Genomic DNA, 401,194 nt, shown 5'->3' with positions numbered 1-401,194 from the left:
ACCAACGTGACCGGCACGACCCGCGGATGGAAGGCCGCGTTGAACGCACTTTCGCTGCACTACGGCGACCGCATCACCCTGAACTAACAGCGATCACCACGCCACCCACAGATTTTCAGACAGTCCCGACACCATCGGTGTGATGGTCAGGCTGCGCGGGTGGCCTCGTAGTTGACGGGGCTGCGGTAGCCGAGGTTGCTGTGCAGCCGGTGCAAGTTGTACCAGTTCTTGATGTAATCGAAGATCGTGGTGCGGGCAGCGGCCCGGCTGGGCCAGACGGCAGCGTCGAGCAATTCCCGTTTGATGGTGGCGAAGGACTTCTTGTCGGGATACAAGGGATGCCGTGAGCTGGCCAGACGTGGACGGCCGTCTGGTCGGGGGACTGGCCTCCACTGCATTGTCGCAGCGGTGGCCGAGCGGTGGCGGAGCGCTTGGCTTCGCGACCAGCTAAGGCGTGTCTCGAAGCCAGCTGGCCCACTGCGCGAATTCGAGACACGAGCTGGCCGACGTGCAGTCACGCGAAGGTCGGTTGTCCCTGTCGCTGATCAGCTAGGAGACGACGGGGCTCCGGTCGGCATGCGTGCGTGCGGTGTCTGCCCCTCGATACTCCCCAGGCCGCAGGCAATGTGGCGTGGGTTTGGGTACGACTGGGGCTCCACCGGGCACACTTCTCTTTGGTACTGCTGCCGTGCCCTGGAACCTGCTCGATGGACAGTGACCTCTTCTTCGATGACTTCGCGGACATCATCAAGGCATATGCCGAACAGCTCCGCAGAGAGGGCCGTGTCGTTGCCCGTCTTCACACGCACGAGGAACGCGGCTTGTTCAAGCAGCTCGGAGACCGAGCTGCGCACCTGCTCGGCCGTCCCTACGCGGTGTTCGACACAGGCGACCTCACCTACGTCATCCTCATGGACTGGCGCTTCCATCCACCTGTCCCTCCTCCGTAGGTGAGAGGTCAGAGCCTCCTCACGCTCCATCGAGGCGGGACTTCACGGCTATCGGCGTGCTCTTTGCCGCGCTGCCACTGCAACGGCTACTGCGCTGGCAACTACAACTGCGCCGGCAACGGCAGCCGCAACTCCAACTGCGGCGGAGGGCTGCTTCAGTGGCGGGCGATGGCGAGTACGGCGTTCTGGCCGCCGAACGCTGCCGAGAGGCTCAGGGCCAGGTCGAACGAGTGTCGTTCGGGGAAGGTGGGGAGCTTGAGGTCCGCCGGCTCTGGGTCGGTGAGGTTGACGTTGGGAGGAACGACCTGCTCCCGCAGGGCCAGCGCCGTGAAGGCTGCCTCTATCGCTCCGGCCGCCCCGAGGAGGTGGCCGGTGACTCCCTTGGTGGAGCTGATCGGCGGACCGTGCGGCAGGTTCTTGGCCAGCAGCGCGGCTTCGAGGCGGTCGTTGACCGGGGTGGAGGTGCCGTGGGCGTTGACGTAGCCGATGTCTTCCGGGATCGCGTCCGCGTCGCGGAGGGCTGCGTTGATGGCGGCTTGCGTGCCCTGCCCGTCGGGGTGGGGACGGGTGACATGGTGGGCGTCCGAGCTGGCACCGAATCCCGTCACGAACGCATGAGGCGTGACACCCCGTGCCCGTGCGTCGGCTTCGCGTTCCAGCACGAGCACACCTGCGCCTTCCGCGCAGACGAAGCCGTCACGGCCCCTGTCGAACGGACGGGATGATCCGGCCGGATCGTGGTCTCGATGAGAGAGGGCACCCAGCCGCGCGAACCCCGCGATGATGGCCGGGGTGACGAGTGCCTCCGTGGCTCCCGTCAGGACGATGTCGTAGCGGTCCGCGGCCAGGAGGTCGCGGGCCACGCCGATGGCCGTGGTCCCGGAAGAGCAGGCTGTGGCGACGACCATGCCGGGTCCGGTGGCGCCGAGGAGGGTCGAGAGCTGGCCGGCGACCATGTTCGGAAGCATCTTGGGCAGGAGGAGCGGGGAGACATAACGGGCACCCTCCTTCTCGAGGATGGAGCATTGTTCCTCGACGGTCTCCATGCCACCGGCAGTGTTGCCGAGGACGACACCGACCCGGGCGCCGTCCCAGTCCGCTGGATCGAGTCCCGCGTCGGCCACCGCTTCCCGCGCCGCCACCAGGGCGAACTGGGTGAACCGATCCGTCCTCCGCGCCAGTACGGGGTCGAGGAAGGCCTCGCCGTCGAAGCCTGGGACCCGGCAGCTGAGTGCAGCGGGAATCTGCCAGAGCGACGGGTCGACCGCCGCCATGGTCTTGGTGCCGTTGCGGACGGTCTCCCAGCTGGCCTTGGTGCCGATCCCGGCGGGAGTGAGCAGGCCAACGCCGGTGATGGCGGCCCGGGAACGGCTCAAGGCGTGACTTCCTGCAGCTTCTGACGCCGTGCCGCGAGGAGATCGGAGAACTGCCCGACCGTCAGGGACGCGGTCCTGACGAGTTCCTCCTCGGTGAACGTGATCCCGAGGTGCTGCTCGACCAGCAGGCCGAGCTCGACCAGGGCGAGGGAGTCGATGCCCGCGTCCTCCAGCAGTGACTCCGGCATGACCATGCGCTCATCCAGCTTCAGGTTCTGAACGAGCAATGTCTTCAGCTCGGCGAACACGCCTTCCTCCGCGATTGTTTGAACTGCTGCGACAGGGCGAGAATCCCAATGCAGTCACTATGAGTGTCAGGATGATTGCGTATAGTTTCACAGGCTGATCGTGGCGACGCAACAACCACGATCACTCGGTCAGGCGCACGCGAAGGAACCTCGAGGAACGTGATCCCATGAAGGCCGTGCAGTGCGCCTGAGCTCGATGGACGACTTCACGCCCCGACCAGGCCGCCTCGTCGAGTGGACGGCCGGTGCGGACGCGGCGGCCATGGTGGCGGCCGCCTCACTGGACCCCTCGCCGCCCTCGTACTCCCAGAAGTTCCACATCGGCTGGCACCAGGCCAACATGGCAGGCGGAGTAAGGCCCTCCTCTTGGCTGACGGCCGTATTCGATCTGCCTGGACGTCTGGACGCCACGGCCATGGCGGCAGCACTGGAGAGCTGGGTACGCAGACATCCGACCCTGCTCACCTGGTTCCAGTTGGACGACGGGCGGCCGCAGCGATACGCCATCCGTCCTGCGGACTTCAGCCTCCGCCCGGCGGTCCTGGGCACCTTCGACGCCGGCGCCGACATCCGGGACCGCCTGCAGGAGCAGTTCGACTCGCGCATCGACCCCCTGACCTGGCCGCCCTTCGTCGTGGCGGGGATCGAACGAGCGGACTCGGCCACCATGTTGTTCGCCGTCGACCACACGCACACCGACGGCTATTCCTTGATCCAGATCTTCCGCGAGGTGCGCGATCTGTACGAGGCCGAGCTCGCCGGAACGAGCGCCGGCCTTCCTGAGGTCGGCAGCTACGTCGACTACTGCGCGTCGGAGGTGGCACGGGCCTCCGAGATCTCCAGCGACTCGTCCGCCGTGGGAACGTGGCTGAAGTTCGCGCAGGCGTGCGGCGGTACCCCTCCGGGCTTCCCTCTCGACCTGGGACTTCCACCGGGAGGGCGAGCCCCGGGCGTGTCGTACACGATGGAGTTGTTCGACGCAGCTGAGGCCGACGCGTTCAACGCCGCTTGCCTGCGTGCCGGCGCGAGGTTCTCCGGCGGCCTCCTCGCCACTCTCGGCATCGCGAACCAGCGGCTCGCCGGTGAGGACGACTACCGCGGGCTGATGACCCTCCACACCCGCACCGAACCCCGATGGCTGGTCGCCCAGGGGTGGTTCACCAATCTCGTCCCGGTGCAGTTCCCTGTCGCGGGACATCGTCGCTTCGGTGACCTCCTGCCGAAGGCTCAGCTGGCGATTCTCAGGGCCGCCAAGCTGAACGACATCCCGTTTCACTGGATCGCCCAGATACTCGCCGAGAAGATGAATCTGCTGAGCGACCCCCGTTCAGTGGTGCCGATGACCTCCTACATCGACCTCCGCCGCGCCCCCGCCTCGAAGGACTTCGAGGCGGCCCGCTTCCAGGTGATCGCCGGGCACAGCGAATTCGACGAGGTCTTCATTTGGATCAACCGGGACTGGCACCGCACCACCTTCACCGCCGTCCACCCCGATACGACAGTTGCCAGGCAGAACGTTCACCGCTACGCCGAGCTCGTACGATCCGTCCTGCGGGAAGTAGCCCACAACGGCGACGCCCCCTTGGCCCAATAGGCCGCCACACGCCAGCACCATGGAACGTCCGACCCGCCTGCGCGAGGTTTTGAGACCGCCAGATGGCCCTCGGATCCAGCGCCGCAGAACACAACTCTGGGCCTGGCCGGTCACTATGGTGGGTCTTGCCGCTCTCATCACGGATGGCCGATAGATGGACGCTGAACCGTTCAACCGCGCTTGGGGACGTTTCGCCGGGTGGCTTGCCGAACGTGCCCCTGACGACCATGCCGTGCTGCGTCCTCCGGCGAGTGAGGAACAGATCGCCGCTGTCGAGGAGGCGTACGGCGTTGTCCTGCATCCCGATTTGAAGGCGCTGCTACGGCTGCACGATGGCACGCAGTCCGGCAGTCATCCGTACGGCGATTTCTTGCCGTTGGGGCACCGGTTAAGCACCGTTCAGCGCATCGTCTGGACTCGGGACACGCTGGTGAGTCACTACGAATCCTCGCGCCCTTACTTCGATGCGGAAGAACCCGTCGAAGCCCACGCCGACCAATGGGTTCCGTTCGCCGAGCCCAACGACGGTGGGTTCGCGTTCGTCGACCACCGGCCCGGGCCGACCTACGGGCAGGTGTACGAGTTCGGGATGGGGTCGGGCGCTGTCGAGGCCAAACTGTGGGCGACCAGCCTGACCGCGTTCTTCGAGGCGCTGGCTACAGCCGTGGAGACCGGCACGCCTTTCCAGGGATATCGCCCCGCGTTCATCGAGTACGTGAGAGTTCCTGCACCCGGCCTCGATCACCTCGTCGGCCTACGCATCTTCGACTGGAGAATCGAGCCAGAGCGACCAGATCGCGACCCGAACTACATCCTCCACCCGGTCACCGGCTCTTGACAGCGGGTTCGTCTCGGCACGCCAGGTGGGTTGGCTGATGAACCACTTGATCTCTCTTGATGGAGGAAGGTCACCGCCGACGCGCGCTCCGCACCAGGAAGGTCGTCCGGCGTCCACCGGCCGGTGCGGAAATCTTGGCTGAGGCGGCATAGTGATGGGGCCTTTCTGCGTCTTTATGGGTGACGCCGGTGAGGGAGGCCCCCGTTGAGACGAGAGGCCCGCGAGAGTATTACCGCATTCATCGAGGCACGCTCCACGAGCCTGATCCGGACTGCCTACGCGCTTACCGGCGACCAGCATGCCGCCGAGGACCTGCTGCAGTCGGCGCTCACCAAGACCATCCTGCGCTGGCGCCATGTGCGCGATAACCCCGAAGCCTACGTTCGCCGGGCGATGTACAACGAGCAGGTCAGCCGCTGGCGGCGTGCGCGTGAGCAGACCACGGGGGATCCGCCTGAGATCGCCGTGCGTGATGAGAGCGGTGATGTTGATCTGCGGCTGTCGCTGGAAAGCGCGCTGTTGTGCCTGCCTCCACGCAAACGCGCCGTGCTCGTCCTGCGCTACCTGGAAGATCTTCCCGAGGTCGAGGTCGCCGAGATCCTCGGATGTTCGGTGGGCACCGTCCGCAGCCAGACGCACAAGGCGATCGCGCGGCTGCGTGAACTCGTGCCCGGCCTCACCGCCGACCTCGCGCCTATCGAGGAGCTGTCATGACGAACGACCTGGTCGAAGACGCCTTGAGTCAGCTGGCGAACCGGGCGCGGCCGGTGGACGACATGGCCGGGCGGGCGCTGCGCAGCGCGGCCCGCTGCCGGGTCCGCCGCCGGGTCACCGCAAGCACAGCGCTGGTGGTGGCGACCGCGGCGGCGATAGCGGTGCCGGTCATGGTGCTCCCGGCTGTGGACGGGGAGAAGGTGCAGGCGGGGCCGAGCGGAGTGCAGGGCGGTCTCGACAAGGTCTTGCCGCCGGACTCGGCCGTAAGCCGCGCCGCCGTACGGGCATGCATGAACGGCGACCCCACGTTCCCCGGGCTCACCGGTCCGCCGACCGAGGGACACCGGGCACGGGACTTCCGGCTCCTGGCCACCCATCCCGTGAAGGACGGGCGGCTGGTGTTCCTGGGCAGCTCCAAGGGCTACCGCACGTGCCTGATCGATAAGGACGGCAAGGCGTCCCCCGCCAACCGGCAGCGCCGCCAGATCGCACATCTGTGGGGCACCGGCCCCGGAAGGGACCCGTGGGCACCCGACGCATCAGTGGTTCCGCTGGACACCGGCGGCAACGTCACCGCCTACGGCCCGGGCGGGCACGTGAAGTCCTACGAATTCCACGCCGCAGGCCGGGTGACACCCGAGGCCACAAAGATCACGGTGCGCTTCGGCAAGGAGCCACCGATCACCGCCACGATCTCGGGCTCCTGGTTCCTCGCCGGCACTGTCAGCCCCGCCGGAACCAAGGCCCGCGCGATGCAACAGTCGATGGAGATCAAGGCCTACGACGCCAACGGCACAGTGATCTTCGAAACAACCCACCCGACCTAAAGCCGACTGCCGGAGCAAGCACGAACCACCGACGCCCCCGGTGCCGCCCCAGAACTGCCCTGGACGCCATCCACCCAGCGGCGTCCACCCCCGTGGCTGGCGACTCCAACACCGAGGCGCAAGCGACGCGACTCAGCTCCAGGTGAGGCCAGATCGGAGCGTCGCTGATCGTCTGGGACTTGTCCGTCGTCGATGTTCCTACGTCGGTGTTGGCCAGGGGACTGAAGGCTGAGACCGCGGCCGGTCGCGGCTGGTCGCTGGTCGCGGCTGGTCGCTGGTCGCGGCCGCCGCTGGTCGCGGCCGGTCGCGGGTGAGTCGGCGGGCCATCAGTGTGATCGCGGTCCAGGTCGATGGGCCGCGGTCTGCGGGCCGCGGGTCGCGAGGTTCGGATCGCAACCGGGACGGTGTGCGCCCCGCCAGCGCAGCGAAGCGGCCAGCGATCAACCCCCCGAAGTGCCAGCTCCAACCGTCCGCGCGGAGTGAAGTTTGGCGTTAGCGCGGACCACCAGGGACCTTCTGGTGCGGGTTGCTTGTTGCGGTGACACACCCGCCAGGAGGTTCTCCTGTTACAGATCATCGACCCGTGAGTCGCCGTCACCAACGTTCATGGCAGGACGTCTAGCGGGCGAAGGCCATGGCGCTCGCGGCGCTGATGGCGACTGCCAGGACCACGACGACCAGAGGTGCGGCCAGCGGTCTCCGGCGTTGGGGTGGCTCGGCTCGCTCACGTTTGAGGCGAGGTGGGGCGGGCTTCGCCTTGGGCGCCGGTCGCCGGGGAGTGGCGACCTTGACCGGCGGGGTCGGGATGGGGACCAAAGCTGCCGCCGGACGCGGAGGGCGCGGGGAAGGAGTTGGTTTCGGCGGCGGAGGTGGCGGAGGCGGAGGTGGCGGTGCAGGGACCTCGGCCGGTGGGGAAGGGGTGGGCTCCGGGGGAGGAGGCGGAGGGGGAGCGGCTGGGGGACGGCAGCAGCGGGTGCGGTTGACGCTGACGCAGACGTCGGAGTCCGCCTCCATCGAGACGGTGACCTCAATGTCCACGCAGACTGTGACTCCCGGCGGCTCCGGATCGACGATCATGGCGGAGGAGCCCAGTCCGGCGAACATGCTGGCACTGAGCGCCGCGACCAGGGTGACGGGCATGGTCAGCCGCTCCCGGGGATGCGGTGGAGTTCGTCCATGACAGCGGTGAAGGCGTCAGGCTTGACGGCCAGCGCGCCGGTGAACGCGCGTGAGATGTCGACGCAGAGATACATGCCGATGCCCAGCAGGGCGGCCATCAGAGCCAGCGGCAGGAGGCTCATGCCACGTGGACGTGCGCCGGCCAGGAACGGGAAGAGCAGGACGATCAGTCCGGTGAGCAATGTGACGATCAGCAGGCCCGGAGGCGGGCTGGTCTTGGCGTCCATGGCCCGCTGCCGCCGTGCGGAGGTGATGTCGGCGATGTCGTCCAGGACCGCGGCCTGGTCGTCCTTCGCGTCGCGGCCCTTGGCGGGGAACGCGGCGACCTCGCGGCGCAGCCGTTCCAGCCGGGTCCAGCCGTCCGGACTGAGTTTGCCGTCGGCCATCAGCCGCCACTCCTTGGTACGGACGAACTGGGCATAGTCGAGCAACTCGGTCCGGACGTGAGCGCTCTGGGCTGTGGGCAGTTCCGCGGCCGACCAGGCGCCCTCCACGATTGCCTGGCTCTCGGCGTAGGTGTTGACCCGGGCCGCGTCGGTGGTCGTCCACGGGACGACGATCGCAATGGCGAAGGCCAGCAGGAACAGCGCCGAAAGCATGGAACCGGTGTGTCCGGTGGTCGCTCCGCTGGGCAGCTCGTCGTCAGTGACGGAACGGAGCCGCCGGACCAGCAGAGCGGCGATGATCACCAAGCCGACGGCCGAGGCGGCGGCGATGAGATATACGGTCATGCCCAACTACTTATCGTAGTCTTGACGTGACCGTGGGCTATATTTTGGTATGGAGTTGCATTGTGAGGCCATGGGGATGGGTTATCGATCCTCCCGGGCGGCCAACCACATTTGTGAGCAGCGCCGTTGCGGGCTCAGCAGCGTGAGTGGCGCATCGGACGTCGCCGTGCCGATTCGACTCGGCTACGGATCACTTGGATGACCTGAATGGCCCTCCGTACATCCACGCCGATATTCGCCTTCGTCCACTCGATCTGCTAGGCGAGGTTTCGGCGCGTCTATGTCGAAAAAGTAGTACTTCGAGTACGTTGACGGATTGAAGCAATGATGTGGGTGTCGGTCGCTGAGGTGACTGCCATAGTCGTACCCGTTCAAGTAGGAATGGGACAAATCAGGGTCTTCTCCGACACTGCACCCTGCCGCACTGGCGAGTAGATCCAAGCCGACGAGGCCGCCGGACTCCTCCGACCTTCCTGCTCGCACGGCGAGGTTAAAGTGCGCCGAGTTTGCCGTACTCCCCGCAAAAGTAAATGGGCCCTTCTCTAAAGGTCGTCATATCGCAATCCATCAAGTGGAAGCGTGCCCGTCTGCGGTGGCCCGCCAGACGTCGGCGTGCCCAGGGGCGGCAGTCGGATCGGGCGGGTGCTCAGGCCTGCGATGGAGCCGGTGACCTGCCGTTCCATGACCGCTACGAGAGCAGTTGATCAAGGCTGCGCCGGCCCACCGCAGGCCCGCCAGAAGGGCAGTGAGTGCGGCCCTCATCACTTGCAGAACCGAGTCGGTGGTGGAGTGAAAACCGGCTCACTGGACGCTCGGTCGGCGTCTTATCTGTCGCGTCATAACACTCACGGCGCTGCGGATGGTGCTTCTGAACGCGAGGTAGAAGTGGCCCGGCATTGAGTGGTCCGCGCGTGACTCGGCCGCGGCGACCGTGATTTGGCCGCCTGCTATTCGGACAAAGCCGGACGGGTGGGGAAGCGGCCGGGCTTCTTGAACGAACTTTCTCGTGGATTTGGCGAGTGTGATTTGAAAGTCCTGGGTAAGGCATGCCATGTCGATCTTCACCGTTGGAGGTGAACGGAGATGTTCGTTTCGTCAACGGCCGCATGCTGTGCGGCGACAGTGGCGCTTTCACTGGCCCCAGCGGCCGCAGAAGCAGTCGAATATGTCCAGGCCGATAAAGAGCGGGTGCCGGCAGCCCGAGAGGCCAATGGCCCAGACAGGGACGCTCAGACATCCAGCCGGCGAAGCGCGGCACACGACCATAAGAGGTCCCACCGCACCCGCGCATGGGGTGGCTGGCAACACCGCCGTTCGCAGTTCGGCTGGCATCAGACGAACGCCCGGTTATTGACTTCCCTACAGCAGTCAGTACACCGGCGGCGGACGCGGATGGAAACGCAATGGCGACGCCGCGCCGACCGGGCGATCGAGTTCGCTCTTGCACAGAAAGGACGGCCGTATATCTGGGGCGGCACGGGCCCGCGGGGCTTTGACTGCTCCGGGCTCGTTCAGCAGGCTTGGCGGCGCGCCGGAGTGTCGATCCCGCGAGTGGCCGCGGACCAGTACAGGAGGGTCCGGCATCGTGTCAGCCGGCACCGGCTCATGCCCGGTGACCTTGTGTTCTTCAACCGGCTCGGGCACGTGGGCATGTACCTGGGCGCTTCGAGATTCATCCACGCGCCACGGCCGGGACGGCGCGTAAGCGTCGACAGGTTGAGGGGCTACTACCGCGAGCGCTATGTCGGAGCCGTCCGCCCCGGCTGGCGGCCCTTGCCGGCAGTCCCGTCAAAACTTCGCTGATCTGACCGTCCGCAGTGGTACCACGTCCGACGTCCGCTGCGCATCGGACAACCCATGCGCAGCGGACGCCGGTCAATCTATGCGTGGCATATTCCAGTCCACCTGTGTGTAGCGGCCGCCGGTCAACTTGTACGTGACGCTGGCCGACTCGAGAGTGATGCCGGTCGACCTTCGGCGTGGCGGACGCTGGTCGCCCTGTGGGTGGCGCATGCCGGTTGACTTGTGGCGGGGTGGACGTCGGTCATCTCGTGCGTGGCTGATGCCGGTCGTTCTGTGTGCGGCGTATGCCGGTCAACCTGTGCGCGTATGCCGGCCGCTCTATGCCGTAGCGGATGCCGGCCGACTTGTGGCGCGGTGGACACCGGTCAACCTGGGTGTGGCGGACACCGGTCAATCTGTGACCGGCGTATGTCGTTAGGCCTGTGCCTGGCGGGGATGCCGGTCGACCCTGTGGCGCCGCGTACGTCGGTGGGCCTGTGCGTGGCGCGTATGCCGGTCGGCTGTTGCGTGGCGGATGCTGGTCAACTTGCTACGTGGTCGGGTGAGGACGGCCCGGGCCAGTCGCCGTTTGCCGGTGGGCTGATGTCGACGACCTTGATCTGCCGGTCGAAGTCCTCTTCTAGGAAGATGGCCAGTTGGGCGGCGACGTCGGTTTCGGCGGGGCCGATGGCCATGGCGATGAGCAGGGTGTCGGTCTTCTCGGCGGGATCCATGACGAACGCGACGTCGACCTCTCGGCGCTCAATCTGGGAACGCGCGGTCGCCTCGTCCTTGACCGCGACGGCCTGCACGGGGGTGCCGTGCAGGCCGTTGAGCATGGCGAGAATCCGATCCCGCGCCTGCTCGGGGGCGACGACGGCGGTGCGGATCCCATGCGAGGACGGGGCGCGGAGAGCCCCGATGGACGACGCGCAGAAGGCCAGCTGGAGCAGCAGGACTGCGGCAACGAGCGCTCCGACGGCAGACGTCACCGCGGCGCGGAAGTCCAAGGACGACGAACTCAAGCCCGACTCTGAGTCCTCAGCGGCGTTACGGCATGAGCCCGAGTCACTACCCATAGTGATGATCCTATGGGGGAGAGAGTGCCCTGGCGTGAGTCATCCAACGCGCTCTTCCGCTCGGCCCACTTGCGGCATGGGCGTGGCGTCAGGGTCGTACGCGCCGAACTCAGATCTGGGCAGCCAGCGCAGGGCGAGGATGCCGAGAGCTGCGTGGAGCAGGCCGGCCACGGCTGCGACTGTGTGCAGGCCGGTGATGAAGGCTGCTCTCGCCTCCGCGACCACTGCGGGCGCGAGGTCAGGCAGTTGAAGTGTCTCGTCCAAGGTGGGGGCGAGGTCAGGTCCCTGGATACGGAAGATCAGCGCCGCGAGCGAACCGAGAAGCGCGATCCCGAGGGCGTTGCCGAGTTCGTTGCTGGTCTCAGCGATCGCGCCCGCCGAGCCCGCTCGTTCCGTGGGCACTGCCGCGACGGCCGTGTCGGCGACGAGGCTGAACGAGATTCCGTACCCGACGCCGGCGACCGCAGTCGAGGCGATGTACCAGCCGATCCCGCCGGTGACGCCGGTGGGGAGCAAGAGCAGCAGACCAGCCGCGATGGAGAAATGGCAGACGATGAGCGCCGTCCTTTTGCCGATGCGGCCGACCACTGCCGGAGTGATGATGCAGGTGGTGGTGAGGACCGCCGCCCCAGGGAGCGCCAGGAACGCCGCGTACAAGACGGTCGTGCCGAGGATGGACTGCAGGTAGATGCCCGCCAGATACGCGGTCGCCGACCACGCGGCCAACGGCAGCAGACCGGTGATGATCGCAATCGTGAAGACGCGGTCCCGAAACAGAGAGAACTCGATCAGCGGGTGCTCGAGGCGCCGCTGTCGCCGCGCGAACCAGACCAGGAGGCAGCTCCCGGCGACCGCCGTCGCGACCGGGACGATCGACAGGCCTTCGGCGGCAGCGTGCTTGATTCCGTAGATGGCGAGCAGCAGGCCGCCGGCCGAGAGGACGACACTTGGCACGTCGACGCCACCTGGCCGGGTGGCGCGCACATCACGGAGAAGGACCGGGGCGAGCAGCAGGAACAGCCCGATCACGGGAATGTTGACCAGGAAGACCGAGCCCCACCACAGCCGTTCCAGCAGCGCGCCGCCCACGACCGGGCCGATCGCGAAGCCCGCTGCGAACCCGGCTGCGAAGATGCCGATGGCCTGCGCCCGGCGTCGCGGGTCGGGGAACAGTTCGCTCAACACCGCCAGCGCCGATGGCAGAAGAGTGGCGCCGGCCACTCCCATGAGCCCCCGGAAGGCGATGAGCAACTCGGCGTTCGGCGCGAACGCCGCACCGGCGGATCCGATGCCGAACACCGTCGCGCCGATCATGAGCAGCTTCAGGCGACCGTAGCGGTCACCGATGTTGCCGAACGCGATCAGCAGGGAACCGACCGCGAAGCCGTAGATGTCCAGGATCCACAGGGCCTGATCGGCCGTCGGGCTGACCGCCTGGCTGATCCGGGGCATCGCCAGGAACAGGATCGACCCGTCCATGGAAACGAGAAGGACCGGGCCGAGGACCACCACGAGCCCGAGCCAGGCCCGCAGGCTTGGGGATTGTGCACGCTGTTGGGACATGTTCACGACGGTGCAGCACCACGCGCTGGGCAACCATGCCCTTGTCGTGGGTACACCCAGCAGGTGCAGGCACTCCTCTGGCCGGGCGATCTAGGCTCGACTCGTGGAGAGTCTTGGAGCGTTCCTGAAGAGCCGCCGTGATCGAATCACACCGGCTGACATCGGCCTGCGCACGTACGGAACGTCCCGCCGCGTCCCAGGCCTACGGCGTGAGGAGCTCGCGCAGCTCGCCGGCGTGAGTGCCGGGTACTACACCCGGCTGGAGCAGGGGCAGGCCGAGACCGCTTCGGAGCAGGTCCTGGACGCGCTGGCCCGGGCGCTCCAGCTTGACCAGGTCGAGACCGTTCATCTTCACAATCTCGCTCGGCAGTCCGCCATGCCCAGCCTGTCCGAACCGAGCCAGGAAGAGCCTCACCCACGAGTTCTCGCGCTCCTGACGTCCCTCGGTGAGTCAACGCCGGCGCGCGTGCTCGGCCGACGCGGAGACGTTCTCGCCTGGAACCGCACCGGACACGCACTCGCCGCCGAACACGTCGCGTTCGACGCGCCACGAGACCCGGCACGCCGCCCGTCCATCCCGCGGATGTTCTTCCTGGATCCCCTCATCCGCGAGCTGTACCGCAACTGGCATGAACTTGCCCAGATCCACGTCGCCCACCTGCGGCTCACCGCCGGCCGATATCCCACGGACGCGCGCCTGGCCGAACTGATCGGCGAACTCACGATGCGCAGCGACGACTTCGCGAAACTATGGGCCACCGGTGACGTCGCCGATTGCACCGTTGGGACCATGCACGTACAACACCCCACCGTCGGAGCCGTCAGCGTCGACTACCAGGTGTGGCTCCAGCCCGACAGCCCCGACCACCGGCTTGAGATCTTCACCCCGAACGACGCGAGCTCCGCCGACGCGCTGCGCATCCTGACGCAGCAAGTCAGCGAGCAACGTTCTTCAGTACGGCACTGAGCTGCAGGAACGTCCGGCGCCACCGCGACCTGGTCGCCCGCCCGCTCCTCACCTGGCCGCCCGCCCCTCACCTGGCCGCCCGCCCCTCACCTGGCCGCCCGCCCCTCACCTGGCCGCCCGCCCCTCACCTGGCCGCCCGCCCCTCACCTGGCCAGCCCCCGCGACCTGGTCGCCCCCCCCGCGACCTGGCCGACCCCCACTCGGCCCTCGCCCCATCAACGCATCGCAGCCCGATGAGGATTCACCAACCCCACACCACTCACTTCAGCCAAGGCATTCCGCAATGCGTACGGCCTCTCACCACGCCAATTTCGCCAGCAATGCGCTACCGCGAACACAAACTAGGAAGGGGTAGCTCGCCTCCTGGGAACGGTTGGGCTCGGTGTTCGTGTCTGGGCCGTTTGATCGGGGGCTGGCTTCCACCGTGGTTGTAGGCGGTGGAGGAGATTCTGGGCGAGTCGGCCCTGCCTGCCGCTGAGCCTGTGCCGGTGAGTGAGGACGACGGCGGAAAGCGGGAAGCCGAGCCGGAGGTCGAACAGCCGGTGGAGGTGGTCGGCTGGGAGCCCGGCAGTCGCCAAAGGTATGGCTGGCGATTGACGGGTAGGGGACCCCAGCAGTGCAGATGCCATCGATACGGAGGGGGAGAGATGGCAGAGTCCAGCCGCGCAATGCAGGGCAGACGGCACGTGAGGACGCTGAACGCGCATGAGGAGTGGTCCGTTCGACGGACGCTTGGGCGAGGTGAGCGCTGACCATGGCTGATGACAAGGTTTTTCGCCCGGGGGAGAAGGTCGAGCGGAGCGCGATCTACGAATGCGATTCCGGCTGTGGCCACCGTTGGATTGGCGACGTCAAGGGCGATCCGTTTCCCTCGCTTCCCGAAGACTGCAAGGGAGGCGGTTGGAAACTGGAGGCCGGTACTCCAATGGATCGAGGCCCGGGGGCGAGTTCCGGAGCGGAAAGCCAGCCCAGGGAGAGAGTCGTTCCCGGCATGGGCAGCGCCACGGAGGGATACGACTCGGGTGGAACGCGACAGGGCGATCCTCTGAGTGGAGTGGAGAAGCCGCCGCCCGCCGGATAGCAGGCCCGGTTGAAGCTGGACTTTGCCGGCTTGACCCACACCGCGCGAACCCCGAAGCCCGGACGGGAAGAGTGAAGCTTCCCGTCCGGGCTTCTGGTCTGCGCTGGTCGCTGTCAGTTGCAGGCGAGCAACAGAAGCAGGCCAAAGCAGTTAACTTCGTCCCCGTCATGATCACGGTCATGATCGCGGTCGTGATGATGGTGCTCGCACCCGTTGTCCCAGCAGCCGACTTGGCTCACGGTGGATGTGACGGGCCTGACCGTGCTCGCTTGGGCGGGAGACGTCGTGGCAAGGACACTGGCGAGAATCCCGGCTGTCGCGACTGAACCCGCAAGAAGGTGCCTGGTGTTCACACTGCTCTCCTCTGTGTCGCAGCGGTAGACGCTGCGTAATGCCCGCCCGACCACTGTATGTGCTTGATCTTTCACTATCAGTGATAAGCCCGTGTTGTGTGGTGTCGCAAGGCTTGTCCGGTAGATCTTCCTTTGATCATGGAGTGACCAGGCACTTCTTGCGTGCTGCGCCGCTTCCGTCTCCTCGGGGCGGCTCAAGTGTCGGCAAAGTCGAAGGCATTCGAAACGACCGAAGAATGTCGTTCGGTAGCAAGTGGGTTACAGAGAGCCACGAGAAGGGGTATGCTCCAGGAGCGAGAACATCAACAACCCGCCCGGGCATGCAAAGTCCTGTCATAGCTCACCACGGAGGAGATCGCAGACGCCCTCACCCCCTGGTCGGCCGAGCGCCGACACCGACGCCTTGCTCGCCTTGATGTGTCAACCGGCCCGAAACACCTCCACCCCCTCGAGCTCCAACCCCGCCCCCGCAGAGACAGCAGGTCGATGACGCGGCAGCGGACAGCGTGTGGACATGCGCGTGGACGTTTGGGCCGCTGGTTGAGGTATCCGCCCACGAATGGCCCGGCCGCCACTGGGCCGTCGTGATCGATGCCTCCCGGCCGAACACCCAGACACATGACTCACCGACTGGTGAGGATCATCGGGTCGCCGTTCAGGACCCGAAATCGATGCCCCTTTGGTCAAACGCTCCCCGGTCTGCAGGCCGGGGCCGGCCCCGCTGGTCGGGGTGGGCCTTGTTTGACCAGCCCAAGCCAACACGCATCAAGGAGGAACCTGTGTTACCGGCCGCCCGGTTCGACAATCTGGCCCGGCCACAGAGGTGGCTGGCACCGTCCTTCAAGCACCGCGTGGACACCACCGTCTCGTGGGTGGACCGGCTGTCGCGCTGGGCACCCGTACGGGCGGTGCGTGTGGAGCACGTCGCGTTCGACACCCACCTCCTCCGGCTCGGCCCGGGCCGCCCCCTACCGGGGTCTGGATTCCTTCCCGGCCTGAAGACCAGGGCATCCGCCGGAGGAACTGGTGAACCCACCGTTGGGCGACTCCATTGCCAGCGACGGCGAGCATCCCCAACCCAGATAAGTCTTAAGCCAGTTCGTTCGTCCTGCTTGCCAGGGTTTTCGCGGCGTTCTCCCAGGATGTCAGCGAGCCTGTGGGCTCGTAGCGGCGCAGGGGCTGAGTTCGAGCCATGAGCGCGCGCAGCTCACTCAGGTCTCCGATCAGCCCGGCCGCCCGTGCCTGCACGCCGATGTTGCCCAAGGCGGTGGCCTCGGCGGGCCCGGCGATGACGGGCAGGCCGAGGGCATCGGCGGTGAGCTGGCAGAGGAGGGGGTTGTGGGAACCGCCTCCGACGAGGTGAACGACCTCGACCTCGTGCCCGGACAGCTGTGCCGCTTGGCGGATCACGGTCCGGTGACCGAGGGCGAGGCTGTCCAGGATGCAGCGGACGTATTCGGCGCGGGTGTGCGGCACCGGCTGGTGGGTGCGCTCGCAGTAGGAGGCGATACGGGCGGGGATGTCGCCCGGTGACACGAACGACGGATCGTTGGGATCGATGACGCGGCGCAGGGCCGGTACCTCGGCCGCGCGCTCGAGAAGGGCAGGCAGATCGGAAGCAGCAAGGTTCCAGGTACGCAGTGATTCGGTGAGCAGCCAGAGCCCCATGATGTTGCGCAAGTACCGGACGGTGCCGTCGACACCAGCCTCATTGGTGAAGTTGGCGGCTCGTCCCTCCTCACTCAAAATCGGTGCGTCGACCTCGACTCCGGCCAGCGACCAGGTGCCGCATGAGATGTAGGCGAACTTCGGGTCGGTGACGGGGATCGCGGCGATCGCCGACGCAGTGTCATGGGACGCGACGGTTGTTACGGGGGTGCCCGTGAGTCGGCCGAGATCCACAAGCCTCCCCGCGGGGCTACCCGGTACTCGCAGGTCCGGGAAGATCTTGCGCGGGAGGCCGAGAGCGCCGATGAGCTCATCCGACCAGCCTCCGGTACGGGCTTGCCAGAGCCCGGTGGTGGAGGCGTTGGTCCATTCCGCCCCTCGTTCACCGGTGAGCCAGAAGGAGATCAGATCGGGAATCAGCAGGAACGTGTCCGCCTGGGCCAGGAACGGCTCGGCCGCCAACTGATAGAGGGTGTTGAACGGGAGAAACTGCAGACCATTGATTTGGTAGAGCCGCTCAGCGGATACGCGCGCGTGCACCTTGTCGATCACTGCGGCGGTACGTTCGTCGCGGTAGTGGACGGGGTTGCCGAGCAGCCGGCCCTCCTGATCGAGGAGCCCGTAGTCGACGGCCCATGAGTCGATGCCGACCGAAGCCAGGCGGTCGGACTCGATCCGTGTGAGCCCGTCGACGATGTCGCGGTACAGGCCCAGCACGTCCCAGTGCAGGGTCCCGTTGACGCGGGCAGGCCGGTTGGCGAAGCGGTGCACCTCGGTGATGTCGAGCCTGTCGGGCCCGACGTCCGCCGTGATGACGCGTCCGCTGGACGCGCCAAGATCAACCGCGGCGAACGTGGTCATCGGGGTTCCTCCATGGAGATTCCCGCCTTCAGGCGGGTGAGGGAACGGACGCCTGCGGAGCAGGGCAGGTGAAGACGATGCACCGCCAGGGCGCATGATCGTCGGCTTCCCACTGCTCGCAGGGTCTCGCAAACAATCTTGATAACGGGTGAGTTGTGCAGAACGAGCATGTGAAGCGGGCGTTCAAGTACCGCTTCTACCCGACTGATGAGCAGGCGGCCGAGCTGTCGCGCACGTTCGGTTGCGTGCGGAAGGTCTACAACCTGGCACTTCAGGCCCGGACCGAGGCGTGGACGCTGCGGGCCGAGCGGGTCAACTACAACGCCACCTCGGCGATGTTGACGGCGTGGAAAAAGACCGAGGAACTGGCCCACTTGGGTGAGGTGTCCAGTGTGCCGTTGCAGCAGGCTTTGCGGCATCTGCAGGGCGCGTTCGCGGCGTTCTGGGACAAGCGGGCGAGGTATCCGCGGTTCAAGTCCCGCAAGAAGGCCCGGGCCAGCGCGGAATACACCCGCTCGGGGTTCAGGTTCCGCGACGGGCGGCTGACGCTGGCCAAGATGGCCGCACCTTTGGACATCGTGTGGTCCCGGTCGCTGCCCGAGGGTGCCGAGCCTTCGACGGTGACGGTGTCCCGTGACGGTGCCGGGCGCTGGTTTGTGTCCCTGCTGTGCCAGGACGCGACGGTGAAACCGCTGCCCGTCACAGGCGCGGCGGTCGGGATCGACGCCGGGATCACCAGCCTGGTGACCCTGTCGAGCGGGGAGTAGGTCACCAATCCCCGGCACGAGCGCCGCGACCGGGAACGCCTGGCCCGCGCGCAGCGGGAGTTGGCCCGCAAGGCCAAGGGCTCGGCGAATCGGGACAAGGCCCGCCGGAAGGTGGCCCGCATCCACGCCCGGATCGCCGACCGGCGGCGGGACTTCCTGCACAAGCTGACTACTCGACTCCTGCGTGAGAACCAAACGCTCGTGATCGAGGACCTGACCGTCCGCAACATGGTCAACAACCACGCTCTGGCCCGCGCCATCAGCGACGCGGCCTGGAGCGATTTCAGGATCATGCTGGAGTACAAGTGCGCCTGGTACGGCCGTGACCTGGTGGTGGTGGACCGCTGGTTCCCTTCCACCAAACTGTGCTCGGCCTGCGGCACCCGCGCCGAAGCGATGCCGCTGAACGTCCGTGAATGGACGTGTAGCGGCTGCGGCGCGACCCATGACCGGGACGTGAACGCAGCACGCAACCTGCTGGCCGCCGGACGGGCGGCCGCTGTCTGTGGAGACGGTGTAAGACCTCAACGGAGCACTCCGGGCGGGCAGTCGTCGATGAAGCAGAAAACCCCAGCCCGCGAGGGCTAGGAGCCCCCTCCTACAGGAGGGCGCGGACGTCAAACGAGGAATACCTCCAGCGTGCGGGGTCCGTGGACTCCCTCGACCCGGGACAGCTCGATGTCACTGGTGGCCGAGGGCCCCGAGATGAACGTCAGGGGGCGTGTCAGGTCGAGACGTGCCAGCGCTTCCGGCACGTCGGCGGCGATCTGGTCGGGTGTGACGACGATCAGGTGATGGTCGGGAACGAGGGTCAGTGCCCGGCGTCCCTGACGGGGCCCGTGGTCCAGCACGATCGTTCCGGTCTCGGCGATCGCGACGGCGCAGCCGGTGATCACCCCGCCGACGGCCTCCAGGTCGTACGGCTCGGTGACCACGCGGTCCGCGAGTCCGGCGGTCCACTCGGCCGGGAGGTCGGGCGGTATCACGTACGGTCCTTCGCGCAGCGCTGTGGGCAGTTCGCTGACCGGTGCGTCGTGGACGATCGCGCGGTAGTCGGCGAGCCGTTCGGCCAACAGCTCGCGGAGGTCCTGCTCGTGATGGCGGATCAGGTAGTCGCGGGCGATCTGCTCGTACTCGGCTGCCGGATCGCCGGAACTGCGGAGCCTGCCCAGGATGGCTTGGCGTGCGCTGGTCATCGGCCTTCCTTCCACCATTGGCGGAACGACTGGGCGGGCGGGACGGGTAGGTCACGCGTGTCCGTCCAGCTCCTCGGCATCCGGGCATGACGGGCGAACCGCCGTCCCCGCGCGGCGGCTCGCTGCAGGGCGGCCAACCGCTTGGGAGTACGGAGGCTCCACGCGGCGGCCGTCATCGCCAGCCGTTCGGGCGCCTTCTTGGGTGCCCGGGCCCGCAGGTGGACGAGGATGCGAGGAATGTCGATGGCGACGGGGCACACCTCGTAACACGCTCCGCACAGGGACGACGCGAAGGGGAGTGAGGCGTCGACGTCAGAGCCGATGCCCCGAATCTGGGGAGACAAGATCGCGCCGATGGGCCCGGGATAGGGCGAGCCATAGGCGTGCCCGCCGGCGCGCGCGTAGACGGGACAGACGTTCAGGCACGCCGAGCAGCGGATGCAACGCAGGGCCTCGCGGCCCACGGGGTCGGCGTTGATGGCGGTCCGCCCGTTGTCGAGCAGCACCAGATGGAACGCCGACGGCCCGTCTCCGGCATGCACCCCGGTCCAGGCCGAGGTGTAGGGATTCATGCGTTCCGCAGTGGAGGAACGGGGGAGCACCTGCAGGAACACCTCAAGATCGCGAGCGGTCGGCAGGAGCTTCTCGATGCCCATGACGGTGATGAGTGTGTCCGGAAGGGTCAGGCACATCCGCCCGTTGCCCTCCGACTCGACCACCAGGACGGTGCCGGTTTCGGCGATCGCGAAGTTCGCGCCAGAGACCGCGACCTTGGCCGACAGGAACTTGGCCCGCAGATGCCGCCTCGCCGCCTCGGCGAGCACAGCGGGATCGTCGGTGAGGTCGGCCGGCGCCGACGGCATTTTCCGCTGGAAGATCTCGCGGATCTCGGCCCGGTTCTTATGGATCGCGGGAACGAGAATGTGCGACGGCCGATCGTCACCGAGCTGGACGATGAGCTCGGCGAGGTCGGTCTCGTACGCGGTGATGCCACGCTCGGCGAGCGCCTCGTTCAGCCCGATCTCCTGCGTGGCCATGGACTTGACCTTGACCACCTCCCGCTCGCCGGTCTCTTCCACCAGCCGAGCGACGATGGCGTTCGCCTCATCCGCATCGCGTGCCCAGTGCACCGTCCCACCGGCGGCGGTGACCTTCTCCTCCAGCATCATCAAGTAATGGTCGAGATGCCGCAGCGTGTGGTCCTTGATCTGCCGCGCCGCCTCCCTCAGCTCCGCCCAATCCGGCAGTTCGTCAACAGCCCGCTGCCGCCGTTCCCGGATCGTCCCCGTGGCGTGAGCAAGATTGGCCCGCAACCTACTGTCAGCAACCGCCTCCCGAGCCGCCTTAGGAAACGAGGGCATCCCAACGTAAGTAGGCATCCTCCCGCCACCCACGCCACCCAGGTTGCTCGTGCTGTTTGGGTCGGGTTTGTTGGTCATGCTGTGCTCGCCAGGATTTCGGCCAGGTGCATGACGCGGACGCCGCTGCGTTGGCGGGAGAGCGTGCCGCCTATGTGCATGAGGCAGGAGTTGTCCACGGCGCAGAGCACCTCGGCTCGGGTCTGTTTGACGGCGGCGACCTTGTCGGCGCACATGGCCGCTGACACGTCCGCGTTCTTGAGGGCGAACGTGCCGCCGAAGCCGCAGCACTCGGTTGCGTCGGGGAGGTCGACCAGCTCCAGGCCGTCGACCTCCCTCAGCAGCTGTTGCGGGCGGTCGCCGAGCTTCAGCATCCGCAGCCCGTGGCAGGTCGGGTGGTAGGTGACCCGATGCGGGAAGACGGCGCCCACGTCGGTGACGCCCAGAACGTCCACGAGAAGCTCGGAGAACTCATGGACGCGCGGGGCAAGCGACTTTGCGCGTTGGGCCAGGTCTTCTCGTCCGGCTTCGTGGGCGACGGTGCTGTGCCAGTCACGGACCATCGCGGCGCAGGAGCCGGATGGGACCACGATGGCGTCGTAGCCCTCGAAGGTTGTCGTGAACGCTTCCACCAAGGGGAGTGCCTGGTGGGGGTAGCCGCTGTTGAGGTGCATCTGCCCGCAGCAGGTTTGGGTTAGCGGGAAGTCCACCTCGTGCCCTAGGCGCTCCAGGATGGAGACGACGGCCTTCCCCGTTTGTGGGTACAGCGTGTCGTTCACACAGGTGACGAAGAGTGCGATCTTCATCAGCGCAGGAAGGCGGCCGCGACTCCGGCGTCTACTGGGACGTGGAGGCCGGTGGTGTGCGTGAGGTCGCCGCCGGTCAGTGCGAAGACCGCGTTGGCCACGTGCTCAGGGAGCACCTCGCGCTTGAGAAGTGTCCGTTGGGCATAGAACTCGCCTAGCTTCTCCTCCTCGACGCCGTAGACCGCGGCGCGGTTGGCGCCCCAGCCGGAGGCGAAGATGCCCGAGCCGCGGACGACGCCGTCCGGGTTGATGCCGTTGACGCGGATGCCGTGTTCCCCGAGTTCGGCGGCGAGCAGGCGGACCTGGTGGGCCTGGTCGGCCTTGGCGGCGCTGTAGGCCACGTTGTTGGGGCCCGCGAAGATCGAGTTCTTGGACGAGATGTAGACGATGTCGCCGCCCATCGCCTGATCGATCATGATCTTGGCGGTCTCCCGGGAGACCAGGAACGAGCCGCGGGCCATGACGTCGTGCTGGAGGTCCCAGTCGGCGACGGTGGTTTCGAGAAGGGGTTTCGAGAGGGACAGGCCGGCGTTGTTCACGATGAGGTCCACTCCGCCGAAGGCCAGGACGGCGGTCGCCAGGCCTGCGCGGATGTCGTCCTCGCTGGTGACGTCGGCTGCCACCGCGATCGCCACGTCGGACCCGCCGAGCTCGGCCGCGACCTTCTCCGCGGACGTGAGGTCGCGGTCGGCGACGACCACGCACGCGCCCTCGGCCGCGAGGCGCCGCGCGGTGGCCGCGCCGATGCCCGATCCGCCGCCCGTCACGAATGCGACGCGGGTCGCGAGCGGCTTGGGCTTCGGCATGCGCTGGAGCTTGGCCTCCTCCAGCGACCAGTACTCGATCCGGAACTTCTCGGCCTCGTCGATGGGCCGGTAGGACGAGACCGACTCGGCGCCGCGCATCACGTTGATCGCATTCACGTAGAACTCGCCGGCCACGCGGGCGGTCTGCTTGTTCGCGCCGAACGAGAACATCCCCACGCCCGGAACCAGCACGATCGCCGGGTCGGCGCCGCGCATCGCGGGCGAGTCGGGGGTGGCGTGGCGCTGGTAGTACGCCTCGTATTCCGCCCGGTAGGCGGCGTGCAGCTCGCCCAGCCTGTTGCGGACCTGGTCGAGCGGTGCGGAGGTCGGCAGGTCGAGAACGAGCGGCGCGACCTTCGTACGCAGGAAGTGGTCCGGGCAGGACGTGCCGAGGGCGGCCAGTCTGGGGTGCTCGGCGCGGGAGACGAAGTCCAGGACAGCGTCGCTGTCTGTGTAGTGGCCGACCTGGTGACGGTCCGTGGACGCCAGGCCGCGCAGCAACGGGAACAGCTCTGCGGCCCGGACGTGCCGTTCGGCCTCGGGCAGCGGCTCGTAGCCGGAGATCACCGGGCCGAACGGCTCGGGACGTCCGTGCTCGGCCAGATACGTCTCGGCCGTGCGGATGATCTCCAGGGAGTTGGCCTGGCATTCGGCCGAGGTCTGACCCCAGGCGGTGATGCCGTGGCCGCCGAGGATCACGCCGATCGCCTGCGGGTTCTCCGCCTTGATCTTCGCGATGTCCAGTCCGAGCTGGAAGCCCGGGCGCCGCCACGGTACCCACACGACCCGGTCCCCGAAGATCGTCTGAGTCAGCGCCTCGCCGTCGGCCGCCGTCGCGATCGCGATGCCGCTGTCGGGGTGGAGGTGGTCCACGTGCTCGGCCTCGACCAGCCCGTGCATGGCGGTGTCGATCGACGGTGCCGCCCCGCCCTTCCCGTGCGCGCAGAAGTCGAAGGCAGCGACCATCTCGTCCTCGCGGTCCACCCCGGGGTAGACGTCCACGAGGGCCCGCAGCCGGTCCAGCCGCAGCACGGCCAGGCCCGCGGCGGTCAGCGTGCCGAGGTCACCGCCCGAGCCCTTGACCCACATCAGCTCCACGGGCTCGCCGGTGACCGGGTCGGTCTCGGCGCCCTTCGCGGAGGTGTTGCCTCCGGCGTAGTTGGTGTTGCGCGGGTCCGATCCGAGCGTGTGGCTGCGGTTCAGGAGTTCTTCGACGATGCTCATGGTCGTTCAGGCCCCCCATCCGGCCTGGGTGCCGCCGACGCGTTCGGCGACGATCTTCTCGAAGTAGCCCGACGCCTTGTACGCGGCGATCGGGTCGCCCGCCAGTCCCTTGTCCTCGCGCCATTGCACGAGCAGGGGGCGGACATCGGTGTTGTAGGCGTCCATGAGCACGGCGTTGGCGCCGAGCACGTCACCCGCGTCCTGCGCCGCCTTCAGCGCGGGGGCGTCGACGAGCAGCGCCTTGGCCGTGGCCTCCTGGACGTTCATCACCGAGCGGATCTGGCCCTGGATCTTCGGCTCGATGTTGTGGCACTGGTCCAGCATGAAGGCCACCGCGGTTGCCGGGTCGAGCCCGCCGCCGCGCACCACCTCGTGCATGATCCGGAACAGCTGGAACGGGTCGGCCGAGCCGACCATCAGGTCGTCGTCGGCGTAGAAGCGGGAGTTGAAGTCGAACGCCCCGAGCTTCCCCGCGCGCAGCAACATCGCGACGATGAACTCGATATTGGTCCCCGGCGCGTGGTGGCCGGTGTCGACGCAGACGACCGCCTTGGGCCCGAGCGCGACGCAGTGCGCGAACGAGGTGCCCCAGTCCGGCACGTCCATCGTGTAGAAGCTCGGCTCGAACAGCTTGTACTCCAGCAACATCCGCTGGTGCTGGCCGAGCCGTTCGTACACCTCGGCGAGAGCGTCCGCCAGGCGGTCCTGACGGGTGCGGATGTCGTCCTGGCCGGGGTAGTTCGTCCCGTCCGAGAACCACAACTTCAGGTCGCGCGACCCGGTGGCGTCCATGATGTCGACGCACTCGAGCAAATGGTCGGTCGCCTTGCGCCGCACGCCGGGGTCGGGGTTGGTCACCGAGCCGAGCATGTAGTCGTCGTCCTGGAAGACGTTCGCGTTGATCGCCCCGAGCCCGACCCCGAGCGAGCGCGCGTACTCCGCGAGCGCGGCGTAGTCGTCGACCTTGTCCCACGGGATGTGGAGGGCGACGGTCGGGGCGGCCCCGGTGAACGCGTGCACCTGCGCCGCGTCGGCGATCTTCTCGTACGGGTCGCGGGGCACCCCCCGCTGCGCGAAGACCTTGAAACGCGTGCCGGAGTTGCCGTACGCCCACGAGGGCGTCTCGATCATCAGATCGTCCAGGCCGGCGATGCCGCCCGGCGCGGAGGTGGTGCCGGGCTCGGTCGCGATCCCCGGCGGGGGGGTGCTGTCAGTCATCGTCTCTCATCCCCGAATCAGCGCTTCTAGTCAAGGTGGAAGACCTCGGTGAGCGGCACCATCCCGGTGTCGGGGGCGGCGCCTTCCAGGTCCTCGAAATAGGGAGCCATCTCGTGCTGCCAGCGGGCATTGACGTCGGTGGCGGCCATCCCGGCGAGCGCGGCGTCGAAGTCGTCGGTCTCCAGATAACCGACGAGCAGGCCGTCGTCGCGCAGGAAGAGGGAGTAGTTCCGCCAGCCGGTCTCACGGAGCGCGTCCAGCATCTCGGGCCAGACGCGCTCGTGAGCCCTTCGGTATTCCTCAAGCCGGTCTTGGCGGACCTTCAGGAGAAAACAAACCCGTCGCATGGGAGCCTTCAGTGTCAGGTGTCTTCGACGTCAGGTGTCCAGTGCGGGCCTAGAAGTCGAACTGGTCGATGTTCCCGGTGTTGAAGACGGTGGGCGGGCCGAGGATGACGACCCCGTCCTTGCCGACGGTCTTCTTGCCGAGCTTGCCGGCCTCGAACGTCTCGCCCTCCTTGCCGGTGATCTGCCCGGAGGCCAGCGCGCCGCCCGCGTAGGCGGCCAGGTAGCCGAGGTCGGCGGGGTTCCAGAGCTCGAACTCCTTGACCGTGCCGTCCTTGACGAACTTGCGCATCTGGTTGGGCGTGCCGAGGCCGGTCAGCGCGACCTTGCCCTTGTGCGGCGAGCCGGACAGGTACCGGGCCGCTGCGGCGATGCCGACGGTGGTCGGCGAGATGATGCCCTTGAGGTCCGGGTAGGACTTGAGCAGGCCCTGGGTCTCGGTGAACGACTTCTGGTCGTCGTCGTTGCCGTAGGCGACCTTGACGAGCTCCATGTCCTTGTACTCGGGCTTCTTGAGCTCGTCCTTCATGAACTCGATCCAGGTGTTCTGGTTCGTGGCGTTCGGCGTCGCCGACAGAACCGCGATCTTGCCCTTGTTGCCGATCTGCTTGGCGAGCAGCTGGACCTCGGTGCGGCCGATGTCCTCGGCGCTGGCCTGGTTGATGAAGACGTCACGGCCCGCGACGGCGGCGTCGGAGTCGTAGGTGACGACCTTGATGCCCGCGTTACGGGCGTTCTTGAGCGCCGGGACGACCGCGTTGGAGTCGTTGGCGGAGATGACGATGACGTCCTGCTTCTGCTGGGTCAGCGTGTTGATGTACGACACCTGGCTGGAGGCGCTGGCGTCGGACGGGCCGACCTCCTTGCTCTCACCCTTGAACGCCTTGACGGCGTCGGCGCCGCCCTTGTTCGCGATCGTGAAGTACGGGTTGTTGATCTGCTTGGGCAGGAAGGCGATCTTCAGCCCGGACTTGAGCGGCGCGTTGGGGTTGGCGCTGGCGCCGCCGCCCGCCGCCGGGGCCTCGGTCTTCGCGTCGTCCTTCGTGGTTCCGCCACAGGCGGTGAGCAGCACGCTCGCCACGGCCAGTGCCGTGAGCTTTGGCAAGAGGGACATTAGACGGACGTTCCTTCCATGAGTGGTGGTGGTGTGACCGTCCGGGACCTGCGATTCCGGACGAGCGTGGCGAGGTTGGGAGCGAGTACCGAGGAGATGAGCAGCAGGCCGGTCACGAAGTTGAGGACCTCGTTGGACACGTCGGCGAGGATGAGCGCGTTGCGCAGCACGCCGAAGACCAGGACGCCGGTGAGGACGCCCGGGAGCGTGCCGCGGCCGCCGAAGAACGACACCCCGCCGAGCAGCACGGCCGCGACCACGGCCAGTTCCAGGCCGGTGCCGTTGTCGGCGCGGGCGCTGGAGTAGCGCAGGGTGTAGACGATCCCGGCCAGGGAGGCGAACACGCCGGACGCGACGAACAACCAGAGCTTGATCCGCTTCACCCGGATCCCGGCGAAGTAGGCTGCCTCCTGGTTGTAGCCGAGCGCGAAGACCGACCGGCCGAGCGGGGTGGCGTGCAGGATCACTCCGGCGATCACGGCGAGGACCGCGACCAGCAGGATCGGCTTCGGGATCGGGCCGATGGAGCCGGTCGCCCAGCCGGTGTAGACCTGCGGGAAGTCGGCCACGGCCTTGTCCCCGAGCACCACGTACGCCAGCCCTCGGTACAGGGCGAGGGTGCCGATCGTGACGGCCAGCGAGGGGAGCCCGAGCCGGGTCACCAGCAGCCCGTTGACCAGGCCGCAGACGGCGCCGACGAGGAGCGCGATCACGAAGATCGACTCGATGGTGAGTCCCGCGTCCCAGAGCGTGCCGATGATCGCGCTGGTCAGGCCGAGCGTCGAGGCGACCGACAGGTCGATCTCACCGGTGATGACGACGAGGGTCAGCGGGATCGCCATGAGCGCGATCTCCGAGACGTCCAGCAGGAGGAACGACATGTTCGACGTGCCGGAGAAGCCCTCCACGGTGAGGGAGGCGACCGACCAGGAGCCGATCAGCAGCACCAGCAGCGCGCTCTCCCACGACATCAGCCTGTTCTTCACGTCGCTCATCGGGTCACCTCCGCGACCTTCGGGGTGGTCTCGATGTTCATCGGGTTGCCTCCGCGGCCAATGGGGTGGTCTCGACGGACCGTTCGCGGCTCTTCTTGCGCAACCGGGCGGCGAGCCGCAGTGCGAGCAGCCGGTCCAGGACGATCGCGGCGAGCAGTAGCGCGCCGTTGATGGCGTACTGGGCGAGCGAGTCGACCTTCAGCACGGCCAGGGCGCTGCTGATCGAGGTCAGCAGCAGTGCGCCGAGCGCCGCGCCCCAGGCGCTGCCGACGCCGCCGGAGATCGCCACGCCGCCGACGACGGCTGCGGCGACCACGTCGAGCTCCTTGCCGGTGGCCACGGTGGCGTCGAGCGTGCCGAACCGGGCCGCCCACAGCACGCCGGCGAGGCCCGCGATCGCTCCGTTCAGCACGAACACCGTCAGCAGGCGCCGGGTGACGGGCACGCCGGCGAGGATCGCCGCGTCCGGGTTCGAGCCGATCGCGTACAGCTCGCGGCCCGACCGGAGGTTCGCGAGCCCCCAGCCGACGGCGGCCAGCACCGCCAGGGTGATCAGCGGCAGCACCGGCACCCCGACGATCTTCGCGGTGCCGAGGGACAGGAAGCCCGACGGCATGTCGGCCGCGTTGACCTGGCGGCCGCCCGCGAACCAGTAGTCGACGCCGCGGATCACGTACAGCGTGCCGAGCGTCGCCACCAGCGCCGGGATCCGGAAGTAGGCGACCAGGGCACCGTTGAGGAGCCCCCATGCCGCCCCCATCGCGATGCACGCGAGGGCCACCACGATCACCGGCAGGCCCTTGTGGTCGGCCAGCAGCACACCCGCCAGGAACGCGGACAGGCCGGTGGTCGAGCTGACCGACAGGTCCACGTTCCGGGTGATGATCACCATGGCCTGGCCGATGGCCAGCAGTCCGATGATCGAGGCGTTGAGCAGGATGTCGCGGAAGCTGTCGATCGAGAGGAACCCGGAGTTGGCCAGGCCGGTGACGACGAACAGCAGGACCGTCGCGCCGACGATGCCGAGCTCCCGGATCCGGCCCAGGCGTTCCAGGGTGCCGTTCATGCGCGTGCCGTTCACTCGCGTGCCGCTCGCGCTCGCGCCGTTCCCGCCCTTGCCGTTACCGTCCCCGCTCTTGCCGTTCGCGTCGGCGCCGTTCGCGCTGGTGTCCTTCGCGCTCGTGCCGTTCACGCGGCGGCCTCCCCGCGTCCGGTGGCGGCGGCCATGACCTTCTCCTCGGTGGCGTCGGCCCGGGCGATCTCGGCGGTCAGCCGTCCCTCGTGCATGACGAGGATCCGGTCGGCCATGCCGAGCACCTCGGGCAGGTCGGACGAGATCATCAGAACGGCCAGGCCCTCGGCGGCCAGGTTGGACAGCAGGCGGTGAACCTCCGCCTTGGTCCCGACGTCGATGCCCCGGGTCGGTTCGTCGATGATCAGAACCTTCGGGTCAGTCGACAGCCACTTGCCGAGGACGACCTTCTGCTGGTTGCCGCCGGACAGGACGCCCACGGCGTCCGACAGGCGGGAGTACTTGAGCTGGAGGCGCGTGGCCCAGTCGGAGGCGAGGGCGCGTTCGGCCGAGCCGCGGATGATCGGGCCGCGCCGCAGCCGCTTCATCCCGGTGACCGCCATGTTCCGCTCGATCGACAGCTCCATCACCAGGCCCTGCTGGCGCCGGTCTTCGGGCACCAGCGCGACCCCGGCGGCCATCGCGGTGGTCGGCGAGCCCGCGCGCAGCGGCTTGCCCTCGACCGCCACCGACCCGGCGTCCCACCGGTCGACGCCGAAGATCGCCCGGGCGACCTCGGAACGGCCCGCGCCGACCAGCCCGGCGAGCGCGACGATCTCGCCGCGCCGCACGTTGAACGAGACGTCGGTGAAGACGCCCTCGCGGGTCAGCCGGGACACCTCCAAAGCGACCTCGCCCGGATCGACCGCCACCTTCGGGTAGAGCTCGGTCAGCTCGCGGCCGACCATGCGCTGGACGAGGTCGTCCTCGGTGAGGTCGGAGACGCTCTCGGTGGCGATCCAGGCGCCGTCCCGCAGGATCGTCACGCGCTGGCAGAGCGAGAAGATCTCCTCCAGCCGGTGCGAGATGAACAGCAGCGCACAACCATGGGACGCCAGCGTGCGGGCCACGGCGAACAGGCGCTCGACCTCGCGGCCCGTCAGCGCCGCCGTCGGCTCGTCCATGATCAGGATCTTGGCGTCGCGGGAGATCGCCTTGGCGATCTCGACGACCTGCTGGTCGGCGATCGACAGGCCGCGCGCGGGGCCTGCGGGATCGAGCACCACACCGAGCCGGGCGAAGAGCTCCTCGGCGGCGGCGTTCATCGCGCCCCGGTCGAGCCGGCCGAACGCGCCGCGCGGCTGGCGGCCCATGAAGATGTTCTCCGCGACCGTGAGGTCGGGGAACAGCGTGGGCTCCTGGTAGATCACCGCGACCCCGGCATGCTGGGCGTCGGCCGGGCTGTGGAAGACCACCGGCTCGCCGTTCAGCAGGACCTGGCCGTCGTCGGGGCGGTGCACGCCGGCGAAGGTCTTCACCAGCGTGGACTTGCCCGCCCCGTTCTCCCCGGCCAGTGCGTGGATCTCGCCCGCGAACAGGCTCAGGCGGACCCCGCGCAGAGCCTGGACCGCGCCGAACGACTTGCTCACGTCGGCAAGCGCCAGCACGGGCGTCGGATCGCTCACCTGCGGCTCGCTCACCTGCGGCCTCCTGGTCTCATCTGTGGGTCCCCTGGGTAAAAATCGTTTTAACTCTGAATGTGGTGTGGACAGTAGATGTGAGCTCAGACACCCGTCAAGACCTGGAAGTCAAAGAGACATAACGGATTGACACGTTTTACTTACCTGCCGGGCGTGTGGCATGCTTCACCCGTTCACCCACGTACAGCCAGCGAGGGCCCATGGCGAGCAGTGATCCCGGCCAACGCGACGGGACGATCGGCATCAAGGAGGTCGCGCTCGCCGCGGGGGTCTCACCCGGAACGGTCTCCAACGTTCTGAACCGGCCCGAACGCGTCGCGGCCGGCACCCGTGCGCGCGTCATGCAGGTCATCAGCGAGCTCGGCTTCGTCCGCAACGGATCGGCCTCCAGCCTCAGAGCGGGTCAGGGCAAGCTCGTCGGCCTGATGGTCCACGACCTGGCCAACCCGTTCTTCACCTCGCTGGCCGCGGGCGTGGAGGACCTGATGAGCGAACGCGGCTACGCGGTGATCGTCTGCAGCTCCGCGACCTCGGTCGAACGCGAGGACAGGAACGTGCGGATGCTCGCCGAACAGGGCGTCCGGGGCGTCCTGGTGACCCCGGTGCAGGACGGCCGTGACCGGCTCAAACTGCTGCACGAACGCGGCATCGGGACCGTCATGCTCGACCACGCCGCCACCCGCGCGCAGCAGTGCTCGGTCAGCGTCGACGACATCGCCGGCGGCCACACGGCCGTCGCCCACCTGCTGGAGCAAGGGGCACGCGACATCGCGTACGTGTCCGGGCCGCTGACGATCCGCCAGTGCGCCGACCGCCGTGCGGGCGCGCTCAAGGCGGTCAGGCAGGTCCCCGGCGCGGCGCTGCGCGAGGTCGAGGCGTCCGACCTGACCCCCCGTTCGGGCCAGGAGGCCGCCGAACACCTGCTCGCCGAACTCCCCGACGCGATCTTCTGCGCCAACGACCTGCTCGCCATGGGAGTCCTGCGGGCCCTCCTGCAACAGGGCGTCCGCGTGCCCGAACGGGTCCTGCTGATGGGCTATGACGACATCGAGTTCACGACGGCTTCGGCCGTTCAGCTCACCTCGATCCGCCAGCCGACCTACCAGCTCGGACGGATCGCCGCCGAACTCCTCCTCGAGGAGTGCGACAACCCCGCCGACCACGCCCACCAGGAGATCCTCTTCCAGCCCGAGCTGGTGATCCGGGAATCCACCACCCGGTGACCTGGCAGTGCATGGGGCTCACTGATCCCGGTCGGTGAGGCCGTGGCGCGTGCCCCGTCAGGGCGTGTCGATACGCGCCCTAGTCCATCGACTCTTTCAGGACCGATAGCGCCGCTTCGTGATTGGGCTGCGCCCTGAAGTCGTCCGCAGTGTCCTTGTAGCCGGGGTCGTTCAGCAGGGTGGTGACCGATTTGTTTTCGGGCGACTCCGGGATGGACTGGCCCAGCAGGCCCGTCACGGAGATCGACTGAAGCTTGTCGAGGACGGCGCCGATGCCGGGGTACTTGGCGTTCATCTTCTTCAGGATCCCGAGCCTCTGCAGCGGATCGAGGCGGGTGAACCTGGCGAGCAGGCGGGCCAGTGGCCGGTCGGACCCGGCCTGGCCGACGGCATTGCCCCCGGCGTGACCGGCGTCATGACCGGTGGCATGGCCAGTGGTGTGAGCGGTGGTGTGAGCGGCGGCATGGCCGACGGCTTGGCCGGTGGCGTGCGTGCTGGCATGGCCGGGGGTGTGACCGGCGGCATGGCCGGGGGCGGGCGTGCTGGCGGGCGTGCTGACGTGTGCGGTGGGAACGGCGGCCGCGACAGCGACGCCTGGTAGTGCCGCTGGTAGTGCCGTGGTGGCCACGGCGGTGGCCAGGAGCAGGCCCGCCACGCGAAGGGAACCGTCCATTTGCTTCCTCTCTTCGACAGGTCAACTCCAGCGATCCTCACCGGCACCTTGGCAGCACCGCCCCGGGCGAATCACCGCCCCAACCCAATCCACACCGAATCCTGGTCCAGGGAAGAAGGCCGGAGCGTGGCACCGGAGCGTGGCACCCCAGCGTGAGGGCCGTGTGGGGCCGCAGCGTGGCGCGCATCTTGGCGCGCAGCGGCTTGGCGGCGCCGGCAGCGACCAGTTTCCCGGACCGGTGGTGTCCATCCATGTGAGAGAGACCACCGGAAAGGATGAACGGTTGAACGCCGACGTAATGAGTAATGAGAAGGGGCGGATGACGCCCAAACAGGCATGGGTGTTGGCCCTTGCTTCCTTGGCGTCGTTCATGATGGCCCTGGACAGCCTGGTCGTGACCACGGCGCTGAGCACGATCCGGCAGGATCTGACGGCCTCGCTCGAAGCACTTGAGTGGACGGTCAACGCGTACAACCTGACGTTCGCGGTGCTGCTGCTGACCGGAGCGGCACTGGGCGATCGGTTCGGGCGCCGCCGGATGTTCGTCGGCGGTCTGGCGGTCTTCACCGTCGCGTCGGTCGCCTGCGCGTTGTCCCCGAACATCGGATCGCTGATCGCGTCCCGGGCGCTGCAGGGTGTCGGTGCCGCGATGGTGCTGCCGCTGTCGCTCACCTTGATCAGTGCGATGTTCCCGCCGCGGCAGCGGGGCAAGGCGATGGGGCTGTACCTCGGCATCACCGGTCTGGCGACGTTCGGCGGCCCGTTCGTCGGCGGCGTCATCGCCGAGGGGCTGGCCTGGCAGTGGATCTTCTGGCTGAACCTGCCGCTCGGTCTGATCGTGATCATGCTCACGGCGCGGCGCGTGGACGAGAGCGTCGGCCCGAACAACCGGTTCGACCTGGGAGGGGTCGTGCTCGTGACCCTGGGCGCGTTCGGCATCGTCTGGGGTCTGGTCCGCGGGAACGCAGCGGGCTGGAGCAGCGCCGAAGTGCTGGGCGCACTGGTGCTCGGCGTCGCGCTGGTGGTCGCGTTCGTGCTCTGGGAGCAACGTACGAAGGCGCCGATGTTGCCGATGCGGTTCTTCCGGGTGAGGGCCTTCGCCACGGCCAACCCGGCGAACTTCACCGTGTTCGCTTCGCTGTACGGGACGTTGTTCTTCCTCGCGCAGTACTTCCAGACCGTGCACGGTGAGGGGCCGCTCGGTGCCGGCCTGCGGCTGATGCCGTGGACCGCGACGCTGATGGTGTGCGCACCGATCGCCGGCGCGCTGGCCGACCGGTATGGCGAGCGGGTGTTCGTGGTCGGCGGCCTGCTGCTGCAGACGATCGGAACGGGCTGGCTCGCCATGGTCGCCGACACCGACACCGGCTATCTCGAACTGCTGCCCGCGCTGATCATCGGCGGGATCGGACTCACCATGGCCATGCCCGCGGCCCAGAAGTCGGTCGTCGGGGCGGTGCAGCCGCAGGAGATCGGCCAGGCATCCGGCGCGTTCATGATGCTGCGAATCTTCGGCGGGGTGTTCGGCGTCGCCGTCGCGGTCGCCGTCTTCGCGAGCGTGGGTGGCTACGCGTCACCCGAGGAGTTCAGTGAGGGCTTCGCAGCGGCGATGGGCGCAGTGTCGGCACTCGCGTTCATCGGCATGCTCGTGGCACTCGGCATCCCAGCCAAACGACCGGCTGCCATGCCCACACCGCCGCAGCCGACAGGCGCCGCCATCCGCAACACCGCATCAGCAGAAACAACGGGACGGTAAGCAGCCGGGTGCACGGTAGGCCGCTGGGCGGACGGCGTGCCGCCACTCGGGCCTGGTGAACCGCCTCGGATGGTTATGGATTCGCCTGCCCTTCGTCGTTACTGCTTGCGTCGTGGCTGCTGCTGGCCGCGAGCTTGCTGTCGGCGAGGGGCAGGGGCGCCGGTGCGCCATCGGTGGCGCGGGCGTCGAGATCGGCGGTCAGGTCAAGGCCGTGGACGAGGACGGCCAGTTCGGCGGCGTAGGCTCGCCGTCTTTCCCCGCAGGGGTCTGCCTTGTCGGTGATCGCGGTTTTCTCGCTGGTGGTGGCCTTGTCGGCGGCGACGGTCGCGGCGCGCCATCGTTCTCGTGACCGTGATTCGGGCCAGCGCCCGCTGAGCGCTCCCTGCCCGGGCGGAAGCTGCAGGGCTCCCGCCTGCGGGGCTTCCATCTGCGGGTCTCTCGCCTGCAGATCTGTTGCCTGCGGGTCTCTCGCCTGCACGTCGTTCCTGGCCAGGGCATTGGCCGCTGCGAGCGCCGCCTCCAGTGGGGCGCCGAGCACGCGGTGGGCCAGCAGGAACGGCTGGGCGGCCAGCAGCCGGGTGGGGGAGTTGGGCGCCACGACGGCGTCCACCTCTCCATCCGTCCAGCCCATCGCGGCCAGCTCGCGGTGGAGCGCCTCCAGGAATGCCGTCGGCTCAGACAGCGGGACCAGACCGTCGAGCACGCCGTGCAGGCGTAGTGCTCGTGACTCGACCGTGGCCACCGTGCTGTTGGCGGCGGTGGCCAGCACGAGCTCGGCGACGGCGCGCGGTACGAACCAATGGACCGCCTGTTCCTGGTAGAACGCGGCCAGGTGGGCCTGCTCGGGGCCGATCCGGTAGCGGCGGGGAGAGGTGGGCTTAGGGGTTTCGGCGGTGATGGCACCGGCGCGTATCAGCCGGCCCAGCGTCCGCTGGACCTCACCCTGTGAGGTGAGTGAACGCATATTCACCGCGGGGATCGCGCGGTCGCTGATGAACGCCATGAGCGGCTTGAGTTCACGCATGATCTGCCACACATCGCGCGGCTCGCGGTGGCCCCCGTTCAGGAGCAGGATGAGCAGGCAACCCGGGGTCACCGGGGTCGAGGCCTGCAACCGGCGTGCCAGTTCGGCGCCCACGGCATGGGTGGCCCTCCACCCGCTGGCCTGCGTTGCGGTCGCCTCACGGCTCGTGCCTGGCACATCGGCGCTCCGCTGGGCTTGGGGGAGGCCGGTGCATTCCCGGATTGAGAACGGTGTGCCGAAGCTGATCCACGCTCGCCCGCCGCGCAACCGCCGGCTGGTCCGGCATTGATCGATCAGCCAGCGCATCCCACGGGCGCTCTTGATGAATCCGGCGTCCTCGGCGACGAGCCTCTCGACATCGGGGAGGAGCTCGTAGGCGATGGTCACCGGCACCACGTACGCATCACCGGACGGGCTCTCGTCCAGCACATCGACCAGGTCGCGGATCAGGCCGTGCTGGAACGGACGCAGCCGGCCAGTCCGCGAGCGGCCGCCCTCGGGATACCACTCCAGGTTGTGGCCCTGACGCACCGCGTACCTGAGATAGCTGCGGACGGCCAGCGCGTACAGGGGATCCCCGGCCAGGTTCCGCCGGATGAACACCGAACCCGCGCGACGACCCAGATGTCCGATAGGCCAGAACGCCATGGTGTCCCCGGTGAACCGGATGGTCGGCGGGAGACCGACCGCCCGAAGGGTCGTGGCCAGGACCATCGGATCGGCGTAGCAGCGGTGTGCGGGCAGGAAGACCAACGGGTGACGTGCGGAAAGGCGGTGGAGCACGGCTGCCGCGGAACGTTCCGCTTGCAGATTCCAGCAGCACACCACCGGATGCGAAATCGCGTGCAGCAGCCGCATGGCCCGCTCCTCCTGTGACGGGACCAAGAGCCGCAGGTGGGCCTTGAGCTTCTCTTCGGCGTCACCGGTTGACAGACCCAGTTGGGCGGCGAGCCTCGCAGTCTCGGCCTGGACCGCCGGAGCACCGAGTACGTCCTTGATGACAGGTCCGAGACTGGTTCTTCCCATGGCCTTCCGTTCTCGACGCGGGACTGCGGGGACGACGCCAGGTCGGCGCGGCCCGGGCGGTCGGCTACTGCCCCTGCACGGGTGGCCGAGTCGGCCGGTTCCCCTCGTCTCGACAGGTGATTGCCTACTCTCGCGACATGAAAGGATACGGAGAGTGGCGAGATTAGAACTTACTGCACGATGCCTTCTGGAGGGCCAACTGCGGATGAGGCGTGTGGCGGACCACGTGATGTCGTCACGCGGGCTGCCTCAGCGGGCTCGCCTGTCCGGCGATGAGTTTTCCGGGGATGGATGGTCTCAACGCTCACAATCAGGCAGGACGAGAGGAGCGCGGCCATGGGAAAGGTGAGCACCGGGGCCAGCATGTCGCTGGACGGCTACATCGCGGGACCGGGCGAGACGGGCTTCGAGCATCTTTTCAAATGGAACGGCAACGGCGACGTCCCGATGAAGACCGCCGACCCGAACATGACGATGATGATGACCAAGGTGAGCCATGACTACTTCAGCGAACGGATGGCCGAGCTCGGGGCGCTGATCGTCGGCCGCAAGCTGTTCGACTTCACCAGTGGCTGGGGCGGCCGGCACCCGCTGGGCAGGAAGACGGTCGTCCTCACCCACACCGTGCCCGACGGCTGGGAGCCGGAGAACGAGGCTTTCGTCTTCGTCCACGACGGCATCGAGGCCGCGGTCGAGCGGGCCAAGGAGATCGCGGGCGATCTGGACGTCGGGGTCAACGGCGGCACGATCGCGCGCCAGTGCCTGGAGGCCCGGCTCCTCGACGAGATCTTCGTCGACCTCGTCCCGGTGCTGCTCGGCGGCGGCACGCCGTTCTTCGACCATCTCCAGAACGCGCCGGTCGTGCTCGAGGGGCCGATCACCGTTCTGGAGGGCAGGGACGTCACGCATCTGCGTTACCGCGTCACCTACACGTGACCGCCTGGAGCCCGCCGCCGGAGCCGGGGTCACTGCTGTTGTACGCGGTGGTCACGCATTGGTGGACGGTTGAGCACTTCGACGTACATGATCCTTTCGTCCACGACATCGAGGATGAGCATTCCTTCTGAAGGCATCAAAGGAACACATCGGTGGCCGGGACCGAACGGCTGGCCTCGCGGGTGATCTTCGGTAAGGAAACTCTGGCAGAAGTCGTCACCGCAACCGCACTCGGCGACCAAGCGGAGATCCCACGCGCTGATGGCCAGCATGTTCTCGCCCTCGTCCTCCAAGAGGGCTACCAGCTCGGCGACCAGGTCGGGGAAGACCTCACGAACGAGGGGATGCTGCTCCATGCGTCGACACTATGACTCGGGTCCGCAATCCGACGACACCAGGGCGTGTCATAGGTTTCGGTGGAGTCGATGCGGAGGTGGCTGTGAGCTGGGATGTGCTGGTGTTGAAGGCTCCCGGCGAGGTCGTCGGTGTCGATGAATTGCCCAAGGATTTCGACCCGGGGCCGATTGGCTCGTTGCGGGACGTACTGGATCGGCTGCGGCGACATGTGCCTCTGATCGACCTGTCCGATCCGACGTGGGGCCGTATGGAGTCGGAAAACTGGTCGATCGAAGTGAACATCGGCAGCGATGACCCGGTGGAGTCGGTGATGCTCCATGTCCGTGGAGGCGGCGACGACGTGGTGCCGATCGTTGTCGAGACCGCTCGAATCCTCGGCTGCCGGGCCCTTGACGTGTCTTCAGGAGAGTTCCTGTCGGACGGGGACACGGCGGGATGGCGGGCGTTCCAGGAATACCGCGATCGCGTCATCGACCACCGACGCGGCATTTAGCCACGCGTCCTGCTTCCACGAATACCAGTGTTCATGAAAATCCCCTACCGCTCTTCCAGATCACGATGTGAGGGCGGGTGTCGGGTCTGTTCGAGAACGTGTGCGGCCTCGGATGAACCAATGCGCGGCGACCAATGGGATGACGCCGACGGGGTACCAGGCAACATCAATGAGGTCGAACTGGGCGCCTAGCAGCTGGCGCGCGAACCAGCTGCGTTGGGAGAGTGCCGCCGGTATGGGGGTGAGCTGTGCGAACTCGATGAACCAGCAGTATGCGATCGCGGTGCTGCCGGCGGGTAGTGGTGAAATCGGCGGCCATATGACGATCACTAGCGTGTAGACGATGGCCGCGGACAAGGCGGCGCCTGAGTACTGTTCGATGGGCCCGTCCATCGTGGCGCGGATTGCGTAGGCCGCTCCTGCAAAGCCGGCTGCCAATACCACCATCAGCAGCCGAGTCCAGCGCACTGTGAGCGACATCGCGCAATCATAAGTGGTAGCGCAGCTAAGGCGGCAGGCGGTCTGCTGAGCTTGGACGGGCCGCAGCTTCCCCGCTGCCCAGGGCGGGACAGCAACCTGACGGGCACCACGCGCTGGAGTGGCCTGCGGTCGTCCGCGACATCGTGATTAGCCTGCTGACTCGTTCGGGCGGCGCTGTCGCCAGCGCTCGCGAGCTCGGCCGTACAACGAGTGGCGCATGCACCCGGCGGTGGTTCACGCCGGATCCGGCAGGTCCATGGACGCGAGTTTGGTCGGGTCGGCCACGGCTGTGATGGCGGCGATCCGGCCGTTGGCGACGGTGAACGCGATGAGCGAGAGCGGGGTTCCGTTCTCGCGCCAGGAGAGGAACCCGGGCAGGCCGTTGACGAGCACCGTGCGCTGCCGCGCGGCTGCGCGGGAGAACATCTGCGCGCCGGTGGCGACCTTGGTGGCGCCGAGGGTGACGACCACGCCGCCGGGGGTGTCGACGGTCAGTTTCACGTCCGGGTCGAGCACGCGCAGTAGGCGTTCGAAGTCGCCACTGGCCACGGCCGCGCGGAAGGCATCGACCACCTCTCGCTGCTCCTGTCCGGTGACCGGCTGCCGTTCGGTCCCCTGCACCTTCCTGCGCGCGCGGCTGGCGAGCATCTTGGTGGCGGCGGTCGACTTGCCGAGGATCTGGCCGATCTCGTTGAACGGCACCCCGAACAGGTCGTGCAGCACGAACGCCAGCCGCTCGCTCGGCCCGAGCGACTCCAGGACGACGAGCAGCGCGAGCCCCACGGAGTCGGCGAGCGCCACCTCGTCCTCGGGCGCAGGGCCGTCGTCGACCGTCACCACGAATTCGGGCAGCCGGTCATCGTAGGACGCTTCAGGGCGGGCCTGGCGGGATCGCAGGACATCCAGGCTGATCCGTCCGACCACCGTCGTCAGCCAGCCGGCGAGGTTGTGGATGGTCGCGGTGTCCTGGCGGGAGAGCCGCAGCCAGGCCTCCTGGACCACGTCCTCGGCGTCGGCGTGCGATCCGAGCATGCGGTAGGCGACCGCGCGCAGCCGGTCGCGCTGGTCCTGGAACGTCTCGGCCACTGCCGGGCTGGTGTCGGGCATGTCGTTACCTTCCTCGGATCTGTTCCGTCATAGGTGATGACGGCCCCGGACGGGCACAGGTAACCGATAGGGAGCAAGATCGATGCAAGCACGCATGAACGGCCCGGTGAGTCCCGACGTGATGACGGCGATCCAGCATCTCAACAAGGCGGTCCACGCCGGTGGCGTCGACCCTCTCGTGATCGAGTTGGTCCACTTGCGGGCCAGCCAGGTCAACGGGTGCAGCCCGTGCGTATTTGCCGGGGTGGCGTCGGCGAAGAAGCACGGAGAGACCGACGAGCGCCTGCACAACGTGGTCGCCTGGCGCGAGACGCCCTTCTTCACCGAGGCGGAGCGGGCAGCGCTCGCACTGGCCGAAGCCGCCACCCGGATCCAGGATGGCGCGCCAGGCGTGACCGACGATATCTGGGACGCAGCCGCCGCCCATTTCGACCAGAAGCAGCTATCCGCGATCATCCTGGACATCGCGTTGACCAACTTCTTCAACCGGCTTAACCACGCCGTCCGCGAGCAGGCCGGCAAGACCTGGTGACCCAGGGCCTCCAAGCACCCTCGTTCCGATGAAGATCCCACCACGAGAAGACCGGGCAGGGCCGGAGCTCGCTTGTGGGCCGCTACCAATCGTCAGGCTCAGACGCTGACCGCCCGCTGCGCGCAGCGGTGGACTTTCCCACAGTGGGAGAGTCCACCATGGTGGCGTGCAGAACGATTTCCATCGGCGCTTCGTGCGCGATTCCGCGCGTGGACGCCGGCTCCACGTCAAGGAGGGCATGGCGTGACCACGGTCAGCGGCATTGATGCCCGCGGTATGCAGCACTGCGAGACGACGGCGCTGGGGGTGCTGCTGCGGCACCAAGGTCTCGATCTGTCCGAGCCCATGCTCTTCGGCCTCGGCTCCGGCCTGTCCTTCATCTACTGGGACGGCAAGAACTTGGACTTCCCCTTCCTCGGGGGCCGAATCAAGCCGTTCGACCTCACCAGAAACCTGGCGACCAGGCTCGACCTGGAGCTCCTGGTCCAGGAGACCACCTCGCCCCGCCGGGCATGGGAGAACGTGACGGCCTCCATCGACGCCGGTCGCCCCGTCGGACTGCAGCTCGACAGCTACTACCTGGACTACTTCGGGTCCAAGGTGCACTTCGGTGGTCATGTCGTCGCCATGTACGGCTACGACCACCGCGACGCCTTGCTGGTCGACACCGACCAGCAAGGCGGAGCGGTGTCCACCAGCCTGACCAGCCTCGCCCAGGCCAGGGCCGCACGTGGCCCGATGGCCGCCAAGCACCGGTCCTTCACCCTCACCGTTCCAGGGAGCCTGCCCTCTCCGCAGGAGCAGATCGTTCCCGCCATCACCGCCTGTGCCGACGCCTTCCTCAACCCGCCCATCGCCAACCTCGGCCACCGAGGCATTGAGAAGGCCGGCAAGCTCGTACGCACATGGCTCCAGCGCACCGACGCCCCGCAGCGGGACCTGCCACAGGCTGCCCTCTTGATGGAGAAGGCCGGGACCGGCGGCGCCCTGTTCCGCAACCTCTACCGCGACTTCCTCGCCGAATGCACCCAAGTGCTCGACAGCAGCCACTTGCGTACTGGCCACGGGCTCTACGCCGAGGCAGCCGCCCTGTGGACAGAAGTCGCAGCACTGATCACAAAAGCCGGTGAATCGGGCGACTCGCAGTGCCTCGTGCGGGCGGGCACCATCCTTGGTGATCTTTCACGAGTAGAGCGTGAGGCCATGCAGGCGCTGAGCCGCCTAGGGGAGTGAGACCCCACGCGATGTGCCTGGCCGCGTTGTGGGCATGACCACGTTGTGCTTTTACGGCCTCCGTCAATCTCCGTCTGCGACGGCGGTCCAACGGAAAGCGCCGCCGTCCTGCTGGTCGTCAAGATCGACCTTGACGCCGGGCAGGGCCTTCTCGATCCGCTTCATCATCGAACCGCTCAGATAGTGGTGACGCAGGTCGAGTGAACGCAGGTGGGTCAGCGGCTGGCCGGACAGCAGCGCCTCCGCACCTTCGTCCGTGAGCGTGCCCAGCGACAACGCCAGTGACTCCAGCCTGGCCACCACCGGCGCTCCCGCCACGGCGGCGGCGATCTCGTCCTGGATCTCGGCGTTCTGCAATCCCAGGTGCCGCAGGGACGGCAACAGCTCACCCGACCAGATCGGCGCCAGGTCCGCGACGGTGGCGTCGCCGCCGTAGGCGGTTGTGCCGAACCACAACTCCAGATGTTCGAGCTTGGGGAGGTCACTGCCGGCCACCGCACGTACCACCTGCGCCGGCAGCCCGGTCGACTCGAACCGGAGTTCTCGCAGGTGCCTGTGTCGGAACGGCTCCAGCCGCACTGGGAACTGGCCGTATCCCTCGCCGCCGCGCAGCCCGAAGCGCTCCAGCAGCGGGAACGCCTCCAGCAGCGGGGTGATGTCGGTGTACTCGACGCACGAGATCCGCCACTCGTCCCAAACGTCGGCATCACCGAGGAACAGCGAGCGCAGGTTCGGGAACCGTCCGGCGGCGGCCTTGAGCAGGCCCACCGGGTCGGCCTCGCCGCCGTTCTCCCACTCACCAAAGAGCAGGGCGGTCACCGTGGCGGAGTCGACCTCGTCCAAGAACCTGACAAAGGCCCGCTCGAATTCCTCGTAATCCACCGTCCTCACCCGCCAGGCCACCCCTGCCGGCGACCGATCCAACGCCCCCTGCTTGTCATCGATGCCGAACGGTGTGACGTCAACGACCGGCAGGCCCGCGAACTCTGACATACGAGTGAGATGAACAGACATGACCGACACCTCTACCAGAGCCGATGGGGCTAGCGGATCCAAAGATCCTTACGGGGCGTCCGAGGTATGTCGGACGACGAAGGGATCTGCTGGTGGGTGGTTCGTGGAGCGGTGAGGCCGAGGTTCCGGTGAAATTGTTCGGCGGGAACGCCGCCGTTCGCCCCGCCTCTTTCGTCCTGGACGATGAAGGCGCGACCATCCATGCGATGGGTAAGGCGCACGTGATCCTGCAGGCGGAAGTGGCCAAGGTCTACGTGTGCAAGAGGTTCTTCAGGACCTTTGGGCTGTGCTTCCAGATGCGCGACGCCCGGGACTACATCTTCTGGATAGCGGGGCGGCAGCAGAAGGCCGAGGACGCCCTCTGGGCGGTGAAGCGGGCTGGCTTTCCCATCTCACGCACGATCTATCGGCCCTACGAGGGGCGCACGAATCCCTCCGACACGATCATCGGTGGTCCTCGCTCTGAGTGAGCCGGAGTTGTGCACGCTCCGGAAACCGTCGGTGTGGGTTGGATCTTTCGTCCAGACTCTGGACTAAAACTACTGATAGGGTCCCTGGTAGGAGACGGACGAAAGGGACCGTGCGGTGGCCGACGACAGTGCGGACGTGATCTTGTCGGCGTTGATGCCGGTCATCGACGGCCTGGCGGGGACGTTCGGACCGACGTGTGAGGTCGTGCTGCACGACTACCGGCGGGGTGAGCAGTCGGTCGTGGCGGTGTCCGGCGCGGTGACCGGCCGCAAGGTCGGCAGTGCGCTGAGCGAGATCGGCTTGGCCGTGCTCGCCCAGGGTGATGCGGCGCAGAACGACATCAACTACATGACGCGTACCCCGGATGGGCGGATCATCAAGTCCTCCACCATGCCGCTGCGCGATGGCGCGGGCCAGGTGTTCGGTGCCCTGTGCGTCAATGTCGACGTCTCGGTTTTGCGGCAGGCGAGCGACTTGTTGACGGCACTGGCCGGGACATTGCCCGTACAGATACCGGCCACCACGTTCAGTGACGACTTCGATGACGTCGTGGACGCGCTGATCCGGGCCGAAGAGGTGTCTCGTGGCAAGCCGGTGGGCGCTTTGAGCCGAGGGGAGCGGCTGGCGCTGCTTCAGGTCTTGGATCGGCGTGGTGTCTTCACTGTCCGCAACGCGGTGCCCCGGATCGCCGAACGACTCGGTGTGTCCCGCTCGGCCGTGTACGCCGATCTGGCCGAATGCCGCAAGAGGCCATCGCCACCCCAGGAGCGCCCCGACACCGCACGCAGCCCCGTCACGACGATCGGCGCCAACGAGTCGATCGGCGCAGACACGGCGAACGGCGCCGACACGGTGAGCGGCGCCGACACGGTGAGCGGTGCCGACACGGTCAGCGGAGCCGACAAGGCGAGCGGTGGCGGCGCGGTGAGCGGTGGCGACACGGTGAGCGGTGGCGACACGGTGAGCGATGGCGACACGGTGAGCGATGGCGACACGGTCAGCGGTGCCGACACGGTCAGCGGCGGCCACAAGGCGAGCGGTGCCGATGCGGCCAGCGGTGGCGGCACGGTGAGCGGGGGCGGCTCGGCGGGTGGGGTCGGCGAGTAGTGAGGGAACTGATGAACGAGTGGGGATGGCCGCAGGGGCAGGGGACGCTGGACGATCCGTACACCCCGTTTCTGGCGATAGATCCAGCAACGGTGACGGCGAACATCGGTCGGTTGCGCGCGCATTTGGACGGGTTGGGGGTCACGCTGCGGGCGCATGTCAAAACGGCCAAATCCGTAGATGTGGCTGCGCTGCTGTATGACGGGGGGCCGGGGCCGATCACGGTCTCGACGCTGGCTGAGGCTGAGGCGTTCGCTGACGTCGGCTACCGCGACATCGTTTACGCAGTCGGGATCGTGCCGCAGAAGCTGCGCCGGGTGACCGCGCTACGGCAGCGAGGCGTGGACCTGGCGGTGTTGCTGGACAGCGTGGAGCAGGCCGCCGCGCTCGCCGCCGAAGGCACGGGCATTCCCGCTCTGATCGAAGTTGACTGCGACGGCCACCGCGGCGGGGTGCGACCCGACGACCCGGTCCTGCTCGACATCGCGCGGACACTCGTTGACGGAGGCGCCATTGTGCGGGGCGTGCTCGTGCATGCCGGCGAGTCTTACCACGCCGACGGTGTCGAAGAGCTGCGCGCTGCCGCTGAGAACGAGCGGCGCTGTGCGGTGCAGGCCGCCGAGGCGTTGCGGGCGGCCGGTCATGATGCGCCCGTGGTCAGCGTCGGGTCGACGCCGACGGCTCACTTCGCCACGGACCTCACCGGTGTCACCGAGGTGCGGGCGGGCAACTTCGTCTTCTTCGACCTCGTGATGGCCGGCATCGGTGTGTGCTCCACTGCCGACCTGGCGATGACGGTGGTCACGACGGTGATCGGTCACCGCCCGGACAAGGGGTGGATCCTCACCGACGGAGGCTGGATGGCGACCTCCCGCGACCGCGGTACCGCACGCCAGCGAGTGGACCAGGGCTACGGCCTCGTCGCCGACCTCGACGGCGATCTCTACGAGGACCTGCTGATGGTCGACGCGAGCCAGGAGCATGGCGTCCTGGCGATCCGCCCAGGTAGCACCGCCGCCCTGCCCGACCTGCCGGTCGGTACCCGCGTGCGGATCCTGCCCAACCACGCCTGCGCCACCGCGGCCCAATACGACCGCTACCACGTGACCGAACCCGGTTCCCGCACCGTCACGGCCGTGTGGCCGCGCATCAGAGGATGGTGACCACCGTCATGCAGTTTCTGCCCGAGGAACGATCGGCTGCCCTGGTCACCGAGGAACTCGCCTTCACGGCCGTGCGCGACGCCTTGATCGCCGCCGCTGGTCCGCAGGCCGACGTGTTCCCGGCCGTCCTCGGCCACGGATCGCAGCGGGAAAACCGGTTCACGGTGAAGTCCGCCACCTCGGCACAGCTCGCCGGGGTCAAGATCGGCAGCTATTGGCCGGGCAACGCCGACAAGGGTCTCGCCCGGCACAACTCCCTGGTCCTGCTGTTCGACCAGGACCACGGCCGCATCGGCGCGGTCGTCGAGGCCGGTGTCGTCAACGCCTACCGCACCGCAGCCGCCGACGCAGTCGCCGCCAGCGTCCTGGCGCGTACCGACGCCGCCACGCTGACCATCTTCGGCGCCGGGCACCAGGCCCTCTACGAATGCACCGCGCTCTCCCGGGTGCGGCCCATCACGACCATCCATGTCGTCGCCCGCAGCCGGCAGCGCGGCGAACACTTCCTGGACAAGCTGGCCGAGCGAGGCCTCGCCGGCCAGCTCACCGACGCCGAGCAGGCATGCCGTGCCGCGGACATCGTCGTCACCGCGACCACCGCCACCGCGCCGCTGTTCGACGCCGCGTGGGTGCGCCCCGGCACCCACATCGCCAGCATGGGCTCCGATGCCCACGGTAAGCAGGAACTACCCCGCGACCTGCTCAGGACGGCGCGGCTGTTCTGCGATCTGCCGGCTCAGTCCGTGCGCATCGGGGAGCTGCAGCATGTCGCCGACCTCGTCCACGACGGCACCCTCCAGGTGGTCGCCATTGGCGACGTTCTGACCGGGCAAGCCGAGGGACGTCGCAGCGAGCAGGAGATCACCGTGTTCGACAGCTCCGGCATCGCCCTGCAAGACCTCTTCGTCGCCGATGCCCTTCTCCACGCCACAGCCGGTACGGAAGAGACCCCATGAGTCACACCACCGGGACACTGGACACCATGGCGCTACGGTGCTCCGCGTGCGGCCACACCCACCTGCTGGATGACTTGGCGTGGCGGTGCGCGAGCTGCGGCGGCGTGCTCGACCTGGTCGGGTTCACCCCGGTCATGCCGAAGACCGCTGACCTGGCCGCCCGCCGGCCCAGCCTGTGGCGCTACGCCGAAGCCCTGCCGATCGGCGAACCAGACGACATCACCATGGGCGAGGGCGTGACGCCTCTGGTCACCGCCCCTGGGCAGCCCGGCGTGCAGCTCAAGGTCGACCACCTCATGCCGACCGGGTCGTTCAAGGACCGCGGCGCAGTCATGCTCGCCGCCCTCGCCGCCCGCCTCGGCGTCACCCGCCTCATGGCCGACAGCAGCGGCAACGCCGGAACGGCCATCGCCGCCTATGCCGCCCGCGCCGGCATCGCCTGCGACGTCTACGTCCCCGAGGGCACCTCACCCGGCAAGGTCGCGCAACTACGCGCCTACGGTGCCACCGTTCACCAGATCCCCGGGACCCGCGAAGACACCGCCCGGGCCGCAGCCCTCGCCGCCGACGAGCCGGGCGTCTTCTACGCCAGCCACGTCCACCACCCGTTCTTCCTCCACGGCACCAAGACCTATGCCCTTGAGCTGTGGGAACAGCTCGGCGGCAGGATGCCCGAAACCCTCGTGCTGCCTGTCGGCAACGGCACTCTGGTGCTCGGCGCCTACCTCGGCTGCGTCGAACTGCTCGACCAAGGGCTCATCGACCGGCTTCCGCGCATCGTCGCGGTCCAGGCCGCCGCCTGCGCGCCGCTGGCCACTGCCTTCGCCGAAGGCCAGCCGGCACCGGCCGACATCACCTTGCACGGCACCACAGACGAGGGCATCGCCATCGCCAGACCCACCGTGGCCGAGGGCATCGCCATTGCCAGACCCGCCCGCGGCCCGCAGATCCTCACCGCCGTGCGGGCCACCGGCGGCACCATCATCACCGTCACCGACGATCAAGTGCGCGCCGCCCACGCATCCCTGGCCCGCGCCGGCCTCTATGTCGAACCCACTTCCGCGGTGTGCTGGGCCGCCATCCAAGCGGGCCTCGTCACCACCACGCCCCGACCCGACGGTCTTCCCGCCGCCGTGGCGCCGCTGTGCGGCAGCGGCCTCAAGTCCAAGCCCCCGGCCTGAGGGCTGAAACCGTCCGCGCTGGTGGGGTACTCGTCGGCTGGTGGCGTCGGTGTTCTCGTCGTTTGTCAGCCGCGGTCGTCGTAGGCGCGCCGGGCCGCGAGCAGGTCCGGGGCGGCGTGGCGGGCCCAGTCCGCGAGGGCCTCCAGGGGATCGCGGATCTGCGCGGCCAGCGGGGTGATGGCGTACTCCACGCTCGGCGGCGCGGTCGGGTGAACGGTCCGGGTGATCAGGCCGTTGCGTTCGAGGCTGCGGAGGTTGAGGGTCAGCATCCGGCGGCTGACGCCTGCGATGGCGCGTTCGAGCTGTCTGGGCGGCGGGTTGGCTGCCTCTGGCGTGCCGACGCTGATGTACGCCGGTACGGCCGATCCCTGGCATGACCCCATGCGTGACTTCGCCCACGCTCAGGGCATTGAGTTCTTCTCCATCGCGGACGCCGACCACGGTGGCGCCATCCGGCGCCCCGACGAGGTCCTGCCCCGAGTGCTGCCATTCCTGCTCTCACGGCCGTTGCAAGTGAGCGGCGCCGGGTGAGTCACATGGTGGCGAATCTGCAGTAGAGTGGCACTTCGAACGTATGTTCGACATGATGCGGCGGTGAGGGTTTACAACGAGCGCATTACGGGTGTCGAGACCGATCGAATCGGCAGGCCACTCCGATGGACGTGGCGGCGTCGGGTCTACAGGGCCGGGCCGGTGCTGGACTACTGGGTCACCACCCGTGACTGGTGGCGCGAGGAGGTGTCCCTGGCCGACGGGGGATCCCAGCCGATCCGCCACTGGCTGGTTGAGGCTTCCAGCGCCGCGGGCTCTGGGCAAGCCGAGCTGGCATTGGACGAGGCGTCCATGACCTGGCGGCTCATCGGGCTGGTCGACTGATCCGTGCGGTTCGAAGAACACCTCTACTGCCCGCCGCTCGTCTGGCTGTCGGGCGTTCAGGCGCATGGTTATCTGCTCGCCTGGGTCAAGCACGAGAAGACAGGGGAGTGGCGCGGTGTCGTCACCTGGACGCGGGTCAGTGGAGACAGGACGAACCACCAGCGGCTGGTCATCACAGCCGAAGCGCGGGGACTTCGTCCGATGGAAGCTCCCGCCGCTTACGCAGGTGTCCCACGGCTGCTGCTGACCACGTCCGGTGAGATCGAGGTGCTGTCTGGTGGAGGCGTCTAGCGAGGGCTTGTGTCGTGGGCGTCCTCAGGAGGACGCCCACGACATTTCCTTAGCCGCCCTGGACCTTGGCCACGGCGAAGTTCACGCCTTGGGTCGGCATTCCATTGGTGAAGTAGGCGAGGTGGGCGATGAAGTTGCCGGTGCTGCCCTGGCAGACGAAGTCGTCGCGCACGCAGTAGTTCTGGATGCGGGAGCTGTAGGTGCTGAGCGCGCCCAGGGGGCGGGGCGGGGGGTTGCCCGACTGCTTGCCGGGTTCGAAGGTGCCGACGTTGTACGGCTCGCCCGCCCGGAAGCGGATGTCACCGAACATCACGATCGCGGCGATCCTGCTGCTGGCGGCGGAGCTGACCGTGCCCTTGTCCGCGCCCCAGATGCGGGCGGAGGTAGCGGCCAGAGCGTCACCGACCACGCCCGCGCCCTGCGAGTAGCCCAGCAGGATGTACTTCTGGTTCGGGCACGCCTGCGTTTCGGAGTTGAGGGTACTGATCAGGTTGCCGACGCCCACCGGTGCGCTGGTGTTGAACGAGGGCTGGGCCGGATAGGTCAGCTCGGTGTACTTGGCCTGACCGGGGAACTTCTGCAGGATCAGGTCGCCCATCGGCTTCTGCAGCCAGCTTCCCTCCTGCGGTTCCCAGGTGCCGCGGGCGGAGATGACGCTGACCGCCTTGCACTCGGCCGCGGCGGCGGGCACTGCGGTGACGGTGGCGACGCCTCCGGCGGCCAAGGCCATGGCGGCGGCGCCCGTCAGGATTCGCCGGCCGGATCTGTGAGTGACGGACCGCATGACGCGGCTCCTTCCGCTCGGGGTGGGGGATTCGGCCGAAGTGTCGCTACGACGCCAGCGCCGTACTACGCGTCCAACTGAGCGAATAAGCCGTGGCCATTTGTCATTTACAGCAATCCCGCCGACACAGCGAGCGCGTTGTCAGTTCGCCGCGTCGTTCATCCGTCGAAGGTCGACCACTGAATGTGCAGGTCGGCCAAGGGCCGCAGGACGCTGCGGTGGGTTGCGCCCATCCGTATCCAGCTCTGCTCCTCGGTCTCGGTGATCTCTGCGACCAGGCCAGGGGCGACGTAGAAGGACGCCGAATACCAGGACCACATCCAGGTCTTGAGCGGCACTCGCGCCAGGATGGTGGTGAGCGGTTCGGCCATCGGGGTGGGGATGTGGCCGCTCCAGGCCTGGTAGGGCGCGCTCATGACGGCTTCGGACAGCGTGAACTGCAGGAGGAAGCCGCTGAGTGGTTCGCGTTCGGCGAAGGCATGGTCGGGAGGCTCGACGGTCCAGACGGTGGGATCGTCTTCGGCGGGGTCGAGCGCCCAGTAGAAGCCGCCTTGATTCTCGTAGCCGAACCGCAGCCGGCCCTGGTCGTCCAGAGATAGGTCGGCTGGGCGGTGGATGGAGTTTTGCACTCCCAGCAGGTGATGGCGGCCTTCGGCTAGCCGGTACAGCTCGTCCAGGGCCGCCGGAACCGCGAGTGAGGGCGGGGCCGCAGTTCGCTCGTGATCGGCTGTGCGAGGGTGCCAGCCTTGGACGAACTGCCGCAGTGCGGCGGTGGGGTCGCTGCGCACCAGATCCAGCCACTGAACGCCTGGAACGTGGGTCGGCGGGGTCGGTGGACGGACCCGGTCGAGCACCTGAAAGTCCAGGGGCGAGTCCAGCCGCAGGAGGCACTCATGGATCTCTTGCGGTGATTCGCGGTTCGGGCCACCGCGTGACAGGCGGCCGGTGCCGAGATAGATCATGCCTTCGGGCAGCCGGCCGAACAGGTGGATCGGCCGCGGATGGGCATCCCAGAGTCGCGTGGCGACCATTCCGGGCATCGGCTCCAGCAAAGCGAACGTGTCGCGGCTGCGAACCCCGCTGAGCTTCAGGTCGTCACCGGAGTCGGCAATGAGCACCGTACAGCCGGAACCGACCGCCGCTTCGCTGCCGAAAACGGCGAAGGCGTCCGCGTCCGTACCGGCGACGGCGAACGCCGCAGCGGCATCGACCACAGCCAAAGGCGTCATCGGCATCCCGCGACATTAGTGGAATATGGCAGGAATGCCGCAGTGGGCGTGGCCGATCTCTGGCGCCTCGCCCCTTTCTCGGGAAGGATCTCGACACCGGTTTTGTGATGATCGACGCTATGGGTGCCGGTCAGCTGTGCGGGACGGGAAGGGGACCGATGAGGGTTGCGTCCAAAGCGATGGTCGGTCTGGCACTGGTGGCGAGCGTGGGGCTCGCCGGGTGCGGGGAGGCGGGAGAGCCGTCGATCATGGACAAGGACACGCTGGTCGCCGGGGTCCGGCCTGACCTTCCGGGGATCGGGCTGAAACGTCCGGACGGCGCGTTCGAAGGGTTCGACGTGGACGTCGCCCGGCAGGTGGGGGAGCGGCTCGGCAAGCGGGTGGAGTTCGTCCAGTCGTTCGCCGCCGACCGTGAGCGGCTGCTGCTGGAACGGCGCGCCGACCTGGTGCTCACGTTCTGGGTTCGGCCCGACTGGAAGCTTCGCCTGACGTTCGCGGGACCCTACTACCCCTCGTACCAGGACATCCTCGTGCGTGCTGGCGAACGTGCTATACGCGGCGTGCGTGACCTCAAGGGACGCAAGATCTGTGCCGTCAAGGGAGCCGGGGCGGCCGACCAGGTGACCAAGGAACGGGGCGTCGCCGCCGAGCAGGTGTCCGCGCAGGACTACGACCAGTGCGCGGCCATGCTGCGGAGCCGGAGCATCGACGCCATCACGACCAACGACACCATCCTGGCGGGGATCAAACTGCGGCAGGGCCAGGACTTCCGGCTGCTGAACGCGCGGTTCGGGGAACAGCGCACCGGGATCGGCATGCGGCGCGGCGACCCCGACGGCTGCGAGGCCGTCAACAAGGCCATCACGCAGATGTACCAGGACGGCACGATGACCAAGCTCATGCACAAGTGGTTCAAGGGATCGGGACTGGATCTGTCGGTCATCGAGGTCCCGGAGTTCGAAGGCTGCCTTTGACCGCAGGCAGGTGACCGCAGGCAGGCGGCCAGGCCCCCAGAAAGTGGCCTGGCCGCTGCACAATTGGACGGTCAAAGGAGGGTGGCGGCTCGAACGCGATGTAGGTGGATGAGGACGTCGTAGAACGTGCCCAGGGCTACAGGCCTGGTCGAGTCCGGATAGTCGGACCCGATTTCGCGAGTCGGCCGAGCCTGCCGCAACCAGCTACGGGCCGGCTCCGGGACGGTGCGCATATCCAGCATGTAGTCGCGGTACCGCACCTTGTCGAGCGTGGGCTCGTTCCCGCCTTTCTCTGCAGATCCCACTGTGACTGGACGCAACACGCCGGTATCGGGGTCAAAGGCGTTGAACGAGCCGTGGTCGAACGTGAAGCCGATGTTCACATAGCGTCGCCCTATCTGCTCCCTGATCAGGTCGCCCTGGATCCGGTACGGGTATTCCGGTCTCGAGTTGCCGTACGCGACGTGCCCGTTGTGGGCTGACAGCAGCGTCTTGCCTCCCGTGTGCTCGTTCCACCAGATCGTGTTGTCGGCCATCGCCTGCTCGCGATGCTGGACGGCCCGCAGCAGGTCCGCCTGGTCGGCAAGGTCGTACGAGTAGATCCCGGCGACCTGGGCGATGAACTTGGCGTATTGAACGATGGCGCCGTCGGCTCCGCGTTCGCGCAGGAGCTTCATGACCTGCGTGGCGTTGGCAAAGGATGCCTTGCGTTCGGCAAGCGGCTTCTGCGGATAGGCCTGCATCCAGGTGTCCATACCGGCGTTAGGCCGCAGACCGCTGTAGTGCTCTTGCACCGTCGGCAACAGGTCGGGATGGTGGCTGCGTACGTATCTCTCGACCCGAACGAATAGTTCCATGCCCGGATAGTCGATGTCGTTTCCGACGTACTGCAGCTTGGTGGCGTGCCGTGCGTTGTAGGCGCGCATCCACTGGAAGAGGTCGAGGTATTCGCGCGTGTTCCACAAGCGCGTGCCGCCCTGGAACTCCTCGTTCATGATCTGCCGTATGTCGCCCGTGCCCTTCACCACGTAGTCGTTGATGCGAAGACCGGCGGCCACATGCACTTCCTGGCTGAACGCCTTGAAGCCCTTGTTCTCCACCAGGTATCGGAAGACCCTGTGCTTCATGGTGAAGAACTCGCGTGAATTGTGAGTCGCCTCGCCCAGACCCACCACGGTCGCCCCGTCCAGCATCTTTCCGAGCGAGTGCAGATCGTTCATGCCGCCGGTCGGCTCGGTGCTGAGCAGTGGGTGAGCGTGCGCCTCAATGGCACCGACCACCGTCGTCCTGCCATCGGCGCTCGCAGGTTGTGGAATGGCCACCAGCACGCCGGCGGCTACGAGGCCTTGGAGTAGGTTGCGTCGAGTTCTGATCGGCATGACGCATATGATCTTCCGCCCCCGGCTTGCCCGGCACTACCGCTAGCAGCCCTGCATTTACGGGGGTACTCCCCATTTTCGCAGCAGAGCCGGACCCCGTGCACGGGTTGACCCCGGTAGTGGAGCCGGATCCTCGCTCAGTCGCGAGCTGTGATCTGCTGGATGGCCCAGCTGTTGCCGTCGGGGTCGCTGAATCGGCAGAACCCCACGTTGTTCAGGTCGTCGCCGTCGCGTGCCGGACGCTGCCCTTCCTCGGCGTAGACAATGATCTCGGAGACGTCCACGCCGCGTTCCACCAGCTCGGCACGCGCGGCCTTGATGTCGTTCACCACCAGTTGCACGCCCCTGAGCGAGCCGGGCGACATGCCCTCGTGGCTGTTGCTGAGCACCACTGAACAGCCCGACCCGCGTGGGGTGAGCTGGACGAAGCGCACGTCGTCACTGACCGAGGTGTCGTGGTCGACGGCGAAGCCGAGCTGGTCGGCGTAGAACGTCTTGGCCCGGTCGACATCCGATACGGGCACCGAGACGACTTCGATGGTCCAGTTCATGTGCAGGGCCTCCAGGGCCGATAAGCGAGGTCTCCGCTCACGCTTGTCTGTTACCTCAGGAAGGTTTGTATCCAAGAGACACCCTGCGTACTGTAGACACGGCGATTGAACGAGAGCAAGGCCCAAACACGGCGTGGACGGAGACGGATGGCGGGGACAGGCAACGGCGACCGGAAGAACGTCGCGCTGCTCTGGGCACTGCACGCACGTCCGGCCAGCAAGCCCCGTCTCGCCCTCACCGTGGGCCGGATAGCCACCACCGCGGTCGCCATCGCGGACGCCGACGGCATCGAGGCCGTCTCCATGCAGCGGGTCGCGGCGAGCCTCGACGTCACGAAGATGGCGCTCTACCGTCATGTGTCCAGCAAGGCCGAGCTCGTGGCCGTCATGATCGAAACGGCCGTCGGCGAACCTCCGGACATCACCCACATCGACGGCGGCTGGCGCCCGCGCATCGAACGCTGGGCCGAGCTCGTGCGCGCGACCTGGCAGGACCACCCGTGGCTGCCCACCGCCACCACCGGCGACCGAGCCATCGGCCCCCGCGAGATCGGCTGGACGGAGAGCGCCCTGAGCGCGTTCGCGGACACACCTCTCACCGGCGCCGAACGCATCGACGCCGTTTTCCTGGTGAGCGGCCACATTCGCCACACCCATGCAGCGGCCAACGCAGGCACCCAGCCATGGACCAGCGAACGTCGCGCCCGCACCGAGATCAGCGAACTGCTGCGCGAGCAGGAAGACCGCTTCCGGCACATCCTCAGTGCAGTGGACGACGTCCACGACGCGCCGCCCGACAACGGCTGGGCCTTCGGGCTGAACCGGATACTCGCGGGGCTGGACCAGCTCATCAAGGAAAAGAGCGCCTAGCCACACGTAGCGGACTATCGGCCCTTCCAGGAGCGGGCTACCAGTCCTTCCAGTAGTAGAGGGCGTTCCTGGCGGCTCTGGTAGGCACGGCTCCGGTCGAGTCGGTGTACCACTTGTCGTCGTAGTAGTTCCAGTACGACTGCGAATAGGCACCGCTGGTGAGCGAGACCAGCTCGCCGTGGTCGATGCCGGCGCTCGCGTGGTAGCGGACGTAGTGGCCGGCGTCCATGCCGTGCGCCGCGGACCTCGGCACGACGGTGTCGGCATCGCTTCCGATCAGTGTCCAGTCGGGTCCGTAGTTGTAGCCGGTGTTCGGGTTCTCCAGCAGCCACTGCCGGAACGCCGATCCCTCCTGCATATCGTTGCACTGCTGGCTTCCCGTGAGGCCGGTGCAGTACGTCGCGAGCGGTGGGGCGCTGTGCGGGGTACCGAGCGTTGCCACGTCCTCGATGTAGAGATGGGACGGGAAGTCCGGGTGCTTCTTCTTCACTCCGGTGACCGCGGCGCGAACGATGAGACCGCCCATCGAGTGAGCCATGACGTCGACGTACACCCCGTACTTGGTGAAGGAGCTGTAGATGTTCCAGGCCAGTCGGCTTCCCAGCCATCTCAGGTCCACGGCGTATGTGCCGGACTCAATGCGGGTGTTACAGCCGGACGCGTTGGTGTAGAAGCACACGACGTGCGGACTGCCGCTCCAGCCCCAGCGCTTCATCGCCTCGTAGACCGGCTTCCACTGACCGTCCCAGAGGTCGCCGTGAGAGCTCGCCGAGCTGAAGCCCGGCACGAAGTACACGGGCCTGGCGGAGCTGTTGGCGCGGGGCGGAGGCGGAGGCGGCGGCGGAGGCGGGGCGGTGGCGGCCTCTGCCGGAACGACCGCGACACAGGATGCGAGGAGTAGCACGCACACGACCAGGATTCGACGCATCACGAAATTCCTCCTCCTCTGAAGAAGAATCGGGGAGGCGCATAGCGTGCGCCGTCACGCCCAAGGTGGACAGGGCAATGAGCGCACGACAGCGGGAAATCCGCGCACTACCGCACTCTCCTACCGGCCTGGCGCGCCGCCGGCGTCCCGATCCTGGAAGCCGCAAAGGCAGAGTGAGCCCCGGCCTCGAAACAGATCACCGGCAGGCTCGGACGCTTTGTCTTCAACCTTCGTTTACCGAGCGAGCCGGATTTCGGTTGTCCGCATCAGGACACGCACAGTGACAACGCCGGGATTACTTGGCACGTCATGCAAGTGAATGTTTCGTTCCAGGGAAAGGTGTTCGATGAAACTGCGGGGGCTGGCGGCGCTTTCGGCGCTGTTTCTACCGGCTGGGGTCATGACGGCCGGTGTGGCGGAGGCGGCTCCCAAGTCGGCGCCACAGAAGTGGAAGTTCAGCACGCGCACCAACGTCGCGGGGGACGACAGCCTCGGTGCCCTGGCGGTCACCGGACGCAAGAGCGCCTGGGCGGCCGGCGGAGTCTGGCAGGGGCCGCCGCTCCTGTACCGCTGGAACGGCAGCGCCTGGCGCCGGGTCAAGCTGCCTGCGCATGTGAACCACACGCTGGAGGAGATGGACGCCACCTCGGACAAGAACGTCTGGGCGTTCGGCGGTGACTACTCATCGGTGCTCAAGTCGTTCCACTGGAATGGCAAGTCGTGGAAGACATCCGTGGTCGAAAGAGGAGAGGTCTACACCTGGGACGCGGAGGTGATCTCCTCGAAGAACGTATGGCTGTCCGTCAGCGAACACTCCGGCCGCGGCCAGTTGCGTAACTGGAACGGCCGCAAGTGGCGGAGCATGCGAGTTCCCGCAGCGGGCCGGCTGTACTCATTGAGTTTCTCGTCCGGCAAGAGCGGATGGGCCGTCGGCACCAAGGCCAGCGGCGGTGGGGCAGTGGCCGTGCGATGGAACGGCTCCTCCTGGAAGCCCACGGCCCTACCGCGGATCCAGATGCCGAAGGGCTCCACGTTGCACCTCGGCAGCGTCCTTGCGTTGTCGTCCCGGAACGTCTACGCCGTCGGCTCCTACAGCTGGATGGTCGATGACGACGAGGAGTTCCGTCCCATCGTCCTGCATTGGAACGGCTCCAAGTGGCGCAGGCTCACGGGTCCGAAGGTGCATTCCAACCTCTCGGGTCTGACCACCGACGGCCGCGGCGGCCTCTGGATGAATGTCGGTGGCGACAGGCTGGCGAACTACCGCGCAGGCCGCTGGACCGTCACCCGGATCCCGGGTCCCGCCGGACAACACGTCGGCCTGGACGCGATGGCGAACGTCCCGGGCACCGCGACCATGCTCGGTGTCGGCTACGCCAGGCCCGATGGCCCCGAACCCAACACCCAGGATTCAGTCTTCTTCACCGCCCGCTGACCATGCCGGGAGCCGGCGTGCGCACTCCGCGCACGCCGGCTCCTTGGTCGTGGTCAGCCCAGAGAGGTCCCGGTCCCGGACGGAGTGCCGGCGAGCAATGGCCGGTCCACCGCACCGGGCGATGCCGTGCGGACGCCAAGCGAACGCAGGCGGCCGTAGGTATTGATGAACGTGTTGGGAGTATCCGACGCCCAAGTGCTGGAAGTCCCCCAGAACACGACCGCCCAATAGGAGTCGCAGTAGGTCTTGGAGTACCGCGAGAAGCGGCCCTTCCTGTCGACCTTTGCCCAGCCGCCGTTGTACCAGGTCCTCTCGCCCTTGCAGCGGAAGACAAGCTGTACGTTGCGGCCCGCGAACGGAACGTGCTTGCGCTTGGAGGGGGAGTAGCGCAGTAGCGTGCCGGTTGCTCTTACCTTGTTGCCCACGCGCAGCTTGCGTGGCGAGAACTTGGCAGTGATGCGGGTGTTCCAGCGCAACACCTTCTTGGTGCCGCTAACAGCAGGCTTGAAGTCGGTGTCGCCCTTGTAGTACAGGCGGAACGAGCCTGACTTTCCGTAGTAGTAGTTCTTCAGGCTGACCGTCGAGTGTCGAGCCGGGAACCTTTTGATGGTCTTCCAGGTGCTGCTTCCCCGGAAGGCGTGCTGGAATTCGAGGCCGCCCCACGGAATGTGGTTGGCCCTGCCGTTCACCGAAAGCAGGCCGGTCTTGGTGAGGGAGAATTTGCTCATCGTCACCGTCAACGGGCGCAACACCGTGGGCAGGGCAGTGATCCTGGCCTCGGCGGTCTTGCCGTCCGCCGACGCCTGCACCTTGAACTTCGTGGTGCGAACGAAGTCGAACGTCGTCGAGAACCGGCCATCGTCGCCGTAGATCCCGAGACCACCGGTCATGGAATGGGAGACCGCGTCGGCCTCGTAGCCGAGACCGATGAAGTTGTCACCCGGCTTCCAGACCCCGTCTTCCAGTTTTTCGAGCTTGCCCGACAGTACGGCCTGCGAGCCGGGCGCGGTGCGCGGGATCGGGTCAAGCGTGATTCTGAGCCCCTTGATCTCCGCCGACGCGGCGGGAACGGGGGCCACAAGCATGGCCGGTGTAAGCAGAACAACACCGACGGTGATACGGCGCATAAAACCGCCTTCATGATCGGAAACGAGTCGCCCGATCGTAGGGCATGCCGCCGACAAAAGTCGCACGAATAATTTCTTTCGCAGTCGCCCCTGCTGAGTGACCGGAATCGGTCACCTGGGCGCTGCGATCTTCGTGGAAGGATTATCCGACGCCTTCGACGAATGGGAGAACATGTCCTCTATTCGCACGGTCGCCGCAGCGTCCACGGTGGCCGCGTGCATCGCCGCGCTGGTCACTATGACGCGCAGAAGTCGACCGACGACCACGTCGACGTCCGCTGACAGAGCCCGCGAAATCACAGCCCGTTCGCCGGCGCGGCGAGGATCCCGTACGTCGAGCCAAGAGCCTGCTCAAGCCCGAGATCCTCGCCCGCTTCCCCGCCTGTGAACGGCGCGGGGCTCCTTATCGGTGAACGGCGTGGGCTCCTTATCCGTGAACGGAGTGGGGCTCTTTATCCGTGAACGGCGTAGGCCCGGATCACGGTCTGGTCGATGACCCCGGCGACGGCCGCCCGCAGGGAGACAAAGCCGACCTTCGGGTTGGTCAGGGTCGCCACCCATGCGTTGCCGTTGCGGGTCACCGTGACGGCCTTCCAGGTCTTGCCGTCATCGGAGGAGGCCCACAGCTTCGGGGCGGCGGTGCCCGTACGGGCGGTCGTCATGGTCACTTGCTGGCGAGCCCCCGCCTTGGCCCTCGACTGGGCGTCGAGCGGAGTGCGGTAGGTGAGGGACGGCAGCTTGATGACTTTGTCGTCCCGTACGGCGAAGTGCCACACGACGTGCTGGCGGACAGCGAGGGGCGAGAACGGGGCGGCGCGCTCCTCGTCCACTGTGAGGCTGTACTTTCCCGGCTTGGGTACGGGCCAGTTCCAGGCGGCGCCGGGCTGGTCGTAGGTGTAGACGATCTTTCCGCTCGCCTCACGCAGGACCGAGGTGCCGGTCGCCCCGGGGTACGGTGCCATGACGCTCGTGCCCGCGCCCGTCGAGTGCGTGCCGATCGCCAGTGCCGGCTCGCCGCCCTCGTTCTCGTTCCAGATGACGACCCCGTTGCGCGGGCCGAATGGGGCAGGGGTGAGGCGACGCTGGTACGAGCCCGCCTTCGGGAAGCGCTCCTCGCTTCTCCACACCTCCGTCGTGTCGAATTCGAAGCCGCAGTCCGGCGTGGTGTTCATCCAGTCGATGTCCCACGTGATGCCGGGCGAGTAGTACTCGGTACGAGCGATGGGGCCCGCACCCACGCCGGTGTAGAAGCCGATTCTGATACCGCCCTCCGTCCAGAGCGGCGAGGCGTGACCGCCGACGCAGACCGGACGCCCCTCGGTGCCGTACGCGGTCCTCACCGCAGCCAGATCCTTGGTGCGCACGTGCAGGCCTGGCTTCTGCGGCACCCCGCCCGCCTGCCGATTCACGATGTTGTAGACGTACGGGCTGCCGGTCTCGGCGCCCTTGCGCGTGAAGACGGCCTGAAGGTCGAGGGCCAGGCCCGGCGTGGACCCGGTCGGCGTGATGTAGGCGTCCTTGAGCTCCATCATCGACGATGTGACGACAGGCCGGCCCGCGATCTTCTGCACGACGCGTACTTCGCCGGACAGGAGTCTGGCATCGGCGCGATCGACCGTTGCCGCGATGGGCTTGGCCTCGCGTGCGTCGAGCACGAGCTTGGCGGCTTTGGTGATCGCCACCTTGGGCCGGTAGACCAGGGCCGACGACGTCGTGCCGTCCTGCTCGGCCGTGGCGACGCGGGTCAGCACGGCGTACTGGCCCGCTGGAAGCTCACCTTCGGCGTGGCCGTTCTGCAGGTCGGTGTAGAACGGGTCGTCACCGGTCAGCGGGTAGAACTCCACGAGCGTCTGGCTCGCGGCGGGCTTGCCATGCCGATCGAGCACATCGAGCGTGACCTGGACGCCTGCCTGGGCGCTCAGCCGCCGAGCCTTCGCCGGGCGTTGCACGCCCTTGGTCACCGCGTCATGCCGAAGGCCGTGCGGATAGCGGTCACGGAGGCTTTGCGGCGTCTGCGTGGAGGCCTGTGCCGCAGCTCGATCGGCCGCCGCGGCATGGCCCGCCGCCCGACCCGCGCTCACCTGGTCCGGACCGCTCAGCACCGCGGCCCCCACCGCGCCCGCGGTGACGGCTGCGACCGCTGTCGCGGTCAAGGCGAGTGTCTTCTTCTTGGTCAAGGGATCTCCCTCCATGGAAACGGCCGGCGGATCGCGCCGGCCACACGGAGGACATGTCCGGGTCTGGAAGATCATTTCAATGCCGGACGCCCCGTTCCCAGGCGGGGGAACGGGGCGTCCGGCGGGCCGGTCTCGACGATCAGGTCGTGGGGGTCGCGCTGGGGGTGACCTGCGGCGGGGAGCTGGGCTGGACCGGGACCCCCGGCGGTGAGGAGTTCGGCCGCTGCGCCTCGGTGGGCTTGGGGCCGACGAAGAGCATCACCTGACCGTCCGCCCACGGGACGGCGCTGTGGACGTACCAGTTCCCCGGGACCTGCCCCGGATAGCGGACCTGGCTTTCGTTGCCCACCATGACGCGGTACTCGGGGACGGTGATGTCCCGCTTCTTCAGCGCGGCCAGCACCTGTGACACATGCCGCTTGCGGTACACCATCCCGTGCATGGCCTCTCCGCGCGCGTCCGGCTGAGCGGTGCTCTCGTACTTCTCACCGCGGCGCGCGGCGCGGCCGAAGACGATGGCGGCGCTGCCCTTGTAGCCGGTCCGGATCCGCACACCCACCGTGCAGTCGTTCCCGCCGCTGGGCACCTCGCAGGCACCCTTGACGCGCAGGTCGGTGATGTCGCCGGGACGCGTCCCCTCGCTGGTGTCCTGCATCACGACGGTGCCCACCATCGAAGGCGAGACGGGCACCAGGCTCAGGCTGACGTTCAGGCCGTGCTGGGCGAACTCCGCCCTGTACCGCTTGGGGTCGGCGTACGGGTCGCGGACGCGCACATCGAGGTAGCGGTCCTTCCGGGTGAAGCTGAGCGCGGAGGCCAGCTTGATCTGTCCCTGCGTGGCCTGCGTCGGCGTGAGCCGGACGGGCCCACCGGAGTCCTCGGACTGCGTGACGAGCGAGACGGCGACCACCGCGCCGGCCACGCCCGTGGCCAGCAGGGGCAGCCCGATGGTCAGTCTGCGCCGGCCGCGGGTCCGAGCCGGGGTGGCGGGGAGTTCGTCGGCCTCGGCGGTGGCGGTGGTGATCCGCCTGGCAAGGTCGGCGGCCGTTTCGTCGGTGAGCAGTTCGGCGGCGCGGGCGTCGGTGACCGGGTTGATGCGGTTGGTGAGGGTGTCGATGTCGTGGTTCATGAGCGTTCTCCGTTGATGACCGCTGCCGACAGTGCGTGGTTGCGCGGGGCGTGGGCTCCGTGCAGGTCGAGTCCGCGGGCGAACCGGCGGCGGGCCCGATACAGCCGGATCCGCACCGCGTTGCGCGAGCAGCCCAGCACGGCCGCGATCTCGCCGTGGTCGAGGCCCTCCCAGCCGACCAGGGACAGCAGCTCCCGGTCGTCCTCGGAGAGTTCGCCGAACGCCGCCGCGATCGCGGCCAGTTCGCCCTCCTGCTGGGGCGGGCGGTGCATCGCGAGATCGATTCGCAGCTGCCCGGCCAGGTCACCGACCAGTGCCGACCGGCGGCGTTCGCCCCGATGATGGTTGGCCAGTACGCGGCGCGCGACGCCGTACAACCAGAGCCGGGCCTCCTCGCCGCGCGGCACGTCGTCCAGCTTCCGCCAAGCGATCAGGAAGGTCTCGGCGAGGATGTCGGCCGCGTCCTGCGGATCGGCCGTGCGGCGCAGCGCGTAGGCGAGGATCTTGCCCCGGTGGGCGGCATAGACCTGCTCGAAGCGGCGTCTCCGTTCATCAGGTGGATGTGAAGCCTCCGGAATGGCTGACACGTGTGCTTTCCTCTCGCCGTACGGACCGGACGACCACCACATGTCCGCCAACGGACGAGCATTTCACCCCGGAAACTCGTACGGGCGCGGCCCGGGCTCGCTCCCGGCCGTGGGTCCGATGGCGCCTCGGTGGAGGCTTTTGCGGCCGTGGGACGGGTGTCGTTTGTCCGATCGGTCAAGTTGGCGAGGGCAACGTTGACCAGCTGAACACATCGAAGCCTCTGTGACCTGGCTAACGTCGTCCGACATCGTCCCCGTCGATCGGGCGTTTCGGACCCCGCCGACTGGCCGCCTTCGAGAGGAGACGCATGTCTTCGACATTGCCCAAGCCCCGTACGGGAGTCTTGCGCCGGAAACCGATCGAGCTCATCGACGACGATGTGGAGTCGAACGGGCTGCAACGCACGCTCGGCCTGTGGCAGCTCACCGCCATCGGGATCGGCGGCATCATCGGTGCGGGGATCTTCTCTCTCGCCGGAGCCGTCGCCCACGATACGGCCGGGCCCGCGGTGCTGATCTCGTTCCTGATCGCCGGCATCGCCAGCGCGGCCGCCGCGTTCTCGTACGCCGAGTTCGCCGGACTCATCCCGCGCGCCGGATCGGCCTACACCTATGGCTATGTGGTGCTCGGAGAGATCGTCGGCTGGGCCATCGGCTGGGACCTGCTGCTGGAGTACACCGCGATCGTCGCGGTCGTGGCCATCGGGATCTCCGGCTACTTCAACGATCTGCTCGGCTTCATGCACATCTCACTGCCGAACTGGATGCTGGGAGCCCCGGGCACGGAGCCGGAGGGAGTCGCTCCGGGCTCGTACAAGGTCAATCTGTTCGCGATGCTGCTGTGCCTGCTGGTCGCCTACATCCTCAACCAGGGCATGCGCGGTGCGGCGCGGTTCGAGACCCTGCTGGTGTACCTCAAGATCGGCGTGGTGCTCCTGGTGATCACGGTTGGCGCGTTCCACATCCACGCCGGCAACTACCAGCCCTTCGCGCCCTTCGGCTGGTCCGGGGCGATGACCGGCGCCGCGACGGTGTTCTTCGCGGTGTTCGGATACGACGCGATGAGCACCGCCGCCGAGGAGTCCGTGGACTCCCGCAAGCACATGCCCAAGGCGATCATGTACTCGCTGGGCATCTCCATGGTGCTCTACGTCCTGGCCTGCCTCGTCCTCACCGGCATGGTCAACTACACGAAGATCGACAGTGAGGCCGCGTTCTCCAGCGCGTTCGACTCGGCCGGCATGGGGTGGCTGGGCGCGATCATCGCCGTGGGCGCCATCCTCGGCATCCTCACCGTGCTCTTCACCTTCCTGATGGGGGCGGCCAGGGTCGGCTTCTCGATGAGCCGCGACGGCCTGTTGCCGGGCTGGCTGGGCAAGACGCACCCGACCAAGAAGGCACCGACGCGGATCACCTGGATCCTGGGCTGCGCTTCGGCGGTGATCGCGGGGTTGCTGCCGATCGGTGAGGCCGCCGAGCTCACCAACATCGGGATTCTGCTCGCGTTCGTGGTGGTCTGCGTCGCGGTCATCGTGCTCCGCTACCGCAGGCCGGACCTGCCGCGCGAGTTCCGCTGCCCGGGGATGCCGGTGGTGCCCATCATCGGCGTGGTGTTCTCCCTCTGGCTGATCACCTTCCTGACAGCGGAGACCTGGCTGCGCTTCTCCTTCTGGTTCGCCGCCGGGATCCTCTTCTATTTCGCCTACGGACGGCGCAGGTCATTGCTCGCCAATCGCCGACGGGACATCGACGCCGATCGCTGACCCGACCGGCCATCGGCAAGGTCACTGACCGGACGGCGACGTGTCGCCGCTCGGACCGGCCCATAGGACCGCGCGGGTCCTATGGGCCGGACGAGCGGGTGACGAGCATGAGTTGGAGGTGGCAGAAGAGGCGCCCCCCAGGATCCGCGAGGTCGAGGCCGGTGACCGCCGTGGCGCGGCGGATCCGGTACCGCAGTGTGTTCGGGTGGATGTGGAGCCGGTCTGCCGCGGCCCGGACGTCGCCCAGCGCGTCGAGATAGGCCAGCAGCGAGGTCACGAGTTCCGTGCCGTGCGCGGCGTCGTGCTCGACCAGGGCGGTGACCGCCGGGTCACGGAGATCCGGGTTGGCCTCCAGCAGGGCCAGCGTCTCCGCGAGCAGCACCTCCGAACGAAGATCGCCGATCGTCGCCATGTCCCGGTCCGGTGTGCGGGCCATCGTGTCGAGCACCCTGTCGGCTTCCGAGCGGGACATGACGACCTCGGCGAGGGTGGGCACGGGCGACCCGATGGCCGCCTGGGCCCGCGTGCCGGCCCGCCCGAGGACGGCTATGACGTGCTCGGCGAGCGCCGTCAACGCCGGTTCCGCCGCACCGGTCGGCACCTCGGGCAGCACGGCGTACACCCGTGAGCCGAGCGTGCCGACGAGCGCGCCGCGGCGGTAGGACGTCGCGTGCACGGATACGACGTTGCCGGTCTCCAGCTGGCGCAGCTCGTGCTCGGAGCGGTCATGCTCGACCTCACGCGGCGCGAAGGCGAGCACGATCGCCGACGCGGACGGATCGAGGCCGAGCTGCCCGGCGACCAGGTCGGCGCTGATCCGCCCTTCGAGCAGGCCGACCACCAGATCCTGCGGCGATCGGACGCCAGGCGAGCCGCGCCGCCGTAGCAGGTGCACGGCGGCGATCCGCGCAGCACCGAGCAGAGCGCTCTCGGCATGCTCGGCGAAGGGCCGGTCGCCCTCCTGCACCCAGATCGTGCCGAGATGCCGTTCGCCCGCGCGGATCCCGATGGCCAGGCGCCGCCGGATGCCCAGTTCGGGCCGCTCGTCGACACGCACCACGTTCTCGCTGGACCGCAGCCGGTGGAACACACCCCACTCGCGCAGCAGCGCCAGGTATTGCTTCGGCCCTTCCCAGCCAAGGATCGACAACCTGCGCATCTCGTCGATCTCGTTGTCGGAACGCGAGTAGGCGAGCACCCGGCTGCCCGTGTCCTCGATGCTCACCGCGCCTCCGGCAAGCACGGCGACGGTCTGCGCCAGCGTGAACAGGTCACCGTGCTCGACATCGGACTCGGCGGCCAGCCTCGCGCCTTCGAGCACTTCACGGACCAGCGCCTGCAGCTGATCCCACCGCACCTGTGGCTGCACGGTGAGCAGCGCCACCCCGGCGTCCTCCGCGACGGCGCCCAGGTCATCCGCCCTGCCTGCGGCCTTGACGGCGACCGCGGACGCGCCGGCCCGCGCCGCCATGCGGACGTATCGGGCGGCTTCCCGGCCGCGCGCGCCGATGACCAGCACCAGCTCCCCGGGGCAACTGCTCAGATCGTCATCGGGGTCAAGGAGCGCGACGCCGCGGACCGTGACGTCGAGGCTGCCGGCGTCCAGCTCCATCAGCGGCTCGCCGACCGCGACCAGCAACTGCCGCAACGTCGTCCAGGGCTCGCTCGGCAAGAGATCGTCGCTCAGCAGGTGATCGTCGCTGAGCAGGCGATCGTCGCTCAGCAATCGATCATCGCCTCGCGACCGATCGCCGCTGGGCAATCGATCGCCGCTGGGCAATCGATCATCGTTCAGCATGGGTTGTCCGATCGAACAAGGAGCACGCCCGAACTGTAGCCGATCGTCCGATCCGCGAATGGTCAGCGCTTCCTTACCTTCATGCGCATGGACGCCACGACTCATCCGCCCGCTCCCCGCAACGAACCCGTGCGGGAGTACACGCCGGACTCACCCCAACGGGCGAGCCTGGCCACGACACTGGCCGCGCTCGCCGGCCACCAGCACGAGCTGACCTGCACGATCGGCGGCGAGCAGCGGATGGCCGGCGGCGACCGCATCGACGTGGTGCAGCCGCACGACCACGCCCACACGCTCGGCACCATGGCCAACGCGACCCCCGACGACGCCAAGGCGGCCGTCGCCGCCGCGCTGGCGGCGGCGGAGGACTGGCGCCGCACCCCATTCGACGATCGCGCCGCGATCCTGCTGCGCGCGGCCGACCTGCTCTCCGGGCCCTGGCGGGACAGGCTCAACGCGGCCACCATGCTCGGACAGTCGAAGACGGCCATCCAGGCCGAGATCGACGCGGCGTGCGAGCTCGCCGACTTCTGGCGGTTCAACGTGCACTACGCACGCACGATCCACGCCGAACAGCCGCTCAGCGCACCCGGCACCTGGAATCGCCTCGACTACCGTCCGCTCGAGGGCTTCGTCTACGCGATCACCCCGTTCAACTTCACCGCCATCGCCGGAAACCTGCCCACCGCGCCCGCGCTCATGGGCAACACCGTGATCTGGAAGCCGTCGCCGACGCAGGGACTGGCGGCGCACCTGACCATGCGCCTGCTGGAGGAGGCCGGCCTGCCCCCCGGGGTGATCAACCTGGTCACCGGGGACGGGCTCGCGGTGTCCGACGTGGTGCTCGCCGACCCCGACCTCGCGGGAATCCACTTCACCGGGTCCACGAAGACGTTCCAGCACCTCTGGTCGACCGTGGGCCAGAACATCGCGAAGTACCGCGGTTACCCGCGCCTGGTGGGCGAAACCGGCGGCAAGGACTTCGTGGTGGCCCATGCCTCCGCGAACGTGGACGTGCTGCGCACCGCCCTGGTCCGCGGCGCCTTCGACTTCCAGGGCCAGAAATGCTCGGCCGCCTCTCGCGCCTTCGTCCCGCGCTCTGTGTGGGGGCGGCTGAAGGACGACCTGCTGTCCGAGGTGGACTCGCTGCCGATGGGCGACGTCACCGATTTCCGCAACTTCCTGGGTGCGGTGATCGACCGGCGCGCCTTCGACCGGCTCGCCGGCGTGCTCCAGGCGGCACGGGAATCGTCCGACGTGGACGTCGTCGCCGGGGGAACGGCCGACGACTCGGTGGGCTTCTTCGTGCGGCCGACGGTGATCGTCGGCGACGATCCGGCGCACGAGGTGTTCACCACGGAATTCTTCGGGCCCGTTCTCGCCGTGCACGTCTACGACGACGCGGACTACGAGCGGGTGCTGCACCAGGTCGACCAGGGCACGCCGTACGGCCTGACCGGCGCGGTGATCGCCGACGACCGCGCCGCGGTACGGCGGGCGAGCGAGGTGCTGCGGTTCGCCGCCGGCAACTTCTACGTCAACGACAAGCCCACCGGTGCGGTCGTGGGACAGCAGCCGTTCGGCGGGGCGCGGGCCTCCGGCACCAACGACAAGGCCGGCTCGATCTACAACCTCCTGCGCTGGACGAGCCCACGGGTGATCAAGGAGAACTTCTGTCCGCCCGTCACCTCGGGGTACCCCCACCAGCTGTAGAAAGGGGGAGCAGGCATGCTCCGCTCCGGATTGATCGCCGCGTCCCGCTCGTCCGCATGCCGGGCCGTCGTCGAAGGCACTCCCGTGATGCGGCCGGTCGTGGACCGGTTCATCGCCGGTCCCGGTGTGGACGACGCCATACGCGTCGTCCGCGATCTCGCCGGCGATCGGCTGATCTCGCTGGACCATCTCGGCGAGGAAATACTCGATCACACCCGTGCGGAGCACACGGTCGAGGCCTACCGCATGCTGCTGCGGCGGCTCCACGACGAATGCCTGGCCGACACGGCGGAGGTCTCGGTGAAACTCTCCGCTCTCGGCCAGGCCCTGCCGGTGGACGGGGACAAGATCGCTCTCGAGAACACGCGGCGTATCTGCGAAGCGGCGACGGCGGCCGGGACGACGGTCACCGTCGATATGGAGGATCACACGACCACCGACTCCACGCTGGAGATCGTCCGCTCGCTGCTGGCCGACTTCCCCGGCACCGGAGTCGTTCTCCAGTCCTATCTCAAGCGGACGGAGGCCGACTGCGCCGACTTCTCGGCCCTGGGCTCAAGGATCCGGCTCTGCAAGGGTGCCTACGACGAGCCGGCGTCGGTCGCCTATCAAGACAAATCGCAGGTGGACGTCTCGTACGTGCGCTGCCTGAAGATCCTGATGCGTGGGAAGGGCTATCCGATGGTCGCCACGCACGACGCACGCCTGATCGCCATCGCCGCGCGCCTCGCCGAGGAGGCCGGGCGCACGCCGAAGGACTACGAGTTCCAGATGCTCTTCGGGGTCCGCCCGCGGCTGCAGGAGCTCTTGGCGGACCAAGGCCTGCGGCTACGCGTGTACCTTCCCTACGGCACCGAGTGGTACCCGTACTTCATGCGGCGCCTGGGCGAACGCCCAGCCAACGTCGCGTTCTTCCTGCGCGCACTCCTCGGACGCTGATGGCCGACTGCGTCGGACAGGCGTTCCATTTTGGTCAAGGGTTGGCCTGCTGCTGGAGGCGGACACAGCAGTGGCCGGGCTGGGGTTGCAGGCGGGCGGTCAGATCGGTCGCGTTCAGTTCGTCGAGCAGTCCGGTGAGCAGGCTCAGGTTCATGCCGCACACCAGGTCGGTGTGCTGTTGCGCCAGGGTGTGGAACGGGCAGTTGCCCAGGATGATCTCGGTGTCGAGGCGGCGTGGCTCGAATCCGAAGTCCTCCAACACCTCCATCACGTGGTGGGCGTCACGCGAGGCGCGGCCGATGTCCTGACCCAGTTGGCGGGCGAGCCGTTCCAGGATCGTTCGCGGTGACCGGCCGGTGGCGTCGGCCTCCTGAACGGCGGTGGCCAGCAACTGCCCGGCCAGTTCGTACTGCCGGTCGGGCAGCGACACCGCGATCTGCTGGTCGGCGCGCCGGTACAGCTTGGACGGGCGGCCGGCGCCGGGCCCGCCTGTGCGGCGCTCGGAGACCACTTCCAGCAATCCCTGGCCGACGAGCCGGTCCAGGTGGAACACCACCGTGCTGCGCGACAACCCCAGCGCCTCGGCGGCGGCGTCGCGGGTGACAGGGGCCGGTTGCCGCACCACGAAGTCGTAGAGCCTGCGCCGGGTCGGCTCATCGAGCGCGGCCACCGCCGAGACACGCGAGGTCAGCGACTCGTCCATCTCTAAAAACCATTTCTCTTGAAGAAATCCTCTCAACGTTCTAACGTTAACACGAGTTGTCGTTACACAGGGAGGACGCGATGACCACACATCTGTCCGTGCGAGCACCTGATCGTGACGTGCTGAGTGATCCGGGCTACCAGGCCTACCTGGTGCTGCGCGTGGTGTTCAGCGTGGCGCCCGTGGTGTTCGGGCTCGACAAGTTCACCGGCCTGCTCGCCGACTGGCCGAGCTACCTGGCGCCGTGGATCAACGACCTGGTTCCGGGCACCGCGCAGCAGGCCATGTACGCCGTCGGCGTGGTCGAGATCGTCGCCGGGATCGTCGTGGCGGTGGCGCCGCGGTTCGGTGGCCTGCTGGTCGCCGCGTGGCTGGCCGGGATCATCGTCAACCTGCTGACGATCCCGGACTTCTACGACGTGGCCTTGCGCGACGCCGGGCTGCTGGCCGGTGCGGTCGCCCTGTCCCGGCTGGCCGTCCGCTACAGGTCCGTTCAGCGGGAACGCGGGTCGGTGGCATGAGCGTCGCCGAACCCGACCCCCAGCCGCCGGTGCCGGGCACCCGGCACCGGCGGCTGGGGGTGGTCGGCGGCATGGACATGCAGGCCGCGCAGGTCGCCGTCGCCGACCTGCTGATGGCCCTCGGCCAGGACCCGGCGAGCGAGCATCTCGCCGACACACCCCGGCGGGTGGCCGCCGCCTACGCCGAACTGCTCACCCCGCGCGAGTTCAATCTGACCACGTTTCCCAACGAGGAAGGCTACGACGAGCTCGTCCTGGCCAAGAACATCCCGGTGCAGTCGCTGTGCGAGCACCATCTGCTGCCGTTCCATGGCGTCGCCCATGTCGGTTACCTGCCCGGCGAGCGCATCCTTGGCTTGTCGAAGCTGGCTCGCGTGGTCGAACTGTTCGCTCGTGACCTGCAGGTCCAAGAACGGCTGACCAAGCAGGTCGCCGACTGGCTGGACGAGCACCTGGCTCCCAAGGGCGTCGGCGTCGTCATTGAGGCCGAGCACCTGTGCATGTCCATGCGGGGCGTACGCGCGTCCGGATCGGCCACCGTGACGTCCACCATGCACGGCCTGCTCCGCCACGATGCACGCTCCCGCCAAGAATTCCTTGCCCTAGCAGGACCGGCCCGCGGCTGAGACGCTGCCCAGCCGCGCTCCCGTGGGTCAGGCGGTCTCGGTGGGGTGGCCGGCGGCTACCCAGTCCTCGATGCCCTCGCGGTACGCGCGGACGTTGGTGTAGCCCAGAGCGGTGAGCCGATCGGCGACCTGCCCGCTGTTGGAGCACGCGGGGTTGGAGCAGTAGGTGACGATCGCGGCATCGCGATAGGGCAACACGACAGGGGCCTGCTCGTCCACGTCGGCCAGGACCAAGGCGATGGCGCCGGGCAGGTGCTGCTTGGCGTGGTACTCGCCACCGAGGGCATCGACCACTGTCACGGTGCCCTCGTCGATCGCGGCCTTCAGTTCGTCGCGGGTGATGAGCGCGGTCATGTCGCTACCTCCAGATAATCGGACCATGGTCCGGATAAGTCCTCTGAGACGTTACCGGACCATGGTCCGCTTAGCAAGCGGCTGGGCGGCCGACGTGAGCGAGTGGCGCCTAGTCCTCAGACAGGTAGCGCTCCACCGTCTCCACCTTCGACGTCATCGCGTCCGTCACGCCGGGACGGATGTCCGCCTTGATCAGCAGGCTCACCCGAGGGGACCGTTCGGCGACCGCCTCGGCCGCACGCTTGATCACGGCCATCACCTCATCCCACTCGCCCTCGACAGTCGTGAACATGGCGTCGGTGCGGTTAGGCAGTCCGCTGGCTCTGACCACACGTACGGCCTCGGCTACGAGTTCACCCACGTCCTCGCCGGCACCCAGCGGAGTCACGGAAAAGGCAACAAGCACAATGCAATCCCTTCAGTCTTGCCTGGTCGTACGCTCAATTCGACAGGCTCACCGGGTCTCGGCGTCACGAAGACATCCAGCAGGCTTCATGTACATGAAGTACTTTAGGTACATGGATCGGATGAAGATCAGTGAGGCGCGCGGTCATCTGGCCGACGTCATCGGCCGGGCCCGCTACGCCCAGCAGGCCACCACCCTCACTGACCGGGGCAAGGACGCCGCCGTCGTCATCTCCCCCCAGCAATACGACGAATACCAGCGCCTGCGCGAGGAAGAGATGCGCCGCACCGTCCGTCAGCGGCTCACCGAGCTCGATGCCGGCGCCCCACTGCGGACCTTCACCAGCGCAGAGGAAATGATCGAGGCCAGCGACGCCGACCGCGCGGCCCGCGACGCCCGCAAGGCACGCGGCCAAGGCGCCGCATAGTGCCGCGCAGCGTCCGCTGGCTCGCCGCCGCCTGGGATCAGCTTCAGGAACTTCCCACCGAGATGTTCAAGGACGCCCAGCGGGTCGCCGGTGGCCTGATGGCCGACCCCTGCCCGCAGGACGCCGAACCCGACCCGGAGATCCCCGACACCTTCATCATCAGGACCAAGCTGATCGTGCTGTTCTACCGGCTCTCAGCAGACGAGATCGACATCGCCGGAGTCTGGCCCGACAGCTGACAGCCCCGCAAACATGCGGCGCCACTCCAACTTGTACGGACGCTCCCAGCGTGCCATCCCGTCCGCGGTACCCGGGTCGCGTACAGCCGATCGTCTCGTCCGTTCCACGCAATGGCACCATGGGGACAGCATCAGCCACCGGTACGCATGCGCGGACCGGCATAGTGTGCGAGCGCCTCCTGGACGTGCGCGGCTGGCAGCCCGAACTGATCGATGTTGCAGACCACGATCCAACCGGTTGCTTGGTCGCGGAAGGGCAGCGTGCTGGGGCTGCCGGAAAGATGTTGGGCGAACACGACCTCTGGACCGAGATTATCGAGTGACCGCAGACACACTGTGGGCCTGTGCCCAAAGAGATGCCTTCTGGTGGCGATGGTCACGAACGCGATCTCGCTCCAGTTGTAAGCGACCTGTAGGCGACCGTTGCTGAATTTGATCCCTTCTGGACCGATATAAAGCCGAGGGGGACGCGACAGCCTCCAGATAAGGAAGGCCCCAGATGCGATCAGTTGGAGCAGCCACGCCCACCAGATGAGGCTGATGATTGGCCCTGGATCGGCGAATACCGTGTTGGAGAGTACTCCGGCCAGGATCAGGGTGGCGAAGTTGAGCACGAACAGAATCAGCAGCCAGGGGTGCAGCCTTGCGGTTCTTCTGTTTTGAACGTGCAGCGGTCCCGAACTTGGTTCGGGATTTGGTCGCGTCTCGGCCATGGCTTCTCCGAGGTGTCCTGAAGAGATCCAGCGAACGGCACGCTAGCGGGATCGCCAGCAAAACAGGCCAAGTTTGCAGTGATGGGTTGGGGTGTTCGCAAGTCAGTCTGACGGGGCGACGTTCACGTTCGGAGATCGCTTTTCCAGCGAACGGTTGATCGTTTCCCATGGACCACGAGATCCCGTCCGATCAAGACGATCGGACGGGATCTCGTCCAGCCAGCCTCAGGCCATCTCAAGAACGGCCTCTGTGCTGGGCGGAGATGTGTCTGCTCAGGACTTGAACCTACGATCCTTGAGCTGGTGGGGTCACTCTCTCCATTGCTGGGCGGGGGAGACGCCCGGGAGTGGCTTGCCTATGACGGCGAGGGGGATGAAGAAGCAGACCTGGCCGATCGCCATGGCAAGCGTGGTCAGCGCCTTGTCGTTGTAGTGCTCGGTGGCCTGCGCGTACAACTGGTCGGGGACGCGCTCGCCGTGCGGGTTGGCGGTGAGGACGGCCTCCACCAGTGCCAGCGCGACGCGTTCGGCAGCGGTGAAGTAGGGCGCGTCCTGCCAAGAGGCCACGGCGGTGATGCGCTCCTCGGACTCTCCGGCCTTGCGCAGGTTGCCGGTGTGCAGAACGGTCAAATAGGTGTTGCCGACGATCTGGCCGGCGCGCAGCTGCATCAGGCTGATCGTGGTCTGCGGAATCGATCCGTTCCCGGTGGCTTTGAACAGGGCTCCGCCGATCTCTCCCAGCTCGGGGACGAAGGTTGCGGGGTTGGGCAGCCGGGACTGGCGGCCGTCGTGCTCGGTCGTGGTCATGATGGGTTTCCTCTCTGGTCGATTACAGACGGGTTGTCTCTTGGGTGGCGGGCGCCCTTTCGGGCTGGCTTGCTGGGCGCGGCCGCACGAGGATGACGGCGGCGAGGATGGCGGCCAGGTAGAACGCGCCTGCGCCGAGAAGGCCGGTGGTGTAGCCGCTGGTGAGCGCCTCTGGAATCGCCGTTCCGGGAGGCTGGCCGCCGGTGGCGTTGACGGCGATGCTCGACAGGGTCGCCAGGCCCAGCGCGCCACCGATCTGCATGCTGGTGTTGACGAGACCTGCGGCGATCCCCGAGTCCTGCGGGGCGACGCCCTGAACGCCGCTGATGGTGGCCGCCACGAAGCCGATGCCCAGGCCGATTCCTCCGACGAGCTGGGCTGGCAGCAGCGTGACCAGTGCGTTCTGGTCCGGGCTGAGGAGGCTGAACCAGGCCATCGCTACGGCGGCCACGGTCATACCGGTCGCCAGGACGATCCGTGCGGACGCGCGAGCCTGGAGCCGAGGGCCGACCACGCCGGAGCCGATGCCGATGCCGATCGCGAACGGCAGGTAGGCCAGCCCGGTGAGCATGGGGGAGTAGTTCTTGATCGACTGCATGTAGAGGGTGAGGAAGTAGAACGTGGCCAGCTGGCCCGCGCCCATGAGCAGCATGACCAGGTTGGCGCCGAGCCTGCCGCGGTCGGCCAGGACGGCGGACGGGAGCATCGGGTCGCGGACGCCGCGCTGGATGGCGGTGAACGCCACGGCCAGGACCAGCGCGGCAGCGCCGAAGGCCAGGGTGAGCCCGTCGGTCAGGCCCTCGGATCCGGCGCGGTTGATCGCGTACACCAGCGAGCCGAGCGCGAGGGTGACGGTGACCGCGCCGGGCAGGTCGATGCCGCCGCGCTGCCGGGTGCCGGGGACCACCGCGACGGTTCCGGCGAGCACGAGGAGGGCGAACGGAACGTTCACGAACATGATCCATCGCCAGCCCAGGTATTCGGTGAGGGCGCCACCCAACAGCAGGCCCACCACCGAACCGAGCCCGCCCATCGCCCCGTACACGCCCAGTGCCTTGTTGCGCGCGGGACCGGCAGGGAAGGTGTCGGCCAGCAGGGACAGTGCGGCCGGGGCGACGATCGCGCCGCCCACGCCCTGCAGCACCCGCGCGGCGATCAGCACGGTGCCGTCCTGCGCCACGCCGCCCAGCAGGGACGCGACCAGGAACACCACCAGTCCGGCCCGGAACAGCCTGCGGCGTCCGAACAGGTCACCGGCGCGGCCTCCGGCCAGCAACATCCCGCCGAACGCCAGTGCGTAGGAGGTCAGGACCCAGTTCAGGTCGGCCTCGGCGATGCCCAGTCCCGTCCCGATGACGGGCAGGCCGACGGTCACGATGGTGCCGTCCATCACGATCAGCAACTGCGCGGCGGCGATCACCAGCAGTGCCAGCCCGCTCCTGGGTGCACGTGGTTCAAGGTGTGAGGTCATCACGATCTCCTCAAGAAGCGATGGCCGCGCGCTGGTCGGCCGGGCCCGTCTGCTGGCCGGTCGAGTCCGCGTGCCGGTCGGTCGAGTTCGCCTGCTGAACGGCTGTCGCGGCGTGGTGGACTGCGGAGGCGAGCCGGTCGTGCTCGGGGTAGGTCCAGTTGAACGAGAAGCGGCGCCGGGTGTAGCCGAAGGCGATGCCGCTGACCGGATCGGCGAAGGACTCTGAGCCCGCTGAGCCGCCGTGGCCGAACGACCGCGCGCTCAGGAACGGGTAGCGCAGGCCCTTGGCTTCGAAGCCGAGGAGGTAGCTGCCCTCGGCACCCCGGATCAGGTCCCCGCCGGTCGAGTGGAGCTGGCCGAACTCGGCGAGGGTGCCGGGCTTGAGCAGCGGAGCCTGGCCGTCCAGGCCGGAGACCGCGGCCGCGTACATCCCCGCCAGACCACGGGCGTTGCCCACGCCACCGGCCGATGCCTGGCCCAGCGCGCGCACCTGGCGGGTGTTGGCGAAGGCCACTTGGTCCAGCGGCGGTGCGGAGTTGAGGCCGTAGGCGATCCCGAGGAGGCTATGCGGGCCGGGCACGGTGGCCCAGAAGGCGGCCTGCTCTTCAGGGGTGGCCAACCCCGGCAAAATGTCCCGGTATCGACCTTCCAGTTCCTCCGGCAAGCCGAGGTACAGGTCCAGCCCGTACACGGCGCGGACTCGGTCGTCGAAGTGTTCCTGGAGCGTGCGGCCGGTGACGCGCCGGATCACCTCGCCCACGATCGCGAACGTGACGAAACCGCCGTAGCCGTAGGCCGTGCCCGGTCGCCAGTACGGCCGCTGACCCGCGAGGCGTTCCGCGATCAGCCGGTCGTCGGCCAGCTCCGCGGCGCTCAGCCCGCCGTCGGCGCCGATCACGCCGGACCGGTGGGCCAAGACGTCCCGCAGAGTGACGCGGTCCTTGCCACCGACCCCGAACTCAGGCCAGTGCCGGACGATGGGCTCGTCCAGCTCCAGCTCCCCGTCCTGTACCAGCAGCGCCGTCACCAGGACCGCCGCGCCCTTGGTGGAGGAGTAGACACCGGTCAGGCTGTCACCGGTGATCCGGTCGCCCGCCCAGAGATCCACCACCTTCCGGCCGCGGACATAGGCCACAAGTTGGGCACCTGCCTCAAGCTGGGCACCTGCCTCCTCGGCCACGGCGGCGAACTCCTCGCGCACCGTCTCGAAACCGTCCGCCGTGGTCCCGTTCACCTCGATCATTTACCGCTCCGTTCGTCAGATTCGGGTGGAACGGAGCCATGACGCGTCGGCGCCGGAAAGTGTGACCGTGACTTGGGTCACATGCTCGAAGCGGTCACATCGCGCGGGTCCCGTGCGTCATGGAGGCGTCAACCGGCTGCGTCATGGAGGCGCCGGCCGAGGAGAGGGGCGAGCATGAACGAGCGTGACTTCCTGGCCGTGCGGTTCGAGGAGCACCGGCCACGTCTGAGGGCGGTCGCGTACCAGATGCTCGGTTCGCTGAGCGACGCCGACGACGCCGTTCAGGAGGCCTGGCTCCGGCTCGCCCGCGCCGACGACACCATCGACAACCTCGGCGGCTGGCTCACCACGGTGGTCGGCCGGGTCAGCCTGGACATGCTGCGCACCCGTCGGCTCCGCCGGGAGAGCCCGCTGGAGCCGCACCTGCCGGACCCGGTCGTCAGCCGTGAGGAGGGTGCCGATCCCGAACGGGAGGCGCTGCTGTCCGACTCGGTCGGGCTGGCCCTGCTGGTGGTGCTGGAATCGCTCAGTCCCGCCGAACGGCTGGCCTTCGTTCTGCACGACATGTTCGGCCTGCCGTTCGACGAGATCGCCCCGATCATGGAACGCACACCCGTCGCGACCCGCAAGCTCGCCAGCCGCGCTCGCCGGCACGTCCAGGGCGCCGTCCCCAAGCCGGATCCCGACCCGGCCATTCAACGCCGCCTGGTGGACGCCTTCATGACCGCCGCACGCAGTGGCAGCTTCGACGACCTGCTGGCCATCCTCCACCCCGACGTGGTCTTGCGCGGCGACAGCGCCGACGGCATGACCGTCCTGCGCGGCGCCCGCGTGGTGGCCGGGCAGGTCGCCGTCTTCCACCGCATGGCCACCGTCTCGACCGCCCGGCCCGCCGTGGTCAACGGAACCGCCGGCCTGGTCAACACCATCGACGGCGACCTCATCTCGATCATGAGCTTCACCGTCGCCGACGGGAAGATCATCGAGATCGACATCCTCTCCGACCCCGGCCGCCTGGCCCGCATCGACCTCACCGGTCTGGAGCCCTGACGCGCCCAGCGACGGGGCTGCAATACACACTCCGAGGAGGAGGAGTGTGTATTGTGGACGCCATGCGGCGACTCAACATCACGCTTCCCGACGAGCTGGCCGACACCTTGCAGGCGCTGGTCGAGGACAAGAAGATCGCCTCGGTGTCGGGTTTCCTGGCCGAGGGTGCTCGGCTCCAGCTGGCCTATCTCCAGGACGCCTCCACCGTGGACGAGCTGTTCGGCCCGCCCAGCCCCGAGGAACAGGCCCTCGTCGAACGCATGACCGAGGCACGGCGCGACCGGGACGTGGCGTGATCACCGGTCACGTCTTCGACGCGACCGCTCTGCAGGACCTGGCCACGGGCAAGACCGTGTACGTGCGGGCCAGGCTGCGCGCCTCCATCGCCCAGCACGCCACGATCGTCATCCCCGCAGCCGGGCTCGCCCGCGCGTGGCAACTCGTCCCCGACCATGCCCGGCCCGTGCTGGAACGCCTTCCGGGAATGCAGGTCGTCCACATCGACGACATGGACGACGTCATCGCCCAGCAGACCGGACTCCTCGCCGCCACCGCGCCCGACATCAGCGTGGACACCGTCCAGGCCGCCTGGTCGGCCCGCTGGCGCCGCTGGCCCGTGCTCACCGCCACCCCCGACGCCTACCGCGCCCTGCCCGGCGTCCGCATCGAAGAGATCCCGTGACGGCGCCGCAGCGATCGTGACCCGCTCGGCGGCCGCCGCCCGCCCTCCTGCGGATCCCCAGGCGGCACGCTCGCCTACGAGTCCGATACCGGTGGTCGCTGCCAGGGTTGCACCGCGCCGCTGGCGTTGAGGTGCAGCCGTGGCACGTTGGCGTACGCGGCCGGCGGCATCAGCGTCGAAAGCCGGTCACCGGCGACGTCGACGACCACGCGTTCGGGTGGCTGGTCATCGTGCTGCTGGATATAGGTGACCACCGCACGCCACGTGGGGTCGGCGTCAGATCGGATCCAGGCCAGCAGGTAGACCGGCTGCGACGGACTGCCCGACAGTTGCACCATGGGCGGGCAGTCCAGGTGTTCCTCCCACCTCATGCGGTGGAACCTACGCCAGCCCTACGACATCGCGAGGGCCACCGACCCGCCGGCAGATCAGCGGGCGGTGAAGCCGCCGTCGACGTGGACGACGGTGCCGGTCATGGCAGTGGCATCCAGGGCGACGTGCCCGACGGTGAGCGCCACATCTTTGGGCTCGGCCAGGCCGCCGAGCAGCATTCGGCCGCGTTCGATCGCCAGTTCCCGGTCGACGCGTTCGGGATCGGCTCCTTGCTGGTAGGCCGCGATGTAGGCGGCGGTCATCGGCGTACGTGTGCCGCCCGGGCTCACGCAGTTGACCCGCACCCGGGGCGCCAGGTCGACGGCCAGGTTGACGGTGAGGCCGTGGAGCGCCGCCTTGCTGGCCCCGTACGCGGCGTGCCGGTCGATGCCGCGCGCTGCGGCCGTGCTGCCGATGAAGACGACGCCGGCGCCATCGGCCAGGACGTCCAGCAGGGCTCGGGTGAGCAGGATCGGTGCGGAGATGTTGATGTTCCAGAGCGCCTCGAGTTCGGTTCGGGTGGTCGAGGCGATCTCGCGCACGTGGTCGATGCCGGCGGAGTGGACCAGGGCCGTGACCGGACGTCCGGCGACCGCGGCGGCCACGGCGGCCATGCTGGCGTCGGTGGTGAGGTCGGCGACGACCGGTTCGAAGGCGCCCGGGCTCTGGATGTCGGTCCCGATCTTGTGGAGCTCTGCGGCGCGGCGGGCCACCCCGAGCACGGTCAGGCCGCGATCGGCCAGATGACGGGCGACCGCGGCGCCGATTCCGCTGCTGGCGCCGGTGACCACGGCAACTGTCATGTCTCGCTCCCGGTAGGATTGTCAGGTTCCTGTCGAGTATTCAAGGTTCGTCAGGAACCTGTCAACTAGGGGACGTGAGATGAGTGACGACGAGATCTGCCTGAGCTTCCTCGTACGCCAGGCGTGGCTGAACATGCGGTCGGTCATGGACGACGCGCTCGCCGCGCACGGCCTGTCCGTGGCGCAGTACGCGACGCTTCTCGTGCTGGACGAGCAGCCCGGTGCCTCGGTCGCCGACGTTGCCCGCGCGGTGGCCAGCGCCCGGCAGTCCGCCAACGAGCTGCTGGCCGGGATGGAGCGCGCCGGAATGGTGGAACGCCGCCCTCACCCAAAGGATCGCCGCATCCAGGAGATCCACCTCACCGCCCTTGGACGCACACGGCTGGAGGCCGCCAGGCCGTCGGTTCATTCCAAGGAGAACGACCTGGAAGCCGACTTCAACGCCGAGCAGCGTGCCACCGTCCGCGAATGGCTGGCCCGCATGGCCAAGGCCGGTTCCTGACCGAAGAGGCGAATTCCCCTATGGCCTGGGTCTGTTACGACAGGTTTCAGCACTGATCCTGCGGGCCGGTGAATTCGCGTCGGCGGTCGTACTTCGGGGTTGAGAGCGTTACATCGCTGGGCGCTCGATGGATGCGCGGGCTTTGTCAGAACGGCGACAAGAGGGCGGGGGCGTGCCCGAATTATGCTCGGGGTCCTTTTCCCGTGGAGGCCCTGGAGGGCTCGCCATGCGACACAGCCGAGTGGCCGTCCTGCTGACATCCGCGCTCATGGGATTCTCCCTCGCGGCTGAGCCTGCGCTGGCCGAGCCTGCCGCGGCCGAGCCGGTCGCGGCCAAGCCGGCCAGGTTCGCGATCAGGGAGTTGCCCATGGAGGGCGCCACCACGTCCTCCGCCCAGGCGATCAACGAGGTCGGGCAGGTCGTGGGGTCCGCCCAGCCGAACGGACAGGCCATTCGGTGGGACCGCAGCGGCAACGGGTACACGGCGACCGTGCTCGCCCAGGGCGCCGCCCCCGTGGAGATCAATGACCGCGGGCAGGTCCTCGGTCGCCACCAGGGCAATCCCGCCCTCTGGAATCGCCGGGGCGAGATCACTCAACTCACGGCCTGGGGTCCCGGTGGCGGCACCGATCTCAACGATCGCGGCCAGGCGCTGGTCTACCTCGAGATGATGTTGTTCCCCTTCCGTGCCGGGGTGTGGAACGGCGGGTCGTTCACCGAGATCTCCGAGCCTGGCAAGAGCGCCGCCGTCGGACGGGCGATCAACAACCGAGGGCAGGTCACCGGCGCCTACCTTTCCATGACGGGACCCGAGCCAACGGAGTTCGGCTTCGTCTGGGACAAGGGAACGATGACGCGGATCCTCGGCCCCGGAGACCGGATGGCCTTCACCGTCGACATCAACGACCGCGGTCAGGTCGTCGGGTGGACGTCCGACACCGAGGAGCGGTCCTTCGTGTTCATCTGGAAGCGCGGCCGGATGACCGAGCTCGCCGCCCTCGGACCCGCGTTCGACTTCCCGGCCTGGCACAGGAGCATCAACGACCGTGGCCAGTTCATCGCCCTCAGCGGACCCACGTACAGGGAGATGCGCCCAGTCATGTGGGACCGGGGCAGGCTTATCGACCTGGGAACCCTCGGCGGCGCGAAGGCCTCCGTCACGGCGATCAACAATCGCGGCCAGGTGGTCGGCTGGAGCGAGACCGCTGACGGTGAGGAGCACGCGTTCCTCTGGGAGCGCGGCCGGATGACCGACCTGGGCACCCTCGGCGGGAAGAGCAGCCGGCCGACCGACATCAACGACCGCGGCCAGGTCGTCGGCATCAGCACCAACGAGGCCGGGGCGACCCGCGCCGTCATGTGGACGGCGTCATCCGGCTCCACCCGGAGTTGAGGCCGGAGTCGTGCCGCCGTTCCTCGTCGTCCCGGCGGCGGTGTCCCGCTCCATCAAGGTGATCCCGACGACGACATCGCGGAACGCGTCGCCGGCCGCGGTCATCCGGGCAGCCTGGGATTCGTGGGCCAGGCACAGCGCCGCCAGCCGGATCGCGGTGACCTTGTCGGCGGTGAGCGGTTCCTCCCTGGTGGCCACCGGCACCGCGATCTCTACCAGGTGGTTCGCGGCTTCCCGCGCCCACGCGCTCGACGTCGCCTCGACGAGCGCCCGCCGCCCGGCGTGGACGTCATCGGCCAGGCTCTCGACGGTGCCCGCACGGCCGCGGATCAGCCCGACGCGTGCCGCATCGAGCAGAATCTTGGCAACCTGGCATCGCCACATACCTTCGGGTTCCCCGGCGAACACGTACCGGATCGAGTAGAGCAAGCCACGTTCAAAGACACGGTCAATGGCCCGATCCAGCAGCAGCGATTGGACTTCGCCACGCCCCAGGTCCGCGGGAAGACCGCCGACGGCATCATCGACGCCGCGTTTGTACTCTTGCCACCGCGTCCACGTTTCGTCGGACTGCTCCGGGTCGATGTAACTGTTGTCGGGATCGGTGACCACGCTGTAGCGGGCGTACGCGTTCTTTTCCGCTTTCAAGGTCCAGTTCAGCTGCTTGACCGCGGTGACCGCGGTGGTGAGGTCGCGGTCGACATCGTGAGCGGGGGCCAGAGCGCCGGCCAGGGCCCGTGTGGTCGCTCCCGCCACCGCGAACTCCCCGCCGCCTTCACAGTCGGAGATCACGTCCACTGCGACCCAGAGGGCCTCCCGGTCGCGGCCGCCGAGGATGTCACCGATCGCGCGGACCAGCAGTATCCGGGCGAGCAGTGGCGCCACCCGGTCGACGTCGGCGCCGATGTGGCGGGCGAGCGTCCTGCGGTCGATCCCGCTCGGGCGATCCATGATGGGCTCCCCGTCTGTCACCGAACGCCATCTTCCGGCAAGTTTACGCTCGAAGAATGTCGTGCTCATTGAGCGTCGACCGACAATCCGCAGCGTGGCCCTGAGTGAACGGCAGGTCCAGCGCTTGCGATGCGCGACGCCGCGCGGGAACGCCGCGCGGGAACGCCGCCGCGGGAAAGCCGTCCCTCGCTGGGGTCGACGCCCGGGGCATCGATCGAGCAGAGAAGTGAAGCAGCACCCGGCATCCGGTGTGCCGCGGTTTCCGATAAATCCGGCCGTTCGGATAGCTGCCCTGACTGCTAGGGAAACTCCCGCGCACCGTTCATAGTTGCGGCGGGAACGAGGGCCTCCCGCAAGCCGTGGTCTGGAGGTCCCGACGGGGGCGTGCCCTGACCAGCGCATCGACTGGATCGGAGGAACGACCCGCATGAAGCGGATACGCAAACTCTTCGCTTTGATGGCAGCGGCGGTCCTGCTACTCGGAATCTTCCCGGCCATGGCCACGGCGAACGCCCGTGCCACTCTGCGGCCGGTCATCTTCGTGCATGGCGGGTCCGGGTCAGGCAGCCAGTTCCAGACCCAGGCCAAGCGGTTCGCCAGCAACGGCTATCCGGCCACCCACGTCGAGACCCATGACTATGACTCCCTGTTCGTCAACAACACGATGGAGCAGGTCCATGCCGGGCTCGACCAGCGCATCGCCCGGCTGAAGGCCGCCACCGGCGCCGACAAGGTCGAGCTGCTCGGTCACTCGCTCGGCACCCTGGTGTCCCAGCAGTACCTGAAGAGCTCGGCGGAACGGGCGGCCAACGTCGCGCACTACGTCAACATCGACGGCGGTTCGACCGCCGGCGCCGAATCCCCGCCCGTGCCCACACTGGCGATTTGGGGAGAGGGCAGTACGGATCGCAAGATCGAGGGCGCGACCAACCTCTACCACTCCGGCGAGTCGCACGTGCAGACCACGTCCTCGGTCGCCACCTTCAAGGCCGCCTACACGTTCTTCACCGGCGAGGAACCGGCCACCACCGGCGTCACCCCCGAGTCAGGTGAGATCCAGATCGCCGGCCGTGCCGTGTACTTCCCGTTCAACACCGGGCTCAGGGACGCCCGGGTGGACATCTACCCGTTCGACCCGGCCACCGGACGCCGGACCAGCGCGCAGCCGGTCGCGACCTACCAGTTCGGTGGCTCCGGTGACGGGTCGTTCGGCCCGTTCAAGGGACGGGGGGACGTTCACTACGAGTTCGTGATGTCCAAGAACGGCACCAACCAGGTCCATCACCACTACTACCAGCCGTTCCGCCGCACCGATCTGCAAGTCCGGCTGCTGAGCGGCGACCCGGGCGGTCCGCTGGACTGGCTCGTCGAGCGCAACAGGAACCACGTCGCGATGCTGGTCTACCGCAACAAGGAATGGTGGGGCGACCAGGGCGCCGACAACGACACGCTGGCTCTCAACGGCACCAACGTCCTGAACGCCACCATCACACCGCGCACGAAGCGGGCGTGCGGCATCTTCATGTACGACTGGCGCTCCGATCGCCGGACCAACCTGAACACCACCGTCGGGCTGTTCCCGGTCCTGCCCTTCATCTCCGGCGCCGACCACTACATGCCCGCCTCCGCGACCGGAACGGTGACCCTGGAGACCCGGCAACGCGCCGCCGACGGCCAGACCGACCGGTTGAGGATCCCCAACTGGCCGTCGGACACCCACATGAATTCCATCTACATCGACGACTACGCCTGACAGCGTCGTCCGTCACGACGGGGCATCGCCAATCCGGTCAGGGCAGGCCGTCCCGTCCATGGCGGCCTGCCGTCCCGCTCCAACGGCAGGCCGCCACATCCTTGGAGCCGCCCTCAGCGGAATTGCGGCACCGTCATCCCTTCCACTTCAGGTTCGGGACCCGCAGCCAGGCGTTGCACTCGCCGCCCGTACCCTTGTCGAGAACGAAGGTGAAGACGATCGCGTGCTCCCCATAGGGAGGGCCATAACCGATCGTGGTGTTGTTGATCATCTTGCCCTTGTGGAACCGGCTGTCCTCGACCGCGTCGCCCTTGTAGCCGGGCCCTCCGCTCCACCGCCAGTTTGAACCACCCTCGTTGATGACTTTGTAGGCGTAGACAGTGCTGTTGCTGTGGTTGCCGGACGTCTTCTGGATGGCCCACCCCCACTCGAGAACGCGGGTGAAAGCGCCCGATCCGGTGGGCCTGCCGTAGGTCTCGACGTAGCCCTTGGCCCAGCGGCCCTTCGCCTTGCACATGACCTCGCCGCGGTAACGGGCCCCGGCGGCCATTGTCGTGACGGATCCGGCAGACGAGGACGCTCCGACTCGAGACGCCGAGGAGGCGGACGCCTGCGGGGCGGCGCCGACCACGCCGGCTGCCGCGATGGTGGCCGCCGCGACGGCCGCCCAGGTGGAGTGCGACATGCGATCTCCTTCGAACGGGAATGGATCTTGGTTTCAAGATCGACATGAGGGTCGCGGCGGGGGATGAACCAGGTCCGAACAAGTGAGAGAGAATGCGTGAACAACCCGGACCAATCACACACTCCTCAGCGCGATGGCCGGGCCGAGTGATCTGTTTCGTGCTGGACGGTCAACGCGGCGAGGGCCGCGTCGATGGCGTCCGTGAGGCGAGGGGGATCGGCTTCGGCTCGCGCGAGGATGTGAAGGCCCTGCATGAGCGCGAGCAATAGTCGCGCTTGGGCTCCGCAATCGATATCGGGGCGGACCTCGCCGGATCGCTGTGCTGCCTTGAGGGCCTGCTCCAGGCCGTTCTCCAGCGCGCCGAAGCCACCATGGACCAGCTGTTGCGCCGCTTGGTCCTCGGGGAGCAACTCGGCCGCGGTATTGCCGAGCATGCAGCCGCGTCCAGGTGTCGTTTGCGCAGCCTCCAGGACGCTCAGGAGAAGCTCGCGGATGCGCGGCAGGACGGGCCCCTCGACGGCGACCTCGGCCGCCTGCTCGCGAGACGCGTCCACGTACCGCTGCAGCGCGCGCAGGAAGAGCGCGTGCTTGTCGCCGTAGGCGGCATAGAGGCTGCCCGGCAAGATTCCGAGCTCGCCTTTGAGGTCGCGGAGCGAGGTGGCCGTGTAGCCGCGTCGCCAGAAGAGCTCCAACGCTCCCTCGACGACCTGGTCTTGGTCGAACGATCGCGGTCGGCCGGTTCGTGGCATGAAGCAATCGTATGACTTCTTGACAGGACGTTCAAGAAGTGTAACGTACCGGCCATCGACTTCTTGAACATGCGATCAAGAAGTGAACCTGCCACTTTGAGGGGATCCCATGGGACGCCTTTTCCTGCACATCAACGTGTCGCTCGACGGCTACATCACCGACCCGGCGGGCGACATCGACTGGGCGTTCGCCGACGAGGAGTTCCAGCGCCACATCGATGACCTGCTGGAGTCGATCGACGGGATGGTCTTCGGCCGGACGGCCTTCGAGCAGCTCGCCGCGTACTGGCCGACTGCCGGGGACGAGGTCTCAACAACGCAGCGGCGCCGGATGCACGAGCTGCCCAAGTACGTCCTGTCCCGTACGCTCCGCGGCACGGAGTGGCACAACTCCCACCTGCTCGGAGACGACCCGGCCGGCGCCCTCAAGGACCTCAAGCGCCGGAGCGACCGCGACCTCGCGCTCTTCGCCGGCGGCCAGGCCGCCACCTCCGCCGTCCGCCTCGGCGTTCTGGACCAGCTGCGGCTCGTCGTCAACCCCGTCCTGCTCGGTGGCGGAACCAGGTTGTTCGACGGTACGTACCCCAAGGCCGATCTCCAGCTCACCGACACGCGCCGGTTCGCCTCAGGCGCCCTGCTCCTCACCTACGACCTCAAGCCCTCGGGAACATCAGCCGGTTGAGGTGACCGGCACGCGATCCGTTCCTGGTCGGGAACGGATCGCGGCCCGTAGAGCGCAGTCGTCGGCTGTGGTCGTGCAGCCATGGGTCGCAGGAGACGCCATGGCGTACGGCCCGGGCGCGGCACCGGTCATTGGCCGCCGGGCGATCGGCATGGGTACGGTGGCGCTGCGCGCCGACCCCGAGGAGTGATCATGAAGTACGCGGCTGGTGACGCGGTGGTCTTCGGGACATGCGGCGCGACGATCGTCCGGGCGATCACGAGAACAGAGAGTGCTGGTAAGACGTGGACCCGGGTGGTGCTCGGTTTCCCGTTCGACAGCGCAGACCCGGACGAGATCCTGGAGATCCTGTACGACCACGACTGCCTGGGGCTGCTGTCGGAGGCGCTCGGCTCTGGCGGCGTGCCGGGGGTGCTGGCTGTCCTGGCGAGTCCGCTGCCGGACCGCGAGCCCACATCGTGGGGTTCGGTACGGGAAACGTACGCGACCATGATCGGTGAGATCACGGCGGACGCCTACATCGAGCAGATGCCCGCCGTGCTGAGCGCCCGCGAGGTGGCGATGGTCGTACGGAACCTGACCGCGCGGCAGAACGGCACAGCACGGCAGTACACCCGGGAAATCGAGCACTGGGAGGCACCCATGCTCAACACCGCACGCGCGGTGCTGGTGTCGGAGATCGCGCTCGGCGCGGGCATCGACCGGGCCCAGGCCGAGGCCGCAATCGACGAAGCCCTGGCCGTCCACCGGCCACCGTCCTAGATCACCGCTGGCCGACGTCACTCGGGAACGCGACCCCTCGGTCTGACAAGGCCGCGCCAGATTCCAACGGCTGACAGCAGGCCGACAATGAAGAGGATCGCGAGAACGGTACCGAGGCGCCTGCTGCCAGGGCCTTGGACGAACGTGGCCTTGCCGTTCGGGTCATCTTTGGAGTGCGAGACCCAGACCTTTGCGCCGACGGCGTGAAGTTGCCGGTCCCGATCGGACATCTTCTTGCGCGAACTCGGCCTGTAGACCACCTGGCGCTTTCCCGATGGGCAAGCGACCTGGTATTCCTGCTGAAGCCACAGCTCTCGCGTGGGTTTCAACGCCGACACCTGGCACGACTCCACCCGTTCTGCCCGCGCCGGCGTGATCGTGCCGAGCAGAACCAATACGGGGAACGCCGCGAAGAGAGCGACCATCAGCGTGCCCGTTCCTTGGCCGCCATGGCGGCGTGACAGCCGGACCATGCCGACGGCCACGCACACAAAGCACCCGTAGCCGAGCGCGGCCACCGGCCACCGCCACCAGCCCGCCGTGTCCTCCGTTCCCAGCAGAAGGAAGAGGACGAGCGGAAGCCCGACCCACCCGGCCGCCACCAGCGGCCGGCCCTTCCACGCGGCGGTCCGACCCTGAGCATCGACCATCGACAGATCCCCTCCAGCACCTCGACCCGAACAGTGCCAGATCGCCGCACGTCCCTCCAATGCCACGCTCAAAGACACCACCGCTGCCGGGCCGCCAGGCGCCCACCGGGCCGGGGCCGCTTCTCTATGCCTGCGATTTCTCTTTGCCTGCGATCCGCCATGCCCGCAGGGCCAGATGTTCGTCTCAGGGCGTGCCCGGGCGTGCCCCACCCCGCCCCAAACGCCCGCCCCGACGAGCCGCCGTGTGAAGACTGCGGCGCGGCCGCGGTCAGGCCGTGACGGCCGGGATCTGGACCAGATCGGCCAGGAGGGCAGGGGCCGTGAGGGGGAGGAGGTGGTTGTGACCGGGGACGACGGTGGTGCGGGCGTCGGGCAACATCCTGGCGAGGTTGTCAACCAGCCGGTGCGTGGAGGGCGGGCTGTCGCCGCCGGCGACGAGATGGACCGGCTGCTGGATCCGGCGCGCCAGCTCCTCGTCGAAGTGCCACGCGGCGAGCGCGGGCACCTCGCCGGTGAAGCAGTAGCCGCAGTCGCGTTCGGCGCGTTCCAGGCCGACTCGGCCGAGCGCGGACTCGATCACGGTCCGGTGCTCGGGTCCGCACACCGCGGCCAGGAAGGTGTCGAAGGCGGTGCGCAGGTCACCCTGGGCGGCGGCGCCCATCGCCGCGCCCAGGGCAGGGCCGATCACGGCGGCGACGCTCGCCCGGTCCTCCGGTGGCAGGAGCGGGTCGATCAGCGGCGGCTCGACCAGGAGGAGCTCGCCGACCAGCTCCGGGTGGTCGAGCGCCAGTTGCAGTGCGACGACGGTGCCGGAGGAGTGCGCGAGCACTCGCGCCCGCCCGATCCCCAGACGGCGCAACAGATCCGCGCACTCAGCGGTGTGGTCAGCCACCGACAGCGGCTCGGCGGGTGCAGGGTCGGCGTACCCCGTGCGGGTCACGCGGATCCGGCGCAGGTCGGCGACGGCCGGCTCGCGCTCGAGTGGGACGAACCAGTCGGCGAACACGCCCGCGTGGACCATGACCAGCGGCCGGCCGTCGCCCCCGGAATCGTTGTATCGCATCAGGGATTCTCCTGTTCTCAGTCTGTGGGTCGGGTCAGTCGGCGTAGAGGGTCCCGCTTTCAGACGTCACATCACGTCGACACGGGTCGTGGTGTTCGCCCTTGGCTGCGCCTTCTGGAATCCGGCAAACACCTCCGGCGGGGCGGCTGCCTGTGCTGGCTCGACTCTCGCCTCAGAGCACCAGTGCGCGGATCGGTGATCGCTACTGAGTTAAGCCGACGACCGGCCGTCCCATGTGCGTGCGCCGGCACCTCGCGCACCGCCCGGCTGGGCTTGGTTCGAGGATCCCGTGGGCGAGCTTGCGCCTCCCCCAAGGGGAGGCGCGAGGGTGGGGGCATGGATCGCGACATCCTCTACTCGATCGGCGACCTGGCCCAGAAGACCGGTCTGACGGTCAAGACCATCCGGTTCTACTCCGATCGCGGAATCGTGGCGCCCACCGGCCGCAACCCCGCCGGCCACCGCCTCTACGACGTCGCGGCCCTGGCACGCCTGGAATTCGTGCGCACGTTGCGCGGCCTAGGGCTGAACCTCGCCACGATCGGCAAGGTCATGGACGGGGAGTCCTCCCTTGCCGAGGTCGCGGCGGCACACGCCGAGGCTCTGGCGGCGCAGATCAATGTCCTGCAGCTCAGACATGCCGTCCTGACCATGGCGGCCAGGCACGGAGTCACCCCCGAGGAGATGGAACTCATGAGCAGGCTGGCCAGGCTTTCCGAGGACGAACGCCGACGTCTGGTCGGCGACTCCCTGGGCTCCGTCTTCAAGGAGCTCGACGCCGATCCGCACTTTGCGGGCATCAGCCGCTCGATGACCCCCGAGCTGCCCGACAGCCCCGACACCGTCCAGATCCAGGCGTGGGTGGAACTCGCCGAGATCCTGCAAGACTCCGACTTCCGTGCCTCCCTGCGGCGGATGGTCCAAGACCACGCGGCCGAACGCGCCTCCAGCCCGACCGCAGGACCCAGCCGGGACCTGGTCGCGGCAGTATGCGCCCAAGCCCATCCGGCCCAGGCCGGCGGCGTCGCCCCGCAATCGCCTCAAGCCGATGCGGTTGTCGCGGAGATGACAGCCCACTATGCGCGCCTGGTCGGCCACGCCGCAAACGTCGACGACAACGATCTCCTCCAACGCCTGCTGGCTCGGCTGGAACGAGCAAACGATCCCCGCAGGCAGCGGTACATGCAGCTGCTCTGCCTGGTCAACAGCTGGTCGGCTCCCGAAGAGGCCTCACCGGCACTGGATTGGTCCGTACAGGCGCTACGCGCCCGCATCCCCGCCTGAGATCCGGCTGACGAGCCGGCCTTCACCCCATCACGCACGATCGGCGACGCAGACGATAGGTCTTCACGAAGCCGCGCGGTGAGAGATCACCACCACGGATCGCAGTCAGGGAACGAGGGGGCGGACCTTTTCGGCGGCGAAACGGACGAAGCCCACAGGGTCGGGTTCGTCGGCCGTGGGCTGCAGGACGACGGTGTCGGCGCCCGCGTCCGCCAGCCGCCGCACGGCCTCGGCGATCGCCTCGGCGTCCCCGGCCACGGTGAAGGGCGGGTCATTCCTCACGTCGGGTTCGCTCTGGAGGCGTTCGTCAGCGCCCGGGCCGGTCGCGGCCAGCAGATACACCACGACCTCGTGGTGGTCCGTGCGCCCGCCCGCCGCGCGTCCCTCCTCGACGAGGCGGCAGGCCTCCCGTACTGCCTCGGGAGCGGTGTCGGCGGTGAGAATCGTGCCGTCCGCGCACTCGCCGGTCAGCCGGAGCGTGCGTGGCCCCATCGCCCCGGCGAACACGGGAGCCGCCGCGGTCGGCGGCCAGTCGAGCGCGACATTGTCGAGCTTGACGTAGCGGCCATCGGTGGTGACGCGCTCACCACGCAGCAACGCGCGCATCGCGTCCAGATGCTCGCGCAAAAGGGTCAGCGGTGACTCCACCCGCGCACCGACCTGGCCCATCCAGTCCTGGACGCCGTGACCGACCGCCAGCACGACCCGTTCTGGAAACAGCCGATACAAGGTGGCCGCCTCCATCGAGGCCAGCGCCGCGTTCCGCAGAGGCACCGGCAGAAGCCCGACGCCGACGCGCAACCGCTGTGTCCACGCCAGCGCCGCTGCCGCCGAGGCGATGCCACTCTCGAAGAAGCAGTCCTCCCACAGCCAGAGCTGTTCGAGGCCCGCGTCGTCCGCGGCGGTGGCCACGTCTCGCAGTCGTTCGGGAGGCAGTTGAGGACGGAACACGGCGCCGAGAGCGGTCATGTGATCATCCTAGGGCGGCGGGGCGATACCCACTTATTTGTGGGTACTTGGCTGGGCACTGTGGTGGGGAGAGGCTGGTGGTGGACGGTCAAACGGGCCGTTCGGAACGGAGGTGGCGCGCGTTCAGGAAGCCGGCTGAGCCTCAGCGAGTTTCTCCAAGCGGCGGTGGCCCCAGTCGGAAAGGGGAGCCAGCGCCTCGGAGAGGTCGCGGCCGAACTGGGTCAGGGAATACACCGTCTTCAGCGGTAGCCCGTCGTGCACCTCGCGGTGCACCAGGCCGTCGTTCTCCATTTCGCGGAGTGCCTGAGTCAGCACTTTCTCGGTGAGACCCGGCAGCCGCCGGCGCAGTTCGCCCGGGCGGTGCGGGCGGTCTTCCAGCAGCCAGAGCAAGGCGGTCTTCCATTTGCCGTCGATCACGGCGATCGCGGCGGTCACTCCGCAGACGTTCGTGTTCTGAGCGAGCTTGCGCGTCATCGATGTCCTACGTGTTGATTTGTGAGGGTTTAACCATGTCTGAACAGTCTGCCGTCACCGTGATCGGTCTGGGGCCGATGGGAAGGGCTTTGGCGGGCGCGTTCGTGGACTCCGGTCTGCGGACCACCGTCTGGAACCGGACACCGGGCCGGGACAACGAGCTGGTCGAACGCGGCGCGATCCGTGCCCGGTCGGCCGAGGAGGCGGTCGCGGCGAGCGACCTGACCGTGGTGTGCGTGGTGAACTACGACGCGGCGGACTCGGTGCTGCGGCGCGAGGCGGTCGCCGACGCGCTCAAGGGGCGCTCGGTGGTGAACCTGACCGCCGACACGCCCGGACGGGCCCGCGACACCGCCTCATGGGCCGCCGACCACGGCATCCGGTATCTGGACGGCTCGATCATGACGCCGTTCGACAGCATTGGAACGCCGGACGCGGTGTTCATCCACAGCGGCCCGGAGGATCTCTACCAAAGGCACCTCCCGATGCTGAAGGCGCTGGGCGGCACCCACACTTATCTGGGCGAGGACATCGGCCGGGCCGCCGCATACGACATCGCGCTGCTGGACATCTTCTGGACCGCGATGGCGGGCTACGCGCACGCCCTGGCCGTGGCGAGGGCGGAGGGGGTCTCTGCTCGCGAACTGGCCCCGTTCGCCAAGGGCATCGGCTCGATCCTGCCGCCGATCTTCGAGGGGCTCGCGGAGGGCGTCGACAACGGCGACTTCTCCGGTGAGGGCAACCCGATCACCTCGGCGGCGTCGTCCATGGCCCACATCATCCACACCTCCGAGGCCCACGGGATCGACGCCGGTGTCATGCGGGCCGCCGAGGGCCTGGCCCGCCGCGTCATCGGGATGGGCCACGGCACGGACGGGTTCATCCGCATCACCGATCTCCTGCAGGCAACGACCGCCGACGCTGGTTCCTCAAGACTGGGTTGATAGCGGGTCTGTCGATGCATGCCACAGACGTTGCAGACGTGGTCGCTGCGCACCGCAGAACCGGTGGCCAGCGGGTCGGGGTGATAGCGAAGGATCGGCTCTGACACAGGGCCATCCCGTCATCAGCTACCGGAGGTGGTGGCGGCTCGGACTTGGCGAGAGCTCGCGAGACGGAACGGTTCGGCTTGACAAGGGCGGGCCCGGTCGCACAGACTCCTCAACACGAGACGTCTCGTCTCGTGTTGAGGAGGTGGGTTGATTGACGACTGCCAGAGTGTGGTTCATCACGGGAGCTTCCCGTGGCCTGGGGAGGGCGTTCACCGAGGCGGCTCTTGCTGCCGGAGATCGCGTCGTGGCCGCCGCCCGCAACGTTGAGCCGCTCGCCGATCTGGCCGCTGAACACCCGGACGCTCTCGTCCGGCTGGCGCTGGACGTCTCCGACCGGCAGGCGGTGTTCGACGGAGTTGAACGGGCGGCGGCCGCCTTCGGCAGGCTCGACATCGTGGTCAACAACGCCGGCGGGCTGCTGTACGGGATGGTGGAGGAGGCGACCGAGGAGCAGATCCGGGCCCATCTCGACGTGAATTTCTTCGGCGCCGTGTGGGTGGCCCAAGCCGTGGTGCCCCACATGCGCACGCAGGGGTCGGGCCGCATCTTGCAGATCACCTCGATGGGCGCCGGTGGCGGGATGGCGACCGTCGGCTTCTATGGTGCGGGCAAGACGGCGCTCGACTCGGTCAGTGAGGCGCTGGCGATGGAGGTCGAGCCGTTCGGCATCAAGGTCACTATCGTGGAGATGGGTGGATATGCCACCGGCCTGTTCACTGCGGGCACCACTGCGACCGAACCTCTCCCGCACTACAAGGCCCTGCGCACCCACATGGAAGAGATGTGGGGCGATGAGGCCGGCCCGGACCCGAGCACTGCCGCTCCGGTCATCATGGAACTGGCGTCCCTGCCGGATCCACCCCGGCGACTCATTCTCGGCAGCCAGTCATACGACCAGGTCCAAGAGCTGGACCGGGCCCGGACCCAGCTGTACCAAGCCTGGGAACACCTCAGCCGCAAGGCCCCAGGCTGACCACGTCAGTAAATGATGGACACGATCTGGCAGGTCGCTTCGGCGAGGTCACGGTCGCCTTCGATGCGGGCGCGGGCGAGGGCGGTGTCGGGCTGGATGCCTCGGGTGCACAGGCGCCAGGCGGTCTCGGCGTCCAGATGGAGGACGGCGGCGGGCTGCCCGGTGTCCGGTTCGGCCAGGGACCACCTCGGCTCGGTGGCGGTGACGGTCCAGGTGCCACCCGCGGGGCCGGCGATGTGCATCCGGACCTGCGTGCCGACGGGTGCGTCGGTGTTGCGCAGGGTGTGGGGCAGTGCCCGCATGAACGTGTCCAGGACCACGGCCAGAAACCGCGGCTCCGGGTCGGTGTGCTGGCCGATGGCGTGACGGATCTGCTGGCGGTGGGTCCAGTACTCGGTCAACTCGCGGGCGCTGTCCAGCCACATCGGCGCCGGATCGATGCCGGCCCAGGACACGCCCCACCTCAGCGCGTTGAGGTCGGTCGACTCGAAGAAACGGACGATCTGCCCGCCGACCAGATCGACGGTGTCGATGAGCGCGGCCGGGCTCACGCGGCGGTTGGCGTCGACCCATTCCTGGTTGATGCGGTGGATGAACGCCTCCAGGGTCTCGCCCGGCGCGGGGTCGGGTCCTTCCTGGTGCCCGTCGCGGTGGCGGGCAAGGCGTCCATAGAAGTCGCCGAGAATGTGGGCGGTGAGATCACGTACGGTCCAGCCCGGCACCGCCTCCTTGCGCCAGTCGGCGGGCTCCAAACCGCGAAGCGTGGCCATCAACGCCGCGTGTCCAGGCGCGAACAGGGGGCGGGCATCGATCGGAGGGCCGAGCCAGGCGTGGCTCGCAACGTCATTGAGCTGGGAGTCCATGACCATAAGCCTGCCAACCCGGGCACGCGATCGGCCAGCCGAAATCGCTGTCGTGACGTCCAACTCCGCTCACCAAGATCAGCATTCGCGAAACATGCGCAGAGCCGATGGTGGAAGATCGAGCAGGTGCGAGAGCTGAGCGAACTGATCGACGTTGATGATCCGGCGTGGCCGGTGATGCTGGAGGAAATCTCCGAGAGCGTGGTGCCGGTGGACGTTCTGCCGGTCGAGCCTGAGCACGGAGGGCGCTGCCTGCAACAACTGCAGATCACCGTGCGTTCAATGCTGGGTGCCGTGGTTTGGCATACGGGTGGACTGTTGCTGGACGACGGCTGGCTGCGGGTCTACGGAAGCCCGGCGGCTGATGCGGACCTGCCCGGGTTGGCGCAGGTCAACGGTTTCCCGCAGCGATTCGAACCGACCTGGCAGCCAGCGGGCGGACTGGTTGTGGCGCACGACGTCCTTGGCGGTGTCTTCGCGTTGAACGGCGCCGACGCCGTCGGCCGTCCCGGGGCGCCTGGCCAGATGGTCTACTTCGCCCCGGATTCCTTGAAGTGGGAGGCCTTGAAGATCGGGCATTCAGCCTGGCTGGCGTGGTTGCTGTCGGGCGGGCTGGAGGACTTCTACGCCGCTCTGCGCTGGTCAGGTTGGCGTGAGGAGGTCGCCGAAGTGACAGCGTCGGAGGGGATCTCGGTCGTGCCGTTCCTGTGGTCGGCCGAGGCTCAGCAGGACCTGAACGCGACCAGCCGACGCCGGGTGCCCATGGCCGAGCTGCTGGGCTTGAGCAGGGAGTTCGGTGAACGCCTCGGCGTGGGCGATCCTGGATTTCTAGGGCAGCTCTAACCGGCCCTGCGCGTCCGAGCGCCGGAGACTCTACGCCCAACGGCTGCGCGTACTCTCGATCAATCCGATCGCGAACGCGGCGCAGCCGAACGAGGTCACGCCACTGCTGCGACTCGTAAATCTCACCCTGCCCAGAAGCCCGCCGGGCTAGGGATTGCCCGACCCGGCAAATGCATGGGCCGCAGTGATGACCAGGCAAGGGCGCGCAAACCGCACTCGCCGTACGACGTCGGTGTGGCGGTCCACCGAGCCCGTGCCGAGGGCGTTGACCAGTCGATTTCAGCGGCTTGCCAATAGGGGCGACATCGGCCGCCACTGCTTCGAACTTCCGCCCTGAATTCCCGGCCGGCCGCTGGCTCCCTGCGCTGGTACCACCTGTATCAACTCCCCACCGGCGGCAACCACGCCCTGATCCGATACCAGGCGCAGGAGAGCGAGGTGAGCGCCGCGATGGCGCGCGACGTGACGTCCTGACCGGCACACCCGAACCACATGACAAGAACACCGACCCGAGCGAGAACGTCTACACCGCGGCGGGGCCGTGAGGCGGTAGAAGGCGGAACCGATCGGACATGTGCGCCGCGCCTCCACCGTTCGCCAGTCACTGGGCACTCGACTCGACTCCCTCAAGACCGCCGGCCGCGCCTGGCCACCCGCCATGTGTCGTGGGTCATACCCACCGGGCGGCGCGCTCCCTCCTGATCGCTTGCCGGGTCTACATGAAGGAATCCGGCCCACCTGAGCCGGTCCGCTCTGCGGGCGGAACGTCCACCGCGCCCGCTCTTGCACCTCGACCGTGGAGGAGACCTTTATGGCCGTTCCCTTGGCCGCCACCGCTCGGAATCTGATCGACGGGAAGCACACTGCGATCCTGGCGACCACCAACGCCGACGGAAGCCCGCAGTCGTCGGTCATCTTCGTCAAACGCGAGGGCGACGCGGTGGTGTTCAGCACGATCAGGGGACGGCTGAAGACCCGCAACATGGAGCGCGATCCTCGCGTGAGCCTGTTGGTGTCGGCGCACACGTTCGCGTACGTGGAGATCCGCGGGACGGTGACGATCACCGACGACCCGGACAAGGCGCTGCTGCGCGAGATGTTCGACCGGTACATGGACGGCGGGGAACCGCCGCCCGAACCCGGCGCCGAGCGGGTGGCAGTGCGCATCGCCGCGGATCAGGTCCACCTGTGGCCGCCTGCGTCCAGCTGACGCCCGAACCACTCCTATGGCCGGTGCCCGGCACGGGCCGTGTACATCCCTGGAACCTGAGAGGACAACACATGCGCAAGATCATCGAGTCGACGCTTATCAGCCTGGACGGGGTGGTGAACGACCCCGGGTCCTGGGCCCTGGACTACTTCAACGACGAGTTCCTCACCGAGGCGTTCGAGCTCCTGCAGGGGTGCGACGCAATGCTCATGGGCCGCGGCACCTACGAGGACCTGTCCTGGCGCTGGCCGGGTCAGAAGGGCGACTTCGCCGACGCGATCAACGGCATCCGCAAGTACGTGTTCTCCTCCAAGCTGCAGCGGACCGAGTGGAACAACTCAGTCGTCGTCGATGGCGACGTGGTCGCCGAGGTGCGCAAACTGAAGGAGGAGAGCGGCGGGGACCTGGTCGTCTTCGGCCACGGGATGCTGTCGCACACCCTGCTGGAGCACGGCCTGCTCGACCGGCTCCGCTTCGCGGTGCACCCCATCGTCGTGGGCCAGCCTCTGGGGCCGTTCGTCGAAAACCCAAAGACACCACTGACCCTGGTCAGCACGCACGCCCGCCGGTCGGGCGTCGTCGTGTTGAACTACACCGTCCAGAACGCCTCCAGCAGCACCGCTTAACAGCGCCCACAAGCGCGATCGCAGTATCGACTCCAAGAGGAACGAACCAGGGCCTGATGTTCCGCGCCTGAAATTCACTGTGGCCACCGATGGCCTCGTGGAGGCGGGTTGCCGCCTCCACGAGGCCGTGCACAAATTTTCGATCGGTTTAATGGTCGCCGATTGAGCGCTCTAGCGGTGACGGCGTGCTGAGTGTCCGTGGCTGGAAAGACCGGTCTGCAACGAAGTGTTCGCTGTGGATCTTCATAGTGTGCGGGTTTTGGTGTCGAGGCTGGCAGTAAATCGTCGAAATTTGGCAGTCTTGCCACGGTGCCGTCCTTTGCGTGGTCTGTCATGATCAGGCTCACCCGTCTTGCCTGGATACGCCCATCGACCCCATGGATCCGGGACAGGGGGACGATCAGCGGCGCCGGGCGGTTGTTCGCGAGCGCCCACCTCGTCCGAAGGAGGAATCATGAGCGACGTCGATGGCCGATTTGAGCTCGAGTATCGGCTGCCGTCGCAGATGTTTCTTATAGCCGGGATTCCGATGGGCATTCTCATTGCCATAGGAGCGTTCGTCGCCGGGACCAGCGACGACAATTCCACAGCCCTCAAGGTGATTCTGCCCTCGTTGATGATTGGCGGCTTCGTCCTCTTCCTGTGGGCCGCTCGGCGCTCGGGGACCTACGTGTCACGGGACGGCATCGTGACCCGCGGCATGGTGCGGCGCACCTCCACGCCCTGGCAGGGCATCCAGGACATCAAGATCACCCAGTCGGGCAGCGCTGAGATCGCGGTCATCTACGACTACGAGGGCCGCAAGCTCAGGCTGCCCCAGCTCAACAGCTCGAACGTCCTGGTCGCGGACGAGGTCCAGATCCTGCGCGAGCTCTGGGAGAAGCGTCGCGGTCCGCGTTGGAAACCCATCCCCAGCGTCACCGCCCAGATCAATGGCCGAAAGCGCCGCTAATCCCAGGGCGCGACACGTTCCCTCAGGAACGGGATATCTGGTGGATCTCCTGCAGCACTTGGCAGACTTTGTACGCCGCCTTGACCGGCAGGGTGAGCACGAATCGGACGGGCTGATGGGCGACACCTCGGAGGACCTTGGCGGGGAGGCCCCCGAGCCGTCCCCGGAAGTCCCGTGTGTCCAACACCACGCGCTGGGATACGCGTGGTGTTGGACAAGTCGGCGGTGAGGTGCCGGCCGCGCCACCGCATTTGTGGTTGCCAGCAGGTGCCGCCCCCGTACGGTGCGGGTGCCGTACGAGGGCGGCGGGGAGTCGCCTCCGGGTCAGGACGTGACGGCGTAGGCGTTCTCGATCGTCTGGGTGACGGTGTTGCCGCTGGCGTCCTTGGCGGTGGCCCTCAGCGACACCTTGCCCTTGGGCGGGTTGTGCAGTTCGGCGACCCAGTGGTCTCCGGACTGGCGGATCCGGACCGGCTGCCACTGCTGACCCTCGTCGGTGGAGGACTCGATCGTGAGGGACGTGACCCGCGCGGACGTCGACCCGGGCTGGTGCTCGACGCGGACCGGGAACGTGAAGGGCTTCCCGGCCGGGGCCTGGTTCACGTCATCCAGCTCAGGCAGGAACCGGACCGCCATGAGCGGCAGGGCCGTGGGACGTGAGGCGTGCGCGGAGCGGAACGTCCATGAGGAGGTCACCCTTGTCGACAGCTTCCAGTCCGGGTGGTCGCAGGCTGCTTCGATGTCCAGACGGTAGGCGCCGGCCTCCGGGGGAGCGGTGAACGCGCCGGCGGCGGGAAGGTCGCTTTCGCCGACCGGCTTGCCGTCCCGCAAGAGACGAGCTGAGCCTGTGGTGCAGCCCGGCGCGTAGGGTTCGCCGTGGCCGTAGTGTCCGGGCTCGGTGTCGCTGAACGCCTGGATCGCCACGTCCACCCTGTCGCCCTCGCGGTATGCCCACGCCGGGCGGCCCGGGCGGTCCTCGTCGCGTGGCGGCGTCGCGAACGACGGGCCCATCACGCCCTTGTACATCGTCTCCTCTCGCCGCTCACCGGGCCGGTAGGTGCGGGTCTCGGTCTGGATGAGCGGCCGGCCGTCGTCGTAGGGGTTTATGACCACGCGGGTGAAGCGGGACCCGGTCGAGAAGTACTCGGTCCGGGTGGTCGGCGCGGGAACCGGCACGAACCATCCGCCGGACGTGTTGCCGAACCCGACCGTCTCGGTCAGCAAACTGCTGGGCAGGTCGCCGCCCGCGCCCCGGTAACGCACCCGCACGGCGGCCAGGTCCTGTTCGCGTGCCGTGTAGACCGGACGTGCAGGCAGCCGCCCGACGGTCGGGTAGTAGAGGTTGTACTGGTACGGGCTGACCTTGATGCCATGGGTGGTCACCGGTACGGGACCGGTCTTGGCCAGGTCTCGCAGGCGTGCGCCCTCGGGGACAAGCGTGACGGCCGTCGGCAGCGCCAGCTCGCCCTCGAGGTCTGGTCCCACGGTGTCACGGACGAGCAGCACCGCCCGGCCACCAGCCTCTGCCACGTTGCGTACCCGCTCGGGGGTCTGGAGGTCGTCGGCGGGTGGCAGGTCGAGCACCACCAGCTTGCCGGCGACATCGTGCAGCTCGCCGGGAGTGCCGGAACCTCCGTACACCGCCGAGAGCCGGTTGGTGCCCTCCAGCCGCGGACCGTCACCGTAGCCGAGGTCGGAGTAGTGGACGTCGACCGGGAACGGCTGGGCGCCGCCGGTTTCGAGGCGTAGCAGCGGCTCCTGGTAGGTGGCCTGGGCGGTGAATGCGAAGCGCGGGGACGGGGCGGTGGCCGAGGCGTACATCTGTGCGCCGAACGGCATGTTCACATTCCACCGGAAGTAGGTGTAGTCCGGGTTGGGCGCGGCCTTGGCCAGCAGGCCGACGATCCAGGACGTCTTCCGCGCCGAGGGCCGGTCGGCGTTCACCTCGACCCGGCGGGCCTTGCGGGCGTCGAACGTGATCGTGCGGTCCCGGTCGACCACCACCTCGGTGTCGACCATCCCGGCGACCGCCGGATTCGCGTTCCCGGGCCGGTCGGTGCTGATGAAGCCGGCCACCATGTAGCGTCCGGCCGGGAGCTGCAGCGTCTCACCTGGACGACCTCCGTAAATGCCCCACGGGTCGTCAAGGCTGTAGGCCGACCACTCTCCCACCTCATCAGAGCTGGGCGGGCGACCGTTGCGATCCAGCAGATCGACCTTCACGCCGTGCTCGGCCTGTGCACCGGGCTGGCCCTGCCGCCGCTTCGGGCTCGACGGGACCACGCCGGCAAGCCGGACCTTGACGTCACCCGGGGTGGCCCTCAGGGCGTGCCAGAACGGGGTTGCGGACTTCTTGGCCAGGGAGACGGAGTCCCGTCCTGTCGTCTTGATCCCCGGCAGCCGGGCCGCTGCGGAGCCGGTGACCGACAGCGGGAGCGCGGCTGCGCGGGCGTCGTCATAGCCGGAATTCAGCAACCGGCCCACGTCGAACAGGCGCCGGTCCAGCCGCCCCTTGGTCACCAGCGGCGCGGCGTCCATCGGCAGAACGACGACGTGCGACCCGGCCTGCTGTTGCAGGAACCCGACGTTCGCTCGGCCAGGCCCGGGCAGCACGCTCACGGAACCGTTGCGGACCTGCACCCGGTCACCGGTGATCAATGTGATCGTACGGGTGGCGGCGACCGGAGCGGGTGCGAGGCCGAGAGCTGAAACCTTTCCCGGCCGTTCCGCGCTTGCCGCCGCGTCGACGGCGGGCACCACCGAGGCGGCGAGCACCGCTGACATGGGCATGGCGAGGAACGGTCTGGATTTCCATCGCACGAGGCGACTCCTCTAAGGCATTGATTCGAGATGGTCGCCGACGAGATGTCCGGCACCGCCGGATTCCCTACAGGCCGAAAAGTCACGAATGTCGTGTAGGGAACCCGGAGGTGCCGGACATCTCGCTGTGACACTGAGGCAGACGAGAGGAGCCGGGTGTGCCGGAGCCTGATGACGAGTTCGCCACGTCGTGGGATTACTACTACGGCGACTATTACGACGATGTGCTGAGTTATGCGGCACGTCGCGTCGATCACGAGACTGCACGTGACATCGCCGCCGAGACCTTCCTTATCGCCTGGCGGCGGCGCAAACACATACCGACCGACCGCCCGTTCCCCTGGCTGCTGCACGTGGCCCGGAACGTGCTGGCGAACGAGGCGCGGGGCCACCGGCGGCGCGGCCGGTTGTGGGGACGCCTGAGGGACCACAGCGGTCTGCGGCAGCCGGCCCCCGACGTGGCCCACGGGATTGCGGAGGGCGGACGCATCGGCTCGGCGCTGCGAAGCCTTTCCCCTCGTGACCGTGAGGCTCTGGAACTGGTCGGCTGGGAAGGGCTCGCCGCCAAGGAGGCAGCGATCGTCGCCGGGTGCTCGGAGAAGACCTTCTCGGTTCGCCTGAGCCGTGCCCGGCGCCGACTGGCGGATGCGCTCGCCGAACTCGACGCCGCAGATCACGACGCCGCAGTACCACCCGTCCCCGTCCCCACGATGCACAGGAGCCCGCAGACATGAACGACATCCAGGAAGTCCGCGAGATGCTCGCTTCCACCAACCCGATCCCCCCGGGCAGCCTGGCGGGCTCCGCACAGGACGGCCTCGGCCGCGCCACGCGCGCCAGGATCACCTCCTCCAGCACACCGCGCCGGCGCAGGTCGTGGTCGGTACGGTTGGTCGCCGTGGGCGGCCTGGCGGTCGCGATTGCGACCGCGACGACCGTGGTCCAGAACATGGGCGGCACCGACGAGCACGGCAGGCCCCGCCCGGCCATCCCGGGTATCCCAGCCGGGCCCGCGGCCAATGCCCAGGAGGTGCTGAACAGGGCCGCGATCGCCGCGCGGCACCGTCCGTTCGTTGCGCCTCGGCCCGATCAGTGGGTGTTCGAGGAGACCCGGTATCAGCGTGTCGGCAACCCGCAGAAGACCGGGGTGTGGACCCCTAAGTCGCGGCCGAAGACGACGGTCGAGCCGATATGGACCCGGGCCGACGGCAAGAGCATGGCCATGATCGACGGGGGCAAACTGGCGGTCGCGCCCACCGGCGGCGCGATGCCGCCTCAGGACTACGCGACGCTGTCCAAACTGCCGCGTGACCCGGATGCATTGCTGGCGTGGTACCGCAAAGCGTCCGGCCCAGGGGACGACAGCGCATTCCAGATGCTCAGGGCGACTCTGGCAAACAACGTGCTGCCTCCTGACTTGGAATCCGCCATCTACCAGGCCCTCGCGAAGACCTCCGGCGTGAAGCTGAACAAACAAGCCGTGGACCTCCTAGGCCATCCGGCTCTGTCCATCGCCGTCCCCGTCGAGGGCTGGCTGAACGACGAGGTGCTGCTGGACGCGTCAACCTACGCCTACCGGGGACACCGCACCACCGTCACCAAGGACCACACCGACGGAGACATGACCTACAAAAAGGGCACCATCGAAAGCCAGTCGGTCCGTCTCGCAGCCGGCATCGTAGACCGCCCCGGCCAGCGGCCCACTACCCCTAAACAATAGTCGCGAGGAAATTCCGAATGAACCGATAGTTAATTTGCAGCGAATGGCAAGAAATGGTGGCGAGCGTCACATCAGCGAATAGTGCCCAGGGGCCTATGGGTGATGGAACTTGATCTCGATAATCGAGCAGCCGTTGATCAGCGCAATCCCCATGGATAAGCGGTGATTATCTCCGGCCCGTTCCACATACCCTCTCAAGGAGAGAACGCACGTGTCGCTGAAGAAGCTCATGCCGCTCGCCGCCGCCGGGTTCGCCACGGCGGGCCTCATGGCCGTCGCCCCAGCTGCCTCCGCCGCTCCGACCGCCGTCGAGGTGGAGACCGGCAAGGTCACCGTGGCGAAGGCCCGCAAGGCCACGCACATCGCCTACACGAAGTGCACGGCGAAGGGCCGCTGGGGGAAGGGTTACATCAAGACCGACGGCAAGCCCACCAAGAAGCGCCCGCTGGTAACGGTCGTCGAATGGGGTTACGCCATCCAGAAGACGAAGGGCAACCACAAGAACTCGAGCGTCAAGGCACTGCTCGCCGTTCACGAGGGCGGCAACCGCTGGCGCCTGTCCGGTGGCCCGGGTTACACGGGATGGAAGGCCATCGAAGACAACAAGTGGCACAAGGGCAAGCGGATCCAGTCGTCCTCCATCGGTAAGGGCGCCATCGGCGAGAACGCCATCAACTTCTGGTTCGACTTCGACAAGGGCACCGGCGGCTACTGCGATGCGCCGCTGATCCGCCACTCGAAGCTCAAGCCCATCAAGTAACCCGCTAAAACGCCGCCGAACGGCAGCGGCAACGGCAAGGGCTCGGCCTCTCAACGGCCGAGCCCTTGCCGCAACATCACTAACCGGATCGCAGCGGGGCTCCGCTCCGCGAACGTGCGGTACATGTGCATGTTGGCGGAGGCGAAAGCTGGAGCTGCTGTGTGACATCTACCTGCCGAACGACCCGGCGTACCTGGCATGGCGGAAGCGGGAGCCCGAGGAGACCCATCGCCTCTATGCGCCATGGACGGAGACCGTCCGGGGCGCGGTAGATCACGGTCTGATGTGCGGCGGAAAGCGAGGGCGTCCAGCCGCGCTCGGTTCGTCGCCGATCTCCCTCGACGTCGTAGCCCCAAGCGGTCCAGTAGCCAGTAGACCGACGCTGACGCCGTGCGGCAGATGACATCTGATGACACGAGGATCCGATGCCGCAGTCGGTGACGCGTCAGTAAGGCCACCCGCGGCTATGACGGTGCCAAGAAGATCAACGGCCGCAAGCGACATCTGGCCGTGGACCTGGGCGGCCTGCCGGTGATGATCATGGTTGCTCCGGCGGGCCGCGCCGATCGCGACGCCGCCCGCGACCTGCTGGTCGCCTGTGCGCTGCGGCACAGCCAAGGAGCGGAGATCGGAGACCCTGGAAAGCCCGTGGCCGTTCGTCCCCTGGAAGCGCCGACGAGCGTGCAGCCCACCGGCAGGACTGGGAAAGCCTCAGGTGACCTTGCCAATGATTCAGGTTGCTCGTCTTGTGGTGAGCCAGGCGTTGTACCAGGGGTGGAAACTGGTGCACAGGGGATGGATGCCCGCGTCGCTGCATCGGGCGTCTTGCCATAGATTGCCGCGTTCGGGTCCGGTGACGACGAGTCTGACGATGTAGCCGCAGCCTTCGTGGGAGATCGGTAGTGATCCGGTGGTGTGGTCGTCGTCTTCGTAGCCGGGTGTGTCGTAGGGCGGGTTCCAGGATCGGGTGTGCGGGAACGGGGTGCGCAGGAAGTTGGGGTGCTCGCTGGGCAGCGCGTCGCGTGCTGGGTAGCCGTCGAGGGGGAACAGGCCGTAGTACGGTCCGGCGCCGCCGTTGCCGATCTGCTGGAGGAAGTCCCGATATTCGCCGGGCAGGCGGATACCGTGCCGGGTTTCGAAAGACACCAGGTCGGCTTCGGGCAGCGGCGGGTTCAGGCGGTACTGGTGGGTGTCGGCGCCGAAGGCCTGCAAGTCCGGGTCGGCGCCGCGCAACTCAGCGAGCCTGGTCAGGATCTGATCCCGGTTCCACATTGCGACTCCTTCGGATCTTCATGTGCTGTCTTGTATCCGATCTCAAGAGTCCCCGCGCGGCCGGGTGCTCGATCCAGGACGCGGTCGACGGCGGCCCGTTAACAAGTCGCGGGGCAGCGGCACGGCCTGGGTGCCGATCGTCTCGATGACGCTGAGAAAGACGTCGCTGCCCTGCGGCACGTCCTCAACCTCCGCCGCTTCGACGAACGTGGCGAACATGTCCTGACTGCAAAGCGTGACCGGTTCTCATCGAACCACGCCTCGGCCCAAGCTTGCTGATGGGGACGTTCGCGCAGCAGCGCGACGGCATGGCGAAGGTGCCGCAGCGGTTTCGGCCTATCCGATCGGACTTGAGAGCCGAGGAGCAGCGGCGGGGTGTCGAGTTAGTCCAACTTTGCGCGGACCTCGTCTGCATCGGGGTAGCCGGCACCCAGGCCAGGGCTGGGGAGAGAGACAAGGTGGTCAAGGATGTCCAGGACTTGGTGCCAGCAATCACGGGCCGCAGAGATGTTCCCGGCGGCGTAGTAGGCGTCGCCGAGATGGTTGAGAGCGACGGCTTGACTGTGACGGTGGCCAAGTTCCCGCCCCCGGGTGAGGGCCTGCTGGAAGTAGGTGATGGCCTGCTGGTGGTGTCCCATCTGGTGGTGGATGAAGCCGAGGCTGTGCAATGTGCGGCATTCACCGCGGTGGTCACCTAGGTTCTGCCGCAGAATGAGGGATTGCTGGCAGTAGGTGAGGGCTTGTTCGAGGTCCCCGAGCAACGCATGGTGCCAGCCGACGTTGTTGAGAGCCCGTCCTTCTGCGCGGCCGTCACCGGCGGCACGAGCCAGGGCGAGGGCCTTTTGGGCGTGGGGGAGTCCGTCTTGCGCACGGTCCTGATGTTCGAACACTACGGCGAGTTCGGTGTGGGTGTTGGCTTGGCTGATCTGGTCGTCGAGTTCCTCGAACAGGTGCAGGGCCTGCTGGAGGTGGGAGTGGGCCTCAGTGTGGCGGTCCAGCCAGGGGTAGGCGCGGCTGAGGCCGCGGTGGGCATGGGCTTGCCCTCGCCGATCAGAGCGCTGCCGTGCGGTGGTCAACGCGATCTGCTGCATAGCGGCGCAGTCATGCCAGTGTCCCTGCTGGTCGAAGAATTCCATCAGGGTCCAAGGAAGTTGCCAAGCGTGGACGTTGCACCCGGTGGACACTGCGAGCTGGATGGCCGCCAACAGCACCGGGTATTCGGTGTCGAACCAGGCCCAGGCTTGCCCGTAGTCGCCGAATTGCTGCGGTGTCACTCCGATGGCGGGTGGAGGCAGTACTAGCGGCTCCCAACGCGCGTGCACGCGGATGGCCGCGGCGTGCGCGGTGTGCAGGTAGTGGTCCAGTATCCGGTGCAGCGCCGTGCGTCGTTCGGTTTCGCTGTCGTGGGTGTGGGCTTGTTCGGTGGCGTAGGCGCGCAGCAGATCGTGGAAGGTGAATCGGCCCGGGGTGTGCTCGCGGACCACGTGGGCCCGGGCCAGCTCGGCTAGTGACGAGCGCGCCTGCGCCAAGGAGACGCCGGCCAGGCTGGCTGCGGCGGGCACGCTGAGGTCTGGTCCGGGGTGCAGGCCCAGCAGCCGGAACATGCGGGCGGCCGAAGCGGTGAGTTGCTTGTAGGACCAGGAGAACACCGCCCGCACCTGCGTGGAGTGGTCACCGCCGTCGAAGGCTTCCAGGCCGCCTTGAGCCTGGCGCAATTCGTGGGCGAGTGACGCGAGCGGGAAGGTGGGATGTGCGGTGGCGCGAGCGGCCACGATGGCCAGCGCCAACGGCAGCCTCGCACACCGGGTGATGATCTCTCCGGCCGCGTGGGCTTCGGCCGCGACCCGACTTGGGCCGAGGCGGCGGGTCAGCAGCTGCCGGGCCTCGGCGGTGGTGAGCAGGTCCAAGGTCAGCAGGTGGGCGCCCTGGTCGGTGATGAGGCTGGTGAGCCGGTTGCGGCTGGTCACCACCACCATGCAGCCCGGTCCACCGGGCAAAAGAGGGCGGACTTGGTCGGCGTCGCGGGCGTTATCCAGCACCACCAGCATCCTGCGGTAGGCCAGCAGGCTGCGATACAGGGCGGCCTGGGCATCAAGGCTGACCGGGATCTGCTCGGGTGGCACCTGAAAGGCGTCCAGAAATCCCCGCACCGCCTCCGCCGTTGCCATCGGCGTCCCGGTGGGGTCGAAGCCGCGCAGGTTGACATACAGCTGCCCGTCAGGGAACTGGTCGGCGACCTGACGCGCCCAGTGCACCGCCAGCGTGGTCTTGCCGATGCCGGCGGTGCCGTCGATCGCCGAGATCACCACCGTGTCCCCCAGCTCGGCGGCTTCGTCCAGCAGACCGGTCAGCGTCTGCATTTGGGCGGCGCGCCCGGCGAAGCCCGAAACAGCAGCGGGCAACTGCCGGGGCACGGCCGCCCTCGGCGTCGGCGGTAGTGCCGCGTCCTCCGCGGGTGGATACGGATCATCGGGCAAACAGACCCATGCCAACGCTTTGGTCTCTTTGACCGCGACCTGTACGTGCCGGTAAGAGGCGGGGGCGCTGGCCGGGGCATGCCGGATGACTTCCTCGTAAAACCACGATGAGGCGATCACCGCGAGCACGCCGGCTGAGCCGGCCAGCGCATCCTTGAGCGGCTCGGCTCCCAGCAGCCGAAAGGACATATTGATGGCGGTGCCGGTCACGCCGTGCTCATCGCGACAGACCTCCCCGGCGTGCAGCGCCAGCCGGAGCCGGATCCGCGCCTGCCGGTCATGGGCTTGGTTATGCTCGGCCAGCGCCGACGCCAACTCGCCGAGGACATCGGTCACTATGAGGTTCTTGGGCACCTCGGAAGAGATGAGGATCAGTACCCCGTCCCCCCGATCCTCGTGATAGCAGCCTTGCCAGTCGATCCCCGAGCGGGTGAACGCGGTGTCGAGGGCGCAGTAAAGGCCTTTCCGGATCGTGATCTGGTGCGGGTGAGTGCGGCGCCGGTCCCCGAACCCCTCCACATCAACACAGACGATCGCCCGGTGCATCGCAGGCGTTCCGTTCATCTTCTCGGTGCCCTTTCCGCCCGTGGCCTTGAGCTTGCTACGTCACGGAGTCGCCAGCAGTCGCGGCGCGCCCGGCACCTCCCCGCGCACATCCTGACCACCATCCAAGACCAGGCCGACACCACCCGTCGGCAGATCATCCCCGGCGACCAGAACCGGCCCCCACAAGGGCCGCAAGCGCACCTGATCCCACCACCCCGGCCACACGCCCGCGCGAGGGCTTCGGGCTGCCGCGCGCCAAGCACCAGGGTCACTGAGCCGCTCGCCCAGCCGTCCGCCCCCGTGCGATGCGGCCCCGTGCGATGCAGTCCTCGTGGACGTCCCATCCGCAGGGTGTGCTGACTATGGGGCCGACCTGGTCCAGAACTGGCGCGGCGCGAAACCCTCGCGCCGCAGCCAGTGCTCGGTATAGACGATCCGCTCTGCCTCGATCACGACAACGGGCCCCGAAGGCGGTTCGTCGAGTGAACGTGAACGCTCGACGTGATCGGACTGCCAGCGGATGGCCGGCCAGTAGTGCCCGAAGTCCGGATCGTCCTCCGACAACACACGAGCCTGACCGAAGACCTGTGCGCCTCGGCTGCTGGCCTGCCCGACCAGCGGAGCGAACAGACCCACCGATATCCGGGGTCCGCGGCGATGTTGCGCATCTTCGGTGAACGCGCCGCCGCGGTGAACATCAGCGCGAAGTCGAGATGGAAGTACCGCACCGGAGTCGCCAGCGGCCCCTCAGGGCCCGCCGTCGCGAGCACACACATGTTCTGCGACGACAGAGGGTTGAGTATGCGTTCTTCCAGACGTTCTCGATCGAGCCGCTTCTTCGGGGGCGGGCCGGAAAGCCACGGGTTGGTCACAGGCATGAGTGACTATCCCATGCCTCTTCCGCCGCAACAGCTACTTCCCGCTCCTAGCGCCAGCACAGTGGCGTACGAATGTTCTTTCTGCAATATGCCTCTACAGCAACCCTGGCGGCGCTGATCGTGGCTGTCGGGGCGCGGGCCAGCGCAGCGCACTAGTCAACTGCGGCGTCGGCAAGTGCAGGGGATTGTCGGTCGCTCTACGGCAGGTCACCGCATAGATCGGCGGTTGGGGATGGCCAGATCCAGCCACCACTGAATTGCCTGATGCCGCCCTTGGATCCCGTCCGGCCACCCGCGAACTCGCATCCGGTGCATGGCGCGGCTCGCTGCCCCTGACCTCACCCTGGAGTGTTCTTCCTGGTCAGAGCGTAGATCGGCGTCCCGTTCGGAACGGGGAGATCAACAGACGTTCGTGGCCACCGCCCAGATCACAGCGTGGCCGGTCACGGCCTTGTGCAGAGTGAATGTAAACCAAAAAGCAGCGGGCTTTCTCGCACTACGGCCCGCAATATGGAGTTGTTAGTGGCAACACCCATCACCCAAGGAGTGAAGATGTCAAAGAAGAGGAGCCTCGATGCCGGCGCACGCCGTGCGGCCGGCATCGGCGCGTTAGGGGTCTCTGTCGCGTTCATCGGACAGATGGCACTGGCCGACGGCGCCCGAGCGTCCGAAGAGCCGAACTGGTGCCGTACGGAATACCTCAGTGCGAGCGTCCAGTTGCGAGGAGCGGCGGTCGGAACGCAATACGCCGACCTTTATCTCCGCAACACCTCGGACAATGACTGCGAGCTCAACTGGAACGTCGGGCTGAAATTGCTCGACGCAGAAGGAAATCCCCTCCCGACCCGCGTCGTCCGCCCGTCCGGAAAGCCCAAGCTTGTGCCGGTGGAGTACCTCAGCTCCGCCAGGCTCAGGATCAGCTGGACCACCGTTCCCAAGGCCGGCGAACCCGATCCGTGCCAGCCCGCTCCCGCAACGCTGGACGTCGACCCTCCCACCAACGAGACCGAACCCATGGACATCCGCACCCCGTGGGACTTCGGCCCGGTCTGCAACAACGGGCAGATCCGGATCCTGTCGATCAGCTGACGACCAGGTCAGACGACCATCGGCCCTGCATCGGACGTCCAGTCTGGCAGCCCTGCAATGGGCGGCCAGGCTGGCGCCCTGCATCACCGGGCCAGGGCTGGCGGCCCTGCATCAACCGGCCAGGGCTGAAAGCGCATTCAAGGAGGATGCTGCATGAATCTGCGTGGTGTGAGAAGACGGTCACGGCAACTGATTGCCCTCTCACTTATGGTGGCCATTTCGTGCATGGGTCTCAGCGCGCCGGCGGCCGCTGAAGCCCTATTCCAGATGGACGCACAGATCTCCTACGATCCGCCCGTGCTTCGGGCACCCTCACCCGGTCGGCCAAAGCCCGTGGTCACCTACGAGGCGTCCTTCCACTATCGCGGCTGGGAAACAACGCCCGAGGCCTATAACACGGTCGCCAGGCTGACGCTTCCGCGAGGCGTCACGGTCGAATCGGTGTCACCGAGCCAATGCGGGGTTCGCGGCCGTGTCGTCAGATGTGCGTTCGGCACGGTGCCCACCGATGAGATCAAGACCGTGAAGGTCCGCACCAGGGTCGTCCGGGCCAAGGTCGGAGACCACCTGGGTGCCACCCTGGTCGCGTGGGCCGACAACGTCGACCGCAATCCCGGCGGTGGCTACTCCGAGAACATGGGACCGAACGTCGTCGACAACACCGCCGATCTCGAGGTCGACCTCACCTCCTCCCGGGAGTCGGTCGCTCCCGGTGCGGAGATGAGCTACGGCGTGAGAGCGATCAACAACGGACCGTTGACCAACGCGCCGGCGGCCTTCATCATCAAGCCGGGTCCGCAGCTGGTGAACCCTTCCGTCTCCGGCACCTCGGCCGAGTCGTGCACCCGGACCAGCGAGGGTTTCCGGTGCCCCTTCGTCCAGCATTTCCAGGTGAATATGTCGGGCACCGTGAGTGAGGACGCCGCGGGCTCGACGCTCTCGACCTCCTTCACCGCCGAGTTCACCGGTGAGGATCCGCCGTCGGACCCCAACCCCGCCAACAACACCGTGACCGAGACGACCGAGGTCGAGCACCGTGCCGACCTGGGCCTGGCCATGTCGGTCACTCCCGATTCGGTGCCGGCCTCCGACCTTCCGAATGAGCCCGTTCTGACGTACCGCGCCGTCGTCACCAACGCCGGGCCGGGCAAGGCCCGCCGGACCAGGTTGAACGTCCACAGGCTGAACAGGGACTACGGCATCGAGTCAGTCTCCGTACCGGACGGCTGCACGTATGACCGCACCGTCGAATGTGACGCAGGTGACCTGCCCGTGGGCGGCTCCCGCGAATTCACCTTCCAGGCCAAGGCGACCCCGAAGATCAGCGGCGAGGTCCTCGAAGCCTGGGCCGAAGTCACTGCCGCCAACGACGAATTCGACAGGCCCAACGACAACCAGAAGACGGTCTACGTGAAGGTGCCGGGCAACCACGCGGATCTGGGCGTGCAGCTCGGCGCCGAGCCCAATCCGATCCTCGCGGGCAAGCCGGTGACCCTCGTGGCGAAGGCGGTCAACCACGGCCCCCTGCCGAAGGCCGACTCGCGCGTACGGATCAGGACGAGCGTGCCACTCGGCGACGCGCGGATCGAGGTCGAGGGCGGGACCTGCAGGATCATCACCACCCCGAGCGACTTGTTCGAATGCACGATCCCTCAGCTGTCAGGCGAGGCCAAGGACGTCAAGCTCACAGGCGTCACGGCGCTCCAGTCAGGCGAGCGGCTGACCGTGAACGCCGACATCGACGCTGCGGAGAACACGCCAGTGGACAACAACTACGCCAACGACCGAGCCATGCTCAACATCCCGGTCGCGGCATCGCCCGCACGGGCCGGTCGCAAGTAACGATGCCCACTGCTTGACCTCGCCGCCGGTACCCGGCATCGACCTGGGGCCCGCCACTGCAAGCGGCGGGCCCCATCCCCTTCCCGGCCGCACCAAACCCTCCGGACCGCTGCCGCACACCGTCCTGCGAACGCAGTGTCAGTCCCAGGTCCGACCGGCGGGTTCCCGGGTTGTGGCGTTGAGCCGGTTGAACATGTTGGTCATTGCGATGGTGAGGATGATGGCCGACAGCTGCTTCTCGTCGAAGTGGTCGGCGACCCTGTCCCACAGCTCGTCCGGTACCGCGTCACCGCTGCGGTCTGCCAGCCGCGTCATCGCCTCGGCCAAGGCCAGTGCGGCCCGTTCGGAGTCACTGTAGAACGGCGCCTCTCGCCAGGCCGCCACGTTGCCCACTCGCTCGTCGCTCTCTCCGGCCTTTTTCAAGTTCTGCACATGGCCGTACACGCACGCGCTGCATCCATTGATCTGACTGGCCCTTAGAGCCGTCAACTCCAGCAGTTCCTTCGGCGCGCCACCGGAGTGGATCGCCTTGACCATCGTCTGGATCCCCGAGACGCTCTCCGACAGCACGTGCGCCGGGTTCGTCATGCGAGCTTCCATCACGTTCTCCTTCGAAACGACGCCGGGGCACCGCACCCCGGTCACCTGACTGACCCGCCTCCCGCCCCAGATGTGACCGACCGGGATCTGTCACATCGGCCTGGTTTCGCGGGTCAGTCAGGTGACACGGTGGGAGGGGAGACCGGTGAACGAAGAGGAGCTTCTGGCGGCGCGGTTCGAGGAGCATCGTCCCCGCCTGCGCGCGGTGGCCTTGCGGGTGCTGGGCTCGGCGAGCGAGGCCGACGATGCCGTGCAGGAGACGTGGCTCCGGCTCAGCCGTACCGACACCACCGGGCTGGACAACCTCGCCGGGTGGCTCACCACAGTGGTCGCGCGCGTGTCGCTTAACCTCCTGCGCGCTCGTACCACCCGCTGCGAGGAACCGTGGGACGGCCACGAGACCGGTCAAGCCGCCGATCAAGCCGACCCCGAGCACCAGGCGGAGCTGGCCGACTCACTTGGGCTGGCGCTGCTGGTGGTGCTGGACACGTTGAACCCGGCCGAACGGCTGGCGTTCGTGCTGCATGACATGTTCGCGGTGCCGTTCGAGGAGATCGCCCCGATCGTGGAGCGCACCCCGGCCGCCACCCGCCAGCTCGCCAGCCGCGCCCGCCGCCGGGTGCAGGGAGCCACGGCCTCCGGCGAATCCGACGCCGCTCGCCACCGCCAGATCGTCGCGGCTTTCCTGGCCGCCTCACGAGGCGGCCAATTCGACGCGCTGGTCGCGCTACTGGCACCCGATGCCGTGCTGCGCGTCGACTCCACATCCGCGCAGTGGGGCGCGATCCCGGCTCACGGCGCACAGGCCGTTGCCCGCAGCTTCGCCGGACGCGCCAAGGCCGCTCGCCCCGTCCTCATCGACGGCGCACCCGGACTCGCCTGGGGCCCCGCCGGACGCCCCCGCGTCGTTTTCGACTTCACCATCACCGACGGAAAGGTCACTGCGATCGACCTCGTAGCCGACCCCGACCACCTCGACCGCCTCAACCTCCAGCTCCTGGACATGCGCAGCGGCCATCACTAAACAGGGCGTTTGGTCCCAACTGCGGCTCGGCCGCTGCGGCGGTTCGGTTCCAGATAGCCGGACCAGGCAGGTTCCCGGTCCGACGGCGCGGCATTGGGCAGGACCTGATCCCCACAACCTCGCGGTGGTGGCGATCAGTGTCCCGCTGTGGCGCGCAGGGCGGAGGCGAGGGTGCGCAGCGCCCTGCGAGCGGCCGGCTCGGACGGGCGTGCTTTCAGGACGACGCTGCGGGTGGGCAGCGGGGGGAGGCCGAGCGATTCGCCCATGTCCATGGTGCCGGGCGGGGCCACGCGCGGGCTGAGCGCCGCCACGGCCAAGCCTGCTGCCGCGGCCGCACCGATGGTCGCGATGCCGCCGCCCACGAACACCTCTTGCCAGGCGATGCCCGCTTCGTTCAGCGCGGTCACCGCCATCTCGTGCACATGGCATGACTCGGCCTGCAGGGCGAGGCGCAGAGGCTCGCCGGAGCGGTGTTCGAAGTCGGATGAGGCCATCCAGCCGAAGGACTCCTCCATCAGGACTTCACCGTCGGTGTGGCGGCCCTCGTGGCGCAGCACGATGGCCGCGTCCAGCGCACCGCTGTCGAACAGGTCAAGGAGCTCCCATGAGCTGGCGATGCTCACCTCCAGCGTCAGCTCTGGCTCTGCTCGTCCTATCTGGCGCAGGAGGTGGGGCAGTTCGGCGCCGACGACATGGTGGCTTATGCCGATCGACAGGCGTTGCCGCTGGACGCCGAACGAGCCCAGCGCGCCCGCGTGGGCGGCCAGCAGTTCACGTGCGGGCCCGAGGAAGGCGGCGCCGTCTTGCGACAGGCGGACCAGGCGGGGCGTACGGTCCAGCAAGCGGCGGCCCAAGGAGTCCTCCAGCCGCTTGATCTTCAGGCTCACGGCGGACTGCGTGGAGTCCATCGCCTCCGCCGCGCGCGTGAAGCTCTTCATCTCGGCGGTCAGCACGAAGGCCTGCACAGCGTCCAGGGCGAGCATCTTCATCGTCACACCGATCATTGGAATATTTAATGACTGAAATATCCTAAGATGACTTTTTTTTAATGATCAAGTGATGGCTACGCTGCGAACCGTCCCGAGGAACGGAGTCAGACCATGCCCCTGGTCCAAGTGTCGTTGCGGCGAGGCAAGCCCGCCGAGTACCACCAAGCCCTCTTCGAGGGCGTCTACCGCGCCATGCGTGAGACCTTCGACGTGCCGGAAGACGACCGCTTCATGACGATCACCGAGCACGACAGCAGCACCTTCAGCGTCAGCCCCACCTACTACGGCGTCGAACGGAGCGACGAAGCGGTCATCATCCGAATCACCGCCAGCAACACGCGCGGCCTCGCCCAGAAGCAGGCGCTCTACCTGCGCATCGTCGAACTCTTGCAGGCGAACCCCGGCGTGCGCCCCGAAGACGTGTTCATCAATCTTGTGGAAGTACTGCCGGAGAACTGGTCGTTCGGCAATGGCATCGCGCAGTACGCGGTGCAACAGGGCTGAGGAGAACGGTTCGCTCCGCGCCTTCTGTGTTCCGGCACTGTTCCGGTGAGGGTTCGGGGTACCCGAGAGGTGTCGGCGGTCCGGCCGCTCAGCGTCCCACGGCTGGGGCGGCGGCCGCGTCCTCAGCCTCCGGGCCTCACACACCGGGATAAGACACAGGCACAAAAAACGTGGGCGCTGCCTGGGCAACCGCCGCGCCGGTGGCCGAGCAGGAACGGCGAGCAGAACGGACACGATCGACCCCTTCGGGCCGAGGCTTCCCGTTCCTGACGGTCATCCACCGTGTTATTGGGCGCTCCCGGGAACGGAGAAGCCCCGGCCGCAGCCGGGGCTCACATCGGATTTGGACAGCCTCAGAGATTCAACTCATTGCGCTTCACTCGGGTCATGAGTGCTGCGAAGCTCTCGACAGGGATGGTCACGTGACCGTCCTCGGGCGCCTTGCTATCACGGAGGCCGATGTTGCCACCAAGGTTGGCGACTTCCACACAGTCTCCGCCCTGCGTGCTGCTGTGGCTGCTCTTGCGCCATACCCGGACAGGGGCATTCATTTCATGCTCTCCATCGCATCGACGATCCGACCCCGCGAGAGGTCGTCAGGCAGGGCTTTCATCCCAATCCGGTCGTACCGTACTCCAAAGGACCTGATCTCTGGGCCGTCCTGTACCAGTCTCCCTCCACCGGGAGCTTCCACATAGGCCACGTCCTCACTTTCCAACGAGAGCACCTTGAACGCGCCGTCCTGACCCGCATACGCGCCAGCGCTCCAGGGCACGAGCCGGATCGTGACGTTCGGCAACTCGCCCACTTCCAGGAGCCGCCCCAGTTGCCCCCTCATGGTCGCAGCGCCGCCCACCATCCGGTGCAGCACCGCCTCGTCCATCACGATCCACAGCAACGGCGGATCGGTCCGGGTCAAGATTGCCTGCCGCGCCATGCGTGCATCCACGGCGGCCTCCACATCCTTGTGACCTCCCTCAGCCAGATTCGCCCTGGCGTACTCGGGCGTCTGAAGCAGCCCCGGAATGAACGACAGCTCAAAGATCTTGAGCATGATTGCCTTGGCCTCGTACTCCACGTGCTGCCTGAACCAATCCGGATCATGAGACAGCCTCGCGAACATGAGCAGCCGCTGAAAGTGGCCACCGGTGTCCCATAGCTCATCGAGGATCTTGGCCTCTTTCTGCGTGATCTTTCGCCGGTTCGCCTCGCAGTTGGAAAGGCTGGAATATGAGCGGCCGATGATCTTGCCGAGCTGAGCCTGTGACAGGCGATGCTTCTCCCGGTAGAAACGCAGGTCATGAGCCAACCATGCATATAGCGAGCTGTTCGGATCGACAGGACTCGTGCCCGGCATGGCCTCTCCTTCAGATATTTCCAGTCTTTCCGGAACGTAGCGAAAGTAACTCGATCTGGCGCAGTCTGGCAGCCGGACAGCGGAATTCGTGCGTGACAGACGACGGCTGAGAGCGGGATGAGATGGGCAGCCAGACCGTGACCCCCAACGAATTGGACATGACGTGCATCGCGGCCGGGACCGTTGCGGCCGAGGTGCGTAGGCGGATCGAATGCGCCTCGCGGACTGGCGGCTGCCGCACATCGCCGCAGACACCTTCTTGATCGCTGACGAGCTGATCGTTAACGCATGCGCTGAAACCCCCGACAGCCAGATCCGCATCCGCTTCACACTCCTGCCCGGCGCGGTGCTGCTGGGGGTGTGGGATTCCTCCGACGCCATGCCGCAGGCCCGGCCTGTGGTCGAGCTGGAGCCCGAAGACCTCGACCTATCTCCACAGAACTTCGACAACAACGGCGGATGGGGTCTCCCGCTCGTGCTGGCCCTTGCCTCCGAATGCGGCACCACCCGCACCCGGCCCCATGGCAAATGGGTCTGGGCACGCATCAAGTACTGAATCCCGACGGCAGAAGGTCAGCCCACGCGGCCGTGATCAGTGCCCACCAGTCGCGAAGGGGACACATCCCATGCTGCACAACCAAGTCAACCGTGATCCGGCCGTTGAGCTGACTGAGCGCAGCCTCCAAGGAGGGATGAGCCATGAGTTTTGAGCGGAAGGGCTTGGAAGCGCTGGGGGACACGCTCAGGCGGGACGGTGGCGTCCATGTGGAGTACACCGGGATCAGCGTTCACGGGCTGACGGTCGAGCAGCGTGTGAAGGTCGCGTGTCACGCGCACCCTTAGGACGGCCCGTTGTACTTCTGCGAGCCCCGACCGGACGGCGCCCCGTGTCGCGTCCTGGGCGGGGTCCAGGACGTCACGGAGGTTGCCGGGGTGATCCTGCGGCGGGTGCGCTCAGAGCAAGCCGGACCGCAGGCGGGATGGAGAGCGCTGGTGAGTGATCCGGTGCGGTCGGTGGAGTTGGGGTTGGCGGTCGAAGTGGCGTTGCGTGAACTCATACGGGCCATGTGGGAGGAGCAGACAAAGGCGATGTACCCGGCGCTGGAAGCGATTGCAGGACTTGGGGACACCTTCGGGGCGGTGGCGCGCCGGCTGTTGGGAGGGAAGGCGGCCGGGGTGTGGCGGAGGTGGCGCGGGTGTCGGGGCTGTCGCCTACGGCGGTGGCCAAGCGATACGTACGCGCAGGGTGCCCCGATCGGCGGCTGCGGCCGTGGCTGATCAAGGTGATGACGTTGAAGGTGGCCGGTGACGCTCGCGCCCCGGCCTGGACAGACGTGCGTCCCGCTGCGGTGCTGGCGGCCATGTTCGTGGCTTCGGTGACCTACCTGGCGGCCGACCCCGACAAACGCCCCTTCTAGGCCGATGCCAGGTGACGATGTGGGTGTGCGGCGGGGCTGGGTTGCTGTGCTGCACTGCGACGTGAACAGCGGGCCGTGGATGAGGCCGGGCGAAACGGCGCAAATCGGGGGAGTCGGCGCGGAGATGCTGCGGTCGTGGGCCACACGCGGCTTGACCACCCCGGTCTACAGGCCGCGCAAGCATCGGCGGTACTTCGGTCCGGAACTGGACGTGGTGGTCGATATCAGCGGGAGTGTGGGAGTGGCGACTACCGGGCTGCTGGACGCACATGTGGAGCCGGTGCTGCTGTTGGGTTCATGCGGGGTCTGCGGCTGGCCGTGCGAGTGAGCCTGCAAGGTGAAGGGACCATGGCCTCCCGTGTGCGCTGGCAGGGTCGGGGCCAGCCGGTACGGCCGTAGGCCACCCGAAGGGCAGCCGTTGAGGCGAGTCCGCTGGCGCCGCGCTAGAAGAAGCACCGGGCGGTACCTGCGTGACCGGTGCCGTTGGGAGGGGGCGAATCACTGAAGGGGTGATGTCTCCATCGGGCCTACGTCGCGCAGAACTCGTTGCCTTCGGGGTCCCGCATGACCCACCAGTGCCCGGCGGGGCCCTGGTCGACCTCGTTGACGCGGGTCGCGCCCAGGCCTTCGAGCCGGGCCACGAGCTTGTCGAGGCCGCCGGGCTCGCTGTGGATGTCGATGTGCAGGCGGTTCTTGCCGGACTTGCCCTCGGGCACATCCTGGAAGAGCAGCCGCCGGCCGCGGCCGATGCCGCTGGTCTGGTCGAACGGGTCCTCGGGATGGCGGATCGCGGCGTACCCGCGGAAGATCTTGCGGCCGCGGTGCTCGACGACCGCCTCCTGGCCGATGTGGCCCGCAGCCAGCAGCTGCTCGATGAGCGCGCTGGGGTCCTCGACCTCGTACTCCAGGGCCGCAGCCCAGAAGTCCGCGAGGGTGGCCGCGTTCGCGCTGTCGATGACGAGCTTCCAACTCAGTGCCATGTAACCAGTTATATTAGTTACACCGGCCACTCTGCAACCAGGGAGTGAGCCTCAGGGCTTGTGGGCGGGGCTTGTCATCCGCTCTGATCGTTGTCTTGGGCGGCGAGGATGGCGTCGCCGTTCTGCTCGGCCCATCGGCTGAGCACGCTGACCGGCTCAAGGACCGTCTGCCCGAGTTCGGTGAGGGCGTATTCGACGCGGGGTGGTACCTCGGCGAACGCGCGGCGCTGCACAAGCCCGTGGTGCTGGAGCCGGCGGAGCGTCTGGGTCAGCATCTTGGAGCTGATGCCGCCGATGAGGGCCTTGAGCTCGCCATGGCGACGCGGGCCGTTGCCCAGGGCGTAGATGGTCACGACCGACCACTTGTCGGCGATGATCTCGACGGCGAGCCTGGCGGGGCAGTCCGCGAGGAACACGTCGCCGGGCCGGTCAAAGGAACTCATGGTGAGCAAGGTACCTGTCGGTACCTATCGGCTCGTTAGCGTCGAGGAGGTGCTGCGGCGTACCCGTCGTACGCCGCCTGACTGAGGAGAAACCCAGATATGCGCGTCCTTGCCGCCCGCCAGCCCGGCGGTCCCGACCAGCTCCAGTTGCGCGAGTTGCCAGACCCCACTCTGAGCGCGGGACAGGTCCGCGTCACCGTCAACGCCGTGGGGCTGAACTTCGCCGAACTCGTTCAGCTCTCTGGCGACTTCCAGATACCCGTCCCGGATCTGGTCGTGCCCGGCTTCGAACTGGCCGGCATCGTTGCCGAGGTCGCCCCTGACGTGACCACGCTTGCCGTCGGTCAACGGGTCATCGCTTTGGTCAGTTGGGGTGCGTACACAGACCAGCTCGTCGTGAACGCGGCTCATGTGCTGCCCATTCCCGACGGCATGGACGACTTGACCGCCGCCGCGTTCCCCGTCTCGTACGCCACCGCGCACGTCTCGCTGCTGCATCGAGGCCAACTCCAGAGAGGCGAGACGGTCGTGGTCACTGGAGCCACTGGCAATGTGGGGGAGGCGGCACTTCAGGTCGCCCGCGCCGTTGGTGCCCAGGTCATCGCAGTCGACCGTGCCGGCACCCTCCCACCGACGGCGGCCGACCACGTCCTGCCACCCAAGAACCTCGCCCAGGGGATTCGAGATCTGACCGGCGGACGAGGCGCCGACCTGGCCTTGGACCTCGTGGGCGGCGACCTCACCGCCGAGCTTCTCGACGGCCTGGCCTGGGAGGGGCGGCTCGTCACCACCGGGTTCGCGAGCGGCACCATCCCCACCATCAGCCTGCTCGACGTACTCGTGCGAAACATCACGATCACCGGTGAGGACATCGCCGGATACGCGAGCCGTGACATCGCGACCGCCATGCGCGCATTGCGGCAATGCCTGGACTGGTACGCCGACGGGCTTCTCGTTCCGCGCACCCCGATCGCGCAGCCCTTCACCCAAGCTGCTGCCGCCCTCAGCTCAATCGCTGACGGCACCGCCCGGCACAAACTCGCGCTAGATCTGACAGGCAGTTTCGTTAGTCTTCAGGCCGGTTCATGATGAACACATGCTGCGGTCGGTCGGTCATGGTCAGATGAAGAAAATTGGAGAGTCCTGAGAAGTCAATGACCACGCCCTGCGGAAGTTTTCTAGAGGTGCCTTTGCCATTCGCTCGATATATCTGAGTTGCGACTATGGGATTCATGGCGGAGCAGTGTCACTTCCGAGGAAGCAGCCAGAAGCGTGACAGTTGTCCCTGACGGTACATCGTGGGTAGATGGGGTTTCGGTGAACAATGACACCGTCAGAACAACGGCCACGGAGCGTACCGCTCGACGGCCTCGGAATGGGCTCAACCTGTAGGACCTCCCTCTTGCACGTCGGTACGATTGTGTGATGATGGTGTGATGAACGGTGCAGTGCGAGGGCGGTTCAGGGTTTACCGTGTGATGCATGCCGGCGCCGACGGATTGACTCTTGTGGATAAGATCACCGGCGCACATCTCGAAAACGTCAGTTTTCCCGAACTGATCGACTTGGAGTGGCGGCAGATGATCAGAGAAAACCTCAGTAAATATGAAGAGGTTTTCGTTGTGGCAGATGTATCCCGAGGGATCCTGGACGGGTTCGGAGGTGGAATGGCGCTTGACGACGCAAACTGTCGGCGTTTGATCGCCGAACTCGAAACGGAGGGTGACCTTCCGTAGGGCTGATGAACCGTTGACCGCCAGGCCGACCAGCAGCACCGCTGACAGGTAGGTGCACAGCAGCGTCTGCTTGGAATCGGCCACCGCGCTCGCCGACCCCAGCTCGCGGCCCGCCCGGCGCTGCGCGTACGACAACCCCGGCATGATCGCCAGGCTGAGCGCGGCCAGCACCAGCCCGGCCGTGGAAGGCTCGGCCTCGCCCGCGCCCAGCAGGGTGCGGACCGAGTCGAAGGTGACATAGGCGGCCAGGGCGAAGAACGACACCGCGATGATCCGCAGCGCCCGCCGTTCGACCACATGCGGGTCGCGCGGAGAACTGCCAGGCGACGGCGGCTGCCGAGGCGACTTCGATGACCGAGTCCAGCCCGAACGCCACCAGCGCACCCGAGGAAGCGATCGTCCCGGCGGTGATCGCGACGATCGCCTCGATCACGTTGTTGGTGATGGTGGCGGTCCGCCGCGCCAGAACGGCCCGTCGCGCAGACGACGGGCCCGACGTCAACGCCGTTACGACCGAACCTCCTGCTCGGCGTCCGCGCCGTAGGTCGGGCACAACGCCACGGGCCGGTCGGTGGCCGCCAGCAACCGTTCGGCCGAGCGCAGCAGGTCCAGCAGCTCCGGGTGTGGCGATTAAGTAGAACGACTGGCGGCCCTCGGCGCGGTAGTCCACCAGCTTGCAGCCGCGCAGGCAGGCCAGATGCTTGGACATGCTCGACTGTGCCAGCCCCAGCTCCCGTGTCAGATCCACCACGCGAGCCTCACCGCACGCGAGCCGCCCACGCGAGCCGCTGCGCGATCGACAACCACATCGGGTCAGCGAGGCAGTGGAACAGCGCCACTGCCGGCGCCAGCCCGTCCATCTAAATCATTCCTTATTCGGAATCAATCGCGATATTGGAATGATAGTCGCATTTGTGCTGGCTCAACCCTGGCAGGTCGTCACCCTCGTCCAGCACCACGGCGAAGCCATCGGCCCCGGCGGCGCAGCTCGATGGAAACGGCGCGCGCGCCGCCTGCCGTGCCTCCCACACCATCGCGTCGATCATTGCCGCCTACCGGGGTGGACATGGAGCGCACGCACAAAAGAGGTCTGCGCTCACCCGTAACGACAGGCCCGGCCATGACCTGCACTCTCTATCGAGCGAGGTCAACCGAAGCCGTCAGAGTCGGATGCACATCGGGTCAACATGACCCCTGAGGTCGCGAGTTCGTCGAATGAGGGGCCGCCGTCAAACGAGACAGCTTTCCCAGGATTTGCGACGCGTCCTGATCACTGCCTTGCCCCTGTGGTGGGGTGGCGGCGAGCCTCGATCAGGGATGCCGCCGACAGGCATCGCCAGACGACCTGATAAAGGAATGAAAAACATGCAACCAGCGCTCTTTGAGCCAACGGACTGTCAGTTAAGGGCATCCGAAAACAGTCAAGGTGACATAGCCCAAGATCAGATCAGGCATCTACTCCCTTTGCTTCGAGCGGAGACGTACTCCCTTTTCCGGATGGATGCCGATGGCTGATGGCGAGCGCGTGAACGACACGGGAGTCACCGTTGCCATGCTGGGGCCGCTGGAGGTGCGGCGGGACGGGGTTTCGATCCACCTTGCCAATGGTCGGGTGCGGACACTGCTGGCCGTGCTGGCGATGTCGGCGGGAGACACCGTTCCGATGCAGCGGCTGGCACTGGCCTTGTGGGGAGAGGATTTGCCGGTCAACGTCAGGCGCAGCGTTCAGACGCTGGTCACCCGGCTCCGCCGGGCGCTTGGCTCGCAGGTGGTCCGGTCTCTGCCCGAAGGTTATCGGCTGGACATCGATCCCGATCGGGTCGATGTGCTGCGGTTTCAGCGGATGCTGAACGAAGCGGCCCGCGCGCAGGACGCGGCGCAGGAACGCCTGTTGCTCGGGGAGGCGTTGGCGCTGTGGCGGGGGTCGCCGTACGAGAGCATCGATTCGGACTTGCTACGTACGGCGGAGTCGGCGTACCTGGTCGAGGCCTATCTCAGCGCGGTGGAGCGGCGGATCGACCTGGACCTGTCAGAGGGATGTCACCATGAGCTGGTCCCGGAGTTGAAACGGCTGACCGAACTGCACCCGCTGCGCGAATCGTTGTGGGCACGCCTGCTCGTCGCGCTCGGCCGCTGCCGCCGGCCGGCGGAGGGGCTGGCCAGTTATGAACGGCTGCGCCGCCTCCTCGCCGATGAGCTGGGCACCGAGCCCTCGGTTGAACTGCGCCGTCTCCATTCCCTGCTGCTCCGCCCGCAGACAATGTGACCGGGACGGATGTCGCAGTCCGGTACGGCTCCGCCGCGTCGGGCTATCGGGGTTCGAAGGGAGCGGCGGTGCTGCCGCGTACGACGAGAGAGGTCTCCACCACGGTCCCGCCGGGTTTCAGCTCGGTGTCCTTGACCCGGCGGACGGCAGCGTCCACTGCCGCGACTCCCATGAGCTCGGGATCCTGCCGGACGGTGGTCAGGTCCACCGAGGAAAGACGCGCGATCGGTGCGTCGTCGAACCCTGTGATCGACACGTCCTCTGGAACCCGCACCCCGTTGCGGCACAGGATCTGGAGCAGGCCGACGGCCGTGTTGTCGTTAGGCGCGACCACGGCCGTCGGCAGACTGCCACGCTGAAGGAGCGAGCGCGCGGCTGCCGATCCCACTTCCTCGAAATAGTCGCCCTTGGTGTAGTCGCCTGTCATGTCCAGCACGTCGGTGGCCAGCCCGAGCCGGCTCATCGTCCGTTCGTAGCCGCGCCGCCGTAGGGCCGCCGAGGGCATGGCCGCCGGATCCACATAGACGATCTGCTGATGCCCGAGCTCGACCAGGTGGGTCACCGCCTTGGCGATGCCCTTGTCACCTTCGGAACGTACGAAGTCGTAGTAGGGATTGCGCCGCCCGGAACCCACGCCGACCACTGGCACCGGACTCCGCTGGGCGACCGCGCGCAGGATCTCATGGTCGGGGCCGATGGCTATCAGGGCGGCGCACCGGTGGCCGAGAAGCTCCTCGGCCGCCTGGTTCGTGGAACGCGTGGCGGTCTGCGCACTCAAGATCACGTTGTACCCGAGTGCCGCGGCGGCCGGATAGATGTGCTCGATGATCTCGGGCTCGGTCGAGTGAGCCGGGGCGAAGACGACGCCGAGGTCCATGCTGCGGGCTCGCCGCAGCGAGCTGGCGCCGATGTGCGGCCGGAAGCCGAGCTCCTCCGCGGCCTCCCGGACACGCCGCCGGGTCTCCTTGCTGGCGCCCGGAGCGTCCCGCATCACCAGGGAGACCAGCTGCCGGGAAACGCCGAGATGCGCCGCGATGTCCGCCATGGTCGGCGGACGAGGGCTGCCGTCGTCCGAATCGGCGATGTCGCTGCTCATCGACCCCCCTCCCCCATGCCGCCTCCCACCCGAAGACTAGTGCTTCATGCCCCTGGAACCGTTTCGCCCGCCACCGCCGGTTTGGCGTCTGGGCAGGCTGCGGTGCGCGGGGCAGGCCGTGGCGTGTTCGGTGGTGAGCTTGGGGGAGCACGCTGGGGCGGGACGTTAGGCGAGCGGTTTCCCTGCGCGGTGACGCCGGACGCCGAGGCGGTTGGTCAGCTCCCGTCCGGCGAAGATGTAGAACGTGAAGAAGTGGGCGGCGCGGTTCTTGGCGCGGCTGCCGAATCCGTCCTGGAGGCCCTCTCCACTGGCGCCGGCGCCACCGGAGCAGTCGCTGGCGAACATCAGCCGTGCCGACGCCGGTGGCGACGCGAACCACCGGCTACGAAGAGTGGTCATGCGAGACACGAGGTTGTGTCGTGTCCTCTCGTGAGGGCCCGATCGACGCCCTGGCGCCCCCACGAGTGATCGAGCTGCAGGTGTGCTGCGTTGTGAGCAGGGCCGGGCTCTATGGGTGCCGGAGCTCTGCGGCGCGGGAAGTGGATCGCCGCCTTGTCTTGACTGACTCCAGAATGTGACGCAGGCTGTGGAACGTGGTCGCACCTCTGGATTTCCAGCGGATGCTGCGCGGCGCCGCTTTGCGCGTGACCCGTCCCCGGCTGGCGGTGCTCAGCGCGGTACACGCGCATCCGCATGCCGACACCGACTCGATCATCGGTGCCGTGCGCAGGGAGCTGCCGAAGGTGTCCCATCAGGCCGTGTACGACTCGCTGCACACTCTGACGGCCGCCGGGCTGGTACGGCGGATCCAGCCGTCCGGTTCCGTGGCGCGTTACGAGACGCGGACCGGGGACAACCACCATCATCTGGTGTGCCGGTCATGCGGTGCCATCGTCGATGTCGACTGCGCGGTCGGGGAGGCGCCCTGCCTGGACGCGTCCGACGATCACGGTTTCTCGATCGACGAGGCCGAGGTCGTCTACTGGGGCCTGTGCCCCGACTGTTCCACTCGCGAGAGTTCCTGAATGACCCTGCTCGCCTGGAGGGAAACTCATGTCCGAGAACAACGAGACCGTTACCCCGACCCCAGCGGAGGGTGCAGGCGGCTGCCCGGTCACGGGCAAGCGCGCTCCTCACCCCACCCAGGGTGGCGGTAACCGCGCCTGGTGGCCGGACCAGCTCAACCTGAAGCTTCTTGCCAAGCACCACCCCAAGGCCAATCCCTTGGGCGCGGACTTCAACTACGCCGAGGCGTTCAACAGCCTCGACCTCACCGCCGTGAAGCAGGACATCGCGCACGCGCTCACGGACTCGCAGGACTGGTGGCCGGCCGACTTCGGGCACTACGGGCCACTGATCATCCGGATGGCGTGGCACAGCGCGGGCACCTACCGCGTCAGTGACGGCCGTGGCGGTGCCGGGGCGGGCCAGCAGCGGTTCGCGCCCCTCAACAGCTGGCCGGACAATGCCAGCCTCGACAAGGCCCGGCGCGTGCTGTGGCCGGTCAAGCAGAAGTACGGCCGGAAGATCTCGTGGGCCGACCTGATGATCCTGGCCGGCAACGTCGCCCTGGAGACGATGGGCTTCAAGACGTTCGGCTTCGGCGGTGGCCGCGAGGACGCCTGGGAGGCCGACGAGGACGTCTTCTGGGGTCCCGAGACCGCCTGGCTCGACGACGAGCGCTACAGCGGTGAACGGGATCTCGAGAAGCCCCTGGCCGCGGTGCAGATGGGCCTCATCTACGTCAATCCCGAGGGCCCGAACGGCAACCCTGACCCGCTTGCCGCGGCCCGCGACATCCGCGAGACGTTCAAGCGCATGGCGATGAACGACGAGGAGACGGTCGCGCTGATCGCCGGCGGCCACACGTTCGGCAAGACGCACGGCGCCGCCCCGGCGGACGCCATCGGCCCCGAGCCGGAGGGCGCCCCGCTGGAGGATCAGGGCCTGGGCTGGAAGAGCTCGTACGGCACCGGCAAGGGCCGGGACTCCCACACCAGCGGCATCGAGATCACCTGGACGCACACCCCGACCACCTGGGACAACAGCTACTTCGAGACGCTCTTCGGCTACGAGTGGGAGCTGACCGAGAGCCCCTCGGGGGCACACCAGTGGCGGCCGAAGGGCGGCGCCGGAGCCGACACCGTGCCCGACCCCGAGGACGGCACGCTGAACCGTCAGCCGGGGATGCTGACGACCGACCTCTCGCTGCGGTACGACCCGATCTACGAGCCGATCTCGCGGCGTTTCAAGGACAATCCCGAGGAGCTCGCGGACGCGTTCGCCCGCGCCTGGTTCAAGCTGACCCACCGCGACATGGGCCCGATCCAGCGCTACCTCGGACCTGAGGTCCCGACCGAGACGCTGATCTGGCAGGACCCCGTCCCGGCGGTGGACCACGAGCTCGTCGACGCCGGGGACGTCGCCGCCCTCAAGACCCGGCTCCTCGACTCCGGCCTGTCGATCTCCCAGCTGGTCACCACCGCGTGGGCGTCGGCCGCCTCGTTCCGTGGCAGCGACAAGCGCGGCGGCGCCAACGGCGCGCGCATCCGGCTCGAACCCCAGCGGAACTGGGAGGTCAACAACCCCAACGAGCTGGCGAGCGTCCTACGGACCCTGGAGCAGATCCAGGAGGCGTTCAACGCCGAGCAGACCGGCGGCAAGCGGATCTCCCTGGCCGACCTGATCGTGCTCGGCGGATGTGCCGCCGTCGAGAAGGCCGCCAAGGACGCCGGGCACGACATCGAGGTGCCCTTCACGCCTGGACGCACCGACGCGTCGCAGGAGATGACCGACGTGGAGTCGTTCGAGGTGATGGAGCCGACGCATGACGGGTTCCGCAACTACCTCATGAAGGGCAACCTGCTGCCGGGCGAGTTCCTGCTGATCGACCGGGCGAACCTGCTCACTCTGAGCGCACCCGAGATGACGGTCCTCGTCGGTGGTATGCGCGTCCTGGGCGCGAACCACGGGCAGTCGTCCCTGGGCGTGTTCACCGACCGCCCCGGGGCGCTGACCAACGACTTCTTCGTGAACCTGCTCGACATGGGCACGGTGTGGAAGCCGACGTCCGAGGACTCGGAGACCTTCGAGGGCCGTGACGCCTCGGGCAACGTCAGGTGGACCGGCAGCCGCGTCGACCTCGTCTTCGGCTCGAACTCCGAACTGCGCGCGGTCGCGGAGGTCTACGCCAGCGCCGATGCGAGGGAGAAGTTCGTCCAGGACTTCGTCGCCGCCTGGGACAAGGTCATGAACCTCGACCGGTTCGACCTCACCTGATCCCGAAGGCCCTCAACGTCCAGGCCGGCCCGCACCGGAACCCCACGCGGCCCGGCCTGGACGTTGCCGCGCCGATGGCCGGACCCGCGCCGGAAGTCGGTCCTGCCGGTAATAAGGGCTGCGGAGCTGGTTAGACGCTGCGGAGCACGGAGACGACGACGCCCAGGATGACGGCGTTGTCGCCGTCGATGACGTCGTAGGCCGGGTTGCGGGGTTCGAGGTGAACGTGGCCGTTGCGGCGCTGGTACACCTTGACGGTGGCCTCGTCATCGATCATCGCGGCGACGATCTGGCCCGAATGGGCGTCCGGCTGCTGGCGGACAACGACGACGTCGCCGTCGCAGATCGCTGCGTCGATCATCGAATCGCCGCGGACGCGCAGGGCGAAGACGGTGCCGCGCCCGGTGAACTCGCGGGGGAGTGACAGCAGGTCATCAACGTGTTCTTCGGCGGCGATGGGGGTGCCGGCGGCGATGTGGCCGACCACGGGCACGGTCACCATGGCGTCGGCGGGCTCGGCGGCCCGCTGCTCGCGCAGGAACATCCGTACGTCGATCGGCCGGGACATCGAGGCGCCCCGGCGCAGGAATCCCTGCTCTTCCAGGCTCGCCAGATGCCGGGAGACCGACGACGTCGACCGCAGGCCGACCGCGTCGCCGATCTGGCGTGTGCTGGGGGGATATCCGTGCTTGACCACCCAGTCCCGGATCGTGACCAGGATCTGCTGCTGGCGTGGGGACAGGTGTGAGGTGTCCGGTCCCTCGAACGCATCACGATCATCGTAGGCGATCACCTACGGAATTGTAGGGCGTGCCCGCGTCCAGGTGACGTCGGTGGGTGACGGGGGCGGCCTTCTGGCGGCTGAGGCGTCGATTGAGGCGTCGACTACTCTCGGGCCGGTGTTCGGCGATGGTGGTGAGGTCGACCTGGAGCAACTGGTGTCGGCCGCGGAGTTCGTTGCGGAGTTCGAGGGCCCTGTATTAGAGGTCGATCCGGGTTTCCTCCTGATCCTGCATTTCTCGCTGCACCGCCCATCGGGACGCTGGGTGGTCGAAGCGATCAAGTTCTGGGCGGCGTACATCAGTGCCGCCGAGGTTCGGGACTTCGCCGAGGCGATTCTGGGCGTCATCGAGGCCGGTGAGGGCGAGCGTGAGGGGTCCTTGGGGCACAATCCGCACAGCGGTGTGAGCCATGCGCAGTTCATCGTCGGCTACGAAGAAGGAGACCTGTTTCTGGACGTGATGCTCGTCGAACCCTCCGGTTGGATGCGGTTCAGTTTCTCCCCGGCCGAGCCCGCGGAGCTGACGGCGGGCGCCCACTTGCTGCTGGCCGCGCTCGACGAGTGATCGCGGTTCGACGGTCTGTTACGTGCCGGTGACGCCGGCAACTGCTGGGGTGGCGCTGACCTGCGCAAGGACGTCGCCTAGCATGTCCAGTCCGAAAAAAGTGTTATCGCCGGACTGCTCCCTCGGTCTCCTAAACGTTCGTATTCCATCCGGCTCAGGAGCCCCATATGTCACAGATCAGTCGCCGTCGCCTGCTCGGGATCGGCGGGGCGCTCGCCGTCGGGGGAGCGGCCGCGCCGCTGCTCGTCCGCGGTTCCGAACGGGCCGGCACGGCTTCAAGGACCGCCGGAACGGCTTCCAAGGCCGCTCCCGCTGCCTCGAAGGCCGCCGGCGCCGGTTTCGTTCACCCTGGGGGGCTCCATGCGTTCGGGGAACTCAACCGCGCGAGAGTCCGGGTGAAAGCCGGGTCGCAGCCATGGCTGTCGGGCTGGGAACGGCTGATCGCCAACCGCCACTCGGCGTCCACCTGGACTGCCCGCCCGCGGGCCACGGTCGTCCGCGGCGGCACGGGCCAGAACTACACGATCCTTTACAACGACATCCACGCCGCCTACCAGAACGCCATTCGGTGGAGGGTGAGCGGTCAGACCGCGCACGCCGACTGCGCCCGCGACATCCTGAACGCGTGGTCGTCCACGTTGACCCAGGTCACCGGGAACGCCGACCGGTTCCTGGCGGCGGGCATCTACGGATGGCAGTTCGCCGCCGCGGGTGAGCTGATGCGCGGCTACCCCGGCTTCAACCTCGACGCCTTCCGCGACATGATGGTCAACGTCTTCTACCCGCTCAACAACCAGTTCCTGACCGAGCACAACGGCGCCTGCATCACCAACTACTGGGCCAACTGGGACCTGTGCAACATGGCGTCGGTCATGGCCATCGGGATCCTCTGCGACGACACCGCCAAGTACGAGCAGGCGATCGACTACTTCAAGAACGGCAAGGGCAACGGCGCGATCGCCAACGCCATCCCGTTCGTGTACAAGGACCAGGGCCTCGCGCAATGGCAGGAGTCAGGCCGGGACCAGGGGCACACCGTCATGGGCATGGGGCAGATGGGCGCGATCTGCGAAATGGCCTGGAGCCAAGGCGACGACCTGTACGGGTACGACGACAACCGCTTCATGAAGGCCGCCCAGTACGTGGCCAAGTACAACCTTGGCTATGACGTACCGTTCACCACCTACACGTGGGGGACTGGTCAGAAGTGCGCCTTCCGGCAGCAGACCGTGATCTCTGATTACGGACGTGGCCAGACGCGCCCGGTATGGGACATGATCCACTACCACTACGCACGGCGTCGCCGCCTGTCCGTGCCCTACATCTCGGCCATCGCCGAGAAGGGGCGGCCCGAGGGGGGCGGTGGTGACTACGGACCCAACAGCGGAGGCTTCGACCAGCTGGGCTTCGGGACACTGCTCTACGCGAAGTGAGCCATGCTTCCCGATCCTGATGTGGGCCGAGCATTGATCGATCAGCGAACGGTCGAGGCGGCCCGGGCCGGCGACAGGCAGGCGCTCGACGAACTCGTCGTGCGCAGCCTCCCGCTGGTCTACAACATCGTCGGCCGGGCGCTGAACGGCCACGGGGACACCGACGACGTCGTCCAGGAAACGATGATCCGCGTCATCGGCAACCTGGGCGGGCTCCGGGATCCGGCCCGCTACCGGCCGTGGCTGGTCGCCATCGCGGTGCGGCAGGTCCGCGACCGGGTGCACCGCCGGCGGCACAATGGCGAGGAGCTCGCCGTGGAGCCGGCCGGACCGGATTTCGCCGAGCTGACCATCCTGCGGCTCCAGCTGGAGGGGGAGCGGCGCGAGGTCGCCGAGTCGGTCCGCTGGCTCGACGACGCCGACCGGCAGGTGTTCTCGCTGTGGTGCCTGGAGCTGGCGGGCGAGCTGACCCGCCCGGAGCTCGCCTCCGCGCTGGGGTTGACGCGGCAGCATGTGGCTGTACGCGTTCAGCGGATGAAGTCTCGGCTGGAGACCGCGCGCGGCATCGTCCGGGCGCTGGAAGGCGGTTGCCGCGAGCTGGCGGAGATCACCGGCAGCTGGGACGGGCACCCGGACTCGCTGTGGCGCAAACGCCTGGCCCGGCACGTCCGCTCCTGTCCGACCTGCGGCACCCAGCGGGCGACGCTCCCGGCCGAGCGGCTGCTGGCCGGGCTCGCTCTGGTACCGCTCCCGGTCGGCTTCGCTCTCGGCACGCTCGTCAAGGCCCCTGCCGCTGCCGCTCCAGCCGGGCTCATGGCTCAGGCGACGGCCATGCTGGCCAAGCCGATGGCGGCGGTGACACTGGCAGGCGGGGTGGCCGTGGCGGGGGGCAGCGCGTACGTGTTTGAAGAACTGGCGAACCCGCCGCCGCCCCCGGCCGCCCTCCCTCTCGGCCCCACGCTTCCCGCACCGGAAAGCGCCGAGCCACGCGCGGCGCTGACCCCGCCGGCGCCCAGCCCCCGCCGGATCTCGCTGTACGGCAGCGTGGTCGACACGGTCGACCGGGCACCCGACCCCCGCCGCCGACCGGGCCCGCTGCCACGCCGCCGCGAAACAGGGATGACACTGTCCACGGGGGACAAGGCCGACCTGAAGCACCGTGGGGAGAACGTCACGTTCCGTGGCCGCGGCTACCTGTTGGTCCGCTGGCAGGTGATGAACGGTGGCCAGGTCGTCATGCCGACCTGGACCGCCCTGACCGGGAAGCTCTTCCACGTCGCATCCGGAGGCGGCCGGCGGCTCGACGACCGGCAACCCGGCACGTCCCGGACCTGGATGGGCCTGAGAACCGGCACCGCGAGGCTGCCGCCCGGCGCCCAGCAGATGTGGCAGAACGAGTACTACCACCTCAGCGGATCCGTCACCCTCAACCAGAACGAGAGCAGCGAAACCGACTACAACATCTTCACCAAGCCGGTAACCCACACCGAGATCGTCGCCGACATCGGCACCCCTCCCGACGGCGCAGGGATCATCCGCTACGGCCTGGTCCGCGACACCGGCGGCGACTCCACCCCCGTACCGCAATACCTGACCCGCACCCGCAATCCAGCCCAAGTACCCCAACAGTCCCGCGTCCGCTGACACCCCGCCGCCACGGGGGCCACGGTCGTGTAGCCAGCCGCACCCGTACCGGCCCGAGCTGCAGCGATGATCGTTCGGCACCGGTGCCGGCACCGGTGCCGGCCCAGGAGACGGCACAAATCGGGGAACACCGCTGCGGGTCAGCCCTGCCCACCCGGCCCGGGGCCGGTCGCGGCCCCGCGGAGGTAGGCCAGGACGGCCAGCACCCGGCGGTGCCCGTCCTCGGTCGGCGGCAGATGGAGTTTCGCCAGGATGTTTCCGATGTGCTTCTCCACGGTCGCGTCCGACACGACCAGCTCCCTGGCGATGGCCCCGTTGGACCTCCCCTCGGCGATCAGCGCCAGCACCTCCCGCTCGCGCGGGGACAGCTCGGCGAGGGGGTCCCGCCGGCGGTTGAAGAGCTGCCGGACGACCTTGGGGTCCACGACGGTGCGGCCGTCCACGACCTGGCGCAGCGCGGCGACGAAGTCCTCGACGTCCACCACGCGGTCCTTGAGCAGGTAGCCGACGCGCCGGCCGTCGCCGGAGTCCAGCAGGTCGGCGGCGTAGCTCAACTCCACGTACTGGCTGAGCGCGACGACGGCCAGGTCCGGGCGCTCGCGGCGCAGCTCGACCGCCGCGCGCAGGCCCTCATCGGAGTGGCCGGGCGGCATGCGGATGTCGGTGACCACCAGGTCGGGGCAGTGCTCGGCGACGGCGTCCTTGAGCGCCTCGGCGTCGCCGACGGCGGCGGCGACCTCGAACCCGAACCGGCCCAGCAGCCCGGCCAGGCCCTCGCGGAGCAGCACGCCGTCCTCGGCGAGGACTACGCGGACGGGTCGGTCGTGCTGCACGGTATCTCCAACCGCAGAAGGGTCGGCCCGCCCCGCGGGCTGGACAGGAACATTCTGCCGTCGATCACCGCGGCCCGGTCCGCGAGCCCGGTCAGCCCGCCGCCGTCCCGGACCTCGGCGCCACCCCGGCCGTCGTCCTCGACCTCGACTGTCAGCAGACCGCCGCGGTGCCGCGCCGCCACGCGAACCCGTCTCGCGCCGCTGTGCTTGGCGGCGTTGTTCAGCGCTTCGACGGCGGCGAAGTACGCGGTCGCCTCCGCCTGCGCGGGGAACCGGCCGGGCAGGTCGGCGTCCACGGTCACGGGCAGCGCCGCCTGGTCGCCCAGCTCGCCGAGCGCCGCGGCGAGGCCCCGGTCGGTCAGCACGCGCGGGTGGATGCCGCGGATCAGCTCGCGCAGCTCGTCCATAAGCCCCTTGGCCTGCGCGTGCGCCGTCGCCAGGCTCTCAGCGGCCGGGGAGCCGGGCGCCACGTCCAGCCGCGCCATGCCGATCTGCAGGGTCAGGCTGATCAGACGCTGCTGCGCGCCGTCGTGCAGGTCGCGCTCGATGCGGCGGCGTTCGGCCTCGAACGCGTCCACGAGCCGGGCGCGGGAACGCGACACCTCGACCAGTTCGGCGCGCAGCCGCTCGCCGGACGGGCCCTGCAGGAGCACACGGGCGAGCGCTGCCTGGCCCCCCGCCAGCACCGCCGCCAGATAGGGCAGAGCAGGCAGCAGAGCAAGGCTCACCAGCGCATACGGCAGCGCCTCGCCGACGGAACCGACGCTGGTAGGACCGAGCGCCACCGGACCGCTGCCCTGCACCAGCAGCGGACTCACCAGCGACGCCGCGATCCACAGAAGGACGAGCCCCAGCACGACGGCCACCACAGGCATGACGGTGACCAGAACGCACGCGTACGCGAACTCCCGCCAGGTCGCGGATTCGGTGTAGCGGGTCCGCAGCCGGCGCGGCGCGTCGGCCTCGCCGAGCGCACGGTGACCGGACCGGACCGGTCGCGCGTCCACCAGCCGCAGCCGCCACCGTTCCAGCTCGGCCAGCGGGATCGCCACCGGCGGACCGGCCAGGGCCACCACGGCGACGCCGACCGCGACGAGGAACACCGACCGCGTCAACGGACCCTGCGCGACGGCGACGCCCAGCTGCCAGCCCGCGAGGACGAGCGGCGTCGCGGCTGCGAACGCGACGCACGCGCCGCTGACCAGGTAGGCGACCGACCGCCACGGCCACGCGCCGAGCAGGAAGCGGCGTTGCCCGACCGCCTCCAGCGCGGTGCGCGGACCCTTGATCGACACAGTCGTACGCTAATCGACCGCCGTCGCGGACCCTGGGTAGGGGCAGCCCTACCTCGAAGTTGGTGGACGGCCTTGATCCGTCCGGGGCGTCACGGCGGGTGTGATCGGTGCATGCATACGCATACCTCCCCGGCTGCCGCGACGGCCGCGACCCCGACCGGCAACATGGTGGAACTGTTCGGGGCGACCAGGACATACGGGACGGGAGCCGCGCGGATCCACGCCCTGCGCGACGTCGCCATCGGCTTCCCGGCCGGGACCTGGACCGCCGTGATGGGCCCGTCGGGCTCGGGGAAGTCCACACTGCTGCACTGCGCGGCGGGCCTGGACCGGGTGACGTCCGGCCAGGTGATCCTGGCCGGTGAGGACATCACCCGCGCCCCGGAGGTCACGCTCACCAGGCTCCGGCGCGGCACGGTCGGCTTCGTCTTCCAGAACTTCAACCTCGTGGCGTCCCTGACAGCCGAGCAGAACGTCGCGCTCCCGCTCAAGCTCGCGCGCCGGCGCCCGTCGCGCAAGGACGTGCGGGCCGCGCTGGCGCAGGTGGGACTGGAGGATCGCCTGCGGCACCGTCCCCGGGAGATGTCCGGCGGCCAGCAGCAGCGCGTGGCGATCGCGCGGGCGATGGCGGCGCGGCCCGCCGTGCTGTTCGCCGACGAGCCGACCGGCGCGCTGGACTCGGGATCGGCGCGGACGGTGCTCGGCCTCATGCGCGACATGGTCGAGTCGTCGGGGCAATGCGTCGTGATGGTCACCCACGATCCCGTGGTGGCGGCCGCCGCGGACGCGGTGGTGTTCCTGCGTGACGGGCGGATCGTGGACCGACTGGTCCGGCCGTCGGCGCCGCAGGTCGCCGACCGGCTCGCGCGATTGGAGGGCTGAACCGTGCCGGGGTTGTCGCTGAGCACCCTGCGGGACCGCTGGCGGCTCTTCACCGGGGCCATCCTGACGGTGGCGTTGGGCGTGGCGCTGGTGCAGTCGTCGCTGGTGGTGCTGATGTCCACCGGCGAGCCGGAGATCCCGGCGGGCGCGTCAGGCCGCGAGGCCGAGCACATCCGCGAGGGCTACGTCGGGGCGGCGACCCTGCTGGGGATGGTCGTCCCGCTGGCGTTGTTCCTCGCCGTGTTCATCGTGGGCTCCACGTTCGCGTTCACGGTGGCACAGCGGCGACGCGAGCTGGCGCTGTTGCGGATGCTCGGCGGGAGCCGCCCGCAGCTCGTGGGTCTGCTCCTCGCCGAGGCGGTCCTGCTCGGCCTGGTGGGGTCTGCGTTCGGTGCCGTGCTGGCCGCCCCGGCGACCTGGGCGCAGTCGTCGTTGCTGGTGCGCCTCGGCTTCCTCCCGGACGGGTTCACGGCCGTATGGTCGTTCGCCGTGCTGCCCTGGTCGTTCGGCTTCGGGGTCGCCGTCGCCGTGGCGGGAGTGCTCACGGCCGCATGGCGGGCGGCCCGGACGCACCCCCTCGACGCGCTGCGGGACGCGCCGTCCGCCGCGCGGGTCATGACGGTCGGCCGCTGGCTGGTCGGCCTGTCCGCCCTGGCCTGCGCCGCACCGCTCGTCGCCGCGGGGCAGTCGGCGGATCTGCTGGGCGCGCTGCTCATCGCGATGGCGGTGTCGATCCTCGGCGCGGTCGGACTGAGCCGGCTGAGCCCCCTCGTCGTGCCGCTCACAGGCCGGCTGGTCGGCCTCGTGCTGCGGACGAGCCCGCTCGGCGAACTGGCGCAGGCCAACCTGCGCGACGGCGTCCGGCGCAGCGCCTCCACCGCCGCGCCCCTGATCGTGCTGGTGGCGCTGCTCGTCGGCCTCACCGGCGCGCTGGGGTCGCTGGCCCGGGCCACCGGCGAGGACCTGAAGCGGAACACCGCTGCCGATCTCGTGGTGGAATCCTCCGGGGCGGACGCGGCCCGGATCGCCGCGCTCCCAGGCGTGGCCGTGGCCTCACCGCAGACCCCGCTGGAGGTCTCGGTGACGGCGCAGCACCGTGAGGAGGGGCGTTCGTGGCGCCGGACGCACCACTCCGGGATCGTCGCCGTCGATCCCGCCGCCTACGGGCGCACCCACCGCCCGAAACCGCGCCGGGGCTCACTGGCCGACCTGCGCGGCCGGACGATCGCCGTCGGTCCCGGGCTCGCCGGGGAAGGCCTCCGCGTCGGGTCGGCCGTCACCGCCCGGATCGGCGACCGGCGGGTCAAGCTGCGGATCGTCGCGCTCATGCGTGAGACGCTGGAGAACAACAGCGAGACCTTCCTGGTGCCGCGCGACCTGATCCCCCCGGCGCTGACGGCGGACACCCGGACCGAAACGCTCGTCCAGGTGGCACCGGGCACCGACCCGCGGGCGGTGGCCGACCGCGTCCGGGCGGCCGGGATAGGCGAGGTCCGGACGCTCGCGGCGTGGGCCCGGGGGCGTGTGGACGCCCAGCAGCGCGGCAACGTGGGGATCTTGGCCGTCCTGATGGGGATGTCCGGGCTCTACGCGGCGGTGGCGGTGGTGAACGCCATCGTGATCGCGGGCGCGGAGCGGCGCGCGGAGTTCGCCGTCGCGCGGGTGACGGGGCTGACCCGCTCGCAGGTGGTGCGGACGGCCCTGGTCGAGTCGGCGGCGGTGGCCTTCATCGGGCTGGCTCTCGGCGGCCTTGTCGCGGCGGCCGCGCTGGCGGGTTTCCGTGACGGTCCCGGCGGCGTGCGAATCCTCGCCGTCCCCTGGGGGCTGATCGGCTGGCTGGTCGTGAGCACGTTCGTGATCACCACGGTCGCCAACCTGCTCACCACGCTCGCCGCGACCCGCCCGGTCCCGGTGTCCCTCGTCGCCGCACGTGAGTGAGACGTCCCAGACCGCGCTGCCGCGCCTCGTCCCTCATGTTGGGTGCGCGATGGTCGATGGATGGTTCTTCAAGGTGGCGGTGCCGTTGCTGGCGGCCTTCATCCTTGGCGTGGCTTGGCTTGGCTTGGCGCGGCGACTGGGGAGGGGCCTGATTCTTTGCGTCTCTGCGATGTCACTCCACGGTGAGCACTCTAGGTGAGATGCTGATTGCTCTGCGTGTCCACCCATGTCCGAGGAGGGCCATGGCCACCAATCTGCTGAGCCGTAAGATCGGTCGGCACTTTGACCTGATCGATGTCAACGGCGACGGGAAGATCGATCAGAGCGACTTCGCTCTGATCGTCTCGCTGATGAGGAAAGAGTTCCCCGAACCGTCGGCGGAGCCCAAACTGGAGGCCCTGGACAACGCGTACCAAGGGCTCTGGGAGCAGATGCGGAGCGACATGGACGTCGACTCCGACGGCGCGGTGTCGCGAGAGGAGTACGTCAAGCACCTCCAGTCCGACCGCAAGTCGGACTACCGCGCGGCCATCGGGCCGGTGGCCAAGGCGATCATCGACCTGGCCGACGTCGATGGTGACGGGATGCTGGACGACCAAGAACTGTCCAAGGTGCATCGCGCGCTGAACATGGGCGCGAAGGACCACCAGGCGGCGATGGCCAAGCTCGACCTCGACGGCGACGGCAAGATCAGCGAATCGGAGCTGGTGCAGGCGATCGAGGAGTTCTTCTCCAGCGAGGACCCGGAAGCCGGCGGCAACTTCCTGTTCGGCGAGTTCTGAGCATCCAGGGCGAGCACGCGCCCTCCCGGGTCGACCGGGAGGGCGCGTACTGTTTCAGCCTCGCTGTGCGATGCGTCTGCGCGTCAGGTCCCGCTGCCACTTGCCGCTGGTGGTGCGTGGCAGCCAGCCGGGACGGACGGTGTGGACGTCGATCGCGGACAGTCCGAGGTGGTCGGCGACCGACACTCTGATCCGGGCCGTCAGGGTGGCCGGGTCGGTGCGTGGCGCGATCTCGGCGACGACGGTCAGCCGCTCGGCATCGGCGTCGGCGAACGCGACGCACCGTTCGAGGTGGACACCGGGCTGGCGGCGGGCGATGTCCTCAATGTCCTCGGGGAAGTGGTTCTGTCCCCGCACGATGATCATTTCTTTGCGGCGGCCGGTGACGAAGAGGTCGTCGCCGAGGCGGAACCCCAGGTCGCCGGTGCGCAGCCAGGGTCCGTCGAATGCCTGGGCCGTGGCGGACGGGTCGTCCAGGTAGCCGGGGGTCACCGCGGGCCCGCTGATCTCGATCTCGCCGAGGCGTCCCGGCGAGACCTCGATGCCGTCCATCAGTCGCATCCGGAGGCCGTGCACGGGACGTCCGACGGAGACCAGTGTCTTGGCCCTCGGGTGGTCGGAGGCGACCTGGACGGCGCGCCGTTCGTCGGCCAGCAGGGACCGGTCCACATGAACGATCTTGGGGGCGGTGCCGGGTTCGGGAAAGGCGATGGCGAGCGTGGCCTCGGCCATCCCGTACACCGGATACATCACCGAGGCGGGCACACCTGCAGTGGCGATGCGCTCGGTGAAGCCGGTGACGGTCTTCGCCCGTACCGGCTCGGCGCCGTTGTAGGCCAGCCGCCATCGGGACAGATCGAGGTCAGGCGGCAGGTCGGCGGTCGCCAGGCGCCGGTAGGAGAAGTCGGGGCCGGTCAGCATGGTCCCGCCGGCCTCTGACATCAGCCGCAGGACGGCGGCGGGCCGGCGGACGAAGGCCAGCGGCGAGAGCAGCTGGGCGGTGCCACCGGCGAGCAGCACGGCCAGCGGGCCGAACAGGCCCATGTCGTGGAAGTGCGGCACCCACGACACGATGGTGTCCCGTCGCGTGATGGCGCTGGACCAGACGATCGCCCGCAGCCCGTTCATCACCGTGGAGTGCGGCAGCTTGACGCCCTTGGGCCTGCTGGTGCTGCCCGAGGTGAACTGCACCACCGCCAGGGCGTCGGGGGCCACGGCGGGCAGCGCCCCGCTGCCCGGTGCGTCCAGATCGGTGCCCAGGATGGCCAGCCCGGGGCGGCGCGCCGTCAACTCGGCCGCGAGCTCCACCGCGTCGGGGTGGGTGACCAGGTGCCGTATCCCCGCCACCTGGATGGACGGGGCGAGCCGTTCGGCCACCACGCCGGGGGCTCCGGCGGGCATGGGGAACATGCTCGCCGCTGCTCCCGCGCGCACGGTGCCCAGCAGGGCGATCAGGGCGTGCGGGCCGGTCGGGGCAAGGATGCCAACGATGTCGCCGGGGCCCGCACCGTGCGCCAGCAGCCCATGGGCGAAGCGTGCGGACGCCGCGTCGAGGTCGGCGGCGGTCAAGCTGTGGCCGGTGCTCGGGAACGTCACTGAGACGCCGGGGTCCAGGAGCCGCACGGCCTCGGCCAGCGTCGCCGCGTCCAGGGCGGCCGCGCTCACCGGTGCACCTGGTGGAACACGACCGTGAGGGGGCTCTCGGGCTCGACGGTCGCGCCGTTGCGGCAGACGTCGCCGATGTACGGGCCGGGCGGGGCACTCAGCCGGAGCTCCTGCAGCAGCCTGACAGTGATCAGTTTGGTCCCCAGGGTGCCGAGATGGATGCCGGCGCAGACGCGCCGTCCCGCGCTGAAAGGTGTCCACGCAAGCCGGTCGTGCGCGCCGTCGCGGAACCGTCGTGGCCGGAACTCGTGCGGCTCGTGGAAGAGGTCGGGATCGCGCTGGGTTTCGCCGATCGCGTAGAACACTTCGCTCCCGGCGGGCAACCGCGTCCCATTGAACGCAAGGTCGGTGAGTGCCCGGCGGGGCAGGTACTTGAGCGGAGGGTGCAGGCGGGCGGCTTCGGCGAAGGCCGCGTCCAGGAGCGGAGCGGACTTGTCCAGGAGCGAAGCGGCCGCGTCCAGGAGCGGAGCGGACTCGTCCAGGAGCGGGGCGGACTCTCGCCGCTCTGCCGGCAGTGCCATCCGGTCACCGCTCTCGCGGCGTATCGCGTCCTGTTCGGCGGGGTGGCGGGCCAGCAGCCACAACAGCCTGGCGGTGAGGTAGCCGGTGGTCTCGTACCCGGCGAGGATCAGAATGGCGATGTTCCCGGCGATCGCTTCGTCCGGCGGCGGATGGGGCAGTGCCCGCAGGCGGCGAACGGGCCCGTCGACATCGGCGAGCCGTTCGACGGCGGTCAACAGCAGCGCGCGCATGCGGCGGCGCGCCCGCGCGATGCGGCGTACGTCCCGGTCGCCGTCCGTCGTCCCGAGTTCGACGTCTCGGATGCGGAGCACGTTGTAGAGCTCGAACATCTCGTGGGCCTCGGAGGGCGACAGGCCGGCGAACGCGCCCGCCGCGATCTCGAAGACCAGCGGCGTGGTGAAGGAGTGCAGGTCGAACGGCGTACCGAGGGGCAGCGTCGGCATGACCCGGTCGAGGGTGTCGTTGATACGCCGCTCGTGCGCGGATGCGGCGGCCCGTCCCAGCAACGGCAGCAGGGCCTTGCGGCAGGCACGGTGCTGGACGCCGTCGAGATTCAGGACGCCCCGGCCGAAACGATCGCCGAAGATCACATCCCAGCCGTCGGCATGCGAGAGTTCCTCGTCCTTGGCGTGGAAGAAGCGTTCGGCCAGCGCCGTGCCGCGCAGGTACACCCTGCGCTCTTCCCGGGCACCGGGCGGGAAGCCGTCGCCGGCGTTCATTCGCGCACCGCCGGCTCTGCGACCACGATCTGGTCGACCAGATCGTTGATCGTCATCGGGGTCATGAAGATGCGCGGATCGACCTCGTCCTCCACCTCGAAGGCCTCCTCCAGCGCGATCAGGAGCTCCACCCGGTCGACCGAATCGATCCCCAGTTCGGCGATGAGATGCTCGTCACCGCTGAGCGAGGTCCCCGCGAGCGCGGGCCGCATCTCCCGCACCGCCGTGACCAGTACCGCGTGCACCTCGTCCCGGCTCAACCGCCGATCCCCCAAGGTGTCCCTCCATGCCCGGACCGGACAGATGATCACGTAGATTACCGTTTGTAGTTTAACAGTCACCATAAGCGATCGCAGGGGAGTGCCATGGGAGCACTGAACGGCAGGAAGGCCCTGGTGACAGGGGGCTCCCGGGGTATCGGCCGGGCGATCGTGGAGCGGCTCACCGGCGACGGCGCGGACGTCGTCTTCGGCTACCGCCAGGACAAGGAGGCGGCCGACGAGGTCGCGGCGGCCACGGGAGCACACGCGCTGCGGGCCGACGTCGCCGTGGCCGCGGAGGTCGGCGACCTTTTCCGGGAGGCCGAGAGCCTGCTCGGCCCGCTCGACGTGCTGGTCAACAACGCCGCCGTCTGGCTGCCGCGTGGGCGTCTGAGCGAGGCGAGCGAGGACGACTTCGACACCATGATGGCGGTCAACGCCAAGGGCACCTTCCTGGCATTGCAGCACGCGGCCGAACGGCTACAGGACGGCGGGCGCGTGGTGAACCTGTCATCGGTGTCGGTCCGCCGCCCGACGCCGGGCAACGCGGTGTACGCCGCGTCCAAAGCCGCCGTCGAGCAGTTCACCGCCGTGGCGGCACTGGAGCTCGGTGCCCGAGGCATCACGGTGAACTGTGTCGCCCCCGGCGCGACCGACACGGCGATGCTGCGGGAGTCGCTTCCCCCTCGGCTCCTGGCACGCGCCGCGCGCAACACCATCCTCGGACGTCTCGGCACCGGCGAGGACATCGCCGGCGTCGTCGCCTTCCTGGCCGGGCCCGACTCCGGCTGGATCACCGGCCAAACCATCAGCGCCACCGGCGGACTGCTCTAGCCATGCTCACTCACTCACCACGGGGCAGGCCGCAGCCATAGGTACTCAACCAACTACGGTGCAGGCCGCGTGGGGTTATGGGTTGCCGGGGGGGCGCCAGGTGCCCCATGTGGCGTTCGTGGCGGCGGATTCGGCGTCGATGAACGACTCCGTCGAGCAGCACCAGCGGCGCATGGTGTCCTCGCCGAGCATCGCGATCAGATCCGCCGTCTGGCTGGCCTGTGCCCGCAGGGCCGCCAGTTTGCGATCCGCCAAGTCCTCTCCGAGCCGCAGTTGCACGTCCACCGTGCTGGACGGGATGCGGAGGGGGAGTCCATCGGCGAGGAAGACGTTGAGCCGGTCGTACACGTGCTGCCAGGCGTCGATTTGCTCCGCGGTAGTCGTGGCGTAGAGCAGACGGGCCGCGGGGGCGGTGCGTGAGCGGGCCTCGGTCGCCCAGTGTGAGACGGTCTGATGATCGCTGTGGCCCGTGAAGCCGTCGGGCCCGAAGGTGACGATGGTGTCCGGCCGTACCTCGTCGATGATCGCGGCGAGCTTGTCGACGACCGCGTCGAACGGCTGGTCGGCGCAGCCGCCGTCGGGAAGCCCCAGCTGGTGGTGCTCGCTGACGCCGATGACCGCCAGGGAGGCGCTCAGTTCGGCGGCGCGGACCTCGGCGAGGCGTGCGGGCGGCCACTGGCCGGGGTCGGAGGTGCCGTGTTCGCCGAGGGTGGCCGTCACGCAGACGACCCGTTGGCCGGCGTCCCGGGCCGACGCCATCAGGCCGGCCGACAGGTGCACCTCGTCGTCAGGATGCGCCCAGATACCGAGCAGGGTGCCGAACCCGGCCATGTCGCCAATGGTCATGACGGTGACTTCCTTCCCGCGATCGCATGGGGACGCGCCTTGACGGCCCGTCCCCATGCGATGGCTCAGATCGTGATGTCGTAGAGGATGTTGAACGGGTTGTCCACGTCGACCCGGCGTACCGTGCCGAACCCGGCCTCCGCGCACATCCGGCGTGCGGTGTGCTCGTTGAACCCGCAGGTGCCCAGGCCCTCCCCGCCCTGCGCCAGCGAGGTGGTGAGGCAGAACAGCACGCTCACGCCGTAGAAGTAGGCGCTGAGCGGTCCGGTGTTGTCCTGCAGGCGGTGGCTGGCGTTGATGTCCAGGCAGACGTAGTGGCCGTCGGGGCGCAGCGCGGAACGGATCACTCGCAGCATGCCGAGCGGATCGACGGCGTCGTGGATGACATCGAACGTCGTGATGATGTCGTAGTCGCCGGGGATGCCGGCGGTCACGTCGAGGCACTCGAAGCTGATCCGGTCGGCGACGCCCGCGGCCTCCGCGTTCGCGCGGGCGGCGGCGATCGACTCCTCGTGCACGTCGAAGCCGACGTAGCGGCCGGCCGGATAGGCCTCCGCCAGCCGGATCAGGGCACGGCCGCGACCGCAGCCGACATCGGCCACGTCCGCACCGCGCCGCAGCGCCAGATCCAACTCGGGCATCGCAGGCAGCCACACCTCCGGCAGCAGATGGTCGAACCAGCTGCTGGTGGCCCGTTCGAGCCCATGCCACCAGTCCTCGGTGTAGGCGGTCAGCGGCACGCCACCGCCGTGGCGGAAGGCCTCGACCACCGGCCCGAGCATGCTCGCCAGTCCGTAAAGAGCGTGGTGGAAGCCACCGAAGAACGCCGGTCCCTCGGCGGCGAGCACCGGCACGTGTTCAGCCGGGAGGGCGAAGCGCCCGGTGTCCGGGTCGTAGGTCAGGTAGCCGTGGGCGGCCATCGAGGAGAGCCACTCCCGGACGTACCGCTCGACGGTGCCCGTCCGTTCGGCCAGCTCCGCACTGGTCGTGGCCCGCGTGTCCGCGAGCGCCTGCCAGAGGCCGAGCCGGTCTCCGATCATCGCCATGGTCGTGGCCACCCACGCGCTGGTGTCGCCCACGACACGACCCAAGAACGCTTCGACGTCGGCTGGGTCCACTTGCTTGTCGAACAACGCTTCCGCAGAGTGCATTGTCGTCTTGCCTCCTGTTTGTGGCGGTGTGAGGATGAATCGCTTGCGGACCCAACGATGGACAGACCGCCTTGCGGCTCGACTTCAGCTCGCTTTCAGCCGGCCGACAGCCGACGTCGACGCGCCAGGGAGGTGAGCCGTGGAGTTCGGGATACTGGGATCCCTGAAAGTCCGGTGCGGTGACCGCGACGTGACGATCGGCAGCAAGAGGCAGCGGCAACTGCTGGCGGCCCTGCTCGTCCACACCGGCACGGTCGTCTCGAACGACCGCCTGATCGCCGAGGTCTGGGGCGACGACCCGCCCGCCATGTCGGCCTCCCTGTACACCTTCATCTCGCGGCTGCGCGGACTGCTCCATGCCGAAGGCGACGAGGTGCTGATCACCCGTCCCCCTGGCTACCTGCTCCAGATCAGTCCGGGGCAGATCGACGCCGGCCGGTTCGAGCGACTCTTCGACGAAGCACGCCGCGTCGCCGACGCCAGGCCGGAAGCGGCGCTCGCGTTGCTGGACGAAGCGCTCGCCCTGTGGCGCGGACCCGCCTATGCCGAATTCGCGGACGCCGAGTTCGCCAGATCGGAGGCGGGGCGGCTGGAGGAGCTGCGCCTGGCCGCGGTCGAGGAGCGGTTCGACACCTGCCTCGCCCTCGGCCGCCACAGTGATCTGTCCGGAGCGATCGAGGCCTACGCTTCGCGGCATCCGCTGCGTGAACGGCCACGTGCCCAGCTGATGCTCGCCCTGTACCGCTGCGGCCGGCACGCCGAGGCACTGGCGGTCTTCCGCGAATTCCGCCGGCAACTCGGCGATGAACTCGGCGTGGAGCCTTCGGCGGCATTGCGAAATCTCGAAACCGCCATCCTCCGCCAAGACCCCGAACTGGACTGGACCCCACGTCCCATCCAGGCGCCCCCGCCCGGCCAAAAGGCGTCGACCTCGCATGCGGAGGAGATGCCGACCTCAGCCACCGGCGAAGTGCCGACCTCACCCACCGGCGAAGTGTCGATCCCGCCCACTGGCAAGGTGTCGACCTCGCCCGCCAGCGAGGTGCTGATGCCGTCCACGGGCGAGGTGCTGATGCCGTCCACTGGCGAGGTGCCGGCCCCGTCCACTGGCGAGGTGTCGACCGCGCCTACCGGCGAGGTGTCGATGCCGTCCACGGGCGAGGTGTCGACATCGTCCACGGGCGAGGTGCCGACAGCCTCCGGCGAGGGGATGCACACGCCGCCCGCTGGTGAGGTGCCGATGCCGTCCGGCGAGGGGATGGCGATGCCGAACGGCGGGGCGGTGTTGATGCCGTCCGCTGAGGCGGTGCCCACGCCGCCGCGCTTCCACGGCACGCTGCCAGGCGAGCCGTCGAGCCTCGTCGGTCGGGAGCAGGACGTCACAGCCGTGGTCGCGGCCTTGCGCGAGTGCCGTCTCCTGACGCTGACCGGCCCCGGCGGCGTGGGGAAGACGCGGCTGGCCTTGCAGGCCGCGGACCATGCGGCCGAGCACTACCCAGACGGTGTGTGGTGGTGTGAACTGGCGCCTGTCAACGACGGTGCGGCGGTCGTGCACGCAATGGCTGCGGCGACCGGGGCGAGGCAACAGCCGACTTGTAGCGTCGAGCAGTCGCTGGTCGCCTTCCTCGCGCCGAGACGGCTGCTGCTGGTGGTCGACAACTGCGAACACGTTCTCGAGGATGTGACACGACTGCTGGAGGACGTCGTCCGGCGCTGCCCCCACGTGACGCTGCTCGCAACGAGCCGGGTGGGTCTCGGTGTGTCCGGTGAACGCATCTGGCCGACGGCGCCACTGCCCGTACCGCCGCCCCACGCCGAGGCGGCCGGCTCACCCGCCGTACGGCTGTTCGTCGACCGCGCCCGAGCGGTTCGGCCCGATCTCGACCTGAACGGCGACAACCTCGCCCACATCGGCGAGTTGTGCCGCAGGGTCGACGGGCTGCCCCTCGGCATCGAACTGGCGGCCGCGCGGCTCCGGTCCCTCAACCCGGCGGACCTGGTCGCCCGCAGCGGTGACCGTTTCGGCCTGCTCACCACGGCCAGGCAGACGGTGGCGCCGCGGCACAGGACGCTTCGCGCGGTCGTCGACTGGTCTTACGCGCTGCTGAGCCCGGCGGAGCAACGCCTGTTCGCCAGGCTGTCGGTGTTCGCCGGAGGCTTCACCTTGGACGCGGCCGAGCAGGTCTGCGAGGAGCCATCGCTGCTTGATGTGCTCACCGCGCTGGTGGACAGCTCCCTGGTCGTGGCGGGTTCGACAGCTGGGCGGGTCCGCTACTCGATGCTGGAAACGCTCCGCGCGTACGGCCGCGAACTCCTGGAGGGACGCGGCGAATTCCATGCGGTCCACAGCGCTCACGCGGCCTACTACGTCCGGTTTGCCGAGGAAATCGAACGTGGCGTCTGGGGACCGCACGAGGGCCGTTGGACGACCGCGGTCGATGCGGACCTCGACAACCTGCGCGCCGCCCATCGGTGGGCCGTGGAGCACAAGGACACCGGCCTTGCCCTCCGGCTGTCCACCGGGCTTCACACCTATTCGATCCGCCAGCTCCAGGACGAGGTGGTCTCCTGGGGGGAGACCGCCCTGCAACTCCCCGGCGCTGACACCCACCCCCTTTACCCGCTCGTCTGCGGGGCGGTGGGGGAGGGGCTGACTCTTCGAGGCGAACTGGAGCGTGCGCGCGCGCTGACCGAGCCGGCGCTCGCGGGTGTCCCCGGCCTGCCCGAACGACAGCGGTTTCCTCAGCTCAAGGTAGTAATCACCGTCGCGCTGTACGAGGGACGCCTCGACGACTGTTTCGCTCACGCCGAGAAAATGTTCCAGGCGGCCCGAGCCCATGGCGACGCCCCGTACGAATTCAATGCGCTCCTGTTCCAAGGACTGGCCCGGACGTACTCCGGCGACCCGGCGGGCGGCCTCGCGATCGCCGATGAGCAACTCCGCGTCGCGAAGGGAATGGGCAACCCGAATGCGATGGCGTGGGCCCTGTACACCCAGGCGGAGGTGCTGTCCCACAGCGATCCCGACGAGGCGCGCAAGCGCTACCAGGACGTGATCGCCATCGCGGAGTCGATCAACAGCGCGTTCGTGGGGAACGTCGCCCACGTCGGTCTTGCCGCGCTGCTCATGCGTTCGGGACGACCGGCCGATGCCCTGCGGACGTTCCGTCACGCCGTGAACCGCTGGCACCGCATGCAGGTCTGGCACCACCAATGGACGACGCTGCGCAACCTCCTGCAACTCCTGGTGGGTATGGGCGCGTACGAGGAGGCGGCCACACTGCTGGGTGCGCTGGGCGCCGCGAACACTGACGCCTACGGCGCGGACGCCGACGGCATGGCCGAGGCCGCCGGTCTCCTCAGGAACGCGCTGGGCTCCGAGAAGTTCACTGCGGCAACCCGCCGCGGCACCGCCATGTCCGCCGACTCCACGGTGGCCTTCGCGCTGTCGACGATCGAGAACGTCCTGAGCTGAAGACCGTGCCGATGGCAACAACGCCCATCGGTCACCGGAACACCACCCACGACGACCGGCCCCCAGGCCCGAGGAACAGCATCAATCCCGGCCACTGCCGCAGACCTGGTCAGCTCTCTAGCGCCCGCTGCCCCGCAGCAAGGACAGGCAGCCAGGCGGTAATCGGCTGACGCCGGGAAATCTGTGACCGCGAGTTCAACTGGGCGTCGCTTTCGGGGTCGGCGCATTCGCAGGCGGAGGAGTGCACAGCGCCATCGGGGCGGCGCCGGCCGGGAGACCGGGTCACTGCCCCGAGGGCTTCTGTACGGATCGACGAGGGTCAGATGTTCGTCAGTGCGCATCGCCCAGGTTCTCGCGGATGAACGCGTGGATTCGGGCCATCAGCGCGCGCCGCCTGGTGTGAGGCGGCACCGCGTTCTGAGCCTCGAGCGCATCAGCCAGCGCGGCGGTGAGCACATCCAGCGTCAGGGTCGACAGCCGGGCGGTGTCTGACAGGCTGAGTTCGTCCAACTGCCGCGCGAGCTGGAGCAAGAACGCCGAGGTCAGCGCCCCGATACCCCGGCACCCGGGATGCGGACCGCGCTCAGCCGCCGCAGAGGTTCGCGCGCTGGTCGCCTTGCTCCATCGTGCCGCCGCCGCGCACCATGCAGCCCAGCCAGAACGCTTCAGGATCGGCCCGGCGGATGAGCTTGTGCGTGCGGTGCACCACGTGCGGCATCGTGGTCGTCAGTGTCGCCTGTACGGGGCCGAACTCGCTGATCCCGACTTGAGCCTGGAAGCGGCTCTCCAACTGCCGTTCGCAACGTAAATCGAAGGGCGCCCCGGTCTTCGAGCTCACCTCACGCCAGAAGGCGAACCGTTCACCCGCCGGGACCTCGGCTGTGCTGATCACGTCCATGTCTCACCCACAGTGCTGTCGCTGCGGGGTCGGCCCAGCATCGCCCGATCATGGCCTCGAACGCAACCCGCTGCCGCCGCTGTACCCGCCACCTATGGCATGCTCCACACGACCAGCTCCGAGTGGCTTTGGGCATGAGGACGGGCACCGTTTGTCGTTCACTTGGGGCACCGGCCTACGACTCCACGACAAAGATCAGTGTCTGTGAGTTCGGGCACCACGGCGTTGGCCGGGTGATTGGGCTTCAGCTCGGCCGCGACTTCCTGGGCTGTGCTGAGCGTTTTCTTGAGCGGTATTGGGTCAGGCAGGCCCAGATCCCGAACGCCACAGCAAAACCCCCGAAAAGGACCACGCCAAAGATCCTTCTGTCATACCCCCGTGCATCGATTGCGCCCTGTGCCGGGTGGGACGGCCAGTACTGGATCCGGACCTTGGCGCCGACCTTCGGTAGCTCCGACCCCTCCCAGTCGACCTCTTTGATGGAGGCCCGGACACGCTGCCCTGCTGCGGTCGTGAACACCACGTCGATGCCCTTTCTTCGCTGCTCGACAACGATGCCGTCAGCCTCGACGCCCTTCCGCTCAAACTGGACCATGTCAAAGGCGAGCGTGCCCGCAACGGTGGCCAACACGCCAAAGGTCACCACCATGAGCGTTACCTCGACGCCGGGGCGCCCGATGATCCGCCAAAAGGCCTTCGACACCTCAGCAGTCCATGCCCGCTGCCCGCCCATCGTGCCTCCCCGTGTCCTGGGGTAGGACGTGATCACTCATCCCGCGGTTCCCGGGGCGCGCCACACCGGATGCCCGGCACGTGTGCGTGGGAGTTACGGAGACGCGCCGCGATCAAAGTTCGGCACGGTGGTGCTCGAACTCAGCGACACCCCCGGTCACCACGCGCGGTCAACACGCGCCAGGGGATGCATATGTCATGTCCGTGCCGCGCGGCGGAATCGTCCGGGGGCGACGCCGTACTCTCGCTTGAACGCGTTGGCGAGGGCGAACTGGGAGGAATAGCCCACGCTGGAGGCCACCTGTTCCAGCGAGGCGTCGCCGGCACGGAGCATGCTCGCCGCGGTGGTCAGCCGCCACCAGGTCAGATAGGCCAGCGGTGGCTGACGGGTCGCGGCGGTGAAGCGGCGGGCGAACGCTGCTCGGGAGAGCCCGGCCTCGTCGGCGAGCGACTGGACGGTCCATCCGTGGGCCGGATCCCGGTGGATGGCGTGCAGCGCCAAGCTGATCGATGGATCGGCCAACGCTGCCGCCCAGCCCGTGCCGCCGGGGCGACGCGGCTGGTCCTCGAACCAGGCACGCAGCACGTACAGCAGCAGCATGTCGAGCAAGAGCGGGACGAGTGCCGCGCCGCCAGGGCGAGCCTTGTCGAGCTCGCGGCCGAGCGCGCCGACTGTGGCGCGCAGGTCGTCGTGCCGGCCGACGTGCGCGGGCAGGTGGAGCACCGCGGGAACGTCCTGGAGCAGCGGGTGGGTCCGGTTCGGGTCGAGCCGGTAGCCGCCGCAGAGCGTGACCACGTCGGCGTGGTGCCCGGCCGGTGGCTCCGGCGGACGGGTGGCCTCGACCAGCGGCGTGGCCGGGTCATCGGCCAGACCGTGGCCGTCCCCGCGCGGAACGAAGATCACGTCGCTCGGGCCGACGGCGACCGGTTCCGCGCCGTCGACCAGCAGCCAGCACGACCCGCGCAGGACCACGGTGAACCCTGCGGTGCCGGGGCTCGGCGGAAACCGCATCCCCCACGGCGAGCGCAGCTCGGCACGCGCGAAGCCAGGTCGTCCGATGCGCATGCTCGAGATGACGTCACTCAATACGTCCACACGAGAAGTCTATGCAGCGAGACGTTCGATGGAAAAGATGAGACGTCGATGCATTTTCCGTCTCGTGCTGTCGCCGTAATGTCGTTCAGGACTGTGATACGACACGGAAGGCAAAACCCGATGACCATCAAGATCGCCATCATCGTCGGCAGCACTCGGCCCGGTCACCACGGGGAAGTCGTCGGCATCCCTCGAAAGGGTGGCGATGTCGGCCGCTGGGTGCACGATCTGGCGTCCAGGCGCGAGGACGCCGAGTTTGAGATCGTCGACCTCGCTGAGATCGATCTGCCCATGTTCGACGAACCGTTCACGCCGCTGATGGCCCGTTACACCCGGCCGCATACCAGGACCTGGTCGCAGATCGTCGATCGCTTCGACGGCTATGTGTTCGTCACGCCCGAGTACAACCACGCGCCTCCGGCCGCGCTGAAGAACGCGATCGACTACCTGTACGCCGAATGGACCAACAAGGCGGCCGGTTTCGTCGGCTATGGCGCGTTCGGCGGCACGCGGGCCGTCGAGCAGCTCCGGTCGATGATGGGCGAGCTCCAGATCGCCGACGTGTCGGCCCAGGTCGGGCTCGGGCTGCACACCGACTTTGAGGGCTACCAGCACCTTCGCCCGATGCCACATCAGGAGGAGGCGCTGACCGAGATGCTCGACCAACTGGTCGCCTGGTCGAGGGCGCTGGCGCCACTGCGAGCCCAGAGCCCCAGCTAGTACGCGTCTGATGCGCTTCGCGGCGCCAGGCATCCCCCTGCGGCAATGTTCTGGATGTCGGCCGGACTTCCATTGTCGCCGGAATCAGGCGCCGGCCCGCCCCTTGGCTTCCGGGCGATCGCCGACTCGGCCGAACCATCCGATCTGCCTCTGCGGTGCCCGACCTGTGCCACCGACCACATCTGTCGCGCCATCGGCGTGATCTACTGACTCGGTCCGGCACCGATCGGTGCCCGCAGGACTCCAGGCTCACGTCCCGCGCCTTCGAGGCGTCTGGGACCGCTGCGGAAAACGTTCACACCTCGTAAGACTCTGCTGAAATCGCGCGCGGCTTGAGACGGTTGAATTCAGGGAGGTTCGTTCCTGGGGAGAGAGGTGCCATGGCCGCGCGCACGCAGCGTCATCAGGATGACCCTGACAAGTGGCCGGCTCTGGCTTCAGCCGTTCACCGGACCCTGCTCACGCTGCGCGTGCCGCGCTTCATGGCCGACTACACGGCCGCACTCCTAGCCGCCCATCTCAAGGAACGCCGACGTCCACGCGACAAATGAATCCTCAGCGGACCGGCCAACTCGCGTAGCGTCTCCGGACCGAACCGAGCCGAGCCCGCCCCAACTTCGCGCCGGGCGTGACGCGGGACCCAGGGTGTCATGGCGTAGGCCGCCGGTCCGGGGACTACCGAACTTCGCCGGAACGCTGCCAATCTGATCACCGGTTCTCGGCAATTGGCCCACGCGACCTCAACGGCGGACGCTCTGTTCTGATCTACCAGATCGAGTGGCCCGGAACCGTCATGACGTTCCCGGTCCCCAAGCGTCATGGCGACGTTTCCACGTACGCTCGCGCTCATTGCTACGACGGCAACTACTGCGTATATGAGCACGCCCTCTGGGACCGCGAGGGTGTGGAAGGATGCAGGCCTTCTACAACTACGGAAAGTACAACCTGGAGAACTACGGCTGGCCGTACCGGCAGGTCAGCGCGCTCGAGTCCTGACCGATTCCGCTCACCGCGGCCGCCGCCGTCCTGGCAGCGGCCGCGGTCGCGTTGTCGCCTGGATCTTGGGCATAGGATCGCGCCTGGCGTCCCCGAAAGGCCGACGTGGGCGCGGACCAAGGAGATATGCGCATGGCACCCCCCGAGGTTGGTACCGAGGCTCCAGACTTCACCCTGCCGGACCAGAACAACCAGCAGGTGACGCTCTCGTCTTTCCGGGGCCAACGCAATGTGCTCGTCGTCTTCTATCCGTTTGCCTTCTCTGGCATCTGTACCGGCGAGTTGTGCGCCGTACGAGATGCGATTGGCAGCTTCCAGAACGACAACGCCCAGGTTCTCGGGGTCTCGGCCGACCATGTGTTCGCGCTGAAAGCCTGGGCCCTGGACGAGGGTTACCAGTTCCCGCTCCTGTCGGACTACTGGCCGCACGGCGAGATCGCCACTCGTTACGGCGTGTTCGACCGCGACCGCGGAATGGCCGTACGCGGCACGTTCCTGGTCGACAAGGCAGGGATGGTGCGCTACGCCGAGGTGAACGCGCCCGGCGAATCCCGTGACCCGGACAGGTGGAAAAGAGAGCTGGCAGCCCTGGGCTGAAGATCCACCCCCAGAAACAGTCGCATCAAGGGTGCCGCCCCCGCGTGCCTGGCCCGACACTTGACCGCCTCTGCGAGGTCAGCGGCGCGCGCAGGTGCCCGGACGGCCTGCGCTGCGGGGCGGCGCGATCGCGTACTGGTGGGGCGGCGGCCCCGCGCAGTTCAACCAGGCCTTTCGTAACGTCGCGTGCTGCCAGGTGTGGGACGGCGCCACGCTTTTCACGTCCAGCGCGTTGGCCAGTGTCGCGGTCAACTGGTCGATCGTGAGGGTGACAGCCGGGAGATCTCCGTCTGACTGACGTCAGGCATGTGCCGGGGGAGCTGCAGTGAGAGGTGTCAGCGGCCGGTCGTGCCGTCGATCAGTTCGCGGAGGATGTCCGCGTGGCCCGCGTGGCGGCCGGTCTCTTCGATCATGTGGGTGAGTGCCCAGCGGACGCTGGGGGCAGGGCGGCCCGGCTGTGGTCGGGGGACGGGTGCGCCGAGATCGGTGCACCCGTCCAGAACGTCGTTGGCGCGCTCGACCGTGTCTCGGTAGCGGGAGACGACATCGGCCACGCTGTCGGCTGGTGCGGCCCGGAACGTTGCTTGCCAGTCGGTGACGTTGTCTCCGAGGAAGATCGAGCGTTCTACGAAAGTCAGGTGGTTGAGCAGGCCGAGCAGGTTCGTGCCCGAGGGCACTGCGGCTGTCCGCACCTGCGGTTCGGGCGCACCGTCGACCTTCGTGGCCATCGAGGTCCGGAGGTAGTCGAGGAATCCGCGCAGGATCTCGGTCTCGCTGCCTCCGGTCCGGGGAGGCGGGGTGTCGCGGCGGTTGCGGCGCGTGGTCCTGGACACAGTGGTCCCCCTTCCTGTGGTGGGAGCGGCGCTGGACGCCGTGTCAGACAGTGCGGCGGATGAGCAGGACGTGGTCGGTGATCTCAGCGGTGCTCCCGTCTGGTCCGGTCGCGATCCGGCGGGGTGCGTCGGCCCGTTCGACCGTCCATGTCGCCGCGTCCAGATCGATGCCTGCGGCGACCTCCTGCGGGCTCGGATACCGGATGCCGGGATCTTGGTTCCACGACCACGGCGCGGTCGAGCCGTGGTCGACGACCAGCAACCGCCCGCCGGGGCGCAGTGCGTACGCGGCCGAGCGCAGGGCGGTTGCTCTGTCCAGGTCGAAGGGCGTGTGCAGGTAGTGGGCGCAGATGAGGTCGAATCCGCCCCGTGGGAAAGACTCGTGCAGGTCGTACCGCGCGGTGATGACGCGGTCGCCCAGGCCGACCGAGCGCGCGAGAGCGGCGAGCCGTTCGAGCGCCACCGCTGAGATGTCGGCGGCTGTGACGTGCCACCCCTGGCCGGCGAGCCACAGCGCGTCGCCGCCGTTGCCGCATCCGAGGTCCAACGCGTCGCCGGGCGGCAAGCCTATGACCGTCTCGGTGAGGCGAACGTTCGGCTGCGGGTCGATGGCCGCCGTTCGGGCTGCGTGGATGTCGTCCCAGAACGTGACCGCATCGGTGCTGCTCATCAAGACTCCTTCTGTCGGGAGGCGCTCAGTCTTGCCAGGCCACCACGATCTGGCACGAAATCTTGCTGTTCCGGCAAGATGGCCTCGTGGACCCCACGACAGAAGACGTGCTTGACGCAGTGGGGCCGAGGCTGCGTGCTCTGCGTCGCGATCGCGGCATCACCCTCGCCGACCTCGCGGCGACGACCGGTGTATCCGAAAGCACGCTGTCCCGGCTGGAGAGCGGGCAGCGCCGGGCGACTCTGGAGTTGCTGCTGCCGCTGGCCCGTATCTACGACGTACCGCTGGACGACCTCGTCGGCGCCCCGCGCACCGGCGACCCCCGGATCCATCTCAAGCCGATCCGGCGGTTCGGGATGACTTTCATCCCGTTGTCCCGGCGGCCAGGCGGCGTGCATGCGTTCAAGATGATCATCCCCGCGCGGCCGGAACCGCTCGAACCGACCCCGCAGACTCACGACGGCTTCGAATGGCTGTACGTGCTCAACGGACGCCTGCGACTGGTGCTCGGCGAGCGCGACCTGATCTTGCCGCCCGGTGAGGCAGCCGAGTTCGACACGTCGTTGCCGCACTGGCTGGGCAGCGCCGACGGCGGCGCGGTCGAGCTTCTCATCCTGTTCGGCATGCAGGGGATGCGCGTGCACGTACGCGCCGACCCTCATCGGTCGTCCCACGGCGAGAGCCAGCGCTGAGCTCAAGCGAGACCGGTGAGCTCAGCGAGAGACGAGGGGGCCGGTTTTGTGGTTGGCGGCGAACGCCTCGGTGGCGGAGGTCATGGGGTCGCGACGCATAAGTGGCTCGGCTGTATCCGTTGTTAGTGCGCTGCGCTCGCTCATAGCTGGCCATTCGCTGAAAGGCGGGGGATTTCGACCGAAGTCGGCGCTGGTCACGGAGCCGGTGGCTCAGGGTTGAAGCATTTGCGTGAATCCGTCGCGCCACGACGCGGCCTGCGGTTCCCAGCCCAATTCCCGTTTGGCCTTGGCGTTCGAGGCATCCCGGTTCTCTGTGAACAACCCCGTGACGGATTCGCCGCCCAGCCACGGCGGCACCCGGCGCGGTGGCTTCGCGCGCGCCGCCCTGGCCAGCACGGGCAGCCACTCCGACTTCGGTACGGGGCCGTCTTCGACGATGTCGTAGATGCCCGGCGCGCCCCGTTCCACCGCCGCCACGGTGGCCCGTGCCGCATCGGCGACATGAATGAAGGAGCTCCTCCAGGTGATCGGAAAGCGCCGCTTCCTGACCATCTCGAGATACTCCTCGCCGAGCTGGAGTGATGTCCCGGGACCGTAGAAGTCGCCGTAGCGCAACACCAGCCCCTCGATGCCCTCGGCGGAGGCGACGGCCTGCTCGACGTAGCGGATCGTGGCCACCAGGGACGCCGCCGTGCCGAGCGGATCATCCTCCCTCCTGCTCGCGTACGTGTCGACGGCGTAGCTCTGCAGGACGAAGCGCCGAACGCCGGATTCCTTGGCCGCGGCCAGCAGGTTGTCGGTGCCCTCGCGGTGCATCCGGCTCGTCTCGTCGGCCTTGCTCAGACCGGGGTTGCCGCACAGCGCGGTCGCCTGATGCACGATGACCTCGGACCGGGTGCGCTGCACCGCCTCCCGCACGGCTGCGGCGTCCAGGACATCCAGGGCGGTGCGGAGGACGGTATGCCCGGCCGTGATCAGCCGGGGGACCAGCTGCCTGCCAAAGGCGCCGGAGGCGTTCGTCACCAGGACCTTCATGCCAAGCCCTCTCGAGGAAGCAAAGACACGACACGTTCCGTGTCATCGAGCGGGAGTATGTCCCGCGCTTGTCCCGCCTGTCAACACGACACGTTCCGTTTCTGTTAGGGTCGATCTGTGCAGGAGTCGCCGAACCCCCAACGCCGCAGTGAGAGAAGCCACCGCGCCACGCTCAAAGCGGCTCTCGACCTGTGTGCCGAACAGGGATACGCGCAGGTGACCGTGGAGGGCATCGCCGCCCGCGCGGGCGTGAGCAAGAAAACGATCTACCGATGGTGGCCGTCCAAGGGGGCGGTCATGCTGGAGGCCATCGATGAGGCCGCACTCCAGCCGACCGGCTTCTCGGACACCGGCGACCTCGCTGCCGACCTCCACCAGCAGATGTCCGGGACTCTCAGCCTGCTCACCGACGCGGGCATCCGATCAGCCATACTCGGGGTGCTCGCCGAAGGCCTGCAGGATTCGCAACTCGCCGGCCAGGTGCACGGCAGCCTCTTCAAGCCGCGCATCGACTCGTTCAAAGAACGCATGCGCAAGGCCCAACAGCAGGGCGAACTGGCCGCCGAAGCCGATGTGGACGTGGCCCTGGACCTGCTGTACGGCCCCATCTGGCACCGCCTGGTGGCCCACCTCCCGCTTCCCGACGGGCCCTACCTCAGCAAGATCATCGACGCCGCCCTCGCCGCGGTGAACAGGCGCGCCTGAGCCGGTGGAGAATACCGGCCAAGCCTGAACCTACGACCGACACCTCGGCTCAGCCCAGTACCCAACAGACCCACAACGCGCGTCGCCCCTCCACCGCCACCCGACGGAAATCACCCTCAGTAAAGTCGCGCCGCCGACAGTCTCGCTAAAGGCCGCGCCCATGAAGTAAGCGCCCAGGTGAAGGTCACGTCGAGGAAGTAGGCGGCGGTAAAGGTCACGTCGCGGAAGTCGCCAGCCTCGATCACTGGCAGCAGCTTCTCTGTCGAGGTGACGGCCGCAAGGCCCGCGCTACCGAAGTGATCGATCTCCCCACCGCACGACTGCGGGACGCTCATCACGAGTGCGCCGCCTCGCCGCCTGCCGGGGAAACCGGCAGCCTCAATAAGCCGTCGAAGCAGAACGAAGATCACAACCGTCCCGGACGAGCAAGATCCGCGACAACCCGATGGGGGACCGATGACCGCACCACAGAAGCGTCTTCCCGGTCAGTCCAACGCCGAGTTTGAACGGCGTCACAACGCGAACGCGGACTTCATCGGCACCCAATCACTCCACGGTGGCGGAGACCACTCCCTCGTGATCAGGATCTCCCAGGCCTTCTTCGCCTGGCGTGACCGCCGCCGGAACCGCAAGGAGCCATAACCTTCTCCCGGCCGGGCCGCGCAGCCACATCACCCGGCGCGGCCACATCACCTGGCGCGGCCACATCACCCGCGCGCGGCCTGCCGCCCGCGACCACCAACAAGCGACACGCTGGTGGCGCCCCGAACACCGGCCCACCCTCCAGCCTTATCTACGTCTTCGTCCCGGCCCAACGCGTGCTGGCGCGTGGGCTGGGCGTAGACGTAGACGTAGACGTAGACAGAAAGGATTCCCCGCGGTACCGCCCAGCGGCGCGAAGGCGGCCCGACATGCCTATCACGGTGGAGATCAGCGCTGGCTAGCGGTGTGGTGGGCGCTACGGGGGAGGCGGCGGGGGAGGGTGTGGCGTCCCGCCACCCGGCGGCCCCGACCGGCTGCGCGGGGGCGCGGGGGCGCGGCCCAGGTCAGCCGATGGATGGCCACCGTCATGGGCGCCGGGCGGCCGGTGGCCGCGCCCTGACAACGACATCAGCGGCGCCGATCCGCACGGCGCCGGCTTCTCCGAGCCCACGACCGGACATCCGCTCGATCGGTGAGGCGCGGAGGCTCGATCGGTCAGGCGCGGAGGTAGGTCAGCACCGCGCGGACGCGGCGGTGGTCGTCGGTGGTGTCGGGCGGCAGGTCGAGCTTGGTGAAGATCGAGCTGATGTGCTTACCGATCACCTTCTCGCTGACCATCAGCTGTCGGGTGATGGCGGTGTTCGAGCGGCCTTCGGCCATCAGCGCGAGGACCTCGCGTTCGCGAGGGGTCAGGCGGGCCAGGGGGTCGTCACGGCGGGCGATCAGGTGCCGGACGACCTCCGGGTCGACGACGCAGCCGCCGAAGGCGACCCGTTCGACGCCCTCGACGAAGTCGCGCACCTCCAGAATCCGGTCCTTCAGCAGGTATCCGACGCCGCCGGAGCGGGTGGACTCCAGCAGCGTGGCGGCGTACGCAGTCGCCACGTACTGGCTGAGGACCAACACCGGCAGGCGCGGACGCTCGGCACGCAGCGCGACGGCGGCACGCAGTCCCTCGTCGGTGAAGTCCGGCGGCATGCGCACGTCGGTGACGACGACGTCCGGCTCGTGCAGGGCGACGGCGTTCATCAGCGCGTCGGTGTCACCCACGGAGGCGACGACCTGGTGGCCGAAACGGACCAGCAGGGCGACCAGGCCCTCGCGCAGGAGAACGGCGTCGTCGGCCAGGGCTATGCGGAGCACGGCACCTCCAGCCGCACCACCGTGGGCCCGCCGGGCGGGCTGGCCAACACCAGGGTCCCGTCGAGCGCGTCGACCCGGTCGGCGAGTCCGCTCAGCCCGCTGCCCCGAGTGGGATCGGCGCCGCCGACGCCGTCGTCGTGGATCTCCACGTACAGCGTTCCGCCGGTGACCGCGCCTGTCACCTCGACGCGTTCGGCGTGGGCATGCTTGGCCGCGTTGGTCAGTGCCTCAGCGACGACGAAGTACGCCGCCGACTCCACCGGAGCGGGCAGACGCTGGGGCACCTCCAGGGCGACGGTCACCGGGAGCGGTGACCGGACGGCCAGTTCGGCGACGGCGGGCGGCAGCCCCAGGTCGGTGAGCACCCTGGGGTGGATGCCGCGCACGAGTTCCCGCAGCTCGGTAAGGGTCGCCTTCGCCTCGTCAGCGGCGGTGGCGATGAGGGAGCGGGCGGCCTCTGGATCTTTGTCCAGCTCCAGCTGCGCGGTGACCAGGGTCATGCCGAGGCGCAGCAGGCGCTGCTGCGCGCCGTCGTGCAGATCGCGCTCGATGCGCCGCCGCTCCACCTCGAAGGCGTCGATCAGCCTGGCCCGCGACATGGTCAGGGTGCGGATGCGCGTCTCGTCCTCGGCCGACAGCAGGAGGCGGGCGAGTTCGGCGCGGGCCACCGCCGCGGCAGCGGTCGTGCAGGCAAGGAGGATCGCGGCCGCGACGACGGCGAGCGCCGCGCCTACGCCGATGAACGCCGTGCCGGAGACGTGGTCGGGAGAGCCCGCTGTGGCCGTCCCCGGGCCGGATTCCACAAAGCTCACCGCTCCGCTGAGAAACAGCAAGGCCGGGGCAAGGCCCACGACCAGCGCGGCCAAGTCGACCAGCAGCAGGACGGTACCGTTCAGCACCGTGTAGGCGAGCTCTCGCCAGGTGATGGCCTCGGCGTATCGCGCGCGCAGCCGGGCGGACAGACCGGAGCGGTCCGGCGTGCGGTGGGGATCGGGCAGCGCCGGGCCGCCCAGCAGCCGCACGCGTTGCCGTTCGACCGTCACCAGCGGCGCGATGAGCAGCGGAGTCAGGGCGAATGCGCCTAGCAGCATCGCGACCGGCAGCCAGACCAGCGTGGCCAAGCCGCTCACCACGCCGGAGACCACGTACGCCAGCGTCCGCAGCGGCCAGGAGGACACCAGGAAACGCAGCGGGCGGCGACGGATCCTCTCGGCCACGGTGACCGCCGTGACCTCGCCGGAGCCGGACGCCGTCATGGCCATCATCCTAGGAAGTCAGACCGGTGGTGGCATGGGGGCCAGCCCTCCCTTCACGATGGGTGCGCGGCCTCCTGTGCCGGGCGGAAGGTGCGGCTTGGATGGCACCGTGAACCTGATCGAACGCCCCACCGCGGCCACCATCGAGACCCATGGCCTGCGCAAACACTATGGACGAACGCTCGCTGTCAACGATCTGACCTTCACCGTCGTCCCAGGCCGGGTGACCGGGTTCGTCGGGCCCAACGGCGCGGGCAAGTCAACGACGATGCGGATGATCCTCGGCCTGGACACGCCGGACGAGGGACGCGCGCTCGTCGGTGGCCGCCCCTACCGCGGCCTGCGCACACCTCTGCGGCACGTGGGCGCGCTGCTGGACGCGAACGCCCTCCACCCCGCCCGCCGCGCCTGCGACCACCTGCTGTGGATGGCGCACAGCAACGGCATCCCGGCGCGGCGGGTGGACGAGGTTCTCGATCAGGTAGGGCTGGCCACGGTGGCACGGCGACGGGCGGGCGCCTTCTCGCTCGGGATGAAGCAGCGCCTGGGCATCGCCGCCGCCCTGCTCGGGGACGCGCCGGTGCTGATGTTCGACGAGCCGGTGAACGGTCTCGACCCGGAGGGCATCCGGTGGATCTGCGGACTGCTGCGCGGGCTGGCCGCCCAAGGCCGCGCCGTGCTGGTGTCAAGCCACCTGATGAGCGAGCTGGAAGATACCGCCGACCACCTCATCGTGATCGGCCGCGGCCGCCTGCTCGCCGACACCAGCGTCCGCGATCTGCGGGCCCAGGCGTCCGGCGGCCGGGCCCAGGCGTCCGGCGGCCGGGCCCAGGCGTCCGGCGAACGAGCGCAGGCACCCGGCGCCCAGACCCAAGCGTCCGGCGAACGGCACGGCCTGGAGCAGATCTCGCTCGAGGAGGCATACCTGCGGCTCACTCGTGACGCCACCGAGTACACGGCGACGGAGGACGGCACATGATGGACGGTTTCCCCGACGTCATGCGTGCCGAGTGGACCAAGTTCCGGTCGGTGCCGGTCTATCTCGGGACGTTGCTCGGTGCCGCGGGGCTGATGGTGCTGTTCGCCGTTCTGATCTCGTCGGGCAGCCCGGGGACGTACGACCAGGCCCCGTACGTGGACCGGTTCCGATTCACGCACCGGCCGCTCACCGGCGACGGCTCCATCGTGGCCCGGGTGGCCGGGCAGCGCGCCGACCATCCCTGGGCCATGGCGGGTGTCATGATCAAGGAGAGCGCCACCGCCGGAGCCCCGTACGCCGTGCTGGCAGTCACCCGCGGCCACGGGATCAGGCTCCAGGCCCGCTTCACCACCGACATCGCCGGTAGCGACCACAAGGCCCCGCACTGGCTCAAGCTCACCCGCGCCGGCACGGTCATCACTGGTTACACGTCCACCGACGGAAGCGTCTGGCGTCCCGTCGGGACGGTCACCATGACCGGACTGCCCTCAACCGTGGAGATGGGGCTTTTCGCAACCTCACCGGGGGCGGAGCGCGCCGTACCAATGCGGCCGGTTCTCATGCGGACCCGCCCCGGCACAGCCGTCTTCGACAACGTCAGCGTCACCGCCCCTGGACCGCCATGGCGTACCGATGACATAGGGGGAGCGGGATCACCGGAACCGCCACCACCGCTCGGTATCGAGCCCACCGCCGTCACCGTGACCACCCCAGCCGGGGACATCATCGGCCAAGCCGACGACGGCAGCAGGGTCATCGCGGCAGTGGCGGGCAGCATCGCGGGCCTGCTTCCCCTGCTGGCCCTGGGCTCGGCGTTCGTCACCGCCGAGTACGAGCATGGGCTCATCCGGACGACCTTCGCCGCACGACCAGGACGTGTCCAGGTGCTCGCCGCCAAAGCGGTCGTGCTCGCGGCGACCGTCTTCACCACCACGCTGGTCGCCGGCCTGGCCGCTTTTCTGATCACGCAGCCGCTCCTGCGCCTCCAGGGCTTCCGCCCTCCGACCTACCCGGATCCATCGCTCGCGGATCCCACGGTGCTGCGAGTCCTCGTCGGCACGGCCGCGTTCCTGACGCTCGGCGCGGTGCTCGCCCTCGGCGTCGGGGCGATCCTTCGACACACCGCTGCCGCCGTGACCACGACCATCGTTCTCGCCATGGCACCGGTTCTGGTGACACCCATGGCCGGCGGCCCATGGCCGCAGCGCCTCGGGCCCCTGGCGGGGCTCTCGATCCAGCAGATCAAGGAAACCGACGACGCGTTCCTGCTGCCGTGGGCCGGACGTACCTGGACCGGCTTCACGCTTCTCTGCGCGTACGCGGCGTTCGCGTTTGCAGGAGGCTGCGTGCTCATGCGCAGGAGGGACCCATGAGACGCGCACTCCGCGCCGAGTGGACCAAATGGCGCACTGTACCGAGCACGGCCCTCGCCCCCTGGCTGGCCGTGGCGTTGACGCTGGCGGCGAGCGCCGTGGTCGCCGCGACAGCGGAGCCGGGTACGACTGTCTGCCCGACCGCCGAAACCTGCGACACCGTCAGGCTCACACTCTCTGGCGTCCAACTAGGCCAAGTCCCGGTCGTCGTGGCGGCTGCTCTCACCGTCACCGGGGAATACGGCACCGGCCTGATCGGACCGACACTGACCGCCGTCCCCCGCCGACTGCGCGTCCTCACCACCAAGGCGGTCACCGTGACCGCCGTCGCCCTGGCCGCAGGCCTGCTGAGCGTGGCGGGTTGCCTGATCATCGCCCGCGCGCTTCTGCCCGGCTCGGGACTGCCCGTGCCGCCCGCCGACGCGACGACCTGGCGGGCCGCCCTCGCCACCGTCCTCTACCTCGCGCTCATCACCCTGGTCAGCCTGGGGATCGGCGCCCTCCTCCGCAACATCGCCGCCGCGGTGACAACCGTGCTCGGGCTGCTCTTCCTGCTACCCATCCTCGCCCGCCTCCTCCCCAACGGACACCTGCTCGAGAAGTACGCACCGACGACCGCCGGACTTGCCCTACAGACCACCAAGAATCTCGAGGCCCAGCTCATCAGCCCATCAACTGGCCTCACCGTCCTCACCGCATACGCCGCCGCCGCCACAACCCTGGGCGCCCTCCGATTCCACACCCACGATCCGTGACCGACACCCCGAGGGAGAGCGGATATCGCCTCACCCGTCGCGACCCGCGGATCACCACGGCCGCACAGAGCCGGACCGGCCGCACAGAGCCCGGACCCACACAGAGCCGCACCCGCACAGATTTGCGGGGTGACGGGACATGACGAGGTCCCGCCGCCCCGGTACAGGCAGGGCCGACTGGACATCGTGATGAGCCTCTCGCGGGCGGCTAAGCCTCGGGACGGCAGCTGCTGGCCACCACGCGGCGTACCGGCACTCGAACACCAGGGGCCAGGGCTGAGCGCGGACGATGGAGCCGCCCAGGAAGGGAGCCGACTCGAAGACTCACCTCAGATACCAGACAGAATCACCGTTCTGTCTGGTATCGAACGTATGATCGACAATCTCGATCGGCGTGGCCGTTCCCGGCAACATCAGCCTTGGCGCCCGATCGGGGCTTGTAGCGTCAAAGGGCATGGGCATCAGCGTTGCCGTCGGCTCACAGATCAGACCCGCGTCCCAGGTCAACCTGGACGCCGTCTACGCGGGACGATGGCTACAGGTCATCGCTACCGGACACGGCCGCGGCGGTGACATTGCTGCGGCAGAAGTCGTTGAGACAATGGCCCGCCTCGATGTCCAGCCGTCCGAGGAGGTTCTGAACGAGGACGGGCCGAGCTGGCAATCGCCGTTCCTGGAGAGCGTGGAGTGGGCAATAGTTCAGGCACATGAACGACTGGGGCGGCTCAAGCGGCACGACCGGCGATACACCGACGCGAGGGTATGGGTCACGGCAATCCGCTGGTCAGGGCCTGAGCTCGCCCTTGGTTACGTCGGTCGCTGCCGGGGCTACCTGATCCGTGATGGGGAGCTCTACCAGATAACGCACGATTACACAGTCTGGTTATACGGACGGGAAGTGGCTCCATCTCCAGCGACTTCCGGCCCCACTTGTTGTTCTCAGCTCTCATGGTCACCAGTGCGACCTGGCCCCATCTCGTCGCTGAGGACGGCTACCGCTCACCCCCGTCATCGTCGTATGTCCTCTTCTGGCTCCGGGTGCTCAAGGCTGACCTGCGACCCGACGACGACGGCAGGTTGGTGCCGGCGAGGAAAGGCCGGGATGCCCGGTCTCACCATCCCCCCGGCCAGTCTCGGCGAGCGGCCCTGGCGGTATCGAAGATCGGTTTCCAGTGCGGGCCCCGTCGCTTCTCCCAGATCTCACGCAGGGCGCGGACCTCCTTCTCGATGTCGGTCTCGCTGGCGTCCAGGTGCGGTAGGTCGATCTCTCGGCCCTGATAGTCGTAGATCACAACCCACGAGCGCCTGGTTCCACGCCTGATCTCGATGCCCTGGATTGCCTGCCATGGTGTCGCGATGGTCCGGAACAGTCCGCGCTTCACGATGCGGTCTCGCGACACGCAGGTTCGCGTCCACATGCTGGTCCCCAGGTAAAGGACGATGATTCCGACCAGCAGTCCGGACATGAGGATCTTGACCGCGGCATTGTTCTCTCCCCGCAACACGACGATGGCCACGACCAGAAAGAAGAAACCCATCAAGAAGGCCATGGCGAACGTTCCGAGGTTTGCCCGGTACTCGCGTCTGAAAGGGTCAGCAGCCATGTTCGCCTCTGAGGCCATACGCACACCACCCCGAAGGCCGCGGGGCAGATGATGATCCACGATCAAATCTAGCGATTGTTCGGGGGCTAGACCAGACAAAGCAAGCAAGGGATTCCGCGCCCATACGCGCCGGCGAGGTCCCCGATGGTGAGCGTGGTCAGTGCCCAGCCCCACCGCCCCGTTCGCCAGCTCCGCCGGACTCCAGGGGGTGGGGCCAGGTCTCCTACGAACAGGAATCCGTCTCACCGGGGTGGAGCCAGTGCCCGTCAGAAGGTGGGGCCGGTTGACGCTGGTGGAACCAGCCAGGCGTCGCCGCAAGGGACGCTTTCATCCGCATCGCTGCCGCGCTCATTTGTCACCACTGACCGCCGCATGGACCGACTTCCCCTGGGCTCAGCATGACGCAGCATCAGCATGATGCGACGACGTATCGCTCCTGAGATGACATCGAGAGGACGAGCAGCACGAACAGTGCCTTGGAAGGATCGTCCGACAGATAGCAGAATTCTGTATGGTATCGAATCTATGATCGGCGAACTGGGCCGGGGCGTGGCCGTCCTGGCTCAGCCGATCTGATGACGACCCGGCGAAGGTGATGCGAGCGGCCGTGTGACCGGTGCCTGGCTCAGCGAATGTGATGCGGGACGTTCCTTCTGTTTTCGGCCCTCGCGCTTCGCCTGGTGTCTCGCGGCGTGATCCTGCTTGACCTTGACACTGTGACAAGGTCTTCGCTGTGGTCAAGGAGGTGGTCCCCGATGACCATGCCGGAACAGGACCTGGGCATGACGCGAGCTCTTGAGGGGCTGGAGGACGGTCGTTCGTCAGTGCGCCTGCGGGCGGCGCTGGTGGTCGGCACGACCCCTGACCCGCGGCTCATCGACACGCTCGTTGAACGTTGCGCGATCGAACCCGACTTCTACGTGCGCGACATGCTCACGTGGGCACTCACCCGCTACCCGGCATCAATGACGGTACCGAGGCTCCTCGACGAGGTCCGGTCTCAGCGTGCGCAGGCACGAAGCCAGGCGTTGCACACCCTGTCCAAGATCGGGGATCGGCGAGCGTGGCCGGCGATCACACGGGCGCTTTTGTCCGACGCGGACGATGAGGTGGCGCGGAGTGCTTGGCGGGCAGCGGTCGTGCTCGTGCCCGAAGGTGAAGAGCCCGAGTTGGCCGCAGTGTTGTCGACGCAGCTCGGGCGCGGCGAGCGTGAGACGCAGCTGAGCCTCAGCCGGGCGCTGATCGCGCTCGGCGAGGTGATTGTGCCGACTCTGCGTGCTGCGATGACCCATCCCGACGCGCGCGTGCGTGCGCATGCGATCGCCACGGAACGGCTGTTGCGCGACCCGGATGCCGGATTCGAGTTCGCGATCGAGGAGGCCAAGCGCGTCGTGGCCCTTGGCACGAGCCAGGAGGGGTGATGGGCAGTGTTGATCGGTGATGTGGCACGGCGTTCCGGGGTCAGCGCCCGCATGCTCAGGCATTACGACTCGCTCGGCCTCGTGCGGCCAACGGGTCGTACCGACGCCGGCTATCGGGAGTACTCCAGCGAGGACATACGGCGGATCTTCCATATCGAGAGCCTGCGGTCGTTGGGGCTGTCGCTGCGTGAAGTCAGGCGTGCGCTCGATGATCCCGGCTTCACACCCGCAGAGCTCGTCGACGACCTCATCCGCCAGACGCGCGACCGCATCGCACATGAGACCGAGCTGCTCACGCGACTGCGTCGGATCGGTGCCGCGGAACCCGGCGGTTGGGAGGACGTCCTTCAGGTCGTGGCACTTCTGCGGGCGTTGGGGTCAAAGAGCGCTGGGCAGCGTCAGCGCGCGGCCTTGTCCTCGGTCGCAGAGGTTCCGGTGCCGGTGGAAGCACTTGTCGAGGCGGTGCTGAACGAGGCGGACCCGAACGTCGCCGGAGCCCTTCAATGGGCCTTGGCGCAGCTGGGTGATGGCGCATTGGACCTGCTGGCGGAGGGCCTCGGCTCGCCAGAAGCCGAGGTACGGAAACGTGCTGTCCAGGCCATCGCTGAGATCTCGGGCGGTCAAGCGACCGAACTCCTGCAGGACGCCCTCGCCGGCTCCGACGTCGTGGTCCGCAGGTATGCGGCGCTGGCGCTCGGGGTACGTGGAGTGGCCGATGCGATCCCGACGCTCATCGATATGGTCGTCCAGGAGGCGAATGACGTCGATGCAGCCGACACACTGAGCGCGCTGGCCAGCCGTCCCGCGTTGGCGGACCAGATCGCCACCAGCCTCGTTGAGCGCCTTGCCCGCGGCACCATTGAGTCGTCTGCACGTCGACGGCTGACCCAGGCGCTCGCGGATATCCCGGGAATCACCACCTCTCGTGCCCTCGCAGATCTGGCACACGACGAAGACCGTGGCGTTGCGCTTACGGCGGCTTACATTCTCGGAACTCGCGACCTATGATGACGATTCTGAACGCGTGGGCTGTTAACCGAATCCATCCAGGCTTGCAGCGGGTGTAACTGCGCTTTGGCCGAGCCACCCCGGGTGCCTGGAGCCCAGCCGGCAAGGAGCCGTGTCGCATGTGCCCAGGTCGGCGCGGGAATCGTCTGGAGGGCGCAACACCGCGAGTGATGGGCCGCGCAGTACTGCGAGTCCAGGCACACCGGATTGTTTCGCCCGGGTCACCGCGACCAGCAATGCGGTCTCGTCGACAAGCACCGCAGCGCCCATTTAGATCGTTCGGCGCCGCCCTGGAGATGGATTGAATTTTCCAGCTGGTTGTGCATCGGCTCGTTCTGCCGTACCTGTGCGACATTTTTCCGAGCGGGCCGGGAACGTTGATGCGATCTGCCCTATGGTGCGGACATGGCTACCTTCGCACTGATTCACGGCAGCGGGGATGTTGGTTGGTACTGGCATCTGGTGGAGGCCGAACTGCGTTCGCGCGGGCATGATGTGGTCGCGCCTGACCTGCCGTGTGACGACGACTCCGCGAGCCTGAATGACTATGCGGACACGGTGGTCAAGGCAGTAGGCGATCGGCAGGATCTGGTCGTTGTAGGTCATTCGTACGGTGGCTTCACCGCACCGCTGGTGGCCGATCGGCTTCCGGTGGACGTACTTGTTCTGCTCGCCGCGATGATTCCGTCCCCAGGAGAGTCCGCGGCAGATTGGTGGACCAATACCGGTTATGGCCAGGCCGTACGAGAGCAGGCCGAGTTGGACGGCGGCAGGACCGGCAACGCCGACCCGTTCATCTGTTATTACAACGGCGTGCCTCGTGCCCTCGCCGAGGAGGCGTTGAGCAAGGAACGCGGAGAGTCGTCAACTGCCTACGATTCGCCGTGGCCGCTTGATGCATGGCCGGATGTGACGACGAAATTCGTGCTGTGCAAGGACGACCTGTTCTTTCCGGCCGACTTCTTCCGGCGGCTGGCGCCAGAACGGCTGGGCATCGACCCCGACGAGATCCCGGGTTGTCACTGCGTCGCGCTGAGTCACCCGAAGGAGTTGGCTGACCTCTTGGTGAGCTACACGGCTGGCAACCAGACATAGGCCGCGGCACGGATCGAGATGTGGGGCTGCGTAGCAGACATCGAAGATTGGTCGATAAGAATGATTATGTCAATCTAATCGACTGGTATTGCCGGTAATTCCAGGCTGTGGGTCGGCCGTCTGCCAGAATCAGCTCACCGCACAGGCCAGAGGCACGTTTCCAGCCACACAACAGGACGTTCACGCCAAAAGAGTCACAAAAGCTCACCGCGGCCAGGTCCAGCGCGACATAGGGCGGGACCAACGTGGCCCAGGCGTGATCCAGGGCGGCCTGCAGATCGGAAACCGTTCGTCGACGCCGACCGCCCGCACCTTGATGATCTTGCCGAGGCCCAGCAGCGTCTCCGGCAGCGGCAGCCCGGTGCGGTGGAAATGACCGAGCATCGCCGCGGGCGGCAGCGCCACCACGCCGTGCTCGGGGTGGATCGGCGACCAGAACGGCCGTCAGTGGACCGTCTCGTCTGGTTCACGATCGCGGCTCAGCGCCGAGGAGATCACATTCACCAGCACGTCGGTACCGTCGATGAGCGCCTTGGGCAACGCCGACCCGAGCGTGCCGGCCGCACGCATCACTGCAAAACACCGCTGCGGCGCATCCACCCCCGGGATGCTCTCCGCGCAGTTCCGGCACGACCGCGGGCACGGCCTACGCGGTCACAGCACCTATCCCGGGGTGGTCATGTCTACGCTTGCGGCGTGGCGTTGGTGTGGGTGACGGGCAATTCAGGGACTGGTAAGTCCACGGTCTGCGGGGTGTTGCGAGCGCGTGGCCACGTTGCTCTCGACGCCGACGAGGACGGCTTCAGTCGCTGGATCGATCGAGCTACGGGCGCGGTTGTGGTGGATCCTCCGTATCCGGTTCCTGGGGGCTGGCTCGATCGATACGGGTGGGCGATCGTCCGTGAGCGCGTTGAGACCCTCGTCGAGAAGTCTCGTTTCCGAATCGCGTTCCTGTGTGGGTCGGCGGAGAACGAAGCAGACGTCCTCGATCTTTTCGACCTCATCGTGTGCCTGGTGATCGACGAGGACACCCTCCGCCACCGGCTCGCGACCCGCACTACGAACCCATTCGGTCAACATCCCGAAGAGCTCGCAGCGGCCCTGACGTGGAACCCTCGGATGCCAGCGATCTACCAAAGCCGCGGCGCGACGATCATCGATGCGTCCAAGCCGCTGACCGAGGTGGTGGACAGCGTGATCGACGCAGTTCAGGGACTGGCAGGGGCCACCCGATAACTCCGATCACCTCTGCGTGTCGGCGGTCGCTCAGCGGCAGTCCGGAGGTCGCGGCTCGGCGCCGCTGTAGGTGATCAGCCAATTGAACACGGCTGTCGATCATGGAATGAGCAACGACTCGCAGGGGCGCGATCACGTTATTGAGCATGCTCATGGACTGGGGGGGAGTGAACACCGCCGCACCCCTGCGTCGGACGCTCCACCCTCCACCGCGTCATTCACGGTCCGGAGGACGATCAGAGCTGACCAACGCGTAGTCCGCGCCCCCTGGGATCAGAGCTGCATGAGCTTGCTGACCAGGGCAGCGAGCTGGGCGCGTTCACTGGTGGTGAGAGGGGCGAATTGGGGATCCATCCTGCCAGCGACCTGGAGCTTCATGCTCACCGCCCGCGCCCGCGGCCTCGGCACCACATGGACCACCGCCCAAGGACCCCTCGAACACGAACTCGCCGCCACACTGGGCGTCCCCTACAACGAGGTCATGCTCGCCGCGTTCATCCCGCTCGCCTACACGATCGGCACCGACTTCAAACCCGCGCCCCGCATCCCACGCGACCAGGTCCTGCACTGGGAGCGATGGTGAATGCCCGTCCGCCAGGCCGAGCACCTGACCCAAGCCGCAGAGGCCCCGGACCAGGCCTGTCCGCGAACGTCTGACGGGGCAACGCCCTAGCCGCCGCTCGCCAGCTAAACCCACTCCAGCACCGCACCCCCGACGCCCGAGCCGAACGCTCGGGCGTCCTTGCGTCCCCGCTCCAACCAGCTACAACGTGCCCCGGTGATCCCTTTCTGGCGTATTCCGCTGCTCCCCTGCTTGGCGACCTCCAGCGCGGTGAGAGGGCCTGGCGCTGTAGCTGTGTGACCAGGCGTTTGCGAGGGTGAAACCGAGATCCGGTCGGTGGTGTTCGAGCCCGCCGAGTACGCCGTGCTGAGTCCGGAACGGGAGGACCACCTGCGGACGCAGATCGCGCACCGATGAGGTTTCCGCGCCGCGCCCGTCTGTACGTGTGAGATCGACTCGAGGGAGGCTGGCACGATGCGGAAACTGATCTTCGGCATGAACGTGACCCTGAACGGCTACATCGCCGCGACCGGCGACGACATCGGCTGGAGTGGCGGGGAGGGACCGGACTCGTCGCCGAGCGCCGAGCTGTTCCAGTGGTGGTACGACCAGATGCGGGCGAGCGAACTGTCGCTGTACGGGCGCAAGCTGTGGGAGGCGATGAGCTCCCACTGGCCGACCGGCGACCAGCGGCCCAACGCCACCCCGGCGGAGATCGCGTTCGCGCGCCTCTGGCGGGACATGCCGAAGGTGGTGTTCTCATCGACGATCGACAAGGTCGACTGGAACACCCGCCTGGTCACCGGCGACGCGGTCGCCGAGATCACCCGGCTCAAGGCCGAGGACGGCGGCCCGATGGACATCGGCGGCGCGACGCTCGCCGGGGCGGCCATGCGGGCCGGGCTGATCGACGAGTACGCGATCGTCACCCATCCGGTCCTGGTGGGCGGCGGCACGCCGTTCTTCACCACGCTGGACAGCTGGGTGAACCTGAACCTGGTCGAGACGCGGGCATTTCCCGGCGGCGTGGTGCTGACCCGATACGAGACGAGGCGATGAGCACGGCCAAATGCTCGGCTCGCTGCCCCGCCGGCAACGCCGGCGGGGCGGTGGTGTTCAGCTGGTCGGGGTGCTCATTCCGCGGTGACTTCGGTGACGCCGGGCCCGTGCGCTGGACTCGTCGACGATGGGGACTTGGCTGATCACAGCGTCGCGGGCAGGCCCAGCCATGGTTTGTCGGTGGCGTCGAATCCGGTGAGCTCGGCGATCTTCCCGTCGACGATGTGCAGGACCGCGATGGTGAACAAACGGTGTTCCGGGTCGTCGGGGGTGCGAAGGTACAGTGCGGCGGCGGGCATGCGGTTGACCGTCGTGGCGATGCAGCGCCAGTCGTCCTTGCCGCGCTGGAAGAGCCCGTTGGAGACCCAGCCGTCCACCGCGTCCTTGGCCGTGACGATCACGGTGCCCGGGTCGGGCAGCATCGCGAAGCGCAGGTCGTCGCGCAGCAGGGCCATCAGCCCGTCGAGGTCGTTGCGCTCATGGGCGTCGATGTACGACTTCACCACGCCGCGCTCGTCATCCGACAGCTCGTGCGTGGCGGGGCTCCGCCAGTCGAGGCGGTCGGGCAGCTGCTCGCGTATCGTCACGCGCGCCCGCTGCAGTGCGCTGGTCACCGATGCGACGGTCAGCTCCAGGGCATCGGCGGCCTTCGACGCCGGCCAGCCGAGGACGTCGCGCAGGATGAACACCGCCCGCTGCCGCGGCGGCAGGTGCTGGACGGCGACGATGAACGCCAGCTCGATCGTCTCCCGCGCCACCACCGAGTCCTGCGGATCCTCCGGGAGCATCCGGTCCGGGTAGGGCTGCAGGTAGTGCAATTCCGAGCCCGCGTCCGGCAGCTCGGCAGGCACGGGTGTGCGGTCGTTGCGCTTCTCCAGGAAGTCGAGGCAGGCGTTCGTCGCGATCCGGTACAGCCAGGTCCGCAGCGCAGCCTGGCCCTTGAACGAATCCCGCTTGTTCCACGCCCGCAGGAACGTCTCCTGCGTCATGTCCTGGGCGTCCTCGTAGTTCGCGAGCATCCGGTAGCAGTGCACCTGCAGCTCACGCCGGTAGCGCTCCGTGATGAGCGCGAACTGTGCTGTGTCATTTGAGCGGGCCGCCGCGATGAACGCGGCCTTGTCGGCGCCTAGCAGTCTGCCGTCGGTCATGGTCGTCAATCCTTCCGCGTGTGGCGAGGGGCTACCAGAACTGACGACGTGGCGAAGGATTTCTGATCGGTGAAGCCGCTGACACCGGGCCGCGGCGATGCTCGGCCAAAGGCGATGGCGACCCGCCGCCGACCAGGGGCGGAGCTGGGGCCGCGGCATCCGGCGAGCCGTATCGCCACATCATCACTATCGGGCACTACGACCTTGGCGACGGCGGTTACCTGCATTTCGTGCTCCCAGCGAAGGCGTTCCGCGACGGGGACCACGAGCAGACGGTCGTGTTGTACGAAGGTTTCTGGGTATCGGGAGCGGCCGCCGGGCCGTGATCGGACGGCCTGCGCTCGCCGGGGCTCGGCTCAGATCAGTCTCGCTGGGATGATCTTGGGGTGCGTCGTGGTGATCGACCGCGGCGCAGTGGGCCGTTAGCGCATCGCGGTCGCCCGGCCCGGTGGCGGTCGCCCTCGCACCCGACCGGACCGGGTCCGGGCCGGTCGGGCCTGCTCCTCTCGCACCCGGTGCTTGTTCAGGAACGCTGCAAGCCAGCGAGGCCCTTCTGCAGGTCTTCCGGGTTCATCACGGGCTGGACCTCGACCTTTGCGCCGAGTTCCTGGAAAAGCGGCTCCGCGAGTGTCGGCAGCGCTGAGCTGTCCTGCATGTCGAACACGAAGGTGCAGGAACGTCCGCCCTCGCTGGGGCCGAAGTAGGCCGCCTCGGGCTTGAGCCGTTCCATCATCGACTCCATGACCTCTTGCAGTTTGCCGCTCTTGAGCGCTTGGTTCGAGACCTGGGTGTCCAGCTGCGCCCTCAGCATGACTCTCATCGCACTTGCCCCCCGTGCACCCGAGCCGGCGCGGCCCCCGCGCTCCCCGAAACCCGGTGCTGTCCGGATTAATGACCCCGGGATGCTTGGGGCAAACATCGCGTTTCGCCAGGCCACACGCGGCTAGGCCGTAAGTGGTCGAGGTCCCAGGCGGGCGGCAGGCAGCGGGCATCGGCTCAGCGAGATCGAGCGTGATGGGCGTCCCGTCCAGGCGATGTCGTCCACCGCCAACCACGGGCTCTTGGTCTGGTCGCCGGAGTCCCTCCGGCGAACGCCGCAACCTCCCGATGAGATGGACTGGTCGACGTTGCCGGCCTGCGCCGCGACCTCGGCCGCGCGTCCGCCTGCAGCGAGACGGTGAACGGCGTGGTCGAAGCGGACCAGTTTCGCGGAGCGCTCGGGAGGCAGTCCGGATCTGTGCCCGGAACCGCGACCACAGGCGCTTGTGGCTCCATCCGATCCCGCCGCCTGGTCGTCGATCCTGATCCAGCCGCGGTGGGCGAGGGTCCGGTCCAAGGCACCCGGTCGGGCACCGCGCGCTTCCTCCCCCTCGTGGATCAGCTCACCTTCGACGGCGAAGCACTCGTCCTTCCTATGAGATCAAGAGTTTCATTACCGCGCACGCAGAGCACATGACTCACTACTATGCGTAGCCATACCTTCCCTTTGCTGAGGCATGGGAAATCTTCCGATCTTCAAGGATGGAAATGCACACGATACGAAGAGTCGCCGTGCTCGCAGCCACGGCCGGCTGGGTGCTGGCGGCCCCCGTCGGGGCCGCCATGGCCAGCCCGGGTTCCGGGGACGGCGACGGAGGAGCCGGCGGCCTGCTGTCCAACCTTTCAGGACGCAACTCCTCCGGACACGCCAACTTGTGCGGCACTGGCAAGGTGTCGGTCCTCAAAGACCGCACCTGCGTCACAACAGACAAACACGGCGCTCACAAAGAGGGTGATCACGCAGGTCCCAGCGGCGGTGTGCTGTCCAACCTCCTGTTCGCTCGGAACGCCTCCGGTCACAGCAACAACTGTGGCAACGAGACGGTCTCGGTGCTGAGCCAAACCACCTGCATCACCAAGGACAAATAAGCCTCCCGGGGGCCTGAGGCGAGCCATACGAACCCAGGCCCCCGGGTGGACCGCTCATGGAGGTCATGGTGGCGTCGAAATCGCGGCTGTGCATCGGGGCCGTCGTGCCGCAGACCGGGCGATTGGCCGCGCTCGGCGCTCCGCTGTCATTCGTGGTCGACAAGCTGGCGTCGCGCCGTTCGCAGCTTCGCAATGGCGGCCGCAGCTACCAGCTCTGCTTCGCCACCCGCGACAGCCGGTCGGATCCGGTCCATGCCCGCCAGGCGGTACGCGACCTGGTCGAGCACGACCAGGCCGACGTGGTGATCACCATGGCGGGCACGAAGGTCCTGCCTGCGGTCGCTGACACCTGCGAGACCCTCGGTGTTCCGTGCATCTCGACCACCTTTCCGTGGCAGGCCTACATGTACTCGCGCGGCGGCGAACTGCGGCGCGAGTTCGCGTGGACGTTCCACTTCGCGTGGGGGCTGGACGACATCGCCAACGTGTTCGCCGACATCTGGGAACGCCTCGGCGGCATACAGAGGGTCGGCTGCCTGTGGAACGACGACCTGCAAGGCCAGCTTCTGCGTCATCCCCACCACGGCTTCGTGCCGGCCGCCGCCCCGCGCGCCACCCTGATCGACCCGGGCGGGTATCGCGAGCCCGCCACCGACTTCGGCTCGCACATCGCCCACCTGCGCCGCAACGACGTCGACGTCATCACCAGCGCCGCCACCGCCGCCGACCTGACGCTGTTTCATCGCCAGGCACACCAAGCCGGGCTGCTCCCCCGCCTCATCACATGCTCACGCTGGCTGACCTATCCCCACACCGACGAGCTCTCCGCCGCACGCGTGGCCACCCTGGCGTACTGGACGCCCACCCACCCGCACCGTTCATCGCTGGACGGCACCACCACCGCTGAACTGGCCAACGCCTACCAAGACGCCACCGGCAAACCTTGGTCACAGCCCCTGGGCCTGGCTTACGCCCTTGTCGAAGTCGCCCACCACGCCCTGTGCACTGCCTCCGACGTCACCGACCATCGCGCTGTCGCCCAGGCAATCGCCCAAACCCGCCTGGCCACCATCGCCGGAACCCTGGACTGGTCCCGTGGCCCCACACCGAACATCGCGCTCATCCCCCTGGTCGGCGCCCAGTGGCTGCCCACTCGCAACGGGCACCACCTCGCCGTCGTCACCAACACCGCCATGCCCGACGTGCCAGTCACCGCCGACGTGACCCCAGCACACTGACCGAAGGCAGTGAACGGCCAGCCCCAACGCGGGCCAGCCGCGCTGCTATCTCAGATTCCGATCAGCGCAGTGTGGATGTGGTCGTCGAGGTCGGCGACGAATCCTTCGCTGCGCCATGGCCGCAGCTCCAGCCGCGCCTGTCGAAGGCGTTGTGCGGGTACCCGGCCTCGCGCCGCGGCGGTGAGATCAACACACTCGTGCAGTTGGCGGGCCGACTCCTCCGGGGCGCCAGGTCCACCCGTGTGCAACTGGGCTAGGGCCTGGTCGGTGAGCACGATGGCACGCTGCACTGACTCGCGTGACCGCGTGAGGGCGGCGGCCGCCTTCTGCGAGGAGCACCTCGGGCTGCGCAAGTCGCCGGCCTCCCCTCCCGGAGCGGTGGTGTTCACCACCTCACCGATCCCGTTCGCCGTTCGGGAGCCGCTGCCGGGCGTGGACCTCGATGACGTCGCTCGGCCTGGCCTTGGGGTGGCCTTGTGGTTCCGTACCGCTGACGCCCAGCAGCTGCACGATCGGCTCGCCGCCGCCGATGTGCCTATCCTCAGCCCACCCCAGAACGGCCCGTTCGGCCGCACGTTCACCTTCTCTGAACCCGAGGGCTACGCCATCACCGCCCACGGAGGCTGACCAGAGCCGTCGCCCTGACCAGGCCGCGACACTCTCCTGCATCCGCAAGGTGGTGGGGGCTCGATGCTGGCGTGTCCGGCCCGGCTGAGGGCTACTCGCTGGGCAGGGCGTCCCGTATCGCTTTGACGGCGGCGGTCGGGGCGTAGTCCTCGGGGACGCCTTCGACCATGATGATGTCGCCCTCCAAGTGCCGTGAGCGTAGCGGTGCGATCTGCCGGTAGGCGGGTGAGTCCCACCAGGCCTGCGCCTCGGCGATCCCGGGAAAGCCGATCATCACGACGGATCCGGGCCAGGTGCCCTCCTTCACCTCGTGCTGGGCGGCGTGTACGAGGTAGCGGCCGCCGTACGGCTCGAGGGTGGCAGGGAGGCGTTCGACGTACTCGGCGATCTCCGCGTGCGGGGCGGCGTCCTGGATATGAGCGATGACGTAGGCGGTCATGGGTGTCCTTCCGATCGGTTCAGCTCGGTACGCGTTGATCTTGGCAGTGCCGACGTAAGGAGCGCGATGACCTGACAGGTAAAGGGCGGCGGCCAAGGCCGGCGTCTCCACCCACCGCAACCTCACGATGGTCCTGGGGCCACTCATCGAAGGTGAAACCACCCATGAACCGGCTCAATGTTGGCCGCGCACGATCCGACCAGCCCCGGGGGATCTGGAGCTGACCCCGTACAGCCACCTTGGGCAAACGCAATTCATCTACGTGCGACGACAACCGTTCGGCGGGCCGCCTGGAACATCACCACTGGCGTCATTTCATTGGCCACACTCGCCCAGCTCGCGGCTCGGCGCCGGTCGCTTCATTGTGGTTGGCGTAGTCCTGCGATGAGCAGCTCGACCAGTCGACGTGCGTCGTAATTGGGATCGCTGTCCGCGCCTATGCAGAGGTTCCCGATGCCGCGCATGAGCTCGTAGGCCTTCAAGTCGGATCTGATTTCGCCGCTGGCGGCGGCGGCGTCGAGCAGCTGGGTGCAAACGGGCACGAGGCGGTCGAGGAAGTAGGCGTGCAGCGTGTCGAAGCCGGCGTTGTCGGACTGCAGTACGGCGGCGAGCCCGTGCTTGGTGACCAGGAAGTCAACGAAGAGGTTGATCCATTGCCCCAGCGCGGCGTGCGGCGTCGCGCTGGTCGCCAGCAAGGCGGGACCGGCCTCGGCGCACGCCTCGACCTGGTGCCGGTAGACGGCGATGATGAGATCCGCTCGAGTCGGGAAGTGGCGATAGATCGTGCCCATCCCGACGCCGGCCTTGGCCGCGATGTCGCGTACCGGCGCTTCCACGCCTGAGGTGACGAAGACCGCGGCGGCCGCGTCGAGCAGTGTCTTCTCGTTCCGCCGGGCGTCCGCCCGCTTGGACCGGGCTGCGCGCCCTGCCTCCCCGCTGTCGTTCACCGCACTGCTCCCTCCGCTGTCGAGCTTGCCAAAGCGGAGCGACGTTCCGTATTGTATCCGGAGCGGGGTTCCGCTTGCTCATGATGTCAGAGCGGCGGCTCGTCAACCAACCCATGCCTCAACGGAGGAACGGTCATGCAATACCGCACCTTGGGTCGCACCGGTGTTCAGATCAGCTCCCTCGCGCTCGGCGCGATGAACTTCGGCACGATCGGACGCACCACACAGGACGAGGCCACCGCCATCGTCGATGCCGCGCTCGAGGGCGGGATCAACGTCATCGACACCGCCGACATGTACAGCGACGGCGAGTCGGAGGAGATGGTGGGCAAGGCCATCGCCGGCCGCCGGGACGACATCGTCCTGGCCACGAAGGCGAACATGCCCATGGGCGATGAGCGCAACCACCAGGGCAGTTCGCGCCGCTGGCTGGTCACCGAGCTGGACAACAGCCTGCGCCGTCTCGGTGTCGATCACGTTGACCTCTACCAGATCCACCGGTGGGACCCGAACACCAGTGACGAGGAGACGCTGTCGGCGTTGACCGACCTGCAGCGCGCCGGGAAGATCCGTTACTTCGGCTCCTCGACCTTCCCGGCGTACCGCATCGTGCAAGCCCAGTGGGCCGCACGCGAGCATCACCTGAGCCGTTACGTCACCGAACAGCCCAGCTACTCGATCCTGCAACGCGGTATCGAAGCCCACGTGCTGCCCGTGACCCAGGAGTACGGGCTCGGTGTGCTGGTGTGGAGCCCGCTGGCCTCGGGCTGGCTGTCGGGCGCGATCCGCGAAGGCAAGGAGATCACCACCAGCCGTTCGAAGATCATGCCGCAGCGCTTCGACATGACCATCCCCGCCAACCGGGCCAGGCTCGACGCGGTCGAGCAGCTGGCCAAGGTCGCCGACGAAGCCGGCCTGACCATGATCCAGCTCGCGCTCGGATTCGTGACCGCCCACCCCGTCGTGACCAGCGCCATCATCGGCCCCCGAACGCTGGACCACCTGCACTCGCAGCTCGCCGCCGCTGACACCGTGCTCTCCACCGACGTGCTCGACGCGATAGACGCGATCGTCGCTCCCGGTGTCGACCTGGCCGCGCACGAGAAGTACGACACTCCCCCATCGCTACTCAACCCGTCACTGCGCCGCCGCTGACCGTACAAAGGACAGCCGCCACGTTCTCCGTCCGCAGACAGCCGCCACATCCTCCATCTGCGGACGCTGCCACGTCCTCCACCCCGCGGATAGCCGCCACGTCCTCCATCTGCGGACGCTGCCACGTCCTCCACCCCGCGGACAGCCGCCACATCCTCTGTCCGCGGGAATCGCGCCGGTGCCCGGCCAGAAGCCGTTCTCCTCCAGTTCGCCGACGCCCACCAAGATGGACGCACTGCAACTCGTCGCAGCGAAGCCACGTCTTCCCTGCAATCAACCAAGGCAGCAGCTCGCCGGAGAATCTGGTCGCTGGCCGGGCACAAACGCTTAACGTGGACCGATCACGTCATCATTGCGGTCGCTCCAGTCCACCTCGGACGACCTGACACTGCAGAGGCCAACTCCTGCACTGGTGGAGCCAAGGCAATCGCTGGGGCCACTGCATGGCGGGGTCGGCGGCAATAGCGGGGCCCAGGCGATAGCGGGCCCAAAAGCAATGCCGGAGCCCATGCCATGGCGAGGCCGACGGCGATGATGGAGCCCACCGCAGAGTGGAGCTCTCGGCGGTGGCTGTGCCACGGAGGTGGCGCGGCCAAGCAGGTCGCGGGGCCACGCAGGTCGCGGGGCCACGCAGGTCGCGGGGCCCATGGCGTGGTGCCTGCCGCCTTGGGGACAACGCTCCGCTGGCAGTTGCGGATGTCATTGACGTCGCTCACGTCTTCGCATCTTCCGCGCCGCTGGCATCCGAGACGCGGACGGTCGCACCGTCGATGGCTGCACCGTTGGTGGTCGGACTGTCGGTGGTCGCACCGTCGGCGGTTGCGCCGTTGGTGGTCGCACTGTCAGTGGCCGCACCGTTGGCGGGCGCACCGTTGGTGGGCGCACTGTCGGCGGTCGCGCCGTTGGCGTTAGGGGGGCGGCCGTTCGAAGCGCGGGCCAGTCCGAGGACGGGGTGGGTGGTGACGTAGACGCCGTCCAGGTCGGCGGAGAGCCGGCTCGGGTCGGACGGGTCGGCCCACAGGTCCCGCAGCGGCTGCATGTCGACGCCGAGGGTGCCGGACACTCGGTGCTCACCGGCGGTCCGCTGGGCCTGGTCGGCTTCGACGATCAGCGTGTCGGTCATGATCCGGGTGTTGACGTCGGCGACCTCGCGCATGTCGGTGGTCCCGGCGGTGATCTCCATGAACGAGTGGATCGGCGGCCGGTCGTCGTGCTCGGCCAGGTGCAGCCGCTGGGCCTGCCAAAAATAGGAGTCCTTGCCGTCGTACCGCTGGTAGAGATGGGAGACCAGCGTGATGAGGCGTGCGTAGGCGCGCCGGTAGGCGTACTCGAAGAAGGCCAGTGCCTCCTGCTCGGACAGCTCGCCGTTCAGCGTAGAGTTGACCGCCGCCGCGCCGGTCAGCGCGCTGTAAAGGGCGAGGTGCACCCCGGTCGACAGCAGCGGGTCCAGGAAACACGCCGCGTCGCCGATCGCGATGTACCCCGGCCCGCTGAACGAGTCGGCCACGTACGAGTAGTCCTGCTCGGCGCGGACGTCGCCGATCTGCGAAGCGCCCTGAACGATCGGGTTGAGCGTCTCGCAGGACTTGATCTGGTGCAGGTAGTACTCCTGCAGCGAGGCGAACTTGGGGCGTTCCTCGGCGAAGATGTCTTTGTGCGTGACGTGGCCGAGGCTGAGTTCGCCGCCCGCTAGCGGAATCACCCAGAACCACCCGCCGCGCGTCGAGATCGAGTTGACCGACCCTTCCGGCGATCCGGGCAAGATCTCGGCATCCTTCCAGTACGCCCAGGTGGCGACGTTCTGGAAGACGTCGTGCTGCTGGCGGTTGTCGAAGTGCCCCTTGGTCAGAACGCCGGTGCGGCCGGACGCGTCCACCAGGAAATCGAACTCGGTGACGCGGACGTTCGCCGGGTCGTCGCGGTGCACCCATTCGGCGGCGACGGGCCGGCCGTCCTCGAAGATGACCCTCTTCACGGTGGCGCCTTCAACGATTTTCGCACCCTGGTCGGCCGCGTTCCGCAGCAGCTCGTGGTCGAACTCGGCGCGGTGGACCTGCCAGGAGTGCGCGTCCGGGTGCACCATCGCGGGCCAGTCGATCACCCAGGCGTCGGTGCCCCATCGGAAGACGCTGCCCCTCTTGACCTGGAATCCGTGCCGGGCCACACGCTCGTACGCGCCGGACGCGTGGAGCACCGGCACGCACGACAGCAGCAGGGACTCCCCGATGTGGTAGCGGGGGAAGACGGCGCGTTCCAGGAGCAGAACGTCGCGTCCGGCGCGGGCGAGCAGCGCCGCGGCTGTGCTTCCGGCGGGTCCGCCGCCGATGACAAGGATTCGCTCAGACATGGGTGGGCCTTTCTTCGAGGAGGTCGGCGACCGGTCGGTTGACGATCTCGAGCAGGGCGGGTGAGGTGATCAGTTCGATGGCGGCGGCGAGGTCGGGGGCGAGATGACGGTCGGGCCCGGGCCCGGGAACCTTGGTCCGCAGCAGGTCGATCGCGGCCTGGCACGCCGGCGCGGGCCGGTCGGGCGCCCGCAGGTCCACGGCGCGCGCGGCGGTGACGAACTCGATCCCGAGCACCGCCCGCAGTAGCTCCAGAGCCCGCCGTAGTTTGCGGCCTGCCGACCAGCCCAGCGAGACGTGGTCTTCCTGTCCCGCGGACGTGGGCGTGGAGTCGACCGAGGCCGGAACGGCCAGGCGCTTGAGATCGGCGACCAGCGACACCTGCGTGTAGTGCGCGATCATGTAGCCGGAGTCCACACCGGGCCGAGCCGCCAGGAAAGGCGGCAGTCCCTGGGATCGCGTGCGGTCCAGCATCCGGTCGGTGCGGCGTTCGGCCATGACGGCCAGGTCCGCGACGACGATCGCCAGGAAGTCCATGGCATGCGCGAGCGGCGCGCCGTGGAAGTTGCCGTTGGACTCCAGCCGCCCCTCCAGCAGCACCGGATTGTCCACGCAGGCCGCAAGCTCGCGATCGGCCACTCCGGACGCGTACGCCAGGGCGTCCCGCACGGCGCCGTGCACCTGGGGCACGCAGCGCAGGCAGTACGGATCCTGGGACCCGTCGTCATGAACGCGCAGCAGCTCCGATCCGGCCAGGAGGTCGCGCAGATGGGCCGCGGCACGGCTCTGCCCAGGATGCGGGCGCAATTCCTGCAGCTCCCCAGCGAACGGCCGATCCGAACCCCGCAGGGCCTGCAAGCTGAGCGCCGCGGTCAGATCCGCAACGTCCAGCAGCGCCCCCAGATCGGCCGTGGACAGCACAAGCATGCCGAGCATGCCCTCGGTCCCGTTGATCAACGCCAGCGCCTCTTTCTGCGCCAGCCGAACCGGCGTCAACCCCGCCTCGCGCAACGCTTGTGCAGCAGGCCGCACCCGCCCACCCACACCAGACGCCTCGCGCCCTGCGTACGCAGTGGTCACACCGGGCGGCTCATGCTCTGCCGTCCCTGCGGCGGCCTCGGGCGCCTCACGCTCTACGTTCGCAGCGGAGCCACCGGAGGCCTCGCGACTTGCCATCCCAAGGGATGCGCCAGTCACCTCACGCTTCGCGTGCGGACCGGTGGCGCCGTGCGGCTCATGCTCTGCCGTCCCAGCGGCCGCGCCGGGCAACTCACGCTCTCCGTTCGCAGCGAAGCTACGGGGCGCCTCACGTTCTGCCGTCCCAATGGATGCGCCGGGTACCTCACGCCCTGCCGTCCCAATGGACGCGCCGGACGCCTCATGCTCTGAGTACGCAGAGCAAGCGCCAGGCACCTCACGCTCTACCTTCGCGGAGCTGCCGGACGGCTCATGCCTTGCCGTCCCAACTGACGCGCTGGGCGCCTCATGCTCCGTGTATTGAGCGGTCGCGCCGTGTGGTTGACGCTGTGCCGTCCCAGCGGCCGGGTTGGGCGCGTCATGCCGTGAATACGGAGCGGTTGCACTGTGCGATTCAAGTCCTGCCGTCTGGACGGACACACTGGCCGCATCACGCCCTGCCAGCGCACCGGGCGCGGCTTGCGGCTCATGCTCTGCCAGTGGGGCGCCGTGCGGCTGACGCCTTGCGTGGGCAGAGCGTGCGTTGGGCGGCTTATGCTCTTCTGGCGCAGTGGACGCGGGGCGTGGCTCGCGTTCTGCTAGCCGAGCCGACGCAGGACCAGGCTCACGTTGGACCAGCACACGACCGCGGCCGGTGAGAGCCGCGGCCACGGCCGCCAACGGGGCCAGGTCACCCGAGCACCCCAGCGAGCCGTATTCGTTGACGATCGGGACCAAGCCCGCATTGAGGAGCCCCGCCAGCGCGCGGGCGATGATGGGGCGGACTCCGGTACGTCCAGTGGCCAGCGTCCGGAGCCGGAGCACCGCCATGGCCCGCACGGTTTCGGCCTCGACCTCCGCGCCGACGCCCGCCGCGTGTGAGTCGACCAGGGCCTGCTGGATCTCGGCCATCTGATGCCGGTCGACACGCTCACTCATCAGCGCCCCCACGCCGGTGGTCAGCCCGTATGCAGGCAGCCCCGCTGCGGCCAGGGCCTCCAGTTGCATCCGGCCCATCCCCAGGGCGCGCAGCGCGGCTTCGGACAGGTGGACTTCGGCGTTGTCGCGGGCTACCGCGATGATTTGCTCACGGGTCAGGGGTCGTGGTCCGATCTCGACCACAGGCGTGGACATGGTTCTCCTCAACGCGGCGGCTTCAGTGGCGCCGTTGTTGACGTGGATGGAGTGGCCGATCAGGCAACCGGCGTCGTCGCCGGCCAAGAAGACGATTACTGCCGCGATGTCCGCTGGCTGGGCGACCCTGCCCAGCCGGACATACGGATCGAGGTGTCCGTCATCACCGTGGAGGCGAATTCCGGCGCCACCGCGTTGCCGGTGGTGCCGAGCCGGCCAAGCTCATGGACGAGCTTCGCCATCGGGGCGTCGATGCCCGCTGGCCGCCACGTTTGTTCACTTGCGCCTGCCAGCCGAGGCGCCGGGCAGGCACACAATCCGCCCACACCGTGCGGGCCCAGTCGCGCCGCACCGCGTGGACACAACCCGGCCCCACCGCGTGGACACAACCCCGGCTGCAACGTGCGGGCACAACCGGCACGCACCCGCACAGTGTGGGCACAGTGCCTCGGTCCCGAACGGCACGGCATGCCTGCACCGTGTGGGTACGAGCCGTCCGGACCGCGTGGACACAATTCGCTTGGCCCGCGTGGGCACGACACGGCCTGCGCTGCGTCCGTCCCGTACGGGCACGACACGTCTGCACCGCCCGCACCTGTACGGGCACCGAATGGGCATGATGTGCACGCGGCGCGACTCGGCTGGCCAGGAAGATGGCCTTCCGTGAGCACGGTGTCCCAGGCCGCGTCGTTCATCTCGTAGGTCAGGTTGTCCGAACGGGCCAGCGCCGAATGCCGGGTCGTACATCGCTGCGATCTGGTCGATGACATCGCGTACCCGATCGACGTCGGCCACGTCGCACCGTTGCGCCTCTACGTCGATTGACCAGAGCTGCCTCGCATTCTCCTCGTCCAGACCGACCACCGCGACGACAGCTCGGTCGGCGGGCAGCAGGTGTGCCATAGCCGCATCGATGCCGCGCTCCGCGTCAGTTGCCAGCGCGACTCTGGACCTGTCCATCACTCTCCGCAAAGCACACGTTCGGAACGAGCAACATTGGTATGGGTCAGGGGCCGAGCCGGTGGATCAATCTGCGACACAGGCAGGGTCTTGAATGGCCATATATCTCGACGGCGACGCGGTCCACGGTACGAACTGAATGCACAAAGGGCGTGACCGACAGCAATTGGCGGCTCTCGAAGTCTCGGCTTCCTGGGGAGCGCAGACGCTCCAGTCCGTAATTGAATGTGTACACGGCCTGGCCCAGGCGATGCATCTTCTCTAGAAGCACCTGCAGGAGCGCCAGAACAAGGAATCAGTAAGCGACCCTCCGGCCGAAGCGGCTCTCGCGACCTGGTTCGACGTCGATGTGACTCCGCTGGTCGCCGCTGGTCGCCGTGGGTGAACCTGCCGACACTCTCGTGATCGTCGACACGGTATTTGCCGTGTCCGAAATACTCCCCCGCCGCCTGGCATATTTCGGTGAAACCGAGAAAGAGTCTCATCCGGGCTCCCATGCAGCAGTGCTGACAATCAGTTGCACACGCTAGATCGACACATCACGATGCGATACCTATTCAAATGGATACAAAACTGTCACTCAAGTGATCTTCCCTGTCTCTGTCGTTTCGTCCTAGCATGCATCGCATCTATCCCCATTCCCGTGTTTGTATTCGCGGGTTGAAATAGTCAGACAATGAAGTGCCAGCGTCCGGCCATTGATACACGCGACTAGATTCAGGTCTGTTCCACAACCAGCTCGGCCAGCGAGACGACGTCAGTCACGCCTTGGCGCAATGCCCGCGCGCCTACTCAGGCTGAGACCGGCCACGGCCGCCGGTCTCGTGTCGCGTGCCGACGTGCCACTGGCCGCAGGACCTACGCGATCGATCAGCCTGGTTGCACTTGCTGCCGTGAGCGCGGCATGAGTGCACGATCCACGGGCGACCATGCAGACGCACGACGCTGGCCAAACTCCTGCGAGCGGAGGCTGGCCATTGCCCGCCGCTTGACCTCGTCCAGTCCACCGCCGTCCCGGCCCACGCTCAGCAGGGCGCGGCCTGGAGCCGCCGATCAGCCTGCTCCCCCGCTACGCGGATATTCCCTACTGCGCTCCGCGTTCCGATCAAGGCATCGGCTGCAGCAAACCGAGGCGAGCGCTGTCCTGAACGCTGACAGGGCATTTGGTCCCGCGGAGTTGGTTTGATTTTCGGGTCAGGTGCCGCGCCATGTGGGGTGGTTTCGCCGGTGAGGCGGCGGCTCATGAGGTCGATCATTGCGATGTGGATCATGGCTTCGGAGCGGGTGGGCAGGGCTTCGTAGTCGCGGACAAGGCGGCGGTGCACCCTGAACCAGCCAAAGGTGCGTCCGGCGGAGCAACGTAGGCGGTCACCCATCCCCCGGCGGGCTCGCTACCGGTCTCGTCGCCGTGCCCGCGTCGAGCCCATCACGGCGCCGAGAGCCTGAGACCGACTGGTGGCTCGTCAGGCAGGCCTACGCGGAAGAGATGGATCTGGTTCTCGACGATGACCGCCAGCCGGGCGCCGTCGGGCGACCAGGCGAGGGCCTGGGCACTTATCCCAGCCTGCATGGGGTCCTTGGTCGGGCGCCGCATGATGAGCTCACGGTCGGCGACACGGTAGATGTCCGGTGTGCTCTTGCGCTCATCGTTCCAGTCCTCGGTCGCCACGGCCAGGTACGCGCCGTCCGGGCTCGCCGCCACCGCGTTCAGCCAGTCGCCCGGCACGGTGATGGTGTCCAGGATCTGGCCGGTGGCGGGCTCGATCACGTGCACCTTCGAGCCGTGGGCGACGAACATCCGGGTCTCGTCCGCGCTGAAGGTCACGCGCGTGACCCGGTCGGCGGATCCGTCATCGAGCCGCACCGTACGATCGGGCGTGGACGGCCCGGAGACGAAGTCCATCCGGTCGCCGACGCCGTACTCGACCCGGAAGCGGCCGGTGCGCGAGCGTGCGCGGCCCGTCTCCACCGGAATGTCGATCTTGGTGTCGGCGTCGAGATCGTAGGCCCACGGATGAACCTCGTCGTTATCGTCCTCCTTGAGCGTGACCACATGCCGCCCGGGCACCCACATGATGTCCCGGCCGGCCGAGACGGGTGTCACACCGAGACGCTGGGACCGGTCTGCCGTGTCGTAGACGGCCAACTCGCCGTCCTCGCTGGTGACGGCGAGAAAGCGGCCGTCGTCGGAGAAGGCCAGCACCACGATGTCGTCGGAATGGTCGGAGTCGGCGAACGGAGTGAGGACGGCCTCCGGTTTCGTGAGATCCGGTACGTGCGGGGCATCCTCGGCGCGCAACCGGTGGGTCGGGTCCGGGTACCACCCGGTCGCCCAGCTCAGACCGGGCCAAAGATGCTCCAGCCAGCGCGGGTCGGTGACCTGCACTTCGTAGTCGGCCTGCACGAGACGGTCCTCATCCGGCCAGCCGTCGTCTCGTTCGTGCATTCTCTCCTGGAGAGCGTGGATGTGGCCCCACTTCTCATCGGACGGCGGATGGTTGCGGATGGCGACGCGTTCGACGCTTTGGACGAACCACCGGGTGTTCACAGCAAGCCAGCCGTCGTCGTCGAGCTCCCGCCAGGTGAACACACCACCGAGTGGACCCCCGCGGTCGTCCGCGCTCTCCCACAACAGCTGAAGGAAGAAACCGGGGTCTCCCGGCAGTTCGGCATGCCACCGGCGGCCGACGTCATAGTCGACAACGAAGATCCGAAAGCTCACACGCAGCCGGTCGGGTGCCAGGGCGAGCACCCGCACGCCATAGAAGGGGTGGATGGACAAGGATCTCCTTCGTCGAAACCAGAGGCCCTTCAGCGTGCAGCGACGAGCCTCAGAGCCACCGCATCACGATTTAAGCAGCCGTCACCCTCCTCTGGACCGACAAATGATCAACCGGACAGGCCCAGCACCGACGCCCCGAGTGGGCATCGAGCGTGGTCGTCACCAGGGAGGGGGAACGGAAGTGGCCGCCCGTGGGGACGATCAGCGGGCAATCGTTGGCCGTCCGCCGGGGAAATGATCTTGGCCGCTGGCGGTACGGGCGGCGGGCGGCGGGTGGCGCGCCTGGCGGTCAACGTGGGTCCGATCAGCGCCCAGTGGTCATCGAGCAGATCGCTGGGATAGCGGCGTGACTGGCTCATGTCCTTGGCCTACGCCGACAGCACCGGCCGGCCAGCAGCCCGTGATCACCTGGACCCGGCGGGCCAGCGGCTGGCGATCACATGGACCGCGCTCGCGTCCGCAGGCTCGCCGGGCTCGGCAACCACGAGCTTGGCGGTGGTGTCGTCCACGGGACTGGGTGCGGCCGCCAGCGGACCAGAACCGTCCACCAAGGTCACGTAAACCCGATTGACCTGGCCAAACCTCCACGAGCTGGTCGGCATCTAACCAGGACAAGCCACAGAACGTGAAGGCAAGGAATCCCATTGTGAACGTAAAACGCTTTGCAGTCGTCGGTCTTACCGGGGCGGCGCTGATGGTCGGGGGCGCCGCCTTGGCCGACGCCACTAATCAGGACAGCCCGATCGGCCCTTCCAGGCCCAGCCTGTCCCCCGGCCAGAGCGCCGACCAGGTACGGACCGTGCAATGGCTGCTCGGCTAATGAACGTTCCGTCGCGCAGGCCGTTCGAATTCCGCGCCAACCTCTCTGCCCTCGTCGGCATCTAACTCAGGACAACCACAGAATGTGAACGAAAGGAACCCTGAGTGAACATCAAACGCGCTACGGTCGTCGGCCTCACCGCGGGTGCCCTGGTCGCCGGTGGCGCCACCCTGGCCGGTCCGGCCTCTGCTGACACCGCCACCCAGACCAGTCCGAGCGGCCCCTACTGGCCCGTCCTGCAGCGCGGCCAGACCAACGAGCAGGTTCGTACCGTGCAGTGGCTGCTCAACTGCAAGAACATCAAGGTGGACGTGCCCTCGCACTTCGGTCCCAAGACCCAGGCGGCGGTGAAGACCTACCAGAGCAGGTACGGCCTCAGCCCTGACGGCAAGGTCGGCGCCTACACCTGGACCTCGATGGCCAGCCGGGCCCAGGTCAAGTACAGCGACCGCAACGACTGCGTGAAGGCACTGCAGGTCGCGCTGAACGTCTACCGGGACATGACCGGTGCCAAGGATCTGCCGATCACCGGCTACTTCGGCCCCAAGACGCGCACGAGCCTGCACAAGTTCCAGACCACTTATGGCCTGCCCGTTCAGGACGTCGTCACCGTCGCGACCTGGAACCGCCTGACCGGCCCCGAATCACCCGGCGAGTGACCGCCACCAAGGCTCCTCGCTGTTAGCCACTGCGACAAATCCCAGGTCGGACGATGAAGTCCTCCTGGGATTCTTTGTGTGCGGACGCGCCGCGCCTTCAATTGGCCGACCATGGGTAGCACGTACAGCACCGGCCGCATCTCATATTCCGGCAGCTTCCGTGAACGGCGAGCTCCGCCTCCCCAGTCGGCCGCCCCCACTGTTTTGTGACTCGCGGCAGCGTCCTCAATCGCGCATTCCGTGGGTGGAGCGCCTGGTCACGGGGAATCCACCGAGCCAGCACAGCGGCCAGGGGCTCAAGTCGGTGCTTGCCCTCGTTTCAGCTGGGACAACCGGGGCAGCCGTCGGCTTCTCTCGTCGTGGTCTTCGAAGTCCCAGCCGAAAGTGATCGAGGGGTAGCTGATCGTGGCGGCATTGGAGGGGAGTTGTTCGCCCGTCCTCCGGTGGTAGGCGGTCCAGGCGATGCCCAGGATCGGCTCGCCGTCCAGATCCTGCCCCACCGCTGCCGCCCGCCGTACTGCGGGAACGTCGGCCAGGGAGTCTGGATCGGCGACGGCTCGCTCGAAGACCTCACGTCCCTCGCTGATCAACCAGCCGCGGAAGTACTCAAAGCCGTCGTCGGACGCACCGCCGTTGATCAGGTAGGCGGCACCCCACAGGTCACACAGGTACGACTCAGCCAGCAGATCCCTCAGAACCTGCTCCGCCCCCACGATCTTGTCGGCAGGAAGCTCGGCCAGGAGCTGCGTGGCGCGCTCGGCCACGCTGTCTGAGTCCTGCTCTGCCGCCGCGGCCCGAGCTTCACCGATCAACTGCCAGAACTGGTCATGATCCACGGCACCGAAGCCTGGCAGCCGCAATCCACTCGGACAAACGCAGCGCAGCACGATTCGGAAACGATCACTTCACTCAGCGGGTGTTGAAGATAGTGATTGCGCTGCCGCGATAGCGCTGGCGCTCGATCTTGATTCTGAACGCGTGGGGGCTGATGTCCTCCTCGCCGGGTCGGGGTGACCGTCAGCAGAACACCTTGCCTGCAAGGGCATACAGCTTGTCTGCCGACGGCGGTGCGGAGCCGAGGTTGACCGACAGGTTCATCTGCCGTCCGTCGTCGGAACGGAGCGCGTAGGTCGTGTAGCCGATGAGCTGACCGCTGTGCCCGATCATGCGCTTGCCGCAGGGCAGCGCGTACTCCTGGAGGCCGAGCCCGTACGCGAACCCGGCGTCGGTGGGCCGTACGGTGCGCATCGCGGCGAGCGCCGAGGGGGACAGCAGCCGCCCGCCGAGCAGTCCGTCGAGGAACCGGCCGAGGTCCCGGGTGGTGGAGATCATCTCGCCCGCCGCCCAGTCGAGGGAGGGGTTCATGCGGGTGGCGTCCACGGTCCGCCCGTCCGGCAGCAGCGCGTAGCCGTGCGCGTGCGGACGGGGGAGCCCGGGGCGGTCGCCGGGAACGATCGTCTGGGTCAGCCGGAGCGGTCGCAGGACGCGTCGTTCCACCTCCTTCCCGTAGGGTCGCCCGGTCAGCCGCTCGATCAACCGCCCCACGACCACGTAGTTGGTGTTGGAGTACTTCCAGGTGATGTCCGGGGGATTCTGGGCGGGGATGCGGAACGCCTGCGCGAGGAGCCGGTCGGGCTTGTAACTGCGGAACCGTTCCGCCCCACGCCAGCGGTTGGTGGACCATCCCGGGTCGCTCATGTAGTCGCGGAGCAGACTGGTGTGCTGGAGGACCTGCCGCACCGTGATGTGCTCCCCGTCTGGGACGACGCCGGGCAGGTGCTTGGCCACAGGGTCGTCGAGCCGCAGCCGTCCTTCATCGACGAGCTGCAGGAGAACGGTTGCCGCGAACGTCTTGGTGACGCTGCCGATTCGGAAGTACCCGGCTGGATCGGCGGGCCGTCCCGTTCGGACGTCAGACACGCCCGCCGCGCCGGACCACTCGCCGCCGCCCGCGGTTCGCACGCGAAGCAGGACGGCCGTGGCCGCCTTGGTTTTCACCAGATCGTTCAACGTCTCCTGGAAACCGTCCTGGGACGAACGGGTGCGGCTCGACTGGGGCTGCGCCGTTCGCTCGTCAGGAGCGGCGAAGACGGCCAGGGCCGCCGCAAGGGCCGCCGCCGTAGCGCCGGACACCGCGAACGCCGTCCATCGGGAAAATTTGATCATGGGTGGACGCTACGGAGCCGCGCCTGTCGCGACCATGGGGACGACCGCCCGTCCGTCCTGTGGAAAACCGCACCCGCCGCGCTGCGGATCTTCCGTCTCTGCCTTACTCCGGCCGACCCCGACTGCAGGGACAACAGAACTCGAAAGTGTCCGTCCATGACGATCGGCCCGGCAGATGCGCCATGAGCAGACGCCCGGGGTCATTGCTTGTTGAGCTGGCTCAGCTGTCGTTGGAGGAGGCGCCGTTCGGCGTCGTTCCGAACGAGGGCCAGAGCGCGCTCGTAGGCGGTGCGGGCTTCGGGGACTCGGCCGGCGCGGCGTAGTAGTTCGCCGCGGGCGGCGTGCAGGTAGTGGAAGTCCTGAAGGGCGAGCCGGTCGATGATGTCCAGGCCGGCTTGGGGACCGTGGGTCTCGGCGATGGCGATGGCGCGGTTCAGGTCGACCACCGGCGAGGCGGTGAGCCGGGCGAGTTCGCCGTAGAGCGCGGCGATCTGTGGCCAGTCGGTGGGCTGCTCGGTGTGCAACGAGGCGATCGCCGCCTGGATGACGTACGGGCCGCTGCCGTGCAGCGCCAGGGCTCGGGCCAGCAGGCGGCGGCCGTCGGTGATCTCGGTGGCGTCCCACAGTGAACGGTCCTGGTCGGCGAGCAGGATCAGCTCGTCGTCGCGGAAGCGTGCGTGGCGACGGGAGTCGTGCAGCAGCATGAGGGCCAGGAGGCCGTGAGCCTCGGCCTCGTCGGGCATGAGCTCGACCAGGGCACGTCCGAGCCGGATCGCCTCGCCGGCGAGATCCACCCGGCCCGTGTACCCCTCGTTGAAGATCAGGTAGACCACCGCGAGCACCGCGGCCAGCCGGTCGGGCAGCAGGTGGTCGGCGGGCACGCGGAAGGGGATCCCGGAGGCCTTGACCTTCCGTTTGGCCCGCACCAGCCGCTGGGCCATCGTCGGCTCCGGTACCAGGAACGCGTGTGCGATCTCGTCCGTGCTCAGCCCTCCGAGCGCGCGCAAGGTCAGGGCGACCTGCGCCTCCAACGCGAGCGCGGGGTGACAGCAGGTGAAGATGAGCTCGAGTCGCTCATCGGGAAACACCACGTCGTCCAACTGGCCCATCTCGTCCTCCCAGGCCTGCTGCACCTCCAGCAGCCGGGTCTTGCCGGCCAGCGTCTGATCACGGCGGATGCGGTTGATCGCCCGGTTCCGGGCCGTCGTGATCAGCCAGGCGCCCGGGTTGGACGGCGTCCCGTCCCGCGGCCAGCGGTCGGCGGCGATCGTGAAGGCCTCCTGCGCGGCCTCCTCGGCGAGGTCGAAGTCGCCGAGGAAGCCGATCAGCGCAGCGAGGACACGCCCCCACTGCGCACGGAAGACTTCTTCCAGGGAGTCGGTCATTCGTTCAGCGGGCGTATCTCGACCGCGCCGATTCGGGCCGCCGGGATGCGAGAAGCCAGCTCGATCGCCGCGTCGAGGTCGTCGGCTTCGTAGAACAGGTAGCCGCCGAGCGCCTCCTTCATCTCCACGAACGGGCCGTCGGTCGTCAGCGTCTTGCCGTCCCGCACCCGCACCGTGGTGGCCGTGTCCGGCGGCTGCATCCACCGCCCGGGCGTCACACCCGGGGTCTGCTCGATCGCCTGGTAAGCGGTCGGGAGCGCCTCCTGCTCCTCCGGCGACAGGCGGTCCCACGCCTCCGGATCGCCATGGGTGATCAGCAGCAGGTACTTCATCGCGTCCTCCTCGGGTGTTGATGGTCTCCTTCAAGGACAATCGGGCCACAGAAAAATCGACACCACCGCGCAGCCCAATTTCGTAAGTCGACGCCACCGACCCGGAAGTCGCATCGACCAGCACGAACACCACAAAACCAACGACCGGTGATCAGGCTCACAGCCCCTTGCGGCCGTACTCCGCCGTCAGTGACCTCATCCACCGCCGCCGTCGCACAGCCCCGGGGTCGATCATCCGTCCGGCCGCTTGCCCGGGTCCGGCTTCCGCGGGATTCCGAAAGGTGCTCTGCCGCCGCGGGGGACGCCTAGATCGTCCAGCAACGTGGCCGTCGAGCACAGTCGGCGGGCATGGTCTCGCAGGGCTGCGAGGCACTCGTCCAGGTCGGTTGTCTGAACGGTCGGCAGGGTGATGAGGTCCCGTACGTTGGCCTCCCCTCCCACCTCCAGCGGCTCGTCGATCTCGGTCGCGCCTTCGATGACGAAGCCGGAATCCTTGACCGTCACGTCCACCACGAGCGTGACCTCACGTTGCATGCCTTCCGGATCGTTCCGCAACGAGAACGAGCAGCCCACGCGAGCCATCGGCTTGGTACTGCCGTACCGGAAAGCGAGCAGTTCCCAATGAACCGAGGGATGCTTCAGGGACTGGTCGTACCCGTACGCACCGAAGCGCTCTGTCACCTCGTGCAGTGCGACCAGGAGGTCCACGGCCCCCTGGCCCCGGATGTCCATGAGAACGACTGTGCCCGTACCACCGCGCCAACGCCAGCGTCGCCATGGACTACGTCACCATCGCCCCCGCGACAGAACCCAGCCACCTCGACCACGCCTCCCCCACCGGCGACCTGCCCAGCCTCCCCCCACCACTCCGACCTGCGCGGCCTGCATGGCCACGGGTGCAAAGTCGCCGTGTGAGCGCTCGATGCAGGTGAGCCAGACCACGGTGGTTGTGCCAAATCAGGAGGAAATGCCAGTCGACAAGCCGGTAGATTTCAGGGCGACAAAGGGGGATGTCATGATCGATGACGAGCAGGAACGACCTGGCTGGACGCAGAAAACGTTGTCGCAGCTGACCGCGGAGGAGATCAGCGAGGCGCTCACCTATCTGAGCCAGCACAGCGACGCCGACGACGTCCTGGCCCGCGCCCTGGTGCGCCAGCTGACCGAGAACGCCTGCCCCGATCTGGTGCGGTGACCGTTTCAGCTTCCATGCCTCGGAGACGCCATGGAGCCGTCGGGTTGCTGCGCGGCCGGAATAACGTGGCCCCCGACCGCGCGGGTCGGGGGCCACGTACATGAGCAAGAACCGCCGTGATCAGCGCTTGACAGCGTTGAACGCGTCGACGATGCCCTTGCCGTAGAACCCGTTGTAGCTCTTCGAGCCCTCACAGGCGTGGGTGGTCACGACTTTCCGGAACGAGCCGTCGGGCTGCTTGACGTACCGGGTGTAGGTGTACGAGCCGGTCGGCGGGCACGGGGTCGCGGTCGCGGTGCCGGTCAGGATCGACCGGACGGCCGCCGGGGCCAGGGTGAGCCCGCCGTTGGACCGGTCGCGCTTGCCGTACCTGCTGACGATCAGCGCCGCGACGCCCGCCGCATGCGGTGAGGCCATCGAGGTGCCCTGGATCGACTGGTAGTACGCGCAGACGCCGGCCTTGCAACTGCGCACGACCCGCGGCGTGTTGGGCGTGCCGTCGGCGTTCAGCTCACCCCGCTCGCGGGCGAGCGACTCAGGATAGGCGGCCCAGATTCCGGCTTTGTCGTTGAGCTTCTGGTCGGCGGTGTCGTACTTGTCGCCACCGGGCGCCGCGACCGCGATGTAGCCCTTTCCGTAGCTGGAGTAGTAGGCCTTGCGCTTGCTGATGCCGGTCGAGGAGACCGGGATGACGTGCTTGCCTTCTCCGGGCAGGGACAGGCAGCTCGTCGGGATGGTGCGCGTGTAGGGCTTCTCGCCGGGCTCGGAGGCGAAGTCCGGGCTGGTCTCGTCGGTGTTGGTCTTGGTGTAGTCGATCGCCTCGTTGCCCGCGGCGGCGACCAGGGTGACGCCGTGCCGGTGCGCGAAGTCCAGCGCCCGGTTCGTCGCCTTGATGATCGTCTGCTGTTCGGCCTGGTCGGCCGGGGAGTCGGCGGGGTTGTTCGTGCAGTTGAACAGCCACGGGTCGATGTAGTAGCTCATGTTGACCACGTCGATGCCGTGCTTGCCCGCGAAGGTGAGCGCGTCCACCGAGGGCTGCAGGAAGAAGTAGCCGGAGTCCTGCCCCGCGCGCAGGTTGACCAGCGACACGTTGGGGGCGACGCCGGCCATGCCGAGGCGGTTGCGAGGCGAGGCGATCGTCGAGGCGACGTGGGTGCCGTGCTCGTTCTCGTCCACGTCCGCCGGGTCGTTGCAGGACTTGTCCGGCTCGTCGGCGCAGGGACCGTCGACTTCATCGCCGTTGGCGTCGGCCGGGATGTCGGTGGTGAAGTTGCGGCTCAGTGCCCGGTTGAAGTTGGGCCTGATGTCGGGGTGGGAGCCGTCGATGCCGGTGTCGATGACGCCGACGAGGACACGCTTGTCACCGGGCTCGACCTTGTACGAACCCTTGGCCGTGGCGCGGATCTGCTTCATGTCCCACTGCAGGTCGGCGAGAGGCTCCTCGGCCTTCTTGCTGGTCCTGGCGGTCGTGGCGCCGGTGGTCTGGCCCCGGCCCTCCTTCTCTACGGCGAACTGCTTGGTGACCTTCGCGGCCTTGGGAGCCCGGCCGATGACGCGGTTGGTGGCCGCGCCGTCCAGAGCGCCCTGCCGCCGGGCCTGCGCCGCGAATCCGGTGTTGGTGGAACGAACGGTCGCCACGCCCACGTCGGTGTTCTCGCGGACGATCGTGCCTCCGGCCGCCTTCACAGCGGCACGGGCCTTGGCGAGCGAGACGCCGTCCTTGTAGAGGACGACGTACTCCGAGGCTTGGCCGGAAGTCTGGTTCGGCAAGGCCGAGGCGGGGACCGCCAGCACGGTCGTCGCGGTGACGACGGCGCAGGCAGCACTGATCAAGGTACGCCGCAACGCACAACCTCCTGGCTGAAGATGGGTGATACGCCCGAAATGTGGGGCGAGCCAGGCGACGTTACGGCAGTGACGGTTGAGGCTTGTGTACAGATTTGTAACGAAACGGGGCAAGTTCGGTTCAGACCAGGGTTGTCCAGAGTGGATCAATATGGCCCAGCCATGCGTCTTGGGCGTCTGCCAGCGGACGTTCCAGCGGCAGTGGCACGAAACGGCAGGCGAACGTCAGTCCTGCGTCGCCCCCATCGCCGCGAACGGTGTGGTGCCACGCATCGGCCGTGGTCGCAGGCGCCTCAAGGTGGAAGTAGGTGGTCCTGCGCGGCTGCCCGGTGTCGGGATGGGGTTTGTCCTCCACGATGATCCGCCGGACCACGGACGGGATGAGTAGGCCGGTTTCCTCGGCGACCTCCCGCAGGACGGCTTGTTCCAGTTCCTCGCCGGGATGAGCACCGCCCGCGGGGATCTGGGTGCCTGCCCGCGGCATGCCGATGTGGTCGAAGACCAGGAGCTCAGGGAGAGCGCGAAGCCTGATCACGTAGGCGGCGACGCGGATTCTGGGCGGGCTCGTCAACCGGGGGCCTCGTCTCGTACACCACGGTCCAGGAACCAGGCGGTGATCTCGGCGGGGTACGTCTCGACCGTCACCATGGTGTCGCCGCCAGGAGTGAACGTGGCCAGGAGGAGGTTCGGCTCCTCCATCGGGCGATTCCACAACACGCGGCCCCGGCCGTCGATCACCCTAGCCGCGTCCTCCGAGGTGAACAGGGCGCGCGGCCCGTCCGGTGACCACGTCATGGCCTTGCACGTTCCCTCGTTCGAAACGCGTCCAGTGGACCGTCCGAACACGTCCATGCCGCCGTCCCCGCCGACGGCGACCGCGTCACCCTCCGGTGAGAGCGCGAGCGCGCTGACACCGGACAGGGACGTACGGTGCCGGGCCATGACCTCCCCGCCGGGCAGCCGGTGAATCAGCACGTCACCGTCCGGGCCGACGATGGCGAGCCGGGTGCCGGAGTGGTCCAGCACGGCACGACCCGCGACGACCATGGTCGTGGTGAACGTGACGTCACCGGTTTCGGCGTCGGCCACGACGACGTGCCGTTCTGCGGATTCGTCCAAGGGAGTGGCCGAGCTCACGGCCACGATCAGCTTCCCGTCACCGCTGAAGCCGATGTGCGAGTACCCCGCTCCCCCGGTTTCCGTTCGCCACGAACCTGCCGCCCACAGCCGCTCCGGCCCCGGCACGCGCCAGACGATCACCTGCTGGTCGAACCTGCCCGCGGCCGCGATGAGGGAGCCGTCCGGGCTGACGACCACGTCCTCGCCCCAGCCGATGAAGTGGTCATCTACCTGGACGCCGTCGGTCTCCCACGTTCCCGTCTCGGCGTCGAACACCTCCAGCCCGCCGCTCGAACTGTTGCCCTCGGCCGCGGAGACGAGAGCCGTCCAGCGCAGGTCCGGGCTGGCCCCGACGGCGTTGAAATCGCTGAAGAAGCCTTCCTCATCAACAGCCGGAGCGCCGTAGAACTCCTCGTACGCCTCAGGGGCGTACCCGTTCATGGCGAGCGTTTCGAAATCCGCGTACAGCACACGGTGATCAGCCAGCAGAAAGCACAGCAGCCCCTCGGAACGCCGCTGCCACCACCGGTACGGCATCGGGCGCCGACCGGGCCAACCCTCCAAGCTCTCGATCAGCGCCCGCACTTCGTGTTCCGGCAGGTCTTCGGCATGGCGGGTGATCTCGTCCCACGCCTCGAACTCACGACCATCGACGGCCATGGCCTGCCACCGTTCGATCACCGCCCAAGCCCTCCTCACATGCACCCACCCATGATCACCATCCCGAACCTAGCCAGCCCCCGGCAGCACCGGAACATAACCGCAGTTAACGGGCGTTCCGCGCGTGGGTCGTGGATACCGCGACGGGCCGGTTGAGGACACTGGCGGACGTCGTCCGGCGCAGCCAGGGATCAACGTGCTTCACGCAACATCATGCGGTGCGACCGGCAGTGGAAGCATCAGTACGTCGAACCAGGGCGCGTCGGCCCATCCAGGGTGGAGACGGCCGACTTTCTTCCAGCCCCACGAGCGGTATGCGCGGTAGGCGTTGTGGTTGTCCTGCTCCACCAGCAGTGTGGCGCGTTGTTCGGTACGGCCGGCCAGGAGTTCATCGTGAAGGGCGTGCGCGACGCCCTGGCCCGTCCATGACCGTCGCACCATGATTTCTGATAGGGCGAAAGTGCGATGCCCATCCTCTTGCGTGAAGCCGGGCTCGGGTTCCTCGTCCAGGCCGTTCCACCAGGCCGAACGTTCACCAAGGGGCCAGCCCCAACTCTGCCCCACCGGTTCACCATCGGTGGTGTACGCAACGACCAGCTCAAATCCGCGTTCGGGTGCGGTGTAGGCGTCGAACCGGTGCATGAACTGCTCGACCGAGTCGAACGGATCACCGGAGGCGATCGCGTCAGCGTAGGCGTCTCGGTAGATGAGCTCAACGGTGTCACGGAGCTGGCGGGCGCCGGTCGCATCGAACCGGCGGAAGCTCACCTTCTGGTGATCAGCCATGCCGGGACGCTACTGGACGACCAGGGACTTGGCCAGCAAGTCGAACCGCCCAGCGAACTCCTCGTCATCGACCTCAGCACGCACCGGCCGCAGGGTGTTGAGGGTCCGGACAGAGAACACTGTCCCTTCCAGCGCCGACAGCGCCCGCTCGCCGCTCTCCACGGCACCCCTGATATCGCCGGCCTGCAACCGGACCGCAGCCAGGAGCGCCGAGTAGAAGGCGTGATTGCGAGGCAGCAGCGTCGGATCTTCCAGGACCTTCGCGTACAGCTCAGCAGATGCTTCAACATGACTGCGGTCGCCGGTGATCGAGGCGCGATCGGCAAGCGCCCGTGCCTCATGGCCGGTGATTTCGGTGCCGGTGACGAACGCGAACCACGGCCGGTCGCTGGCGTGGGGGCCTCGGTCAAGTTCGCGCCGCGCGGACGTGATGGCCCGGGTCACAGCGGGGCTGTCATCAAGCAGCGCGACCGCAGTGGCGCGGCGCATATGGATCAGCGCGTGCAGCTTGGGCGAAGGCTCATGCCTGGCAACGTCGGCGGCCTGATCGAGAAACCGGACAGCCTCGCGGGCGGGTCCGCGCCGCCCGCTGAGCCTGGCCAGTGCTGTCGATTGCAGTGCCATGGTGACGTAAGCGTGTGCGTGCAGTACTGGGTCGTGGGTGCTTTCAGCGAGCAGGCCGGCTTCCTGGGACAGCCTCCGCGCCAACGCCAGGTCACCGGCGTCGAAGGCGATGAATGATCCGCAAACGCCCAGGTTTGCCCCGGCTGTCAAGAGTTGAGCGCCCACCAGTTCGGAGTAGTCAGCTTCGTCGAACATCTCGCGCGCATGACCGAACAGCTGGACGGCTTGACGCAGCAGTGCGCCGCCGCCCACGTTCCAATCGCGTGTCCACAATTCGGTGACGCACGCCTCCAAGTACTTGACCTGCGAGGTACCGACTCGTGCGGGACTTTGCAGGGGCCGGGGGAGCACGGCGCCCGCAGCCACAGCCAGGACGCTGCCATTGAAGGAACGACGATCCACTCTCACCTCTTCCGCCTTCTCCAACAGAGGCAGTTCCAGGGTCGCATTTGGTGGTGTCCCGATGAAGGCCGAGCCAGACCTCAAGGGCACGCCTCCGACTCTGCATCTAAAGAACACCGAAATCAGTAACGGCTCTGGCGAGAGCCTCCTCACCGAGACGCTGTATGCAAGCCATGACCAGGAAGGCCGCCTTTGGCTGCACTGGTCGTGGCACGACACACTCGCAGCTGCCGATGACCTGGAAGCCGCCGAAAACAAGATCCTGGCTGTCCTGACCGTCAGCGAGGCGGCCTGATCAGCGTGGCGACCATCCAACCCTGCGACCACGAACGCAACCGGACAGCCACCCGAGGTCGACAACGGATGCGTCGTAGCCGCCCACCACAGCAGACTCCAGGCGGGAAGGCCGCGAGGCCTGACGCACCCACCCATCCTTTCCGCCTCTCCCCCGCCCAAGCCGAGATCGGCCACGAGTACGCGTTGCGGCTGGCGCGGCGGCTCAACGCCTATCAGGGCGTCACGGCCAAGGCCACCCGCAGCCGGCGGGACCCGCTCCAGATGTCGGTCGGTGCCCAGGTCATGCCCGGCCCAGTCCCGGTCGGGCTGCGGGTGCACGTGTGGCCTCGGCACGGCGACGGTGCCCTGTCGTGGTACCGGGCCCGGCCGCTCCTGGGCCGAGCGATCTTCCAGTACGTGCGGCCCGTCACCGAGCTCGACCCGCTGGCCGCAGACCTCGTCGCCAGCCTCCACCGGCGCACAGCCGCGAGCCTGACGGGAACCCAGTCATGACCACCCACCACGACATCGTCATTTGCCACCTCGACCGCCTCGCAGTCGCCGTCAACGCACGCGGCCGGGAGACCGTCGCCCGCTACCAGCCAGATCTGAACCCACCCCGCCTGAACGTGCTGCGCCTCGGGATGGAACAGGTCGGCACGGCCGTCACCGTGCAGCCCCACCCGCTTCTGGAGGGCGGGCCTCTGTACTACTTCACCTTCGACGGTGCGGAGCTGGCGCCCGGGAACGACCCGGCTCGCGCTGCCGACCAGGCGATCCGGCTCACCGAGCAGCCCCCAGTGATCCGCACCCCGGCTGTGCAACCGCCAACCGGCCAGCCCCGGCCTCAGCCCGGATTCTTCCAGCCGTCCAGGCCGCACGCCGACCAGGCCCGCATCCTGGAATCCAAGCTGGGCGTGCAGGTGTGGCACGGCGGCGCCACGGGCTCGTGGTGGGCGATTGACGACAGCGGACTGGTCGAAGCGGCCACAGCCCAAGAGCTGGAAGCCAAGATGGCTCGCGTTCAGGCCCGTTCGCAGCAGACTGCGGGCCAACGCCTGACGCGATCGGTGCATCGGCCGCCCGCTCCCCCATCAGGGTGGCCGACATGAAGATCGTCTCACTGGACGGCGGGCATTCTCGAGTGGGTCACAACACCCCGTGACCGTCCGTCCGGAGGCTTCGAGCGCGGCAACCGTCGTGCTGGGACAAGCCGGTGGAGCCGATCAGCCAAATCAGAACGGTGACCGTCCCGACAAGGGCGGCAAGCATGAGAGGGGCAAGTGAGCTCGGCTGAGCGCATCTCGTCTCTCATGAGCGAGTTTGGCGATGGGTGGCGGGGTGCGGTTGAGGCCGTGCCCCGGCACCTCTTCGTTCCTGCCCGGGCGTGGTGCGCTCCTGAGGACAGACCCGGCTACGCCATAGATCGGGCGGCCGATCCGGACCAGTGGATGGCGGCGGCCTACGCCGACGCCGCGATCATCACCCAAACAGATGATGGCGCCACCGACGCCGCTACTGGCGAGGGTGCCTCTACCTCCTCGCTGTCTGCTCCGGGCATCGTGGCGGCGTTCTTGGAATTGCTTGATCCCTACGACGCTGATGAGGTGCTGGAGATCGGCACCGGCACCGGCTGGACGGCGGGCCTTCTGGCGTACCGGCTGGGTGACGGCAACGTGACCAGCATCGAGGTGGACGCGTCGGTCATGGCGTCCGCGTCCGACAACCTCAGGAGCGCGGGACGCTCGCCCCTGCTAGCCGTCGGGGACGGTGCTGAGGGGTGGGCCGACAGGGCACCCTATGACCGGGTCCATGTGATCGTGGGCGTGCGTGAGGTGCCGCATGCATGGGTGGAGCAGACTCGCCCCGGTGGATTGATCGTCTTCCCGTGGATGCCCGGATGGGAAGGGGGCCACCGTGCCGTGTTGACCGTGGTCGGGGACGGCACGGCCATCGGGCGTTTCCACGGGGGATGCGCATTCATGATGCTGAGGTCCCAGCGTCCGCCCGTCCCGGTCGCCATGCGCGACGGCCGCCGTTCCTCGACCGACCTTGACCCCCGGCGAGTCGTCCGCGCTTCTACCGGGCTGGATGTGGTGGTGTCGGGGATGCTTCCCGGTGTCTACGGCAACCACGCAACCGACGACGACGGCTCGTTTGATCTATGGCTGTGGTCCGGTGACTCTGACGCCCATGTCCACTACGCCTCTGACCACAAGCGGTTCTCGGTCACCCAGGCCGGCTCACAGGACCTGTGGGACGAACTCCATGGCGCCTTCCTACGGTGGGTGTCCTGGGGTAGCCCGACACGGGACAGGTTCGGCCTCTGCGTGGCCCCCGAGGGTCAATCGATCTGGCTCGATTCACCGGACAACCCGATCACTCCCTGAAGTTCGGGGAAAGCTCGTTGCCGCGCTTGAGTACGACGTGGAGGACCGTGCGGTTCGGGGAGCCAGAGTTCACCGACCGGGAGTGCGGCGACAGGGGGTGGGGGAAGGGGGCGTGAGATCCTGCACCCCGTGACCACCGCCGAACCGACTCCGCCCCGCCGTCGCGGCCGTCCCGGCTACGACCAGGCGACGATCCTGCACACCGCGGTGGACCTGTTCAACCGCAGGGGGTACGACGCCACGAGCATGGGTGACCTGGCCAAGGTGCTCGGTGTGACCAAGCCGGCGATCTACCACCACTTCACGAGCAAGGAGGAGCTGCTCAAGGCGGCTCTCGACGACGCTCTCGACGAGCTCACGGCCGTGGTGGACGAGGCGTCGCGGCGGCAGGAGGGGGCGACCGCGTACGAACGGCTGCGCGAGGTGGTGCGGCGCAGCGTCGAGGTGCTGGTGGCTCACCAGCCCTCGGTGACACTCCTGCTGCGCGTGCGCGGCAACAGTGCGGTCGAGCTGGCCGCCCTCGAACGCCGGCGATGGCTCGACGAGCGGCTCGCCGAGCTGGTCGCGGCCGCGGTGGCGGAGGGAGCCCTGCGCGCCGACCTGGCGCCGACACTGGTGAGCCGGCTGCTCTTCGGCATGGTCAACTCGCTGGTCGAGTGGTACCGCCCGCACGGCGCGTTCACGCCCGCCACGGTCGCCGACGCGATCGCCGCCGTCGCCTTCGACGGCCTCACCAGCTCGAACACCCGGCCCTGAAGACCTTGAGCTCGGGTCCCGCAAGCCGGCCTCGACTCTCACTCACCTTGGCAGGGTGTGGTGGTCATGATTGCTTGCGGCGGTTGAGGAATGCCGTCATGCGGTCGTGCTTGTCGGCGGTCTCGAACAGCACCGCCTGCGCGAGCTCGTCCACGAAAGGGTGGGCGTCCCTGGGGGCGTGGAACACCGCCTTGGTCAACCGGGTCGCCAGCGGCGCCCGCGCGGTGATGCGGTCGGCGAGCCGGTGCCCGGCCGCGAGCAGGTCGTCCGGCTCCACGACTTCGTTGAGCAGGCGTACGGCCTGCGCCTCGTCCGCCGAGAGCACGCGGCCCGCGAGCAGGATCTCCTTGGCCAGGGGCTCTCCGACGAGGTCGGCGAGGCGCCAGGCGGCACCGGCCGCAGCGAGGATGCCCAGGTCGGTCTCGGGGTTGCCGATCTTCGTGTGCGGGGTGCCGATGCGGAAGTCGCAGGCGTAGGCCAGCTCGGCCCCGCCGCCCAGCGCGTAACCGTCGACGAGCGCCACGGTCGGCATGGGCAGCCGGTGGATCCGGTCGAAGATCCTGGAGTTGATGCCCTGGAGCGCGTCGTCCCGGCGCCTCTCGCGGAGCTGGGCGATGTCGGCTCCCGCCGCGAAGGCCGGGCCCTCCCCGGTGAGGAGAACGACGCGCGGCTCCTCCTCGACCGCGGCGCACGCCTGGTGGAGCGCGCGGACCATCTCACGGTCGATCGCGTTGCGGGCCTCAGGCCGGTTGAGCCGCCACACGACCCGGTCCGGGCCCTCCTCGATGATCAGGTTCGTGTCGGCGGTCATGGGCGTTCCACCAGCGGGGCACTGCCGGCGAGTGCGATCGGCGTCCGGGCACCGGACACGACGAAGGCTTCGGTCACGGAAAGGCTCCTGCGATCGAGGGTCGGAATCAGGCGTCGTAGTCGACGGTGACGTGATCGCCCGCCGGGAACGACTGGCAGGTGAGGACGAATCCACCGTCGATCTCGTCCTGTTCGAGCGCGTAGTTGCGGCGCATGTCGGCCTCACCCTCGCGGACGATGGCACGGCATGTGCCGCAGACGCCACCCTTGCATGCGAACGGCATGTCGGAACGCGACGTCAGGGCGCCGTCGAGGATCGTCTTCTCGCGGGACACCGTCGAGGTCACGCGGCGGCCGTCCAGCACCGTGGTCAACTCGGTCGTCGCGCCGGACGGGGGCGCGTCGGCGGCACGCCGGGGCTGAGGCGGCGGCGCGTCGACATAGAACAGCTCAACATGGACGCGGCCGGCAGGAACGCCGAGGTCGGTGAGCACCGTCCGTGCGTCCTGGACCATCTGGAACGGGCCGCACAGCCAGACGTGATCGAAGACCTCCGCGGGGACGAGGCCGGTGAGCAGCCGCCGAAGCTTGTCCGCGTCGAGCCGCCCGGAGAACAGCTCCACGTCGCGCGGCTCACGGGAGAGCACATGCACCACCTGGAGCCGGGGCCCATACCTGTTCTTGAGGTCGCCGAGCTCCTCGGTGAACATCACCGTCCGACCCGTCCGGTTGCCGTACAGCAGCGACACCTGCGCCCCTGGATGAGTCAGGACCGTGGACGCGACCGACAACATCGGGGTGATGCCCGATCCCGCGGCGATGCACAGGTGGCGTTCGCCGAGCTCGGGGGCGGCCTGCCAGGCGCCGGTCGGGGGCTGCACCTCGATCCGCGTGCCGGGCACGACCTCGTTCACGAGCCACGAGGAGAACAGGCCGCCCGGGATCTCGCGGACGCCGATGCGCAGTGCGTCACCGGCGGGTGCGCAGATCGAATAGGACCGGCGGTGCTCCCGGCCATCCAGGACGCGGCGGAGGGTGAGCGACTGGCCGGCGCGGAAAGCGTAGGCCTCGCGCAGTTCGGCGGGCACGGCGAAGGTGATCGCGGCAGCGTCCTCGCACAGCCGGTCCACCGCCGTGACCGTCAGCGGGTGGAACACGGCCGACCGGGACGGCGCGGGAGCGGGCGCGGACGTGGTCAACTCAGATCTCCTTGACGTGCTCGAACGGTTCAAGGCACTCGGTGCAGGAATAGAGGGCCTTGCACGCGGTGGCGCCGAACTCCGACGTGAGACGGGTCGCCGCCGAGCCGCAGCGCGGGCAGGCAGGCGCGGCACGCCGGGTCTGCCCGAGCGTGAGCGCCACCGGCCCCGGCGGGCGGGGCGCCGGTCCCGGCGGCGACACACCGGCCTCGCGCAGCGCGGCCCGGCCGCGCTCGGAGATCCAGTCGGTGGACCAGGGCGGCGTGAGGACGACGCGTACCTCGACGCGCGGGAACCCGGCGTCGTTCAGACGGCTGACCAGGTCGTCGCGCATGGTGGCCAGGGCCGGGCAGCCCGTGTAGGTCGGCGTGATCGACACGATGACCCTGTCCTCGCCCTCCGGCTCCGGCCGTACGACGACGTCACGCAGCACGCCGAGGTCGGCAAGCGTGAGCATCGGCATCTCAGGATCACGAACCTGCGCCGCCACCTCAGCAGCCCGCCCCTGCACGGCCACCACCGCCTGCTCCTGCACGGCCACCACCGCCTTCTCCTGCACGGTCCCCACCGCCTTCTCCTGCGCGGCCACCACCGCCTTCTCCTGCGTGGTCACCAGCGACCGCTCGGGTGGGCTCGGGCGACTACCTGCATCTCGGCGAGCAGGCGGCTGAGTGATTCGGTGTGCAGGCCGTCGCGGCCCATTCGGCCTCTGACTCCCGCCAGTGGCGCGCCTTCCGGGCGGTCTATGCCGCTGACGGCGAAGACCTGATCGAGGACGGCGTCCATCTCGTCGCGGTACGAGGACGAGTCGACGCCGGCACCGCTCTCGGCAAGTGCCTGATCAACCGGATGCGTCCTGGCAAGCTCGGGATAGAACGGCCACAGCGCCTCCAGTGCGCCCAGGAGCCTGCGGCGCGATTCCTCGGTGCCCTGCGCGAGGGTGAGGAACCAGCGTCCGGCCCAGTCGCGGTGGTAGGCGACCTCCTTGACGCCCTTGGCCGCCACCGCCGCCAGTACTGCGTCGGTGCTCCCCTGCAGCCGTTCCAGCAACGCGAGCCGCGCCACCGAGAACAACAGCAGGCGGACGACGACGTGCGCGAAGTCGCCGTTCGGCACCTCGACGAGGCGTACGTTGCGAAACTCCCCGGCTTCGCGGAAGAAGGCGAGCGCGTCCTCCGCGGGCACGGGTGAGCCCTCGGGGAGGGCAGGGACCACGCCAGGGTCCGCGGCCGCGGCCCGCGTCAGCAGCAGGCGCGCCTGTCCGAGCAGGTCAAGGGCCATGTTCGCCAGTGCGATGTCGTCTTCGAGATCCGGTGCCCGGCTGCACCACTCCGACAGGCGCTGGGACATGATCAAGGCGTCGTCGCCGAGCATGAGGCAGTACTCGGCGAGCAGGGCGGCGTCGGTTCCCTCGGGCACCGTGGTGTCGACGCCGGCCAGCGGGTCCTCGAAGTCGGTGCCGAACGCCCACTGGGAGGAATCCCCGCCGAGCAGGCCGTCGTAGACGCTGCCGTGGTCGTCGCTCATGGTGGTCCTGGTCTCCGATCATGCGGTGGGGCGGGCGGGCGCGCGGCGGTCACATGTGGGGCACGTTCTCAGGGATCTCGTAGAACGTCGGGTGCCGGTAGACCTTGTCGCCGTTCGGCGCGAACAGCGGGTCCTTCTCGTCCGGGCTGGACGCCGTGATGGCGTCGGCCCGCACGACCCAGATGCTCACGCCCTCGTTGCGACGCGTGTAGACGTCACGCGCGTGCCGCAGCGCCATCGCGTCGTCCGGAGCGTGCAGCGACCCGACATGGACGTGGTTGAGCCCCCGCTTGCCGCGCACGAACACCTCGTACAACGGCCATTCCCTGCGATCACCGTTCGTCATCGGACCTCCTCCTCGGTCGAACGGGCCGCGAACGCTGAGGCCGCCTCGCGTACCCAGGCGCCGTCCTCGTGCGCGGCGCGCCGGTGGGCCAGGCGCTGGGCGTTGCAGGGGCCGTTGCCGCTGATGACCGCGGCGAACTCCTCCCAGTCCGGCTCGCCGAAGTCGTAGTGGCCGCGTTCCTCGTTCCAGCGCAGTTCGGGGTCGGGCAGCGTCACCCCGAGCGCCTCGGCCTGCGGGACGCTCATGTCGACGAACCGCTGGCGCAGCTCGTCGTTGGAGTTGCGCTTGATCCCCCACGCCATCGACTGCCCGCTGTTGGGGGAACGCTCGTCCGGCGGGCCGAACATCATCAGCGACGGCCACCAGAACCGGTCGACCGACTCCTGGACCATGGCGCGCTGGGCGTCGGTGCCGCGCATCATCGTCATCAGCAGCTCGTAGCCCTGCCGCTGATGGAACGACTCCTCCTTGCAGATGCGGATCATGGCGCGGCCGTACGGTCCGTAGGAGGTGCGGCACAGCGGCACCTGGTTGCAGATCGCGGCGCCGTCGACGAGCCAGCCGATCGTGCCGACGTCGGCGTAGGACAGCGTCGGGTAGTTGAAGATCGACGAGTACTTCTGCCTGCCCGTGAGCAGCAGGTCGGTCAGTTCGGCGCGGGAGACGCCGAGGGTCTCGCACGCGGAGTACAGGTACAGCCCGTGCCCGGCCTCGTCCTGCACCTTGGCCAGCAGGATCGCCTTGCGGCGCAGGGAGGGCGCGCGGCTGATCCAGTTGCCCTCCGGCTGCATGCCGATGATCTCCGAATGGGCGTGCTGGGCGATCTGGCGTACGAGCGTGCGGCGGTAGGCCTCGGGCATCCAGTCCCGGGGCTCGATGCGGTCGTGGCGCGCGATCGTCGCGTCGAACGCGGCCTGGAGCCGTTCCTGCGGCTCCGGCTCCACCGTCGTCGTCACTGGGTCCCTCCGCACGTCGACGTATTTACTTACCGATCGATCAGTAATAACGTGGCACGAGCCGGCACCTCCGCGCAAGTGGTGCCGTGGACGGATGTCGGAGAGCACCACCGGGGGTCACGACGACGGGCCCCTCGGAGAGGAGACAGCGTGAGTCCCATGCTGGAGAGCTATGCCGCCGGACGATGGTTCCGCGCCGCGGACGAGGGCGAGCCCCTGCTGGACGCCGCGACGGGTGAGGAGGTCGCGCGCATCTCGAGCCACGGCCTGGACGTCGCGGCCATGGTCGCCCACGCGCGCCAAGCCGGTGGCCCCGCGCTGCGGGCTCTGACCTTCCACGAGCGGGCAGCGCTGCTCAAGGCGCTCGCCAAGCACCTGCTCACCCGCAAAGACGAGCTCTACGCGCTGTCCGTCCGTACCGGCGCAACCTCGCGCGACACGATGGTCGACGTCGACGGCGGCATCGGCACGCTGTTCAGCTACGCGAGCAAGGGCGCACGCGAGCTGCCGAACGACACGATCGTCCTCGACGGCAGCCTGGAACGCCTGGGCAAGGGCGGCACTTTCGTCGGCCAGCACATCTACGCGTCACGGCCAGGCGTCGCGGTCCAGATCAACGCCTTCAACTTCCCCGTCTGGGGGATGCTCGAAAAGCTCGCCCCGGCGTTCCTCGCCGGCCTGCCGACGATCGTCAAGCCCGCGAGCCAGACCGCCTACCTCACCGAGCTCGCCGTCCGGCAGATCATCGAGTCGCAGATCCTGCCGGAGGGCACCCTCCAGCTGCTCGCCGGCGGCGCGTCCGGCCTGCTCGACGCGCTGACCATCCAGGACAGCGTCGCCTTCACCGGCTCGGCGCACACCGCGGGCATCCTGCGCCGCCACCCGAACGTGCTGGACGGCGGCGTCGTCCTCGGCGTGGAGGCCGACTCGCTCAACTGCTCCATCCTCGGACCGGACGTCCAGCCGGGCGACCCGGAATTCGACCTGTTCATCAAGGGCGTCGCCACCGAGATGACGGTCAAGGCGGGCCAGAAGTGCACCGCCATCCGCCGCGTGCTCGTGCCTGAGCCGATGGCGGACCCCGTCATCGAGGCCCTCTCCGCACGCCTCGCGAAGGTGACCGTCGGCGACCCGCGCAACCCCGACGTGCGGATGGGCGCGCTCGCGAGCCTCGGCCAGCGCGACGAGGTGACCAAGGCCGTCGAAGCCCTCCGCTCCAGCGCCGAGATCGTCTTCGGCGACCAGAACGCGACCCTGCTCGACGGCGACCCCGAACGCGGCGCGTTCATGACCCCTCTCGTGCTCCATGCACGTCCCGGCGCCACCGAGCCGCACGACGTGGAGCCGTTCGGCCCCGTGAGCACCGTGCTCACCTACGACGGCCTCGACTCGGCGATCGCCCTCGCGGCCCGCGGCAAGGGCAGCCTGGCCGCCTCCGTCGTCACCCACGACCCCGACGTCGCCCGCACGATCGTGCTCGGCCTGGCGCCCTGGCACGGCCGCGTCCTCGTACTCGACCGGGACGACGCCCAGGAGTCCACCGGCCACGGCTCCCCGCTGCCCGTCCTCGTCCACGGCGGCCCCGGCCGTGCCGGCGGCGGCGAAGAGCTCGGCGGCATACGCGGAGTCCTGCACCACATGCAGCGCACCGCCGTCCAGGCGTCCCCTGACCAGCTCACCGCCGTCACCGGCCGATGGACGACAGGATCCAAACACCTCCCGTCCGACGTCCACCCGTTCCGCAAGTCCCTGGCGGACCTGCGCATAGGCGACACCATCACCTCCGCAACCCGCACGGTGACGCTGGACGACATCGAGCACTTCGCCGACTTCACCGGAGACACCTTCTACGCGCACACCGACGCCGAGGCCGCCGCGCGCAACCCCCTCTTCGGCGGTATCGTCGCCCACGGATACCTGGTCGTGTCCCTGGCCGCCGGGCTCTTCGTTGACCCGGCGCCCGGACCGGTCCTCGCCAACTTCGGCGTCGACGGCCTCCGCTTCGTCACCCCGGTCAAGGCCGGCGACACCATTCAGGTCACCCTGACGGTCAAGCAGATCACCCCGCGCACCAACGCCGACTACGGCGAAGTCCGCTGGGACGCCGTGGTGACCAACCAGGAAGCCCAGCCAGTAGCCACCTACGACGTGCTGACCCTCGTGGCCAAAACCTGGCCTGCCTCCGACTCCTGAGAGGACGGCACCACCCGCGCCCCGGCGGCCGTCCGTTTCGGCGCGGCGCGGGTGGATCGCCGCACCCACGGGACGGCACGACCTGGGTGTCCTACTTGTTCACTGGGAACGTTTTCACTGGGCGCCTTCCGTCAGGTGGGTGAGGTCGGCGAGGATCTCGGAGGCCGAGACCGGGTCCAGTTCTCCGTCGTAGGTGATGGACACGAGCCGCTGATCGGGGAGCGCCTGCACCGAACCGCTGTAGATCCCGGGATCGAGGTCGATGACCACCGAGCCGCCGCGGAAGGGCCGGAAGATCCTGGGTTCGACTCCCCCGTCCTCCGGCATGCCGCGCTCCCAGCCGCGTCGTTCCAGGCCGAGCAGCGCGCCGACCGGCACGACGCGGCCCTCGAAGCGGGCGAGCCGACCGCTCCGTTCCTCCTCGGCCAGCGCGAACACGGGCCGCGCGAGCTGCGGGAACGGCTGGATGATCTCGTAGTCGGCGAAGGTCTCCGCCCACTCGGTCAGTGCGTCCCCCAGCAACACCGGGTGAGCCAGGCGGATGTGCGCCGCCTCCGGCGGCGTCAATGTCTCGTCGTTCACATCGGCGAACGTCCGATCCTCGGCCAGGCGGAACGCGCTCCCGTCCGCGAGCCAGACGAGCCGCCGCACGAGGTGCCAGACGAGCGGGTGCTCGACCAGGTGCCTCCGGAACTCGGCGAGCTGCCAGGTCCGCCCGGTCACCATCGCCCATTCCAGCCGCCGCAGCTGGTCGGCGGCGATCGTGCGCACCTCCTTCTTCAGCCGGCCGAACGTCGCGTGCGCGGCGGGCGCGAGCTCCGGGTCGTCCTTGGCCCCCGGCTTCGGGAGCGCCTTGAGCCGCGTGCCGTCCTGGTGCATGACGAACGGCCGGAGCTGCTCGTCGAACCCGACCGTGAAGCGACGCGGCCCGAAGTCGAGCTCCATGCTCCCGTCCGGATCCAGCCCCAAACGCGGAACGAGGCGATCGCTCAGCTGCGCGGTGCTCAGCTGCATCCGGTCGGCCACCTCGTGGAGCTTCTGGTACGCCTCCCCCTGCAGGGCGGCGAACTTCGCCCGCCGGGCAACGCCGTCGAGCAAGGTCAGCGCGCTCTCCGACCCGATCCGCGCGAGCACGTTCACACCCTTGACCGCCTTGGCGTGCCCGCCGTGTCCCGGCCAGGTGTGGATGAGAGGCGCGAGGCGCCGGGCCGCCTCATCGTCGCCGAACCAGCCGAGCGCGGTCAGCGCCCACGCGTCCGCGGCCGCCTCGCCGTGTCCGTGCCAGCGTTCGAACAGGGCCGAGACGAACGCGGCCAGCGAAGCAGCGTCGCACGCCTCCCGGACGATCTCGATGCCCGGGTCCGGTTTTTCGGGCGTCGACAGCGCCAGGATCGTGAGGACGTGCGCGACGGCGGTGTCCGGGAGCGCGACGGCGGTGTCCGGGAGCGCGCTCTCGCGGCCGTGCCGGAGCACCTGCGGAAGCGTCGCCGGATCGGCCCAGGCAGGAAGCTTCGGGAGCTTGGGCGGTGTGAGGCTCGCCTGGTCCTTCTGCAAGAGCTGTCCGACCGCCTGGGCCGCCGCTTCACCGTGCGTTCGGGCAGCCTCCACGACAGCGTCGCGGCCGATTTCACGGGCGAGGTGATGAAGCGCGAACTCGGCGGCGGTGCGTTGCTTCCCGCGCTTGCCCAGCGCGCTCGGTACCAGGAGCCGCGCGGCGTCGCCACCGTGCCGTGCGAACCAGGCCGTCGCATGCTTGCGGGCCGTCTTGACCCGTGACAGCCAGTCGGCCATCACCGTCGCCACCTCGGCGTCCAAGAACGGGACAAGCAGCTCTCCGACGGGTCCCGGACGCTTCCTGGCGTATGTCAGGGCGATGTGCAGGGCGTCGAGCTCGAACCGGGCGAGCACGACCTTGAGCCACTCTTCCGGATCACGGGGTGCGGACCCGTTGCGGTCGTCGAGCTCGAAGTCCGCCAGCAGCGGCCGGACGAGTGTGTCGGGAGCCATCGTCAGCACACCGAGCTGGCTGCGGCCGCTGGTGAACTGCTTGGCCGCGAGAGCGGCGACCCGCTCCTCCCACACCTTCATGGGCGCGCGTTGCGGGACGGCGTCCCAGCGGTAGTCGTGGTGCTCCACGCCGCCAGCCCATTCGCGCGGCTGAGGCAGCCGACGCTCCCACCACCACCAACGCTCGCGTTCACCGTCCGCCCATCGAACCTCGCGCAGATCCGGGACGGTGAGGCCGTCGATGACGAGCGGCTTCGGCTTCTTCTCAGCCCGCGCCCACGGCGGCTCCACCAGCAGGGATGGCAATTCGTCCGGGCCGGCCACCCGAACGCGGGCGGTCGTGCCGAGAATGCGTTCCACCTGGGCACGGGCTTCCCCAGGCAGAACGGGCAGGGCCGCCGTAGCCAGCTCCCGATGGTGCTGAACGTGCTCGTCCAGCAGTTCGGTGGCCCCGGCGGCGGCCAGCTCGCGCATGGCGCGCACCGGAAAGCGGTCCATCGCCTTGGCGAGCGCGGCGTTGACCTGCGGGCGGTCGTCGCGGCGCGCCACGAGTGCGGCGAACGCCTCATCGGACGGCAGTACGCTCAGCACCTCCAGCAGGGCTTTGCGGCGTGGCGCGGAGTCCATCATCCGGCCCAGCGCGTCGGCCATCAGCGGCGTGCAGGCGACGCCGACTCCTTCGGCGAGCGAGTTGAGGACCTCGGGGTGGAACGCGTCGGGCAGCGTGACCCTCATCCAGGAGCCCAAGATTTCGACCTGCTCGGCCGCGCCCAGCGAGGTCAGCAACGGGATCCGCGCGCGCTCTTCCGGCGGGTTGGCGCAGCACTCGGCCACCCAGTCCTGCCGGGTCGGCACGAGGAACGCGGCAAGGAGCCGCTGCCGGGGGATGCGGCGGAGCCCCGCCAGCCGTTCCACGGCCGCGTCGTAATCCTCTTGGGCCGCGGCCGCCAGCAGCGCCCTAACGCGGGCAGCACCGTCCGGCACATCGAAGCTGTGACTCCACCGCGCCGAGACGGGGGCGAACTTCACGTGGTCGGGCCGATGCGAGGCGTTCGTGCCCCTCTCCAGGCCGTACCACTCGAGTACCGCGCATGCCGCGAACGGCAAGCCATGGACCTGCGTCCAGGCGTCCACGAACTCCACGGCCGTCTCGCGCGGCGTGCCCCAGCTCGCCGCCTCCGCCACCACGGCCGCGCCGAGCGGATCGGGCTCATCGGCCAGATAGGCGCGCGCGTGCTTGACCAGCTCCGGATCGGTACCGTCGTGGAGGAGGGCGGTCTCGACCTGGACCCGGCCCTGCTCCAGACGGAGGTGGACGGTCTTCTCGGCGTCCGCGTCGATCGTGATCTTGGGGCCGGGGGAGCCGCCGCGGCGGGGGTGGATGCGGCGGCGCCAGCCCTTCGGGATGACGAGGGTGTCCTCGTCGGGAAGCGGCGGGGGATGATCATTCATGCCGCCCCACATTAGAGGCGTCCCGCTGCCGGCATGCCCGGAGGGTTTCAGCCCTGGCCCGCTCCCCAGTCGGCGCCTCGGCCGCGGGCTTCTTCGAAGACCAGCCACGTGCGGGTGCCGCGGATTCCGGGGATGTCCTGGATGCGTTCCAGCACCACGTGCCTGAGCGCCTCGTTGTCCGGGGCCCTGACGAGGACCAGCACGTCGTAGTCGCCGCCGACCATCGCGAAGTGCTCGATGTAGGGGATCTCCTGGAGTCTGGCTGTCACTGCGCGCCAGGAGTTCTGCTCGATGGTGATCGAGACGTATGCGCTGGTGCCGAGGCCTGCCTTCTGCGGCGCGAGCTCGGCGGTGAAGCCGGTGATCACTCCGTCGTCCATCAGGCGGGTGAGGCGCGCGTAGGCGTTGGCGCGGGAGATGTGGACCCGTTCGGCGAGGGCCCGGACCGAGATCCGGCCGTCGCGCAGCAACTCGGCGATGATCGCGCGGTCCACCCCGTCCAGCCGGTCGGCAGAATGTCCCAGCCGTCCCCCCGTTACAGCCCCGTCCTCCGACATTTGGCCTCCTCAGGGTATGGAGCTGAGCTATTTGTCGCCCATTGTGCCCGGTGTCTTGAACGGATGGTCGCCAGTGAGGACGCTTTGCCTGTCAAGCGTCCAAAGAAAGCGAGCGCCGCCATGCCCGTGGGGACCCATGACCAGACGGTCGACGATCTTCTTCCCGCAGTCGTTCCGGTGCGTTTCGTCGCGGAGGACGGCACGGCCGTCGAGCCGCCCGAGGGCTACGCGGCGCCGGCGGACGAGCAACTGGTGGAGGCGTACCGCCGGATGGTCCTGGGCCGCCGCTTCGACCGGCAGGCGACCGCGCTGACCAAGCAGGGCAGACTCGCGGTCTACCCGTCCAGCCGCGGGCAGGAGGCCTGCCAGATCGCCGGCGTGCTCGCGCTCCGCGAGGACGACTGGCTGTTCCCGACCTACCGGGACTCGGTGGCCCTGGTCTCCCGCGGCGTCGATCCCGTCGAGGTGCTCACGCTGCTGCGCGGTGGCTGGCACTGCGGTTACGACCCTGCGACCACGCGGGTGGCGCCTCAGTGCACGCCGCTGGCCACCCAGACCATCCACGCGGTCGGCATGGCCGAGGCCCTGCGCCGCAAGGGCGAGGACTCCGTCGTGATGGCCTTCATCGGCGACGGCGGCACGAGTGAGGGCGACTTCCACGAGGCGCTCAACTACGCCGGTGTTCTGCGTGCCCCGGTCGTGTTCTTCGTGCAGAACAACAAGTACGCGATCTCGGTGCCGCTGGCCAAGCAGACCGCGGCTCCCGCGCTGGCCTACAAGGGGATCGGTTACGGCATCCGTTCCGAGCAGGTGGACGGCAACGACCTCGTCGCGGTTCTGTCCGTCCTCACCGAGGCCGTGCGGCACGCCCGAACGGGAGGCGGCCCGTTCCTGGTGGAGGCGCACACGTACCGCATGGACGCCCACACCAACGCCGACGACGCCACCCGGTACCGGGAGGACGACGAGGTCGAACGCTGGGAATCGGCCGACCCTCTCCCCCGCCTGGAGACCTATCTCCGCGGACGGAGCCTGCTCGGCACGGAGGACATCGCCGCCGCGCACGATGCCGCCGAAGCGTTCGCCTCCCGTCTGCGCGACGAGATGAATCTCGACCTGGAGACCGACCCGCTTGAGCTGTTCGACCACGTCTTCGCCGACGCCACGCCGCAGTTGCGCGAGCAGCGGGCACAGCTGGCGTCCGAGCTGGAGGACTGACATGACCGCGATGACGATGGCGCAGGCACTGAACGCGGCGCTGCGGGACGCGTTGCGCGAGGACGAGCGCGTGTTGATCTTCGGCGAGGACGTGGGCCCGCTGGGCGGCGTCTTCCGCATCACCGACGGGCTGACCAAGGAGTTCGGCGAGGACCGGTGCTTCGACACCCCGCTGGCCGAGTCGGGGATCGTCGGACTCGCCGTGGGCATGGCGATGGGCGGCTTCCGGCCGGTGGTCGAGATGCAGTTCGACGCGTTCGCCTATCCGGCGTTCGAGCAGATCGCCTCGCACGTGGCCAAGATGCGCAACCGCACCCGCGGCCGCGTGCCGCTGCCGCTGGTGATCCGCATCCCGTACGCGGGTGGCATCGGCGGCGTCGAGCACCACTGTGACTCCAGCGAGGCCTACTACGCCCACACGCCGGGCCTGAAGGTCGTCACCCCGGCGACCGTGGACGACGCGTACTGGCTGCTGCGCGACGCCATCGACGACCCCGACCCGGTGATCTTCATGGAGCCCAAGCGGCTGTACTGGTCCAAGGACGAGGCCACTCCCGGCGATCGGCGCGCTTCGAGCTTTGGTCGAGCGGCGGTACGGCGCGAGGGCCGCGACGCAACGCTGGTCGCCTACGGCCCCAGTGTCCCGGTGGCCCTCCAGGCGGCCGAGGCGGCGGCCGGGGACGGCATCTCCCTGGAGGTGGTGGACCTGCGCACGATCGTCCCGTTCGACGATGAGACCGTCGTGTCGTCGGTGCGCAAGACGGGCCGCTGCGTGGTGGTGCAGGAGGCCCAGGGGTTCGCCGGAGTGGGCGCGGAGATCGCGGCGCGCGTGCAGGAACGCTGCTTTCACTCGCTGGCGGCTCCGGTGCTGCGCGTCACGGGATTCGACATCCCCTACCCGCCCCCGAAGCTCGAGCACTCGCACCTGCCGGACGTCGACCGGATCCTCGACACGGTCGACCGGCTCCAGTTCGACGACGAGCCCGACGTCCTCCACCTGGCCCGGGAGGCATCATGACCATAGCTACCGCACGGCAGGTGTTCCGCCTGCCCGACCTCGGCGAGGGCCTGACCGAAGCCGAGATCATCGAATGGAAGGTCGCCGTCGGCGACACCGTCGAGATCGACCAGATCGTCGTGGACGTCGAGACCGCCAAGGCCGTGGTCGAGGTGCCTGTCCCCTACGCCGGAACGGTCATGAAGCTGCACGCCGACACGGGCGCCGTACTGGCAGTGGGCGAACCCCTGATCGAAGTCGCCGCCAATGAGCCCGCCCCCGCAGCGGCTCCAGACATCGATCCCGCCGCAGCCCGGTACCGCGAAGAGGAACAGGCAGGCTCCGGCAACGTCCTGATCGGCTACGGCACCGGCCACACCTCCGGCCGACGCAAGCGCCGCCGCAGCTCCCGCGTCCCCACCAGCGACAAGACCGCCGCCACCCGGCAGACCCCCGACCAGCACGCCGCTGACCGGCAGGCCGCCGATGTGCGCGCCGTTGACAGGCAAGCCGGCGGGCATCAGGCGGTCGACGTGCAGGACTTCGGTCGGGACGCTGCCGTGCCTGCGCCGCAGTCCTCCTCGTCCTCCGTTGAAGCCGAGCCGAGCCACCCACCTCGCGTGATCTCTCCGCTTGTCCGAAGGGTCGCCCGGGAGCATGGGGTGGACCTCGCCGCCATCCGTCCCACCGGGCCGCGCGGAGTGATCTTGCGCCGCGACGTCGAGCAGGCGATCGCCGACATGCGCACGCCGCCCGTGGCACCCGCGACGCCGCTCAGGCCTTCCGAGACAACCGAACGCATCCCGCTGCGCGGGCTTCGCCGTGCGGTGGCCGACAAGTTGAGCCGCAGCCGCAGCGAGATTCCCGACGCCACGACCTGGGTGGACGTCGATGCCACCCGCCTGCTCGACGCGAAGAACGCCCTCCAGCAGGCTCGCCCCGACCTGGGCATCGGGTTGCTCGCCATGCTGGCCCGCATCTGCGTGGACGGCCTGCGGCGGTTCCCCGAGCTGAACTCCTCGGTCGACACCGGCCGCGCAGAGATCGTTCGGTACGGGCACGTCAATCTCGGCTTCGCCGCGCAGACCGACCGCGGCCTGGTCGTGCCGGTGGTCCGGGACGCGCACCTGATGACGACCGCGCAGCTCGCCGCCGAACTCACCCGGCTCACGGGACTGGCGCGCTCGGGCGGGCTGCCACCTCAGGCACTGACCGGCGGAACGTTCACGCTCAACAACTACGGCGTCTTCGGCGTGGACGGATCAACGCCGATCATCAACCATCCCGAGGCGGCCCTCCTCGGCGTGGGCCGCATCATCGACCGCCCCTGGGTGATCGACGGCGCGGTCACGGCACGCAAGATCACCCAGCTGTCCCTCACGTTCGACCATCGGGTCTGCGACGGCGGCACCGCCGGCGGCTTCCTGCGCTACGTGGCTGACTGCGTCGAGAATCCCGCGATCCTTCTCGCCGACGCCTGACGGGTTGCGCCCGGACGCGCGTCCCGTTGCACGATCACACCAGGCGTCCCGGCTGGCGATGGATTGCGCCGTTCCTGCTGACCCGCATCGCCGCCGGCCCGATCCTGGGCGGTCCGTTGCGCGGGCATGGAGCTGATCAGGTGGCGGGCTCGGGTAGCGCGCTTTCGGCCTCCTGGGGGGCCGTGTCGAGAAGGGCGTCCAGCATTCGCTGGGAACTCTCGAGGTGGTTGATCGTCTCGGTGATGTGGGCGCGTTCGCGCCGCAACTCCTCGATGAAGGTCGGGCAGCCGGCAGGCACCCTCAGCACGTCAGAGTCGTGCACGCAATGCACGACTCTGGCGATGACCGAAGTGGAAAGCCCGGCGGCGAGCATGGCCCGGATGTGGCGCACCGTTGCGACGTCCGCCTTGGCGTACTCGCGGTAGCCGTTGTCGAGCCGGACCGGCGTGAGCAGCCCCTGCTCCTCGTAGTAGCGCAAGAGCCGCCTGCTCACCCCGGTCTGGTGAGCCAGATCACCGATTCGCATGCCTTGACCTTCACATCGATGTGACGCCTTACCGTCCCCAGTATCGCTGACGATGAGATGTGAGGAGCCTTCGATGCCGGGTGCAGTGATCATTGGTGTGGGTCCGGGAATCGGCCAGGCGGTGGCCCGCCGGTTCGCCGGGGAGGGGCTGCCGATCGCGCTGATCGCACGGAGCGAGCAGACGCTGCGTGCCGTGGCCGGCGCGGTCGCTCCCAGCGGTGTTCCGGCCGTCACGCTGAAGGCGGACGCCACCGACCAGGCAGAGTTGAACGCCGCACTCGACAAGGCCATCAGCGAGCACGGCGTGCCAGATGTCGCTGTTTACAACGCCGCACTCATCCAGGCGGACGCGCCGGGCGAGCTGTCGGTGCGCGGCCACATGGAGGCATGGGCGGTCAACGTCGTCGGCGCCCTCAACGCCGCAGCTCACCTTGCGCCGGCCATGGCGGCACGCGGCAGCGGAACGTTCCTCATCACAGGCGGCATGCCCGAGCCCAAGCCGCAGTATGTGAGTCTCTCGCTGGGCAAGGCAGGCGTGCGAACCCTTGTCACGCTGCTCGACCAGCAGTACGGATCTTCTGGAGTGCACGTCGCGAGCGTCACCGTCGCCGGTCCGGTCGCCCCCGGCACCGACTTCGACCCCGACGACATCGCCGAGCACTACTGGCGGCTGCACACTCAGCCACGACACCTGTGGGCTCACGAAGCGCTGCACGCCGGCCGCTCCTGAAGAGCGGCCGCGTACGCCCGCTGGTCGCCGTTTTTCGCATCTATCCCGAATGCGCCAAAAGGAGGACACTCTCCCCATGGGCCACGGGCGTTACCTGATCGGACCGGACGGCCTGCGGGTCGACGTGATCACTCTCGATGACGTCCAGCTGACCCTGGCGCGCAACTGGTGCCCGGACGCACGCAAAGGCCAGCAGCTTTATCTGGTCACTCGCAACGGCGCCCTGCTGGCCTACTGCGCCGACATCGAGGAGCTCACCGAGGTCGTCGGAGATCTCACGCAGCTCCACGGCCCGGCCGCCGGCGAGGACGTCGGCTGAGCCGGACCTGATCTCACGTCGCATCCTGGCGGCGCGAGCTGTCTGCTCATCGAAACTCCCCGCATACCGAGCAGCGGTATGCGGGGAGTTTTCTTGCTCACTGAAGGCGCGGTTCGCTACTGCGCGTTCAGCTGTTGAACGTGACGGTTCCGCGGCTGACCGTGGTGCCCCGCTCACCCCAGTACGACCAGATCTGGGCGCGGTACTGGGTGTCCTCGTAGGCGGTGGCCAGGCTCCGGCACGTGGGGCCGGAGGTGCCGCCGCTGGAGTAGTTGACGTTCTTGTCCGTCCAGTGGTGGCTCGGGCCGGACCCGTTGACCGGGGTCAGCTTCACCGTCACCGAACGCAGGCCCTCGGTGTTGTAGGCGTGCGCGCAGAACTGGTCCGTATCGTCCTTGTAGCTGACGGTGCCGTCGCCGACCGCCTTCGAGAACGAGTTGGCCAGCGCGGGCTGCGCGAGCGTCAGGCACGCCGTCGCAACGCCGGCGCCCACCACGGCGGTCCTGAGGAGCTTCTTCATGGTTCTCCTTCTGACTGGAGTGGATCATGGTCCGTCCGTTGCTGATCTTGAACCAGCGGGCCATTCCAGCAAAAGATCTTGAACGCACTGTTCGTCGGCTCGTCACCCGCCCGTAGGCATTCGTCCCCTGAGTGAACACTCGGGGCCGAGGGATGCGCCCGATCCGGACGGTCCGGTGGACCACCTTCGGAGCATTCTGATCGCGACGGCGAGGCGCCAACGACTACACCACGTGCCTACGGCATTTCCTTGTGTGGCTCGTAAGGCCCATCTTGTAGCCATGTCGAACGCTTGCGTGGTGGCCTCTTGCCGCGACCTTCATCAGGCGATCTGGACGTCGTGGCTGTCGTTGTCGGAGAGGAACGATGCCAGCGCCTGTCCCTGATCGGCGACGGCGGTGCGTTCGGCTCGGGAGAAGCCGCGCAGCGGGGTGACGACCACGGTGCCTTCCTTGACGTCCCAGGTCGCGGCCACCCTGCCGTCAACCAGGACGACGCGCGCGCCGGTGACCGACAGGCCGCGGTGGGCGTCATCGATGATCCGGCTGCGGTCGTGATAGCCGAGGATCGCGTTGTCGAACGCCGGCAGGAACCGTACCGGGGCGGGTGTGTCAGGGTCGGGACGCGGCGCGTCGGGGAGGTCCAGCAGTTCCCGGCCGCGCTCGTCGCGGAAGGTGATGAGCTCCTCGCGTACCGCGGCCACCGCGTTCGGCAGTCCGGCCAGGCCGCACCAGGCTCGCAGGTCGGCCGAGGCGGCTGGGCCGAACGCGGCAAGGTAGCGCCGCACCAGCGCCTCGCCGACCGGATCGGAGCCCTGCGGGGCCGGTGGGTCGATCTCACGTCCCAGCCACGAGGAGAGCAGGACGTTGCGTACTCCCCCTTTCGTTCGCCACAGCCCGCGCGGTGGCATCTGCACGACCGGGATGAGGGCGCCGAACAGCATCTCCCCCAGCGCCCGCGGCCCCGCCGCAGGCCAGCGCTCAGCCAGCGCCCGGCCGAGCTCGCCCATCGAACGGGGCTCGTCGTCAGCCATGATCGCCCGGCCTGCCGCCGCCAGCTCGTCCAGGTCCAACCCGTCGAGCTCGCGGCGGTAGACCCCGAGTACGCGCTGGCGCAGCATGGCGTCGTGGCGGGCTCGCCAGGCCAGCGCGTCCTTGGCGGTGACCAGGTGAACGGTCCGGCGCATGAGGTGCATCCGTACCACGCTCCGCCCGTTCAGCAGGTCCGAGAGCACCGCAGGGTCGAACGCGCGCAGCCGGGACCAGAGCCCGACGAACGGTTCCTGCGGTTCCTGCGCCTGCAGGCCGCACAGATGCGCGACGGCGTCGACGACCGGCATGTCGGCACGATCGAGCAGCAACTGCCGGGCGAGCGTCGCACGGTTGAGCGCCCGCGTGTCGAGAACGTTCCGCGAAGTCATGCCGCAACTCCCCTCGCGCGGTTGTGACCGGTGGCGTGCCGGCGCCGCCCAGGCAGTGGAGGCCGGCCTCCTGGCGCATTCTTGTCGTTGTCTGGCACGAGACGACAGTCGCAGGGGAATAGGACAGGGAGTGTCCGCTTCGCCCGGACTCAGGCGTGCAGGGTGGGCTGGTAGATGAGTTCCTGGGTGTGGCCGTCGAGTGTCCGGCTTTCGATCAGCTGAAGGTCGAAGTCGGCCGCTCCGTGGAAGACCGGGTCCAGCCCTGTCCGACCGGTGATCACGGGGAAGATCGTCAGCTGGACGCGGTCGACCAGACCGGCGGCCATGAGCGCCCGGTTCAGCGACAGGCTGCCGTGCGAGCGCAACGGCACGTCCGACTCCTCCTTGAGCCGGGAGACGACGTCGACGGCGTCGCCGCTCACCAGGGTCGCATCCGGCCAGTCGAGGGGTCCTTGGAGTGTGGTCGACACCACCGTTGCCGGCAGGCTCATCATTCGGGTGACCCATGGGTCACGGACGCCTGACTCCTCGGTGCTTGAGGTCAGCATCTGCGCGAACGCCCGATAGGTGTCGGCCCCGAAGAGCATCCGCTGCTCCTGCTCGTACAAGGCGAGGCGGTGCTTGAGCAGCTCGGGGCCTTGCTTCCCCCAGTAGCCGCCCCAGTTGCCGCCGGCAGCGCCGAAGCCGTCGACGCTGGAAAAGACGTCGAAGGTGTAGGTAGCGGTCATGGCACTCTCCTCGGGTTGCTGGTCTCTCACCCTGGCTACGAACGGGCTCGACGCCAATCGACATCACCACAGAAAGAACTTCAGGCGGGGCACCGCACCTGGCGGTGCCCCCTCAGCGGGTGCGCATGGTCATCGGGCTCTTGGGGGCTTGATGGAGAGGGCGTGGTGGAAGAGGTTGCGGGGGTCCCATGTGGCCTTGATCTGCTGCAGGCGGGCGTAGTTGTCCTTGAAATAGAGGGCGTGCCAGGGGGCTCCGGTGTTCCAGGCCGGGTCGGCCAGATCGGTGTCGGGGTAGTTGATGAACGCGCCGTCGGCGGGGACGCCGCCGGTGTCGGCGAACAGGTCGCGGTAGAGCTCCCTCAGCCAGGTGAGGTGCCGGGCGTCGTCGGCGGGATTCTCCCAGCCGTTGGCGAAGAACATCTTCATGATCGTGTCGCGGTGGGGGGCCGCCGTGGCGTCGGGGGCGAGGGTGTTGACCTGGCCGCCGAACGTGTAGAGGCTCAGGCTGCCGCCCGGATGGTCGTAGTCGGTCCGGGTGAGGTGGTGGTGCAGGACACCGATCTGCCGGTCGGTCAGGCGGCGGCGCAGGTAACCCGACTTGACCTGCAACCGGTAGACGGGGCCGGGATCACCCGGCGAGCCGGCCAGCGCCGAGGCGAGCCAGGCTTGGGACCTCACCTGGCGGACGGGGGTGACGGGGACGCCGTCATTGATCGCCGCCAGATGCTCGTCCAGGAGCCGTTCGGACCCTGCGGGCACCTGGCCGATCATGCCGATCGTTCCGGCCAGGCGGCGGTTGAGTTGGAGCTCGCTGTAGAGCTTGGTGGAAGGGGAGCCCGGGGCGCTGTTGCGTTCCACCCATGCGCCGTGGTTGCGCACGAGCCGCGCGAAGGAGGTCTCGGTGAATTTGGACCAGTCCCACGAGATCGTGAAGCTCAGCATGCCGGGGGGCGGCGCGGGCAGCAGACGGGAAGGATCGTCGCCAAGTGCGCCGGGCGTACGGAACCAGTACCGGGTGACGATGCCGAAGCTGCCGCCTCCGCCGCCGGTGTGCGCCCACCACAGGTCCCGGTTCGGGTCCGACGGCTCGCGGGTGGCCACGACGCTGCGTGCTCTGCCCCTGCGGTCCACCACGACGACCTCGACCGCATGGAGGTGGTCGACGGCCAGGCCCATCGACCGCGACAGTGGCCCGAAGCCGCCTCCCACAACGTGTCCACCGGCGCCCACGCTGGGACACCATCCAGCGGGGATCGTCACGCCCCACCCGAGGTAGAGCCTGCGGTACACATCCCCGAGCAAGGCGCCCGCCTCCACGGCGAACGCGCGCCGGTGAGGGTCGTAGTAGACAGCGGTCATGGCGGAGGTGTCGACGACGACTTGCACGGCGGGGTCGGCGACGAAGTTCTCGAAGCCGTGGCCGCCGCTGCGGACCGTGATTCTCTTGCCGCTGTCGACCGCGTCCTGGACGGCTCGGACGACGTGCTCGGTCGTGCCGACCACCCATACATGCTCGGGGTTGCCGACGAACCGCCGGTTGTAGCCACGGGACGCCAGGGACGGGTAACGCGGTTCACCCCGTCCGACCTTGGCCGGGCCGGGAGGCGGTGGGCAGGCCGCTGCGTTCGGGGCCGCCTCGGCGGAACCCATCCCCAGCGCGGGAACGGCGATGCCCGCCGCCGTCGCGGCCAGGCCACCCCGCAGAACGTTCCTTCTCGTGTGCTCAGACATCCAGGCTCCTCATTCCAGGTGATCTCAACCTAGGAACGGAGCCGCAGCCGGTCAGTGGGTCTGAATCCACTGACGGGGTAGGCACAACTCCCCCCCGACCACGTTCAAAACGGTGGGCCTGGCGGTGGCCGCGACCGGCCTTGCCCGGCCGGTCGCGGCCTAGGAGCCACGAGTCAGATGCATTTGTCGTCGCGGCCGGTGGCCCTGCCGGTCCGGTGTTCGGAATAGGCCGTGATGATCCCGAGGTTCTTGTCCCCGAAGAAATAGATGACCTTGAAGAGGGCCGGCCGCCCGTACTCGTTCTTGCCCTTGGCGGGGATCAGGTAGGTGTACGTGCTGCCATGCTTGGATACATTTCCTGCCTGGAACGCCTTCTTGATGCATCGCGCCATGGCCCCGGTGAAGCCGTGCTTGCGCTTGATGTGCCGGTATCCGTATTTAGTATTGCCGTAGCGCAGGACGAACTTCGGCTTTCCAGCCTCGACATTCCAGTATCGGGTGTGAATGGCGCGCGCCTTGGGCGGTGCCTGTGCCGCCGGCGCCATGGACTGCTGCGATGCGCTGTTGGAGACCGGCGAGGCCTTCTTGGTGTCAGGCTCGGTGACGATGCCAGAGACGAACGCCGTCGTCGCCAGAGCCCCGGCCGCCGCGACGGCCGATATCGAGATGATTCGAACCTTCATGGGGGGTGCCTTCTCGGGAGGGGATCTAGCAGCTGATCCGGCGTGCTGTCGCTGGGCCCTTGTCCGCCCAGACGGGGGTGAGGCCGCCGATGGTCTCGATGGTGCGGTAGTGGTAGAGGTCGCGCTGCCCGGCCTTCTTGCACTTGAGGTCGAGGATCGCCGCCTTGTTGCGTGGGATGACGAAGGTCTTGCCGACGAGCTGCCATCCCCACGCGCGCTTGCGCTGGAGCCGGACCTTGGCGCCAGGGCAGGCGCTGGCGAACGAGAAGATGCGAGTTCCGCTGTAGAACTTGCCGTTCTCCACTTCGTAGTGCTTGACCTTCTTGGTGGGTGTTCCAAAGCTGATGTTGCACCTGGCGGCAGGGGCCTGTGCAGCCGGCGCGGCCACCGGTTTCACGGTGGCCTTCCTGGTGGAGTTCTGCACTTCGTAAACGGCGTATCCAGCCGTTCCGGCCAAAGTGGCTCCGGTCAGCAGCAGCACCGTCGTGCGCTTAAGATGTGTCATTGACCCTCCTTTCTCGCGATGGCGTCCCTTCTGATGCAAAGGGAAACTACGCAGAAAGGCGGGGCATCTCTAGGGTCCATGGGCCCTAAGAGCCGGAAAGCGGGGCCCTATACCGGGGCCTGTGCCGTGACACATTGCACCGGTGGCTCGGCGCGCGGGAGACGGCGCTCCCCCGTCGCGGCCGGCCCGGGCCGGCCGTCAGTGCTTTGCGGGAGCGTTGATCAATGAGGCGCCGGCCGGGCGGAGGGAGTGCACGACGTGTCCTCCCCGGCGGACGGTCGAGATGAGACCGGCGTCGCGGAGGACGCTGGTGTGCTGGCTCGCCGAGGCGAGGGAGATCCCGGTGCGGCCGGCGAGTTCGGTGGTGGTGCAGCCGCCGTGGGTGGCCAGTGCGGTCAGGACCATGGTGCGAGTCCGGCCGAGCAGCGCGGCCAGTGGACGTTTGGGGTCTCCTGGCCGAGACGTGTCGAGCCAGGTGAGGTCGTGCTCGATGGGGTAGGCGATGACCGGGGAAAGGCCGGCGTCGCGGAAGGTGAAGGGTCGCCCCCAGCAGAAGAAGGACGGAAGCAGGCGCACCCCGCGGCCGTCCAAATGGATGTCGCGATCGGTGCTGTAGGGCAGTTCCAGCACGGGCGGGGTCCACCGCGCTTTGGGGTGCAAACCTGTCAGGACCGCCTCGATCCCCGCGTGAAGGAAGGTCTTCCCCCGCGTGGTGAGGTCGGCGTGCACGCTGGTCCGGATGCGATTCCAGAACGGGGCGAGCGCGTGGGCGTGGTAGTCGCGCAGCGCTTGCCCAAGCCCGTGCAGCGCCTTCGGGGATCCGTCCGCCAGTTCGGCGACGGGGCCGCGCAGAGGTCGCTGGGCCGCCAGTGTGGCCAGATCGTCGCGGATGCGCCGTCGCGGCGTCGCCAGCACCAGTTCCAGGCCCGTGCCCAGGTCGCCCGCCTGCCGCGCGGGAGTCAGGAAGTCCGGAGAGTAGCCGACCGGTGGCGCAAGATGCGGCAGCCATCTCGCCGACGCGGGCAGCCCCGCTCCCATCACGGCCCGGACGCGCCGTCGCCAGCCATCGAACACCATCCGTCCATCGGCGTCGGCGAGTTTGTGCAGGCTGAGCAACAGCTCCCACATCGGTTGCGGGCCCGTGGCCAGTCGCGTCCGGGCTAGATCCTCCCCCGTGAAGTGAATGCGCAGCATGAAGCAGAATCCCTTCCCCCGAGGCGCCGCCCGTGGCGAGAACGCTCGTTCTCAGTGATGCAACGTAGGATTGAGAACGCTCGTTTTCAAGAAGATGTGGAAGATGGCCGGAGATGGACACCAACCCCGCCGAGATCGACCGCGTTCAGGTATTGGACGCCGCCGATGCCCTGTTCTACGCCCATGGCATCCAGGCGGTGGGCATGGACCGCATCCGCGACGCCGCGCAGATTCCCCTCAAACGCCTCTACCGAGCTTTTCCCTCAAAGGCCGCCCTGGTGGAGGCATACCTGCGCCGCCGCGATGAGCGAGCGCGCGCCGCGCTGCGCGCCTACACCGCCGGCCGGCCCACCCCGCAAGCGAGCGTCCTCGCGGTCTTCGACTGGCTGTACGAGTGGTACCAGCAGCCGGAGTTCCGGGGGTGCGCGTTCAACAACGCCTTCGGCGAACTCGGCGAGGACTCCGAATCGGTCGCCCAAGCGGTGAGCGACCACATGACCGCCATCCGCGACCACCTGCGCCTCCTGACTGCCGAGATGCCCGCCTCCGAGGCCCTGGCCGCCCAGTTGCACATTCTGATCAGTGGCGCGACGATCCTGGCCGCCGTCCACCACACGCCCGAGCCGGCCCGCCAAGCCCGTGACGCCGCCCAAGCGCTCCTGAACGCCATGGCCGAAGCATCCGCCGCACCACCCCCAGATCACCACGCGCCTGTGTCTTAGAAATCGGGCGGCGCTGGACCCCCGCCGAGCCGGATCGCTGGTGGAGTAGGCCCTACTTTCCCGGACGCGGGCGGGGCGAGCATGTCTTCTGGTTTTTTCTGCTGGGGTGTCGATTGGCGTCGAGTGCGTTCGTAGCCAAGGTGAGAGACCGGCAATGAGCCGGTCGCCATGCACCGGAGGCCACGATGTCCGCCACGACCACCACTAGCGCCGCGATCACCACCGCCACCGCTCATGCCGCCACCACTAACGCTTCCGTGAAGTCGCTGATCGCTGGTGGGCTGATCGCCGCAGGTGTCGCTGCCGCGGCGACCGCGGCCGTCGCTGCGGCGGGTGAGGCCGCCGGGATCAGTCTCGCTGTCAACGGCACGCCGATCCCGCTGTCCGGCTTCGCCGTGCTGACCGCCATCTTTTCGGGGATGGGCCTGGTGCTGGCCTTGGTCCTGGCCCGCATGGCCCGCCGGCCGCGCGCGGCGTTCGTCCGCACCACGTTCGTGCTCACCGCGCTGTCACTGGTGCCGGATGTGCTCGCGGACGCCTCTGCGGCCACGAAGATGCTGCTGATGTTGACGCACCTGGTCGCCGCCGCGATCGTGATCCCGGCCATCGCCCGTCGCCTGACCCTGTCCTAGGAGTTCGCCATGAAGAAGTACCTGCTCGCCGTCCAGTTCGACGAAAGCACGCCGGAGTCCGACGAGGACTTGCAGGCGCAGATGGCCCGGACGTCCAGGGTGACCGACGAGATGCGGTCGGCTGGTTCGTGGGTGTTCGTCGGGGGCCTGCTGCCCTCGCACGCCACCACCGTCGTCCGCCCCGGCGACGGCACGACCACGATGACCGACGGCCCGTTCGCCGAGACCAAGGAGCAGCTCGGCGGTTTCTGGGTGATCCAGTGCGACGACCTCGACCAGGCGCTGGCGTGGGCCGACAAGTGCGCGCTGGCCTGTGGGTCCCCGATCGAGGTGCGCCCGTTCCAAGACGCGCAGTGGAAGTGAGCACGGATGGACCTGGACAGCGTCTACCGGGCGGAGTACGGCCGTTGCGTGGCCACGCTGACGCGCATCCTCGGTGACATCGGCCTGGCCGAGGAGGCGGTGCAGGACGCGTTCGCGGTGGCCCTTCAGAAGTGGGACGAGACGCCGCCCAATCCCGGCGCGTGGATCGTGACCACCGCCCGCAACCGCGCGATCGACCGCCTGCGCCGGGAATCCACCCGCGAGGCCCGCCACGCCCAAGCGCTGCTCCTGCACCAACCCGACGAGCCACAGGAGGTGGGACCGGTGCGCGACGACCAGCTCCGTATGATCTTCACCTGCTGCCACCCGGCGCTGTCGCCGCTCGCGCAGACCGCCCTCACCCTGCGCCTGCTCGGCGGGCTGGAGGTGGCGGAGATCGCGCGGGCCTACCTGGTGCCGGAGGCGACCGTCTCCCAGCGGATCGTGCGCGCGAAGAAGAAGATCCGCGACGCCGGCATCCCCTACCGGGTGCCGAACGCCGCCGAGCTCCCCGATCGGCTGGCATCGGTGCTCACCGTGCTCTACCTGGTCTTCAACGAGGGATACACCTCCACGTCCGGAGAGCTGCTGCGGACGGACCTGTGCCTGGAGGCCGTCCGCCTGGCCAGGGCCCTCGCCGAGCTGATGCCCGACGAGCCGGAGGTCCTCGGGCTGCTGGCGCTGCTCCTGCTCACCGAGGCCCGGCGGCCCGCGCGGGTGGGTCCTTCAGGAGAACTGGTCGTGCTCACCGAGCAGGACCGGTCGCTGTGGAACCGGGAGCTGATCGCTGAGGGCCATGAGCTGGTACGCCGCTGCCTGCGCCGTGCTCAGCCGGGGCCGTACCAGTTGCAGGCCGCGATCAACGCCGTGCACACCGACGGGCCGGCGACCGACTGGACGCAGGTGCTGGCGCTCTACGAACAGCTGTTCCAGCACACCCCGACGCCGATCGTGGCGCTCAACCGCGCGGTCGCCATCGCCGAGGTGCACGGACCGGCGCAGGCGCTGGCCGCCATCGACGACCTGGACCTGCCGGGCTACCACCTGCTGCCCGCCACCCGCGCGGACCTGCTCACCCGCCTCGGCCGCACCGCCGACGCCATCGCCGCCTACGACGAGGCGATCGCCCTGGCCACCAACGACACCGAACGAACCTTCCTGCGGACGCGACGGGCGCGCCTGACGCCGGACACCTGACCACCGAACGAGAAAAGGAATCACGATCATGAAGCTCATCACCATCACGAACGTCTCCGTCGACGGCGTCATGCAGGGACTTGGCGGGACGGACGAGGACCGCCGGGGCGGATTCGAGCGCGGCGGATGGGCCCTGCCGCTCTTCTTGCTCGACGACGAGGCCTCGACGTTCACCAACCAGATCTACCAGCGCGCCGACGCGTTCCTGTTCGGCCGGCGGACGTACGAGATCTTCGCCGGCTCCTGGGGAGCGATGGCGGATCCGGGCAGCAACCCCATCGCAGGCCCCTTGAACACCAAGCCCAAGTACGTCGCATCGACCACGCTCACCGATCCGAAATGGTCGAACACCACCGTCCTCTCCGACGACCTCGCGGCCGCCATCGCAGACCTGAAGGCCAAGCCGGGAGGCGAGCTGCAGGTGCACGGCAGCGGCGCCCTGGTCCGCTGGCTGCTCGAGAACGACCTCGTCGACGAGATCACCCTGCTCACCTATCCCGTGGTCGTCGGCCAGGGCACGCGGCTGTTCCCCGACGCCGGCCCGGACATCGCGCTCGACCTGGTCGAATCGCGAACCACCCAAAAGGGCGTGACGCTCCAGGTCTACCGGCCCGCGGGGCGTCCGCAGTATGCGACGTGACGTAGGCGCCGCACTAGGGGCGCCGGCGGGAGCCGACGGTACGGTCCATGAAGGCCCGGATCCGGCCGTCGGCCGCCGCTTTCTGCCACAAACGCGACGTCATCGCATCGGCGTCGAGCCGCTGGCTCGCGTCGCCGTGCAGCTGCCGCTTGGTGTGGCGGAAGACGTCGGCGGGAATGGCCGTGGCCAGCCGGTCGGCCACGACCAGGGCACGTTCGAGCAGGTCCTCCGGCTCGGCCACCTCGTCGACGAGGCCGAACGCCAGCGCCTCGGCGGCCGCGAGGTTGCGCCCGCCCAGGATCGCCCGCCGCGCGGCGACCGGCCCCAGCGCGTACTCCATGATCTCCAAGGCCACCGCCGGGAACGGCACCCCCACATACAGCTCGGGCACGCCGATCGTCCCCGTTCCGGCGGCCATGACGCGATGGTCGCAGGCCGCGGCCAGAACGCAGCCACCGGCGATCGCGTGGCCGTTGACCGCGGCCACCGCGGGCTTGCCCACGTCGAAGACCGCCTGGAACGCTCCGACCAGCGCAGGCAGGTAGTCGGTCACATAGTCGGCGCCGCCTTTGACGATGCGTTCCAGATCGACCCCGGCCGAGAACGCACGCCCCGAGCCGGTGAGCACGACGGCCCTCACCTCTCCGCTGTCCAGGTCGCGCAGCGTCGCCTCGATCGCCCGGCACAGCTCCAGGTCCAAGGCGTTGACCTTGCCGTGCGCCAGCCGTACGACCCCGATCCCATCGGTGACATCAACCTCGATCACAGCGTGCTCCCTCCATGCCGAATGCGGACGGCCGTCACCGAACACGCGGCGTCGCGTTCACCGACCGCGCGGGGCGCCGCGTTCACCGGTCCGCCCAGCTCACCGGTCCGCCCAGCTCACCGGTCCGCCCAGCTCACCGGTCCGCCCGGGTCACCGGTCCGCCCAGCTCACCGGTCCGCCCGGGTCACCGGTCCGCCCCGGGTCCACCGGTCTGCTCCGGTTCACCGGCCCGCCCCGGCGGTCAGGCTCGGCCATAGGTGAGGGATACCACGCCCGTTGGTCGCTGTTCCACAGAGACCAGCCGGAGGTCCTTGGTGTGCCCGGGTGGGAGATCGGCCCGCCGCGGCCCAGGATCACCGGATCGAACGCCCAGGCGTTTGCCTGCAGTCAGCCAGCGGAGAAGGCCTTGCGGTAGGTACTCGGGGGGACGCCGACCGTTCGGGTGAAGTGGTGGCGGAGGTTGGCGGAGCTGCCCAGCCCAGAACGTTCGGCGATCCGGTCGATGGGCAGGTCGGTGGTCTCCAGGAGTTCGCGGGCGTGCTCGACCCGGATGTTCCGCAGCCAGTTCATCGGCGTTGTGCCGGTCACGGTGTGGAAGCGGCGGATGAGAGTGCGCGTGGTGACATTGGCCTGTTCCGCGAGGGCTGAGACCGTCAGGGGCTGGTCCAGCCGTCGGCGCGCCCAATCCAGCAACGGAGCGAGTTGGTTCATGTCGGTGACGACGTTGCCCCCGTCGATGTACTGAGCTTGGCCTCCGGGCCGATGCGCGGGCATGACCAGACGCTTGGCGAGCGCGTTCGCGATGGCGGCGCCATAGTCGCTGCGGACGATGTGCAGGCACAGATCGAGTCCGGCGGCGGTTCCCGCGCTGGTGAGGACGTCGCCGTCGTCGATGTAGAGCACGGACGCGTCGACGAGGACCTTCGGGTAGCGGCGGGCGAGCAGGTCGGCATGCATCCAGTGGGTGGTGGCCGGCCGCCCGTCGAGAACGCCGGCGGCCGCCAGCACGAACGCGCCGGAGCACAAGGAGACGATCCGGGCCCCGTTGTCATGGGCCGCACGGACGGCCGCGACGAGTTCGGCCGGCTGGTCGTCGTGGACGTCGCGGCAGGCAGGGATCACGACGGTGTCGGCCTCGACCAGCGCGTCCAGGCCATGTGCGGTCTCCGGGGCGAAACCGGCGGCGGTGCGGGGCCGTTCACCTGCCGGAACGCACACCCGGAAGTCGTACCAGGAGTCGGTCAGATCCGGGCGCCTGTAGCCGAACACCTCGCACGGGATGGCGAGTTCGAAGATCGGCACCCCGTCGGTGACGGCCACGGCGACCGTGCGGGAAGCCATGTCACTATTTTAGCGATCATAGTCGTTTCTGCCACTTGGGCGTCCGGTGCCGGGCCGCGAGCATGGCCTCATGGGAAATGACGCAGATGTCGCGATCACCGAACGGACCTTCCCGCTGGGCCGGGACTCGTTCGACCCGGCAACCGGGCCGACGGAATGGCTGTGGCGGCGAGTCATGGACGTTCTCCGCACCGAAGGAGAGCAGATCGCCGCGCGGCCCGTGAGCGCACCGGTGGACCTCGGCAGGTTGAGATCCGCGGTCGGTGCGTACGACTTCGGCGAGCCCGCCGAGCCCGATGTCGTGATCGACGAACTCGTGGCGCTACTGCGCGAATGCACCGTGCACACGACCCATCCCCGGTATTTCGGCTTGTTCAACCCGACGCCGACGCTGCTGGGTGTCGTCGGTGAGACCCTTGCCGCCGCGTTCAACCCGCAGATGGCGGCGTGGTCGCACGCACCGGCGGCAGTGGAGATCGAGAATCATCTCCTGCGCTTCCTCGGCGGGCGCATGGGATATGCGGCTGGCCAGGTTGCCGGGTCGTTCACGAGCGGCGGCGCGGAGGCGAACCTGACCGCCGTGCTGCTGGCGTTGACCAGGATGTGGCCGGAGTACGGCACGGCCGGGCTGAGGGCGTTGCCCGGCCGGCCCGTGCTGTACGCGTCGTCGGAAAGCCATCTGGCCTGGCTGAAGATCGCGCACGCCACCGGCATCGGGCGGGACGCGGTACGGCTCGTCCCGGTCGATGCCGGGCTGCGCATGGACCTCGAACGGCTGAAAGCCCAGCTGGACGCGGATCGCGACGCCGGTGACCATCCGTTCATGGTGGTCGGGACGGCCGGCACTACAGGGGCCGGTGTCATCGACCCGCTGCCTGAGCTCGCCGAACTGTGCAGGGAGTTCGGCATCCGCTTTCATGTCGACGCCGCGTACGGCGGTGCGGCCGCCCTCTCAGATCGGCTGCGGGGAGCGTTGACCGGGATCGAACAGGCGCACTCCATCACCGTGGACGCGCACAAGTGGCTGAGCGTGCCGATGGGAGCCGGTGCCCTGCTGTGCACCGACGGCGAGGGGCTGGCGGAGACCTTCCGCGTCTCCACCTCGTACATGCCGACCGACATCCCCGACACCGTCGACCCGTACACCTCCAGCCAGCAATGGTCGCGCCGGTTCATGGGGCTGAAGCTGTTCCTCAGCCTTGCCGTCGCGGGACGCTCCGGTTATGCCGAGCAGCTGGAACGCGATGCCGAACTGGCCGATGTCCTCCGCCGCCGCCTGGTGGACTCCGGCTGGCTGATCACCAACGACACCCCGCTCCCGGTGGTCTGCTTCGCCGACCCCGAGGCCGAAGCCCTCTCAGCGGGCGAGTCGTGGGAGCGCCACAGCGCGCTGGCGCGATCCGTCGTGCAGAGCGGACGCGCCTGGATCAGCCCCGTACGCCTGAACGGCCGCGCGGCACTGCGCGCCTGCGTCATCAGCCACCGCACCACACCCGAGGACATCGACGAACTGCTGAACGCCGTGAACGACGCGCACCGAGCAGCACGCCCGACGACGCCGGAGTCAGGCAAATCTGAAGCCGCTCGGGGCCGGATCACCGATGGCGACCTGCCGGACTAGGGTCGTCAACCATGATCGACTCTTCATCCTCCCTGGACACCACCCGGGCGGCCTACGACGACGTCGCCACCCTCTACGCCGAGTTGTTCCGCGACTCAGTCGAAGGCCTGCCGCTGGACAGCGCCATGGTCGCCGCGTTCGCCGAGTTCGTACGAGCCGCGGACGCCGGACCGGTGGCCGACCTCGGATGCGGCCCCGGCGGCGTCACGGCGCGCCTGGCCTCCCTCGGTGTGACCGCCTTCGGTGTCGACGCGTCGCCGGCGATGATCGAGCTGGCCCGCCAGGAGTACCCGGACCTGCGGTTCGACGAGGGTTCGATGCTCGCGCTGGACATCGCGGACGGCGCGCTGGGCGGCGTTCTCTCCTGGTACTCCATCATCCACACCTCTCCGGACGACCTGCCGGTGATCTTTGCTGAGTTCGCACGGGTGCTCGCGCCGGGCGGTCACCTGCTCGTCGGGTTCTTCGCGACCGGTGACGACTCGCCGCACCCGGCCGAGCCGTTCGACCACAAGGTCTCCCGCGCCTACCGGCTCTCCATCGACCACGTCGCGGACCTGGCGTCCAGGGCCGGGCTCACAGAGGTCGGCAGGATGCGCCGCGAGCCGGGTGAGAACGAGAGGTTCCAGCACGGTCGTCTCCTCGCCCGCAAGCCACGCACGTCGGGCTAGTGCCCGTCGGGCTGGTCCGGGGCGAACGGCCATTCCTCGAACCGGGCACAGCGGCCGTCGGCGTCGAAACGCAGGATCCATAGGTCGCGCCAGTGCGCGTCGTGCTGGTAGGCGACCTCGATCCGCACCACCGCCGTGTCGCCGTCGACGGCCACGACCTCGCTCGTCATCGTGAACGGCTCGTCGGGACCGTCGCGCTCGGCGTCCCACCACGGCCCGAGCCGGGACAGACCCACGATTGGGTCCGCCCACGGCGACGGCAGGTACGACACATCCGGCGAGAACAGCTCGGCGAGAGGCTCAGCGCCGGGTGTGCGCCACGCTCGCTCGTACCCGGCAACCCACCTTTCGACCGCGTCTCTGTCCATGCCGCCATGCTCGCAGAGTCACGCCCGGCGGAGGCTGGTAGCCACCTGGCCCACCCGCATCAGACCACCCGGGAATGGACGGCTGATCCGGCTCCGAGACATGAATGTCGCCCACGCGATCGTTACAGAGCATTACGGACGAACTACTATCAGGAAGCAAGGCAAGGCTGCTGCCCCTGGAAGGTTCTCATGCGCCGCATCGCTCGTCTGCTTGCCATCACCGTCACAGCACTGGCCACCACCGCGCTGACCGGGGCCCCTGGCCTCGCCGAGGCGAACGCCGACGTCGAAATCCAGGTCCAGGGCCAGAATGTCGGGATCTACGACCTCACAATCAGTACTGACGCTCCCGGACCAGATGTCTCTGCCCAGGTGTCGGTGGGCTGACGCGCATCGTTCGTCGCGCTCGCGTCGGAAGCCGCCCGCGACCTGTTCCCCCGGCCGCTCGGCCACCTCGATCGCCGAACTGGTGGGCGTCTCCGGTCGCGCGCTGGTGTCGGCGGTCAAGCAGGTGTTCGCTGGGTGCGGCTTCGGTGAGGAGAGGGGCGGCGTTGGTACGGCGAGCCTGCCCTCTCTCTCCGGCTGGTCAGTTCCCGACGGTGATCTGGGTCGTCACTGGGGCGGTCGGCCCCAGCACCCACTTGGCGGTGATGTTGGCCGTGGTGCCGGGCTCGGCGCCGGCCGCGACGTCGATCTTGAATTTCGCGTGGATCTGGTCGGCGGGGATCTGCACCGTGGGCGGCACGCTCACCTTGGCATTGTCGCTGGTCAGCTCGATCTTCGCGCCGAAGGGGTGCCACCATTCGCCGAGGCCGACCACGCCGTGGCCGCCGGACTGGCGCACCGGGGCGATGGCGCCGACCGTGAACTTCTTCGGCACGCTGGTGATGTCCACGGACTGGCCGGCGCCGCCGACGTCGGCCGTGACGGTGTTGAGTTCCGGCCTGTCGTAGTTGAGCGGAGTCATGGTGAACGTCGCGCTCGTGGCTCCGGCCGGGATCACGACGTAGTACGGCGTCTGGAGGTCACTGAGGTTGGGGTTGGGGTCGGTGCGGATGTCCACCGCCAGCCCGCCGATCGGCGCCGGGGACTTCAGTTCGACCTTCCCTGTGACAGGCGAGCCCTGCAGGACCGCGTTCGTCCCTTTCTGCGTCTGCGTCGTGAAGGAGGTCACGGCCTGCTCGCTTGGATTCTGAGGGACGACGGTGACCGTGGTCTCGGCCCTGGAGTTTCCGGCGAAGGCGATGAGGCGGCTGGTCGTGGTGGTGTCATCGGACTGCACCCTGATGGGGATGCCCACGCTGGTCCTGCCCTCGGGCACGGTGACCTCGTGGCGGGTGGCCTGGAAGTAGGTCCAGTCGGTGTAGGGCCCCTGCGGGTACACGATCACTTTCGTGCCGCCCGCGGGCGCGGGCTCGTTCAGGGTGACGGTTTGGATTGCCTCGTGGCCTGCGGTGATGGTGCTCGGCGACACCGAGAGGGACGCGAGCGTGGGGGGCTCGCCGGCGTGCGCGGGCGCGGCGACGATCAGGGGGACGGCTGCGGTGACGGCACAGGCGGCCAGGCTCCAGCGGCGGGCGGCCCGGCTGGCCGCAAGGGAAGATCGCATGCCCGAAATCTAAGATCGGCGAGCAGGCCCTGCACGCGGCGGCGTGCAGCCGTCCCAGAGCCGTAAGATTTCCTCTCCGCTGGTGAACGCGCGGCTTCCCTACGTCAGCGGAAGCTGGGTGGAACGGCCGGTCGTGTGGTTCAGCCGGGGGTGGTGATGGGAGCCAGGCGTGGTGCGGCCAGGCGCAGGTAGTCGTCGGTGGCCAGGGCGATCGAGCGGTCCAGCCGGGCGGCGTTGAAGAACAGCTCCGGCACCTGTTGCAGCGCCGGATCGGCGATCACCTCCAGTTGGGGGTGGTAGCTGAACGGCAGCACGGTGCCGCTCACGCTGCCGGCCAGTTCCTCGGCCTTTTCCCGGCTGGCGAAGGTCACATAGGTCCCCGCCAGCAGGTCCTTGACCGCCTGCAGGTCCAGCCGAGCGTCGCCGGGCACCACGGCCAGCGCATACCGGGTCTGCTTCTTGCCGATCTTGACCATGGTGATCAGGCACTTGGCGGCCTGCGCGACGTCGTGCCCGCGCAGCGCGCTGACCACCTCGGTGCGTCCTTCGGGTGGATGGTCGATCAGGCGGTAGCGCGCTCCGGCGGCCTCCAGGTCCGCAATCAGCCGCTCGTACAGTCCCGCCGTGGGCGCTGTCACGCCGCCGTTCATCTCACCACTCACCACTCAGCAACTCCTTCGCCCGCGCGATCCGGTCCTCGTCACGCTGGTAGAACACCCACTGCTTGATCTTCTTGCCGCGCACCAGGCCCGCCTGCGCCAGCACCCGCAGATGCTCGCCGCAGGTCGGCTGGCTCACCCCCAGCTTCTGGGCGATGAACAGCGAGCAGACCCCGTCTCGAACCAGGTCACCGTCGCGTTGCGGGGGAAAGTGCCGCTCCGGATCACGCAACCACTCCAAGATCAGCAGGCGCTTGTCGTTGGCCAGCGCCTTCATCAGGTCCACGTCCAGCACCCGGATATTATGGCAATTAGCTAATTACCTGTCTAGGTGCGAGTGCCCGCGGCGCGTTCAGCCGTGATGGTTGCGGTGCGCAGCCTGCAGATCACCAGCCGGTCGGGGGTTCGAAGACTTCGTCGCCGCCCTGGGAGAACCCGCCCGCGAACGCCGCCTGCCCGACCCGCTGCCCGCCGTTCGATCAGGGCGTGCTCAGGAGGTGGCGGTAGGGCGGGAGCAGGCCGGCGTTGCGGACGATCGCGGCGCAGCCTGGGTTGCCGGCGCACGCCTGGCCTGGGTTGGCGGCGGGCAGCAGCGTGTTGCCGGCGAACTCCAGCTTGTGCGGGTCGCCGCAGCCTTGCTCGGGGTTCTGCTCGTCGGCCGGCGGCCAGGCGCCGGGGAACTCCCGGCGCTTCAGCCATTCCGGTACGGCGTCGTCCCAGAAGTTCCCGCGATACCGGACGTTCTGCACGGGCCGGTTGCCCCACTCCTCACTGCAACCGCCGATGGACGCCACATAGTCGTGGACGACGTTGCGGTCCACGGTCATCCAGTTGGAGCTGTCGTCGGTGTAGATCCCGACGTTCCATTCGGGCGTGAACTTACTGTCGGTGACGGCGTTGCCGCTGATGACCGCTCCGTCCGTGAACGACTTGCCCTGCTCCCCGCGGAGGTAGATCCCGCCGCCGTCGGCCAGAAGCCGGTTGGTCCGGAACACCCGGTTGTTGAGGATGCGGTTGCCGCGCATGATGTCCCGCAGGTCGTCGCTCGGGCCGGACAGGATGCCGGTGTACGGGACGTCGTTGACCTGGTTGTGCGCGATGGTCGTTTCCTGGGTCGCGGTGTCCCAGATCGCGGACGACGCGCGGTAGTCCGCTCCGGTGCCGTGGATCCAGTTGTTGGTGATCCGGTTGCCGCGGTTGATCCCCTTCAGGTCGGGCACGACCACGCCCATCAGGATGCCGCCGTCGGACACGTCGGTGATGACGTTGCCGTTGATGACGTTGTACGAGCTGTTCTTGGAGAACTCCAGGGCCTGCGCGCCCAGGTGGACGAAGCGATTGCCCTCGACGGTGATCCGTTCAGTGGTGCGGAAGGCGATGTTGCCCGGCACCGTCAGCAGCGTGCCGTCCTCGCCGTTGCCCGGCCGCACGTACATGCTCCACGCGGCGGGGAATCCGGCGGGCTGGCTGGGCTCCAGCCAGGTGGCGTGAGCGAACGTCAGGCCCTTGAACGCGACGTCGTGCAGGGGGCGGCCCGGCCGTCCCGTACCGCTGACAAGAGTCTGCACGACGGGGACGATCGCCTGGACGCGGCGCATGTCCTCCCCCGGTCGCGGCCGGTAGAGCAGCACATGCCGGCCGGGCCGGGAACGGTCGAGGTACCAGCTGCCAGGCTTGTGCGGGAAGCTGGTGGAGTTCTCCACCTCGAACCACTCTTTGAGCGCGTCCGCGCCGTACAGACCCCGTGCCAGCTGCCAGCAGGGCTGATCCATGGTGATCGTGGTCCGCTTGGAGTTGCTTGAGATGCCGGCCACGCCGCAGCGGCCCTCAAGGTAGCCGTACCGGTAGACGAACTCGATGTCGCGCGGCTTGCTCCAGGTCTTCGGGATCGCGCTCGTGGTGGTGTAGCCGTTCTCCGTGAGCTTCAGCTTGCCGGCCAGCCCCGAGTTGCCTCGTACGAGACGCGTGGCCCGTTTGTCGTTGACGTAGAGCTGGCGGGTGTCGAGCCCGCCGACGTCGGCGCGCCAGTAGCCCTTCAACTGCCGGTCGGGCTGCCAGCCGGTGACCTGCCGGCCACCGCTGATGGTCACCTTCTCCTGGCGCGGCGTCCCGTAGCCGTACGCCTGGTAGATCACCCGATGGCCATTGCGCCCCGAGTCGCCCTCGGCCTCCGTCAGATTGAGCGAGGCCTTGAGCCGGTACGTCCCGACGCGGAAGTTGACCACGATGTCCGACGCCATCCGCGCGGTCCGTGCCCGTACGGCCTTCTGCGCGCGTTCCGCCGTGGCGAACGGCTGGTTGACGGTGCCCGGCCAGGTGTCCTTTCCCCATGGCGCGACGTACAACTGCCCGGGCTGCACCGAAGCCGATGACGGCACCGTCGCCGCCGTCACACCGATCACCAGCGCCGCCGTCACCGTGCCTGCCGCCGCGCGCGTCCTCAAGATCCCCACACTGCCTCCCGGCCGGGTCGATGGGCTTCGTCCCAACCCTGAGCTCGGGCGAGGCGGCCGCGCGTCGGCTGATCGTCGATCGCGCGCCCATCCTCAGGTGTCGAAATATCTAGACTTCGGGATGGAGAGGCCGCGACCAACGTCGGATTCGCAGGCCACCTCGATCGGCTTACGCTCGCGCCCGTGAACCATGCGCGAGCGTGAACGTGGCGCGGAAGCGGAGGTGGCGAGGTTATTGGGATTGGTTGCGGTTGAGGTAGGTGAGGACGGCTAGGACGCGGCGGTGGCCGCGGTCGTCCGGGGACAGGTCGAGCTTGGCGAAGATGTTGCCGATGTGTTTGTGGACGGCGTTGTGCGTGATGGCCAGCCGTTCTCCGATGGCGGTGTTGTCGTGCCCCTCGGCCATCAGGGCGAGCACCTGATGCTCGCGCGGGGTGAGGGTGGAGATGGGGTCGTCGACGCGGCGGACGAGGAGCTGGGCGATGACCTCGGGGTCCATGGCGGTGCCGCCGGCGGCGACCCGGCGGACCGCGTTGACGAACTCCCCCACCCGGCCGATCCGGTCCTTGAGCAGGTAGCCGATGCCGCCGCGGCCGTCGGAGAGCAGTTCGCCCGCGTACTCCCGCTCGACGTACTGCGACAACACGAGCACCGGCAGGCCGTCGTGGCGGCGCCGGGCCTCCAGGGCGGCGCGGATGCCCTCGTCGCGGAACGTCGGGGGCAGGCGGACGTCGACGATTGTGACGTCGGGGCGGTGCTCGTCGATGGCCGCGAGCAGGCCAGGTGCGTCGCCGGTGACCGCGCAGATCTGGAAGCCCTTGGCGGTCAGGAGCAGCTCCAGCCCGCCGGCCAGCAGCACGTTGTCTTCGGCGATCACGACCTGCACGGCAGCTCCACCCTGATCGTTGTCGGCCCGCCGACGGGGCTGGTGAGCTGGACGGTGCCGTCCAGAGCGAGGACGCGGCGGCGCAGCCCGGCGATGCCGGTGCCACGCTGCTCGTCGGCGCCGCCGATCCCGTCGTCGCGGATCTCGACGTTCAGCTGGTCGCCGCTGCGGTCGAGGCAGACCTCGGCCCGGGTGGCGCGGCCGTGCTTGGCCGTGTTGGTCAGTGCCTCGGTGACCACGAAATAGGCCACCGTCTCGACCGCCGCCGGTAGCGGGCCCAGATCGCCGACGCGCAGGTCGACAGGCACGGCGGAACGGGCGGCCAGAGCCGACATGGCACCCGACAGGCCCCGGTCCGCCAGGATCGGAGGGTAGATCGTCCGGATCACGCCACGCAGCTCCGCCATCGCCTCCTCCACTCCGTCGTGCGCCTCCCCCACCAGCTCGGCCGCGCCGTCCGGGCCGTCGGCGAGGGATTCGCGGGCCAGACCCAGCCTCATCGTGACGGCCACCAGGCGGGCCTGCACCCCGTCGTGCAGATCCCGTTCGATCCGGCGTAGCTCTGCGCCATGGGCCCCGACGGCTTCTTCCCGCGTTCGGGTGAGGACCTCGACGCGCTCGGCGAGCCGTTCGGCGGACGTGGGCGACAGCATGGCGAGGCAGGCGCGGGCGTGGGCACGGGCCATCGGTGGCACGAACCACAGGGCGAACGCGGTGAGGCCCAGCACCTGCGCCGGCGCCACGGTCAGCGCGACGTCCCAGCCGTCCACCGGGATGTCTCCCAGCAGGTTCGGCGGGGTGTGGCCGGGGATCGCCCACCACAGCGTCATGAGCGTCAGGGCCACCGGGATGTTGCCCAGGCAGACCAACGTGAGGAGACCCACGGGCAGAGCGATGGCGAGGTGCACCAGCGGCCACAGAGCTTCGCGGCGTGTGGCTGGATCGGTCTTGAGACGTCGCCACCAGGAGCCTTCTCCCTGGCGTACGGCCGGCGCGGGAACGCCGAGCAAGCGGCCGGCGCGACGCCGGTGCCAGCTCGCCAAGCCCGAGAGCGGCAGCACCAGTACGGCCGACGGCAGCGCGCTGAGCAGGTAAGCCGACCCGCGCAGGGAGGCGGCCCACCGTCCGCGCATGCTGCCCCTCCTTGGCCGATCCCCCTGATTCTGGGGCCTGACGGCCGATGGGCGCACTACAGCAGGCTGTACCCGCTCCCGGCAGCGGGCGGTATCGTGCCCGTCCGCCAGCGGACCTAGCGTCCGGGGCATGACCAAGACATCGAAGAAATCGCTCCGTCAGTCCGTCCTGGTGCCGCCGCTCGCGGGGTTGATCGCAGCCCTGTCGGGAACGGCGGCGTTCGCCCTCAACACCGAGGGCACGCCGACCCAGTTGCAGCGCGACGCCGACGCGCTGAGAGAGACCGGTGCCGCCGGAGTGCTCGCGGAGGTGCGGACGCCCGGCGGCCGGGCGGTCGCCCGCAGCGGCGTCGCCGACCTGAAGACCGGCGCCCCCGTCCACCCCGACTCCTACTACCGGATCGGGAGCACCACCAAGACGTTCGTCGCCACTGTCGCCCTGCAGCTCGCCGGCGAGGGCAAGCTCGCCCTGACCGACACCGTCGAACGCTGGCTGCCCGGCGTGGTACGGGGCAACGACAACGACGGCACCAAGATCACCGTGCGGCATCTGCTCGGCCACACCAGCGGGCTGCCCGATTACCTTGACGACGTGCCGTTGGAGAAGGCCCGCACGCCCGAGGACTTCCGGCGCGAACGTTTCCGCACCTATTCACCGGAGCGACTGGTCGCGATGGCGATGCAGCACCGCCCGGCGTTCAAACCGGGCCGCAACTGGGCCTACTCCAACACCAACTACATCCTGGTCGGGATGATCATCGAGAAGGCGTCCGGCCGCCCCTGGCAGCAGGAGGTCCATGAACGGATCATCGAGCCCCTCGGCCTGCGGCACACCCTCATCCCGGGCACGTCCGCCCACCTGCCCCAGCCCAACATGACCGCCTACAGGCGGCTCGTTCCCGGCGGCCCGGAGATAGACGTGTCCACCGTCGCCTCGGGTCACCCGGACGGGTCTCTCATCAGCACGACCGGGGACGTCAACACGTTCTTCCAAGCACTCCTGGGTGGCCGCCTGCTACGCCCGGCCCAACTGAGGCAGATGCAGCGCACCCGCTCGGCTAAGCCGTTCCAGGAAATCTGGCGCGACGCCGGATATGGCTTGGGCCTGATGAAGCGCCGCCTGGCCTGTGGTGACTGGGTGTGGTTCCACGGCGGAGGTGGCTGGAACTACGTCACCGACAACGCCGTAACCCCCGATGGCCGCAGGACCACCACCGTCTTCTACACCAGCCGCCTGGGGCCGGACCAGTCCCCGATCCAGCAGCTCAAGACCTCCGCCACCCTCATCGACAACACCCTGTGCGCCTCCTGACCCCTTGCGAGCCGCGGGGCGGCTGCGCGGCAGGAGTAAAGATTCACGGACGCCTTCTTGGCACAGTCAGCCGGTGCCGTGCGTTCAGCGGGGGTATCGCCCGAAGTGCAGTCACTTCGCCTGCCGTGATGTGCGCCCAGATCGAAGCCGCTTCAGCGGCAGCGCGGTGCACGGTCGCAGCGGCCATGCCGACGGGGTTTCCCACACCGGAACCCCGTCGGCTGGCAGCGCAGCACACCCGAGCGTGAACGCGAGCCTTCCGGCATCGAGGCGACAGCTAGCTCGCCCCGTCCAGCCTTCAGGTGATTGGCCGAGGACCGCGGGACCTGCCCCTTCGCCCTTGTAGGTAGTCCACAAGGGGCGAGAGCACGGCGAGTACAAGATCGCGATCTTCCGGTGAAAGTTCGGAGATGGCGATCCCCGGGGAGCCGTAGCCGGCCCTGCTCCGATCGGTGACCGGCAGATCGTGAGGTTCGGCCGGCATCGGTGGAAGCCAGACCCAGCCGCGCATGTCGGTCTCTTTGAGCTCAACGGGAATCGCACGGAACTCGGCGGCCAGTTCACCGCTGTGCCGGACGACCTCGTCGAACAGGTAGTCCGACACCGCCACGGCGAAGTCCGAAGCCGATTCGTTAAGAACCGCCCGGAAGGCAGGCGCGTCCAGCAGGCGAAACAGCTCGATTAGCGCAAGTCCCGCCGCGCCGTGGTCGTCCAGGCGAACAAAGCCCGCGTGGACGGCCACGCGTAGCCGGATCTGCGCCGTCCTCGAAGACAGCTTGTTGTGCCGGCGAACCCCACGCAGCAGTTCCGGGACCACACGGGTCAGGAGGGTCGTCACGCTGGTGTCCGGCTCCACGATCACGAACAGCCCGTCTCCCCGATCTTCATGGTGAGAGCCGTCCCAACAGACTCCTGCCAGGCGACAGGCCCGTTCAGTGATCTGATGGACGGCACCGCGCAGATGGAGTTGGACGTCCGGATCACGTCGGCTGCCGAACGCGACGATGTCCACTGCGATCAGCCCGCGGTGAAGGGTCAGTGCGGTCGAGGCGCTCATCGGCCCGTTCCCTGTCAGCCCACTATGGAGATCTGGTCCTCTGGTGTGCGCCTCTCCGGCACGTTGCCGACCTCGTAGCATGGCCGGTTCCGATCTGCTGCGTAGATGGTGACCGTCAGGCGGATGGGCCGCTCGGCATTGGTGTAGGCGATCCGATACACGACGACGACCGGTACTCCCGGGCCCAGCATGAAGAACGCCCGCTCCTCCGGAGTGGGCATTCTTGCGGTCAGTTCGTCCCGATAACCGGACTGTGGATGACCCAACTCGGCCAGCACCTTGATCGCGCCTCGGCTGATCTTCTCCCGGCCATCGATCTCACTGCCGCGTACGAGTTCCATCGAGTAGTACGAACGCTGCAATGAGTACGGCCGTTCATCAATGAACCGCTGGGAGCTTCGCACCACGACCGGGGTGTCCTCGTCGATCTCGAGCCATCCCGCGACCTCCCGGCTCGGGTACTCGATGTGCGCTTCGAAGTTCTGGATACCCGGCTTGCGGCCCGCCGCGCGCACACCGGAGCGGTAGGAGTCCAGACCTGGATGGACTCCCTCGCCACCCTCCTCGCGCGAAAGGAACACCAGGAAGGGCAGTGGTCCTTTAGGGACGAACATCCCGTGTCCTGGCCGCAGCTCGATCAGTCCCTCGTGTGCGAGGGCGGACACAGCGAGCCGGACGGTGTTTCTCGAGGCGTTGAACTCTGCTTCGAGCTCGGGTTCGGTGGGCAGGCGCTCACCTGGTTGGTAGGTCCCTGAGTTGATCCTGCCACGCAACTGGTCGGCGATGTCCTTGTGGAGCGACCGGCGCATTGAGGCCTCCTTCCGGAATGACCGAGGGAGGTATGTCCGGTAATGAACCTCAAAAACCCATCGTGGGGGCCATTGGTATGTCACCAACCCCTATGATGAGTTTCACATGCCTGTTTGTGATGGATGCGTGACGTAGTGCTCGCTTCGGTGTATAGATGTGCCTTTGATGCTGGTGTGATGATAAGGAAACGTCCTCAAGGCGGCGGGGTTTGCTGGCAAAGTTAGGATGATGACAGTGTTCGCGAACCAGGCCGCTATGCAAGAGCAGGTCATCGAGGAGATCGGAAATCTGCGTCTGCGCGTTGACCAGCGCGAATTGCCATTTTTTGGTGACGTGCGGCTGGGTGCGGAACTGCCCGAGTGCAACGAGGCCGTGGTCATCGTGCACGGGGCGTTGCGTAACGCCCACGACTATTATCGGATCATCAAGAAGGCCGCAGCCGGTCGGCCTCGTCCTCCGCAGGTCATCGCTCCTCAGTTCCTCACCGGCATCGATGTCCACGGTCTGGCCGAGCGCGACACGTTGCTGAGCTGGGAGCCCGAGGGTTGGAAGAGCGGGTTGGGAGAGATCAGCTCGTTCGAGGTCATGGACGTCATCCTCCGGAAGCTGCTGGAGCTTCCGGGCATCCAGCGAGTGACCATCGCAGGAAATTCGGCTGGGGGACAATTCGTCAACCGATACGCGGCGGTCGGCCGGGAGCCGGGGAGGAAAGCGGGGCAGGTGAGATTCGTGATAGCAAACCCGTCAACCTACCTGTATTTCGATCGCCTTAGGCCCTTGGGAGACGGATTCGCGGAAATGGATACGAGCGTCGATGAATGGCGCTACGGGTTCAGCGGTGAGCGTCCGAAATATGTGGCGGAGACCGCCGATCGCTATCTCGACCAGTACCTGTCCCGGGACGTCGTCTACCTGCTGGGCGAGAAAGACGATGATCCCGAGGCGGCGCTGCTGGAAGTCCATCCGGCCGCCACTGCGCAGGGCACAGCGAGGCTGGACCGCGGTCTGAACTATCACCGCTACCTGGAATTCAAGGCGGGTAGGCGGGAGTACAAGCACCGGCTGGTTCGTGTGCCTGGGGTTGGGCACGACGCGGAAGACGTCTTCTGCTCACCGAAGGGGCGAGCCTGCCTGTTCGGCGACTGAGCAGAGGGGCGGCGCTCGGGCGGCGCTCGTCAACGCAGCAGGAGCACGACCAGCAGGCCCACGCCGAGTACCAGGTCGAGCACTCCGCACCACTCGGCGAACGAGCGGCTGACGATTTTGTCAGCCCGCCAGTGGACGGCATCCCAAGTGGCGTGGCCCAGCAGCCCGGCCGCCACCAGATAGCCGCCGACCGTGGTGGGGACCGCCAACACCAGCAGGCCGAACGCCATGAAGGCGAGCGCACCCGGTGACTGCAGCGCGTACAGGCCGGGCTTGCGCAGCTGGCCGTTGATCAGGCCGACAGCCGCCAGGGTGACCACGGCGACCGCCAGGGCAGGCCACGGGTTGATGTCGAGCATGCGCAGGACCACGACGGTCGCCATCGCCGCGAGCCCTACCGCCCAGGTGATGCGGGGCAGGTCGACCACCGCGAGGAACAGGTAGCCCGTGGCGGGCAGGACGAACAGGACCATGTACTCCAGGCCGTCACTGACGTCAGCAAGGCTGATGGCCGCCCAGGCGAGCGCCAGCCAGGTCGGCCAGCGCCGTCCCACCGCGGACGCCGCGCGCAGCCACCCAGGCCGCCCTGTGACGTTCGGGATGCCGGGCGGGTCGGTGGCGCGAGCAGAATCTGCCATTGCCACACCGTGATCGACGTCCGCATGGTGCACCACCATCGCGGTGAGAGATGTCCGAAATTCGGCGATGCCGGTCCTTTCGCTCTAGCCTCGGGCTGTGGACTGTCGCCCGGTCGCGGTCGTCGGCTACGAGAACGCCGAGCTGCTCGACATCGCGTGTGTCACGACGAGCCTGGACATGGCGAACGGTCTCGGCAGGCTGCGGACCCCGTACCAGGTCATGATGGTCAGCCCGGGACAACATGCGATCTCTTGCCGACCCGGGATGCTGCTGCACAGCACGCATGCGCTCGAACGACTTACCGGTCCGCTCGACACGTTGATCGTCTCTGGTGGGTTCGGCCACGCCGAGGCCGCCGCCAACCCGGTCATCGTCGCCCACGTACAGCGGCTGGCCAGGATCAGCCGGCGGGTGGCGTCGGTGTGCACCGGGGCCTACGTCCTGGCCGCGGCGGGGCTGCTCGACGGCAAGCGGGCGACGACCCACTGGAGTTTCGCCGACACGTTCGCCGCCCGATACCCCGGCGTCGACGTCGACCCTGGGCCGATCTTCATCCGGGACGGGAAGATTTCCACCGCGGCGGGCATCACCAGTGCCCTGGACCTGACGCTGGCGTTCATCGAGGAGGACCACGGCGTCGAACTCGCTCGGCAGGTCTCCCGGATGCTGGTGACCTATCTGCAGCGCCCTGGCAACCAGGCGCAGATGAGCATGTTCACGGCCGCGCCGCCGCCCGGCCACGACGCCGTACGGCGCGTGGTCGACCACGTCAACGCCAACCTCGCCGGCGACGTCAGCACCGTCGCGCTGGCCGCGATCGCCGGGGTCACCCCACGCCACCTGACCCGGCTGTTCCTGACGCACATGGGCCAAACGCCAGGCCGCTTCGTCCGCGAAGTCCGCGTCGCAGCGGCCGCCCACCTCATCGTCAGCACCTCACTACCGCTGGCCGAGGTGGCCACACGATGTGGGCTGGCCTCGACTGAAACCCTCCGTGTCGCCTTCACACGGCGGTACGGAATCCCGCCGTCGCAATACCGCGCCCGCCACCGAGGCGCCCACAGCAACCGTGGCTGAGCGCCCGTCTCCTTCCCAGCGGCCCGATGACCATGACGCTGAGCCTTAACGTCGATCGGGAATCGCACGGGCTGCGATGGCAGACTTTCGGCCCATGCCCGTACAAGATCCGCATATCCACCTGCTGAAGGCCGCGCGGTCGCTCGCCGAATGCGAGTTCCTGCTTCGGCAGTTCAGCGGCGAAGCAGCAGTCCCCGATCTGATCGCCCAGGCCCGCCACCACTGCGATCAGGCCGAACAAGGGCCGCACGACGACACCGAGGCCGCCGCCACCCTCGCGATCCTGCGTACGGTGGCCGCGACGTTCGCCCTACGGCACGTGGTGCTGTCCGACGTGTGCTGCGATTTCGACGATGACGACGGAACGCTGCTCAACGGGTTGGGAGAGCACGACAACGAGGGCGTGAGCCGTCCGCTTGCTGAGCAATCCGTTCTTGCCGCAGAAGCCGCCCTCGACGCGGATCCTCACGACGCCCTCGTGCCCCTCTACCTAGGCCATGCCCACACCTGGACGGGTGACCGAGACTCCGCCATCGCCGCCTACCAGGAAGCCCTGCGTCGTGCCCCGGACGACCATTGCGCCCGTTCCGCACTCTCCTACCTTCACGCTCCGCCCGCCAAGGCACCTCAGAGCGAGATGAGCCACCCCCGCCACGCCTTTGTCCTCATGCGCTGCGCCTACTGGATCAACAACAACGAATGGGAGGACGCGCTCTTCCTGTTCACCTCCGTCGCCGAGGTCCGCACGCACCTGACCACCGTCCTTGGCGCTGGCTCCAATGTCGGCTCCCGACCCGATTACCTGACCGGTGAAGACCTGGACGATGAGGGCGCGGAACTGGCCCTGTACATCCACCGCCCCGGCGACCCCATCACCATGTACGACCTGAACGCCCGCCTTGACGAGGACACCGGGACCACGTCCATCGACTGGACCGGCATCCCAGTGGACGAGTCGCTGGAACCGCCTCTCCCACCCGGTCGCCCCCTTCGCCTCCTCTCCAGAGTGTGCTTTTCCCACGACCCGGGGGCGATGTAGCGGGCGTGCCGCAAGCCGGGTGTGCGGGCGTGCGGGGCGGGGCAGGATCCGTACCGCTCCGGTATTGGTTCCGCCAGCCGGGGCAGTCAGTTACCTTCAAATGGATGATTTCCGCCTGAATTCGCGCGGTCGGGACAGAGAAAATACATCAACTCCTTTACGGTCGCGCTTGATGATCTTTTTGCCAGGTGATGGGTTCGTGGAGGCTCAAGATCGAGTAATTTACGGTATGCGAATGAACAAGATCACCTAAGGGTCTTCCATGGGATTGCTTTCAGCGGTCGTCAACGCAGATACCGCGCTGGATCTGGGCACCGTCTACTCGCGTATCTTCGTGCCCGAACGGCAGGTGCGCATTTGCGCGCCTTCGGTGGTGATGGTCAGTCGCGCCACCGGACGGGCCCTTGTCGTAGGACGGGACGCGCTGAAGGGCGATGAACTGGGTTGGCGAGATGTGGAGCTCGTCAGGCCGGTCTGGAATGGGACGGTAACTGAATACGGAGCGGCAGTCGCGCTGGTGCGGTGGTTGCTGAAGTCAGCGCATCCAGGGCGAGGCCGGCTGCGGCCGCGGGTGGCAGTGGCGGTCCCTTCAGGTGCTGCGAAGATGGAACGGCGAGCCCTGGAACAAGTGATTTCGCGGGCGGGAGCACGTCAGGTCGTGCCAGTCGACCATGGTTTGGCCGCCGCACTTGGGCACCAGGCCGAAGGCGCCGGTATCGCGGCACGGATGGTGGCGGACCTGGGCGGAAATTCCACCAAAATGGCGATCGTCGCCAAAGGGAGAGTTTGGGCCCACCAGACCTTGCCCGTAGGAGGCCTGCGGCTCGACCAGGCAGTGGCCGCATGGGCCTTGCGGGAGTACCGCCTCGTCCTGAGCATGGAGGCGGCCGAACGGTCAAGAGTGCAGGCAGAGACGCTGGTCGTAGAGGCCGGGGACCATGAGCCTCTGGAGATCTGCGGCCAGAATCTCGACTCCGGGAAGCCGACGGTCCACACGGTCACGGCCGGAGAAATCGCTACTGCCTCCACGCAGGTGATCGATCGAATTGTTGAGGCTTTGGAGGAGCTGCGTAATTCCTGCAACCCTGAACTGACCCGGCAACTGCTGATCCACGGCTTGGTGCTGTCCGGTGGAGGAGCGCTGGCACCGAGGTTGCCGACCTTGCTGCGCCAGCGACTGGATCTACCCGTACACGTGAACGCTTGTCCGCAGGACGCAGTGATCATGGGAGCGGCGCGCTACCTGAGCGGTCCTTGGACCAAGAAACTCAAAAAGCAACAGGAATCGCTGCGCGAAGTGCCAGCGACACCGGTTCCTGCCAGCGATTGAAAGCTGAGCCAATGGGAAACATCGATGCAACGATTCCGTCCACCTGTGAAGAGATCCTGACCAACAGCGAGGCGATCCCGAGCACCCGTGAAGAGACCCTGGCCGCCTGGTTTCTGGGGCAGGCCAATACCTGCTGCCCGGAAGGTGACCTGCTGGAGCTCGGGCCTGAAACGGTAGGGGCGTCGCGCTTCTGCCGGGATGGGGAAAACTACCTGTCTCCAGATTTGGAGGTGACCGACTGGAAGACGCTCCGAAACCAGAGCACCAAGCGATTCAGATTTGTGCATTTCACCGCGACCGGGACCTACAGTGAACTGCTGACCCGCATCGATACGGCGCGTTTCCTGCTCCGGGTCAACGGCATCGTCGCCATCACCGGATACCGGGCAGGGAATAATCCAGCTGCGGCCGCGGCCGTCTGGCATTCAGTTCTAGCGGGGACTCTGCGCCCTATCTGCACGACCAGGCACCGCTTTTACGGCATGTGGGGCGATGCCGCTCCCGTTCAGAACGAACTCCTGGTGTGGTTGGCCAGTCACGTTTCCGGATATGCCGCAGAAGTCCACAGCATCGCCAAACACCGGATCCTCCACTTCAACATCACCTAGCCCGCCGACACGTACCCGCCCCGCACCAAGCAGACGTGCGGTAGCAAGCCGCCGCCCGTCCGAACGTGGCGCGTTGCCGCAGTTACTTTCCTGTGAGGAAAGTTGGTGGTACTTTCCTCACAGGAAAGTAACTCTGCGTCGGGAGCGCTCATGAACCCCCAGGAAGCACAGCTCGCCCTGCAGGACATCCACGCGCGCAGCCAGCAGGTGGTGCGCAAAGCCCGTCTCCCCTGGTGGCACCCCGTGGGCGAGGCCATCTGCATCTTTGCCTTGGGCGCGGCCGGCGATCTGGACCCTGATGGTGACGGTGTCGGCTTCGAAGTCGTCTGGGGGGCGTACATCCTCTTGCAGTTGGCCCTGGATGAAGCGGCCGAACGGCGCATGGGCATCCGGCTGCGGCGCACTGCCCGCACCACCGCGTTGAACATTGCCTACATCTTGCTGATGCTCACCGTTCTCATCGTGGGCGCCTGGGGCTTCAACCAACTTGACGTTCCCCTGCCCGCGACGCTTACGGGAGCGTGCTTGGCCGCTCTGACGCTCCTGCTGGCGAAGCCGATGCACCGAGCCCGTCAGGCCAGCCTGCGCCGATGACCGGCGCACACTTCGACGAGTTCATCCACGTCCCAGCCCGCCTGTCGATCCTGGCGATGCTGGCGCCGACCGATTGGGTGGAGTTCCGCGTGCTGCGCGACCATCTGGGCACCAGCGATTCGGCGTTGTCCAAACAGATCAGCGCCCTGAACGACGCGGGCTACGTGGACGTGCGCAAGGAACGCCTCCACGGGCAACGCAGCACCCGAATCCGCCTCACCCCGCATGGCCGCGCCGCGTTCCAAGCTCACGCCCTGGCCTTGGAAGAGATCGTCGCTGCCGCCCGCAAAAAGCCCGGCCCCTGAACCCCCTCACCACGAGCAAGGAAAAGATGCCCCCTACAGAGGGTGGCCCCCTGCAGAGGGTGGCACCTGCAGAGGGTGGCACCTGCAGAGGGTGGCACCGCAGAGGGCGGACTACTGGAGCCTCGCGCCGCCATGGCCACCGCGTCCGGTGGGACGCTTCTGGTCAGGCTGGCGTGTCCGCGGCGGCCTCCCAGGGCACCGGCCGGAGAAAGCTTGCGCCCAGCAGTCGGGTGTGGTTCCACAAGTCGTCTTCCGGCGCGTCGAGGCCGTCGACAACGAGCCGTGCCGGTGGGAACGGCCGTCCCTCGCGCAGCTGCGCCAGATCCGTCAGGCGGGCCCGATCCTCTGCGAGGTCGCCGGGTTCGTCCAGACTGCCCAGCGCGGTCCGCAGGTCCCGGTAGTACTTCTCTTCATCGATCAACACTGCGATCTCGTAGAGCTCGATCGTCACGAACCGGCCCAGCATGGACTGCACGCCTTGGCGCAGAAGACCGGCGTGCTCGTCCAGCCGTCCGGCCCCTTGGAAGATCGAGTGCAGTGCCGGCAGGGCCGCGTCGAGCTGGGCGAGTGCGCGCTCCTTCGGGGCGAGCGGCGCGGTGGCCTCGACCGGACCTTCCTCGTCGTCATCGTCTTCTGGAGGGAACGTCGTGGTCACCAGATCCGCAGGCCGGAACATCGCCAGCCACAGCAACGGCACGCAATAGACGTCCTCGGCGAGCACCTTCTGCTGGATGTCGGGGATCCCGGACTCCCAGCCGGGGTTGATCCCCTCATGGTCGCCGACGAACAGGAACGACCGATTCGCCATGATCGGTGACCCTACCGAACCCCGAGCGGCACTCGGTCCACGATGTCCGGGCAATGCCGTACGGCCTGCCCGACCCCCTACGGGGAGGCGTCGCGGATCAGTTCGGTGTCCGCGGCGGTGACGGGGGTCTGGTTCTCGGCGGAGACCTGGCTCAGGAGCAGCTCGGCGGTGTGCGCTATGTGGCTGCGCATGGCTTCGGCTGCGGCGTCCTCGTTCGCGGAGGCCAGGGCCGTCATGATCGGTTCGTGTTCGGTGGCGATGTCGGCCAGGGACCGGGTCTGATCGACAGTGGACGCCCCGACCGTGGTGATCGTGTCGCGCAGGCCGCCGACCGTGGTGGTCAGCAGCGCGTTGCCGCCCGAGCCGAGCACCAGCTCGTGGAACCGCCGGTCGTGCCGCATGAAACGGACCTCGTCGTGGTCGGTGGCGGCGGCACGCATCTGCGCCAGCTCGTGGCGCAGCGCGTCCAGCAGTTCGGGACCGGCGTGCCGCGCGGCCAGCCGGGTGGCGGGGACCTCCAGGAGCAGCCGCATGTGAAAGACCTCGGCGATGTGGCGGGGATCGCGCCGGATGACGCGGAAGCCGCGGTTGCGCTCGATGCGGACCATTCCGGTGTCGGCCAGCCCCAGCAGCGCCTCGCGCACAGGGGTGCGGGAGATCTTCATCTGGTCGGCCAGGCGGCTGACCGAGTAGAGCTCGCCCGGACGCAGTTCCCCGGTCTGGATGGCCTCCCTGAGCACCTCGGCCACCTGCCTGTTCAGGTTGTACGTACCAACGATCTCGCGCACGTCAGATCATCGCCTCAAGGGCTCGGCCAGGAGTTCGGCCAGGTGAAGGCCGTCCCGGCCGGCCAGGGCCGCCAGCTGGGTGCGGCAGGAGAACCCGTCGGCCAGGACGGTGGCGTCGGCATCGGCAGCCCGGACGGCGGGCAGCAGGGCGGTCTCGGCCACCGCCACGCTGACGTCGTAGTGGCCCTTTTCGGCGCCGAAGTTTCCGGCGAGTCCGCAGCAGCCGCCGACCGGCTGGACCGACGCGCCGGCGCTTTCCAGCAGGGCACGGTCGGCGTCCCAGCCCATGACGGCGTGGTGGTGGCAGTGAGGCTGGGCGACGGCGGTCACCCCGTCCAGCGGCGGCGGCGTCCAGCCGGGCCGCTCTGAGAGCAGCTCCGCGAGGGTGTAGACGTCCGGCAGGGACGGGGCGTCCGACGGGACGTTCAGCAGTTCGCGGGCGTCGGAACGGAACACCGCGATGCAGGAGGGTTCCAGGCCGACGATCGGTGTACCGGCCTCGGCGTGCGGCGCCAGGGCGTTCACCGAGCGGCGCAGCAGCTTGCGGGCCGTGCCGAGCCTGCCGGTGGAGATGTAGGTGAGCCCGCAGCACAGCCCCCGCTGGGGGATCCGTATCGAGAATCCGGCGTCCTCAAGAACTCGCACCGCCGCGATGGCGACCTGGGGGCTGAAGTGGTCGGTGAAGGTGTCGATCCACAGCAGCACCGGGTCGCCGGGCGCCACGGGGTGGTCGCGGAACCAGCGGCGGAACGTCTGGGACGCCACGCGTGGGAAATCGCGTCGGTGGTCCACCCCGGCCAGGCGTTTGCCAGGTCCGGCCAGCGGGCCGTACATCATCCGGTTTGTGAGGCGCGGCGCCCGCGCGGCCAGCCGTACCCACCGGGGAAGGCCGCCCAGCACATAGTGCGACATCGGCCGCAGCCGGTGCCGGTAGGACTGGTAGAGGACCTCCGCCTTGTAGGCGGCCATGTCGACGCCGGTCGGGCAGTCGGACGAGCAGCCCTTGCAGGCCAGGCACAGATCCAGCGCGTCGTGCACCTCCGGGGATCGCCAGCCGCGCACCAGCTCGCCGTTGGCCATCTCCTGGAGAACGCGGGCGCGCCCACGGGTGGAGTCCTTCTCGTCCTTGGTGGCCAGGTAGGACGGGCACATGACGCCGCCGGCCCCGGTCAGGTCCGCGCGGCATTTGCCGACCCCGGTGCACCGGTGGACGGCGGCTGTGAAGTCGCCCGCGTCGTCGCCGTAGGCGAACGCCAGGCCGCGCCGCCCCGAAGCGGTGGCCGGCCCCCGTAGGTTGGCAGCAGAGCCCCGCAGGTTGGCAGCAGGCCCCCGAAGGTTGCCATCAGCGACGCGCAGGGTGGCGGCAGGCACCCGCAGGTCGGCGTCCACCGGCCGCGGCCGTACGATCACCCCGGGGTTGAGCACGTCATCGGGGTCGAACACCGCCTTGACCCGCTCGAAGAGCCGCAACGCCGCCGAGGAGTACATGATCGGCAGCAGCTCGCCGCGGGCCCGCCCGTCGCCGTGCTCCCCGGACATCGAGCCGCCGTGCGACGCCACCAGCCTGGCCGCGTCGGTGAGGAATTCACGGAAGACTCGCGTACCGCCCTGCCGGTCGAGGGGAAAGTCGATGCGGACGTGCACGCAGCCGTCGCCGAAGTGCCCGTACGGCGTCCCGGCCAGGCCCCGTTCGGCCAGCAACGCCTCGAAGTCGCGCAGGTAGGCGCCGAGCCGTTCGGGCGGCACGGCGGCGTCCTCCCAGCCGGCGTACGACATGCGCCCGTCGTGGGGCCTGGCCGCCAGGCCCGCGCCGTCCTCGCGGATCCGCCACAGCGCGGCCGCCTCCGCCGGATCGGCGACGACCCGGTGATCGATGGCGTCGGCGTCGGACGCCAGCGCGGCCGGGTCCACGCCCTGGTCCCCGCCCGGCAGCTCCACCAACAGCCAGCCGCCTCCCCGGGGCAGGTCGGGGACGGGGGCGTTGCGGCGCAGCCGGCGTACGACGTCCACGATGCGCGCGTCCAGTCCTTCTGCGGCGATCGGCCGGTGGGGCAGAACGTGCGGTACCGCGTCCGCCGCCGAGGCCATGTCGGGATAGCCCAGCACCACCAGCACCGGGTCGGCCGGTATGGGCACCAGCTTCACGGTGGCGCCCAGCAGCAGGCCCAGAGTGCCCTCGGTGCCCACCAATGCCCGGGCGGGATCGAAACCACGCTCGGGCAGCAGGTGTTCCAGCGAGTAGCCCGAGATCTGCCGTCCGAACCGCCCCAGCTCGGTGCGGATCGTGGCCAGGTCGGCCCGGACGACCCCGTCCAGCGCGGTGAGCGCAGCCGAGGAACCCACGTCGGCACCGCGCCGCGCGGCCAGGCGCTCGCCCGTCCCGGCCAGCACGTCGAGCTCGACGACGTTGTCGCTCGTACGGCCGAAGCCCAGCGCGCGCGAACCGCACGCGTTGTTGCCGATCATCCCGCCGATCGTGCACCGGCTGTGGGTGGACGGGTCGGGGCCGAACCGCAGCCCGTGGGGAGCCGCCGCCCGCTGCAGGCCGTCCAGCACGACACCGGGCTCCACCTCGGCGGTTCCAGACCCGGGGTCGATACCCCGGATCTGGCCCAGGTGCCGGGAGAAGTCCAGCACCACGCCCTCGCCCACGGCGTTCCCGGCGATCGAGGTCCCCGCGCCGCGCGCCGTCAGCGCGACACCCAGCGACCGGCACACCTCCAGCGCCGCCGCCACCTCGTCGGCCGAACGGGGGAACGCCACGACACTGGGCAGCACCCGGTAAAGCGAGGCGTCGCTGGAGTACTCGGCGCGGCGGCGGCTGGAGATGTCCGCATCGGCCAAGCCCGCCTTGCGCAGCGCTCGCAGGATCTCGTCGGGAACGGTCATCGGCTCTCCGTCAGCAAGATCACGTGCCGCCGCCGGACTGCCATGGACGCCTCACCACAACGACAGCGAACGGGTGAAGATCTGCGCGATGTCGTCCTCGGTCACCGGCCGGGGCGAGGTCGTCAGCAGCCGCTGCTGCTTCATCGTGCCGTTCACCAGGTCGGGCACGTCCGATTCCAGGTAGCCGACGCCGCCGACTCCGTTCGGGATGCCGATGTCGCGCATCAGGTCCATGAGCGCCGCAGGTAGGTGCTCCTCAGCGGCATCCGGCCGGTCGAGGTGGGGGGCGAGCAGCTCGGCGGCCCGCACGTGCCGTTCGGGATGGGCGGTGAAGGTGAACCGGAACGCCTCCGGCGCGGTCAGCGACACCGACATGCCATGCGGCACCATCGGCTCGCCCTCGGGGTAACCAGGCGGGTGGTAGTCCCTGACGCGGCCCGCGATGGGATAGCCGTTGGCGTGCGGGATGTGCACGCCCGCGTTGCCGAAACCCAGCCCCGCCATGGTGGCGGCCAGTGCCATGTCGGTGCGGGCCTGGAGGTCGTCCGGGTTTCGGACGGCGGTACGGAACGAGCGGGCCAGCAGCCGCAGGCCCTGCTCCGACCACATGTCCGAGATCGGGTTGGCTCCGCAGTAGGGCACCCGTTGCTCCGGCGCCTTGCGCTCGTAGGAGGTGTACGGCCGTGCCGTGTAGCTCTCCAGCGCGTGCGACAGGATGTCCATGCCCGCCGACGCGGTCACCTCGGGCGGCTGGGTGATCGTCAGCGCCGGGTCGACCACGGCCATGGTCGGGCGCAGCCAGGCGTGGCTGATCCCGGTCTTGACCTTCAGCGCGAGCACGTCCAGGACGCAGATGGTGGTGCTCTCCGCGCCCGTGCCGGTGGTGGTCGGCACGGCCACCAGCGGCTTGAGCGGATGGGACGGCGGCTTGGCGGCTCCCACCGGGGCGTTGATGTAGTCCATCAGGCCGCCGGGGTTGGTGGTGAGCAGGTTGACGGCCTTGGCGGTGTCGATGCTGGACCCGCCGCCGACCGCGACGAACGCGTCCCATGGGCCGGATTCGCGGGCGTGCTCGACCGCCTCGTTCAGGCTGTCGTCGGTGGGCTCGACATGGACGCCGTCGAAGACGTGCGCCTCGATGCCGTACTTGGCCATCTGCTCGGCGATCCGCTGGGGATGCCCGGTGGCGGCGATCCCGGCATCGGTCACCACCAGGACGCGGTGCACGCCGAGCCGCGACAGATCGAAACCGATCTCGTCGCAGGCTCCGACCCCGAACTTCAACGCGGGTGAACCGTAGGTGAAGACAGTCTCGGACTGACCGGGCTGGGGGTGGTTCGAGGTCATCGTCGCCGCCTTTCAGGAGTCCGACCGCGTTCTCGGCGAGTGTTGCATATAACATGCAACCCGTCCACAGCCTGGAACTTCGCCGAGATCGACCGCATCGGCCAGGCTGACCAGCCGCTGAAACAACAATCGGCCGGGTCGTCACGCGACCCAGCCGATCTCACGAGACTTCGAGGCTAACCGCTGGTCACGAAGGCCGCGATGTCCTCGATGCGCACGATCTCCCCGCCTGCTCCCCAGTTGCCCTCCGGAATCTCGTTGATGTGCACCCACGCGGCGTTGGCCTGGGTGAGCCGTTCCGGATCCGTGTCGGCGTCCGCGAGCACCCGCGTGACGCGCCGCACGATGTCATGGCGTTTGTCGTCGTTCATCGAACCGGCCGGGACCCCCACCCGCACCACGTATTTCGGCTTCTCCCCGGCGGGCAGCTGCCGGCCGCCCACGAACCAGGCATCGATCTCGTTGACCACCAGCCACGAGATGGACCTGGCCGCCTCGGTGTCGGGGGCACCCTCGGCGACCATCACCTCCGACGGTGCGGGGAACCGGTCGCCGCCTCCGACGTGACGGCGCTGCCCGGTCCAGGCGCCGCCTATGGACCGGGGACCAAAGTGCTCGCCCGGCGCAGCGGCCTCGCACCCGAGGAGTCGTAACGCGGCCGCCCCATCTCCTCTGCCCAGATGCACGACGGGTCCTACGGCGCCGGAAGTCGCCTGGCTCAGGTCGAGGCGAGGGGGTCGGTCAGCTGGTCAGTCGCTTCCGCAGGAGCTCCTTGCCCTGCTCGGCGCCCTTCCGGCTCTCGCCCTGGGCGCGGCGGAAGAAGCCGGCCAGTTCGGTGTCGCCGGCTCGGTCGGCGTCGGAGATGTAGGTCTCCAGCCGCACCACGTTGCTCAGGCACTGCTCGACGAACCAGATCAGGTTGTAGTCCTTGTCCTTGGTTCCGGTGATTTCACCGGTCTCCTGACGTGCCGGATCCATTGCTCTTCCTTTCCGATTGAGCCTGGCTTGCCGCTGCCCTACCCCCTGACTCCAAGCGTTAACGCCATTGGCTCGGCCACCCTCGTTGGCCAAGGTCACGTAGGACGTATTGGCGCAAACCGGTGTGCGAGGACGCTCTTCTAGGACAGCGGGGACGCTCTTCTAGGACTACGGGGACGCTCTAGGACTCGGTGTAGTGCAGGTTGGGCAACAGGGACAGAACGCCGGTCACGGTGTGGTGCAGAACCCCGTGGGCTGCCGTCCAGGCCTTGGCCGCATTGGCGTCGAGTCCGTCCAGGGGCGCGGTGTGGGTGCGGCAGACGACAGCGGCCCACTCGGCGTTGACGGCGAGCCGAACCGCGATCTCGGCGAGCTGGCGGCGGCGTTCGGCCGCTGCGGTGTCAGTGCCGGTGTCGCGCAATATCTCCCGGTTGGCCAGCTCCCGGCAGCTGTGCGCTGCACGCTGCCAGCGGAGCGCCAGCAGCGCGGGACTGGCGCCAAGCGGCGGGTGATCCAGCACGTTCAGTATCTCGCTGGCCGTCGCGGCGAGCTCAGCCGCCTCGCAGCCTTCGTGGACGACGTCGGCCGGGTTTGACGCGGGAAACACACATCGAAGTTACACCCTCACACTCCGTAATGTTAGGAGCTACGGGCGCCTTGAAGAGTGATCCAAATCAGTACGGAAGAGGGCGGGCATGCGCGATGCGACGCTGCCGCCGGCCTGAGCGAGCACCGAAGCTCATGGTGTGCGCGGCGTCGACCTGGGCGGGCCCGCGGCAAGGCATGGCCGGGGCCCGCCCACACGGCACCCCGTCCATGTCTTGCACTCACCAGCAGTAGATCCAACAGACGGGGTACCGAGGAGACGCTTCTCACCAGAGAGACACCACGAATCCTGCAACAGTGCCGGCATAGCCGCTCCCACCGGCCAGTCACGGGAACATCAAGAAAGGGATCCTGCGTCTTGGCGGCAGGCTGCCCACCGCTCCCCCGCCGCCTGATCGACTCGCACCTCCCTCTGCGTTCGGCCCGAGGATGCGTCCGAGGCTGACGGCGACAGGTGTGCCTGACGTTCAAAACACGGCCTCGGCTCCGTCCAGCAGGACGGAGCCGAGGCCGCGATCTTCGACGGCGGTTACTGGCGCAGTTCGAACGAGAGGTGAGCGGACAGCGCGCGGAGGAAGTCGGCCGCGTCGAAGATCTCCCCAGCGGAGGCGACCCCGGTCGTCCTGGTCTGACCGGTGAGGATGCGGTGGACGGCCTCCACCGCGAGCGGTGCGGTGATGGCGTAGATGTCCTGGCCGCTCGCCGTGGCGCGCCGTTCCGCGTCGCCGGAACGCACCACGACGTCGATGAGGAACGTCTGGTCGGAGCGCCCGCGCTCGTCGGCCGCCGCCGGCGCCGGCGTGTCGGGGGCCGACAGGTCCTCGACCGCCTCGACCGTCATGTACGAGCGCACCTCGGGCACCGCCAGGTGGCTGGGGATCGTGACGACGTCGGCCATGCTGAACTCTCCGATCACGGACCGCACGCCCACCGGCTCGGGGAACGTCCACTTCAGGGACGGGAGAGCGTCCTCGTGATAGTCCAGCTTTCCGTTGGTGAAGCGAACCCGCCGGCCGTCCCGCCGTTCCCGGGAGACCGTGCCCGAGGCGCGCGTCCCTGCGGTGGGCAGCCAGCTGCTCAGCGCGTACGCGACGTGCGTCTCGTCGGCGGCCGTCCAGTCTCCCATCGCGGCGGTGGCCAGCAGGTCGCCGAGACCGCCGAAGAACGCCATCGCGGGGACGACCACGGCCCCTTCGGCGCGGGCGCGGTCCGCGAAGTGCGCGAACGTGTCGGCGTTGGCCTCGATCTCGGCCGCCACGTCCACGTACGGGATGCCGGCGCGCAGGGCCGCCTCGATCACCGGGGCGGCGGTCGCGGCGAAGGGCCCGGCGGTGTTGATCACCGCCGCCGTGCCGGCCAGCGCGCGGTCGAGCGACGCCGGATCGTCGGCCGACGCGGGCCGGACGTCGAGCCCCGGAAAGGACTCCGCCAGCTCTTCCAGCTTCCCGGCGTCGCGGCCGGCCAGGACCGGGACGAACCCGCGATCCTGCAGCTCCGCCACCACGAAGCGCCCGGTGTGCCCGTACGCGCCGAAGACCGCGACTGCCTGACCCGATCCCATCATTGTCTCCCGTTGTGCTCGGTTTGATCCGCTGAAGAGATCATGGCGGCGGCAGCCGGCCCCGCACGAGTGTCTGGAACGCCATGCGTCGTACAATTCCGGACATGGATACTGTCGCGGTCGCCGTCACCGACGGGATGCTGCACTTCGAACTGTCGGTGGCCTTCGAGGTCTTCGGCACCGCCCCGGACGGCGTGACCGTCCCCTGGTACCGCCTCATCGGCTGCGGGCCGGGCGCCATACAGGCCGGCAGGTTCCGGCTGGAACCCGACCACGGGCTCGACCGGCTGTCGAACGCCGACACCGTGATCGTGCCGGCGTGGGCCGATGTCGACGCGGACCCGCCCGGTGACCTCATCGACGCGTTGCGCGCGGCCCATCAGGCGGGTGCACGCGTGGCGGCCCTCTGCACGGGCGCATTCGTACTGGCCGCCGCAGGTCTACTCGACGGGCTGTGCGCGACCACGCACTGGGCGCACACCGATGTGCTGGCCGAACGCTATCCCCGCGTGGAAGTCGATCCGGACGTGCTCTACGTGGACAACGGCAGTGTCCTCACCTCGGCCGGCAAGGCCGCCGCGCTGGACCTGTGCCTGCACCTCGTCCGCCTCGACCACGGTTCGGCGGTCGCGAACGCGGTCGCGCGCCGCCTGGTCGTACCGCCGCACCGGGCCGGTGGCCAGGCCCAGTTCGTCACCTCGCCGGTGCCCGCGCAAGAGAACAATCCGCTCGCGGAGCTGTTCCCATGGGCGATCGAACGGCTGGACCATCCGCTGACCGTGGAGGACCTGGCCCGCCAGGCGGCCATGAGCTCGCGCAACCTGGGCCGCCACTTCAGGTCGGTGACCGGCACGACCCCGCTGCAATGGCTGCTGACCCAGCGCATCCGCCGCGCCCAGGAACTGCTGGAGATGACCGACGACAGTGTCGAGGCGATCGCGGCGGCCACCGGCATGGGCACCGGCACGACGCTGCGCCGGCACTTCAACCGCACGGTCGGCGTGCCACCCGACACCTACCGCCGCACCTTCCGCACCTCGCACGCCGATTCTTCGACGATCAGCAAACGGCCAGCCGCAAGCCGGGCGTAAGCGAACTAACGAATCTACAAAGTAAAGGACCGAGGTTGTTTGATCGCTAGAGCGACGCGGCTGTTACGCGTCACGCGATCACTACAAGCCACGCAGCTACTGCGAGACATCCGGCACAGGCCGGCGTCGTCGGGAGATCGGCGTGGTCACGACCGGGTTAGGCGAGGGGGGTGAGGTCGGCCAGGCGGTCGCGGAGGGCGAACTTCTGGATCTTGCCCATGGCGTTGACCGGGAACTGCTGGGCGAGGTACCAGTGCCGAGGGGTCTTGTGCGGGGCGAGACGGCTGCGGACGTGGTCGTGCAGCTGGCTGGCCGTGGGCGGCCGGGCCGGATCGGCGGGTTTGATGATGGCGGCGACCTGTTCGCCCCAGTCGCTGTCGGGTACGCCGAGGACGAGCGCGGCGGCGACGGCGGGGTGGTCGGACAGGGCCGCCTCGATCTCGCGGGGATAGATGTTCTCCCCACCTCGGATGATCATGTCTTTCAGGCGGCCGGTGATGGTCAGGTAGCCGCGTTCGTCCATGGTCGCGAGGTCGCCGGTGTGCAGCCAGCCGTCGGGGGTGACGGTGGCGGCGGTCGCCTCGGGTGCGTCGAAATAGCCGACCATGACCTGGTACCCGCGGGCCAGGATCTCGCCGGTCTCGCCCACCGGCAGCACCGCCCCGGTGACCGGGTCGGCGACCTTCACCTCGACCTGCGGCAGCGGGCGGCCGGTGGTGGTGCACTTGTCCTGTGCGGTGTCGTCCGGGCTGGTCTGGGCGATGATGGGGCTCAGTTCGGTTTGGCCGTACACGGTTGAGAAGCGGGCTCCGAAGCGCCGTTCGACCTCCTGGACCAGGGGCGCGGGTACGGTGTCGCCGCCTGACATGACCGTGGCGCAAGAGCTCAGGTCGTAGGTGTCGAAGCCGGGGTGAGCCAGCAGCCCGGCAAGCATCGCCGGTACGCCGGCATACAGGTCGGCCCGCCAGTCCTGGATCGCCTGCAGCACCAGGTCAGGCTGGAACGACTGTGCGAGTACGAGGGTGCCCCGGCTCACCGCGGCGCCCAGCACTGAGAGACCGCAGCCAGCGGTGTGGAACAGCGGGAGCGCGGTCGCCCAGACACCGCCTTCGGGAAAGCCCGCCCTGGCCGCGACCAGGGACGCGTTCGTCACCAGCCCCCGATGGTGCAGCAGCGCGCCCTTGGGGAATCCGGTGGTGCCGGAGGTGTACTGGATCTGGGCGGGGTCTCCGGCTTGGACCGCCGGCAGCGGGCCCGGCTGGGTCTTGGTGAGCTCGGCATGCCAGCCGGCCAGATGGATGGCCTCGCGGAGTTCGGGACGCCGGGGCCGCACGCGGTCGACGATCGCCGCCATGTCGGTGCCGCGGAACGCGTCGATGTAGGCGATGCCGACCGAACGGGACTGGGTGAGCACGTACTCCAGTTCGGTCTCGCGCAGCGCCGGGTTGGCTGTGACCAGGACCAGACCTGCCATGGCCGCGCCGTACTGAAGGATCACCCATTCAGGGATGTTGGGTGCCCAGACCGCGACGCGCTCCCCTGGCGCGAACCGCTCGTTCAACCAGGTCGCGGCCCGATGGGCGTCGGCCAGCAGCTCGCTGTAGGTCCATGTGCGACCGGTACTGCCGTTGTTGGGTGAGGCGTTGCCGGGCGGAAGGTTGCCGGGTGGGAGATTGCCGGGTGTGGCAGCTTCGGCCAGCGCGATCCGGCCGGGTGCGGCGGCGGTCGCCTGGCGCAGGACGTCGCCGGGGGTGAGCTCCAGAACGGGGTGGGACGTGTCGGCAGGCCAGTGTGAACGGGCGAGACGGGGGGCCATGGCCTCAGTGCTCCAGGTCGTTCTTGGTGGGGATGGGGCCGCCGCCCTCGGGGATCCAGCGGCCCGAGTCGCGCCATTTGACGGCTTCGTGGAAGCCGTGCTCGGCGGCGAACCCCTGGAACCAGCGGCCCTCGGGTGAATGCCGGGTGATGCCGTCGAACAGGGTGGCCAGGACCTGGGTGCCCTGCAGGCCCATGTTGTCGTACGCCTGGTTGATCATCAGCTTCTGCATGACGAGCTGGTTGATCGGCACCCCGGCGATCCGGTCGGCCAGGGTCTCCACGGCGGCGTCGAGCTCGTCCGCCGGGACCGACTCCAGGACCAGTCCCCAGTCGGCGGCCTGGCGCCCGTCGATGGTGTCGCCGGTGAACAACATCCGCTTGGCTCGTTCGGCACCGAGGCGGTAGACCCACATCGCCGTCGTCGGGCAGCCCCACACCCGCGACGGCATGTACCCGATCCGCGCGTCGTCCGCCATGATCACCTGATCGCAGGAGAGGGCGATGTCGCTGCCGCCGGCGACCGCGTGGCCGTGCACCTTGGCGATCGTCGGCTTCAGCGAACGCCAGAGCGAGAAGTAGTCGTCGGTGTTGCGCTTCATCATGCGGTAGTCCTTGATCGGATCCCACACCGGGCCCTGGGTGTCGACGCCCGCCTCCGCGTACTCCTTGAGGTCGTATCCCGAGCAGAAGGCCCGCCCGGCGCCCTGCAGCACGATCACATGGACGTTCGGATCCTCATTGGCCCGCTCGACGGCCTGCGGCAGTTCGCGTGCCAGCCGGTGGTTGATCGCGTTCAGCCGCTCGGGCCTGTTCAGGGTGAGGTAGGCCTTGCGGTCTCTGACCTCATAGAGCACGGTCTCCGGCGGTACGTCGTTCATCACTGCATCCCTCCTGGGGGTCGTCTGTGCCGCGGGATCACGGGTGGGCCGCGAGGATCACGGGCGGGCGGCGAGGATCATCCGGGTGACGGTCGCCCATTGCTCCAGCAGCGGTTCCTGATCGGCGGCCTCGCGGTAGAGCACGTCCGAGATGGCCATCCCGCGCAGCAGCTGGACGGTCAGGTCCGCGACCATCGGGTAGGCGGGAGAGCCGGTCACCTCAGGGCCGAGCACCTCGCCGATGACCCGGTAGAGGTCGCGCCGGGCGGCGCCTTCCGCACGGCGCAGGACCGCGCGCAGCTCCTTGCTCGTCCGGGCCGCCGCCCAAAGTTCCAGCTCGGCGCCGAAGGAAGGGCTGGCGAAGGCGCTCCGCAGCACCTGGAGGCCTCGGGCGACGGGGTCCGGGTCGGCGGGCGCCTGGGCCAGTTCTCGCCGTACGGCCTGCTCGTTGCGTTCGACCAGCTGCCCGATCGCGGCACCGAACAGCTCCTCCCGGGTGGGGAAGTGGTGCAGCAACGCCCCACGGCTCACCCCGGCGCGGCGCTGCACCGCCAGCGTGGTGCTCGCCGCGTACCCCTCCTCGATCAGCGACTCCACCGCGGCGTCCACCAGCCGTTGCCGCGTCGCTTCGCGCTGGGCATCCCGCTTGGTCATCCCCACGCCCTTCACCGTCAGTGCTGACTGTGAGCGGCAGCATCTCACAGTCAGAGCTGACTGTGAAGGGATCGGCCGGCTGGGCTGCGAACCCCATATCGGGCCGGGCCAATGAAGTTCCGGCGCGTAAGAGGACACGATGGCGAGCTCCGTGGCACCCTATGTGGGTGCCCTAGCCGGGCGCATGCACCTTTTGTGGTTGTGCGGCGTTAATGGCGTGAGCATACGGTGAACAGTTCGATTTTCGCGGTGAAATGAAGGGGCCCCGCATCCGCAGTCGTGGAGGACAGGCCGGATGCGGAGCTCCGCCGAGCGCCCCGGGTATCTGCCCAATCCCATTGGTCAGATCCTGGGGCCTCCGCCGTGCGTGAAGGCAGGCGTTCGATCGGTCTTCAGGTGGGACAGGTGGTCGCGGGCGGGCCGCCATGAAGAATCGAGACGACCAGATCCTGAACCGCGCCGTCAGCTAGTTCTGCGGCATGTTCGACTCTGCGGCCAGGACAGAACGCTTGAATTCGTAGGTTTGTCGCAGTGGGCAACGAGGTCTTCTCTCCGGTCCCTTGGTCGCTGAAGAGATGGAAGGCCCGTACGCCAGGGGGAATCGGTGGCGGAGCGTTCAGTCGCTTGAGGAATTTCGACGACGGCAGTAGATCGCGGCAGCCCTGCGCCGTGGCCGCACAGAGCAGGCCCAGCCAGTCCCCCGCGTGAGGCGTTCCCACGCTGATGTACGTGCTGACGTGCCGGTGGCCGCCGAGAGCCTTGATGTAGTGCCGTAGCGCCAGCCCGCCCATCGAGTGCCCGACGACATCGACCCGGTCGGCGCCGGTCTTCTTGCGGATCGCCGCCGCCTTGCCGGCCACGGTTCGAGCGGACGCCGTGAGCGCCGCTGACCCGCTGGGGCTTCCCGCGAGCTGAACGGAGTAGGCGCGGAAACCTCGCGATTTGAGCCCCGAGACCATTTTGTCCAGCATTTTCTGCTCGGCACGGATGCCCCCCACGACCAGGACGGGATTGTGGGCGGCCGCCTGGCTCCCGTCCATGGGAGCCGCGATACCGCTGATCACCAGCATGGCGGTCAGCAGCACAGTGGGACGTGCGGCGGTCATGAGCCGGTGCATGGATCGCCGCTTGTCTTGGCGCCGCCCGGCGCTCGCGATCTCATCGCCGGGGAGGAACGGAGCAGCGCTCGCGCCGTCCTCATTTCCGGCCTGAACGCTGAGCGCCGCCTCTCGGACGTATCTGGGTTCCCGCTTCCTGGAGCAGTCTGCGAACCATGCCCTCAGTGATTCCCTCCTTGGCGGCCAACTCCCGCATCGTCTTGCCTTCTTCATATTCAAGCTTAAGCCGGCGAGACATTTCGGTTCGTCGATGACCGGCGATCGAGCGACGTTGACGCGGTTCGACGACATACCACGGCCTAGACATGAGTCATCCCGATCTCACGCGGAGGAAACTGTACGGTCACCACTGTGTCTCCTGCTGAAAGCCCGGAAACACATTCTTGGCGGTACCTGTTCCCGATTTTTCCTACACTCTTACCCTTTGGTGAGGGGCATACGGCCGTTTCTGATGCCTGCCCGCACCGCAACGGTACTTGCCAAACCTTTCCTGATCAATGCCTTCCGCACTCGAGTCGACGGGGGATACAACCCCGAGACCGGCCCGTCTCCGGGCGATCAGCCAGCGAAATATGTCAGGAAGGGAACCTTGTGACCTCACCCCTACTGCAGCTGTCACAGCGCCAGGCCACGTGCTTTGTCGCAATTGTCGGCCTGGGCTTCCTGTCCTCGGTGCCGGTCGCCAGTATCGCCGCCGGATCGGTCGCGGCCGCCAATCTGGCGCCTTCGTGGTGCAAAGGAGGCGGGCCACTTGACGCACAATCGCTGCCTTCGTCGGTGAACATGGGCGAGTGCGACCTGCGCAGCCGAGTCATCCAGGGTCAGCACGGGGTACGGGTCGAAGTCCCGCCACGCGGCAGCGATGTCGTCGCGGTGACGGCGCACGCGTTGCAGGCCAACGGGGGCTCGGCACTGACCGTCCGGGTCACACCCGACCAGCGGACGATCAGCATTGACCAGCAGAGCCTTGGCTATGTGAACGGCAGGCCCTGGAACTCCTCGGTCCCGGAGGGGGCGTGCCGCGACAGCTCATTTTCCGCAGGTCTCAGCTCCTGGAAGAAAGGGGGCACCATTGAGTGGAAGTTCGCTAAAGGGCCGGATGTCACCGGAGTTCCGAATGAGAAATCAGTTGTCACGGACGGTGTAACACGCGCGGTGACGGCGTCCACAGACTGCACGACCAAGAGGCACTTCGAGCCGCAGCCGAACATTCGTGAAAGGTTTGCCGGAACAACCACGTCCGCACCGAATATCAACGCCGGCGCATGCTCCAAACGTGACGGAACGAACGCCATCGGCTGGGCGAACATGACGGACATTGAGACGGGCACCCTGGCCCTCTCGTGCACCTGGCAGACCTGGCGGAACATCATCGAAGGCGACATCGCCCTCCAGAACCACGGTAAGGATTGGTGGGTCCCCTCCAGAGCAGATCGTGCAGACAGCAATGCCGTGTCGGCCTGCCCGGCCGGAAGCTTCAACGCGACGTCAGCCGTCGTGCACGAGATGCTGCACGTACTGGGCCTTAAGCACGTTCGAGGGAAAAAGCACAGCAGTCTCACCATGGCGCCGACGATGAAGCCCTGCGATGACGGCCCAGCCACTCTCGGCCTCGGCGACTACCGGGGATTGATAGCGCTGTACGGCTCTCGCCCGTAGCCGCCCCGTCAACGCAATGCCACAACGCCGGTGCTCGTGCGGACGTAGAGAATTCCGTTGCCAGGCCGTTCTCCTCGTACACGGGATCCTGCCGGCAAGGTCGAGAATCCACCGCAGCTCTCCGGTCGCGGCATCGACGGCCAGAACGGTGCCGCTCCTGGTGGCCCCATAGATCACGCCTCAGATGCCGTCCAAAGGGAACGGCCAGAGATCCGAAATACATCGTTCCGTCTGCTATCGCGACGGCCCCCGCAAGCCAGCGGATCCAACCCCACGATGGCCACAGCCTCGCCCCATGCGACCGGCAGCCACACCAGACCACCGGCCAGCACGGCATGCGTTGACGGGATCATCGCGGTGCAGGCCCCCGCCTCCAAATCCGTGGCGGTCGAACACGCGTTTCCCGCTGCGCATCTCGAACGCGTCAAAGCCGCCGGAAGCGCGGTTCGCTTCCAGACCACGCGAAGGCGGTGCCGTCCGTTCCGACGGCCGGAGGCGTTCGCAGCCATCCGGTCAGGCTCCGGCTCCGCCAGAGCAGCAAGAGACTGCCGGAGCTCCCTGTCCGCAGATCGTGCACGTGGAGAAGATCACCGAACTCCCCATCCAGCCCGCCGACGAAGACCAGGGCGTTCCATACGGCGAAGGGTAACTCCATCTTGGTCCTAGAGGGCTTCGGAGCTCTGGCCCGTCCGCGTCGCATGGCGGCAAGTCCCGGGCGTGGCCGCCGTATGGCTCACCGCGAACGACGCGGTGGTGCGCGCCCGCGTACATGCAGCGGGCTCGCTACGCGGTGGCCACACCCGGGGAACAGCGGTTGATGGACAAGGCCCTGGCCCGCACCGGCGCTACCAGACACTCATGATCGATGTCATCGACAGGGTGGGCTTGGGCCGCATCGACACAGGCGGCAGTCGGTGGCAGAGCTGGCCGACTGAGTGCTTCCCGCCGTCAGCTGAAGTCCGCCACGTGGTCGGCCACCCACTCCCGGTAGGTCCGCCCCGGCCGCCCGGTGATCTGCTCGACGGCCGGCGAGACCGTCTCCGGCTCGGTCACCATCGCCCCGTGCGCCGCCACGATGCCCCGCGCGAACTCCGGCGGCAGCCCCTCGGCCTCATACGCCGCCACCGCCTCCGCCTCGCCGAGCTCCTCGAACTCGATCCCCCGGCCCAGCACGTCGCCGATCGTATGCACCTGCTCGGCCTGCGTGAGCGCCTGCGGCCCGGTCAGGTGCGGCGCGGCGCCCACCAGCTCGTCAGTGGTCAGCGCCCGCACCGCGATGGCCGCGATGTCGGCCTCGTGGATCAGCGAACGGGTGGCCCGGGCATGCGCCCCGCGCACCACGTCCCCGCCGCGGACCTGCTCGGCCCACCCCAGCGTGTTTCCGGCCATCCCGCCGGCGCGCAGCAACGTCCACTCCAGACCCGACCCCCGAATCGCCCGCTCGATGACGGTGTGAAAGCCCAGGATCCCCGGCTCCGGCTCGACCGAATCGTCGTCAGGGACGCCGAACGCCGACAGATAGACGATCCTGCGGGCGTGCTTGCCCGCCGCCGCGACCACGTCGTAGGCCCCATCCGCGGTCACCAGCGGCCACACCAGGAAGACCGCGTCCACGCCCTCGACCGCCCGCTGGACCGACGTCGCATCCGTGAGATCGCCACGCGCCAACTCCACCCCCGCAGGCAGCGCGGCCGCCTGCGGGTCACGCACCAGAGCCCGCACCTCGACCCCCGCCTCCCGCAGCTGCACAACGACCTGCCGACCGACCTTGCCGGTGGCCCCGGTAACCAAAATCATGACAATCCCCTCACTCGCGTTACGACCCTCATGACCAAGACGCTACGGACAACCGCTTGACCTGGGCATCTGTCACATGACTGGTGCGGGTGACTGGCCGGAAATCCGAAGCGGTGCACGAGTGGGTCACCCAACTCGACGCAGCGAGTGAACCGAGGGGATACCTATCGGTAACAACTCACGTACTTAAGCCGACCTTGATGGTCGTCGCTCCCGCCGTGGCCGCCCACCAGAAGGCCGCCGCCTGCGAGGGCGTCCCCCGGTCCCACAGACCGCAGGAACCCACCGGCTTCAAGAGCCGGAAGAGTGGTGCACGTTCGACGGTACCGACTAGTGCACATTCGGATGTACGCCGACACCAGAGGACGATACGGAAACTCTTGGGTGAGCAGACCTGGATTGCCGAGCCCGTGGAGGGCAGTGAAGACGCCGATGCCGTGCTGGCCGAGGCCGAGCGGGAGCCCGAAGCGGAACCCGAGGTGATGCGGCGGGGACCCGCACCAGACCCACCTGCTCCAGACCGAGGCCACTCGCTGCAGCGTGACCATCCACATCGTCTGTGATCTGATCCACGTGATCGAATACTGCTGGCGCGGGGCTCGCTGCCTGCACACCGCCGACGACCCCGACGCCGAACGACAAGTGGCCGCCTGGGCGCTGGGCCTGCTGGCCGGCAACACCAACCGGTCATCACCGAGAACCCGAGCCGCCGCCGTTCCCAACGACCAGCGCGGCGGGCTGGAGGCCGCCGTCCGCTACCTGTCTGGCCACCGCGAGTTCCTGCGTTACGACCAGGCGCTGGCCAAAGGCTGGCCGATCGCCACCGGAGCGGTCGAGGGCACAGCCAGGCATCTGGTCGGCAACACGCTGGAAATCACCGGCACCCGCTGGGGCCTGGCCGGAGCCGAGGCAATCTTGAAACTTCGCGGCGTGACCAGCAACGGCGACCTGGATCAATACTGGGCCTACCACCTCCACCGTGAACACCACGCCCACGACCAGAAAGAGTACGAGCTCACCGTTTGATCGCCGGGCCACCGAGGCCAAGTTGCACCCGTCCAGATCCAGGCGCTGACGGTCCTGGCACGTGCGGGCATCGCCCCGTGCGCTCGGTTGAAGATCGGGAAATCGTCGGGATCGTCTGCTGAAATCGGCCCATGGATCAACAGAGCGCCATCACCAGAATCCGTGAACTATGCATTGAGCTGCTGGGGGAGCGCCTCGGCCCGCAGATGGCCGCTCTGGCCCAGCCGGGCTTCGCGCTCAAGCCCGCCAGCCCCGATCGGCCGCCGACCGGCCGATGCCAGGCAGGGGGACCAGCGCTTCTAGAGCCGGGAACACCATGGCCGCAGACCACGGCGGGAACCCCGCTCAGCCTGCTCGCCGTGCTGGATACCCAGGAGCTGACCCCGTGGCTCGGCGACCAAATGCCCACCCGGCTCGGCCTGGTCAACGTCTTCAGCTCGGTCGCAGGCATCTCCGAGGAGTGCACGATCGTCTGTGCGGACGCGGCGCGCGCCGTGGAGGTGCCAGCGCCGCCATTGGCAGAGGCCTTGAGCATGGTCCGGCTGCACGCCGCACCGATCATGACGTTGCCGGCGGTTTCGGGGGAATACGATACGGGCGACCCCGTCTTGGCGACGTTCGATTATCGCGCCGAACCCGACTTCGACGAGGACCACTGGGAGTCTCCAGTCGAACAATTCGTGCAAGGTCCGCTCCGCGAGGAGTGGCACTTCTACTGTCGAGACGAGCAGGGATTCACCCTCGGGGACAGCCAGGCGTTCGGCTGGCCCCACATCGACAGCTCGATCGGGAGTAGGGCGGACGGGTACGCACACCTGCTCACCCTCTCCGGTGACCTGTGGGATGACAACGGATTCGAGCGCGTGATGGTCCCTCCGAGCGCGCTGCGAACCGGCAGGTTCACCAACGTGGTACGCGAACAGGACGGCCTGCACTGAAACACCAGCGCCGGCCCCTCAAGGAGAGCTACACCCAATCGGCATTGGCGCGGTGACGCAGAGCCATCGCGCTGAATCGGGGGCGGCGCGGCGGCGCAGGGCCTGCGCGTCGAATCGGGAAGGCGTGGCGGCGCGGGGCTGGCGTGCTGAATCGGTGGTGGCGCGGTGGCACAAGGCCTGCGCGCCCAATCGGAAAGCGCGCGGCGGCACACGGCCAGCGCGTCGAATCGGCAATGTGGCAGCAGCGCGGGGCCTGCGCCTCGGATCGGGAAGGCGTGGCGGCGCGGGCCTGTGCGCTGAATCGGTGGTGCCGCTGCGGCACGGGGCTTGGGCGTCGAATCGGCAATGTGGCAGCAGCGCGGGGCCTGCGCGTCGAATCGGGAAGGCGTGGCGGCGCGGGGTCGGCGTGCTGAATCGGTGGTGGCGCGGTGGCACAAGGCCTGCGCGCCTGAATCGGCAAGGGCGCTAACGGCCCCTGGTGGAACGATCGGGATGGTGTAGTGCCTGGCCCGCAGGGCGTTCTAGGGTCGTGCCCGTGCGTCATCTCACGAGTGTTTTCGCGTCCGGGGCTGTTGGCCGGGGGCGGGAGATCGGCCAGTTTCTGGGCTCGTTCGACGTGGAGGGGCGGAGGGGACTGCGGTACGCGACCATCCTGCCGGCGGGCAGGTTCGAGCGGATCAGAGTGCGGCTTTACGAGGTGGAGGATCTCGTCTCGGCCACCGTGCCGTTCGATGAGTTCCCCGGCTTCTACCCGGCCGATGACTTCGAGTTCACCGCCTCTGGGCTGCCGCTGCCGCTTGACCCGGGCTCTCGCGACGAATTTGGCGGCCGCACCGTCGCGGAGACGGACTCGGCGGAGGACGCGCTTGAGGTCGCTGAGCGCCTGCTGGGTGCCCGCCATGACCGCTGGGTCAATCAAGGTGTCCTGCTTGATGAGTACCAGGACTACGTTCGGCAGGAACGGCCGCTGGGGGCCTGGCCGGAATATCCGAACGACTGACATTTCTGGAAAATCCTGGCGCTTGGCCTCTTCTATGTGAATCCTGACACCCGGGACGATTGAGACAATCGGTGAGGGGCAGTTTCTCGGATCCGCTTGGCGCAGGAAAAGGGAGGAGGCGCCACCGCAGTGACGCCCCGCTCCTTTTCCGTGTTGCGTTCGATCAGTCGTGGTCGTGGCCCCAGCCGTGCTTGTCGGAGTGGTGACCGTTGCCGTCGTTGCCGCCGTGCTTGTAGCCACTGTCTTCGACGGTGGAGCCGTTGATGCAGTCGCCCTGCTCGTAGGTCTGGCCGAGGATGTTGTGGATGGCCAAGCCGATGAGGGCGATTTCGACGCCGCGGCAGGTCTGAACTCCGACGATCGAGGCGTTCTTGTTGCCTTCGTCGTCGCTCGCCATGGCCGGGGTCGAGCCCATCAGCACCGCACCGGCGCCTAGGGTCAGCATTCCGGTGGCCGCCAGTCGCTTCATCATCGTCTTTTCTCCTTCGCTGTTGACTGCAGTCACTGTGTTCGGCCGCTTACCGTGATAAACGGCCTGACAAAGGTATGAATTACACGCAGGACCCCTCGCAAAACCTCAGCTGGGACGGTATGTGCAGAACTAGGGAAACCATTGCACTAAGCTGAACTCGCACGTCGATCTCCTATAACGGGTCAGATCGCTCCGGACCGGTGCTTGCGAGTGATGAGCCGGACGCCACCTGCGGTCAGCCCTAGGGCCGGCTTCTCGGAGCCGCTTGACACCAAAAAAGGGAAGGGGGCGCCACCGAAGTGACGCCCCGCTCCCTTTTCGTGTTGCGTTCGATCAGTGGTGGTCGTGGTCGTGGCCCCAGCCGTGCTTGTGGAAGTCGTGCTTGTTGAAGTGGTTACCGTTGCCGTCGTTGCCGCCGTGCTTGTAGCCACTGTCTTCGACGTTGGAGCCGTTGGCGCAGTCGCCCTGCTCGTAGGTCTGGCCGAGGATGTTGTGGATGGCCAGAATGAGGATGTTGACTTCGACGCCGCGGCAGGTCTGAACTCCGACGATCGAGGCGTTCTTGTTGCCTTCGTCGTCGCTCGCCATGGCCGGGGTCGAGCCCATCAGCACCGCACCGGCGCCTAGGGTCAGCATTCCGGTGGCCGCCAGTCGCTTCATCATCGTCTTTCTCCTTCGCTGTTGACTGCAGTCATTTCGCTCGGCCGCTTATCCCGTGATGAACGGCCTGACAAAGTTATGAGTAACACGCTGGGCACCTCGGAAAACCTCAGCCGGAGCGTTATGCGCAGAACTAGGGAAACCATTGCACTGAGCTGAACTCGCGCACCGATCTCCTATAACGGGTCAGATCGCTCCGGGTTCGGTGATTGCCACTGATGAGCCGGACGCCACCTTCGGGTCAGGCTTAGGGTGAGCTTCTCGGAGTCGCCGGCACAAAGAAAAAGGGGAGGGGGCGCCACCGAGGTGACGCCCCGCTCCCTTTTCGTGTTGCGTTCGATCAGTGGTGGTCGTGGTGGTGGCCCCAGCCGTGCTTGTGGAAGTCGTGCTTGTTGAAGTGGTTACCGTTGCCGTCGTTGCCGTCGTGCTTGTAGCCACTGTCTTCGACGTTGGAGCCGTTGGCGCAGTCGCCCTGCTCGTAGGTCTGGCCGAGGATGTTGTGGATGGACGCGATGAGGATGTTGACTTCGACGCCGCGGCAGGTCTGAACTCCGACGATCGAGGCGTTCTTGTTGCCTTCGTCGTCGCTCGCCATGGCCGGGGTCGAGCCCATCAGCACCGCACCGGCGCCTAGGGTCAGCATTCCGGTGGCCGCCAGTCGCTTCATCATCGTCTTTTCTCCTTCGCTGTTGACTGCAGTCACTGCGGCCGGCCGCTTATCCCGTGATGAACGGCCGGACAAAGGTATGAGTAGCACGCTGGGCACCTCCCAAAACCTCAGCTGGAGCGTTATGCGCAGAACTAGGGAAACCATTGCACTGAGCTGAACTCGCGCGCCGCTCTCCTATAACAGATCGCTCCGTTATTCCCAGAACGCCGCTTTTGTATCGACCCCCTGTGTCGGCCTTCGACGCGCCCGATTCGATGCTCCTGTGGGCGTGACCCGACGCATGATCGTCAAGCGTTCGGACATGTTGATTAAAGCGACGGGGTTCTATGCCGAAGATGCTGGCATGCTGGGAAGCGCGTCGGGATCCGCTAACGGTGTCGGTCGGGGCGCGGCGTTAAGCGGGCCCGTAGATGTGTTCTGAGATTGGTGTCGGCCGCTCGCCGATCGCAATGCGGTTTCGTAGGGAGTGCGACCCGAAGTGAATGCCCAGGGCACCAGCCCGGTCGCCGCAGCCGAAGGGCCGTCTCCCCCGCTGACAGATGAGGTGTCGGCGGTCTCGCGTTCACGATCCGGCGCGGAGCGTCCGCCACAGCCCGGCGTGCGGCCAGTGTGCTTCCGCACGGTGATGGCGCTGATCGATGGCTCCGCGATGGCCGTATCCGTGAGCGTCAACGGTGGCGCGGGGCTTCAGGCGTGGACCGCCGCCGCGACACTGATCTGCCTGCCTGCGGCGGTCGGCGGGTACCGGCCACGCCGGGTCTCGGCTCCGAGGCAGGAACTGGTGGCGATGGCGGCCGGGCCCTTCGTCGTGGTCGTGTTGATCACCGCGTTCCTGCCTTCGGATCGCCCGGACGGATCGGCGAACTGGCTCGCGATGTCGGTGGTGTGCAGCGCGCTGGCCGGTACGGGACGTGGTGCGTTCCACGTCGCGCTCGGCACCTATCGCAGCCGCCGGTCCTCATCGCGAACCGCCATTGTGATTGGCTCCGGCAGGAATGCGGGCCCAACCATTCAGCGGCTGCTCCAGCATCGACAGGCCAGGCTGACTTTCGTCGGACAGGTCCTCGCCGGCGACACAAGTGATGGACCAACCTCACACCGGCCGGTTCTGGGTACTGTCACGGACCTGGCGCAGGTCCTGGACATCGGCAACATCGAGGTCGCGGTGCTGGTTTGCGACGGCCTCCCCCAGCAGGAACGCGATGTCGCTGCCCGGCTCTGCATGGCGGCTCAGCGCGAGACGATTGGGCCTCAGACTTCAGCGGCCCCTGGCGCGGCTGACCAAACGCACCTTCGACATAGCCGCCGCCTCCAGCCTCCTGCCAATGACGCTTCCGCTGCTCGTGGCGTGCTGATGGTCGCCATACGACTGCCGGCATTCCTGACACAGCTGCGCCAGACTCCTCCCGCCTCCCCTGCCCGCTTGGCCAAGACCGCTCCTGACCTCGCGAAGCCCATCCCCCAATCTGCTACTGCCCGTTCAGTGGAGCTCGCCGGACCTGGCGCACCTGTGCGTCCAGGCTGTCCGGCCGGCTGTTCCACGGATCTGGATGTTCCCAGTCCTGTAGAAGCGGTCGCTGCGCGTTCGTACGCCGTGAATTCGGCCCTGTCGCCTGCGGCCGTCGGTACTGCCGCGAGCGCCGCCGGGGCCGCTGCTCTTGCTTGGGGCGGTGTCATTCCTGTCGTCGCCTACACCGTGGTCCGCCAGGCGCAGACGTTTGCCGAATGGTTCGTCGGCTCAAGCCTGGCCGCTGGCTCGATCTCGCGCCTCAACCACACCCAGGAGGACGCGCAGTTCCCGATGGTGCTGTCGCTGCTCGTGGTCACGGTCACCTTTCCGCGCCTGGCGCGGGCCAGTGCGGGAGATGACTCCGGGCAGGCGAAATCCCGTGTCGAAGCCGATCTGGTGATCGTCAGCGCTCTCCGGCTGGTCGCCACCGCCTACCGCATCGGGTCGGCCCACGTGATCACCAGTTGTTGTCCGGGCTTGGACGGTTCACTGCGGCCGACACCACACGTACCGCGACGCTGCTGGAGATCTACTGCCTTGGCCTATGGGGCAGGCCACACTCGGCGTCTGCGCGTACGCCTACTTCGCGCAGGGGAAGCCAGGGCGGCGGCTGGCGGCGGCAGTTGCTCTCGGCCCTGCCGTCACCACCGTGCTCGGGGGTGCTCTCACCGCCGTCACCGGAGCAGCCGCCCTGGCCACCGCCAACGCCATCGGCATCACTCTGGCGGCGGGCCTGCCATTGGCCGCCTTGCCATTGGCCGGCCTGCTACTGGCTGCCTTGCTATTGGCCGGCTTGCGTACTGGCTGGATCCAGATCTCTTGCGTGCGGTGGGCGGGGACGTCGCCAAGCGGCCGCCGCCGCAGTGTGCGCTGGCACCGCCGCCTCGGGGGCCACGGCACTCCTCAGCCCCCACAGCGCCGCCATCCCGCTCCTTGTCACCAACCTCGCTGTCGTGAGCGCCGTCTTCGCCGCGGTGCTGGCCCTGGTCGGCACCACCTGGTCTCCCCTCGACAACCTGCGCGTGCTCCGTTGTCTCCGTTCCGACCAAGACCCATGGGGGGCCGATGAAGAAAGCCACCGAACGCACGCCGTACGCACGGATGCCGCTGGTCCTGATGTACCACTCTGTGAACAACCGGGCGCACGACCCGCATCTGATCACGGTGTCGCCCGGCCGTTTCGAGCGGCAGATGAGCTGGCTCAGGAGCAAGGGCCTCCGTGGAGTGAGCATGATCGAGCTGCTTCACGCCCAGCAGGCCGGTCAGGCCCGCAGGCTGGTCGGCCTCACGTTCGACGACGGATACGCCGACTTCTTCGGGCACGCCGTTCCGATCCTGGCGCGCTATGGATTCACCGCGACCGTCTTCATGGTCAGCGCGCGTATCGGCGAAGCCAGCGCCTGGGACGGGGGCCCACGCAAACCACTGATGAACGAGGCCCAGCTCCGGGCCGTGGTGCGCTGTGGAATGGAGGTCGGTTCGCACGGAGCCCAGCATCTGTCACTGCCGTCGCTTGAGGACGACCAGCTCGAGCAGGAACTCAAACAGAGCCGGGCAACCCTGGAGGAAATGCTGGACCGGCGTGTCCCCGGCTTCGCCTACCCCCACGGGCACGTCACACGCCGCGTCATCACCGCGGTCAGGGAAGCCGGGTACGAGTACGGCTGCGCCATCTGGGGTGAGCACCCCGGTCCCCACGCCATCCCCCGTACCTGCATCGGCGAAAAGGACCGCCAGTTGCGGCTGCAGGCCAAGGTGGCCCGCCATCACCTGCGTTGGAACATGCGCCGATGACCAGGGTTCTGCGCGTCATCATCGGCTGGGACCGTGCCGGAGCCGAACGACAACTGCTGCTATAGGCGCAGCATCTGCCGGTGCACCGTGACATCGCAGTGTTTGTCGGCACCGCTGACTCAACTCCGGCGGCCCAAGCAGCCGGGATAGCCGTGCGGCTCCTTGATGAAATCCGCGGAGGATTGCCCGAGAGGCTGGCCATAACTGCCTGAGCATGATGTCCACGACGTCAGCCCCAGGCTGACATTTCGTCCAAGGTATTACATCGAGGCCGCGAGTCGCGTTGAGGTCGAAACGGAACCGTGCACCGGAAGACCGATCCATCGTATGGACGATCGGGCGCCATATCGGACGGCAGCGGCCACTGTAGGTGGTGCCGTTCATTTCCCAACCGGGAATGATGATCGAATCCGGCACTCCGGCCTTTGCCAGGCGCTCGGCGAGCCGCCGGAAGTGCCTGTCGAATCTGCCGGATGCCCAGCGCGCAAGAAGGGCGCCTCGACGGCATCGGGCAGATTCGCCCCGTTCGGCGCGACCAGCGGCACGCTGATGACGAGCAGGCGGGACGGGTCCTGGACCCGTCCCGGACCCGTCACCGCACCCACCGGTTGACGATCTCTGGCGAGCCTTCGATCCCCCCTCCAGTTCTCTCCGGGGAGATAGGTATGTCCGCCTTTGACCGGGGAGCCGAGTCATTTCTGAAACTCGAGTATTCTCGCGATCCCTTCGCCGCCTGAGCCCCAGAAATGCCCTCAGCGGAGGAGGGGCAGAGGCGGCTGGAATGCGGGCCCTGCTTGTTGACGCGTCCGTTGTGACGCACGGGCTGATCGCCGTCGCAACAAAAATTGAAGCACAAGCGGCACCACTTTTAAGGAAACTCAGGAGTTGTTGCTTCCGCCCCTCGGTAGAATCGCGCAGAGGCGGGGCGTATGTGGTGAGCCGCCATGCGTACCGTATGCCCGGCGGACGTTGCGCCGAACTGGCGCACCCCGGTGCCGTGAAAATACTTTGCCCGCTCTATAAGAGCCTCGCATATGTGCAGACCTCGCATATGTGCAGACATAGGAGAATTGACCGGATGTCCCATGGGGCGTGATTTCCCGCAGTTGGCCGAGCCCGAACTCGACTGCCGGCTGCCCGTTCTGCTGTTGCGCACCAGTCGCTATCCGTTGCATCACGGCACTCTGGCGGCCATCAGGTCACTGGGCCGGGCCGGGATCGAGGTCCATGCCATCCTCGAACCCGGCATCACGCCCGCCGGCACCTCGAGATACCTGCACCGCTGCCACGGCTGGGGCCCGCCTCCCCACCTGGGAGGCTCGCTGGCCAGGTACTTGGAGGGCATCGCCGAGCGGATCGGCCGCCCCACCCTGCTGATTGCGCTGGACGACGCCGGTGCGATCTACATCGCCGAGAACGCCGGCGAGTTGAAGACCAGCTTCGTCTTCCCGCCGCAGTGGCCCGGCACCCCCCGCATGGTCGCCGACAAGGCGACGCTGCTGGAGGCCGGGCAGCGGAACGGCATCGCCATGCCACCCAGCCGGATTCCCGCCACCGGCGCCGAGCTCCGCCAAGCCGTCGGCATGCTCGGCCTCCCACTGATCGCCAAGTGGGCCCGGCCGTGGCTGCTGCCGACCGGACTGCGCAGCACCACGCTGGTGACGTCGCTCCAGCAGGCGCAACGTCTGCTGGGCAGGGCACATGACCCGGCGAACCAGGCGGCCGGTCCCTTGATCCTGCAGCGCCGCATCCCGTCCGCGGGAGGTGACTGGTTCTTTCACGGCTACTTCGACGCGTCCTCCCGATGCCTGTTCGGCGGCACCGGCCGCAAGCACGTGGCCAGGCCCGCCCACGCCGGCCATACCGTCGCCGGAGAATGGGTGCTCAATCCCCGCCTGGAACGGCTCGCGCACGAGATCGTCAGCACGCTGGGCTACACCGGTCTGGTCGACCTGGACTTCCGCCTCGACACCGAGAGAACCGATCGTTCCGACCCGGACAAGGGGGGCACCTACCACCTGCTGGACTTCAACCCCCGGCTCGGCGCGCAGTTCCGGCTCTTCCAGGATCGCCAGTGTCTCGACCTCGTCCGGGCCCTGCACCTGGACCAGTCGGGACGCGCCGTACCGCGGCCGCGCCCGGCGCCGGGACGGACGCTGATCGTGGAGAACCAGTACGCGCAGCACGCGCTCGCCTCGTTCACGCGCCCCCTCAGCAAGATCCGCCGAGGTCGCCGAGCCGACGAATTGGCCTGGTGGGCAGCCGACGACCCCCGTCCGTTCTTCGTCATGGGAAAGCTCAGCCTGGCCGGCGCCCTGACAAGCGCGCGACCGGGCCGCCGCCGCCGTTGACGCGTACATCCCGGCATTCCAGGAAGGAACCTCGTGAACGACTCACTCATCGACACCCTCATCGTCGGGGCGGGACCCTACGGCCTGTCGATCGCGGCGCACGCACAGGCACACGGGCTCAGCGTCCGCGTCATCGGGACACCGATGGACTTCTGGCAACGCCACATGCCCGCCGGCATGCTCCTGAATTCCGAGCCGTTCGCGTCCAATCTCAGCTCACCCGCACCTGGCAGCTCGTTCACTGATAGGCACCCCGGCTGGCCGATGGGCCAGCCCATTCCGCTGAGACAGTTCATCGCCTACGGCGAATGGTTCGCCGAACACGCGGTCCGCGGAATTGAGAAGGTGCAGGTCCAGCACGTCCAGGCCGCCGATCCCGGCTTCACCGTGACCTTGAGCACCGGCGAGGAAGTCCGCACCCTGACCGTCGTCATCGCCATCGGTGTGCGCCAGTTCGCCCACGTGCCCGCACAGTTGAGCGCCTTGCCCCGTGAGCTCGTCACGCACAGCGCCGAGCACCACGATCTCAGCCGCTTCGCCGACCGCGACGTCACGATCGTCGGCGCTGGGCAATCGGCCCTGGAAACCGCGGTCCTGCTGGCCGAGGCTGGGGCACGACCGACCGTCCTCTCCCGCAAGGACCACCTGGCCTGGAACGCGATCCCCTTGCCCGACCCGTCGTGGACCAGCAAAGCCCTCCGCGGCCCCCAATCCGGCCTCGGACACGGCTGGCGCACCTGGCTCTGGTCAGAACACCCCGCCACCACTCGCGCCCTGCCCGACCGGACGCGCCAAAGGATCGTGAAGAACACGCTGGGCCCGGCCGGAGCCTGGTGGCTGAGGGAACGCATGGGCCACGGCGTCACACTCCGCCTGGGCGAACGCATCGTCGAAGCCGGCACCAACAACGGCAGAGTCCGCTTCTCGACCGTCACCACCCACGGCGGCATCCACCTGTCCCAGACCGACCACATCATCGCCGCGACCGGCTACGTCCCCGACATCGAAAAGATCACCATCCTGGACCCGGACCTCCGCCGGCGCCTGCGGCTGCGGCACCGATCGCCCGCGCTGTCACGCAACTTCGAAAGCTCCGTCCCCGGCCTCTACTTCGCCGGCCTCACAGCCGCAGCGAGTTTCGGCCCGGTGATGCGCTTCGTTCACGGCAGCTCCTACGCCGCCCAACGCATCGCCGACAACCTGGTCAAACCCCGCAGGTCGGCCCCACCGAAGGCCGCCGTCCCGCCCGTTCAACCCGACAAGAGCGTGGCAACGAAGTAACCAAGCCGCCGCCCCACGCCTCATCCACTCAAACGAGTGCCTCTCCTTGCCGCCCGAGCCCACCCTGCCGAGCACGCGCCGGTCCGTCCCGCTCGGCAGTCCCGAGCAGACGTGATGGCTCCGCTCCCACGAACCACGCGGAAAGATCCAGCCACTCAGCTCCGTACACCAGCCGATTCGCGTTCCACCGCGCGGTGCATCCCGGCGCCGGCTGTCGAACTGAACGCCGCGGCTGCCCGCGCCGGCCTCGAAGGGAACCGTCGCAGGCCGTGCAGGTGGCTTGGGCTCCTCTCCGGGGGTTCCTGGTGCAAGAAACCGGGGAGACCTGCATGGATGTCTCTCGTAGGTCGCAGAAGGGCTCCGCCTCCGCCCGAGCCAATGCCGGAGCCACGCCTCCCACCGCTCCCTCGGCCACCAGGAGAATCCGTGCCCACCCGTGACAAGGAGTCCAGCCTCAGCCCTCCGCGCGTGTTCGGATTCGCACGACGCTGGTCGCTAGAGCTCTACGCGCGCTGGTGCTGGCGACGCGGTCAGCGACAAACCCGCAGGCGCACCTGAACGTTGCATTCACGTCGCCGCCGGCCAACAGAGAGGCCTCGTAAGGCGCCGGAGCGGCCATGTAGGGCGTCAGAGCAGCATGGTCAGGCGACGGAGCCGCCGTGCAGCGCGACGGACCGGCCGTCCAGCGCGAGGAACCGGCCGTGCAAGACGTGGCCGAGTTCCGTTAGGGGCTGGACGCGGCGCCGCGAGCATGCTCGCCCTGAGCAGCGACCGCGTTGGCGTCGTCGGCGGGTTCATCGACGCGGGCATACCGCTCACCGGGGGCGGCCACGCCTTGGAAGCCGGCCACATCATCGTCGAGCCAGGGGGACTGCAATGCCCGTGCGGTGCGCGCGGCTGCCTGGAAATGTACGCCCACTCGCGTGCGCTGCTACGTGCCGCCGGCCAGCTCCGTCACCCCGGCCATGAAGACACCGTCACTTCGACATGCCACTCTGCTGGGCGCAGCCGAAAGAGCCTTCGCCCCGCTGCAGAGGCAACCGCGTGCCATTCTGCGCGCCGACCCGTCCGACCCGTCATGAGGCCGAAATCATGTGACGGGATCAGGCAGGGTCTGGCGCAGCCGCCAACCAACGAGGTAGCGGTTCTCGGGAGTCGATCCATGCGGCGGGGATGTCGTCGATGCCGGTTCTGATGGCAACGACGCCGCCGACGATCGCGGCGGTGGTGTCCATGTCGCCGCCGGCTGCGACGCAGGCACGGATTGCGGCTGGATAGTCATTGAGGTGCCGAGCGGCCACCCAGAGCGCAAAGGGCACGGTGTCCTGGGCAGTGATCCGGGAGCCGTTTCCAAGCACGTGCGCAGCTCGCTCCGGGGTGGCGTCCGGGAGCTTGCGGGCTTGCTCAAGGCCGCGCCGGACGTAGGTACCAGGGGTGTGTTCGAGTGCGGTTTCGAGCAGGGCTTCGGCGGTGCAGTCGATGGCGATGGAGGCGGCGACGGCCACAGCCACCGCGCCGGCGATTCCTTCGCTGTGGGAGTGTGTGATCTCGGCTTGAAGGGTGGCTTCGCCGGCTGCACGTTCAGGGTCGCCGTTGAAGTACGCCCCCAAGGGGGCGACGCGCATGGCGGCGCCGTTTCCGAACGACCCGTTGCCACCGAACGATTCGACAGAGGCAGCCCGCCACGGGTGTCCATCACGGATGCGTTCAAGGAGTTCGAGTGCTCCGGCCCCATAGCGACGCCCCATGTCGAGGCGCATGGCGAAGGCGGTAGCGAGAGCATCCTGGTCGATGCGCCCGTTGGCCTCCAGGCAGGAGACGACCGAGCAGGCCATTTCCGTGTCATCGCTCCACTCCCAGGGCGGTGGAGGGTCATCCGTCGCCGTCAGGTGGCGATTGGCGTGAAGGAAGAACTGGTCGCCGAACGCGTCACCTACCGACAAACCTGTCAGCGAGGTGCGCATCAGCATCGTCCGCTCGGACTGGTCCATATCGGCCAGCCTATTGGGGTCCGCTGGCAGCGGCTCACCCACCGGACGGCCTGACCAAACGTGCCTGCCTCGCACTCAGCGGACTCACCGACGCGAGCGCCACGGGGATTCCTTGGGCGAGGGCAGCCCGATCACCTCGGCTGCAGGATCGCCGGTGAACGCCGCCCGCCGGTACTTGCGGGATGAGGATCAACCGTGCCGATCGGGACATCTTCTGCTGCCGTCGGTGCGGGCTCGCTGTCTCCGCCGACCACATCGCCGCCGTGAACGCCCGCCAGCGGGCACGTACGGCGTTGGGCATTTGCCAGCATGCCCGTACCCCGGGCCAGGGAGATGCGACCCCAGCGCCACAGCCGGCGGCGAAGGGAGCGCAACAAGGCGTGAACGACCGGGCCGCAAGCCCGGCCGTTCGGCAGCGGCTTCCGGGCCGGTGGCGAGGTGGCGAGGTGTCGGACGGTCCTTGCCGCCTGCCGCCGCTGCCGGGGGCCGCCGTCAATCTCGACGCGCTCCTTGCGGACCTGACCGCCGCCCCCTGCTGCCGCTCGGTCAGCACGAATGTGCATGCGGACGTGGTCCGTCTCGACCTGCTCGGTGTGGACCTGCTCATCGCTGGGAGTCGGCGATCGTGACCATCAGCCGCCGTGCGGTCTCGTCGGTCCCTCGGCCGGCTCGGTGTGGACCGTGGTCTCCAGCGGCTGGTTGGTGATGGCGAGCAGCATGGCCAGCACCTTGTCCTGGTCGTGCGCCAGCTTGTCCAGGCGGGTCCAGGTCTGGTTCAGCATCAGCACCATGATCGCCAGGATCTCCACGGCGAGCAGGAAAATGGTCCCGCGCTCGTTGATGAAGGCGGCGGCCAGATTCGCCACCAGTACGATCGCCCCCACGATCACCAGGAACATCAGGATGTGGTTCCACATCTTGGATTCCATCGACCGGTAGTGGTCCTGCAGGTCAGCCGCAGGCCGATACTCCACCCTGAACCGGTTGGCCATCGCCATCACCCCTCTCACGCCGGAGCGGGACCGGACTGGGTCTCCCGGGCAGCTGCCCACGTCCGGCCGAGCTACGGCCCACAGACGCCGTTAACCAGCACATTCGGCAAGGGGTAGAGCCCCTCGTGACGGGAGGCCCGGTGAGGAAGCGGATGCGACAAGCACGCTGCCGACCAGTCCGCGCACAGCCACCTCCTCGCTGTGACGATCTTCCGGAGAACGGCCAACGACATAGAGTCTCTCCGCAGCTACGCAATGTAAACGAATGCCGCCTATCAACGTACAAGCGAGTGCACTTCCGTCACCGTCTACAAGCGAGTGACGCCGCGACAGGCCGCGCTTCAGAGCAGCTCAGGGGCGTTCAGGATGTGTGTCGGCCGGGCCGTGACGCCGCCTGGTGTCGGTAAGCGGCAAGATGACGTCACTCGTGTTTGACATGACGTCGCCATGACGTCATAGTTGTCGCATGGATCTGATGCCGTACGTCGAGAATCTCCGCCGCGAACTCGCCGTCGCCGCCGAGGCGGGCGGCCCGGAGGCCCGCGCGCTGGCCGAGCGCCTCACCGGCGCCCTGGAATCGGCCGCCAGGCTCACGCTGCTGGAGGCGCTGTCGGCTGCCGCGGACGAGATCACCCGCGATCTGGCGCCGGGCTCGGTCGACGTACGGCTGCGCGGCGGCGACCCGGCATTCGTGGTGACGCCGCCAGAGCCGGGGCCGCCTTCAGGTGGCGCGGCCGGCGGCGGGGGGGAGACCGCATGGGATGCGGTGTCGCCGCCTGGCGCCGCACATGCCGCGCCGCACGTCGCGCCGCCGCACGCCGGATCAGCGCCCGCCGCGCCGTCGGCCGCCGAGGAGGGTGGCACGGCGCGGATGACCCTGCGGTTGCCTGAGCACCTCAAGCTCCGCGTGGAGGAGGCGGCCGGTCGGCAGGGAATCTCGGTCAACGCCTGGCTGGTCCGCGCCATTTCCGCCGCGTTCGAGTCCGGCGCCGGAAGCCGTCCCGCCGACCGGCCGCAACAGTCCCAGAGCGGGCGCAGCTACACCGGCTGGGTGCGCTAGCAGAACCGGGGCCCGGGCCCTGCCAGCACCCGGCCGGACCCATCACTCGTCACCACTCATCGCCCGGCCCCGAGGCCGGGAAGCTCCACCGGACCCATGAGGAGGGCTCCGCCATGCCTGCTTTCGACACCCCCGAACCGATCACCGCCGACATCCAGGTCTACACCGGCCAGGTCCGCGTCCACGCCGGCGACCGCGCCGACACCGTGGTGGAGGTGCGCCCGAGCGATCCGTCCAGCGAGGCGAGCGTGCAGGCCGCCGAGCAGACGATCGTCGAATTCTCCGGCGGACGGCTGCTGGTCAAGGGGCCCAAGCCCAAAGGTCTGGCGCACCTGCGCTCCTGGCGCGGCTCCATCGACGTGATCGTTGATCTGCCGGCCAGGTCCCGCGTCGAGGCCGAGGTCGCTGCGGACTTCATCGCCACCGGTCCGCTCGCCGAGACCGTCCTGCGCAGCTCCCTCGGAGACCTGCGCCTGGAGGAGACCGGCCCGCTGGAGGCGAAGGCGTCCCACGGCGAAATCTCCGTGGACCGGGTGACCGGACCGGTCGAGGTGACCGCCTCCACCGGGACGATCCGGCTCGGGACCGTCGACGGCCCCGGCACCGTGAAGAACTCCACCGGCGCCATCAACCTCGGTGAGACGACCAGCGACCTGGAGCTGAAGACGGGCACCGGTGACATCACCATCGGCCGCGTGCTCGCCGGTCTCACCGCCAAGACGGCGCACGGCCGGATCCGGATCGGCGCGGCGGTGAGCGGCACCGTCCGCCTGGAGGGCGGCTTCGGCAAGGTCGACGTCGGCATCGCCGAGGGCACGGCCGCCTGGCTGGACCTGCACTCCAAGAACGGCGTGGTGCGCAACACCCTGACCGCCGCGGAAGGCCCCGAGACCACCGACACGGTCGTCGAGGTGCACGCCAGCACCAACTACGGCGACATCGACGTCCACCGGTCCTGACCACCCCTGCGTACCGAAACGAGGAACCCCCATGACAGACGCGATAGTGGCCGAAGGACTGGTCAAGAAGTACGGGAACGTGACGGCGCTGGACGGCATGGGGCTGTCGGTCCCGGCCGGCACGGTGCTGGCCCTGCTCGGGCCGAACGGCGCAGGCAAGACGACGACGGTGCGGGTGCTGACCACGCTGCTGCAGCCGGACGCCGGGCGCGCCGTGGTCGCGGGCTGCGACATCGTCCGGGACGCCGCGCGGTTGCGGTCCCTCATCGGGATGTCCGGGCAGTACGCCGCCGTCGACGACCACCTCACCGGCGCCGAAAACCTGGAGATGGTCGGGCGGCTCTACCACCTGGGCGCCAAGCGCAGCAAGAAGCGCGCCCGCGAGCTGCTGGAACGCTTCGACCTCACCGACGCCGCCGACCGTCCGGTGAAGGGCTACTCCGGCGGCATGCGGCGCCGCATCGACCTGGCCGGGGCGCTGGTCGCCGACCCTCCGGTGCTGTTCCTGGACGAGCCGACCACCGGCCTTGACCCCCGTGCCCGGGCACAACTCTGGGATGTCATCTCCGAGCTCGTCGCGGGCGGCAGCACGCTGCTGCTGACCACCCAGTACATGGAGGAGGCCGACCGGCTGGCCGACCAGATCATGGTCGTCGACCAGGGCCGCGCGATCGCGCAGGGCACGGCCGACCAGCTCAAGGACCGGGTGGGCGGCAACCGGATCGAGCTGACCGTCACCGACCGCACCGAGCTGGAGATCACACGGCAGACGCTGGCCTGGCTCGCCGTCGGCGCCATGCAGACCGACGCCGAGGGGCTGAGCGTCACGGTGCCGGTCACCGACGGCCCCGAGTCGCTGCGCCAGGCGCTCGGCCGGCTGGCCGAGCAGGGGATCCGGGTCCGGGATGCGGGCGTGCGGCGGCCCACCATGGACGACGTCTACCTCACCCTCACCGGCCACCGGGTGGCCGAGGACCGGCAGCACACCGACGCGCAGGACCAGGAGATCACCCGATGAACGCGCTCACCCTCCCGATCATCGATGGGCTCACCATCGCCAAGCGCAACGCCATCAAGATCAAGCGGTCTCCGGACCTGCTGGGCGCCGCGGTCATGTTCCCGATCGTGTTCGTCCTGATGTTCGCCTACGTCTTCGGCAGTGTGATCGAGGTGCCGGGGATGTCGTACAAGGAGTTCCTGCTCCCCGGCATCTTCGTCCAGTCGGTCATCATCGGCGCGCAGACCACCGGGTATACGCTCACCCTCGACCTGCAGAAGGGCATTTTCGACCGGTTCCGTTCGCTGCCGATAGCGCGATCGGCGGTGCTCATCGGCCAGACCGTCAGCGACCTGTTGATGAACATCAGCACCCTGGTGGTGATGGCACTGATGGGCCTGGTCGTCGGCTGGCGCGTGCACACCTCGCCGCTGGAGGCCCTGGCGGGCTTCGGACTGCTGCTGCTGTTCGCCTACGCGTTCTCGTGGGTGACGGCGACCGTGGCGCTGGCGCTGCGCACGCCGGAGAGCTTCAACAACGTCGCCACCATGGTGTCGTTCCCGCTGATGTTCATCTCCAACGCCTTCATCGACGCCTCGAAGCTGCCCGGCCCGCTGCGCCTCGTCGCGGAGTGGAACCCCGTCTCCACGTTCACCCAGGCGGCACGTGAACTCTTCGGCAACACCAGCACCGCGATGAAGACCTCGGACGCCTGGCCCCTCCAGCACGCCGTCCCGGTATCCCTTCTCTGGATCGCCATCATCCTGATCGTCTTCGTTCCCCTGGCAACGCGCCTCTACAAGAAGACGGTCAGCAGCTGACCACGACGCAAGGCGCCCCACCCGGCAACCACACGGGAGGGGCGCCTTCAACGTGTCGGAACGAACGTGGAGTCGCCCGAGGCCGGGCCGGTCCCGTCGCCCGAGGCCGGGCCGGTCCCAGGGAGGGGCACCCGCCCGGGTACGGCCCGTCCCTGGGCCCGGCCCTGCCAGTCGAGGTGTGGGCCGCGGGGGTCGGACTGGGCGACCCACACTGGATCCCTCCACAACGGAGTGCCAACCGGGATCTCCCCCAGCCCGCTCACGGCAAAACCACGATCGGCGCGTCTCCTACCAGGGAAAAGTGACAGTAACCATTCGGTCAGTCACGGTGAGTTTGCATTTCAAGCTTCTCCCCCTGCGACATGCCGGCGACTGGAGCTCCATGTCATGCGAGCGCCTGCCGGACCGGTCGTGCCTGGTGGTTGCGGCGGAGCGGAGAGGCCGACTATCTTGGAATGGTCGTTCCAAGATAGCTGGAGGGCTGATGCCGGACGTCAAGCACTTCGATCCCGAACGGGTGCTGGACCAGGTGGTGGAGCTGTTCTGGCGGCGCGGTGCGGCTGCGACCGGGATCGGTGAGGTCGTGGCGGTCACCGGCCTGAGCCGCTCCAGCCTGTACGCCACGTTCGGCGGCAAGCAGGAGCTGTACCTGGCGGCGCTGCGCCGCTATGTCGATCAGCGATCCCGGCCGGTGCTCGACGCCCTGGCCGCCGACGGCCAGGGGCTGCCGGCGATCGCCGAGTTCTTCGACCGGTTGATCCAGGCCCGCTGCGAAGGCCCGCACGCCCGCTGGGGCTGCATGGTCTCCAATGCCCACGCCGGGACTGACCTTGGCTCCGGCGCCGATGCTGAGGTCCGCCAGGTGCTGGATGCGCATCACGCGCAGCTGCGGGCGGCCATGCGTTCGGCGCTGGAGACGGCGCGATCGCGCGGACAGTTGCGGCCCGGCCTGGAGATCCAGCCCGCCGCCGATGTGCTGGCGCTGCTGGCCTACGGGGTGAACCTGCGGTCACGCGCCGGAGCACCGGCGGCCGATCTGAGAACGACCGTGACAGCGGCACTGCAGTCTCTGTGCGCGCCTAAATCCCCCAACGAGGAGAAATGATGGCTGAGTTCACCGTTCATGACGAGAGCACCGCGCCCGAGGCGGCCCGCCCCTCCCTCGAAGCGGCCAAGAAGCGCATGGGCTTCGTCACCACGCTCAACGGGGTGATGGCCGAATCGCCGGAGCTGCTTGCCGGCTACAACGCACTCGCCGAACTGTTCGGCAAGTCGTCGCTGCCAGTGCGCGCCAAGCACGTGGTGTGGATCACCGCCAGCGTGGAGAACGGCTGCGAATACTGCGTCGCCGCCCACTCCACCATGGCCCTGCGGTCGAAGGTGTCGGCCGACGTCGTGGAGGCGCTGCGGGCAGGCAAGCCGCTCGACGATCCCGCGCTGGAGGCGGCGCGGCGCTTCACCCAGCTCATGGTGTCTGGCCGGGGCTGGGTGGACGAGGCCGAGGTGCAGGCGTTCCTGGACGCCGGATACACCCGCCGCCACGTCATGGACGTCATCTTGGGCGTGGGGATGAAGACGCTGTCCAACTACACCAACCACATCGCCCACACCCCACTCGATCCTGCCTGGCAAGACCAGCAGTGGAGCCGCAGCACCTGAGGCCTCGGCCTCGGCGTCGGCGGCGCGGTCACCGAGGCCGACCTGACTCGTTCACCCGACGGTGTCACGCGGCTCAGGGGGCAGGGCCTCCGTCTCATCGGCCAGGCCACCTCACCACCGGAGGCCCCGCCGAGCACCGCATTCAGCAGTCTGGGGAATGGGCATCCAGCGCAAGGCAGGTGCCTCCCCACCCGTGTCCGGGGCACCCCGGCATCGCACAGGTGTAGCAGGTGTAGCAGGTGTCGCGCAGGCGTGGCAGGGGTCGCGGAACCATCGGACCCCAGCCGCTTGCAGATGCGCCCGGCCACAACGTCGCGAGCGCATGCACCTGCGCCCTTGCCGTCAGGGCGCTCAACGCGCTGGCCAAATGGGGTGCGAACGGGGCTGCTTGGCTTCCTGAACCGCGCCGCCCTCTCCGCTGGGCGGCGTGCCGCCTGCGTCAGGTTGGAGGCCCTTTGCCGGGCACGCCGCCCCCGTTCGACCGCACCGGGACGGGGGTGACGCCAAACACCCACTGCCCCAAGCATTCGTTCCCCCCAGCTCACCAAGGTCACCCGCGCCCAGGGCAAAAACGACCCAATGTCTGCCAGGGCCCGTAGCGGAAGGGCCCCTGGCAGCGCGTCGTCGAGGCGGCCCACACCAGGCCGGGGCCCGGTACGGCTCGGCGCAGCGTAGCCGCTAGCGAGGACGCACCAAACGCGCAGATCAGGACCCTAAACAACAAGCCTTGGAAGAGTCGTCCAGCGCCTGCAGCAGCCGGGCTGTCGCGATCACCAGCGGTGGGTCCCTCTCACTGCCGGTTGGCGCCGGTTCTCTGCCGGGATTTCGTGTATCGCGGACGTATCGAAAAACGCATATGCCACCGCAACAGCCCCCCGTCTTCAGTGGGGGCATGAACCACAGCTCATCACTGTCACCGCCAACCCGTCCTACGTCCAGGATCGCGCTCGGCAGTCCGGCGATCCTCTGTGCAGCGATTAACGGACTGGTGCTCCGCCCCGGGCGCTGCCCGGCTCTCGCCGACCGGGGGCCCGCGTACGACCTCACCCTTCGGCGGTGAGCTGTGGCCCGTCCACGCCTGGCGATCAAAGCGCGCGTCCTGGCCGTCGTCACTCGGCTTATCGCGGTGCTCCTGGTGCCGATCGCCTTCTGCCGCGCGCCGGGCCATGCCCGCTTCCTGGCCTGCCAGTGGGCGTTGAGCCTGCGCTTCCCCGCCGAGGATCTGGGCGGGCTGGCACCGCAAACACTCACAGCGTTCACCCAGGCGCGGGCCGAGGCGTTCTGGCGCGACGGGCAGCTGATCGGTTTGACCTCGGGATATCGCGACGCGGCCCAACAGCACCGGATCTTCGCCGCAGAGGTGCGGCGCACCGGGTCGGTATCGGCGGCCCGGCGCCGGGTGCTGCCACCGCAAGAATCCAGCCACGTGCGGGGGCTCGCACTCGACGTCCGGCCGACCGAGGGCGCGCGGTGGCTCGAACAGCACGGCGGACGGTACGGCCTCTACCGCGTCTACGACAACGAGTGGTGGCACTTCGAGTACCGCACGACCGAGCCGGTCCGGCTACCGCATCCGGATGCCGCGGCTTGGCTGTCTGAGCACGGCGCGTACGGGCGGTGTCAGTTCTACGGCAATGAGCCTTGGCATGGCTAAAGGGCGTCCCGACAACGGTCGCCCACCGATGTATGCGGATCCGACCACCACGCCTGGACCCATGAGCACGGACAGTGCCCGGACCCATGAGCCGGTATCTGAGCGTGTGAAGCCATGACCCAGCCGGTGCCTGGGAAGGGCGGGCAGGCGTTGCGCAAGGCGGAGGGGGGTCGCGGTCACTGTGCCGGAGGGCGTGTTCGGTTTGCATATGTCGGCGATATGTCGTGCTGCTTAGGGTTCAGGTATGCGCGTGCTGATCGTGGAGGACGAGTCCTACCTGGCCGAAGCCATTCGTGACGGTCTCCGGCTGGAAGCGATCGCGGCCGATATCGCCTGCGACGGCGAATGTGCGTGGGAGCTGCTCGTCCTCAATTCCTACGACCTGGCGGTGCTCGACCGCGACATTCCCGCTCCGTCCGGGTTCGGGATCGGTGCTGACGATCACCTCACCAAACCGTTCGATCTTCGAGAGGCCGTCCTGCGGCTGGATCCCTTCTGCCGGGAGGTCTTCCGCGATGGACGCCACGTCGCGCTCACCGACCCGTTTACCAACGCCGTCCGCATCACCGTCTCCGCCCTGGGCAAGCGACTCGGCCAACCATGGCTCATCGCCACGGAGCCCGGCGTCGGCTACCGAATCGACACCGGCATTGACCCCGTCCACCCTGGCGGTACTCATGAATAGGCGCCCAGGGCTCAGCACCCGACTGAAACTCACCATCAGCTACGCCGGATTCCTCCTGGTCGCCGGCGTTCTCCTGCTGGCCGTGGTGTGGGTGTTCCTGCTGCGCTACGTACCCGAAGTTACGTTCATAACCGAGCCGCAGGGCAGCTGGCCCAGGGGACCGGAGGGCAGCTGGCCCAGGGGACCGGCGCCCCCGCACGTACCCAACCGCAACGACCTCCAAGAAGCATTCGTCCCCCCCGCGGCCCAAGCACTGGCCTTCCTCCTGGTGTTCGGCCTGCTGGGAGGATGGATCCTCGCCGGCCGGATGCTCGCACCACTCACACGGATCGCAGACGCGGCGCGGATGGCAGCGAACGGATCGCTGTCCCACCGGATCCGCCTGGAAGGCCCCAACGACGAATTCCGCGAGCTCGCCGACGTGTTCGACACCATGCTCGCGCAACTCGAATCCCACGTCGCCGAGCAGGAAAGGTTCGCCGCGAACGCCTCCCACGAACTGCGCACCCCGCTGGCGATCTCGAAGACGCTCCTGGACGTCGCCCGCAACGACCCCGAGCAGGACCATGGTGAACTCATTGAACGCCTCCGCAGGGTCAACGCGCGGGCGATCGACCTCACCGAGGCACTCCTGCTGCTCAGCCGCGGCGACCGCGGCAGCTTCACCCGCGAGCCCGTCGACCTGTCCCTCATGGCCGAACAAGCCGCCGAAACGCTGCTTCCCCTCGCCGAACAGCGCCAGATCACGCTCGAGGTCACCGGCGAGCAGACACAGACCGTCGGCTCCGCGGCGCTCCTCCTGCGGATGGTGACCAACCTCATACAGAACGCCATCGTCCACAATTTCCCCACCGGGGGAACCGTGACCGTCCACACTCAATCGCAGTACGACGCGAGCGTGCTGTGGGTCGAGAACACCGGCCATCGGGTGCCATCCGAACTGGTACCGACTCTCACCGAACCCTTCCAACGCGGAACACAACGCATACGCACCGACGAACACGCCGGCGTCGGCCTCGGACTGGCCATCGTGCACAGCATCGTCCGAGCACACGACGGCACCCTCGACCTCGTTCCTCGCCCCACCGGCGGTCTCCTCGTCACGATTCGCCTCCCCCACGTACCGCAGGTGCCGTTCCCGAACCGGTCCCACTAGATCGTTGATCGGAATTCGGTGGAGGACTCCGCCGGTGGCTTAGCGGCCGCCGAATGGCCCATCGACTTCAACCAGCAGCGGCAACGGTTCTGTGGCCGATGCCGATGCCGATGCCGATGCCTCCTGCCTGTCGGGTGCCGACGGTGCCGGGTCGGCCACGCCGTCGGCGGGGAGGGTGCGGGTGAGGATGTGCGCCCGGCGCATCCGTCCGTCGGTGGCGAAGTGCCCGAAGAAGTGCACCTCGATGGCGAACTCTTTGTTGCGCTGCTGCACGTGCAACGTGTAGCGGGCGGCGATCTGGTCACCGTTGGCCAGTGCTTCGTGCACTTCCATACGGCTGCTGGGCCGGTTCTTGCGCACCGGGCGGGTGTGCGCGATGAGCTTGTCCCGGTCCATCCGGTGTCCGTCGGCGATCTCGACGATGTCCGGCGTGTGGTAGCGGTCGATGATCGTCGCCGGATCCTCGTCGTCGCGCAGGAGATCCTCGGTGAAGGAGGTGAAGAAGTCGGCGATGAACCGCTTGGGATCGATGTCGTTCAGTGGACGCATGGCACTCCCATCAGGCTGGGACTCCCAGAAACTCTTACAGGCTGTAAGATATGCAGGACTTAACAACTTTGACAAGGTGTAAGAGATGACCTCGTCCCGCAATCGCCGCGCCGACGCCCAGCGCAGCAGGGCGGCCATCCTGGATGCGGCAGTCCAGGTCCTCAACACCCGTCCCGACGCCAGTGTCGAGGCCATCGCCGCCGCCGCGGGCGTGACCCGCCAGACCGTCTATGCCCACTTCCCCTCGCGGGAGCGGCTGCTGGCAGCGGTCCTCGACCGGCTCACCGAGGAGACCGTCGCGGAGATGGACGCCGCCGACCTCGAGGTGGGACCGGCCGCGGACGCGCTGCTGCGGCTGATCGACGCCGGCGCCCGGACGGCTGGGCGCCACCCCGTCCTGCTACAGAAGATCAGCGCGCTGCCCGTCAGCCCACAGGGGGACCAGGAACGGCACACGGCGGTCGCCGACCGGCTCAAGCGCATCATCCAACGCGGCCAGCGCACCGGGGAATTCGACGACCGGCTCCCGCCCGACTGGCTGGTCGCGGTCACCATCAAGCTCGCCCACACCGCGAGCGAAGAGCGCGACGCCGGGCGTCTGACCGGCGAGGAGGCAGACGAGCTGCTCCGCACCAGCCTGTTCCGTCTCCTCGGCGCGAAGTGACCTCGCCACGTTCGGCGGCCTCACGCTTCGATCATCTGCAGGTCCGGTTGGTCCGGCTACGCTCTCACCGGCGTCAGCCAGAGGAACTCACAGCGTCTTGATCCGCAATACCGTCACGCGATGGCTCGGCCTGTGCCGAGGGCTGGCCGGAACACCACGCGCTGAACGGCGACCGGCCCGGGACCTGTCAGGGGTCCCGGGCCGGTTGGTGTTCGCGGTCGGTGTGTACGTGGTGCTGGTCAGCGGCCGGTGGCCGGGCCGTCGGCCCAACCGCGCGGAGTCAGCCGCGGGCCGTCCTGCAGCAGGCGTGCGGCCAGGGATTCAGCAAGCGCCGAGCCGGTACCTGGCCGAGTACACAGCGCCATCGCCGGTGAATTCCAACAAAGTGCCCGATGCCGTGACAATGTCGCTGCCGATGAAGTCGTCTGCATCCGGTGAGTCCGCTTCCCATGCCTGCACGACGTCACCTACATGCACGGTCTTGTTGACGGCCGCGACTGCGCCGTCATCCATGGAACCGGGGGCACGCCAGAAGACCGTATTGACTTTCAGGTAGGGCTCGTCGCCGCTCGCGCCGACGTCCTCGGTCGCGCTGACGCGGAAGCGCAGCACGCACGCCGCCTGCGCGGCTTGGGAGGTACCTGCGCTTGTTGCCGCATGCGCCGACTTGGCGGGCTCGGCCACGTTGTCGGCCGCCAGCGCTGGCGCTGACACACACGTCACTGCGACCACCGCCGCTGGTAGCGCCGCGGCCTTGGCCCAGGTGAAATTGATCATCGTGAAATGTCCTTCCCCTGTTGTGGGTGCTGACATGGCCAGTCAAGCGGCCGGCGGCTTCAGGCCTGCTTCAGATCGGCTTCATCCCTGGCCACGACGTGCAGCGCTCGCGACGGCACGACGCGGCCGGACCACGCCGGCCACCACGCCCTGGCACGCCCGGCGTCCAGGTGGTCGGTGGCCTTCACCGGTACAGCTTGTCAAGCTGGGTGCGTAGCTCGTCGGCCGTATCGGCGTCCAGCGCTGTGACGTAGTGGTCGACGAGCCACCTGGTCTTGGGGTCGCATTCGGGGTTGCGGGTCGCCCACCAGCGGTCACGACTGGTCGTGATGATGGACCAGCCGGAGAACTCTCGGCGGAACGCCGCCTTGGTCTCCTCGACATCAATTGCCGGTGACGGTTTTGGCATGTGACACAGACTCACCGTGATCGGGCGACGCGATGGATGCACCCCGCACCCCACCGCCATGGGGTGGAGAGTACGCGCTGCGGAACGGGGTGGTGAGCCCGCCCCTAAACGGGAAGATCAAGCATCCTTGCGAAGACCCGGGCCCGCCGATCGATCATTGGGCCGCCGTAGTCGACTGCGTCAGAAGCCATCTGTCGCGCCTGCGGTGAGTAGTGCACCGAGTCATGGCAGACCGGATAGGCGCGTTCCAACCAGTCCAGAGCGGCTGAGTAGTCCCGGCGCTGGTGATAGGACCGGGCCGTCTCCACCATGAGCCGGGCGCGCCGCTCGCGACTCGGAATCGTGTCCGGGTCGATCTGCTGGGCGCGGTCGCGCGCGGCTGACGACTTCGACAGGTCGGCGCCGATGGACACCGAGTGAACGGCGACGTTCGAGGTGCCGAACTGCGTCCACGGGTGGTGATAGCCGCTCGGCAAACGTTCGGCCGTCGCCTGCCCTTCTTCGAGGTACCGAAGCGCGTCTCCTTCCCGGCCCGCACGGGCGCTTGTCGTGGCCGCATGGAGCTGGAGCGCCCCGTACATCGCCTGGAGCTCGACCGGGCCGTCCTCCAGTCTCGGGCGCAGGATCCCTGCTGCTTTGCTGACGAGCTCGATCGCGCCGTCCAGGTCGCCCATGGAGCGCTGCACGATCGCGAGCGTCCATGCGGCGCCGGCCAGGGTCACTGGCCGGTCAGCGTCGTGGGCGGCGCTCATGCTTCGGTCTGCCACGACCCAGATCAGTTCTGCCTCGGACGCCCACACGATTTCGTGCTGCGCGAGGGCATACACGTCGGCCAGGACCGCGTTCGCGTCGCGGTGGTCGTCGACCTCGGTGACGCGAACGGCGAACCGCGCTTCGCGGATGAGCGCGGGCAGGACCCGGCCAACGTCGGTTCGATGCTTCACGGATCCATGCCAGAGTCGCCAGGCGTGCGCGGTGCGACTGGCGAGCGCAGGCACGTCGACGGGGCCAGCCGGGACGGTGAGCAGCGGCGCGCGGATCGCATCGCGGATTGCGGGAACCGCCTCGTGGGGAATGCGGGCGAACGATGCCATGGGGATGGATGCGGCGTCCCCGATGTGCATATCCGTGCCGGCGAGCAGCGCGACGTCTCCGACACCGAGCGCCTCGGCGAGCTTGACCAGGTTGGGGAGTCGGGGTGGGAGGAGTCGGCCGCGTTCGACGTCCTTCAGCCAGGACGCGGACATGCCGACCAGTCCGGCGAGAGTGGGGCGCGAGAGGCCCTTGCGCTCACGAAGGATCTTGATCCGTTCACCGGTCGGCTTACCGGCCAGATCATCGACCATGTGCGCCGCCCACTGCCGGGGTGCGCGTCTCACTTTCACGCATAGGCCCCGTACCTCCTGAGTCTCGACAACTCCCAGGCTAGGCGCGGGGCTCACGCGTTCACAGGGCAACCTCGATATGGTGCCCGAGCGGCTGCTGAGCGCGTGAGCATCCTGCCGCATCCACCCCGGCAGGCGATCCCTACATGCCGAGCAAAGACGTCCATCCGTCATCGGCACACCGTCCACGGTGATCAACGCCGGGCCCCGGGCAGCAAGGACAGGCATTCCAATCGATCAACTACACCGGGCGCCACGGGCGCAAGTCCGTGTCGGAGACGGTCCTCTCGGTACCTGCTGCGATCACGAGAGCGCCTGCTTCGTTCACCTCAAGGGAGGGGGCGAACGTCGACGGGCTGCCAGCGAACACCAGGTCGCCAGCCTCCCTCTCGCAGGGGGATCAAGACAAGGTCGACCTCGACCAGCACGCCTTCGACGACAGACTTCGGCCGCGCCGTCAGGTGGGATCGGGCGAACCCTGGAGCGGCTGGCTCCTGGCCGCGACCACCCAGCCGCCGAGCATCAGGAACCCCGCCCAAGGTCATCGAATCGTGTAATTGCGGGCCGTCTTTCGCCCCTTGTCGCAGTTGAGGACGTCGCGCGCCTCGGTTTGCTGCCCTGCCTGGAGCGCGGCCAGGTACGCCGAAATCGTGTCATGCGAGGAGTTGAACGCGGTCCCGCAGGCACGGGTGCCGGACTGGACCGGCCAGAACGCGACGGCCAATGCGGCGATCATGACCAAGTCCCTTGCGGCGAAGAGCTACCGGGACAGGCTGAAATCCTTGATCGAGACGTTCATTGACGGAGTGTCTCCGATCAGGCGCACCGGAGTCGCCGCCTTTCGCCGATCCCGCATCAGCCGGAAGTGGATTCGCGGCGTTCCTTTCACCAACGGTCAGCGTGGTTCTACGGACATGTTCTGGTCCGATCTTCCTGCCTTTCAGTGGCCCAACTCCTGTGAGTTGGATGTTCGCGCGGGACTTGGCCGCGCCCCTCAGGCCCTGGCTCCTGGCGGCCGGCGACAAGCGGCTAAGTCCCTGAAGGAACCACGTTGTGGAAGAGACAGCGAAGTGTCCTGCGCGGAGGTTCAGAGCTGGCGGGATGCCAGGGCTGACGCTGGGTCATCGGTCGAGACCGGCCGCGTGGCACATGGCCTTCGGGTTCGGGGCGCAGCCGACGGGCCTAGGGGTGGATCTCCTGATTGGCTCAGCAGCTGGTCTGCGCGGTGACCCCCACGTCCGCCGCATTAGCTTTTTGATTGCTTGGTTGTCTTTGTCGCTACCAATTTGGCTATGACCACTAGTCTCTTTGCGTCACTGCCCTTGGGGTGGCAGGTGATGAGGGAAAGGTAGCGGCCCTTGGGGGTTCTGCCCGGACGGAGGGGTGTTGGATTAAGGACGTTCGTTCGGGACGGGGAGATGATGCGAATGCGGCGGACTACGTATCGAAAGGAATGGGACTTGGTCTTGAGTACGATCGAGTCTCCTTTGGTGAGACGGTTGAGCTTGCGGAAGGGGGCTCGGCCGGTGGTTCTGTGGCCCAGTAGCGCCACGTTCCCTACCTGCCCTGGCTTGGCGGTGCCAGGGTAGTGCCCGATAGTGCGTCTCAGCTTGGCCTTGCCGACGCCTTCGCGAATCCTCTCGTGGAGGCCGATCTTTGGGATTATGAGAGTGGCGATGGCTGGTGCGGCAGCGTGGGTGCTGGCCGCTTGCGGCGTGCTTACGACCGTGGCCACGGTGAGCAGTGTTATCCAAAGGAAACGCGACGGGAGTCTGTGCATTTTAGGCTCGGAGCTTTCTTTGTGAGGGGGCGGCATTTCGAAGGCGCCGCCCCCTTCCGTAATTCAGCGCAGGAGAGGATTGCCCGCCACGTGAACCGGGAGGCCCTTCGTCACTCCGAGGGTCGGCCGGTACTCCGCCGCGTGCTCCGGGGACGGGACGGGGATTCCCGCCGCCCGGATGAGATCTTGCAGGGTCTGCGCCATGGGAGGCAGTGGCTCCTCGACCACCGGCTCGGGCGTGCCGGCCATGCGCCTGGTGGACGGCAAGATCTTCGGCTTCTTGAACTTTGGCCTTTTGGGGGTCTTGGCCTTGGTTTTGACCGGCAGCGGCGGTTTTGCCGATTTGGTTCCTTCGCAATCGGGGTTGGCCCGGCCGCGGACGGAAACCCGGTCCGCGCACTCGTGGGGCGGCGGCGGGCCGTTGTGGTGATCGTGCTCGCCCGGATCGTGAGAGCCGTGCAGCACGTGCGCGCCGCCCCGGCAGAACGCCTTGGCCACGCCCAACACCGCTGCCGCGTTCCCGCAGACGTCGAGAGGGATGTCGATGGGAACGTAGGCCTGGTTGCCGCCCAGCACACTGACCGTTCCCGAGGTCTTGTCTCCCGGGCCCGCCCCGCCGTGGTGGGTGACCGTGGCCGTGCCCTTGCAAGCGGCCTTCGCGACGCCGGCGATGGCGAGGGCGTTGCCGCAGAAGTCGATCGGGATGCTGATCGGAGCGCGTAGCTGGTTCCCGCCTCCCATTGAGACGCTGCCCGAGGTCTTCATCGATCCGCCGCCGTCGCCCATCTTGGCGACGTGGGCCCCACCGAGGGACTCGGCCTTGGCCATTCCCAGCAGAGCCGCGGAGTTTCCACTGATGTTGATCGGTACGGAGATCGGCGCGTTGATCTGGTTGCCGCCGAGCACGCTCACGTCACCGCTGGTCGTATCCGCGTCCGTGGCGCCACCGGTGATGCTCGAGCCGGCGGCCACCCCCGCTGTCACCAGAGCGACGCGAGCAGAGTTTCTGGCCCAGTTTCGCATTCTTGTTGCTCCTTTTTCGATGTGGATGCACGGGGTGGCAATGGCGTGAGCACCATCGCTGGTGTGCGTCGAACGTGCGAGAAAGCGACGCGTCGCCTATTCGGGAACGGGAGCGGGAACCGGAACGTCCGGCGTGGAGGCGGTCGGCGCCTTTGCCAGCCGAATGCGTTGTGTCACGAGCGCGAGTGCTGGGGAGGTCCGGGTCACTCCCAGCGTCCCGAGTGCGCTGGGACCGTGACCTGCATAGGTCGAGGCTCCGCCGACATGGTGTCCGCCCGAAGCCGCTGGAGGCACCTGGGTCGGCTCTCCCGAGTCACCGTCGGTACTGGTCGACAGATCGGATGCTGCTGTGGTCGATCGCAGGATCGGCCTGGGCAGGGGCTGGGCGAACGTCTCGCCGGGCGCGATCGTCTCGCCAGGCGCCAACGCAGAGCCTGCTCCGACTTGGGGCGCCTGAACGGGCTGGATGTTGACCGCGCCGCTGCTGAGCAGCTCTTCCGACGAGGCTGACGGAGTCTCAGGCGACCTCATCGGGAGAGCGAGGACTCCGTCGATCGATGGCGGGGAGACCTCTAGCGAGGTCGCGCTGAACGCCTGTGGCTGCACGACGGCCAAGGCCGATCGCTGAAGCCGGTCGGCCGCGGCGACGAGCGTCCCCCCGATTCGCTTGAGAGAGTCGCTGGTCAACGTGGTCCGGCTCGCGTCCCCTCGTTCATGGACGACCGTTTGCCGCACTGCCCGGCTGCGAGAGCTCAATCCCGCCCGCGAACGTACCTTCGCCGAGGCGGCCACCGCCTCAGTCGCGCTGTGATGCCCAGTGGCGAGGCGTTTTACGTGAGCACGCGTCTCTCGCCGTACGGACCCGCGCGAGCAGGCCGCGGCTGCAGACGTGGTCGCGCTCACCGCAGCGGTCGAGCCTGAACAGTCGACAGGTGCCGAGGAGGCCGCATGGGCGTCCCGCTCGGCGAGCGCGGCGACCGCCAGCCAGCCGGCCGCCACGAGGAAACCCGTTGTCACGACGCGCCGGGCGCAGGAGATCAGCGCAGGCTGGAGCCGGCCTCGGGGCACTGCGACCCCGTGACACGCCGGCGCCAGTAGCGGCATCGGACCACACTCCTCGAGATCTCGCAGACCAGCGGTGACGCTCCCTCGTTCGGCTGGACGGCACGGACGCTAACAGCCCGTGAGTGCTGTTCTCCGGTGCTCAATCGCGTGATTGGCCTTTCTTGACGGCTGCATTGTCAAAGAGGGCCACTAAGGCTTGCCGATGCCGTGAACACTCGGACGGGCTCTCCCCCGCGGTCGCTCATGAGAAGCGGTGAGCGCAGCTCCTCCCGGCGGGACGCGTGAAGTTCGCTGCGCTCACCACCCGTCGCAGCGCCGAGGTCCATTCGGCGTCGAGCGCAGGCCAAACTATCGGTCGCCCTCGGAGTGCAACGCGGTTGCCATGCGCCTTTGCCCCCACTTGCCTAATGCCAGAAAGCCCCTTGGGACTGCAAGTATTCAATCGAAGCAAGCCGAAGGGGAAATGCGCCGCGAGAAGCGCGGGGCGCCATTGGCCGTATTTTAGTGACCTGACTACCTTGTCTAGAATGAGCCAGAATATAACAGGTTATCTTCGACCGCTATGGAAAAGGGATTGCCACGTTGTATCAACAGCCGATGAAATTCGGTTTGGCGTGCTTGTCTTCCGGCGAGGGGTGGGATGCGATTGCCTGCACGCGGGAGGCTCCCGCCCCCTGCGTGTTGTTCGACTGCACTCACCGTGAATGGAGAGCCTCATGCTCAAGAAGCTGGTCATTTCTGGCCTTGCTGGATCCGCCGCGCTGTTGACGTTCGGCGCTGCTCCGGCCCACGCCGGTGGCGAAGACGAATACGACGACCACCACAAAGGTGGTGGCAACGTCCAGATCATCGGCATCCAGACTTGCCGCGGCATTGACATCGCCGGCGTCGGTGCCGCCATCCACAACATCCTCGGTATGACCTACGAGTCGGGTGACTGCATCAACGGTTCCGTTGTCGACGACTGACCCGCTCACAAGAAGCCAACCCTGATCACAGGGCAAGGGCCGTGGGGGGGGGGGGGGGCCCCCCCCCCCCCCGGGGTGGGGCCCCCCCCCCACGGTGTCCCCCACACACCACCCCAACCCCGAACACGGCCCACGGCCCGGGGCGCCTTGCCGCCCCCACGGCCCCCTTCGTGTTGACGACCGCCGACCTTTTTCGCCCCTTAACGCGCGAATGCTGCCGCCTAAAGGGCATGGCCCACTCATGACCGCGCACGAGGACATGGACACGCTGGCCTGCGGCAGCTGCGTTGCATTGGGCTCGACTGGCCGCCATCCACCTATGCGGAAGGTCAGAGCAACTGGCCAGGGTCTTCCCGAGAAACGATCCTTTCGCCATTGAGTCTCGCCGCTCTCAGGGTGGTGTCCTCGCAGTGGCGCAAATAGAAGTTGAGACCCTCCTCGCCCCAGGGACTGGTCGTCCTTCGTTCCAACCACCGGATCATTTCGATCAACATGTTCCAGTGAGTGGGGCCGTGGATCTCCTGGCGCGAGGTCAAGACCCAGGCCGGGTGACGTCCTTGCCGGAGGGCGAGCTCGGAGAAATCCACCCCGCCGACCCGCGCGTCGGAAGGCCCGCGCCGAGCCATCAGCGGCTCTCGCCGAGTCTTCCAACTGTCGTCGGCCACATCCGCGGCAGGATCACCATCACCGACGTACTCGACCTCAAAGTCGGTCACGATGGTGAATTCCTTGGGCTCTGGCCCGCGCCCGAGATGCCAGCGCAGTTCGGCAAGCTCCGCATCCGAAAGATCCGCCGGAAGCTCAGCTGTAATAAGCAATTCGTAGAGATCGGACATGCCGCGGCAGCCTAGTGCCTGACTGCGCGAGCTGAATGACTCCGCCGGCTGGCAGGATGTGGCGGGCCATGACGACCCCCATGACGAACATAAACCGTAGGGGTGTGACCCGCACCCGGCCGACACCGACCTGCTGCCGCGCGATGGCCGCCGCCACCTGGGTGTGCTGGAAGAGCGCGTACGCCGGCAGTGGGACGCCGTCGCGGGCCCTCCTCCCGGCGTGCTGCTGGCCAGCATCATCTTGTGGCTCCGCCACCATCAATTGTCAGACACGGCCTAGCGCTCGGACGGGCCCTCGCCAATACGCGCGGGCCTGACCGCAGTAACAGACCGGCAAGCCCGGCGGCCGGGATTCGGCCACCGGGCGTTTGCACTTTCGCAGCGAGCAGACACACCAGCGTTTCGACAGCGCGCCCACGCGCCCACGCGTCCCTGCTTCCACGCGTCCCTGCTTCCACGCGTCCCTGCTTCCACGCGTCCCTGTCACCGCGCGGTTGAGCGACCTCTAGCGCGCGAGGGCTTCAGGATCGGACGGGTACGGGCGGGATCTTGGCCAGGCAGGAGATGTCGCCCACCCGCAGGTCACGGATGAAGCCGGTCTCGATGGCCGCCGCGCAGCCGCTCGGCTCCTTTTCGGGCACGTGGCCCACGTTGGGGACCTCCACGACCGTGGAGCGGCGGAACTGCCGGGCCGCCAGGCGTCCCGACTCGGTCGGGGTGTTGGCGTCCAGGTCGCCCGACACGACCAGCACCGGGACGTCGGGGAACGGGCCGTCGACCGGTTGCACCGGGCCATCGCGGTCGGGCCAGCGGATGCAGGCGTTGCCCTGAGCGGTCATGGAGCTGGTCCAGGCTTCCTTTCCGAACGGCCAGTACGCCTGCTCGGGCAGCGCCGCGCGCCCGGCCGCGAACTGCCGCAGCCGGGTCGAGATGGGCGCCTTACGGTCCCACAGCTTCGGATAGTCATTGCACATCACGGCTGCCGCCTGCGGAGGGTTGAAGGGCCTCTCCTCCTCACGAGGTGCCGCCGATCCGCTCATCGGGGCCTGCTGCCGGGCGGCGGCGATCAGCAGGGTGTTGTCGCCTCGCAGTGCGGTGCGGACCATCGCGGGGACATCGCCGATGGCCTCGGGAGCCTGCGCGGTGGAGCCGAACACGATCGAGGCGAGCGAGGTGTCGTCCAGCCGCCGCTGCTTGTCGTCGCCCTCCATCGTGTAGAGGACCGGCCGCTCGCGCAGTCGCCCGGCGAGCCGCGCGATGTCCCGCAATACCTGGTCGCCCTTGCACGCGTCGCCGCTGCGTTCACACATCAGCTTCAGGGCCCGGCGAGCCGCTCGGGCTTCCGGGCGCGCCCACATGTCGAACGCGAGCGGATAGGCGCTTGAGAGCACCACCGAACGCACCCGATCCGGATGCCGCTGGGCGTAGACCGCCATGAGGTACGTGCCGTACGACTGTCCGAGCAGGTCCAGCCGCTCGATGCCGAGCTTGGCGCGAACGGCGTCGAAGTCGTCGGCGATCTCGGCCGAGGTGTAGCCACGCGCACGCGTTCCCAGAGACCGGCCGCACTCGCCGATCGCCCGTACGAAACCGTCGCGGGTCGCGGGAAGGGAACGGAGGGACGCGCAGTCGATCGGGTCGGATCGGTTGACCCCGCGCGGATCGATCAGCAGCAGGTCGTGATCGTTCAAGAGATCGCTGAACGCCTGGGCGAACCTCGGGGCGTAGGCGATCGCGGAGTCACCCGGGCCGCCCGGATTGATCGCAACCGTCCCCTTGGCGGGCTTGGACGTGTCCCGGTGACGGATCACCGCGTAGGCGACGGTGGTGCTGCCCAACTCGGGATGCGCTCGTTGCAACGGGACCCGCACGGTTCCACATTCGGCGCCGGGCACCGGCAGGCACGGCTCGCCCCGGGGCGCCTGCGCGGGCTGCGCCGACACGGCGCTCGCACCACCCGTCATGACAGCGAGCGCCGCCACCGCCACGCCGACACCCTTGAAGGTCTGTTTCATGGCGAAAGCATGAATGGCGCACGATCGGCCACACATCGCTCGCCATGGGGAATCGCCGGCGGGACTCTGGAGTGATCTTGAGGGAGATGACTGGCTCGCAGGTCTCGGTGACGAGCGTGCCCCGGCGAGCGATCAGGTTTTACTTTGCCGGCGCATGTTGGAGACAGACGTGATCTTGCGATTGTTAGATGCTTACCCGCATCTCATCCACCGGACGTTCGCTTTGCCGCAAAGCGAGGTGATCGCCGGAAGCGGGCGGGGGCCCGTCAGTGTCACCCGGGGGAAACCATGGCCAAGTCGCAGCATGACTGCCTGTCCAGGAGCATGCAGGAGCCCATAGCAGAACCAGCGCATGGGCCATTCCAGGCCGCGCGCACGGCGGCACGACGCAATCCGTTCAGGAAGGCGCCTGGACCGGCAAAGGCGGCCAAAGTAGTGATGGCCAGCCTGGCGGCGGCAGGAATGATCGGACTGACAGGGGCGATGCCGGCGTTGGCGCAGCCGGCCGATGGACCTCGGACGGCGCCGCGCCTGTCGCTGAGCAAGCAGGCGTCGCTGTCGTCGGCCCGGCCAGGGCAGCGGTTCCGTTATGTGCTGCGGGTGCGCAACGTCGGCATGGTCCCGGCTTACAGGGTCAAACTCACCGACCACGTACCCGCTGGGTTGAAGGTCACCAAGGTGCGCGGGCCCCGCTGCCGGACGGGCGGGAAGGCGTCCGACGTGACTTGCAGTTGGCGCCAGGTCGCCTATCGGCGATCGGTCACCGTACGCATCGACGTGCAGGTATCGCCGACCGCCAAGAGCGGCAGCCGACTGCGCAATCGGGCCGTTCTGACCCACCCGGACGGCCGTAAGGTCGCCACCCACACTTTGCGCATCATCCCCGCCAAGTCGACACGATCCGAGTCGGCAGCACCCAAATCCGACCCGGACAAGCCAGCGCCGAACAAGCCGGAATCAGATCAGCCAGCGGCAGATAAGCCAGCGGCAGATAAGCCAGCCTCCGAAAAGCCAGGGACAGATAGGCCGGACTCGCAAAAGCCCCGGCCACACAAGCCGCTGACGAACGGGTCAGAAGCGCACAATCCGAAGGCGCATAAGCCCGCAGCGGACAGGCCAGCCGGACACAAGCCCGCAGGGCGCAAGCCAGCAGCGGACAGGCCCGCAAAGCACAAGCCCGCAGGGCACAAGCCCGCAGGGCACAAGCCCGCAGGGCACAAGCCCGCAGGGCACAAGCCCGCAGGGCACAAGCCCGACCACCCGAGGAGCCCGGCCTCGCCCAAGCAGCCCGCCCGGGACGCCGAACAATTGCCGCAGACCGGTATGCCGATGGCGGCACCGGTTGGCACTGGGCTGGCACTTCTGCTGGTCGGCGGAATCGCCTGCTGGCGAGCCCGCCGTTCCCAACCGGCATCACCCTCCCCGCAAACCGATGAACCCGCATAGCGACGGTCGCCGACATCGCCAAAGTCGCCAGGGGCGCCACGGCGACAGCCGTCAGCGAGGACGAAACCCGGCTCACCGGCCAGGCCGCGACGCCATGCCCGGGGCGTCCCGCTGACGGCGGCGGACGCGACGGAGGGGGCTTGTCCCGTTCCCGATTCCGCCGATCAGCATGATCCTCATCTGGGAACTAAGCTGACCAACCGTGACGAGCACCGACCCCCGTTCCGGCGACCAGCGCCGTCGCGACACCGAGCATCGACTCGCCCATGACATCGATGTCTGGGTGTCCAGCGCCTCGCCGGACGGCGCGCCGTACATGGTGCCGCTGTCCTTCGACTGGGACGGCGAAGCTCTGCTGCTGGCCACGCCTGCGAACAGCCCGACCGGCAAGAACCTGGCCGGCTCCCGCACCGTTCGGCTGGGCCTGGGCCCCACCCGCGACGTGACCATGATCGAGGGCGAAGTCGAGGTCCTTGAGATCGGGGCGCTTCCACAGGACGTCGGTGACCGGTTCGCCGCGCGCACCGGCTTCGACCCGCGTGCGCAGGACACGCCGTACCGCTGGTTCCGGGTTACCCCGCGCCGCATCCAGGCGTGGCGCGAGGAGAACGAGCTGCCCGACCGCGAGCTCATGCGCGATGGCCGTTGGTTGGTTGACGGAGACCGCGAAATTGGTGCCGGTCGGGTGAGCAGGGCCCCGGGAACGGACGCGCAGCCGCACGGTGCCGAAGCCCATGACTTGATCCGCGTGCACGGGGCGCGCGTGAACAACCTCAAGGACGTCAGCGTCGAGATCCCGAAGCGCCAGCTGACGGTGTTCACCGGCGTGTCCGGCTCGGGGAAGAGCTCGCTGGTGTTCGGCACGATCGCCGCTGAGTCACAGCGGCTGATCAACGAGACGTACAGCACCTTTGTGCAGGGCTTCATGCCGACGCTGGCACGGCCCGAGGTCGACGTCCTGGACGGGCTGACGACCGCGATCATCGTCGACCAGGAGCGGATGGCCGCCAATCCCCGTTCCACGGTCGGCACGGCCACCGACGCCAACGCGATGCTGCGGATCCTGTTCAGCCGGTTCGGGCAGCCGCACGCCGGACCTCCGATCGCCTACTCGTTCAACGTCGCGGCGCGTACGGCGAGCGGGTCGATGAAGGTCGACAAGGGCAAGGGGCAACGGATCGTGGTGCGCAACGCCGTCTACCACGGCGGTATGTGCCCGCGCTGCGAAGGTATGGGCTCGGTCAGCGACATCGACCTGACCCAGCTCTACGACGACAGCAAGTCCCTCAGGGAGGGCGCGCTCACCATCCCCGGCTACAGCATGGACGGGTGGTACGGCCGCATCTTCATCGGCTGCGGCTTCTTCGACCCCGACAAGCCGATCCGCACGTTCACCAAGAAGGAGCTGAACGACCTCCTCTACAAGGAACCGACCAAGATCAAGGTCGAGGGCGTCAACCTCACCTACGAGGGCCTGATCCCGAAGATCCAGAAGTCGATGCTGTCCAAGGACATCGACTCGCTGCAGCCGCACGTCCGCGCGTTCGTGGAACGGGCGACGACGTTCTCCGTCTGTCCCGACTGCGAGGGCACCCGTCTGAACGAGGCGGCCCGCGCGTCGAAGATCAGGGGGATCAGCATCGCCGACGCCTGCGCGATGCAGATCAATGACCTGGCCGTCTGGATCAACGGCATCGACGAACCGTCCGCGGCACCGCTGATCGCAACGCTGCGCGACACCCTCGCCTCCTTCGTCGAGATCGGGCTCGGCTATCTCAGCCTCGACCGGCCCGCCGGCACCCTGTCGGGCGGCGAGGCGCAGCGCGTGAAGATGATCCGCCACCTCGGCTCCCCGCTCACCGACGTCACCTATGTCTTCGATGAGCCCACGATCGGGCTGCACCCGCATGACATCCAGCGGATGAACGACCTGCTGCTCCGCCTGCGCAACAAGGGCAACACCGTCCTGGTCGTCGAGCACAAACCAGAAATGATCGCGATCGCCGACCACGTCGTGGACCTCGGCCCCGGCGCTGGCGCAGCAGGCGGCACCGTCTCCTTCGAGGGCACCGTCGAGGGATTGCGGACCAGCGACACCATCACCGGCCGCCACCTCGACGACCGGGCGTCTCTCAAGGAGAAGGTGCGGACACCCACCGGCACGCTGGAGATCCGTGGCGCGAACAAGCACAACCTGCGGGACGTGGACGTCGACATCCCGCTCGGTGTGCTGACCGTGATCACCGGTGTGGCCGGTTCGGGTAAGAGTTCGCTGGTGCACGGGTCGATGCCCGCTGGCGCGGGGGTGGTGTCGATCGACCAGAGCGCGATCAAGGGCTCGCGGCGCAGCAACCCGGCGACCTACACCGGATTGCTCGACCCGATCCGTAAGGCGTTCGCCAAGGCCAACGGGGTGAAGCCGGCGCTGTTCAGCGCCAACTCCGAGGGCGCCTGCCCCGCCTGCAACGGCGCCGGCGTCATCTATGTGGACCTAGCGATCATGGCCGGTGCCTCCACCACGTGCGAGGAGTGCGGGGGCAAGCGGTTCCAGGCATCAGTGCTGGAGTACACCTTCGGCGGCCGCGACATCACCGAGGTGCTCGCGATGTCGGTGACCGAAGCCGAGGAGTTCTTCGGCTCCGGCGAGGCGAAGCTCCCCGCCGCGCACAAGGTCCTCCAGCGGCTCGCCGACGTCGGGCTGGGCTACCTCACGATCGGCCAGCCGCTGACCACCCTGTCCGGTGGTGAACGTCAGCGGCTCAAGCTGGCGACTCACCTGGGTGAGAAAGGCGGGGTGTACGTCCTGGACGAGCCGACCACCGGCCTGCACCTGGCCGATGTCGAGCAACTGCTCGCCCTGCTCGACCGCCTGGTCGACTCCGGCAAATCCGTCATCGTCATCGAACACCACCAGGCCGTCATGGCCCACGCCGACTGGATCATCGACCTGGGCCCCGGCGCCGGCCACGACGGCGGCCAGATCATCTTCCAAGGCACCCCCGCCGACCTCATCACCGCCCGATCCACCCTCACCGGCCAGCACCTCGCCGCCTACGTAGCCCCCTGACCAATCCCCGCAGGCATCCTCGCTCGCACCCGCCTACCGTTGGACTGTTCGCCGGCTCAGGCCCAAATCAAAGAAGCCTTGGCCCGCTACATGCTGACGGAATTCGCGCACGCCGCGCCAACCGGCAGTGCGATCGCCGTGCCGTGCTCCCAATCGCGGCAGGCTACCGGCGATGCGGTCGGATCGCCGGTCCGTCTACGCGAACGCGGTGCCGCGTCCGAAGATCGACCAGGCGATCCGGTCTCAGCCCGTCCGTGTCGCCGCGCCCAGCAGATCGCCGCTGCGCTCCCGGGCGTTCTGCCGAGTCATGGCCGAAAGCTCAGATGGGTGGTGAGGATTCGATCTGGTCGGCGACGAGCCGTTCGGCTCAGGTCGCCCTCAAGGGCGCGGCACCAGGGCGAAGTAGCTGGAAGCGATCATCTGGCCGGTGTCTGTCGGGTGCTGTCTGGCAAGCTGCGGGCTGGTCAGCGGGTGTGGTCGCTGGCGGCGTCTTCGGTGCTGGGGCGCGGCGGGATGGGGTTGTGCTGGAGTTCGGCTCGGAGGGTGTCGTAGGTGGGTGCAAGGGTGCGCAGGGTGTGGGCTGCGGTGCGGTTGTCGCCGATGGCCAGCGACTGCTGGAGGGACCCGATCAGCTGGGCCTGCCGGAACATGACGGTCGCCGCTTGGGTCCGCTCGATCTCGCGCAGGCAGGTGGCCGCGTCGGTCACACGTCGTGCACCTACGCGGATCGCGAAGTGGATGAGGTGCTCGTACAGCCCCTCATCGCGGCCGCTTTCCAGCGCCGCCGCCAAGGCCAGGGCGGCGTCGCCGTTGCCTGAACTTCCCGGCGGCATGGCGTGATCGGGATCAACGCGCAGCCAGTTCACCGCATGAGGAATGGACGTGGTAAGGGCTTCTTTGATACCTACAAGCCTGGCTCGCGTGAAATTCGTACGCATCGTGTACGGCTCGCCGAAGTCGACGGTGTCGGCCTGCCACGCCTTGAGGAAGTCGTCGAGCGGGAGGGGGGCGAAGGGATACCCCTGGGGATCGTGCACGATCACCTGATCGTTGTTGATGCCGAGGACGGTGAGGTAGTGGTCTGCGCCTATCGGGCCGGTCTTGCCCGGCTGGTAACGCAGATATCCCATCTCGATGGGACCGGCCATGACCGGGCCGTGGGCCAGATAAGAGGCCAGACGCTCCAGTGCCGTGTCGGACGCGCCTCCGCTGCTGGTCTCCGCGGTCCAACCGAGTGCGGCGAGCGCCTTGTCAACACCGATCTCGGGGTTCCATCCATAGGGATCGAAGAATGGCAGCGTGCCGCCGACCAATTGCATGCCGAACGGACTGCCGGTCACCGTCTCAATGATCGCGACCGGCGGCGCTTCGGCGCCCAGCATCATCGCCAGGCAACTCGAATAGCAATAAGGGCCTGAACCGATATAGGAAAGATCGATCACGGGATGACCCTCTCAATTTTTGAGCGAAAACGCCACCGATAGCTCATGCTGTATGTGATGGGCCTGTGCCTGTTACCGCGGGCCGACGCAGCGCCCGCTGACGAATGGTCCGGCGATGTGTCGAAGCGCGCGCAGCGCCGTTCGTCTAGAGGGCAAAGCCCCCAACAGGGCGGAGAACTTGCATCCACGTGAAGGAGGATCGTCGTGCACGCCGACGAAGAACTCGCCTCAATCCCGGTCCCGCGCAGCCTGTCCGAGCGGCGGGCCTATGCTCGGGACCGGCTCGAAACCGGCTTCCAGATGTGGCTGGCCACCGGCAGCGACGGCCATGGTGCGCATCTGATCCCCGTGGCCTATGCCTGGGACGGCTCGGCCCTGTATACCGCGACCTTTGCTGAGAGCCGCACTGTCGCCAACATCAAAGCCCACCCACAAGCGCGGGTCGCTCTCGGCGACACCGCCGACGTCATCATGATCGACACCAGTGCGTCGCTTATGGGCGTCCCCGACATCGACGCCGGCATCGCCGAGCACTACGCCAAAGTCTCAACAGACCCCCGTACCTACCCGGAGGGCACGTTCGTCTACCTACGCCTGCACCCCAGGCGCATCCAGGTCTGGAACGGCTTTCACGAATTCGTTGGGCGCACGGTCATGCGGGACGGCCGATGGCTAGATAACCCAGTCGACTGAGGTGGTCTCAGACTGCCCGGCCTCTGTGGGATGTAGCGGCGGAACGGAAAGCCACGCCAAGTATCAGCACGTGACTGTGCGGAGCCGGTCTCCGGTGCACTCAGTCTGCAAGCGCTGCAGGTTCGGGCAAGGGGAACAGTTCCAGGAAACGGCGGACCAGGCCTGTGTCCCCCTCCACCTGTAGAGCGCCCTCCTTGACCGCGTCGTCGAGGTCGCGTTCGCCCCAGAGAATCTCGTTGACGGTCGCCGAGTCGCCGACGATGGTCGCGTCCGCTGCGGCGGCGTCCCCGCGTTCGATGTGGAACTGGCCGTCCGACACCGAAGCGGCGAACTCGTCGAGGCCGAACCGCAGGCCGATGCTGCCGGTGAGCCCGCGCGCCGCCGCGGGGCTGAACAGGGTGCGCAGCGCCAGCACGAGCGCGTCAACGCTCAGTGGGGCGTCATGCAGCATCGAGGGGGAACGGCTGCCCCAGCGGCCGAGGGCGATGACCACTGGTTCCAGCTCCAGGCCCCAATCGGTGAGTTCGTAGACCTTGGAGGCGGCCGGGGGGCCGAGGGTGCGCCTGCGCACCACCCCTGAGGCCTCGAGTTCCCGTAGCCGCTGGGAGATGACGTTCGGTGCCGCGCCCGGCAGACCGTTGCGCAGGTCGGTGAACCGCTTGGGGCCGAGCAGTAGCTCGCGGACGACGAGCAGCGCCCATCGATCTCCGACGAGCTGGAGTGCGTGCGCCGCCGCGCAACCGTCCTGGTAGGAGCGCTTCCCTGCCACAGGATCAGTCTACCGGTTCGTCCCTCATTACATCTAAGTCGTTGTGCTTCAGAGATTCTTAGTTGTAATTTACTATCAATCTGTTGCTTTTGAGGACTCGGAGGAGATCGTGCAACCTGAATCGATCAGCGCCCCGCCCGGGCAGGATCCGCGGCGGTGGAAGGCACTCGCCTTGCTGGGCGCCGCGTTCTTCATGGTCATCCTGGATGCGACGATCGTCCTCACGGCGATCCCGTCCATGCAGCAGGACCTGGGCTTCACGGTGACGGGAGTGCAGTGGGTGCTGACCGCCTACGCGTTGACCTTCGCCGGCCTGATGTTGTTCTTCGGCCGCATGGCCGATCTGTTCGGCAGGCGGCGCGTCTTCATGGCAGGGCTCGCGCTGTTCGTCGCGTCATCGATCATGTGCGGTGCCGCCTGGTCGGCGGAGGTGCTCGTCGCGGCCCGGTCCCTCCAGGGGCTGTCAGCGGCGATCATGGCCCCCACCGCGCTGTCCATCGTCGTCGCCACCTTCTCCGACAGCGCCGAACGGAACAAGGCGCTCGGAGTCTGGGGTGGCTTGGGCGGAGTCGGCGCCACCGCCGGACTGCTCCTCGGCGGGCTGATCACCGACGCGCTGGGCTGGGAGTGGATCTTCTACCTGAACGTCCCGGTCGGCGTGGTCATCCTCGCGTTGTCCCCGGTGTTGCTGCGAGAAAGCCGGGAGCGGGCGGCGACCAGAGAGTTCGACGTCGTCGGCGCCGTCACGATCACTGTGGCTCCGCTGCTGATCGCCTACGCCGTCATCCAGGCGCCGGAGTCGGGCTGGGCCAGCGCCACGACCATCGGCCTCCTCGTCGCCGCCTTCGCCGTCCTGGCACTGTTCGTCTTCGTGGAGGCCCGATCCACCGCTCCCCTGGTGCCGCTGAGGATCTTCCGCAACCGCACCCTGGTGGGCGGCAACCTCCTGATGCTGGTGGTGGGCTTGGCCGTCGACGGCATGCTGTTCCCGCTCACGTTGTACGCGCAGCAGGTCCTCCGGTATTCGGCACTGCAGTTCGGTCTCATGAGCGCGGTCATGACCGTGATGTCGGTCGTCGGCGCGTTCGCCGGACAGGCACTGGTCACCAGGCTGGGCATCCGGCCGATCGCCATCGCCGGCACGCTGCTGATCGGCGCTGGGTGCCTGTTGCTGATCCCTGTGTCCGTGAACGGGTCGTTCGCCGCTGACATGGTGTGGGGTCTGCTGGTCTTCGGGCCAGGCATGGGCGCCTCCTTCGTCGCCGCGCAGATCGCCGCCCTCACCGGCGTCGCGGAGGAGGAATCAGGGTTGGCGGCGGGCCTGGTCGACACGCTGTTCAACATCGGAAGCGCACTCGGCATCGCCACGGTCACCTCGGTGGCGGTCGCGGTGGGCCGTGTCGCGGCGACCGAGCCCGGTGACCCCTCCGGTTCGGTGGTCGCTTTGAACGACGGCCTGCGCGCCGCGTTCGGAGTGGCCGCCGTCTTCGCGGTGCTAGGCCTTGCCGTGGCGTTGTTCATCCTGACCCGCAACCGTCCCGCAGAGGTCGCAGTACCCGAACCCGCGACGCACCACGCGTAAAGGCGGTCGGCTTTGGCCGTACGTGGGCGTGCCCGGACACCTTGCTCGCCTCCCTCAGCCAAAGCCGACCGCCCTGCCGTGCGCCGCCCATGGGAAGGCCGGAACCCAGCCCCTGCACCTCACATCAAAGATCATGGCCGACGCCGGGGTACCGGCGGGGCCTTCGTCTTCGATGAGCATGGGAGCTGGAATGCACACACCGGGAGAGCCGAGCGATCTGGAGGAGCCTCGGGTCCTGTGGGCCCGCGCGGCCACGACGGCCATTGCCTGCGCCGCGGGGCTGCTGTCCGCCAACGTGGTCCGGCTGCGACCTGATGGGCTGAACTCCGATGCCAGCGGCGCTGGGTGGTGGACCCTCACCCTGTCGCCCGACGAGGAGGCGGTCTTCTCCGGACAGGACGACTTCAGCCACACGCATCTGGGGGACGAACCTGTGGACCTGCTGGCCGGACTGCCTGATCGGCTGTCCTGGCCACAGCTTCGAGAGGACCTGCGCGCCCGGGCCTTGGGCTTTGTCTACTGGTACACCGGCGGAGCATGGCACCGGGCCCCCTACCCCGAGGACCTGGAGGACGACGGGTTGGACGCGTCCCTGTCCTTCCTGGCCGACGAGGCCGAACTGACCATCATGCTGGTCGAGGATCATCCTCGTACTGAAGACGCCGGCCGGACCGTCGCCGGATTCCTCGACCGGGCCAAGGACCGCCGGCTCCACCCCGACGATGTGATCGCCCTGCTGGCCGCCATCAATCCGCAGGTCGCCACCGACCCGGCACGGGTCAAAGCCGCGCTGGACATGGCCACCCGCACCGGCCTGCTGGAGGGCACAACGCCGCCCCTGTTCACCGCTGACGTCTGAAACGACCACCGCCCCGGCACTCGGCGCCAGCACGTTCCGCATAGGTCCGCAACTGCGGCTGCAGGCAGGACCCCGGCAGTCCAGCCTTGTGAACTGCCGGGGTCTTGCTCTGGTCGGGTCCGTGTTAGACGACAGGACCGGACCGACTCCCGCGCGTGTTCCCTAGCGCGCGACGGGCACTGGCGACTGGTTGCCGTGTAACCGCCAGGGCCTATGTCGTCTTGTGTCCGCTTCGCCGACAAGAGCATCTCAACCAAAGCCCAAAATATGGATCGAAACATCTCCTGACGGCGACCGCGATGTGGCTGGCTATGAGACCGTCGCCTAGCGATGCGAAGGCACGGGCACGGGCGCCGCCGCCAGCACGGATGCGGTGTCGGTAGAGGTGCGCGGCCGTGCGCCGCCTGCCCGGGCCGATCGCTGTGTGTCGTCTGGCCGTGCGTTATCGCCCAGGCTTCCTTCTGGATCTGGTCGCCAGATCTCGCGTGAACGCCTGCCTGCACGGGTCGGCTGTCTGGTGAGTCCGCGGGTCTCGCTGATCTTGCAGATAGTCAGATGGTCGATATATAAAGATGACATGGGTAATGCGATGCAGGAGCCGACGTTCCTGATCCTGACCGCGCTGGCAGACGGGGCGCAGCACGGGTACGGGATCATCTCCGATGTCGAACGGATCTCCGCGGGCCGGACCCGGTTGCGCGCCGGCACGCTGTACGCCGCGCTGGACCGGCTGCAGGCCGAGGGCCTGATCGCCCCCGACCGCGAAGAGGTCGTGGACGGTCGGCTGCGCCGCTACTACCGGCTCACCGAGGACGGCGCCGCCGCACTCGCCGCCGAGGTCGACGCGCTGCGCCGCCGCACGGAGGTCGCGGCCCGCCGTCTGGCCGCCTTCCCGCGCCGGGGTGGCGGCACCGCTCCGGCCTTCGCCGCACACTTTCAGAGGGGACTTCGTTGAGCACGATCGAGGATCGTTACCGTCGCCTACTGGCCTGGTATCCCACCGACCACCGTTCGGCGCACGAGCAGGAGATGTTGGACGTCCTGCTGTCGGCGGCGCGTCCGGGGCAGACCCGGCCCTCCGTCGCCGACGCGGCCGACCTGCTCTACGGGGCTGTCCGGATCCGGCTGCGACGCGCCGTCCACGGCGACACCGGGTCCGCCTGGCCGGGAGCGCTCGCCATCGCCGGATTCCTGGCGACGCTGATGTTGGTGGCCGATGGTGTGCGGTTCGCCGTCAACGCACCGCAAATGTCGTTGGTCGTCGCAGAGCGACTGGAGGACGGCGAACCCCCGCTGCGGACGCTGGTCGTCTACCTTGGCACCGGCCCGTACTGGCTGGCGTGGGCCGTCATCGCGTTCCTGGCTTGGCGCGGCTCGCGCCGCCCCGCCGCGCTCGCGGCGTGCGCGGTGACCACCGCCCAGGTCGTCTTGGCGCTGTACGGGACGGGTTTCGCGGACGGTCCGTGGTCTTCGCTGGCTGCCTCGCTGGCGGGCGTCCCGCTACCGGTGGCGATGCTGGCCACCGCATCGTTGATCGCGTCCCCGGGACTGCGCCATGGCGCCCGGCTGCTGGGCCGTGGCCGCATCGCCGTGGCGGCGGCCATGGCGACCGTCCTGATCGCGCTCACCTCGTCGCCGCTTTTCACACTGATCTACCAGGGGGATCTCGGCCCGACGAGGACCGACGACGTCGTCGGTCTGATCTCCTTCACCGATACCTGGGGCGGGCTGAAACTGGCAGCCGCGCTCGCGACCGTCGTGTCCATTACCGCTGTGCTGTCGCGCACCCATCAGGGCCGCCGGGCCTGCGCCCTGCTGGCGCTTGGCGGCGCGCCCCTCATCCTCCACTTCTACGAGTGGCCATCCGGCGACTACCCGTTCCTCCCTGGCCTGCTGGCGCAGGGCCTGATCGGCTTTGCCCTGGCCATGCTCTGCGTCCGTCTCGTGGAACTCTCGTCCAGAAACCGGGAACGCAGGAGCGAACGAACCCCGGCCTGATCACCGAGTGCCGGCTGTACGGCCTCCGGCGGTGATGCCGCAGATCCAGTCGCACCGGAAGGGTCAGCAATCTGAAGTCGAGCATGCCGGATGGCGTGGCCGATCACGATGGTCCTTGCAGATGCGGAACGCTGGCAGGCCCGGCCCGCAACGTCGAGCGGTCCGGGCCGGCAGCTCGAAAGGCGAGTTTCGTCCTACAGCTCAATGGGGACGGGACCGGCGGGAGTGAAGGCGCAGCCAGATCGCCACCGCGCTTACGGCGACCACCCGGATGTGTGCTGGCCCCGGAAGCGAGCAGACGATTGACACCGCCATGACGCCCCCGCGCGCACTGCGGAGCGACCTGCCGCTAGCGCGCCCGCCGGGCCAACCGCGTTGGGACAGCGCCGGTGGCCGGGGACGCACTGGTCATGGGGTCTGCAGGGCCTCTAAGGCGTCCCGGACGAGCTTGATCATCAGGGCGGCGACGTCGTCCTGGATGGTCAGAGGGAGCAATGGCCCCAGCGCGGGTGGATGGTTGCGACTGGGCGGTGGAGTCGCAGGGCTCGTACTCCTTCGACGCACGCCGCTCGGTGGTTTCGATGTAATTGGCGAGGGCCTGGCGGGAACGGGCGAGGGTGTCGATCTGCTCGTCGATTCCACGCAGGCGTGCGCGCAGACCGTCCAGAAGTTCGGGGCACGGCTCCAGCTCGGGGTCGGGCCCGGTCATGCAGGGGAGCATGAGGGCGATGTCGTCGGTCGACAGCCCGGCTGCGAGCAGTTTCCTGATCTGGTGCACGGTCAGAACGGCGTCGTCGGCGTACTCGCGGTAGCCGCCCGTGCTGCGGTTCGGCTCGAGCAGGCCCTGCGCCTCGTAGTAGCGCAGCTGATGCGTACGGACTCCGGTGCGCCGGCTCAGCTCCCCGATCAACATCTCTGCCTCCCCTTGACCTTCATATGGGTGTGAACGTTCATGATCCTTCCATCTGTTCCAACTCAGAGGGAGTCAACAATGCGGAGCCGCGAAGAAAGCCTCACGCCGGTGACGGTCATCGGCCTGGGCCTGATGGGGCAGGCGCTGGCCGGAGCGTTCCTGCGCGCGGGACACCCGACGACCGTGTGGAACCGTACGGCGGCCAAGGCCGACCAGCTCGTCGCCGAGGGCGCCAAGCTCGCCGACTCGGTAAAGGACGCCGTGGCGGCCAGCCCGCTGGTGGTCATCTGCGTCACCGACCACGACGCCGTTCACAGGCTTCGCGAATCCATCGCCGACGTCCTTGACGGCAAGGTCCTGGTGAACCTGACCTCGGGCACGTCGCAGGAGGCGCGTGAGACCGCCGAGTGGGCGGCAGAGCGGGGAGCCGGCTGCCTCGCCGGCGCGATCATGTCCATCCCGCAGCAGATCGGCACGGCGGAGTCGCTCATCCTCTACAGCGGCCCACGCTCGGCCTTCGAGCTGCACGAAGCGTCCCTGCGGAACCTCGGCGAGGGGGCGATGTACCTCAGCGATGACCACGGCCTGGCCTCGTTGTACGCCGGGGCCGGGGTGAGCTTGGTGTGGAGCATCCTGAACGGCTTTCTGTACGGTGCAGCCCTGCTCGGTACGGCGGGCGTGGACGCCTCGACGTTCGATCCGTTCGCCCAGCAGTACATCGCGACCATGTCCGGTTTGCTGTCCGGGTACGCGCAGCAGATCGACGAAGGCTCATACCCGGCCCCCGACGCGACGATCGACACCCACGTGGCCGCGATGAACCTCCTTGCCCACGAAAGCGAGAGCCTCGGGGTCAACGCCGAGCTACCGAAGTTCTTCAAGACTCTGGCCGGCCGCGCCATCGCCGAAGGACACGGCGGCGACGGCTACGCCGCGATGATCGAACTGTTCCGGAAGCCCTCGCCGGTGAAGGCATGACGGCCGTTCGATCCACGTACGCCGCCCCGCCGCGCACCGTTGCCGCCCAGGAGCGGCTCCGCGCAGTCGAAGCCGCCCCCAGGGCGTGGCGTATTGAGGGATGGTGCGCGCTGCGGCTACCTCCCTGCTAGTTCCCGGCTATCACGGTGAAGGTGAATCCGGCGGTCGTCGTGCGGTGCAGCGGTATGTCGCACTTGATCCGGCGCATGACCTGGTTCCTGCTGAGGCCGAGTCCTTGCGCGATGAGCCGTTCCGGGCGCACCGGTAGTGGATCGTCGAAGACGACCTCCACCTGGACCGGCCACCCCTCGTCGAGCCATGGCGACGGGGTGTCCAGCCGCCAGGCTCCTTCCCAGTCCAGGGTGAAGCGGTTGCGCCGGGCGAGCAGCGGATCCAGCAACCTGGCGGCCACCAGTTCCGGATCGTTGGCGCGGTAGCCGTCGAGTTCGGCCGGATCGAAGGATCTGACCGGCGCTCGCTCGTGCACGGTGAGCTTGCTGGTCCGATCGCAGGAGGTGCAGCGGACCAGCAGCCACACATCCAGCAGCTTGCCGTTGGCGTTGACGCGGAACCTGCCCTCGCCGGTGGTGGCCGACTCCGACCGGCAGGCCGCGCACCGCAACGACAGCAGAGGCAGCCCGGTCCGACGAACGACCCAGGGCAGCACGGTATGAGGTTGTGAAGACATGAGCTCTCTAGACCTGACACGAGGCCGATTACGCGCGGCCTCAGACGCTGTATGGCCGGGCGCAGATGGGCAGCCCGGCAGAGCCAACGGGACCGTCGGCTTGAAGGTGAGCGGAAGAAGGCGTCAGGTCTAAAGAGCAGGCGGGGTCACGCGGTCTTGTCCTCTGTCCTCGCTACGACGGGGCCGCGGGCAACTTACAGGAACGCGAAAGAAGCGCTCAAACGGTTTTCCGGGGATCAAACGCCCCTGTCAGAGAGCCAGTGATTGGAACGGCTCGCCGGGCCGCCACGCCAGCTCCAGCGGGGCGCCCTTGAGGGCCAGGTCGTCATCCAGCAGCGCGCTCCAGGACGGACGCCACTGCGGCGCACGGGACGCCATCTCCGCGCGCAGCCCGGGGAGGTGGAGCCGGAAGCCCTCCCACCAGGCGGGCAGATGGTCGTAGGAGCGGTCAGCCGTGAACCCGTCGGCGGTGACCGTGATACGGGCGTGCGTCCACCGGCCGCGTTCCGGGTCGGCCTCCCGCTCCCGCCACGCGTCCAGCAGCGCGGACAGCTCGGCGTCTGCCATCCTCCCCCACCCGGTGCCGAGCTTGTAGTCGTAACCGTGCCTGTCCGAGCCTGTGTAGGCGACCTCGATGGACGTCTCGCCCAGGTTCGCGCGCACCCACGCGGCGACCTCGTCCGGTACGACGGTGGGCGCGGGACGGTCCAGCTCGGACGCGTTCCGCATCGCCTTCGCGATCGCTCCTTCCACCTGCTCGGGGTCCATGATGTGCACGCGCCGTCCGGCGGGCTCGCCGGTCCCGGCGGGGAGCTGCGGCCGCGGCGTTCCGGGCGTCGCGCCGAGCCGCCGCGCCAACTCCAGCACCCGCGCGACCGTCGCCGCAGGGTCGGACGGGCGCACGTCCTCTTCCAACGGCGCGTACAGGGCCTCGATCGTCGCCGCGTCCACGGCGCGGGCCTTGACGGCCGTCATGAGGGCGTCGTAGGCCTCGCGCGCCTCGTCCCAGTCCTCGCAGCCGTCCGCGTAGCCGTCGTAAGACGACTCGCTACCCGAGTCGGGACCGCCGTTCATGTCACCGGGGTACTCGGCCCGCTCCCAGGTCTCTCCATCCCACCAGTAGACCCAGGACACGAGTTGCATGTCCTTCTGGGCGGCGTGGACGTAGTCCCAGGGGAACCAGTCCGGCGCGCCCGCGAGCAGGTCCACGGGAGGAAGCTGATGTCGGGCGGTGCTGTAGTCGAGGTCGTAGCCGTAGGTGACCGCCCGGCCGCCCTCGACCCACGCGACACCCCAGCTCCCGCTGCCGAACTCGACCCGCCGCAGCCCGCCGCCGTCCTCCTCGAACGTGATGATCGGCTCGGTCGGGAGGGCGGCGCCCAGCAACGCGTGCGCCGCCGCCTCGTTCCACAGTTCTTCGGGATGATCCGGCTGCACGGCGGCTCCTCGTTGATCACGAATGGTCCGCCGATACCGACGAACGGGACGTGCAGCCGGTTCCGGGGTCAGGCGATCCAGCGATCGGCTTGGTTTGTTCGAGTGCAGCGGTGAGCTGGTTTCGATCCTGGGGGATCGCATGCGAAGAGCTCTGGTTGTTCCTCGCTTCTCCGCCGTGGTGCTGCTGCTGTTGGGCATGCTGCTGGCCGCCGCACTGATGCTGGCGGACGGCTGGGACGTGTCGCGGGCCGTGCAGACCGAGGCCGCGCAGGGTTCCGACACCCAATCGACCGTCCTGGCAGAAGGCGCGCAGGGCATGAGAAGGCCGCTGACGCCGTGAGGAGCGTTGAAGCTGCCGTTACCGCTCGGGCGTGAACATGGAGTAGTCGCGCCTGGTCTTTGTGAGAGGGGCCTGGACGACGCGTCCGGGCCCCTTCTCATTCGCGTGGACAGCGCGCCGTTCGGCTTGGACGTCGTCCTGCATGTTGGTTACGCATTCAAAGCCGGTGGGTCAGGTCGGTTTGTAGGCCAGCACTTTGGTGCGGAGCTTGTTGTTGACCTCCTCGGCCTTGTGGGCCGGAACGGCGATGGTGTCGGGTGCGCCATCGGAGGTGTAGCGGTCGGCTGGGTTCTGCTTGAGCGAGTCGAGCCAGCCCTGCGAGCAGAACTGTTCGCAATTGCCGCCCGAGTTGCCGGCTCTGATGCGCGGGATGGCCAGGGGATCGAAACGAGCGGCGAACGGCGAGGGCGCGGGTGTGTAGCCCGCACGGAAGACACCCTTGTTGACGTAGGAAGTGGAACCCGCGCGGCCCGTTGCGGCCCACTGCGGCTTCCGGGGCGTGTTGCCGTACGGCAGGGCCAGCGTTATCGGTGCCGGGGCGCCCAGCCCGGTGATGAGGGCGTGCCCCGCAGCGATCTGCTGGGTCACCTGGTCCTGGCTCTTGCCGCTCAAGTCCAGGTGGTCCTTGGTGTGATTGCCGATCTCGAATCCGTTGGCCGCCAGCCACGCCAGCGCCTGGCGCTGGTCGGAGCTGTCATGAAGCTGAAACAGGTCCCGGATGACATAGAAGGTCGCCACCGGCCGGAAACCCGGGTACCGCTTGGCGACTTCGCGGATGATGCCCGCTGCGCTGTCGGGGGTCGGCTCGCCGTTCGCGGCGAGTGTGAGCTGCGAGGGCGAGGAGTCGTCCAGGGTGATCACCACGGGATGCCGCCCGGCCGGGATGTTGATCCGTCCCGTCACGTACTCGGCGGCGGTGACCGGTACGTATCCCTCCTTGGCCAGCCGCTCCAGTTCTGCGCGGAACTGCGCCGGGGTGCGGTCATCCGCCACAGCCGGTTTCGCGACGATCCGGTGGTACATCAGCACCGGGATGTCCCCGACCTCGTTCGCCTTGGCGGTGGCGGCGTTGGAGAGCTTGGCGTGGGCCGCGGCCTTGGCAGCCTTGGCCTTCTCCAGCTTCGCGTCCGACGCGAGCTTCTTGTCTTCCGTGCATGCGCTCAGCATGGAGGCGCCCAACACCACGGAAGTCACACAGAACATGACACGTGCTTTCATGCCTCTGGTCTTGCCGGTGTGGCTCTCGGGCAAGATCAACCAAAGGTGTGTCGTTGGCAAATAATTCGCCAGCGTCAGTTCGCATCGGCGCGTCGGCTGTTCCCAGGCGACAAGTACCGTCAGCGTCGCTTCTTGTCTCCGGGCCAGGGGCCGGGGACGTCGGGAAAGCAGGCGCGGAGGGCTTCACCTCTAGCCGAGACGCCGCCGGACAGCCGGATCCACGAGGAGTCGGCGAAGCCGAGACCGAGGTCCCCCTGGCCGTAGCGGCGACTGGCCGAAACCTGGGCGCGCTGGACCCACCACGGCACAATGGCTGGCCCGAGTTTCCGGCCGACCCCGCCGCGAATGCGAACCAGCATCAAACGCTGGCTCGTCACAGCGAGGACATGCTCGCACCCGCTGGTCACCGGGTTGAACTGAACGAGAAGCTGCCCCGCCACGCTGTCCAGCCCGCCATGAAGCGCCGGCGCCAGCCGCGCCCTGCTGTCAGGCTCCCAGGCCCCCGTGGCGAAGGCGGCGATCTCCACCCCGGCACCTGCCATCTTCCTGGCCGGCGTCTTGCCGCCGAAGCCGTCCTGCACCCGCCGCCTGCGGGGCACTTTCGGGCAGTCGGGATGCGGCCGAAGATCTGCGTAGGCCTCCAGCCGTTCCCCGGCCTCAACCACGCCGGAGAGGAACGACTGGATCTCGTCGTCACTCAGCGAAAGAAAGATCCCCCGCTGACGGGCCTGCTGCGCGACGACCTTGGCCGCCTTGCCGGCGATGTCGCGGAACTCCTTGGCCACCGGCCACCCCTCCCCCACTCAAGGTGAAGATCATGGCTCAGCCAGGCCGATCATGACAATCCCACCTCGATGAGGCCCGGCCATTTCCCCGGCGGCACCACCAGGGAACCGGCGGCACCACCGGGGAAATGGAGCCTGGACGTTCAGGCGGCGTCCCAGAAGTCGTTCTCGGCCTTCTGGTCGGACGAGAACAGCCACACCTCGGCGATCTTGTCGCCCTCGACCCTCAGCACGTCGATGCCGTCCATGGACATGTGCGCTTCGTTGCGCTTGGCCGAGAAGTGGACGGGAAACGCGGCGAGCGCGTCGTTGATCATGGGCTCGCCGGTGATGGCGATGTCGAGCGTTCCCTCGGTCGCGGCCATCTGGCCGCCGATCGCCTCGTTGACCGCGGCGGCGCCGCTGTAGGTGCCGGAGAAGCGGTGGTCGCCGGGCTGGTGCCAGACGATGTCGTCGGCGAACAGGCCCGCGACGGCGGCGAAATCCTTGGCGGCCATCGCGTGGACGTACCGGCGGGCGACAGCGAGGGTGGGCGACTCGGTCATCGAAATTATCTCCTTCGGTAAGTTCTTCCTGCTGGCGCCCTATACTCACCAAAGGTAACCATTTACCTCAACGTAACTAATTGGGGGTGTGGCCCATGTCACAACCGTCTGGCTGGCAGCCGGACTGGAACGTGCTCACCAAGACCTGTCCGTCTCGCACGTCGCTGGCCCGCATCGCCAACAAATGGACGGCGATGGTGGTGATCGTCCTCAGTCGGGGCAGGCTGCGGTTCGGTGACATCCGCACCGCGGTCGACGGGATCAGCGGGAAGGTCCTCACCGAAACGCTGCGGGATCTGGAACGCGACGGGCTGGTCAAACGGCACGTGTACGCCGAGATGCCACCCCGAGTCGAATACGAGCTGACCGCGCTGGGACACACGCTGCACGCGCCTTTGCAGGCGCTGGGCAACTGGGCCGAGGAGCACATCGCCGAGGTGCTCAAGGCGCGCGAAGCCTACGACGCCGGTCGCTGATCTCCCTGGTCGGCACGGCCGGGTGACCAGACGTGTCGTCTTCGACCGTACGAGCCGTCGGTGACATTCCAGCTGGCCACGTGCGGGCCATTCGCGGCGGCCGGATGCGGTCGTGACAGGAAATGAGCCCATTCCCTGTCACGACCCGGGGCTGGGCGGCTTTACGAGAGGCTGTGCTTCGTCAGAAGCTCGAACAGGCTCGAGAAGCCCTGTTCGCCGTGTCCGTCGGCGATCCGGCGGTCCATCAGTTGCTTGACCTCCCGCATCCGCATGGCTTCCACGCCGACGGATTCGCGATGGCTGATCATGTCGTTCATCAGTGCGGCCTGGACGTTGAGCGAACCGAGGTCCGGCTGGTGGTCGCCGCTTTTGACCGCCCGTGCCATCGAGGTCAGCAACGGCGGGTAAGCGGGTATCGAACCGGCGACGCGCTCGGCGAACTGCACCACGTCGACGCCCTCTGCCTGTACGAGCCGCAGTGTGTGCAGGTAGCCGATGAGCAGCTCGTAGGACACCGCGACCTGGGCCATGAACTCCACGGCGGCCAAGCCGGCGTCCGCGCCGTGGTAGGCGACGCTGCCCAGCGCTTTCAGAGCCGGCTCGTGGGCGGCCCAGGCGCTGCCGGAGCCGCTGATCGGAATCATGATGTTCGGCGTGCCGATGTACGGCGGGTCTCCCATGAGCTTGCCGTCGAGGTAGTCGGCGCCGCGCTCGTTCGCCCAGCGCTCGTTCGCCCGCGCCCGGGCGGGAGAGCCGCTGGTGAGGTTCACCAGCACCTTGCCCGCGACCGCGGCATCGACCGAGGCCAGCACCTCGTCGACCGCTGCGCCGTCGAGGAGGCAGACCACCACGAGCGGGCTCGCGGCCACCGCCTCCGCGGCCGTCGCGGCCGCGATGGCCCCGGCGTCGACCAGCGGCGCACTCTTGCTCGCGGTCCGGTTCCAGACCGTCGTGCGGTATCCGCGCTCGACGAACGTTCTGGCGATCGCCGATCCCATGTCGCCCAGGCCGAGCACGGTGACCTGGCCTGTGGCGGCAATGCTGTCGCCGGTTGTCGCTGTCATGGTGATCCCTTTCGGGTCGGAGGACTGGCTGATTTGGGAGGTGGTCAGTAAGGGCACCGTCACGGGTCGGGGACGGTGTCGTCGGTGCCTGCCTTCTCGGCGGCCCGAGCCGCAGCCTTCGCCATGGTGTGGATGTTGCCGGTGGAGGAGTCTTAGGTAACGGCCACGTAGGTCATGGGAGTGCTCGGCCGGCCGGGGTCAGACGAAGAAGCTGTCGTGGCGGAGGAAGAACTCCGCGCGCTCTTCTTCGCTGAGGCCGCCCAACTCGGTGACGCCTTCGAAGTACTCCTCCCGGGGTGCGCCGGGGGCGAAGAGCATGAGCATGGAGGCGGGTTCACCGGATTCGTTGCGGAAGGCGTGCAGCCCGCCCACCGGTACGTACAGGTAGTCGCCGGATGTGGCGTTGATCCAGCGCCGGCCGTCGAACAGCCGCATGGTCCCGGACAGGATGAAGAACGACTCCGACATCGACTTGTGGAAGTGCGTGCTGGGCCCGCCGGGCTCCGGGCCCATGTCCACCCGGTACAGGCCGTACTCACCACCGGTGGAGACGGTGGTGGACAGGTAGTGATAGGCGGTGCCCTGGGAGACGGTGGGGCCGTCGGTGGTGACGGGCTTGGAGACGAAGTCGGGCGCGGCGGTCGCGGGCCGGAAGGTGGCGCTGGTCTCGCCATGCTCACCGAAGTAGCGGGGGTCGGGGTAGGACATGGTCACTCCATAGACGAGGACTGACTAGATGAGCACTAAGATAATCAGTGGTTGCGCGAGTGTCAATTAAATGAGTGCTCATCTACTTCGCCGCTGAGCTGCCAAGAGGCCCCGCCGACATTTCGGCGGGGCCTTGAGCTTGGGTGAACGCGAGCGGCGAGGCGCGGGACGGCGTGGAGGCCGTCTGGTGGGTCAGCTGAACGGGAGTTCGGCCGGGGGCTTCGGCTTGGTGTCGGTCCAGCCGGCCGAGCGGCTGGCCTGGTACTCGATGACGAAGCCCGGCTTCATCTCGGCGTACCGTCCACCGGGCTTGGTCAACGTGTCCTGCCGGGACAGCAGCGCGCCGGTGCGCTCATCGAAGACGATCACTTCGCGGGAACGGTAGGTTCCCTGCTCGATCTTCGGCGTGCCGAACTCGCCGGTGACCGTGATGGCGCGGTCGTCGGAGGCCAGCGCGATGCCGGTGCGTCCCAGCGGATCGGTGACGCGGCCGATCGCGTGGATGCCCGGCTGGGAGGCCAGTGCCCGCATCAGACCGGCCCGGACCTTCGGGGGGACCGGAGTGCTCAGAAGACCCGACACCCTGAAGATCTGGCCCGCGGCTCTCTGGGCCTGCGTCATCGGCCTCTTCGGCGAAGCCTTGGCCAGCTCGCCCCCGCTCAGGAACATCTCGGCGAGCTTGGCCGGATCGGTCGGGAGGTTCTGCAGTTCCTCGGCCGACTTCCCCAGGAAGTCCCCGCCGCCACGGGGGTTCCCGCCGAGGTTCGGGCCGCTCGACCGCCACTTCGCCACCTTGGTGGTGTAGGTGTTGGTGCGGCCGTCGCCCGGGACGCGGAAGGTCGACGGCGAGCCGGCCTTGCGCCACAGCGCCGCATCCTCCTTGGTCAGCGGGTGGGCGGGAAGGTCCCGCCCGTAGTACAGATCTCCCATGCCGGACTTGACGCCACTCCAGCTGAACGACTCGTAGGCCGCACCGCTGATCGCGTAGGTCCCGGTCTTGGCACGGATCACGTAAGACTGTCCCGACACCGTGCCGGTGTACCAGTACTTGCCGATCGACTGCTGTTCGGCCTTCTGCGCAGCCGCGAGGACCGCCCCCTTGGCGTCCAGGTTCACCAGGCCGGGCGGCGAGACCGTGGTGTTCTCGCCACCCCCTCCCCCGGCCAGCGTGATCGCCACGGCCGCCGCCGCGCCCACCGCGACCAGGCCGCCGAGGCCACCCATGCCCCACCGGAACCGGGGCAGCGAACGGCGCTGCGGCTCGTTCAGCATCGCCTTCACCTGGGCGATCTCCTGGGCCAGCTGCTGGGGGCTGGGTCGGGGAGGTTCGCCGTAGCTGTCGCGGACCATCCGGACCTCATCCATGTTGTTCCTCCAAAGTGAGCATCGGATTGGTCCCGCCCAGCGCCTTGCGCAGCTTGGTTCGGGCACGGTTCAGCCGGGATCCGACCGTGCCATAGGAGATCCCCAGCGCCGCCGCGACCTCGTCGTGGCTGAGGTCGGCCAGGGCCACGAGCAGCAGTACGTCGCGTTGCCCGCGCGGCAGTGCCGCGATGGCCCCGGCGAGTTCGCCTCGTAGTCCCTGGGCGCTCACCCGCGAGTCGACCCGTTCGGCGTGCTCCTCGGTGTGGCGGCCCGGGCTCAGGCGGGCGCTGGCCCGCAGTGCCCGGATCTCGGCCCGCTGGTGCCTGCCGACGACCTTGGTCGCGATGCCGTACAGCCAGGTGCGGACGTTCCCGCGCTGAGGGTCGTAGCGGCGGCGTTGCCGGAATGCCTCAAGGAACGTCTGCGCCGCGACGTCGGCGGCGGCGTCCGGGCCGAGCCGCTTGGCTGCGTATCGGCGGATCTCGGCGAAGTAGGCGTCGAAGACCTCGTCGAAACGCTCGTCCAAGCGGGGCGGGGGATCCCCTGTCATGTGGTGCCTTTCCATGGCGCGGATGGCGGTCACATGGGTATCAACCGCAACTGAGTTTTACTTTCCCGCCTTCTTTGAACGGCGTTCTCCACGCGGTGATCTTGCCCGGCGGTGGCATCAGGCTGATGCGCGGATGACGAGGCTGGTGTCGCAGATGACCGGGGTTCCGATCGCCGCTGTGTCGTGGATCTGGGTGAGCAGCATGTCGACCATCCGCCGGCCCATCCCTTCGGTGGGCTGGTGGACGGTGGTGAGCGCCGGTTCGGTGCGCGGGGCGATGGCCGAGTCCTCGAAACCGATGACTGCGACGTCGTCGGGGACGCGCCGTCCTTTCCGTTCCAGCACGCGAAGCGCACCGGCGGCCATGTTGTCGGATGCGGCGAACACCGCGTCCAGCAATGGTTCGCGTTCGAGTAGCTCCTGCATGGCCGCGGCGCCGCCGGTCTCGCTGAAGTCGCCGTAGGCCACCCGTTCCGAGCCGCCAGAGAGGGCTTGCCGGTATCCGGTGAGCCGGTCGATGCCCACCGCGGTGTCCGGTGGTCCGGCGATGGTGGCGATGTGCCGGCGATCCTGCTTGATCAAGTATTCGGTGGCCTGCCGGGCTCCGCCCGTGTTGTCGGCGTCGACGTAGCGTCCCTGCACCGTGGCGGGGTCGAATGGACGGCCACCCAGCACGGTGGGAATGCCGCTGCTCGCCAGCAGGCTTGGCAGCGGATCCTGCCGGAGGAGCGAGATCACCATGACGCCGTCCACGCGCTGCGTCCGCAGGTCGTGCGCCAGGCGTGCGCGGTCGGCGGCCGAGTGCGTGAAGGTCAGCATCAGCTTGAGCTCGGCCGCGCCGGTGGCGGAGCTGATCCCGCGCAGGATCTCCCCGAAGTACGGCTGCTCGAACGGGCGGCCGCGTTCCTCCGAGAGCACCAGGGCGACCACCCCCGTGCGCCGGGCGGCCAGCGTGCGGGCTGCGTGGTTGGGCGCGTAGCCGAGCTCGTCGATCGCCTGGAGCACGGCCTCCCGGGTCTGCGGGCTCACCGCGGCGGAGCCGTTGATCACACGCGATGCGGTGCCGCGGCTGACCTTCGCCCGGGCCGCGACCTGCTCCAACGTAGGACGACCTCGCGCTGCCATAACCCTCCCTTTGTGTCCCATATCTATACAACTAGGCAGCGGGTGTGGGGACCTTCGGGATGAGGTCACGGGGCGGCAGGAGTGAGTCGCGGGGCGGGTCGGTCAGGGGCGGAAGGCTCTGAGCGCGATGTCGACGAGGGAGTCGGCGTACTCGGGGGTGAGCGGGCCCGTGCGGTGCAACCACCGTTGGAAGAGCGGGGCGTAGAGCACCTCAAGGACCAGGTCGAGGTCGGCGTCCGCGGCGAGCTGGCCTGCCTGCTGAGCGCTGCGCAGGCGAGCCTTCTTGGCGTCGTCCACGGGACGGGCCAGCTTCTCGCGGTACTGAGCGGCGAGGTCGGGATCGTTGACGATCTCGGCGTTGAGCGCTCGGATCGGCTTCTCGAAGGCCGGGTCGGCGAACTCGGCGACCGTCGCCCGCATGACGAGCCTGAGGTCGGCCTCGATGTCACCGGTGTCCGGCAGCGTGATGCCCTCTCCCCCGGCGCTCTCGCTGAGCGCCAGGAAGGAATCGAAGATCACGGCGCCCTTGGACGGCCACCACCGGTAGATCGTCTGCTTGCCGACGCCGGCTCGGGCGGCGATGGCTTCGATCGAGACCTTCCGGTATCCCACCTCGGAGATCAGCGCCCGGGTGGCCTCAAGGATCGCCTGCCGGGACCGTTCGCTGCGCCGGGAGCTGTCCGGCGTCCTGTCGTTGGGCATGGGACGAGCATAGAGCCCTCACGAGACGGAACGGTTCGGTTTCCGGAGTCATGAATCATCGTAGCCGACGGTGATCGTCCGGGAACCGTTCGCGGCGACTGATCGTCTGAGCCGTGATCAGATCACGTCTCACCAGGGAGCGGCTTATGCGCTGGCCGGTCGTCATAGTGCCCTGCATGCTCGCGGTAGCGGGATGCGGGACGCCGAAACCGCGCGACGCGGCGTTGCCTGCATCGCCCAAGCCCTGCTCCGAACGGACCAGCACGGCATCGCCGAAGCCCACGCCCACCGCGACGCGGGTGCCGTGGCGCGCGGAGGAGATGGGTGACGGGTCGGTACGGATGACGGTCGGCGACATCGAAGCGGCACCCAGGCATCCGGACGCCGAACGAGTGGCCGATCATCGTGCGCCGTTCCGTTCGTACGAGTGCGACACCGTGCGGATCACCAAGGTGCGCGGCTGGTGGTGCACCACGACGGTCGAGAAGCTCGCGGTGTCGGGCGAGATCGTGGTCGGCGGCGCCAAGCCGCGGGCCCAGGTCAAGGGCGCCGGCTTCCGGACCCGGTGCTCGGGACGCCCGGGGCGGATGCGGCAGCACCATGTGATCCAGCGCGACAGCTGGTCCAGCTGGCGCTCGTATGGCGGGGTGGGAAAGACCGCCTGGACGAGCGGTCAGGAGCAAGGCGGCGGCAGGGTGACCGAGGTCTGCCCCAAGGGGCGCGTGGGCAGTTACAACTACCGGCTGAGCGTGAACGTGGAAAGCGACTCGGCACCGATCGGAGAGGCCTACGCGGTGAGCGCCCGGATCCGCGCCGACTGCGGAACCGGGCTCAGCTGAACGCCGAGCCCGGCAGCGCCTCATGGTGGCAGGTCTACCCCTTGATTCCGGTGGCGGCCACGCTGCGGACGAACCAGCGCTGGAAGGCCAGGAAGACCACCAGCACGGGCGCGACCATGAGCACGCCGAAGGCCATGATGTCGCCCCACTGGAACGGTGGCTGCCCCTGGAACACGCTGATCGCCAAGGGAAGCGGCCGTACGGAGGGGTCGCTGACCATCAGGACCGGCCACAGGAAGGAGCTCCACTGGGTGAGGAAGGTGAGGATCGCGACCGTGGCGAAGGCGGGCTTGCTCATCGGGACGACGACGCGCAGGTAGCAACGCCAGGGGCCGGCGCCGTCGATGCGCGCCGCCTCCTCGATCTCCTTGGGCAGGCCGCGGAAGAACGTGGTGAACAGGTAGATGGAGAAGGCGTTGGCGACGAAGGGCACCGCTTGCACGCCGATGGTGTCGCGGTAGTCGTTGAGCATGTAGAAGAGCGGCACGGCGATCGCCTCGAAGGGCAGGACCACCAGCGCGAGCACGGCGGCGTAGGTCAGGTCGCGGCCCCGCCAGCGCATGCGGGCGAAGGCGTAGCCGGCCATCGAATTGATGATCAGGCCGCCGACGACCACGATCGTGGTGACGATCAGGGAGGTGGCGAAGAAGCCCGTGAGATGGCCGGTGGCGTCGGAGTCGAAGCGGCGGAAGACGTCTGTGTAGTTGCCCAAGGACAGGTTCCGGGGGACGAATCCGCCCAAGCCGCCGAGGACCTCACCGTCAGGCTTGAGACTCCCGATGATCATGTAGAGGATCGGGGCGGCGAACAGGAGGCCGCCGAGCGTCATCGCGACGTAGTCGGCGGTCTTCGCCGCACGGCGACGGACCATGCGTCGGCGGCTGGAGCCGCGCCGATGGAAGCCCGATCGCGCGGTAGCCGCGGTGAACGCGGCGGACCCCGTGGAGGCCGTGGACGCGGTGGAGGCCGTTCGGTGCGCTGGTGAGGCGCGGTGCGCGGTCATTGGATCACCCGGTCTTCCCGCAGAACGCGGCGCTGGAGGATCGTCAGCGCCAGCACGATGACGAACAGCACGACGGTCATGGCGGCGGCGCGTCCGACGTCGCCTCCGTCGAAGGTGGTGGAGACGGCCTCGTACATCGCGGTGGTCGTGGAGTTGCCGGGGCCGCCCTGGGTGAGGATGTAGACCTGGTCGAACAGCCGGAACGACAGCATGGTCGTGACCATCACGACGAAGATCAGTGTGTTGCGCAGGCCGGGCAGGGTCACCACGCGGAACCGTTGCCAGCGGCCCGCACCGTCCATCTGAGCCGCCTCGTACAGTTCGGCCGGGATGCTCTGCAGGCCGGCCAGGATGATGACCATCTGGAAGCCGACCCCCTGCCAGATCGACAGCAGCATGATGGCGGGCAGCGCGGTGGCCGGATCGCCGAGCCAGTCATGGGCGGTGAGGTGCCCGAACGTCAGGACGCTCAGGAGGTCGTTGAGCACGCCGTCGGGGGCCCGATCGTAGATGAGCCGCCAGACGACCGCGACCAGCGCCATCGGGAACACGACCGGCATGAAGACGAAGGTGCGGAACAGGGGCATGGCGCGCAGCGGCCGGTTGAGGATCAGCGCCAGGCCGAGCGCCAGGGCGGTCTGCACTGGGACGACCACGCCGGCGAACACACCGTTGTTGATGAGGGCGCGGCGGAACTGGCCGGCGAACTGCGGGTCGAGCAGGATGCGCCTGTACTGCTCCAACTCCAGGAAGTTCGGCGGGCGGGGGGAACCGAGCTTGACGTGGTGCAGGGAGAGCCAGATGGCCAGGACGAACGGCGCGGCGACGAACACGATCAGCCCGATGAGCGCGGGCGTCGCCATGGTCCACGCGGCTCCGGTCTCCGACCGCAACCGCCGGCGGCGCGGCGTGGACGATCGGCGTGCCAGGAGTGGGGGGCCTGGCCGGGTCCTTGTCTTCAATCCCGCAGGTGCGTTCATGAGATCTCTTCCTGTGGGTGGGCGCCCAGGCCGGGGCGGGAGCGCGAGGTGGGACGTGTCTCTCTTCGCCCCGGCCCAGAGGGGTCATCGCAGGACGTAGCCGTCGTTGTCGGCGAAGTCCGTGTCGATCGCCTTGGCCGCCTTGGTCAGCTGCGCCTGAGGGTCGGCGCCCTTGTAGATCTCGTTGAGCGCCGCGGCGAACTGCTTGGACACGACGGGGTATCCGGCGGTGAGCGGACGGGTGACGACCGCGCAGGAACGGTCGGCGTTGTCGCCGCAGGGCTTGTCGAGCTGGGCGGAGTAGAGGGCGAGGGGACCGCCGGGCTTGTAGAGCTTGCTCGCGGCCAGCGCCGTCCTGGTGCCGGGGATCGCGCCGTTCGCCGTGGTCATCTGGGTGACCGGTCCGTCGCCGAGGAGGTGGTCGAGGAAGGCGCCGGCCGCCTTGGCGTTCTTGCTCGTGGCGGAGATGCCCCAGGCCCAGGAGCCGTGGCCGCTCTTGACGCCGTTACCGAAGTCGGGCAGCGGCAGCAGGACGAGATCCTTGCTCAGGGCTTTGTCGTAGTCGGGGTAGGTCCAGTGCCCGACCCATGACAGAGCGACCTTGCCTTTGGTGAACGCGTCGTCCTTGGTGTTGGCGTCGACGTAGCGCTTCCAACTGGCGAAGGTCTTCATGGCGCCGACCGCCTGGGGACTGTCGAGCGCCCCGGACGCCTTGCCGTTGCGGATGAGGGCCGCGCCGGCCGAGTAGAGGATCGGGGAGAAACCGAAGGTGCCCCACTCGCCGTTGAAGACGGGGTAGTTCTCCTTGATGTCCAGGACCTTGCCGTCGTCGTCCTTGGCGGCCAGGGCGGTCAGGGCCTGGGTGAACTGCGGCGCCGTCCACGCGTCCGCCAGTCCCGTGGGGTATTTGACTCCGGCGGCCTGCAGCAGTTTCTTGTTGCCCCAGATGCCGAGGCCGGCCTCGAACTGGCCCAGGACGTAGAGCTTGCCGCCGATCGTGCCCTGAGCCTTGATGGCTTCGGTGGCGTTCGCCCTGACCTTCGCGGAGACGAACGGGTCGAGCGCGGTGAGCTTCTGGTCGTAGACGAGGTTGGTGGCGGTCGGGCCGTCGACCATGAGGACGTCGGGGAGCGCCTTGGCCTGGGTGGCCGCGATCGCCTTGGGGTAGTCGGCCTCCGGGATGAGGCGGAGCTGGGCTTTGACGGCCGTCTGGCCGGTGTTGAACCGCGTCACGATGTCCTGGAGTGCGGCGGCCTCCTTCTCCTGGCCCTGGCTGGCCCAGACGGTGATGGGCCCGGTGCCCGAGCCGCCCTCGGCGACGGGCTCAGCCGAGCCGCCGCACGCCGTGGCCGCGAGAGAAGCCGCGGCAAGCGCGGCGGTGATCGGTATCAGCTTCCGGAGGGTCATTGAGTGTCCTTTCTCCGCCGCCCCGGCAATGCGCTGGCGTGCGCGAGGGGGTGCGTGGGGCGCGGTGAATGCACGACGAATATGTGGTGGCACGAGGGGTGTGATGCCGAACGTGCGGTGCGAGAGCGGTAAGCGGTGCCAGTGGGTTGGAAGGATGCGGGGCGTGTGTGCAGTGTGTGATCAGGCCTCTGGTCGGGGGGCGTGATGCCGTGACGTTTCGGGATCGCCCGCCAGAGGTGCGCTGCTCCCCCGGACGATCAGCCGTGTGGGCAGGACCTTGGCCGGCTCGGCGGGCGGCTCTCCCGACGCCAGCCAGTCGAGCAGCATCGTCGCGGCCGTGGCGCCCTGCTCGACGACGGGCTGCCGGACGGTGGTCAGATCGAGCAGGTCGGCCATGTCGTGGTCGTCGAACCCCACCACGGAGATGTCCTCCGGCACCCGGAGCCCGGCCCGCCGGATCGTTCGCATCGCGCCGAAGGCCATCTCGTCGGACTGGGCGAACACCGCCGTGGGCCGGCGGGATCGGCCCAGCAGTTCCCCCATCGCCTGTTCTCCGCCCGCCATGGTGAAATCGCCGGCGGCCTCCAGATCCGGGGTGTACTCGACGCCGACCGAATCGAGAACGTCCAGGTAGGCGCCACGCCTGTCGATCGGCGGGGTGAAATGCATGGGCACGTCGGCGCCGCCGGAGATCAGCGCGATCTCACGATGGCCGAGGTGGGTGAGGTGCCGCATCGCCGCGGTGGCGCCGGCGACGTCGTCGATCCGTACTCCGGCGAAGCCCTCCACCGCGGACCCGACCAGGCCGATCGGCACCCGCAGCGCCCGGAACGCCTCCGCCTCGGCGTCACCTATCGGCAGGCTCAGCACCATCACCGCGTCCACCCGCCTGCGCAGTGGCATCTCGGCGAAGAACCGGTCGCGACCGGCGTCGCCGCCGAGGTTGTAGAGCAGCAGATCGAACCCGGCGGCCCGGAGCACACTCTCCACCCCGGTGATCACTTGGCCGAAGAACCAGCGGTTGACGTAGGGCACCACGACGCCGACGGTGTGGGTGCGTCCCGAGGCCAGCCGCGAGCCGCTGGGAGAGATCACGTAGCCCAGCTCGTCGGCGACCTGCACCACCCGGGCACGGGTCACCTCCGACACGCGCGGCAGTCCGCGCAGTGCCCGTGACACCGTCGCCGGTGACACTCCTGCCAGCCGGGCGACGTCATCGAGCGTGCTGCTCATCGGGCTCCTTCGACGGAACGGGCCGCCCTGTGACGTGCGGCACATGCCACGGAAGCTACAGGGAGGCGTTGGCGTGTGCAAGCGCTTGCACATCTTTCCTTCAGTGGGTCACACTCTGGCGAGTGACAGACGCGAAGATCCCTACTGAATAGGCTTCTCGCTGACCTACCGGCTTGAGCAAGCGCTTACGCAGCTCGTCATCGTTGGAGGGATCCGTGCGCTACGCGCCGCCTGGCATGTGCCTGAACGACTTCGCTGTGCTGGGGCCGGCGCCGTACGTGCTGCTCCACCTGCAGGGTCCGTGGACGCCGGAGTTCGACGCAACGCGGATGGAGACGTCCTACGGGCGGGCCCGGTCCCACGACCTGATCTCCTGGGAGCCGCTCGGGCCGGCATTCGGGGTCGGACACCCCGGCGGCTTCGACGATTCCGCGGTGTGGACGATGCACCCTTTCCCGCACGGCTCCGGTCTCGCGATGGCGTACACCGGGGTGTCACTCCGGCCCGACCCCAGGCAGGGGATCGGGCTGGCCGTCTCCGACCGCATCGACGGCACCGGATGGCGCAGGGTCGGAAACGGGCCGGTCGCGCTCCCCGATCCTCGCTGGTACCGGACGGGTCTCGGTGAGGCGTGGCGCGACCCATGGGTCGTCGCCGACGGGGTGCCCGGAGCGACCTGGACCATGCTCACCGCGGCCCGGACGGCCGACGACCCGCTCGACCGCGCCGGCTGTGTCGGGCTGGCCACCTCCGACGACCTCGAGCACTGGGAGATCCATCCGTCCCCGCTCATCCCCGGCGACGTCGACGAGCTCGAGTGCCCCGTCCTTGAGCCGTTCGACGGGGGCTGGCTGCTGCTGGCCTCCCTCTCCCCCGCGCGTCACATCGCCGCATGGACGGCCGAGAAGGTCACGGGGCCGTGGGAGCCGCTCGGCCCCATCGCCCCACCCGGCCCCTACGCGCCCCGGCTGATCGACGGCCCGGACCACGAACGACTCGTTCTGCACACGGTTCCCCGCCGGGTAGGCCTGCGCGACGACGGCCCGGAGTGCCGGGGCATGCTCGCCCAGCCCAAAGTCCTCCGGCGAACACCACGAGGGCCACGTCTGGGCTGGTGGCCGCGGATCGAGCAGCTGCTGGGCCCCGTCACCGACGAGCCGGTCGGCGACGCGGTCATCGACGTCGAACTCGAGAGCGAATCCGCTCGCGTAGAGCTACGCGGCCATCTGACCGTCACAGTGGACGGCACCAAGGTGGCGATCGCCTCTCCGGCCGCCCAACTCCAGGCCGCCCATGCGACCGAGGTGCCATCGCGCCTGAAAATCCTGTGCGTCGGCGAGCACGTCGAGGTCTACGCCAACGACATCCTCACCCTGTCCACGGCCAGCTACGGACCATGGACCGCCCCCGTCCGCAACGTCACCGGCGACCGCCTCCAAGTCCGCCGCCTCCTTTTCGACGACGAACGCGACGACGTCTCAGCCATCTGGCGCGGCGACGCGTCACCATGACATCTCCGAGCGCACCGGCGTGCCGGCTGTCGGGCTGGTGACGTAAAGATCAGTCACCAGATGCGGTCACCGCTGGGGAGCAGGTAGGGGCCCTGCGGGTCGCCGAGGACGGGATAGGTTCAGCTGGTGCGGCGGGAGCGGGGCAGAGCCAGGCCACCGAGGACCAAAGCGATCAAGCCCACCACCAGGGCCACGACGGCCCCGCCCAGCCCGTTGCCGGTGCCGAGACCACCGTCGGCCGTGGCCAGGACCAGCCCACCAAGGGTGACGCCGATCAGGCCCGCCGCCAGGGCCACCGTGGCTCCGAGTCGGCCGGATCCGGTGCCGAAACGGCTGGTGGGGCGGGCCAGGGCCAGCCCACCGATGACCACACCGATCAGCCCCAGCACGCTGGCCACCATGGATCCGAGCCGTCCGGCGCTCATTTCGTAGGCACTGGCGGCGACCGGCTGGATCGAGGCGTCTGCGGCCGCCGGTGCGGCAAACCCGACCGCCCCGAGAAGAACGGCTCCAGTGACGGCAAGCAGTCGGACTGGCATCCGGGCCGGTGATGAGCTCATGTCACTTGTCTCTTTCGTTGGGTCTCGTTTCCGAGAGATGTGAATGTCGTCCGATCATGTCGCCGGGCGCACCGCCAGTCGTCCTGCAGGTGGATGCACTTTGCGCTGCGGCAGACGACGCATCCGATTGCTGCGGATGTCGCAGGCGCGGCGAAGGTACTGCGGGCGCGGTAGCCGGCCGCTCGTGCGCGAGCAGGACTCCGGGCTTGTGGGTCGGTAAATGGCGAGGCACGAATACGCGTTTGACCTTGACGCTGCGTCAACTTCTAGCATCGGGGCCCATGTCGATCACTGTTCTTGACACCTACTCCGCCATGAGGCGGATCCTGCTGGCCCCGGTCGCGGACCGCGCTGACCTGCTGCGTTCGATGCTGGAGGCCAACAAGGGGATGTACCGCTACAGCCCCGGAGAGGTCGACCTGGTGGCCGTACACCTCGAAACGTCCGGGTTCCCCATCGACCGCGACGAGGAGCGTTGCCTCGACGCGCTCGAAACTCTGGCGGCGGCCGGGGCCTGGGAGCGGATGCAACGCGCGCTCGACGACGCCCTCGCCGTACTGCTGGAGGCGACGCCGGGGCTGGAGGCGCCGGACATCACCGTGCTGTTCGTCCTCGGCGATCCGGGTGACGAGCACTTCATGGGTCCCTGCAAAGGACTGACCGGGTTCGGCGGCATCTCGGGCCACATCGCCATCACGTTCTGGCCCTTCCCCGAGAACGTGGAGCGGCTGGAGGCCACCGCCGTGCACGAGCTCCACCACAACCTGCGGTTCAGCCCGGGCGGGGTGGTGTGGGACCCGATGACCGTCACGGTCGGCGAGCACGTCGTCTCCGAGGGCTTGGCCGACGCCTTCGCCCGGCAGCTCTACGGCGACGAGCTCGGCCATGCCCGCATCGGCGTGCCGCACCTGCACGACGACGAGATCTTCGCCAAGGTGCTCACCGGGCTTGACGTGACAGGCATGCAGAACCTCACTGCCTGGGTGCACGGCGACCCCAGCGCCGAGCGCTTCGGTCTCACCCCGGTGGGACTGCCGATGGGCGCCGGGTACGCCGCGGGCAACCGGCTGGTCGACACCTATCTGGCGGCGACCGGGCAGACGGCGGCACAGGCCCTGCACGCCGACAGCTCGGAGATCATCGCAACCACGCTCCGCCGCGGGTGACACTGGAATGATGGAGTGGACGATCCAGGAGCTCGCGGCGAGGGCCGGCATCACCAGCCGTACCCTGCGCCATTACGACCGCGTCGGGCTCCTGGCCCCGTCCAGGGTCGGCGCGAACGGGTACCGCTACTACAACCCCACCGCGGTCGCCCGGCTACAGCGGATCCTGCTCATGCGCCAGCTCGGCATGGGCTTGCAGGCCATCGCCGAGGTCCTGGACGACGAGGTGGACGCGTGCGACGGGCTTCGCGCCCACATCGCCGCGCTGGAAGAGGAACGGGACCGCATCGAACGGCAGATCCGCTCCGTGCGTCACACGCTCGAGGCCCTGGAGGCGGGGGCGGAACCGCGGATGGACGTCATGTTGTCGGGGTTCAACGACCGCTACAAGGACGAGGTGGTCTCACGCTGGGGCGAGCGCGCGTACCAGGTGAGCAACGACTGGTGGCACGGCAAGACCCTTGACCAGCAGCGGGCGTGGAAGCAGGCCGCCGAAGACCTCGTCGCCGCTTGGGTCGCCGCAGCGAAGGCCGGGATTTCTCCGACATCGGAACGGGCTCAGTCACTGGCCGCCCGGCACGTCCAGTGGCTGAGCCAGATCCCGGGTACCCCCACGGCTGAGGGCGACCGGGAGCGCTCGATCGAGATGGTGAAAGGCGTGGGGGACATGTACGTCGACGACCCCCGCTTCGCCGGCATGTACGACGACGCCGCGGGGGCGACGTTCGTCCGCGACGCACTGCATGCGTACGCGCAGACCCGGATGTAGCTCGTGTGGTGCGCGTTCTGCGAGACCGCCGGCGATCCAGCGCACATGACCCCGTTCAGCGGGCAGGCCGTGGAGAAGGTCTCCGTTCACGTGGTGCCCCGCCGGAAGGTTGCGCGGTAGTCCCTCGGGCGTCGTCCGGTGTGCTTGGCGAAGAGAGCGGCGAAGGTTCCGGAGTCCCTGTACCCGACCGCGGTGGAGATGCTGGCGACGGTTCGGTCGGTGGTCTCAAGGAGGTGGCGAGCGCGACGGATGCGCGACGACTGCAGGTATTCGAGCGGGCTCTGGCCGGTCTCATCTGCGAACCGCCGCAGCAGCGTCCGAGTGCTGACGTTGAACGTGTCCGACAGCGCGGCGAGGTCGTATCGGGCGGCGAGGTTCTGGTCGAGCCAGCGCATGACCCTGCGGGAGAACGTGTTTCCGGGCTGTGGAAGAAGTCGAGCGTCAACGTACGGGGTCTGGGATGAGCGCGCATCGTCGACGAGCGCCACCCGTGCGGTCGTCCGTGCCACACCGGCACCGCTGTGCTCGCGGATCAGTTCCAGCGCGAAGTCGTACATGGCGCTGAAGGCGGCCGTGGTCGTCACACCGGTGTCGGTGACGACCAGACGTTCGGGTTGGACATCGGCGTCCGGGCAGCGTCGAGCCAACTCGTCCGCGTGGAGCCATGCCGTCGTGGCCCGGCGCCGGTTGAGCAGTCCGGCCTCGGCGAGCAGGAACGCACCGACGCAGATCGAGACGACGGCGTTGCCCGCGGCTGCGTGTGAACGGATCACGGCGACTTCGGGGGTGAGAGAGGTGAGCCTGGCGTCCACGTCGAGACCCGGCGCGAGGTCGAATCCCGGCACGACAAGGACGTCGACCTCGCGCAGCGGAGAGACGGCCAATGCCGACCCACCCGAGGCGACGACGCGACGACGAGGCGAAACGATCGACACCTCGTACCCGGCATGGTCTGGGCCGGCCACGTGCGTGGCCATCGTCAGCAGATCAGGTACGCCGAACACCTCGGACGCGAAGCAGCCTGGATAGGCCAGGACACCAACCCGCAGCGCGCTCACGCTCGCCTCCCCACACCTCTGGCGAGATTACCCCTATATATGGCGATCTGGCCGATCGCCACGTGCGGCACGCCGGTCCACGCTTGTCACCATGAGCGCTGCCGATGGACGCCTTGACGACGCGATCACAGACTTCTCCCGCCGGCTCGTGGACGTGGACGGGGTGATGAAGACGGTCTACACCGCGGGTTCCGGGCCGGCCGTCGTCTTGATGCCGGAGATGCCCGGCATCAGCCCTGACGTCCTCCGGCTGGCGCGCTGGATCCGGGCTGCGGGTTTCACCGTCTACGTCCCTTCGCTCTTCGGGGTCGACGGTGCCTATCCCACGGCCGAGAGCGGCGAGAAGATCGTCCGTCGCGCATGTGTCAGTGCCGAGTTCCGTGCGTTCGCCGGTGGAGGCACCAGCCCCGTCGCGGCGTGGCTGCGCGGGCTGGCGCGCCAAGCCCACGCCGAATGCGGCGGTCCGGGAATCGGCGCGATCGGGCTGTGCTTCACCGGCAACTTCGCCCTCACCATGACGCTCGAGCCGGCCGTCATCGCGCCAGTGGTCAACCACCCGTCATTGCCACTGGACGACCCAGCCGGACTCGAGATCAGTGAGGAGGACGCGCGCGCGGTCCGAGACCGCATCGCGCGCGATGGGCTGACCGTTCTCGCCTACCGCTTCGACAATGACCGCTGGTGCACCGGCCAGCGCTTCGCCGCCTATCAGTCACTCCTCGGCGACGCCTTCGACGGCCGCGTCCTTCCAGGCGGCTCCGCCAACACCAACCCGCCCCCGTTCTTCAGGGACGTGGTCGAAACTCCCCACAGCGTGGTCACCGCCCACCTCGTCGACCAGGACGGACATCCCACGCTCAAGGCCCGGGACGAGATCCTCGCCTTCCTGGCCGACCGCTTGACCCCGCCGAAGCCCAGCACCTGAGCATGGCGACCGTGGGCTCGCCCACCTGGTCGGCCCGGCTCGAACGCGAGCGGGTCGTAGCCGCCAAGCTCGCCGCCCGCTCCCGGGCCACCATTCGCATCGCAGCCTTCAACGAGTGGCTATGACCGCTTGAGAACACGGGCTAGGTCATCGCGTAGCCGACGCTGCTGCGCCGGGGACAACGGGGAGAACAGCTGCTGTTCGACGGCGCGCACGGCGACGCTGGCCTTGCGTAGCGTCGCTTCTCCGGCTCGGGTGAGCTCGGTCGGCAGCGCCCGCCCATGAGCGGCGTGATCAGGCCTGGTGAGCAGGCCCCGCTCCTGTAGCCGGCGGAGTACGAGGTTCATCGACTGGCGGGTGACGAAGGCACGGCGGGCGAGTTCGGAGTTGGACAGGCCCGGATGCTGGCCGAGCAGTTCGAGGCATGCGTATTGGGCGACGGTGAGACCCAGTGGACGCAGCACCTCATCCATCCCGGTGTGCAGCGAGGCTTGCACCTGCTTGAGGACGTAGCCCACCGACTGATCAAGGTCGCCAACGGTCTCTTCTTGCTCCATGTCAGCATTCTGACATACGCTCTATGTCAGCAAGCTGACATAGGAGGACGGTCATGAGTGGACAGGTCACATACTTTGAGCTGCCGAGCAGCGACATCGGGGCAACGCGGCGGTTCTGGGGCTCGCTGTTCGGTTGGACGTTCTACGAGGGCAACGTCCCGGGCTACTCGATGATCCAGGGGCCCGAGCCCATGGGCGGATCGCCGCACGACGACTCGTCACGGCACCCGCGCATCTTCTTCGCCGTCGACGACATCACCGCCGCCGTCGCTCGGGTGCGCGAACTGGGCGGCACGGCAGAAGATCCGGTCAGCATCCCCTCCGGGGCCTACGCCCACTGCACAGATGATCAGGGCGTGGAGTTCAGCCTGTCCCAACAGGCCGGAGACCAGCAGTGAATCGCACCGAGACCAGCGGGCCAGAACCGGAGGCATCCGGCCCGCCAGGACCGAAGGCATCCGGCCCGCCAGGACCGAAGGCATCCGGCCCGCCAAAACCGGAGGGACCCGGCCCGGCAGAACCGAGCGCATCCGGCCCTCTCGTGAGACCGTTGCTGCCGCTGGCGCTGGCGACCTTCGCGGTCGGCACGGACGCGTTCGTGATAGCCGGTCTTCTGCCCGACATTGCCGCCGACCTTGAAGTCAGCGTCCCGGCAGCCGGCCAGCTGGTGACCGTGTTCGCACTGACGCTGGCCGTCGCCGCGCCGGTCTTGAGTTGGCTGCTGAGCCCACTGGACCGCCGGACGGCGCTGCAGCTCGCACTGATCGTGTTCATCGTCGGCAACGTCGTCACCGCCCTCAGCCCGACCTACACCCTGGCATTGCCGGCGCGGATTCTCACCGCAGCCGGTGCGGCCACCATCACCGCCACAGCGTCGAGCGCAGCCGTCGCAATCACGCCTCCCGAACGGCGAGGGCGTGCCATGGCGCTGGTCATCGGTGGATTGACCTTGTCGACCGCGCTGGGCATGCCCCTGGGCAACTTGATCGGCGGTATCGACTGGCGCCTCACACTCTGGGCCGTCGCCGCCCTTGGCATCGTTGCGGCGATCGGCATCTCGGTGGCGTTGCCCAAGGTCGTGCTGCCGGCGACAAGCCTTACGGCCCGCCTGGCTCCACTGCGCCAACCCAAGGTCCTCACCATCTTGGTCGTGACGCTGCTGGTGATGGCCGGCCATTACACCGTCTACACCTACATCGGCGCGGTGACCGAAGGCGCCACGACCGGATCGTTTCCCCAGGCCGCCACCATGATCCTTTTCGTCTGGGGCGTCGGAGTCTTCGGCGGCAACTTCTTCGCCGGTCATCTCGCCGACAGGCTTCCGGCGCTCAGGGTCGCGGTCGCGGCACTCGCCGGCAGCGCCGTGCTGCTCGCGATCAGCCCACTCATGGTCGGGCACCTGGTTGTCGCATGCGTCTGGGCTGCCATCTGGGGCGCGACCGATGGAATGGCCTCGGTGGTCCAGCAACACCGGCTGGTCCTCTTTGCGCCCGCCTCAGCACCAGTGCTCCTCGGTCTCAACTCCTCCGCGATCTACCTGGGCGTGGCGTTGGGTGGTGGACTCGGCGGTCCGGCCCAAGACTGGCTGTCGGTCACCCTGCTCGGCCTTCCCGCTGCGGTCCTGGCCTTGCTCGCCACCATCGTCACCGTCGCCGAGGCGAGGGCTGACCCGGCAAAGGCCTCGCTGACCTCAGGCTTTCGTGCGCCCAGCAGAACGGGAGGCGATGCCGCGTGAGCGACTGATCTTGTTGTTCTCAGCTCGTCACCGCTTGCCGATGGCAGTCCGGTCCGGGTGGCTGCCAGAAGGATTCTGCCAGGAGGGTGGCTGCCTTACCTTCAGGCCTGGTCAGCTCGGAATCGAGACGACTCCGCACCGAGTCAGGAGTTGGCCAGGCGGGAGGCGAGGTCGTCGAGGATCGTCGCGGTGGCGGTGGCTCCGAACCGGGTGGCGCCGAGCTCATGGAGGGCGAGGAGAGCGTCCAGGGTGCGGACACCGCCGGCCGCCTTGACCTTTACCGCCGCCGACACGGTGCGCCGCATGAGAGCGATGTCGGCGGCCGTCGCTCCCCCGTCCGCGAACCCCGTGCTGGTCTTGACGTAGGCCGCGCCTGCCTTCTCCGCGGCCTCATACCCGGCGGTCTTCTGCCGGTCGGTCAGGTAGCAGTTCTCGAAGATCACTTTCACTGCGCGCCCACGCGCTGCCCTCACGACGGCGGCGATCTCGTCCTGGACGAAGGCGATGTCCCCCGAGCGCAACCGACCGATGTCGATCACCATGTCGATCTCTTGGGCCCCCAGAGCGACGAGTTCACCGGTCTCGAAGACCTTCGTGGCCGTACTGCTGCTCCCGTGCGGGAAACCCACGACCGTCCCGACGGCGACTTCTGAGCCGGCGAGTTCCGTTATGGCCAGCCCGACGTCGGAAGGCCGGACGCACACCGACGCCGTGCGGTACTCCCGTGCTGTCGTCAGCCCTGCCCGCACCTCGTCCAACGTCAGGTCCGGCCGCAGCAGCGAATGGTCGATCATCTTCGCCGCCTCCTGGACCGAAGGCAGTGCGCCGTCATAGCGCGGAACGTCGATAGAGCTCACGGACACAACGGCACTCCTTTTCGCAGCCTGTCTAGACAGCCTATACGTATAGCATCACAGTGACACCGCACGATTGACAAGGGGCGTTCATGGCCACGACGCATCCGCTGTACGAGCGCATCGAGAAGCGGCTGCGGGCGAGGCTGGACGCCGCCGCCGATGGTGACCTGCTGCCTTCAGAGCCTCAGCTGGCCAAGGAGTTCGGCGTCGCCAGGATGACGGTCCGCGCCGCCCTTGCCGGCCTCGAACGCGTCCCGGGGAAGGGCACGTTCGTCCGCAAGGCCGCGCCCGCCCGCCCGGTCGGCACCCTTCTGAGCTTCCATGACGAGACCCTCGCCGCAGGCCGGACACCGTCCTCCCGCGTCCTGTACGCCGCGCGGCGCGCCGCTTCTCCAGAGGAGAGGGCCAACCTCTACCCAGCCGGGGCTCCTCAGGACGTGATCGCGATCAGCCGCGTCCGGCTCGCTGACGGCCTGCCTGTCGCCCTGGAACATGCCGCGTTTCCCGCCGACCTCGACACGCTGCTCACCGCCGACCTGGAGGTCGACTCCCTGCACGCCACGCTGCGCCGCCTCGGACGCAACCCCACTCTCGGCTCGTCCGTTCTCACTGCCCGCACCGCAGACGACGACGCCGCCGAACTGGGCGTCTCCCCCACCACACCGCTGCTCGTCGAGACACGTTCCATCCTCGACCAGCACGGCGATCCCCTTGAATACACGATCAGCTGCTACGTGGCTGACCGATACGCACTCAAGGTCGACTTCACCGTCGCCGCCCCCGCACCAACGGGGTGACGCCGTTCGACCACCGATTCCACCCTGGCCGACCCGGCAACCGGCTGGTCGATCAGCCTGAGCTTTCAAACTCGCCGCAGCCATAGGCGGCTGGGTCGACGACCCGCTCCGAAGTGTCGATCGGCGTCGCCTCCGCACGAACGACTCCAGGTCGGCATGGCTCCAACCACCACATCGCAATCGTGAGGTGTTCACGCACATCAGGAAGTGATTTGGTTGATCTTGGCCGTGCCGTCTCCTTGCGCTTCCGCCAGCGCCTGGTGCGTGCCTGGTTTCTGGGATCGGAGGTTCGCGCTGTCGAGGGACGGTCGCCTGTGGGTGATCCATACGGCCAGCGCGCAGGCCGCGAATCCGGCCCCGAGGAGGCTGGAGCCCTGCCAGCCGTAGGTGGTGAAGACGGCGGTGGTCGCGGCTGCGCCAAGGGCGGAGCCGAGCGAGTAGAAGACCATGTAGGCGCCGATGATGCTGCTGGTGCGATCCGGATGCGCGGCGGTGAGCAGGTGCTGGTTGCTCACATGCACCGCCTGGACTGCGAAGTCGAGAACCACGATTCCGGCGATGAGGAGCCACAGTGACCACGGCAGCTGCGCTATCGCTGCCCACGAGAGGATGAGCAGGATGAGTGCGAGACCGGTGACCGAGGCCGCCCGTCCTGCGTCCGCCCACCGTCCCGCGCGTGCCGCGCCGAGTGCGCCGGCGAGTCCGGCGATGCCGAACAGTCCGATCTGGCTCTCGTTCAGCTGCCACGGCCTGTCCGCCAGCGGCAGGGACAGTCCGCTCCACAGGGTTCCGAACGATGCGAACAGGAAGAACGCGATGAGCCCGCGCGTCAGGAAGACGCGCTGCCCGAACAGTCCGCCGAGTGAGATGACGGCCCGCCTGTGTCGGTTGGCGCGCTCCTCTGACGGCAGTACGGCGAGGACGAGGGCCGCGAGCCCGAGTGACGCCACCGCGAGCACGGCATAGACGCTCCGCCAGCCCCATGTCTCGGCGAGTATGCCGGTGACGACCCGCGCACCCAGGATGCCGACCACAACGCCCGAGGTCACGACGCCAATGTTCCGACCGCGTTCCGCAGGCGGCGAGACCGACGCGACGTAGGCCACCGTGGTCTGCACCACGACCGCGAACACCCCAGCCGCCGCGAGCCCCACGAACGCCACCCATGCGGTTGACGCCAAGGCCGTCAGGATCATGCCCACTGCGGTGAGCGCCAGGTGCACGGCGATGAGCCGTCGCCTGTCGACCACATCGCCGAGCGGCACCAGCAGCACCAGCCCTGCCAGGTAGCCGACCTGACCGATCGCCACGATCCACCCAGACAGTTCTGCCGACACACCAAGATCGCGTCCCATCGGCTCCAGAACCGGCTGCGCGGCATAAATGCTCGCCACAGCGACACCGCACACCATTGCGAGCAGCCACCGCCGCCACACGTCCATCGCACTCCCAATCAGTAGCAGATTGCAACCAATTGGACCGTACGGCATGATGGTTTCAATCCGCAACCAATCACGAGGTGTCATGTCGAGCACCGACTGGACCGACCCCGACTGCCCCGTCGCGCGCACACTGGACCTCATCGGCGACAGGTGGAGCCTTCTCGTCATCCGCGACGCGATGGACGGGGCACGATCGTTCACCGAGTTCCAGCGACGCACCGGCATCGCCCGCAACATCCTCACCGATCGCCTTCGCAAGCTGACCGCTCACGGGCTCCTTGCCCAGCGCACCGCACCATCGGGCCGTCGCCGGGAGTACGTGCTCACCGACGCCGGCCGCGACCTCTTCCCCGTCATCCTCACCCTGCGGCAGTGGGGAGAACGTCACGCCTTCGCCCCCGGCGAGACACACTCCACCCTTGTCGACCAGCACGGCATCCCTGTGCCGGAAATCGCGCCGACCAGCGCCGACGGCACCCTCCTCGACACCGACACCACCCACGTGCGGAAGACCCAGTAGCCCCTCGGCGCCTTCAGGCCTCGCAACGCCTCCCGCGCCCCGCAGTGGTGGTCGCGTTGACCTCCAGAAATGACGCCGGCAAGCGTGCGGGCGTGCGGAGAAGCCGACTCAAGGGACGATGCGGCGCCCGAGTTGACCGATTCGACAGCGCGCCCCTGCGGGCAGGCCCACACCGCTTTGGACATCCCACCGCTCTTCTGCCCGATCCCGGCGGCCCGGCGCGCCGACGCCGCCCTGGAGAAGGGTGGGAATGGGTCGTGCCCACAACACCTGCTGGCCGCGATGTGCCCGGCGGCCGAGGTCATCGACGCCCCGGGCGCTCCCTCGGCGAGCCCGGATCCGTGGCTGGCGGGATTGCGGGACATGCGCCGTCACGTCGGGCAGTGGGCCACCCCGCTGCAGCAGGCCCGCTGGGAGCGAGCCTGGCGGCGGCTGTTCATGGGCTGGGCCTGGGAGGCCACCTTCAGCGCCGACGACGTCGTTCCCGCCATCGACCGGGCTCCGCAACAGCGGCGAATCCCGCAGATTGATCACAACCCGATGCGCGCCGCACTCCGTGGACCTCTTGTGAAGACCCGTGGGGATGGACAGGATGCCCGGGCCTTTCCTGCTTCCCGGGACCCGGATCGGCATGTACTACAACGCGTAGTACTTTGGTGTCGGCGCCCGGTACCGGGCGCTTGGTCAAGAGGAGGCGGGGCCGGTGGCGGAGCGGCGGACGGCGATCGTGGTGGGGGGTGGGATCGCTGGGTTCGCGTCGGCGGTGTCGCTGGCCCGGGCGGGCTGGGCGGTCACGGTACTGGAGCGGGCAGCGGCTTTCGGGGAGGTCGGAGCGGGATTGGCGATCACCCGTAACGGGATGGCCGCCTTGGACGCGCTGGGGGTCGGGGAGGCGGTGCGGGCCACGGGGTGGCAGACCGTCAGTGCGGGCATCCAGGATCCGGCAGGGCGCTGGCTGATACGGATGCCCGATACTGCACGGGTACGGGCGACCACCACGATCTGGGGCGTTCACCGGGGGCGCCTGCATGCCGCTTTGTGGCAGGCCGCCGAGGACGCCGACGGGGTCGAGTTGGTCACCGGCGCCGAGGTCACCGACTTGCAGCCGGGCCATCCTGGCGGTGCGGCCGCCACGGTGAGCTGGCGGGGCGCCGCTGGGACGGACACCAGGCAAGCCGGGCTGGTCGTGGCCGCCGACGGGGTACAGAGTGTGGTCCGCGAGCGGTTGTTCCCCGAGATACGGGCTCGCTACAGCGGGAGCACCAGCTGGCGGGCGGTCGTTGCGGACACCGACTTCGACGGGCGGCTCGTGCAGGTCTGGGGGCCTGGCGCAGAGTTCGGCGCGGTGCGGATCAGCGAGCAGGAGATCTACTGGTACGGGTATTTCCAGCACGCACAGGGAGCCGTGTTCGAGGACGAGGCGGCCGCGGCGGGCCGGCGTTTCGCTGGATACCCCTCGTGGGCCCGGGCCTTGGTGGCCGCCACCCCTGAGGATCGGCTCATGCGGCACGACGTCCACCACCTGCCCGATGCTCTCGCGACCTACACCCGCGGCCGGGTCGTCATGGTGGGGGACGCCGCCCACGCCATGCTGCCCACCTCGGGGCAGGGAGCATCCTCCGCACTGGAGGACGGGGTCTGCGTGGGGCGGCTCATCGGGGCACCGGTTGCCGACGGAGGTGACCTGGCCACCGCGCTGGCCACGTTTGATCAGGCCCGCCGGCCCAGGTGTCAGCAACTGGCCCGGCTCTCGGCGGTCGCGGCAAGATTCGGCGCCGACCTCGAGGGCGGGTGGCGGCAGCCCGTCCGCAATACGCTGCTGCGGCTTACCCCTGGCGCGGTCCTCGGCAGAGCAGGTGGATCGATCGTGGGGTGGACGGCTCCGTGAACGAGATGGACCACGCCTCCGCCCCACGGCGGGAGCGAACGTGGCCCGGGTGTCGCTCCAGGAGCCAGGATTGGCGCGCCGTTGACACACGGTCGCCACCAGGGAGGCGACCCCGCGCGAGGTGATCCGCAAGCGCCCGCTGCTGGTCCTGTACGCGCTGGGCACGAACGTGGGGATCAAACGGGTCGCCGACGGCGGACGGCACGGTGACACCGGGGCGCCCTGCGATCCATCCGCGCCTGGAGCGGGTCTCGGGGCCGGCACGATGTGATGATCCTGTGCCTCCTCCCCCGATCACGCTGGAGGACTCTTGCGGCTTGTTACCGGTGTGGGGCGGTGTCGAGGTCGTCGAAGACGGTGATGGCCTGGTCGACATGGGCGGTGGCGCGCTGGGCTCGGTTGCGGCGTTCCCAGTAGCCGATGGTGGTGGCCGGGTTGGCGTGGTCGGCGAACTCCTGGACCTCGGCGAGCGGGATACCGGCGTCGAGCATGTGGGTGATGCGGGAGGCGCGCCAGACATGCGGGGTGAGGTCGCGATCGGGCAGGACGGCGGCGGCGCGTCCCAGCCGGGTGCTGATCCGGTCGAGGTCGTGCCGGTCAAGGCGGCGCCCCGCCGCGTCCAGTAGCAGCGGCCCGGACGTGCGGTCGCCGATCATGCGGCGCAGCAGCCGGGCGCACCGGTCAGGCAGCGGCAGAGCGCGCTGCTTTCCACCCTTGCGGGTCAGGCGCAGGACGGTGCGGTCGCCTTCGACGGCCAGGTCGGTGACATCGGCGGCGCAGATCTCGGTGACCCGGCCGGCCAGGGTGTACAGCAGCATGACCACCAGCAGGTCCAGGTCGCTGCGTGCGCAGGCGGCCACGGCGCGTACCTGGTCGATCTCCAGCACCGGTGTGGAGGTGGCGGTGTTGCCGGTGGGGATGCGCGGCCGGTCGTCCTCGGTGACCGGGTTGATCAGCGGCGCGTCCAGCCGTCCGGCCGCGTGGACGTGCAGGGAGGACAGGCACGCGACGTAGCGGGCGATGCTGCGCTGGGCCACCCCGGCGCCTTCTTGGCGGAGCCGCCACATCCGCACGTGTTCGCGGGACAGGCAGCCGACGGCGAAGGCGTCGTGGCCGAGTTCGCGGGCCAGCGGCGCCCAGACGCGGCGGAGGTCATCGACGTAGTTGCGTTTGGTGGCCACCGAGGCGCGGCGGGTGCTGCTGAGCCAGTCCAGCACCAGCCCGAAGGTCTCTGCCGTGCATGCCTCGGCCAGCAGTTCGATCCGGCGCCGATAGATGCGGCGGCCACCCGATCGCGCGACCTGCACTTGGCCCAGGTCAGCGTCCAGCTTAGCCAGCGCGTCGGCGGCCAGCGGCATGGTGGGCCACGCCAGCGTCCCGTCCGGCGGTGTCACGGGCACAACACCGGGCCCCTGCCCAGTCTTGCCTCGCGGCTGCCCCGGACCGGTCGTGCCATTGCCGCTGCCGGGAGCGGTGGCGGGGTCTGCGCTGAGCACCACTCCGTGCAGCGGTGGCGGCTCTGATCGGTCCGCATCAAGGGCCGCCGGGCCGTCGGGTTGGGCCGGCGGCATGACCGGTGCGGCCCCCTCGTCCACCGGCATCGTCCCTTCCAGCCGCAGGATGTGACGAGGCGCCAGCTTAGACGCCCGGCGGGGCTTCTCCCAAGGCCGGGTGGCCAAGGGGATTTGGCCTTGTCAACGGCTGAGAAAGCAGCGGGACTCCTGAAGATCAGATGTTGGCGGAGACCATCTGAAGAGTGAAGTCCCGTTGCGGAATCAGACGGTCATTTCCGCGTGATGCGGTTGGCCGCAGGGCCCGGTACGTGACGTGCCCGGTCGGCGGCGCCCTGCCAGGAACCTCAAACGCACCGTATGGCGAGCCAGGGACGACGTGATGAGAGCCGTCATCCAGGGTGTGGCGTTCAACCACCGATTCCATGTGGACGCGCTCCGGGAGCGGTTCGACATCACCGAGCCCGCGCGGCTGTGCGGCGGAGGCACCCGCAGCAAGGTATGGAGCCAGCTGTTGGCCGACACCCTGGGACTCCCCATCGAGGTCACCGACACCGAAGAGGCAGGGGCCCGGGGCGCCGCCCTGCTGGCCGGGGTCGGCTCCGGGCTGTACGCCGACATTCCCGCCGCCATTGAACGCGCGGTCCGGGTCGTGCGCCGCCATGAGGTCGACGGCGCCGCGTTCAACGTTGTTCAGATCGAGCCGGGTCGCCCACGGTGTCGGCCGCATCGTCGACGGCGTCCACACCGATGCCTGGGATGTCGCGCAGCCGCGTCACCGTCATCTCGCCTCCAAGTTCAGCAGGCGGGCGCGTTCGGCGTAGTCGAGCCGCAGGGCGCGGGCGAGGGCTTCCAGGACGGCCGGGGAGACGCCGGCGAGGTTGCCACGTTCGAGATTGGCGTAGTACTCCACGCTCATGTCGGCCAGGGCCGCGACCTCGCTGCGGCGCAGTCCCGGCACCCGGCGCCGGGAACCGGAGGGCAGCCCGGCCTGCTCGGGGGTGATCTTTGCGCACCGCGAGGTCAGGAACTCGCGGACCTCGTCACGGTTGTCCACCCTCGACGGTACGTGCTGCCTGCGGTTGTAGGGGTGTACTGCCGGTACACCCCTTGATGGTGTCTGGCTGCCCGCGCCAAGAGCCGGTTACCTGGAAGGCGTAGTGCTCCTACCGCAGGTAAAGACGGTTACGGTGATCGACCGCATCCCGACCGGCCGGATCGACCCGGGGCCAGGTCTTCGATCTCATACTTCCTTTCGATCAGGTCGCCGATGGCTACCGGGCGATGGACGAGCGCCGCGCCATCAAGGCCCTCCTCCAGCCCTGATCCGCCCGCGCACCGGCCCGCCGCCTCATCCCACGACGCTATGGAAATGGAACGACCATGCAGATCACGCGAAGCTCGATCGACACCTCCAAGGGCCCTGCCGACTGGTTCACCGGCGACGTCTACATCGACGCCGTGGCCGCGGCGCCCGCCCCGTCCCGGGTCAGCGCCAGCCTGGTGCACTTCATGCCCGGGGCGCGCACTCACTGGCACCGCCACCCGCTGGGTCAGACCGTCTTCGTCACCGAAGGGATCGGCCTGTGCCAGCGCCGGGGTGGGCCGGTCGAGGTCATCCGGCCCGGTGACCGCGTGCTGTTCGAGGCTGACGAGGAGCACTGGCACGGCGCCGCACCGAACCGGCTGATGGTCCACCTGGCCATCAACGAGAGCGACGCCGACCACGACGTCGTGCACTGGCTGACCCCCGTCACCGACCAGGAGTACGCCGCCGCTCCGGCCACCACCTGACCCCGGCTCTGCGAGCACGACGCCGAGCCGCTCACACGATGGAAGGAACACAGACCGCCCATGCCGCGTGCCACCCTTCGTCTCGCCGCCGTGACCGCGCTGGCCGTGGCCGTGGCGGCCTGCAGCAGCGGCCAACCGGCGCCGTCCGCCGAGCCGTCCGCCTCGGCCCCTCGGCCGACCGCGCCGCGCGGGACGCCCGCCGCACCGTCTGAGAGGAACAGCTCAATGGACATCCGTGTCACCCTCGACGGGCAGCCCGTCAACGCCACACTGAACGGCAGCCCCGCTGCCCGTGACCTGGCCTCCTTGCTCCCGCTCACCCTGGACCTGGAGGACTTCCACGGCACCGAGCGGATCGGCTACCCGCCGCGCAAGCTGACCACCGACGGCGCACCCGCGCCGGCCGCGGCCAAAGCCGGGGACATCGCCTACTTCGCGCCGTGGGGCAACCTCGCCCTCTTCTACAAGGACGGCCCCTCCGCCTCCGCCGACCTGCTGATCCTCGGCCACATCGACGCCGACACCGCCCAGCTCGCCAAGGCACAGCGCATCACCATCCAGACCGCCCCCTGACCCGATCCGCACCGCACACCTTCGTCAGGAGAGGCACCTCATGAACCCCGCCTACGACTTCACCGGCCAGGTCGCCTTCGTCACCGGCGCCTCCTCCGGCATGGGCCTGGCCGCCGCCCGCGCCTTCGCCGCCTGCGGTGCCGCCGTCGGCCTCGCCGACATCGACGGCAACGCCGCCCGCGCCGCCGCGCAGGAACTCACCGACGCCGGCCACCGGGCCCTCGCCCTGGTCTGTGACGTCACCGACGAAGACCAGGTCGCCGTCGCCGTCGCCCGCACCGTGGCGACCTTCGGGCGGCTCGACATGGCCTACAACAACGCCGGCATCATGGCTCCGCCCACCGACGCCGCCGACGAGGACGCCGGCCAGTTCGATCGCGTCAACGCCGTCAACCTGCGCGGCATCTGGGCGAGCATGAAGCACCAGCTGCGCCACATGCGGGACCAGGGCAGCGGAGCCATCGTCAACTGCTCCTCCCTCGGTGGCCTGGTCGGCAACCCCGGCCGCGCCGCCTACCACGCCTCCAAGCACGGCGTCATCGGCCTGACCAAGAGCGCCGCCCTCGAGTACGGCCCGCGCGGCGTTCGCGTCAACGCCGTCTGCCCCGGCACCATCAGCACTCCCATGGTCGACGCCATGGTCGCAGGCGGAGAACTCGACCGCGGCCAAGCCGAAGCCGGCCAGGCCATCGACCGGCTCGGCACCGCCGAGGAGATCGCCCAGGCTGTGCTGTGGCTGTGCAGCCCCGGCGCCAGCTACGTCACCGGCGTCGCGCTCCCCGTCGACGGCGGCTACACCGCCCAATGACCCTGCCCTATGACCCGGCCCCATGACCCGGCCGGGCGAGCAGCGCCCCCGGCCCTGACCGCCTGACCAGGGAACTCCAAACAACCCACGACGGCACACGAACGCCAAGGAGCAGTGGATGACTCAGCCGACCGGTGGCCGCTTCACCGGCAAGGCCGCACTGGTGACCGGCGCCGCCAGCGGCATCGGCCGCGCCACCGCGCTGGCGTTCGCCCGAGAGGGCGCCGCCGTCACGGTCGCCGACATCGCCGCCGACGCCAACGACACCACCGCCCGTATGATCCGTGACCGGGCAGGACGCGCCCTCGCGGTCACCTGCGACGTCACCAGTGACACCAGCGTGCGCGCCGCCCTGGACGCGGCGATCGGCGAATTCGGCCGGATCGACATCGCCTTCAACAACGCCGGCGTCGAGCAGCCCGTCCATCCCCTCACCGACATCACCCAAGCCGAGTGGGACCGGGTCCTGGGCATCAACCTCAAGGGCGTCTTCACCTGCATGAAGCACCAGATCCCGCTGATGCTCGACCAGGGCGGCGGCGCGATCGTCAACACCTCCTCCGGAGCCGGCGTCAAGGGCTTCAAGGGCCAGGCCGCCTACGCCGCCGCCAAGCACGGCGTCATCGGCCTGACCAAGTCGGCCGCGCTGGACTACGCCGACACCGGCATCCGCATCAACGCCATCTGCCCCGGCATCATCGACACCCAGATGATGGACCGCTTCACCGGCGGCACCGACCAGGGCCGCGCCGGTGTCATCGCCCAGGAACCCATCGGCCGCATGGGGACACCCGAAGAGATCGCCTCGGCCGTGCTGTGGCTGTGCTCGGACACCGCCGCCTTCACCATCGGCCACGCCCTGGTCATCGACGGCGGCCAAACCACCTGACCCCCGGCGGCCTGCCCAAGCAGGCACGCGGGGCCGGGCACCGGCGCGGCTCCCTCGGCGGCCTGGCACAGCTCCTCAGGGAACGACCGCAGCCGCTCAATCTGCTGGGAGGAATGGTCAAGACCTGTGGATCAGCAAGTCTCATGACACGGCGATCCACAGGTCTTGAACTACTCGTCATCGATATTGTCGAGCTCGCCCTGAATGCGTTTGCGAGCAGATGTTGAAGGGACACGCGGACGATGTGAGCACGTGGGGCATGGTGCCGCGGCGCAGCCCCGCCACCACGCGGGCGATGACGAACTCGAGGGCAAACGGTGATGGGCGTGCTCTAGTGATCACCCTCGATCGACAAGATGTTCCCGTCGGGATCCTTAAACCAGGCGACTTTACCGCCGCCTGCACGAGGTGAGATCCCTTTCTCGTCCGTCCCGTAGTCGAAGCCGCTCTCGAGCACGCCTTCGTATTGCTCGAAGGTCACGCCGTTCGAGGTCAGCTCGTCGACCGTCTGCTCGACGTCGTCGACGTTCCAGCTCACCAGGGTCGCGGTCGAGCTACCCGCGTGGTCCGGAGAGGGGTAGACGATCATCGACTCTCTGCCGTCTGACGTGTAGACCTTGCTTCCGTCGGCGCCGGTCCGTGCTGCCGAGAGACCGAGCTTCCCTTCGTAGAACTCCGTCGCCTGTGTCATGTCCGTGACCGCGATCATCGCGGTCAGTCTGTTGCTGCTAAGGCCCATGGGGTTCTCCCGGCGTCTTAGTCGGGGATGGCTCCGAGGCTCATGTTGGCCATGGTTCCGGCGATACCGGCGGCCCGGTCCGAGGCGATGAACGTGACGACCTCGGCCATTTCCTGGAGGCTCGGCAGGCGTTTGCGGTGTGTCCGCTCGGCAACCATGGCCTGGAACTGTTCGCGAGTGATCCCGTGGGCCTTGGCGTGGATGCCGAAGACCTCTTCGATCGTGCCGCTGTCGGGCATGGCCTGGGTCCGGACGCCGGCCACGCGTACGCCGTACGGCGCGAGTTCGACGGAGAGGTCCCTGATCAGGGCTTCCTCGGCTGCCATGGCCAAGGCGACGCCACCCATGAGGGGATTGGCGATCCGGGAGGGAAGCGAGGTCACGGTCATGATCACGCCCGCGCCGTTGGCGACCATGTGCCGGCCGGCAAGGCGTGCGGTCAAGAAGTTGGCGCGCACGTGCTCGTTGACGGGTCGCATGAACTCCTCGACGTCGAGATCGACCAGCGGAACGCCCTGCAGCGTGGTGTTGCGGAGCCCGACGGCGTTGAACGAGATGTCGACGCCGCCCGCCTTCTCGATCACCGTGTCGAGGTGCTCGGCCACGGCGTTCTCGTCGAGCGCGTTGACCTGCGCGGCCTCGGCCACGCCGCCGTCGGCGACGATCTCCTTGGCCAGTACCTCCGCCTTCGACAGGGTGCGCCCTGTGAGAAAGAGGCGTGCCCCTTCGCGTGCGAAGGTTCTGGCGACGGCGTGACCGATGGCGCCGCCGGCTCCGTAGATCACGGCCGTCTTGTTCTGGAGCAGCAGACTCGTACTCATTGGTATGCCCTTCCACTACTGGTTCTGGGCGTCGCCGACGAGCGCCGCGTTCTGACGTTCGAGCGCCTTGACCGCCCCTCTGTTCCAGCTATCGGCAAGCGCCTGTGAGAAGGGATCGGGGAAGATCTCGTCCTCTCCCTTGTCCAGCGCGTCGAGGATGGCTGCGGCTACCGACTGCGGTGACGTCTTCGGGATCTCGAGGTCGCGCACCATGTCGGTGTCCACGGGACCGGGCAGTACGGCGTGGACGTCCACGTTCTGGCCGGCGAGAGTGGCACGCAGCGACTGCGTCAACGAGAAGGCAGCCGCCTTGGAGATCGAGTACGCAGGGCTGATGGGCAGGGCAGCCACCGCAGCCAATGACAGCATGTTGACGATCGCGCCTTGTGACTCGATAAGCCGGGGCAGGAAGGCCTGCGTGACGGCGTAGGGGCCGAAGAGGTTGACCGCGAGATGCTGTTCGAGGGCAGCTCGATCGGCCAGGTCTTCATAGCCGTAGACGCCCGCGTTGTTGATCAGGACGTCGAGCGAATCAACGGTCTCGGCGGCGAGGTTGATCTGGGCGGCATCCGTCAGGTCCAGGACCAGGGGCGTGACGCGCTCATCCGTAGGATTCAGGGCCTGCCGTGTGCCGGCGTAGACCCGTTCGGCGCCCCTACTCAGCGCCTCCTCGACCAGCGCCCTTCCGATGCCGCGGTTGGCTCCGGTGACCAGGACTGTCTTGTCCGTGAGGGTCATGTGTGCTCCTCATGAGGTGGAATCGAGCTGTCGATGGTGCAGACACCACGCTGTGGAGGAATTGGGCGGGCGTGGCGCGCCCAGTTCTCGGCCTGCCCGGTGTCAGTACCGGAGAAGGGCTGGCAAGAACTGACACCAGGTGGGGTGATGAGACGTGACAGCGAGCGAGCTGATCGCGAGGGCGCGGACCGGCGATGGCGAGGCGTTCCGGCAGCTGACCGAGCCACATCGCCGGGAGTTGCACATGCATTGCTACCGGCTGCTCGGCTCGTTCCAAGACGCCGAGGACGCTTTGCAAGACACGCTGCTCGCGGCGTGGCGGGCACTCGACCGGTTCGACGGGCGTGCCTCGATCCGCACCTGGCTGTACCGGATCGCCACGAACCAGTGCCTCAACGCGATTCGCTCGGCCAGCCGTCGCCCGGCAAAGGAGTGGGATGTGCCCAAGATCGAACCGCCGGAGCCGAGCCGGCTCGGCGAAGTCGTGTGGCTGGAGCCGTACCCTGACGCTCTCCTCGACGGCGCGATCGCCGCGCCGCTCGGACCGGAAGCACGCTATGAACAGAAAGAGTCCATCTCGCTGGCGTTCGTCACTGCGCTGCAGATCCTGCCAGCACGCCAACGTGCCGTCCTGATCTTGCGCGAGGTGCTCGGCTACCCGGCGACCGAGGTCGCCGACATGCTCGACTCCTCCGTCGATTCGGTCCACAGCGCGCTCAAACGGGCACGCGCCACGCTGCACCGGCGAATCCCGCCGAGCGGGATGGACGATTCACCACCTGCGCCTGCTTCGCCGGCCGAAGAGGCACTTGTGGCGAAGTTCGCCCGGGCCTACGAATCCGGCGACGTCGACGCCCTGGTCGGCCTGCTCACCGACGACGCTCGCGTCTCCATGCCGCCGATGCCGCTTGAGTACCTCGGCCGCGACGCCGTCGCCGGGTTCTACGCCGCGCTCATGAGCGCCAACCGGAAGTACCACCTGGTGCCTACGCGCGCGAACGGCCAACCGGCATTCGGTACTTATCTGCGCTCGGGCAGCGATGGCATCCGGCGTGGGACGGGGCTCGTGGTCCTCACCTTGGCCGGCGGTCGTATCAGCGCCGTGACCCGTTTCGACAACAGCGTCCTTCCGTGGTTCGGGCTCCCGCGGTCCCTTCCCTGCAACTGACCGCCTTGCTTTCAGCCCGCATCCCAGACGAGAAATGTGAAAGGTCGACCATTGCTCGCGGTTCACAATGCACCGGAAGCACCAGCGAGAGTCATGTTCAGTGAGGCGCCGGAACCGACGCCACGGTCCGGGCAGGCGGTTGTCGGAGTCCGCGCCTTCTCGATCAACGCGGCGAACTCGCGCTGCTGAAGGCACGCCCGGCCGGGTGGCGGCCCGGGCAGGACGTTGCCGGTGTGGTACAGCCCGCCGCGGACGGCACCCGACCGGCGGCTGGCACACCCGTGGTGGGTGTGGCCGAACAAGGTGCCAGGAGCTCCTTCATTGACCGGGCGATGCGGTCCGGCTTGTAGATCACCAGGGTGTCGCCTGGTCTGAGCGTGTCCAGGGTGACGCGGAGTTTCGGCCGACCGCCGCGGGTGCTGGCGGTCTCCACGATCACCTCGCGGCAGTCGGCTGCGGCCAGGGCGTCCAGCTGCATCTGGTGATCTTGCATCCGTCCGGAGACGCGGGCGTAGCCGATGCGGACGGTGTTGGTGTAGACGGCCGCGGCTGGTGCGGCGGGCTGCATCCCCTGATCGTCCCGCCAACCGTCCCGAAACAATCACCGGAGGTGGGTTCCGGGACGGGTTGAGGGACGCCTCGACCCGGGCGACCGTCCCGGGTTCGAGGCCGTCCCGTATTCGAGCGCTTTCGGGACGGCGGTTCAGGTGGGCGGTCGCATCCCCGGTGCAATGTCTCAACGAGCACTAGGGTGCTCCGCCATGGATGATCATTTCCCTCCGGAGGAGGACCTTCTGGTCCTGCCGGACTCGCTGCGAGAAGACCTGCACCCGCGTCGTGGTGGCGCACAGCCCCCGGCGACCGGCGTCACCGACAGGTCGGTGGGCGCGATCGACCCCGGTGACACGGTCGACGCCGGTGCAGCCGACGCCCTCGCGAGGCTGATCAAGGATCATCGTGGCCCCATCGAGTCGGCGCTGTCCCACCGCAAGAGCGATGCGGCGATGGTCGCGCAGGCGCGCGACTATCTCGGCGGCGTGGACGACCCGGCCGGGGCCGCGGCAATCCTGTCGATCGTCGAACGAGTGCGCCAGGGGTACGACACCACGCGGATCTTCACCGATGGCTGGGTCGTGGAACGCGGGCCCGCCTTCGCCGCCTGCGCGCTCGCGGAGCTGGCCGCGATCGCCTCGTCGAACGAGCTGAGCCCCCTTGACTCCCTCCGGCTGGTCGACTCGGTGAGCCTGCGGCGCGTCCGGGGCCTGCTGGCCTTTGGGAGCGACGCGGAGTACGAGCGGGCGGTGGGACGGCTGTCGGCCCACCGCCGGACGCGGGCGCAGCGGATGGTCGCCTCCTACCTGGTCCCGACCCGGCATGACTGGGTCGATGAGTGCTGCGTCGAGCCGCCCGACGACGAATGGGGAGGTGAGCGCGCCTACCGCAGTCTGCTGTGGGCCTCGATCGGCACGCCGCGGCACCTGGAGCTGCTCGGCGAATGGCGCCTGGAGGACTCTGACTTCGGGGCGTACTCGTTCGGCCTGCGCGCGACGATGGCCGACGGCGTCGGCCCCGCCATCGCTCCTGTGCTGGTCAGCGCGTGGGACCGGATCAAGGTCTACAAGCTCTGGCTGGAGCCGCTGGTCCAGCTGATCTCGCTGCTGCCGAGCGACGAGGCGTTCGAACTGCTCCTGGAGCGCTACGACCGCGAGCACGCTCGCACGCATCTGCGCGCGGCGATGGAACGCTTCCCGGTACGCGCCGTCCGGGTGTTGTCCAAGGTGGCCGGGAGCGACTCGACCAGTGCCCTCCTCGCCGCCGGTCTGCTGCACCTGCATCTCAAGGCCCACCCCGAACTGGCGGGACCCTCCACCCGGACCCGCGTCCCGGACGCACCTGCCAGCCAGGTGCCGGCGGTGCTGACCGAGCCGGGCAGGGCCGCCCGGCTTCCCGATTACGCCGACCCGGACGGCCTGCCTCAGGTGTTGATCGCCGACACCGGGCGTGCCCTGCCTGAGGCGGCGACCAAGCGACTCATCACGCTGGCGAAGAAGCCGGATGAGCGGCTGGAGGCCGTCCGGGACGCCTGTGACCGGCGCTCGCTCGCCGACCTCGGCTGGGCGCTGTTCCTGCACGGTGACCCGTGGGTGCTGCCCGCCCTCGGGTGGCTCGGCGACGACCGTACGGCTCGCGACCTGGCCGCCCTGATCCCCGGCTGGGCGGACCGGGGCGCCCGGGCCCGCGCGGTGAAGGCGGTCGAAGCGATCGCGAGGATCGGCACTGCGTGCGCGAGGGAACTGCTCGACGAACTCGCCGAGACGAGCCCGCATAACGCGGTCAGCACGGCGGCCCGGCAGCGAGCCCGGGAATTCGCATAACCGTCTAATCCCGACCGAAGGAGACAGCAGCCGGGCCGCACTCACCCGGGAACTCGGCAACCTCCCACCAGTTAATGCTCGATTACGTACCGTAATAGTGTTCTGGCGGCGAAGCGTGACGAATGGCGAAGGTGCACGGGTATCTGAGTGTGTGTTAGCGATGCGGCCAGTGAATGCTGAGAGCGAGTCGGAGAAGGTCTGGCCGTCCAGGCGTCCAGGCCTGCCATCAAGCACCCGACGCAAGGGAGAAGCCTCCGCATGAACCCCCACGTCCAGGCTCGACTCAAGAACTCCTTCATCGTCTTCGACAGCGACGCCAACGGCTACCTGCAGCGGGCGGACTTCGAGCGGATGGCCCGCCGGGTGACGCGCGTGATGGGACAGCAGGAGGGGTCGGCCAAGGCCCAGGCGGTCCTGGACGGCCATCTGCGGTTCTGGGCCGGCCTGGCCGCCGAGGCCGACTCCGACCACGACGCAAAAATCAGTTTCGACGAATACGCCCGCCGTTCCTTCGGCCCCGGCTCGTTCACCGCCCACGTCCAGCCGCTGGCCAAGTCGATCGCCGCCCTCGCAGACACCGACAACGACGGCCAGATCAGCAAGCAGGAGTTCATCGCGCTACTGTGCGCGGTCGGCTTCAACGCCGCCGACTACTCCGACTTCTTCCAGACTCTGGACAGCGACGGGGACGGCGCGATCACCATCGAGCAGTTCGTGGCGATGCTGGAGGACTTCTACACCAATTCCAACCCGGCTGCCCAGAACTGACGGTTCTCCTGAACCCCATGCGATGCGTGCCCATCCCCACGGCTCCGGTGAAGGGGACCGTGGACCGGCTTGTTCTGCCGCGTGCCCTGCCGCGCTTGGGCGCCACCGCGGCGTCATGCTCGTCGCCGGCGCCCTGTCCGCAGCCGATCGACCACGACTTGGACCTCGTGGAACAGGCGGCCGCCGGTGCCGGCATGCAGCGACTGGCGCCGCCCGCCGATCCCGACGCCCGGCTGTGGTACCGGCTGCGGACAGGGCAGCAGGCAGCCTTCCCACTCTGGCAGCAGTTGGGCGCCACTCTGCACCGGTTCCTCACCGAACCGACCCTCGAACTGGCCGACCGTGCGGTGCAACTGCAGGAGGGCTACAGCGTGCTGTTCCTCTACATCGGCAGCTGCACCCCCGAACAGTACGAGGCCACCGCTCGGCCGCGACTACAGGCGTGCCACCCCTCCTTCACTGCCGAATGGGCCGCTGACTATCCCACGGTCAGCGTCGCTCTGCGCCGGCTGCACAAGCTTGACCGCACTACCGAGACCGACCGGATCATCACCGCTTACCAGATCAGCCAGCAGGTCCACTTCGCCATCGCTCAACGGCTGGTGCCCGACGGCGCCTCACTGCTGCAGCGTTCGGGGCGGCTGCCCGGACTCGGGCCCAACCAGTCCGAGCAGGACCTGTATGACCGGTTCTTCTGGGTCAAACGCGCCCCGATCTGTGGCCGCACCTGGCTGGCCCAAACCGTCCGCCGCCTGACCCAGATCATCTGCGACCTGGCCCACCACGAACTACGGCCACCCTCGATACCACCGCTTCAGCCGCACCGCCACCACCAGCAGATCGCTCGAATCGAAACCGACGCCATCGGCATCATCCGCGGCATCATCCACACCCTGGCAGATCCTGGAACACCTCGACCGGGCCCCTCTACCAGGGGTCTACCGAGGTACGGGTGCCGTTAACGGTCGTGTCATGGGCCGCAAACGAGACCTGCTAGCAGTCGCCGAGTCCAGCGAGACATAGGCCGGACCTGCGTGTCCTCGGGTCTATTGGCTGGTCAGTTGTCTGGCTGCGGCTGCTGGTCGGCGGCTGTGATGCGTGCGGCGTACGCCCGGTGAGCCTTGCGCGCTACCGGGCCAGCTGCCTCGGCGGCGAGGGCCGCGCTCTGCTGCAGGGCGGCGCGGTGCAGGGCGAGCGGGGCGGTGACGCGGACCGTGTGGCCCTGCCCGCGGCGGATGGTGCGCCCGGCGGCGAGGGCTTGGCGGACGGCGTCGTCGCCGGCGGTGCGCAGGTGTTCGGCGAGCAGGCCGGGCAGGTCGAGTACGACGTCCTGGTCCGCCGTGGGTAGGCCGTGCTGGGAGCTGGGGGTGGCCGGGGGTGCGTCGAGTTGGTCGGGCAGTTCGCGGGCGCGGGCGGCGTCCAGGACGCGGCGGATGGTCTTGGGGGCGACCTGGTGTCGGCGGGCGAGGGCTTTGACGGCGGTGCCGTCCCGGTAGGCCGTCACGATGGCGGCCGCCTGGCCGGGGTCGATGGCGGCGGGGCGGCCGAGGGTCTTGCCGGAGGCCTGGGCGGCGGCGACGCCTTCGCGGGTGTTCTCGCTGATCATGTCGCGCTGGAACTCCAGCACCGAGGCCAGGATCGAGACCATCATCTTGGTGCCGGGGTCGTCTGAGGTCAGGTCGATGCCCGACAGCAGTCCGGACTCGACCCGCAGGTGCAGGCCGCGGCGGATGAGCACCGGTCGCAGGGCGAGGATGTCGGCGACCGAGCGGAACAGGCGGGCGGCGTCGGCGATGCGGATGGTGTCGCCGACGGCGGCCTCGTGCAGGAGCTCGGTGAAGCCCGCGCGGTCCAGGGAGAGCTGGCGGCTGGAGGTGGCGGGGTCCTCATAGACGGGGGCGCCGGCGGCCAGTAGCGCGGCCAGGGCGTGCCGTTGGCGGGCGTCGGTCTGTTTGTCGGTGGAGTGCCGCAGGTAGACCAAGTCAGCCACGCCCGGCGTCCCCGGCTTCTTGGGTGCGGTCGGTGTCGGCGGCCTTACCGGTCTGTTGGGTGAAGGCGCGGGTGATGAGCAGGGCGCTGCGCGCGCTGGTGGGAACGTAGCCGTCCCGCTCCGGGGTGTCGTCCTTCCAGCCCAGGTCAACTGTCCCGTCGGCCTCGTTCGCGCGCTCCAGCAGCTGGGTCTCGCGGTCCAGGAAGGCGGCGACCTCGTCCAGGAACGCCCCGCCTTGGGCACGCATGGCGTGCACCGCGGACCGGAGCTCACCGACCTCCGCCCGGACCCGTGCGACCCGCTGCTCGTGGCGGGCGAGGTCCATCGCGGTGTAGGGGGCCTCGTTGCCGTTCCAGTCGACCTGCTTGAGCAGGGCCATGGTGTTCCCTTCCCGGGGGATCGGCCGGGCCGTGCCCGGGCGGCTTCACCACAACCTTAGGGGGCCAAAAGGGGAGGCGGAAGGCGGGATCGGTTCCGATTGGCATCGGATGAGACGGGTGTGGTGGATAGTGATGCCCGCCTCATAGAGACTAAACAGATAGCAGCACGCGACACCGAAGGTGTCGAACATCAACGCCACCAGCTTCTCCCGGCCAGCCCTGGTGGTGAGCGGCGGCTCGGTCAGCAGCCCGGACGGTCCTGCGGCGGATCTTCACCTCGGTGAACAGTCGGCGCACGATCTTCCCGCAGTTCGCTTTTGTTCAAGACAGCCCCAGTTTCCGCGGAACACGCTGGAGTCCCCTGCTCGGCACCGTACGAGCGGCACATGAAGGGTGAAACCCATGGGAACCAGAAGGCTCCTCGCGGCCAGTCTCAGCGTCGCGGCACTCAGTTCGGGGACGCTTACGGCTCTGGCTGCCGCGGCACCGCAGGAGGCACGGGCGCTATGCGCCGGGTCTACGATGTACTTCGACAGCCTGGTCGTTGATGGCAGAGATCTCGTCTCGGAAAAACCGTTCCCTGCCGTCTGCAACGGAGACGGAACCTACGAAGGCGTGTTCGCCGCGAGGCAATCTGGCTGGACTGCGTACGTCGTCCGCCATGATAACGGCCAAACTCGGACGTTCTCTGGCCGCCTCTACCCCGACTCGGCTTCCTACCAATACCAGGATGGGAACCGTTCTTCCTACACGATCCTGTGTGCCAACCGGCCGGGTGATTCCATCTGCGGCTTCGGATCCAAGTACGTGCGGGTCCGTGGGGACAACAGTCTCAACCGGGCGATTCTCCAAGCGATCGCAATCGGTTATGAGTACCGCAACTGGGGCTTCTGATTCGAATCACCGCTAGGCATGCAGCCGGGCGAGTATGCGGGCGAGGTCATGCCCAACCAGGTGACGGTGGATCTGCTGGCCTGGAGCTGCTGGCCACGGTCGCGATGGTCGTGCAGCTAAACCCCCAGGTCGCAGAGGCCGTAGGCAGCCTGTCCCGTTGAGGGCAGCACCCCACCACTACTGAGGGTCAGGTCTGGCCTGGCCGGGCCTGGCCCTCTCCCGTGTCGTCACCAGGGTGGCGAGCCCACCCGCTCCGGGGCCCCCTGGCGGGTTGGTCGGTGCTCCAATTGCCAGGCGTGCCCCCAGGTCCAGGCGGACTTCCCGTACGGGCGTACGTGGGTCCAGAACAGCGGGGTGAGGCCGCGGCGGTCAGCCGGGGTAAGCCGGTCGTCCCACTCTTCCTCGGCCAGGACGTCCTGGAGCATGAGGGCGTTGACGTACACCAGCGAGGCCTGCAGGATCCGCAGGCACAGCGCGCCCATTTTGACTTCCTCGCGCCGGTTGGTGGAGACCTCCCCGCCCTTGCCGTAGTAGATGACCGCGTTGGCGGCGTTCCAGGACTCCACCACGTTCAGGCCCTCTTCGATCTCGCGTTGCAGGTCGCGTTCGCTCAGGTAGCGGGCGACGAACGCGGTGCGCTGGGCGCGGCCGATCTCCAGCATGGCCTGGTAGGCGGGGTGGGAGGCCGAGCGGGTGAAGCGTGACAGGATCGCTTCGGTGGAGGCGGTGCGGGTGCGGATCGCGGTGGCGTACTTGATGACCTGGTCGTAGTTGTGGTCGATGACGTCCCACTTGATCGGCCGGGTCAGCGCCGGGGCCAGGTTGGGGTAGGCGCTGGGCTCGCCGGTGGCGGGCCGGTAGAGGCGGACCTTGTTGATCCGTTTGATGCGGGGCAGCAGATCGATGTTGAGCAGCCGGGTGATGCCGAACCCGAGCTCGGACTTTATGTGGACAAATCAAGGGCCTGCTGGTCGGTAGTTGTAGGAGAGACTCTCCACGTACCGTCTTGAAGATCGAGGGTGATCTGGATCTGGTGTGGAGATTCCGGTGGAACCGGATCGGCCAGCCTCCAGGCCCTGGTGGTTGGAGTGAGTGCCAGGGTGACCATGCGTCCAGGTTCGCTGTTCAAGACGATGCCGATCCAATGGGTGCTGCGGTGGAGCAGGGTCGCCGCGAGGCGTTGGTCGGGGTGAGGGACGGTGAGCGTGTCTACGTCGTCGTCGAGAAGGGCGGAGCCCGCGAAAAGGGCAAGGAGCCGAGTTAGCAGTCGCGCGGGCAGAGCGTGGTCGATGGTCTCGACGTAGAGGTAGCAGTCGTCGTGGCCGGAGTAGTAGACCTGTGATCCGGGTGACCTGGGCAGCAGGTTGGTGGTGGCATCCCGGGTGTTGATCGCCAGGACGAGTTCATCTACTTCGGGTAGCGGTCCAGGGACATCGAGAACGTCGATGTTGTGAGGGCTCCAGCCGTCGAGGAATCGACGCAGGTCGTGCCAGGCTATGACCAGGAGTTCGTCGGCGAGGGCCGGCGACGGTGACGCCCAGCCAATGTCGTGGGCGGTGGCGTCGACTTTTTGCTCCTGGGCGATGCGCCGCAGTCGCCAAGGCGTGTAGTCGTCGGCAAGCCAGCTGGTCTGATCGACGTTGAGGACCATCGAAGTCCTGTGTGCGCTGGCCGCCAGCACGTCGATGACGTCGTAGGCGCGGGCGGCGGTGGCGCTGACGGTCCAGATGCCCTCGGACTCGGCAACGCTGATTGACAGCGGAAAGGGCGCCCGATGCAGTCCCACCGAGTTGACGCCCAAGGCGTTGAACTTGTCCACGTTGATCGCCTGCATAGTTACATCTTTGCTGCATGCTCAGCCGGGTTCGGCCGATGAGGTGTTCTCCGCCGGCTCGTAGATAGGTTCACCGAGATCGTCGAGCAACTTCTCGATGCGCGCGGCGGCGCAGCGGTGGCGCTCGGCCTCGCGGGTCCAGCCGCGGTCATCGGCGTCCTGGACAAGCCGCTGCTCGACCTCCAGCCGAGCGCGGAGCCGCGGAGCGTACTCGGGGGTGGTGACGAACTTGGCGCAGGTCAAGTAGAGGTCGCACTCGCAGGGGCCCTCGGCGGGCAGGCGCAGGCAGTGACCGAGTTCGAGTTCGGTCTTGAGGAAGTTGCTCTTAACCAGTCGACGGCCTCGGCGGGCAGGGCTCCGGACTTCAGCTCGTCGGCGGCCGGGCCGGCGATGACCGCACCGGGTTCGAGCACGGACTTGTAGTCGCGCAGCACCTCACGGTCGCTGACCTAGGCATAGACCAGTGCCATGGAGACCGAGGAGTGCCCGAGCATCTTCATGATCGTGTGGAGCTTCGCACCGCGTTCAGCGAGCTGGGTTCCGACCGTGTGCCGGAATCTATGCGCCGAGACGGCGCCGCGTTGCTTGCCCCGCCAGCCGGTCGGGCCGACCAGCCCAGCGGCCTTGCTGACCTTCTGAAGCGGATACTCGAACAGGTAGCGGATATGCTCGCCGGTGCGTTCGTCGATGAACGGCCGGTCGTGGCACTGCTTGCGCATGTCGATGACCGTCTGGAAGGCATCGGCGGCGTCCTGGTGGATGGGGACCATCCGCTCCTTGTAGCTCTTGCCGGCCGGGATCCGCAGCTGCGGTGTCCCGTCGGGGTAGCGGTCCAGGCAGTCGGCGTCTACCAGGTCCTCAGGTCAACAGGGCCTTTGACCACAGCGCCCCACCGAGACGGCGGGGCGCTGCCGTGCCCGTTCAGCTCATGGTCGAGTAGTAGTGATTGTCGTTTCCGGTGGCCATCGCAGTGGCCAGCCTGTTCGCGCTGACCCAGTACCTCTTCGGCACCTTACTCCAATCCTTGTTGTAACCAGACGCAGGGTCGGTAATGAGAATGGTGCCGGCCTGCAGGTTGAATCCGATGATGGTGACGTAGTGACCGACGTACCTGTTGGGATAATTCGGGTGAAACTTCTTCTTCTTGTTGGACCTGATGTGGATGACCATCGCATGGCGCTTGCTGCCGACGGTGACCCTGACGTCCTTGAAGAGCTGCGCCCGCTTCTTGTACAGGGGGGTGTTCTTCTTGAAGCCGCGGGTGAAGTAGGGCTTGCCGAAGCCGCTGCGGCTCAGGGCGTTGTTCATGGCCTTTGTGGCCTTGGTGGCGTCGGAGGTGTGCGGGTCGTGCGGCCAGTCCGAGATCATGTCGTCGGCCAGAGTGGACTGGGAGGCTGGGTTCTTGACCCAGGTCTTCAAGGCCATGCGGGCGGCCGTCGGACCACACCAATATCCCTTCTTCTGCTGCTCCCAGTGGATGGTGAGGGTCACGATGTTCTTGCTCGCAGCGATGGCCTGGCTTGTCACATGCGTCTGACCGGTCGCGTGCGCCTGACCGGCTGACGCGTGTGGCCCCGATACGCCGAGCGCAGCTGCCATGGTCGCGACGCCCAGCGCGGGAACGACTGCTTTTCTCATGCTTTCCCCGTCTCCGAATGCCTCAAATTATGAGAAATCTAGCCGACCGGATTATCGATTCCTTATCAGTCGCTTAATCAGCCACGTGAAGAAGGACACGAATCTGGCCACGACGGCCTGGCCCGGTGACGACGCATCCCGCGATGATCATGGGCGTGCGGGCCGTGCCGTCACGCTCCCTGTACAACTTCAAGCACGACGGATCAGCGATCTCCAACTGCTCCGCCCAGGTACTCGGCCACCTCCGCTGGCACCTGCCGCGGGTCAGGCATGAACCGGCCCAAGAACCGCATGCTGGTCAGCTGGACCGCGAACCCGAGCCGGATGTGGTCCCGGCGCTTGTCCTGGATCAGTTCCCAGTCCGCGTTTATCCAGGAAGAAGGCCTGCCGGTAACGAAGCTGTCATGAAGTACACGCGTTGACGTTTCCCTGTTCAGCCGGGGGTTGTGGGCTTCTTTCGTGGTTCTGATGACCGCTCTGATCTTGTGCGGTCAGTATTGATCCGGATTCGTAGGGTTCGCGGCGGCTTGGTGCCGTCGGCTGTCTGCCGCAGGCGGGAGATCACCGACACACTGGTGGACCTGCTGATCTCGACGGTGCACCGGATCAACGCCCGCGCCGAGACCAAGGTCATCGGTGATTTCGTGGCGGAGCTGAAGCGGGTGTCGGGCAAGGAGAACATCCTGTTCAAGATGACCGAGGCCGCGCTGGAGGCACCGCAGGAGACGGTCGAGGACGTCATCTACCCGGCGGTGCCGGGCGGTTACAAGACACTGGTGCAACTGCTGCACGAGTACCGCGCCAAGGGGTCGTCCTACAGGCAGCACAAGCAGCGGGTGTTCAAGGCCTCCTACACCAGCCACTACCGAACCGGTCTGATCCAGATCATCGAGGCGCTGGAGTTCGGGTCGGCTAACACGATGCACGCGCCGATGATGGACGCGCTGGCGCTGATCAAGCGGTACAAGGCCGGGGCGTCCAACCGCACCAAGTGCTACGCGCTCGGCGAGACGGTGCCGGTGGAGGGGATCATCCCGGCCGAGCTGGTGGACCTGCTGTACCGGGCCGACAGCAAACGGCGCCAGCGGATCTTGCGGCCAGGTAGGCGAAGGCCCACGTCATCAGTCCTGAGCTGTAGAAGATCACCGCGTACTCGTTCTCGGCCTGGGCATCGGCGATGAGGGGCCATCTCCGACGAGGGTCATGAACGCCCCGACGCCGACACTGGCCACAAAGATCACGGCGACGCCGATCAGGTTGCTTGGCAGGGCGCGCATCTTGCGCCATTCGCCGGCCAAGGCGTGGGCGGGACCCGGGACCGTGCTCGCCTGCTCGGTCATGGCGGTGCTCACCGCTGGTCGCCTTCCGCTGCGCCGGCGCGGTACCGGACTACGCCGGCGGTGAGCCTGACGTAGGCGTCTTCGAGGGTGGCGCCCTCGGCCAGGTCACCGATGTCGAACCGACTCAAGAGCCTTCCTGCGCCGATGACGGCGATGCGGTCGGCGGTCTGCTGCATCTCGGCCATGAGGTGGCTGGAGACCAGCACGCAGCGGCCTTCTGCGGCGAGTCTTCGCATCAGGTGGCGCACCCAGCGCACGCCGTCGGGGTCGAGCCCGTTGACCGGCTCGTCGAGAATCAGCGTTCCGGGATCGCCCAGCAGCGCGGCGGCGATCCCCAGGCGCTGGCGCATCCCGAGCGAGAGAGCTCCGATGCGCCGCGTGGCCACCGTGGCGAGGCCGACCTGCTCGAGCAGGTCATCGGCGCGCGTGTCAGGGATGCGGCCTGCGGCGGCGAGCCACCGCAGGTGTGCTCGGGCGGTCATGCCCGCCGGCGCGCCGCGCGCGTCGAGCACGGCCCCGACGACACGTTGCGGAGCGGCGTGCTCGCGCAGCGGGCGACCATCGATCGTGGCGCTGCCGCAAGTGGCCCGCTCCAAGCCCAGCATGATCCGCATGGTCGTGGTCTTGCCTGCCCCGTTAGGTCGGAGGAAGCCCGTCACCTGCCCGTCCGGTGCGGTGAACGACAGGTCATCGACTGCGAGTATCCCGCGGTACCGCTTCTGTAGCCCTCTTGTCTCGATCACGCCGTCAAGCAAAGCCTGACCAGGGGCTTCACCGCCATCCGTCGTTCGTCGGCCATCGGTTCACGAAAGTCGATCGAGCGGGTTCCGCGGGGTGGCGGCCCGCGGAGAGCTCCAGGCGCGTGGCGGTGTCGGTCTGCCGGTACGACAAGATCGCTATGCGATGGTCTGGCGACGTCCGTGCCGAACTCGGTGATGCGGTCGATTTCGTGCTGGACGGCGGCCCCTGCCAGATCGGCGTCGAGTCGACCATCGTCGACGTCACGGGCGAGATCCCGACCGGGCTGCGGCCGGGCGGGGTGACGCGCGAGGACCTGCAAGCGGCGCTGGGGCGCCCGATCGCGGTCCACTCCACCAGCCGCGTACGGGTGCCGGGCCTGGCGTAGGAGGGACTGGGGTGGGCGATCGCCAACCGGCTCCGCCGCGCCGCAGGCCCCCGGCCCTGATAGGTGACCGACGCCGGCGCCGGCGGATGTTCGGGCCGCAGCGCCTACCGGGACGCACCCTCGGCCCCAGTCGCACCCCCACCCGGGCAGAAACCGGGGGCCTGTAGGAGATCGGGCATCAGTCGTGATCCCTTTTTGGGTGGCTGGTGGCCGAGGAGGTGCAGGTGGGGTCGTAGTGTGCCGGCATGACTGATCCTCAGACTGTGCGTGATGCCTTTGACCTGCTGTTGGCGGGTAATCGGCGGTTCGTGGCCGGGGTGCCTGAGCATCCCAATCAGGACGCGGCCCGCCGCAGCGAAGTGGCGCCGGGGCAAAACCCGTTCGCGGTGGTGTTCGGGTGTTCCGACTCTCGGCTGGCAGCTGAGGTCATCTTCGACCGCGGGCTGGGCGACCTGTTCGTGGTGCGCACGGCGGGTCATGTGATGGGGCCGGAGGTGCTGGGGAGCGTCGAGTACGGGGTGGACGTTCTGGGCTGCCCGCTGGTGGTGGTGCTGGGCCATGACTCCTGTGGTGCGGTCGCCGCCGCCCGGGCCGCGGTGACCGACGGCACGAGCGTGCGGGGGTTTGTGCGGGATGTGGTGGAGCGGGTGACGCCCAGCGTGCTGGCCGCCCAGGCCGCCGGGCGTACCCGCGATGCCGATTTCATCGCCGAGCATGTCCGGCACACCGTCGATCTGCTGCTGGAGCGCTCGGGTGTCGTCGCCGACGCGGTGGCCGCCGGCCGGGCGGCGGTGGCGGGCCTGTCCTACCGGCTGGCCGAGGGAACCGCTCATCTGGTCACCGAGCGGGGCCTGACGGCACAGGTGAGGAATAACCCCTGGGTTCCCTGAGCCCTCGCGTACGTCAGGAACCCCTGGAGCAGGGGTTAGTCCCTGGATCTATGCCGGTTCTGGTATTTGAAGAGTCTTCAGAATCCCTGAAGGTTCATCGTGGCCTGTGTTCGTCTTGCAGCTTCGGTGAAGGTGAGGGGGCTGGAGTTGGCGCTGGCGGTCGTGAAGGATTTGCGGGTCGCGAGGGCTCCGGCGGCGCCCTCGGCCCTGGAGGAGTTGGAGACCGATGTGCTGGCGCGGGCTGCGGCCGGGTTGTCGGACGGGACGATCTCCTCGGACGTGATGCATCTGGAGCAGGTGCGGGCCTGGTTCGGGCGACCGTTGTGGGAGATGGGGCCGGGCGACGCTGATGTCTACTTCGGCAAGACGCTGCGGAACACGGCCAAGGGCACGCGGTTGTCACGTGCCCAGGTGTTGAAGACGTTCTTTCTGTCCTGGAACTGCGGCACAAGGTCGAGATCCATCAGATGACCGGCCGGGCCGTTGAGTGCCCGATCGACGAGATGAACTTTTTCTGGAAATGGGCCGTCAGGAGCCAGTTCATGCCGTTGATGATGGCGACCGCGCCCAGGCCCAGGAGGCCACTGCCTCCGTCTGCCGCCTTCAACTGGGCAGTTTTGGATAAGTTTTTGCATGGCTTGTTCGTTAACGTGACGTCCATGTTCAAGATCTGGACCGGGGTCGCGGCGCTCTCGATGCAGGCCGTGAGCCGGACCTTTGGAGGCTGGCTTTCCGGCCCAGGTCGGCGTTAGGGCGCTCGATCCGTGCGAGCGACCTGGATGACCACGACGCGAAGCCCAAAGTACGTCGGGCACGAGGGGAGCGAATTTGTCAACGCGAAGAACGGTGACGAGGATCGGGGTGCCGGCCGCCTTTATGATCGGGGCGCTTGCGCCCGTGGGAGCGGTTCCGTCGGCACATGCCGAACCAGCGCCCAGGCCGTTCTCAGCCGCATCGGCCAAGGACATCCGCGACTGCCCGGACAGGCGCATTTGTGTATGGACCGGGGAGAATTTCGCGGGCATCATACAGATATACACAGAAACTGCAGCGGGTAATTGCACGATTACAGCACTCAACTATCGATCAGCCTACAACCGCACGGGCCGCAGCCAGCGACTATGGGCTTTCGGGTGCCGTGGCACTAACCGAACCATCGCCAATGGCTCCGCAATTCCAGCCGTCGGGCCCTATCGGTCGATCGGCGGGTAGCACCTCTCCACCCAGACTTGATTTAGCAGGCGCCTGTCGACGTCGAGTAGTCGTGGCGGAATGATTCAGGGCCGTCAGACCCGTTGGTCTGACGGCTCTCCTGTCGATGTTGATGACGATCCCCTCCTGATGAAGAACGGACCGTTGCCCGACTGTGCCTGGCCGCACCAAACTGGCCACCGGTGCGAAGCTGATCCGCCTGGACACCGGACTGGCCCGCCCGCTCACCGCCGCCAAGACGATCACTCTGAAGTCTCCACCCTGATGCTGGAGGAGGCGCTCGCGGCGAGGAGCACCGCCGACCGCGTCTACACCCGGAGCCGGGTGGATAGACCGCCAGACCCCGGCCACCGTCGAAGGACGCCTCACCGGTTCCAGCGAACCCAAGGGCCAGAACCATCCATAGAGCATGAAGACCCCTGGGTTCGACGTGGAGGCACGTCAGCCCGCGCGAACTCTGGGACTTCAAGGCCCTCCGCTCCCGGAACTGGCCCCAGCCCCAAAGTAGCGATGAGCTAGATCACGGTTGCGGTTCGTGGTCGTCACGAATTGCGTGTACCGGGGCGTAGGCGTCATTCCCCGTTTGATCGTGTTGCCCTGTTCTCGGGGTTCGGTCGGGCGAAGGGAGCGGCGGGGATGCGTCGGGAGTGGGAGCCGGAGGAGCTGATCGCGGCCTGGACGCTGATGGACGGCGACTGGGAGCAGATGGGGAACAAGACGGGCCTGACGCGTCTGGGCTTTGGTCTGCTGCTGAAGTTCTTCGAGCAGGAGGGCCGGTTCCCCAGGCATTGCGATGGACGGTCGGTCGGATCGCACTGCACACCGGCATCCAGCACGTCAGCGAGATCACAACTGCGCGGCCAGGGCCGCGACGTGCCGGACGAGATCCTGGCGCACATCTCCCCGGCCCACAGCGAGAACATCAACTTCTTCGGCGTCATCACCGTGGACGTGGAGGCCGAACTCGCCAAGCTGGACGGCGGAGGCTGGCGCCCGCTGCGCCCGGCCGAGTCGGGACTGCTGTGGGCGTAACGGCCCGCCGTGGACTCATCGGTACGACCATGCCTGGCCGGTGCCGCGGTACTGCTCGACGGGGATGGGCAAGATGCACCGATCCCTGCCAGTACCGGACCGTCTGTGATGCACGTCATGTCTGTGTGGTGTCACAGAAACCGAGTCGCCTGCGTCTTGTGCTGGATACGGGCACCAGAGCTCGGGTTCGGGAGGAACAACAATGACTTTGACGAAGCAGGGAATGGATTCGCTGGCAGGAAAGGTCGCGGTCGTGACCGGGGCGGGGTCTGGTATCGGCGCGGCGACCGCGGCGACGCTGGCGGCCTTGGGCGTGCGAGTGTGCTGCGCAGGGCGGAGCGTTGAGCGCGTTGAGCGGACGGCCGAGCGGATCGTGGCTGCCGGTGGCGAAGCGTTCGGGCGGCGGGTCGACGTGGCCTCGCAGGAGGACAACGATGCGATGGTCCGCGAGACGGTCGCCCGTTATGGCGCTGTGCACATTGCGCATCTCAACGCCGGAACAGGGCATTGGGCCGGCATTCTGGACTACCCGCTGGAGGAGTGGGACCGCACGATGGCGGTGAATCTGCGGGGTGTGCTGCTCGGCCTGCAGGCAGCAGGTCGAGCGATGCGCGATGTGGGCGGCGGCTCGGTTGTAGTCACCGCATCGGCGGCCGGGCTCACCGGTAATCGGGGGGCAGCGGCATACTCGGCGTCGAAGCACGGTGTGCTGGGTTTGGTCAAGTCGGCTGCCTTGGAGCTGGGGCCGGTCGGTATCAGGGTCAATGCCATCTGTCCCGGGTACATCGCCAGTAATGATCTGATGCGGAAGATCGGCGAGGAGCTCGACGTCGACAGCCGCTTTCCATTGCGCCGGCCGGGGCGTAGCGAGGATGTCGCCAACCTGGTGACGTTCCTTGCCAGTGATAGTGCATCGTTCATCACCGGCAGCGTCTACACCATCGATGGCGGCTGGTTGGCGGGCGGTATCGATCTCGTGGACGACTCTGCGGATGAAACCATCGGCGACGACCAGGTAGCCGCACTGGTCAACACGTCCTCTCCGTGAGACTCGTGCGCTGGGCGTGGGCAGACACGCGAGACAGACATCCGCAGGCAGGCGGATCGGGGCTGGCCTGAAAGGCCCTCATCGAGGGTGCCGATGCTGGTCGCTCGGCGCGGTGGCAGCAAAGGATCAACGTTCACACACGGCCGACGCCCAAGCCGAAGCCTCGGCATCGCAAGCCTGTCTGTCGAGGCCGGCCCACTGCTGGTGCAGGTGTCGGGTTCTGAGCGACCGCTACGGCCTGGACATGCTCATCAACAGCGTCGAAGAAATGTTCAGCTCGACCTCGCCGCAAGCAGTACGTGCGGTGGCGCACCTGACGCTGGCGCGGTGTCACATGCACAGGTTCGGCGGTGACTGATGCCTGACCGGTTACGGCATCGGGAAGCCCGGCGCGGATACCCGCGAACGGCATCCTTCGGCAGCCCGTCGGCAACGAACGGCGCGGCCCCGATCGCGGACGAGCCCGCGTCGCCTACACCTGAAGGAGAAGCTCATGAACCTTGCCCTCTGGATCGTTGCCGGCCTGCTTGCCGCCCTCGCCCTGTTCGGTGGTCTCACCAAAGCGTTCATGAACAAGGCCAAACTGGACGAGTTGGGCGCGAAGTCCGGTGGGGGATGGACCATGCACGCAAGCGCCGGGTTCGTCCGAACCCTCGGGGCCCTGGAGATCTCGGCCGCGGCCGGCCTGATCCTGCCGGCCGCGCTCGACATCGCACCGGTGATGGTGCCGGTGACCGCCGTCTGCTGGATCCTGCTAATGATCGGCGCCATGATCACCCACGCCCGCTACGAACAATACAGATACGTCGCGCTGAATCTCGTCTACCTCGCTATGGCCTCCTTCGTGGCCTGGGGCCGTTTCGGCCCCGACTCCTTCACCGGCTGATTAGGGCAAGTCGCCAGCGGGCCGCGCCGCGCGGTTCGGCAGTATCGACGCCCGTAACAACGGCAGCCCGACCACCAACAAGAAATACCAAGTCGTACTCCAACGCGTTGGCCACCACGCGGGCCGATTCGTCCGATGGGCCGCTCGGGAACGCCTCACCCATCTCTCCCCGGCCATCCGCTGGCAGGGGCCCCCACCACGGACAACGTCTCAAGGACCTCGGCATCCAACCCTGCCAGGCCCGCTCCACCGCGCTGTTCCAGTTCGCCACCGAACTTCCCGCCGGCCTGCTGGCCCGCATGCTCGGCGTCCACATCGACGTCGCGGTCGCCTGGCAACGCGCCTCCGCCGGAGATTGGATGATCTAAGCCGCTGACCTCAGCCACAGCCGCCGACCACACGAACAGGAAACCTCACATGAGACTCGACGACCACACTGTCGTCGTCACCGCAGCCGGACGCGACTTCGGACGAGCCCTGGCCATCAGGCTCGCTGACCTCGGCGCCCAGGTCATTCTGTCCGCACGAACGCTCAAGGCAGCCGAACGCACCCGCGACGAGATCCATGACCGAGGCAACCCACGAGTCCACGCCTTCGCCTGTGACCTGACCGATCCAGCCTCCATCACCCACTTCGTCCAGCAAGTCGCGAAGACCACCGACCACATCGACGTGCTGGTCAACAACGGCGCCCGCTGGCTCCAGGGCGAAGACCTCCTGACGGTCTCGGACGCCGACATCATCGACACCCTCGCCTCCGGCGCGACCGGCACCATCCTGGCCACCAAGAACTTCCTGCCCCTGCTCCTGCGCTCCGACAAACCCGACATCATCACCATGATCTCAACCGCCGGACTCGCAGGCCACAGCCGCTCCAACGCCCACGACGCGTTCTACAGCGCAAAGAACGCCCAGGCCGGATTCACCGAAATCCTGTCCAAACGCCTGCGGCCGCAGGGAGTACGCGTGATCTCTCTCTATCCACCCGACTTCAACAACGCAGACCCACTCGCGCCGGACTGGCACACCACACCCCGCGGACCCACAGACCCGCTCACCAGCCAGTCCCTGATCGAGTGCATCCTCTTCGCGATCGGCCAACCCCGCGACTGCTTCATCAAGTCCTTCCATTTCGAAGAACCGGTCTGACCGAAGACCAACGGCCACAGGAGGGGCGGCGGCACGCCGTCTCTGCCGGTCAGGAGCCGGACGTGCATGGTTCCGAGGTGCATCCAGGTCTGGAACGGCCTTCGCGAATTCGTTGGGCGCACGGTCATGCGGGACGGCCGATGGCTCGATAACCCAGTCGACTGAGGAGATCCCAGATTGCCCTTTCCGGCTGTCTCGACTGGGCCGACTCCGACCCCACCGACGAGACCGCTCAGACAATCCGCGACTGGGGTCGCAGACGTTTCATAGGCGAGGACCTATGAAACACCCCGCCAGCCCGAGGTCATCCAGAGCCCGATCTCGTTTCATGGGTCGTTGCATACGAAGAGACGCGTGGAACACCCACATGAAAACAATCTCGGGGTGAGCGACGACGACTTCCTTCGCGTGGAAGCAAGCGACTGCCCGATGTCCAGCTGCGCCGCGCCCGCCGGGTCACCGTGCCGCACCGGCAAGGGCAAGGTGGCCATCCAGTACCACACCGCCCGGTTCCGGCTCGTGCCCTCCCTCGCTAAAACCCTGAGCGTCCCCACACCCCCGATCCGCAAGCCCGGCACGGACTGGACCGAACTGCCCCGCCCCGCGACGGCCGGCGGCAAGGTGGCTGGGCACGTGCGGATCGGCTACGCCCGCGCCTCCACCCTCCGCCAGTTGGACACCCAGCTCGGCTCACTCAAGGCCGCGGGCGTCACCCGGACCTTCCACGAGAAGATCTCCACCCGCACCACCCGCCGCCCCGAACTCGACAAGGCCATCGACCTCGCCCGCGAGATGCGCGCCTCCGGCGTCGCGGTCACCCTTGTCGTTCACGAGCACAAGCGGCTCAGACTCGGCATCGAACTCGCGGCGCTGGCCGAGCAACTCAAGGCAGGCGACATCGGCCTGGAGTTCCTCACCGGCGAACTGCAAGGCACCCACGACCCGTCCGGAATCGTGTTCACCGTGCTGGCCGCCCTGTCCGGGATGGGACGCGAGTACATCCGTGACCGCACCCTGGAAGGCCACGAGTCCGCCCGCAGCCGCGGCAAGAACATCGGCGGCGCCACCGTCACCGACGACGCCATGCTCGCCGTCGCCCTCCACCTGCGCGAGAACAACCACAGCCTGCGCGACATCGCCTCCCGGCTCGTCATCACCACTGGCAAGAAGAAAGGCCAGCACCCCTCAGCCGCCACCGTGATGCGCATGCTCCGCGAACACGACCAGCAGACAGCGGCCACGGGCTGATTGATCCCGTCTCGCATGACCGCGTCAGCGCAGGTCAGCCAAATCCGACCAAAATTTCCCCGGGACTACTGGGACCCCGGTCCGAGCGGCTGGATACGCCCGGCCAAAAAGCCACCGGCCAGGTCCGGGCCCGAACCCGCATCCAACGGACCAATGACCAGCGGTGTTGAGCCGCGGCCCATACCGCTGGGTGACGATCAATCGTCGACGGTGAGGCTGTCGATGGCGGCCTGGCGGTCGGCGTGAGTGGGCAGGGTGTAGCGGCGGGCGGTCTCCAGGGAGTGGCCGAGCAGTTCGGCGATGGTGACGACGTCCACGCCGCGCCGGGCCAGGGTGGTGCCCAGGGTGTGGCGGAGCACGTGGGTGGTGAAGTCCTCATCGGCGCCGACCGTGAGTCCGGCCCGGTCGGCGATGCCATTGAGTACGCCGGTGGCGGCGCGTGCCGACAGTCGGCCACCGCGGGCGTTGAGGAACAACGCCGCGCTGCCGGTGCCGGCGCCTGAGCCGGGCAGCGCGGCGCGTTCGGTCAGCCAGGTCTGCAGTTCGGCGCGGAGCTTGGGATGCAAGGGGATCTCGCGGTACTTGCCGCCCTTTCCCATGCGGACGATCAAGACGCCTTTGCGGGCGGAGATGCGCAGATCATCGACATTCAAGGCGACCAGTTCATGGATGCGCGGACCGGCGTAGAAGGCGGTGTAGGCCATGGCGCGGTCACGGGCGGGGCTGCGTTCAACCTCGCGCAGGAAGCGGACCTGGGCGCGTTGGTCCAGCGCACGGGGTGCCAGGTTGGGCAGGCCCAGGCGCTTGGCGGCCGCCGGGCCCAGTCCGATGCGGCGGTTGAAGTCGTCGATGGCGGTCAGGTGCGCGTTGACGGTGGCGGGCTTGCGTTTGAGCACCGTCAGCAGGTGGGCGCGGTAGTCACGGGCAGCCCAGTCGCGCGCGGCCGGATCGGTGAGCGGGTCGCCGTCCAGCGCCGCGACCTCCAGCCAGGCCAGATACTGGCGCACGCGCGACAGATAGTTGGTGACGGTGTCGGCGTCCAGGGGGAAACTGTGCTTGGTCAGCGCGGCGCTGTAGGTGGCGAACGCCGTGGCGTAGCGCTCGGGTACGCGGGTGGCGGTGGCTCCCCGTCGGCGCCGCTTGGGTGAAGTGGCACCGCCGTCTGATGGCGGCGAAATATAGGAAGTGTTTTCGGCGCCCTGGCGTGCATCGTCGACCGGAATATAGGAAGTCACACCCAGAGCGTACTTCCTATATTCAAGTATAAGAAGCTACGCCAGGCCGGGCAGCCGAGCCGCCCTACCGAGGGCACCCCGAAGATACCCAAGCCGATGCTCAACGCCCTGACGCGTCCCACCGCAGCTGTGCTGCCACTGCCACCTCGTGACGAATCCACTGCCACCAAGTGACGAACACGCAGGTCAGAAAAGTGACGAACTGCACCGACGCCCCAACCTGACGCAGTTGGGCGGCGCGCACCGCTCCATGCGCATAAGCGCGATTATGCGCTGCCTACTTTTCGTCCTCAGGAAATCTAGGAGGCTGATTTCATTACTTGCGAGGAAAAGAAATGAGAGCATGGGGCCATGAGCAGTGATCTTGGCGGCCCCGGCTTGCCCGACGCGGAACCGGTGACACAAGCGCACGGACGGCCGGTCGACATCGAAATCCCCGCCACGCGCGGCGGGCGGCGCCCTGGGGCGGACCCGGCGGCGCCGTGGGGCCGGTGCAAGTACTGCGACACGGCACTGCCGCGACCGCCCAAGGCGCGCGGGCGCCGCCCGGAGTACTGCCCGCCACAGCTGGACGCCGACGAGAATGTGATTAAGGACTGCCAGGCCGAGGCACACGCCGCCAACCGCAGCCCAGCAGCGGCCGCCGTCGCCGAGCCGCTGGCCGCGCTGCGCACCGTCCTGACCGGGATGGCCGCCGCCGCCCGCGAACGCGCCGACCGCGAACGGGAGACCGCCGACCGGTTGCAAGAGATCGTCGACACCGTCGTGGCCCGCAACACCGCACTGGAACAGCAGGCCGCCCAGGCCGACACCCGGGCCCGCGAGGCCGAGACGGCCCGCCACAGCGCCGAGGTCGACGCCGACGCCGCGCGCCTCCAGGCCGACACCGCCGAGGCCGCCCGCGACCACGCCGAAGAACGCGCGCTGGCCGCCGAAGAGATCGCCCGCGCCGCCCGCACCGCCGCCGAGGCTGCCCGCCAGACCGCCCGCACCGAGGCCGATGCCCGCCAAGCCGCCGAGGGCGCCGCACGCACCACCCAGCAACGCCTCGACCAGACCGAGCAGCGGCTGGCCGAGGCCGAACAGGACCTGCGCCAGCTCCGCCAGTCTCTGACCCAGGCCCAGGACGCACACGCCCGCACCCGCACCGACCTGGACCAGCGCACCGGCGAGCTCGCCGCCACCCGCAGCCGGCTCGCCGACGCCACCGACCGGCTGACCGCCCAGCAGGCCGAGATCAGCGCACTCCGCCAAGCCCTGACCCGGGCCGAGCAGACCGCCCAGACCGCCACCGACCGGGCCGACGGCGCCGAACAACTAGCCCGGCAGGAACGCACCACCGCCGCCGAGGCGGTCGCCGCCGCCCACCGCGAACGCGACACCGCCCGCGAAACCCACCTCACCACCACCGCCAGGCTGACCGCCACCATCGACGCGCTCACCGCCGACCGCGACGCCGCCCGCGCCGAGGCCACCACCCACCTGCAACGCGCCCTGCACGCCGAAGCCGCCCTCACCGCCACCGCCGACGACGGTCACGATGGCGACACCTAGGCCGACCAGGGGCGCCGAGCCGGCCTCGCCAAGCATCGCGACACATCAGACGCCGACCCTCACGGCAAGTCGCGGCGGGCCACCGGTCGGCCATGGCCGCGGCGGCAACGGCCGGGCAGGCCACCAGGCCGATGAGGAAGGTCCCGGGCCGAGCCTGCACGCCAGAAATTCAAGGCACCTATTTCTTCGGGTGCCTGCCGCGCTCCGTCGTTACGCTACCCGGAGGCAGCCTCTGCGAATGAGCGGCTATTCCTTATCGATCCTAGCTCGCGAGAATATGGATCGAATGCTTTAAACTCACGACTCAATCGCCGAAAAACTGACAAACTCGGCGCGATAGCGCCCTGGCGAACTCCTGACCCGTCCAGGCGCACAAGATCACAGTCGGTCGGACAAGGGAACCCCGGTGCCATATCTTCCCAGTTCAAGCGCCCACCAGAATGAGGATGCACCGGCGTTCACTGACATATATGGTGCATCAGCGACGGCACTCGGCTCAATTACTGACATCTACTTGGCGTTCAACACCTCTGCTGCCGTGGTCATGTCGCTGCTCACCCGCGAAACCCATCCTTCTTTCGCGTAGAGGCACGCATATCAGTTATCGCGACACGCGAAACGCCTAATGAGTCGGCGCTTATCCTGGAGCTGCCAGTTGCTAAGGATCACGTGCGTGCGGTTCTGCACGCTTCTGTCCTGCGGGTTCGTCACTGGGTGTCAGTCGATTCGGCGGATCGGCGTGCGGTCGTTGGCCGATCCGCTGCCGATCAACACCCCCGACGAGGGCATGGGCCGCATCGCCTTCCTGCTGCTGGCGCTGTTCGCCGAGATGGAACGCACCTTCACCGCCGAACGCGCCGCCCACGCCCGCATCGTCGCCGAAGCGGCCGCCCGACAGATCGGCCGCCCCATCGCCCACCCCGAGGACAAGATCGAGTACGCCCGGCTGCTGAAGGCCCAGGGTGACTCGCTCGGCGCCTAGAGGTCGAAGTGGGTCGCCCCGGTGATGTCGTGCAGCTCCGCGGTGTCGCCGGCGCGCGCCACGCCGTTTTCGCTGAAGAGGCGGGTGTCGGCCTTGCTTCCGGTGATCATCGGGCGCGGCTCGAGCCGGCTGTCGTTGCGGTAGGGCTCGAGCTGGGGCGATCAGGTCGGAACGGGCCACACCCCAGCCGGGAGAACGGGGGTGTTGTCTGATCGGCGTGCGGTAGTACCCGTAGCTCTTCGGGAACATGCCTCCCGCAGGGAGGGCGTCTGCTTCGGCCTGCGTGCCGGGGGGCAGGTTGGTGGCGTCGGCGCTGCCTTCGCGGGCGTCGGAGGTCCGGAGCACCGCTGCCTGGTCGAGCAGGTGGTCGCGGACCTGGGGCTCGGCGAGGAGCTCGGTGCCGGGTTGACGGCGCTGACGGTGGCGACGGCCTGGATCCGCTGGTCGGTCTGAGCGGCGTAGGTCCGGGTGGAGCTGACGATCAAGGTGGTCATTGCTGAATGAGTTGTGCCGCCTCGCGCAGTGCATCGTCCAGCGACTGGGGCTTGAGGCCGAAGGTGTCTTGGGTGTCGGCGGAGTCCATGACGAAAGGCCGTTCCCATTGGTAGCGAGTGGTGCGCAGTTCACGCACGACGGGGGCGAACACTCCGGCGGTCCACAGCACGGGGTAGGGGATCGTGGTCAGTTTGGGTGTCGGCGCCTGGGTGATCTCGGCGAACCTGGTGGCGAGCTGGCGCAAGGGCAGGGGTGGGTTGGTGGGGGCGTGCCAGGCTTTGCCCCATCCCCGCTCGTCACCGGCGACGGTGATCAGGGTGGTGGCCACGTCGTGGACTGAGGTGAAGCTGTGCGGCTGGTCGGGAGTGACCGGCAGCAGGGCGCGTTTACCGGCGAGCACTGGTTTGGCGACGGTAAGGCCGAAGACTCCGGTGCCCTGGATGAAGTCGCTTGCCCGTACTTCGGTGGCGCGGATCCGTCCCGCCTCGTGGGCGGCGAGCGCATCGCGCCACAGCTGGGCGCGCAGTCGCAGTTTGGGATGGGTTGCAGCGAGCGGGGTGGTCTCGGTCATGGGTCCGGCCACCGGTCCGTAGCCGTAGAGCGTGGCCGTGCTGGCGAGTACCGCGCCGGTGTGCTCCGCGGCGGCCAGGAGTGCGGAAGCCAGCGGTGGCCAGTCGGTCAGCCAGCGGTCATAGCGGGGGTTCGCGCAGTTGTAGAGCGCTACGGCGCCCTCGGCGATCGTGGTCAGCCGTTTGGCGTCGGTGGCGTCGGCGGCGATCCGTTCGATGGCCGGATGCTCCGGGCCGGCGCCGCTCCGGGTCACGATCTTGACCTGATCGCCGCGTTCGGCCAGCAGCCGCGCCGTGGCGATGCCCACAGCGCCGGCACCGACGATCACGTGCAATGACATTGAGATTTCCTTTTGGTCCTTCGAGAGTGGCCGCTCTCTGGGTCGGTTGCTGAAGGCGGGCATGGCCCGCTGGTCGCAGGTGTTGGGTGCTGGGAGAGAAGGGATGTGGCGATGTCCGCAGGGGTCATCGCGGAGCCGATCTCGTCGTGGCCCAGGGACCCGGATCGGTTATGGCCCGCGGTGGGCTGGTCGGTCGGTTTGGTGATCGCCGCCGGTGCGCCGGAGACGGTGAGATGCATGGGGGGCTCCTTGCTGCTGCGGGAGGGTCAGAAGGCGTAGGAGCCGAAGCGGCCCCAGGCGACCACGGCGGCCAGGATCAGCAGGACGGCGTTGAAGGCGATCGCGGAGGGTTCCCTGCGGAGGGCGTGGGTGATCGCGGCGAGGACCATCGTGATCGCCAGGCCGGTCGCGGCCAGCGGGGTGAGGACGGGGGCGATGCCGGTGACCGCGGGGAGGATGAGGCCGAGGGCGGCGGCGAACTCGACGGCGCCGATGAAGCGGACGGTGGCGGGCGAGAAGTCGGCGACCCAGGGCAGCTTGTCGATCAGCTTGTCCTTGGGCTGGGTGGACTTCATGACACCGGCCGTCGCGAACATGGCCGCGAGGACGGCCTGCAGGATCCACAGGAAGAGGTTCATGGAAAGTGGTGATCCTTCGGGAAGGGCGGAAGAGGTAAAGCGGGTGTCGGTCGCCCGTGGGCGGCGGACGGATGTGACGGCGGATGTCAGCCGTTGAAGACGGCCTCGGGCTGGTCGCGGTGCTGGTACAGGTCCCAGTACAGGGGTGCGATCTGCCCGGGGGTGGCTGCGGGGATGCCTTCGGGGCCGCCTTCGCCGATCCAGGTGTTGATCGCCACGTGCGCGGCGTGCACACCGCTGCCCGCCAGTTCGTTGTGCAGGTTGAGCACCCAGTTGCGCAATGCCGCGGCCGCGGCGTTGACGTTGCCGAGCATCGGGTTGGGGTGGATGGAGCCCCCGCCGGTGGTGAACAGCAGCGTCCCGGCTCTGGCCTTGCGCATGGCGGGCAGCACGGTGCGGGCGGCGGTGACGGCGCCGTAGAAGTTGTACTCGATCTGCGGCTGCAGGTTCTCCACCGTGACCTCGCTCGGGGCGGCCAGGGTGAAGCCGGGCACCGGCGAGTGCGGCGCCGGGGAGTACTCCAGCACGTCGATACCGCCGAAGCGGGCCGTCACCGCTTCGAGGGCGGCGGTGAGGGAAGGGCCGTCCATCACGTCGGCGGGGAACGCGGCGGCCGTGATGCCCTCCTGGCCGAGCTGGTCGACGAGGGCGTCCAGCTTGTCCTTGGTACGGGCGATGAGGGCGACGTCGAAGCCGCGTTTGCCGAAGGTGCGGGCGATGGCCAGGCCCATGCCGGGGCCGGCGCCGACGATGGCGATGACGGGCATGATCAGGTCTCTTTTCGTGGTGGAGGCGGGGATGGCTCAGGAGCAGGTGATGGCGAGCTTGCCGAGCTTGCCGGAGCTGAAGGCGGCGAACGCGTCCGTGGCCTGCTCCAGCGGGTAGACGGCGGTGATGGGTACGCGCAGCGCACCGGAGGCGGCGTCTTCGGCCAGCGCGGTGAGGGTCGCTGCGTTCGGGTCGGCCCTCATCGCGTGGACGGTGACGTCCTGGCGCCGGGTGTCGCCGGGGCCGAAACCGCCGGTGGCGGCGATCCTGCCGCCAGGCCGCAGCAGGCCCGCCAGCCGGGCGCCGTCGCCGGCCAGGTGCAGTACCGCGTCGACCCCGCCGGGGGCGAGCGCACCGACCTGGGCGTCCAGGTCGCCGGTGAAGTCGACCAGGTGCACCTCCGCGTCGGTCAGGGCGGCGACGAAGGCCGCCTGCGCGCCGGGACGGGCAGTGGCGATCACCTTGGCGCCGCGAGCCGCGGCGAGCTGCACGGCCAGCGCACCGACGCCGCCGGTGGCGCCGGAGATCAGCACCGTCTCGCCTGTGGCCAGGGCCACGGCGTTCACACTGTCCAGTGCGGCAGTCCCGGCCAGGCCCAGCGCGCCGGCGTCCTGCACGCTCAGCCCCTCGGGGATGGGCGCGACGCCGTAGGCGGCGGGGACGGTGACGTACTGCGCGAGCGACCCGGAGCCCAGGAACGGCTTCATCACCACACCGAAGACCGCATCGCCCACCGCGAAGCCGTCCACGCCCTCCCCGAGCGCCTCGACAGTCCCCGCGAAATCCCCGCCGATCACTAGCGGGAACCGGTGCTCCATCACCCCCTGCATGTAACCGGCGGCGGTGGCGGCATCGATGCCGTTCAGCGAAGCGGCGGCCACCTTGACCAGCAGTTCACCGGCCTCCGGGCGCGGGGCCTCGACCTCGGTCACAGCGGGTTTCGCGGGGATGGATTGAAGAGTTACAGCACGCACAGCACTCACCCTTACCAGAAGTGGAACGGCCTTCCCGTTTCCATGATGTCAGCGTAACAAACTAAGTGGGTAGGTTGTTCCACTTGGGTAGGGTGGCAGCATGACAGCGCCCGCCGACCCGGCCGAAACCTCCGCCGAAACCCGCGGCCAGCAGCCCGAGCAGGGCCTGCGTGCCGATGCCGAACGCAACCGCGACCGCATCCTGGCCGCCGCCCGCCGCCTGTACGCCACCCAGGGCCTAGGCGTGTCCATGGCCTCCGTCGCCCGCGAGGCAGGTGTGGGCAAGGCCACCCTGTCCCGCCGCTTCGCCAGCCGCGAGGAGCTGATCGCCGCGGTCTTCGCCGACCGGATGGACGCCTACGCCGATGCTGTCGCCGAGGCACTCGCCGATCCCGACCCCTGGCACGGCTTCACCGGCTACATCGAAGCCGTCTGCGCCATGCAGGCCACCGACCGGGGCTTCGCCGACGTCCTGACCATGACCTTCCCTACCGCCAGGGCATTCGAAGCTCGGCGCACCGAGGCCTACAACGGGTTCCTCGAACTCATCACCCGCGCCCAGGCCAGCGGACACCTGCGCGACGACTTCACCTCACAAGACCTGGTCATCCTCCTGATGGCCAACGCCGGCGTCATCGCCGCCACCGGCGACGACGCCCCCGACACCTGGCGCCGCCTGGTCGGTCAGATGCTCCGCGCCTATGCCACCCCCGGGACCGACCTGCCGCCCCTGGTCCCGGCGCCCGCTCCCCGCGCCCTCTACCGCGCCATGATCCGACTCGCCCGCCCGGTACCGGGCACGTCCTGAACCACCCCGGCGAACGGAGCCAGGGCGCGTTCCCTCACCTGCGGCCCTCCCCCTGCGGCCCGCCGGGCTGGCGCGGCGCATAGCTTTGTAGAGGGCACTGTTTGCTCCGGCCCTCGTTCCTGCCGAGCAGCGCGGCCGGGCGCTTGCGACCGTCGGCGCGGGCATGGCCGTCGCCACCGCAGTCGGAGTGCCGCTCGGCACGCTGATTGGCGGGGCCTTCGGATGGCGCGCCACGTTCCTGGCCTTGGCCGCGCTCGGCGTCACCGTGCTGTGGAGCGCCGGAGCATTCACCGTGCTGACGTACATCGGGCCCATCCTCGACGAGGTGGGCGGGGTACGTGGCGAGGCGCTGAGCCTGTGGCTGCTGGTTTTCGGGTTCGCGGCCGTGGCTGGCAACGCCCTCGGCGGGCGGGCCACCGACCACCGCCCCACGCTGTGGCTCGCGGTGGCCTGTACGGCCGGGCTCGCCGTCGCGCCGACCGCAGGCCTCCAGCGAGGCGGTGTCGTCGGGGAGCAGGTGCTCGTAGGCGGCGGGTGGCGGGGTGGGGCAGGCGCCCCGTTGTCTCGGCTCGACTCCTCGACCGGGATGGGCTGGAGGCCGTCGTGCATGCGGCTGGTGTAAAGGCGGCCGTCCAAGTGGTCGAGTTTGTGGGCGACCAGCGGGCCGGTACGAGCTTGGCCGCCGTCGCGAGGCCCCGGAGCCGACAGGCTCGATCAGCCGATCGGTGGTGCGAGGTATTCCAGCGCATAACCGTCGCCGGAGGGGGTTACGCGGGCGATGCCGGGTGAGTCGAGGTGGGCGCCGGCCACGAAGTGGTGTGGCCGGGTCAGTTGTTCGAGGAGGGCCGCTCGCGCGGCGCGGGCCTGGGACTGGTTGCCGTCGAGCTCCCAGGACACGTTCGGATGATCGAATTGGAGCGTGGGAACGTGAACGGTGTCGCCCCAGGCGAGAAGGTGGCCGGTGCCGCTCCTGACGTCGTAGACGGTGTGACCGGGTGTGTGGCCCGGTGTCGGGACCGCGGTGGTCCAGTCGTTGATCGCGACCTTCTCCGACACGGGTACGACCCGGTCGCGGATCGGCTCGAGCCGCCCCGTGAACACCGAGGTGTCGCCCGCGCCGATCCACACGCGCTCGAGGTTGGTGAACGCCTCTGAACCGTCCGGCGCGATCAGGCCGCTCACGTGGTCTTCGTGCTTGTGGGTGATGGCCACATCGGTGACGTGCGCGCGGTCGATTCCCGCTTCGTCGAGCGCGTCGTAGATCAATCCCATGGTGGGGTCGTGCCAGGCGTTGGACGCGCCGGTGTCGATGAGAACCGACCGCGTGCCGTCGGTGACGAAGAAGGCGTTGACCGACAGCCGCAAGTTGTCGCCGGCCAGCGGGACGGCGGCCGGCAGCTCATCGAGCGTGCGCCCGTCCTCGTCGCGGAGCCGTGTCGGCGGCATGTCGATGTACCCGTCTCGCAACGAGATCACCTGCAGATCGCCGAATTCGAACGTGGCATGGTGCTGGCCACTCGAGATCAAACGCATGGAACCTCCGTCGTGTTGGGGCGCACATCGCGTGTCTCCAATAGAAGAACATGTCTTCTTTAGGAGAAACCCTACACTGTGCGCGGCGAGGTACCCATCGATCGAGGAGCACGGTGATCGAGCAAGACGGAAACGCGGCCGAATCCCAGCACGGTGACGACCTGGCCGGCGCGTTCGGCGGCAACGTGCGGCGACGCCGCGAGGAGGCGGGCCTGACGCTGGAGCAGTTGTCCACACAGTCGTCGGTCAGCCGGGCGATGCTGTCCAAGGTCGAACGCGGTGAGAAGAGCCCGACCATCGGCGTCGCGTCCAGGATCGCCCACGCGCTCGACGCGTCGCTCTCGGACCTGATCGGTGCGCCGGCTGCTGCCGCGTCCGGTGTGGCCGTTGTCATGCGCAAGAACGATCGCCCCGTTTTCCGTGACCCGGAAACCGGCTTCGAGCGGCACATGGTGTCAGCGGCCCCGGGCGCGGGAGGAGCCGAGATGGTCGTCCACTACCTCCCCGCGCAGGTCTCCACCGGGCTGCTGCCCGCGTATCCGCCGGGTACGGAGAAACAACTCGTAGTGCTCGAAGGCACCCTCACCGTCGCGATCGGCGGGATCAACGAGACCCTGAACACAGGCGACTCCCTGTTCTTCCAGGCCGACGCGGACCACGGCTTCGCCAACCGAACGAACGCTCCTTGCGAATACATCATGGTCATCTCGCGCAGAACCTGATCGGCCGCAGCCTGGACAAGGTCGGCTAGGGCATCGCCGAACTTGGGTGAGCGTGGCCGGCAGCCGCGCCCGGGGACTCAACCTCTGCTGTCACCGGGGTTTCCCGCGCAGCCGCAGCCATGGGCCATCGCCGTGCCCTTCGCGGGGGGCTGATCGGAGTCGGCGGCCGGGCCCGCAAGTCCTCGGTGATGGTGAACCGGCCATCGGCAACCGCTCACACCGACCATCAACACGCGCCTGCCGCATCCCGCGCCACACCGTCCGCCGACTGGCAGAACGATGCAGAACCGCAGCCAGGCATCAACCAGCTGGGCCGGTCGCCGGTCTCCTTCCAGCGGGTCACCGTGGAGGCGGTAGTGCGCTCACCATCCGTTGCCGGTCAGGTGGCGGTTCCGCCGCGCAGTTGCGCGTTGAGCCGGGCGGCCTGGCGCGTGAGGTGGGCGCGTTCGTCGAGGTTGGGCGCCGACCGGGCGGCTTCGGCGTAGAGCCGTGCCGCGGTCGCCGGGTCACCGTCCCGCTCGTGCAGGTACGCCGCGGCGGCGGTGTGGCGGGGCAGCGAGGGGTCGAGGTCCGCCAGGGCGGCCAGCCCGGCCCGCGGGCCGTCGGCCTCGCCGACCGCGACGGCCCGGTTGAGGCGGGCCACCGGGTTGTCGGTGAGGCGCACGAGTTCGTCGTACCACTCGACGATCTGAACCCAGTCGGTCTCCTCCACCGTTGGGGCGTCGGCGTGGAGCGCGGCGATGGCGGCCTGGGCCTGGAATTCGCCGAGCCGGTCGCGGGCGAGGGCCGCCTGGAGAATGTCCACGCCTTCGGCGATCATGCAGGTGTCCCACAGGCTCCGGTTCTGCTCAGCGAGAGGCACGAGCCTGCCGTCGGGGCCGGTACGTGCCGGGCGCCGCGCGTGGTGGAGCAACATGAGCGCGAGCAGGCCCGCCACTTCCTCATGCTTGGTCATCGCCGTCAGCTGGCGGGTGAGCCGGATCGCCTCGGCGGCGAGGTCGACGTCGCCGGAATAGCCCTCGTTGAAGACGAGGTAGAGCACCCGCAGCACCGTGGCGACGTCACCGGGCTGGTTGAACCGGACGGACGAGACGGTCCGCTTGGCCCGGCTGATGCGCTGGGCCATGGTCGCCTCGGGCACGAGGTAGGCCTGCGCGATCTGGCGGGTGGTCAGGCCGCCGACCGCGCGCAGCGTGAGCGCGACGGCTGAGGCCGGCGTCAGGGACGGGTGCGCGCACAGAAAATACAGTTGGAGCGTGTCGTCCACCGCCTCGCCGGGGCAAGGGGCGGGGGCGGGCTCGTCCTCGACGAGCTCCTCGCGCCGCCGCCGGGAGCTGTCGGCGCGTGCGGCGTCGAGGAACTTGCGCCAGGCCACCGTGACCAGCCAGCCCTTGGCGTCCCGCGGCGGATCATCCGCCCATACCCGCACGGCCTCGACCAGGGCTTCCTGTACGGCGTCCTCGGCCGCCGCGAAGTCGGCTCCACGGCGGCCGAGAATGCCGATCACAGTGGGCGTGAGGGTCCGAAGGAGGGCCTCGTCCACCATCACTCCGTAATGGTCGGGGGCGGCGTCAGGAGCGGGCGCACCTCAAGCCACTCCTGGACCGGCTTCCCACCGGCGCCCGGGGCGGCCGACAGCTCGGCGGCCAGCTCGAGCGCCCGTTCGTAGGTCTCGACGTCGATCACTGTCCAGCCGGCGATCAGGTCCTTGGTCTCAGCGAACGGGCCGTCGGTGATCGGCGGCCGTCCCTCACCGTCATAGCGGACGAACGTGCCCTCCGGGGAGAGCGCCCTGTGGTCGACGAACTCGCCCGTCTCCTCCAGGCGGCTCGCGAAATCCTCCATGTACTTGAGGTGCGCCGAGATCTCCTCCGGCGTCCACTGGTCCATCGGCACGTCGTTGACCGATGCCGGGGCGCCCCGGTAGTGCTTGAGCAACAGGTACTTGGCCATCATGATCTCCCTGGTGTGCAGGGCTCATTGTGGCCGCGTTCAGTGCGCGACGGAGCGGAGTACGGATTCTCGACATTCCCCCGGAGCGATTCCCGGCGGATTTCAGGCTTGCTGCTCCTTCTGCCAGCGCTCGTGGCGCTGGCGGATCAGCTCCTCGACCGCGCTCGGCAGGGTGGTTTCGAAGTCGATCAGCTTTGCCCATGTCGGGGTCACGACGATGCGGACCATGCTGTCGTAGAGCGAGCGGACCTCGGCCTCCCATTCGACCCGCTGTTCAGGGGTCATCTGGTAGGTGCCGTTCGCCTGGAGGTATTCCTCCGGGATGCCCTGGACCAGGTCCAGTTCGGCCCGGCCGCGGATGAGCAGGATCTTGGGCGGGTGCACCTCGGTGTCAATGGTCAGGGCGACCATCGGGTTCGCGCGCAGGGATCCCAGCTTCGGGGCGTTCGTGGTGGTGCACATGACGATCTCCGCACCGTTCCAGGTGAATCCGATCGGGACATTGCGCGGCGTGCCGTCCTTGGCGACGTAGGCCAACCGGGTCAGGTCGCGGGCCAGCAACTCCTGGCTCAGCGGCCGGTTCAGGATCTCGGTGATCTCGTTCTGGTCCATGGTCGTTCCTCCGTCGGGCGGGCGGCCCGTCGTGGCCGCTGATGTCCCTGGGACGGAGCCCGCCGGTCGTTCTCGACATCCCGAGTACATCGATTTTGGGAAGACCTACGCCGGCGTGACGTCCATGCCCCTCAGCCAGGCAGAACCTCCGCGGAAAGGCTCGGGCCGTCTATGAGGCCGGCTGGTTGCTGGTGTCGGTCAACACCGCGCGTGCAGCGGCGAGGATGTCTTCCGAGAGCGCGTGGCCTTTGGTTGCGCGGGCGAGGACGAGGGCACCGACCATGGTGCACAGCCGGGCGATACCGTCCTCCCCTTCGGCGGCGAACCAGGCGGCGGTGTCGCCGAGCTGTTCGGTGAAGATGCGGCGAGCCTCGGCGTCGCCGTGGCCGCGGGCGATGTCGACGCCGAGCCCGGCGACGGGGCAGCCCTCCGCGGCACTGTCGCGGTGTTCAGTCGAGAGGTATGCGTCGATGAACGCCCGCTGGGCGGCGGCGCGGTTCCCGGGGTGCCGTTCGAGTGCGGTGGCACGCAGGCGGGCGTGTTCGTCGAAGGCGTGTGCGGTCGCCTCACCGATGAGCGCCTCCTTCGAGGCGAACTGCTTGTAGAACCCGCCGTGGGTCAGCCCTGCCGCTTTCATCAGGTCGGCGACGCTGACCTCGGTGCCCTGCTCGCGGAAGAGCCGGGAAGCCTGGTCGACGACCCGCTCGCGGTTCTGCCGTGCCTGTGCCTGTGACACGCGACCCATGGACGCCCCCTCATTGAATGTTGGTCGTCATCTATCCTATGCTCTCCTCTTAGATTATGTTTGTAATCTAAATCCGGGGCCGAGACCGGCCCTCACCCAAGGAGGCAGACATGGAACTGAACGGCGCGATTGCGGTGGTCACGGGCGCCAACCGCGGCCTGGGGCGTCACCTGGCGACGCAGCTGCTGGAGCGCGGCGCGTCGGTCTATGCGGCGGTGCGCCGCCCCGACGAGCTGGACCTGCCGGGCGTCACCCCGCTCCGACTCGACGTCACCGACCACGGATCAATCCAGACCGCCGCTGAGATCGCCACCGACGCCAACCTCTTGATCAACAATGCCGGGATCTCCACCGGCACACCCCTGATCGCCGGTGACTTCGAGGCGGTCCACCGGGAGCTGGAGACGAACTTCTACGGCCCCCTTGCCGTCACGAGGGCGTTCGCGCCGGTCATCCAGGGCAACGGCGGCGGCGCGGTCCTGAACATCCTGTCGGTGATCTCGTGGGTGCACCCGGCTCAGGCTGGGGCGTACGCGGCAGCCAAGGCCGCCGCATGGGCAATGACCGACGCGGTCCGCGAAGAGCTCGAACCCCGCGGAATCAGCGTCTCGGGTCTCCATGTCGGCTTCATCGACACCGACATGACCGCAGGTATGCCCGACGTTCCGAAGGCCGACCCCGCCGACGTCGCCGCCCAGGCGCTCGACGGGATCGCCAAAGGCCAGCCGGAAATCCTGGCCGACGATCTCACCCGCCAGGTCCGCCTCGGCCTGGCGCACGGCCCCATCCCGACTCGCGTCGCCTGACCAACGCCGCGCCCGGACCAGCGTCGCACCCGAGGCGCGCACGCGCGCCGGGATCCGCAGCGTTCTGGGCTTCATCAGCGAAGATCTGCGCCGCGGGCGGGTCCTGTTCGCCGAGGTGCAGGGGAACGAGCTCTTGGCCGCCCGTCGCCGAGCCGCTCAGACCAACCTGCTGGAGGGGCTGCTGGCGATGAGCCGCACAGACCCGACACCACGCCGCTCCCGGTCGTCATCGCCGCGACGATGTTCACCGGCGCCATGAACCAGCTGGCGTGGCAGTGGCCGACGGGTTCCTTGGAGACGACCTGGACGCGGTCGTCGACCACGCCGTGCAACGGGCCAGCTGTGGGAGTTTGGCTGAGCCGAACAGCAGCAGGACGACGGCAAGGATGATGAGGATCTCGGCGCTTCCGAAATTCGCCATGATGGCCCTTCAGCATTGAGGGTGTGTCGCTCGGTGCGTACCACTGATCGAGGACCGTTACCGACATCCATGTCGGCTAGGGTGAGGGCAGCGAGGGAGGGAGTCAAGGCGCATGGGGGCGAATCCGCCGAAATCCCGGATGCGTGGGCCGGCGCGCAAGGCGGTCATCACGTCGACGGCTTTGAAGGTCTTCGCCGACAAGGGCTATCACGGCACGTCCCTGGGTGACATCGCTGCGGCCGCCGGCGTCGCACGGACCGTGCTGTACGACCACTTCCCCTCCAAGCGGGTGCTGCTGCTGGCGGTGATGCAGGAGCAGAACGCCGCGCTGGTGGAATACGTGGGTGCGCGGATCACCGGCTCGGGCTCACCCGAGCAGCGCATGCGGTCGACCATCGATGCCTATTTCGGCTTCGCCCAATCCAGCCCCGCCGCGCGCAAGCTGCTGTTCGACCACTCCGCCGAGGACGATCCTGAGATCCGGACCGTCCGGCAGGGGATTCGCGAGTCCCGCACTCGGGCGGTGACCGCCCTGCTCGCGGGCGATATGCGGATGGTGGGAGTGGATCCGGGTGAGCCGATCGCCGAAGCCATGGTGGAGCTGATCATCAACGGGCTGGACGGCGTGGCGCAGTGGTGGGAGCGCCATCCCCATATGCCGAAGGAAATGCTGGTCGAGGGAGCCATGCGGCTGCTGTGGACCGGTCTGGGCAACGCGGAGCTGCACGAATGAACCGCGTTCGATAAAGGTCATCGACGCGCGAATCTTCGCCTCCATCGAGCCGCCGCCAGGGTTGACGCCCGGCGGCGGCTTCCTCATAGTGGGGGATCACTCAACCGACACAAGTGTCGGTTAGGGCGCCACCCCATCCCTGAGGAGTGAACCGTGGACGACACGACTCCCGATGGCACCACCCCGAACCGCACCGCTGCGTCCGAGAGCCCCTCCCCCGAAGGCTCCCCCGGCCTGGACCGCCGCAGATTCGTCACCGGCACTCTGGCGGCCGCCGGAGCCGTGGCCGCCGCCGCGGCCATGGGCGGCAACCAGTCCGCGTCCGCCGCCACCTCCGCCTCCGCGCGGCGGGCGCCGCGCACCCGAAGGTTCACCGCCGGACGCCGGGTGGCGGTGTTCGGGGGCGGCATGGGCGGCTTCACCGTGGCCCATGAGCTGGCCGAACGCGGATTCCAGGTCACCGTCTACGAGCGCAAGGCCTGGGGCGGCAAATGCCGCAGCATGCCTGTGCCGGGCACCGGTTCCGGCGGCCGGCAGGATCTGCCTGGCGAGCACGGCTTCCGCTTCTTCCCCGGCTTCTACCAGAACCTGCCCGACACCATGGCGCGCATCCCGCTGCCAGGCGGGGGTGACGCGGCGGGCAACCTGGTATCGGGCAAGGAGGTCGTGGCGTTCTACAACGGCGCCAAGTTCACGCTGCCCGCAGCCGGAAGCATCGAGGGCACGCTCAGCCCCGAGTCGCTGCTGGCGTTCCTCAACACTGCGGTCAAGGTGGTCGGGACCGTTCCGGCGTGGGAGGTCGCCTACTTCCTGCAGAAGATGATCGCGTTCGTCACCAGCGGACCTCAGCGACGGCTCAAGCAGTGGGAGAACATGAGCTTCTCCCAGTTCGTCCACTCGGAGAAGATGTCCAAGCCCTACCGCGAGCTGCTGGTGGACATGTTCACCGGCACGCTCGTGGCGGCCAAGCCCGACAAGGCCAACGCCCACACCATGGGCCTGATGGCCGAGGCGTGGGTCTACAGCACGCTCGGCCTGGGCGGCTACAAGGCCCCCGACCGGCTGCTGAACGCCCCCACCAACGAGGCGCTCATCGACCCGTGGATGAACCACCTGCGTTCACTCGGCGTCACGTTCCAATCCAACGCCACCCTCACCGGCCTGACCGTGGCCGACAAGCGCATCACCGGCGCCCAGGTCACCGGCCCCGGCGGCCCAGGCGCGATCGAAGCCGACCACTACGTGCTGGCCGTGCCGGTCGAACGCGCCGTTCCGCTGCTCAACGACGCCATTCTGGCCGCCGACCCGTCGCTGAGGTCTCTGCGTGAGCTGACCACCGACTGGATGAACGGGCTGATGATCTACCTGCGCCAGCCGATCAACCTGGCCCGCGGGCACGTCGCCTACGCCGCCCAGCCCTGGGCGCTCACCTCCATCAGCCAGGCCCAGTTCTGGAAGAACAAGTTCGGCACCACCTACGGCAAGGGCGACGTCAACGAGTGCCTGTCGATCGACATCTCCGCCTGGGACGTGCCAGGCATCCTGTACGGCAAGCCCGCTCGCGACTGCACCAGCGAGCAGATCTTCAAAGAGGTCGTCGCTCAGCTGCGCAAGGCCATCCCCTGGGGCCCGGTCGTCCTGAACGACCTCAACATCCACTCCTACTTCCTCGATCCCGCCATCACCGGCAACGGCACCCCGCAGGTCGCCAACGACGAACCACTGCTGATCAACAAGCCCAGCTCGTGGAACCACCGGCCCGAAGCCACCACCGCCCTGCCCAACCTGTTCCTGGCCTCCGACTACGTCCGCGCCGACATCAACCTGGCCACCATGGAGGCCGCCAACGAAGCCGGCCGCAAGGCCGCCAACGCGATTCTGGACGCCGCCGGCGTTGGCGGCAGCCGCGCCACCCTTAAGAAGCTCTACCTGCCGAACGAGTTCAAGGGCTTCTATGACGAGGACGACCGCCGCTTCAACAGAGGCGAGGCCAACGCCTTCGACCTGTATGACCCCGCCAAGCCCTGACCCTGCAATCCGGCTCTGAGGCCTGTCGGTCGCCCGAAGCGGCCACGTCGGTCGCCGCAAACGACCGCCGCCCGTCCCGCTTCCAAGGCCACGACCCCAAGCCGCCGCTCGCGGTCCGCAGCCAGCACTGGAGCGCTGGCTCCGGACCGCGAGCGGCCGGAGGGCTCTCCATGTCCCTGCTGTTCGAGTCCCTCGCCGTGCTCTCCACCGGCATCTATTTCACCGGACAGGTCTACTTCAAGATCGCCGCCGCCGCCGCCGGCGACGGCGACGGCGACGGCGACGGCGCGGTCGAACTCACCTCGGCCACCTCCACGGCGCCCATGGCCGAGGTGGGCTCCGCCGTGCCGTCTCTCCTCACCGACCGATTGCTAGGAGCACGCCATGCCACTCCAAACACGCCTGCCCCATCCCGGCTGGATGACCAAGCCTCCCTGGAACATCACGCTGCGGCTCCTGGCTCCCGGTGACATCCGCGCCACACCCTCGCAGCTGGCCGCGTTCCGCACGTTCGCCCACGCCGGTGATCCACTCGCCGCGGACGTGGCGGAGATGATCGCCCGGATGCCCGGATCGACCGGTCGTCGGCTGTTCGAACGGGCACTGCAGAACGGCATCGACTCGCTGGACAATCCGCCACGGGAGTTGGTGGCGCTGTTCGCCGAGGTGGACGCCGTTCCCTATTGGGTGGATCCCGACCTGCTCGAACGTGGCGCCCGCGTCGTGTGCAGGACCGGCTTGCTGGGCTTGACCATGGTGATGCCGTGCGCCTCGCTGTACGGCGGCTACCTGGCCTCGCGCGCGAACAAGACCCTCGTGCGCACCGGTGACCTGGAGACCATGGCCGCCCGGCGGCTCGCCGAGACCGCGAGCTGGTGGGTGGACGTCACCACCCCGGGCGCCCTGGGCCGCTACGACGCCGGTTTCAAGAACACTTTGCGCGTCCGCATCATGCACGCCCAGGTCCGGGCCGCCATGAACGAACGCGACGACTGGGACCACGACGCCTGGGACGCCCCGATCAACCAGATCCAGCTCACCGGGACCCTCCTGTTGTTCTCCCTGGTCATGCTGCTCGGCTCACGCGCCATCGGGCTGCGGTTCTCGCCCGCCGAACGCGCCGCGGTCGTGCACCTGTGGCGCTACGTCGGCCACCTCATGGGCGTCCACCCCGACCTGCTGCCCGCCAACGAGGCAGATGCCTGGCGGTTGCTCTGGCTGGAGGCGGCCACCGAATACCTGCCCGACCAGGACTCCCAGCGCCTCGCCCGCGCCCTCATGAACGCCGCCGCCCCGCTCCTGCTCCCGCGCCTTTTGAAACGTTCCGGCACCGCACGTCGCGCCCTGACCACCTACCTGATGTCCTACAGCCGCTTGATCCTCGGCCGCCGCAACGCCGACTTCCTCGGCACCCCCAACGACAAGCCGTACCAGATCGCCGTCGCGGCGACGGCCGCCGCCGTGTTCGCCCTGGAGACGGCTCGCACCATGATCCCGGCCGCTACCCGGCTGAGCGAGCGTCGGGGTCAGCGCCGCCGCACCGCCTTGATCCGCCGCATGGTCCGCGAACAGCACGCAGACCTCACCCACCGCCGCCGCGACCCGAGCACCGCCGTCGTCAACGGCACAGGCACCAAACGGCACACCGTCAACCACCGGCTCCTGTAGCCCGTTCGGCAGACCTCCTGCCTGCCCCCAAATGAGCCAGGCCTCCTGCTTCGCGTACAGGACGCCACTGCTACGACCGTCCAGCCCTCAGCCAGCGTTCAAGGGAGTTGACGACATGAGACGCCGGGATGTGTCGATCGCCATCGTCGGCAGCGGCTTCAGCGGCATCGGCCTGGCGATCCGGCTCAAACAAGCCGGGTTCACCGACATCACCGTCTTCGAGAAGGCCGACGATCTAGGAGGCGTCTGGCGCGACAACACCTATCCGGGAGCCGCCTGCGACGCGCCCTCGCATCTGTACTCCTACTCGTTCGAACCCAAGCACGACTGGTCACGACGCTTCGCCGAACAGCCGGAGATCCTCGCCTACCTGCGGCACTGCGCCGCCAAATACGACATCAATCCGCACATCCGGTTCGGCACCGAGGTTGTGGAAGCCAGATACGCCCCGGGCCAGTGGACGCTCCGCACCGATGACGGTGCCCAGCACCGCTTCCACTTGCTCGTGGCCGCCTGCGGGCAACTGAGCAACCCCGCCCGGCCACCGATCCCCGGCCTTGACGCCTTCCCAGGGCCGGCCTTCCATTCCGCCGAGTGGAACCACGACCTGGACTTCACCGGACGGCACGTCGCGGTCATCGGCAACGGCGCCAGCGCCATCCAGTTCGTCCCGATCATCGCCCCGAAGACCGCGTCGCTGACGGTGTTCCAGCTGGAGGCGCACTGGATCAGTCCCAAACCCGACCGGGTCTACCCTGCCTGGCGCAAACGCCTCAACCAGCGCATACCCCTGCTGTCCAAGCTGTCACGGCTTGGCGTGTTCGTGTGGTTCGAGGCGCTGCTCAACCCCGTACTCATCAACTCACGGCGATGGCGGCCGATCCTGTCCCCACACGTCCGCGCGCTGTGCCATGCCGCCCTCCGCCAGGTCAAGGATCGCCGACTGCGGGAACGGCTCACCCCCGACTACGAGGTCGGCTGCAAACGCATCCTGACCTCCAGCGACTACTACACCGCACTGCAGCTCCCTCACGTACACCTGCAGACCACGCCAGTCACCGAAGTGGCCAGCGACGCCCTGCTCACCGCTGACGGCCGCAGCCACCGCACCGACACGATCATCCTGGCCACCGGCTTCCGCTCCCAGGACTTCGTCGCTCCCATGCGCGTCATCGGCCGGCACGGCCTCGACCTGAACACAGTGTGGAAGGACGGCGCCCGCGCCTACCTGGGCATGACCGTGCCGAACTTCCCCAACTTCTTCCTGATGTACGGCCCTAACACCAACGTCGGCTCCGGCTCCATCGTTCACATGCTCGAAAGCCAGATCACCTACATCGTGCAGGCCGCCAGGTTCCTGGCCACCGGACCTGCGGCTCTGGACGTCCGCGAGAACACTCTGGAAGCCTTCGACGCCGAAACTCAGCACCGCCTGGCACGCAGCGTGTGGAACACCGGCGGCTGCGACAGCTGGTACCTCGACACCGAACACCGCAACACCAACAACTGGCCGGGCTCGATGACCGAATACCGGCGCCGCACCCGGCACCTCAACCCCAACGACTACACCGTCCTCCCCGCCTCATGATCCGTGCCGCCGCCATCCCCGCACTCCCCCGATTCCAGGGGCGGCGATCGGTCGATCGCGTGTGCGGGGACGCGCGGGTTCCGGAAGGCGTGGTTCTGTGCTGCGACCTGCGGCCACCGTCTCTTCGTCAGTGCACACGACTCACGACGTTCAACGGTGGCCGCACCCGTTCCCTCCCCGTCCCAACAGCAACGATCTACGGCCGGGGTACTAGGCGGCGTCCCACACGCCGGTGGGGGCGATCTCGGCTACCCAGTCCGCGAAGTCGCGGGGCTTGCGGTTCAGGGCACGCTCGACGCCGTCGGCCAGCGAGCTGTTCCGGCCGTCGAAGAACTCGGAGATGAGCGTGGCCAGCGGCTCGGCAAGCTCGCGCGGGGCGCCGTCGTCAACGATTGCGTCGGCGAACTGCTCCCGTGTGATCGGTACGTAGCGGAGCTCGCGTCCCGTCGCCCGGGCGATCTCGGCGACGCCCTCGGCGAAGGTCCACAGGCGGGGGCCCGTCAGCTCGTAGCGCTCGCCCGCGTGGCCGTCCTCGGTGAGGGCCGCCACTGCGACGTCGGCGATGTCGCCGGCGTCGACGAACGGGTCGGCGTTGTCGCCGGCGGGCAGGGCCAGCACGCCGTGGCGCAGCGGCTCGCGGAACACGCCCTCGTCGAAGTTCTGGTTGAACGAGGCCGGGGCGACAATGGTCCACTCGACCGGGAGGCTCCTCACGGCGTCCTCGCACCGGACGGCCTCGTCCTGGTTGCGGGCGGACAGGAGGACCAGGCGCTCGACGCCGGCGTCGACCGCCAGCCGGGCCACGGTGGCAATGGCGTCGCCGGCGCCGGGCCACCCGACCTCGGGGTAGTACATCAGGAAGGCCGACTTGACGCCGACGACGGCGCCGGCCCAGGTTGAGGGGTCCTCCCAGTCGAAGTGCGGCTCGCCGGTGCGGGAGCCGACCCGCACGTTCACCTTGCGCTCGATGAGTCTCTGGGCCACCCGGCGGCCGACCCGGCCGGTACCACCGAGGACCAACGTCGTGTGTTCGTTTGTTGTCATGGCTGCAGTCTGAAACGGCACCATCTGGACGGTCCATGGCCAAGATGCCGAAATCCATATTCGATCGTCTAATCTGGGCGGGTGGACGCACTCGCAGGGTTGCTCGAGGGGCCGCGGGCCAGCGGCGCCTTCCTCCTCCGCATCGTGCTGGACCCCCCATGGTCGATCCGGGTCCAGGACGGGTCGCCGCTGTGCCTCGCCGTCATGCTCAGCGGCGAAGCGTGCTTCGAGCCCGACCACGGCGAGCCGGTGTGGCTGCGCCCGGGCGACGTCGCCATCGTCCGCGGGCCGGACCCCTACGTGATGAGCGACGACACGGCGACCCCGCCGCAGGTCATCGTGCACCCCGGCCAGCGGTGCGTCACGCCCGAGGGCGTCGACCTGCGTGAGCGGATGGCGCTGGGGGTGCGCACGTGGGGCAGCAACCCCGAGGGGTCGGTGCAGCTGATGCTCGGCGTGTACGAGGAGGTCGGCGCCGTCGGCCAGCGCCTGCTCGACGTGCTGCCGCCGGTGCTGGTCGTGTCCGAAGACACGTGGGACTCGACGCTCATCCCGGTGCTTTCCAGAGAGGCCACCAAACAGGGGCCGGCCCAGGGCGTCGTGCTCGACCGCCTGCTCGACCTGCTGCTCATCTCGGTGCTGCGGGTGTGGTTCGACCGGCCCGAGACCGAGGCCCCGGCCTGGTACCGGGCCCACACCCACCCGGTGGCCGGCGAGGCGCTGCGCCTGTTCCACGAGGACCCGGCGAACGACTGGACGCTGGCGCGGGTCGCCGCCGAGGTCGGCGTGTCACGGGCGACGCTGGCCGAGTGCTTCCGCAACACCGTCGGCACGCCGCCGATGACCTACCTGACCGAGTGGCGCCTGGCCCTGGCCGCCGACCTGCTGCGCCAATCCGACGCCACGCTGAACGCCGTCGCCCGGCAGGTCGGCTACGGCAGCGGGTTCGCCCTCAGCTCGGCGTTCAAGCGGGTGTACGGCATCAGCCCGCAGGAGCATCGCAGCACCGCACTGGCGCAGTGATAGCAGTGATCGCGGAGTCACGGAGTCACGGAGTCGCAGGGGTCGCGGTCGCGGGCTCGCCGGCGCGTCGGGCATCGTCGTCCGCCCCACGACCAACTCGTGGTGGCCGCCCGCACGGTCAGAGCAGGGAAGCTCCGCGCCGACACGCTGGCGGCAAGCTGCCGCAGCCGAGCCTGTCAGAAGCCGTCGGCCGGACGCGGCGCGAAGGGCCACCGCTCCTCCTACTGGCCCGTCACCGACCTCGCCAGCCCGACGCCGGGCTTCGTCCTCATCCCCAGCCCGGCCTTGGCCTCGAACACACTCTCAACCGGGCTACCACCGAGGTTATGGAACGTCAGGGGACGGTCAGGATGACCGGTCCGTCGTCGGTGACTGCCACCGAGTGTTCGACGTGGACCGTTCGGCTGCCGTCTCCGCTGCACAGGGACCAGCCGTCCTCGGCCATCTGGTAGTCGTCCGTGCCTCCGGCCATCAGGCTGGGCTCGATGGCGATGGCCAGGCCGGGCCGGAGTCGCAGCCCGCGCCCGGGACGGCCCTCGTTGGGCACGAACGGGTCCTCGTGCATGGCTCGCCCGATCCCGTGGCCGGCGAAGTCGTTCTGGATGCCGTAACCGGCCGCGCGGCCGATGCCGGACATGGCCTTTCCGATGTCGCCCAGCCGCGCGCCAGGCACGGCCTGCTTGATTCCGGCGGCCAGCATGCGCTCGGCCGTGGCGATCAGTTCGCCGTCGCGCTGGCGGGCCCGTCCGACGGAGAAGCTGATAGCGGCGTCGGCATGCCAGCCGTCGATGTGGGCGGCGCAGTCGACACTCAGCAGGTCGCCGTCACGGAGCCGGTAGCCGGTGGGCAGGCCGTGCAGCATGACCTCGTTCACCGAGGTGCAGATCACGCCAGGGTAGGGAGTGGCGCCGAATGTCGGGTGGTAGCCGAGGAAGGACGATCCGGCCCCGGCCTCGTGCATGATCTGGCGGGCCAGCTCGTCGAGCTCCCGCAGGGACACCCCGACGGCCGCGTGCGAGCGGACCTGTGCGTGCACCGCCGCGACGACCCGGCCGGCCTCGCGCATCGTCTCGATCTCACCGGCGGTCTTGAGCTCGATCAACTTCTGCCTCCTTCTGGATTCCAATAACTATACCGGTATTAGTATTGGGCTCATGGTACGAGAACCGTTGTCGATCGCCGACCGCCTCCGAGGGGAGCGCCTGGGCGACCTGCTGCGCGAGGCCAGGGGTTCGCGCAGCATCACCGACGTGGCGCTCCAGGCCGGAATCTCCCCGGAGACGCTGCGAAAGATCGAGAGAGGCCGCATCCCCACCCCGGCCTTCTTCACGGTCGTCGCCGTCGCCGGAGTTCTGGAAATGTCACTCGACGCGCTGCTGGCCCAGGTCAGCCCGTCCGAACCGGCCGCCCAAACCACGGGCGAAGCCGGCGCGAACACTCAGGCCGACGGCGCGCGGAGAGCCGCAGGATGATGGTTCTGGCGGGATGACCAGCGGCCCGCCAGAACCTCCCGCACCCGTGTTTCATAGGACCTCGCCTCAACGCGGGTGCCGCGCTGGCCGGGCACGCGCGGATCGGCCACGCCCACGCCTCCACCGTCCGCCGGTCGCTGGACCCCCAGCCTGACTCGCTCAAAGCCGCCGGGGTCACCGGCGGCTTTCACGAGAAGATCTCCACCCGCGCCAAAGGCCTGGCCCGAACTCGACAAGACCGTGGCCCGCAAAATACGACGGTCACCCCAGTCGTCGACGAACACGGACGCTTGGGCGAATCTCCCGAGCTTGTACGCACCTGCGCCGGACTGGAGAGCTACGAGGTGTGGGGACCGGCCACTTCTGGAGAGGCGCTCGTCTGGTCGCCGGAGGGCCACGGGTCGGTGACCGCGTGCAGCAGCCGGTCGATGGCCGACAGATCTCCCACGACGGCGACGCTGCCGTCGGCGCACGCGGTTGCGAGTGTGGCGGGATCGGCCAGCAGGGCGCTGAACGTCTTGGGCTCTGCACGCAGCGAGACGTCTGCCGTTGCAGGCTCACCCGGCTGCACTTGAACGCGTCCGGACGCTAGGCGGACCGTCCAAACCCGACCGTCGAGCTCAAGGCGGCACGTCGTTGGAGGTGCCGCGGGGTCGGGGCGAGCCGCACCTCGCAGGAAGATCAGCACGGAGGTGGCGCTGAGGGCGGCCGGCGGCGGGGGTTGCGGGGCGTCGACCCCCCAGTCGCCCATGGCCAGCACGATCGGTTCCAGCTTCCGACCCCATTCGGTCAGTTCGTAGACCCGCGGGCCTTCCGCCGGTGCCGGTCTACGGCGGATCACCCCGTTGTGTTCGAGCTCTCGGAGTCGGTCTGAAAGCAAGTTCGAGCTGACGTGGGGCAGAGCGCGCCGCAGCTCTGAGAAACGTTGGGGCACCAAGAGCAGCTCGCGGACGACCAGCAGAGCCCATCGCTCCCCGACGACGTCGAGTGCCCGGGCGACCCCACAGGAATCCCGATAGCTACGGCTGGTTGGCATGACGCTCCCCTCGTCCAACGTGATCCTAAACCACCATGGCAGTCAGTTGTTTTTTACAACAGCAGCTAGTTGTTATTTACTCCCACCTGTGGCTACTGTTTGCCTCGGACGGCCGACCCCTCGGCCGACCAGGGAATTCGTCGAGGGTGAGCAGGATGATGCAGCTGAGTACTCGGTCGTCAGCGCCAAGTCAGGGCAAGGCGAACTTCGCTCTGGCCACGCTGTTCCTGGGAATGTTCGTGCTGGGCAGCGGCGAACTGCTCGTGGTCGGCTTGCTGAACCTGATCGCCGACGACCTTCAGGTCTCCATCCCCGCGGCCGGCGTTCTGGTGACCGCATATGCGTTGGGCCTGGCCATCGGGGGCCCGATCCTGACCGCACTGACGATCAAGCTGAACAAGCGGACGATCCTGATCGGCACGGTCGTCCTGGTCATCCTCTGCACCCTGGACCCGGTTCTGACCAGTAGTTTCGTTCCGTTCGTCGTGATGCCTACCGTCATCGGTGCGCTGCACGGCCTCTTCGTGTCGACCGCTCTGGGCGTACCGCTGGGCACGCGAGCCGGCCAGGCGCTCGGCTGGCGCGGCTCGTTCACCGCGGTCGCCGTGCTCAGCGTGGCTGCACTGGTCGCCAAGCTGATGCTGATCCCGTCCATGCCCAGTACGGGAGGCGGCGCGGGCAATCAGGACAAGTACGCGTTCGCGCCGCGGGTGCTCGCCGCACTGGTCGTGAACGTCCTGGCGTTCGCGGCGGTGTATTCGGCACTCACGTACATCGTGCCGTTCCTGGAGAACGTCACGGGCGTCTCCAGCTCGCTGATCAGCACCCTGATCGTCGGCGCCGTCGGCGTAGTGGCCTCCCTGCTGGTGCTCTACCTCGCAGGCACGATCGCCGTGCTCGTGGCGCTGGCGCTGCTGGCCTTCAGCCTTTTCGCCATGGGCATGGTGCCCTCCACAGAGCCCGCAGCGGCAGCAGACGTGACCCCCGAACCTGCGTAATCACCCGGCAGAACCAACCGCAGAAGAACAATCACCTGAAGGAGAGACACATGAGTGGATTGCTGCTTGAGAATAGGAATGCCGTGATCTACGGAGGTGGAGGCGCAATCGGCGGCGCCATCGCACGGGTATTCGCCCGGGAAGGCGCGAGGATCTTCATCGTCGGACGGACGCAGGCGAAGCTCGACGCCGTTGCGCGTGATATCGCCGCCGCAGGCGGAACGGTCGAGACCGCGCACGTTGACGTTCTCGATCAACCCGCGGTGGAAAAGCACGCCGATGAGATCGCGGCGACGGCCGGCAGCATCGACATCGCCCTCAACGCCGTGAGCGTCATGCACGACCAAGGGACTTTGCTGGCGGACCTCTCGCTGGAGGAGTTCATGCGGCCGATCGATGGCTTTCTGCGGACGCTGTTCATCACGAGCAAAGCCGTGGCACGGCACATGGGTCGCGAGCGTCCCGGCGTCATCCTGAATTTGTCCGAGCCGGGCGCCAAACTGGCTATAGGCGGCATCCTGGGGCACGGCGTGAGCGCGGCCGGCAAGGAGGCGTTCTCTCGGCTTCTGGCCGCGGAGCTGGCACCCAGCAACATCCGAGTCATCGACATCCGCCCACACGCAGTCATCGATGCGCCGGCAGCGGGTTCCTACACCACGGACCTCTTCAAACAATCCGCAGCGTCGGTCGGCCAGTCGGTCCAGGAATTCCTCGAAGGGGGCCTGGCGCAGGGAACG

General features: G+C 68.2%; 416 protein-coding genes and 8 pseudogenes (1 of these 424 only partly in view). 202 read left to right on the top strand and 222 right to left on the bottom strand.

Annotated features, from left to right (window positions below):
- Window positions 1-146: 146 nt before the first annotated feature.
- Window positions 147-335 (bottom strand): IS3 family transposase, encoded by a 189-nt coding sequence (locus F8566_RS11445; RefSeq protein WP_449691460.1) that lies wholly within the window; start codon window positions 333-335, stop codon window positions 147-149.
- A 372-nt stretch (window positions 336-707) separates the two neighbouring features.
- Here F8566_RS11445 and F8566_RS11440 point away from each other — a divergent pair, with 372 nt between their 5' ends.
- The gene (locus F8566_RS11440; RefSeq protein ID WP_151560123.1) at window positions 708-950 is read left to right on the top strand and encodes a hypothetical protein; all 243 of its coding nucleotides are present in this window, start codon (window positions 708-710) and stop codon (window positions 948-950) included.
- A gap of 155 nt (window positions 951-1,105) precedes the next feature.
- Here F8566_RS11440 and F8566_RS11435 read toward each other — a convergent pair whose 3' ends face one another.
- Window positions 1,106-2,326: a beta-ketoacyl-[acyl-carrier-protein] synthase family protein gene (locus F8566_RS11435; protein WP_192809635.1), complete on the bottom strand. Its 1,221-nt coding sequence runs from the start codon at window positions 2,324-2,326 to the stop codon at window positions 1,106-1,108.
- A complete protein-coding gene (locus F8566_RS11430; RefSeq protein ID WP_151560122.1) occupies window positions 2,323-2,574 on the bottom strand; it encodes an acyl carrier protein in 252 nt (83 codons plus the stop codon). Before F8566_RS11430 ends, F8566_RS11435 begins: the two co-directional genes overlap by 4 nt.
- Before the next feature lie 196 nt (window positions 2,575-2,770).
- Between F8566_RS11430 and F8566_RS11425 the strand changes: the two genes are divergently transcribed.
- The 4 genes from F8566_RS11425 to F8566_RS11410 all read left to right on the top strand — a co-directional run bounded on the left by F8566_RS11425 (window position 2,771) and on the right by F8566_RS11410 (window position 6,547).
- Window positions 2,771-4,168 (top strand): condensation domain-containing protein, encoded by a 1,398-nt coding sequence (locus F8566_RS11425; protein WP_151560121.1) that lies wholly within the window; start codon window positions 2,771-2,773, stop codon window positions 4,166-4,168.
- 154 nt (window positions 4,169-4,322) lie between these two features.
- Complete coding sequence (locus F8566_RS11420) at window positions 4,323-5,006, top strand: SMI1/KNR4 family protein (protein WP_151560120.1); 684 nt, start codon at window positions 4,323-4,325, stop codon at window positions 5,004-5,006.
- 204 nt (window positions 5,007-5,210) lie between these two features.
- Entirely contained in the window at window positions 5,211-5,720 is a 510-nt protein-coding gene (locus tag F8566_RS11415; protein WP_151560119.1) for a SigE family RNA polymerase sigma factor, read from the top strand.
- Window positions 5,717-6,547 carry a hypothetical protein gene (locus F8566_RS11410; protein ID WP_151560118.1) on the top strand — a complete coding sequence of 277 codons (831 nt, stop codon included), beginning with the start codon at window positions 5,717-5,719 and terminating at the stop codon, window positions 6,545-6,547. The genes F8566_RS11415 and F8566_RS11410 overlap by 4 nt, the downstream gene beginning before the upstream one ends.
- Window positions 6,548-7,689: 1,142 nt before the next feature.
- Here F8566_RS11410 and F8566_RS11400 read toward each other — a convergent pair.
- The gene (locus tag F8566_RS11400) at window positions 7,690-8,457 is read right to left on the bottom strand and encodes a bestrophin-like domain (protein WP_151560116.1); all 768 of its coding nucleotides are present in this window, start codon (window positions 8,455-8,457) and stop codon (window positions 7,690-7,692) included.
- 1,083 nt (window positions 8,458-9,540) lie between these two features.
- Here F8566_RS11400 and F8566_RS52625 point away from each other — a divergent pair.
- On the top strand, window positions 9,541-10,260 hold the full coding sequence (locus tag F8566_RS52625; RefSeq protein WP_151560115.1) for a C40 family peptidase: 720 nt from the start codon (window positions 9,541-9,543) through the stop codon (window positions 10,258-10,260).
- Between the two features lie 521 nt (window positions 10,261-10,781).
- Here F8566_RS52625 and F8566_RS11390 read toward each other — a convergent pair.
- Entirely contained in the window at window positions 10,782-11,264 is a 483-nt protein-coding gene (locus F8566_RS11390) for a hypothetical protein (RefSeq protein ID WP_151560114.1), read from the bottom strand.
- A 93-nt stretch (window positions 11,265-11,357) separates the two neighbouring features.
- Window positions 11,358-12,881, bottom strand: a complete 1,524-nt coding sequence (locus F8566_RS11385; RefSeq protein ID WP_151560113.1) for an MFS transporter — start codon at window positions 12,879-12,881, stop codon at window positions 11,358-11,360.
- 103 nt (window positions 12,882-12,984) lie between these two features.
- Here F8566_RS11385 and F8566_RS11380 point away from each other — a divergent pair, with 103 nt between their 5' ends.
- Together F8566_RS11380 and F8566_RS11370 are read left to right on the top strand one after the other, a co-directional pair.
- Window positions 12,985-13,848, top strand: coding sequence for a helix-turn-helix transcriptional regulator (locus F8566_RS11380; protein WP_151560112.1), 864 nt, complete (start codon window positions 12,985-12,987; stop codon window positions 13,846-13,848).
- A gap of 2,105 nt (window positions 13,849-15,953) precedes the next feature.
- Window positions 15,954-16,478: an RRXRR domain-containing protein gene (locus tag F8566_RS11370; RefSeq protein ID WP_151560173.1), complete on the top strand. Its 525-nt coding sequence runs from the start codon at window positions 15,954-15,956 to the stop codon at window positions 16,476-16,478.
- Here F8566_RS11370 and F8566_RS11365 read toward each other — a convergent pair.
- The gene (locus F8566_RS11365; protein WP_151560110.1) at window positions 16,372-17,811 is read right to left on the bottom strand and encodes a rhamnulokinase; all 1,440 of its coding nucleotides are present in this window, start codon (window positions 17,809-17,811) and stop codon (window positions 16,372-16,374) included. The genes F8566_RS11370 and F8566_RS11365 overlap by 107 nt on opposite strands.
- A 170-nt stretch (window positions 17,812-17,981) precedes the next feature.
- Here F8566_RS11365 and F8566_RS11360 point away from each other — a divergent pair.
- Window positions 17,982-19,166 (top strand): annotated as a pseudogene (locus F8566_RS11360) (RNA-guided endonuclease InsQ/TnpB family protein).
- 29 nt (window positions 19,167-19,195) lie between these two features.
- On the opposite strand, the gene F8566_RS11355 reads toward F8566_RS11360, so the two are convergent.
- From F8566_RS11355 to F8566_RS11310, 10 genes are all read right to left on the bottom strand, one after another.
- Window positions 19,196-19,774, bottom strand: coding sequence for a LutC/YkgG family protein (locus F8566_RS11355; RefSeq protein ID WP_151560109.1), 579 nt, complete (start codon window positions 19,772-19,774; stop codon window positions 19,196-19,198).
- Window positions 19,771-21,135, bottom strand: a complete 1,365-nt coding sequence (locus F8566_RS11350) for a LutB/LldF family L-lactate oxidation iron-sulfur protein (protein WP_225993050.1) — start codon at window positions 21,133-21,135, stop codon at window positions 19,771-19,773. The genes F8566_RS11355 and F8566_RS11350 overlap by 4 nt, the downstream gene beginning before the upstream one ends.
- A gap of 74 nt (window positions 21,136-21,209) precedes the next feature.
- The gene (locus F8566_RS11345) at window positions 21,210-21,938 is read right to left on the bottom strand and encodes a (Fe-S)-binding protein (RefSeq protein WP_151560107.1); all 729 of its coding nucleotides are present in this window, start codon (window positions 21,936-21,938) and stop codon (window positions 21,210-21,212) included.
- Entirely contained in the window at window positions 21,938-23,968 is a 2,031-nt protein-coding gene (locus F8566_RS11340) for a bifunctional aldolase/short-chain dehydrogenase (RefSeq protein ID WP_151560106.1), read from the bottom strand. The genes F8566_RS11345 and F8566_RS11340 overlap by 1 nt, the downstream gene beginning before the upstream one ends.
- Before the next feature lie 6 nt (window positions 23,969-23,974).
- Entirely contained in the window at window positions 23,975-25,099 is a 1,125-nt protein-coding gene (rhaI, locus tag F8566_RS11335) for an L-rhamnose isomerase (RefSeq protein WP_151560172.1), read from the bottom strand.
- A 113-nt stretch (window positions 25,100-25,212) separates the two neighbouring features.
- The gene (locus F8566_RS11330; protein WP_151560105.1) at window positions 25,213-25,533 is read right to left on the bottom strand and encodes an L-rhamnose mutarotase; all 321 of its coding nucleotides are present in this window, start codon (window positions 25,531-25,533) and stop codon (window positions 25,213-25,215) included.
- Window positions 25,534-25,582: 49 nt separating this feature from the next.
- Window positions 25,583-26,644 (bottom strand): rhamnose ABC transporter substrate-binding protein, encoded by a 1,062-nt coding sequence (gene rhaS, locus F8566_RS11325; RefSeq protein WP_151560104.1) that lies wholly within the window; start codon window positions 26,642-26,644, stop codon window positions 25,583-25,585.
- Entirely contained in the window at window positions 26,644-27,639 is a 996-nt protein-coding gene (locus F8566_RS11320) for an ABC transporter permease (protein WP_151560103.1), read from the bottom strand. Before F8566_RS11320 ends, rhaS begins: the two co-directional genes overlap by 1 nt.
- 37 nt (window positions 27,640-27,676) lie before the next feature.
- Window positions 27,677-28,831: an ABC transporter permease gene (locus F8566_RS11315; protein WP_225993049.1), complete on the bottom strand. Its 1,155-nt coding sequence runs from the start codon at window positions 28,829-28,831 to the stop codon at window positions 27,677-27,679.
- On the bottom strand, window positions 28,828-30,351 hold the full coding sequence (locus tag F8566_RS11310; protein ID WP_151560102.1) for a sugar ABC transporter ATP-binding protein: 1,524 nt from the start codon (window positions 30,349-30,351) through the stop codon (window positions 28,828-28,830). The genes F8566_RS11315 and F8566_RS11310 overlap by 4 nt, the downstream gene beginning before the upstream one ends.
- A gap of 200 nt (window positions 30,352-30,551) precedes the next feature.
- Between F8566_RS11310 and F8566_RS11305 the strand changes: the two genes are divergently transcribed.
- Window positions 30,552-31,574, top strand: a complete 1,023-nt coding sequence (locus F8566_RS11305; RefSeq protein WP_151560101.1) for a LacI family DNA-binding transcriptional regulator — start codon at window positions 30,552-30,554, stop codon at window positions 31,572-31,574.
- A gap of 79 nt (window positions 31,575-31,653) precedes the next feature.
- Here the strand turns inward: F8566_RS11305 and F8566_RS11300 are convergent, their stop codons facing one another.
- Window positions 31,654-32,247 (bottom strand): hypothetical protein, encoded by a 594-nt coding sequence (locus F8566_RS11300; RefSeq protein ID WP_151560100.1) that lies wholly within the window; start codon window positions 32,245-32,247, stop codon window positions 31,654-31,656.
- A 319-nt stretch (window positions 32,248-32,566) separates the two neighbouring features.
- On the opposite strand from F8566_RS11300, the gene F8566_RS11295 reads away from it, so the two are divergent.
- Window positions 32,567-34,003 carry a DHA2 family efflux MFS transporter permease subunit gene (locus F8566_RS11295; RefSeq protein WP_151560099.1) on the top strand — a complete coding sequence of 479 codons (1,437 nt, stop codon included), beginning with the start codon at window positions 32,567-32,569 and terminating at the stop codon, window positions 34,001-34,003.
- Window positions 34,004-34,076: 73 nt separating this feature from the next.
- Here F8566_RS11295 and F8566_RS11290 read toward each other — a convergent pair whose 3' ends face one another.
- Window positions 34,077-36,053: a 1-acyl-sn-glycerol-3-phosphate acyltransferase gene (locus F8566_RS11290; RefSeq protein ID WP_151560098.1), complete on the bottom strand. Its 1,977-nt coding sequence runs from the start codon at window positions 36,051-36,053 to the stop codon at window positions 34,077-34,079.
- Window positions 36,054-36,389: 336 nt separating this feature from the next.
- Here F8566_RS11290 and F8566_RS11285 point away from each other — a divergent pair, with 336 nt between their 5' ends.
- Window positions 36,390-36,989 (top strand): dihydrofolate reductase family protein, encoded by a 600-nt coding sequence (locus tag F8566_RS11285; protein ID WP_151560097.1) that lies wholly within the window; start codon window positions 36,390-36,392, stop codon window positions 36,987-36,989.
- 29 nt (window positions 36,990-37,018) lie between these two features.
- Here F8566_RS11285 and F8566_RS11280 read toward each other — a convergent pair whose 3' ends face one another.
- Window positions 37,019-37,345, bottom strand: a complete 327-nt coding sequence (locus tag F8566_RS11280; RefSeq protein WP_151560096.1) for a hypothetical protein — start codon at window positions 37,343-37,345, stop codon at window positions 37,019-37,021.
- A gap of 83 nt (window positions 37,346-37,428) precedes the next feature.
- Between F8566_RS11280 and F8566_RS11275 the strand changes: the two genes are divergently transcribed.
- The gene (locus tag F8566_RS11275) at window positions 37,429-37,839 is read left to right on the top strand and encodes a hypothetical protein (protein ID WP_151560095.1); all 411 of its coding nucleotides are present in this window, start codon (window positions 37,429-37,431) and stop codon (window positions 37,837-37,839) included.
- Between the two features lie 60 nt (window positions 37,840-37,899).
- On the opposite strand, the gene F8566_RS11270 is transcribed toward F8566_RS11275, so the two are convergent.
- Window positions 37,900-38,319: a ribosomal maturation YjgA family protein gene (locus tag F8566_RS11270; RefSeq protein ID WP_151560094.1), complete on the bottom strand. Its 420-nt coding sequence runs from the start codon at window positions 38,317-38,319 to the stop codon at window positions 37,900-37,902.
- 234 nt (window positions 38,320-38,553) lie between these two features.
- Entirely contained in the window at window positions 38,554-39,426 is an 873-nt protein-coding gene (locus F8566_RS11265) for a sigma-70 family RNA polymerase sigma factor (protein ID WP_151560093.1), read from the bottom strand.
- Between the two features lie 82 nt (window positions 39,427-39,508).
- Here F8566_RS11265 and F8566_RS11260 point away from each other — a divergent pair, with 82 nt between their 5' ends.
- Window positions 39,509-39,958 carry a carboxymuconolactone decarboxylase family protein gene (locus tag F8566_RS11260; protein ID WP_151560092.1) on the top strand — a complete coding sequence of 150 codons (450 nt, stop codon included), beginning with the start codon at window positions 39,509-39,511 and terminating at the stop codon, window positions 39,956-39,958.
- A 243-nt stretch (window positions 39,959-40,201) separates the two neighbouring features.
- A complete protein-coding gene (locus tag F8566_RS11255; RefSeq protein WP_151560091.1) occupies window positions 40,202-41,191 on the top strand; it encodes a BtrH N-terminal domain-containing protein in 990 nt (329 codons plus the stop codon).
- Window positions 41,192-41,254: 63 nt separating this feature from the next.
- On the opposite strand, the gene F8566_RS11250 is transcribed toward F8566_RS11255, so the two are convergent.
- Window positions 41,255-42,205 (bottom strand): STM4015 family protein, encoded by a 951-nt coding sequence (locus F8566_RS11250; protein ID WP_225993048.1) that lies wholly within the window; start codon window positions 42,203-42,205, stop codon window positions 41,255-41,257.
- 92 nt (window positions 42,206-42,297) lie between these two features.
- Between F8566_RS11250 and F8566_RS11245 the strand changes: the two genes are divergently transcribed.
- From F8566_RS11245 to F8566_RS11225, 5 genes are all read left to right on the top strand, one after another.
- Window positions 42,298-42,675 (top strand): hypothetical protein, encoded by a 378-nt coding sequence (locus F8566_RS11245; RefSeq protein ID WP_151560090.1) that lies wholly within the window; start codon window positions 42,298-42,300, stop codon window positions 42,673-42,675.
- A gap of 115 nt (window positions 42,676-42,790) precedes the next feature.
- The gene (locus F8566_RS11240) at window positions 42,791-43,783 is read left to right on the top strand and encodes a helix-turn-helix transcriptional regulator (protein WP_225993047.1); all 993 of its coding nucleotides are present in this window, start codon (window positions 42,791-42,793) and stop codon (window positions 43,781-43,783) included.
- Between the two features lie 11 nt (window positions 43,784-43,794).
- The gene (locus tag F8566_RS11235; RefSeq protein WP_151560089.1) at window positions 43,795-44,946 is read left to right on the top strand and encodes a DSD1 family PLP-dependent enzyme; all 1,152 of its coding nucleotides are present in this window, start codon (window positions 43,795-43,797) and stop codon (window positions 44,944-44,946) included.
- An 8-nt stretch (window positions 44,947-44,954) separates the two neighbouring features.
- Complete coding sequence (locus F8566_RS11230; protein ID WP_151560088.1) at window positions 44,955-45,902, top strand: ornithine cyclodeaminase family protein; 948 nt, start codon at window positions 44,955-44,957, stop codon at window positions 45,900-45,902.
- The gene (locus tag F8566_RS11225; RefSeq protein WP_151560087.1) at window positions 45,899-47,083 is read left to right on the top strand and encodes a pyridoxal-phosphate dependent enzyme; all 1,185 of its coding nucleotides are present in this window, start codon (window positions 45,899-45,901) and stop codon (window positions 47,081-47,083) included. Before F8566_RS11230 ends, F8566_RS11225 begins: the two co-directional genes overlap by 4 nt.
- Window positions 47,084-47,148: 65 nt before the next feature.
- On the opposite strand, the gene F8566_RS11220 is transcribed toward F8566_RS11225, so the two are convergent.
- Entirely contained in the window at window positions 47,149-47,466 is a 318-nt protein-coding gene (locus tag F8566_RS11220; RefSeq protein WP_151560086.1) for a winged helix-turn-helix transcriptional regulator, read from the bottom strand.
- Here F8566_RS11220 and F8566_RS49805 point away from each other — a divergent pair.
- The 3 genes from F8566_RS49805 to F8566_RS11210 all read left to right on the top strand — a co-directional run bounded on the left by F8566_RS49805 (window position 47,465) and on the right by F8566_RS11210 (window position 48,250).
- Complete coding sequence (locus F8566_RS49805; protein WP_192809634.1) at window positions 47,465-47,614, top strand: hypothetical protein; 150 nt, start codon at window positions 47,465-47,467, stop codon at window positions 47,612-47,614. The two genes, F8566_RS11220 and F8566_RS49805, sit on opposite strands and share 2 nt — an antisense overlap.
- A gap of 63 nt (window positions 47,615-47,677) precedes the next feature.
- Window positions 47,678-47,959, top strand: coding sequence for a DUF6504 family protein (locus F8566_RS11215; RefSeq protein ID WP_151560085.1), 282 nt, complete (start codon window positions 47,678-47,680; stop codon window positions 47,957-47,959).
- Between the two features lie 3 nt (window positions 47,960-47,962).
- Window positions 47,963-48,250, top strand: coding sequence for a hypothetical protein (locus F8566_RS11210; RefSeq protein WP_151560084.1), 288 nt, complete (start codon window positions 47,963-47,965; stop codon window positions 48,248-48,250).
- Between the two features lie 49 nt (window positions 48,251-48,299).
- Here F8566_RS11210 and F8566_RS11205 read toward each other — a convergent pair whose 3' ends face one another.
- Together F8566_RS11205 and F8566_RS11200 are read right to left on the bottom strand one after the other, a co-directional pair.
- On the bottom strand, window positions 48,300-49,034 hold the full coding sequence (locus F8566_RS11205; RefSeq protein WP_151560083.1) for a cutinase family protein: 735 nt from the start codon (window positions 49,032-49,034) through the stop codon (window positions 48,300-48,302).
- A 158-nt stretch (window positions 49,035-49,192) separates the two neighbouring features.
- Complete coding sequence (locus tag F8566_RS11200; RefSeq protein WP_151560082.1) at window positions 49,193-50,269, bottom strand: hypothetical protein; 1,077 nt, start codon at window positions 50,267-50,269, stop codon at window positions 49,193-49,195.
- Window positions 50,270-50,421: 152 nt separating this feature from the next.
- Between F8566_RS11200 and F8566_RS11195 the strand changes: the two genes are divergently transcribed.
- Window positions 50,422-51,237: a transporter substrate-binding domain-containing protein gene (locus F8566_RS11195; RefSeq protein WP_192809633.1), complete on the top strand. Its 816-nt coding sequence runs from the start codon at window positions 50,422-50,424 to the stop codon at window positions 51,235-51,237.
- 71 nt (window positions 51,238-51,308) lie between these two features.
- Here the strand turns inward: F8566_RS11195 and F8566_RS11190 are convergent, their stop codons facing one another.
- Both F8566_RS11190 and F8566_RS11185 read right to left on the bottom strand, forming a co-directional pair.
- Entirely contained in the window at window positions 51,309-52,616 is a 1,308-nt protein-coding gene (locus F8566_RS11190) for an erythromycin esterase family protein (RefSeq protein ID WP_151560080.1), read from the bottom strand.
- A 137-nt stretch (window positions 52,617-52,753) separates the two neighbouring features.
- Window positions 52,754-53,167 carry a glyoxalase superfamily protein gene (locus F8566_RS11185; RefSeq protein ID WP_151560079.1) on the bottom strand — a complete coding sequence of 138 codons (414 nt, stop codon included), beginning with the start codon at window positions 53,165-53,167 and terminating at the stop codon, window positions 52,754-52,756.
- Between the two features lie 147 nt (window positions 53,168-53,314).
- On the opposite strand from F8566_RS11185, the gene F8566_RS11180 reads away from it, so the two are divergent.
- Window positions 53,315-54,037, top strand: coding sequence for a TetR/AcrR family transcriptional regulator (locus F8566_RS11180; RefSeq protein WP_151560078.1), 723 nt, complete (start codon window positions 53,315-53,317; stop codon window positions 54,035-54,037).
- Between the two features lie 37 nt (window positions 54,038-54,074).
- Here the strand turns inward: F8566_RS11180 and F8566_RS11175 are convergent, their stop codons facing one another.
- Window positions 54,075-54,965 carry an esterase/lipase family protein gene (locus F8566_RS11175; protein WP_225993065.1) on the bottom strand — a complete coding sequence of 297 codons (891 nt, stop codon included), beginning with the start codon at window positions 54,963-54,965 and terminating at the stop codon, window positions 54,075-54,077.
- 346 nt (window positions 54,966-55,311) lie between these two features.
- Here F8566_RS11175 and F8566_RS11170 point away from each other — a divergent pair, with 346 nt between their 5' ends.
- Complete coding sequence (locus F8566_RS11170; RefSeq protein WP_151560076.1) at window positions 55,312-56,400, top strand: hypothetical protein; 1,089 nt, start codon at window positions 55,312-55,314, stop codon at window positions 56,398-56,400.
- 53 nt (window positions 56,401-56,453) lie between these two features.
- Here the strand turns inward: F8566_RS11170 and F8566_RS11165 are convergent, their stop codons facing one another.
- The 4 genes from F8566_RS11165 to F8566_RS11150 all read right to left on the bottom strand — a co-directional run bounded on the left by F8566_RS11165 (window position 56,454) and on the right by F8566_RS11150 (window position 61,411).
- Window positions 56,454-57,527, bottom strand: a complete 1,074-nt coding sequence (locus F8566_RS11165) for a hypothetical protein (protein WP_151560075.1) — start codon at window positions 57,525-57,527, stop codon at window positions 56,454-56,456.
- Window positions 57,528-57,979: 452 nt separating this feature from the next.
- The gene (locus tag F8566_RS11160) at window positions 57,980-59,704 is read right to left on the bottom strand and encodes a hypothetical protein (protein WP_151560074.1); all 1,725 of its coding nucleotides are present in this window, start codon (window positions 59,702-59,704) and stop codon (window positions 57,980-57,982) included.
- A 139-nt stretch (window positions 59,705-59,843) separates the two neighbouring features.
- Window positions 59,844-60,833 carry a hypothetical protein gene (locus tag F8566_RS11155; protein WP_151560073.1) on the bottom strand — a complete coding sequence of 330 codons (990 nt, stop codon included), beginning with the start codon at window positions 60,831-60,833 and terminating at the stop codon, window positions 59,844-59,846.
- Window positions 60,830-61,411, bottom strand: coding sequence for an RNA polymerase sigma factor (locus F8566_RS11150; RefSeq protein ID WP_404800291.1), 582 nt, complete (start codon window positions 61,409-61,411; stop codon window positions 60,830-60,832). The genes F8566_RS11155 and F8566_RS11150 overlap by 4 nt, the downstream gene beginning before the upstream one ends.
- 317 nt (window positions 61,412-61,728) lie before the next feature.
- On the opposite strand from F8566_RS11150, the gene F8566_RS11145 reads away from it, so the two are divergent.
- Window positions 61,729-63,183, top strand: coding sequence for an amino acid permease (locus F8566_RS11145; RefSeq protein WP_151560072.1), 1,455 nt, complete (start codon window positions 61,729-61,731; stop codon window positions 63,181-63,183).
- Window positions 63,184-63,262: 79 nt separating this feature from the next.
- Here F8566_RS11145 and F8566_RS11140 read toward each other — a convergent pair whose 3' ends face one another.
- Window positions 63,263-64,909 carry a PucR family transcriptional regulator gene (locus F8566_RS11140; RefSeq protein ID WP_318836403.1) on the bottom strand — a complete coding sequence of 549 codons (1,647 nt, stop codon included), beginning with the start codon at window positions 64,907-64,909 and terminating at the stop codon, window positions 63,263-63,265.
- A gap of 159 nt (window positions 64,910-65,068) precedes the next feature.
- Between F8566_RS11140 and pruA the strand changes: the two genes are divergently transcribed.
- Window positions 65,069-66,694, top strand: coding sequence for an L-glutamate gamma-semialdehyde dehydrogenase (pruA, locus tag F8566_RS11135; protein WP_151560071.1), 1,626 nt, complete (start codon window positions 65,069-65,071; stop codon window positions 66,692-66,694).
- 15 nt (window positions 66,695-66,709) lie between these two features.
- Complete coding sequence (locus F8566_RS11130) at window positions 66,710-67,633, top strand: proline dehydrogenase family protein (RefSeq protein WP_151560070.1); 924 nt, start codon at window positions 66,710-66,712, stop codon at window positions 67,631-67,633.
- A 34-nt stretch (window positions 67,634-67,667) separates the two neighbouring features.
- Here the strand turns inward: F8566_RS11130 and F8566_RS11125 are convergent, their stop codons facing one another.
- On the bottom strand, window positions 67,668-68,336 hold the full coding sequence (locus F8566_RS11125) for a helix-turn-helix transcriptional regulator (RefSeq protein ID WP_151560069.1): 669 nt from the start codon (window positions 68,334-68,336) through the stop codon (window positions 67,668-67,670).
- Between the two features lie 80 nt (window positions 68,337-68,416).
- Between F8566_RS11125 and F8566_RS11120 the strand changes: the two genes are divergently transcribed.
- Together F8566_RS11120 and folE are read left to right on the top strand one after the other, a co-directional pair.
- The gene (locus F8566_RS11120) at window positions 68,417-68,857 is read left to right on the top strand and encodes a DoxX family membrane protein (RefSeq protein WP_151560068.1); all 441 of its coding nucleotides are present in this window, start codon (window positions 68,417-68,419) and stop codon (window positions 68,855-68,857) included.
- Between the two features lie 71 nt (window positions 68,858-68,928).
- Window positions 68,929-69,483 carry a GTP cyclohydrolase I FolE gene (gene folE / locus F8566_RS11115; protein ID WP_225993064.1) on the top strand — a complete coding sequence of 185 codons (555 nt, stop codon included), beginning with the start codon at window positions 68,929-68,931 and terminating at the stop codon, window positions 69,481-69,483.
- Between the two features lie 27 nt (window positions 69,484-69,510).
- Here the strand turns inward: folE and F8566_RS11110 are convergent, their stop codons facing one another.
- On the bottom strand, window positions 69,511-69,837 hold the full coding sequence (locus F8566_RS11110; protein ID WP_151560066.1) for a rhodanese-like domain-containing protein: 327 nt from the start codon (window positions 69,835-69,837) through the stop codon (window positions 69,511-69,513).
- A 109-nt stretch (window positions 69,838-69,946) separates the two neighbouring features.
- Window positions 69,947-70,243: an MTH1187 family thiamine-binding protein gene (locus F8566_RS11105; RefSeq protein WP_151560065.1), complete on the bottom strand. Its 297-nt coding sequence runs from the start codon at window positions 70,241-70,243 to the stop codon at window positions 69,947-69,949.
- A 112-nt stretch (window positions 70,244-70,355) separates the two neighbouring features.
- On the opposite strand from F8566_RS11105, the gene F8566_RS49800 reads away from it, so the two are divergent.
- The gene (locus F8566_RS49800) at window positions 70,356-70,670 is read left to right on the top strand and encodes a type II toxin-antitoxin system Phd/YefM family antitoxin (protein WP_192809632.1); all 315 of its coding nucleotides are present in this window, start codon (window positions 70,356-70,358) and stop codon (window positions 70,668-70,670) included.
- Entirely contained in the window at window positions 70,670-70,909 is a 240-nt protein-coding gene (locus tag F8566_RS11095; protein ID WP_151560063.1) for a hypothetical protein, read from the top strand. The genes F8566_RS49800 and F8566_RS11095 overlap by 1 nt, the downstream gene beginning before the upstream one ends.
- Window positions 70,910-71,040: 131 nt before the next feature.
- Here F8566_RS11095 and F8566_RS11090 read toward each other — a convergent pair whose 3' ends face one another.
- The 4 genes from F8566_RS11090 to F8566_RS11075 form a co-directional block, all read right to left on the bottom strand.
- Window positions 71,041-71,622 carry a hypothetical protein gene (locus tag F8566_RS11090; RefSeq protein ID WP_151560062.1) on the bottom strand — a complete coding sequence of 194 codons (582 nt, stop codon included), beginning with the start codon at window positions 71,620-71,622 and terminating at the stop codon, window positions 71,041-71,043.
- Between the two features lie 309 nt (window positions 71,623-71,931).
- Window positions 71,932-72,429 (bottom strand): carboxymuconolactone decarboxylase family protein, encoded by a 498-nt coding sequence (locus F8566_RS11085; RefSeq protein WP_151560061.1) that lies wholly within the window; start codon window positions 72,427-72,429, stop codon window positions 71,932-71,934.
- Window positions 72,430-72,451: 22 nt separating this feature from the next.
- Window positions 72,452-73,900, bottom strand: coding sequence for an MFS transporter (locus F8566_RS11080; protein WP_151560060.1), 1,449 nt, complete (start codon window positions 73,898-73,900; stop codon window positions 72,452-72,454).
- Window positions 73,901-73,910: 10 nt separating this feature from the next.
- Complete coding sequence (locus F8566_RS11075; protein WP_151560059.1) at window positions 73,911-75,143, bottom strand: serine hydrolase domain-containing protein; 1,233 nt, start codon at window positions 75,141-75,143, stop codon at window positions 73,911-73,913.
- 174 nt (window positions 75,144-75,317) lie between these two features.
- On the opposite strand from F8566_RS11075, the gene F8566_RS11070 reads away from it, so the two are divergent.
- From F8566_RS11070 to F8566_RS11060, 3 genes are all read left to right on the top strand, one after another.
- Complete coding sequence (locus F8566_RS11070) at window positions 75,318-76,193, top strand: sigma-70 family RNA polymerase sigma factor (RefSeq protein WP_151560058.1); 876 nt, start codon at window positions 75,318-75,320, stop codon at window positions 76,191-76,193.
- 62 nt (window positions 76,194-76,255) lie between these two features.
- The gene (locus F8566_RS11065) at window positions 76,256-76,489 is read left to right on the top strand and encodes a ribbon-helix-helix domain-containing protein (RefSeq protein WP_151560057.1); all 234 of its coding nucleotides are present in this window, start codon (window positions 76,256-76,258) and stop codon (window positions 76,487-76,489) included.
- Window positions 76,486-76,875, top strand: a complete 390-nt coding sequence (locus F8566_RS11060; RefSeq protein ID WP_151560056.1) for a hypothetical protein — start codon at window positions 76,486-76,488, stop codon at window positions 76,873-76,875. Before F8566_RS11065 ends, F8566_RS11060 begins: the two co-directional genes overlap by 4 nt.
- 74 nt (window positions 76,876-76,949) lie before the next feature.
- Here the strand turns inward: F8566_RS11060 and F8566_RS11055 are convergent, their stop codons facing one another.
- Together F8566_RS11055 and F8566_RS11050 are read right to left on the bottom strand one after the other, a co-directional pair.
- Window positions 76,950-77,246, bottom strand: coding sequence for a hypothetical protein (locus tag F8566_RS11055; RefSeq protein ID WP_151560055.1), 297 nt, complete (start codon window positions 77,244-77,246; stop codon window positions 76,950-76,952).
- 57 nt (window positions 77,247-77,303) lie between these two features.
- On the bottom strand, window positions 77,304-78,050 hold the full coding sequence (locus tag F8566_RS11050; protein WP_151560054.1) for an SDR family NAD(P)-dependent oxidoreductase: 747 nt from the start codon (window positions 78,048-78,050) through the stop codon (window positions 77,304-77,306).
- A gap of 79 nt (window positions 78,051-78,129) precedes the next feature.
- On the opposite strand from F8566_RS11050, the gene F8566_RS11045 reads away from it, so the two are divergent.
- The gene (locus tag F8566_RS11045; protein ID WP_151560053.1) at window positions 78,130-78,552 is read left to right on the top strand and encodes a MarR family winged helix-turn-helix transcriptional regulator; all 423 of its coding nucleotides are present in this window, start codon (window positions 78,130-78,132) and stop codon (window positions 78,550-78,552) included.
- A gap of 226 nt (window positions 78,553-78,778) precedes the next feature.
- Window positions 78,779-79,945 (top strand): hypothetical protein, encoded by a 1,167-nt coding sequence (locus F8566_RS11040; protein WP_192809631.1) that lies wholly within the window; start codon window positions 78,779-78,781, stop codon window positions 79,943-79,945.
- Here F8566_RS11040 and F8566_RS11035 read toward each other — a convergent pair.
- Window positions 79,922-80,896 (bottom strand): hypothetical protein, encoded by a 975-nt coding sequence (locus F8566_RS11035; protein WP_151560052.1) that lies wholly within the window; start codon window positions 80,894-80,896, stop codon window positions 79,922-79,924. The genes F8566_RS11040 and F8566_RS11035 overlap by 24 nt on opposite strands.
- A 427-nt stretch (window positions 80,897-81,323) precedes the next feature.
- Between F8566_RS11035 and F8566_RS11030 the strand changes: the two genes are divergently transcribed.
- Window positions 81,324-82,649: a lipase/acyltransferase domain-containing protein gene (locus tag F8566_RS11030; RefSeq protein ID WP_151560051.1), complete on the top strand. Its 1,326-nt coding sequence runs from the start codon at window positions 81,324-81,326 to the stop codon at window positions 82,647-82,649.
- A gap of 133 nt (window positions 82,650-82,782) precedes the next feature.
- On the opposite strand, the gene F8566_RS11025 is transcribed toward F8566_RS11030, so the two are convergent.
- The gene (locus F8566_RS11025) at window positions 82,783-83,334 is read right to left on the bottom strand and encodes a hypothetical protein (RefSeq protein ID WP_151560050.1); all 552 of its coding nucleotides are present in this window, start codon (window positions 83,332-83,334) and stop codon (window positions 82,783-82,785) included.
- Between the two features lie 125 nt (window positions 83,335-83,459).
- Window positions 83,460-84,083: a TetR/AcrR family transcriptional regulator gene (locus tag F8566_RS11020; protein ID WP_151560049.1), complete on the bottom strand. Its 624-nt coding sequence runs from the start codon at window positions 84,081-84,083 to the stop codon at window positions 83,460-83,462.
- Window positions 84,084-84,192: 109 nt separating this feature from the next.
- Between F8566_RS11020 and F8566_RS11015 the strand changes: the two genes are divergently transcribed.
- Together F8566_RS11015 and F8566_RS11010 are read left to right on the top strand one after the other, a co-directional pair.
- Window positions 84,193-84,765, top strand: coding sequence for a dihydrofolate reductase family protein (locus tag F8566_RS11015; protein ID WP_151560048.1), 573 nt, complete (start codon window positions 84,193-84,195; stop codon window positions 84,763-84,765).
- Window positions 84,766-84,957: 192 nt separating this feature from the next.
- Entirely contained in the window at window positions 84,958-85,527 is a 570-nt protein-coding gene (locus tag F8566_RS11010; protein ID WP_151560047.1) for a hypothetical protein, read from the top strand.
- A 17-nt stretch (window positions 85,528-85,544) separates the two neighbouring features.
- Here the strand turns inward: F8566_RS11010 and F8566_RS11005 are convergent, their stop codons facing one another.
- Window positions 85,545-86,177 (bottom strand): hypothetical protein, encoded by a 633-nt coding sequence (locus F8566_RS11005; protein ID WP_151560046.1) that lies wholly within the window; start codon window positions 86,175-86,177, stop codon window positions 85,545-85,547.
- Window positions 86,178-86,445: 268 nt separating this feature from the next.
- Window positions 86,446-87,240 carry an alpha/beta fold hydrolase gene (locus F8566_RS11000; RefSeq protein ID WP_151560045.1) on the bottom strand — a complete coding sequence of 265 codons (795 nt, stop codon included), beginning with the start codon at window positions 87,238-87,240 and terminating at the stop codon, window positions 86,446-86,448.
- Window positions 87,241-87,576: 336 nt separating this feature from the next.
- Between F8566_RS11000 and F8566_RS10995 the strand changes: the two genes are divergently transcribed.
- Window positions 87,577-88,524 (top strand): MerR family transcriptional regulator, encoded by a 948-nt coding sequence (locus F8566_RS10995; protein ID WP_151560044.1) that lies wholly within the window; start codon window positions 87,577-87,579, stop codon window positions 88,522-88,524.
- Window positions 88,525-88,629: 105 nt separating this feature from the next.
- Here F8566_RS10995 and F8566_RS10990 read toward each other — a convergent pair whose 3' ends face one another.
- Together F8566_RS10990 and F8566_RS10985 are read right to left on the bottom strand one after the other, a co-directional pair.
- Complete coding sequence (locus F8566_RS10990; RefSeq protein WP_151560043.1) at window positions 88,630-89,493, bottom strand: LLM class flavin-dependent oxidoreductase; 864 nt, start codon at window positions 89,491-89,493, stop codon at window positions 88,630-88,632.
- A gap of 123 nt (window positions 89,494-89,616) precedes the next feature.
- The gene (locus tag F8566_RS10985) at window positions 89,617-89,967 is read right to left on the bottom strand and encodes a winged helix-turn-helix transcriptional regulator (protein ID WP_151560042.1); all 351 of its coding nucleotides are present in this window, start codon (window positions 89,965-89,967) and stop codon (window positions 89,617-89,619) included.
- A 35-nt stretch (window positions 89,968-90,002) separates the two neighbouring features.
- On the opposite strand from F8566_RS10985, the gene F8566_RS10980 reads away from it, so the two are divergent.
- Together F8566_RS10980 and F8566_RS10975 are read left to right on the top strand one after the other, a co-directional pair.
- Window positions 90,003-90,911 carry an NAD(P)-dependent oxidoreductase gene (locus F8566_RS10980; protein WP_151560041.1) on the top strand — a complete coding sequence of 303 codons (909 nt, stop codon included), beginning with the start codon at window positions 90,003-90,005 and terminating at the stop codon, window positions 90,909-90,911.
- Window positions 90,912-91,170: 259 nt separating this feature from the next.
- A complete protein-coding gene (locus F8566_RS10975) occupies window positions 91,171-91,992 on the top strand; it encodes an SDR family NAD(P)-dependent oxidoreductase (RefSeq protein WP_151560040.1) in 822 nt (273 codons plus the stop codon).
- A 5-nt stretch (window positions 91,993-91,997) separates the two neighbouring features.
- On the opposite strand, the gene F8566_RS10970 is transcribed toward F8566_RS10975, so the two are convergent.
- Window positions 91,998-92,855 (bottom strand): maleylpyruvate isomerase family mycothiol-dependent enzyme, encoded by an 858-nt coding sequence (locus F8566_RS10970; RefSeq protein ID WP_151560039.1) that lies wholly within the window; start codon window positions 92,853-92,855, stop codon window positions 91,998-92,000.
- Here F8566_RS10970 and F8566_RS10965 point away from each other — a divergent pair.
- Window positions 92,823-93,698, top strand: a complete 876-nt coding sequence (locus F8566_RS10965; protein ID WP_225993045.1) for a DUF2625 domain-containing protein — start codon at window positions 92,823-92,825, stop codon at window positions 93,696-93,698. The genes F8566_RS10970 and F8566_RS10965 overlap by 33 nt on opposite strands.
- A 13-nt stretch (window positions 93,699-93,711) precedes the next feature.
- On the opposite strand, the pseudogene F8566_RS51055 reads toward F8566_RS10965, so the two are convergent.
- A pseudogene (locus tag F8566_RS51055) lies at window positions 93,712-93,819 on the bottom strand (AraC family transcriptional regulator); the annotation flags it as partial.
- Window positions 93,820-94,509: 690 nt separating this feature from the next.
- On the opposite strand from F8566_RS51055, the gene F8566_RS10955 reads away from it, so the two are divergent.
- The 3 genes from F8566_RS10955 (at window position 94,510) to F8566_RS10945 (ending at window position 96,486) form a co-directional block, all read left to right on the top strand.
- The gene (locus F8566_RS10955) at window positions 94,510-94,908 is read left to right on the top strand and encodes a PPOX class F420-dependent oxidoreductase (RefSeq protein ID WP_151560038.1); all 399 of its coding nucleotides are present in this window, start codon (window positions 94,510-94,512) and stop codon (window positions 94,906-94,908) included.
- Between the two features lie 71 nt (window positions 94,909-94,979).
- Window positions 94,980-95,534, top strand: a complete 555-nt coding sequence (locus F8566_RS10950) for a dihydrofolate reductase family protein (protein WP_151560037.1) — start codon at window positions 94,980-94,982, stop codon at window positions 95,532-95,534.
- Between the two features lie 454 nt (window positions 95,535-95,988).
- Entirely contained in the window at window positions 95,989-96,486 is a 498-nt protein-coding gene (locus F8566_RS10945; RefSeq protein ID WP_151560036.1) for a PH domain-containing protein, read from the top strand.
- A gap of 22 nt (window positions 96,487-96,508) precedes the next feature.
- On the opposite strand, the gene F8566_RS49795 is transcribed toward F8566_RS10945, so the two are convergent.
- Window positions 96,509-96,673: a hypothetical protein gene (locus F8566_RS49795; RefSeq protein WP_192809630.1), complete on the bottom strand. Its 165-nt coding sequence runs from the start codon at window positions 96,671-96,673 to the stop codon at window positions 96,509-96,511.
- Window positions 96,674-96,810: 137 nt separating this feature from the next.
- Window positions 96,811-99,306, bottom strand: a complete 2,496-nt coding sequence (locus F8566_RS10940; RefSeq protein ID WP_151560035.1) for a protease-associated domain-containing protein — start codon at window positions 99,304-99,306, stop codon at window positions 96,811-96,813.
- A gap of 158 nt (window positions 99,307-99,464) precedes the next feature.
- Here F8566_RS10940 and F8566_RS10935 point away from each other — a divergent pair, with 158 nt between their 5' ends.
- From F8566_RS10935 to F8566_RS52915, 4 genes and pseudogenes are all read left to right on the top strand, one after another.
- Entirely contained in the window at window positions 99,465-100,040 is a 576-nt protein-coding gene (locus tag F8566_RS10935; RefSeq protein WP_151560034.1) for an RNA polymerase sigma factor, read from the top strand.
- Entirely contained in the window at window positions 100,037-101,026 is a 990-nt protein-coding gene (locus tag F8566_RS10930; protein WP_151560033.1) for a CU044_5270 family protein, read from the top strand. Before F8566_RS10935 ends, F8566_RS10930 begins: the two co-directional genes overlap by 4 nt.
- A 211-nt stretch (window positions 101,027-101,237) precedes the next feature.
- Window positions 101,238-101,786, top strand: a complete 549-nt coding sequence (locus tag F8566_RS10925) for a hypothetical protein (protein ID WP_151560032.1) — start codon at window positions 101,238-101,240, stop codon at window positions 101,784-101,786.
- 459 nt (window positions 101,787-102,245) lie between these two features.
- Window positions 102,246-102,377, top strand: a pseudogene (locus tag F8566_RS52915) (transposase); the annotation flags it as partial.
- A 141-nt stretch (window positions 102,378-102,518) separates the two neighbouring features.
- Here F8566_RS52915 and F8566_RS10915 read toward each other — a convergent pair.
- From F8566_RS10915 to F8566_RS52910, 5 genes and pseudogenes are all read right to left on the bottom strand, one after another.
- Window positions 102,519-103,058 carry an SMI1/KNR4 family protein gene (locus tag F8566_RS10915; RefSeq protein ID WP_151560031.1) on the bottom strand — a complete coding sequence of 180 codons (540 nt, stop codon included), beginning with the start codon at window positions 103,056-103,058 and terminating at the stop codon, window positions 102,519-102,521.
- A gap of 42 nt (window positions 103,059-103,100) precedes the next feature.
- Window positions 103,101-103,277, bottom strand: a complete 177-nt coding sequence (locus tag F8566_RS49790) for a hypothetical protein (protein ID WP_192809629.1) — start codon at window positions 103,275-103,277, stop codon at window positions 103,101-103,103.
- A gap of 164 nt (window positions 103,278-103,441) precedes the next feature.
- Window positions 103,442-106,099: an ATP-binding protein gene (locus F8566_RS10910; protein WP_151560030.1), complete on the bottom strand. Its 2,658-nt coding sequence runs from the start codon at window positions 106,097-106,099 to the stop codon at window positions 103,442-103,444.
- Window positions 106,100-106,441: 342 nt separating this feature from the next.
- Window positions 106,442-106,717, bottom strand: a complete 276-nt coding sequence (locus tag F8566_RS51045) for a hypothetical protein (protein WP_225993068.1) — start codon at window positions 106,715-106,717, stop codon at window positions 106,442-106,444.
- 20 nt (window positions 106,718-106,737) lie between these two features.
- Window positions 106,738-106,959, bottom strand: a pseudogene (locus F8566_RS52910) (hypothetical protein); the annotation flags it as partial.
- A 552-nt stretch (window positions 106,960-107,511) separates the two neighbouring features.
- Between F8566_RS52910 and F8566_RS10900 the strand changes: the two are divergent.
- Together F8566_RS10900 and F8566_RS10895 are read left to right on the top strand one after the other, a co-directional pair.
- Window positions 107,512-108,048, top strand: coding sequence for a DUF4232 domain-containing protein (locus F8566_RS10900; protein ID WP_192809628.1), 537 nt, complete (start codon window positions 107,512-107,514; stop codon window positions 108,046-108,048).
- A gap of 297 nt (window positions 108,049-108,345) precedes the next feature.
- The gene (locus F8566_RS10895; protein WP_151560028.1) at window positions 108,346-109,890 is read left to right on the top strand and encodes a COG1361 family protein; all 1,545 of its coding nucleotides are present in this window, start codon (window positions 108,346-108,348) and stop codon (window positions 109,888-109,890) included.
- Window positions 109,891-110,028: 138 nt separating this feature from the next.
- On the opposite strand, the gene F8566_RS10890 is transcribed toward F8566_RS10895, so the two are convergent.
- On the bottom strand, window positions 110,029-110,490 hold the full coding sequence (locus F8566_RS10890; protein ID WP_151560027.1) for a carboxymuconolactone decarboxylase family protein: 462 nt from the start codon (window positions 110,488-110,490) through the stop codon (window positions 110,029-110,031).
- 145 nt (window positions 110,491-110,635) lie between these two features.
- Between F8566_RS10890 and F8566_RS10885 the strand changes: the two genes are divergently transcribed.
- Window positions 110,636-111,514 carry a sigma-70 family RNA polymerase sigma factor gene (locus F8566_RS10885; protein ID WP_151560026.1) on the top strand — a complete coding sequence of 293 codons (879 nt, stop codon included), beginning with the start codon at window positions 110,636-110,638 and terminating at the stop codon, window positions 111,512-111,514.
- Window positions 111,515-111,648: 134 nt separating this feature from the next.
- Here the strand turns inward: F8566_RS10885 and F8566_RS10880 are convergent, their stop codons facing one another.
- Window positions 111,649-112,518 (bottom strand): LysR family transcriptional regulator, encoded by an 870-nt coding sequence (locus F8566_RS10880; RefSeq protein ID WP_225993044.1) that lies wholly within the window; start codon window positions 112,516-112,518, stop codon window positions 111,649-111,651.
- A gap of 96 nt (window positions 112,519-112,614) precedes the next feature.
- Between F8566_RS10880 and F8566_RS10875 the strand changes: the two genes are divergently transcribed.
- Complete coding sequence (locus tag F8566_RS10875) at window positions 112,615-113,007, top strand: tautomerase family protein (protein ID WP_151560025.1); 393 nt, start codon at window positions 112,615-112,617, stop codon at window positions 113,005-113,007.
- 353 nt (window positions 113,008-113,360) lie between these two features.
- Here F8566_RS10875 and F8566_RS10870 read toward each other — a convergent pair whose 3' ends face one another.
- Both F8566_RS10870 and F8566_RS10865 read right to left on the bottom strand, forming a co-directional pair.
- The gene (locus F8566_RS10870) at window positions 113,361-113,558 is read right to left on the bottom strand and encodes a DUF397 domain-containing protein (protein ID WP_151560024.1); all 198 of its coding nucleotides are present in this window, start codon (window positions 113,556-113,558) and stop codon (window positions 113,361-113,363) included.
- The gene (locus F8566_RS10865; RefSeq protein ID WP_151560023.1) at window positions 113,555-114,364 is read right to left on the bottom strand and encodes a helix-turn-helix domain-containing protein; all 810 of its coding nucleotides are present in this window, start codon (window positions 114,362-114,364) and stop codon (window positions 113,555-113,557) included. Before F8566_RS10865 ends, F8566_RS10870 begins: the two co-directional genes overlap by 4 nt.
- Before the next feature lie 211 nt (window positions 114,365-114,575).
- On the opposite strand from F8566_RS10865, the gene F8566_RS10860 reads away from it, so the two are divergent.
- From F8566_RS10860 to F8566_RS10855, 3 genes are all read left to right on the top strand, one after another.
- Window positions 114,576-114,920: an ATP-binding protein gene (locus F8566_RS10860; protein ID WP_151560022.1), complete on the top strand. Its 345-nt coding sequence runs from the start codon at window positions 114,576-114,578 to the stop codon at window positions 114,918-114,920.
- Window positions 114,921-115,063: 143 nt separating this feature from the next.
- Entirely contained in the window at window positions 115,064-115,207 is a 144-nt protein-coding gene (locus F8566_RS49785) for a hypothetical protein (RefSeq protein ID WP_192809627.1), read from the top strand.
- Window positions 115,208-115,542: 335 nt separating this feature from the next.
- Window positions 115,543-115,782 carry a hypothetical protein gene (locus tag F8566_RS10855; RefSeq protein WP_151560021.1) on the top strand — a complete coding sequence of 80 codons (240 nt, stop codon included), beginning with the start codon at window positions 115,543-115,545 and terminating at the stop codon, window positions 115,780-115,782.
- Between the two features lie 527 nt (window positions 115,783-116,309).
- Here F8566_RS10855 and F8566_RS10850 read toward each other — a convergent pair.
- Together F8566_RS10850 and F8566_RS10845 are read right to left on the bottom strand one after the other, a co-directional pair.
- Window positions 116,310-116,762 carry a VOC family protein gene (locus tag F8566_RS10850; protein ID WP_151560020.1) on the bottom strand — a complete coding sequence of 151 codons (453 nt, stop codon included), beginning with the start codon at window positions 116,760-116,762 and terminating at the stop codon, window positions 116,310-116,312.
- Window positions 116,763-116,836: 74 nt separating this feature from the next.
- Entirely contained in the window at window positions 116,837-117,205 is a 369-nt protein-coding gene (locus tag F8566_RS10845; protein WP_151560019.1) for a winged helix-turn-helix transcriptional regulator, read from the bottom strand.
- Between the two features lie 99 nt (window positions 117,206-117,304).
- On the opposite strand from F8566_RS10845, the gene F8566_RS10840 reads away from it, so the two are divergent.
- Window positions 117,305-118,294 carry an NADPH:quinone oxidoreductase family protein gene (locus tag F8566_RS10840; RefSeq protein ID WP_151560018.1) on the top strand — a complete coding sequence of 330 codons (990 nt, stop codon included), beginning with the start codon at window positions 117,305-117,307 and terminating at the stop codon, window positions 118,292-118,294.
- 89 nt (window positions 118,295-118,383) lie between these two features.
- On the opposite strand, the gene F8566_RS53260 is transcribed toward F8566_RS10840, so the two are convergent.
- A complete protein-coding gene (locus F8566_RS53260; RefSeq protein WP_449691418.1) occupies window positions 118,384-119,238 on the bottom strand; it encodes a cation transporter in 855 nt (284 codons plus the stop codon).
- A gap of 575 nt (window positions 119,239-119,813) precedes the next feature.
- Complete coding sequence (locus tag F8566_RS49780) at window positions 119,814-119,987, bottom strand: hypothetical protein (RefSeq protein WP_192809626.1); 174 nt, start codon at window positions 119,985-119,987, stop codon at window positions 119,814-119,816.
- 461 nt (window positions 119,988-120,448) lie between these two features.
- On the opposite strand from F8566_RS49780, the gene F8566_RS10825 reads away from it, so the two are divergent.
- A complete protein-coding gene (locus tag F8566_RS10825) occupies window positions 120,449-121,207 on the top strand; it encodes an AfsR/SARP family transcriptional regulator (protein ID WP_192809625.1) in 759 nt (252 codons plus the stop codon).
- A 43-nt stretch (window positions 121,208-121,250) separates the two neighbouring features.
- Here the strand turns inward: F8566_RS10825 and F8566_RS10820 are convergent, their stop codons facing one another.
- Together F8566_RS10820 and F8566_RS10815 are read right to left on the bottom strand one after the other, a co-directional pair.
- Window positions 121,251-122,303: a LacI family DNA-binding transcriptional regulator gene (locus F8566_RS10820; RefSeq protein WP_225993043.1), complete on the bottom strand. Its 1,053-nt coding sequence runs from the start codon at window positions 122,301-122,303 to the stop codon at window positions 121,251-121,253.
- A 165-nt stretch (window positions 122,304-122,468) separates the two neighbouring features.
- The gene (locus F8566_RS10815) at window positions 122,469-122,702 is read right to left on the bottom strand and encodes a hypothetical protein (RefSeq protein WP_151560016.1); all 234 of its coding nucleotides are present in this window, start codon (window positions 122,700-122,702) and stop codon (window positions 122,469-122,471) included.
- 221 nt (window positions 122,703-122,923) lie between these two features.
- Here F8566_RS10815 and F8566_RS10810 point away from each other — a divergent pair, with 221 nt between their 5' ends.
- Together F8566_RS10810 and katG are read left to right on the top strand one after the other, a co-directional pair.
- Entirely contained in the window at window positions 122,924-123,328 is a 405-nt protein-coding gene (locus tag F8566_RS10810) for a Fur family transcriptional regulator (protein WP_151560161.1), read from the top strand.
- 28 nt (window positions 123,329-123,356) lie between these two features.
- Window positions 123,357-125,582, top strand: coding sequence for a catalase/peroxidase HPI (gene katG / locus F8566_RS10805; RefSeq protein WP_151560014.1), 2,226 nt, complete (start codon window positions 123,357-123,359; stop codon window positions 125,580-125,582).
- Window positions 125,583-125,712: 130 nt separating this feature from the next.
- On the opposite strand, the gene lexA is transcribed toward katG, so the two are convergent.
- Window positions 125,713-126,375 carry a transcriptional repressor LexA gene (gene lexA, locus F8566_RS10800; RefSeq protein WP_151560012.1) on the bottom strand — a complete coding sequence of 221 codons (663 nt, stop codon included), beginning with the start codon at window positions 126,373-126,375 and terminating at the stop codon, window positions 125,713-125,715.
- A 40-nt stretch (window positions 126,376-126,415) separates the two neighbouring features.
- On the opposite strand from lexA, the gene F8566_RS10795 reads away from it, so the two are divergent.
- From F8566_RS10795 to F8566_RS10785, 3 genes are all read left to right on the top strand, one after another.
- Window positions 126,416-126,928, top strand: a complete 513-nt coding sequence (locus tag F8566_RS10795) for a hypothetical protein (protein ID WP_151560010.1) — start codon at window positions 126,416-126,418, stop codon at window positions 126,926-126,928.
- A 167-nt stretch (window positions 126,929-127,095) separates the two neighbouring features.
- Complete coding sequence (locus tag F8566_RS10790) at window positions 127,096-128,361, top strand: alginate lyase family protein (RefSeq protein ID WP_151560008.1); 1,266 nt, start codon at window positions 127,096-127,098, stop codon at window positions 128,359-128,361.
- A gap of 33 nt (window positions 128,362-128,394) precedes the next feature.
- Window positions 128,395-130,005 carry an RNA polymerase sigma factor gene (locus F8566_RS10785; RefSeq protein ID WP_225993042.1) on the top strand — a complete coding sequence of 537 codons (1,611 nt, stop codon included), beginning with the start codon at window positions 128,395-128,397 and terminating at the stop codon, window positions 130,003-130,005.
- A gap of 140 nt (window positions 130,006-130,145) precedes the next feature.
- Here F8566_RS10785 and F8566_RS10780 read toward each other — a convergent pair whose 3' ends face one another.
- Together F8566_RS10780 and F8566_RS10775 are read right to left on the bottom strand one after the other, a co-directional pair.
- Window positions 130,146-130,838, bottom strand: coding sequence for a LuxR C-terminal-related transcriptional regulator (locus tag F8566_RS10780; RefSeq protein ID WP_151560004.1), 693 nt, complete (start codon window positions 130,836-130,838; stop codon window positions 130,146-130,148).
- Window positions 130,811-132,133, bottom strand: coding sequence for a sensor histidine kinase (locus F8566_RS10775; RefSeq protein ID WP_151560002.1), 1,323 nt, complete (start codon window positions 132,131-132,133; stop codon window positions 130,811-130,813). The genes F8566_RS10780 and F8566_RS10775 overlap by 28 nt, the downstream gene beginning before the upstream one ends.
- A 111-nt stretch (window positions 132,134-132,244) precedes the next feature.
- On the opposite strand from F8566_RS10775, the gene F8566_RS10770 reads away from it, so the two are divergent.
- The 3 genes from F8566_RS10770 to F8566_RS10760 all read left to right on the top strand — a co-directional run bounded on the left by F8566_RS10770 (window position 132,245) and on the right by F8566_RS10760 (window position 135,735).
- Complete coding sequence (locus F8566_RS10770) at window positions 132,245-133,015, top strand: ABC transporter ATP-binding protein (protein ID WP_151560000.1); 771 nt, start codon at window positions 132,245-132,247, stop codon at window positions 133,013-133,015.
- Window positions 133,016-133,027: 12 nt separating this feature from the next.
- Complete coding sequence (locus F8566_RS10765) at window positions 133,028-134,953, top strand: FtsX-like permease family protein (protein WP_225993041.1); 1,926 nt, start codon at window positions 133,028-133,030, stop codon at window positions 134,951-134,953.
- Window positions 134,954-135,195: 242 nt separating this feature from the next.
- Window positions 135,196-135,735 carry an EF-hand domain-containing protein gene (locus F8566_RS10760; RefSeq protein WP_192809624.1) on the top strand — a complete coding sequence of 180 codons (540 nt, stop codon included), beginning with the start codon at window positions 135,196-135,198 and terminating at the stop codon, window positions 135,733-135,735.
- Between the two features lie 54 nt (window positions 135,736-135,789).
- Here the strand turns inward: F8566_RS10760 and F8566_RS10755 are convergent, their stop codons facing one another.
- From F8566_RS10755 to F8566_RS10745, 3 genes are read right to left on the bottom strand one after another with little or no spacing between them, the layout of a single operon-like run.
- Complete coding sequence (locus F8566_RS10755) at window positions 135,790-137,400, bottom strand: AMP-binding protein (protein WP_192809623.1); 1,611 nt, start codon at window positions 137,398-137,400, stop codon at window positions 135,790-135,792.
- The gene (locus F8566_RS10750; RefSeq protein WP_151559993.1) at window positions 137,397-138,641 is read right to left on the bottom strand and encodes a cytochrome P450; all 1,245 of its coding nucleotides are present in this window, start codon (window positions 138,639-138,641) and stop codon (window positions 137,397-137,399) included. The genes F8566_RS10755 and F8566_RS10750 overlap by 4 nt, the downstream gene beginning before the upstream one ends.
- The gene (locus tag F8566_RS10745; protein ID WP_192809622.1) at window positions 138,638-138,916 is read right to left on the bottom strand and encodes an acyl carrier protein; all 279 of its coding nucleotides are present in this window, start codon (window positions 138,914-138,916) and stop codon (window positions 138,638-138,640) included. The genes F8566_RS10750 and F8566_RS10745 overlap by 4 nt, the downstream gene beginning before the upstream one ends.
- A 90-nt stretch (window positions 138,917-139,006) precedes the next feature.
- On the opposite strand from F8566_RS10745, the gene F8566_RS10740 reads away from it, so the two are divergent.
- Complete coding sequence (locus F8566_RS10740) at window positions 139,007-139,735, top strand: SDR family oxidoreductase (RefSeq protein ID WP_151559989.1); 729 nt, start codon at window positions 139,007-139,009, stop codon at window positions 139,733-139,735.
- 75 nt (window positions 139,736-139,810) lie between these two features.
- Here F8566_RS10740 and F8566_RS10735 read toward each other — a convergent pair whose 3' ends face one another.
- Together F8566_RS10735 and F8566_RS10730 are read right to left on the bottom strand one after the other, a co-directional pair.
- Window positions 139,811-140,581, bottom strand: a complete 771-nt coding sequence (locus F8566_RS10735) for a PIG-L deacetylase family protein (protein WP_192809621.1) — start codon at window positions 140,579-140,581, stop codon at window positions 139,811-139,813.
- A 65-nt stretch (window positions 140,582-140,646) separates the two neighbouring features.
- On the bottom strand, window positions 140,647-141,732 hold the full coding sequence (locus F8566_RS10730; protein WP_151559985.1) for a class I SAM-dependent methyltransferase: 1,086 nt from the start codon (window positions 141,730-141,732) through the stop codon (window positions 140,647-140,649).
- A gap of 139 nt (window positions 141,733-141,871) precedes the next feature.
- Between F8566_RS10730 and F8566_RS10725 the strand changes: the two genes are divergently transcribed.
- Window positions 141,872-145,207 carry an AfsR/SARP family transcriptional regulator gene (locus tag F8566_RS10725; RefSeq protein ID WP_151559983.1) on the top strand — a complete coding sequence of 1,112 codons (3,336 nt, stop codon included), beginning with the start codon at window positions 141,872-141,874 and terminating at the stop codon, window positions 145,205-145,207.
- 330 nt (window positions 145,208-145,537) lie between these two features.
- Here F8566_RS10725 and F8566_RS10720 read toward each other — a convergent pair whose 3' ends face one another.
- The 4 genes from F8566_RS10720 to F8566_RS10705 form a co-directional block, all read right to left on the bottom strand.
- Window positions 145,538-145,738 carry a hypothetical protein gene (locus F8566_RS10720; protein ID WP_151559981.1) on the bottom strand — a complete coding sequence of 67 codons (201 nt, stop codon included), beginning with the start codon at window positions 145,736-145,738 and terminating at the stop codon, window positions 145,538-145,540.
- A 52-nt stretch (window positions 145,739-145,790) separates the two neighbouring features.
- Window positions 145,791-146,105, bottom strand: a complete 315-nt coding sequence (locus F8566_RS10715) for a cupin domain-containing protein (RefSeq protein ID WP_151559979.1) — start codon at window positions 146,103-146,105, stop codon at window positions 145,791-145,793.
- A 244-nt stretch (window positions 146,106-146,349) separates the two neighbouring features.
- Window positions 146,350-146,838 (bottom strand): DUF3592 domain-containing protein, encoded by a 489-nt coding sequence (locus F8566_RS10710; RefSeq protein WP_151559977.1) that lies wholly within the window; start codon window positions 146,836-146,838, stop codon window positions 146,350-146,352.
- A 195-nt stretch (window positions 146,839-147,033) separates the two neighbouring features.
- Window positions 147,034-147,933 carry an AraC family transcriptional regulator gene (locus F8566_RS10705; RefSeq protein WP_151559976.1) on the bottom strand — a complete coding sequence of 300 codons (900 nt, stop codon included), beginning with the start codon at window positions 147,931-147,933 and terminating at the stop codon, window positions 147,034-147,036.
- A gap of 120 nt (window positions 147,934-148,053) precedes the next feature.
- Here F8566_RS10705 and F8566_RS10700 point away from each other — a divergent pair, with 120 nt between their 5' ends.
- From F8566_RS10700 to F8566_RS10695, 3 genes are all read left to right on the top strand, one after another.
- On the top strand, window positions 148,054-148,653 hold the full coding sequence (locus F8566_RS10700; protein WP_151559974.1) for an NADPH-dependent FMN reductase: 600 nt from the start codon (window positions 148,054-148,056) through the stop codon (window positions 148,651-148,653).
- A 380-nt stretch (window positions 148,654-149,033) separates the two neighbouring features.
- Window positions 149,034-149,204, top strand: coding sequence for a hypothetical protein (locus F8566_RS49775; RefSeq protein ID WP_192809620.1), 171 nt, complete (start codon window positions 149,034-149,036; stop codon window positions 149,202-149,204).
- 577 nt (window positions 149,205-149,781) lie between these two features.
- The gene (locus tag F8566_RS10695; RefSeq protein WP_151559973.1) at window positions 149,782-150,246 is read left to right on the top strand and encodes a peroxiredoxin; all 465 of its coding nucleotides are present in this window, start codon (window positions 149,782-149,784) and stop codon (window positions 150,244-150,246) included.
- A gap of 335 nt (window positions 150,247-150,581) precedes the next feature.
- On the opposite strand, the gene F8566_RS10690 is transcribed toward F8566_RS10695, so the two are convergent.
- Both F8566_RS10690 and F8566_RS10685 read right to left on the bottom strand, forming a co-directional pair.
- Complete coding sequence (locus F8566_RS10690; protein WP_151559971.1) at window positions 150,582-151,079, bottom strand: DinB family protein; 498 nt, start codon at window positions 151,077-151,079, stop codon at window positions 150,582-150,584.
- Window positions 151,080-151,122: 43 nt separating this feature from the next.
- Window positions 151,123-151,749, bottom strand: a complete 627-nt coding sequence (locus F8566_RS10685) for a class I SAM-dependent methyltransferase (RefSeq protein ID WP_151559970.1) — start codon at window positions 151,747-151,749, stop codon at window positions 151,123-151,125.
- A gap of 86 nt (window positions 151,750-151,835) precedes the next feature.
- Here F8566_RS10685 and F8566_RS10680 point away from each other — a divergent pair, with 86 nt between their 5' ends.
- On the top strand, window positions 151,836-152,441 hold the full coding sequence (locus tag F8566_RS10680; RefSeq protein ID WP_151559968.1) for a helix-turn-helix domain-containing protein: 606 nt from the start codon (window positions 151,836-151,838) through the stop codon (window positions 152,439-152,441).
- A gap of 210 nt (window positions 152,442-152,651) precedes the next feature.
- Here the strand turns inward: F8566_RS10680 and F8566_RS10675 are convergent, their stop codons facing one another.
- The gene (locus tag F8566_RS10675; protein WP_151559966.1) at window positions 152,652-153,476 is read right to left on the bottom strand and encodes an NAD-dependent epimerase/dehydratase family protein; all 825 of its coding nucleotides are present in this window, start codon (window positions 153,474-153,476) and stop codon (window positions 152,652-152,654) included.
- 117 nt (window positions 153,477-153,593) lie between these two features.
- On the opposite strand from F8566_RS10675, the gene F8566_RS10670 reads away from it, so the two are divergent.
- A complete protein-coding gene (locus tag F8566_RS10670) occupies window positions 153,594-154,181 on the top strand; it encodes a TetR/AcrR family transcriptional regulator (RefSeq protein ID WP_151559964.1) in 588 nt (195 codons plus the stop codon).
- A gap of 116 nt (window positions 154,182-154,297) precedes the next feature.
- Here the strand turns inward: F8566_RS10670 and F8566_RS10665 are convergent, their stop codons facing one another.
- Window positions 154,298-154,591, bottom strand: a complete 294-nt coding sequence (locus tag F8566_RS10665; protein WP_151559962.1) for a hypothetical protein — start codon at window positions 154,589-154,591, stop codon at window positions 154,298-154,300.
- A 46-nt stretch (window positions 154,592-154,637) separates the two neighbouring features.
- Here F8566_RS10665 and F8566_RS10660 point away from each other — a divergent pair, with 46 nt between their 5' ends.
- Window positions 154,638-154,823 (top strand): hypothetical protein, encoded by a 186-nt coding sequence (locus F8566_RS10660; protein WP_151559960.1) that lies wholly within the window; start codon window positions 154,638-154,640, stop codon window positions 154,821-154,823.
- Window positions 154,824-155,378: 555 nt separating this feature from the next.
- Here the strand turns inward: F8566_RS10660 and F8566_RS10655 are convergent.
- Both F8566_RS10655 and F8566_RS10650 read right to left on the bottom strand, forming a co-directional pair.
- Window positions 155,379-156,026, bottom strand: a complete 648-nt coding sequence (locus tag F8566_RS10655; protein ID WP_151559958.1) for a response regulator transcription factor — start codon at window positions 156,024-156,026, stop codon at window positions 155,379-155,381.
- Window positions 156,014-157,282, bottom strand: a complete 1,269-nt coding sequence (locus F8566_RS10650) for a sensor histidine kinase (protein ID WP_151559956.1) — start codon at window positions 157,280-157,282, stop codon at window positions 156,014-156,016. The genes F8566_RS10655 and F8566_RS10650 overlap by 13 nt, the downstream gene beginning before the upstream one ends.
- A 97-nt stretch (window positions 157,283-157,379) precedes the next feature.
- Here F8566_RS10650 and F8566_RS10645 point away from each other — a divergent pair, with 97 nt between their 5' ends.
- Genes F8566_RS10645 through F8566_RS10635 form a run of 3 tightly spaced genes read left to right on the top strand, consistent with a single transcriptional unit; the run spans window position 157,380 to window position 160,389 of the window.
- Window positions 157,380-158,261 (top strand): ATP-binding cassette domain-containing protein, encoded by an 882-nt coding sequence (locus F8566_RS10645; protein WP_225993039.1) that lies wholly within the window; start codon window positions 157,380-157,382, stop codon window positions 158,259-158,261.
- Window positions 158,258-159,634, top strand: coding sequence for an ABC transporter permease subunit (locus tag F8566_RS10640; RefSeq protein ID WP_151559955.1), 1,377 nt, complete (start codon window positions 158,258-158,260; stop codon window positions 159,632-159,634). Before F8566_RS10645 ends, F8566_RS10640 begins: the two co-directional genes overlap by 4 nt.
- Window positions 159,631-160,389, top strand: coding sequence for an ABC transporter permease (locus F8566_RS10635; RefSeq protein WP_151559953.1), 759 nt, complete (start codon window positions 159,631-159,633; stop codon window positions 160,387-160,389). Before F8566_RS10640 ends, F8566_RS10635 begins: the two co-directional genes overlap by 4 nt.
- A 1,112-nt stretch (window positions 160,390-161,501) precedes the next feature.
- On the opposite strand, the gene F8566_RS10630 is transcribed toward F8566_RS10635, so the two are convergent.
- Window positions 161,502-162,011 carry a PH domain-containing protein gene (locus F8566_RS10630; protein WP_151559952.1) on the bottom strand — a complete coding sequence of 170 codons (510 nt, stop codon included), beginning with the start codon at window positions 162,009-162,011 and terminating at the stop codon, window positions 161,502-161,504.
- 737 nt (window positions 162,012-162,748) lie between these two features.
- Here F8566_RS10630 and F8566_RS10625 point away from each other — a divergent pair.
- The 3 genes from F8566_RS10625 to F8566_RS10615 all read left to right on the top strand — a co-directional run bounded on the left by F8566_RS10625 (window position 162,749) and on the right by F8566_RS10615 (window position 165,517).
- Complete coding sequence (locus F8566_RS10625; protein ID WP_151559950.1) at window positions 162,749-163,414, top strand: HEAT repeat domain-containing protein; 666 nt, start codon at window positions 162,749-162,751, stop codon at window positions 163,412-163,414.
- A gap of 6 nt (window positions 163,415-163,420) precedes the next feature.
- Window positions 163,421-164,422, top strand: a complete 1,002-nt coding sequence (locus F8566_RS10620; RefSeq protein WP_151559948.1) for a HEAT repeat domain-containing protein — start codon at window positions 163,421-163,423, stop codon at window positions 164,420-164,422.
- Between the two features lie 405 nt (window positions 164,423-164,827).
- A complete protein-coding gene (locus F8566_RS10615) occupies window positions 164,828-165,517 on the top strand; it encodes an alpha/beta hydrolase (RefSeq protein ID WP_151559946.1) in 690 nt (229 codons plus the stop codon).
- 204 nt (window positions 165,518-165,721) lie between these two features.
- Here F8566_RS10615 and F8566_RS10610 read toward each other — a convergent pair whose 3' ends face one another.
- Both F8566_RS10610 and F8566_RS49770 read right to left on the bottom strand, forming a co-directional pair.
- Window positions 165,722-165,922, bottom strand: a complete 201-nt coding sequence (locus tag F8566_RS10610) for a hypothetical protein (protein WP_151559944.1) — start codon at window positions 165,920-165,922, stop codon at window positions 165,722-165,724.
- A 39-nt stretch (window positions 165,923-165,961) separates the two neighbouring features.
- Window positions 165,962-166,117 (bottom strand): hypothetical protein, encoded by a 156-nt coding sequence (locus F8566_RS49770; protein ID WP_192809619.1) that lies wholly within the window; start codon window positions 166,115-166,117, stop codon window positions 165,962-165,964.
- A 96-nt stretch (window positions 166,118-166,213) separates the two neighbouring features.
- Between F8566_RS49770 and F8566_RS10605 the strand changes: the two genes are divergently transcribed.
- From F8566_RS10605 to F8566_RS10595, 3 genes are all read left to right on the top strand, one after another.
- Window positions 166,214-166,753 (top strand): hypothetical protein, encoded by a 540-nt coding sequence (locus F8566_RS10605; protein WP_151559942.1) that lies wholly within the window; start codon window positions 166,214-166,216, stop codon window positions 166,751-166,753.
- Between the two features lie 376 nt (window positions 166,754-167,129).
- On the top strand, window positions 167,130-167,336 hold the full coding sequence (locus tag F8566_RS10600; RefSeq protein ID WP_225993038.1) for a nitroreductase family protein: 207 nt from the start codon (window positions 167,130-167,132) through the stop codon (window positions 167,334-167,336).
- A 453-nt stretch (window positions 167,337-167,789) separates the two neighbouring features.
- A complete protein-coding gene (locus F8566_RS10595) occupies window positions 167,790-168,374 on the top strand; it encodes a dihydrofolate reductase family protein (protein WP_151559941.1) in 585 nt (194 codons plus the stop codon).
- Between the two features lie 143 nt (window positions 168,375-168,517).
- Here the strand turns inward: F8566_RS10595 and F8566_RS10590 are convergent, their stop codons facing one another.
- Window positions 168,518-169,522 (bottom strand): RNA polymerase subunit sigma-70, encoded by a 1,005-nt coding sequence (locus tag F8566_RS10590; protein ID WP_151559939.1) that lies wholly within the window; start codon window positions 169,520-169,522, stop codon window positions 168,518-168,520.
- Between the two features lie 523 nt (window positions 169,523-170,045).
- Window positions 170,046-170,333, bottom strand: a complete 288-nt coding sequence (locus F8566_RS10580; RefSeq protein ID WP_151559937.1) for a DUF3303 family protein — start codon at window positions 170,331-170,333, stop codon at window positions 170,046-170,048.
- A 716-nt stretch (window positions 170,334-171,049) separates the two neighbouring features.
- On the opposite strand from F8566_RS10580, the gene F8566_RS10575 reads away from it, so the two are divergent.
- Together F8566_RS10575 and F8566_RS10570 are read left to right on the top strand one after the other, a co-directional pair.
- Complete coding sequence (locus F8566_RS10575) at window positions 171,050-171,430, top strand: hypothetical protein (protein WP_151559935.1); 381 nt, start codon at window positions 171,050-171,052, stop codon at window positions 171,428-171,430.
- Window positions 171,431-171,495: 65 nt separating this feature from the next.
- Window positions 171,496-172,668, top strand: a complete 1,173-nt coding sequence (locus tag F8566_RS10570) for an ABC transporter substrate-binding protein (RefSeq protein ID WP_151559933.1) — start codon at window positions 171,496-171,498, stop codon at window positions 172,666-172,668.
- Between the two features lie 50 nt (window positions 172,669-172,718).
- Here F8566_RS10570 and F8566_RS10565 read toward each other — a convergent pair whose 3' ends face one another.
- Complete coding sequence (locus tag F8566_RS10565; protein ID WP_151559931.1) at window positions 172,719-172,943, bottom strand: hypothetical protein; 225 nt, start codon at window positions 172,941-172,943, stop codon at window positions 172,719-172,721.
- A 1-nt stretch (window position 172,944) separates the two neighbouring features.
- Between F8566_RS10565 and F8566_RS10560 the strand changes: the two genes are divergently transcribed.
- A complete protein-coding gene (locus F8566_RS10560; RefSeq protein WP_151559929.1) occupies window positions 172,945-173,295 on the top strand; it encodes a VOC family protein in 351 nt (116 codons plus the stop codon).
- Window positions 173,296-173,386: 91 nt separating this feature from the next.
- Here F8566_RS10560 and F8566_RS10555 read toward each other — a convergent pair whose 3' ends face one another.
- The gene (locus F8566_RS10555; RefSeq protein ID WP_151559927.1) at window positions 173,387-173,734 is read right to left on the bottom strand and encodes a DUF1330 domain-containing protein; all 348 of its coding nucleotides are present in this window, start codon (window positions 173,732-173,734) and stop codon (window positions 173,387-173,389) included.
- A gap of 359 nt (window positions 173,735-174,093) precedes the next feature.
- Window positions 174,094-174,681, bottom strand: coding sequence for a TetR/AcrR family transcriptional regulator (locus F8566_RS10550; RefSeq protein ID WP_151559925.1), 588 nt, complete (start codon window positions 174,679-174,681; stop codon window positions 174,094-174,096).
- Between the two features lie 135 nt (window positions 174,682-174,816).
- Between F8566_RS10550 and F8566_RS10545 the strand changes: the two genes are divergently transcribed.
- Window positions 174,817-175,836, top strand: coding sequence for an aldo/keto reductase (locus F8566_RS10545; RefSeq protein ID WP_151559924.1), 1,020 nt, complete (start codon window positions 174,817-174,819; stop codon window positions 175,834-175,836).
- 712 nt (window positions 175,837-176,548) lie between these two features.
- On the opposite strand, the gene F8566_RS10540 is transcribed toward F8566_RS10545, so the two are convergent.
- The 6 genes and pseudogenes from F8566_RS10540 to F8566_RS49760 form a co-directional block, all read right to left on the bottom strand.
- Window positions 176,549-178,183: an NAD(P)/FAD-dependent oxidoreductase gene (locus F8566_RS10540; protein ID WP_151559922.1), complete on the bottom strand. Its 1,635-nt coding sequence runs from the start codon at window positions 178,181-178,183 to the stop codon at window positions 176,549-176,551.
- Window positions 178,176-180,491, bottom strand: coding sequence for an aromatic amino acid lyase (locus F8566_RS52905; protein ID WP_404800290.1), 2,316 nt, complete (start codon window positions 180,489-180,491; stop codon window positions 178,176-178,178). Before F8566_RS52905 ends, F8566_RS10540 begins: the two co-directional genes overlap by 8 nt.
- Window positions 180,492-180,586: 95 nt before the next feature.
- On the bottom strand, window positions 180,587-180,733 hold the full coding sequence (locus F8566_RS49765) for a hypothetical protein (protein ID WP_192809617.1): 147 nt from the start codon (window positions 180,731-180,733) through the stop codon (window positions 180,587-180,589).
- A gap of 1,947 nt (window positions 180,734-182,680) precedes the next feature.
- Window positions 182,681-182,797: pseudogene (locus tag F8566_RS51035) on the bottom strand (IS5/IS1182 family transposase); the annotation flags it as partial.
- An 80-nt stretch (window positions 182,798-182,877) separates the two neighbouring features.
- Window positions 182,878-184,233, bottom strand: a complete 1,356-nt coding sequence (locus tag F8566_RS10520) for a WD40 repeat domain-containing protein (protein WP_151559920.1) — start codon at window positions 184,231-184,233, stop codon at window positions 182,878-182,880.
- A gap of 404 nt (window positions 184,234-184,637) precedes the next feature.
- A complete protein-coding gene (locus F8566_RS49760; protein WP_192809616.1) occupies window positions 184,638-184,781 on the bottom strand; it encodes a hypothetical protein in 144 nt (47 codons plus the stop codon).
- A gap of 98 nt (window positions 184,782-184,879) precedes the next feature.
- Here F8566_RS49760 and F8566_RS49755 point away from each other — a divergent pair, with 98 nt between their 5' ends.
- Both F8566_RS49755 and F8566_RS10515 read left to right on the top strand, forming a co-directional pair.
- A complete protein-coding gene (locus F8566_RS49755) occupies window positions 184,880-185,053 on the top strand; it encodes a hypothetical protein (protein WP_192809615.1) in 174 nt (57 codons plus the stop codon).
- Between the two features lie 104 nt (window positions 185,054-185,157).
- The gene (locus F8566_RS10515; RefSeq protein WP_151559919.1) at window positions 185,158-185,712 is read left to right on the top strand and encodes a peptidoglycan-binding domain-containing protein; all 555 of its coding nucleotides are present in this window, start codon (window positions 185,158-185,160) and stop codon (window positions 185,710-185,712) included.
- A gap of 296 nt (window positions 185,713-186,008) precedes the next feature.
- Here the strand turns inward: F8566_RS10515 and F8566_RS10510 are convergent, their stop codons facing one another.
- The 5 genes from F8566_RS10510 to F8566_RS10490 form a co-directional block, all read right to left on the bottom strand.
- A complete protein-coding gene (locus F8566_RS10510; protein ID WP_151559917.1) occupies window positions 186,009-186,548 on the bottom strand; it encodes a DUF4240 domain-containing protein in 540 nt (179 codons plus the stop codon).
- 181 nt (window positions 186,549-186,729) lie between these two features.
- Window positions 186,730-187,878: a serine hydrolase domain-containing protein gene (locus tag F8566_RS10505; protein WP_151559916.1), complete on the bottom strand. Its 1,149-nt coding sequence runs from the start codon at window positions 187,876-187,878 to the stop codon at window positions 186,730-186,732.
- 200 nt (window positions 187,879-188,078) lie between these two features.
- On the bottom strand, window positions 188,079-189,263 hold the full coding sequence (locus F8566_RS10500) for an RNA polymerase sigma factor (RefSeq protein WP_151559914.1): 1,185 nt from the start codon (window positions 189,261-189,263) through the stop codon (window positions 188,079-188,081).
- Window positions 189,260-189,595: a YciI family protein gene (locus tag F8566_RS10495; RefSeq protein ID WP_151559912.1), complete on the bottom strand. Its 336-nt coding sequence runs from the start codon at window positions 189,593-189,595 to the stop codon at window positions 189,260-189,262. Before F8566_RS10495 ends, F8566_RS10500 begins: the two co-directional genes overlap by 4 nt.
- A 231-nt stretch (window positions 189,596-189,826) precedes the next feature.
- Window positions 189,827-190,327, bottom strand: a complete 501-nt coding sequence (locus F8566_RS10490) for a hypothetical protein (RefSeq protein WP_151559910.1) — start codon at window positions 190,325-190,327, stop codon at window positions 189,827-189,829.
- Window positions 190,328-190,610: 283 nt separating this feature from the next.
- Between F8566_RS10490 and F8566_RS10485 the strand changes: the two genes are divergently transcribed.
- Window positions 190,611-190,790 (top strand): hypothetical protein, encoded by a 180-nt coding sequence (locus tag F8566_RS10485; protein ID WP_151559908.1) that lies wholly within the window; start codon window positions 190,611-190,613, stop codon window positions 190,788-190,790.
- A 120-nt stretch (window positions 190,791-190,910) separates the two neighbouring features.
- Here the strand turns inward: F8566_RS10485 and F8566_RS10480 are convergent, their stop codons facing one another.
- The 5 genes from F8566_RS10480 to F8566_RS10460 form a co-directional block, all read right to left on the bottom strand.
- Entirely contained in the window at window positions 190,911-192,635 is a 1,725-nt protein-coding gene (locus tag F8566_RS10480; protein WP_151559906.1) for a S8 family peptidase, read from the bottom strand.
- Window positions 192,636-192,756: 121 nt separating this feature from the next.
- Complete coding sequence (locus F8566_RS10475; RefSeq protein WP_151559905.1) at window positions 192,757-193,206, bottom strand: NUDIX hydrolase; 450 nt, start codon at window positions 193,204-193,206, stop codon at window positions 192,757-192,759.
- Window positions 193,203-194,435, bottom strand: a complete 1,233-nt coding sequence (locus tag F8566_RS10470; RefSeq protein WP_151559903.1) for a WD40 repeat domain-containing protein — start codon at window positions 194,433-194,435, stop codon at window positions 193,203-193,205. Before F8566_RS10470 ends, F8566_RS10475 begins: the two co-directional genes overlap by 4 nt.
- A gap of 180 nt (window positions 194,436-194,615) precedes the next feature.
- Window positions 194,616-195,200, bottom strand: coding sequence for a GNAT family N-acetyltransferase (locus F8566_RS10465; RefSeq protein ID WP_151559902.1), 585 nt, complete (start codon window positions 195,198-195,200; stop codon window positions 194,616-194,618).
- A 9-nt stretch (window positions 195,201-195,209) separates the two neighbouring features.
- On the bottom strand, window positions 195,210-196,250 hold the full coding sequence (locus F8566_RS10460; RefSeq protein ID WP_151559900.1) for a hypothetical protein: 1,041 nt from the start codon (window positions 196,248-196,250) through the stop codon (window positions 195,210-195,212).
- A gap of 37 nt (window positions 196,251-196,287) precedes the next feature.
- Between F8566_RS10460 and F8566_RS10455 the strand changes: the two genes are divergently transcribed.
- The 5 genes from F8566_RS10455 (at window position 196,288) to F8566_RS10435 (ending at window position 199,648) form a co-directional block, all read left to right on the top strand.
- Entirely contained in the window at window positions 196,288-196,521 is a 234-nt protein-coding gene (locus F8566_RS10455; RefSeq protein WP_151559898.1) for a hypothetical protein, read from the top strand.
- A 68-nt stretch (window positions 196,522-196,589) separates the two neighbouring features.
- Window positions 196,590-197,015: a hypothetical protein gene (locus tag F8566_RS10450; protein WP_151559896.1), complete on the top strand. Its 426-nt coding sequence runs from the start codon at window positions 196,590-196,592 to the stop codon at window positions 197,013-197,015.
- The gene (locus F8566_RS10445) at window positions 197,012-197,614 is read left to right on the top strand and encodes a hypothetical protein (protein ID WP_151559894.1); all 603 of its coding nucleotides are present in this window, start codon (window positions 197,012-197,014) and stop codon (window positions 197,612-197,614) included. The genes F8566_RS10450 and F8566_RS10445 overlap by 4 nt, the downstream gene beginning before the upstream one ends.
- A 201-nt stretch (window positions 197,615-197,815) precedes the next feature.
- Window positions 197,816-198,892, top strand: a complete 1,077-nt coding sequence (locus F8566_RS10440) for a methyltransferase domain-containing protein (protein WP_151559892.1) — start codon at window positions 197,816-197,818, stop codon at window positions 198,890-198,892.
- Window positions 198,893-199,021: 129 nt separating this feature from the next.
- A complete protein-coding gene (locus F8566_RS10435; protein ID WP_151559890.1) occupies window positions 199,022-199,648 on the top strand; it encodes a TetR/AcrR family transcriptional regulator in 627 nt (208 codons plus the stop codon).
- A gap of 64 nt (window positions 199,649-199,712) precedes the next feature.
- Here F8566_RS10435 and F8566_RS10430 read toward each other — a convergent pair whose 3' ends face one another.
- The 6 genes from F8566_RS10430 to paaA form a co-directional block, all read right to left on the bottom strand.
- On the bottom strand, window positions 199,713-200,459 hold the full coding sequence (locus F8566_RS10430; protein WP_151559888.1) for an enoyl-CoA hydratase/isomerase family protein: 747 nt from the start codon (window positions 200,457-200,459) through the stop codon (window positions 199,713-199,715).
- Window positions 200,460-200,565: 106 nt separating this feature from the next.
- Window positions 200,566-201,657, bottom strand: coding sequence for a 1,2-phenylacetyl-CoA epoxidase subunit PaaE (gene paaE, locus F8566_RS10425; protein WP_151559886.1), 1,092 nt, complete (start codon window positions 201,655-201,657; stop codon window positions 200,566-200,568).
- Between the two features lies 1 nt (window position 201,658).
- A complete protein-coding gene (gene paaD, locus F8566_RS10420) occupies window positions 201,659-202,192 on the bottom strand; it encodes a 1,2-phenylacetyl-CoA epoxidase subunit PaaD (protein WP_404800289.1) in 534 nt (177 codons plus the stop codon).
- Between the two features lie 74 nt (window positions 202,193-202,266).
- A complete protein-coding gene (gene paaC / locus F8566_RS10410) occupies window positions 202,267-203,184 on the bottom strand; it encodes a 1,2-phenylacetyl-CoA epoxidase subunit PaaC (RefSeq protein ID WP_151559884.1) in 918 nt (305 codons plus the stop codon).
- A gap of 49 nt (window positions 203,185-203,233) precedes the next feature.
- Window positions 203,234-203,530 carry a 1,2-phenylacetyl-CoA epoxidase subunit PaaB gene (gene paaB / locus F8566_RS10405; RefSeq protein WP_151559882.1) on the bottom strand — a complete coding sequence of 99 codons (297 nt, stop codon included), beginning with the start codon at window positions 203,528-203,530 and terminating at the stop codon, window positions 203,234-203,236.
- On the bottom strand, window positions 203,527-204,486 hold the full coding sequence (gene paaA / locus F8566_RS10400; protein WP_225993037.1) for a 1,2-phenylacetyl-CoA epoxidase subunit PaaA: 960 nt from the start codon (window positions 204,484-204,486) through the stop codon (window positions 203,527-203,529). Before paaA ends, paaB begins: the two co-directional genes overlap by 4 nt.
- A gap of 150 nt (window positions 204,487-204,636) precedes the next feature.
- Here paaA and paaZ point away from each other — a divergent pair, with 150 nt between their 5' ends.
- Window positions 204,637-206,679, top strand: coding sequence for a phenylacetic acid degradation bifunctional protein PaaZ (paaZ, locus tag F8566_RS10395; protein ID WP_151559881.1), 2,043 nt, complete (start codon window positions 204,637-204,639; stop codon window positions 206,677-206,679).
- A 114-nt stretch (window positions 206,680-206,793) separates the two neighbouring features.
- Here paaZ and F8566_RS10390 read toward each other — a convergent pair whose 3' ends face one another.
- Together F8566_RS10390 and F8566_RS10385 are read right to left on the bottom strand one after the other, a co-directional pair.
- Window positions 206,794-210,138, bottom strand: a complete 3,345-nt coding sequence (locus F8566_RS10390) for a DUF4132 domain-containing protein (RefSeq protein ID WP_151559879.1) — start codon at window positions 210,136-210,138, stop codon at window positions 206,794-206,796.
- A gap of 47 nt (window positions 210,139-210,185) precedes the next feature.
- Window positions 210,186-210,695, bottom strand: coding sequence for an Lrp/AsnC family transcriptional regulator (locus F8566_RS10385; protein ID WP_151559877.1), 510 nt, complete (start codon window positions 210,693-210,695; stop codon window positions 210,186-210,188).
- Window positions 210,696-210,815: 120 nt separating this feature from the next.
- Here F8566_RS10385 and pdhA point away from each other — a divergent pair, with 120 nt between their 5' ends.
- The 3 genes from pdhA to F8566_RS10370 are packed head-to-tail and all read left to right on the top strand — an operon-like array spanning window position 210,816 to window position 214,391.
- Entirely contained in the window at window positions 210,816-211,913 is a 1,098-nt protein-coding gene (gene pdhA, locus F8566_RS10380; protein ID WP_151559875.1) for a pyruvate dehydrogenase (acetyl-transferring) E1 component subunit alpha, read from the top strand.
- A 1-nt stretch (window position 211,914) separates the two neighbouring features.
- A complete protein-coding gene (locus F8566_RS10375; RefSeq protein ID WP_151559873.1) occupies window positions 211,915-212,931 on the top strand; it encodes an alpha-ketoacid dehydrogenase subunit beta in 1,017 nt (338 codons plus the stop codon).
- Window positions 212,928-214,391, top strand: a complete 1,464-nt coding sequence (locus F8566_RS10370) for a dihydrolipoamide acetyltransferase family protein (protein ID WP_151559871.1) — start codon at window positions 212,928-212,930, stop codon at window positions 214,389-214,391. The genes F8566_RS10375 and F8566_RS10370 overlap by 4 nt, the downstream gene beginning before the upstream one ends.
- A 136-nt stretch (window positions 214,392-214,527) precedes the next feature.
- Here F8566_RS10370 and F8566_RS10365 read toward each other — a convergent pair whose 3' ends face one another.
- Entirely contained in the window at window positions 214,528-214,917 is a 390-nt protein-coding gene (locus F8566_RS10365) for a MerR family transcriptional regulator (RefSeq protein ID WP_151559869.1), read from the bottom strand.
- Window positions 214,918-214,990: 73 nt separating this feature from the next.
- Between F8566_RS10365 and F8566_RS10360 the strand changes: the two genes are divergently transcribed.
- Window positions 214,991-215,647 carry an SDR family NAD(P)-dependent oxidoreductase gene (locus F8566_RS10360; RefSeq protein ID WP_151559867.1) on the top strand — a complete coding sequence of 219 codons (657 nt, stop codon included), beginning with the start codon at window positions 214,991-214,993 and terminating at the stop codon, window positions 215,645-215,647.
- Window positions 215,648-215,723: 76 nt separating this feature from the next.
- On the top strand, window positions 215,724-215,966 hold the full coding sequence (locus tag F8566_RS10355; protein WP_151559866.1) for a hypothetical protein: 243 nt from the start codon (window positions 215,724-215,726) through the stop codon (window positions 215,964-215,966).
- Between the two features lie 127 nt (window positions 215,967-216,093).
- Here the strand turns inward: F8566_RS10355 and F8566_RS10350 are convergent, their stop codons facing one another.
- The 7 genes from F8566_RS10350 to F8566_RS10320 all read right to left on the bottom strand — a co-directional run bounded on the left by F8566_RS10350 (window position 216,094) and on the right by F8566_RS10320 (window position 222,746).
- Window positions 216,094-216,486, bottom strand: a complete 393-nt coding sequence (locus F8566_RS10350) for a hypothetical protein (protein ID WP_151559864.1) — start codon at window positions 216,484-216,486, stop codon at window positions 216,094-216,096.
- Window positions 216,487-216,807: 321 nt separating this feature from the next.
- Window positions 216,808-217,905, bottom strand: coding sequence for a winged helix DNA-binding domain-containing protein (locus F8566_RS10345; protein ID WP_151559862.1), 1,098 nt, complete (start codon window positions 217,903-217,905; stop codon window positions 216,808-216,810).
- A gap of 149 nt (window positions 217,906-218,054) precedes the next feature.
- Window positions 218,055-218,633 (bottom strand): dihydrofolate reductase family protein, encoded by a 579-nt coding sequence (locus tag F8566_RS10340; RefSeq protein WP_151559860.1) that lies wholly within the window; start codon window positions 218,631-218,633, stop codon window positions 218,055-218,057.
- Window positions 218,634-218,762: 129 nt separating this feature from the next.
- Window positions 218,763-220,364: an FAD-binding oxidoreductase gene (locus F8566_RS10335; RefSeq protein WP_151559858.1), complete on the bottom strand. Its 1,602-nt coding sequence runs from the start codon at window positions 220,362-220,364 to the stop codon at window positions 218,763-218,765.
- A 173-nt stretch (window positions 220,365-220,537) separates the two neighbouring features.
- On the bottom strand, window positions 220,538-221,047 hold the full coding sequence (locus F8566_RS10330; protein ID WP_151559856.1) for a hypothetical protein: 510 nt from the start codon (window positions 221,045-221,047) through the stop codon (window positions 220,538-220,540).
- A gap of 25 nt (window positions 221,048-221,072) precedes the next feature.
- Complete coding sequence (locus F8566_RS10325; protein WP_151559854.1) at window positions 221,073-221,552, bottom strand: hypothetical protein; 480 nt, start codon at window positions 221,550-221,552, stop codon at window positions 221,073-221,075.
- Window positions 221,553-221,750: 198 nt separating this feature from the next.
- A complete protein-coding gene (locus tag F8566_RS10320) occupies window positions 221,751-222,746 on the bottom strand; it encodes an ArsR/SmtB family transcription factor (RefSeq protein WP_151559852.1) in 996 nt (331 codons plus the stop codon).
- Between the two features lie 113 nt (window positions 222,747-222,859).
- On the opposite strand from F8566_RS10320, the gene F8566_RS10315 reads away from it, so the two are divergent.
- The 5 genes from F8566_RS10315 to F8566_RS10295 all read left to right on the top strand — a co-directional run bounded on the left by F8566_RS10315 (window position 222,860) and on the right by F8566_RS10295 (window position 226,300).
- On the top strand, window positions 222,860-223,468 hold the full coding sequence (locus F8566_RS10315) for a TetR/AcrR family transcriptional regulator (protein ID WP_151559850.1): 609 nt from the start codon (window positions 222,860-222,862) through the stop codon (window positions 223,466-223,468).
- Between the two features lie 185 nt (window positions 223,469-223,653).
- Entirely contained in the window at window positions 223,654-224,100 is a 447-nt protein-coding gene (locus F8566_RS10310) for a DUF6069 family protein (protein ID WP_225993036.1), read from the top strand.
- 9 nt (window positions 224,101-224,109) lie between these two features.
- Window positions 224,110-224,463: a YciI family protein gene (locus tag F8566_RS10305; RefSeq protein ID WP_151559848.1), complete on the top strand. Its 354-nt coding sequence runs from the start codon at window positions 224,110-224,112 to the stop codon at window positions 224,461-224,463.
- A gap of 6 nt (window positions 224,464-224,469) precedes the next feature.
- Window positions 224,470-225,660, top strand: coding sequence for an RNA polymerase sigma factor (locus F8566_RS10300; protein ID WP_151559846.1), 1,191 nt, complete (start codon window positions 224,470-224,472; stop codon window positions 225,658-225,660).
- A 28-nt stretch (window positions 225,661-225,688) separates the two neighbouring features.
- Window positions 225,689-226,300 (top strand): dihydrofolate reductase family protein, encoded by a 612-nt coding sequence (locus F8566_RS10295; RefSeq protein ID WP_151559844.1) that lies wholly within the window; start codon window positions 225,689-225,691, stop codon window positions 226,298-226,300.
- Window positions 226,301-226,313: 13 nt separating this feature from the next.
- On the opposite strand, the gene F8566_RS10290 is transcribed toward F8566_RS10295, so the two are convergent.
- Window positions 226,314-227,066 (bottom strand): enoyl-CoA hydratase/isomerase family protein, encoded by a 753-nt coding sequence (locus F8566_RS10290; protein ID WP_151559842.1) that lies wholly within the window; start codon window positions 227,064-227,066, stop codon window positions 226,314-226,316.
- Window positions 227,067-227,453: 387 nt separating this feature from the next.
- Window positions 227,454-228,407, bottom strand: coding sequence for a GlxA family transcriptional regulator (locus tag F8566_RS10285; protein WP_151559840.1), 954 nt, complete (start codon window positions 228,405-228,407; stop codon window positions 227,454-227,456).
- Window positions 228,408-228,477: 70 nt separating this feature from the next.
- Between F8566_RS10285 and F8566_RS10280 the strand changes: the two genes are divergently transcribed.
- Window positions 228,478-230,028: a pyridoxal phosphate-dependent decarboxylase family protein gene (locus F8566_RS10280; protein WP_151559838.1), complete on the top strand. Its 1,551-nt coding sequence runs from the start codon at window positions 228,478-228,480 to the stop codon at window positions 230,026-230,028.
- 11 nt (window positions 230,029-230,039) lie between these two features.
- A complete protein-coding gene (locus tag F8566_RS10275) occupies window positions 230,040-230,699 on the top strand; it encodes a class I SAM-dependent methyltransferase (protein ID WP_151559836.1) in 660 nt (219 codons plus the stop codon).
- Here F8566_RS10275 and F8566_RS10270 read toward each other — a convergent pair.
- The gene (locus F8566_RS10270) at window positions 230,696-231,067 is read right to left on the bottom strand and encodes a nuclear transport factor 2 family protein (RefSeq protein WP_151559834.1); all 372 of its coding nucleotides are present in this window, start codon (window positions 231,065-231,067) and stop codon (window positions 230,696-230,698) included. The two genes, F8566_RS10275 and F8566_RS10270, sit on opposite strands and share 4 nt — an antisense overlap.
- A 189-nt stretch (window positions 231,068-231,256) precedes the next feature.
- Here F8566_RS10270 and F8566_RS10265 point away from each other — a divergent pair, with 189 nt between their 5' ends.
- Window positions 231,257-231,454 (top strand): hypothetical protein, encoded by a 198-nt coding sequence (locus tag F8566_RS10265; protein WP_151559832.1) that lies wholly within the window; start codon window positions 231,257-231,259, stop codon window positions 231,452-231,454.
- Between the two features lie 199 nt (window positions 231,455-231,653).
- Here F8566_RS10265 and F8566_RS10260 read toward each other — a convergent pair whose 3' ends face one another.
- From F8566_RS10260 to F8566_RS10235, 6 genes are all read right to left on the bottom strand, one after another.
- Entirely contained in the window at window positions 231,654-232,676 is a 1,023-nt protein-coding gene (locus F8566_RS10260; RefSeq protein WP_151559830.1) for a hypothetical protein, read from the bottom strand.
- A 140-nt stretch (window positions 232,677-232,816) separates the two neighbouring features.
- Window positions 232,817-233,338 carry a YbaK/prolyl-tRNA synthetase associated domain-containing protein gene (locus F8566_RS10255; protein WP_225993035.1) on the bottom strand — a complete coding sequence of 174 codons (522 nt, stop codon included), beginning with the start codon at window positions 233,336-233,338 and terminating at the stop codon, window positions 232,817-232,819.
- Window positions 233,328-233,630 (bottom strand): ArsR/SmtB family transcription factor, encoded by a 303-nt coding sequence (locus tag F8566_RS10250; protein ID WP_151559828.1) that lies wholly within the window; start codon window positions 233,628-233,630, stop codon window positions 233,328-233,330. Before F8566_RS10250 ends, F8566_RS10255 begins: the two co-directional genes overlap by 11 nt.
- A gap of 184 nt (window positions 233,631-233,814) precedes the next feature.
- On the bottom strand, window positions 233,815-235,788 hold the full coding sequence (locus F8566_RS10245) for a right-handed parallel beta-helix repeat-containing protein (RefSeq protein ID WP_225993034.1): 1,974 nt from the start codon (window positions 235,786-235,788) through the stop codon (window positions 233,815-233,817).
- Between the two features lie 232 nt (window positions 235,789-236,020).
- Entirely contained in the window at window positions 236,021-236,674 is a 654-nt protein-coding gene (locus F8566_RS10240) for a response regulator (RefSeq protein WP_151559826.1), read from the bottom strand.
- On the bottom strand, window positions 236,662-237,807 hold the full coding sequence (locus tag F8566_RS10235) for a sensor histidine kinase (protein ID WP_151559825.1): 1,146 nt from the start codon (window positions 237,805-237,807) through the stop codon (window positions 236,662-236,664). Before F8566_RS10235 ends, F8566_RS10240 begins: the two co-directional genes overlap by 13 nt.
- A 130-nt stretch (window positions 237,808-237,937) precedes the next feature.
- Here F8566_RS10235 and F8566_RS10230 point away from each other — a divergent pair, with 130 nt between their 5' ends.
- On the top strand, window positions 237,938-239,119 hold the full coding sequence (locus tag F8566_RS10230; protein ID WP_151559823.1) for a serine hydrolase domain-containing protein: 1,182 nt from the start codon (window positions 237,938-237,940) through the stop codon (window positions 239,117-239,119).
- Between the two features lie 298 nt (window positions 239,120-239,417).
- Here the strand turns inward: F8566_RS10230 and F8566_RS10225 are convergent, their stop codons facing one another.
- The gene (locus tag F8566_RS10225) at window positions 239,418-240,176 is read right to left on the bottom strand and encodes a hypothetical protein (protein WP_151559821.1); all 759 of its coding nucleotides are present in this window, start codon (window positions 240,174-240,176) and stop codon (window positions 239,418-239,420) included.
- A 14-nt stretch (window positions 240,177-240,190) separates the two neighbouring features.
- Window positions 240,191-240,985 (bottom strand): GntR family transcriptional regulator, encoded by a 795-nt coding sequence (locus F8566_RS10220; protein WP_151559819.1) that lies wholly within the window; start codon window positions 240,983-240,985, stop codon window positions 240,191-240,193.
- Window positions 240,986-241,220: 235 nt separating this feature from the next.
- Between F8566_RS10220 and F8566_RS10215 the strand changes: the two genes are divergently transcribed.
- The gene (locus tag F8566_RS10215; protein WP_151559817.1) at window positions 241,221-242,132 is read left to right on the top strand and encodes an alpha/beta hydrolase family protein; all 912 of its coding nucleotides are present in this window, start codon (window positions 241,221-241,223) and stop codon (window positions 242,130-242,132) included.
- A 29-nt stretch (window positions 242,133-242,161) separates the two neighbouring features.
- On the opposite strand, the gene F8566_RS10210 is transcribed toward F8566_RS10215, so the two are convergent.
- The gene (locus F8566_RS10210) at window positions 242,162-242,770 is read right to left on the bottom strand and encodes a hypothetical protein (protein ID WP_151559815.1); all 609 of its coding nucleotides are present in this window, start codon (window positions 242,768-242,770) and stop codon (window positions 242,162-242,164) included.
- A 97-nt stretch (window positions 242,771-242,867) separates the two neighbouring features.
- Between F8566_RS10210 and F8566_RS10205 the strand changes: the two genes are divergently transcribed.
- The 6 genes from F8566_RS10205 (at window position 242,868) to F8566_RS10180 (ending at window position 247,724) form a co-directional block, all read left to right on the top strand.
- Complete coding sequence (locus tag F8566_RS10205) at window positions 242,868-243,848, top strand: GlxA family transcriptional regulator (RefSeq protein ID WP_225993033.1); 981 nt, start codon at window positions 242,868-242,870, stop codon at window positions 243,846-243,848.
- Between the two features lie 94 nt (window positions 243,849-243,942).
- Window positions 243,943-244,887, top strand: a complete 945-nt coding sequence (locus F8566_RS10200) for a tetratricopeptide repeat protein (protein ID WP_151559814.1) — start codon at window positions 243,943-243,945, stop codon at window positions 244,885-244,887.
- A gap of 262 nt (window positions 244,888-245,149) precedes the next feature.
- Window positions 245,150-246,217 carry a rod shape-determining protein gene (locus tag F8566_RS10195; RefSeq protein ID WP_151559813.1) on the top strand — a complete coding sequence of 356 codons (1,068 nt, stop codon included), beginning with the start codon at window positions 245,150-245,152 and terminating at the stop codon, window positions 246,215-246,217.
- Window positions 246,218-246,228: 11 nt separating this feature from the next.
- Window positions 246,229-246,825 carry a hypothetical protein gene (locus tag F8566_RS10190; RefSeq protein WP_151559812.1) on the top strand — a complete coding sequence of 199 codons (597 nt, stop codon included), beginning with the start codon at window positions 246,229-246,231 and terminating at the stop codon, window positions 246,823-246,825.
- Between the two features lie 150 nt (window positions 246,826-246,975).
- The gene (locus F8566_RS10185) at window positions 246,976-247,419 is read left to right on the top strand and encodes a hypothetical protein (protein ID WP_151559810.1); all 444 of its coding nucleotides are present in this window, start codon (window positions 246,976-246,978) and stop codon (window positions 247,417-247,419) included.
- On the top strand, window positions 247,416-247,724 hold the full coding sequence (locus tag F8566_RS10180) for a winged helix-turn-helix domain-containing protein (protein ID WP_151559808.1): 309 nt from the start codon (window positions 247,416-247,418) through the stop codon (window positions 247,722-247,724). The genes F8566_RS10185 and F8566_RS10180 overlap by 4 nt, the downstream gene beginning before the upstream one ends.
- Before the next feature lie 163 nt (window positions 247,725-247,887).
- On the opposite strand, the gene F8566_RS10175 is transcribed toward F8566_RS10180, so the two are convergent.
- The 8 genes from F8566_RS10175 to F8566_RS10135 all read right to left on the bottom strand — a co-directional run bounded on the left by F8566_RS10175 (window position 247,888) and on the right by F8566_RS10135 (window position 256,704).
- Entirely contained in the window at window positions 247,888-248,532 is a 645-nt protein-coding gene (locus F8566_RS10175; protein WP_151559806.1) for a hypothetical protein, read from the bottom strand.
- Window positions 248,533-248,609: 77 nt separating this feature from the next.
- Entirely contained in the window at window positions 248,610-249,320 is a 711-nt protein-coding gene (locus F8566_RS10170; protein ID WP_151559804.1) for a GntR family transcriptional regulator, read from the bottom strand.
- A gap of 6 nt (window positions 249,321-249,326) precedes the next feature.
- Entirely contained in the window at window positions 249,327-252,209 is a 2,883-nt protein-coding gene (locus F8566_RS10165; protein WP_151559802.1) for an FAD-binding and (Fe-S)-binding domain-containing protein, read from the bottom strand.
- 51 nt (window positions 252,210-252,260) lie between these two features.
- Window positions 252,261-253,556, bottom strand: coding sequence for a hydroxyacid-oxoacid transhydrogenase (locus tag F8566_RS10160; RefSeq protein ID WP_151559800.1), 1,296 nt, complete (start codon window positions 253,554-253,556; stop codon window positions 252,261-252,263).
- Between the two features lie 176 nt (window positions 253,557-253,732).
- Window positions 253,733-254,080, bottom strand: coding sequence for a tautomerase family protein (locus tag F8566_RS10155; RefSeq protein ID WP_151559798.1), 348 nt, complete (start codon window positions 254,078-254,080; stop codon window positions 253,733-253,735).
- A 217-nt stretch (window positions 254,081-254,297) separates the two neighbouring features.
- Window positions 254,298-254,534 (bottom strand): hypothetical protein, encoded by a 237-nt coding sequence (locus tag F8566_RS10145; RefSeq protein ID WP_151559796.1) that lies wholly within the window; start codon window positions 254,532-254,534, stop codon window positions 254,298-254,300.
- A gap of 181 nt (window positions 254,535-254,715) precedes the next feature.
- Window positions 254,716-255,141: a hypothetical protein gene (locus F8566_RS10140; protein ID WP_151559795.1), complete on the bottom strand. Its 426-nt coding sequence runs from the start codon at window positions 255,139-255,141 to the stop codon at window positions 254,716-254,718.
- A 528-nt stretch (window positions 255,142-255,669) separates the two neighbouring features.
- A complete protein-coding gene (locus tag F8566_RS10135; protein WP_318836402.1) occupies window positions 255,670-256,704 on the bottom strand; it encodes a saccharopine dehydrogenase family protein in 1,035 nt (344 codons plus the stop codon).
- Between the two features lie 101 nt (window positions 256,705-256,805).
- On the opposite strand from F8566_RS10135, the gene F8566_RS10130 reads away from it, so the two are divergent.
- Window positions 256,806-257,792: a helix-turn-helix domain-containing protein gene (locus F8566_RS10130; RefSeq protein WP_151559793.1), complete on the top strand. Its 987-nt coding sequence runs from the start codon at window positions 256,806-256,808 to the stop codon at window positions 257,790-257,792.
- Window positions 257,793-257,949: 157 nt separating this feature from the next.
- Here the strand turns inward: F8566_RS10130 and F8566_RS10125 are convergent, their stop codons facing one another.
- The 5 genes from F8566_RS10125 to F8566_RS51030 all read right to left on the bottom strand — a co-directional run bounded on the left by F8566_RS10125 (window position 257,950) and on the right by F8566_RS51030 (window position 262,498).
- Complete coding sequence (locus F8566_RS10125) at window positions 257,950-259,608, bottom strand: AMP-binding protein (RefSeq protein ID WP_151559792.1); 1,659 nt, start codon at window positions 259,606-259,608, stop codon at window positions 257,950-257,952.
- 4 nt (window positions 259,609-259,612) lie between these two features.
- The gene (locus F8566_RS10120; RefSeq protein ID WP_151559791.1) at window positions 259,613-260,488 is read right to left on the bottom strand and encodes a crotonase/enoyl-CoA hydratase family protein; all 876 of its coding nucleotides are present in this window, start codon (window positions 260,486-260,488) and stop codon (window positions 259,613-259,615) included.
- Window positions 260,489-260,545: 57 nt separating this feature from the next.
- Complete coding sequence (locus F8566_RS10115; protein ID WP_151559789.1) at window positions 260,546-261,142, bottom strand: TetR/AcrR family transcriptional regulator; 597 nt, start codon at window positions 261,140-261,142, stop codon at window positions 260,546-260,548.
- A gap of 392 nt (window positions 261,143-261,534) precedes the next feature.
- Window positions 261,535-262,182, bottom strand: coding sequence for a lipase family alpha/beta hydrolase (locus tag F8566_RS10110; RefSeq protein ID WP_225993062.1), 648 nt, complete (start codon window positions 262,180-262,182; stop codon window positions 261,535-261,537).
- 157 nt (window positions 262,183-262,339) lie between these two features.
- Window positions 262,340-262,498, bottom strand: a complete 159-nt coding sequence (locus F8566_RS51030) for a helix-turn-helix domain-containing protein (protein WP_264159305.1) — start codon at window positions 262,496-262,498, stop codon at window positions 262,340-262,342.
- A 353-nt stretch (window positions 262,499-262,851) separates the two neighbouring features.
- On the opposite strand from F8566_RS51030, the gene F8566_RS51025 reads away from it, so the two are divergent.
- A complete protein-coding gene (locus F8566_RS51025) occupies window positions 262,852-263,919 on the top strand; it encodes a matrixin family metalloprotease (protein WP_225993067.1) in 1,068 nt (355 codons plus the stop codon).
- Between the two features lie 948 nt (window positions 263,920-264,867).
- Here F8566_RS51025 and F8566_RS10090 read toward each other — a convergent pair.
- Window positions 264,868-265,716, bottom strand: a complete 849-nt coding sequence (locus tag F8566_RS10090; protein WP_151559782.1) for an SDR family oxidoreductase — start codon at window positions 265,714-265,716, stop codon at window positions 264,868-264,870.
- A 540-nt stretch (window positions 265,717-266,256) separates the two neighbouring features.
- Here F8566_RS10090 and F8566_RS10085 point away from each other — a divergent pair.
- From F8566_RS10085 to F8566_RS10075, 3 genes are all read left to right on the top strand, one after another.
- A complete protein-coding gene (locus F8566_RS10085; protein WP_151559780.1) occupies window positions 266,257-266,742 on the top strand; it encodes a hypothetical protein in 486 nt (161 codons plus the stop codon).
- 131 nt (window positions 266,743-266,873) lie between these two features.
- The gene (locus tag F8566_RS10080) at window positions 266,874-267,680 is read left to right on the top strand and encodes a DUF1963 domain-containing protein (protein WP_151559778.1); all 807 of its coding nucleotides are present in this window, start codon (window positions 266,874-266,876) and stop codon (window positions 267,678-267,680) included.
- A 535-nt stretch (window positions 267,681-268,215) separates the two neighbouring features.
- On the top strand, window positions 268,216-268,680 hold the full coding sequence (locus tag F8566_RS10075; RefSeq protein ID WP_151559777.1) for a hypothetical protein: 465 nt from the start codon (window positions 268,216-268,218) through the stop codon (window positions 268,678-268,680).
- Window positions 268,681-268,843: 163 nt separating this feature from the next.
- Here F8566_RS10075 and F8566_RS10070 read toward each other — a convergent pair whose 3' ends face one another.
- From F8566_RS10070 to F8566_RS10060, 3 genes are all read right to left on the bottom strand, one after another.
- Complete coding sequence (locus F8566_RS10070) at window positions 268,844-269,152, bottom strand: hypothetical protein (protein ID WP_192809614.1); 309 nt, start codon at window positions 269,150-269,152, stop codon at window positions 268,844-268,846.
- A gap of 333 nt (window positions 269,153-269,485) precedes the next feature.
- Entirely contained in the window at window positions 269,486-269,815 is a 330-nt protein-coding gene (locus tag F8566_RS10065) for a hypothetical protein (RefSeq protein ID WP_192809613.1), read from the bottom strand.
- Between the two features lie 337 nt (window positions 269,816-270,152).
- On the bottom strand, window positions 270,153-270,482 hold the full coding sequence (locus F8566_RS10060; RefSeq protein WP_192809612.1) for a hypothetical protein: 330 nt from the start codon (window positions 270,480-270,482) through the stop codon (window positions 270,153-270,155).
- 625 nt (window positions 270,483-271,107) lie between these two features.
- Here F8566_RS10060 and F8566_RS52895 point away from each other — a divergent pair.
- The 4 genes from F8566_RS52895 (at window position 271,108) to F8566_RS10040 (ending at window position 277,418) form a co-directional block, all read left to right on the top strand.
- Window positions 271,108-272,949 carry a hypothetical protein gene (locus F8566_RS52895; RefSeq protein ID WP_151559775.1) on the top strand — a complete coding sequence of 614 codons (1,842 nt, stop codon included), beginning with the start codon at window positions 271,108-271,110 and terminating at the stop codon, window positions 272,947-272,949.
- A 108-nt stretch (window positions 272,950-273,057) separates the two neighbouring features.
- Window positions 273,058-273,786 (top strand): polysaccharide deacetylase family protein, encoded by a 729-nt coding sequence (locus tag F8566_RS10050; protein ID WP_225993032.1) that lies wholly within the window; start codon window positions 273,058-273,060, stop codon window positions 273,784-273,786.
- 1,085 nt (window positions 273,787-274,871) lie between these two features.
- Window positions 274,872-276,137 (top strand): carboxylate--amine ligase, encoded by a 1,266-nt coding sequence (locus tag F8566_RS10045; RefSeq protein ID WP_151559773.1) that lies wholly within the window; start codon window positions 274,872-274,874, stop codon window positions 276,135-276,137.
- Window positions 276,138-276,170: 33 nt separating this feature from the next.
- Window positions 276,171-277,418: an NAD(P)-binding domain-containing protein gene (locus F8566_RS10040; protein ID WP_225993031.1), complete on the top strand. Its 1,248-nt coding sequence runs from the start codon at window positions 276,171-276,173 to the stop codon at window positions 277,416-277,418.
- Between the two features lie 724 nt (window positions 277,419-278,142).
- Here F8566_RS10040 and F8566_RS51015 read toward each other — a convergent pair.
- The gene (locus tag F8566_RS51015; RefSeq protein ID WP_225993066.1) at window positions 278,143-278,337 is read right to left on the bottom strand and encodes a hypothetical protein; all 195 of its coding nucleotides are present in this window, start codon (window positions 278,335-278,337) and stop codon (window positions 278,143-278,145) included.
- On the opposite strand from F8566_RS51015, the gene F8566_RS51010 reads away from it, so the two are divergent.
- Window positions 278,254-278,613: an ROK family protein gene (locus F8566_RS51010; RefSeq protein ID WP_225993060.1), complete on the top strand. Its 360-nt coding sequence runs from the start codon at window positions 278,254-278,256 to the stop codon at window positions 278,611-278,613. The genes F8566_RS51015 and F8566_RS51010 overlap by 84 nt on opposite strands.
- Here the strand turns inward: F8566_RS51010 and F8566_RS10030 are convergent.
- A complete protein-coding gene (locus F8566_RS10030) occupies window positions 278,522-279,409 on the bottom strand; it encodes an ADP-ribosylglycohydrolase family protein (protein ID WP_151559767.1) in 888 nt (295 codons plus the stop codon). The genes F8566_RS51010 and F8566_RS10030 overlap by 92 nt on opposite strands.
- A 446-nt stretch (window positions 279,410-279,855) precedes the next feature.
- Here F8566_RS10030 and F8566_RS10025 point away from each other — a divergent pair, with 446 nt between their 5' ends.
- A complete protein-coding gene (locus F8566_RS10025; protein ID WP_151559765.1) occupies window positions 279,856-280,038 on the top strand; it encodes a hypothetical protein in 183 nt (60 codons plus the stop codon).
- A 3-nt stretch (window positions 280,039-280,041) separates the two neighbouring features.
- Here the strand turns inward: F8566_RS10025 and F8566_RS10020 are convergent, their stop codons facing one another.
- Window positions 280,042-280,401 (bottom strand): hypothetical protein, encoded by a 360-nt coding sequence (locus tag F8566_RS10020; RefSeq protein ID WP_151559763.1) that lies wholly within the window; start codon window positions 280,399-280,401, stop codon window positions 280,042-280,044.
- Window positions 280,402-280,867: 466 nt separating this feature from the next.
- On the opposite strand from F8566_RS10020, the gene F8566_RS10015 reads away from it, so the two are divergent.
- From F8566_RS10015 to F8566_RS09975, 9 genes are all read left to right on the top strand, one after another.
- Window positions 280,868-281,461 (top strand): toxin-antitoxin system HicB family antitoxin, encoded by a 594-nt coding sequence (locus F8566_RS10015; RefSeq protein WP_151559761.1) that lies wholly within the window; start codon window positions 280,868-280,870, stop codon window positions 281,459-281,461.
- A 113-nt stretch (window positions 281,462-281,574) separates the two neighbouring features.
- Window positions 281,575-282,420 (top strand): DUF4097 family beta strand repeat-containing protein, encoded by an 846-nt coding sequence (locus F8566_RS10010; protein WP_151559760.1) that lies wholly within the window; start codon window positions 281,575-281,577, stop codon window positions 282,418-282,420.
- A gap of 31 nt (window positions 282,421-282,451) precedes the next feature.
- Window positions 282,452-283,438 (top strand): ATP-binding cassette domain-containing protein, encoded by a 987-nt coding sequence (locus F8566_RS10005; RefSeq protein ID WP_151559758.1) that lies wholly within the window; start codon window positions 282,452-282,454, stop codon window positions 283,436-283,438.
- Window positions 283,435-284,238, top strand: coding sequence for an ABC transporter permease (locus F8566_RS10000; RefSeq protein ID WP_151559756.1), 804 nt, complete (start codon window positions 283,435-283,437; stop codon window positions 284,236-284,238). The genes F8566_RS10005 and F8566_RS10000 overlap by 4 nt, the downstream gene beginning before the upstream one ends.
- A 484-nt stretch (window positions 284,239-284,722) precedes the next feature.
- Entirely contained in the window at window positions 284,723-285,343 is a 621-nt protein-coding gene (locus F8566_RS09995; RefSeq protein WP_151559755.1) for a TetR/AcrR family transcriptional regulator, read from the top strand.
- On the top strand, window positions 285,340-285,897 hold the full coding sequence (locus F8566_RS09990; protein WP_225993030.1) for a carboxymuconolactone decarboxylase family protein: 558 nt from the start codon (window positions 285,340-285,342) through the stop codon (window positions 285,895-285,897). Before F8566_RS09995 ends, F8566_RS09990 begins: the two co-directional genes overlap by 4 nt.
- A 1,063-nt stretch (window positions 285,898-286,960) precedes the next feature.
- On the top strand, window positions 286,961-287,551 hold the full coding sequence (locus F8566_RS09985; RefSeq protein ID WP_225993029.1) for a M15 family metallopeptidase: 591 nt from the start codon (window positions 286,961-286,963) through the stop codon (window positions 287,549-287,551).
- Window positions 287,552-287,795: 244 nt separating this feature from the next.
- Window positions 287,796-288,236, top strand: a complete 441-nt coding sequence (locus F8566_RS09980) for a response regulator (protein WP_151559753.1) — start codon at window positions 287,796-287,798, stop codon at window positions 288,234-288,236.
- On the top strand, window positions 288,229-289,392 hold the full coding sequence (locus F8566_RS09975) for a sensor histidine kinase (RefSeq protein WP_151559751.1): 1,164 nt from the start codon (window positions 288,229-288,231) through the stop codon (window positions 289,390-289,392). Before F8566_RS09980 ends, F8566_RS09975 begins: the two co-directional genes overlap by 8 nt.
- A gap of 39 nt (window positions 289,393-289,431) precedes the next feature.
- On the opposite strand, the gene F8566_RS09970 is transcribed toward F8566_RS09975, so the two are convergent.
- Window positions 289,432-289,941, bottom strand: coding sequence for a nuclear transport factor 2 family protein (locus F8566_RS09970; protein ID WP_225993028.1), 510 nt, complete (start codon window positions 289,939-289,941; stop codon window positions 289,432-289,434).
- An 85-nt stretch (window positions 289,942-290,026) separates the two neighbouring features.
- Between F8566_RS09970 and F8566_RS09965 the strand changes: the two genes are divergently transcribed.
- A complete protein-coding gene (locus tag F8566_RS09965) occupies window positions 290,027-290,605 on the top strand; it encodes a TetR/AcrR family transcriptional regulator (RefSeq protein WP_151559749.1) in 579 nt (192 codons plus the stop codon).
- A gap of 321 nt (window positions 290,606-290,926) precedes the next feature.
- Here F8566_RS09965 and F8566_RS09960 read toward each other — a convergent pair whose 3' ends face one another.
- The 7 genes from F8566_RS09960 to F8566_RS09935 all read right to left on the bottom strand — a co-directional run bounded on the left by F8566_RS09960 (window position 290,927) and on the right by F8566_RS09935 (window position 295,940).
- Window positions 290,927-291,382 (bottom strand): hypothetical protein, encoded by a 456-nt coding sequence (locus F8566_RS09960; protein ID WP_151559747.1) that lies wholly within the window; start codon window positions 291,380-291,382, stop codon window positions 290,927-290,929.
- 59 nt (window positions 291,383-291,441) lie between these two features.
- On the bottom strand, window positions 291,442-291,570 hold the full coding sequence (locus F8566_RS52220) for a hypothetical protein (RefSeq protein ID WP_264159300.1): 129 nt from the start codon (window positions 291,568-291,570) through the stop codon (window positions 291,442-291,444).
- A complete protein-coding gene (locus F8566_RS09955; protein ID WP_151559745.1) occupies window positions 291,567-291,791 on the bottom strand; it encodes a hypothetical protein in 225 nt (74 codons plus the stop codon). The genes F8566_RS52220 and F8566_RS09955 overlap by 4 nt, the downstream gene beginning before the upstream one ends.
- Window positions 291,792-291,895: 104 nt before the next feature.
- On the bottom strand, window positions 291,896-293,365 hold the full coding sequence (locus F8566_RS09950) for a helix-turn-helix domain-containing protein (protein WP_225993059.1): 1,470 nt from the start codon (window positions 293,363-293,365) through the stop codon (window positions 291,896-291,898).
- A 352-nt stretch (window positions 293,366-293,717) separates the two neighbouring features.
- Window positions 293,718-293,912: a hypothetical protein gene (locus F8566_RS09945; RefSeq protein ID WP_151559744.1), complete on the bottom strand. Its 195-nt coding sequence runs from the start codon at window positions 293,910-293,912 to the stop codon at window positions 293,718-293,720.
- 510 nt (window positions 293,913-294,422) lie between these two features.
- Window positions 294,423-294,956 carry a class E sortase gene (locus F8566_RS52890; protein ID WP_225993027.1) on the bottom strand — a complete coding sequence of 178 codons (534 nt, stop codon included), beginning with the start codon at window positions 294,954-294,956 and terminating at the stop codon, window positions 294,423-294,425.
- Between the two features lie 63 nt (window positions 294,957-295,019).
- On the bottom strand, window positions 295,020-295,940 hold the full coding sequence (locus F8566_RS09935) for a chaplin (RefSeq protein ID WP_192809610.1): 921 nt from the start codon (window positions 295,938-295,940) through the stop codon (window positions 295,020-295,022).
- A 1,820-nt stretch (window positions 295,941-297,760) separates the two neighbouring features.
- Here F8566_RS09935 and F8566_RS09930 point away from each other — a divergent pair.
- Entirely contained in the window at window positions 297,761-298,012 is a 252-nt protein-coding gene (locus F8566_RS09930; RefSeq protein WP_151559739.1) for a hypothetical protein, read from the top strand.
- 329 nt (window positions 298,013-298,341) lie between these two features.
- Here the strand turns inward: F8566_RS09930 and F8566_RS09925 are convergent, their stop codons facing one another.
- Complete coding sequence (locus F8566_RS09925; RefSeq protein WP_151559737.1) at window positions 298,342-298,848, bottom strand: hypothetical protein; 507 nt, start codon at window positions 298,846-298,848, stop codon at window positions 298,342-298,344.
- 521 nt (window positions 298,849-299,369) lie between these two features.
- Window positions 299,370-300,863, bottom strand: coding sequence for an alpha/beta fold hydrolase (locus F8566_RS09920; protein WP_192809609.1), 1,494 nt, complete (start codon window positions 300,861-300,863; stop codon window positions 299,370-299,372).
- A gap of 288 nt (window positions 300,864-301,151) precedes the next feature.
- On the opposite strand from F8566_RS09920, the gene F8566_RS52885 reads away from it, so the two are divergent.
- A complete protein-coding gene (locus F8566_RS52885) occupies window positions 301,152-302,309 on the top strand; it encodes a DUF11 domain-containing protein (protein ID WP_151559734.1) in 1,158 nt (385 codons plus the stop codon).
- 202 nt (window positions 302,310-302,511) lie between these two features.
- Window positions 302,512-305,376, top strand: coding sequence for an ATP-binding cassette domain-containing protein (locus tag F8566_RS09910; protein WP_449691372.1), 2,865 nt, complete (start codon window positions 302,512-302,514; stop codon window positions 305,374-305,376).
- A gap of 464 nt (window positions 305,377-305,840) precedes the next feature.
- Here F8566_RS09910 and F8566_RS09905 read toward each other — a convergent pair whose 3' ends face one another.
- Window positions 305,841-306,818 carry a C39 family peptidase gene (locus F8566_RS09905; RefSeq protein WP_225993026.1) on the bottom strand — a complete coding sequence of 326 codons (978 nt, stop codon included), beginning with the start codon at window positions 306,816-306,818 and terminating at the stop codon, window positions 305,841-305,843.
- A gap of 204 nt (window positions 306,819-307,022) precedes the next feature.
- On the opposite strand from F8566_RS09905, the gene F8566_RS09900 reads away from it, so the two are divergent.
- Window positions 307,023-307,511: a pyridoxamine 5'-phosphate oxidase family protein gene (locus F8566_RS09900; RefSeq protein WP_225993025.1), complete on the top strand. Its 489-nt coding sequence runs from the start codon at window positions 307,023-307,025 to the stop codon at window positions 307,509-307,511.
- 100 nt (window positions 307,512-307,611) lie between these two features.
- Here F8566_RS09900 and F8566_RS09895 read toward each other — a convergent pair whose 3' ends face one another.
- Window positions 307,612-308,280 carry a winged helix-turn-helix transcriptional regulator gene (locus F8566_RS09895; protein ID WP_151559732.1) on the bottom strand — a complete coding sequence of 223 codons (669 nt, stop codon included), beginning with the start codon at window positions 308,278-308,280 and terminating at the stop codon, window positions 307,612-307,614.
- A gap of 109 nt (window positions 308,281-308,389) precedes the next feature.
- On the opposite strand from F8566_RS09895, the gene F8566_RS09890 reads away from it, so the two are divergent.
- The 4 genes from F8566_RS09890 (at window position 308,390) to F8566_RS09875 (ending at window position 312,719) form a co-directional block, all read left to right on the top strand.
- The gene (locus tag F8566_RS09890; RefSeq protein WP_225993024.1) at window positions 308,390-309,862 is read left to right on the top strand and encodes an MFS transporter; all 1,473 of its coding nucleotides are present in this window, start codon (window positions 308,390-308,392) and stop codon (window positions 309,860-309,862) included.
- Window positions 309,863-310,052: 190 nt separating this feature from the next.
- Window positions 310,053-310,721, top strand: coding sequence for a hypothetical protein (locus tag F8566_RS09885; RefSeq protein WP_151559730.1), 669 nt, complete (start codon window positions 310,053-310,055; stop codon window positions 310,719-310,721).
- 577 nt (window positions 310,722-311,298) lie between these two features.
- Window positions 311,299-311,676 (top strand): PadR family transcriptional regulator, encoded by a 378-nt coding sequence (locus F8566_RS09880; protein ID WP_192809608.1) that lies wholly within the window; start codon window positions 311,299-311,301, stop codon window positions 311,674-311,676.
- Window positions 311,673-312,719: a hypothetical protein gene (locus F8566_RS09875; RefSeq protein ID WP_151559728.1), complete on the top strand. Its 1,047-nt coding sequence runs from the start codon at window positions 311,673-311,675 to the stop codon at window positions 312,717-312,719. The genes F8566_RS09880 and F8566_RS09875 overlap by 4 nt, the downstream gene beginning before the upstream one ends.
- Before the next feature lie 349 nt (window positions 312,720-313,068).
- On the opposite strand, the gene F8566_RS09870 is transcribed toward F8566_RS09875, so the two are convergent.
- Window positions 313,069-313,632, bottom strand: coding sequence for a MerR family transcriptional regulator (locus tag F8566_RS09870; protein WP_151559726.1), 564 nt, complete (start codon window positions 313,630-313,632; stop codon window positions 313,069-313,071).
- 78 nt (window positions 313,633-313,710) lie between these two features.
- On the opposite strand from F8566_RS09870, the gene F8566_RS09865 reads away from it, so the two are divergent.
- A complete protein-coding gene (locus F8566_RS09865; protein ID WP_151559725.1) occupies window positions 313,711-314,610 on the top strand; it encodes an NAD(P)-dependent oxidoreductase in 900 nt (299 codons plus the stop codon).
- A gap of 127 nt (window positions 314,611-314,737) precedes the next feature.
- On the opposite strand, the gene F8566_RS09860 is transcribed toward F8566_RS09865, so the two are convergent.
- Both F8566_RS09860 and F8566_RS49750 read right to left on the bottom strand, forming a co-directional pair.
- Entirely contained in the window at window positions 314,738-315,277 is a 540-nt protein-coding gene (locus F8566_RS09860) for a DUF1062 domain-containing protein (RefSeq protein ID WP_225993022.1), read from the bottom strand.
- Window positions 315,278-315,547: 270 nt separating this feature from the next.
- Window positions 315,548-316,735, bottom strand: coding sequence for a hypothetical protein (locus F8566_RS49750; RefSeq protein ID WP_192809607.1), 1,188 nt, complete (start codon window positions 316,733-316,735; stop codon window positions 315,548-315,550).
- A 175-nt stretch (window positions 316,736-316,910) separates the two neighbouring features.
- Between F8566_RS49750 and F8566_RS49745 the strand changes: the two genes are divergently transcribed.
- Complete coding sequence (locus F8566_RS49745; protein WP_192809606.1) at window positions 316,911-317,075, top strand: hypothetical protein; 165 nt, start codon at window positions 316,911-316,913, stop codon at window positions 317,073-317,075.
- A gap of 171 nt (window positions 317,076-317,246) precedes the next feature.
- Here F8566_RS49745 and F8566_RS09850 read toward each other — a convergent pair whose 3' ends face one another.
- From F8566_RS09850 to F8566_RS09840, 3 genes are all read right to left on the bottom strand, one after another.
- Window positions 317,247-318,269: a polysaccharide deacetylase family protein gene (locus F8566_RS09850; RefSeq protein WP_225993021.1), complete on the bottom strand. Its 1,023-nt coding sequence runs from the start codon at window positions 318,267-318,269 to the stop codon at window positions 317,247-317,249.
- Window positions 318,270-318,412: 143 nt separating this feature from the next.
- Window positions 318,413-319,078 (bottom strand): hypothetical protein, encoded by a 666-nt coding sequence (locus tag F8566_RS09845; protein ID WP_151559720.1) that lies wholly within the window; start codon window positions 319,076-319,078, stop codon window positions 318,413-318,415.
- 143 nt (window positions 319,079-319,221) lie between these two features.
- Window positions 319,222-319,623 (bottom strand): nuclear transport factor 2 family protein, encoded by a 402-nt coding sequence (locus F8566_RS09840; RefSeq protein ID WP_151559719.1) that lies wholly within the window; start codon window positions 319,621-319,623, stop codon window positions 319,222-319,224.
- 95 nt (window positions 319,624-319,718) lie between these two features.
- On the opposite strand from F8566_RS09840, the gene F8566_RS09835 reads away from it, so the two are divergent.
- Window positions 319,719-320,099 (top strand): winged helix-turn-helix transcriptional regulator, encoded by a 381-nt coding sequence (locus F8566_RS09835; protein WP_151559717.1) that lies wholly within the window; start codon window positions 319,719-319,721, stop codon window positions 320,097-320,099.
- Window positions 320,100-320,260: 161 nt separating this feature from the next.
- On the opposite strand, the gene F8566_RS09830 is transcribed toward F8566_RS09835, so the two are convergent.
- From F8566_RS09830 to F8566_RS09800, 6 genes are all read right to left on the bottom strand, one after another.
- Window positions 320,261-321,163, bottom strand: coding sequence for an NAD(P)-dependent oxidoreductase (locus F8566_RS09830; protein ID WP_151559715.1), 903 nt, complete (start codon window positions 321,161-321,163; stop codon window positions 320,261-320,263).
- 198 nt (window positions 321,164-321,361) lie between these two features.
- Window positions 321,362-321,871, bottom strand: coding sequence for a cupin domain-containing protein (locus tag F8566_RS09820; RefSeq protein ID WP_151559713.1), 510 nt, complete (start codon window positions 321,869-321,871; stop codon window positions 321,362-321,364).
- A gap of 192 nt (window positions 321,872-322,063) precedes the next feature.
- The gene (locus F8566_RS09815; RefSeq protein ID WP_151559711.1) at window positions 322,064-323,236 is read right to left on the bottom strand and encodes a CU044_5270 family protein; all 1,173 of its coding nucleotides are present in this window, start codon (window positions 323,234-323,236) and stop codon (window positions 322,064-322,066) included.
- On the bottom strand, window positions 323,229-323,786 hold the full coding sequence (locus F8566_RS09810; RefSeq protein WP_151559709.1) for an RNA polymerase sigma factor: 558 nt from the start codon (window positions 323,784-323,786) through the stop codon (window positions 323,229-323,231). The genes F8566_RS09815 and F8566_RS09810 overlap by 8 nt, the downstream gene beginning before the upstream one ends.
- Window positions 323,787-323,903: 117 nt before the next feature.
- Window positions 323,904-324,911 (bottom strand): LacI family DNA-binding transcriptional regulator, encoded by a 1,008-nt coding sequence (locus F8566_RS09805; RefSeq protein WP_151559707.1) that lies wholly within the window; start codon window positions 324,909-324,911, stop codon window positions 323,904-323,906.
- A gap of 102 nt (window positions 324,912-325,013) precedes the next feature.
- Entirely contained in the window at window positions 325,014-325,613 is a 600-nt protein-coding gene (locus F8566_RS09800) for a TetR/AcrR family transcriptional regulator (RefSeq protein ID WP_151559705.1), read from the bottom strand.
- Between the two features lie 176 nt (window positions 325,614-325,789).
- On the opposite strand from F8566_RS09800, the gene F8566_RS09795 reads away from it, so the two are divergent.
- Window positions 325,790-326,452, top strand: coding sequence for a hypothetical protein (locus F8566_RS09795; protein ID WP_151559703.1), 663 nt, complete (start codon window positions 325,790-325,792; stop codon window positions 326,450-326,452).
- 34 nt (window positions 326,453-326,486) lie between these two features.
- Here F8566_RS09795 and F8566_RS09790 read toward each other — a convergent pair whose 3' ends face one another.
- The 4 genes from F8566_RS09790 to F8566_RS09775 all read right to left on the bottom strand — a co-directional run bounded on the left by F8566_RS09790 (window position 326,487) and on the right by F8566_RS09775 (window position 331,075).
- The gene (locus F8566_RS09790; RefSeq protein ID WP_151559701.1) at window positions 326,487-327,323 is read right to left on the bottom strand and encodes a carbohydrate ABC transporter permease; all 837 of its coding nucleotides are present in this window, start codon (window positions 327,321-327,323) and stop codon (window positions 326,487-326,489) included.
- Between the two features lie 128 nt (window positions 327,324-327,451).
- Window positions 327,452-328,318, bottom strand: a complete 867-nt coding sequence (locus F8566_RS09785; protein WP_151559699.1) for a carbohydrate ABC transporter permease — start codon at window positions 328,316-328,318, stop codon at window positions 327,452-327,454.
- Between the two features lie 201 nt (window positions 328,319-328,519).
- Window positions 328,520-329,842 carry a type 2 periplasmic-binding domain-containing protein gene (locus tag F8566_RS09780; protein ID WP_151559697.1) on the bottom strand — a complete coding sequence of 441 codons (1,323 nt, stop codon included), beginning with the start codon at window positions 329,840-329,842 and terminating at the stop codon, window positions 328,520-328,522.
- Window positions 329,843-330,022: 180 nt separating this feature from the next.
- Window positions 330,023-331,075, bottom strand: coding sequence for a LacI family DNA-binding transcriptional regulator (locus F8566_RS09775; RefSeq protein WP_151559695.1), 1,053 nt, complete (start codon window positions 331,073-331,075; stop codon window positions 330,023-330,025).
- Window positions 331,076-331,290: 215 nt separating this feature from the next.
- Between F8566_RS09775 and F8566_RS09770 the strand changes: the two genes are divergently transcribed.
- Complete coding sequence (locus F8566_RS09770; RefSeq protein ID WP_151559693.1) at window positions 331,291-332,586, top strand: glycoside hydrolase family protein; 1,296 nt, start codon at window positions 331,291-331,293, stop codon at window positions 332,584-332,586.
- 119 nt (window positions 332,587-332,705) lie between these two features.
- On the opposite strand, the gene F8566_RS09765 is transcribed toward F8566_RS09770, so the two are convergent.
- Complete coding sequence (locus tag F8566_RS09765; RefSeq protein WP_225993020.1) at window positions 332,706-333,125, bottom strand: DUF6223 family protein; 420 nt, start codon at window positions 333,123-333,125, stop codon at window positions 332,706-332,708.
- A gap of 302 nt (window positions 333,126-333,427) precedes the next feature.
- On the opposite strand from F8566_RS09765, the gene F8566_RS09760 reads away from it, so the two are divergent.
- The gene (locus F8566_RS09760) at window positions 333,428-334,312 is read left to right on the top strand and encodes a DUF2268 domain-containing protein (RefSeq protein WP_151559690.1); all 885 of its coding nucleotides are present in this window, start codon (window positions 333,428-333,430) and stop codon (window positions 334,310-334,312) included.
- Between the two features lie 7 nt (window positions 334,313-334,319).
- On the top strand, window positions 334,320-335,081 hold the full coding sequence (locus F8566_RS09755; RefSeq protein ID WP_404800284.1) for a MerR family transcriptional regulator: 762 nt from the start codon (window positions 334,320-334,322) through the stop codon (window positions 335,079-335,081).
- Window positions 335,082-335,167: 86 nt separating this feature from the next.
- On the opposite strand, the gene F8566_RS09750 is transcribed toward F8566_RS09755, so the two are convergent.
- Window positions 335,168-336,139: a GlxA family transcriptional regulator gene (locus F8566_RS09750; RefSeq protein WP_151559688.1), complete on the bottom strand. Its 972-nt coding sequence runs from the start codon at window positions 336,137-336,139 to the stop codon at window positions 335,168-335,170.
- Window positions 336,140-336,230: 91 nt separating this feature from the next.
- On the opposite strand from F8566_RS09750, the gene F8566_RS09745 reads away from it, so the two are divergent.
- Window positions 336,231-337,064: a dienelactone hydrolase family protein gene (locus tag F8566_RS09745; RefSeq protein ID WP_151559687.1), complete on the top strand. Its 834-nt coding sequence runs from the start codon at window positions 336,231-336,233 to the stop codon at window positions 337,062-337,064.
- A gap of 2 nt (window positions 337,065-337,066) precedes the next feature.
- Window positions 337,067-337,189: a hypothetical protein gene (locus F8566_RS52215; RefSeq protein ID WP_264159299.1), complete on the top strand. Its 123-nt coding sequence runs from the start codon at window positions 337,067-337,069 to the stop codon at window positions 337,187-337,189.
- Here F8566_RS52215 and F8566_RS09740 read toward each other — a convergent pair.
- Window positions 337,184-337,621 (bottom strand): MarR family winged helix-turn-helix transcriptional regulator, encoded by a 438-nt coding sequence (locus F8566_RS09740; RefSeq protein ID WP_151559685.1) that lies wholly within the window; start codon window positions 337,619-337,621, stop codon window positions 337,184-337,186. The two genes, F8566_RS52215 and F8566_RS09740, sit on opposite strands and share 6 nt — an antisense overlap.
- 53 nt (window positions 337,622-337,674) lie before the next feature.
- Between F8566_RS09740 and F8566_RS09735 the strand changes: the two genes are divergently transcribed.
- Window positions 337,675-338,019: a VOC family protein gene (locus F8566_RS09735; protein ID WP_151559683.1), complete on the top strand. Its 345-nt coding sequence runs from the start codon at window positions 337,675-337,677 to the stop codon at window positions 338,017-338,019.
- 152 nt (window positions 338,020-338,171) lie between these two features.
- On the top strand, window positions 338,172-339,356 hold the full coding sequence (locus tag F8566_RS09730) for an MFS transporter (protein ID WP_225993019.1): 1,185 nt from the start codon (window positions 338,172-338,174) through the stop codon (window positions 339,354-339,356).
- A 143-nt stretch (window positions 339,357-339,499) separates the two neighbouring features.
- Here the strand turns inward: F8566_RS09730 and deoC are convergent, their stop codons facing one another.
- A complete protein-coding gene (gene deoC, locus F8566_RS09725) occupies window positions 339,500-340,219 on the bottom strand; it encodes a deoxyribose-phosphate aldolase (protein WP_225993018.1) in 720 nt (239 codons plus the stop codon).
- A gap of 83 nt (window positions 340,220-340,302) precedes the next feature.
- On the opposite strand from deoC, the gene F8566_RS09720 reads away from it, so the two are divergent.
- On the top strand, window positions 340,303-341,010 hold the full coding sequence (locus F8566_RS09720; RefSeq protein WP_151559679.1) for a GntR family transcriptional regulator: 708 nt from the start codon (window positions 340,303-340,305) through the stop codon (window positions 341,008-341,010).
- A gap of 200 nt (window positions 341,011-341,210) precedes the next feature.
- Here F8566_RS09720 and F8566_RS09715 read toward each other — a convergent pair whose 3' ends face one another.
- Entirely contained in the window at window positions 341,211-342,452 is a 1,242-nt protein-coding gene (locus tag F8566_RS09715) for an MFS transporter (RefSeq protein WP_151559677.1), read from the bottom strand.
- Window positions 342,453-342,534: 82 nt separating this feature from the next.
- On the opposite strand from F8566_RS09715, the gene F8566_RS09710 reads away from it, so the two are divergent.
- The 4 genes and pseudogenes from F8566_RS09710 (at window position 342,535) to F8566_RS49740 (ending at window position 345,131) form a co-directional block, all read left to right on the top strand.
- Window positions 342,535-342,972: a winged helix-turn-helix transcriptional regulator gene (locus F8566_RS09710; RefSeq protein WP_151559675.1), complete on the top strand. Its 438-nt coding sequence runs from the start codon at window positions 342,535-342,537 to the stop codon at window positions 342,970-342,972.
- Between the two features lie 69 nt (window positions 342,973-343,041).
- Window positions 343,042-343,476: pseudogene (locus tag F8566_RS52880) on the top strand (terpene synthase family protein); the annotation flags it as partial.
- Window positions 343,477-343,675: 199 nt separating this feature from the next.
- Window positions 343,676-344,860, top strand: coding sequence for an FAD-dependent oxidoreductase (locus F8566_RS09705; RefSeq protein WP_151559673.1), 1,185 nt, complete (start codon window positions 343,676-343,678; stop codon window positions 344,858-344,860).
- Window positions 344,861-344,981: 121 nt separating this feature from the next.
- Entirely contained in the window at window positions 344,982-345,131 is a 150-nt protein-coding gene (locus F8566_RS49740; protein ID WP_192809605.1) for a hypothetical protein, read from the top strand.
- Window positions 345,132-345,180: 49 nt separating this feature from the next.
- Here F8566_RS49740 and F8566_RS09700 read toward each other — a convergent pair whose 3' ends face one another.
- Complete coding sequence (locus F8566_RS09700; RefSeq protein ID WP_192809604.1) at window positions 345,181-346,260, bottom strand: tyrosine-type recombinase/integrase; 1,080 nt, start codon at window positions 346,258-346,260, stop codon at window positions 345,181-345,183.
- 493 nt (window positions 346,261-346,753) lie between these two features.
- Here F8566_RS09700 and F8566_RS52875 point away from each other — a divergent pair.
- Window positions 346,754-346,909 (top strand): annotated as a pseudogene (locus F8566_RS52875) (FGGY-family carbohydrate kinase); the annotation flags it as partial.
- Window positions 346,910-347,152: 243 nt separating this feature from the next.
- Here the strand turns inward: F8566_RS52875 and F8566_RS09690 are convergent.
- Window positions 347,153-347,428, bottom strand: coding sequence for a helix-turn-helix domain-containing protein (locus F8566_RS09690; protein ID WP_225993017.1), 276 nt, complete (start codon window positions 347,426-347,428; stop codon window positions 347,153-347,155).
- Window positions 347,429-347,754: 326 nt separating this feature from the next.
- Between F8566_RS09690 and F8566_RS09680 the strand changes: the two genes are divergently transcribed.
- The 4 genes from F8566_RS09680 to F8566_RS09665 all read left to right on the top strand — a co-directional run bounded on the left by F8566_RS09680 (window position 347,755) and on the right by F8566_RS09665 (window position 350,435).
- Window positions 347,755-348,165: a (R)-mandelonitrile lyase gene (locus F8566_RS09680; RefSeq protein WP_151559669.1), complete on the top strand. Its 411-nt coding sequence runs from the start codon at window positions 347,755-347,757 to the stop codon at window positions 348,163-348,165.
- Window positions 348,166-348,390: 225 nt separating this feature from the next.
- Window positions 348,391-348,738 (top strand): cyclophilin-like fold protein, encoded by a 348-nt coding sequence (locus tag F8566_RS09675; RefSeq protein WP_225993016.1) that lies wholly within the window; start codon window positions 348,391-348,393, stop codon window positions 348,736-348,738.
- Window positions 348,739-348,778: 40 nt separating this feature from the next.
- The gene (locus tag F8566_RS09670) at window positions 348,779-349,546 is read left to right on the top strand and encodes an SDR family NAD(P)-dependent oxidoreductase (protein WP_151559666.1); all 768 of its coding nucleotides are present in this window, start codon (window positions 348,779-348,781) and stop codon (window positions 349,544-349,546) included.
- Between the two features lie 118 nt (window positions 349,547-349,664).
- Window positions 349,665-350,435 carry an SDR family oxidoreductase gene (locus tag F8566_RS09665; protein WP_151559664.1) on the top strand — a complete coding sequence of 257 codons (771 nt, stop codon included), beginning with the start codon at window positions 349,665-349,667 and terminating at the stop codon, window positions 350,433-350,435.
- Window positions 350,436-350,766: 331 nt separating this feature from the next.
- Here F8566_RS09665 and F8566_RS09660 read toward each other — a convergent pair whose 3' ends face one another.
- From F8566_RS09660 to F8566_RS09650, 3 genes are read right to left on the bottom strand one after another with little or no spacing between them, the layout of a single operon-like run.
- Window positions 350,767-351,144 (bottom strand): VOC family protein, encoded by a 378-nt coding sequence (locus tag F8566_RS09660; protein ID WP_225993015.1) that lies wholly within the window; start codon window positions 351,142-351,144, stop codon window positions 350,767-350,769.
- A gap of 47 nt (window positions 351,145-351,191) precedes the next feature.
- Window positions 351,192-351,995 carry an SDR family NAD(P)-dependent oxidoreductase gene (locus F8566_RS09655; protein WP_225993014.1) on the bottom strand — a complete coding sequence of 268 codons (804 nt, stop codon included), beginning with the start codon at window positions 351,993-351,995 and terminating at the stop codon, window positions 351,192-351,194.
- Between the two features lie 15 nt (window positions 351,996-352,010).
- Window positions 352,011-352,733, bottom strand: a complete 723-nt coding sequence (locus F8566_RS09650) for an SDR family NAD(P)-dependent oxidoreductase (protein WP_151559661.1) — start codon at window positions 352,731-352,733, stop codon at window positions 352,011-352,013.
- Window positions 352,734-352,887: 154 nt separating this feature from the next.
- On the opposite strand from F8566_RS09650, the gene F8566_RS09645 reads away from it, so the two are divergent.
- A complete protein-coding gene (locus tag F8566_RS09645; protein ID WP_151559660.1) occupies window positions 352,888-353,901 on the top strand; it encodes a sigma-70 family RNA polymerase sigma factor in 1,014 nt (337 codons plus the stop codon).
- Between the two features lie 163 nt (window positions 353,902-354,064).
- On the opposite strand, the gene F8566_RS09640 is transcribed toward F8566_RS09645, so the two are convergent.
- Window positions 354,065-354,469, bottom strand: coding sequence for a recombinase family protein (locus tag F8566_RS09640; protein ID WP_151559659.1), 405 nt, complete (start codon window positions 354,467-354,469; stop codon window positions 354,065-354,067).
- A 193-nt stretch (window positions 354,470-354,662) separates the two neighbouring features.
- Between F8566_RS09640 and F8566_RS09635 the strand changes: the two genes are divergently transcribed.
- The 3 genes from F8566_RS09635 to F8566_RS09625 all read left to right on the top strand — a co-directional run bounded on the left by F8566_RS09635 (window position 354,663) and on the right by F8566_RS09625 (window position 358,006).
- Window positions 354,663-356,276, top strand: a complete 1,614-nt coding sequence (locus F8566_RS09635) for a hypothetical protein (protein WP_151559658.1) — start codon at window positions 354,663-354,665, stop codon at window positions 356,274-356,276.
- 258 nt (window positions 356,277-356,534) lie between these two features.
- A complete protein-coding gene (locus F8566_RS09630) occupies window positions 356,535-357,044 on the top strand; it encodes an EF-hand domain-containing protein (RefSeq protein ID WP_151559656.1) in 510 nt (169 codons plus the stop codon).
- A 158-nt stretch (window positions 357,045-357,202) separates the two neighbouring features.
- The gene (locus tag F8566_RS09625; protein ID WP_151559654.1) at window positions 357,203-358,006 is read left to right on the top strand and encodes a hypothetical protein; all 804 of its coding nucleotides are present in this window, start codon (window positions 357,203-357,205) and stop codon (window positions 358,004-358,006) included.
- 95 nt (window positions 358,007-358,101) lie between these two features.
- On the opposite strand, the gene F8566_RS09620 is transcribed toward F8566_RS09625, so the two are convergent.
- A complete protein-coding gene (locus F8566_RS09620) occupies window positions 358,102-359,034 on the bottom strand; it encodes a recombinase family protein (RefSeq protein ID WP_225993013.1) in 933 nt (310 codons plus the stop codon).
- On the bottom strand, window positions 359,027-359,413 hold the full coding sequence (locus F8566_RS09615) for a hypothetical protein (RefSeq protein ID WP_151559652.1): 387 nt from the start codon (window positions 359,411-359,413) through the stop codon (window positions 359,027-359,029). Before F8566_RS09615 ends, F8566_RS09620 begins: the two co-directional genes overlap by 8 nt.
- Window positions 359,414-359,816: 403 nt before the next feature.
- Here F8566_RS09615 and F8566_RS09610 point away from each other — a divergent pair, with 403 nt between their 5' ends.
- The gene (locus tag F8566_RS09610; protein WP_151559650.1) at window positions 359,817-360,308 is read left to right on the top strand and encodes a hypothetical protein; all 492 of its coding nucleotides are present in this window, start codon (window positions 359,817-359,819) and stop codon (window positions 360,306-360,308) included.
- Window positions 360,309-360,535: 227 nt separating this feature from the next.
- Here the strand turns inward: F8566_RS09610 and F8566_RS09605 are convergent, their stop codons facing one another.
- From F8566_RS09605 to F8566_RS52870, 6 genes are all read right to left on the bottom strand, one after another.
- Window positions 360,536-361,195 carry a transposase gene (locus tag F8566_RS09605; RefSeq protein WP_264159304.1) on the bottom strand — a complete coding sequence of 220 codons (660 nt, stop codon included), beginning with the start codon at window positions 361,193-361,195 and terminating at the stop codon, window positions 360,536-360,538.
- 56 nt (window positions 361,196-361,251) lie between these two features.
- Complete coding sequence (locus F8566_RS09600) at window positions 361,252-362,142, bottom strand: hypothetical protein (protein WP_151559646.1); 891 nt, start codon at window positions 362,140-362,142, stop codon at window positions 361,252-361,254.
- Between the two features lie 21 nt (window positions 362,143-362,163).
- Entirely contained in the window at window positions 362,164-362,385 is a 222-nt protein-coding gene (locus F8566_RS51000) for a hypothetical protein (RefSeq protein WP_225993012.1), read from the bottom strand.
- A 206-nt stretch (window positions 362,386-362,591) separates the two neighbouring features.
- Window positions 362,592-362,942: a tyrosine-type recombinase/integrase gene (locus F8566_RS50995; protein WP_225993057.1), complete on the bottom strand. Its 351-nt coding sequence runs from the start codon at window positions 362,940-362,942 to the stop codon at window positions 362,592-362,594.
- A 121-nt stretch (window positions 362,943-363,063) separates the two neighbouring features.
- The gene (locus F8566_RS09590; RefSeq protein WP_151559644.1) at window positions 363,064-363,780 is read right to left on the bottom strand and encodes a C39 family peptidase; all 717 of its coding nucleotides are present in this window, start codon (window positions 363,778-363,780) and stop codon (window positions 363,064-363,066) included.
- A 203-nt stretch (window positions 363,781-363,983) separates the two neighbouring features.
- The gene (locus F8566_RS52870) at window positions 363,984-364,133 is read right to left on the bottom strand and encodes a DUF4158 domain-containing protein (protein WP_404800288.1); all 150 of its coding nucleotides are present in this window, start codon (window positions 364,131-364,133) and stop codon (window positions 363,984-363,986) included.
- A 192-nt stretch (window positions 364,134-364,325) separates the two neighbouring features.
- Between F8566_RS52870 and F8566_RS09580 the strand changes: the two are divergent.
- A pseudogene (locus F8566_RS09580) lies at window positions 364,326-364,877 on the top strand (Tn3 family transposase); the annotation flags it as partial.
- Window positions 364,878-365,128: 251 nt separating this feature from the next.
- On the opposite strand, the gene F8566_RS09575 reads toward F8566_RS09580, so the two are convergent.
- Window positions 365,129-365,863: an ABC transporter ATP-binding protein gene (locus F8566_RS09575; RefSeq protein ID WP_151559642.1), complete on the bottom strand. Its 735-nt coding sequence runs from the start codon at window positions 365,861-365,863 to the stop codon at window positions 365,129-365,131.
- Between the two features lie 119 nt (window positions 365,864-365,982).
- Between F8566_RS09575 and F8566_RS09570 the strand changes: the two genes are divergently transcribed.
- From F8566_RS09570 to F8566_RS49735, 3 genes are all read left to right on the top strand, one after another.
- The gene (locus tag F8566_RS09570; protein ID WP_225993011.1) at window positions 365,983-366,246 is read left to right on the top strand and encodes an L-threonylcarbamoyladenylate synthase; all 264 of its coding nucleotides are present in this window, start codon (window positions 365,983-365,985) and stop codon (window positions 366,244-366,246) included.
- A gap of 245 nt (window positions 366,247-366,491) precedes the next feature.
- Window positions 366,492-367,136: a carbonic anhydrase gene (locus tag F8566_RS09565; protein ID WP_151559638.1), complete on the top strand. Its 645-nt coding sequence runs from the start codon at window positions 366,492-366,494 to the stop codon at window positions 367,134-367,136.
- Window positions 367,137-367,268: 132 nt separating this feature from the next.
- Window positions 367,269-367,607, top strand: coding sequence for a hypothetical protein (locus F8566_RS49735; protein ID WP_225993010.1), 339 nt, complete (start codon window positions 367,269-367,271; stop codon window positions 367,605-367,607).
- Here the strand turns inward: F8566_RS49735 and F8566_RS49730 are convergent.
- Entirely contained in the window at window positions 367,600-367,797 is a 198-nt protein-coding gene (locus F8566_RS49730) for a hypothetical protein (protein WP_192809640.1), read from the bottom strand. The genes F8566_RS49735 and F8566_RS49730 overlap by 8 nt on opposite strands.
- Before the next feature lie 215 nt (window positions 367,798-368,012).
- Here F8566_RS49730 and F8566_RS52865 point away from each other — a divergent pair, with 215 nt between their 5' ends.
- The 7 genes from F8566_RS52865 (at window position 368,013) to F8566_RS09525 (ending at window position 373,711) form a co-directional block, all read left to right on the top strand.
- The gene (locus F8566_RS52865) at window positions 368,013-368,348 is read left to right on the top strand and encodes a peptidase inhibitor family I36 protein (protein WP_225993055.1); all 336 of its coding nucleotides are present in this window, start codon (window positions 368,013-368,015) and stop codon (window positions 368,346-368,348) included.
- Window positions 368,349-368,984: 636 nt separating this feature from the next.
- The gene (locus tag F8566_RS09550) at window positions 368,985-369,380 is read left to right on the top strand and encodes a Tn3 family transposase (protein WP_151559634.1); all 396 of its coding nucleotides are present in this window, start codon (window positions 368,985-368,987) and stop codon (window positions 369,378-369,380) included.
- 202 nt (window positions 369,381-369,582) lie between these two features.
- Complete coding sequence (locus tag F8566_RS09545) at window positions 369,583-370,428, top strand: SDR family NAD(P)-dependent oxidoreductase (protein WP_151559632.1); 846 nt, start codon at window positions 369,583-369,585, stop codon at window positions 370,426-370,428.
- A 493-nt stretch (window positions 370,429-370,921) separates the two neighbouring features.
- Window positions 370,922-371,314: a DoxX family protein gene (locus F8566_RS09540; protein WP_151559631.1), complete on the top strand. Its 393-nt coding sequence runs from the start codon at window positions 370,922-370,924 to the stop codon at window positions 371,312-371,314.
- Window positions 371,315-371,421: 107 nt separating this feature from the next.
- Complete coding sequence (locus F8566_RS09535) at window positions 371,422-371,682, top strand: hypothetical protein (protein WP_151559629.1); 261 nt, start codon at window positions 371,422-371,424, stop codon at window positions 371,680-371,682.
- A 49-nt stretch (window positions 371,683-371,731) separates the two neighbouring features.
- Window positions 371,732-372,463: an SDR family oxidoreductase gene (locus tag F8566_RS09530; RefSeq protein WP_151559627.1), complete on the top strand. Its 732-nt coding sequence runs from the start codon at window positions 371,732-371,734 to the stop codon at window positions 372,461-372,463.
- Between the two features lie 384 nt (window positions 372,464-372,847).
- Window positions 372,848-373,711 carry a recombinase family protein gene (locus F8566_RS09525; RefSeq protein ID WP_225993009.1) on the top strand — a complete coding sequence of 288 codons (864 nt, stop codon included), beginning with the start codon at window positions 372,848-372,850 and terminating at the stop codon, window positions 373,709-373,711.
- Window positions 373,712-373,908: 197 nt separating this feature from the next.
- Here F8566_RS09525 and F8566_RS09520 read toward each other — a convergent pair whose 3' ends face one another.
- Window positions 373,909-374,946: a tyrosine-type recombinase/integrase gene (locus F8566_RS09520; protein ID WP_225993008.1), complete on the bottom strand. Its 1,038-nt coding sequence runs from the start codon at window positions 374,944-374,946 to the stop codon at window positions 373,909-373,911.
- 351 nt (window positions 374,947-375,297) lie between these two features.
- On the opposite strand from F8566_RS09520, the gene F8566_RS49725 reads away from it, so the two are divergent.
- The 3 genes from F8566_RS49725 to F8566_RS09505 all read left to right on the top strand — a co-directional run bounded on the left by F8566_RS49725 (window position 375,298) and on the right by F8566_RS09505 (window position 377,935).
- Window positions 375,298-376,500, top strand: a complete 1,203-nt coding sequence (locus F8566_RS49725; protein ID WP_192809602.1) for a coiled-coil domain-containing protein — start codon at window positions 375,298-375,300, stop codon at window positions 376,498-376,500.
- A 739-nt stretch (window positions 376,501-377,239) separates the two neighbouring features.
- Entirely contained in the window at window positions 377,240-377,482 is a 243-nt protein-coding gene (locus F8566_RS09510) for a recombinase family protein (protein ID WP_225993007.1), read from the top strand.
- 204 nt (window positions 377,483-377,686) lie between these two features.
- Window positions 377,687-377,935, top strand: coding sequence for a hypothetical protein (locus F8566_RS09505; protein ID WP_151559625.1), 249 nt, complete (start codon window positions 377,687-377,689; stop codon window positions 377,933-377,935).
- 37 nt (window positions 377,936-377,972) lie between these two features.
- Here the strand turns inward: F8566_RS09505 and F8566_RS09500 are convergent, their stop codons facing one another.
- The 4 genes from F8566_RS09500 to F8566_RS09485 all read right to left on the bottom strand — a co-directional run bounded on the left by F8566_RS09500 (window position 377,973) and on the right by F8566_RS09485 (window position 381,225).
- Window positions 377,973-378,887 carry an NAD-dependent epimerase/dehydratase family protein gene (locus F8566_RS09500; RefSeq protein WP_151559624.1) on the bottom strand — a complete coding sequence of 305 codons (915 nt, stop codon included), beginning with the start codon at window positions 378,885-378,887 and terminating at the stop codon, window positions 377,973-377,975.
- 266 nt (window positions 378,888-379,153) lie between these two features.
- Complete coding sequence (locus F8566_RS09495) at window positions 379,154-379,525, bottom strand: DoxX family protein (RefSeq protein WP_151559622.1); 372 nt, start codon at window positions 379,523-379,525, stop codon at window positions 379,154-379,156.
- A gap of 86 nt (window positions 379,526-379,611) precedes the next feature.
- Window positions 379,612-380,292: an SDR family NAD(P)-dependent oxidoreductase gene (locus F8566_RS09490; protein WP_151559620.1), complete on the bottom strand. Its 681-nt coding sequence runs from the start codon at window positions 380,290-380,292 to the stop codon at window positions 379,612-379,614.
- Window positions 380,293-380,328: 36 nt separating this feature from the next.
- Entirely contained in the window at window positions 380,329-381,225 is an 897-nt protein-coding gene (locus F8566_RS09485; RefSeq protein ID WP_225993006.1) for an NADP-dependent oxidoreductase, read from the bottom strand.
- A 142-nt stretch (window positions 381,226-381,367) separates the two neighbouring features.
- Here F8566_RS09485 and F8566_RS09480 point away from each other — a divergent pair, with 142 nt between their 5' ends.
- Window positions 381,368-382,075 carry a TetR/AcrR family transcriptional regulator gene (locus tag F8566_RS09480; RefSeq protein ID WP_151559616.1) on the top strand — a complete coding sequence of 236 codons (708 nt, stop codon included), beginning with the start codon at window positions 381,368-381,370 and terminating at the stop codon, window positions 382,073-382,075.
- Window positions 382,076-382,172: 97 nt separating this feature from the next.
- Window positions 382,173-382,697 (top strand): MFS transporter, encoded by a 525-nt coding sequence (locus tag F8566_RS09475; RefSeq protein WP_151559614.1) that lies wholly within the window; start codon window positions 382,173-382,175, stop codon window positions 382,695-382,697.
- A gap of 92 nt (window positions 382,698-382,789) precedes the next feature.
- On the opposite strand, the gene F8566_RS09470 is transcribed toward F8566_RS09475, so the two are convergent.
- The gene (locus tag F8566_RS09470; protein ID WP_151559612.1) at window positions 382,790-383,608 is read right to left on the bottom strand and encodes an MBL fold metallo-hydrolase; all 819 of its coding nucleotides are present in this window, start codon (window positions 383,606-383,608) and stop codon (window positions 382,790-382,792) included.
- A gap of 113 nt (window positions 383,609-383,721) precedes the next feature.
- On the opposite strand from F8566_RS09470, the gene F8566_RS09465 reads away from it, so the two are divergent.
- Window positions 383,722-384,330 carry a helix-turn-helix domain-containing protein gene (locus tag F8566_RS09465; protein WP_151559610.1) on the top strand — a complete coding sequence of 203 codons (609 nt, stop codon included), beginning with the start codon at window positions 383,722-383,724 and terminating at the stop codon, window positions 384,328-384,330.
- A 379-nt stretch (window positions 384,331-384,709) separates the two neighbouring features.
- On the opposite strand, the gene F8566_RS09460 is transcribed toward F8566_RS09465, so the two are convergent.
- From F8566_RS09460 to F8566_RS09445, 4 genes are all read right to left on the bottom strand, one after another.
- Window positions 384,710-385,873 (bottom strand): RNA polymerase sigma factor, encoded by a 1,164-nt coding sequence (locus F8566_RS09460; protein ID WP_151560134.1) that lies wholly within the window; start codon window positions 385,871-385,873, stop codon window positions 384,710-384,712.
- A 2-nt stretch (window positions 385,874-385,875) separates the two neighbouring features.
- Complete coding sequence (locus F8566_RS09455; protein ID WP_151560133.1) at window positions 385,876-386,283, bottom strand: YciI family protein; 408 nt, start codon at window positions 386,281-386,283, stop codon at window positions 385,876-385,878.
- 102 nt (window positions 386,284-386,385) lie between these two features.
- On the bottom strand, window positions 386,386-386,895 hold the full coding sequence (locus tag F8566_RS09450) for a pyridoxamine 5'-phosphate oxidase family protein (protein ID WP_151559608.1): 510 nt from the start codon (window positions 386,893-386,895) through the stop codon (window positions 386,386-386,388).
- 169 nt (window positions 386,896-387,064) lie between these two features.
- Window positions 387,065-387,640, bottom strand: coding sequence for a TetR/AcrR family transcriptional regulator (locus tag F8566_RS09445; RefSeq protein ID WP_151559606.1), 576 nt, complete (start codon window positions 387,638-387,640; stop codon window positions 387,065-387,067).
- A gap of 110 nt (window positions 387,641-387,750) precedes the next feature.
- Between F8566_RS09445 and F8566_RS09440 the strand changes: the two genes are divergently transcribed.
- Window positions 387,751-388,446, top strand: coding sequence for an SDR family oxidoreductase (locus tag F8566_RS09440; protein ID WP_151559604.1), 696 nt, complete (start codon window positions 387,751-387,753; stop codon window positions 388,444-388,446).
- Between the two features lie 244 nt (window positions 388,447-388,690).
- Here F8566_RS09440 and F8566_RS09435 read toward each other — a convergent pair whose 3' ends face one another.
- The gene (locus F8566_RS09435; protein WP_151559602.1) at window positions 388,691-388,867 is read right to left on the bottom strand and encodes a twin-arginine translocase TatA/TatE family subunit; all 177 of its coding nucleotides are present in this window, start codon (window positions 388,865-388,867) and stop codon (window positions 388,691-388,693) included.
- A 112-nt stretch (window positions 388,868-388,979) separates the two neighbouring features.
- Here F8566_RS09435 and F8566_RS09430 point away from each other — a divergent pair, with 112 nt between their 5' ends.
- From F8566_RS09430 to F8566_RS09410, 5 genes are all read left to right on the top strand, one after another.
- Window positions 388,980-389,600 (top strand): TetR/AcrR family transcriptional regulator, encoded by a 621-nt coding sequence (locus F8566_RS09430; protein WP_225993005.1) that lies wholly within the window; start codon window positions 388,980-388,982, stop codon window positions 389,598-389,600.
- A 153-nt stretch (window positions 389,601-389,753) separates the two neighbouring features.
- Window positions 389,754-391,628: a hydroxysqualene dehydroxylase gene (locus F8566_RS09425; protein WP_225993004.1), complete on the top strand. Its 1,875-nt coding sequence runs from the start codon at window positions 389,754-389,756 to the stop codon at window positions 391,626-391,628.
- 170 nt (window positions 391,629-391,798) lie between these two features.
- A complete protein-coding gene (locus F8566_RS09420; RefSeq protein ID WP_151559600.1) occupies window positions 391,799-392,098 on the top strand; it encodes a hypothetical protein in 300 nt (99 codons plus the stop codon).
- The gene (locus tag F8566_RS09415; protein WP_225993003.1) at window positions 392,049-393,296 is read left to right on the top strand and encodes an oxygenase MpaB family protein; all 1,248 of its coding nucleotides are present in this window, start codon (window positions 392,049-392,051) and stop codon (window positions 393,294-393,296) included. Before F8566_RS09420 ends, F8566_RS09415 begins: the two co-directional genes overlap by 50 nt.
- A gap of 115 nt (window positions 393,297-393,411) precedes the next feature.
- The gene (locus tag F8566_RS09410; RefSeq protein ID WP_151559597.1) at window positions 393,412-394,884 is read left to right on the top strand and encodes a flavin-containing monooxygenase; all 1,473 of its coding nucleotides are present in this window, start codon (window positions 393,412-393,414) and stop codon (window positions 394,882-394,884) included.
- 210 nt (window positions 394,885-395,094) lie between these two features.
- On the opposite strand, the gene F8566_RS09405 is transcribed toward F8566_RS09410, so the two are convergent.
- On the bottom strand, window positions 395,095-395,928 hold the full coding sequence (locus F8566_RS09405) for a Rossmann-fold NAD(P)-binding domain-containing protein (RefSeq protein WP_151559596.1): 834 nt from the start codon (window positions 395,926-395,928) through the stop codon (window positions 395,095-395,097).
- Window positions 395,929-396,009: 81 nt separating this feature from the next.
- On the opposite strand from F8566_RS09405, the gene F8566_RS09400 reads away from it, so the two are divergent.
- The gene (locus tag F8566_RS09400; protein WP_151559595.1) at window positions 396,010-396,951 is read left to right on the top strand and encodes an AraC family transcriptional regulator; all 942 of its coding nucleotides are present in this window, start codon (window positions 396,010-396,012) and stop codon (window positions 396,949-396,951) included.
- A 334-nt stretch (window positions 396,952-397,285) separates the two neighbouring features.
- Here F8566_RS09400 and map read toward each other — a convergent pair whose 3' ends face one another.
- Complete coding sequence (gene map / locus F8566_RS09390) at window positions 397,286-398,053, bottom strand: type I methionyl aminopeptidase (RefSeq protein ID WP_151559593.1); 768 nt, start codon at window positions 398,051-398,053, stop codon at window positions 397,286-397,288.
- Between the two features lie 52 nt (window positions 398,054-398,105).
- Between map and F8566_RS09385 the strand changes: the two genes are divergently transcribed.
- Window positions 398,106-398,423, top strand: a complete 318-nt coding sequence (locus F8566_RS09385) for a helix-turn-helix domain-containing protein (protein WP_151559592.1) — start codon at window positions 398,106-398,108, stop codon at window positions 398,421-398,423.
- Between the two features lie 337 nt (window positions 398,424-398,760).
- On the opposite strand, the gene F8566_RS09380 is transcribed toward F8566_RS09385, so the two are convergent.
- The gene (locus F8566_RS09380; RefSeq protein WP_151559591.1) at window positions 398,761-399,459 is read right to left on the bottom strand and encodes a winged helix-turn-helix transcriptional regulator; all 699 of its coding nucleotides are present in this window, start codon (window positions 399,457-399,459) and stop codon (window positions 398,761-398,763) included.
- A 155-nt stretch (window positions 399,460-399,614) separates the two neighbouring features.
- Between F8566_RS09380 and F8566_RS09375 the strand changes: the two genes are divergently transcribed.
- The gene (locus F8566_RS09375; RefSeq protein WP_192809601.1) at window positions 399,615-400,457 is read left to right on the top strand and encodes an MFS transporter; all 843 of its coding nucleotides are present in this window, start codon (window positions 399,615-399,617) and stop codon (window positions 400,455-400,457) included.
- Between the two features lie 50 nt (window positions 400,458-400,507).
- Window positions 400,508-401,194: the 5' portion of an SDR family NAD(P)-dependent oxidoreductase gene (locus F8566_RS09370; protein WP_151559590.1), read on the top strand. The gene runs 123 nt beyond the window's last position; the window shows 687 of its 810 coding nt (coding positions 1-687); the start codon lies at window positions 400,508-400,510; the stop codon falls past the right edge of the window.

This window comes from Actinomadura rudentiformis (genome assembly GCF_008923185.1).
Taxonomy (GTDB): domain Bacteria; phylum Actinomycetota; class Actinomycetes; order Streptosporangiales; family Streptosporangiaceae; genus Spirillospora; species Spirillospora rudentiformis.
This window is presented reverse-complemented; position numbering and strand designations above follow the sequence as displayed.

Excerpts from the sequence above, each read along its gene's own strand:
- F8566_RS09995 (WP_151559755.1), top strand. The coding sequence starts at position 284,723 with ATGCCGGACGTCAAGCACTTCGATCCCGAACGGGTGCTGGACCAGGTG.
- F8566_RS09440 (WP_151559604.1), top strand. The coding sequence starts at position 387,751 with ATGGAACTGAACGGCGCGATTGCGGTGGTCACGGGCGCCAACCGCGGC.
- F8566_RS11425 (WP_151560121.1), top strand. The coding sequence starts at position 2,771 with ATGGACGACTTCACGCCCCGACCAGGCCGCCTCGTCGAGTGGACGGCC.
- F8566_RS10120 (WP_151559791.1), bottom strand. The coding sequence starts at position 260,488 with ATGAACGACGTACCGCCGGAGACCGTGCTCTATGAGGTCAGAGACCGC.
- F8566_RS09670 (WP_151559666.1), top strand. The coding sequence starts at position 348,779 with ATGAACCCCGCCTACGACTTCACCGGCCAGGTCGCCTTCGTCACCGGC.
- F8566_RS11300 (WP_151560100.1), bottom strand. The coding sequence starts at position 32,247 with ATGGACGGTTCCCTTCGCGTGGCGGGCCTGCTCCTGGCCACCGCCGTG.
- F8566_RS09530 (WP_151559627.1), top strand. The coding sequence starts at position 371,732 with ATGAGACTCGACGACCACACTGTCGTCGTCACCGCAGCCGGACGCGAC.
- F8566_RS10985 (WP_151560042.1), bottom strand. The coding sequence starts at position 89,967 with ATGACGCGCAAGCTCGCTCAGAACACGAACGTCTGCGGAGTGACCGCC.
- F8566_RS11120 (WP_151560068.1), top strand. The coding sequence starts at position 68,417 with ATGACCACACATCTGTCCGTGCGAGCACCTGATCGTGACGTGCTGAGT.
- F8566_RS09775 (WP_151559695.1), bottom strand. The coding sequence starts at position 331,075 with ATGAGCAGCACGCTCGATGACGTCGCCCGGCTGGCAGGAGTGTCACCG.
- F8566_RS11400 (WP_151560116.1), bottom strand. The coding sequence starts at position 8,457 with ATGACCGTATATCTCATCGCCGCCGCCTCGGCCGTCGGCTTGGTGATC.
- F8566_RS52905 (WP_404800290.1), bottom strand. The coding sequence starts at position 180,491 with ATGTCCACGCCTGTGGTCGAGATCGGACCACGACCCCTGACCCGTGAG.
- F8566_RS52865 (WP_225993055.1), top strand. The coding sequence starts at position 368,013 with ATGATCGGGGCGCTTGCGCCCGTGGGAGCGGTTCCGTCGGCACATGCC.
- F8566_RS10375 (WP_151559873.1), top strand. The coding sequence starts at position 211,915 with ATGACCGCGATGACGATGGCGCAGGCACTGAACGCGGCGCTGCGGGAC.
- F8566_RS11330 (WP_151560105.1), bottom strand. The coding sequence starts at position 25,533 with ATGCGACGGGTTTGTTTTCTCCTGAAGGTCCGCCAAGACCGGCTTGAG.
- F8566_RS11260 (WP_151560092.1), top strand. The coding sequence starts at position 39,509 with ATGCAAGCACGCATGAACGGCCCGGTGAGTCCCGACGTGATGACGGCG.
- F8566_RS09920 (WP_192809609.1), bottom strand. The coding sequence starts at position 300,863 with ATGAAACAGACCTTCAAGGGTGTCGGCGTGGCGGTGGCGGCGCTCGCT.
- F8566_RS09680 (WP_151559669.1), top strand. The coding sequence starts at position 347,755 with ATGCAGATCACGCGAAGCTCGATCGACACCTCCAAGGGCCCTGCCGAC.
- F8566_RS10875 (WP_151560025.1), top strand. The coding sequence starts at position 112,615 with ATGCCCCTGGTCCAAGTGTCGTTGCGGCGAGGCAAGCCCGCCGAGTAC.
- F8566_RS52890 (WP_225993027.1), bottom strand. The coding sequence starts at position 294,956 with ATGCACAGACTCCCGTCGCGTTTCCTTTGGATAACACTGCTCACCGTG.
- folE (WP_225993064.1), top strand. The coding sequence starts at position 68,929 with ATGGACATGCAGGCCGCGCAGGTCGCCGTCGCCGACCTGCTGATGGCC.
- F8566_RS09990 (WP_225993030.1), top strand. The coding sequence starts at position 285,340 with ATGATGGCTGAGTTCACCGTTCATGACGAGAGCACCGCGCCCGAGGCG.
- F8566_RS10125 (WP_151559792.1), bottom strand. The coding sequence starts at position 259,608 with ATGGCCCCCCGTCTCGCCCGTTCACACTGGCCTGCCGACACGTCCCAC.
- F8566_RS10675 (WP_151559966.1), bottom strand. The coding sequence starts at position 153,476 with ATGAAGGTCCTGGTGACGAACGCCTCCGGCGCCTTTGGCAGGCAGCTG.
- F8566_RS10505 (WP_151559916.1), bottom strand. The coding sequence starts at position 187,878 with ATGATCAAATTTTCCCGATGGACGGCGTTCGCGGTGTCCGGCGCTACG.
- F8566_RS10790 (WP_151560008.1), top strand. The coding sequence starts at position 127,096 with ATGTCACAGATCAGTCGCCGTCGCCTGCTCGGGATCGGCGGGGCGCTC.
- F8566_RS10870 (WP_151560024.1), bottom strand. The coding sequence starts at position 113,558 with ATGAATGCCCCTGTCCGGGTATGGCGCAAGAGCAGCCACAGCAGCACG.
- F8566_RS10595 (WP_151559941.1), top strand. The coding sequence starts at position 167,790 with ATGCGGAAACTGATCTTCGGCATGAACGTGACCCTGAACGGCTACATC.
- F8566_RS09930 (WP_151559739.1), top strand. The coding sequence starts at position 297,761 with ATGCTCAAGAAGCTGGTCATTTCTGGCCTTGCTGGATCCGCCGCGCTG.
- F8566_RS09720 (WP_151559679.1), top strand. The coding sequence starts at position 340,303 with ATGGCCACGACGCATCCGCTGTACGAGCGCATCGAGAAGCGGCTGCGG.
- F8566_RS10310 (WP_225993036.1), top strand. The coding sequence starts at position 223,654 with ATGTCCGCCACGACCACCACTAGCGCCGCGATCACCACCGCCACCGCT.
- F8566_RS10735 (WP_192809621.1), bottom strand. The coding sequence starts at position 140,581 with ATGACCATTGGCGACATGGCCGGGTTCGGCACCCTGCTCGGTATCTGG.
- F8566_RS10700 (WP_151559974.1), top strand. The coding sequence starts at position 148,054 with ATGACCATCAAGATCGCCATCATCGTCGGCAGCACTCGGCCCGGTCAC.
- F8566_RS09790 (WP_151559701.1), bottom strand. The coding sequence starts at position 327,323 with ATGGTCCGTCGCCGTGCGGCGAAGACCGCCGACTACGTCGCGATGACG.
- F8566_RS10860 (WP_151560022.1), top strand. The coding sequence starts at position 114,576 with ATGCGCCTCGCGGACTGGCGGCTGCCGCACATCGCCGCAGACACCTTC.
- F8566_RS49790 (WP_192809629.1), bottom strand. The coding sequence starts at position 103,277 with ATGTTCGCCACGTTCGTCGAAGCGGCGGAGGTTGAGGACGTGCCGCAG.
- F8566_RS11075 (WP_151560059.1), bottom strand. The coding sequence starts at position 75,143 with ATGATCGAGGTGAACGGGACCACGGCGGACGGTTTCGAGACGGTGCGC.
- F8566_RS09840 (WP_151559719.1), bottom strand. The coding sequence starts at position 319,623 with ATGACCGAGTCGCCCACCCTCGCTGTCGCCCGCCGGTACGTCCACGCG.
- F8566_RS10910 (WP_151560030.1), bottom strand. The coding sequence starts at position 106,099 with ATGAACGGAACGCCTGCGATGCACCGGGCGATCGTCTGTGTTGATGTG.
- F8566_RS11005 (WP_151560046.1), bottom strand. The coding sequence starts at position 86,177 with ATGGTCGATGCTCAGGGTCGGACCGCCGCGTGGAAGGGCCGGCCGCTG.
- F8566_RS11235 (WP_151560089.1), top strand. The coding sequence starts at position 43,795 with ATGAACGAGTGGGGATGGCCGCAGGGGCAGGGGACGCTGGACGATCCG.
- F8566_RS10200 (WP_151559814.1), top strand. The coding sequence starts at position 243,943 with ATGCCCGTACAAGATCCGCATATCCACCTGCTGAAGGCCGCGCGGTCG.
- F8566_RS09955 (WP_151559745.1), bottom strand. The coding sequence starts at position 291,791 with ATGCCAAAACCGTCACCGGCAATTGATGTCGAGGAGACCAAGGCGGCG.
- F8566_RS11340 (WP_151560106.1), bottom strand. The coding sequence starts at position 23,968 with ATGAGCATCGTCGAAGAACTCCTGAACCGCAGCCACACGCTCGGATCG.
- F8566_RS09635 (WP_151559658.1), top strand. The coding sequence starts at position 354,663 with ATGGATGATCATTTCCCTCCGGAGGAGGACCTTCTGGTCCTGCCGGAC.
- F8566_RS11040 (WP_192809631.1), top strand. The coding sequence starts at position 78,779 with ATGCGACACAGCCGAGTGGCCGTCCTGCTGACATCCGCGCTCATGGGA.
- F8566_RS09925 (WP_151559737.1), bottom strand. The coding sequence starts at position 298,848 with ATGTCCGATCTCTACGAATTGCTTATTACAGCTGAGCTTCCGGCGGAT.
- F8566_RS09655 (WP_225993014.1), bottom strand. The coding sequence starts at position 351,995 with ATGAGTACGAGTCTGCTGCTCCAGAACAAGACGGCCGTGATCTACGGA.
- F8566_RS09675 (WP_225993016.1), top strand. The coding sequence starts at position 348,391 with ATGGACATCCGTGTCACCCTCGACGGGCAGCCCGTCAACGCCACACTG.
- F8566_RS10820 (WP_225993043.1), bottom strand. The coding sequence starts at position 122,303 with ATGAGCAGCGACATCGCCGATTCGGACGACGGCAGCCCTCGTCCGCCG.
- F8566_RS11370 (WP_151560173.1), top strand. The coding sequence starts at position 15,954 with ATGCCCCTTTGGTCAAACGCTCCCCGGTCTGCAGGCCGGGGCCGGCCC.
- F8566_RS10090 (WP_151559782.1), bottom strand. The coding sequence starts at position 265,716 with ATGATTTTGGTTACCGGGGCCACCGGCAAGGTCGGTCGGCAGGTCGTT.
- F8566_RS09885 (WP_151559730.1), top strand. The coding sequence starts at position 310,053 with ATGCACACACCGGGAGAGCCGAGCGATCTGGAGGAGCCTCGGGTCCTG.
- F8566_RS52885 (WP_151559734.1), top strand. The coding sequence starts at position 301,152 with ATGGCCAAGTCGCAGCATGACTGCCTGTCCAGGAGCATGCAGGAGCCC.
- F8566_RS09815 (WP_151559711.1), bottom strand. The coding sequence starts at position 323,236 with ATGGATGAGGTCCGGATGGTCCGCGACAGCTACGGCGAACCTCCCCGA.
- F8566_RS10020 (WP_151559763.1), bottom strand. The coding sequence starts at position 280,401 with ATGGCCAACCGGTTCAGGGTGGAGTATCGGCCTGCGGCTGACCTGCAG.
- F8566_RS10825 (WP_192809625.1), top strand. The coding sequence starts at position 120,449 with ATGGCTGATGGCGAGCGCGTGAACGACACGGGAGTCACCGTTGCCATG.
- pdhA (WP_151559875.1), top strand. The coding sequence starts at position 210,816 with ATGCCCGTGGGGACCCATGACCAGACGGTCGACGATCTTCTTCCCGCA.
- F8566_RS11250 (WP_225993048.1), bottom strand. The coding sequence starts at position 42,205 with ATGTCTGTTCATCTCACTCGTATGTCAGAGTTCGCGGGCCTGCCGGTC.
- F8566_RS11085 (WP_151560061.1), bottom strand. The coding sequence starts at position 72,429 with ATGACCACGACCGAGCACGACGGCCGCCAGTCCCGGCTGCCCAACCCC.
- F8566_RS10450 (WP_151559896.1), top strand. The coding sequence starts at position 196,590 with ATGCGTCGTAGCCGCCCACCACAGCAGACTCCAGGCGGGAAGGCCGCG.
- F8566_RS10815 (WP_151560016.1), bottom strand. The coding sequence starts at position 122,702 with ATGACCACTCTTCGTAGCCGGTGGTTCGCGTCGCCACCGGCGTCGGCA.
- F8566_RS09980 (WP_151559753.1), top strand. The coding sequence starts at position 287,796 with ATGCGCGTGCTGATCGTGGAGGACGAGTCCTACCTGGCCGAAGCCATT.
- F8566_RS09975 (WP_151559751.1), top strand. The coding sequence starts at position 288,229 with ATGAATAGGCGCCCAGGGCTCAGCACCCGACTGAAACTCACCATCAGC.
- F8566_RS09405 (WP_151559596.1), bottom strand. The coding sequence starts at position 395,928 with ATGACAACAAACGAACACACGACGTTGGTCCTCGGTGGTACCGGCCGG.
- F8566_RS09830 (WP_151559715.1), bottom strand. The coding sequence starts at position 321,163 with ATGACAGCGACAACCGGCGACAGCATTGCCGCCACAGGCCAGGTCACC.
- pruA (WP_151560071.1), top strand. The coding sequence starts at position 65,069 with ATGGACGCCACGACTCATCCGCCCGCTCCCCGCAACGAACCCGTGCGG.
- F8566_RS09715 (WP_151559677.1), bottom strand. The coding sequence starts at position 342,452 with ATGGACGTGTGGCGGCGGTGGCTGCTCGCAATGGTGTGCGGTGTCGCT.
- F8566_RS10190 (WP_151559812.1), top strand. The coding sequence starts at position 246,229 with ATGGGAAACATCGATGCAACGATTCCGTCCACCTGTGAAGAGATCCTG.
- F8566_RS10300 (WP_151559846.1), top strand. The coding sequence starts at position 224,470 with ATGGACCTGGACAGCGTCTACCGGGCGGAGTACGGCCGTTGCGTGGCC.
- F8566_RS10270 (WP_151559834.1), bottom strand. The coding sequence starts at position 231,067 with ATGGACAGAGACGCGGTCGAAAGGTGGGTTGCCGGGTACGAGCGAGCG.
- F8566_RS09965 (WP_151559749.1), top strand. The coding sequence starts at position 290,027 with ATGACCTCGTCCCGCAATCGCCGCGCCGACGCCCAGCGCAGCAGGGCG.
- F8566_RS10295 (WP_151559844.1), top strand. The coding sequence starts at position 225,689 with ATGAAGCTCATCACCATCACGAACGTCTCCGTCGACGGCGTCATGCAG.
- F8566_RS09710 (WP_151559675.1), top strand. The coding sequence starts at position 342,535 with ATGTCGAGCACCGACTGGACCGACCCCGACTGCCCCGTCGCGCGCACA.
- F8566_RS10265 (WP_151559832.1), top strand. The coding sequence starts at position 231,257 with ATGCGCCGCATCGCTCGTCTGCTTGCCATCACCGTCACAGCACTGGCC.
- F8566_RS10750 (WP_151559993.1), bottom strand. The coding sequence starts at position 138,641 with ATGAACGCCGGCGACGGCTTCCCGCCCGGTGCCCGGGAAGAGCGCAGG.
- F8566_RS09615 (WP_151559652.1), bottom strand. The coding sequence starts at position 359,413 with ATGGCCCTGCTCAAGCAGGTCGACTGGAACGGCAACGAGGCCCCCTAC.
- F8566_RS11420 (WP_151560120.1), top strand. The coding sequence starts at position 4,323 with ATGGACGCTGAACCGTTCAACCGCGCTTGGGGACGTTTCGCCGGGTGG.
- F8566_RS10185 (WP_151559810.1), top strand. The coding sequence starts at position 246,976 with ATGAACCCCCAGGAAGCACAGCTCGCCCTGCAGGACATCCACGCGCGC.
- F8566_RS10285 (WP_151559840.1), bottom strand. The coding sequence starts at position 228,407 with ATGGCTTCCCGCACGGTCGCCGTGGCCGTCACCGACGGGGTGCCGATC.
- F8566_RS09385 (WP_151559592.1), top strand. The coding sequence starts at position 398,106 with ATGGTACGAGAACCGTTGTCGATCGCCGACCGCCTCCGAGGGGAGCGC.
- F8566_RS11170 (WP_151560076.1), top strand. The coding sequence starts at position 55,312 with ATGAAACTGCGGGGGCTGGCGGCGCTTTCGGCGCTGTTTCTACCGGCT.
- F8566_RS10350 (WP_151559864.1), bottom strand. The coding sequence starts at position 216,486 with ATGAAGAAGCTCCTCAGGACCGCCGTGGTGGGCGCCGGCGTTGCGACG.
- F8566_RS51030 (WP_264159305.1), bottom strand. The coding sequence starts at position 262,498 with ATGTCTCGCCGGCTTAAGCTTGAATATGAAGAAGGCAAGACGATGCGG.
- F8566_RS11365 (WP_151560110.1), bottom strand. The coding sequence starts at position 17,811 with ATGACCACGTTCGCCGCGGTTGATCTTGGCGCGTCCAGCGGACGCGTC.
- F8566_RS11220 (WP_151560086.1), bottom strand. The coding sequence starts at position 47,466 with ATGGGGTCATGCCAGGGATCGGCCGTACCGGCGTACATCAGCGTCGGC.
- F8566_RS11280 (WP_151560096.1), bottom strand. The coding sequence starts at position 37,345 with ATGGAGCAGCATCCCCTCGTTCGTGAGGTCTTCCCCGACCTGGTCGCC.
- F8566_RS10770 (WP_151560000.1), top strand. The coding sequence starts at position 132,245 with ATGCATACGCATACCTCCCCGGCTGCCGCGACGGCCGCGACCCCGACC.
- F8566_RS11185 (WP_151560079.1), bottom strand. The coding sequence starts at position 53,167 with ATGAACTGGACCATCGAAGTCGTCTCGGTGCCCGTATCGGATGTCGAC.
- F8566_RS09380 (WP_151559591.1), bottom strand. The coding sequence starts at position 399,459 with ATGCCAACCAGCCGTAGCTATCGGGATTCCTGTGGGGTCGCCCGGGCA.
- F8566_RS10440 (WP_151559892.1), top strand. The coding sequence starts at position 197,816 with ATGAGCGAGTTTGGCGATGGGTGGCGGGGTGCGGTTGAGGCCGTGCCC.
- F8566_RS10540 (WP_151559922.1), bottom strand. The coding sequence starts at position 178,183 with ATGTCTGAGCGAATCCTTGTCATCGGCGGCGGACCCGCCGGAAGCACA.
- F8566_RS10045 (WP_151559773.1), top strand. The coding sequence starts at position 274,872 with ATGGGGCGTGATTTCCCGCAGTTGGCCGAGCCCGAACTCGACTGCCGG.
- F8566_RS09630 (WP_151559656.1), top strand. The coding sequence starts at position 356,535 with ATGAACCCCCACGTCCAGGCTCGACTCAAGAACTCCTTCATCGTCTTC.
- F8566_RS09590 (WP_151559644.1), bottom strand. The coding sequence starts at position 363,780 with ATGAGAAAAGCAGTCGTTCCCGCGCTGGGCGTCGCGACCATGGCAGCT.
- F8566_RS09480 (WP_151559616.1), top strand. The coding sequence starts at position 381,368 with ATGACAGCGCCCGCCGACCCGGCCGAAACCTCCGCCGAAACCCGCGGC.
- F8566_RS09640 (WP_151559659.1), bottom strand. The coding sequence starts at position 354,469 with ATGCAGCCCGCCGCACCAGCCGCGGCCGTCTACACCAACACCGTCCGC.
- F8566_RS10135 (WP_318836402.1), bottom strand. The coding sequence starts at position 256,704 with ATGATGGGATCGGGTCAGGCAGTCGCGGTCTTCGGCGCGTACGGGCAC.
- F8566_RS10485 (WP_151559908.1), top strand. The coding sequence starts at position 190,611 with ATGATCGATGACGAGCAGGAACGACCTGGCTGGACGCAGAAAACGTTG.
- F8566_RS10880 (WP_225993044.1), bottom strand. The coding sequence starts at position 112,518 with ATGATCGGTGTGACGATGAAGATGCTCGCCCTGGACGCTGTGCAGGCC.
- F8566_RS11195 (WP_192809633.1), top strand. The coding sequence starts at position 50,422 with ATGAGGGTTGCGTCCAAAGCGATGGTCGGTCTGGCACTGGTGGCGAGC.
- F8566_RS11350 (WP_225993050.1), bottom strand. The coding sequence starts at position 21,135 with ATGCCCTCGTTTCCTAAGGCGGCTCGGGAGGCGGTTGCTGACAGTAGG.
- F8566_RS10900 (WP_192809628.1), top strand. The coding sequence starts at position 107,512 with ATGTCAAAGAAGAGGAGCCTCGATGCCGGCGCACGCCGTGCGGCCGGC.
- F8566_RS10110 (WP_225993062.1), bottom strand. The coding sequence starts at position 262,182 with ATGGACGGGAGCCAGGCGGCCGCCCACAATCCCGTCCTGGTCGTGGGG.
- F8566_RS09740 (WP_151559685.1), bottom strand. The coding sequence starts at position 337,621 with ATGGAGCAAGAAGAGACCGTTGGCGACCTTGATCAGTCGGTGGGCTAC.
- F8566_RS09665 (WP_151559664.1), top strand. The coding sequence starts at position 349,665 with ATGACTCAGCCGACCGGTGGCCGCTTCACCGGCAAGGCCGCACTGGTG.
- F8566_RS10640 (WP_151559955.1), top strand. The coding sequence starts at position 158,258 with ATGATGGACGGTTTCCCCGACGTCATGCGTGCCGAGTGGACCAAGTTC.
- F8566_RS10010 (WP_151559760.1), top strand. The coding sequence starts at position 281,575 with ATGCCTGCTTTCGACACCCCCGAACCGATCACCGCCGACATCCAGGTC.
- F8566_RS11065 (WP_151560057.1), top strand. The coding sequence starts at position 76,256 with ATGCGGCGACTCAACATCACGCTTCCCGACGAGCTGGCCGACACCTTG.
- F8566_RS10220 (WP_151559819.1), bottom strand. The coding sequence starts at position 240,985 with ATGCGCCGGTCGCTCCACAAGGACATCGCCGACCAGTTGCGTGGCAGG.
- F8566_RS10615 (WP_151559946.1), top strand. The coding sequence starts at position 164,828 with ATGGCTACCTTCGCACTGATTCACGGCAGCGGGGATGTTGGTTGGTAC.
- F8566_RS11000 (WP_151560045.1), bottom strand. The coding sequence starts at position 87,240 with ATGCGATACAACGATTCCGGGGGCGACGGCCGGCCGCTGGTCATGGTC.
- F8566_RS49805 (WP_192809634.1), top strand. The coding sequence starts at position 47,465 with ATGCGTGACTTCGCCCACGCTCAGGGCATTGAGTTCTTCTCCATCGCG.
- F8566_RS10915 (WP_151560031.1), bottom strand. The coding sequence starts at position 103,058 with ATGTGGAACCGGGATCAGATCCTGACCAGGCTCGCTGAGTTGCGCGGC.
- F8566_RS09755 (WP_404800284.1), top strand. The coding sequence starts at position 334,320 with ATGATGGAGTGGACGATCCAGGAGCTCGCGGCGAGGGCCGGCATCACC.
- F8566_RS10710 (WP_151559977.1), bottom strand. The coding sequence starts at position 146,838 with ATGGGCGGGCAGCGGGCATGGACTGCTGAGGTGTCGAAGGCCTTTTGG.
- F8566_RS09430 (WP_225993005.1), top strand. The coding sequence starts at position 388,980 with ATGGGGGCGAATCCGCCGAAATCCCGGATGCGTGGGCCGGCGCGCAAG.
- F8566_RS09470 (WP_151559612.1), bottom strand. The coding sequence starts at position 383,608 with ATGCGTTTGATCTCGAGTGGCCAGCACCATGCCACGTTCGAATTCGGC.
- F8566_RS10660 (WP_151559960.1), top strand. The coding sequence starts at position 154,638 with ATGACCGCACCACAGAAGCGTCTTCCCGGTCAGTCCAACGCCGAGTTT.
- F8566_RS10080 (WP_151559778.1), top strand. The coding sequence starts at position 266,874 with ATGGATCAACAGAGCGCCATCACCAGAATCCGTGAACTATGCATTGAG.
- F8566_RS10315 (WP_151559850.1), top strand. The coding sequence starts at position 222,860 with ATGGACACCAACCCCGCCGAGATCGACCGCGTTCAGGTATTGGACGCC.
- F8566_RS11230 (WP_151560088.1), top strand. The coding sequence starts at position 44,955 with ATGCAGTTTCTGCCCGAGGAACGATCGGCTGCCCTGGTCACCGAGGAA.
- F8566_RS10930 (WP_151560033.1), top strand. The coding sequence starts at position 100,037 with ATGAACGACATCCAGGAAGTCCGCGAGATGCTCGCTTCCACCAACCCG.
- F8566_RS09550 (WP_151559634.1), top strand. The coding sequence starts at position 368,985 with ATGCGTCGGGAGTGGGAGCCGGAGGAGCTGATCGCGGCCTGGACGCTG.
- F8566_RS49785 (WP_192809627.1), top strand. The coding sequence starts at position 115,064 with ATGAGTTTTGAGCGGAAGGGCTTGGAAGCGCTGGGGGACACGCTCAGG.
- F8566_RS09650 (WP_151559661.1), bottom strand. The coding sequence starts at position 352,733 with ATGACCCTCACGGACAAGACAGTCCTGGTCACCGGAGCCAACCGCGGC.
- katG (WP_151560014.1), top strand. The coding sequence starts at position 123,357 with ATGTCCGAGAACAACGAGACCGTTACCCCGACCCCAGCGGAGGGTGCA.
- F8566_RS10950 (WP_151560037.1), top strand. The coding sequence starts at position 94,980 with ATGCGCAAGATCATCGAGTCGACGCTTATCAGCCTGGACGGGGTGGTG.
- F8566_RS49775 (WP_192809620.1), top strand. The coding sequence starts at position 149,034 with ATGGCCGCGCGCACGCAGCGTCATCAGGATGACCCTGACAAGTGGCCG.
- F8566_RS09800 (WP_151559705.1), bottom strand. The coding sequence starts at position 325,613 with ATGCCCAACGACAGGACGCCGGACAGCTCCCGGCGCAGCGAACGGTCC.
- F8566_RS10995 (WP_151560044.1), top strand. The coding sequence starts at position 87,577 with ATGGATCGCGACATCCTCTACTCGATCGGCGACCTGGCCCAGAAGACC.
- F8566_RS10345 (WP_151559862.1), bottom strand. The coding sequence starts at position 217,905 with ATGACTTCGCGGAACGTTCTCGACACGCGGGCGCTCAACCGTGCGACG.
- F8566_RS09865 (WP_151559725.1), top strand. The coding sequence starts at position 313,711 with ATGCGGAGCCGCGAAGAAAGCCTCACGCCGGTGACGGTCATCGGCCTG.
- F8566_RS11090 (WP_151560062.1), bottom strand. The coding sequence starts at position 71,622 with ATGGCCGAGACGCGACCAAATCCCGAACCAAGTTCGGGACCGCTGCAC.
- F8566_RS11225 (WP_151560087.1), top strand. The coding sequence starts at position 45,899 with ATGAGTCACACCACCGGGACACTGGACACCATGGCGCTACGGTGCTCC.
- F8566_RS11320 (WP_151560103.1), bottom strand. The coding sequence starts at position 27,639 with ATGAGCGACGTGAAGAACAGGCTGATGTCGTGGGAGAGCGCGCTGCTG.
- F8566_RS10030 (WP_151559767.1), bottom strand. The coding sequence starts at position 279,409 with ATGGACCAGTCCGAGCGGACGATGCTGATGCGCACCTCGCTGACAGGT.
- F8566_RS11265 (WP_151560093.1), bottom strand. The coding sequence starts at position 39,426 with ATGCCCGACACCAGCCCGGCAGTGGCCGAGACGTTCCAGGACCAGCGC.
- F8566_RS11305 (WP_151560101.1), top strand. The coding sequence starts at position 30,552 with ATGGCGAGCAGTGATCCCGGCCAACGCGACGGGACGATCGGCATCAAG.
- F8566_RS11440 (WP_151560123.1), top strand. The coding sequence starts at position 708 with ATGGACAGTGACCTCTTCTTCGATGACTTCGCGGACATCATCAAGGCA.
- F8566_RS10070 (WP_192809614.1), bottom strand. The coding sequence starts at position 269,152 with ATGATGAAGCGACTGGCGGCCACCGGAATGCTGACCCTAGGCGCCGGT.
- F8566_RS49780 (WP_192809626.1), bottom strand. The coding sequence starts at position 119,987 with ATGATCGACGCGATGGTGTGGGAGGCACGGCAGGCGGCGCGCGCGCCG.
- F8566_RS10005 (WP_151559758.1), top strand. The coding sequence starts at position 282,452 with ATGACAGACGCGATAGTGGCCGAAGGACTGGTCAAGAAGTACGGGAAC.
- F8566_RS10740 (WP_151559989.1), top strand. The coding sequence starts at position 139,007 with ATGGGAGCACTGAACGGCAGGAAGGCCCTGGTGACAGGGGGCTCCCGG.
- F8566_RS10630 (WP_151559952.1), bottom strand. The coding sequence starts at position 162,011 with ATGGCCTCAGAGGCGAACATGGCTGCTGACCCTTTCAGACGCGAGTAC.
- F8566_RS11270 (WP_151560094.1), bottom strand. The coding sequence starts at position 38,319 with ATGTCGCTCACAGTGCGCTGGACTCGGCTGCTGATGGTGGTATTGGCA.
- F8566_RS09435 (WP_151559602.1), bottom strand. The coding sequence starts at position 388,867 with ATGGCGAATTTCGGAAGCGCCGAGATCCTCATCATCCTTGCCGTCGTC.
- F8566_RS11070 (WP_151560058.1), top strand. The coding sequence starts at position 75,318 with ATGAACGAGCGTGACTTCCTGGCCGTGCGGTTCGAGGAGCACCGGCCA.
- F8566_RS11035 (WP_151560052.1), bottom strand. The coding sequence starts at position 80,896 with ATGGATCGCCCGAGCGGGATCGACCGCAGGACGCTCGCCCGCCACATC.
- F8566_RS10890 (WP_151560027.1), bottom strand. The coding sequence starts at position 110,490 with ATGGAAGCTCGCATGACGAACCCGGCGCACGTGCTGTCGGAGAGCGTC.
- F8566_RS10390 (WP_151559879.1), bottom strand. The coding sequence starts at position 210,138 with ATGAATGATCATCCCCCGCCGCTTCCCGACGAGGACACCCTCGTCATC.
- F8566_RS09970 (WP_225993028.1), bottom strand. The coding sequence starts at position 289,941 with ATGCGTCCACTGAACGACATCGATCCCAAGCGGTTCATCGCCGACTTC.
- F8566_RS09745 (WP_151559687.1), top strand. The coding sequence starts at position 336,231 with ATGAGCGCTGCCGATGGACGCCTTGACGACGCGATCACAGACTTCTCC.
- F8566_RS10365 (WP_151559869.1), bottom strand. The coding sequence starts at position 214,917 with ATGCGAATCGGTGATCTGGCTCACCAGACCGGGGTGAGCAGGCGGCTC.
- F8566_RS10625 (WP_151559950.1), top strand. The coding sequence starts at position 162,749 with ATGACCATGCCGGAACAGGACCTGGGCATGACGCGAGCTCTTGAGGGG.
- F8566_RS09805 (WP_151559707.1), bottom strand. The coding sequence starts at position 324,911 with ATGGCAGCGCGAGGTCGTCCTACGTTGGAGCAGGTCGCGGCCCGGGCG.
- F8566_RS09610 (WP_151559650.1), top strand. The coding sequence starts at position 359,817 with ATGGGAACCAGAAGGCTCCTCGCGGCCAGTCTCAGCGTCGCGGCACTC.
- F8566_RS09870 (WP_151559726.1), bottom strand. The coding sequence starts at position 313,632 with ATGTTGATCGGGGAGCTGAGCCGGCGCACCGGAGTCCGTACGCATCAG.
- F8566_RS10050 (WP_225993032.1), top strand. The coding sequence starts at position 273,058 with ATGAAGAAAGCCACCGAACGCACGCCGTACGCACGGATGCCGCTGGTC.
- F8566_RS11010 (WP_151560047.1), top strand. The coding sequence starts at position 84,958 with ATGAAGTACGCGGCTGGTGACGCGGTGGTCTTCGGGACATGCGGCGCG.
- F8566_RS09960 (WP_151559747.1), bottom strand. The coding sequence starts at position 291,382 with ATGATCAATTTCACCTGGGCCAAGGCCGCGGCGCTACCAGCGGCGGTG.
- F8566_RS11130 (WP_151560070.1), top strand. The coding sequence starts at position 66,710 with ATGCTCCGCTCCGGATTGATCGCCGCGTCCCGCTCGTCCGCATGCCGG.
- F8566_RS09780 (WP_151559697.1), bottom strand. The coding sequence starts at position 329,842 with ATGACCCTCCGGAAGCTGATACCGATCACCGCCGCGCTTGCCGCGGCT.
- F8566_RS11285 (WP_151560097.1), top strand. The coding sequence starts at position 36,390 with ATGGGAAAGGTGAGCACCGGGGCCAGCATGTCGCTGGACGGCTACATC.
- F8566_RS10465 (WP_151559902.1), bottom strand. The coding sequence starts at position 195,200 with ATGGCTGATCACCAGAAGGTGAGCTTCCGCCGGTTCGATGCGACCGGC.
- F8566_RS52215 (WP_264159299.1), top strand. The coding sequence starts at position 337,067 with ATGGCGACCGTGGGCTCGCCCACCTGGTCGGCCCGGCTCGAACGCGAG.
- F8566_RS10155 (WP_151559798.1), bottom strand. The coding sequence starts at position 254,080 with ATGGTCGCCGAGGGTGCCCCCGACACCGAGGCGGCCAGGTCCATCTCG.
- F8566_RS10650 (WP_151559956.1), bottom strand. The coding sequence starts at position 157,282 with ATGACGGCGTCCGGCTCCGGCGAGGTCACGGCGGTCACCGTGGCCGAG.
- F8566_RS10970 (WP_151560039.1), bottom strand. The coding sequence starts at position 92,855 with ATGGACTCCCAGCTCAATGACGTTGCGAGCCACGCCTGGCTCGGCCCT.
- F8566_RS11125 (WP_151560069.1), bottom strand. The coding sequence starts at position 68,336 with ATGGACGAGTCGCTGACCTCGCGTGTCTCGGCGGTGGCCGCGCTCGAT.
- F8566_RS11205 (WP_151560083.1), bottom strand. The coding sequence starts at position 49,034 with ATGCGGTCCGTCACTCACAGATCCGGCCGGCGAATCCTGACGGGCGCC.
- F8566_RS11110 (WP_151560066.1), bottom strand. The coding sequence starts at position 69,837 with ATGACCGCGCTCATCACCCGCGACGAACTGAAGGCCGCGATCGACGAG.
- F8566_RS11355 (WP_151560109.1), bottom strand. The coding sequence starts at position 19,774 with ATGACCAGCGCACGCCAAGCCATCCTGGGCAGGCTCCGCAGTTCCGGC.
- F8566_RS11145 (WP_151560072.1), top strand. The coding sequence starts at position 61,729 with ATGTCTTCGACATTGCCCAAGCCCCGTACGGGAGTCTTGCGCCGGAAA.
- F8566_RS10570 (WP_151559933.1), top strand. The coding sequence starts at position 171,496 with ATGGTGGCGTCGAAATCGCGGCTGTGCATCGGGGCCGTCGTGCCGCAG.
- F8566_RS09835 (WP_151559717.1), top strand. The coding sequence starts at position 319,719 with ATGTCACAACCGTCTGGCTGGCAGCCGGACTGGAACGTGCTCACCAAG.
- F8566_RS09760 (WP_151559690.1), top strand. The coding sequence starts at position 333,428 with ATGTCGATCACTGTTCTTGACACCTACTCCGCCATGAGGCGGATCCTG.
- F8566_RS09565 (WP_151559638.1), top strand. The coding sequence starts at position 366,492 with ATGACTGATCCTCAGACTGTGCGTGATGCCTTTGACCTGCTGTTGGCG.
- F8566_RS11030 (WP_151560051.1), top strand. The coding sequence starts at position 81,324 with ATGAAGCGGATACGCAAACTCTTCGCTTTGATGGCAGCGGCGGTCCTG.
- F8566_RS10575 (WP_151559935.1), top strand. The coding sequence starts at position 171,050 with ATGCACACGATACGAAGAGTCGCCGTGCTCGCAGCCACGGCCGGCTGG.
- F8566_RS10175 (WP_151559806.1), bottom strand. The coding sequence starts at position 248,532 with ATGGCGAATCGGTCGTTCCTGTTCGTCGGCGACCATGAGGGGATCAAC.
- F8566_RS10360 (WP_151559867.1), top strand. The coding sequence starts at position 214,991 with ATGCCGGGTGCAGTGATCATTGGTGTGGGTCCGGGAATCGGCCAGGCG.
- F8566_RS10180 (WP_151559808.1), top strand. The coding sequence starts at position 247,416 with ATGACCGGCGCACACTTCGACGAGTTCATCCACGTCCCAGCCCGCCTG.
- F8566_RS10230 (WP_151559823.1), top strand. The coding sequence starts at position 237,938 with ATGACCAAGACATCGAAGAAATCGCTCCGTCAGTCCGTCCTGGTGCCG.
- F8566_RS10210 (WP_151559815.1), bottom strand. The coding sequence starts at position 242,770 with ATGGCAGATTCTGCTCGCGCCACCGACCCGCCCGGCATCCCGAACGTC.
- F8566_RS10065 (WP_192809613.1), bottom strand. The coding sequence starts at position 269,815 with ATGATGAAGCGACTGGCGGCCACCGGAATGCTGACCCTAGGCGCCGGT.
- F8566_RS11190 (WP_151560080.1), bottom strand. The coding sequence starts at position 52,616 with ATGCCGATCAGAACTCGACGCAACCTACTCCAAGGCCTCGTAGCCGCC.
- F8566_RS11175 (WP_225993065.1), bottom strand. The coding sequence starts at position 54,965 with ATGCGTCGAATCCTGGTCGTGTGCGTGCTACTCCTCGCATCCTGTGTC.
- F8566_RS10015 (WP_151559761.1), top strand. The coding sequence starts at position 280,868 with ATGGATCTGATGCCGTACGTCGAGAATCTCCGCCGCGAACTCGCCGTC.
- F8566_RS10320 (WP_151559852.1), bottom strand. The coding sequence starts at position 222,746 with ATGCTGCGCATTCACTTCACGGGGGAGGATCTAGCCCGGACGCGACTG.
- F8566_RS11295 (WP_151560099.1), top strand. The coding sequence starts at position 32,567 with ATGACGCCCAAACAGGCATGGGTGTTGGCCCTTGCTTCCTTGGCGTCG.
- F8566_RS10495 (WP_151559912.1), bottom strand. The coding sequence starts at position 189,595 with ATGAAGTACCTGCTGCTGATCACCCATGGCGATCCGGAGGCGTGGGAC.
- F8566_RS10980 (WP_151560041.1), top strand. The coding sequence starts at position 90,003 with ATGTCTGAACAGTCTGCCGTCACCGTGATCGGTCTGGGGCCGATGGGA.
- F8566_RS10145 (WP_151559796.1), bottom strand. The coding sequence starts at position 254,534 with ATGGATCCGGCACGTCAGGAGACCGGTGAAATCACCGGAACCAAGGAC.
- F8566_RS11155 (WP_151560073.1), bottom strand. The coding sequence starts at position 60,833 with ATGAACCACGACATCGACACCCTCACCAACCGCATCAACCCGGTCACC.
- F8566_RS10280 (WP_151559838.1), top strand. The coding sequence starts at position 228,478 with ATGGGAAATGACGCAGATGTCGCGATCACCGAACGGACCTTCCCGCTG.
- F8566_RS11055 (WP_151560055.1), bottom strand. The coding sequence starts at position 77,246 with ATGAGGTGGGAGGAACACCTGGACTGCCCGCCCATGGTGCAACTGTCG.
- F8566_RS11080 (WP_151560060.1), bottom strand. The coding sequence starts at position 73,900 with ATGACCTCACACCTTGAACCACGTGCACCCAGGAGCGGGCTGGCACTG.
- F8566_RS09795 (WP_151559703.1), top strand. The coding sequence starts at position 325,790 with ATGCTCGCGGTAGCGGGATGCGGGACGCCGAAACCGCGCGACGCGGCG.
- F8566_RS09540 (WP_151559631.1), top strand. The coding sequence starts at position 370,922 with ATGAACCTTGCCCTCTGGATCGTTGCCGGCCTGCTTGCCGCCCTCGCC.
- rhaS (WP_151560104.1), bottom strand. The coding sequence starts at position 26,644 with ATGTCCCTCTTGCCAAAGCTCACGGCACTGGCCGTGGCGAGCGTGCTG.
- F8566_RS09445 (WP_151559606.1), bottom strand. The coding sequence starts at position 387,640 with ATGGGTCGCGTGTCACAGGCACAGGCACGGCAGAACCGCGAGCGGGTC.
- F8566_RS10545 (WP_151559924.1), top strand. The coding sequence starts at position 174,817 with ATGCAATACCGCACCTTGGGTCGCACCGGTGTTCAGATCAGCTCCCTC.
- rhaI (WP_151560172.1), bottom strand. The coding sequence starts at position 25,099 with ATGATCGAGACGCCCTCGTGGGCGTACGGCAACTCCGGCACGCGTTTC.
- F8566_RS10715 (WP_151559979.1), bottom strand. The coding sequence starts at position 146,105 with ATGGACGTGATCAGCACAGCCGAGGTCCCGGCGGGTGAACGGTTCGCC.
- F8566_RS10130 (WP_151559793.1), top strand. The coding sequence starts at position 256,806 with ATGGATACTGTCGCGGTCGCCGTCACCGACGGGATGCTGCACTTCGAA.
- F8566_RS10195 (WP_151559813.1), top strand. The coding sequence starts at position 245,150 with ATGGGATTGCTTTCAGCGGTCGTCAACGCAGATACCGCGCTGGATCTG.
- F8566_RS10370 (WP_151559871.1), top strand. The coding sequence starts at position 212,928 with ATGACCATAGCTACCGCACGGCAGGTGTTCCGCCTGCCCGACCTCGGC.
- F8566_RS10260 (WP_151559830.1), bottom strand. The coding sequence starts at position 232,676 with ATGCGATCTTCCCTTGCGGCCAGCCGGGCCGCCCGCCGCTGGAGCCTG.
- F8566_RS10000 (WP_151559756.1), top strand. The coding sequence starts at position 283,435 with ATGAACGCGCTCACCCTCCCGATCATCGATGGGCTCACCATCGCCAAG.
- F8566_RS09495 (WP_151559622.1), bottom strand. The coding sequence starts at position 379,525 with ATGAACCTCTTCCTGTGGATCCTGCAGGCCGTCCTCGCGGCCATGTTC.
- F8566_RS11025 (WP_151560050.1), bottom strand. The coding sequence starts at position 83,334 with ATGTCGCACTCCACCTGGGCGGCCGTCGCGGCGGCCACCATCGCGGCA.
- F8566_RS09450 (WP_151559608.1), bottom strand. The coding sequence starts at position 386,895 with ATGGACCAGAACGAGATCACCGAGATCCTGAACCGGCCGCTGAGCCAG.
- F8566_RS09660 (WP_225993015.1), bottom strand. The coding sequence starts at position 351,144 with ATGATCGCGGTCACGGACATGACACAGGCGACGGAGTTCTACGAAGGG.
- F8566_RS11165 (WP_151560075.1), bottom strand. The coding sequence starts at position 57,527 with ATGCGCCGTATCACCGTCGGTGTTGTTCTGCTTACACCGGCCATGCTT.
- F8566_RS09880 (WP_192809608.1), top strand. The coding sequence starts at position 311,299 with ATGGGTAATGCGATGCAGGAGCCGACGTTCCTGATCCTGACCGCGCTG.
- F8566_RS09455 (WP_151560133.1), bottom strand. The coding sequence starts at position 386,283 with ATGGCCAAGTACCTGTTGCTCAAGCACTACCGGGGCGCCCCGGCATCG.
- paaC (WP_151559884.1), bottom strand. The coding sequence starts at position 203,184 with ATGAGCGACGACCACGGCAGCGTCTACGACGGCCTGCTCGGCGGGGAT.
- F8566_RS09415 (WP_225993003.1), top strand. The coding sequence starts at position 392,049 with ATGACCAAGCCTCCCTGGAACATCACGCTGCGGCTCCTGGCTCCCGGT.
- F8566_RS10455 (WP_151559898.1), top strand. The coding sequence starts at position 196,288 with ATGAAGGCCGAGCCAGACCTCAAGGGCACGCCTCCGACTCTGCATCTA.
- F8566_RS10600 (WP_225993038.1), top strand. The coding sequence starts at position 167,130 with ATGCTCACCGCCCGCGCCCGCGGCCTCGGCACCACATGGACCACCGCC.
- F8566_RS11045 (WP_151560053.1), top strand. The coding sequence starts at position 78,130 with ATGAGTGACGACGAGATCTGCCTGAGCTTCCTCGTACGCCAGGCGTGG.
- F8566_RS10850 (WP_151560020.1), bottom strand. The coding sequence starts at position 116,762 with ATGGCACTGAGTTGGAAGCTCGTCATCGACAGCGCGAACGCGGCCACC.
- F8566_RS09945 (WP_151559744.1), bottom strand. The coding sequence starts at position 293,912 with ATGATCGCCGCATTGGCCGTCGCGTTCTGGCCGGTCCAGTCCGGCACC.
- F8566_RS10730 (WP_151559985.1), bottom strand. The coding sequence starts at position 141,732 with ATGCACTCTGCGGAAGCGTTGTTCGACAAGCAAGTGGACCCAGCCGAC.
- F8566_RS10490 (WP_151559910.1), bottom strand. The coding sequence starts at position 190,327 with ATGGACATCCGGGGCCAGGGGGCCGTGGACCTCCTGGTCGCACTGCAC.
- F8566_RS10580 (WP_151559937.1), bottom strand. The coding sequence starts at position 170,333 with ATGCTGAGGGCGCAGCTGGACACCCAGGTCTCGAACCAAGCGCTCAAG.
- F8566_RS10955 (WP_151560038.1), top strand. The coding sequence starts at position 94,510 with ATGGCCGTTCCCTTGGCCGCCACCGCTCGGAATCTGATCGACGGGAAG.
- F8566_RS10840 (WP_151560018.1), top strand. The coding sequence starts at position 117,305 with ATGCGCGTCCTTGCCGCCCGCCAGCCCGGCGGTCCCGACCAGCTCCAG.
- F8566_RS52625 (WP_151560115.1), top strand. The coding sequence starts at position 9,541 with ATGTTCGTTTCGTCAACGGCCGCATGCTGTGCGGCGACAGTGGCGCTT.
- F8566_RS10355 (WP_151559866.1), top strand. The coding sequence starts at position 215,724 with ATGGGCCACGGGCGTTACCTGATCGGACCGGACGGCCTGCGGGTCGAC.
- F8566_RS10695 (WP_151559973.1), top strand. The coding sequence starts at position 149,782 with ATGGCACCCCCCGAGGTTGGTACCGAGGCTCCAGACTTCACCCTGCCG.
- F8566_RS10445 (WP_151559894.1), top strand. The coding sequence starts at position 197,012 with ATGACCACCCACCACGACATCGTCATTTGCCACCTCGACCGCCTCGCA.
- F8566_RS11180 (WP_151560078.1), top strand. The coding sequence starts at position 53,315 with ATGGCGGGGACAGGCAACGGCGACCGGAAGAACGTCGCGCTGCTCTGG.
- F8566_RS10330 (WP_151559856.1), bottom strand. The coding sequence starts at position 221,047 with ATGAAGGTTCGAATCATCTCGATATCGGCCGTCGCGGCGGCCGGGGCT.
- F8566_RS10385 (WP_151559877.1), bottom strand. The coding sequence starts at position 210,695 with ATGTCGGAGGACGGGGCTGTAACGGGGGGACGGCTGGGACATTCTGCC.
- F8566_RS09785 (WP_151559699.1), bottom strand. The coding sequence starts at position 328,318 with ATGGCGACGCCCGCGCTCATCGGGCTGATCGTGTTCGTCGCCGCGCCG.
- F8566_RS49725 (WP_192809602.1), top strand. The coding sequence starts at position 375,298 with ATGAGCAGTGATCTTGGCGGCCCCGGCTTGCCCGACGCGGAACCGGTG.
- F8566_RS10945 (WP_151560036.1), top strand. The coding sequence starts at position 95,989 with ATGAGCGACGTCGATGGCCGATTTGAGCTCGAGTATCGGCTGCCGTCG.
- F8566_RS10685 (WP_151559970.1), bottom strand. The coding sequence starts at position 151,749 with ATGAGCAGCACCGATGCGGTCACGTTCTGGGACGACATCCACGCAGCC.
- paaB (WP_151559882.1), bottom strand. The coding sequence starts at position 203,530 with ATGACGAACGGTGATCGCAGGGAATGGCCGTTGTACGAGGTGTTCGTG.
- F8566_RS11410 (WP_151560118.1), top strand. The coding sequence starts at position 5,717 with ATGACGAACGACCTGGTCGAAGACGCCTTGAGTCAGCTGGCGAACCGG.
- F8566_RS09545 (WP_151559632.1), top strand. The coding sequence starts at position 369,583 with ATGACTTTGACGAAGCAGGGAATGGATTCGCTGGCAGGAAAGGTCGCG.
- F8566_RS10235 (WP_151559825.1), bottom strand. The coding sequence starts at position 237,807 with ATGCGCGGACGGTGGGCCGCCTCCCTGCGCGGGTCGGCTTACCTGCTC.
- F8566_RS11050 (WP_151560054.1), bottom strand. The coding sequence starts at position 78,050 with ATGACAGTTGCCGTGGTCACCGGCGCCAGCAGCGGAATCGGCGCCGCG.
- F8566_RS11020 (WP_151560049.1), bottom strand. The coding sequence starts at position 84,083 with ATGCCACGAACCGGCCGACCGCGATCGTTCGACCAAGACCAGGTCGTC.
- F8566_RS10340 (WP_151559860.1), bottom strand. The coding sequence starts at position 218,633 with ATGACCGCTACCTACACCTTCGACGTCTTTTCCAGCGTCGACGGCTTC.
- F8566_RS11015 (WP_151560048.1), top strand. The coding sequence starts at position 84,193 with ATGGGACGCCTTTTCCTGCACATCAACGTGTCGCTCGACGGCTACATC.
- F8566_RS49800 (WP_192809632.1), top strand. The coding sequence starts at position 70,356 with ATGGATCGGATGAAGATCAGTGAGGCGCGCGGTCATCTGGCCGACGTC.
- F8566_RS09375 (WP_192809601.1), top strand. The coding sequence starts at position 399,615 with ATGATGCAGCTGAGTACTCGGTCGTCAGCGCCAAGTCAGGGCAAGGCG.
- F8566_RS10635 (WP_151559953.1), top strand. The coding sequence starts at position 159,631 with ATGAGACGCGCACTCCGCGCCGAGTGGACCAAATGGCGCACTGTACCG.
- F8566_RS09490 (WP_151559620.1), bottom strand. The coding sequence starts at position 380,292 with ATGCCCGTCATCGCCATCGTCGGCGCCGGCCCCGGCATGGGCCTGGCC.
- F8566_RS10865 (WP_151560023.1), bottom strand. The coding sequence starts at position 114,364 with ATGCCGGGCACGAGTCCTGTCGATCCGAACAGCTCGCTATATGCATGG.
- F8566_RS10305 (WP_151559848.1), top strand. The coding sequence starts at position 224,110 with ATGAAGAAGTACCTGCTCGCCGTCCAGTTCGACGAAAGCACGCCGGAG.
- F8566_RS49730 (WP_192809640.1), bottom strand. The coding sequence starts at position 367,797 with ATGGACGTCACGTTAACGAACAAGCCATGCAAAAACTTATCCAAAACT.
- F8566_RS10990 (WP_151560043.1), bottom strand. The coding sequence starts at position 89,493 with ATGACCGCTCTCGGCGCCGTGTTCCGTCCTCAACTGCCTCCCGAACGA.
- F8566_RS09600 (WP_151559646.1), bottom strand. The coding sequence starts at position 362,142 with ATGCAGGCGATCAACGTGGACAAGTTCAACGCCTTGGGCGTCAACTCG.
- F8566_RS10325 (WP_151559854.1), bottom strand. The coding sequence starts at position 221,552 with ATGACACATCTTAAGCGCACGACGGTGCTGCTGCTGACCGGAGCCACT.
- F8566_RS52895 (WP_151559775.1), top strand. The coding sequence starts at position 271,108 with ATGGCGCTGATCGATGGCTCCGCGATGGCCGTATCCGTGAGCGTCAAC.
- F8566_RS10165 (WP_151559802.1), bottom strand. The coding sequence starts at position 252,209 with ATGACCGTTCCCGACGAGATCCTGCGAGCGCTGCGCAAGGCGGGCTTG.
- F8566_RS10810 (WP_151560161.1), top strand. The coding sequence starts at position 122,924 with ATGCTGCGCGGCGCCGCTTTGCGCGTGACCCGTCCCCGGCTGGCGGTG.
- F8566_RS49765 (WP_192809617.1), bottom strand. The coding sequence starts at position 180,733 with ATGGCGAAGCTCGTCCATGAGCTTGGCCGGCTCGGCACCACCGGCAAC.
- F8566_RS10590 (WP_151559939.1), bottom strand. The coding sequence starts at position 169,522 with ATGACCGACGGCAGACTGCTAGGCGCCGACAAGGCCGCGTTCATCGCG.
- F8566_RS10225 (WP_151559821.1), bottom strand. The coding sequence starts at position 240,176 with ATGAGCGCCTCGACCGCACTGACCCTTCACCGCGGGCTGATCGCAGTG.
- F8566_RS10760 (WP_192809624.1), top strand. The coding sequence starts at position 135,196 with ATGGCCACCAATCTGCTGAGCCGTAAGATCGGTCGGCACTTTGACCTG.
- F8566_RS09735 (WP_151559683.1), top strand. The coding sequence starts at position 337,675 with ATGAGTGGACAGGTCACATACTTTGAGCTGCCGAGCAGCGACATCGGG.
- F8566_RS10555 (WP_151559927.1), bottom strand. The coding sequence starts at position 173,734 with ATGACCGCCTACGTCATCGCTCATATCCAGGACGCCGCCCCGCACGCG.
- F8566_RS10115 (WP_151559789.1), bottom strand. The coding sequence starts at position 261,142 with ATGACCAAGCGGGATGCCCAGCGCGAAGCGACGCGGCAACGGCTGGTG.
- F8566_RS09410 (WP_151559597.1), top strand. The coding sequence starts at position 393,412 with ATGAGACGCCGGGATGTGTCGATCGCCATCGTCGGCAGCGGCTTCAGC.
- F8566_RS09810 (WP_151559709.1), bottom strand. The coding sequence starts at position 323,786 with ATGACAGGGGATCCCCCGCCCCGCTTGGACGAGCGTTTCGACGAGGTC.
- F8566_RS10430 (WP_151559888.1), bottom strand. The coding sequence starts at position 200,459 with ATGACCGCCGACACGAACCTGATCATCGAGGAGGGCCCGGACCGGGTC.
- F8566_RS10500 (WP_151559914.1), bottom strand. The coding sequence starts at position 189,263 with ATGACCGACTCCCTGGAAGAAGTCTTCCGTGCGCAGTGGGGGCGTGTC.
- F8566_RS10275 (WP_151559836.1), top strand. The coding sequence starts at position 230,040 with ATGATCGACTCTTCATCCTCCCTGGACACCACCCGGGCGGCCTACGAC.
- F8566_RS09820 (WP_151559713.1), bottom strand. The coding sequence starts at position 321,871 with ATGTCCTACCCCGACCCCCGCTACTTCGGTGAGCATGGCGAGACCAGC.
- F8566_RS10335 (WP_151559858.1), bottom strand. The coding sequence starts at position 220,364 with ATGTCTGAGCACACGAGAAGGAACGTTCTGCGGGGTGGCCTGGCCGCG.
- F8566_RS11290 (WP_151560098.1), bottom strand. The coding sequence starts at position 36,053 with ATGGGAAGAACCAGTCTCGGACCTGTCATCAAGGACGTACTCGGTGCT.
- F8566_RS09420 (WP_151559600.1), top strand. The coding sequence starts at position 391,799 with ATGTCCCTGCTGTTCGAGTCCCTCGCCGTGCTCTCCACCGGCATCTAT.
- F8566_RS10845 (WP_151560019.1), bottom strand. The coding sequence starts at position 117,205 with ATGAGTTCCTTTGACCGGCCCGGCGACGTGTTCCTCGCGGACTGCCCC.
- F8566_RS10060 (WP_192809612.1), bottom strand. The coding sequence starts at position 270,482 with ATGATGAAGCGACTGGCGGCCACCGGAATGCTGACCCTAGGCGCCGGT.
- F8566_RS11385 (WP_151560113.1), bottom strand. The coding sequence starts at position 12,881 with ATGTCCCAACAGCGTGCACAATCCCCAAGCCTGCGGGCCTGGCTCGGG.
- F8566_RS10160 (WP_151559800.1), bottom strand. The coding sequence starts at position 253,556 with ATGACCTCGAACCACCCCCAGCCCGGTCAGTCCGAGACTGTCTTCACC.
- F8566_RS09765 (WP_225993020.1), bottom strand. The coding sequence starts at position 333,125 with ATGCCAGTCCGACTGCTTGCCGTCACTGGAGCCGTTCTTCTCGGGGCG.
- F8566_RS11345 (WP_151560107.1), bottom strand. The coding sequence starts at position 21,938 with ATGAAGATCGCACTCTTCGTCACCTGTGTGAACGACACGCTGTACCCA.
- F8566_RS10560 (WP_151559929.1), top strand. The coding sequence starts at position 172,945 with ATGGCACGCTGCACTGACTCGCGTGACCGCGTGAGGGCGGCGGCCGCC.
- F8566_RS09500 (WP_151559624.1), bottom strand. The coding sequence starts at position 378,887 with ATGTCATTGCACGTGATCGTCGGTGCCGGCGCTGTGGGCATCGCCACG.
- F8566_RS11200 (WP_151560082.1), bottom strand. The coding sequence starts at position 50,269 with ATGCCGATGACGCCTTTGGCTGTGGTCGATGCCGCTGCGGCGTTCGCC.